This window comes from Dyella ginsengisoli LA-4 (assembly GCF_000334915.1).
GTDB lineage: Bacteria > Pseudomonadota > Gammaproteobacteria > Xanthomonadales > Rhodanobacteraceae > Dyella_A > Dyella_A ginsengisoli_A.
On record NZ_AMSF01000015.1, the window covers coordinates 1 to 324,128 of the forward strand.

The window sequence follows — 324,128 nt, forward strand, 5'->3', positions numbered from 1 at the left end:
TGGCGGGACTGGTCGGCGGCGCGATCGCCGGCGACATGGCCACCCGCCGCAGCCGCAGCCTGAGCAGCGCAGAGAAGACCTACCTGCGCGAGATCTTCCGCGACTCGGTCAACTACGACGCCGTCACCATCACCCGCGGCAGCGCCCTGTCCACCGGCGCCGCGCGCACTGTCGGCAACACCATCAACCTGCAGGACGAGCACTTCGTCGGCAACACCATGAACCTGTCGGATGCCGGGCAACTGGTCCTTGCCCACGAGATGGGACACGTGTGGCAGTACCAGAACGGTGGACTGGCCTACATCCCGTCAAGCCTTATTCCGCAACTGGCCGCCACGCTCTCCGGCGGCGACCGCAACGCCGCCTACGACTGGCGCAGCGCCGTGCGCAACCACATCGAATGGGCCGACTGGAACGCCGAGCAGCAGGCCGAGTGCATCTCCGACTACAACGAGGCGCTGCGCCGGGTGAACGCCGATGCCTACGGCGACTCACCCGAAGGCGGACAACGCCGCCTGCGCGATATCCAGACGATCGTGCTGGCCGAGCCGTTCATCGAGTTGGTGCGCGCACGCGTCGGTGCACCGGGCTCGTCGCGCCGTCATCGCGCACCGCCAGCGACGGGCCCGGCTACGGGAGGCGCGCCGTGAACCGCATGTTCTCTGCGGCCGTCGAACCGCGGTCCCCGGCGAACGGAAACCGGGTCGTGCAGAGGCGCTGCGCATCGTGCGGGAGCACGCATGCACAGCGCACGTGCCCGGATTGCGCGAAGAAGAAAAGGCCGGTGCAGCCGCGCCTGCAGGTCAGCGTTCCGGGCGACGCCGGCGAGCGCGAGGCCGAACATGCCGCCGACGCGGTGATGGCCGGTCGCACTCCGCGGGTCACGGTTCGATCACCGGCGTCGTTGCTGCAGCGCCAGGATCATGGCTCCGGATCGCCAACGCATCCGGGGGCGCCCGATCCGTCGCGGCTCGAAGCACCGCATGCCGACGGCGATGCCGGTACGGCGACCACGGGTTCCGCCACGGCACCCACCGCGCCCCCCCCGCCAACCTGCGCTCCGACGGCCTTCAGCCGCGCCAACTACCTGACCCAGCCGGGTACCTCGACCGATGATTTCGGGTTGACCCGACTGGACATCAACGCCGTCGTCCGGCCGTCGGTCACCACGACCCGCGTCCGCGGCGGACGGGTACGCATCGATCCGACCACGGCGAGCTTGCCGACGATCCCCTCCGTGTATACGGACGCCGGCGTGTTCGACGAGGGCCAGGCGCACTTCATCGATCAGGATGGCACCACGGGATGCCCCTCGGGCCGTATCCCACTGCGCTGGATCATCACCCGGTCCGGTGCCGACAAGATCCGAGATGGCGAGCGCGAGCACTGTGCGGACTTCCAGCTGGCGTTCGATCTCTCGTTGCGTCGCTTCGCCGACGCCGTGAATGCGATCGCCTCCGCCCACACCACCTTCGCCAGCCAGGCGAGTGCCGAACGCGCCGTCGCGCGGCACGCGGGCGTGGCTCCGGCCAACTGGTCGACGGTGTTCAACTGCCTGGCGCGCAAGACGCTGACCCGGGACAGGAACAACGACCACCTGCCGCGCCCCAGCCAGCTGCCGCCGCGTCTCGCCGACAATTGCGCTTTCGCGCGCATGATCATCAGCGATCGCAGCCTGCCGCGCATTGGACAGACACCGTCGTCGGGCCTGGTGCAGGGCTGTGGAGAGCACGGGTCCACTGCCGGCGGCGGCAGTGGAAGCCATGCGACCGGCCCGGTACCCAAACCGGCATGGACCAACGGCGAGTCGGACAACGCGTTCCGCAACCTCGACGACGAGCAACTCCTGCAGCGCAGCGCAGACGGCAGCCATGGCGCCAGCGATGAAGCGTCGTCCGCTCACGACGCATCGGTCGACCGGGCGCTGACCACCGGCGGACAAGCGCTGGATGCCGAGACCCGTGGCTTCATGGAGGCGCGCTTCTCGCATGACTTTTCGCGGATACGCATTCACGCCGACAGCGCTGCGGCGGCATCCGCGGCGGCGCTGCATGCGCATGCCTACACCACCGGCCACGACATCGTCTTCAACCACGGCATGTATGCGCCGACGACCAGCCGTGGTCGCCACCTGCTGGCGCACGAACTGGCGCACACGATTCAGCAGGATAGCGCCGCCCGGCGGGAGGTCCAGCGCGACGCGTATGCCGGTAGCCACGAGCCGATGCCCTGCGGCAGCGGCGACAACGAACAGAAGGCGGCGCAAGCCGACGCATCGCATCCGTCCACCTTGACGGTTTCCGATGGCGGCCAACCCCTCTCCGGCATCGACTTCGCGCCCCTGATCGCGGGGAAGAAGTCCCGTGTCCGGATGCACGAGCCGCCAGAGGAGAAGCCATGAGCCTGTCGTCTTCCCCGAAGCTGATCAAGGGTGGCCTGGTCGTGCTGCCACCGGGCGGCAACGGCGCCCCACTGCGCACGATCGCCCTGCAGTACAACCCGGACACCCTCTCGCGCAGCTACCAGGTGCAGGGTACCGGTGGCGACGGCGGCGGTGAGCGTGCACAGCCGTTCCGGCTGAAGGGGCCGGCGATCGAGACGCTGCGGGTCGAGGCCGAGATCGACGCCACCGACCAGTTGGAATTCCCCGACCGCAACGGCGTCGCGGTACGCAACGGCATTGCCCCGCAGATCGCGGTGCTGGAGTCGCTGGTCAATCCCAGCGTAGCCGAGCTGATGGCGCTGGATGCGCTCGCGTCCAGCGGCACACTGGAGATCATCCCGCCAGAAGCGCCACTGGTGCTGTTCATCTGGAGCCGCAATCGGATCGCCCCGGTTCGCGTCACCGAGCTGTCGGTGACCGAGGACGCCTTCGACCCCGCGCTCAACCCGATCCGCGCCAAGGTCAGCCTCGGCCTGCGCGTGCTGTCGACCGACGACCTGGGCTTCCGCCACCACGGCGGTTCGCTGTTCATCAACCACCTGCGTACGCGCGAGGCGCTGGCCGGCATGGCCACCGGCGCCACGCTGCAGTCGCTGGGCCTGGATGCACTGCCGTGAGGACGCCATGACCGACCCCATCCAGATGCTGATCGATGCCGGCGCGATCCCGCAGCAGCCGTTCGATCCGATGAGCCGTTACCGTGACGTGCCGCTGGCGCTGTATGCGCGCGGCGCGGAGGACCCGCCGATCGCCTACGTGCGACGGCGCTTCATCCCGCAGGCGCTGGCCGCCGCGGTCGGCGCGGTGGTCGCGCCGTACGACCGCCCCGACCTGCTGGCCGCACGCGTGCTCGGCGACCCGCTGCTGTACTGGCGCATCGCCGACGCCAACGCGGTGACCGACCCGACCGAACTCACCGACCAGCCCGGTCGCCGTGTGGCGGTTCCCACCGGAGGTGCGGCGTGAGCCTGGATGCACGCGGCCTGCGGCTGTCCCTGCTGATCGGCCCGGTGCCGGTGCCGGCACCGCGCGAGGTGATCGAGGCCCTGGTCTCGGCGCAGGTCGACAGCGGCTCGGGCGATACCCAGAGCGGGTTCGAACTGACTTTCGAGCTGCCGGTGCGCTCGCCGCTGCGCACAATGTTCCTGATTACCGGCGGTGGCGGCGGCGTGCCGCTGATGCGGGTGATCCTGGTGGCGACCTTGAGCGGATCGGACGAGGTCATCGTCGACGGCCTGGCCACCAACGTCGACACCGTGCCCGGCGAGGGCGGGGTCAGCCGGCTGGTCGTCAAGGGCAAGGATCTCTCCGCGCTGATGGACGTGGTGGAGATTCCCGGCCTGCCGTTTCCGGCGATGCCGCCGTCGGTCCGCGTGCTGCTGATCCTGGCCAAGTACGCGGCACTGGGGGTGATTCCCAAGGTGATCCCCAGCATCGTCGACGAGCCGCCGCTGCCGACCGATCGCATCCCGACCCAGCAGGGTTCGGACTACGCCTACGTCAAGCGCCTGGCCAGCGAGGCCGGCTACGCCTTCTACCTGGAGCCGGGCCCGACCGCCGGCACCAGCTTCGCCTACTGGGGGCCGGAAATCCGCGTCGGCGAAGCGCAGCCGGCACTGACCACCGGCATGGACGCGCGCAACACCGTCGAGCAGATCAGCTTCAACTTCGATCGCGAGCGGAAAAAGATGCCGATCGTCTATTTCCAGGAAGCGAACAGCAAGACCGGCATCCCGATCCCGATCCCCGACATCACCCCGCTGAACCCGCCACTGGGGCTGGTGCCGCCGCTGCCTCCGAAGATCGAGAAGCTCACCGACACCGCCCACCTCGGTGTCGCCGGCGCGCTTGCACGCGGACTGGCCTTCGCCGGGCAGAACAGCGACTCGGTGTTCGGCACCGGGCAGCTCGACGTCACCCGCTACGGTCGCCTGCTGAAGTCGCGGCGGCTGGTCGGCGTGCGTGGCGCCGGCGAACCGTTCGACGGCCTGTACTACGTCAGCAGCGTCAGCCACCGGATCGAGCGCGGCTCGTACAAGCAGAGTTTTTCGCTGGCGCGCAACGGCCTGATCTCCACCCTGCCGACGGTGCCGGTATGAGCGCAGCTCCCGTCTACGGCAAGTACCGCGGCCTGGTCATCAACAACGTTGACCCGTTGATGAAGGGGCGTTTGATGGTGCAGGTGCCCGACGTCGGCGGCGACCTGCCGATCGGCTGGGCCATGCCCTGCCTGCCGGTGGCCGGTACCAACATGGGCATGTTCACCGTGCCGCCGGTCGGTGCCGGCGTCTGGGTCGAGTTCGAGCGCGGCGACCCCGATCACCCGATCTGGGTCGGCGGCTTCTACGCGGAAGCCGACGTGCCGGTGATGGCGCGGGTGGTGCCGCCCGGGGTGAGCGGCATCACCCTCCAGACGCTGGCAGCAAACGGCCTGACCATCAGCGACCTGCCCGGCCCCACCGGCGGCATCCTGATCCGCACCGCCGGCGGCGCGATGATCTCGGTGAGCGACACCGGGATCATCATCAGCAACGGCCAGGGCGCCACGATCAACATGACCGGCCCGACCGTCGACATCAACCTCGGCGCGCTGACGGTGGTGTGAGATGCCGATGCCCATCGTCCATCTCGGTGCCACCGTCCTGTGCATGCACGCGGGCAGCGCGCTGCCGGCCGCGCCGTTCCCGCGGGTCACCGTCTCCGGCCAGCCGGTGGTGCAGGTCACCACGCCCTACGCGATCGCCGGCTGCGCCCTGACTGGCACCTCCGCCCCGCCCTGCACCACCGGCCAGTGGCTCGCCGGCGCCACCCGCGTCACGGCCGGCGGACTGCCGCTGGCCGTAGTCGGCGGATCGGCGGTGTGCGTGGCGCCCGGCACCGGGATGCTGGCGGTGGCGACGCAGACCCGGGCACTGGCCACCTAGGAGGATCGACGATGCCGAACGTGGACTACCCCTACGCCTTCGACCATCGCGGCCGCACCGCGCAGCCGGACGACGCCGACCACGTCCGCGACCTCATCGAGCAGGTCCTGCTGACGGCTCCCGGCGAGCGCGTGATGCGTCCGGAGTTCGGCAGCGGACTGCTGCAGCGCCTGTTCGAGCCGAACAGCGACGCGGTGGCCGCGGCCACCCGGATGTTGGTGCAGGGCGCTCTGCAGCAGCACCTGTCGCACCTGATCGCGGTGCAACGCGTGGACGTGGAAAGCGACGAGGGTGCGCTGCGCGTCTACGTCGACTACCGGCTGGCCGGGGAGGAAGCCGGCCGGCGTGCCATGGTCGCGGTGCCGGGAGCCCGGACATGAGATTCCACTGCTGCGAGCCGCGTCGACTGGAAGTGCTGCGCCGCTTCGGAAGCGACAACGCGATCGACTTCGTCGAGGTGCTCGACCGCGCCGCACCACCGGGCATACCGCGCCAGCGCACGCTGTTCGTGCGACTGCTGCGCGACGGCTTCACGCTGACCCCGGACAACATCCGCATCGACGGCGGCGAGCGCATCCGCAACGTCGGCGTGGTGTGGTGCGCGCCGGCCGACGCGCTGCCGCCCCAGGCCGAGGCGGGCCTGGTCGACAGCGTCGACGACCCTGCCCGCACCCTGGTGATCCGTACCGACGGCAGCGGCGACTATTCGATGTACACGCTGGCGCTGGTCGCCAACTCGGGCAGCGACGTCGCGCCGGCCGGCTTCGACCCGCAGCTGTCGCGCATCGCCTTCTCGTTCAAGGTCGAGTGCCTGTCCGACTTCGATTGCGCGGCGGCGCAGCCCTGCCCGCCCGATGCTGTGGCCACGCCGGTCATCGACTATCTGGCCAAGGACTATCCGGGCTTCCGGCGACTGATGCTGGACCGCCTCGGCCTGCTCGCGCCCGGCTGGAGCGAGCGCTCCGCGGCGGACGTCGGCATGACTCTGGTCGAGCTGCTGGCGTATGCCGCCGACCAGCTTTCCTACCGGCAGGATGCCGTGGCCAACGAGGCCTACCTGGCGACCGCGCGGCAGCGCGCATCGATCCGCCGCCATGCCCGCCTGGTCGACTACCGCCTGCACGACGGCTGCAATGCCCGCACCTGGGTGCAGGTGCGGCTGGCCGACGGCGCGGGCGCCGTGGTGCTGGCCAAAGGTACACCCCTGCTGAGCCGGGTCGACCGCGCCGCGACGGTGATCGAACACGGCACACGCGCCGAGCGCGATGCACTGGACACCGACCCGGTGGTGTTCGAGACCGCGCACAGGATCATCCTGCACGACGCCTGCAACACGATGGCCTTCCATACCTGGGGCGACCTCGGCTGCTGCCTGCCGCGCGGAGCGACGGAGGCGGTACTGGTCGGGCATCCGCCACTGGCGGTGGGCGATGTCCTGGTGTTCCAGGAAGTGCTCGGACCGGAGACGTTCGACCCGGCCGATGCCGACCGCACGCATCGCTGGGCGGTGCGGCTGACCCGGGTGGAGGCGACCGAAGATCCCTCCGGCCGCCTGTTCGAGGACCCGCCGGTGGACGCGGCCCTGGCGATCACCCGGATCGGCTGGGACCGTGCCGATGCGTTGCCCTTCCCGCTGTGCCTGGGCGTGGCGGAGCGACCGGGCGCGGCGATCAGCGTGGCGCTGGGCAACATCGTGCTGGCCGACCATGGCCGTACGCTCCCCGCCGAAGACCTGCCGGCAGTGTCCGACCGGATGCGCCGCTACGCCCCCGGCGCGCGCGACGCGGGCCGGTGCGGCACGCCGCCGGCGGTATCGGTGCTGGTGCGCTACCGGCCGCTGCTGGGCCAGCGCCCGCTCACCCAGGGCTTCGATCTGGACCTGCTGTTGTCCGCCGCGCCCGATGCCACCGATACCGCGTTCTGGCCGGCCAGCCAGCTGCTGCCGCTGGACCCGCGGCACGCCTTGCCGCGGATCGTCCTGGGAAGCGGCAGCGGCGCCACCGCACGCAGCTGGACGCCGCAGTTCGACCTGCTGGCCAGCGACGCCGCCGCCCCGCACTTCGTGGTCGAGACCGACCATGACGGGAGCGCCCATCTGCGCTTCGGCGACGACCGCCACGGCGAACGCCCCAATCCGGGCACCGTCTTCACCGCCCGCTACCGCATCGGCAACGGCAGCAGCGGCAACCTGGGCGCCGAGTCGCTGGCGCATCTGGTCTTCGATCCCGGCCTGTACGACAACCCGCTCGATCTGCCCGACCCGTCGCTGATCGCCGGCATCGCCCAGCCCATGCCGGCCGCCGGCGGCGTCGAGCCGGAAGACGTCGAAGCGGCCCGCCGCGACGCTCCGCAGGCGTTCCGCACCCAGGAGCGTGCCGTCACCGAGGCCGACTACGCCGCAGCTGCCGAACGCAGTGTCGAAGTGGACCGGGCTGCCGGCACGTTCCGCTGGACCGGCAGCTGGTACACGGTCTTCGTCAGTGCGGACCGGCCCGGTGGCGCGGCCGTCGACGCACCGTTCGCTGCGCGCCTGCGGCGCCACCTGGAACGCTTCCGCATGGCCGGCTACGACCTGGAGGTGAACGCGCCTCGCCCGGTGCCGCTGGATATCGCCCTGCACCTCTGCGTCAAGCCCGGCTATTTCCGCAGCGACGTGCTCGGCGCCGTGGCGAAGGCGCTGGATGCGCGCACGCACAGCGACGGCAGCCTCGGGCTGTTCCATCCGGACCGCTACAGCTTCGGCGACCCGGTCTACCTCAGCGCGGTGGTCGCTGCGGCGCAGGCGGTCGAAGGGGTCGCCTCGGTACGGGTCGACCGCTTCCAGCGCCTGGTCGGCGACAACGACACCACCCTCGCCGAGGGCGTGATCCGCACCGGCCGGCTGGAGATCCCGCAGTTGGCCAACAACCCGAACTTCCGTGAACGCGGCCGGCTCACGCTGTCGGCAGGAGGCGGCCAATGAACCCGCTGGTGCCCGACCCCAAGGCCGGGAGCGTCATCCCGCCGCCCGGCAGCGAAGCCTGCGGCTGCTGCGAGGGCATCGAGACCTCCACGCCCGAGATCCATGCCAACCGCAGCGGGCTGTCGGCCATCGACTACCGCATTGGCGGCTACGCGCAGTTCCGCGAGAGCCTGCTGGCGGGCCTGTCCGACTCCGCCTTCCAGCCGCTGCAGCGGCTGCGCACGCGTGACCCCGACGACTTCACCATCGCCCTGATCGACGCCTTCGCCTGCAGCGCCGACGTGCTGACCTTCTACCAAGAGCGCGTCGCCAACGAGTCGTGGCTGCGCACCGCCACCGAGCGCGTCTCGCTGCAGGAGATGGCGCGACTGATCGGCTACCGCCTGCGGCCCGGCGTGGCCGCCGAAACCTGGCTCGCCTTCGCCGTGGAGCAACCGCGACAGCCGCCGCCGGGGGCACCACCGGAGCCAGGCGCCTTCGTCACCGGCATCCCCGAGCAGGTCACGCTGGATGTGGGCCTGAAAGTCCAGAGCGTGCCGGGCCCGGGCGAGAAACCGCAAACCTTCGAGACGGTCGAGCCGGTCGATGCGCGCCCCGAATGGAACCTGATGCGCCCGTGGCTCACGCAGGCCAACCTGCCGGCATGGGGCGACCAGACCACCTGGCTGCAGGGCGTCGCCACCGGACTCAAGCCTGGCGACGCGCTGCTGATCGTCGGCAGCGAGTTCGATGGCAACCACAGCTCCAACCGCTGGGATTTCCGCATCCTCAGCGCGGTAAGCCCCGACCCGCAGCGCGACCGTACCCGGGTCGAATGGCGCCGGGGCCTGGGCTCATACGGTCCGTACATGGATCCGGCCAGCACCGGCGTGCGCGTCTTCGCGCTGCGCCGGCGTGCCTCGGTGTTCGGCCATAACGCACCGATGTGGCGAACGCTCCCGGCCGATACTTTCCGCAGCGGCTATCTCGACAGCGCCACCGATCCCGGCAACTGGCCGTCGTTCCAGCTGTCGCCCGCCGGACCGACCACCGACGGCGGCTACGTCGACCTCGATGCCGCCTATCCCGCCGTGGCGCCGGGCAGCTATGCCGTGCTGGCGCGCGGCGGCTACGACTACGCCGCCGAACCGGCGCCCGCCGGCACCTATGTCGAGCTGTATGCGGTCGCTGCCGCCAGCGACATCTCGCGCGAGGAGTTCGCGCTGGCCGGCACCGCAACCCGGCTGCGGCTGCAGGGCGACAACTACGACCTGTTCCGCTACCAGGTGCGCGAGACCCGCGTGTTCGTGCAGTCCGAGGAGCTGCAGCTGGCCCCGCGCCCGGTCACCACGGCGGTGACCGACGATGCGGTCCCGATCGCGCTGCCTCCGGACGGACTGCTGCCGGGGCGGCGAGTGATCGTCCAGGGAACGCGGACCGACGGCATCGCCCTGACCCATCCCGCCGTACTGACCGCGGTACACGCCGACGGCGCCTTTGCCCGGCTGACCATCGACCCACCACTGCCGGCCGCCCTGCTGCGCGACTCGGTGACGGTGGCCGGCAATGTCGCGCTGGCCCGGCATGGCGAGACCGTCAGCCAGATCCTCGGCTCCGGCGACGCCAGCCGCGCGTTCCAGCGTTTCGAGCTGAAGCAGACGCCGCTGACCTGGCGCGCGGCGGCCGGCGAAACCGGCGCGGCCAGCGAGCTGACCCTGCGCGTCGCCGGCATCGAGTGGAAGGAGCGGCCGACGCTCTATGGTGCCGCCGACGGCGAACGCGTGTTCACCCTGCAGACCGACGAAACCGGACGCGACTGGGTCCGCTTCGGCGATGGCGTGCGTGGCGCGCGGTTGCCCAGCGGGGTCAACAACGTCCGCGCGGTCTACCGCAAGGGTATCGGCCAGGCGGGCAACGTGCGCGCCGACAGCCTGACCCAGCTGATGACCCGCCCGCTCGGCCTGAAGACCGTGGCCAACCCGCTCGCCGCCGCAGGCGGCACCGATCCGGACAGCGCCGACCAGGCGCGGGCCGCCATGCCGCTGACCACGCGGACGCTCGGGCGGGTGGTGTCGCTGCTGGACTACGAGGATTTCGCCCGTGCCTTCAGCGGTATCGCCAAGGCCCAGGCGGCGGTGTTGCGACTCGGCCGGGAGTCGGTCGTCGGTATCACCGTCGCCGGCCAGGATGGCGACGCCGTGCCGGCTCCCAGCACGGTATGGAGCCATCTGCGCGACGCGCTGCGCGATGGTGGCGACCCGCACGTCGCGCTGCGCCTGATGGGTTACCAGGCCAGCACCTTCCGCCTCGGCCTGCGCGTGAAGTGCGCCGACGACCGCGACCCGAAACAGGTGCTGCCCGCGGTGGAGGCGGCGCTGCGCGATGCCTTCGGATTCGCGCGCCGTGCGCTGGGCCAGGCCGTGCAGCAGTCCGAAGTGATCGCGATCGCGCAGGGCGTGCCCGGGGTGGTCGGCATCGAGCTGGACCGGCTCTACGGCGGCACCGCGCCGTATGCGCAGACGCTGCCCTCGCGGCAGGTCCGCCTGCTCGCCTCGCGCATGCGCGTCAGCGCCGGCGCGGCGCAGCCGGCCGAGCTGCTGACCCTGGATTCCGCGCCGCTGGACCGGCTGGAGGTGTTGCCATGAGCCTGGATGCCGAACGCCTCTATGCGCTGCTGCCGTCGATCCAGCGCATCCGCGATGCCGAACAGGGCGAACCGTTGCGTGCGCTGCTGGCGCTGTTCGCGCGCGAACTCGAAGCGCTCGAGGAAGACATCGCGCAGTTGTACGACGACCAGTTCATCGAGACCTGCGAGGAATGGGTCGCGCCGTACATCGGCGACCTGATCGGCTACCGCGTGCTGCACGACACCGGAGGCACCGCGCTCTCCCCGCGCGCCGAGGTCGCCAACACGATCGCCTACCGCCGGCGCAAGGGCACCGCGCTGATGCTGGAGCAGCTGGCCCGCGACCTCACCGACTGGCCCGCCCACGTCGCCGAGTTCTTCCAGCAGCTGGCCACCACCCAGTACATGAAGCACCTGCGGCCGCAGGCGCCGGCGACCGCCGACCTGCGCTCGCAGCCGGCGATGCGTGCGCTCGACGGTGCCTTCAACACCGTCGCCCATACCGCCGGGATGCGCCGCCCGCAGGCACACGGGCGCTTCGGCGGCGGCCGCTACGGCATTCCCAACATCGGCATCTTCCTGTGGCGGCTGCTGCCGATGCGCCTGTCCGGCATCCCGCTGGTGCCGGACCCCGCCGACGCCAGCGGCCGGCGCTTCCGCTTCAATCCGCTCGGCGCGGACCTGGCGCTGTTCCGACGCCCGCGGGTCGAGGCATCGATCGATACCCTGAGCGAGCCGGCGAACGCCCCTGCTCCGCTGGGCGTGCGGGCAATGGCCGCCGCGCAGCGCGCCGCACTCGCCGCTGGCGCTACCGAGGCCGACCGGCTCGCCAGCGACTACGGTGCCGACCGCAGCGTCGTCCTGCTGCGCCCGGCGACCGCTCCCGGCACCTGGGAGCCGGTACCGGCCGACGCCATCGTCATCGCCGACCTGCGCGACGTGTCCGGCGGCAACTGGAATCACCAGGACGGTATCGCTACCGGACACATCGGTCTCGATCCCGAGCGCGGCCGGGTACTGCTCGGTGCCGGCGTCGCCCTGCCTCTGCGCGCCACCTTCCACTACGGCTTCGCCCGCAACATCGGCGGCGGCGAGTACGAACGCACGCCGGATGGCGAAGCGCTGGCCACGCAACGCCAGGCCAGTGAGTCCGAGCCGCTGCAGCCGCACCTGGACGCCATCGCCGCGGGCGGTCGGCTGCGCGTGCTGGACAGCCTCACCTACGCCGGCACGCCGTCGTTCCACGTGGACGCTCCGGCCGATGCCACGTCTCCCGGTCGCCAGGTGGTGGTCGCCGCCGACAACGGCGCCCGACCACTGCTCGCCGCCACCGGCGACATGACGCTGGATATCGGCGCGCGCGGACAGCTGGTCCTCGACGGGCTGGTGATCAGCGGCGGGGGGCTGTCGCTACCGGCCAGCGCCGATGACGAGACCCGCGAGCTGGTGCTGCGGCATTGCTCCCTGGTACCGGGCCTGACATTGAACCCGGACGCCAGCGCGCAGTCGCCGGGTACGCCGAGCCTGGTGATCGAGCATCCGTTCGCCCGGGTGCGACTGGAGCACTGCATCGTCGGAGCGGTGCGCGCCGTGGCCGGTGCCCAGGTCGAGTTCGACGACTGCATCGTCGATGCCGGTGCGCCGACGGCGGTGGCCTATGCCGGCACGGCCGCCGACGCCCCGGGCGCCGCGGTCACGCTGCGCACCTGTACGGTGGTCGGCAAGCTTTACGCGCAACGCATCGACCTGGCCACGGACAGCCTGTTCGTCGCGGCGCTGGCGAGCGGCGACGGCTGGATCGCCCCAGTGCGCGCCGAGCGCACCCAGCAGGGCTGCGTGCGCTTCTGCTGGCTGCCACCGGGCAGCATCGCGCCGCGCCGCTACCACTGCCTGCCGGACACTGCACACCCGCGCGTGCATCCCTGGTTCAACGCGATGCACTACGGCCAGCCGGCCTACCTGCAGCTTCGCGACAGCACGCCGGACGCCCTTGCCAAGGGCGCCAGCGACGAGGGCGAGATCGGCGTCATGCACGACCTCGCCCAGCCCCAGCGCGAGGGCAATCTGCGCATCCGCCTCGATGAATACCTGCGTTACGGACTCGACGCAGGCCTTTTCCATGTCACCTGATGGAGCCTGCCCATGGCCACCGACTTCTCACGTGTTCGACATGATCCGCTGCTCGATTGGGCCGGGGTCCAGCTCAAGCAGGGCGGCGTCCTGCTCGATGCCGATGCCAACGAACTGGTGGCGGTGCTCGACCGGCGCCTGCGCGCGCTGGCCGGGGACGTGCTGGGCCGTGCGACGGTCTCGCAGACCACGCCGGACGCCTTCAAGATCACCGCCGCCGGCAGCGACCTGGCCATCGCCCGAGGTCGCCTGTACGTCGACGGCCTGCTGGCCGAGAACCACGGCGGCGGCAGCGCCGAATTCGATCCGCTGATGGCGGAGCCACGCCTCGCCGATCCGCTCACCTACACCACCCAGCCGCACCTGCCCGATCCACCGGCCCTGCCCGCCAGCGGGCGGCACCTGGTGTACCTGGACGTGTGGCAGCGCGAGGTCACCGCGCTGGAGATGCCGGCGGTGGTCGAGCCGGCGGTTGGCGTGGACGCCAGCTCGCGCCTGCAGACCGTGTGGCAGGTCCGCGTGCTTGCCGACGAGGCCGGCGACGGCGCGAGCTGCGCCACGCCGGACGACGAGCTGCCGGGCTGGAGCGAGGTGATCGCCCCCAGCGAGGGGCGACTGACCACTGGCACCTACGACGTGCCGCCGGTGGACGATCCCTGCGAACTGCCGCCTACCGGCGGCTACCGCGGGCTGGAGAACCAGCTGTACCGGGTCGAAATCCACGACCCCGGCATGCCCGGAGCCGGCGCCACATTCAAGTGGTCGCGGGAAAACGCCAGCGTCGGCTCGCGCGTGGCGAGCTACGTCTCCGCCACCGAACTGGAGCTGGACACCCTCGGCCGCGACGACGTGCTCGGCCTGGCCGACGGCGACTGGGTGGAGATCGTCGACGACGTTCGCGAGTTCGCCCAGCAGCCGGGCGAGATGCGGCAGATCCAGATCCCCGACCCCGGCAATCGCCGCATCGTCTTCGCTCCAGCGCTGCCGGCATCGATGCTGCCCGCAGCCTTTCCCGACGATACGCTACCCGCCACGCGCAACCTGCGCGTGCGGCGCTGGGACCAGGGCGGACCGGTCTTCCGCACGACCGGCAGCGGCTCCACCACCCAGGTGCAGGACCTGGACGCACCCGGCTCGAGCGGCGTGATCGACGTGCCTGCTGCGGGCACCGAGTTGCTGCTGGAGAACGGCGTCATCGTCTCGTTTGCAAGCATCGGCAGCCACGGCTTCCGCAGCGGCGACTGGTGGGTGTTCGCCGCGCGCACTGCCGATGCCACGGTCGAGCAGCTCGACGCCGCACCGCCGCGCGGCATCCATCACCACTACGCGCGACTCGGCTTCTGGGACGTCGCCGCAAGCGCGGTGACCGACTGCCGTCACGGCTGGCCACCGCAGGGTGGTGACGACTGCGGCTGCACGCGCTGCGTCACGCCGGAGTCGCACAACAGCGGCCAGCTCACCATCCAGGTGGCGGTCGACCAGCTGCGCGAGAGCGGCGGCACGATCTGCCTGCAGACCGGCACCTACGCGCTGCGCGAACCGGTGCGCATCGCCGGTGCCCGCTCGCTGTCGATCCGCGGCCAGGGTCCTGCCACGGTGCTGACCGCCGAGGGTACGGCCTTCGACATCGAGTCCAGCACGGCGATCTGCGTAGAGAAGCTCGCCGTGCTGGCGCTGGGCAAGGATGCCGCCGTCGCCGTGCGCGGTGTGCTCGGCCTGTCGCTGCGCGAGCTGCTGGTCTACGTCTTTGGCGGCAACGACAGCAACGCCGCCGCCATCGCCCTGTCGGGCCTGTGCATCGGTGCGCGGATCGAGGACAACGCATTGCTGGCGCCCGACGGGATCCGCACCGAAACCGGCGACCTCAAGAACCGGGCCGGCTACGCCTTGCTGGGTGGCTCGTTCATCGAGCACAACCTGCTCTATTGCCGCGATCGCGGCATCGCACTGGATGGCATCGTGGCGCACCTGTGGGAAACCCGCGTCGCGGCAAACCAGCTGCTCGGTTGCGACACCGCCGGCATCGTCACCCCCGGGCTGGCGCTGCCCGGAAGTTCGCTGCACCTGGAAGCCAACAACCTCGAGGTGAGCGGTCACGGCATCGCCAATGGCATGGGCAGCTGCTGGATCGACCGCAACCGCCTCGCGGGTCTCGCCCAGGCGGGGCGACAGATTCCCAGCGACGGCATCGCGCTGGTTGCCGGACTCGGCCAGGCCGGCGGCGCGCAGGCCCACGTGCTGGCCAACCAGGTCGGCAACTTCAGCGGGACCGGCATCGCCATCCGCAGCCCGGTCAGCGAACTGTTGGTGAAGCTGAATACGGTCAGCGGCTGCGGCGCCGGCATCGTCATGAGCGAGGAAGCAGAGTCCGATGCGACAAGCATAGAAAACAATCATTTGAGAAACATATCTGGAGCAAATTCGAACCAAAGTGACGGCATCGCCGCGGCCATTGCGGTCACCCGGACGGCGGCCGCAACCGTGGCTGGCAACCAGATCCATGAAATCGCCCGTGGGCCGACCGACCGGCTGCTGGTCGCCGGCATCCTGATCTCCGGGGTCACCCGCTCGCGTATTCACGGCAACGAGGTCGACCGGGTCGGACCGGCCGCCGACTTCACCGGCACCGTGGCCGGCGTCCTGGTGCGCGCGCCTATGCAGCAGACCGAAATCGCCAACAACCGGATTCGTCGGGACGACGAGTCCCAGCCCGGGAAATCACCCTGGTACGCGCTGCTCGTCCGCGAGACCCTGTTCCTGCCCGAGCAGCTCGGCAACCGCCTGATGATGGTCAACCACGAAGCAGGCCAGTCCACCGTTCGCCTTGACGCCCGCAACGTGCTGGTCCTGGACGAAATGGCGACCTGGATCTCCGAAGCCATGCTGGACTTCACCCACGCCACCGCCGCCGTGGCGCGCGGCGCCGTGGCCAGCGTGCTCGGCAATGCGCTTGCCGCACGTGGCGTGGCGCCCGTCGCCCTGGTGCAGGTCGGCGGCGAGTTGATGTTCGGTGACAACCAGTGCGAACTGTTCGGCCAGAACGCCGTCGGGTCGGTGCAGCTGCGCGCGCCGCTGGCCGTGCTCAACGCCAACCGCGTCCGCAACCTGGGCAAGCCCAGCATCGACCTGCAGGCTGGCAAGGCCACCGTACTCGGCAACATCACCAGCGCCGATATCCGCCTGCAGGGGCAGGCACTGCCGGCCCCGTGGAATGCCCTCAACCTGATCGGCTAGGAGAACCCCATGCGCCTTCTCATCATCCAGAAGCACACCAGCCTGGCCGCCGTGGGCAAGGACCTGCTGAAAAGCCGCACCCGCAGCACGGCACTGCCGCTGGAGCGCCTGCAGGCAGCGAATCCCCACCTCGACCCGAAGAACATCCGCGCCGGCAGCGTGCTGCTCATCCCCGACGCACCGGAGTTCAAGACCAGCGCCAGCGATCCGGCCGGAGGCGATTCGCTCGCAGAGCTCGCCCAGCATCTCGGCACCGCCGTCGGCGCCGGCGGCCAGACCGTGCTGGATGCACTGGCCAACCGCGGCGAGCAGGCCAAGGCTGTCACCAAGGCGCTGGGCAGCGCCACGGTGAAGAAGCTTGCGGCGGACGACAGCGTCCTGCGTGGGCGCGTCGATGCCGCCAGCGCCCGGATCGCCGCCAATGCGAAGGCTGCAGCGCAGATCCGGACGCAGGTGGAAACCCTGCAGGCCGGTGTAGCGGCGGACCTGAAGACATTGCAGGCGCTGCTGCGCTGAATGAAGCACCCCACGCTCATGCCCGCCGGCCAAATGCCACCCTCGTCCCGCCCCGCAGGCCACCGCATGCGGGGACTGTGGCGCGGCAGCCGCATCCCGATGCGGTGGGTGTCGCCGGGTCGGCTAGGCCGACGTGTCGCAGCGGAAGCGCTCGGTGAAAATGCCGTGCTTCTGCAGCAGCTTGCCCAGTTGCCGGCGTTCGGTGCCGGACAGGCGGGCGGCGGCGGTCACGTTGCCGTGGGTGCGCTCCATCAGCCGCACCAGATAGCCCAGCTCGAACGCCCGGATCGCGTGACGCTTGGCCTCGGCGAAGCTCTCGTCCTTGTGCGGCATGCGCGCCGCTTCACTCGCCCCCGCCGGCTCGGCGATGAGACGGTCCAGTGCCTCGTGCGCGATCACCTCGCTCTTGGCGCGCAGGAAGGCACGCAGCACCACGTGCTCGAGCTCGCGCACGTTGCCGGGCCAGTGGTAGCGCTCCAGCGCATCCAGCGCGTCGACCGACCAGCGCTTCGGCGGCCGGTTCATGCGGTTGGCGGTGGCTTGCAGGAAATGGTTGGCCAGCAGCGGCACGTCGCCCCGACGTTCGCGCAGCGGCGGCAGCTGCACGTGGAGGACGTTGAGGCGGTAATGCAGGTCGCGGCGGAACTGCCCGGTGGCGACTTTCTCCTCCAGTCGCGCGTTGGTGGCGGAGATCACCCGGGTGTTGATCACGCGCGACTTGTTGTCGCCGACGCGCCGGCACTCATGCGTCTCCAGGAACCGCAGCAACACCGCCTGCGCCTTGCTGGAGAGCGTGTCGATCTCGTCCAGGAACAAGGTGCCGTGCTCGGCGCGCTCGACCAGCCCGGTCTGTGCGCAGCGCGCGTCGGTATAGGCTCCGCGCTGGTGGCCGAACAACTCGTTCTCCACCAGCGTGTCCGGCAGTGCACCACAGTTGACCGCCACGAACGGGCAGTCGGCACCCGCGCCGGCCTGGTGGATCTCCCGGGCCGCAAGCTCCTTTCCGGTGCCTGTCTCGCCCTCGATGAGCACGTGCATGTCGCACGCCGCGTATTGCCGAAGCAGTTCGCAAGCCTGTGCAAAGGCTGGCGAATGACCGAGCATCATGGCCTTACCCCTCCTTGGTGCATACCAAAAACAGGCAGGTAACAAATGTGCCGAGACACAAGCTGACGCGTCAGACATCGAACCCGATAGCCCGATGAGTATGCACTGCCACTCATGGACCTTGCCACGGGCACGACGCCCCGCGTGTCCGGCGCCACGGTTCGTTGGCCTCAGCGGGAGCGGCCGCGATCGACGATCGGCAGCCACCTCCCCTGGACGCCGCCGCACTCTACACCCGCCGCCGCACGCGGAGTTGACGGCTGCGTTGCAACCGCCGGGTGGACCTCCCGCGGCCACCGTTCCGGCTTGAGCCGCGGAACCGATCCGGCCGGTCCTGTTTCCGCGCGATGCGACCGGTTCGTGCCGGCGATCCACAGCCTCCCCAGCCCCCGAACGCGACGAGTGTGTCGATGCCCTCACAGGTTGTCTGTAGGCGCGCGCCGACTGTCGGGAAGGAAAGATCCCCCAAGACCGGTCACCACCGAACGCTCATCGGCTGGCGCTACCCTTGGCCCCTGTTCCTGCTGGAGTCCCGCCCGATGCCCGCGCCCGCCGGCTCCGTCCACCGATGAATTCGCCGCACGAACTGGCCCTGCTGATCGACGCCCTGCACGCGCTGCACGGCGAGGCCCATCCGCGCGCCGCGCTGGCCACGCTGACCCGCACACGCGGCTCCACTTTCCGCCGGCCCGGTACGCACATGCTGGTGTTCGAGGACGGCCGGCTGGTGTGCGAACTGTCCGGCGGCTGCCCGCAGCGCGACATCGAGCTGCGCGCCCGCGAGGCCATCGCCAGCGGCCAGCCGCGCCTGCTCCACTACAACGCCGACTCCGGGCTGGACGTGCTGATGGAGATGGGCTGCGGCGGCGAGCTGGAGATCCTGATCGAGCCGCTGCTGTCTCCCGGCGCCACCGACTTTGCCGCACCGCTGGCGCGCTGCATGGGGTCGCGCGCCTCCGCGCGGCTGGCCACGCTGTTCGCCGTGGACGGCCAGGCGCTGGAACCGCGCCGCCTGCTCTGCTGCGACGGCGAGGTGTGCTTCGACGGCACCGGCGACGAGGCGTTGCGAGCGGCACTGGCCGCCGCCTGTACGGACTGGCCCGGACGCGGCGCCGGCACGCGCCGGCTGGCCACGCCGCGCGGCGAGCTGGACGTGCTGGTCGAGGCGATCGATCCGCCGCATGCGCTATTGGTGGTCGGTTCCAGCGCCGCGGCCCGGGCGCTGCTCCCGGTCTCCGCCGCGCTGGGCTGGCAGACCACACTGGTGGACAGCGACGCGGAACGGCTGCGTCGCCACGCCCCGCCACCCGGCCTGCGCCACCTGTGCACCACGCCGGAACGGCTCGGCGAAGCGCTGCCGCTGGACCGGCACACCTCGGTGGTGGTGATGACGCACAACCTCGAGCAGGACATCGCCTGGCTGGCGGCGCTGCGCGACGCGCCGGTCGCCTATGCCGGTGCGCTGGGCTCGCGCGAGCGGGTCGCCCGCATGCGCGATGCGAAAGCGCTGGCCGGACTGCGCCTGCACGCCCCGGCCGGGCTGGACATCGGCTCGGAGACGCCGGAGGAGATCGCGCTCGCCGTCGCCGCCGAGATCATGGCCGTGCTCAACGGACGCGGCGGCGGTCCGCTGCGCGACAACGACGGCGCCATCCACGGATGAATACCGCCGACGGCACGCCGATGATCCTGCTGCTGGCCGCCGGCGAAGGCGCCCGCTTCGGCGGCATCAAGCAACTGGCTCCGCTGGACGGCGAACCGATGGTCCGCCGCAGCGCCCGTCAGGCGCTGGCCTGCGGCGTGCCGGTGCGGGTGCTGCTCGGCGCCCATGCCGACGCGGTGGCGCCGGTGCTCGCCGACCTGCCGCTCGAGGTGCAGGTCCATCCGGACTGGTCGCGCGGCATGGGCGATTCGCTGGCCGCCGGCGTGCGCGCGGTGCAGGCGCGGCATCCGCACACCGGCGGCGTGCTGGTGACGCTGGCCGACCAACCCCGGATCGGCCCGCGGCTGCTGCCTGCGCTGCTGCAGGCCCACGCGCGGACGCCCGACCGGATCATCGCCACCGCCCTCGACGGCCGCGCCGGACCGCCCGCCCTGTTCCCCCGCGACGACTTCGCCGCGCTCGCCGCGCTCACCGGGGCGCACGGTGCCCGCGCGCTGCTGCAGCGCGAGGCCGCACGCGTGACCCTGCTCGATCCGCGCGACCACGACGCCGACCTGCTCGATATCGATACCCCGGCCGACCTGGCCCGAGCCACCTGCCCTCCCGCCGGCACGACGGACCGCCCGTGAACGCCGAACCGACGCCGCTGGCTGCCCGCCAATGGTTGAACCGCACCGTCGCCGGCGCCGGCCTCACCAGTGCGCTGGGCGACTTCTGCTACGAGACGACCACGGTGATCCTGCCCGGCTTTCTCGCCGTGCTCGGCGTCCCGGCCGCCGCGCTCGGGCTGATCGAGGGCGCGGCCGATGCGCTGGCCAGCTTCACCAAGATGGTGGCGGGCCACCTCGCCGACCGGCTCGGCCACCGCAAGGCGCTGGTGGTCGCCGGCTACGCGCTGACGCCGGTCGGCCAGGCGCTGATCGCACTGGCGGCCGGCTGGCCGCTGCTGCTCGCCGGCCGGCTGGTGTCCTGGTTCGGCAAGGGACTGCGCGGGCCGCTGCGCGACGCCATCGTGGTTCAGGCCGTGAGTGAGACCACCCGCGGCCGCGCCTTCGGCTTCCATCGGGCTGCCGACACGCTGGGCGCAGTGGCCGGGCCGCTGCTCGGCGTGGCGCTGCTGGGCTGGGCCCGCGGACTGGAAGGGGCGGACGCGGCCTGGCCGTTCCGGCTGGTGCTGTGGCTGTCGCTGGTGCCGGGCGTGCTGGCGGTGCTGGCGTTCCTGCTGCTGGTACGCGATCCGGGCGAATCGCCCAATCCCGGGCTGCGCCTGATGCGCTCGCTGCGCGAGCTGCCGGCCCGCTTCAAGCGCTACCTCGCCGCGGTCGGCCTGTTCGGCGTCGGCGACTTCTCGCACAGCCTGCTGATCCTCGCTGCGACCACCCTGCTGGCGCCGTCGCTCGGCCTGGTGCAGGCCGCGCAGGTGGCCGGCCTGCTCTACGTGGGGCGCAACGTGGTGCAGGTGCTGGCCTCGTTCCCGATCGGCGCGCTCGCCGACCACATCGGCCACCGGCCGGTGCTGGTCGCCGGCTATGCGCTCGGGGCACTGACCGGCGGGCTGATGGCGCTGGCGATGCTCCGGCAGGTACACAGCGTGGCGCCGCTCGCCGGGGTGTTCGTGGTGGCCGGGCTCTACACCGCCGTGCAGGAGGCGCTGGAATCGACCGTCACCGCCGCGATGGTGCCGGCCGACCGGCTGTCGACCAGCTACGGCGCGCTGGGCACGGTGAACGGCGCGGCCAAGTTCGTCTCCAGCGCCGCCGTGGGGCTGGCCTGGAGCCTGCATTCGCCCGCCGCCGGTTTTGCGCTCGCCGCCGGCCTGATGCTGGCCGGCACGCTGGCGATGCTGCGCGCGCGCTGAGCCGGGACGGTTGTCCGGCGGACGGAATCATCGTTATATACCCAGGTTAATAACGAACCGGACCCATCCATGCCCGCCTCGTGGCCCCAGCGCCTCGGCGCCCTGCTCCTCGCGTTCGCCGCCTGCGGCACGGCCCGTGCGGACGATCTGGTGGTGTCGGCCGCCTCCAGCCTGACCAATGCCTTCCAGGCCGTCGCCAAGGGCTACGAGGCCGCACATCCGGGCACGCATGTGGTGCTGAATTTCGCCTCCTCCGACACCCTGCTGCGGCAGATCCTCAACGGTGCGCCGGCCGACGTGTACGCCTCGGCCGACCCGGTGGCGATGGACCGTGCGCAGTCGCAGGGCGCCATCGTGCCGGGCACCCGGGTCGACTTCGCCGGCAACCAGCTGGTGGTGATCGTTCCGGCCGGCACCCGCACCCACCTGGCCGTACTGGCCGATCTGGCCGGGCCGGAGTTCGGGCGCATCGCCTGGGGCAACCCGGCATCGGTGCCGGTGGGACGCTACACGCAGCGCGTCCTGCGCGATGCCGGGCTGGCCGGGCAATTGGCGCCGCGCGCCGTGCTGGCGCAGAACGTGCGGCAGTGCCTGGACTATGTCGTGCGCGACGAGGTCGATGCAGGCTTCGTCTACGCCACCGACGCCGCCATTGCCGGCAGCAAGGTGAAGGTGGCCCTGCGCCTGCCCACGCCGACGCCGATCACCTACCCCATTGCGGTGGTCGCGCATTCGCCCCATGCGGCCCAGGCGCAGTCCTTCATCGACTACGTGCGCTCGGCGGCCGGCCAGCAGGTGATGGCCCGCTTCGGCTTCCTGGCGCCCTGACGCCGTGCGTCCGGAGATCTGGCAGCCGCTGCTGCTGTCGCTGAAGGTCGCGCTGTGGGCGACCGGCATCAACCTCGTGCTCGGCGTGGCGGTGGCCTACGGCTTGTCGCGCTGGCGCTCGCGCCTCAACGCCACCGTCGACGCCCTGCTCACCCTGCCGCTGGTGCTGCCGCCGACGGTGCTGGGCTATTACCTGCTGGTGCTGCTGGGTCGGCGCGGCCTGATCGGCGGCTGGCTCGACGACCTGGGCCTCAACCCCGTGTTCACCTGGCAGGGCGCGGTGATCGCCGCCACGCTGGCCGCGTTCCCGCTGGTGCAGAAGGCCGCGCGGGCTGCATTCGAGGGCGTGGACGTGCAGCTGGAGGACGCGGCGAAAGTGCTGGGCCTGAAGCCGCTGGCGGTGTTCGTGCGGGTGTCGCTGCCGCTGGCCATGCGCGGCATCGTGGCCGGCGCGCTGCTCGCCTTCGCCCGGGCGCTGGGCGAGTTCGGCGCCACGCTGATGATCGCCGGCAACCTGCCCGGCCGCACCCAGACCCTGTCGGTGGCGATCTATTCGGCGATCGAGGCCGGCGACGACGCCGGCGCCAACCTGCTGGTGCTGGTCGCCTCGGCCACCTGCGTGGCGGCGCTGCTGCTCGCCAGCCGGCTGACCCGCGAGCGCACGCCGCGGAGGGCCGCCTGATGCGCCTGGACATCGCCATCCAGCGCCGGCTGGACGATCCGCAGCGCCCGTTCGCGCTGGACGTGGCGTTCCGTTCGGACGCCGGCCGGCTGGTGCTGTTCGGCCCGTCCGGCGCCGGCAAGAGCCTCACCCTGCGCGCCATCGCCGGCCTGCTGCGACCGGATCGCGGTCACGTCACCGTGGCCGGCCGCACCCTGTTCGACGATTTCCGCGGGGTCGATGTGCCGGCACGCGATCGCCAGGTCGGCTACGTGTTCCAGGACTACGCCCTGTTCCCCCACCTGACAGTGGCGCAGAACGTGGCGTTCGGGCTGCGCACAGGCCTGCGCAACCCGTCGCGGCGGCGCGTGCCCGAAGCCGCCCGGCAGTGGCTGGAAGCTTTCGAGATCCACGACCTGGCCAGCCGCTATCCCTCGCAGCTTTCCGGCGGCCAGCGCCAGCGTGTGGCGCTGGCGCGCGCCCTGGCGCCGGAGCCGCGGCTGCTGTTGCTCGACGAGCCATTTGCCGCACTGGACACCGCCCTGCGCGGCCGCCTGCGCGACAACCTCGTCGCGCTGCAGGAGCGGCTGGGGCTGCAGATGCTGATGATCACCCACGACCCGGCCGACGTCGAAGCGGTGGCGCAGCAGGTGCTGGAACTCCGCGACGGACGCATCCATCCCGACCCGCGATCGGTCTGAGCGGCTCAGCCGGTGGTGCCCAGCAGCACGCTGGATGCATCGATCACCGCGCACACCGGCCGTCCCTCGGCCAGCTGCAGCGCGTCGATCCGATCCCCCGGTATCACCGCAACCAGCACGCCGCCGCCGTCCAGCTCGATCCGCACCTCGGCATCCGCCGCATCGCGGTGGATCGCCGCCACGGTGCCGGCCAGCCGGTTGCCGTCCCTGCCGCCGTCGTCGGCCTGCGCCAGGGTCACCGCCGAGGCCTTGATCAGGGCGATCGCCTCGACGCCCACGGCCAGCGCCAGTTCTTCCGTGCTCGGGCGGGTGATGGTCACCCGCAGCGTCTGCCCGCCGGGCAGCCGCAGCCCGATCAGGTCATTGACGTCGCCGGGTTCGAGGGCGACGACGGTGCCGGCCAGCTGATTGCGTGCGCTGGTGCGCAGGGCGAAGCGGCGCATCAGCCGGAGATCCCGCGCCGAGGCATCGTCCAGGGCGCCGAGCCGGGCCACGTAGCGCGCGTGCTCGGCAGCCACGGCGCGGAACACCTCCACCAGTCGCCGGCCGCGCGGCGTGAGCGTGGTACCGCCGCCGCGCCGACCGCCGGCGGCGCGCACCACCAGCGGCTCGTCGGCAAGGTTGTTCATCGCGTCGATGGCATCCCACGCGCCCTTGTAGCTCATGCCCACCGCACGGGCGGCCGCACTGATGCTGCCGGTCTCGCCGATCGCCGCCAGCAGCTCGATGCGGTCCTGCCCGGCGACCTGTCGGTCGCCCGCATGCAACGACAGCATGCCCTTCAGTTCGAACATCGCCTGCCGATTCCCTGATTCCCGTCTGCGTCGCGGCCGAGTCTAGCCCCGCGGCGCATCCGTGCCACCACTGTCATACGCTGCATCGCAGGAGTCGTTCCATGAACAAGTCGGCGCTCGCCGTCGCCCTGGCCCTCGCCCTCGCCGCCCCGCTCTCCCGGGCCGCCGACCAGCCGAAGTACGACTTCCGCGACCACTTGCCCACGCATCTGGTGCTGGCCGACGGCACCGATCTCGGCGTCGCCTTCAAGTACCAGTACGACGTGGATCGCTTTTCCCGCGACAACGGTCGGCTGGCCGACGCGCAGACCAATCGCCGCAAGGAGCTCGGCGCCTACGTGCGCAGGAAGGGCGTGTACGACGCCATCGCGGTGTTCGACTTCCAGTCCAGGAACTGGCTCGACGTCTACGCGCGGGTGCAGAGCAAAGCCCTGTTCGGCCGCGATGTCGGCGCTCTGCGCGCCGGTTACAGCAAGACGCCGGTGGGCCTGGAAGGCAACACCGGCACCGGCGCCACCACCTTCCTGGAAACCGCGCTGCCGACCCAGGCGATCTATGCCGGGCGTCGCATCGGCCTGGACTGGGCGCTCGCCCGCAAGCACTGGCTGCTGAATGCCGGCTACTACTGGGCCGGCGACCTGCAGGGCGGCTCCGACGGCCGCATGACCGCGCTGCGCGCCGCCTGGACGCCGCGCAACGCGCCGGGCGACGTGCTGCACCTGGGCATATCCGCCTCGCGCGAAGATCCCCACGGCAGCACTGATGGCCGCGACATCTACACGCCGCCGGGCGCACGCCTGCGCGCGAAACCGGAAGCGGGCCTCACCACCGTGCGCCTGGTCGACTCCGGCACGCTGTCGCGGGTCGACCACATCGATCGCACCGGCCTGGAAGCGCTGTGGATCGGCGGGCCGTGGTCGCTGCAGGGCGAATACCTCGACGCCCGCGTGCGGCTCGACGACGGCCGGCCGACCTACCGTGGCCGCGGCTGGTACGCGTTCGGCAGCTGGGTGCTCACCGGCGAGTCGCGCAGCTACAAGGGCGGCACCGCCGGCGACGTGAAGCCCAAGGGCCCGTACGGCGCGGTGGAGCTGGCGCTGCGCTACAGCGAGCTGAACCTGGACGACGCGCCGGTGCTGGGCGGCGCGGAGCACAACTGGACGCTCGGCGCGAACTGGTACATCAACCGGTACCTGAAGCTGCAGGGCAACTATGTGCATGCGCACAGCGACCGCCGCGGACTGGTGGTGGATCCGGACATCGTCGAGGTGCGGGCGCAGATCGCCTTCTGAGCAAAGATGTCGCGCGTGGGCCTGAATACGCTGGATCCCGGCCTTCGCCGGGATGACGATGAGGGGTAGCGGGTTTGTGGTTCCCGAAGCGCCCTCCTCCTTCACTCCCGCGCCGCCGACTCTCGCGGCGCAAAGACGCACCGCATGGTGTTGCGGCATCGAGAAGCGCTCCCGCTCAGTCCGGCGCGCGGATCGCGTGCGAGAAATCCTCGCCCGGCCCCACCCGGCGCGCCTTGTCCGTGATGCGGGCCCGGGCGCGCTGCACCGCCTCCGGCTCGCGGGTATCGATGGCGTCGTGGTCGCGCAGGTAACCCTGCAGGTGGCCGGTGAGCAGCAGGCGGATGTCCATCGGCAGGCCGGGATTGATCTGCCGCGCCATGCGGTACACCAGCGTGGTGCAGTTGGAGGTCACGGTGTTGTAGAAGGCCGGCCGCCGGGCGAGCTGGTTGGCCGCCTCGACATAGGCGAGGAACAGCCGGCGCATGGTCGGACGCTCCAGCGTCATCGGATACAGGTAGTCGTCCTCGCCGCGCACGTTGGTGCGCACGCGCACGATGTCGTTCTCCTCGGCCGCCACCAGCACCGTCTCGAACTGCTTGAAGAACCCGCCGATGCTGGAGAATGCCTCGCCACGCTTCTTGCGGATCTCCACCGAGAACACCACGTGGCGGCCGTCGTCGAAGCCGAACGAGATCATCGCGTGGGCGATCGCCCGGCTGCTCCAGTACGACAGGATCGCATCGGCCGACACCAGATGGTCCAGGTCGTAGGTCTGCGTCTCCCAACGCACGTCGTAGTCGTCGTCGCGGCGCCAGGTGAAGTCGCGCACGTTGGTGAGGGTGACCCGGTTGCCGTGCACCTCGGCACGCAATAGCCGGGCGACATCGTCGGCCCAGACGCGGTCGTTGGAGGGACGGATCGTTCCCCACCACACCAGCAGCAGCGCGAAAGCAACCAGATAGGCCCCGATCGGCCAGCCACTGCGCCGGACCACCGCCAGCACCAGCAGGCCCAGCACCAGCATCGACCACAACACGCTGCCCAGCCCCCGGACGATCCCGCCACCCGGCAGGCGATACCACAGGGCCAGCGTGCCCCAGGCGCCACTGGCCACCAGCAGCAGCCCGCTAAGCAAGGTCATCGTGACGTGCATGGCACGACGCAGCCGGGACGAACCTGCGGATGGAACGGGCGGCGACGATTCGGTCATGCTCGCAGTCTAGTGCCTGGCCGCTCGTGCCCGCGCCGACCATCGTCCCTGCGCGAAGCCCGCCGGGCGGACGGCTCAGGCGTCCTGAAACGGCGTGTCCGTCGTGGCCGGAACCACGCACACCGGATGGGCGCGGTACCAGTCAAGAAACACGTCGGCGGGCATGGGATCGGCGTAAAGGTAACCCTGCACCACATCGCAACCCAGCTCGTCGAGGCATTCCGCCTGCTCGGCGCGCTCCACTGCCCCGGCGATCACGCGCATGTCCAGGCTGTGCGCCATGCCGATCACCGCGCCGACGATGGCGCGCGAGCCGCTGTCCTCGGGCAGGCCGGCCAGGAAGCTCGGGGCCAGCTTGATCGCCTCCACTGGCAGCCGGCGCAGGTAGGCCAGCGACGAATAACCCGTGCCGAAATCGTCGATGGACAGCGCCACGCCCAAGCGCCGCAACGAGTGCAGCAGCGACGTGGTGGCGGCGCCATGCTCCATCAGGCCGCTCTCGGCGATCTGCAGTTCGAGCAGCGCCGGCGCCAGGCCGGTGTCGGCCAGCACGCGCACCAGGAACAGCGGCAGTTGCGCATTGACCGCCTGGCGCGGCGACAGATTCACCGCCATGCGGAACGACGGCAGGCCGTCGGCCTTCCATTGGGCCAGTTGCCGCACCGCATGCTCCAGCACCCACTCGCCGATGGGCTCGATCAGTCCGGTTTCCTCCGCATAGGGGATGAAATGCTCGGGCATCGCATCCGGCTCGCCATCGGGCCAGCGCAACAGCGCTTCCACCGCCACCACGCGTCCGCTGCGCAGGTCGATCTGCGGCTGGTAGTGCAGCTCGAAGGCACCGTCCTGGATCGCGCGGCGCAGCTTCACGCCCAGCTGCAGCCAGGTGCTGGCCTGGTCGGTGAGCGAGCGGTTGTAGAAGCGGCAGTCGCCCGCCCCGGACTGCTTGGCCCGGTCCAGCGCCGCATCGGCATTCCTGAGCAGCGTGGCGCCGTCGCGCCCGTCCACCGGGAAAAGGCTCACGCCGATGCTGGCGCCGACCACCACCTCGCCACCCTCCAGCGGGTACGGCTCGGACAAGGCGCGCTGGATGCGTCCGGCGGTGGCCGACACGCTCATCGCGGTGACGTTGCTGGCCAGCAGCACCGCGAACTCGTCGCCGCCCAGATGGGCGATGAGGTCATGCTCGGGCACGGCGTCGCCGAGGCGCTTGGCGGCTCCCTGCAGCAAGAGGTCGCCGGCGGCGTGGCCCAGGCTTTCGTTGACGCGCTTGAAGTTGTCCAGGTCCACCGCCAGCAGCGCCAGCGGCGAGGCGTTCGCCTGGCCGGTGAGCTGGTCCAGCCGGAACTGCAGCATGCGGCGGTTCGGCAGGCCGGTCAGCGCGTCATGGTGGGCCAGGTGCTCGAGGTCGCGGGTGCGCCGCTCCACCGCCCGTCGCAGCGACAGGCCCCACAGCAGCAGCGCCACGCCAAGACCGATCGCCACCAGCAAGGCGTAGCCGACGATGCGCATGTACGGCGCAAAGTCCTGCCGCTGCCCCATCCACTTCCTGCGCAGCGCCTCGCGCTCGGCGGGCGTGATCATCGCCATGCCGCGTTCGACCAGCGCCAGTGTCTGCGTGTTGCCCTTGCGCACGCCGCGGCGGAACTCGTCGGTGTAGAAGTCGAACGCCTTCACGAAGCGCGTGTCGCCCTGCAGCCGGTACAGGTAGTACGCTGCGGGCAGCTCGTCCATGCAGAAGATGCGGATGTCCAGCCGCTGCGCCGCGCCGATGATGTCGGCGTAGCCCGGGTATTCGTGCAGCGAGTCCACGCCGGCGCGGTGCAGCCGGTCCACGCAGGCATCGCCGCGCTCCACCCCCACGTTGAAGCCGGACAGCGCGTCCGGGCCGTCGATGCCGGTGATGCCCGCATCCACGTAGACCCCCACGTGCACGGTGGCGAACGGCTCGGTGAAGTCGTACAGCGCCTCGCGCTCCGGCGTGCGGAAGATCATGTCGATCACATCGGCCTGGCCGGATTGCAGACGCTGCTGGGCATCGGCCCAGTCGGTGGCCACCAGCTCGACATGCACGCCGGTCTTCTTCTCCCACAGCTTCCACTCGTCCACGACGTAGCCGCGCGGCTGGCCGTCGGGGCCGAGGAACAGGTACGGCGGGTAGTTGTTGTCGCCCACCACGCGCAGCACCTTGCCTGCCGCCGTCAGGGGCAGCAGCAGAAGCAACACCACGATCAGGCAGTACCAGGCCGGCTTTGCAGTCACCACGATTCCTTCGTCGGAGATTGCTCCGGGCCCAACCCCCACGCCGGCCCGCCAGATGCCTGAGCATCCTCCAGTTGCCCGCGCGCAGGCAACTGGAACATCTGTCAGCCCGCCGGGCGCAGATGCCGGCTTCGCTCGCGAGCCTCGCGCAGCCGCCGGCCATGGGCCTGGAGCAGGTCGCCGCGGGTGAGGATGCCGACCATCCGCGTGGCGTCCCCGGCGCCCAGCACGAGCAGCCGGCCCACCCCGGCGGTCACCATGTGATCGGCCGCCTCGCGCAGGCTGTTGTCCTCGCGCACGGCCAGCGGCGGACGCGTAACCAGGCTGCCCACGCGGGCGGTGTCGGGCACCGTGGCATCGAACAGGTTGCGCCGGGTCAGCACGCCGATCGCGTGCCCCTGCGCGTCGACCACCGGAAAGCCCTGGTGGCGCGAGATGTCCTCGCCGCGGGCCAGCCAGGCGCGCAGATCGGCCATGGTCTGGTCGGCACGCAGGGTCACCACCTCGCGCGTGCACGCCTCGCCCACCGCGATGCGGTCCAGCGGATCGGCGCTGTAGTCCGAGGGCACCCGCACGCCGCGGCGCACGATCTTCTCGGTCATGATGGTGTTGCGCATCATCAGCCCGGACACCAGGTAGGCCGCGGCGCAGGCACCGAGCAGCGGCAGCAGGCCGTGCGGCTGCAGCGTGGTCTCGAAGGCGAACACCACCGAGGTGAGGAAGGCGCGCGAGGCGCCGGCAAAGATCGCCGCCATGCACACCAGTGCGGCCATGCGCGGATCCACATGCAGCCACGGCATCGCCTGCGCCACCCCCAGGCCGATCGCCCCGCCCAGCGTGCTGCCGATGGTGAACAGTGGCGCCAGCGTGCCGCCGGATGTGCCGCTGCCCAGCGCGATCGACCACGAGGCGAGCTTGGCCACGCACAGCACCAGCAGGGCCGACACGCCGAACGTGCCGCCGATCGCAGCGGTGATGTTGGCGTAGCCCACGCCCAGCGTCAGCGGCTGGAAATGGCCGATGACGCCCACCGCCAGCCCGCCCAGCGCCGGCCACCACATCCAGTGGATCGGCAGCTTCTCGAAGGCGTCCTCGATGCCGTAGCAGAGCCTGGTGATGCCGACGCCGACCACGCCGATCAGCGCACCCAGCAGCACGTAGACCGCCAGCGCCGCGGGTGCGGCCGCGGCCACGTCGGGCATCGGGAACATCGGCCCGCTGCCCTCCAGCACGTAACGCACGCCGGTGCCGACGAATGCCGCCAGCGCCACCGGGATCAGCGAACGCGCACGACGTTCGAACAGCAGCAGCTCGATCGACAGCAGCACCGCCGACACCGGCGCGGCGAACACTGCCGCCATGCCGGCGGCGGCGCCGGCGGCGAGCAGCGTCTTGCGTTCGTCGGCGGTGACGTGGGCGAGCTGGCCGAGCAGGGAGCCGAGCGCACCGCCGGTGGCGATGATCGGCCCCTCGGCGCCGAACGGCCCGCCGGTGCCGATGGCGACAGCCGAGGACACCGGCTTGAGCCAGGTCATGCGCGGCGGGATGCGGCTCTCGTTGAGCAGGATCTGCTCCATCGCCTCGGGGATACCGTGGCCGCGGATCGCCCGCGAGCCCCAGCGCGCCATCACGCCGACGACCAGCCCGCCGATCACCGGCACCGCGATCACCCACGCGCCGAGGCGATGCCCCGCCGGGCTGACCAGCGAGGTGCCCCATTGGCCATAGAACGCCAGGTGGGTGATCGCGCCGATCAGCGCAGTGAGCCCGCGTGCCACGCCGGCCACCACGGCACCGAGCGTCATCGCGGCCAGCGCGATGCCGACGATGCGCCGGTCGAGCGGCCGAAAGCGGCGCGGCAAGTGCGCCTCGGCCAGGGTCGGGTCCAGCGAAGGCGCAAGCGGAATCGCCGCACGCGAATGCGGTGCGGAAACGTGGTCGGTCATGGGAGTTCGCGAAGCAGCGAAGAGGCGGCGCAAGGCTACGCGGATCGAAGCGTCGTAGCTGGCTGGAAAATGAACGGGGTGGCGGCCGGCGCGACAGCACGCTATCAATAGCCGCTGCCCAGCCGCCGAGCCTCCATGTCCGCCGCTCCCACCGAACGTCCCATGCGCCTGATCCTGCTGAGCCGGCCGCGCTGGCTGCTGGCCTATTTCGCCGGCTGGACCTTCATCGGCGGGTGGCTGGGCACCAACGTGTGGATCAGCCAGCGCGACAACCCCGGCGCGGTCGCCTGGCACTACTACACGTGGGAACTGAGCAGCGCGCTGGTGATCGGCGCGCTGGCGCTGGCGGTGGGCTGGTTCGAATCGCGCTGCAGGATCACCGGCCCCGGCGCCTGGCGGCGCATGCTGGTGCACCTGCCGGCGGCGGTGGTGTTCTCGCTGGTGCACGTGGCCATCATCGTGGCGATCCGCAAGGCGGTGTACGCGGCGATGGGTTCGTCGTACGAGTTCGGCGAGGTGTGGATCGGGCTGGTCTACGAGTTCCAGAAAGACCTCATCACCTACCTCAGCCTGGTCGTCGCCTGCGCCCTGATCCGCACCATCCGCGAGCGCCGCCGGCAGCAGCTGGACGAGCTGGAGCTGCGCCGCGCGCTGAGCGAGGCGCGGCTGGCGCACCTGTCGGCGCAGATCGAGCCGCACTTCGTGTTCAACACGCTCAACGCCATCTCCAACCGCATCTACGAGGACGTGCCCGCCGCCGACCGGATGATCGTGGCGCTGTCCGACCTGCTGCGCGCGGCGATGACCGCCGACGGCTCGGAGTTCGTGCGCATCGCCGACGAGATGCACTGGCTGCGCGCCTACACCGCACTGATGGCCGAGCGGCAGCCCGGCCTGCTGCAAGTGGACATCACCGTGGACGAGGGGCTGGAAGCCATGCGCCTGCCGCGCCTGCTGCTGCAGCCGCTGGTGGAGAACGCCTTCCGCCACGGCCTGCGCAACGGCCGCGGCCGGCTCACCGTCAGCCTGCGTCGCGACGGCGAGCAACTGCATTGCCGCGTGGAAGACGACGGCGTCGGCTTCGCCGCCGATGCCCAACCTGGCGTGGGGCTGGCCAACGTGCGCGAACGCCTCGCCCTGCTCTACCCCGATCGCCACCACTGGCAGATCGGCTCCGGCGCGCAGGGCGGCACCGCGGTGGACATCACCCTGCCGCTGGAACCGTGGACGGCGGAGCCGGCCGCATGACCCTGCGCCTGGCCATCGTGGAAGACGAGGCGCCTGCCCGCGCGCGGCTGCGCCGCCTGCTGGGCGAGCACCAAGACGTCGAAGTGGTGCTGGAAGCCGACACCCTGCCCGCCGCCCTAGCCAGCCTGCCGGACGCCAACGCCGACGCGCTGTTCCTGGATATCGCACTGGGCGAGTCCACCGGCTTCGACCTGCTCGACCGGTTGCCGCCCCCATGGCCACTGCTGGTATTCGCCACCGCCTACCACGAGCACGCGCTGCGCGCGTTCGAGGTCGCCGCGGTCGACTACCTGCTCAAACCCTTCGACGCCTCGCGCCTCGCCGCCACGCTCGACCGCCTGCGCGCCCGCCTCGCCGACACCGATCCGCTGCCCGCCGAAGAAGACCTGCGCCGCCTGCACGCCGCCATGCCCACCCCCGCGTTCAACCCGGCACCGCTGGTGATCACCGAACGCGGCCAGCGCGTGGTGGTGCCGCTGGACGAAGTGACCCACCTGGTCGGCAGCGGCAACTACGTGGAACTGCACACCCCGCAACGCAGCTATCTGATGCGCGCCACCCTCACCCAACTGGCCAGCCAGCTGCACCCCGCGCAGTTCCTGCGCGTGCACCGCAGCTACCTGGTCCGCGCCGACCAGATCGCCGCGCTCACGCCGCGGGGGCATGGGGATGCGGAACTCACGTTGCGCGACGGGACCACGGTGATGGTGAGTCGGAGGTTTCGGGAGGCATTGCCGGAGGGGTTGCGGTAGGGGCGGCGCTCGTTCCGAGGCAATCGACCGACCGGATTTAATTAGCCACGTCCCCCTTAATTAGAGATGTGCGCTGCGTGTCGGTAAGCCTTGAGCAGAACCCTTGAGATTCTACGAAGGGATTCTGATACGACCTCTCAACAAACCTGGATTGAGACGACTTGCCGCCCTCCAATTGCTTTAGGTTGACGTAGCAACGATCTTCATCGGAGTTAAGTTCTACCAAATAATATTTTCCGACTTCTGGCTGAAAAGACATTGCAAGGATGCATGACTTTACCGTAAGTCCAGCAAACCCCTGACTCAAACTAAGCCGCTGAAACGCAAATGTCGCCGGGTGATCTGTGGTCACTCTTGTCGCCAGTGATCCCCCTGGATTCACGGACCCAACAGATTCTGGTTTAGTGCATTTTTCAACCCCATCGAAATAGACCGCACCAAGCTGTTCGCCAGTCTGGTTTTCTATCTTGATTTGCGCGCTGCCGTTCCCTGTTGGAGCAACATAAACTTTGCCGCAACCACCTATCACTGACATTGCCAAACACGCGCCAAACAGTACTAGAACTCTCATCCCCATCCTCTTTCCTTTGCGATGTCTTAAAGGCCGGCGTTTCGCAAACTTATGTCAATAAGCGAGAGAGCGCACCCCTCGTCCGTGACGATGATTATATAACCCATCTTGCCAAGACAAGGACAAGGTACAATCTATCAAGATCCCTCCTCGAAAAATCGACCCCCCTGTTTTTATCCAATTAAGTGAACCTGACCCCGTTTTGCTTTCGGACTGAACATATTCCGGGATGAAAGTGTGTTCCCACAGCGACTGCTTATTGAAAAGTCGACTCTGACCCCTGTTTTTGGCCCGTCCCTCGCCATCATTCCCGCGAAATCGGGAATCCCCCCTGCTCTTCGCTCATGATTGAGCTTAATTAGCCACGCCCCCTTTTCCCAATTCTTTTATCTCGCTGAACTTACTAAAGGATACGAGCCTGCTATTCGGGTCTAATGGCCTGTCTACCAGGAAGCTCTTGGTCAAATATTTGGACATAAGCTGCCCGACCACGCCAAAGTTCCAACCGGCGCCCTTCGTCATCATGTCGCAGGCCAGGTAAAGCGTTTCACCCGCCGTGAGGGAGATCTGACGCTTCTCGGAAAAATTCTTGTATGGCTGTTCCGGCTGGCAATAAGCCTCGTAGTTGCCTGGAGGCAGATCGACAACGAAATACTCGTCTTTTTGTGTCGAGCCGATGTCATATCCGTCTATGAACACAGGGCCCACTTGATGAACACTCCGCAACTTCACGCCTTTCATGACGCCAGCGCTTACATAAACCCGGCTCAAACCGCCATCAAGCGGAGGCAGTGTCGAAATCCTCGCGCGCACCGGCGGCTGCGATGCACATCCACTCATGGCCACAAGAGCGACAAACAACACTTGAAAACGCTTCATCACACCCCCCGATCATCTATGGTTGCTTAAAAAAGTGTATTGCCTGCAGAAAGACGACGTGACCAATTAATCCAAGCATACAACCGCCCACTAGACTTCGCCCGCATTTAATTAGCCACGCCCCCACTTTATCCCGTTCTTATCAGATCAAACGGGTGGCCATAGCCAAATATCGATACCCCGCTCCTTGAGCAGCGCCATGACACCAGGCAGCGTGTACTGCTGCCAGGGAATGGAGTCTTCAGGGTCTGACGGCCTTCGGTACTCACCGTTGTCGAAATGCAAGTACACCTGATAGGCAAAACCCGCGTAGTCGAAGCCGTGAGCGTCAAGGCTCACGAGATTGTTCATCGCGACATCGGCATCCGCATACGAAAGCTCACCGCGGACAAATTCCAGGGCGACGTACTTGGCGATGAGGTCGTCTGCCGCAGCCCGCGACAGCGATTCCTGCGCACGGTAGGCAGCGATGTTTTCGGCAAGGACATCGGGTGATGCCTCGACGGACATCAGCAGGCCGACGACGGAAGCGAGCTCCAAGGTCATGACTTACACGCTGTACCCGATCGAAAAATAAGAATGTCGGCGGGGTTCGACCCTCACCAGAGCAAGGTTTAGACGACCAAGACCCTGCTGCCATCGAGAGCGCCAACTCTGCCTCTTGTCCCGGGTGCTGCCTAGATCATCGGCAACGCCATCATCAAAAGACCGAACATGCCGACCAGCCAAACCAGGGATCGCAGCCAGGGGACACCGCTGACGTAGGCCAGCACGTAGACGACCCGGGCGACGAGAAAGACCAGCGCGCCCTGAGCCTCGGCCTCCTGGCTGGTTCCTCTCGTGAGGGCCAGCAGCGACAGGGAAATGAAGATCGGCAAGGCCTCCAGAAGATTGTTCTTCGCCCGATCCAACCTTGCCGCGATCACGGAGGGTTCGGGCTGAACGTCGCGGTTGCCAACGATGCCTTTGAGGTCAAACCTGAAGCGCGAGGTCTCCTGCAGGAAGATCTGCGCGACGTATAGAGCGAGCACGAGAAGAATGATGGTCGTCAGGTGCACTCGATAGCCTCCAGTAACTTCGCCCAACAGCAAAAGTGTCAGAGTGCGGCTTCACCACCATTGCTCATCGAAAAGCCGACTCTGACCCCTGCTTTTGTCCCCTGAGTTAAGCCGCGAAGCGGCGACGGCTTCGAAGGATTGCTAAGCCCCGCTGTCGATGATGACGAGCGTGCCATGGCTTCCTTCTGCCACGGCGTGCGGCACGCCGGCCGGCACGATGTATACCTCGCCGGGGCCTACGCGTGTTACCGCGTCACCAAACTGCAGATTCATCTGTCCGTCCAGAACCAGAAGCGCCTCATCGAACGGATGGGATTCGTTCGGATAGGCCTGGCCGTCCATTCGCACCACCTTGAAGTTGGCACCGGCAGGCCGGCCAACCACATGCGACCGCCAGGCTTCCGGGAGCGAGGATGCGAGGGCGACAAGATTTGTGTGTTCGGCCATGGGGAGACTCCTTGTAAGGCCTGACGCTGGAACTAAACGGCGGCAGAGCCGCCCGCCCTGAATGACTGGCAGGGGCGACTACCTGAGAAGACAGCGGCAGTTTCTGAGCTAAGAAGCACCCCTGCATTTAGGGCGATCTCCAAAGCAAACAGGAGCATTTCACCAGCTTCTCTCGTCGAAAAGTCGACTCTGACCCCTGTTTTAGATATGCCGAGAACGGCGTGCCAGTCAAGAACTCTGGCATAGCCATGAACGCTTGTTCGAATATCAATGAAATTCCCCTGCCTGGCCTAACGCTTGAACTGAGCGACGGCGGAGCCGTCCGACTCGAATGATTTGTTAGCTGCCCGCCGGGCCATCCAAGCTCATTCGTAGCCCCGGGTAGTATGTAGTTACAGGGTTATCAACGGAATCCGGATCGTCGAGGGCCCGGCGCACCTGACTTGCAATCTCCGAACGGTAGGTGTCTATCTTTGGAACAAGCGAATAAATGTCGCTTGTATCAATGCGGATGGTGCGAACTTGGTTTAGATCGAATGGAACCCGGTCAGCGCTGCGAATGAGCTGGACAACGGGCAGTCGCATGGCGTGCCTCAGCGCAAGCTCGTAGAACACGTTGGGGTTGTGGAAAGAGAGGTCAGCGATAACCAACCGAGACTTAAGTAAATACTCAATGATCTGTCGGGTGATGGTGCCCGGCTTATCGATAGCGTCGGCCCGGATCACTTTAAGGTGAAATTGCTCCAATGCTGGCTCTACTATAGAACCCAGAAACAAGTCGGAGTGACGCCGTTGCTCAGAATCATCTTCCCCGATGGGCGTAACGTAGAAGCATATTGATTCAAACTGAGCATGCTCTGCTGTTATGAGCGCGCCGCTAGGCCGATTGTGCTGCAACGACAAAGTACCTGCCGGTAGATTATTTGCTTGACGGGGAGATGAAGGAAGCGAATCCAGAAGATGTTCGACTGTGACAATTCGTTCCGCCCCCGAGAGCGTTTGAAGAAGACCAACGTAGCGAAGATTGACGATGAAGGTGTCTACTGCCTCCTCAGCGAGTTCAGCTGGAACGCCAAACTCCTTCGCCGCATCCGTCAAAGCGGCTCTTGCCGGGAGTTTATTGGTAACAAATCGTTCGTATAGCTTCGCAAATGGCTCGATGTCTTCAATCGCGAGCTTTACGCGCGCCCTAGTTTGTTCGCGCTTACTGACGTCGTCATCTGCTGCCTTTTGTCCATCTGGGGTCAGCTTAAGCTGCTCCGCTTGATAGCCACCTTCAATTAGGCCGTATTTGTTCGCGTTAATGATAAGTTGACGACTCGCACCACTTTCAGGTGACTTACCCAAATTATCGAACAAGCTTAGGCGACGAACTGGCTGGCCGCTTCCGAACTTGAGCACGGCTTGTGCGAAATCGATGGCCTCTTCAAAGGGCGAGGCTGGAAATGGGCGTTGTGCGCGTTTTTTCCGCTCCGTCACTGCCTTTTCAACCTTGAGATTCGCTTCGTCGATCGGCGTGCTCTTCGTTTTCCTTGGCATGGAATCACCTTTAAGTTGACGTGGCAGTTAACGCTGGAACTAAGCGACGGCGGAGCCGTCCACCTTAGACGAGCGAAAATAGGGGTCAGAGTGCACTTTAACGAATCTCGGCATCCTTTTTTTCGTCCTAGTGAAGCGCAGCCCGAAGACTGGCTGCCAGGTCGATGCGCTCCTCAGTGGTGTAGGGCACCTTCTTCCCCCCATGCAGCCCATCCTCCGAGTACCGCGGAAACACATGCAGATGAAAATGCCAAACATCCTGATCACCAGCCGGCCCGTTGTGCTGGCGAGTTGAGATCCCCTCGCACTGGAAGACATCCCGCATCGCCTGCGCCAGCCGACGCGTGGCACGAAAGAAGTCAGCGCCAAGGCTGTCCGGGATATCCAGCACGTTCTCGTAGTGCGCCCGCGGGATCAACAGGCAGTTGCCCTTGATCCCGCCGTAGTGGTGCGTCGGCACGAGGGCGTAGACGTTGTCATCCACCAGCACAACGGCTGATTCCGGCGCTGGCGACGGAAGCGATGCAGCGATGCCGCAGAACGGACACGCGTATCCGGCGGGAGCGTGCTTCATGAGGCTTGGCGCCGAGCGTCTTGGAAATGAAGTGTCATCCTGCCGCCTACTCCCTCAAGCTCCGCGCACTGTGCGCGGCACTTCCCTGATCAAATCGACGACGCGATCTGCTGATGTCGTCGGTTCGCATGGTCTTGCGCTTTCCCCATGCCGGGTGTCACCCGGCTCCCGGATCGTTCCACGCGTCTCCATGGGGCACAAGTGCGAGAGCTGTGTTCGCCAACCTGATGCGCGGACCCGCCCACACCATCCCCCATCCCACTCGCCCCAAACCGCTTGCCCCGCCCCACCCCGCCCGCGACCCTGCGCCCACTGTCACAGGGAGCGTCATCCATGCGTGGTTCCACCTTCATCCTCGCCGCCGCCGTCGCCGCCCTGCTCGGCGGCTGTTCCAGTCACGCCGCGGTGGACGTGCCACCGCTGGATGCCGCCGCGCATGCGTTCCAATGGTCCGCCTGGGGTGGCGATGCGGGCGGCAGCCGGTTTGCGCCGCTGAAGCAGATCACCCCGGCCAACGTGGCGGCGCTGAAGCCGGCGTGGACCTTCCACACCGGGGCACTGGCCAAGGGCTGGGAAACCGAGGGCAAGCTCACCTTCGAGGCGACGCCGCTGTTCGTGGACGGCACGCTGTACTTCAGCACCGCCACCGGTGAGGTGTTTGCGCTGGATGCGGCCACCGGCACGCAGCGCTGGAAGTACGACGCGCATGTCGACGGCAGCGAGGACCGTTCCGAACTGGCCTCGCGCGGCGTCACCTGGTGGCGCGACCCGACCGCGGCGGCCGGCAGCGCCTGCGCCACACGCATCTTCTTCGGCACCGTCGACGCGCGGCTGATCGCGCTGGATGCGGCCACCGGCCAGCCCTGCGAGGGCTTCGGCGAGCACGGCCAGCTGCAGCTCTCCGCGCACCTGCTGCGCGATTCCTCCAAGGGCGATTACGAGTTCACCTCGCCGCCGGCAGTGGATGGCGACACGTTGATTCTCGGGTCGTCGATCGGCGACAACTGGTCGGCCGCCAACGCGCTGGGCGTGGTGCGCGCGTTCGACGCCCGCACCGGCGCGCTGCGCTGGCACTGGGATCCGGTGGAGCGCACCGCCGAGGCCGGCGACCCGGAGGCCAAGCCCTACCCCACGTGGGATGGCGCGGCCAATGCCTGGGGCGTGTTCTCGGTGGACGCGGCGCGGCACCTGGTGTTCATCCCCACCGGCTCGGCCAGCCCGGACCCGTACGGCGGCGAGCGCCCCGGCGACAACCACTGGGCCAACTCCCTGGTGGCGCTGGATACGGCCACCGGCAAGCTCGTATGGGCGCGCCAGCTGATCCACCACGACGTGTGGGACTACGACCTGGCCGCGCAGCCGATGCTGGTGGACCTCAAGCGCGACGGGCAGAGCATCCCGGCGGTGATCCAGCTGACCAAGACCGGCCAGGTGTTCGTGTTCCGCCGCGACGACGGCACGCCACTGTTCGACATCACCGAGAAGCCGGTGCCGCAGGACGGCGTGCCGGGCGAGAAGCTGTCGCCGACCCAGCCGTTCTCGGCCCTGCCCTCGCTGGTGCGCAACGGGCCGGTGACGCCGGCCGACGCGCACGGTCTCACCTTCTGGGACCGCAACCGCTGCCGCGCGCTGATCGGTTCGCTGAAGAGCGAGGGCATCTTCACCCCGCCCAGCCTGCAGGGCACCATCGAGATGCCCAGCTACGCCGGCGGCGTGAACTGGGGCTCCGGCGCGTGGGACCCGGCCACGCAGACCCTGGTGACCAACGTCAACGACCTGCCGATGCAGGTGCAGCTGCTGCCGCGCGAGGAGTGGCTGCGGCAGATCAAGGCCGGCGGCGAAAAGGGCTGGGAGTACGCCCGCATGAAGCACACGCCGTACGGCATGCGCCGCCGCGTGCTGCAGTCGCCGCTGGGCGCGCCGTGCATCGCCCCGCCGTGGGGCCGGGTGGTGGCCCTCAACCTCGGCACCGGCAAGCTGGACTGGTCGATCCCGCTGGGCACCGGCAAGCACAAGGCGCCGTGGCCGATCTCGATCAAGGGCATGCCGGGCATGGGCGGGCCGCTGATGACGGCGAGCGGGCTGGTGTTCATCGCCGCGTCCACCGATGGCTACCTGCGCGCGCTGGACCGCACCACCGGCAAGGAGCTGTGGCGCGCCGAATTGCCCGCACCGGGCATGGCCACGCCGATGACCTACGCGGTGGGCCACCGGCAGTACGTGGTGATCGCGGCGGGTGGGCACGGCAAGCTGGATACCGGGCGCAGTGACGCGCTGGTGGCGTTCAAGTTGCCGGAGTGAGGGTTGGACGCGGGTACTTGAGAGAAAAGGCGCTGGATGACCGGCTGCGCCGTTGTGAAGCTCCTCCGGCCTTCGCCGGGATGACGACGTTGTGGGACGTGGCGGCGTGGGGGCGCGGCGGCCCGGCTCGGGTTCGCGGCACCGCCGAAACCACGTAGCATTCGCGGATGCCCTTCCGGGAGCCGTGCATGCCCTCCGATTTCGACTCGCCCTACCGCCACGGATTCGTCCGACTCGCCGCGGCCGTGCCGGCCGTGAGGCTGGCCGATCCGGCGGCGAATGCCGAGCGGACCATCGCGCAGCTGCGCGAGGCGGCGGACCAGGGCGCGGCGGTGGTGGTGTTCCCCGAGCTGGGCCTGTCCGGCTACAGCCTGGACGACCTGGCCCAACAGGACGCCCTGCTCGACGCCAGCCTGGCCGCGCTGGACGCGGTGCGCGAAGCCACCACCCGGCTGCTGCCGCTGGTCTTCGTGGGCCTGCCGCTGCGGCTGGAGGGCCAGCTGTTCAACGTGGCGGTGGCGCTGCAGGGCGGCGAGCTGCTGGGCGTGGTGCCCAAGCGCTACCTGCCCAACTACCGCGAGTTCTACGAAGCGCGCCAGTACACCGCCGGCAGCCACGCGATCGCCGATACCGCCGTGGTGCTGGGGCGCGAGGTGCCGTTCGGCAGCGACCTGATCTTTGCCGCCGCCTCCCACCCGCAGCTGCGCGTGCATGCGGAGATCTGCGAGGACATGTGGGTACCGGTGCCGCCGAGCACCTGGGCGGCGCTGGCCGGCGCCACCGTGCTGGTGAACCTGTCGGCCAGCAACGTGACCGTGGGCAAGGCCGACTATCGCCGCCTGCTGGCCGAGAGCCATTCGGCACGCTGCCTGGCCGCGCACGTCTACACCTCGGCCGGTGCGGGCGAATCGACCACGGATCTGGCCTGGGACGGCCAGGCGATCATCGCCGAGAACGGCACGGTGCTGGCCGAGTCCGCGCGCTTCCAGCCGGACGACCACCTGCTGCTGGCCGACGTGGACCTGGAGCGGCTGGTGCAGGAACGCTCGCGCATGACCAGCTACAACGACCAGGTGCGCGACCTGCAGCCGCAGCTGAAGGCGATGCGCCGGGTGGCGTTCGCGTTCCGCGCGCCGGTGCTGGCCGACACCCATCTGCGCCGCCCCGTGCCGCGCTATCCCTACGTGCCATCGAACCCGGCCACGCTGGACCAGCGCTGCTACGAAGCAATCAACATCCAGGCGCACGGCCTGATCCAGCGCATCCGCGCCACGGCGGCCGAGCGCGTGGTGATCGGCGTATCCGGCGGGCTGGATTCCACCCTCGCCCTGCTGGTGGCAGTGGAGGCTTTCGACCGGCTCGGCCTGCCGCGGGCGAACATCCTCGCGTACACCATGCCCGGCTTCGCCACCAGCTCGCAGACGCTGGAACAGGCGCACACGCTGATGCGCGCGCTGGGCGTGAGCGGCGAGGAGATCGACATCAAGCCCTCGTGCCGGCAGATGCTGGCCGACCTCGGCCATCCGTTCGCGAAGGGCGAGAAGGTCTACGACATCACCTTCGAGAACGTGCAGGCCGGCGAGCGCACCTCGCACCTGTTCCGCCTGGCCAACCGGCACCACGCCTTCGTGCTGGGCACCGGCGACCTCAGCGAGCTGGCGCTGGGCTGGTGCACCTACGGCGTGGGCGACCACATGTCGCATTACAACGTGAATGCCTCGGTGCCGAAGACGCTGATCCAGTACCTGATCCGCTGGTTCGCGCAGGGCGGCCGCCACGACGACGCCACCCGCGCGGTGCTGGAGGCGATCGCCGGCACCACCATCTCGCCCGAGCTGGTGCCCGCCGATGCCGACGGCGCGCTGCAGGACACCGAGGCCCACGTCGGCCCGTACCCGCTGCAGGACTTCACCCTGTACTACCTCACCCGCTTCGGCTTCCGCCCGAGCAAGATCGCCTACCTCGCCCACCAGGCCTGGGGCGATGCGACACGCGGCGAGTGGCCCGCGCTGGTGCCCGACGACCGCCGCCCGGCCTACACGCTGGGCGAAATCAAGCACTGGATGGCGCTGTTCCTGAGACGCTTCTTCGCCGCGCAGTTCAAGCGCAGCGCGGTGCCCAACGCACCCAAGGTCGGCGGCGGCGGCTCGCTGTCGCCGCGCGGCGACTGGCGCATGCCCAGCGACGCCGTGCCCGATGCCTGGCTGCGCGACCTGGACGAGAACGTGCCGGCATGAAGCTGCGTCCGCTGAGCGACGAGCAGCCGACGAAGATGCCCGGCAAGCGGCAGCTGGCCCAGGCGGCCAAGGCGCTGCGCGCCGGCAAACTGGTGGCGTTCCCCACCGAGACGGTCTACGGACTGGGCGCGAACGGGCTGGATCCGCAGGCGGTGGCGCGCATCTTCGAGGTGAAGCGGCGGCCGCGCACCAGCCCGCTGATCCTGCACGTGGACAGCATCGCCGCCGCGCGCGAGCTGGTCACCGGGTGGCCGGAAGCCGCGCAGCGGCTGGCCGAGGCGTTCTGGCCCGGTCCGCTGACGCTGGTGTTGCCGCGTCGCGACATGGTGCCGGACATCGTCACCGGCGGCGGTACCCACGTCGGCGTGCGCATGCCCAGCCATCCGGTCGCGCTGGCCCTGCTCGCCGCGGCCGGGGTGCCGGTGGCCGCGCCCAGCGCCAACCGTTTCACCCAGATCTCGCCGACCACCGCCCAGCATGTCCGCAGCGGACTCGGCGCCGACGTGGACGTGATCCTCGACGGGGGCGCCTGCACGGTCGGCATCGAGTCCAGCGTGCTGGCGCTATACGACGATGGGCCGGTGTTGCTTCGGCCCGGCGGCATCAGCCGCGAGGCGATCGAGGCGGTGATCGGCCAGCCGGTGGCATTGCCCGGCCAGGCGCCGGCGAAGGGCGCGGTGCACGCCGCGCCCGGGATGCACTTCCGCCACTACAGCCCCCGCACCATGACTCTCACCGCGCATCCGGCGATGTCGGTGCCCAGCGGCACCGGTGCCCTGCTCACCTATCGGCCCGGCCATTACGAACATCTGCCGGTGATGCATCTGCAGGTGATGCCCGACCAGCCGGTGGCCTACGCGCAGCGCCTGTACGCGGCGCTGCACGAACTGGACGCGCATGGCTACGACTGGATCGCGATCGATCTGCCGCCGGACACGCCGGACTGGGCCGCGGTGCGCGACCGCCTGAAGCGCGCCATCGCGCACTGACCCGAAGCGGCGCCTCAGCGCCGGTTGATCACCGCCAGCAGCTCGCCGACCGTGCAGTGGGATTCCACCGCATGGCGCAGCGGAGCGTCATGAATCACCGCGTAGCGATTGCGCCGGCCCTCGCGCTGGCGCTGCAGCACGCCGGCCTCTTCCAGCTCGGCCACGATGCGCAGCACCGCACGCTCGGTCACGCCGACGCGGGCCGCCACGTTTTTCAGCAGCATGGTCGGATCGGCCGACAGGCAGAACAGCACGTGCGCGTGGTTGCTGAAAAAGGTCCAGCCGGATACCGGCCTGGCGGACGCTTCGGCCGGAGCGGGATGATCCGGCGATCCCTCGCGACCAGGCGCTTGCGTGGTGGAAGAGGACGCGTTGCCTTTGTTGGCTGACATAGTTCGCTGGTTTCCATGCCCCGATTGGGGAGATCCGCAGGTCCGAACGACCGACCCGACGACTCGCCGCCGCCACTGTAGCCTGCCCGGTCTTTCGCGGTCGCGTATTGCCTGGCGTCAATCCCGGAGCAAACTGCCAGCAGAGACTCGGCTCGCGCTCCGCCGCCGCGCAGTGCGCCAGCGGTACACCGGATGGTGGGCCAGCGCGAGCAGCTCGCGATCTTCCGCGGTGTCGCCGTAGGCGTGCACCGAACCGTAATCGTCCAGGCGGAATCGCTCAAGCACCCGCGTCGCCTTCGCGGGGCCGGCGCAGTCGCCGCCACGGTACCTGCCGGTGAGCATCGAACCGTCGGTCTCCAGCTCGCTGCAGATCAGTTCCAACCCCTGCGTCCGGCACCACGGCACGAGATAAGCGTCGAGCGAGGCCGAGACCACCACGACCCGGTCGCCGCGCCCCTGGTGCCAGGCGATACGCGCCATCGCCTCGGGGCGCAGCACGTGCGGCAGCCGTTCGCGCGCGTACCGCGCGCCCAGGGCATGGATCCGGGATACCTTCCGGCCGGCAAGCACGTGGGCGGTGACCCGGCTGCGCACCGCCACCGCGGAGATCAGGCCGAGCTTGTAGCCCAGCCACGGCCACAGCAGTCGCCGCCAGGCACGACGCTTCACCGCGGCCGTGCTGGCGTACTGCAGGAACGGGGTGTAGGTGTCGCCGGTGGTGATCGTGCCGTCGAAATCGAACAGGGCGAGATCCATGCGCGTCCGGTCGTCCGTGGAAATGGCGTGCAGCTTACGCGATCGGTCGCGGCGGGTTCGCAGGCGGAAGCGGCTCGGCTATCATGCGCGAGTCATTGGGGAGTAGCCGCTCTTCGTCGCACGAAGAGGCCCGCGTCAACACACTTGGCCCACCGGCCATGGCGCAGGCAGCCCATCCGCCTGGCAAGACCTTTGACCACACGCCTCCGACTGCGGCCGGGGAGGCGTGTGGTCAATCGTCTTCGTCCGGCCCGGGAAATCATCCATGGAAGCTCTCCTCGTCTCCGCCGGCGTCGTCGCCCTCGCCGAAATCGGCGACAAGACCCAGCTGCTCGCCTTCATTCTCGCCGCCCGCTTCAAGAAGCCGCTGCCGATCATCGCCGGCATCCTCTGCGCCACTCTCGTCAATCATGGTCTGGCCGGCGCGCTGGGTGCGTGGATCACCTCGGTGCTGAGCCCGCAGGTGTTGCGCTGGGTGCTCGGCCTGTCGTTCGTCGGCATGGCGGTGTGGACGATGATCCCGGACAAGATCGAGGAAGAGGAAACCCGGGTCGCCAAACGCGTGGGCGTATTCACCGCCACCGTGGTCACCTTCTTCCTGGCCGAGATGGGCGACAAGACGCAGATCGCCACCGTGGCGATGGCCGCGCACTTCCAGCAGCCGCTGCTGGTGGTCGCTGGCACCACGATCGGCATGCTGATCGCCGACGTGCCGGCGGTGTTCATCGGCGACCGGCTGGCCGCGAAGATCCCGATGAAGCTGGTGCACTCGATCGCTGCGGCGATCTTCGCCGCGCTGGGCATCGCCACCCTGCTGGGCGCGGGCGCGAAGCTGGGGTTCTAGGGTTTGCCGTCCGTGCCTGCGTGAGCCGGCGAAACGGATCGCCCAGATCGATCAGGGGTGCCCGGGGACTGTAGCCCGGGCCTCATCGCGGGCCTCCGCAATCGGCGCCCTGCGGTCCGTCGACCGAGCCCGGCCGGCGCAGGCGGCACATGTCTGAATGGAGTGCCGGCCAGTCCTCTCTCTCCGCAAGGCCGTTTTTCACGAAGGAGACGATCGCTCTTCCTTCCCGTTCGGTCATCGCCTCGGCCGTCTCTCCGTTTCTCCCATGTCGCCATACTGTCCAGATGGCGCCAAGATCCCCGTCAATCCGGACGACCGCGGTATGGAATTGATCGTCGCGTCCGCCAAATACCATCGCGGCGCAGACCATCACCGCCTGCCCGTCTCTCTGGGGCAGAGGTTGGCGTGGCTTCCCATCGTCGCGGCAATTGGCGCCGCCAGGGAAGCTGGCAATCCGCAAGCGGCGCAGATCCAGCAGCCGAAAGCGATCACCGGGAAGTGCCTGCTGGATGGCTGACCATGGGTTGTCACACACCGCCCGTGCCCATTCGCGGGTCAGCAGTGGGCACACCTTTGGTTGCCCCGTGTGCGCGTCATTCCAACCGTAGGTCCGCACCACCACGGAGAGGCGGTCGATGGCCAATGGCGCTCCGGGATCCCTCGACTTGCGCAGAAATTGTTTCAACGCATTCGCAGCCGTTTCGCGGTCGCGTCGCCGGTCCAGCGAGAATGACTGACTTCGGTAGGCGTAATCCTCGAGGGCAACAAATGGGAGCGTCAATGTGTGCTGCGCGATCGATACGTGAACGTCGGTAGAGAGCAAACCGACATCGACACCGGTCGTTGAACGTTCGTCGCTCCCGCACGAAGAGAGGGCAATGCAAAGGCCAGGCAACAGCATGGCTCGGAGGACTACCCGGATCACGCCACGACCCTGACGCCGCCCGAATCTTGTCATCGTCATCGCCTTTTACTCGCACGCAGTCATCGGCTGCTCGATGGAGCCCATCATGGCAAGCGAGTTGGCGACGGGATGCGGCAATGATGGCGATCTGGCGCGGCATCCTGAATTTGCAGGGGTAGTTGCCCATTCCAGACATGGAGTGATCGTCCTGCCTGATCGCGCACGTTTCGCTTTTTTCAGCGGGCAGACCCTATCGGCAGCCCGGCGAAACCGGGCGATGGTTCGGAACGAATAAACTGGACTTTCCCCGCCCAAGGAGGACGCCCCCAGTGATCAGGCTCTACTACCACCCGTCTCCCAACCCGGCCAAGGTCGCGCTGTTCCTCGAGGAGACAGGCCTGCCCTACGAGCTGGTGCCGGTGGACACCCGCAGGGGCGACCAGCATGCCGACGGTTTCACGGCGCTCAACCCGAACGCCAAGGTGCCGGTGCTGGTCGATGGCGAGGCCACCGTGTTCGACTCCAACGCGATCCTGCTCTACCTGGCGGAGAAGACCGGCCGTTTCCTGCCACCGGACACCCCGGCCGATCGTGCCGCGATGCTGTCGTGGCTGATGTTCGTGGCCACCGGCATCGGCCCGTATTCCGGCCAGTGCGTGCATTTCCGCCACTACGCGCCGGAGCCGAAGGCCTATGCGCTGAACCGCTACGACTTCGAGGCGTGGCGGCACTGGAAGATCCTCGACGCGCACCTGGCCGACCGGGCGTGGATGCTCGGTGGGGAGTACACCCTCGTCGACATGGCGGTATGGGGCTGGGCCGGCCGCGTGCCCTACATCCTGGGCGACGGCGCGTGGGACGCCCTGCCCCACGTCAAGCGACTGTTCGACACCATCCAGGCGCGGCCGGCCGCGCAGCGCGCCGAGGCGCTGAAGGAGCGGCACGCGTTCAAGCCCGTGGTGGACGAGGACGCGCGCAGGGTGCTGTTTCCGCAGAATGCGCGACTGGCCGGCTGAGGCACGACCCGCTCAGCCGCCCTCGCGCGAGGCCTTGAGTCGACGGGCGCTGTCGCGCACGTCGACGTCGAAGCGCACCTGCAGCGCGTGTTCCGGCATGCCTGCCGCAAGCTCGAAATGCAGACCGTCGCGAGTGGGCAGGCGTCCCGCCAGCTCGCGTACCGGCGTGTCGGGCAGCGCCAGCGTCCAGCGCGAGGCCGCCCCCTCCAGCGTGGCCAGCTCGCCGCCGTGCAGGCGAACCGCGCCGTGCAGATGAAAGCGTCCCGCGGCATGACTCTCGAGCTCCACCTGCCCACCGGCGAGCAGGTGTCGCAGCTCGTCCTCGTCGATGCGCACGCGCCACTGCTGGCCTTCCCACTGCAGCTTCATGCCCTGCCTCCCGCGGGTTCCGGCCCGATGGCCAGCCCCGTCTCCGGATCGAGCGAGGCCACCTGCACCACGCGACCGGGCGCGCAGTCACCGGCGTCCTCGTCCAGCACCACCCAGCCGTCGGCGGCGGCAAAAGGGACAATGCGGAACGGCTGCTGCTGCGGCATGACCCGCGCATGCAGGCGACCGTCCGCGCCGAGGTGGAAATTCGCGCGCAGGAAATGCTGCAGCCCGGCCTTCGGCTGCTGCGGCGTGTCGAGCACGGCATGCAGGACCGTCTCGGGACCGAGCCCGAGCATGGCCCGCAGCACCGGCGTCACGAAAAAGCGCAGGCCGGCGGCTACCGCCATCGGCGTGCCAGGCAGCGCCATCACCAGCGGCCCGTCCGGCACGCTCGCTGCGAGCAGGGGCTTGCCCGGCCGCATCGCCACCTTGTGGAACAGCACCTCCGCACCGAGCCGGCGCAGCGCCTCGGGCACGAAGTCGTACCGCCCCATCGATACCGCCCCGGTGCTGACCACGAGGTCCACGCCGATCGACCGCGCCCGCTCGAGGGCATGGACGTAGGTGTCGGTGGTGTCGTCCACCACCTCGCAGGTGACCACCTCCGCGCCTGCCCGAACGAGCGTGGCGGCGAGGTACGGAGCGTTGGAGCTGTAGATCTGGCTGTCTCCCAGCACCCGCGCCGGATCGGTGACCAGTTCCTTGCCCGTGCCGATCACCGCGACGCGCGGACGACGCACCACGGCCAGTTCGCGCACGCCGGCAGCGGCGAGCAGCATCAGTTGCGCCGGACCGATGCGCACGCCGGCAGCCAGCGCCACGGCTCCGAGCGCCAGGTCGACGCCGGCATGGCGCACGTTCTGCCCTTCGCCGAGCGCATCGAGCAGGCGGATGCGCGTGGGACGTCCGTCGGGCGCGGCGGCCAGCAGCTCGGTGCGCTCCACCGCCACCACCGCATCGAGCCCGTCGGGCAGCCGCGCACCGGTCATGATTTCCCAGACGCCACCGGCCGCGTGGCGCACCGCGTCGCCGGCAGCCTGCGAGCCGTGCACGACATGCTCGCTGCCCGGCTCCAGCGGTTCCGGTGCGGCCAGCGCGTAGCCGTCCATCGCGGCGTGGTCGAACGAAGGCAGCGCGATCGGGCTGGTGACGTCGGCCGCCAGCACCCGGCCAAGCGCGGCGGGAGGAGTGCAGGACTCGGCCGGCCGCGGCGATACGCAGGCCAGCAGACGGGCGATGGCCTCGTCGTAGCGGATCATCGCGTCACGCTCCGGCCTGCGCTCACGCAGGCGCCAGCGCGGCGATGCCGCCGGCCAGCGACCAGGCGTCCACGCCCTGCTCGCGCAGCAGCCGGGCGGCATGCGCGCTGCGCCGGCCGCTGGCGCAGACCAGCAGCACCGGTCGCTCCAGGTGCACCAGCGCGTAGGCGGAGATCTCGCCCGAGGGCACGCGCAGCGAGGTGACGTGCAGCGGCGTGGCGTCGATCTCATCAGCCTCGCGCACATCGACGATGGCGTACCCCGCGTGCACGGCCTCTTCCAGTCGTTCGAAGTGCCGCTCCAGCTCGCCCTCGGCATGGGTGCGTTCCAGCGCCCTGCGCGCCACCGCGACGCAGCCGCCGTGCAGTGCGCAGCCGCGGCTGGCGTCGATCGGCAGTCGCTGGCTGGTACCGTCGAGCAGGTTGACCAGCTGCAGCGCATGGTCGGCCGGTTGCGGCAGGCCCAGCAGCAGCTTCAGCGCCTCCATCGCCTGCATCGTCCCGAGTACGCCCGGCACCGGACCGAGCACGCCGGATTCGACGCAGCTGCCGGCCAGCGCCGGCGCGGGCGGATCCGGCCACAGGCAGCGCAGGCAGGGTTCGCCGGGTTCGGCGGTCACCACCTGCAGCTGGCCCTCGTACTGGTACACGCTGGCCAGCACCAGCGGCGTCGAGGTGAGGACCGCCGCGTCGTTGGCGAGGTAGCGGCTGGCCAGGTCGTCGGTGCACTCGACCACCAGGTCGTAGCCGGCGAACACGTCGGTGATGTCGCCCGCGTGCAGCGGCTGTTCGTAGGTGACGACCTCGACCGACGGATTGAGCCGGGCCACGCGACGGGCGGCGAGATCGACCTTGCGCTGGCCGATGTCGCGGGCGTCGTACATCACCTGGCGATGCAGGTTGCTGGCGTCCAGCACGTCGCCGTCGACGATGCCCAGCGTGCCGACGCCGGCACCGGCCAGGTAGCTGATCACCGGTACGCCGAGTCCGCCGGCGCCGATCACCAGCACGCGGGCATTGGCCAGCTTGCGCTGGCCGTCCTCGCCGACCTCGCGCAGGCGGACCTGGCGCGAGTAGTCCGGCGCGAAGCCCTTTTGCTCGTCACCCCAGCGAACGCTGGGGTCCAGCGACTCCCGGGTAACGGCTTGCCGGCACTGGGTCCCAGCTTTCGCTGGGACGACGGCATGAGGGTGATGGTGGTGGCCGTGCGCGTGCGGCGGCTCCATCTCGTGTGCCCGCTCGGTGTGCGAGCAGGCGACCCAGGCGTGGTCGCCTTCGAGGTAGTGCTCCTTCTTCCAGATCGGCAGGCGGTGCTTGATCTCGTCAATGATGTAGCGGCAGGCGCGGAACGCCTCGTCGCGGTGCGGTGCGGACACACCGATCCACACGGCGAGGTCGCCGATGGCCAGGTTGCCGACGCGGTGTACGGCGCTGGCGGCCAGCACGCCGTAGCGCTCGGTCGCCTCGGCCAGGACCCGCTCGCCTTCGGCGATCGCCAGCTCCGTGTAGGCCTCGTATTCCAGCCCGCTGACTTCGCGGCCCTCGTTGTTGTTGCGCACCCAGCCCTCGAACGCGCAGAAGCCGCCGCTGCCCGGGTGCTTCAGCGCCTCCCGCTGGGCGGCCAGGTCGACCGGCGCGGCGGTGAGCTCGAAGCGGTTCATCCGCCGGCCACCGGCGGGATGAAGACCACGGTGTCGCCCTCGGAGAGCAGGCGGTTCCAGTCGGAGAACTGGGTGTTCACCGCCACCTTCAGCGCGTCGATCGGCAGCGAGAAACCGTGTCGCGCCTGCAGCTCGGCGTAGAGGTCGCGCAGGGTGGATGCGGCGGTGTTCACCTGCTCGCTGCTGGCGCCGGCCTGTTCGCGCAGCTGCGCGTAGTACTGCAGGGTCACGCGGGTCACGACTGCCGCTCCAGTTGATATTGCATCCGGACGAATTCCTCGGGGGTGTTGACGTTGTCCAGCGCCTCGCCGGGCGCCGGCAGCAGCAGGACGTCGCCCTGGATCAGCGCCTTGCGCGGGCAGTAGCTGCCGGCGTCGAAACGCTGCCTGAGGCGGGTGTGGCTGGACGGCTCCCAGATCGCGCACAGCGGCTCGGGCAGGTCGTCGAAGCGGCTGGTGAAGGCGGTAGCTTCCTTCGCGGGATCGCGCCGGGCCAGCAGCGTGCGCAGCGTGGCCTCGTCCAGCCGCGGCAGGTCGCAGGCGATCACCAGCCAGGCGGCATCCGGATGGGCGTCCTGGGCGGAAAGGATGCCGGCGACCGGACCGATCGCGTCGTAGCTGTCGACCAGCTGCGGCAGCTGCGCGCGCAGCGGATCGTCGCGCTGCGTCTCGCGCACCGAGACGAAGGCCTTCTCGGTCACCGCCGACAACGCGCGCCAGGCGCGCAGCAATTGTGGCTCGCCGGCGTAGTCGAGCTGCGCCTTGTCGCGCTGCATGCGCTGGCTGGCGCCGCCGGAGAGCAACAGACCGTAGACGGGGGCGCTCATGCCGGTTCCCCGCGATAGTCGAGGTCGCTCTTGCCGCCGGTCTTGCGCAGCAGGCGCACCTCGCGGATGACGATGTCGTGCGACATCGCCTTGCACATGTCGTAGAGAGTGAGCGCGGCGATGCTGGCGCCAGTGAGCGCCTCCATCTCCACGCCGGTGCGCCCTTCGCAGGACACGGTGCAGACGATGCGTGCCACTTCGCCGTCCATCGCAATGTCGATGTGGCACTTGTCCAGCGCCAGCGGATGGCACAGCGGAATGAGCTGCGAGGTGGCCTTGGCGCCCATCACGCCGGCGAGGTTGGCCACGGTGAGCACCGCGCCCTTGGGCGTGACGTAGCCGGCGCCGTGCAGCTGTGCGGCGACCTCGGCCGGAAACACCACCTCGGCCTGCGCCTGGGCGGTGCGCCGGGTCACCGCCTTGCCGCCCACGTCGACCATCTGCGGTCGCTGGGCATCGTCGAGGTGGGAGAGCTTGCTCGTGGTCATGGGATTCCGTCGGGCGGCTCAACCGCCGATGTAATGCATTTCGATCTTCGGACGCGAGCGCTGGCGGCGTTCCTCGCGCTCCTCGCTGTAGCGGTCGGCGCGGTGCAGCCAGACCTGGCGCAGCCGCTCGCGCAGCGCGTCGTCGCTGCTGCCGTCGCGCAGCGGCGCGCGCAGGTCGGTGCCCTGCACCGCGAACAGGCAGGTGTAGAGCGTGCCCTCGGACGACAGCCGCGCGCGCGAGCAGCCGCCGCAGAACGGCTGGCTGACCGAGGAGATGGTGCCGATCTCGCCCTGCCCGTCGCGGAAGCGGAAGCGCGTGGCCACCTCGCCCGGATACTTCGCCGGCAGCGCATCCAGCGGCCAGCGCGCATCGATCGCGGCGATCAGCTCGGCCGAGGGCACTACCGCCTCGCGGTTCCAGTCGTTGCGGTTGCCGACATCCATGTATTCGATCAGCCGCGGCACGATGCCGGTACCGCGGAAGCGTCCGACCAGGTCGAGCACGGTGTGTTCGTTGACGCCCCGCTGCACCACGGTGTTGAGCTTGACGCCCTGCGGAAAGCCGGCGGCCTGCGCCGCCTCGATGCCGGCCAGCACCTCGTCCAGCGCGCCGCGACCGCCGCTCATGCGGTGGAACAGCGCCGGATCGAGCGTGTCCAGGCTGACCGTCACCCGGTCCAGCCCGGCCTCGCGCAAGGCGTCCACATGACGCGCCAGCAGCACGCCGTTGGTGGTCATCGCCAGGTCGGCGATGCCCGGAATGCCGCGCAGCCGCGCGACCAGCTCGGCCAGCTTCGGGCGCAGCAGCGGCTCGCCGCCGGTCAGGCGCAGCTTGCTGACACCCAGCTCGGCCGCCAGTCGGGCGATGCGCTCGATCTCGTCGAAACTCAGCCGCTCGTCGTTGCCGAGGAAGCGGTAGTGCTCGCCGTAGGTCGACTCCGGCATGCAGTACGGGCAGCGGAAGTTGCAGCGGTCCATCACCGAGATGCGCAGGTCGTGCAGCGGCCGGCCACGGGTGTCGCGCGGCGGCGCCTCGGCAGCAATCTCGGTGTGGGTGTGCGGATCGGTCATGTCACCAGCGATACAGGGAAACCAGTGTGCCGGCCGCGGCCGGCGTGCCGGAGGGCGGCAACTCGACCACGCCGTCGGTATGCGGCAGCCCGGAGAAATCCCCCGACGTGGGCACCGGCACCGGCGTGGCGAGCACGCGACCGGAGTCGTCATGATGCACCCGCACCGGTATGAAACAGGTGAGCATGGGACTGCCGGCCGCCGGTGACGCCAGCACCGCTTTCCCGGCATCGCCCACGGGCAGCCCGATGGCCTGTTCCAGTGCCGGAAGCAGATAGCGCAAGGCGCACACCAGCGCCGACACCGGATTGCCGGGCAACGCGAAAACCATCTGCTGCTGCGGCCCGATACCGAACCACATCGGCTTGCCGGGCCGCTGGGCGATCCGGTGCAGCACCTGTTCCACGCCCAGGCTGCGCAGTGCTTCGGGCACGAAATCGCGCTGCCCGACCGACACGCCACCGGACAGCACCAGCACCTGGTGGGAGGCGAGCAGGCCCGAGAGCACCTGCGTGGTGGCAGCCAGATCGTCCGGTACGCGGGTCAGCAGGACATCGTCGAAGCCGCGACCGCGCAACGCCGCCGCCAGGGCCCGGTCGTTGGAGCGGCGGATCTGGCCTTCGGCCAGGGGCCGCTGGTCGACCTCGGCCAGTTCGTCGCCGGTGGCGACGATGGCCACGGCCGGTACGCGCGCCACCTCGACCCGGTCCATGCCGTTGGCCGCGAGTACCGCCAGTTCGGGTGCCCGCAGCCGCATGCCTGGAGCGAGCAGCTCGTCGCCCTCCCGGCAATCCGACCCCTGCGGATGGATGAACTGGCGTGGCTGAGGCTGCCACGCCGCAACCAGTTCGACCCGCTCGCCGTCGCGCCGGCACTGCTCGATCGGCACCACGCAATCGCAGCCGGCCGGCAGCACCGCGCCGGTGGTCACCTCGATGCATCCGGATGGATCGTCCAGCGATTGTCCGCGCATGCCGGCCAGCTGGCGCCCGCGCACGGTAAAGACCCGGCGCGAGCCGTCCCCCAGGGCGATGGCCACGCCATCCATCATCACGCGATCGAACGGGGGCTGGTCGCGCTCGGCGCACACGGCCTGCCGCAGCACACGGCCGGCCGCCTGGTCGATCGATACCTGCTCGGTGCCGAAGGGCGGGAGGCTCGCGCGGATGCGCTGCTCGGCTTCGTTGACGGGAATGAGCTCGCTCATGGAATGGAACAACCTTGGTCTTGCGCGACGGCGACGCCTGCCGCGTCAACCCGCACGATCATGGAACCGGGGGTGGGCTTTGACAACCGCGCCCAAGGTCGAAAATACGGACGCGCGGCGGTCATGGATGGGCGTTCGCCGACGAGGCGTGTGCGGTTACGTCGGCCGGCCCGATGACGGATGCGGCGCCGATGTCCGGACACCCCCGGGTCGCTATGATGCGCCGATGGCCTGCCCACCTCCGACCAGCCCGCCCACCCCGCCGCCCGGCTGCGCATCCCGCCGGATCGAGCGCTGGCGCCAGGGCACGGTTGAAACCGTCGACGACTGGGTCGCCGAGGAGCATCCGGTCGCGATGGCCTGCAACGGCGTCGCCTTCGCGGTGATGATGGCCACGCCGTGTGACCTGGAGGATTTCGCGCTGGGCTTTGCGCTCAGCGAAGGGCTCGTCGACGAGCCGGCGCAGTTGCTGGGGACCGAGATCCGCCCGCTTCTCGAAGGCACGCAACTGGCGATGACCCTGCGAGAGGATGCCCACGGCGCCCACCTCGATCCGGCGGACGACCGGCTGCTCCCGGGACGTAGCGGCTGCGGCATCTGCGGCACCCGCCAGCTCGAGAACGCCGTGCGCCAGCAGGCGCCGGTGCACAGCGATCTGCGGATCACCCACGCCGCACTCGAACGGGCGCTCGACACGCTGCGCCAACGCCAGCCGATCACGGCACTCACCGGTGCGGTGCATGCCGCCGGCTGGGCCAGCGCCGATGGCGAGCTGGTGCTGGTGCGGGAGGACGTGGGCCGGCACAACGCCCTGGACAAGCTGATCGGCGCCCTGCACCGCACCGGCCGGGACCCCGCCGCGGGCTTCGCCGTGGTCACCAGCCGCGCCAGCTACGAGATGGCGAGCAAGACCGCCAGTGCCGGCATCGGCCTGCTGGCCGCGATCTCCGCCCCCACGGCGCTGGCGATCGAATTGGCGCGCAGCGCGGGGCTCACCCTGGTCGGCTTCGCCCGTCCGGGCAGCCACAACATCTATACCCATCCGGAGCGCCTGCAGGCATGAATGCCGCGATCCAGCCTGACCTCGATACCCGGCTGCGCGACTTCGTCGAAGCGCACCCGCGGCTGTTCGTGCTGACCGGCGCGGGGATCAGCACCGATTCGGGCATCCCCGACTACCGCGACCGCGCCGGCCAGTGGAAACGCACGCCGCCGGTCACCTACCAGGCCTTCATGCACGAGACGGCGACGCGGCAGAGATACTGGGCACGCAGCCTGGTCGGCTGGCGTCGCTTCGGACGCGCCGAGCCGAATGCAGCCCACCGCGCGCTGGTCACGCTGGAGCGTCGCGGCCAGGTGCAACTGCTGGTGACGCAGAACGTGGACCGCCTGCACCAGCGCGCCGGCAACGAACGTGTGGTGGACCTGCATGGCCGACTGGACGAAGTCCGCTGCATGGCCTGCGACTGGCGCCAGCCGCGCGAGGTCTTCCAGCACGCGCTGGTGGAGCGGAATCCGGATTTCGCCGTGCTCGACGCCGCCGACGCACCCGACGGCGACGCGGACCTGGAAGGCCACGACTTCGGCCGCTTCGACGTACCTCCCTGCCCGGTGTGCAGCGGCATCGTGAAGCCGGACGTGGTGTTCTTCGGCGAAAACGTCCCGCGCGATCGCGTGGCCGCAGCCATCGATGCCTGCCAGGCGGCCGACGCCGTGCTGGTGGTCGGCTCCTCGCTGATGGTGTTTTCCGGTTACCGCTTCGTGGCGGCAGCAGCCAAGGCCGGCAAGCCGATCGCCACGGTGAACCTCGGCGTGACCCGCGCCGATCCGCTGGTCACGCTGAAGATCGATGCTCCGTGCGTCGAGGCGCTGTCGTTCCTGCGCTGAGTCCGGCCGGACTCAGAACACGTCGTTGACCAGCCGACCGACGCCTTCGATCTCGATGGCGATCTCGTCGCCGCGCTGCAGGAAGCGTGGCGGCCGGAAGCCGACACCCGCACCTTCCGGGGTACCGGTGGCGATGATGTCGCCGGGCTGCAGGGTGATGCCCGCGGAAATCGTCTCGATCAGGGTCGGGATGTCGAAGATCAGGTCGCGGGTATTGGCGTTCTGTCGCAGCTCGCCGTTGACCCAGCAGCGGATGTCCAGTGCCGAGGCATCCAGCTCGTCGGCGGTCACCAGTACCGGCCCCATCGGACAGAAGGTGTCGAAGGACTTGCCCAGAAACCACTGGCCGTGGCGTTGCTGCCAGTCGCGCGCCGTGATGTCGTTGACGATGGTATAGCCGAATACGTGGGACATCGCCTGCGCCCGCGTGATCCCCCGTCCGCCGCGCCCGATCACGACGGCGAGCTCGGCCTCGTAGTCGAGCGCATCACTGAGCCCTTCGGGATAGTGGATGCTGTCGCGATTGCCGATCACTGCGCTGGGCAACTTGGAAAACACCACCGGATGCGGCGGGATGGCCGTGCACGATGCCGTGTCGAAGCCGCTGTCTGCGAACTCCTGCGCATGCTTGCGGTAGTTCTTGCCCACGCAGAACAGGTTGCGCGGTGGCCGCTGGATCGGTGCCAGCAGATCGACCTCCGCCCGCGCGAGCATCGGCCGCATCACGCTGGGCGTGGCCGATTCCAGCCCATCGCGGATGAGCACGAGCATGTCGGCTATGGGCGTGCCATCGATCTGGTCGAGGGGACGGATCCGTGTCGCATCGGCGTCGGTGATGCCGACGCCGGTCATTCCATGATGGAGATAGGTAACGAGTCGCATGACACTCTCGGACGACGGGACGGCGCGCACTCATCGGTCGCCACGGCGGCAGGAAGTGAGCATTGCGTCACATTCTAGCCGGGATAGGCCGGTGATGGCCGGCGCACCTGCGGCACCGGGCATCGGCTCCGGTCAGCGCCTGGCCCGAAAGAAATTGCGCAGCAGCTCGGACGACAGCTCCGCCAGCAGCCCACCCTGCACGTCGATCCGGTGGTTGTGCCGCGGATCGATCAGGGTATCGAACACGCTGCCCGCCGCCCCGGTCTTCGGGTCGCTCGCGGCATAGACCACCCGGCCGATGCGGGCATGCACCAGCGCCATCGCGCACATCGAGCACGGCTCGAGCGTGACGTACAGCGTCGCGCCCGGCAGGCGGTAGTTCTGCTGCTTCTCGCCCGCGGCGCGCAACGCCATGATCTCCGCGTGCGCGGTGGGATCGTGCAGGGTGATGTTGCGGTTCCAGCCGAGGCCGAGGATCTGCCCGTCGTGCACCAGCACGGCCCCCACCGGCACCTCGTCTTCCGCATCACGGGCATGCTCGGCCAGCTGCAGGGCGCGGCGCATGAAGCGCTCGTCTTCGTCGGTGAACGCCGGCGTGGCGGGCGCGATGTCGTCGGTCATGCCTGGCGGGTCGGTGGTCGATGGGAGCGGCATTCTAGCGGGAGCGCTTCACGCCAACCGCGACGGGCGTCCCTGTACGACGCCGATCGCGCGCTGCCAATAAATAGAATGGATTCAATGGCTTGAAGCAACATCCTGAGAAGTGCCGGACACATGCCCGGCAAAAACCTCATTCCCACTCAATGGTTGCGGGCGGCTTGCCACTGATGTCATAGACAACACGAGAAACACCACGCAACTCATTGATAATCCTGTTTGAGCAGCGACCAAGAAAGTCGTACGGCAAGTGCGCCCAGTGCGCGGTCATGAAGTCGATGGTTTCCACCGCGCGCAGTGCGATCACCCACTCGTAAGCCCTGGCGTCGCCGACCACGCCGACCGACTTCACCGGCAGGAACACCGCGAACGCCTGGCTGACGCGGTCGTACAGGTCGGCCTTGCGCAGCTCCTCGATGAAGATCGCGTCGGCCCGGGCCAGCAGCTCGGCGTACTCGCGCTTCACCTCGCCGAGGATGCGCACGCCCAGGCCGGGGCCCGGGAACGGATGGCGGTAGACCATCTCGCGCGGCAGGCCGAGCTCGACGCCGATGCGGCGCACCTCGTCCTTGAACAGCTCTCGCAGCGGCTCGACCAGGCCGAGCTTCATGTCTTCCGGCAGGCCACCGACGTTGTGGTGGCTCTTGATCACGTGCGCCTTGCCGGTCTTGCTGCCGGCCGACTCGATCACGTCGGGGTAGATCGTGCCCTGCGCCAGCCACTTCACGTGGCCGTTGCCGGCCTGGGTGACCTTGGTCGATTCCTCGTCGAAGATCTCCACGAACAGGCGACCGATGATCTTGCGCTTGGCCTCGGGATCGGCCACGCCCTCCAGCGCCTGGAAGTAGCGGTCGGCCGCGTTCACCCGGATCACCTTCACGCCCATGTGCTCGGCCATGGTGGCCATCACCTGGTCGCCTTCCTGGAAGCGCAGCAGGCCGGTGTCGACGAACACGCAGGTGAGCTGGTCGCCGATCGCCCGGTGCAGCAGCGCAGCCACCACCGAGGAATCCACGCCGCCGGACAGGCCAAGCAGCACGTGGTCGTCGCCCACCTGCTCGCGCACGCGGGCGATCTGGTCCTCGATGATGTGGGCGGCGGTCCACAGCGTCTGGCAGCCGCAGATCTCGGTGACGAAGCGCTTCAGCAGCGCGGTGCCCTGCTTGGTGTGGGTCACTTCCGGGTGGAACTGCACGCCGTACCAGCGCTTGGCCTCGTTCTCCATCACGGCGACCGGGATGCGGTCGGTGGTACCGGTGACGACGAAGCCGGGCGGCGCCTGGGCGACGTGGTCGCCGTGGCTCATCCACACGTCCAGGCGATGGCTGCCGGCATGGTCGCTCAGGCCGTCGAACAGGCGGCTGGTGGGTGCGATGTCCACCTCGGCGTGGCCGAACTCGCGCGCATCGGCCGCCTCGGTGGCGCCGCCCAGCTGCGCGGCCAGCGTCTGCATGCCGTAGCAGATGCCGAGGATCGGCAGGTCGGCGTCGAACACTTCCTGCGGCGCCTTCGGCGCGCCTTCCAGCGTGGTCGACTCCGGACCGCCGGACAGGATGATGCCCCTGGCACCGAACTTAGCGATCTCCGCCGGGTCGTGGTCCCAGGCCCAGATCTCGCAGTAGACGCCGATCTCGCGCACGCGGCGGGCGATCAGCTGGGTGTACTGCGCACCGAAGTCGAGGATGAGGATCTTGTCGCTATGGATGTCGGTCATGGCTTGCTGCTCCCGATTCCCGACTCAGCCCTGCAGCTCCCTCTCCCCCGGCCACGCCGGGGGAGAGGGTTGGGGTGAGGGGGCGCGTTGGCTTTATGGATGGGCAAAGGCCAAGGCGAAAAACCTCCCCCTCACCCAGCCCTCTCCCCCGGTCTGCGCCCGGGGGAGAGGGCTAGAAGATCATCACGAATTCAGCCGGTAATTCGGCGCTTCCTTGGTGATCTGGATGTCATGCGGATGCGCCTCGGTGACGCCGGCGCCGGTCACCCGCACGAACTGCGCGTTGGCGCGCACGTCCTCGACCGTCGCGGCACCGAGATAACCCATCGAGGCGCGCAGGCCGCCGATCAGCTGGTGGATGATGTTGCGCAGCGGACCACGGTACGGCACGCGACCCTCGATGCCTTCCGGCACCAGCTTGTCGGCGTCCGCCTCGTCCTGGAAGTAGCGGTCCTTGGAACCCAGCGCCATGGCGCCGAGCGAACCCATGCCACGGTAGCTCTTGTAGGAACGGCCCTGGAACAGCTCGACCTCGCCCGGCGATTCCTCGGTGCCGGCGAACATCGAGCCGAGCATCACGCTGGACGCGCCGGCGGCCAGCGCCTTGGGGATGTCGCCGGAGTAGCGGATGCCGCCGTCGGCGATCAGCGGGATCTCGTCCTTCAGCGCGGTGGCGACCATGTCGATCGCGGTGATCTGCGGCACGCCGACACCGGCGACCACGCGGGTGGTGCAGATCGAGCCCGGGCCCACGCCGACCTTGACCGCGTCCACGCCGGCATCGAGCAGCGCACGCGCCGCTTCGCCGGTGACGATGTTGCCGGCGATCACCTGCACCTTCGGGTAGTGCTTCTTGACCCACGCCGCGCGCTCGATCACACCCTGCGAATGGCCATGGGCGGTATCGACCACCAGCACGTCCACGCCGGCGTCGACCAGCATCGCCACGCGTTGCTCGGTGTCGCCGCCGACGCCGACCGCGGCACCGACCAGCAGCGCCTCGTTGCGGTCCTTGGCGGCATTGGGGTTGTCGCGCGCCTTCTGGATGTCCTTCACGGTGATCAGGCCGCGCAGCTGGAAGTCGTCGTTGACCACCAGCACCTTCTCGATGCGGTGCCTGTGCAGCAGCTGCAGCACCTCGTCCTGGCTGGCGCCTTCCTTCACCGTGACCAGCTTGTCCTGGCGGGTCATGATGTTGCGCACCGGGTCGTCGTGCTTGCGCTCGAAGCGCATGTCGCGGCTGGTGACGATGCCGACCAGCTTCTCGCCCTCCACCACCGGCACGCCGGAGATGTTGTGGGCGCGGGTCAGGCGCTGCACCTCGCCGATGGAGGTATCCGGGCCGACGCTGAAGGGGTTGCGGATGACGCCGGCCTCGAACTTCTTCACCAGGCGCACTTCGGCGGCCTGCTGCTCGGCGGTCATGTTCTTGTGGATGATGCCGATGCCGCCGCACTGGGCCATGGTGATGGCGAGGCGGGCTTCGGTGACCGTGTCCATGGCAGCGGACACGATGGGGATGTTCAGGCGCAGGTCGCGGGTAAGCCGGGTGGACGTGTCCACATCGCGCGGCAGGACGGCCGAGTGGGCCGGAACGAGATAGACGTCGTCGTAGGTCAGGGCCTCGGCGAGGATGCGCATGGAAAGGGTTCCCGGCAAAGAGGGAATTATACGCACCCGCCCTGCCCCTTGCCAGATGTTGCAGTGCGGTCGGATGTCGCCCGCAAGGGAGTGTGTTCAGCCGGTGGCGCGGGCCGCGTCGCGCGCCTCGGCGGCCTCGAGGGTGTTCTCCATCAGCGTGGCGACGGTCATCGGCCCGACCCCGCCCGGCACCGGGGTGATCCAGCTCGCACGCTCGGCGGCCGGCGCGAACTCCACGTCGCCCACCAGCCGGCCGTCGTCCAGACGGTTGATGCCGACATCAACCACCACGGCGCCGGGTTTGATCCACTCGCCCTTGACCAGGCCGGGCTTGCCGACCGCGACGATGATGATGTCCGCCTGCCGCACGTGGCTTTCCAGGTCCTTGGTGAAGCGATGGCAGCAGGTGGTGGTGCAGCCGGCGATCAGCAGTTCGAGCGCCAGCGGCCGGCCGACGTGGTTGGAGACGCCGACCACCACCGCGTGCTGGCCGCGCACCGGCCGGTCGGTATGCCCGAGCAGGGTCATCACGCCCTTCGGCGTGCACGGACGCAGCCCGAAACGGCGCAGCGCGAGCCGGCCCACGTTGATCGCCTGGAAGCCGTCGACGTCCTTGGACGGATCGATGCGGTCGACCAGCGCGTCCTCGTCGATGTGGGAAGGCAGCGGGGACTGCACCAGGATGCCGTGCACCTCGGGGGCGGCGTTGAGCTTGTCGATGAGCGCGAACAGCTCGTCCTGGGTCACGCTGGACGGCAGGTCGAAGTCGAACGAGCGGAAGCCGACCTGGTGGCAGGCCTTGCGCTTGTTGCGCACGTAGACCGAGGAGGCCGCATCGTCGCCGACCAGCACGACGGCCAGGCCGGGCGCGCCCAGTCCCTTGCCCATGCGCTCCTCGACGCGGCGCCCGATGCGCTCGAGCAGTTCCTGGGCGATGCGTTTGCCGTCGAGAATGCGTGCGCTCATGCGGGGGTATGCCAGTCGGAAAAGACGCTTATTATCGGTTGCCGCCGCGGCTACGCACAAACGGAATTCGCCATGCCCGCCCCTTGCGACACGGAAATCGTCGATGGCCCCCTGCTGCTGCGCCCGTGGCAACCGGACGATGCTCGCGCGCTGGAGGCGGCGGTCGTCGAGTCGATCGACAGCCTCGGTCGCTGGCTGCCCTGGTGCCGTGCCGGCTACGACCTCGCCGCAGCACAGGACTGGGTCCGCCGCTGCGAGCAGGGCTGGGCGGAGGGGGAGCATTTCGCGTTCGGCATCTTCGACCGGACCCACCAGCGGCTGCTCGGCAGCGTTGGCCTGAACCAGCGCAACCTCCTGCACCGCAGTGCCAACCTGGGTTACTGGGTGCGCCAGTCGGAACAGCGGCATGGCGTGGCGGCGAAGGCCGTGCAGCTGGTCGCGCGATTCGGCTTCCGGCAGCTGGCGCTGCAGCGCATCGAGATCGTCGCGTTGCCCGACAACCAGGCCAGCCGGCGCACCGCCGAGCGCGCCGGTGCACGGTTCGAGGCGGTTGCCCGTCGTCGGATATGGGATGGCGAGCAGGCGAGGGACGGGGCGGTGTATGCGCTGGTCCCCGAGGATCTGGAGCAGGCGTGAGCCGCGCCGGCGTCACCGGGCCCGAGGATCCCGATCAACCCCCTGCCCCCTGCGACACCGCCCGACCATCGCCGACTCGTTACGGCACGTGGAAGGAAGCGGGCATAGGAGCATGCCGACCTGCCGCGCCACCACGACGCGCCACGACGGACGGCCTGTGGCGGACGCCTGGCCTACTTGCGCCGCTTCATCTCGCGGATCATGCGCTGGCGCTTGCGCAGCTGGCCCTCGGTGAGGACGTTCTTCTTGCCGGCATAGGGGTTCTCGCCATCGCGGAACTCGATGCGGATCGGCGTGCCCTCGATCTTGAAGCGCTTGCGGAAGAAGCCTTCGAGATAGCGACGATAGGCCGGTGCGATGTGCTTGGTGCGGCTGCCATGGATGACGATGGTCGGCGGGTTGCTGCCGCCCGGATGGGCAAAGCGCAGCTTTGGCGCGTGCCCGCGCACCAGCGGCGGCTGGTAGCTCTCGTAGGCCTTTTCCAGCGCGCGGGTGAGCTCGGACGAGCCGAGCTCGCGGGTGGCCCCGGCGTGCGCACGCACGATGGCGCGCATCAGCTCGCGCAGGCCCGAGCCGTGCAGCGCCGAGATGAACACGGTCTTGGCCCATTCCACGAATACCAGCCGGCGCTCCAGCGCCCGCTGACACTGCTCGCGCTGGTACGCGTCCATGCCGTCCCACTTGTTGACGGCAATGACCAGCGCGCGGCCCTCGTCGATGGCATGGCCGATCAGGGTCAGGTCCTGATCGGCGAGGTTTTCGCGCGCGTCGATCATCACCACCACCACCTGGGCGGCGGCCATCGACTGCAGCGTCTTGATCACGCTGAACTTCTCCACCGCCTCCTCGACGCGTGCCTTGCGGCGCACGCCGGCGGTGTCGATGAGGGTGTAGCGCCTGCCGTCGCGTTCCAGCGGGACGCGGATGGGATCGCGGGTGGTGCCGGCCACGTCGGAGACGATCAGGCGGTCTTCGCCGAGCAACCGGTTGATCAGGGTCGACTTGCCGGCGTTGGGCCGGCCGACGATCGCCACGCGGATGCTGCCGTCGTCGTCCGGCGCGACCGCCTCGTCCGCGTCCTCGGGCAGCAGCGGACGGATCGCATCGACCAGGTCCTCGGTGCCGCGGTTGTGCGCGGCCGAGGCCGGCAGCGTGGCGGCCAGCCCGAATACCGAGAACTCGGCCATCGCCGTGGCCAGATCCAGTCCGTCGGTCTTGTTGACCAGCACGATGATCGGCTTGCCGCTGCGGCGCAGCTCGCCAAGAATCACGTGGTCCTGCGCCAGCAGGCCGTCGCGCGCATCCACCACGAACACCAGCACCTGCGCTTCCTCGATCGCCAGACGCACCTGCCTGGCGGTGAGCACGTCCAGCGCTTCCTCGGTCCCCGACAGGCCGCCGGTATCGACCACGACGAACGGCCGGTCGCCCAGGCGGCAGACGCCGTAATGCCGGTCGCGGGTGACGCCGGGCATGTCCGCCACCAGCGCGTCGCGGCTGCGGGTGAGGACATTGAAGAGGGTCGACTTGCCGACGTTCGGACGGCCGACCAGTGCAACGACGGGAAGCATGATAGGAAACCAGGAGTTGGGTGACGGCGCTCGTGACCAGCCGCACCGGCAAGGGTGCGACGCGGGAGCGTCGGCAGTGTAAGGCAATAAGGTCGGCGACACCGGCCCTCATCGCAAAAACGGGCGCCGCACCAAGGCGACGCCCGTCAGGAAGTTGCCCCGGGCACCCGAAGTGCCCGGTTCGACTCAGTTGGCGGACAGACGATAGGCGCCGATGTGGCCCTTGATGTCTTCCACGTAGACCATGTCGCCCACGACTACCGGCTGGGCACGGATCGGCTTTTTCGAGAGACGCTCGCGGGCCGCCAGCGCGCCATCGCCGGTCTGCAGCCAATGCACGTAACCCTCGACGTCACCGACCACCACGTAGCTACCCTGCACCGCGGGGCTGCTCAGCCAGCGATACTTCAGCGCGTCATTCTTCCACTGGTCGGCGCCGCCACTGCGGTCGAAGGCCCACACCTGCGACTGGTCGTTCACCGCAAAGACCATGTTGCCGGCCACCGCGGGCGAGCCGTAGCTGGAGAACTGCCGACTCCACAGCGGGCGGCCGCTGGGGCCGTCGATGGCCACCAGGTTGCCGTGGTAGGCGGTACCAAACAGGGTGGTGCCGTCGAGCACGACTGCGCCGTCGGCATCATCCAGACGCTCGATATCGGTGCGGCCCTCGCCGCTGGCCAGCGACTGCTCCCAGAGCTTCTCGCCGTTGTCCATGCGCAGTGCGACCAGCTTGCCGTCGTCGCTGCCGAAGAACACCACGCCGTTGGCCGCCAGCAGCGGACCGTTACCGCGCACGCTGAGCAGCGGCACGTTGCCCTGGTCGTAGACCCAGCGACGGTCGCCGCTGGCGCGGTCCAGGGCATAGACCCGACCGTCCTGGGTGCGTACCAGCACGAGGTCGCCGACGATCACCGGCTGAGTAATCACTTCCGACTTGAGGTCGGCCTCCCAGCGCGGCGACCCGTCCTTGGAGCTCAGGCCGTAGACATGACCATCCAGCGTACCGACCGCCAGCAGGTCGCCATCCACGGCCGGGCCACCGGCGTACAGGGCATCCTTGCGGTGCTTGTCGCCCCAGCCGAACCAGCCGTGGGTGCTCGACTTCTTCGACCAGAGCTTCTTGCCGGTGGCGGCGTCGAAAGCGGCCAGCTCGCCATCGGTGCTGGCAGCGTAGAGCACGCCATCGACCACCAGCGGCCCCATCCTCACGCCGGTCACGCCGGCTCCGTCACCCACCCGCGCACTCCACACCTTGGCCACCTTGACGGTGGGGGTGAAGTCCTTCGCCAGCGGGGTCGGCGGCTCGATGTTGTCCTTCTTCTTGTTGTGGCAGCCGGCCAGGGCCACCAGGGAAGACATCGCGATCAGCCAAACAAACTTCTTGAAAACCGGTTTCATGCACCCTGCTTCCCGGCCGCAGCCAGATCGTCAATTTTCAGCTGCAGGGCATCACGCAACGGCGAGTCCCCGCTCATGGCCGACAAGGCAGTCTGGTAGGACTTGCGCGCATCGTCGACCCGACCAAGCTTGACCAGCACATCACCCCGTAGTTCCGAAGCCAGGCCGGCGTACTGCTTGTCGCCGAGCTGATCGAGCGTGGCCAGGGCGTCCTTGTCCTTGCCCTGGGCGAACTGGACCTGGGCCATGCGCAGGCGCATCAGGGACTTCAGGGCGGGCTGCTCGGCATGAGCGATCGCCCAGTCGAGCGAGGCGGCTGCCTTGTCGAACTGCTTCGACTCCGCCAGATGACGAGCACGCTCGCTGGTGGCGAACACCGCATAGCTCGACTTGTCGTAATCCTTCTGCAACTGCTCGGTGAGCTGGTCGGCGACCGCCTGGTTGCCCACGTTCTCGGCCGCCTGGACCTGCTGGTAGATCGCGGCCGCCGCTGCGCGATTGCTGGCCTGGTGGTTGCGCCACTGCTGCCACCCGAAGATGCCGACCAGACCGATCGCGATGCCTACCGCGATGGATACGCCGTTCTCGCGCAGCCATTTCTGTACACGTTCGCTCTGCTCGTAGTCGTCGTATGCGTCGAATGCCATGCAATCACCGTTGAAAACGCCAGCTGCCGCCTGGACCAGGTCGGCAGCAGCTCGTCAGTTGAGACACCGGCGCGCCTCGGCGCGCGCGGACAAAGGGCAAGAATAACCGAAACCGCAGCCGCCGCGCCCGGCATGGCAGGCGCGACCGGGTCGGCAGGTGGCGCCTCAGGCGCCGGCGGGAACGGCCTTGCCGTCCTGAATCTGGATGCGGAAGTGGGCGACGTTCGCCCGGCGATAGGGATCGAGAGACAGCGACTTGCCATCCACGCTCACGGAGGCTCCCCCCGCATTGCCCAGGCGTATCTCCAGGGGCGCCGCGCTGTGGTAGGTGCGGCGCGTGCCGGCAGGAAGCAGGCCATATTCCAGGCGGGTACCGTCCTCCGACGTGATCTCGACCCAGCTCGCGTCGGTCAGGGCAAGCGTCAGGACATGCCCTCCCTGCCCTGCATCGCCGGTTGCCGGGACCACCGGCGTCGCCGGCTTGACTGCGTCGGTGGTGATGTTGGGGACCATCGACGCAAGCAGAGGCTGCTCGTCCTCGCTCTTCACCGTCGCAACGGCCGCCGAGGCTGCGGTGGGCGTTTGTCCCGTCACCGAACTGCGTGACGCCTGAATCTCCTGCTGCGCCACGGGGGACGCATCGAGCGGGGCGAGATGGGCGATATCGCGACTGAGGGTGCCCCGGATGCCCAGCCATACGACCGGAACCACGATCACGGCAGTCAGCACCACATACGTTGCGGCCGTCGCGTAGCGCTCCAGCAGGTAGCGCGAGTGCGAGATGCCGCCGGTGGCCACCAGCTCGGGCTCGCTGCGGCGGCGGATACGCGACACCTCCGCCTGGATCAGCGTGTCCTCGATACCCAGATAACGGCCGTACTTGGTGATGTAACTGCCCAGATACACCCGGTAGTCGATGCCATCGTGACGGTCGTCCTCAAGCTGCCGCAACACGCGCGTCGGCAACTTCAGTTGCTGGCCGCAGGACTCGACGTCCAGTCCGCGCGACTGGCGGGCCGAGCGCAGGCGCTGGCCGAACGTGATCCCGGCGGCCTCCTCAGGCACGACATCCGGCTGGGCGCCGGCCTGGCTGGAGTACTCCGCTTCGGGTGAAGTCCGGTCTTGCATCGAGGGCGGGACAGAATTCATGGACGGGAGCTTTGATCGAGGCTGCGGGCCTGGTCCGAGTCCGGAAACTGGCTCACCAAGCGCTGGCGATACGACTGGGCAGCGTCCGTATTGCCCAAGCGGGATTCGATCTGTATGCCGAGCAGGTAGGCATCGGCCGTCGGATGACCCAGCGCATCGAAGCGCTGCAGGAAAGCCCTTGCGTGGAAGGCATCACCGGCCTTGTAGAGAGCGCTCGCCAGCTGGAACAGCGCCTCTGCATTGTTCGGGTTGCGCTGCAGCGCGTCGCGGAAGTCGTTCTCGGCGGCGGCCTCACGCCCCGCTTTGATCTGGCAGATGCCGGCGTTGGTCAGTGCAACGTCCGGTGTCTTGTAGAACGGGTCGGTAATTGCCTTGCGGAAATACGTTTCGGCCTCCACCGGCTTGCCGATGCGGCAAAGGAAGGCACCCAGATTGTTGTTCGGGCCGCCCCGGTCCGGCTGCAGTTCGACCGCCCGGCGATAGTGCTGCTCGGCGTGGACCATGTCGTTGATCTTTTCGTACACCACGGCGATCACGGTGTGCGCCGGCGCATAGTTCTCGTCGAACTGCAGCGCCAGGGTGAGCTTCTGCAATGCGGTCTGCAGATCGCCCGTCTCCAGGTAGTGCTGCCCCAGGTCGGTGTGGATGCGGGCGGCATCCTCGGCCTGGTCGGACTTGCTGGTCGTAGGAAGGTGATCCCCGGAACTGCCATCGCCAGAGCTGCCACCCACCGTGACACATCCGGACAGCAACGCACACAACAGCAACACGCTCCAACGATCAACCCGCATGGACAGCCCCCTGATCCAGACGTTTGAGAAATTCGGCCTGACGCCGCGTTCGATCCAGCACCTGCCCCTTCAGCTGCCCGCACGCGGCATCGATGTCATCGCCGCGGGTACGTCGCAGCATCGTGAGGATGCCAGCGTTGAGCAACTGCGTCTGGAAGGCACGGATCGTATCTGCGTCCGATCGTTCGAAACGCGTCCCGGGGAACGGATTGAACGGGATCAGATTGACCTTGCAGGTAGGCAGTTTGCGCATGAACCTGATCAGCTGGCGCGCGTGCTCCGGCTGGTCGTTCACCCCCTTCATGAGGGTGTATTCGAAGGTGATCGAGGTGCGCGGCTTGCGGGCGATCCAGCGCTGACAGGCCTCGGTGAGTTCGGCGATCGGATAGCGCTTGTTCAGCGGCACCAGCTCGGTGCGCAGCTCGTCGTTGGCCGCATGCAGCGACACCGCGAGCGATACGTCGATGGCCTCGGAGAGCTTGTCGATCATCGGCACGAGGCCAGCGGTCGACAGCGTGACGCGCTTGGACGCCAGGCCGAAGCCGAGGTCGTCGCGCATCAGGCTCATCGCCTTGACCACGTTGTCGAAGTTCAGCAGCGGCTCGCCCATGCCCATCATCACCACGTTGGTGATGCGCCGGTTCTGGTGGGTGATGTTGCCCAGGTACTTGGCCGCCACCCACATCTGGCCGATCACCTCGGCGGTGGACAGGTTGCGGTTGAAACCCTGCGTGGCGGTGGAGCAGAACTGGCAGTTCAGGCCGCAGCCGACCTGCGAGGACACGCACAGCGTGCCGCGGGTCGGCTCCGGGATGTACACCGCCTCGATGGCGTTGCCGCCATCCATGCCGAGCAACCACTTGTGGGTGCCGTCGGCAGCGCCCTTGTCGAACAGGGTCTTCGGCGGACCGACGTAGCACGTGGCCTCGAGCTTGGCGCGCAGCGCCTTGCCCACGTCGGTCATCTTGCCGAAGTCGCTCTCCAGGTGGTGGTAGATCCACTTCATCACCTGCTCGGCGCGATACGGTTTCTCGCCGATCTGCGTGAAGAAGTCACGCAGGCCCTGGCGATCGAAATCGAGCAGATTGACCTTTTCCCCGGCGTCGGCCGGGGCGGTCGGAATGGACACCACCTGGTTCACGGTCATGCCTCAGCGCGGAAAGACTTCCGTCTCGGCGAAGAAATAGGCGATCTCGTTGCGCGCGGTCTCGATCGCATCCGAGCCGTGCACGGCGTTGGCGTCGATCGACTCGGCGAAGTCGGCGCGGATCGTGCCCGGCTTGGCTTCCTTCGGGTTGGTCGCGCCCATCAGCTCGCGGTGCGCCAGCACGGCGTTCTCGCCCTGCAGCACGCTGATGACCACCGGACCGGAGATCATGAACTCGACCAGCGCATTGAAGAACGGACGCTCCTTGTGCACCGCATAGAAGCCCTCGGCCTCCTTGCGCGACAGGTGCTTCATCTTGGCGGCGACGATCTTCAAACCGGCCTTCTCGAAGCGGGCGTAGATCTCGCCGATGACGTTCTTGGCGACGGCGTCGGGCTTGATGATGGAAAGGGTGCGCTCGAGCGCCATACAGATGTGCTCCGGAAAACGGGGATAGGAAAGTTTCGTATATAGGCCGGAAAATCCGGCGCAAAGATGCCAAAACCGTCAAGGAATGAGGATTTAGCACAAGAAAGTTTGACAGATTCTAGCCTAATCGCAAGCCGGACCGCGCCGGCTGCAAACGTTCGTTTGACTGCCGGCGAGCCCCGCGCGTATGCTCAAACGATCGTTTGATTCTGCCGTGGGCGGTGGCTGTCTACCGTGAACAGTTCGACCTCGACCAAGGAACGCATCCTCACCGCCGCCGAGGCACTGTTCGCCCAGCGCGGATTCGACGGTGCCTCGTTGCGCCAGCTGACATCGGCAGCCGGGGTCAACCTGGCGGCAGTGAATTACCACTTCGGCTCGAAGGAAAAGCTGGTCGAGCAGGTGTTCAAGCGCCGCCTCGACGCGCTGAACCAGCACCGCCTCGCCGAGCTGGCGAAGGTCGCCGGCAAGCCCGCGACCCGGCTGGAAGACGTGCTGGCGGCCTACATACGGCCCGCACTGGAACTGTCCCACGAGGGCAACGGCTCGCTGTTCATGCGCGTGCTGGCGCGCGCCTTCGCCGAGCACGACGACACCTTGCGCCAGTTCCTGTCCGAGAACTACGGCCACGTGATGAAGCAGTTCACCGCCGAGTTCGCCCGCCTGCTGCCGCATCTGGACAGGGCCGAGCTCTACTGGCGCATCGACCTGGTGACCGGCGCCCTGACCCATGCGATGTCCGGCTTCGGCATGATCCAGCGCAAGGACGACGTCAGCGAGCAGCAGCACCGAGAGCAGACTGCCGCGCACCTGATCCGCTTCGCCGCCGCGGGCCTGAGCCACCCCTGACCCCTTTCACCGGATTGCCACGGCGGTCCGGTCCACTTGTCGTGTCCGAACCCCAATCGTTCGATCGTATGGAGAAGCCAATGACTGCTGCATCAACCTCCTCTGCCGCGCTTCGCATCCGCAAGGCCGCGGTGCTGGGCGCCGGTGTGATGGGCGCGCAGATCGCCGCCCACCTCACCAATGCCGGCGTCGAGACCGTGCTGTTCGACCTGCCCGCCAAGGAAGGTCCCAAGAGCGGCATCGCGATGAAGGCGATCGAGCACCTGAAGAAGCTCTCGCCTGCCCCGCTGGCCGACAAGAACCTGGCCGGCGCGATCATCCCGGCCAACTACGACGAGCACCTGGATCACCTGAAAGACGTCGACCTGGTGATCGAGGCGATCGCCGAGCGGATGGACTGGAAGCTGGACCTGTACCGCAAGATCGCGCCGCACGTCTCGGCCACCGCAGTGCTGGCGTCCAACACCTCCGGCCTGTCGATCAACGGCCTGGCCGAGGCGCTGCCGGAAGAGATGCGCCACCGCTTCACCGGCGTGCACTTCTTCAATCCGCCGCGCTACATGCACCTGGTGGAAGTGATCCCCACCCGCCTCACCGACCCGGCCGTGGTCGACGGCCTGGAAGCCTTCCTGACCACCACGGTCGGCAAGGGTGTGGTGATCGCCAAGGACACCCCGAACTTCATCGGCAACCGCATCGGCGTGTTCTCGATCCTCTCCACGATGTACCACACCGAGCAGTTCAAGCTCGGCTTCGATACGGTGGATGCGCTGACCGGCCCGGCGCTGGGCCGCCCGAAGAGCGCGACCTACCGCACCGCCGACGTGGTCGGCCTGGACACCATGGCTCATGTGATCAAGACCATGGCCGACACGCTGCCGGAAGATCCCTGGCACCAGTACTTCAAGGCGCCGGTGTGGCTGACCGCGCTGATCGAGAAGGGTGCGCTGGGCCAGAAGACCGGCGGCGGCTTCTACAAGAAGGCCGGCAAGGAGATCCAGGTGCTGGACCTGGCCAGCGAGGGTTTCCGCACCTCCGAGCAGAAGCCGTCCGACGAAGTCGCCGCCATCCTCGCGATCAAGGACCCGGCAGAGAAGTTCGGCAAGCTGCGCGCTTCGTCCGACCCGCAGGCACGGTTCCTGTGGGCGATCTTCCGCGACCTGTTCCACTACACCGCCTACCACCTGGCCGACATCGCCGACACCGCGCGTGACGTCGACTTCGCGATCCGCTGGGGCTACGGCTGGAAGCTCGGTCCGTTCGAGACCTGGCAGGCCGCCGGCTGGCAGCAGGTCGCCGGATGGATCGCCGAGGACATCGCCGCCGGCAAGACCATGAGCAGCGCCCCCCTGCCCGCCTGGGTCACCGACGGCCGCGCCGGCGTGCACGGCAAGGAAGGCTCATGGTCGGCCAGCGCCGGCCAGTACAAGCCGCGTTCGACCCACCCGGTCTATGCCCGCCAGCTGTTCCCCGATCCGATCCTGGGCGAGAAGTTCGACCAGGGCACCACGGTGTGGGAGAACGAGGGCGTGCGCCTGTGGACCCTGGGCGATGACGGTGTCGGCATCATCTCGTTCAAGACCAAGATGAACACGGTCAACGATTTCGTGCTCGACGGCGTGCAGCAGGCGATCAGGATCGCCGAAGAGAAGCTCAAGGCCGTGGTGATCTGGCAGACCGGCGAGCCGTTCTCCGCCGGCGCGGATCTCAAGGGTGCACTCGGCCTGCTGCAGGCCGGCAAGTTCGACGACTTCGAAAAGATGGTCGCCAACTTCCAGGCCACCAGCATGGCGATCAAGTACGCGCTGGTGCCGGTGGTATCCGCCGTGCGCGGCATGGCGTTCGGTGGCGGCTGCGAGTTCCAGATGCACTCGGCGCGCACGGTCGCGGCGCTGGAAAGCTACATCGGCCTGGTCGAGGCGGGCGTCGGCCTGCTGCCGGCCGGCGGTGGCCTGCACGAGCTGGCGGTGCGTGCGGCCAAGGCCAATCCGGCCGATCCGTTCGAGGAGCTGAAGAAGGTGTTCGAGACCATCGCCATGGCCAAGGTCTCCTCCAGCGCGCTGGAAGCGAAGGCGATGGGCCTGCTGCGCGACAGCGACGTGGTCGTGTTCAACCCCTACGAGCTGCTCTACGTGGCCAAGAAGGTCGCGCTCGGCATGGCCGAGGCCGGCTACCGCCCGTCGCTGCCGGCACGCGCCGTGCCGGTGGCCGGCGACGTCGGCACCGCCACCTTCAAGGCCTCGCTGGCCAACCTGCAGGAGGGCTACTTCGCCTCGCCGCACGACATCGAGATCGCCAGCCGCATCGCCGACTGCCTGTGCGGTGGCGCGATCGAGCGCGGCTCGGCCGTTGACGAAGCCTGGCTGCTCGCGCTGGAGCGCAAGCACTTCGTGGCCCTGGCCAAGATGGAGAAGACCCAGGCGCGCATCGCCCACACGATGAGCACCGGCAAGCCGTTGCGCAACTGACGACACCAACCATCGTCATCGACCAGTCGCCTACGGCAACCCAACCCCAACAGGCGTCGCAGCGATCCACGCGCGACGCCACGGAGCTAGCACCATGACCAAGCAAGTACAGGACGCCTACATCGTCGCCGCCACCCGCACCCCGGTCGGCAAGGCGCCGCGCGGCGTATTCCGCAACACCCGCCCGGACGACATGCTCGCCCACGTGATCCGCGCCGTGATGGCGCAGGCGCCCGGCGTCGATCCGCACCGCATCGAGGACGTCATCGTCGGCTGCGCCATGCCCGAGGCCGAGCAGGGCATGAACGTGGCGCGCATCGGCGCCCTGCTGGCCGGCCTGCCCTACACGGTGCCGGGCGTGACCATCAACCGCTTCTGCTCGTCCGGCGTGCAGGCCATCGCCATGGCGGCCGACCGCATCCAGCTCGGCGTAGCCGACCTGATGATCGCCGCCGGCACCGAGAGCATGAGCATGGTGCCGATGATGGGCCACAAGGTGGCGATGAACCCGGCCATCTTCGCCAACGACGAGGACCGTGCGATCGCCTACGGCATGGGCATCACCGCCGAGAAGGTGGCCGAGCAGTGGAAGGTCACCCGCGAGCAGCAGGACGCCTTCGCCGTGGAAAGCCATCGCCGTGCGCTGGCCGCGATCGCCGCGGGCGAGTTCAAGGACGAGATCACCCCGTTCCAGCTCGACGACCACTATCCGGACCTCGCCACCGGCGGCATCAAAACCGACAGCCGCCTGATCGACACCGACGAGGGCCCGCGCGCGGGCACCACGATGGAGGTGCTGGCCAAGCTGCGCACGGTGTTCCGCAATGACCGCTTCGGCGGCTCGGTGACCGCCGGCAACTCCTCGCAGATGTCCGACGGTGCCGGCGCGCTGCTGCTGGCCAGCGAGAAGGCGATCAAGGAGTTCAACCTGACCCCGATCGGCCGCTTCGTCGGCTACTCGGTGGCCGGCGTGAAACCGGAGATCATGGGCATCGGTCCGAAGGAAGCGATCCCCAAGGCGCTCAAGCAGACCGGCATCTCGCAGGACCAGCTGGACTGGATCGAGCTCAACGAGGCGTTCGCCGCGCAGGCGCTGGCGGTGATCGGCGACCTCGGCCTGGATCCGGCCAAGGTCAACCCGCTGGGCGGCGCCATCGCGCTGGGTCACCCGCTCGGCGCCACCGGCGCGGTGCGCGCCGCCACGCTGCTGCACGGCATGCGCCGCCGCAAGCAGAAGTACGGCATGGTGACCATGTGCATCGGCACCGGCATGGGTGCGGCGGGCGTGTTCGAATCGCTCTGATCGGCAACCCGGCTGGAACGAAAGAAAGCGCCGCAGCGATGCGGCGCTTTTCTTTTTCCAGTGACGGCCTCAGCCGGCCTCGCCCCGATCGAACTGCCACAGGCCGACGATGGCCATCAGCACACCTCCGACCAATCCCACCACGACCACCTGGACCAGATGGGTGGATTGGCGTGCGAGCACCTGCACCGGCATCGACCACGGGAACCAGGGGCCGAACCGTGCCGACTGCCCGATCAGGAATCCGGCTACCGTGCCGGCCACGCCAACGAACACCGACGTGGTGAAGCTCTGCCAGCGCATGGCCACCCAGGCCTGCAGCGCGATCATCAGGCCGGCTGCAGCCACGCATGCGCTTGCATGGACGGCCAGCCAGCGCCAAGGCGCCGGACCGGCGATGCCGAACGCCGGCTGCGTATGCATGATCACCCAGCCGGCCAGCGGCGTGGCCAGGGCGAGCAAGGCGGTAGCCGTCACCACCATCGCGGCCAGCACGAACAGCTTGGCCGCGTAGTGGCTCCAGCGCGGCAACGGCAGCGCCAGCAGATGCTTCCAGGTCTGCGGGCCATGCTCCATGTTCGCCAGCAAGGCCGCCTGCAGGGTCACGAACAGCGGCAGCATCAGGAACACCCACAGCACGAACAGCCCGTTGGCAAAGCGCATCCAGGCCTCCTGCCCGCTCAGCGACGAGGGGCCGTGCAGCCGGCTCAGGCTGATCTGCAGCACGCTCAGCAGCACCACCAGCATCGGCGCCAGCACCACCATCCAGGCCGCCAGGGTATGCCGCAGTTTCACCTGCTCGGCGGCCAGTGCCCGCCCCAGTGCGCTCATGCGGCGTCCCTCCCGGTCATCTCGAAGAACAGCGTCTCCAGCGACCGCGGGCTTCGTGCCAGCGCGTGAACCTCGTGCCCCTGGGTCACCAGCCATCGGTTGATCACGTGGTCCGGCCGCTGCGGCAGCGGCACCCGCACCGTGGTCGGGTCGACCCGCTGGGCAGCCTCGCCCAGTTCCGCAAGGGCGGCGCACACTGCCTCGCCATCGGTGCAACGGATCACCAGAGGATCCCCATAGCGCTTTCGCAACTCGGCCGGGGTGCCCTGGAAGCGCAGCCGCCCCTGGTGCAGCACCCCGACGTGCGAGGCCATCTGCTCCACTTCGGCGAGCAGGTGGCTGGACACGAACACCGTGATACCCAGTTCGCCGGCCATGCGCTGCAGCAGGGTGCGCAACTCGACGATGCCGGCCGGATCCAGGCCGTTGCTCGGCTCGTCCAGCACCAGCAGCCGGGGCTCGCCGAGCAGCGCCAGCGCAATGCCGAGGCGCTGGCGCATGCCCAGCGAATACACGCGCACGCGGCGATGCGCGTCGCGCTCGAGGCCGACGATGCGCAGTACGGCGTCGATGCGCTCCGGCGCAAGACCGAGCAGGCGCCGGGTGACCTCCAGGTTTTCGTAACCGGACAGGTGCGGATACAGCGAGGGCGACTCCACCATCGAGCCCACCTGCCGCAGCGGCGCGCGCGACTGCCGCGTCAGCGGCTGGCCGAACAGGCGGATCTCGCCGCCATCGGCGCGCAGCAGACCGAGCAGCAGGCGGATGGTGGTGGTCTTGCCGGCCCCGTTCGGACCGAGAAAGCCGTATACGCTACCGGCAGGTACCGCCAGGTCGAGCGCCTCCACGCCGTGCCCGGTGGCGAAGCGGCGCGTCAACGTCCGGGTTTCGATGGCCAGCATGGCGTGGATTCTCCTCGGATCATTCATGGCCCATCTGGCCAGAACCCGCGTCGCCGGACCATAGGCCTGAGCTCACAGTGACTTGTGACCGGTGACCCCGGCTCAGCCTTCACCGACCTCGAAGCGATACCCGGCGCCATACACCGAATGGATGAAGGCCTGCCCCGGTGCGATGTCCTCCAGCTTGCGGCGCAGGTTGCGCACGTGGCTGTCGACCACGCGATCGGTCACGTCGCGCAGGTCGTCGTGCATGAGGTCCAGCAGCTGGTCGCGCGAATAGATCCGACCGGGCTGCGACAGCATGGCCTGCAGCAGGCGGTACTCGGTGGTGGTCAGCGACAAGGGGCGGCCCTGGTAGCGGATGCGCTGCGCGGATTCGTCCAGGGTGAACGGGTTGGCCGGCGCGCCCGGCCGGCTGCGGCGGAGTACCGCCTGCACCCGGGCCACCACTTCGCGCGGGCTGAACGGCTTGCAGATGTAGTCGTCGGCGCCAAGCTCCAGCCCGAGCAGGCGATCGATCTCCTCGACACGTGCGGTGAGCATGATCACCGGCAACGCGCTGTCGCGGCGCAGTTCGCGCAGGATCGCCAGCCCGTCCTGGCCCGGCAGCATGATGTCCAGCAGCAGCAGCGCCGGCCGCTCGGCAGCCACCGCGGCAAGCACGCGGTTCCCCTCGCCCACCACCGATGCCTCGTGTCCGGACTGGGCGAGGTAGTCAGCCAGCAGCCGGGCGATCTTCGGCTCGTCCTCGGCGATCAGGATGCGGGCCATCTCAGGCGGCCTCCAGCGGCAGGCGCAGTTCCATCCGCAGGCCGCCGAGCGGCGAGGCCGCGGCTGTCAGCGTGCCTCCGTGTGCGATGGCGATCCGCTGCGCGATCGCCAGACCCAGTCCGCTGCCGCCGAGGGCGCGATTGCGCGAGCCGTCGACGCGGTACAGCGGCTGGAACAGGAACGGCAAGGCTTCTTCGGGCACGCCGGGCGGAGTGTCGTCGATGCGCAGGCAGGCCTGGTCGCCCTCGACGAACAACCCCACCTCGATCCTGCCCTCGCGCTCGCTGTAGCGCAGGCTGTTGCTGAGCAGATTGTCGATCAGCTGGCGCATGCGATCGGCATCGACATGGACCGGCGCCGGCTGATCGGCGTGAGCGATGATGATGACGATGCCGGCTCGCTGCGCGGCGGCCTCGAAACGTGCCACGCCCTCGATCAGCAGCTCGGCCAGGTCGTGTCGTGCCGGCCGGTAGCTCAGCGACCCGGCATCGGCCATCGACCACTGGTGCAGGTCATCCACCAACCGACCGAGCCGCATCACCTCCTCGTGCACCGAGGCCAGTGTCGCGGCATCCGTCGGCCGCACGCCGTCACGCATCGCTTCCAGTTCGCCGCGCACGATCGCCAGCGGCGTGCGCAGTTCGTGCGAGATGTCGGCCATCCAGCGCTGCCGCGCGGTGTCGTGCGCCGCCAGCGCCTTGCTCAGGCGATTGACGTGCCGTACCAGATCGCCCAGCTCGTCCTGTCGGTGCGTGGTCAGCTGCCCGCCGAACGCGCCGTCGGAGAGTTTGCGCGCCGCCTTTTCGACGTCACGCAGCGGCGCGAGCAGGTGACGGGCGAAGGCCCACGCCACGGCCATCGCCAGCAACAGCAGCAGCCCGGCCAGCCAGGCCATACCGCGCACCTGCGCAGCGAGGAACGCGGTATCGCGGGGATCGGCCGGGCGGCTCAGCGGGCGCAGCGCCAGCCAGCCCACCACGTTGCCGTCGACCCGGATCGGGCGCTCCAGGGCGCCCGGTGGCGGGATCTCCCCCGCGACCACGGCACGGTCGGCATCGAGCAGGCTGACCCTCGACGGCAGAGGCGCCGACGGGGTCTGCGCCACCGCCGGCGGAGGGGGCGGTGGCGGGGGCAGCGGCGGTGGGGGCGGAGGTGGAGGTGGCGGCGCCTCCAGCGGCGAAGGCTGCGGCCCCGTCCCCTCATCCACCGGGTGCTGATCCGGCACAAGCGAGCGTTGCAACACCGAATGCCAGACCTGCGGATCGCGCAGACCGTCAAACCCGCTCCCGGCATCGCCGCGCCGGGCCAGCGTGTGCGCCAGCGGGGCAAGACGGTCCAGGTCGGCATCGTTCACGTACGCGACGAAGCCGCTGCGCAGGTGGTGCACGGTCAGCAGACCCATCGCCAGCAGCGAGAACGCGATCGCCATCGCCAGCAACAGGAACAGCTTGTGCGCCACACGCAGGCGCCAGCCGGTGGGTCGGGAAGAAGCCGGTGTCATGGCGGCCGAGCATAGCGGCCGCCCCGTCCCACCGCCTCCACATTCCCTGCATATTGCCTGCGATCTTGCAGGTCATCGTGACGTCCGTCGGATCACCCGGCCACTCCAAGGAGTTCACCTGATGAAAACCCGCTTGATCGTCGTCCTCGCCAGTCTCGCCTGTGCCGGCGCCGCGTCGGCACAGGCCGGCAAACCGATGGGCCAGACGCCGCCGACCGCCCAGAACGCCCATCGAATCGAAGTCGATCGTACCCGGGTGACGGTCGATGGCGTTCCGTTGCCGCCGCTGCCGCCCGGCTGCCTCGACCGGCAGTGGAAGTCCACGTCGCACCCGATGTTTCCCGACTTCACCCGTGAAAGCCGCTGGCAGGCGGTGCTCGGAATCAGCACCGACCAGGCCCGGCAGGTGCAGCAGTTGTTCGAGCGGCGTCACCAGGACGACAAGGCCACCTGCGACAAGCTCCGCGGCATCGTCGGCGACAAGGCCATGGATCGCTGGAAGGCACTGAGCGACTTCCCGCCGCCGCCTCCGCCACCTCCGCCGCCGATGGCTCCACGCCCGCCGCAGCCGCCGCAACTCGACGCGCCACCGCCGCCTCCGGCGCCCCCGGTTCCACCCGACGACGCCGCCGACTGACCGTCACCGGCACATGGCCGGGCATCCCCGCGATGCCCGGCCGCCAGGTCTCGTTGTCGATAGCGGGCGGCCCTCTATAATCCGCGCCGCGCCGCTCCCCGGGCGCAAGCGCCGCCGCGGCCACCCCCACGACCGCTGCCGGCTTCCCACGCCCGCACCGAGTCCCTCCGTGAGCCAGTCGACCGCGGCCCCCCTTGCGTCCGATACCGGGACGCCGGCGTTTCCCGACTACCGCGTCATTTCGCTGATCATCGCCTGCGCGATCTTCATGGAGCAGCTGGACGCAACGGTGCTGGCCACCGCCCTGCCCACCATGGCGCGCGACTTCCACGTCGGCGCGCCCGCCATGAGCATCGCGATGACCAGCTACCTGCTGGCCCTGGCGATCCTGATTCCGGTGAGCGGCAAGGTCGCCGACCGCTTCGGCGCGACCCGCGTGTTCGCCGCGTCCATCGGGGTGTTCCTGCTCGGCTCGGTCGCCTGTTCGCTGGCGCCCAACCTGCCGGCGATGGTGGCCGCCCGGCTGCTGCAGGGGGCCGGCGGCGCGATGATGGCGCCGATCGGACGGCTGATCCTGCTGTCGGCCGTGCCGCGCAAGCACCTGGTGTCGGCCATGTCCTGGTCGCTGGTGCCGGCCTTCCTGGGGCCGCTCGCCGGCCCGCCGCTGGGCGGCCTGATCGTGACCTACCTGACCTGGCGCTGGATCTTCTACATCAACCTGCCGATCGGCCTGCTCGGGGTCTGGCTGGTGCGGCGCTTCATCCCGCCGATTGCGCCGCATGCCGAACACAGCCCGCTGGACCTCGGCGGCTTCGCGCTGTGCGGTGCGGGACTCGGCGGCCTGCTGTTCGGGCTGGAAATGGTCGGCCAGAGCGCGGACCTGGCGATGGCCGCGACGCTGCTGGCGGTCGGTATCGCCGGCTGTCTGGGCTATCTGTGGCACGCACGCCGGAGTGTGCATCCGCTGCTCGATCTGTCGCTGATGCGCATCGACTCGTTCCGGCTGTCGGTGATCGGCGGCTCGCTGATGCGCATCACCCAGGGCGCGCAGCCGTTCCTGCTGCCGCTGATGTTCCAGATCGGCTTCGGCTTCTCCGCCGTGCGCAGCGGCCAGTTGATCCTCGCCACCGCCCTGGGCGCCCTGCTCACCCGCTCGTTCACGCCGCGCCTGCTGCAGCTGGTCGGCTTCCGCAACGGCATGATCTACAACGGCGTGCTGAGCAGCCTGGCCTACGCCGTGTGCGCGCTGTTCCGGCCGGACTGGCCGTTCGCGGCGATGTTCGGACTGCTGATGGGCTGCGGCGCGGTGATGTCGTTCCAGTTCGCCGCCTACAACACCGTCGCCTACGAAGGCGTGCCGCGCGAACGACTGGGCGCGGCCAACGCGCTGTACACCACGCTGCAGCAACTGATGCTCTCGTTTGGCGTCTGTGCCGGCGCGCTGCTGCTGAAGCTGGTGATGGGCGTGCGTGGCCACGCGCATCCGCAGGCCGGCGACTTTTCCTTTGCCTTCGTCGCGGTGACCCTGGTCTCGCTCAGCTCGACGGTCTGGCACCTGCGCTTCGCGCCCGATGCAGGCCACGAACTGAGCGGGCACCGGCCTCGCTAGACCTCGCTCGCGGTGGGCTGGCAGGCTTCGCCGAACTCCTCCAGCGCACGCACCGCCTCGGCCGCGTACATCAGCGACGGGCCGCCGCCCATGTAGACCGCCACCGCCAGCGTCTCGATGAACTTCTCGCGCTCAACGCCCAGGCGCACCAGCGCCTTTACGTGGAAGCCGATGCAGCCGTCGCAGTGTCCGGCCACACCGATGGCCAGCGCGATCAGTTCCTTGTCGATGGCCGAGAGCGCTCCCGGCTCGAGCGCGGCCTTGGCCATGGCGGAAAACCCGCCCATCGTGCCCGGCGCAGCGGCGCGGATGGTGGCAATGGCGCGGTTGAGATCCTGGGTGATCTCGACGAAGGACTTGCTCGACATGGCGGTCTCCATGGCATCGGTCGGATGCCACCCATCCTGGGCCTCTCCGCCAGGACCGCCGATGACGCAGGTCAATCGGCGAACCACCCGACGGCTCTCGCCGGGCCGCTGCGGCACCCTGCCGCGCCCGTCAATCGTGCGACTGCACCACCACCCGCTCGATCCGCCGGTCGGGCACCAGCCAGAGCAGGGCCGCACCGGCGTAGAACGCCATGCCCAGGCCCGGCGCGCACACCGAGAAGACGATGCCGGCCACGTAGATCAGCGGCGACAGCTTGCCCTTCCAGTCGCGGCCGAGCGCACCTGCCAGCGCCGACTCCGGACCCTGCACATGGATGATCGTCCGCTGCAGGATCCAGTACGCCAGGGCCGCCATCAGCAACACCACGCCATACAGCGCCGAGGGCACGGCGGCGAGGTGGTTCTCGCCCATCCAGCCGGTGGCGAACGGCAGCAGCGACAGCCAGAACAGCAGGTGCAGGTTGGCCCAGAGAATGCCACCACTCACTCTGCGCACCAGGTGCAGCATGTGGTGATGGTTGTTCCAGTAGATGCCGACATACACGAAGCTCAGCACGTAGCTGAGGAACACCGGCAGCACCGGCCACAGTGCATCCAGCGACGCACCGTGCGGCACCTTCATCTCCAGCACCATGATGGTGATGATGATGGCGAGCACGCCATCGCTGAACGCTTCGAGCCGGGTCTTGCCCATGGGTGCCTGCATCGGTGGCGGATAGATGGCCAGAGTATCTCCGGACCGGCCGCCGGCCGCACCCACCTTGCCGCCTGCGCTATTCGTGGCGCAGCGCCTCGATCGGGTCCAGCCTCGCCGCCCGGCGTGCGGGGAAGTAGCCGAACACCACGCCGATCACCGCCGAGAAGGCGAACGCCAACAGGTTGATCGACAGCCCGAACACGTAGGGCACCTCCAGCACCCGCGCCAGCACGATCGAGCCGGCCGTCGCCAGCAGCACGCCCAGCAATCCGCCGATCGAGGACAGCACCACCGCCTCGATCAGGAACTGCAGCAGCACCTCGCGTTCCAGCGCGCCGACCGCCAGGCGGATGCCGATCTCGCGGGTGCGCTCGGTGACCGATACCAGCATGATGTTCATGATCCCCACGCCGCCCACCAGCAGGCTCACCGCCGCTACCGCGCCGAGCAGCAGGGTCAGCACGCGCGTGGTGCTGGAGAGCATGTCGGCGATCTCGCGCGTGTCGAGCACGTTGAAGTCGTCCTCCTGGCCGTCGGCGATGTGCCGGCGCTCGCGCAGCAGGGCCTCGATCCGCTGTTTGGCCTGCGCGGTCGGCACGCCGGGCTGCACCGATACCAGCACCATACCCACGTCCTGGTTGCCGGCCAGCCGCCGCTGCACCGTGCGCAGCGGCATCACCACCGTGTCGTCCTGGTCGCGTCCCATCGACGACTGGCCCTTCGCCGCGAGCAGGCCAACCACCTCGCAGGAAAACTGCTTGACGCGGATCGCGCCGCCGACCGGGTTCTCGCTGCCGAACAGCTTGCTGCGCGTGGTCTCTCCCAGCACGCACACCGCTTTGCCTGCCTGCAGCTCGGTGTCAAGGAAGGGTCGCCCCGCGGCGAACTTCCAGCTTCCCGCGGTGAAGTAGTCGTTGGTGGTGCCCACCACGCTGGTGGACCAGTTGCTGGCCAGGTGCACCACGGTCACCGTGCGCGACACCACCGGCGCCACGCCGGCCAGGCCGCTTACCTGGCTCTGGATTGCACCGGCATCGGCCAGGCGGAAGGCCGCTGCGCCCGCGGTGTCGCGGGTCGGTCCCAGCCGCTGGCCGGGACGCACCATCAGCAGGTTGCTGCCGAGGCTGGCGATCTGCGCGGATACCGACGCGGTGGCGCCGTTGCCGAGCGTGACCATGGTGATCACCGCGGCCACGCCGATCAGGATGCCGAGCACGGTGAGGAAGCTTCGCGTGAGATTGCGGCGGATTTCCTTCAGCGCCAGCAGCAGCGTGTTCCAGAACATCAGGCCACCCCCGCCTGTCGCGTGTCGCTCTCCACCTGGCCGTCGACGAAGCGCACCACGCGCCGGGCATAGGCGGCCATGTCCGGTTCGTGCGTCACCATCAACACGGTGATGCCACGGTCGCGATTGAGCGCCACGATCAGGTCCATGATCTCCTGGCTGCGCTGGGTGTCGAGATTGCCGGTGGGCTCGTCCGCGAGCAGCACCGCGGGATGGGTGACGATGGCGCGGGCGATCGCGGCCCGCTGCTGCTGGCCGCCGGAAAGCGCGGCCGGCACGTGGTGTTCCCAGCCGGCCAGCCCCACGGCCGCCAGTGCCTCGCGGGCCGCGGCATGGCGTGCGGCCGGCGGCTCGCCGCGATACAGCAGCGGCAGCTCCACGTTCTCCAGCGCCGTGGTGCGCCCGAGCAGGTTGTAGCCCTGGAACACGAAACCCAGGTAATGCCGACGCAGCAGCGCCCGCTGGTTGCGCGACAGCCGCTCCACCGCGGTGCCGCGGAAGCGGTAGCTGCCGGTGGTCGGCACGTCGAGGCAGCCGAGAATGTTCATCGCGGTGGACTTGCCCGAACCGCTCGGCCCCATGATCGCCACGAACTCGCCCTCCTCCACCACCAGGTCCACCCCGCGCAGCGCCTGGAACGCCACCGCGCCCTGGCCGTAGGTCTTGGTGACGCCGGCCAGTTCGATCAGCGGCGCCGCGGCGCCATCGCCCTGGCTCACGGGGCACCGCCCAGGCTTTCGGTGATCACCCGCATGCCGGGCTGCAGCCCGCCGCCGGTCACTTCCGTCAGTTGCCCATTGCTGGCCCCGACCGTGACCGGCACCGCCAGCGGCTCGCCGTCGCGCAGCAGCCATACCTGGCGTGACTTGCCGGTCCCAGACGCCACGCGACTCGGGCCGTGCGGCGGCCGCGGCATCAGCCGGCTGACCAGGCTGCCGGAGGTCTGGCCGGACGTCGTGGATGCCGGCGTGAAACGCAGCGCGGCACTCGGCACCAGCAGCACCTGATGGCGCTCGTTGACCACGATCGCGGCGGTGGCCGTCATGCCCGGGCGCAGGCTGAGGTCGTCGTTGTTCACGGTGAGCACGGTGAGGTAGGACACTACGCCATCCTTGGTCTGCGAGCCGAAGCCCACCCGGCGGACCTTCGCCGGGTATTCGCGACCGGGGTAGGCGTCCACCGTGAAGGTTGCCGGTTGACCTTCGTGCACCAGGCCCACGTCGGCCTCGTCCACGTCCACCTGCAGCTCCATCTTCGACAGATCCTCGGCCAGGGTGAACAGCACCGGCGCCTGCAGCGAGGCGGCCACCGTCTGCCCCGGCTCGATCGAACGACTGAGCACCACGCCATCGATCGGCGAACGGATCGACGCCTTGGCCAGGTTGGTTTCGCCGGTGCTGAGCGACGCCTGCGCCTGCACCACCGCCGCCTGCGCGCTCGCCTCGGCGCCTTGCGCACGCTGCAGGGCGGCGCGTGCGGTATCGATGTCCACCTGGGCCGGCACCGTGCCGCCACTGGTGGCGTGCATGCGCGTGAGGCGACTCAGCTGCAGGCGCGTCTCGGTCACGGTGGCCGCGGCCTGCCGGACCTGGGCGCGTGCTGCGGCCAGCGCCCCGCGGGCACTGGCGATCTGGTCCGTGAGCCGCGACACGTCAAGCTGGGCCAGTACCTGGCCGCGCCTGACCGTGTCGTTCACGTCGACCTTGACCGACTCCATAATGCCGGACAGCTCGCTGCCCACGTCCACCTGGTTGGTCGGCTGCAGGTTGCCGGTGGCCGCGACCGTCACCACCAGGTTGCCGCGGGAGACCTCGGCCGTCTGGTAGCGCGGCTGGGCCGCCTGGCGACCACGCAGGAACCAGCCGTAACCGGCCACCACCACGACCAGCAGCGCGAGGACGATCAGCATCCAGCGCAGGGCCCGGCGACCGCGCCTCCTGTCCGGACCGCCGCCCAGCACCGCGGCGACTGCCGCCGCATCGGACCGCCCGGCACCGCCGGCCCCGGAATCGTCGGGCGCCTTCATCGCGATCGCCCCACGCTCACGCGACCGCGCCTCACCGTCCAAACCTTCATCGCGATACCCGTGCGAACGTGGCCGATCACCACGCCCGACACCCTAGGCCCGCGCAAGCGCAAGCGTATTGACCCCCATCAATCGCGGCTGCGTACGTCGCTGCGAAGGCCGCTTTCTACCGAACGGAATAGAACTGGAGAACGTTCCAGCCGGGGTCGTGGAGATGGAACTCGCGGGTTCCCCAGGGCGTCTGCGACGGTCTCGCCCAGGGACCTTCCGGGCCGTGCTCCTCGCTGATGCTGCCGCTCGCGACGAACTCCTCGTAGAGCGCGTCCACATCGGCCCCCCGGAAGCGGCAGGCCGGACGATCGACGGGACAAGCCCACTGCCCCGCGTCCGCCCACTGCAGGTGGATCTCCACCCCGTCCCGCCCCATGGCTGCGTACGTCGGCGCGTCGGGTGTGTCCTGGAACAACAGCGCGAAACCGGGATCGCGGTAGAAGCGCACCGACTCACCCACCTCGCGGCAGGCGAGCACGGGATGCACGGCCTGAAGGTTCGCTTTGATGCGGTGCTCCACGGAATCGGGAAGCATCTGGCATTACCGGCCGGAAGACTCTTGAAGCCCCGATCCGCCGCGAGCCCCGCTGCCATCGAGACGCTCGCTCTTGCGGCCCGCAAAGGAATCGTAGATGCGCCGATGCGCCTGGTACGACCACTGATCCTCACGTTCGTAGTAGCCGGCCACCCAGGCCTGCAGAGGCTCGAGCATGGCGTCCTGCGCCTCTTTCGAGGCGTACTTGTGCGGCTCCCAGGGACGCCGGCGGTTGTGTTCCAGGCAGGTTTCCAGTCCGGGGTTGAGGAACACCAGTTCCGTGCAATGGGCGGACGCAGCCTGAACCAGCTCGCCGTAGCAACCCTCGATCACCCAGCGATCATGCCCGGCGAGAAACGCCGCAAGGGACTCGGCAATGGCTTCGGTCGATCGCTGCACGGCGATCTTCCCCGGCTCCCAGACGATGGAGTCCAGATCGAGATGCGCCAGTCCATGCTCCGCAGCCAGCCTCTTGGCCAACGTGCTTTTGCCGGACCCGGAATTGCCGAACAGGAGAATTTTCATGGCAGGACGGGACCTGTGCATGGCGCTTTCCGTCATGGCGCGCTGCTGCACAAACGGATCCGGTGCGGGCCTTGTCCAGGGCCGCAGCGGCTCGGTCGAAAAAAGGAATCGCCACCCTTATTCATCGTCCGCGAACCGCTCCTCGCGCCAGGGATCCCCGCGCATGTGATACCCGCGCAACTCCCAGAACCCCGCTTCGTCGCGCGCGGTGAACTGCAGGCCGGTAAGCCATTTGGCGGACTTCCAGAAATACAGGTGAGGCACCAGCAATCGGGCCGGACCGCCGTGATCCGGTGGCAGCGGCTGGCCATCGTAATGGGTGGCGATCATCGCGCGTCCGCCGAGCAGATCGTCGATCCGCAGGTTGGTGGAGTAGCCGTCGGCACTGTGCGCCAGCACGAAGCCGCTGGGTGGAGCGATGCCCGCGTCGGCGAGCAGGTCGTCCAGCGCCACGCCCTCCCACGCCGTATCGAGCCTGGACCAGCGGGTGACGCAATGGATGTCGCGCACGATGCGCTGCCGGGGTAGCGCGCAGAACCCTGCCCAGTCCCAGCGCTTGATCGGCCGCACGCCGTTCCGGAGGGCCAGGCTCCAGTCCGACGTGTCCAGCGACGGCGTAGGCGCCATGGACATCACCGGAAACTTGCGCGTGGACACCTGCCGCGGAGGCAGGCGCTCGGCGCTCATGTCGACGTCGTCGACGCGGCTGGAACTGGACATATTCGGTACATCCCGGACCCTGACCACACGCGACCTTAGCACCGCCCACCCCCGGTACGCCGCCTGAACCCACCACGCGCCCGCCACGCCGCCTTCACCGCTCGCTGATCCACGCCTGCCAAGACTCGTGGCTCCCTTTCCCCACAGGAGACGAGGCGATGAAGACGATCGTACTTTCCGCCGCCCTCGCGCTGGGCCTCGCCGGCGTGGCGATGGCGCAGTCGCCGGACCATGGCGTGATGACCAAGGCACAGATCCGGACGCAGCTGCATCAGCAGGGCTACAGCGACGTCGATGATCTGGAATTCAATCACGGCATGTGGCGCGCCAAGGCCGAGAGCGGCAATGGCCACCACGTGCAGCTGCGCATCGACGCCCGCACCGGCAAGGCCTATCCGGACGACCAGAAACTGGCCCGCCTGGGTGAAGACGACATCCGTGCCGCCCTCTCCAGCGCCGGCTACACCGACGTGCACGACGTGGATTTCGATGACGGGCTGTGGACCGCCAAGGCGGAGAACAGCGCCGGCAAGCACGTGAAGCTGGACGTCGATCCGGATACCGGCAAGGTGGTCGGTACCGACGACTGAGGTCCCACCGCGGCCGGTGCGTTCACGCTCCGGCCGCGCTCCGCGCCAGGATCAGGGCGTGGCCACTTTCTCCGATTCAACCACCATGTCGAGCACGTAGACCGGCCCTTCCGAGGTATCGAAGCGCTTCACCCGCAGGACGTTGCGCATGCCGGGTTCATGCGTGTAACCCTCGATGCCCGATGCCATGACATGCCACGGCCCGGGCTCGCCGCTCTTCAGGCCGTGGGCGTCGTAATGCCGGTCCCGCACGCTCAGGCATCGAGTGTCGCCGGATGCGCCGGTATCGCAGGGCACGTCCTGCGCTGCCACCTCCAGGAATTCGACCTGCCCTGGCCCACCGTAGCGCCTCTCGGCCGTCGGCTGCCCGGTGAACTGCAACATGTCGCCGTCGGCGGTGGCCAGTTGCAGTTGGGGCATGGCTCCCTCCCGGTCGATCGAGATCGATGGCCGGCTCTTCAACCTCTGCACCACGGCCTGATCGAGGCCGCCCAGGCCGGCCTGCAGGCAGGCCATCTGGGTGGAAAGCATCGGGCCCAGCACGAGTTGTCCCTGTTCGATGTGGTAATTCGCTCCCCTGGCGTTGCACAGCTGGCCGATCGTCAGGTGATTCTGCGAGAAATCCAGCTGCACCGGCCGGTCGGGGCGCACGAACAGGGCCGCGATGCGCTTGCCAGTCGCATCGGTCGCCGACTGCAGCTTCCAGTGGTAGCCCTGCAAGGAGGTCGGATCAACCGGAACGACGGAATCCGGGGACGCGCCGGGCACCGGCTTGGCGGAGCACGCCGTACACGCCGCCAACGTCAACAGCAGCGGCAGGACGAGGTTTCGGATCGACATATCGGTGCTTCCCAGGTGGGGTGGCCGGTGGAGCATATGCCGCCCGGACAAGCCTGGTGTTAGCGCGATGTGTCCGATGCACGCGGCACGATCGCGTCCCCGGCAGGCAGACTTGCGTGCTCGCGCAGGATGCGGCGGATCTCCAGGATCGCCTGCGGCGTCTCCTGCACGCTGTGGCCGGAGACGATCACCTTTTCGCTCGCAGCGCCCGCCAGGTGTGCACTGGCATAAGGCACGAAGCCGTCGCTGGAGGCCTCCAGCGGCCCTTCCGCGCTGCGCCGGGCAATGATCGAGTGGTAGCGCACGCCGGGCACGATCGGCAGCGCGGACGTGGCCCGGAGATATGGACCGGTGTCGCGCAGTACGTTGACGCCCGTTGGCGCGGCGCGGAACAGTGCCGCCTGCTCCGGCAGTTCCCCGGCCAGCGCATCGGCAATGCGGGTGGTGGCATCCAGCAAGGTCTTCGGCAGACGGATCAGCCTGGTGACCATGCGTGCCAGCCAGTGACCCGCTACCGGCGTGCCGGCATGCGGAGCGGCGAGGAAGATCGCCTCGTCCACGCCGGGCAGCGGCTTGATGGTGAGATAGGGCGCCAACGCGGCGAGTCGCTTGCGCCGTGGAGAATCCGGAGGGGCATGGAAGATGCGCTGCCAGAGCACGTCGCCGCTGTCGACCACCAGCAACCGCGCAATCACGCCCCCCATGCTGTGGCCGATCAGCGTGACATGGTGACTGGCCGGCGCGGTGCCGGCCGGATCGAGCGCGGCGAAGGTCTGCTCCAGCGCCGCCCGGATCTGCACCAGGTTCACCGGGATCGGCGCGTTGGTCGGGTAATAGACCTCCCAGATCTGGTAGCGCCTGCGCAGCGCCTCGTCGCCCATCACCTCGTTGGCGAGATTCACCCAGGCCTCGGGACTGGAGGCCAGGCCATGGATCATCACCACGGTGAGTCGGTGGGGATCGTACGGCTGCATCAGGATCACGCGCGGATGATCGAGCGCGTTGTCGCGCCCGAGCAGGTTGTCGATCGCCTTGCGGTTGAAGCCGGACTCGGCCAGCCACAGCGCATACGGTGCGCTGAAGTTGGCCGCCAGCGGCACGGTCTGGCCGTCCAGTTGCATCGTGTCCTGGCGATACGGATCGAGCGCATCGACCACGGCCTCGCGGGTGTCGAGCACCTGCGCCAGGGTGTCGCCGGGAAATTGCAGCAACACCGTTGCCGGCAGGTACCCGGTCTCGGCGAACGGTTGCGTCGGCGCCCGCCGGGCGGCCTGGGTCGGACGCGCCACCATCACCACCTCGGCACCGAGGCCGTCCCGGCGATAGACGCTCTCGAGCCCGTCGATGCGCAGGCGGGAGGCCGGCACCATGGCTTCGAGCTTCGGCGCGCCGCGCGGCAAGGTCAGCTGGATCTCGCCGTAGCGAAGGCGCCAGCCATCCACCGCTTCGACGCTGCCCGGCGACGGTGGATGAACATGCCCCGCCCGCTGCCCCCGCGCGAACAGCAGTGCCGCGACGCGCTCCGCGGCATAGTTGTAGCTGTCGCGCATCTGCGTCTGCCGATCCTCGAAAGCGCGTTCGCGCGGCGTGCGCTCGCCGAAGAACAGATATGCGTACGCATAACGTGCGGCATCGAGGTAGTCGGCGATCGGACCTGCGGTATCGCGGTCGGCGGAGCGGTCGGCCTTGAGCGCACCGTCCAGGGCCAGCTCGGCCAGCGCCGAGAGGCGCGCGTCATTGCCCAGGATGGTCGCCTCGCGCAACGCCGCCACGCAGGGCGACGGCTCGGCCACGCAGCGATCGGGGTCGAGCCCCAGCCGCGAGATCGCGTTGCGGCTGGCATAGCTGAGATGGCCGGTGCTGAGGACATCGCCGCGACGGCCTTCGTCGTAGTCCCGCGGGTCGCCCTGCTTCACATGGACCAGCGCGCAACCGGTCAACTGCACGAGCAACAGCACGCTGGCGATCCAGCGCGCCGACACGGGCCCACTACGCCCGCCGGATCGAATCGGTGCCGTCGTATTCCCTTCCCGCATGCACGCCTCCCCGCCTGGCGCCAAGGGTACATCGCACGCCCTGCACTGCCGTTGCGCGATCATTGACGATCTTTCTCGTTGATCAGGAGCCTGCGATGACCACCATGCACGCCATCGCCATCCGGGAACCGGGTGGTCCGGAAGTACTGACGCCGTGCGAACGGCCACGTCCGGTTCCGGGGCCTGGCGAAGTGTTGATCCGGGTCGCGGCTTCCGGGGTGAATCGGCCCGACGTGTTCCAGCGCCTCGGCCGCTACCCGCCACCGCCAGGCGCCTCCGACCTGCCCGGGCTCGAGGTGGCGGGCCAGTTGGTCGAGGGCGACCTCACTGGCGACAACCCGTTTGGCCTGAAAGCCGGAGACGCCGTTTGCGCCCTGCTTGCCGGCGGCGGGTACGCCGAATACGCGGTGGCGCCGCTGGGCCAGTGCCTGCCGGTGCCCAAAGGCCTGAGCCTGCTCGAAGCTGCGGCGCTGCCGGAAAACTTTTTCACGGTATGGAGCAACGTGTTCGACCGCGGCCAGCTCGGCCGGGGCGAAGGCGGTGCCGGGGAAACCCTGCTGGTACAGGGTGGCTCCAGCGGCATCGGCGTCACCGCGATCCAGCTGGCGCACGCGCTCGGCCACCGGGTGTTCGCCACCGCCGGCAACGAGGAGAAATGCCGCGCCTGCGCCGACCTGGGTGCCGAGGCCATCAACTACCGCGAGGAGGATTTCGTGGCACGGATCAAGGCGCTGACCGACGGGCGCGGCGTGGACGTGGTGCTGGACATGGTCGCCGGCGACTACGTGCCCCGCGAACTCGACGCCATGGCCGAAGGCGGCCGGCTGGTAATCATCGCCACGCTGGGCGGCAGCGCCGCCACGATCGACGCCGGTGCGCTGATGCGCCGGCGCCACACGATCACCGGCTCGACCCTGCGCAACCGGCCGGTGGCGTTCAAGGCGGCGATCGCCCAGGCGCTGCATGAGCACGTATGGCCCTTGCTGGCCGCGGGCACGGTGCGGCCGGTGGTGCACCAGGTGTTCCCGGCGGCCGAAGCTTCACGGGCGCATGCGCTGATGGAGAGCTCGCAGCACATCGGCAAGCTGGTGCTGGCGAGGGGCTCCTGATCGTTTCCCATATTGATCCAATACGGCAACAATCAGTTCCATTGGCGCCACTATGCGCACGAAGGCATTGCGCCTAATGTCCGCCCCAGGGCGCCAACCGGCGCCAGACACATGGGAGAACGTCATGATCGAACGCCGTCCTTTCAGCACCCTCGGCGGTGCGGACCACGGCTGGCTCAACGCCAAGCACCACTTTTCGTTCGCCGGTTACCACGACCCGCGCCGGATGGGCTGGGGCGCCCTGCGCGTGTGGAATGACGACACCATCGCCCCGGGTACCGGCTTCCCGCCGCATCCGCACGCGGACATGGAAATCATCACCTACGTGCGCGAGGGCGCCATCACCCACCGGGACAACCTCGGCAACGAAGGGCGCACCGAGGCAGGCGACGTGCAGGTGATGAGCGCAGGCAGCGGCATTACCCACAGCGAATACAACCTCGAGCCGGGCACCACGCGGATCTTCCAGATCTGGATCATCCCGGACGAACACGGCCGTCCGCCCTCCTGGGGTGCCAAGCCGTTCCCGCGTGGCGATCGTGCCGGGCGCTTCGTCACCCTCGCCAGCGGATTCCAGGAGGACACCGACGCCTTGCCCCTGCGGACCAACGCGCGCGTGCTGGGCGCCACGCTGAAGGCCGGCGAGAGCACCACCTACGCGCTGGCCGACGGCCGCCACGGCTATCTGGTTCCGGCCAGTGGCAAGGTGGAGGTCAATGGCGTGTCGCTGGACGCGCGCGACGGCGCGGCCATCCGCAACGAACCGGCCCTGCGTGTCACCGCACTGGAGGACGCCGAGCTGGTGCTGGTGGACGCCGCGGCATGAACCACCCCGGCCACCCGTCGAAAGGCGGGTGGCCGGGGTCAGCGACACAATCCATGCGTCATGGCCCTGTCGCAGGTGGCGCTGCATGGAGCCCCGGTCGCCGCCAGTCGGCCTGACCATGCCGCTCGAACAGTGGCATCGCGATATGGCACTCGTCGAGGAAGTCCCCGATCGACGCGGCGGCGCCCCCGGCAGCCGTCAGCGTGAACCAGTTCCTCCGGCGCATCTTCCATCGCTGCTCACGGATCGCGGCCCGGAGGATGCCCCGCGCTTGCCGGCCCAGCCGTCCCGCGACCAAGGTTCAACTGCCCGTCACGGGGTGGCTTGCTACCCTGACGGCTGTTCCTGGACGGAGGCAGTCATGAGCGTTCCCTACGGTATCCACACCATCGACACCGGCTTCGTGCGCCCGCAATTCGACGCCGCCTACCTCGTGGTGGAAGGCGATCGCGCGGCGTTCATCGACTGCGGCACCAACTACGCCGTGCCGCGCATGCTCGCCGCGCTGGACGCCGCCGAGCTGACACCCGCGCATGTGGACTGGCTGATTCTCACCCACGTGCACCTCGACCATGCCGGCGGCGCCGGCGAGCTGATGGCCGAGCTGCCGAACGCAAAACTGGTGGTGCATCCGCGCGGGGCGCGCCACATGATCGACCCCTCGAAACTCTGGGCCGGCGCCAGTGCGGTGTACGGCGAGGCAGTGATGGACGAAACCTACGGGCGGTTGCGCCCGGTGCCGGCCGAACGCGTGATCGAGGCGGCCGACGGACACATCGTGCACCTCCAGGATCGACAGTTGCTGTGCGTCCACACGCCCGGACACGCCAAGCACCACATGGCGATCTACGACCGCCAGTCGAACGCCTGCTTCACCGGCGACACCTTCGGCCTGTCCTACCGCGATCTGGATACCGACCAGGGTCCCTTCATCATTCCGACCACCTCGCCGGTGCAGTTCGATCCGGAGGCCCTGCACGACTCGATCGACCGTCTGCTCGCGCTGGACCCCGAGGCGATGTACCTGACCCACTACGGTCGCGTGGAAGCGGTGGAACGGCTGGCTGCCGACCTTCACGCACAGATCGATGCCATGGTGGAGCTGGCACTCGAAGCCGACACCCAGCCGGATCGGTACCATCGGCTTCGTGCCTCGCTGGCCGACCTGTACTTTTCCCGCGCCCAGGCCCACGGCTGGACCAAGGGCCGCGAGGCACTGGAGGCGCTGGCGCTGGACATGGACATCACCCTCAACACGCAAGGGCTGGAAGTCTGGCTCGATGGCCGCAAGGACTCGCGCGAATGACGCCGGACCGCGCGCATCAGGCCCCCGTTGCCCGGCGGGCGCGAACCGGTGTCTCCTCTGCGGCGTCCGCCTAGGACAGACGCGAGCCGTTCGGCACCGGACGTTCGACAGTGGTGACGACGACACCCTGATCCGTGTGGAACCCGGTCAGCAGGAACTGCGAGCGGAACGGCCCGATCTGCTTCTCGGGGAAGTTGATCACGCCGACGATCTGCCGACCGACGAGATCCTCGGGGCGGTACAGCGACACGATCTGCGCACTGGTCTTGCGCTCGCCGTAGGGACCGAAGTCCGCCCACACCTTCCATGCCGGACGACGGGCCTCGGGAAACGCTTCGATCCGGGTGACGGTGCCGGCGACGATGAGCACGCGCTCGAAGTCGGCCCAGCTGATCTGTGCGGGAATGTCGGCGTCGCTCATGGACTCATGCAGTGCGCTGCGGAAAAGCCGTAGGGTAGCGGCCATGCGCGGGGCCGGCATGCCCCGTTCGCCATGCTCAGCCTTCCAGGCGGGTCTTCAGCCAGTCGTTGAACTCGTGCCACCAGTAGGTGGCCTGGGCCCCCGCAAAGCCGAATGGCCGCCAGGTGCTGGGCAGGCCGTAATCGGCGAACTGCTTCCAGCCCTCGTCGCCCTGGGCGATCGCGGCGGCGACCAGTTCGCCCGCCGCACAGGTCGGCCCCACTCCATGACCGCCGAACGCCTGCGCCCACCACAGGCCGTTGCCGTCGCTGCCGATCTGCGGCATCTGATGGCGTGCATAGCTCATCAGGCCGGACCACGCATGGTCGATGCGCACACCCTTGAGCTGCGGGAAGACCCGCAGCAGGTCCCGCGTGAGCAGCCGCTGCACGGCCTGGGGCGAACGGTTGAGCACCGAGATCCGTCCGCCCCACAGCAGCCGGCGATCGGGCAGCGGACGGTAATAGTCGAAAGCAAAACGGCTGTCGTAGATCGCCGCTCGCGTACGCAGGCAGTCGTCCAGGCGGTCCCCGAGCGGCTCGGTCACCATCACGTAGGTCGCGATCGGCAGGATCGCGCGATCGATCGGTTTCTGCAGCCCCGCGAGGTATCCCCCGCAGGCGAGCACCACCTGGTCGGCGAAGATCTCGCCCTGCGCCGTGGCGATCCTCCAGCGCAGACCGACGCGCTCCATGCGCTTTGCCGCGGTTCCTTCATGGATCGACACACCCTGCCCCGCCGCCGCCGCGGCCAGGCCGATGGCGTAGTTCAGTGGATGCAGGTGCAGCGCGTCGCGTTCGTAAAGCCCGTCGAAATAGCGTTCGCTGCGCACGCGGTCGCGCAGCTCGGCCTGATCGAGCCATTCCCAGTGCACGCCGTAGCGTTCGGCCAGCAGGCTCTGACGGTCGCGCAATACGGCCGGGTCGCGAAACCAGTTGGCCCAGATCACGCCTTCATCCACGGCGTCGCAGGCGATGTCGTAGCGGGCGACACGGTCGCGGATGCGGTGTACGGCCGCCGTGGTCAGCCCGAACAGCGCGCGTGCGCGCTCGGCACCGAGCTGGTCGAGCAGCGACTGCTCGCCGAGCGAGTAGCCGGCAAAGACGAAACCACCGTTGCGCCCGGAAGCACCGAAGCCCACCTGCTCGCGCTCAAGCAGTACCACATCGGTGACACCACGCTCGGCCAGACCCAGCGCGGTATTGAGCCCGGCGTAACCGCCACCGATGATCGCCACGCGGGCCTCGCGCCGGCCTTGCAGCGGCGCGAAAGGCGTGTAGGCATTCGCGGTGGCGCGGTAGTAGGAGGCGGCCGGTGCAGATGGCATCACGGGAAGGGCGGACCGGCTATCGACGAAGTCCGGAGGATAACCGTATTACCGCCATCGGCGGGGTCCACGACGTCCGGCCCGGATCGAGCGCAGGACCGAACGCCGCAGATGGAAGACAACGCCGTCAGTGGGTGGCAACGAATTCGCGCACCACGGCAGCCAGCTTCGGATCCTGCATGGCCATATGCATGGTGGCGCGTACCAGGCCGGCCTTGTTGCCGCAGTCGAAACGGGTGCCCTGGAAACGGTAGGCCAGCACCTTGCCCTGCTCCTTGAGCAGCGCCTCGATGGCGTCGGTGAGCTGGATCTCGCCACCGGCTCCGGGCGTGGTGCGCTCGAGCAGCTCGAAGATGCGCCCGGGCAGCACGTAGCGACCGACCACGGCGAGATTGGAGGGCGCGTCCGCCGGCTTCGGCTTTTCCACCATGTGGCGGATCTCGGCGCTGCGCTCGTCCACCGGCGTGGCGGCCACGATGCCGTACTTGTCGGTTTCGTCGCGCGGCACTTCCTCCACGGCGATCACGCCCGCGCCGCCCTGCGCCTGGGAGAGCTCCGCCATCTGCCCCAGGGCACCGCGGCCGGTATTCCAGATCAGGTCGTCAGGCAGGATCACCCCAAACGGCTCGTCGCCGACCACCGGCTTGGCGCACAGCACCGCGTGGCCGAGGCCGAGCGCTTCGGGCTGGGTGACGAAGATCGCCCTCACGTGCCTGGGCAGCGTGCCCTGCACCATTGCCAGCAGGTCGGACTTGCCCTTCTCCTGCAGCTTGGCCTCCAGCTCGTAGGCCTTGTCGAAATAGTCGGCGATGGCGTGCTTGTAACGGTTGGTGACGAACACCAGGGTGTCGGCCCCCGCGTCGACCGCCTCGTCCACCGCGTACTGGATCAGCGGACGATCCAGCACCGGCAGCATCTCCTTGGCCACCACCTTGGTGGCCGGGAGAAACCGGGTGCCGAGTCCGGCGACGGGGAACACCACCTTGCGCAACGACTTGCTCACTTACCTTTCTCCAGTCTCTTGGCGACGGATGGATACGACGTTGGCCGGCTGCGCCGTCTCGCTCCAGCGGAACGAGGGCAACAGACTGGACACGCAACGCCGCAGTTCCTCTTCATCGAAGCGGTCGACCGCTTCCGCCGATTTGTTGATGGCCGCCACCAGCAACTCCCAGGCCACCTCGCGGTGCTGTGCCAGGAAGATCTTCGCGTGGGCGGTCTCGCTATAGTTTTCCTGCGCGTGGAACAACTCCTCGAACAACTTCTCGCCCGCTCGCAGCCCGGTATAGACAATGGGGATCTCGGTGCCTGGTTTCTTTCCAGCCAGCCGGATCATCTGCTCGGCCAGATCGCGGATCTTCACCGGCTCCCCCATGTCCAGCGCGAAGATCTCTCCGCCGCGGCCCAGGGTGGATGCCTGCAGGATCAACTGGCACGCCTCCGGAATCGTCATGAAGTAGCGCGACATCTCCGGGTGGGTGACGGTAACCGGCCCACCGTCACGGATCTGTTGACGGAACAGCGGCACCACCGAGCCGGCCGAGTCGAGTACGTTGCCGAAGCGCACGGTGATGAAGCGGGTCGACGAGCGGGCACTGAGGTTCTGGCACCAGATCTCCGCGATGCGCTTGCATGCCCCCATCACGCTGGTGGGATTCACGGCCTTGTCGGTGGAGATCAGCACGAAGCACCCGACGCCGTGCTCGTGGGCCAGTTCGGCGACCTGGCGCGTGGCGAGCACGTTGTTGCGGAAGGCCGTACGCAACTGGCTCTGCAACAGCGGCACGTGCTTGTAGGCGGCCGCATGGAAAACCACCTGCGGCTTGTGGTCGACGAACACCTGCGCCATCGCGACGCGGTCGCCGCAATCGGCCAGTACGCCATCCAGAATCAGCTCGGGGAAATCCGCAGCCAGTTCCTTGGCCACGCGATAGAGGTTGTACTCGCTGTTGTCGACCACGGTCAGCGCCGCCGCGCCGAGCCGCGCCACCTGGCGACACAGCTCCGAACCGATCGAGCCACCGCCACCGGTCACCATCACGCGCTGGCCGGTGAGATTCTCGCGGATCGCAGTCCAGTCGAGCTGGATGGCATCGCGCCCGAGCAGATCCTCGATCGCGACCTCCTTGATCTCGTTGAAATGGGCGCGCCCGGCAACGACGTCCTCGAGCCGCGGAACCGTGCGATAGGGCAGTCCGGTGGAGTCGCACAGCTCGACCACCCTGCGCATCTGCGCCGTGGACGCGCCGGGCAACGCGATCAGCAACATTTCCACGCCGGTCTCGCGCGCCACATCAGGCAGATCCTCGAACCGCCCCAGTACCGGACAGCCGCTGATCTTGGCGCCGCGCAGGCTGCCCAGATCGTCGACGAACCCCACCACATTGAAACGGCTGTCCCGACGCAGGTCGCGCAACAGCGCCTCCCCGGCCCGGTCCGCGCCGACAATGAGGACGCGCTTGGCCGGCCTGGACTCGAACAGGTCGACGCGACTGTCCTTCCAGAACCGATAAAGCAGTCGCGGCGCCCCGAGCAGGGTGGCGAGGATCACCGGGTAAAGCAGCAGCACCGAACGGGGAACCCCGGCGAGCCGGTCGTAGAGGAACAGCACCAGGCCGATCACCAGGCTGCCGGCCACGGCTGCGCGCAGGATGTTCCACAGGTCCGGCAGGCTGGCGAACCGCCACACACCCTTGTACAGACCGGTCCAGGCAAAAAGCAGGCCCTGCACGGCCAGGACCAGCGGAAATTCCAGGGCGAAGAAGCTGACCACTTCATCCGGCTTCATCGCATAGCGAAGCGCCTTGGCAAGCCACCAGGCGATAGCGGCCACGGCGAGGTCGTGCACCACCACAGCCGCGCGCGGGTGAATCGCTGCGATGAACTTACGAACCGACATCAGAATTTCCGCTCCCTAGCTCGCCGAAGGCAACGCCGCTTCAGCATCATCCAGACCACCAACGACACGCCGTAGACCACGGCAAAAACCATCCAGCCTTCCGCGCCCATGCGCCATGCGGCATACGCCGCCGGAGCGCACACCAGCAGGTTCCAGGCCGTGTACGACCCGGACACCGCTCCATGGGACCTCCCCCCGCGAACCATCCACTGGTAAAGATGTTCGCGATGCGCACTGTACCAGCGGCGACCTCGCCAGATCCTGACCAGCAGCGTCATGCCGGCGTCGGTGAAGAACGCCGAGCACAGGATGGCGGCTGGCCAGCACGTGGCGGGGGCGATCTGCCAGAGCATCGCTCCGATGGCGAAAACCAGAAACCCCAACGAGCCGCTTCCGACATCGCCCATGAAGATGCGGGCCGGTGACCGGTTGTATACCCAGAATCCCGCCGTCGCGAATCCCACCGCAAGCGCCGCGATGGCCAGCCCATAGGCCGGCTGAGCCAGGGCCAGCGCAAGGCAAGCCAGCCCCGCCATCACGAACATCGCCTGCTGTGCCAGCAGGCCATCAATGCCGTCCATGAAATTGTGCAGGTTGATGCTCCCCACGCCGACGAACAGCAGGAGCGGCAACCACCACGCCGGGACGCCGGCGGTCCACATGGCCAGCACCAGCAATCCGGCAGCTGCCGTCTGCGCCATCAGCCTGGGGATGATCGGAAGCGGGCGGTGATCGTCCCACCATCCGGTCAGCGCCACGCAGGCCAGACCCAGCCAGACGGCAGCAAGCGTCAGCCGGTGCTCGGCCGACACAACGTCCAGGGCAATGACCGGCAAGCCGATCAACACGGCGACGACGATGCCGATCCCGCCGCCGCGCGGAGTCGGGATGGTATGGGAGCGCCGCTGTCCAGGCTGGTCCAGCATGCCACGGCGGTGCGCATAGGCGATTGCCGCCCGCACCACCGCAAGGGCGACGAGGAAGCAAAACGGTGGAAGCAACAAGGCCGACCCTGGCAAGACCATTCCGCGCTACTCGTTGGCCACGCCATGGATGGGGCGGATCGTGCTCCAGCTCTTGCAGCTGGGGCACTGCCAATGGTGTGCCTTGGCACCGAAGCCGCAACGGCTGCAGCGGTACATCGCCTGACCTTCGAGCAATTTCCGGGTGAGATCGCGAAGAATCAGGAAATTGTCCCGCGCCTCGCCCTGGATCTTGTCCATCGTGGCATCGATCAGGGCCATCAGGCCGCGCACCGAGGGGCGCTGGCGCAGTTGTCCGGTGAGAAAGTCGACCGCCACCCGCTCGCCGTCGCGCTGTTGATACAGCCGGGTCAGTGCCAGCACCGGCGAGATGCCGTGATAGCGGGTCAGGATGTCCTGCAGGAACGTTTCGGCACGCGCCATCTGCTGCGTACAGGCATAGCTGTGCAGCAGCGGAGGCAGGATTTCGGGCACAAACGCCACGTCCGCCGCCACGGCCGCCTCGTAGGCGGTGATGGCATCGTCATGCTCGCCCTGTTCGGCGTGCAACCGCCCGGTGAGCATGAAGGCACGGACACAGTCCGGCTGGCATTCGAAAGCCTGCTTGAGGTAACCCGCCGCCTCGGCGCGGGCACCCGCCTGGCGCGAACGTTCGGCCAGCTCGCAGTAGAACTGCGCCACCATGGCCGACTCGTCTTCGCCGGTCATCGCCTCCAGCCGGCGGGCGTGTTCGATCGCCTTGTGCCAGTCGCGCTCGTGCTGGTAGATCGCAATCAGGTGACGCAGGGCCGATGGAGCATGCGCATCCATCGCCACCAGGTCGCAGAACAGGGTCTCGGCGCGATCCAGCAGACCCGCCCGCATGTAGTCCTCGCCCAGTTCGAGCAGGGCGACGGTTTTCATCGCATCGGACAGCCCCTGGCGCGAGACCAGATGCTGGTGCAACCGGATGGCGCGATCCACCTCGCCACGCCGACGAAACAGGTTGCCCAGCGCGAGGTGGGTCTCCACGGTATCGCGGTTGTACTCGGCCAGCTTGAGGAACACCTCGATGGCCTTGTCCTGTTCTTCGTTGAGCAGGTAGTTCAGACCGCGGAAGTAGTCCGAGGAAAGTTCGCTCACCCGGGCGCCGGAACGACGCACACCGGCGCGCCGCGAAGTCCACCATCCGCTCAGGAAAGCTACTGGCAGAAGCAACAACGCATACAGGGGATTCATGGAGCGCGGGACGCCTCGCCTGGTACCCGCGACGAGCGCTTCCCACGGGACGGCCGACGGAACCGGCCCAGCCATGCCGTCAACCCGCCAAGCAGCCAGCCGACCAGCAACGCCGCCAGCAGGGCCGCCCCTTTGGGCAGCGACAGGCTCGCAAAACCGAAGTCGTAGACGACCAGGTCGGCATTGAGCGCCCCGAGCATGACGCCAAGGGCAACGAAAGCGATCACGACGAGCAGGATGAGCAAGCGCATCCGATGACTTTACCCGATCGCCCCAAGCCGGCACAGATCAAGGGGCCCGAAAAACAAAAGGCAGGATCGACCTCGCGGTCGCCTGCCTTCATCTCTGGCCCGGATGGGCCAGCCCAACGGGTATCAGCCTTCGGCCGACTCGGCCGCCTGGTTCACCCGCTCGCGGAGCTCCTTGCCTGGCTTGAAGTGCGGCACGTGCTTGCCCGGAAGCGCCACCGCCTCGCCGGTCTTGGGGTTGCGCCCCATGCGCGGCGGACGATAGTGCAAGGCAAAACTGCCGAACCCCCGGACCTCGATGCGTTCGCCGTTGGCCAGTGCATGGCTCATCTGCTCGATGACGCTCTTCACGGCCAGCTCGACATCACCGAACGCAAGATGCTGCTGGCGCTTTGCCAGCGCCTCGATCAACTCGGATTTGGTCATGGGTCCCCAATGTCCGTGACGTGGTACTGCGGGGCGGCCAGAGGGCCGCCCCGCATCCTGCTAAGGCTCGTACAGGAGTTACTCGGCCTTGTTGAGCTGCTCCTGGAGCAGCGCGCCGAGCTTGGTGGTACCGCTGCTGGCCGAACCGTAGTCAGCCATCAGATCCTGCACATCGTCCTCGTCCTTGGCGCGGATCGACAGCGACAGCTGGCGACCCTTGCGGTCCATGCCGGTGAACTTGGCCTCGACCTTGTCGCCCACCTTCAGATGCTGGGTGGCGTCGTCGATGCGCTCCTTGGCGATGTCGTTGGCGCGGATGTAGCCCTCCACGCCATCGCCCAGATCGACCACCGCACCCTTGGCGTCGACTTCCTTCACCGTACCGGTGACGACCGTGCCGCGCGAGTGGTTGGCCATGAACTGACCGAACGGATCCTGCTCCATCTGCTTGATGCCGAGGGAGATGCGCTCGCGCTCCGGATCCACGGCCAGCACCACGGCCTCGATCTCGTCGCCCTTCTTGAAGTTGCGCACCAGATCCTCGCCCGACGCCTGCCAGGAGATGTCCGACAGGTGGACCAGGCCGTCGATGCCGCCGTCCAGGCCGATGAAGACGCCGAAATCGGTGATCGACTTGATCTGACCGGAGACCTTGTCGCCCTTCTTGTGCATGGCGGCGAAGGCTTCCCACGGGTTCGAGCGGGTCTGCTTGATGCCCAGCGAGATGCGGCGACGCTCTTCATCCACGTCCAGCACCATGACCTCGGTCTCGTCACCGACCTGCACCACCTTGGCCGGGTTGACGTTCTTGTTGGTCCAGTCCATCTCGGACACGTGCACCAGACCCTCGACGCCCGGCTCGATCTCGACGAAGCAGCCGTAATCGGTGACGTTGGAGACCTTGCCGAACAGGCGGCTGCCGACCGGGTAGCGGCGCGAGATGGCCACCCACGGATCGTCGCCCAGCTGCTTCAGGCCCAGCGAGACGCGGTTGCGCTCGCGGTCGTACTTCAGCACGCGCACTTCCAGCTCGTCGCCGACGTTGACGACTTCGGACGGGTGACGCACGCGCTTCCACGCCATGTCGGTGATGTGCAGCAGGCCATCGATGCCGCCCAGGTCCACGAACGCGCCGTAGTCGGTGAGGTTCTTGACCGTACCCTTCACCACCGCGCCTTCGGTCAGGCGCTCCAGCAGCTTCTCGCGCTCCTCGGAGAACTCGGTCTCGACGACGGCGCGGCGGCTGACGACCACGTTGTTGCGCTTGCGGTCCAGCTTGATGATCTTGAACTCGAGTTCCTTGCCCTCGAGGTACACCGGGTCGCGGACCGGGCGCACGTCGACCAGGGAGCCCGGCAGGAACGCGCGGACATCCTTGATGTCGACGGTGAAGCCGCCCTTGACCTTGCCGGAGATCATGCCGGTGATGGTCTCTTCCTTGTCGAAGGCCGTCTCGAGGTCGTCCCACACCATCGAGCGCTTGGCCTTCTCGCGGGAGAGCTTGGTCTCGCCGAAGCCGTCTTCCAGGGCGTCCAGGGCAACCTTTACCTCGTCGCCCACCTGCACTTCCAACTCGCCCTTCTCGTCCTTGAACTGCTCGATCGGGACGATGCCTTCGCTCTTCAGGCCCGCGTTGATCACGACGACGTCGTTGCGGATCTCCACCACGATGCCCGTGACGATGGCGCCCGGCTTGAGCTTGGCGATGGCCTGCTGGCTCTGTTCAAACAGCTCGGCAAAACTTTCAGTCATGTTGATTCCAGAAATGAGAAAAGGCCGTAGTTCCTGCGCGCCGTCGGATGTAAAGCGCAGAAACGGATCGGCCCACCGGTTGTGGGTGATCGGGGTCGCCCCTCTTCACCGTTGACCAAAACCCCATGCCGCGGCAGGGGCGCTTGTTGCCGGCCTGCGGCCCTCAGGACCGCACGACGGCGAATACTTTCGCGACGACCTCGTCGATGGGCATGCCGGTGGTGTCCACCAGAACCGCATCGTCGGCAGGCTTGAGCGGAGCGACGGCCCGGGAAGCGTCGCGGGCGTCACGCGCCTCAATCTCGCGCTGAAGGCCGCTGAGTGTAACGCTCAGACCCTTTTCCTTCAACTGCTTATAGCGTCTTTTCGCCCGTTCGGCCGCACTGGCGGTGAGGAATACCTTGTGGGCGGCATCCGGGAAGATCACCGTCCCCATGTCGCGCCCATCGGCAACCAGCCCCGGGGCCTTGCGAAACCCCAGCTGGAGATCCACAAGTGCCTGACGCACCGAGGGAATCGAGGCGATGGCCGAGGCCGCGGCACCCGCCGTTTCCGTGCGCAGTTCGTCCGTGGCATCGTGCCCGTTCACCAGCACACGCGTATCCCCGCCGTCCGCCGACGGGAGGAAGCGGATTTTCGTGGATTGCGCGCAACGGGTGACCGCATCGACATCGGACAGGTCCAGTCCGGCCGCCCCGGCGGCATAGCCCACCGCCCGGTACAACGCTCCGGAATCGAGCAGGCGCCAGCCGAGGCGCTCGGCGACCAACCGGCTGACGGTACCCTTGCCCGATCCCGATGGCCCGTCGATGGCAAGCACAGGCACGACAACGGCACGGGACATGGGCGGTTTCCTCAGGCAAAGGCCGTCATCTTACCGCGTTGACCCCTCCCCGGGTGCGTGCTATCAAGCCGGCCACTGCCCGCTCCGGGCAAGGGGGCAAGCATCTCATGAGCGATCTCCGTCACGCCTTCGAGCGTGCGGCCGAGGACGTCAAACGGCTGGGCACGCGGCCGGACAACGACACCCTGCTGAAGCTCTACGCCCTGTTCAAGCAGGGCTCCGAAGGCGACGTCCACGGTGAGCCTCCCGGCTTTTTCGATTTCGTCGGCACCGCGAAGTACGAGGCCTGGGCCAAGCTGCGCGGCACCCCGAGCGACGAGGCCATGCAGCATTACATCGCCCTGGTCGAACGACTGCTGCCGTGAGCGCCACCGCGGCAAGCTTGCTTTTCCCACCGCGTTGCGGGCAGATTCATACGATCGTTTGATCGGAACCCCGCCATGTCCTACCCGCACCTGCTGGCCCCGCTCGACCTGGGTCACGTGACCCTGCCCAACCGGGTGCTGATGGGCTCGATGCACACGGGCCTGGAGGATCGTGCTGCCGACTTCGACAAGTTGGCCGCCTATTTCGCCGAACGCGCCAGGGGCGGCGTCGGCCTGATCGTGACCGGCGGCATCGCGCCGAGCATCGAGGGCTGGCTGAAGCCGTTCGGCGGGCGACTGTCGATGCCCTGGCATGTCGCGCGGCACCGCAAGGTGACCCGTGCCGTGCATGCCGAGGGCGGCCGCATCTGCATGCAGATCCTCCACGCCGGGCGGTACGGCTATCACCCACTCTCCGTCGCGCCGTCGAAGATCCGGTCGCCGATCACGCCATTCACGCCCCGCGCACTCTCGGCCCGCGGCGTCGAGCGCACCATCGGCGACTTCGTGCGCAGCGCGAAACTGGCCCGCGAGGCCGGCTACGACGGCGTGGAGGTGATGGGCTCGGAGGGCTATCTGATCAACCAGTTCCTGGTCGAGCGCACCAACCGCCGCCAGGACGCGTGGGGCGGCGACGCCCGGCGCCGGATGCGCTTCCCGGTCGAGATCGTCAGGCGCACCCGCGAGGCGGTCGGCAAGGATTTCATCATCATCTACCGCCTGTCGATGCTCGATCTGGTCGAGCAGGGCCAGAGCCGGGAGGAGATCGTTGCACTGGGCCAGGCGATCGAGGCCGCCGGCGCCAGCATCATCAATACCGGCATTGGCTGGCACGAGGCCCGCATCCCCACCATCGTCACTTCGGTGCCGCGTGGCGCCTTCACCTGGGTGACCCGACGGATGAAGCAGGAAGTGGGCATCCCGCTGGTCACCACCAACCGCATCAACATGCCCGAGGTCGCGGAGCGGATCCTCGCCGACGGCGACGCCGACATGGTCTCGATGGCGCGACCGTTGCTGGCCGACCCGGACTGGGTGCGCAAGGCGATGGACGACCGTGCCTCGCGCATCAACACCTGTATCGCCTGCAACCAGGCCTGCCTGGACCACGTGTTCCAGAACCGCCGCGCCAGCTGCCTGGTGAACCCGCGCGCCTGTCACGAGACCGAGCTCACCATCACACCGGCGGCGAAGCGCAAGCGCATCGCCGTCGTCGGCGCGGGACCGGCGGGCATGGCTTGCGCGAGCGTGGCCGCCGAACGCGGCCACGCCGTCACCCTGTTCGACCAGGCCGACCGCATCGGCGGCCAGTTCAATTACGCCAAGCGCATCCCGGGCAAGGAGGAGTTTCACGAGACCCTGCGCTATTTCAGCCACCGCCTTGCCGACGCGGGAGTGACGCTGCGGCTGGACACGCGCGCCGACGCCGCCATGCTGTCCGCCGGATCCTTCGACGAAGTGGTGCTGGCGACCGGCATCACGCCGCGCCGGATTGCCTTCCCGGGCAGCGAGGACCCGCGCGTGCTGAGCTATCTCGACGTACTCGCGCACGATCGCCCGGTGGGTCACAAGGTCGCGATCATCGGCGCCGGCGGCATCGGGTTCGACGTCGCGGAATTCCTCGTCGAGAACCCGCCCGCGCCGAGCACGGACATCCGGCGCTGGAGCCACGAATGGGGCGTCGACATGGCGCTGGCCGCCCGCGGCGGCCTGGATGCACCGGCGCCCGAGCCGCCCGCACGCCAGGTCTGGCTGTTGCAGCGTAGCGAAGGCCGTCCCGGCGCGCGGCTGAACAAGACCACCGGCTGGGTTCATCGCGCCACGCTCAAGTCCAAGCAGGTGCAGATGCTCGGCGGCGTCACCTACGAGCGCCTCGACGATCAGGGTCTGCACATCAGCGTGGCAGGCCAGCCGACCGTGCTCCCGGTCGACCATGTGGTGGTCTGTGCCGGCCAGGAGCCCTTCCGGCCGCTGGTCGATTCGCTTGCAGCCTCAGGAGTGACCACCCATGTCATCGGCGGTGCCGACGTGGCGGCGGAGCTCGACGCCAAGCGCGCCATCGATCAGGGCACGCGCCTGGCTGCATCGCTCTGAAGAAGGGTGCCGGAGGACGTTGTTTCCCGCGGAGAAAGCTCCGCGGGAAACAGAAAAAGAAACGCCCCGCGAAACGACGCATCGACGGGCGGCTCAGGGGGGATGCCGGCGGTCGAGGGGGAGAGCGTCGCTGCGGGGCGGGGCCGCGCCACCCGGGGGAGGGGAAAGGTGGCGGACAAGTGGAATTCTAGGCTCGCCCTAAAAACAGCGCCAATATATATTTCCCGCCAGACTAATCTGATTTCCCTATATGTTTGATTTCCGTCAGCTGCGTTACTTCGTGGCCGTCAGCGAGGAGCTGAGCTTCACTCGCGCGGCTCGACGACTGCACCTGTCGCAACCGCCGCTCTCCCAGCAGATACAGGCGCTGGAGCAGGATCTCGGCGTACGCCTGCTCGAACGCACGAAACGGTCGGTCTCGCTGACCGGCCCGGGGCGCATCTTCCTCGATCATGCCCGGCAGATCCTGGCCAAGGCGGACGATGCGCGCGCCCAGGTGGTGGCCGCCGCGGCCGGCCACAGTGGCCAGCTGCGGCTGGCCTATACGGTATCGGTATCATTCCATCCCGCCCTGCCCCGGATCCTGCTGCGCTATGGACAACTGGCGCCGAACGTGCGGGTGGAGCTCAGTGAGCTCTACACCGAACCGCAGTTCGAAGCGCTGATGGACGGCCGGATCGACGTCGGCTTCGTCCGCGACGAGCCCCGGCGGGCGATCGACGCCCGGTCGCTGCGCATGACCGTGCTGGACCGCGAACCGCTGCTGCTGGCCCTGCCGTCCGGCCACCCGTTGTCCGGCCGCAGCAGCCTGCGGCTGGACGAGGTGGCGCAGGAACCCTTCGTCGCGCAGCCGCGCGAGGTGGCCGTGACACTGTACGACCGCCTGCACCAGCTCGCGCAGAAGGCCGGATTCCAGCCCCGGATCCAGCGCCACGTGCAGCAGGTGAACGGCATGCTGGCAATGGTTGCCGCCGGCCTCGGCCTGGCGCTGGTACCTGCGACGATGCGCACGGTCCGGCTGGCCGGGCTGGCGTACGTCCCGGTCGAGGATCCCGACGCCTACATGCTCCTGGCCGTCGCCAGCCGGGCCAACGACACCTCGCCTGCCCTGGCCCAGTTCCTGGCCGTGGTCGCTGAAACGGCGACCGTCCGCAGCTTGTGATGACCTTGAAAGCACGCTACAATCGCGGACTTGAATTTTTCTTTGGTTCCAGGAGCTGGCCGTGAAGGTGCTTTCCTCTTTGAAGTCCGCCAAGCAGCGGCACCGTGACTGCAAGGTTGTGCGCCGTCGCGGCAAGGTGTTCGTGATCTGCAAGAGCAACCCGCGTTTCAAGGCCCGTCAGCGCTGATCCCCGCGCGACGAGCTACAAAAAAGGCCGCGAAAGCGGCCTTTTTTGTGCCCGGCTCCGGAACCGGACCGCTTGTCGAACCGCCGGTGCCCCGCCCGCAGGCGAGGCACCGGCGATCCTGGATCACTCGTAGCGCACGTCCACGATCTCGTAGTGCTTGACGCCGTTCGGCGCGGTGAACTCGAAGCTGTCCCCCGCACTCTTGCCGATCAGGGCGCGCGCAATCGGGGACGACACCGCGATCAGCCGCTTCTTGATGTCGGCCTCCAGGTCGCCCACGATCTGGTACGTCACCGCCTCGCCGCTGTCCTCGTCCTCCAGGTCGACGGTGGCGCCGAACACGACCCGGTTGCCAGCCCCGAGCCGGGTGATGTCGATCACCTCGGCCGTGGACAGCGCCGCTTCCAGCTCGGCGATGCGGCCCTCGATGAAGCTCTGCTGCTCGCGGGCGGCGTGGTACTCGGCGTTTTCCTTGAGGTCGCCGTGGGCGCGGGCTTCCGCGATCGCAGCGATCACCTTGGGACGGTCCACGGATTTCAGGCGATCCAGTTCGCCACGCAGGCGCTCGGCGCCCGCCCTGGTCATCGGTGCGCGACTCATGCGCTCAACTCCCTGTGCAGTTCCTGCAGGCTGTGCACCTCGCCCGCGCCGTGGAAATCCAGCGAGTGGATCAAGGCCCGGGCACCGGCGACGGTGGTGGAATAGGTGACGCGGTGCTGCAGCGCCTCGCGCCGGATCGAGAACGAGTCGGCGATCGCCTGCTTGCCCTCGGTGGTGTTGACGATATAGACGATCTCGCCGTTCTTGATCAGGTCGACAATATGCGGCCGGCCCTCGAGCACCTTGTTGACGCGCTCGCAGATCACGCCGTGCTCGGTCAGGAACGCCGCCGTGCCGGCCGTCGCAACGAGGCTGAAGCCGCGCTGGATCGCATCGCGGGCCACCGGCAGCAGGCGCTCCTTGTCGGCATCGCGCACCGACACGAACACCTTGCCCTTGGGCGGCGTCTTGATGCCGGCCGCATCGTGGCCGCGTGCGAAGGCGGCGCCGAAGCTGCGGCCCACGCCCATCACCTCGCCGGTGGAACGCATCTCCGGGCCGAGGATCGGATCGACGTTCTGGAACTTCAGGAACGGGAAGATCGCTTCCTTGACCGAGTAGTACGACGGGATCACCTCGCGGGTCGCGCCCTGCTCGGCCAGCGAACGGCCCGCCATGCAACGCGCGGCGATCTTGGCCAGCGGTACGCCGGTGGCCTTGGAGACGAACGGCACCGTGCGCGAGGCGCGGGGGTTCACTTCAAGCACGTAGACCGTGTCGCCCTGGATCGCGAACTGGGTATTCATCAGGCCGATGACCTTCAGTTCCCTGGCCATCTCCGCAACCTGGCGGCGCAGCTCGTTCTGCACCTCGCCCGACAGGGAGTACGGCGGCAGCGAGCAGGACGAGTCGCCCGAATGCACGCCGGCCTCCTCGATGTGCTCCATGATGCCGCCGATCAGCACCTCGCCGGTGGCGTCGGCGATGATGTCCACGTCCACCTCGACGGCATGGTCGAGGAAGCGGTCCAGCAGCACCGGCGAGTCGTTCGACACCTGCACCGCATCGCGGATGTAACGGGCGAGGTCGGCGTCGTCGTACACCACCTCCATCGCGCGGCCGCCGAGCACGTAGCTGGGACGCACCACCAACGGATAGCCGATCTCGCGCGCCAGCGCCAGCGCCTCGTCGGCGTTGCGCGCAGTGCGGTTCGGCGGCTGGCGCAGGCCCAGCTTGTGGATCATCTGCTGGAAGCGCTCGCGGTCCTCGGCCAGGTCGATCGAGTCCGGCGTGGTGCCGATCACCGGCACGCCGGCGGCCTCCAGCGCCCGGGCCAGCTTCAGCGGGGTCTGGCCGCCGTACTGCACGATCACGCCCTTCGGCTGCTCCAGGTCGACGATCTCCAGCACGTCCTCGAGCGTGAGCGGCTCGAAGTACAGGCGGTCGGAAGTGTCGTAGTCGGTGGAGACGGTTTCCGGGTTGCAGTTGACCATGATGGTCTCGAACCCGTCCTCGCGCAGCGCCAGCGCGGCGTGCACGCAGCAGTAGTCGAACTCGATGCCCTGGCCGATGCGGTTCGGGCCGCCACCGAGCACGATCACCTTCTGGCGGTCGCTCGGGTTGGCTTCGCACTCCTCCTCATAGGTGGAGTACATGTAGGCGGTGGTGGTGGCGAATTCGGCGGCGCAAGAATCCACCCGCTTGTACACCGGGCGGATGCCCAGCGTGCGGCGCAGGTGGCGCAGCGCCGCCTCGTCGGTACCGACCAGCTCGGCCAGCCGCGCATCGGAAAAGCCCAGCCGCTTGAGCTGGCGCAGGCGCGCCGCGTCCAGCGCGGTGACGCCCTGCTCGCGCACGGCGTTCTCGGCCAGCACGATGTCCTCGAACGCGGCGAGGAACCACGGATCGACGCGGCTGAGGCTGTGCACCTCTTCCAGCGACAGGCCGGCGCGGAACGCATCGGCCAGGTGGAACACGCGGTCGGGACGCGGCTCGCGCAGTTCGCGCTTGAGCTTGGCCAGGCCCTCGTCGCTGGACAGGTCCAGCCCGGTCGGGTTGAGGCCGGTCTTGCCGATCTCCAGACCGCGCAGCGCCTTCTGCAGCGATTCGTGGAAGCTGCGACCGATCGCCATCACCTCGCCCACCGACTTCATCTGGGTGGTCAGGCGGGCGTCGGCCTGCGGGAATTTCTCGAACGCGAAGCGCGGGATCTTGGTGACCACGTAGTCGATGGTCGGCTCGAACGAGGCCGGGGTCAGGCCGCCGGTGATGTCGTTCTTCAGTTCGTCCAGCGTGTAGCCGACCGCCAGCTTGGCGGCGATCTTGGCGATCGGGAAACCGGTGGCCTTGGACGCCAGCGCGGAGGAGCGCGACACGCGCGGATTCATCTCGATGACCACCACGCGGCCGGTCTCGGCATTGATGCCGAACTGCACGTTGGAGCCGCCGGTGTCCACGCCGATCTTGCGCAGCACCGCGAGCGAGGCGTCGCGCAGGCGCTGGTATTCCTTGTCGGTGAGGGTCTGCGCCGGCGCCACGGTGATCGAGTCGCCGGTGTGCACGCCCATCGGATCGAGGTTCTCGATCGAGCAGACGATGATGCAGTTGTCCGCCTTGTCGCGGACCACCTCCATCTCGAACTCCTTCCAGCCGAGCACGGACTCCTCGACCAGCACCTCGTGCACCGGCGAGAGGTCGAGGCCGCGCTTGACGATCTCCTCGAACTCCTCGACGTTGTAGGCCACGCCGCCGCCGGAACCGCCCAGCGTGAAGCTGGGGCGGATGATGGTCGGGAAGCCGACGCGGGTCTGGATGTCCACCGCCTGCTCGTAGCTGCGCGCGACCTCGGCCTTCGGGCAGTCCAGGCCGATCTCGGCCATCGCCTGCTTGAACAGCTCGCGGTCCTCGGCCATGCGGATGGCCTCGCGCGAGGCGCCGATCAGCTCGACGCCGTATTTCTCCAGCACGCCGTTGTCTGCCAGGTCGAGCGCGCAGTTCAGCGCGGTCTGGCCGCCCATCGTGGGCAGCACCGCGTCCGGACGCTCCTTGGCGATGATGTGCTCGACCGTCTGCCAGTTGATCGGCTCGATGTAGACCGCATCGGCCGTGTCCGGGTCGGTCATGATGGTGGCCGGATTGGAGTTCACCAGGATGACCCGGTAGCCCTCCTCCTTCAGCGCCTTGCAGGCCTGCGCGCCGGAGTAGTCGAACTCGCAGGCCTGGCCGATGACGATCGGGCCGGCGCCGATGATGAGGATGGACTGGATGTCGGTGCGCTTGGGCATGTCAGCGGGCCTCCTGCATCAGGGCGGCAAAGCGGTCGAAGAGGTAGCCGATGTCGTGCGGGCCGGGGCTGGCTTCCGGATGGCCCTGGAAGCAGAACGCCGGGCGATCGGTAAGCGCGAAACCCTGCAGCGAACCGTCGAACAGCGAGGTGTGGGTGACACGGGCGTTGGCCGGCAGCGTGTCCGGATCCACCGCGAAGCCGTGGTTCTGGCTGGTGATCAGCACGCGGCCGTCGTCGTGGTCCTTCACCGGGTGGTTCGCGCCGTGGTGGCCGAACTTCATCTTCAGCGTCTTCGCGCCGAGCGCCAGGCCCATGATCTGGTGGCCCAGGCAGATGCCGAACAGCGGCACCTTCGCGTCGAGCAGCTCGCGCGCCGCGGCGATGGCGTAATCGCAGGCCGCCGGGTCGCCGGGACCGTTGGAGAGGAACACGCCGTCCGGCTGCATCGCCAGCACTTCGGCGGCCGGCGTCTGCGCCGGCACCACGGTGATGTCGCAGCCCTGCTCGGCCAGCAGGCGCAGGATGTTGCGCTTCACGCCGAAGTCGTAGGCCACCACCTTGAAGCGCTTCTCGGGGTGGTTGAACGCGGTGCGGTCCAGATCGTAGGTGCCCTCGTTCCACTCGTAGTGGGCGGTGGTGCTCACCACCTTGGCCAGGTCCATGCCGTTCAGGCCGGGGAAGCCCTTGGCCGCAGCGATGGCCGCGTCGGCGTCGATCGACTCGCCGGCCACGATGCAGCCGCCCAGCGCGCCCTTGTCGCGCAGGATGCGCGTGAGGCGGCGGGTGTCGATGCCCGCGATCGCCACGATGCCGTGGCGCCGGAGGTAATCGGGCAGGCTCTCCTGGTTGCGCCAGTTACTGGGACGGCGCGGCACGTCGCGGACGATCAGCCCCGCGGCGTGCACGGCGGCGGACTCCTCGTCCTCGACGTTGCAGCCGGTGTTGCCGATATGGGGGTAGGTCAGGGTGACGAGCTGCCGGGCGTAGGAAGGATCGGTGAGGATCTCCTGGTAACCGGTCATGGCGGTGTTGAACACCACCTCGCCGACGGTCTGGCCGGTGGCGCCCACGGCGTGGCCGTGGAACACGCTGCCGTCTTCGAGGGCAAGCAGAGCAGGAATAAGCATGGGGAGGCCGCCTTTAGGTGCAGCAAAGCCCGCAAGCCGCGATGAAGCTGGCTTGTGGACCTTAGGTCGTGGATGGACTGGGCGGAACGAAATGATAGGCCGCGACAGCTTTCCTGTCCACGACTTCAGGTGAACGGAAGGCCAAACCGGGCCGGTACCGACGCCTCGCGGAGCGCTACACTTGCGCGTCCGCCCGTGGAAGCCGCTATTCGATGAATGCCGTCGTACTGCTCGATCCCGCCCGCCTCGACCGTCCTGATACGGAGGTGAAGCTCGAGCCGTTCCCGTTCATGATCGCCCACGGCCAACTTCCCGACGAAGCCCGGAGCGACCTCGACCGCGACTTCCCGAAGTACGCCAGCGCGGGATTCTTCCCGTACGACCCGGCCGACTGCGGGCCGACGATCAACACCCTGGTCGAACACCTGACCACGCCCTCGTTCGCCAGCGCGGTGGGTCGGCGGCTGGGTATCGAGAACCTGGGCGACTATCCGACGCTGGTCACGATCTGCCGCTCGCTCAACAAGCGCCACGGCACCATCCACACCGACAGCCGCTCCAAGATCGCCACCGCCCTGCTCTACCTCAACCCGAAGTGGCCGGACACCAGCGACGGCTGCCTGCGCTTCCTGCATCACATCGACAACATCGACGACGTGATCGTGCCGGAACTGAAGCCGCTGTATGGAGAATTCGCCGTGTTCAAGCGCTGCGACAACTCCTTCCATGGGCATCTGCCCTTCGAGGGGGAGCGCCGCGTCATCCAGATCGCGTGGCTTACCAGCGAAGAGGAAAAGCTGCGCAAGACCAAGCGCGGCAAGTTCTCACGGTCGTTCAAGAAGATTTTCGGCCGGCTGGACACGCGCTTTGGCGCGGGGCGCGCCCGCGACGCCGCGCACCGCGACTGAACCCGGTCGGAGCGGCGCGCGCACCCGGTGCGTGAACGCCCGGTGTCAGCCGCCGCTTCGCTCGGCGAGCATCGCATCCAGGTCGTAGCTGCCCGGCGGCTTCCCGGCCAGCCAATGCGCAGCCTCGATTGCGCCTCGCGCGAAGATGCCACGGTCGGTGGCACGGTGCGCGAGCTCCAACCGCTCGCCGTGCCCGATGAGCATGGCGGCATGCTCGCCAACGATGTCGCCGCCGCGAATCACGGCAAAACCGATCTCACCTGGCTTGCGTGGCCCCTTTCGGCCTTCCCGGGCAAACACTGCCTGTTCGCCGAGCGTCACCCCCCGCCCGGCAGCGGCGGCCTCGCCCAACAGCAGAGCGGTACCTGAGGGGGCGTCCTCCTTGCGGTTGTGGTGGGCTTCGAGGATCTCCAGATCCCACTCTGCCAGTGCGGCAGCGGCCTGCCGCAACAAGCGCGAGAGCACCGCCACCCCGAGACTGAAATTCGCCGAGCGCAGGAGCGCTATGCGCCCGGCCGCGTGCGCCAGTCGTTGCTCGACCGCGTCGCCCACGCCGGTCGTGCCGACCACCAAGGCCGCGCCGCTGTCCAGGCAATGCTGGAGGGCCGCCTGCAGACCCTCGGGGCCGCTGAAATCGATCACCACGTCGAGAGCGGGCACGCTGGCCCAATCGTGGGTGAAACGGAGCTGGCTGCCGTGCGCAACCGGCGCGCCCATTTCCTGGGCGTCAGCGGCCGTGATTGCCGCAACGAGGTCGAACCGGCGATCCCGTCGCAGCAGGTCGACGAGCACGCGCCCCATGCGTCCGGTGGCCCCATTGACCGCGACGCGAACAACCTCACCCATGATCCGCTCCATCAGACGAAACCCTCAGGATATCCATCATGCCCGACCGGGCACGACCGGCACCTCAGGAGGTAACCCGCGACCAGAACTGCTTGACCCCGTCGACCCAGGTCTTGGCACGCGGCATGTGCTTTCCGGCATCGCCCGCGGCGAAGCTGGCCTCCAATTGCTCCAGCAGCTCGCGCTGCTCCTTGGTCAACCGCACTGGGGTCTCGACCACCACCCGGCAGATCAGATCGCCATGCCGGCCGCTGCGTACCGACTTCACGCCGCGGCCGCGCAGGCGGAACTGCTGGCCGGTCTGCGTCTCCGGCGGGATGGTGACCGGCACCTCGCCCTCCAGCGTGGGTACGGCCAGTTCCGCACCGAGCGCGGCCTGGGAGAAGCGGATCGGCACCTCGCAGTGGAGGTCGTTGCCGTCGCGCTGGAAGATCGCGTGCTCGCGTACGCGCACTTCCACATAGAGGTCGCCGGATTCGGCGCCGGCCGGTCCCGCCTCGCCCTGCCCGGCCAGGCGGATACGGTCGCCGGTATCCACGCCGGCAGGAATGCGCACGGACAGCTTGCGGGTCTCCTCCAGCCGCCCCTCGCCATGGCAGTGTCGGCAGGGCTTTTCGATCGCCTGGCCGCTGCCGCCGCAGTGCGGGCATGCCTGCTGGATCGAGAAGATGCCGTTCTGCATGCGCACGCGACCATGGCCGTGACAGGTCTTGCAGGTGACGGTCTTGCCGTCGGCCGAGCCCGAACCGTTGCAGTGGTGGCAGTTCACCTGGGTGGGAATCTCGATGGTGCGCTCGATGCCGAACACCGCCTCCTCGAGATCCAGCTCCATGATGTAGCGCAGGTCGGCGCCGCGGCGGGCACGCCCACGGCCACCGCCGAAGATGTCGCCAAAGATGTCGCCGAAGATATCGCCCATGTCGCCGAAACCGGCGCCACCGCGGCCACCCATGCCGCCTTCGAAGGCCGCGTGACCGTGCTGGTCATACATTGCGCGCTTCTGCGCGTCGGCCAGTACCTCGTAGGCCTCCTTGGCCTCCTTGAACTTCTCCTGTGCCCCGGGATCGTCGGGATTTCGGTCCGGGTGGTACTTCATGGCCAGGCGGCGGAAGGATTTCTTCAGCTCCACCTCGGTGACGCTGCGCTCGACGCCCAGCACTTCGTAGTAGTCACGCTTGCTCATTCATCACACCCGAAACTCGATCACTTCCCCAACGCCGGACAGGCTGCCGGCGCCCTTCCAAGCAAACAGCCCGCGCCGGCTTGCGGCGCGGCGCGGGCTGATTTTCCGTCGATGTCGTCGACGGACGTGGCTTACTTGTTGTCGCCGTCCTTGACCTCGGTGAACTCGGCGTCGACCACGTCGTCCGGCTGCGCCGAGCCACCGCCCGGAGCCGACTGGGCACCGGCATCGCCGCCGGACTGGGCCGCGGCATACAGCGCCTGGGCGACCTGCTCAAGCTTCTCGACCTTCGCCTCGATCGCGGCCTTGTCGTCGCCATCCTTGACCTTTTCCAGGTCGGACAGCGCACCCTCGATGGTCGACAGCTGGTCGGCCGGCACCTTGCCGCCGTGCTCCTTCAGCGCGCTGCGGGTGGCATGCACCAGCTGGTCGGCCTTGTTGCGGGCACCGACGAGCTCGTGGAACTTCTTGTCTTCTTCCTTGTTCGCCTCGGCGTCGGCGACCATCCGCGCGATCTCTTCCTCGGACAGGCCCGAACCGGCCTTGATCTCGATGCGCTGCTCCTTGCCGGTCTTCTTGTCCTTCGCCGACACATGCAGGATGCCGTTGGCGTCGATGTCGAAGGTCACCTCGATCTGCGGCATGCCGCGCGGCGCCGGGTCGATGCCCTGCAGGTCGAACTTGCCCAGCGACTTGTTGGCACTGGCGCGCTCGCGCTCGCCCTGCAGCACGTGCACGGTGACCGCGGTCTGGTTGTCGTCGGCGGTGGAGAACACCTGCGAGGCCTTGGTCGGCACCGTGGTGTTCTTCTCGATCAGCTTGGTCATCACGCCGCCCATCGTCTCGATGCCCAGCGACAGCGGGGTGACGTCCAGCAGCAGCACGTCCTTGACCGAACCACCCAGCACGCCACCCTGGATCGCCGCGCCCACGGCGACGGCCTCGTCCGGGTTGACGTCCTTGCGCGGCTCCTTGCCGAAGAAGTCCTTCACCGACTCCTGCACCTTGGGCATGCGGGTCTGGCCACCGACGAGGATCACCTCGTTGATGTCGGACACGCGCAGGCCGGCGTCGTTGAGTGCGGTGCGGCACGGTTCGATGGTGCGCTTGACCAGATCCTCGACCAGCGCCTCGAGCTTGGCGCGGGTCAGCTTGATGTTCAGGTGCTTCGGACCGGAGGCATCGGCCGTCACGTACGGCAGGTTGACCTCGGTCTGGTGGCTGGAGGACAGCTCGATCTTGGCGCGCTCGGCCGCGTCCTTCAGGCGCTGCAGCGCCAGCGGATCCTTGCGCAGGTCGATGCCCTGGTCCTTCTGGAACTCCTCGACCAGGTAGTCGATGACGCGCATGTCGAAGTCTTCGCCACCCAGGAAGGTGTCGCCGTTGGTGGCCAGCACCTCGAACTGCTTCTCGCCGTCGACCTCGGCAATCTCGATGATCGACACGTCGAAGGTGCCGCCGCCCAGGTCGTACACCGCGATCTTGCGGTCGCCGCCCTTCTTGTCCAGGCCGTAGGCCAGCGCGGCCGCGGTCGGCTCGTTGATGATGCGCTTGACGTCGAGGCCGGCGATCTTGCCGGCGTCCTTGGTCGCCTGGCGCTGGCTGTCGTTGAAGTACGCCGGAACCGTGATCACCGCCTCGGTGATGGTCTCGCCGAGATAGTCCTCGGCGGTCTTCTTCATCTTCATCAGCACCTTGGCCGAGATCTCCTGCGGCGCCATCTTCTTGCCGTCGGAGGTCTGCACCCACGCGTCGCCGTTGTCGTGCGCCACGATGCCGTAGGGAACGATGTCCAGATCCTTCTGCACCTCGGCATCGGTGAACTTGCGGCCGATCAGGCGCTTCACCGCGTAGAAGGTGTTCTTCGGATTGGTCACGCTCTGGCGCTTGGCCGAGGCACCGACCAGCACCTCGCCGTCCTTGTTGAAGGCGACGATGGACGGCGTGGTGCGATCGCCTTCCGAGTTCTCGATGACCTTGACCGAGGTGCCGTCCATGACGGCCACGCACGAGTTGGTCGTGCCCAGGTCGATGCCGATGATCTTGCCCATGTGTGTGCTCCGAAATTTTCTAGCGGCCCCCGCGGCCGCGGACTGGTTTCCAGAATGGGGCCCGGGCCTGGCGATTCAATGCCGATCGGGCCTCCTGATTGGTGTCTGGCTTGACGTCGGTCAATCGACCGGCGCCCGGCGACGCCTCACTCCTGCGCCACGGCGACCAGCGCCGGTCGCAGCAGACGGTCGTTCAACACGTAACCCTTCTGCAGCACGCTCACCACCGTGCCCGGCGCCTTGCCCGGCGCGGCGACCATGCTGACCGCATGGTGGCGTTCCGGATCCAGCGGCTGTCCGACCGGATCGACCTGCGCCATGCCGTTGGCCTCGGCCACCTTGAGCAGCGCCTTCAGCGTGAGGCTGATGCCCTCGCGGATCGCCGCCACGTCACCGCCTTCCACCGCCAGGCCGCGCTCCAGGCTGTCGTAGACCGGCAGCAGGTCGTTGAGCAGCTTTTCGTTGGCGAAGCGACGCGCCTGCTCCAGGTCACGCTGCAGGCGACGGCGCTGGTTTTCCAGGTCCGCCCGCTCGCGCAGCACGCTCTCGCGAAGCTCGGCGTTGCTGGCCTCCAGCTCGACGATGCGTGACTGCAGCGCCGCCAGATCTTCGGCCTGGCCGGCCGTTTCCCGGCCCTGCTCCGGCGCCTGCGGATCGTTGTTTTGCATAATCCCACTCCAGCAGAAAACCCGGGCCGGCAAGGCTTGCCGACCCTCGAAACATGCGGGGAACCCCGCCTCCCGGGGCGTTTATGAGGTCGGCGCGGCCCGATTCAAGGCGTCGCTGAGCAGCCCGGCGGTCGCCTGCACCACCGGAATCACCCGCTCGTAGGCCATGCGCGTCGGTCCGATCACCCCCACCGCCCCCATCACCCGACCGTGGGCACCGTAAGTAGCGGTGACGACGCTGCATCCATCCAGTGCGGTGAAGCCCGATTCCTCGCCGATGAACAGTCGCACGCCCGGCGCCCGGGCGCACATCTCCATCAGCTGCAGCAGCTCGTTCTTCTTCTGGAACGCCTCGAACAGCTCGCGCAGGCGGTCCAGGTCGGCGAGCTCGGCGTAGTTCATCAGGTTGGTCTGGCCACTGACCAGCACATCCTCGCCCTCGCCCACCGGGGCGAACGAGGCGGCGGCCAGCTCGACCGAACTGGCCAGCAGCCGGTTGAGCTCGCTGCCGGCCTCGCGGATCTCGCGCAGCAGGTGCGCGCGGATATCGTCCAGCCGCAGCCCGGCGAAATGGGCGTTGAGGTAGTTGGCCGCCTGTTCCAGCTCGCGATTGTCCAGTGGCTTGGCCAGGCGGACGATGCGGTTCTGCACCTGGTTGTCGGCGAACACCAGTACGACCAGCACCTGGGCATCCGGCAGGGCCACGAAATCAATGTGACGAAGCGGAAAATCGCCCTGTTTGGGTACGGTGACGACACCGGCGAAATGGGTCATTGCCGAGAGCAGCGAGGACACGTTGCCCAGCAGGTCCCGCGTGGTCGCCGGCTGCGGTGGCAGCTCGCGCTTGAGCCGCGCCATGTCATCCCGATGCAGCGGCTGCAGTTCGATCAGGCTGTCCACGAACAGGCGCAGCCCGCGTGGCGTGGGAATGCGCCCGGCCGAAGTGTGCGGCGAGGCGACCAGGCCGGCCTCCTCCAGGTCCGCCATGATGTTGCGGATGGTCGCCGGACTGACGTCCAGGCCGGATGAGCGCGACAGCGTGCGCGAGCCGACCGGCTCGCCGTCGGACAGATACTGCGCGATCAACGACCGCAGCAGGCTGCGGGCGCGGGCGTCGAGTTCGTGGCCATGATGCTGTCGCATGCGCTGTGGCAATCCTTGAGACGGGGAACAAATAAGGTGTGGCGAGCGGCTTTGCAAGCCGGACCGCATCCGGCGGCCGGGGGCCTCGCCCCTACCGCCCGCCATCCCTACAATTCAGCCTCTTCCATCGAACCGGTTTCCATGCTCACTTCGCTCTACGTCCGACACTTCGCCGTCGTTGAAGAAGCCGAAATCGTCTTCGGCCAGGGACTTACCGTGGTCAGCGGCGAGACCGGCGCCGGCAAATCACTGATGGTCGATGCCCTGATGCTGCTGGCCGGCGCCCGCGCCGACAGCGGCATGGTGCGTGCCGGCGCGGACCGCGCGGAACTGGCCGCGGAGTTCGACCTGTCCGGACTTCCGGAGGCCCGGGCCTGGCTGGAACGCGAGGAACTGGACGACGACGGCCACTGCCAGCTGCGCCGGGTGATCCGCGCCGAAGGCAGCTCGCGCGCGTGGATCAACGGCCGCCCTGCCAACGCCAGCCAGCTCGGCGAGCTGGCCGCGTTGCTGGTGGAGATCCACGGCCAGCACGAACACCAGGCGCTGCTTTCGCGGGGGCACCAACTGGCCCTTTTGGACGCTTACGCCGGGAACGAGGCCGCTCTCGGCGAGGTCCGCTCGCTGGCCGCCGAGTGGCGCGAAGTCGGTGCCCGCATCCGCAAGCTCAGCGGCGGCGAGGACCGCGACCGCCAGCTCGAGCTGCTTCGCCACGAGGTCGCCGAACTGGAGCAGTGGGCGCTGCCGCCAGAGGAACTGGCCGAGCTGGAGGCCTCGCACAAGCGCCTGTCCAACGCCGGCCGGCTGGCCGAAGGTGCAGCCGGGGTGGTCGACATGATCGACGGCGACAGCGAATTCGCGCTGCGCCGCGTGCTGGGCCGCACCCAGGCCGAACTGGCCCGGCTGGCGGCGATCGACGACCGGCTGCAGCCACTGCTGGAACTGGTCGACAACGCCACGATCCAGCTCGGCGAGGCCGCCGACGACCTCGGGCGGTACGCCCAGGACGTCGACCTTGACCCCGAGCGCTTCACCCAAGCCGACACCCACCTGGCCCGGCTGCACGAACTGGGCCGCCGGCACCGCCTGCCCACCGCCGATCTCCACGACAAGCTCGTCGCCCTGCGCGGCGAACTGGCCGAGCTGGAGGGCGCAGGCGAAGCGCTGGACGCGCTCGAAGCCCGCCGCGACAAGCTGCAGCAACAGTATGCGAAAGCCGCCGACGTCCTCGGTGCCTCCCGCCGCGACGCGGCCACTCGCCTGGCGGCGGAAGTCGGCGCCCTGATGGGCGAGCTCGGCATGGCCGGCGGCACGCTGGCGATCGAACTGGAGCCGGCCGGCGGCGGGGATCCCGACCCGCAGGGCCGCGAACGCTGCGAGCTGCTGGTCAGCGCCAACCCCGGACAGCCGCCCCGGCCGCTGCGCAAGGTGGCCTCCGGCGGCGAGCTCGCGCGCATCAGCCTAGCGATCGAGGTGGCCACGCTGGGCAAGGACACGGTCGGCACCATGGTGTTCGACGAGGTGGACACGGGCATCGGCGGAGCCGTGGCCGAAGTGGTCGGGCAGAAGCTGCGCTCGCTCGGCACCCGGCGCCAGGTACTGTGCGTGACCCATCTGCCGCAGGTGGCAGCGCAGGGCCACGCCCACCTGCAGGTGAGCAAGCGCAGCGACGGCGAGACCACCGCGACCCTGATCAAGGCGCTGGACGGGGCCGGTCGCCAGGCCGAGCTCGCGCGAATGCTGGGCGGCCTGGAGATCACCGCCGCGACGCGGGCCCACGCCAAGCAGATGCTGGAGCGGGCGCAGGCCGGCTGAGGCTCAGGTCGCCGGCCCGTCCAGCAGGCCGCGCTCGCTGGCCATCCGGTAGAGGTCCAGCTCCGAGCCGGCGCCGAGCTTGCCCATCAGGCTTGCGCGATGGATGTAGACCGTCTTCTGGCCGATACCCAGTTCGGCCGCCACCTGCTTGGGCGCGCGACCGGCTGCCAGCAGCAGAAAGACTTCCCGCTCGCGGGCGGTCAGACGCTGGATCGGGTCGAGTGCCTCGCTCGGCCGCTCGGCCCGTCGCTGGCGCAGGTCCGAGCTCAGGTAGCACTCCCCATCCATGACCGCCCGGAGTCCGGCAACGAGCTCTTCCGGAGCAACCCCCTTGGTCACGAAACCGCTGGCACCACGACGCAGAGCTTCCGAAACGTAAGGCTCGCCGTCGTGCATGCTGAGCACCACGATCCGGCTGCCGGGAGACACGCTGAGCAGGTGTTCGATCAGCGGCAGCCCGCTGCCGTCGGGCAACGACAGGTCGAGCGCCACGAGGTCGGGCGAAGTCCGGTTGATGGCATCCACCGCGTCATCGGCGCAGCGGCACTCGGCCACGACCTCCAGGTCGGGCTCCATCTCGATCAGTCGCTTGAACCCCTCACGCACGATGGCGTGGTCGTCCACCAGAACAATGCTGTACATGCCCCTCTCCACCCAGCCGCACCCTCTCGACCGCGCCAAGCATCGCACATGTAACATGCCCCGATGCGGACCCTAACGACCCGGCTCCTGGCCTCCGGCCCGTTCCTCGGCGTGTGCTATCTGGCGGCCTGGCTGCTGTTGTGGCCGACCGAACAGCCCTACTGGATGCTCCCCTTCGGCCTGCGCTTCGGCGCCCTGCTGCTGACGCCGATGCGCCAGTGGCCGTGGTTGCTTGGCATGGAACTGGGGGCGAGCGTCTTCCTGGAGGTTCATCGCGACGAGGTGATGGGCTTGCTGGGCTTCCTGGTCGGAGACGTGCCGGATCCGCTGATCGTGGCCACCGGCCTGTGGCTGCTGCGCAAGGCCAACCTCCATCCGAGTCTGCGGGTACCGGAAGATGTGACCCGCCTGCTGCTGTCTGCGGTGCTCGTGGTCACAGCGACCACCGCGGTGGATGCCGCGCTGCTCGCCCTGATGCACCAGACCGCCCCGTCCAGCCCGATGATCGAGGCCCTGGGTCTGGATCTGCTGAGCAACTACCTGGGCGTTCTGCTGGTAGTGCCGCTGATGATCATGCTGGTCCGCGCCCGACCCAGCCGGCGCATGCTCGCCAACCTGATCATGGACGGTCTGCTGGTCATGCTGCCTTCGATGGCCATCCTGCTGATGCTTTCCGAGCATGCGGCGCCGCAGCCGCAGTTCGCCCGTGTGCTGTCGCTTGCCCCGGTGATGTTCTTCGCCTTTCGCCACGGCTGGCGCGGCGCCAGCCTGGCCATGATCACCACCAGCATGGGCATGAGCCTGGTGGACTTCGTGGTCGGACAACCGGTCCCCAGTGCCTCCGGCTATCTGTTCCTGGCCGTGGCGGGAACCGGTGCACTGATGCTCGGCTCCGCCACCGATGCCCTGCGCCGCAGCAGCGAGCGGGTCGCCGAACAGAATGTCTATCTCGCCGCCGTGAACCGCCGGCTCGATCAGCTTGCCCGCCAGCTGCGCGACGCCGCTCGCGGCAACCTGCAGGCCGAGGAAAGCCAGCGACGCTACATGGCCGCCGAACTCCATGACGAGCTTGGCCAGAACATCACTGCCATCCAGACGCACATGAAGCTGGCCCAGAGCCGGCTGCAGGCGACGGGAATGGAGGATGTGGTCCACTCGGTCAATGCCATCCTCGGACACATGCGCCGTGCGCTGCACCGGCTGCTGGACGATCTTCGCCCGGCCGTGCTGGACGAGTTCGGCTTGCTCCGGGCACTCGAAGAGGGTCCGATCAGGGATCTGCTGGACGCTGCCGGCGTGGAGTACGTCACCGATCTTTACGGCGACCCGAGATTGCTCGACGACGATACCCGCACTGCGATCTACCGTCTGGTACAGGAAAGCGCCACCAATACGGTCAAGCACGTCCAGGCCAGCCAGTTCCGGCTGCGGCTGCGCATTGGCGAGCGCCATGGCGCCCCGCTCGCCCTGCTGGACATCCGCGACAATGGCATCGGCCTTCCGGGGACGCTCCCGCGAGGGGGGCGTGGCTTGCAGGGCATGCGTGATCGCGTGACCTCGCTTGGCGGGCTGTTCCGCCTGCGACCGGGTGCACCGGGCGTCCATCTACGCATTTTGTTGCGTGGCAACATTTCGTCCGGCAAGGCCGACCCGCCGGTACGTCACGTCTAGGAATTTTTCTGATACCCGGTTCGTGAAGGCTTCGTTAGGATCCTTCCATCGATGTGGGGGAGCCGCCATTGCAAGATGGCGAGCCGAAGTCACCGTGGGGACGGTGGCTTCGAAGGGCGGCAAGGATTGCTGCTCGGCCGATACCTTCGGCGACAGGATTTTCGCGAGCAACTCGCCCGGATCCTTCGCCTTCAGGTAGCGGATAAGCCGCGGATGGACAGGAGTCCATCCGCGGCTTTTTTTCGCCCTTCTTTTGGCCAGCCCCTCGCCTGAGCGCGACCCCGGACGGTCACTCCCTGCCCGGGCGCGTCACCGGGACCGGCTGTCCTTGGAACGGACATAAAGCACCAGGCTGTGGTCGGCCAGCTCGTAGCCATGCTTGGCGGCGATCTCCCGCTGCAGGCGTTCGATCTCCTCGCTGACGAACTCGATGACCTTGCCGCTGTCTACGTCGATCATGTGGTCGTGGTGCTTGCCACGGTCGAGCTCATAAACCGCCTGCCCGCCCTCGAAATTGTGCTTCATCAGGATGCCGGCCGCCTCGAACTGGGTCAGCACCCGGTAAACGGTGGCCAGTCCGATGTCCTCCTGCGAAGCCAGCAGGCGGCGGTAGATGTCCTCGGCAGAGAGGTGGTGGACACCCTCTTCCTCGAAGATCTGGAGAATGCGCATACGCGGGTGGGTGACCTTCAACCCTGCCTTGCGCAGCTCTCTGGTTTCCTGATCCATTGCCGGCTCCGCGGGCGGTATCGCAAGGCCGTTAGTGTATCATCCGTGACCTTTACGTTCGGGACGCAACACGCATGCAAAAGCTGATTCGCACGCTGGGTTTCGCCACTCTGGCGCTTTCCTTGGCCAGTTGCCGACTCGTGTATACCCCCGACGTGCAGCAGGGCAACATCCTTACCAAGGACGCTGTCGAACAACTCAAGCCCGGCATGACCAAGCGGCAGGTGCTGGTCCTGCTGGGATCGCCCTCGGTGAGCGACCCGTTCGACCATGATCGCTGGGATTACGTCTCGACCCAGCAGCACCGCGGTGGTCCGATCAAGATCCGCACCTTCACCCTGACCTTCAACAACGACACATTGGTGCGCACCGAAGGCGACTTCTTCGCCGAAGACGCCGAGAAGCTGCTGAAGGAGACGCAGAAGTTCAAGGTGAGCTATCCGGTCGACGATGCCAAGGGCGACAAGAGCGAAGGCACGACTGACGCAGGCGGCGACCAGCACTGAGGCCGCATATAGCCTGTCCCCTCACCCGGGACGGGCCGCCCTCCGTCGGCGCGCTTCCTTCGGATCGGCGGTGAGCGGGCGATAGAGTTCCAGCCGGTCACCGTCGCCCAGGACGAATTTCTCGTCAACGCGGCGCCCGAATACGCCCAACCGCTTCGCACGGATGGCCTCGGCGGCGGTTTGGGGACATCCCGTGCGCTCGATAGCCGCGGCGGCATCGGCGACAGTCGCTCCCAGCGGAAGCTCGACAGATGTGCTCCATGCGGCGCCAGGCATGGCGACCACGACATCCACCTGGATCAGACCCGCTCGGTCAGCCATAAGCACGCCGGGCCTCGCGCGTGAAGTCTTCGACCATCCGGCCCGCAAGCCCCTGGAAACCGAGCTTGATGGCGCCGGCTCCGATCACGCCGCCGTAGTCGATGTCGAGCGAAAACGCGATCTTGCATCCGCTTTCCCCCAGAGCCTGGAACGTCCACAGGCCCTCCAGGCTGCGGAAGGGCCCGTCGACCAGACTCATCTGAAGGCGCTCGGGACGTTCGGCGGTGTTGCGGGTGGTGAAGCTCTGGTTGAAGCCGGCCATCTTGAGGTCGAGCCGCGCCACCATCATGTTCTCTCCGCGCTCCAGCACGCGGGAACCGGCACACCAGGCGAAGCGCTTTGGGTATGCTTCCACGTCGTTCACCAGATCGAACATCTGCGCGGGGGTATAGGTCACCAGCGCGCTGCGGCGGATTTCGATCACGCAAAGCCTCTCGACAAATCACGATTCAAAGGTTGGCCTGCCGGATATGAGGCCGACCCAGCACAGGGCAACCGCCCGGAAGTCTAGCGGACATGAGCAAGAGCAAGGACAAGGACACCAAGGGCGGCGGCACGATCGCGCTGAACCGGCGTGCCCGCCACGAGTACCACATCGATCAGCGCTACGAAGCGGGCATCGCCCTGCAGGGCTGGGAGCTGAAGGCATTGCGTGCTGGCCGGATCAACTTCGGCGAGAGCTACGCGATCGTGCGCGACGGCGAGCTGTTCCTTTACGGAGCCTCGATTCCGCCGCTGATCAGCGCCTCCACGCACGTCATCGCCGAGGATCGCCGCATCCGCAAGCTGCTGCTGCACCGTCACGAGATCGACCACCTGATCGGTGCCACCGAGCGCAAGGGCTACACCCTGGTACCTACCGCGATGTACTGGAAGGGCAACAAGGTGAAGGTCGAGATCGGCGTGGCACGCGGCAAACAGGAGCACGACAAGCGCGACACGGCCAAGGAGCGCGACTGGCAGCGGGAAAAGCAGCGCACGATGCGTTCGCACAACAAGGCCGCGTGATCGCATCCGTTCATTGAATGACGGCGTGCCGGCCACATATACTCTTCGAGCTGTTTCGCGTTTCCCCGGGGGTGTTCTGGCTTCGACGGGGGTAGTGAGATGGCCTGGTGCATGCCGAGGGGGCAGCTTTCCTCGTAAATCCAGCCGCAAACTTATAGTTGCCAACGACGACAACTACGCTCTGGCCGCTTAAGGCCTAGCCCCGAACCCACTTGTGCTCGTGCTCGTGGATGTAGGGTCATCATCACGGGATCGCCCGAAGCCGCCGCCTGTCGGCCAGGGTCAAATCAAGCAGGCTGGTCCTTCGATGCGCTTCGCACATCGTGCTGTCGCGGGATGAGATCCAACGGTGAGCTAAGCATGTAGTACTGGGCGTTGAGCGCCTTCGGACGCGGGTTCGACTCCCGCCACCTCCACCATCACCGACCCGCCCGGCATCGCCTGGCGGGTTTTTTCTTGCTACGCCTCCCTCGGGCTGGACGGCATGGGACAATGCGCCTCCTTCCTGCCCGCCCTCCCCTTCATGCGCCAAGGTGTCATCCTCGGCTTCGCCTGCTACGCGGCCTATGCGATCAGCGATGCCTGCGTGAAATCCCTTCGCGGAGCGATCCCGGCCTACGAGGTCGTGTTCGTCGGCGCCCTGCTCTGCCTCGGCGCTGTACCTTTCATCCGCGCCCCCGGCGACCGGTTGCGCGACCTGGTGATCGCACGGCGTCCGGGGGTCTGGTGGATTCGCGCCATCACCGGTGCGGTCTGCAACATCAGCGCGGTGATCGCCTTCACCTTGCTGCCGATGGCCGAGACATTCGCGCTGATCTTCCTGATGCCGATCTTCGTGACGCTGCTGTCGGTGCTTTTCCTGCGGGAGCACGTCGGCTGGCGCCGCTGGATGGCGGTCGTGGTCGGATTCATCGGAGTTCTCGTGGTGCTTCGCCCGGGATTCCGGCAACTGGGCATCGGTCACTTCGCGGCAATCACCTGCGGGCTGTCCGGGGCCGTCTCGATGGTCGCCATGCGCCTGGCCGGTCAACACGAAAAGCGCATAAGCCTCTACGGCGCAGGCGTCATCGGCCCATTGCTGGTGGGCGGACTGCTGATGCTGCCGCACATGACCTGGCCCGACCCCTCCGCCTCGATCAGGCTGCTCGGCTACGGCCTGATGCAGGGGATCGCCGGCGTGCTGCTGATGCTGGCTACCCTGCTTGCGCCGGCCAACCGGATCGCGCCGACCCAGTACAGCCAGATGCTGTGGGCGATCGGCTTCGGCTACTGGCTGTTCGGCGATCGGCTCGACTGGCCCATGCTGGTGGGCATCGCGCTGATCCTCGGTGCCGGCCTGTTCACCCTCGTCCGCGAGGAGCAGGTCACCCGCTGGTGGCGCCGCCAGCCGCTGCCCTGATGCAGCATCCCTTACCGCCCACTCATCCGGCCACGGAATCTCTCGATGACATCGAACCCGCTTCGACTTTCTCCGATCGTCGCCGGCCTGTGGCGCATTGCGGACTGGAAACTGGATGTCTCCCAGCGCGTGCACTGGATCGAGCGGGTGCTCGACCTGGGAGTCACTTCGTTCGATCTGGCGGACATCTATGGCGACTACCGCGCGGAAGGATTGTTCGGTGAGGCGCTCGAGGCGGCCCCCGCGCTTCGACATCGGATGCAGCTCATCACCAAGTGCGGCATCCGGCTGCGCTCCGCCGACCGTCCCTACCGGATCAATCACTACGACACATCGGCCGCCTATGTCCGCAGCCAGGTCGAGCGCTCGCTGGTCCAGCTGCGGACCGAGCGACTGGATCTGGTGCTGATCCACCGCCCGGACTACCTGATGGATGCCGCCGTGCTGGCCGAGACGTTCCGCTCACTCAGTGCGGAGGGCAAAGTGGCGCACTGGGGCGTGTCCAACCACAGCGCCCGGCAGTTCGACCTGCTCAATCGCCATCATCCGCTCGTCACCAACCAACTGGAGCTCTCGCCGCTGGCGCTGCATGCGCTCGATGACGGCACCCTCGACCAGGCGCAGGCATTGGACCGCCGGCCGATGATCTGGTCCCCCCTCGCCGGCGGCAGGCTCTTTTCCGGACAGGACGAACGTGCCGTCCGGCTCAGAGGCGAGATGGGTGCCATCGCCAGGCGCATGGGCACCAGTGTCGCCACCCTGGCCTATGCGTGGATCCTACGTCATCCCTCTCGGCCTCATCCGATCACCGGCAGCGGGCGCATCGAGGGCATCCGGGAGGCGCTAGATGCGCTCGAGCTGCGCCTGGACAACGAGGACTGGTATGCGATCTGGACAGCCAGCCAGGGGCACCCGGTCCCCTGAGATCGAAAGAATGCGGGGCGCCATGCGCCCCGCGAAGCCAGCGCACGACGCGCTGGCCGCCATTTTCAGGCCTTACCGGACTTGTTCGCCCGATCGGCGACCGGCTGTACACCCGCCTGCGTAGAGGACATGGGTGGACAGCAGGCGTAGGTGCGCGTCTGGCAGTAGCTGGGCGACTGGCCACTGTCCAGGCAGTCCTGGTAGGTCAGGATGCAGGGGTGGCAAACGACGATCACGGTCTGGGCTGCCGCACTGCCTATACCGGCGACGGTCAGCAGCAGGAGTACGGAAACGAGCAAGCGATGAATCGGCTTCATGGTGATTCCTCCTTGAGCCGCCACCCTGGCGGCAGCCCACCATAGAACAAACGCGCCGCGCCATCACCGCACGCTGGAGGTCCAGCCGGTCCGCTCAGCGATTGCTCACGCCATGCGGCACGTGCCCGGTGGCTACGTGACGACGAGCGGATTCCACATTGGCCGGCGAATCATCGAAGAAGATGTCCGCACCGAACGCGTCGAGGAACGGCCCCTTGTCGCGGCCACCGAGGAACAATGCCTCGTCGATGCGCACGCCCCATTTGCGCAGGGTCAGGATCACCCGCTTGTGTGCCGGCGCCGAACGCGCGGTGACCAGCGCGGTACGGATCGGCGAATTCTCGGCGGGGAACGCCGCCTGCAGCCGATGTACCGCCGTCAGGAACCCACGGAATGGACCGACCGAAAGCGGCTCGGCCGCATTCTCGTGCTCGCTGCGATGGAAGGCGGCCAAGCCCTCCTCCCGCGAGACCCGCTCACCCTCGTCACCGAAGATCACCGCATCACCGTCGAAGGCGATCCGCAGTTGCTCGCTGGCACGGGGCGGCGCGGTGCTGGGAAGGATCGTCGCCGCGGCCACGCCGGCCGCCAGCGCACGCCCGACGTCCTCGGCATTGGCGGACAGGAACAGGTCGGCCTTGAACGGCGCCACGTAGTCGGACGTCGGTGCGCCACTGGTGAAGGCCGCGCGGCTGATCTCCAGCCCGTAGTGCTGGATCGCGTTGAAGATGCGCAGCCCGGTATCGCCGGAGTTGCGCGACAGCAGAATCACCTCGACCGGCGGCACGTCCCCGGCAAGCCGGTTCAGCCCCAGCAGTTTCTGCACCAGCGGGAACGCCACCCCCGGCTTGAGGATATCTTCCTCGTGCTCGATCTGGAACTGGCGATAGGCATCCAGCCCGTCGCGCTCGAACAGCGTATGGCTGTCCCCGAGGTCGAACAGGGCTCGCGAGGAAATCGCCACGACCAGCCGGTTGTCCCGGCTGGCTTCCGGGTCGTGGGCATCGGGAAAGTACACGGTCATGGCACCCAATCTAGCGCATCCTGCCCAGGCACGGATCGGTCAGTCGAGCGCGAACTGCTCGTCGAGGATGCGCTGCTCGAGGTTGTGCTCGGGATCGAACAGCAAGCGCACGCCGCGGTCTCGTGCCTGGCGGATCAGCACCTCGCGCACGTGCCTTACCTCGTGGAAATCCGCGGTGGCACTGACCGGCCGCTTGCCCGGATCAAGCACACGCAGGCCGACTTCGGTGAGATGCGGCAGGATCGCGCCTCGCCAGCGCCGAGGCCGGAACGGGCTGATCGGCGTCAGCGCCAGCACGTTCGCATCCAGCGGCAGGATCGGGCCATGCGCCGACAGGTTGTAGGCGGTGGAGCCGGCGGGCGTGGAAACCAGGATTCCGTCGCAGATGAGGTTGGACAGCTTCACCGTGCCGTTGAGCTTGACCTCGAGATGGGCGGCCTGGTTGCTCTGGCGCAGCAGCGATACCTCGTTGAACGCGATCGCCGTGGACTGCACGCCGTCGCCGTCGGTGGTGTGCATCTCGAGCGGATACAGCGTCGCTGCGTGCGCCCGCGCGATGCGCCCGGGCAGGTCGTCCAACCGGTGCTTGTTCATCAGGAAGCCGACCCGCCCCAGCTTCATGCCGTAGACCGGAGACTCGCCGTCCCGGTGGGCATGAAGCGTGCGCAACATGAAGCCATCGCCCCCCAGCGCCACGATCACCTCGGCCCCTGCCGGTGGCACGTCACCGTACTGGGCGACCAGTTTGCGGCGTGCCTGCTGGGCGACCGGTGTATCGCTGGCGACGAAGGCAAAGCGCATGACGTATCCGCGGGCGATGGCAACCCTTCGAGCTTACAGGAGCGCCGCGCCGTCGGGCGACGGCGCGGCGCTCATCCACGTGCGGTCGATCCGCTCCCCTGAGCAGGGAGCGGCCGCACTCAGGCGACGGGAACCTGCGCCAGCTGCGCCAGGCGACGGACCGCCACCGAGGCGATCGGATAGTCCGCGTTCTGCGCGAGGATTTCCGCCAGCATGGCCCGGGTGTACTTGAGCGTCGCATCGTCACGCTCGAGCCAGGCCTGCACGGGCGTGCGGTCGGTCCGGTCGCCGCAGAGGGTGAGCACCTGCAGCGCCAGTGCCCGGTGCTGGTGATTGAGCTCGTCCAGCAGCGAACCGCGGGCCTGTGCGTGCCAGGCGCCCTCCACCGGCAGCGCTTCGATCTGGTCGCGCAGCCATTCCAGGTCGAGCGCCTCGCCCAGTTCGTAGAACACGGTAGCCACGCGGGCGATCGGCGCGCCGCTCTGCTGGGCCACCTCGACCATGTCCAGCGCGGCGCGCAGCTCGGAGAGCCTGGCCAGACGCACGGCGAGATCACCCGGCAGGCCAAGCCCTTCCCACTTCTCCTGGCTGGACTCGAAATCGCCGCGGCCGGTATCGGTCAACGCCGCCGGAAGCGCCAATCGCAACTCGCTGACATGGGCCTGGTAGCGCTCGACGTTGGCGGCGATATCCAGCGTGCCACCGGGACGGTTGAGCAGCCAGCGCGTCATGTGCCGCAGCAGGTTCCAGATCTGCAGGATCGCGTCGATCTGGGTGTTCTCGGCCACCTTGCTGTCCAGCGCCTCGATCTCCGCCCACAGCTCGCGTGCATCCAGGATTTCGCGGGCGGCGGTGTAGGCCTTGGCGATCGCCGCCGGCCCCTGCCCGGTGTCTTCCTGCATGCGCATCATGAAGGTGGCGCCCATGCGGTTGATCGTCGAATTGGTCACCGCGGTGGCGATGATCTCCCGCTTCAGGCGATGCCGTTGCATGTGCTCGGCGTACTTGCCGTGCAGCGGCTCGGGGAAGTAGCGGACCAGCTCCTTGGAGAGGTACGGGTCCTCCGGCACGTCGGATTCGAGCAGCTGCTGGTACAGCTTGATCTTGTCGTAGGACAGCAGCACCGACAGTTCCGGCCGGGTCAACCCCTGACCGCGGGTCTTGCGCTCGGTCAGCTCGGCGTCGCTGGGCAGGTTCTCCACCTGGCGGTCAAGCAGGCCCTCGCCTTCCAGCGTGCGGATGAAGTGCGCCATCGAGCCGATGCGCTTGATCGACTGGTGCTCCATCACCGTGATCGCCTGGTTCTGGCGGTAGTTGTCCCACAGCACCAGCCGGCCGACCTCGTCGGTCATCACGCGCAGCTGTTCGTTGCGCGCCTCGTCGGTGAGCTCCCCGCGCTGCATGGCGTCGCCAAGCAGGATCTTGATGTTCACCTCGTGGTCGGAGGTGTCCACGCCAGCCGAGTTGTCGATGAAGTCGGTATTGAGCAGCACGCCATGGTGTGCCGCCTCGATGCGACCCTTCTGGGTCATGCCCAGGTTGCCGCCCTCGCCCACCACCTTGCAGCGCAGCTCCGCGCCGTTCACCCGCAACGCGTTGTTGGCGCGGTCACCGACCTCGGCGTGCGTCTCGCTGGCCGCCTTGACGTAGGTGCCGATGCCACCGTTCCACAACAGGTCCACCGGCGCCTTGAGGATCGCGCTGAGCAGTTCGGTCGGCGAGAGGTGCGCGACGTCGCCCTTGATACCGAGTACCGCCCGCACCTCGGGCGAGATCGGGATCGACTTGGCGCTGCGCGGGTACACGCCACCGCCGGCGGAGATCAGCGACTTGTCGTAGTCCTCCCAGCTCGAGCGAGGCAGCTTGAACATGCGCTCGCGCTCGATGAACGAACGCTCCACGTCCGGATTCGGGTCGAGGAACACATGGCGATGGTCGAACGCCGCCACCAGCCGGATGTGGCGCGACAGCAGCATGCCGTTGCCGAACACGTCGCCGGACATGTCGCCGATGCCCACGCAGGTGAAGTCCTGCGTCTGCGAATCGCGGCCCAGCGCCCGGAAGTGCCGCTTGACCGACTCCCACGCACCCTTGGCGGTGATGCCCATCGCCTTGTGGTCGTAGCCGTTGGAACCGCCCGAGGCGAACGCGTCGCCCAGCCAGAAACCGTGCGCCACCGAGATCGCGTTGGCAATGTCGGAGAACGTGGCCGTGCCCTTGTCGGCCGCGACCACCAGGTACGGATCGTCCTGGTCGTGACGGACCACGTCGTGCGGCGGCACCACCTTGCCCTCGACCAGGTTGTCGGTGATGTCCAGCAGGCCGGCGATGAACAGGCGGTAGCAGGCGATGCCCTCGGCGATCTGCGCGTCGCGGTCGCCACCCTCCGGCGGATTCTTCACGTAGAACCCGCCCTTGGAGCCGACCGGCACGATCACCGTGTTCTTCACCATCTGCGCCTTCACCAGGCCCAGCACCTCGGTGCGGAAGTCCTCGCGACGGTCCGACCAGCGCAGGCCGCCGCGCGCCACCGGGCCGAAGCGCAGGTGCACGCCTTCCACCCGCGGCGAGTAGACGAAGATCTCGCGGTACGGCACGGGCTTGGGTGCATCCGGCACGCGGTGCGAGTCGAACTTGAAGCTGATGTAGGGACGGAACTGGCCGTCCCACTGCTGGAAGAAGCTGGTGCGCAGCGTCGCGCCGATGACGTCGAGGTAGCTCTTGACGATACGCTCGTCGTCCAGGCTGGCCACGTCGTCGAGCAGTGTCCGCAGCGCTTCGACCAGTGCGCGTTCCTGCTCCGCCCTCGGCTTGGCCAGGCACGCCACCATGCCATCGACCAGGTCGGGGCGCGCGTTGCGCGTCGACTCCGGAATGAGCGCCAGCATCTCGCGGCGAAGGTCCTCGCCTGCACGGACCAGTTCGTCGGCCGAGAGCGATTCGCGGCGCGGATCGAACTTGGCATGGAACAGCTCGATCAGCACGCCGGCGATCGCCGGGTAGCGGTTGAGCGTCGCTTCCATGTAGGTCTGCGAAAACGCGATGCCGACCTGCTGCAGGTACTTGCAGTAGCCGCGCAGCACCGCGATCTGGCGCCAGTCGGCCTGGGCGAACAGCACCAGGTTGTTGAAGCCGTCGCTCTCGGCGTGGCCACGCCACAGCGCCTCGAACGCCCGCTCGAAGCGATCGCGCACATGCTCCAGTTCGAAGCTCAGCGGCTGCTTGGGCTTGACCTCGAAGTCGTGGATGGTGAGCGGGCGTTCCTGGCCCTCGAGGCTGTAGACATGCTCGGCCAGCATGCGCACGCCCATGTTCTCCAGCATCGGCAGCGCCTCGGAGAGCGGGATCGGCTCGCCGGCATGGATCACCTTGAAGCGCAGCGAACCGTCCGCGTGGCGATACAGCGACATGCGAATGGCATCGTCGCCCTCGAGGCTGGCCAGCGCCTCGATGTCGGCCGCAGCCACGGCCGGAGCGACCTCGTCGATGTAACCGGGCGGCATGGCGCGGGCATAGCGATTGGCCAGCACCACGCCCCGCTGCGGACCGAGCCGGCCGACCAGCGAGTCGCGCACCTCGTCCTGCCAGTTGCGCACGATGCCGGCCACACCCTCCTCCAGCGCGTGCAGGTCGTAGGACACCTGCTCGCCCACGCGGGGACGTACCACCACGTGCAGGCGCGCCAGCGCGGAGTCGCCCAGCAGCACGGTCGAATCCAGCTCCTGGCCGTGCAGCGCCTCGCGCAGCAGCGCCTCGATACGTTCGCGCACCGTGGTGTTGAAGCGCTCGCGCGGCACGAACACCATGCAGGTGAAGAAGCGACCGTAACGGTCGCGGCGCACGAAGAGCTGGGTTCGCGCGCGCTGGCGCAGCTCCAGGATGCCGGAAACCGCCTGGTACAGCTCGTCCTCGTTGGACTGGAACAGCTCGTCGCGCGGCAGCGTCTCCAGGATGTGGCGCAGCGACTTGCCGGAATGCGAATCGCGCTTCAACCCGGAGCGGGTCAGCACGGCCTCCACCTTGTTGCGCACCACCGGCACGTCCTGCGGGCGGGCCATGTAGGCATTGGACGAGAACATGCCGAGGAAGCGCTGCTCGGCGATCGGCTTGCCGTTGGCATCGAAGCGCAGTACGCCCACGTAGTCCATATGACCCGGGCGATGCACCTGCGAACGGGCGTTGGTCTTGGTCAGGATCACCGGCTCGATCGAGCCGGCGGTGGCGCCATGGGCGCCGAGCGAGGCCACCGAACGCGGCGCCAGCGAGCGCTCCGTGCCGGACAGGATGCCCAGCCCCGAGCCTTCGACCGACTGCAGCACTTCGCCGCCCTCGCCCTGGCGAACTTCGTATTCGCGGTAGCCGAGGAAAGTGAAGTTGTCGTCGGCCAGCCAGCGCAGGAACTCGGCCGACTCGGTCGTCGCGGCGACGTCGTGCGTGTTCGGCCGGACCGGCAGCTCGGCGGCGATGGCGCGGGCCTTGTCCCGCATCGCCTCCCAGTCACGGACAGCCAGCCGGACGTCATCCAGCGCGGACTCGATCCGGGCCTTCAGCTCGGCCTGCGGCTCGCCGTCGGCGAGCCGATCGATCTCGAAATGCATGACCGATTCGGGCTGGCCCTGATCGCCCCCGATGGACTGCAGGGAACCGGCCGCATCACGCACGACCCTCACCACCGGGTGGATCACCGTATGGATGGGACCATCCGCCGACAGGATCATGCTGACGGTGTCGACCAGGAACGGCATGTCGTCGGTCACCACCTCCACGACGCTGCGGCCGTCATGGCCGAGCGTGGGGTTGATCACCCGCACCGATGCCCGGCCCGGCTCGCGCCGTGCGATGAATCCGAGCAGATCGAGCACCAGTTCGGCCCACTGCGCCGGGGTATGCAGCGACTCGTCGCCAGCGGCCAGTCGCGCGAAGAAGGTGCGGATAAAAAATTGCGCCTCCTGGAGGCGCTGGGCGGGCAAATCCTTTTTGCTTGTTTCGTCGATGACAGCTGCTGCGAGGGACTCATTCACGGCCGCGCGAATCGCATTCATGGCTTCTACTGTTCAGTGGATGCAGAGGGGGAACAAAAAGCCCGCGAAGGATACGCTTCGCGTTTCGTCGAATCCACCGCGCGAAGCCGCTTCCTGCCATGCCCAGGCGCATGGAAAGTCGCCGCCGGCCCGCGCTGCACCGCAATAGAAAACGTCTTCACCACGACACGCTGGAGACGCTGCTCCAACCCCGCCAACACTCCCTGGTTGGTGTCCGGAATGGTTCGACGCGACACGGTGTCAGAACACGGCTTGCGCACCGGGAATCGCATCCACAAAACCGGCCCGGCCACAAGTGCGTAAAGGGCCCAGCCAAGCCAGGCCAACGAGCGAGACAAATTTTGTACTGCTGGGTATATTGGTGTTTTGATGTTCGCGCCATGCACCGCAGCGCCGCTCGCGGACGAGCGGCAAGGCGCCGGCGCACCCCCGCCGAATCCCGTTGGCACCTGCGACCCCTCCCCGCCAAAGGTTCGCAGCCTGGCCATGTTGCGGCACCGAATAAACCTGACCACGCGATCATGGAGTTTTCATGAACCCCTCTTCACTGCGCGCACCCCTGTTGTGCCTTGGCCTGCTGGCATTGGCTGCATGCGGAGGCAAGGACAGGAATGCCCAGCCGGCACCGCCGCCGCCCCAGGTTGGCGTCGTCACCGTCGCACCGACGAACCAGCCCCTGAGCAAGGACCTGGTCGGCCGCCTGTCGCCCTATCGCAGCGCCGATGTGCGCGCGCGCGTCGCGGGCGTTCTGGTCAAGCGCGTCTACGCGGAAGGTTCCGACGTGAAGAAGGGCCAACTGCTGTTCCAGATCGATCCTGCGCCGCTCAAGGCCGCGCTCGATGCCAGCCTGGCTAACCTTGCCCAGGCACGCGCCTCCTACACCAACGCCAAGGTGGCCGCCGATCGCGTGCGCGAGCTGGCGCCCAAGGGTTACGTCTCCAGGTCCGACCTGGACAATGCTCTGGCGGCCGAGCGCACCGCTGCAGCCAGCGTGCAGCAGGCCCAGGCGAACGTGCAGACCGCCCGCATCAACCTGGGCTACGCCAGTGTCCGGTCGCCGATCGACGGCCGTGCCGGCAAGCAGCAGGTGACCGAGGGGGCCCTGGTCGGCCAGGGCGACGCGACCCTGCTGACCACGGTGGACCAGATCGACCCGCTGTACGTGAACTTCAGCCTCAGCACCGCGGAGCTTGACCAGATGCGCCGCTCCCAGGCCGATGGCAGCGTCACCCTCGCCGCCACCGACAAGGCCACCGTCGAGGTCGCGCTGCCCGACGGCAGCCGCTACGACCATCCCGGCACCGTGGACTTTTCCGACACCACGGTGAACCCGGCCACCGGCTCGGTCGACCTGCGTGCAACGGTGCCCAACCCCGACCATGTGCTGCTTCCGGGGATGTACGTGACCCTGAAGGCTCGCCTGGGCGAGCAGCACAAGGTGTTCCTCGTGCCGCAGCCCGCCCTGCAGCGCGACACCGTCGGCGCCTACGTGATGGTGGTCGGCAAGGACGGCAAGGTGGCGCGCAAGGACGTCACCGCCGACCAGGCCATCGGCAGCAACTGGTTGGTGACCGACGGGCTGGCAGCGAATGACAAGGTCATCGTTTCCGGCCTGCAGAAGGTCAAGGACGGGGCGCCTGCGACGGCCGAGCCCTGGACGCCCGGACCGTCCGGCTCCGCCTCGGCTTCAAGCCAGTCGGCGGCCCGCGGCAAGTAACGGAGCGCATCCATGCCCAGCTTTTTCATCGATCGCCCGATCTTCGCCTGGGTGGTAGCCATCCTGATCACCCTGGGTGGCACGCTGGCGGTGCTCAACATGGGCATCGAGTCCTACCCGAACATTGCCCCGCCGCAGGTGACGGTGAACGCGTCCTACCCGGGAGCCAGCGCCGACACCACGGAAAAAACGGTGACCCAGGTCATCGAACAGCAGCTGACCGGCATCGACCACCTGCTCTATTTCAGCTCGTCGTCCAGCGCCAACGGTTCGTCGTCGGTCACCCTGACCTTCGAAACCGGCACCGATCCCGACATCGCTCAGGTGCAGGTGCAGAACAAGGTCTCGCTGGCCACGCCGCGGCTGCCTTCGGAAGTCACCCAGCAGGGCGTGGTGGTGGCCAAGGCCAACCCGGACTTCCTGATGTTCGTGGCGCTGACCTCGAGCAACCCGACCATCGACGGCGCCAAGCTCAACGACATCGTCGCCTCGCAGGTGCTTGACCAGATCTCGCGCATCTCCGGTGTCGGCAACATCCGCCAGATCGGTTCCGAATACGCGATGCGGATCTGGCTCAATCCCGACAAGCTCCACGGGTATGGCCTGTCGGCCTCCCAGGTGCTGGCGGCGATCCGCGCGCAGAACGTGCAATTCGCGGCCGGCTCGCTGGGCGCGGACCCGGCCCCGTCGGGACAGGGCTTCAGCGCCACCGTGTCAGCCGAAGGCCGCTTCTCGACGCCCAAGCAGTTCGGCGACATCATCCTGCGCGCCAACAGCGACGGCACCGCAGTGCGCCTGCGTGACGTGGCGCGCATCGCCTTCGGCCCCCAGAACTACGGCTTCCATGCCCAGTACAACGGCCAGGAGGCCGGCGCCTTCGGCGTGCAGCTGCTGCCCGGTGCCAACGCGCTGGACGTCGCCACCGCGGTGCGCGCGAAGATGACCGAGCTGGCCAAGAGCTTCCCGCCCGGCGTGACCTGGTCGGTGCCCTACGACAGCACCCCATTCGTGCGCATCTCCATCAAGGAGGTGATGCATACGCTGGTCGAGGCGATGGTGCTGGTGTTCCTGGTGATGCTGGTGTTCCTGCAGAACATCCGCGCCACGATCATCCCTACCCTGGTGATCCCGGTGGCGCTGCTGGGCACCTTCATCGGCCTGCTGCCGCTGGGCTTCACGGTCAACCAGCTCACCCTGTTCGGCATGGTGCTGGCGATCGGCATCGTGGTGGACGACGCGATCGTGGTGATCGAGAACGTCGAACGCATCATGACCGAGGAAGGCCTGTCGCCGAAGGACGCCACGCGCAAGGCGATGGGTCAGATCACCGGCGCCATCGTGGCGATCACGGTGGTGCTGGCAGCGGTGTTCGTGCCCTCGGCGCTGCAGCCGGGCGCCTCGGGCGTGATCTACAAGCAGTTCGCGCTGACGATCGCCGTGTCGATGGGCTTCTCGGCTTTCCTGGCGCTGTCGTTCACGCCGGCGTTGTGCGCGAGCATCCTCAGGCCGGAGCACGAGCACAAGAAGAACATCGTCTACCGCACCTTCAACCGCATCTTCGACCGCGTCACCCGCACCTACAGCGGGCACATCCATGGCGCGGTCAACCACGCTCCGCGATGGATGGCGGTGTTCGCGGTGATCGTGGTGCTGTGCGGCGTGCTCTTCAACCGCATGCCCACCAGCTTCGTGCCCAGCGAGGACCAGGGCGTGGCGCTGGCCATCGTTTCGCTGCCGCCTGGAGCGACGGTCTCGCGCACCGAGCACGTGATGAAGGAGATCCGCGCCGTCCTGCTGAAGAATCCGGCAGTGGAGGGGATGTTCCAGGTGTCCGGCTTCAGCTTCGTCGGCGCCGGCGAGAACACCGGCATGACCTTCGTGCACTTGAAGGACTGGTCCGAACGCAAGGAAACCGCCGACCAGTTCATCGCCGAATCCAACCGTGCGCTGAGCAGCATCCGCGATGCGCAGATCTTCATGGTGAACCTGCCGACCATCCGCGGTCTCAGCCAGTTCGGCGGCATCGATATGTGGCTGCAGGCCCGCGCAGGACAGACCCGTACGGAGCTCACCCAGGCGCGCAATACGCTGCTTGCCAAGGCCGCGCAGGACGAGAAGCTCACCGGTATCCGCCCGCAGGCACTGGAGGACGCCCCAGCCTTGCAGCTGCACGTGGACCGCACCCAGGCGCAGTCACTGGGGCTGTCGGTGAGCGACATCTATACCGCGATCCAGCTGACCCTGGCTCCGGTCTACGTCAACGACTTCGCCTATGGCGGACGCGTCAAGCGCGTGCTGATGCAGGCCGACCAGCCCTATCGCATGGGGCCGGATGCGCTGCAGCACATCTATACGCCGAGCACGCAGACCAACGCCGACGGCACGCCGCAGATGATCCCGATCTCCAACGTGGTCGATGCCCAGTGGCACATGGCCTCGCCCGCGCTGGCCCGCTACAACGGGTACTCGGCGGTGGAGATCGTGGGCAACCCGGCGCAGGGCTATTCCACCGGCCAGGCCATGGCCGAGATGGAGAAGATCGTCAACGACGACCTGCCCAAGGGCTTCGGCTACGACTGGACCGGGCAGTCCTACCAGGAGATTCTCTCCGGCAACGCCGCCACGTTGCTGATGGTGCTGTCGGTGGTGATCGTGTTCCTGTGCCTGGCCGCGCTCTACGAGAGCTGGTCGATCCCGGTATCCGTGCTGCTGGTGGTGCCGCTGGGCCTGCTCGGCGCCGTGGTGTTCTCGATGCTGCGGGGCCTGCCGAACGACATCTACTTCAAGATCGGCATGATCACGGTGATCGGCCTGGCGGCGAAGAACGCGATCCTGATCGTGGAGTTCGCCGTCGAGCAGCAAGCCGCCGGCAAGCCCCTCCGCCAGGCGGTGATCGAGGCCGCCCGGCTGCGCCTGCGTCCGATCCTGATGACCTCGCTGGCGTTCATCCTCGGCGTATTGCCACTGGCCGTGTCCACCGGTGCGGGCGCCAATTCGCGTCATGCGATCGGTACCGGGGTGATCGGTGGCATGACCTTCGCCACCTTCCTCGGCCTGCTGCTGATCCCGGTGTTCTACGTCACGGTGCGGCGTCTGCTGGGTGATCGGCTGGACCACCACCACGACGACGGCACACCGTCGACCGGGCATGGCGGGATGCAGCCGTTCGACTCGGATCCGCGACGCGGGGCGTAGAGCGAGGAGTGAGTGAAGAGGAGTGAGAAGTGAGAGGTGACGCCCCGCGCGCCTCAGCTCATTGCCTTGCTCCATCAAATGCGTCGATAAAAAAGCCCCGGCATTTGCCGGGGCTTTTTTTGTGAAGGTCAGCGAAGCGGCCTTTACTCACTTCTCACTCCTCTTCACTCACTCCTCGCTTCTCAGCGCAGTCCCGTCTCGTTGCGGGCGATCACGATGCGCTGGATCTCGCTGGTGCCCTCGTAGATCTCGGTGATCTTGGCGTCGCGGAAATAGCGCTCCAGCGGCAGTTCCTTGGAATAGCCCATGCCGCCATGGATCTGCACCGCCTGGTGGGTGATCCACATCGCCGCCTCGGAGGCCACCAGCTTGGCCACCGAAGCCTCGGTGCCGAAGCGGCCGCCGTTCTTCTCGGCCTCGCCCTTCGCCCAGGCGGCGCGCAGGGTGAGCAGGGTTGCCGCATCGAGCTTGCACTTCATGTCGGCGATCTTGGCCTGGGTCATCTGGAAGGTGCCGATCGGGTGACCGAACGCCTTGCGGTCGCGCGACCACTGCAAGGTGGCCTCGTAGGCCGCGCGGGCGATGCCGACCGCCTGCGAGGCGATGCCGATGCGGCCGGCGTCGAGCACGCCCATCGCGATGGAGAAGCCCTTGCCGACCTCGCCCAGCACGTCGTCCTTGGAGCAGACGTACTCGTTGAGCTCGATCTCGCAGGTGGCCGAGGCGCGGATGCCGAGCTTCGGCTCGGTCTTGCCGGCGTGGAAGCCCGGCTTCTGCGTATCGATGATGAAGGCCGACACGCCCTTGGCGCCGATCCCCGGCGTGGTGATCGCGAACAGCACGATGTAGCGGCACACCGGGCCGGAGGTGATCCAGCTCTTCTTGCCGTTGATCACCCAGTCGCCGTTTTCGTTCTTCGTCGCGCGGGTATGCATGGCCGACGCATCGGAGCCGGACTGCGGCTCGGTCAGCGCATAGGCGCCGATCGCCTCGCCCTGGGCGATCGCCCGAACGTACTTCTGCTTCTGCTCCTCGGTGCCGTGCTTGAGGATGCCGTTGCAGAACAGCGAGTTGTTCACCGACATCACGGTGGAGGTGGCCGCGTCGGCCGCGGCGATCTCGATCATCGCCAGCACGTAGGCCACCGGATCCATGCCCGCGCCGCCGTATTCCTCCGGCACTTCGATGCCCATCAGGCCGAGCTGGCCCATCTCGCGAATGTTTTCCAGCGGGAACTCGCCCCTGGCATCGAGCTCGGCCGCCACGGGGGCAATGCGCTTTTGCGCGAAATCGCGGGCGATCGCCTGGATCGACAGCTGATCTTCGGTAAAACGGAAATCCATGAACTACTCCAGGTCGTGACTTAGCCGCCCATTCTAACTTGGCCCCAGATAACGCCCTGTGCGGATGCAGCACAGCGGCGCGGCGTTCTGGTCGGGCGCAGCTGTTCCTACGGGCCTTGACGCACCCCGGATGCCGTCCTAGCCTTATAAATCTTTTTATCGCGATAAAAGGATGACAATGGATCTGGCGACCGCCTCCAGCGTGCTGCGTCTGCTCGCAGATCCCACCCGGGTGCGCCTGCTCGCTCTGCTGGAAAGCGAGGAGTTGACCGTGGCCGAGCTGGCCGCGGTGCTGCACCTGGCGCAGCCGCGGGTCTCCACCCATCTGGCCAAGCTGAAAGAGGCCAACCTGGTGCGCGACCGCCGCGCCGGCGTATCGGCCTACTACCGGGCCAATACCGAAGGCGACGAGCACCAGCACCAACTGGTGAAGTCGCTGCGCGACAGCATCGACGACGCACTGCTCCGCGAGGATGCCGCCCGGGTCCCCGGCGTACTGGCCCAGCGCGCCCGCGAGGCCGGCTGGGCCGATACGGTCGCCGGCGACATGGAGCGCCATTACTCGCCCGGCCGCACCTGGGAAACCCTGGCCCGCTCGCTGCTGCAACTGCTGGAAACCGGCGACGTGCTGGACATCGCTTCCGGCGACGGCATCACTGCCGAACTGCTGGCGCCGCATGCGCGCTCCATCGTCTGCGTCGACTCCAGCGAACGAGTGGTCGAGGCCGCTGCCCGCCGCTTGCAGCCCTTTGCCAATGTGGAGGTGCGCCAGGGCGACATGCAGGCACTGGACCTGGGCGAGCGCCGCTTCGACCTGGTGCTGATGCTGCATGCCCTCACCTATGCCGAGAACCCTGCTCGCGCCGTATCCGAGGCCGCGGCGGTACTGCGTCCCGGCGGGCGCCTGCTGGCGGTGACGCTGGGCGAGCACGATCACCGGACCGCGGTCGAGCCGTTCGACCACACCAACCTTGGCTTCTCGCTGAAGCAGTTGGGAGGCTTCGCCGCCAGCGCCGGACTGGAAGTGGTCAGTGCCAACCACCTGAGCCGCGAGCGCAAGGCGCCGCATTTCGAAGTCATCAGCCTGCTGGCGCGCAAGCCCTGAGGCCGTTTCCCGGAGTCCCCACGATGACCACCCTGCCCTGGCTGCATCCCGATCGCGTCGCCCTGCTCGAGGCGGCCCTGCGCGAGCGCATCCTGATCCTCGACGGCGGCATGGGCACCATGCTGCAGGGCCACCAGCTCGACGAATCGGCCTTCCGCGGCGAACGCTTCGCCGACGGGCACGATGGCGCGCACGCGCACGATCACCCCGGCGCCTGCGACCTGAAGGGCAACAACGACCTGCTCACCCTGACCCAGCCGGACATCATCCGTGGCGTGCACACCGCCTACCTGGAGGCCGGTGCGGACCTGGTCGAGACCAACACCTTCAATTCCACCCGGATCAGCCAGGCCGACTACCACCTCGAACACCTCGCCTACGAGCTCAACCGCGCCGGTGCCGCCCTGGCCCGCGAGGCCTGCGATGCCATGACGGCGAAAACGCCGGACAAGCCGCGCTTCGTGATCGGCGTGCTCGGCCCCACCAGCCGCACCGCCTCGCTGTCGCCGGACGTCAACGACCCGGGCTTCCGCAACGTGACGTTCGAGGAACTGGCGTCCAACTACACCGAGTCGGCGCGCGGCCTGATCGACGGCGGTGCCGATGTGATCATGGTCGAGACCATCTTCGACACGCTCAACGCCAAGGCGGCGCTGTACGCGCTGTCCGAGCTGTTCCGGGAAATCGGCGCACGGCTGCCGGTGATGATCTCCGGCACCATCACCGACCGCTCCGGCCGCACCCTCTCCGGGCAGACCGCCGAGGCGTTCTACTACTCGGTGCAGCACGCGCGGCCGCTGTCGGTGGGCCTGAACTGCGCGCTCGGCGCCGCCGACCTGCGCCCGCACATCCAGACCCTCGCCCGGGTGGCCGACGGCTACGTCAGCACCCATCCGAACGCCGGCCTGCCCAACGCCTTCGGCGAATACGATGAGACGCCCGAGCAGATGGCCACGGTGATCGGCGGCTTCGCCCGCGACGGCCTCCTGAACTTCGTCGGCGGCTGCTGCGGCACCACGCCGGCGCACATCCGCGCGATTGCCGAGGCGGTGAAGGACTGCGCGCCGCGCGCGCTGCCGTCGCTGGACGAGGCAGCGGCGTGAGCTGCCGGTTGCCGCGGCACTGGAACCCTCCCCTGCACAGGAGAGAGGCAGCGACGGCCCGGGACGCCACACGCTTTGGCCCTCTCCCCCGAGCCCCGCTCGGGGGAGAGGGTTGGGTGAGGGGCAGGCTTTTGGCTTTTCCCCTCTCCCGGGTAACGGAGCGCCCCCTCACCCCAGCCCTCTCCCCCGGCTACGCCGGCGGAGAGGGAGCACTTACTGCCGGCTTTCCTATTCCATGAACACTCCCCGCTACACCCGCCTGTCCGGCCTCGAACCGCTGGTGCTGACCCCGGACCTGCTGTTCGTCAACGTCGGCGAGCGCACCAACGTCACCGGCTCGGCGCAGTTCCGCAAGCTGGTCAAGGAGGAGCGCTACCACGACGCGGTGGAAGTCGCGCGCCAGCAGGTCGCCAACGGCGCGCAGATCATCGACGTCAACATGGACGAGGGCCTGATCGACTCCGAGGCGGCGATGACCCGCTTCCTCAACCTGATCGCCGCCGAGCCGGACATCGCCCGTGTGCCGGTGATGGTCGACTCGTCCAAGTGGAGCGTGATCGAGGCCGGCCTGCGCTGCCTGCAGGGCAAGGGCATCGTCAACTCGATCTCGCTGAAGGAAGGCGAAGAGACCTTCCTGGAACACGCGCGCAAGGTGCAGCAGTACGGCGCCGCCGTGGTGGTGATGGCGTTCGACGAGCAGGGCCAGGCCGACACCCGCGACCGCAAGGTCGAGATCTCCTCGCGCGCCTACGCGCTGCTGACGGAGAAGCTCGACTTTCCGCCGGAAGACATCATCTTCGACCCCAACATCTTCGCCATCGCCACCGGCATCGAGGAGCACGACAACTACGCGGTCGACTTCATCGAGGCGACCCGCGAGCTGAAGAAGCGCTTCCCGCTGAGCCACGTCTCCGGTGGTGTCTCCAACGTGTCGTTCTCGTTCCGCGGCAACAACACCGTGCGCGAGGCGATCCACTCGGTGTTCCTGTACCACGCCATCCAGGCGGGCATGGACATGGGCATCGTCAACGCCGGCGCGCTGATGATCTACGACGACATCCCGCCCGAGCTGCGCGAGCGCGTCGAGGACGTGGTGCTGAACCGCCGCGCCGACGCCACCGAGCGGCTGCTGGAGATCGCCGAGCGCTTCAAGGCAAAGAAGGGCGAGGCGGTGGTCGAGACCCTGGCCTGGCGCGAGAAGCCGGTGCACGAGCGGCTGGGTCACGCGCTGGTGCACGGCATCGACCAGTTCGTGGTCGAGGACACCGAGGAAGCGCGCCAGCTGTCGAGTCGTCCGCTGGACGTGATCGAAGGTCCGCTGATGGCCGGCATGAACGTGGTCGGCGACCTGTTCGGCGCCGGCAAGATGTTCCTGCCGCAGGTGGTCAAGTCCGCCCGCGTGATGAAGAAGGCGGTCGCCCACCTCATCCCCTACATCGAGGAAGAGAAGCGGCGCACCGGCGACGCCGGCAAGAACAACGGCACCATCGTGATGGCGACGGTGAAGGGCGACGTGCACGACATCGGCAAGAACATCGTCGGCGTGGTGCTCCGCTGCAACAACTTCGAGGTGATCGACCTCGGCGTGATGGTGCCGACGCAGGCCATCCTGGACGCCGCACGCGAGCACAAGGCCGACATCATCGGCCTGTCCGGCCTGATCACGCCGTCGCTGGAGGAAATGTCCCAGGTGGCGCGCGAGATGCAGCGGCAGGATTTCCGCATCCCGTTGCTGATCGGCGGCGCCACCACCTCGCGCGCCCACACCGCACTGAAGATCGATCCGCACTACGCGGCACCCACCGTGTGGGTGAAGGATGCCTCGCGCGCCGTCGGCGTGGCGCAGTCGCTGCTCAGCAGGGAACTGGTGGACGCGTTCATGGCCAAGGTCCGTGCCGACTACGACGAGGTCCGCGAGCGCCATCGCAACCGCGGCACCGGCAAGCCGCTGGTGCCGCTGGATACCGCTCGCGGCCAGCGCTTCCGTGGCGACTGGACGAACTACGATCCGCCGGCGCCGGCGCAACCCGGCCTGCACGTATTCGACGACTACGACCTGGCCGAGCTGCGCCGGTACATCGACTGGTCGCCATTCTTCAACGCCTGGGAACTGGCCGGCCATTACCCGGCCATCCTCACCGACGAGGTCGTCGGCCCCCAGGCCAGCGAGCTGTTCGCCGACGCGCAGTCCATGCTGGACCAGGTGATCGCGGAGAAGTGGCTGACCGCCCGCGGCGTGATCGGCTTCTGGCCCGCGGCCAGCATCGGCGACGACATCGAAGTGACCACGCCGGAAGGCAAGGTCCGCCTGCATCACCTGCGCCAGCAGGTGGACAAGCCGGTCGAGCGGCCCGACTTCTGCCTCAGCGATTTCGTCGCCCCGAAGGACAGCGGCAAGGCCGACTGGATCGGCGGCTTCGCGGTCACCGCCGGCATCGGCATCGAGGAACACGTCGCCCGCTTCGAGGCGGCGCACGACGACTACTCGGCGATCCTGCTCAAGGCGCTGGCCGACCGCCTCGCCGAAGCCTTCGCCGAGCGCATGCACGAGCGCGTGCGCCGCGAGTTCTGGGGCTACGCACCGGACGAATCGCTGGACAACGACGCGCTGGTCGCCGAGTGCTACCGCGGCATCCGCCCGGCCCCGGGCTACCCCGCCTGCCCCGACCACACCGAGAAGGCCACGCTGTTCGCCCTGCTCGATGCCCCGGCGAACGCTGGCATGCGCCTGACCGAAGGCTTTGCGATGACCCCGGCTGCCGCCGTGTCCGGCTGGTACTTCGCGCACCCGGACAGCCAGTATTTCGTGGTCGGCCGCATCAATCGCGGGCAGGTCGAGGACTATGCCCACCGCAAGGGCTGGACGCGCGAGGAAGCCGAGCGCTGGCTCGCGCCGAACCTGGACTACGACCCGGACTGACGCCCCGATGCGGGGTGTCAGCTGGTCGCGTCGCCGGTGATGCTGTTCTTCTGATGACGCAGGTGGACCACCAGGTTGTAGACCGAGACGAACACAGGGAAGAAGTTGGAAAGGATGCCCACCGAGTCGTTCTTGCCGAGGATGAAGTAGGCCAGCAGCAGCGTGCTGCCCATCACCGACAGCCACCAGAACGCCAGCGGCATCACCACGCGCTTGTGCTTGCGGGTGTAGTAGAGCTGCACGAACCAGCGGCTGGTGAACATCAGCGTGCCGGCGTAACCGACCATCTTCCAGGGCGTCAGTTCGAAGCGATGCAGGGCATCCAGGATGTGCTGGAAGTGGTGCGCGAAGGTGTCCATGAGGGTGCCGCCAGGGAGACAAGCCGGCGATTGTAGCAACCGGCCGGCACCTTCCCCGCCGGACCCCGACGGGGCGATTAAGGAAGTATTGACCGAAGCGGGGACACCCCGTATATTTGCGCGCTCCCGGCGGGCGGTTAGCTCAGCGGTAGAGCACTGCCTTCACACGGCAGGTGTCACAAGTTCGATCCTTGTACCGCCCACCAACGAATCGACGAAAGCGGGTCCGGCATGCCGGACCCGTTTTCGTATGGTCGCCCTCCCGATGCCGGCCAGGTGATCGCCGGCACAGCCACGTCAGCCGTCCCGACGCCAGGCTTTGACTGAAGACGGAACTTCTCCCGCCCCCCGCACCGTGTGCGGACCCGAAGAGATGTCCGATGCTTCCGCCCAGCCAGTCCCACGACGAACCGGAATGCCTCGCCCTGCTCCGCCGGCTCGGGCTGCACGGGCACATCGATGACCCCGTGCTCGACAGGATCACGCGTACGGCCGCGCGATTGTTTGCCGTTCCCATGGCCATGGTGCGGCTGATCCATGGCGACCGTCAGTGCCCGCTCTCCAGGTACGGTGCCGACTGGCAGGATGCATCGAACTGGCTGCCGTTCTGCCCCCACACCATCGGGCAGGACGAAGCCATGGTCGTTGGCGACGCGACCGACGACATCCGTTTCCACGACCATGCGCTGGTGACCGGCCCACCGCACATCCGCTTCTATGCGGGCCGCTCGCTGCGTTCGCGCCAGGGCATCGTATGGGGCACGCTCTGCGTGATCGACCAGGCACCGCGCGATCCCGGCAATGTCGACCGTGCCGCGCTCGGCGACCTGGCGGACATGGTGCAGGACCACCTGTGGAGCCTGGAGGACGCCGGGAGGACCCGCGCAATGCAAGTTTCGCTGGAACGCAGCGAAACCCTGCTGGCGCGGACCGCCGCACACGCCGCGGTGGGCATCGCGGTGGCGTCCACGGATGGCCACTGGCTGGAGATGAACCAGCGCTTCTGCGACATCCTCGGCCATTCGCGCGAAGAACTGCTGGGCTCACACGTGGCCGACTTCGCCCACCCTGACGACCGCGAGCCCGGGCTGGCGATGGCCCGCCGGGTGCTGCAGGGCGATACCGAGGCGCTGGACATGGAACTGCGCTTCCTGCGCGCCGATGGCAGTTGCTCCTGGACCCAGGTCGGCGCATCGGTGCTGCGCGACCGCGAAGGACGCCCCGAGAACCTCATCGTGGTCCTCACCGACATCCATGTGCGCAAGACCGTCGAGCACGATCTGGCGACCCTGCAGCACGCCCTCGAGCAACGTGTCGCCGAGCGCACGGCGGAACTGCAACTCACGGTGGCCCGCCTGCAGGGCGAGATCGCCGCGCGCGCGTCCACCCAGCAGGCGCTGATCGAGGAAAAGGAGCGCTTCGAGACCACCCTCCAGCTCGCCTCCGATGCGTTCGTGGAGGTCGATGCGGACGATCGCATCGTGTCGTGGAACCGCTCGGCGGAGCTGATCTTCGGCTGGTCGCGCGACGAGGCGATCGGGCGCTCGCTGGCCGACACCATCGTCCCCGCGTCGATGAGGGAGCGCCACCTGAAGGCATTCGAAAGCTTCATGGCCGGCCTGCCCGACACGGGCCACCTGGTCGGCCGACACCTGGAATTGAGCGGCGTGCGGCGCGATGGCGAGGAGTTCCCGCTGGAACTCACGCTGGGAGCAACCCGGATCGGCGGCCGCATGGTAGCCAACGCCTTTCTGCAGGACATCAGCCGTCGCAAGGCGGATGAACTGGCGTTGCGCAGCACCGCAGAGCGGCTGCGTACCATCACCGACAACGCACCGGCGATGATCGCCTACATCGACCGGGATCTGCGCTATCGCTTCCACAACCGCGCCTACACCGACTGGTTCGACATCGCGCCGGACGGCTTGCTGGGCATCCGGGTGCCCGAGTTCTGGGGCGAGGCAACCTGTGCGCAGCTGCAGCCGGTGATCGAACGCGTGCTGGCTGGCCATCGCGCCACGGCCGAGTATTCGCTGCCCGGACGGACGGGCCCGATGTGGTTCTACGCCACGCTGGTGCCGCACGTGGTGGAGGATGGGACCGTCGCGGGCTTCTACCTGCTCGCCCAGGACGTCACCGAGCGCAAGCGCCTGTACGAACGCATCGAGCACGAAGCTTCGCACGACGCACTCACCGGCCTGCCCAACCGCCGCGCATTGATGCAGCGGCTGCAGGAGGCGATGACGCACGCCCGCCGGCATGCCCGGGCCGTGGCCGTGCTGTTCATGGACCTGGACAATTTCAAGCCGATGAACGACACCCTGGGGCATGAGTTCGGCGATGCCGTGCTGCGCCATTTCGCCGAAACCATCCGTGCCTCGGTGCGTGACCCGGACTTCGTGGCCCGGCTCGCCGGCGACGAGTTCGTGGTGGTGATCGAGGATCTCGCGCCGGTCCGCGATTACGCCGGACGACTCGGTCGGGCGCTGCTGGAGCGGCTGGCCACGGAGCGGGAGATCCAGGGAGTCGCCGTGCGGTTGGCTGCCAGTATCGGCGTGGCGGTGCACGACGGCGAGGACGAGGAGACACCGCAGGAGCTCCTGCGCCGTGCCGACGCGGCGATGTACCGGGCGAAGGCTGCCGGGAGGCAGCGACTGGCCTTCTGATCCGGTCGGCTCACGCCGTCGCGCGGGAGCGCTCCTCGAACTGCACCTGTTCGATCAGCAGCTGGATGAAGCGGTTCCTCTGCCGGCGGTATTGCGCATCGTGGGGACCGGCCACGGCGGCGGCATGCATCGCGACGTGCGCCGTACTCGCCTCACGCAGGTTCGCGTTCACCGCGAGTGCGGCATCCAGGTAGCTTCCGGTCGCACATGTGCGCTCGGCGTGGTGCCGCCAGAACTCCGGCCCGGCCGGCAGCGCCAGCAATTGCTCCTCCCACTGCAATGCGCTGGCGAGGGCTCCCAGCGCCGTGACCGGACGGGCGGCGTTCCACTTCCAGCGGAAGCCGTCCAGCCAGCGCGGGAGATCCCCCGGCGGCATCGGCCGCGCCAGGGCGTAGCCCTGCCCCATGTCCGCGCCCAGCCACAGCGCGGCCTCGATCAGACCCGGCGTCTCCAGACCCTCGACCACCACATCGAGCCCCAGGTCGTGCCCGAGCCGGACCAGCTGGCGAATGAAGCGCAGCGTGCGCAGCGGATCGTCGGCCACCTGCATCACGATGGCCTGGTCGATCTTCACCCGGTCGAATGGCCAGTGCCGCAGGCGGATGAGCGAGCTGTAGCCTGCGCCGAGATCGTCCTCGACCAGCCGCACACCCAGTGCCTTGAGCGCCTGCATGCCGGCCATCCCGGAAGCCGCGCTGTGGTCGGTGCCCATCGGCGATTCGAGGATCTCCAGCAGCAGCGACTCGACCGGGCAGCGTCCCTCGGAAATGCTCGCCGCTGCGGCCTCGGCGTAGCGCGGATCCTCCAGCGCTGCAGCCGGCGTGTTCACCGACACGTCCACCACATGGCCCATCCGGAAGAGCATCTCCCGCTGCTGCGTCGCCTGCGAAAGCACCTGCCGGAACAGCACCACCAGGTCGTCGTCCCCCAGTGCCGGAAGGAAACGCGCGGGCGACAGCAGTCCTCCGTCCGGGTCCTGCAGACGCGCCAGCGCCTCCAGTTCCGACACCCGGCCATCGGCCAGCCGCACCACCGGCTGGTAGTAGGTCTGCAAGGCATCGGTGGCGATCAACGCCCGCCAGCGTTCGCGCACGAAGAAGGGCAGCAGCTCCGTTCCCGGCCGCGGCGGCACCAGACGGGCCAGGGCGAGATCGAGCAGATTCTTGAGCTGGTCGACGAACGCCTGCTGGTCCTCGCTCTGGAAGCCGCCCGAATACGCGCTGTAGATCGTGAGCACCGCCGATGGCGTCGGCGGCATCGGGCAAAGGGGAATCGCTACGCTCGACACGATCCCGATCGGCAGCGCCACGTCGCGCCAGCTGACCATCGCCGGATCGGTCCCGTAGTGCAGGCAGCGCTGCACCTGTCCGGTGCGCCATGCGCGCCCGCTGGGCCCGCCGCCCTGCTGGCTGTCGGCATTGACCCTGATCGGCGCGGCGCCCCCCCGCGCCAGCGCCCGAAGGTATTCGGCAAACGCTTCGCCGCCGACGGCTTCATAGGTGAGCTGACCACTGTCGTCGGGCCGACCGACCGCGCAGGAACAGATTTCGCTGTGCCCGGCAAGCGCGTCCACCACGCCCTGGATCAGCTCGAGATAGCCTTCCGCCGACCAGGCCAGTGCGTTGAGGCGCGCCAGCAACGCCACACGCTCACGCTGCACGTCGCGGATGCTCTCCAGTTGCCACTGGCGCTCGAGCCCGAGCCGCTGCAGCACGATGCCCAGCGGGCGCCGATCGCTGACCGACAGGCTGCCGAAACGCTGCGCGATGAGGTCCCGCAGGCGTTCCACGCCCTCCAGCAACCAGACCTCCTCCAGGCCGGCCGAAGCATGAAAGCGCCCGGCACGCGCCGCCTGCAGACGATGCGACTCGATATCCAGGCCCGGCGTCACCAGCAGATGGATGTGCTGGGCGAAGCGTGCTGCCAGCATGGCGCGGTCGACCTCGGGCAATACCGCGAACAGCCGGGCGATGCCTTCGTGCGAACGCAGCTCGCCGATAAAGGCATCGACGAGCTCGGGAACCAGCGGCTCGGCAAGCGCGGCCCACGGCCTCAGCAGGACCTCGGCGTGCTGCCCGTAGGGTGCCTGGTTGCGGCCGTCGAACTCGGGGACGGGCTGTCCGGCCGTGGCGAGCGGGGTCGACCACCAGCGCTCGCGTTGCCGCTTGCGCGCCTTCACCTGGTACATCGCCTGGTCGGCACGGCGCAGCAGCTGCTGGCCGCCGCCGGTCGCGTGGTCCGGGAACAGCGCGATGCCCAGACTGGCGGTCAGCTCGAACACTTCGCCGTCGACCCGCATGGGCTCGCGCAGGGCGATCCACAGGCGATCGAGCAGGGGCTCGATCTCCACGTCGCGATGCAGCCCCTCGCAGACGATCACGAACTCGTCGCCGCCCAGGCGGGCGATGTAGTCGTCCGGCCGCAATGCCGCGCGCAGCCGACGCGCGACCTCGACCAGCAGGAGATCGCCGGTGGCATGCCCGTAGCGATCGTTGATCGGCTTCAGGTCATCCAGATCGAGCATGCCCACGGCAACCAGTCGCTCGTTGCGCTCGGCGCGCTCGAGAGCGCACTCCATGTGCATGTCCAGCGCACGCCGGTTCGGCAATCCGGTCAGCGCATCGTGCAGGGCGAGGTAGGTCTGCCGCTGCTGCTCTTCGAGCTGGGCCCGGCGACGTTCGTGCTGGTGCAGAGCGATTCCGGCCACCTCGGCCAGTTCGTCCAGTACGTGGCACATCTCGTCGTCGAACGCGTCTTCCTCCCGGGTGATCAGGGCGAACACCCCGATCGGCTTCGCCGAGCGCCCGGGCGCGTGGTCCGGCGCAAGAACCGGCCAGCATCCGGAGGCCCCCATGCCCGCCAGCGGCCCGTGCCGCCAGATCGGCGACATGTCGCTGCGCTCGCCGGGACGGATCCGGATCTGCGGACGCATTTCGCGCAAGGCGATCAGGGGCAGCGGCACCCGCTCACCCTCGGCCGGCAGCCGGGGAAAAAGTCGCCCGAGCTCCTCGGCGATCGGACCGGCGAGCGCAACGCGACGAAGCGACGCGCCATCATTCTCGACCATCAGTACATCCACGGCGGCGGCGCCGGCGACTTCGACCAGCGACTGGGCCAGCGTGCGATACACCGCGGCCGGGTCCGGCTGCTCGAGCAGCGCCCGCTGGATCGCACGCTGTGCCTCGCGGTAACGGCTGATGCGCTGATCCCGCTCGATCATGGCCTGGTGGTCCCAGAACCGAACCAGCTCGACCACCAGCTGCTCCAGCCACGCCCCCAGTTCATCCAGCGCCTCGTCCGCGGCATCGACCGTGCAGGCCGCCAGCACCAATCGGCTGCCATCCTGCGCACGGGTTGCCGCCAGGCAACACGCGAACCCGTCGTTCCACGCGCCGGTCTGCCCCGGGGCAGACGCCTCGGGGCTCCGCCGCGAGACGTACCCAGCCTGCAGATCGAGCACCTGGCCCACCGGGTCCTCCGGCCCGACGCGAGGCGGATCGTCTCCCGAAAGCAGGCGGCCAGCCCGGTCGGTCGCCGACCCGGCCGCGGCGAGCACAGTGATTCCGTCGCCACCGGGCGCATGTCGACCGACCCAGACCAGCGGCAGCTCCATCGTTGCCGCGAAAATCGCCACGGCCTCGGCCATGGCGAGTCGGCGGTCGTAGCCGTGGTTCGTGTGCAGGCGAACCAGGGTTTCGGCAAGGCTCCGGTAGAAGCGTGAGCGCAGCCGGGCTCCGGCCAGGGCATGATCCGGCGCCTCCCGCTTCAAGCCGTCGCGCTCTGCTCCCCGATCGCCCTGTTCCATCCGAAATCGTCCCGACTCGCCCATCGCACGCACTGCCGCGCCCCGGTGAACCGGTGGAGCGAAGTGCCCCCGGGGCGCTCCGGACCCGTATGCTTCCTTATCGTCGTCCCCTTGCGGAGCTTGAATCGCCACCGCCCGCGTCCGGCATCATAACCCCGTGCGCGAAGGCCTGCGCCACGTGCCAGACTGCGGGTCACACGACCTGCAACCACCCCCGACGGGTTTCATGGTGCCTTCCGATAGCGACAGTGACTGGCGGTTCCCCGCGCTGCTGCTGGGGCTGTTCCTCATCGCAACCAGCCTGCTCGGTATCGCGCCACGTTATCGGCAGGACTGGCTGCTGGAGAACGCGGTCGTGCTGGTGGCGCTGCCCCTGCTCACCTACGGCTGGCACCGCCTCCGTTTTTCCCGTGGGGCATGCATGGCGCTGTTCGCATTCCTGCTGCTGCACGAAGTGGGGGCGCACTACACCTACTCCGAGGTGCCGTACGACGCATGGTTCCAGCGCCTCACCGGCCACTCGCTCGACCGCCTGCTCGGATTCCCGCGCAACGAATACGACCGCCTGGTGCACTTCCTCTACGGACTGCTGGTGACGCCGATGGCGGTGGAGCTGCTCGATCGCCGCGCGCCGCCGCGGGGCATCTGGCGATGGATCCTGCCGGTGACCTTCGTGATGTCGCACTCGGTGGTGTACGAGCTGGTGGAATGGCTCGCGGCGGTTCAATTCGGCAACGGGCTGGGCACCGCCTATCTCGGTACCCAGGGAGATCCGTGGGACGCGCAGAAGGACATGGCGCTGGCTGCACTCGGCAGCGTGCTGGCCATGGTGGCAAAGGCGATTGGCGACGCGCTTCGACGGGAACGCGATTGCCGCCGCCAGGCAAGCGGCCCATGATGAAGTGACGATCCCGCCTCCCTTTTTCCGCATGTCCTCCCCACGCCGCACCCGCCTGCCGATCGCACTGCTGCTCGCCCTGCTGCTGTGGCCGGCGGCGTCGTTGCGGGCTGCCACGCGCTATTTCTGGCATCCGGAAATTGCACCTGCCGGCCCGGTGGTGGTGATCGTCAGCCTCGACGAGCAGTCGATCTACGTGTATCGCAATGGCGTGGCGATCGGCGCGGGCCCGATCAGCTCCGGCAAACCGGGGTACGAGACGCCCCCTGGCGTCTACAGCATCCTGCAGAAGGAGCGCGAGCATCGCTCCAACCTCTACGACGACGCGCCGATGCCATACATGCAGCGGCTGACCTGGGACGGCGTCGCGCTGCACGGCGGCGTGCTGCCCGGGCATCCGGCCTCCCACGGCTGCGTGCGATTGCCGCCGGCCTTCGCCGAGAAGCTGTTTGCCGTGACCCAGCGTGGCGGCATCGTCGTCGTATCCGACAGCAAGGTATCGCCGGCGCCGATCGTGCACCCCGCCGCGGTGGCACCGATCGACCTGACCGGCGCACCGATGGCCGTGCCCGACGGGGGGGACGATACGCTCACCCTGGCGCCGGGAGGCGCGTTGGGCGTGGTGGTCAGCACGTACGACCAGCGGGTCTATGTGCTGCGCAATGGCGTGCTGATGGGACAGGCGCCGCTGGCGATGGCCCCTGGCGAGATCCCAGCGGGCACGCTGCTGTACGTGATGACCGGTCGGGCGGAAGCCGGCGGGGACAACCGCCCGACGCTGCCCCGCTGGTCGGCCTATCGCATCCTGGGCGAAGGCCCTGTGCCGGATCCCGCAACGATGGCCGCGCAGATTCATGTGCCGGGCGGGTTCGGGCAGCGGCTGCGCGACGCCATGGTGCCGGGGACGACGGTGCTGGTCACCGACCTGCCCGGTCTGGGTGGCGACGAGAAAGCCCCCTACGCCAAGCTGCTCGAATCGACCTCTCCCGAGCCGACGACCGCGAAACCCGTCACGCCGCGCGAAAGTCGCTGAGTTCGTTCATTTTTTCCTGACAATTCGTTCAGCTTCCGCACCGGAAACTGGCCGCCATCCGTTCTTGTGGTTGCCCCCATGCCGTACTTCGCCCCTCGCACCCTGGTGCGTCGCGTGCTTCCCGTTGTTGCCCTGCTGCTCGGCCTTGCGCCCGCATCCCATGCGACGGCGCCCGGCGACCTTGCAAGCGCGCTGGTCCGGGCTGCACCGGCGGCCGATCCACGCGTGATCACGCTGGCGACCCGCGCCCTGCAGTGCGTGCAGAAGGCCATGCCCGCACGCACGCTGAGCGTGATCGACTACTCGCGCCCCTCCACCCAGCCGCGGCTGTGGGTGTTCGACCTGGCCCACCGCACCCTGCTGTTCAAGGAGCTCGTGGCGCACGGCCGCAACAGCGGAGACAACCTGGCCTCGCATTTCTCCAATGCGCCGGGCAGCCTGATGTCCAGCCTCGGCACCTTCGTCACGGACGGCACCTACGTGGGCCACAACGGCTATTCGCTGCGTCTGAAGGGGCTGGACGAGGGTTTCAACGACAACGCCGAAAGCCGCGCCATCGTGATCCACGGGGCCAGCTACGTCAGCCCCCTGTTCGCCTCCTCCGAGGGGCGCCTGGGGCGCAGCTGGGGCTGCCCGGCAGTGCGTCGGGGCGTGGCCAAGCGCCTGATCGACACGATCAAGGATCGTTCGGTGGTCTTCGCCTATTACCCCGACCCCAGGTGGCTGAAGCAGTCCTCCACGCTGGGCGATTGCGGCACCGAGGTGACCGCCGGCCTCGAGCGCGCAACGGTGCCGCGCCGGACGCTGCTCAGCCCCTGAGCCCCGGCGTCAGTGCGCCATCAACAGCGGCAGATGGGTGTGATCGAGTACGTGGCGGGTCGCGCCGCCGAGGGCCAGCTCGCTCAGGCGTGACCGCCCCCAGGCGCCCATCACCAGCAGGTCCGCCCCGATCTCCCGGGCCGTTTCGAGCAGAGCCTTGCCGACGTTGGCACCCTTGTCGAAGCGCTGCCATTCGACCGCCACACCCTGCCGTTCCAGCCAGGCCCGCAGTGGCAGCGCCGGCGGAGACAGACCGGGCAGACCGGTGCGCTCGCCGTCGAGCACGAGTACCTTGCCCGCCCGCTTGAGCAACGGCAACGCCGCCTTGACCGCACCGGCCGCCTCGCCGGACCCGTTCCAGGCCACCAGGATGCGATCCGGCGCGCCGGTACCGCGCCAGGTCTCCGGCACCAGCAGCATCGGTGAGGCATCGTCGAACAGGGTACGGGTGATGTTGTCGAAGCCGATCGGCGCATCCGGGTTGCGCACCGGCAACTCGGTGACGATGAACTGGGCCAGCCGTGAACGCTTGGCCAGGATCGGCACATAGGCGCCACGGATCACCTCCCACGCCCCTTTCACCTCATGCCGCGCGCACAGTGCGCCCCACTGCGTGGCGAAAGCCTGCGCCGAGCGCTCCTCGGTATCGAGCAGCGCCAGCGCCTCGGGCATGGCCATCACCGGCGGATACACCGCCACCACGTGGATGCCGGTGGCGAAGGCGTCCAGTTGACGGGCTGCGGCCAGGCCGACCACGCAGGCCGGCGTGCCGTCCTCGAGACGGTCGAGGTTGATGATCAGGTCGAGCATGACGGGGGCTCCGGATGGCGTGGCCGACATGCTGCATCAACCGTCCGCGTCCGCCGTTGATCAGGGTCAACCGGCCGGTCGGCCACGACGACCCATCTCCCCGGCCACCGAACGGGGGCGCCATTGACGCCCATCAAGATCGGCCTTGCCGACCTGGCGCACCCTGTATCCGTCCACTGCGTCCGGAGCACGCCATGTTCAAGCACATCCTGGTTCCTACCGACGGATCGGAGCTCTCCATCCGTGCGGCCACCACGGCCATCGACCTCGCCCGCACCTGCGGGGCACGCATCCTCGCCCTGCACGTGGTGCCGCCCTTCCACACGATCTCCTACATGGCCGAGATGCTTGCGGCCACCGAGCTGGCTTACACGCAGGAGTCGATCGCACGCGCCGAACGCTTTCTTGCCGAGGTGCGCGATCGTGCCGCCAAGGCCGGCGTGCCCTGCGACAGCCGCTACCTGCTCGACGAACAACCGCACAAGGTGATCGCGCGGGTCGCCGGCGAGAACCACTGCGACCTGATCGTGATGGGCTCGCACGGCTGGCGCGGCCTGAACCGCCTGCTGCTGGGCAGCGAGACGCAGAAGGTGCTGCTGACCGCCGAACCGCCCGTGCTGGTCTGCCATTGATGCCACCGCGATGAGGGCGGAAGGCAGTCCGTCCACGGCCCCCGACGGCGACGGCAGCCACGCCGGCCTCGACCCGGCGGAGGCGGCACGACGACTGCGGTGCGACGGCCCGAACGCCCTGCCCGGCGGCGAACACCGGCCGCTGTGGCGCACGCTGGCCGGCGTGCTGGCCGAGCCGATGCTGCTGATGCTGCTGGCCGCCGGCGGCATCTACCTGGCCCTCGGCGACCGCGCCGAGGCCGCCTTCCTGATGGGCTCGGTGCTGGTGGTGATCGGCATCACGCTGGCCCAGGAGCACCGCACCCAGCGGGCCCTCGAAGCGCTGCGCGATCTGTCCGCGCCGCGCGCACTGGTCCTGCGCGGCGGGCAGCGGGTCCGCATCGCCGCGATCGAGGTGGTGGCGGGCGACCTGCTGGTGCTGCACGAGGGCGACCGCATCGCTGCCGATGCCACGCTGCTGGAAGGCCAGCTCGACGTCGACGAGTCGCTGCTGACGGGCGAGGCCGTTCCGGTGAACAAGCTGGTCGGCGCCGCCCCCTCCCCGCTATTCGCCAGCACCGTGGTGACCCGCGGTCGCGGCCTCGCCCGCGTCACCGCCACCGGTGCACGCACCCGGGTCGGCGGCATCGGCCTGGCGCTGGCGAGTGCGGTGGAACCGCCATCGCGCCTGCAGCGGTCCTCGCGTCGGCTGATCCGCACGATGACCGTCGCCGGCCTGCTGGTGGCCGCCGCCTATGCCCTGCTGCTGTGGTCGTGGGATGGCCAGGGCGCGCTGCCCAGCGTGCTGGCCGGTGTCGCGCTGAGCATGGCGCTGCTGCCGGAGGAGATCCCGGTGGTGCTCACCGTGTTCCTCGCGCTCGGCGCCTGGCGCATCGCCCGCCAGCAGGTGCTGACGCGGCGCATGCCGGCGGTGGAGACGCTGGGTGCGATCACCGTGCTGGCGGCCGACAAGACCGGCACGCTGACCCGCAACCGCATGGAGGTAGCCGAGCTGGCCATCGACGATGGCCATTACGACGCGGCGACGGGAGGCCCGCTGGACGAGCCGTTCCACGCGCTGGTCGAGTTCGCCATGCTGGCCACGCCGGCGCAGCCGTTCGACCCGATGGAGCAGGCGATCCAGTCGTTCGGCCGGAGCCTGCTCGCCGGCACCGAACACGTGCATGCCGACTGGCTGCCGATCGCCGAGTACGGCCTCAGTCCGGAGATCCTGGCGATGACCCGGGTGTACCCGGAGCGCGCACCCGACCGCCACCTGCTGGCCACCAAGGGCGCGCCGGAGGCGGTCGCCGACCTCTGCCACCTGGCCGAGCCCGAACTCGCCGAGCTGCGAGCGACCGTGGCGGCGATGGCCGGACGCGGCCTGCGCGTGCTCGGCGTGGCCCGCGGCCACTGGCGCGGCGACGCCCGCCCGGCCAGCCAGCACGACTTCGACTTCGAGTTCCTCGGCCTCGTCGGCCTGCTGGATCCGCCGCGCAGCGAGGTGCCGGCAGCGCTGGCCGAATGCCGTGCGGCGGGCGTCCGCGTGATCATGCTCACCGGCGACCATCCGCTCACCGCGCAGGCGATCGGCCATCGCGTCGGCCTCGCCGACACGCCGGTGGTGCTGACCGGCGGCGACATCGACGCGATGGACGACGCCACGTTGACCGCGCGCCTGCGCGACACCGACATCTGCGCCCGGGTCATGCCCGAGCAGAAACTGCGGCTGGTGCGCTGCCTGCAGGCCGGCGGCGAGGTGGTGGGCATGACCGGCGACGGCGTCAACGACGCGCCCGCACTGCGGGCCGCCGACGTCGGCATCGCGATGGGCGAGCGCGGCACCGACGTGGCGCGCGAGGCGGCGGCGCTGGTGCTGCTGGACGACAGCTTCGCCAGCATCGTGGCGGCGATCCGGCAGGGGCGGCGCATCGACGACAACGTGCGCCGCGCCACCCGCTTCATCTTCGCCGTGCACGTGCCGGTGGTGGCGCTGGCGCTGGTACCGGCGCTGGCGCAGTGGCCGGTGCTGCTGATGCCGGTGAACATCGTGCTGCTCGAACTGCTGATCGATCCGGCGTGCTCGGTGGTGTTCGAGGCCGACCCGGCCGCCGACAACGTGATGCGCCGACCGCCGCGCCGGGCCGCCGACTCGCCGTTCGCCCCCCGCCAATTGCTGCGCGGGCTGCTGCAGGGCGCCGGCCTCGCGGCGATCCTGCTCACGGGTTTCGGCCTGCTGCAGGACGCCGTGGGAGCGGTGCAGGCGCGCACCGGCACGTTCCTCGCCCTGCTGCTGTCGGTATTCCTGCTGACCCTTGCCAATCGCGCGCACCACCGCGCGGGCACCGGCAATCCGTGGCTGTTGCCGATGTTCGCCGCCCTGCTGGCGATGATCGCGCTCGCGCTCGGCGTGCCGTGGCTGCGCCACGTGATGGCGATGGCCTGGCCCGCACCGGCCACGTGGCTCGGCGTGGCGGCGATGCTCGCCGCATCCGCCGCCTGGCTGGCGCTGCTGCGGCGTCGCGCCTCGCCGCGGAGCGGCTGAAACAGCCGGCCGGCCCGTCGCGCACTGCTATCCTGCGCGGGCCCGGATGGCCGTCCGGCGCATCCGTCCCCTGTCCACCGAGCGTGCCCGCCGCGTGTCCGCCGCCTCCGACCTGCCGCGCCCCGAAGTCTGGCTGAAGAGCTTCCGTTCCCGGGTCCGTGCACCGCTGCGCCAGGCGACCGCACTCGGTCTGGTCAACGGCCTGCTGCTGGTCGCCCAGGCCTGGCTGGCGGCATGGGCGATCAATGCCGGCGTGATGCACCACGCGCCAATGGCCCGGCTGTGGCCGGCGCTGGCCGCCCTGCCGGTGGTGTTCGTACTGCGTTTCGCACTGGCACGCGCGGCCGAGCGCGTCGCCTTCCGCGCCGGCGCCATCGTGCGCCGCACGCTGCGCGCCGACCTGCTGGCCCACCTGCAGCGACTGGGACCGGCGTGGCTGCAACGGCAGGCGCGCGGCGACCTGGTCACCAGTGTCGTGGGCGGCGTGGAGGCGATGGAGGGCTACTACGCGCGCTACCTGCCGACCATGGGCATGACCGCGCTGCTGCCGCTGGCGATCCTGGTCGCGGTGTTTCCCGCCGACTGGGTCTCGGCGCTGGTGATGCTGGTCAGCGCGCCGCTGATCCCGTTCTTCATGTGGATGATCGGCAAGGGCACCGAGGAGCTGAACCAGAAGCAGTGGCGCGTGCTGGCGTTCCTCGGTGCGCGCTTCCTGGACACCCTGCAGGGCCTGACCACGCTCAAGCTGTTCGGTGCCAGCCGGCGCGAGGCGGCCGTGGTGGCGCAGGTGTCGGACGACTACCGGCGCAGCACCATGCAGGTGCTGCGCGTGGCGTTCCTGTCGTCGGTGGTGCTGGAGTTCCTCGCCACGGTGAGCATCGCCGTGGTCGCCGTGCTGGTGGGCTTTCGCCTGATGTGGGGCGAGCTGGCCTTCCTGCCCGGTCTGTTCGCCCTGCTGCTGGCACCGGAATTCTTCGGCCCGTTGCGCAACATGGGCACCGTCTACCACCTGCGCATGGAAGCGATCGGCGCGGCGGAGCGGATGGTGCAGATCTTTGCCGAACCGGCCGACGGGCGACCGCGGGGAACGGCGCCGGCGCCCTCGGCAGCACCATCGCTGTCGTTCGAAGCCACCGGCTTCGCCTACCCGGACGGCACCGTCGCACTGGACGCCTGCCGCTTCACCGCCCCGGCCGGCCAGGTCACGGCGATCGTCGGTGCCAGCGGTGCCGGCAAGAGCACCGTGCTGCACCTGTTGCTCGGGTTCATCGGACGCACCCGCGGTCGCATCACGGTCGGTGATGTCGACCTGGCGGACATCGCCGAAACCGACTGGCTGGCGCGCGTCGCCTGGGTGCCGCAGCGCGCGCACCTGTTCGAGGGCAGCGTGGCCGACAACCTGCGACTGGCGCGCCCCGATGCCGATGATGCGCAGCTGCGCGAGGCCGCCCGCGCCGCCGGCGCCGAGGCCTTCATCGACGCGCTGCCGCAGGGCTTCGACACGCCGCTCGGCGAGCGCGGCGCCAACCTGTCCGGTGGACAGGTGCAACGGCTCGCGCTGGCCCGCGCGTTCCTGAAGGACGCGCCGGTGCTGCTGCTGGACGAGCCGACCGCCCACCTGGACACGCACAGCCAGCGGGCGGTACTCGAGGCGATCGAGCGGCTGGCCCGCGGCCGCACCGTGCTGCTGGTGACCCATCGCCTGCACGCGCTGGCGCTGGCCGACCACGTGGTGGTTCTCGACGACGGACGGGTGGTCGAACAAGGCCCGCCGGATGCGCTGCGCGCGGCCGATGGTCCGTTCGCACGCCTGCTGGCCGCTGCCGCGGTGTCCGCATGACGCGCCGCGCCGACCGCGCCCAGGGGCGTGCCGACCTGCGCCGGCTGTGGGTGCTATTCCGCCCCTACCGCGCGTGGATGGCCGGCGGCGCCCTGCTGGCGCTGGCCGCCCTGCTCGCCAACGTCGGCCTGCTGGCGGTGTCCGGCCACTTCATCGCGGCAATGGCGCTGGCCGGCGCGGCCAGCGTCACGCTGAACTACTTCACCCCGGCCGCGCTGATCCGCGCCTTCGCGCTGACCCGCACCGGCGGCCGCTACCTGGAACGGCTGGTCACCCACGAGGCCACCTTCCGCCTGCTGGCGCAGCTGCGGGTGTGGTTCTACGAACGCCTCGAGCCACTGGCCCCGGCACGCCTGCAGTCGCTGCGCGCCGCCGACCTGCTGTCGCGCATCCAGGCCGACATCGACACGCTCAACCAGGTCTATCTGCGCCTGTTCGTGCCAGTGGTGGTGGCCGCGCTCGGCAGCCTGGCGATCGTCGCGGTGATGGCCATCTTCAGCGTGCCGGTCGCGCTGGGGACGGCGCTGGGGCTTGCGCTCGCCGGGTTGGCCTTGCCGGCCTGGCTGCGGCATCGCGGCGAAGCGGCCGGCGCCCGCGCCGTGCAGACCCGCGCCGCCCTGCGCAACGCGGTGGCCGATGCCCTCGCCGGAGCCGCCGAACTGCGCGTGTACGGCGCGGAGCACGCCTGGCATGAACGCGTGCAGCGGCTCTCCGACGACCTGCTCGCCGACCAGCGCCGGTTGAGCGAACTGGCCGGCTTCTCCGCCGGCGCCGTCGGCCTGTGCGCCAATCTCGCGCTGTGGTGGGCGGTGATCGCTGCGGCGCCCGCGGTGGCCGCCGGCGCGATCGCGCCGGCGCAACTGGCGATGCTGGCACTGTTCGCCATGGCCGCGTTCGAGGCGGTGACGCCGCTGCCGCTGGCGTTCCAGATGCTGGGCGAGCAGCTCGCCGCGGCACGACGCATTTTTTCCGTGGTGGATGCCGAGCCGGCCGTTGCCACGCCGGGCCGTCCCTCGCCCGCGCCGCGCGATGCCAGCGTGCGCTTCGAACGCGTGCGCTTCCGCTACGACGTGGACCGCCCCTGGGTGCTGGACGGTTTCGACCTGGCGCTCGCGCCCGGCTCGCGCACCGCACTGGTCGGCGCCAGCGGTGCCGGCAAGAGCAGCGTGCTGCAGCTGCTGGCCCGTTTCCGCGACTTCCAGGACGGCCAGGTACTGCTCGGCGGCGAGCCGCTGCGGGACTTCGCCCCGGACGACGCACGCGCCTGCTTCGCGGTGGTCTCGCAGGACGCCTACCTGTTCAACGGCACGGTGCTGGACAACCTGCTGCTGGCGCGGCCGGAAGCCGACGAAGCGGCCATCGTGGCGGCCTGCCGCGCGGCGCAGGTGCACGAGGTGATCGAGGCCCTGCCCGAGGGCTACCACACCACGCTCGGCGAAGCCGGCATGCGCCTGTCCGGTGGCCAGGCGCGCCGGTTGGCGATCGCCCGCGCGCTGCTCAAGGATGCCCCGATCTTGCTGCTGGACGAACCCACCGAGGGCCTCGATGCCGCCACCGCCCGCGCGCTCCACGACTCGCTGGCCGTCGCCATGGCCGGCCGCACCGTGCTGCTGATCACTCACCAGCTCGGCACGCTGGCCGGCCTGGTCGACGAGGTAGCGGTGCTGGACGGCGGGCGCGTCGTCCAGCGCGGCCGGCCCGGCGATCTGGCGCGACAACCCGGCCCCTTCCTCGACCTGCAGGACCTGCTGGGCTGAAAAAAACGAGGGGACCGTTGCCGGTCCCCTCGCCCCCTTCCCCGCAAGCGTCCGGCTCAGTGGCCGGCCGGCTCCGACTCGTCGACGGTGCCGTCGTGCGCGTCCATCCAGGCGCCGCCCGCCGCGGCGACCAGCACGATCATCGCGGTGCCGACGAACCAGGCGAAATACCAGGAGCCGTAATCGCCCAGGATCACGCCCATCACGATTGCCACCACGGCGAGCAGCATGTAGATCAGGAATTGCAGCAAGGTCTTCATGGCTCGCTCCTTCAGTACGCGTGTTCGTCGTGCTGGATGGCCGCGGCATCGACCTCGCCGCGCATCACCCAGAACGCCCAGCTGGTGTACCAGATCACCAGCGGCACGAACACCGCGGCAAACCCGGTCGCCCACAGCAGCGTGGTCTGGCTCGACACCGAGTTCCACAGCGTCAGGCTCTGCGACGGCTCGCTGCTGGACGGCATCAGGAACGGGAACAGTGCCGCGCCCACCGTGCCGATCACGCCGATCCAGGCGCCCGCACCCAGCCACCAGGCCAGCGTGGACCGCCTGCCGCGCACGGCCAGCAGGCCCAGCAACATGCCGGCATAGCCGAGCGCCGGCACCGCCCACAGCAGCGGCTGGCTGCGGTAGTTGGCCAGCAGCCCGCCGGCCACCACGCTCGCCTGCTGCTGCAGCGGGTTCTGCGGCAGACCGGGCGCCGGCGCGTGCTCGAGCACGAAGCCCGGCAGGAACGACACCCAGATGCCACCGAGCGTGAACAGCACGATCGCCGCGATCGCCGCGCCCATCGCCGCCTTGCGTGCACGGGGTGCGACAGCACCGCCGGCGCGCCCCATCAGCATCACGCCACCCATGTAGATCGACAGCGAGAGCGACAGCAGGCCGCAGAGCACGGCGAACGGATTGAGCAGGGACACGAAGCTGCCGGTGTAGTACGAGCGCATGTCCCAGTCGAAGTGGAACGGCACGCCCTGCAGCATGTTCCCCATGGCGGCGCCGTAGATGATCATCGGCACCGCGCCGCTGACCAGCAGCGCCCAGTCCCAGGCGTTGCGCCAGGTGGCCGAAGGCAGCTTGCTGCGGTATTCGAAGCCGAGCGGGCGCACGATCATCGTCCACAGCAACAGCAGCATCACCACGTACAGGCCGGAGAACGCCGTGGCGTAGATCAGCGGGAACGCCGCGAAGATCGCGCCGCCGCCGAGGATGAACCACACCTGGTTGCCGTCCCAGTGCGGCCCGATCGCGTTGAGGCAGACCCGACGCTCGTTGTCGTCACGACCGACGAAGCGCAGCAGCGTGCCCACGCCCATGTCCATGCCGACCATGATCGCCAGGCCCATCAGCAGCACGCCGAGCACCAGCCACCACAGCACCTTGAGTCCGAAATAGAGTTCCATCGATCAGTCCTCCTTGCGCATCATGGCCACGGCCGCTGCGCGACCACCCAATGCGGGACGCGGTGGCGCGTGATCGCCGTGCCCATGGCTGCTCGGCCCCTTGCGGATGAACTTCACCATCAGGGTCATCTCGATCACGATGAACACCGTGTAGAGCGTGACGAAGCCGATCAGCGAGAACACCATGTAACCCACGCTGTGGCTGGAGGCGGACATCCAGGTGGGCAGCAGGCCATAGACGGTCCACGGCTGCCGGCCGATCTCGGCGGTGAGCCAGCCGAACTCGTTGGCGATGAACGGTATCGGGATCATCCAGGGCGCCAGCCGCAGGAACCACTTGCGGTTCTCCACGTCGTTGCGCACCGAGAAGATCACCGCCAGCACGAAGTAGGCCAGCATCGCCAGGCCCAGCCCGACCATCACGCGGAAACTCCAGAACATCGCGAAGACGTTCGGCACCGCGTCATTGGCGGCTTTCTGGATGTCCGCCGGCGTGGCCTTCTCCACGTCCTGGTCCGGCGCGTAGCGCTTGACCAGGAAGCCGTAGCCGAGATCCTTCTGGTGACTGTTGAACTGCGCCAGGGCATCGACGTTGGTCGGATCCTTGCTGAGCACCTTCAGTGCCGCGACGGCCGGGATGCCGTTGGCGATGCGCTTGGCCGCATCGGCCTCGATCCAGTCCACGCCCGGGATTTCCTGGGTCATGGTGTGGGTCAGCAGGGGCGTCAGCACGTAGGGCACCTGCACTTCGAACAGGTTGCGCTTCTGGTCCTGCGAAGGCCAGGCGATCACGTTGAACGCCGCCGGCGCCGGCTCGGTCTGCCACATCGCTTCCATCGCCGCCAGCTTGGACGGCTGCGCCTGGCCACCGACGAAGCCGAGCGCGTCGCCCAGGGTGATCACGCCCGCCGTGGCCAGCACGCCGAACAGCGCGGCCATGCGGAACGAACGGCGCGCCATCGCCATGTGCCGGTTGCGGTACATGTAGTAGGCGCTGATGCCGGTGACGAAGATCGCCGCGGTGACGTAGCCGGCGATGCTGGTGTGCACGAACTTGGCCTGGGCGTCGTGACTGAAGATCAGGCTGGAAAAGCTGTCCAGCTCCATGCGCATCGTGACCGGGTTGAACTTCGCGCCCACCGGGTCCTGCATGAAGCTGTTGGCGATCAGGATCCACAGCGCCGACAGGTTGGTGCCGAAGGCCACCAGGTAGGTGACCAGCAGGTGCTGCACCTTGGACAGCCGCTTCCAGCCGAAGATCATCAGTCCGACGAAGGTCGACTCCATGAAGAAGGCCATCAGCCCCTCGATCGCCAGCGGCGCACCGAAGATGTCGCCGACGAAGCCGGAATAGAACGACCAGTTGGTGCCGAACTCGAACTCCATGGTCAGGCCGGTGGCGATGCCGAGGGCCATGTTCACCACGAAGAGCTTGGCCCAGAACTCGGCCATCTCGCGGTAGATGGCCTTGCCGGTGGTGACGTAGACCGTCTCCACCGCCGCTATGAAGAAACTGAGTCCGAGCGTGAGCGGTACGAACAGATAGTGGTAAAGCGCGGTGACAGCGAACTGCCACCGCGAGAGTTCAACAACGGTACTGTCGATCATGTCCTTGTTCCCAGTTGGACGAAGGTGATCGCATCTCCGGTATCAGAAGCGGTAACCGATGCTCAGGCCGTAGGCCAGCGGATCGATCTTGGCCTTGCCGACCTTGGTGCCGTTTACCTTCACGTCACCGGCGATGCTCATCCAGCGTACATCCGCAGTGGCCAGCCAACGATCGTTGATGCGGAAATCGAGGCCGGCGTGCGCGGCTGCGCCGAAACTGTTTGCGATGCTTACATGCGTGCCCTGCAGCGGACCGACGCCGCGGGTCTGGAAGAAATTGGTGTAGTTCAGGCCCACGCCCACGAACGGCGAGACGGTGGCGTCGGGCATGAAGTGGTAGTTCACCCCTACCGTCGGCGGCAGGTGCTTGGTGGTCGCGGCGGACACGCCGTTGAGGCGGACGGTGTGCTTGAACGGCAGCGCCGCCAGCACGTCGACACCCCAGTTGCGGTCGAACATGTATTCGATGCTGAAGGTCGGCTTGGTGTCGCTGTTGATGGTGGCCTTCATGCCGGCCAGCGTGCCGTTGTTGGACTTCGGATTGACGGTGTGGACGCCGACCCGGAACACCCACGGCGAGGTATCGGCGGCGTGGGCGGCGGATGCGGCACCAAAGGCGAGGGCCAGGGCGGTCAGGGCAAGAGCGGATGCTTTCATGGGGCGTTCCTTTGTTGTTGTGTCGAAAGACGGATGCATTGTCATCAGCCCTTCGTTTCGCCTTTTGACCGCCGTCAGTTCCTTCGATGTGATTTGGCCAGCTGCGACGCCCTGCCGCAGCCATCGGCCTGCCGCCCTACTCCGCCTCGCTGTGATGGACCAGCTGGCCGTCGCGGTCGCGCACGCTCACTTCCACCGGCACGCCATCGCGCACGCTACCGGTCACCACGCAGAAGTGCTCGAACTGCGCCAGCAGGCGCTCGGCCTGCTGGTAGTCGGCCACCGCCTCGGGCAACTCCAGCGTGACGGCGATATGTTGCACCCGCAGTCGCCCCTCATCATTGCGGCCCAGCGTCGCACGTGCCCGCGTCACCAGCGTGCCCGGGCTGTTCTTGAACTTGCGCAGCGCGAACAGCAGGCTCGCACTGAGGCAGTTGGCCACGGCCGCCACCAGCAGGCGCGAAGGATTGGGGCCGTGATCGGTGCCCAGCGGCGAGGTCTCGTCGGTGACCAGCTCGGGGATCGGCGTGTCGTCGAAGGCGATACGGAAGACGTAATCGCTCTCCTGGGTCAGGGTCAGGGTGAACTCCTGGGTCTCGCTCATGCGTGCGCTCCTTCATCGGTGATCGCCGCGGTCTTCCGGCGGCGCCGATCAAGCATGGCGTAATACAGCAGCGGGATCACCAGCAACGTGAGCACCGTGGACACCAGCACGCCGAACACAAGCGATACCGCCAGGCCCTGGAAGATCGGGTCGGTGAGGATGAAGAATGCGCCGAGCATCGCCGCGATGGCGGTCAGGATGATCGGCTTGGCGCGCACCGCGCCGGCCTCGATCACCGCTTCCTCCAACGGCAGGCCGCTGGCGATCGCGTGGTTGATGAAGTCCACCAGCAGGATCGAGTTGCGCACGATGATGCCGGCCAGCGCGATCATGCCGATCATCGAGGTGGCGGTGAACTGCGCGCCGAGCAGCCAGTGGCCCGGCATCACGCCGATCACCGTCAGCGGGATCGGCGCCATGATCACCAGCGGCACCAGGTAGCTGCGGAACTGGCCGACCACCAGCAGGTAGATCAGCACCAGGCCCACCGAATAGGCGATGCCCATGTCGCGGAAGGTCTCGTAGGTGATCTCCCACTCGCCGCTCCAGCTGATCGAGTAGTGGTCGTCACCGATCGGCGCCCCGGTGAAGTGCTGGGTGAGCGTGTGGCCGTCCACCTTGCCCGCGCCGAGCTTGCCGACCAGCCGGAACATGCCGTAGATCGGGCTGTCCTCGCTGCCGGCATCGTCCGCGGTGACGAAGGCATAGGGGCGCAGATCCTTGTGGTACACCGCGCCGGCCCACGGCTCGTCGCTCACCTTCACCACCTCCGACAGCGGGATCAGCGCACCGCTGCGCGAGCGTACCCGCAGCGAGAGGATGGTCTGAGTCGACGCCAGCGCCGCCGGCGACAGCCGCAACAGCGCGGGCACCGCGTACTTGATACCCGGCTCGCCGAGATACGTGGCGCGGTCGCCGCCCATGGCCGCCTGCAGCACCGAGACGATCTCGGCCTGGCTCACACCCAGCGTGGCGGCATGCTCGCGGTCGATCTCGAACACCTTGCGGCGCGCCGCCGGACTCTCGACGCTGGAATTGATGTCGGCGATGCCGTCGGTCTGGCCGAACATCTGCTGCATCGTCCGCGCCAGCTGACGCTGGCCGCCGTAGGACGGCCCGTAGATCTCCGCCACGATCGGCGCCATCACCGGCGGACCCGGCGGCACCTCGGCCAGCACCATGTGGGCGTGGTACTTGTGCGCCACCGCGGCCAGCGCCGGTCGCACCGAACTGGCGATCTCGTGGCTCTGTCGCGAACGCTCGTCCTTGTCGACCAGGTTGACCTGGATATCGCCCTGGTACGGCTGGTTGCGCAGGTAGTACTGGCGCACCAGGCCGTTGAAGTTCATCGGTGCGGAGGTGCCGGCATAGATCTGGAAGTCCTTCACCTCCGGCACCTTGTCGATCACCTGGCTCATCTCTACCAGCACGCGCTGGGTCTGCTCGAGGGTGGAGCCCTCGGGCATGTTGAGCACCACCTGGAATTCGCTCTTGTTGTCGAACGGCAGCATCTTCAGGATCACCGCCTTCACGCCGACCAGGCCCACCGCCAGCAGCACCAGCAGGCCCATGCCGGCGAACAGCATGCGGCGCTTGCGCGACGCGCTGCGTCCGGCGAGGAACGGCGTCATCAGTCGCTTGAAGAAGCGCTGCAGGAACGCGTCGATGCGCGATGGCTTGGCCGCATCACCGACCGGGTGCGCTTGGTGCTCGTGATGGCCAAGCAGCCGGAAGGCCAGCCACGGCGTGACCACGAAGGCCACCGCCAGCGAGATCATCATGCCGGCCGAGGCGTTGATGGGAATCGGGCGCATGTACGGGCCCATCAGGCCGCCGACGAAGGCCATCGGCAGCAGCGCCGCGATCACCGTAAAGGTGGCCAGGATGGTCGGGCCGCCGACCTCGTCCACCGCCTGCGGGATCGCTTCCAGCAGGCGCTTGCCGCCCAGTGCCATGTGCCGGTGGATGTTCTCCACCACCACGATGGCGTCGTCGACCAGGATGCCGATGGAGAAGATCAGCGCGAACAGCGAGACGCGGTTGATGGTGAAGCCGATCGCCCACGAGGCGAACAGGGTGATCGCCAGGGTCACCACCACCGCCACGCCGACCACCACCGCCTCGCGCCAGCCCAGCGCGAACAGCACCAGCGCCACCACCGCCAGGGCGGCCAGCGCCAGGTGCAGCATCAGCTCGTCGGCCTTCTGGTTGGCGGTGTAGCCGTAGTCGCGGGTGACCGTGACGTGCACGCTGTCCGGAATCGAGACGTTGCGCAGCGCGGCGATGCGCGCCTGCACCTCGCTGGCGATGGTGTGCGCGTTGGTACCGGCCTTCTTGCCGATCGCGATGGTCACCGCCGGCACAAGCCCGGTCAGCGGGCCGGCCTTGCCGGGCGGCGCACCGAACGAGGCGAACTGGCTGGGCTGGTCGGCACCGGCCGTCACCTTGGCCACGTCGGACAGGTACACCGGCTTGCCGCCGGACAGTCCAATCACCAGGTGGGCGACCTCGTCGGCATTCATCAGCAGGCGACCGGCCTTCACCGGCACGTTGCGGTTGTCGCCGATCTCGCTGCCGACGTCGGCCGCCATGTTGGCCGCCTTCAGCGCCTGGTCGAGATCGCCGACGGTGAGCTGGTAGTTGGCCAGCTTCGACGGATCGATCTGCACCGTCACCGCGCGGTCGGGCGCACCGAGCGTGTAGACGTCACGCGTACCGGGGATGCGCTTGACCTCGGTCTCCAGCGTGTGCGCGACCCGCGCGAGCTGCTCGGCATCCACCTCGGGCCGGTCCGACCACAGCGTGAGCGCCATCATCGGCACGTCGTCGATGCCGTACGGCTTGACCAGTGGCTGGCCGACGCCCAGACCGGGCGGCGCCCAGTCGGCGTTCGAATAGATCTTGTTGTACAGGCGGACCAGCGCCTCCTGGCGCGGCACGCCGACCTGGAACTCGACCGTCACCACCGACATGCCCGGACGGCTCATCGAGTAGACATGCTTGATTCCGCGGATCTCCGAGAGCTTCTGCTCCAGCGGAAACGACACCAGGTGCTCGACGTTGTCCACGCTGGCGCCGGGAAACGGCACCATGACGTTGGCCATGGTGGCCTCGATCTGCGGGTCCTCCTCCTTGGGCGTGATGATCGCCGCGGCGATGCCCAGCAGCAGGCCCGCCAGGGCCAGCAGCGGGGTGATCTGCGAAGCCTGGAAAGCCCGTGCAATGCGCCCGGAAATGCCCATCTTCCCTGCTTCACTCATGGCCGGACGCATCCTTGGCGCGATGCTGCGCGAGGAAGTTCAGCGCCGCCACCGGATCGGTCGCGATGGTCTCGCCGTCATCCAGGCCGGCCAGCACCTGCACCCGGTCGCCTACCGGATCGCCCACGCGCAGCTGGCGCAGCGACACCCCGTGATCGCCGATCACGTAGACGCCGATCAGCTCGCCACGCCGTACCAGCGCGGAGGCCGGCACCAGCAGCTGCTTCGTGTCACCGACGGGAAAGGCCACTTTCACCGATGTGCCCGGACGCAGGCCACTGTCCTGCCCCGGCACCTCGACGCGCACGGTGAAGGTATGCGTGGCCGGATCGGCAGACGGGAACACGGTGATGTCCTTCGCCGGCACGCGGCGCCCGTCGGCGATGATGGTGGCGTGCTTCGCGGCGCGGATCGCGTCGACCGAACTCTGCGGCACCTGCACGCTGACGCGCAGGGCATCGAGGGACTCCATCGCGATCAACGGCTGCGGCGACGGCGGCCCGGACTGCACCGCCTCGCCCACGTGCACGAAGCGGCGCGTGATCACGCCCGCGTAGGGCGCACGGACTTCGGTGTAGTCCACGCTCTGCTTCGCCTGGGCAAGCTGGGCCTGCGCGGCGTCCAGCGCGGCCTTGGCGGCATCGCGCCGGGCACGCACGCTGTCCATGTCCGATTTGGACACGTAGCCCTTGGGCAGCAGCGCGGAGAAGCGTTCGAACGACGCCTGCGCATCGCCGTAGCTGGCCCGCGCCGAGGCGAGCTGCGCCAGCGCCGCATCGCGCGAGGATTTCTGTTCCACGTCGGTGAAACGCACCAGCACGGCGCCCGCCGGCACCACGTCGTTGACGTCGTGGGGCAAGGCCAGCACGCGGGCGTTGGTCTGCGCGGTCAGGGTGACCTGGTTGACCGCCTCGACGACGCCGTCCCAGGTCTGCTCGCGGGACGCATCCCCGGAGTGGATCACCTGCGAGGCAAGCGACGGCCGGGGCGCCTGGCCTGCCGAAGGCGCGGACTTGTCGCCGCAGCCGGCGAGCAGGGCCAGCGCGAAGAAGGGAACCAGGTGGCGCACACGCACGATCATGTCGGTCTCTCTCGGGGAAGGTGGATCAGCGTTCGCCGAACGCACAGCCCGGCTTGAGGCCGACCTTGCGCAGGATCATCGCCAGCGGGCAGAAGCCGGTGAACGCCGACTGCAGCAGGTTGGCGCCGACGAACAGGGTGAGCAGCAGCCACCACGGCGAGACGAAATGGGCCAGCGCCACGCTCAGCAGCACCACGCTGCCGGCAAACGCGAGGACGAAACGATCGATGTTCATGACGGTTCTCTGGTGGAAAAGGGATCAGGATCAGTGCTTGCCGGTACCCGGTTTGATGCGCTCGATACCGAGCGCCTTCATCACGTAACGCTCGTACAGCGGCTCGCTGGTGCCGGCGCGCATCTTGCGCAGGAAGTACTTCTCGTAGGCCACCTTGGCCACATGCACCCACTTGCCCTCGCGGGCCCAGGTGACGTTGCGCGGCGGGATCTGCGGCAGCGCTACGAAAGCGGCGCCGCTGTCGCCCATGTCGGCCAGGCACACCGCGTTCCAGGTGGCTTCGGCGGTGCCCTCGCGCCCTTCCAGGTCGGCCTTGAGGTTGGCCACCAGCGTGCTGACCATCGACTCGATCATGAAACCGGTCTTCGGCGCGCCGGTCGGCACCGGCGTGACTTCCACCGGCGGGATCGCCACGCACACGCCGGCGGAAAAGACGTTCCGGTAGGTCGGATTGCGCTGGTGCTTGTCGATCAGCACGAAGCCGCGCGGGTTCACCAGTCCCTCGACGCCGCGCACGGCGTCGACGCCGGTGAAGGCCGGGATGATCATCGAGTAGGCGAACGGCAGCGTCTGCTCACCCGCCGGCTTGCCCGCACTGTCGAGGGTGGACACGTGGAACTGGCCGTCTTCGATCTTCTCGATCTTCGAACTGGTGATCCAGCGGATGTGGCGCTGGCGGAACTGGCGCTCGAGCAGGCCCCGCGAGTCGCCCACGCCGCCCAGGCCCATGTGGCCGATGTACGGCTCGCTGGTGATGAAGGTCATGGGCACCCGGTCGCGGATCTTGCGCCGGCGCAGGTCGGTGTCCAGCATCAGCGCGAATTCGTATGCGGGACCGAAGCAGCTGGCGCCCTGGGCCGCGCCGATCACGACGGGCCCGGGGTTCTTCACGAACGCTTCGTAATTTGCCCAGGCGTCCTGGGCATGCGGCGTGGTGCACACCGACTGGGTGTGCCCGCCATGCGGCCCCAGCCCCGGCACCTCGTCGAATGCAAGGCGCGGCCCGGTCGTGATCACCAGGTAGTCGTACGCCAGGCTACGCCCATCCTTGAGCTCGACGCGGTTCTCCTGCGGAAGGACCTTGGCGACGCCGCAGTCGATGTAGCCGATGTCGCGGCGACCCAGCGCCGGAGCCACCTCGACCTGGATGTCCGAAGGCTTGCGCCAGCCGATCGCGACCCACGGGTTGGATGGCGTGAAGGAGAAGCTCGGCGCCTCCCCCACGACGGTGATCGCGTGACTGCCGCCGATTGCGGCACGCAGTTCGTAGGCTGCGCACATGCCGCCGATACCGGCGCCAATGACGATGACGTGTGCCATGAGTGGACTCCTTCTGGTGGTGCGCCGGAGAGGTCGCGACGGGCCCGACGATGCTCCCAAGGGGGAGCCTTCGACTTGCCGCTGATCAAATGTGCACTAAATTAGTAATTTCTAATGTAGTGTCATCTTAATTAGCTTCAAGCTAAAATGTCAACGTCGTCCGCGGGACAAGCCCGCCCCCGGATCCATCGCGAGATCGACTCCATGAAAAGCTCCCATCCGCCACCGCCGGTCGAACTGGACATCGATGCCATGCGCGAGAACGCCGACCAGGCGGCCTCGTTGCTGAAGGTGCTGGCCAACGGGCAGCGGCTGCGCATCCTCTGCCTGCTGCTGGGCGGGGAGCGCTCGGTCAGCGACCTGCATGCGTCGATGACGTTGAGTCAGTCGGCGCTGTCCCAGCATCTCGCCCGGCTCCGGCAGGACGGCCTGGTCACGACCCGACGCGAGGCGCAGACCATCTACTACGCCCTGAGCCCTGGTCCGGCGCTGCAGGTGATCGAAGCGCTGCACGGCATCTACTGCGCACCGGCCGCGAGAGACGATTGCGCGGCAATCGGTTAACCTGCCATGACACCGCAAGCACCTGTTGCACCTTCTGCCTTGGACAGGGAAAGAGCATCCGCATGGATACCAGCAGCGTTCTCGACCTGAACCAGCTCCGCCGCAGTTGCGCCTCGTGTGCGTTGCACGAGCTCTGCCTTCCGGCCGGCATCGACGGCGAGGACCTCAAGCGGCTCGACGCCACCATCCGCGACAAACGCACCCTGGATCGCGGCGAAGCACTGTTCCGACAGGGCGGCCAGTTCCATGCGCTGTACGTGGTCCGCTCCGGCTCGCTGCGCACCTTCGTCGAGGATGCATCCGGCAACTCCCAGGTGCTGGGCTTCCATCTGCCCGGAGAACTGGTCGGCGTGGACGCCCTGGCCAACGACCACCACGCCAGCCAGGCCGAGGCGCTGGAACGCTCGAGCATCTGCGAACTGCCCTACGAGCACCTCAACCATCTGCTGGCCCAGATGCCCTCGCTGCAGCGGCAGCTGATGCGCGTGGTCAGTCGCGAGGTTGCCGCCGAGCACCAGCACATGGTGGTGATGGGTCGCCAGCCGGCGCAGGAGCGCATGGCGATCTTCCTGCGCAGCCTGTCCGACCGCTTTGCCCGCCTGCACCGCGACGGCAGCACCCTGAACCTGTCGATGTCGCGCTATGACATCGCCAGCTATCTCGGGCTGGCGGTGGAAACGGTCAGCCGGCTGTTCACGCGGATGGAGGAAGCCGGCATCCTCGAGGTAAGCCGCAAGGCGGTCACCATCCTGCGCCCGGACCTGCTCGAAGCCATGTGCAGCAGCCCGCGCACCGGCAGCAAGAAAGGCGGCGCTCTCTGAGGCGTCGCCCGTGGCCTTGACCGACGTCAATCCGGTTGCGCGCGCGGCCGCCTAGGATGCATGGGCACCCTTGCCGGAAGCCCGCCATGAACGCCCAGCCCCCTGCTCCGCTCGACCCGCAACTGCCGCCCGAAGCGCTCGAAGGCACGCACTGGATCGACACCCTGCGCGATGGCACCCGCGTGCTGATCCGCCCCCTCCGCGCGGAAGACCGCGAGCGCGAGGAAGCCTTCATCGAACGCCTGTCCGGAGAATCCCGGCGCTACCGGTTCCTCTGCGATTTCAAGGAAGTCAGTCCGGCGCTGCTGCAGCAACTGATGGACGTGCATTATCCCGAGCAGATGGCCTTTGTCGCGCTGGCCCACGACAACGGCGAGCTGCGCGAGGTCGGGGTCAGCCGCTACAGCGCCACCGGCGACGGCAGCCGCTGCGAATGCGCGGTGACAGTCGCCGACGACTGGCGGCATCGCGGTCTCGGCGTGGTGCTGATGCAGCACCTGATCCACGTGGCACGCCGCAACGGCTTCAAGCAGATGTTCTCGATCGACTCGGCCGAGAACGAGGCCATGCGCGAGCTGGCTCACCACCTGGGTTTCCAGCGCCACCTCGATCCGGACGACGCGGCCCAGGTGATCCATACCCTGGCATTGTGATCACCCCGTGCCGGCGGCCCGCATCGTCGCGCCCTCGCGCTGCCCGCCCCCGGGCAAAGCGCGCGATGCGGGTCTGCCGTGCATCGCGCTTCCGCTCGCCCGTCGGGTTCAGACCTCGTTTGACGCGGCGGCAACGGTCGGCTGACGTTGCAACCACTCCCCCGCTGCATCGGCGTGCATCGGGCGGCTGATCAGGTAGCCCTGCAGAGCGTCGCAGCCCAGGATCTTCAACAACCGCGCCTGCTCGGCCGTCTCCACGCCCTCGGCGACCACCCCCATCTGCAGCTGATGCCCCACCGCGATCACCGTGCGGGTGATCGCGACGCTGTCGTCGTCGTCGGGGAGATCGCGGATGAAGGACTTGTCGATCTTCAGCCGATCGACCTTGAACTGCCGCAGGTAGGAAAGGCTCGAGTAGCCGGTGCCGAAATCGTCGAACGCCAGCCGAACCCCCAAGGCCTCGAGCTTCCGGATGGCCTGCAGCGCACGGTCGATGTTTTCCATCAGCGAGGACTCGGTCACCTCCAGCTCGAGCTGCTGGGGCTGGAGCCCGTGGCGCTGCAGGGTCTCGGCCACCAGCTCGGCAAAATTGGGGCGCTGCACCTGCTGCGCTGCCACGTTGACCGCCAGCACCAGCCCTCCGCCGATGCCCTGATCGATCCAATGGCGCAGTTGCATGCAGGCGCGGTCGAGCACCCACTGTCCCAGCTCCGGCATCAACCCCATGCCCTCGGCCACGGGAATGAAGCGGTCGGGCATGACCAGACCGAGTTCCGGGCTGTTCCAGCGCAGCAATGCCTCGAAACCGAGCAGCCGACCGTCCTGCGCGCAGACCTGCGGCTGGTAGTCCAGGTAGAGCTCGTCGGCCTGCATCGCCGAGCGCAGCCGCGCGCCGAGCATGCGGCGATCTTCCACCCGCAGCATGTCCTCCTGCGCGTAGGCGCAGACCATGTCGCGCCCCAGATGCTTGGCACGGGTCATCGACGCCTCGGCCCGCAGCAGCAGCTCGGAGAGATCCTCGACCCGCTCCGGATAGCTGGCCACGCCGATGCTCATCGTGACCAGCACCTCGCCGGTGGCGATGGCGATCGGCTGCGCGGCTTCCTGGCTCAGTGCCGCGGCCAGTTCCATCGAGTCGCCCAGCGCCATGCCGGGCAGCGCGATCACGAACTCGTCGCCGGTGAACCGGGCCACCCGGCCCCGTTCGCCGACCAGCGCACGCAGACGCCCGGCGATTTCCGCCACGATGCGGTCGCCGACCTCGTGCCCCATCGCCTCGTTGATGGCGTGGAAATGGTCGACGTCGGCATAGACGAGCGTCATCGGGCGCTGCGCATGCAGGCGCCCGTGCGCCTCCAGCATCGCCTCGATCACCGGGTAACGCGCCAGCCCGGTCGCGGCGTCGTGGGTGGCGGCATAAGCCAGTCGGGCTTCGGTATCGCGCTGCTCGGTGACGTCGCTCTGGATCCCGATGTAGTGCGTGACCTCGCCCCGGGCATCCCGCACTGGCGCGATATAGAGCTGGTTCCAGAACAGCGTGCCGTCCTTGCGGACGTTGCGCAGCAGCGTGCTGAATTCCTGGTGGTTGGCCAACGCGTGGCGGATGCCTGCACGCTCGGCTTCGTTGTCCTCGTTGCCGTGGAGAAAGCGGCAATTGCGCCCCAGCACTTCCTGTCCGGAGTAGCCGGTGATCCTCTCGAACGCCCGGTTGATGAAGATCACCGGCATGTCGGGCTGACGGGCGTCGGCGATCACGACACCGTTGCCGGTGGACTGGATGGCGCGCTCCAGCAGATGGCGACGCGCGTCGGCATGAACCCGGGCACTGATGTCCTGCAGGTGTGCAAGTACGGCGCGCCGTCCGCGGTAGTCCATCTCGCGGTAGATGCCCTCGACCGGCAGGGAGGAGCCGTCGCCACGACGGTGCTCCCACATCGTCGGCTGCCCATCGAGCAGTTCGCCCGCGGACAGCATGCCGGCGAAACGCTCGCGCTCTCCTGGCGCGAGCAGCGTCTCGAAGGCACGACCTTCGAGCGAGCCTTGCGCACCACCGTACTGCTTCTGGGCCGCGGCGTTGGCGGCCAGGATGCGTCCCCGGCCCGGATCGAACAACACCAGCGGCACCGGCCCCTCGTCGAACAGCAGCCGGTGACTGGCCTCGCTCTCGCGCAGGACCTCGACGAACCGGGTGTGATCGACCGCGTAACGGATGCTGCGCGCCAGCCGCTCGGCGTCGATCAACCCCTTCACCAGGTAATCGCTGGCGCCGGCCTCCATCGCAGCCATGTCGACCGCCGGGTTGCCGCGCCCGGTGAGCACGATGAAGGCCCGCGTCAGCCCCTCGCGGTTGACCGTCTCGATCAGGTCCAGCCCGCTGGTCGGGCCGAGCAGGTAATCGACCAGATAGACGTCGTGCTCGCCCTCCCTCAGCGCGCTCAGCCCCTCTTCCGGTGTCGCGCACCAGTCGAACTGGTAGCCGCCCGCACTGGCGTCGCGGAGCATGTCGCGGATGAGGATGAAATCATCCTCGTCGTCATCCACCACCAGCACGCGCAGCGGCGTATGGCTCATGCACCCTCCCTCAACCCACTGGACGGCAACTGGACGACGTCCATCCAGTACCGCTCCAGCGAACGCAGCACCATGATCAGCTCGTCGAAGCGCCGCGGCTTGGTGACGTAGGAATTTGCGCCCAGCTGGTAGCTGAGGCGGATGTCCAGCTCTGCCTTCGAGGTGGTCAGGATGATCACCGGCAGATGGCGCAGCCGGTCGCTTTCGCGAATCGCCCGCAGCGCTTCACGCCCGTCCATCCGGGGCATGTTGAGATCCAGCAGTACCAGATCCGGCAATACCTCGTTTGCCGCGACGTCACGCTCGGCCAGACGGGCCAGCAGTTCCACGCCGTCGGCAACGAAGTCGATCGCCACCTCTACCCCGCTCTCGGCGAAAGCGTCGGACAGCAGCACGCGGTCGTCCGCATCGTCTTCCGCCACCAGTATCGACAACGTCCCCTGCAACTGCGTCATGAACTCGCTCCTGGCAGATCCCTGTTCGACAGCGGCGCATCCGGCAACTCCCGCGCCGGTCCCGCCGCGCGGGCCGGCATCACGACGACGAAACGCGCCCCCTGACCACTCGCCCCCTCCGCCCACACCGTCCCGCCATGGCGCTCCACGATACGCCGGACGATGGCCAGCCCGATACCGGTACCAGGGTAGACATTGCGCGGGTGCAGTCGCTGGAACGGGGCAAAGATGCGCTCAGCGTAGGACGGATCGAACCCGATTCCGTTGTCCTGCACCGAGATCTCCCAGCGTTCGGTGGTGATTCCCGCCTCCCCCAGCGGCTGGGCCGATATCGTGACCAGGCACGGGCGGTCCGGTGCGCGGAACTTCAGAGCGTTCGCCAGCAGATTCTGCAGCAACTGGCGCATCTGCGTGGGATCGGCTTCCAGCTTCGGCAACGGCCCGGTGTCGATCCGCGCTCCGACCTCCTGCACGCGTGCATCGAGGTCGTCCAGCACCGTGGCCAGTTCGGCGGAGAGGTCCACCGGCACCAGCGCTGCCGGACGCGTCCCCACGCGCGAATAGGCGAGCAGATCGTCGATCAGCGTCTGCATGCGCGACGCCGCGTCCCCCATACGCTGCAGGTAGTCGCTGGATGAGTCGTCCAGTTGCCCGGCGAGACGGGACTGCAGGCGATCGGAGAACGCCTGGATCTTGCGCAGCGGCTCCTGCAGGTCATGCGAGGCCACATAGGCGAAATCCTGCAGCTCGCGGTTGCGGATGCGCAGGTCGTCCATCGCCTTTTCCAGCGCCTGGTCGGCCTGGCGCTTGGCGGTGACGTCGCGAGCGACGGCAAAGATCTGCCCCTCGGGAGACCGACGCGAAGTCCACTCCAGCCATACGTCGCTGCCGTCGGAGCGACGCAGGCGGTTGACGAAATGCGACAGCGGCTCGCCACTCTCGTACTGCCAGGTGACCGCGTCTTCGGTGGCCATGCGGTCCTGGGGATGGACCAGCTCGACCAGCGGCATGGCCAGCAAGGTGGCCTCGTCGTAGCCGAGCAGCCGGCAAAAGGCAGGATTGACCTGCACGAAGTACCCGCTGCCGCCGTCGAAAATGCAGAACACCTCCAGCGAAAGTTCGAAGAAGCGCTGGCGGTCGAGCAGCGAGCGGCGCGCTTCCTTGATGTCGCCGATGTCGCGGAATGCCAGCACCGCACCCGCCAGCCGGCCGCCGATGCGCAGGGGGGTGGCGACGTAGGCCACGTCCAGCCTGTGCCCGTCCCCCAGCGAGAACGACGCGTCGTCGTCGCCGGCCAGGTCACGACCGTCCAGGATCCCTCCTACCGCACTCCGGACCTCCGGCGGCAAGGCCTCCGGATACGGCAATCCGTAGGAAGGCAGATCCAGCAGGCGGGCGGCCGTGCGATTGAGGAAGGTCGGGACGCCGCTGGCGTCGACCGCCAGCAAGCCCTCGCCGACGCTTTCGGCCACCGCCGAGAGCAGGGCCAGCTGGTTCATCGTGGTCTGCTGCGCACTGCGCAGTTCGCGATGATCCTGGAGCACGGCAAACAGGCCATGGGCCCGCTGCTCGACCATGATCGGCAGGGTCACGAGATAGCCGGGAAAGCGGTCCTGGGCTCCCTGCACCTCCACCTGCAGGCGGCCCGCCTCGCCGCTCGCGGCGCTGGCGAGCGCCGCCTCGATGCGGGGATGCTCGTCCTCGATGAAGAAGCGCGCGAACAGGCGCTGCCGGAGTTCGGCGGGCATCGCCCCCAGCAAGGTCGATGCGGCGGCATTCGCCTGGGTGATGCGCCCTTCCGCATCGAGCGCGAACACCGCGTCCGGGTGGTGATCGAACAGGGAGCGGAAGCGCTGCTCGCTCTCGCTGAGCTGCCGGAAGGCCAGCTCGTGCTCGATCGCGATCGAGGCGAGCGCTGCCAGACCGTCGATAGCGGCCAGTTCCTCCGTACCGGGTTCACGGATCTCGCCGTAGTACACCGCGAAGGTACCCAGCACGCTGCCGTTGCGGGCCAGGATCGGAGTCGACCAGCAGGCCTGCAGGCCGTGCGGCAGTGCAAGCGCCGCGTAGTTCGCCCATAGCGGGTCGGTGGCGATGTCACTGACCACGACCCGTTCCCGCCGCCACGCGGCGGTGCCGCAGGATCCCGCCTCCGGCCCGATCGCCGCACCGTCGATGGCCTTCATGTATTGCCGCGGGAGGTGCGGAGCCGCGCCATGACGCAGCCGTCCGTCCTCGAGCAGCAAGACGGAGCATAGCGACTCCGGCTGTTGCGCCTCGCAGGAGCGAACGATGGCCTCCAGCACATCGGGGAGCGAGCGGCCGCTTGCGATCGCCGTCAGCACCTGCCGCTGCGCCGCCTCCAGTTCCTCGATCCGATGCAACCCGGTGTGGTCGCGCCCGATCGCGTAGATGCACTGCGCACGCTCCGACCAGATGCCCGACCACTGCATGTGCAGCAAACGCCCATCGCGCGTGAGGTTGCGGTTGCGGAAGTTCGGGTTCGGATGCCCCGCGGCGATATCCGCAGCTGCCTCGAACGTGGCCGCGACATCATCGGGATGGACCAGCCGGGTGATCGATTCGCCGACCAGGCTCTCCACCGGATAGCCCCACAGCCGCTCGGCCGCCGCGCTGACCCGCAACAAGCGCCCTTCGCGATCGAGGACGATGATGACGTCGGGGGCACTGTCCATCACCAGCTGGGTCGCTTCCATCGCCTGCAGCAGCGCCTCGTGTACGCGCTCCTGCTCGGTGATGTCCTGCACCGCACCGGCGACGATCGGATCGCCTTCCTTGACCACCAGTTCGGCCAGCGCCCGGATCACCCGCACCTCCCCGTCCGGGCGGATCATCCGGTAGCGCCGGTCGATGCGGTCGTCCCCGCGCTCGAGGCGCTGCTGGTCGTCCGCGAGCGCCGCCCAGTCCTCCGGATGCACCCGTCGCCGCAATGCCTCGATGCCCTTCTCACCCGGGCTTTCCTCGACGCCGAAGATGGCGCAGGTCTCCGGCGACCAGTGCAGGTAGCCGCTGCGCAGATACAGCTCCCAACTGCCCATGCGCCCCAGTTGCAGCGCGTGGCGCGAGTCGGCATCGCGCTTCAGCAGCTCACGCTCACGACGCTTGCGCTCGGAGATATCGTGCAGGTAGACGGTCAGGCCGCGCGCATGGGGATAGACACGCATTTCGTACCAGCAGCCCTCGGCCTCGCTCGTTGCCTCCAGCGTGACCGGCCGCCCGTCCCGCATGGCGTCCTGCCACCGGCGGTGCATGGCTCCGCCCGCGCCTGCATCGTCGAGCAGGCCACCCAGCACCGACCAGCACGACACGTCCTGCAGCGCATCGGCATTCGCCTGGAACATGCGCGCCGCCTGCGGATTGACGTAGGTGAAACGCCACGTCGGGTCGACCATGAAGACGCCGTCGCTGATGCTCTCGAGCACGGCGATCATGTCTTTTTCGGCATCCGCGAGCGCGGCCTGCATCGCTTCGCGCGCGTGCACCTGATCGCGCAACTTGCCGCTCATCAGCATCGCCTGACGCTCGCGGGCCCTGGCCAGGCCGGACAGGCTCAATGCCCAGGTCAACAGCACGGCCAGCGCAATGCCCAGCAGCAGCACCATCCACGTCGGTCGCTGGTCGGCGATCCGCCCCGGGGCGCCGGACGTCACGCTCCACCGCTGGCCGTAGAGCGACATCGTGGCCGGAGGGGGGCTGCCGGCCGCGTGGACGACGCCGCGGGCAAAAATGGTCTGCCGGCCCTGCTTGATCAGCAGCGAATCCGTACCTTCCTGCGATGCCAGCAGACTGGAGAAGAACCGGTCAAACGCGACTATGGCCACTACATAGCCCACCCGCCCGCCTGAGGTCACCACCGGAGCGACCAGCAGCTCGCCCGGCTGGCCGGACAACAGTTGAACGGGTGCGCTGAGGCGCACCACGCCGTCGGCATCCACCGCATCGAAGACCGCGCGACGATCGGGCGCTTCGTCGAGTTTCGCGCCCAAGCGGACGCCGGGCGCGGAGCGCACCAGATTGAGGCGCAGCACCCGGTCTGTGTCGGCGAATGCGAGCGCGCGCAGGCCGGGCATGTCGGCGAGAAACGCCGCCGCGTCGAGTTTGAACAACTCGCTCCTCAGCGGCTCGTCGACCATGCCAAGACGCTTCGCCAGACGCTGCACGGCCGTCGCCTGGACGTCCATGCCGGCCCGCAACGCCGTCGTCAGTCCCTGCTGACGGCTGTGGGCGAGCGCCGCCTCAAGGGATGCCTGCCTGCGGTCGAGCACGCTCCAGAGGATGGTGGTGAGCAACACCACGAGCATCCCCGTCGCCACCGGCACGAACCAGTTGCGACGGACTTTGTCAGCCAACGGTGAGGACTCGTCTATCAAGTCTGCCGGCCATGTGGCTGGACTCCGGCGGAGCCTGCGCCGCTCGTTCGCGGGGCGGCGCACGCCATGAATCGCAGCGGGAGCACTCGTCGCGACCTGGCGCAGGATCGCCGGAAAACAGAGACAGGAATCTCGCCGCGACCGTGCAGCGGCGCACTCGTCGGCCCCGACGCTCGCGCGTCAGCCGATCGACAGCGTCCTGATTGCCGCACCGACGAGGCGATGCGAGCGCCCGTCCGACTGCGCGCCATGTCCCCTCCCCACGGCCCGACACCTGCCCCAGATCACCCCTGGGTCAAACAAATACCATGGCATGGTTGCGGCTCGCCAGTCTGGGGCGCGCCCCGAACGCCCCGTCCCGCGCTTTCTGGCTGGCTAGCCGTGGAGCTGCGCTACCAGCAGGAATCCAGCGCGGGGCCGCGCGTGCCGGTCTGGTCCAGCGTCAACGTGCCACAGGCAGTGTCCCGGGTTTTCTGCGCATCTTTTGGCTTTGCCTGCACGGTGTAGGCCGTCGCCGATACCGCGGGCAGGCTGTAGTCGTAGTTGTTCCCCGTCTGCGCCGCGGTGGAGCAATCGAGCGCTGGGAGCGCGTTCGCCTTGCCGGAGGACGGATCCTTGTCATAGCGGAGATAGGTCGTGTAGTAGCGCTCCATGTAATTGGAGTACTGCGACAGACACGCCTCGGCCGCGACCCGGTTGGTCTTGGTCACATGCTTGATGTAGGACGGAATCGCGATGGCGGCAAGGATCGCGATGATGACGATGACACTCATCAGCTCGATCAGCGAGAAGCCGGTGTCACCCCGCCTACCCGCCCTGCGCCGGGGACGCGCGCTTCCATCGCCCTGTGCCACCGGCTCGCCGACAAGGGGCTCCATCCGATCCGTACGCATCATCTGGATCTCCTTATTCATTGATCAGCTCTCGCCAGGACACGCGCTGCACGTTGCTGCCCGCGCCGGAGGTGTAGATGCTTCCGACGTCACCGTTGTCGTAGCTGTTGAGCATGTTGTTGCCCACGAAGATCGGGTTGTTGGGGATCGAGACAAAGCCCACGCCCGCGGCGTTCGCAGTGGTGCCATCGGGCAGCTTGACCTTGTCGCTGCCATTGATCGCGCCATCGCCATTGAGATCGAAGAAGGCAGGATCCGGGTTGGTGCCGGTGAAAGGCTCGATCGCCATGATCCAACCGCTACCCGACGGGTTGCACGGGTCCGTGGCCGTGGGAATCCGCGTGGTTCCCACCAGCAGGCTGCCCTGGAACTGGTTCGGCGTGACCATCCGCTCACCCTGTGCGTTGTAGCCCGCAATCACCCCGTTGCTGTCGGTATAGGGCTGCTCCAGGTTGAGGTACCAGCCGGACTGCGCCGGGTCCGCGGAGGTTGCATCGGTGGCGCCGATGTTCGCCTCGTTGGTGGTGGCCTGGGTCACCACGCGGGCAGCCAGGGTGGGAGGTACCGGCGGCGTGGCCGTCGCATCGCCCGGGGAAGCGGACGTTTCAAGAATGATGCTCCGCTGCTTGAGCGACGACAGGCCCTTCGACAGGTTTGTCACCAGATCGGGGTACTTCGGCGAATCCACGATCAGCGCGTACCAGGTCTGCACCTGCTTGTCGGCAAGATCCGACGAGGCCAGATAACGGCCCGTACCGAAGAACAGCCAACGGTTCCCGGTAAGCGGATCGCGGCCAACGAGCATGCCCGCGGTGATCGGCTGGGCTTTGCTGCCATCGCTGGTGGTGAACAGCTTGGTACCGGTGGAATCCGGGGTCGCGGCAATGCTGGTGGTTCCGCTGACGGGATCGGTCACGGTCTTGCTGATCTGGAACGACCACACCCGGCCCTGCAGGTCGCCGGCATAGGCGACCGAGCTCACCGCATTGGTCGCGTCGTTGATCCAGACCGCGGGTGCGGCCAGGCCATTCTGGCCGGTCGCGTCGGTAGCATGGACGCTTAGCGCGCCGGTGCCGAGATCGAACTGCAGCAGCGCCGCGGTACCGCTTGCGCTGTTCATGCCGTTGCCCATCAGGACCGCCCACTTGCCATCGGCTACCTGGGCCACCACCGGCTTGCCGATCATCTGACCGATGTACTTGCTGTTGCCATCGGCATTGCCATCGTTTGCCGAGCGCTCCCACAGGAACTTGACGTCCGTGGGACTGGTGACGTCCAGCGCATAGATCGTCCGGGCAAGACCGCGCCCGGTGGTACCGACCAGCACGGTATGCCAGGCCGAGTCGGTCTTGAAGTAGGCATCCGCGACGGTCAGCTCGCCATCGTTGAAATACTGGTGCGGGGCGCTGTCGGTCCCGTAGTCCGGGTTCGCCAGATCACTGATGCCGTAGAACTTGCCCGAGGACGTGCTCGTGGTTCCGGTTGTACCGGTGCTGTCGGTGATCACGCCGGCAGGCAGGTAGGCATAGTCCTCGGCGCCCGTGGTTGCGTCGAAGCCGTGCAGCATGCCGTCGTTGGAAGCCACGTAGATCACGGCGGTCCGGCTGGCCTTATCCGAGGCGAATTTGGCGTAGGTGCTCGAACCGGTGAAGTTCGTGTTCTGGAACTGATTGGGGTTGGAGGCTCCCACGTACACCGGCTGCGAATCCACGATGTCACCGAGCACGAAGTGCTTGGCATCGGCGATACGGCTGCGGTACTTCCCTCCGGTGGTCGTCTTCTCCAGGGACGCGTCGCCGCGCAGGTAGTTGATGATGTTCTGCTGCTCGGTCGCCGAGCTGCCCAGAGCGTTCTGCTCGTTGGTGGACAGCACGCTGGGGTCGCTGAACTTCACGTAGGTCGCGGCATCGGGGTTGTAGGTGTAGATCGTCCGGTCCGCTGCGGCCGGCATCATCGTCGCCGCGTTCCATTTCGCGTTCGAGGAAATCTGGCCCTTCACCTGGCCCAGGCTCGGGTTGTCCGCGGTGAAGATCTCCAAGGCCTTCAGGTCACCCTTCCACGTCGCGGTGTAGTAGTTGGCCTGGTACGCGAACGTGCCGGTGTTCAACTCCGTGGAGTTGGCCGCCAGGCTGGCGCCGGTACCCACGCGCTGCGAGGCGCGGTTGAGGGCGCTGCGCAGGCCTTCGGCAAAGGCCTCCGGCGAGGTCGCCGAGTAGAAGCCACCGTGCCCGTTGATGGCCGCATGCGCCAGGTCGGCGATGTTGTTCAGGTCGTTCGACTTGGGTTTCGGCCAGGCGAAGTTGCTGATCGCCTGGGTGGAGTCTCCATTCGCCCAGGCCGTGATCTTGTCGATGTCCAGTGCGACGTCGTCGCTGGTGCTGGTCGTGCCCTTGTCGTCCACGGGCGTGAAGCCAAGGCCGATGGTGAAGGACACCATGTGCTGCCAGAACGCCTTGTCTTCGTCGTTGGTGGGAACCTCGTTGCTGATGTCCGTGCGCAGGTCGGTTTTCCAGTACTTCATCGCCACGTCGGACAGCGTGTCCGAGTACGAGTCGCTGAAAGGTGCGGCCGCCTTGTACCCGTACTTGGTTCCATGGGGATCGGTGTAGACGGTGCCGTCGGTGTTGTCGACATTGCCGTTGCCGGGCGACGAGCCATTCCAGAAACCGTCGGTGGTCAGGATGGTGTAGGACTGACGGCAGGCGAGCATGGTGTCGGTGTTGTCGCCATAGTCCGGGTCGGTCGCCATGGTCTTCCACGGCGTGTCGGTCTTGTAGTACTTGCCCACGTTCTCCAGCGCGGCACGCAGCGGCGTGCTTCCGGTGGGGTTGGTGGAGGCGATCCAGGTCCAGAAGTCTTCCTTGGCCGTGCAGTCGGTACCGACGCAGAACGGCTTCACCTGGGCGATGCCGGTGTCGTAGCTGCTGTAGCCGGCCTGTGTGGTGAACGTGTAGGCATCGCTGCCCAGCAGGCTTTTCGCGCTGCCGTCGATGTCGCCGTAGCCCACCCGGAAATCGGTATTCAGGCCGGAGAACGCGGTCATCAGGCCACTCTTGGCCATCAGCATGCGGGTGCGGTAATACGAGAACCAGTTGGCGACGTTCTGCTGCGTTGCCGCGCTGTAGTCGCAATCGGAGCCCGAGGGAGCCACCGAACAGTCGTCCTGCGACTTGCCCACGTAGTGCTGGACGTAACCGCTGCCGTCATTGGTGGTGTAGGCGAACAGATAGGCGGTTTTCGTGCCCGTGGTCGCGCACTGCTTCTTGTCGCTGTCGTAGGTGCCGCCCTGCGGGCACGTGGGCGTGTCCGGGGTGTAGTACGTGTAAGAAGTCTCGGCGTGCTGGCACTGCCCCCGGCCGGTGTTGTAGCTGTCGCCGCGGTTGCAGATGGGGTAATAGCTGCCGTGATATTTCTTCCACGTGGCGTCGTAATACGTGTACGTCGTGGCGCCAGCCGTCGCGCACTTTCCGGAATTCGTGCCGCTGGTCACCAGGGTATCGCCGGAGTGACACCCCAGGGTCGCGTCGTAGTAGCTCGGCACGGTGACGGTGAACTGCTCGTAGTAGTCGTAGCTTCCGGAGTACTCGGTGACGTCCACCTCGTGCTTGGTGGACTGGTCCTGGAAGCCGTCGGCGAACGCATTGCCGATGCCCGGGGAGTTGGGGTAGGTACCGCCATCGGCCGTCGGCGGCGGTGAATAGATCACGCCGGGGTTGTAGTAGGTGCCGTTATTCCCGGGGTAGCGCAACACCTCGTTGCTGGAATGGTCGATATAGCTCCAGTCCGGCATGTAGTCCGAATCCATCGATCCGGAGTCGTCCAGCATCAGTACGATGTTCGGTGGCAGGGCGGCCTGGACGATCAGGGGTGCCTGATCGACCGGCACCGTGGCGGCAGCGGCGTCCGGAGAGTGCACCGCGCCGACGAGCCATACGAGCGCGCTGGTGACCATCACCCGGCTGAAGAAGCTGTGCAGCCTGCTCTTTGGGCGGAAAATATTCATGGCAATTCACTCTATCGGCGCCGCACCGCTGACCGGGCGGACATTCGGTGGAAGGATCAATCCTGCTTGACGATCGCCTGCAGCGTCACGACAGCGCGGGATCCCGTCTGGCTGGGGTCGCCGCTGCGCGCGGTAATGCGGTAGTACTCGGCCGTGCTGGACAGGCCCTGGACGCCGAACTGGGCCGCGTTGGCGGTCTGGTTGAAACCGGTATCGGAACTCGGGTCGTACCAGCTGCCCATGTCCTCGATGATGTACTGCGGCTGTGCCAGGGACTGTCCGCTGATCGTGAACTGGCCGGAGCCGGTGCCCGATTCGACGGTGACGATCTTCACCCCGCTGTCGTCGAACGGATTCGCCGTGCACGCGACGCCACCGGCACGGCAGTCACGCGCCACGTCACCAGGATTGGTCGTTATCCGCTGCTGGGCGGCACGAAGCGCGGCTTCGGCGCTCTGGAAAGCCACCTGGCGGTCGTACTGATTGGCTGCCATCTTCTGCTGCATGATGGTTCCACGCATCGCGGCCAGACCCACCAGCGCGATCACCACGAGCAGCAGCAGGGCCACCACCAGCGCCACGCCGCGTTCATGGCGGCGCGCTGGCCGCTGCCGGCGCAGAACGGCCTTGGGACTGGGCATCAGTCGAGCATGCATCATGTCAGTGCACCCGGTTGCGCAGATTGGTGGTGGACGTGAGCGTCCGCTGCAGAGGCTTGGTGTCGGTGCCCGCGCGCTGGTCGGAGCTCTGCAGCGTCAGGGTGACGCGCACCGCATCGACACCAGGCCAGTTGGTTACGCCACTTGCGTCGACGAAGGTCGAGCCGCCCTGGTGGTACTGGATCTGCAGGTTGCTGACGTTGCGGACCATTTCGTAGGCCGTCGGCGTCGGAGACGCTGCCTTGTTTTCCAGGGAAACGCGATAGAGCGAACTGACGCCGTCGGCTCCGGTACCCACGAACCAGTCCGCAGGGCTGATCCGGGCGATCAGCGCGTTGCGCTTGAAGGTGTACGCATTACCGGAGGACGAGCACACGGTCGGGAAGCCGAGTCCCTGCGAGCAGTTCCCTGGGCTGCCTGCCAGGCCATGGGTCAGCGTGGTACCGGACACGCCTGCGAGCTGCACGACGGTGGAGTGGTCCGGGTCGCAGACAACGACCACGTCGCCTTTGGCCAGATTGGTGCTGGTTTCGTTGATGGTGAAGCTACCGGCGGTCTCGGTGTCCACGTTCATGGTCACCCCGGAGTGTTCGACACCGATCAGCTGGATCGAATCGGTGTTGGCTACATAAGTCGGCCCCGATGAGAGACCGGTCAGGGCCGGATCCGTAGTCGTCGCGGCACCTTCATAGCCATGCACCGAGTTGTTCCAGTCGGCCCACCACACGGCCGTGCCACCACCACCCGGCGCACTCGTGAGCACGTTTGCGATACGGGCGGAGTCCGGGGTGCTGTTGCAGCCGGTGAGCCCTGCGTCGCGGATATCCCTTGCCATCAGCTCGAACGCGACGCGGGCACTGTCCTGCACGTCGCCCAGTGCCGCGTTGGTCCGGTAGGTCTGCTGGTTGGCCAGAAACACGCTGACCACACCACCGATGACGATCAGGCCAAGCAGCATGGCGATCATCAGCTCCACCAGCGTGAAACCGTGCTGCAGGCACCGCTGCCGGCGCATCGTTGAAAACCTGTTCATAACAGCGCCTTGGTGGACACGGTCTGCGCCTTGTCGCCGCCTTTGCCGGAGCGACTGTCATCGAACGTGATAGCTACCGTACAGTCGCCCGCCGTGGTGCACGTGATCGTGCCGCTGGTCGACCCGGAGGCGCCCAGGTCCTGCCCCAGCTGCTTGCACCACAGGCCGATCTGGGTCTGGGCCAACGTACCGGTGGTCGTCGGGCAGTTGTCGGCTTTGACAGTGCCGTTGTACGGCAGTGTGGGAGACGTGGCATTGACGCGATCCGCGCGCATCGCATCGAGGATCGAATAACTCGAAATGGTCGCCATGCTGCGGGCCAGGGCGCTGTTGTTGGTCGACAACGACATCGCCTGCAGTGCTGCGACACCGAGAAACCCGATCGACAGGATAAGCACCGCGATCAGCACCTCGATCAGGCCGACGCCGGCCTGGCCGTGCCGACCGGCGCGCACAGGGTGATGGCAGCCTGTGGCGGCGGCCAGCTGGGGGCTTTCGTGGCGGCTCACGGACAGTCTCCCGTTTGCTTCTGGGTCTGGATGGAATACCCGGCGGTGATGGTCACCACGCGATGGTTGTCGCTGCTCAGGTCGCTGGTGCAGATGTCCGCGATCGTGACCTGCGCCGGCGCGGTGGAGCCCGCTACGGTCGCAAGCCCCTCCCCGTTGAATTGCAGTGCGGCCATGCCTCCGTTGAGCTTCAGCGGCGCAGTCACGTTGAGCGATGCCGCACGAACCAGCACTGCACTGCTGCCGTTCAGCGCATAGACGGCACCCGCCTGTGTGCCGCACGCCGACCCGAGGGTGCTGGACGTGTTGGACGAGGCGGAGTCGCTGCACAACTGGGTACGCGCATTCAGCTTGATCGCCTCCAGGCGCGCGGTGTTGAACGCCGCGATCACATCGTTGGAGGCTGTGCTGAGACGGGACGAGAGTGTGATGGTGCGGAAGCTGGGCACGGCGATCGCGAGAAGAATCGCCGCCACGGCCACGGTGATCATGAGCTCGACCAACGTGAAGCCACGCATCCTGCACGACGAACCCCGCCGCCCAATCCCGCCACGGGAATCGGAGCCGGCAGGCCGCCAGACTGAACCAGAAGAAAAACGCATATGTCCCCCACCCTGATGCGTGGGGCGAAGATATCGTGCAGAGGGTGGCTCCTGCCGCCTACGGCCCGACAAACGGCGGCAAATTACCGACGAGCGGGCTGCATCCTGGCCGAAATGTGAACTGCATCGCTCCCGACGACGGTCATCGAGACCTCCCCGGTCCCTGCAACCTCGACCCGGTCCCGGCCGGATGCCTTTGCCCGGTAGAGGGCCTCGTCCGCTCGCAGGATCAGTTCCGCAAGCTCCCGATCGCCCTCCCGGCGGGTGGTCACCCCCAGGCTGATCGATGTGCCCGAAGCTGTCGGCACGACGTCGCCGAGATCGAGCATGCGGACGCGTTCGCGCAGGCGCTCGGCCACCTCCCTGGCCGCAAGGGCGTCGGTGTTCGGCAGCAAAACGACGAACTCTTCCCCGCCCACGCGACCGATCTGGTCACCATGGCGCAGCATGCCCCTGCAGGTATCGACGATGCGCTGGAGCACGACATCCCCCGCCTGATGGCCGCAGGCATCGTTGATCTGCTTGAAGTGGTCCACGTCCAGCACCACCACGGCCATCGGCTCGTCGCGCTTGATCGCCTCGTCGAGCATCGGCTGACCCAGGGCCTCGATGCGGCGGCGATTGGCGATGCCGGTCAGCGGGTCGGTCATCGCCATCCGGTGCAGGCTGCGCGCGGCGCGTACCTGTCGCCGCGCCTGCCAGAGCAGCAGCGCGATCAGCAGACCGCCCATCACGAGAGCCGCCCACTGCCAGCGCCGGACCTTCTCCAGCGAAACCAGTTGCGCTTCCTTGAGCTGGCGGTCGGCCGCCAGTCTCCGGTTTTCCTGCTCGCGGCGCGCGGTATCGAACTGGTAGCTCATCAGGGTCGTCGTATACGACCTCGCCTTGCGATCGAGCGCCTGGTGGACCTTGATCATTTCCTTGAGGTCGGCCAGCGCCTGGGTGGTTTTCCCCAGGGCCTCGTAGCTGCGCGAGCGCTGCTGCAAAAGGTCGGCGTAGTAACGGAGGTTCCCGCTTTTGCGCAGGAACGCCTCCGACCGGTCGAAATCGGCGATGGCCTGCTCGTGCTCGCCAAGGCCGGCGTGCGCCTCGCCCTCCTGCAGCGCGATCATGTCGCCGTTGGAACGGTCGCCGATGGCCTTCAGGCCGGCTTCCGCCTTGCCCAGCTCCGCCAGCGCCCCGGTGTAGTCCCCGCCAAGGTTGTCGACCTGGGCCAGCCCCAGATGCGCCGATGCCTGCGTCGCGGTGTTGCCGACCATTTCCCCGATCCGCAAGGCTGCCTCGAAATGGCTGCTCGCGGCGGGCAGTGCCGTCGAACCCGACTCCACGCCAAGGAAGCCAAGCTCCATGTGGGCAGCCATCTGCTGGGGAAGATCCTTGCGCTGGATGCCGAATTTCATCAGCCGCTCGAGGTAGTCCTTCGCCTCCTGCCGCTCGCCCAGTCGCCGGTAGGCGACCGCGATATTGAACAGGTTCTGCTCGCTTTCCAGCGGCTCGCCGGCACTGTCATAGAACTTCTGCGCGTCCAGGAAATCCACCAGCGCCAGCGCGTGCTCACCGAGCAGGGACTGCACCGAGCCGCGCCAGGTCAGCCCATCGGCGACCAGGCGGTTGTTTTCCTCGGCCCGGGCGATTTCGATACCCGCGTTGTAGTCCGCCAGCGCATCCCGGGGCGTGGTGAGAGCCTCCTGGTTGGCCCCGCGGCAAAAATGGAAATTGACCTCGGCATCGGCATATCCGATGCGCCGGGCGTCCTCCAGGCCCTGCTCGGCGTAGGCTTTCCCGGCAGACGGGTCATCGGAGATACCCAGGATGCAGTACATGTAGCGATAGCGCAGCTCACGCCGTGCATCGCCGGCCGGAACTTCTGCCTTGAGCTTCTCCAGATCACGCAGGGCCTCGGCGTGGGTAGTGATCACCACCTCGCCGCGCTCGAGCTGATCGGCGTAGAGATCGAAGGCACTGCCGTTCCCGCCCTGGCTGGGCTCCTGCGCCATCGCGGCGGCGCAGAAGAGCAGCGACATCACGAGGATGTCCCTGGACCGTCGCCGGATGGAAAGGGCTGATAGCAAGACTGATGCTCGGCTGTGGCCACTCCGTTGGCGCTGGAAAGCGAAATTCGTGTGCACCATAACGGCCCCGGTCCGGACAACTTGAACACGTTTGCCCCTGGCGGCGGGCCGCTTGCGCGCCCCTCGCCCTCCCCGTAAACTTTGCGGCTCCCCGCCGGAATAGCTCAGTTGGTAGAGCGGCGCATTCGTAATGCGTAGGTCGTAGGTTCGATTCCTATTTCCGGCACCATATACAGCGAAAAGGCCCGCAGCAATGCGGGCCTTTTCGTTTTCCGGATGGGCAGCGGCGGGTCAGGCCGCGGCCGACCCGTCGGCCAGCCGCAGTTCCTTGGGCAGGGCGAAGGTGATGTTTTCCGGCTCGCCATCCAGCTCGCGCACGCTGCCGGCACCCCATGACTGCAGCCGGGCGATGACCTCCTTCACCAGCTTGTCCGGCGCCGAGGCGCCGGCGGTCACGCCGATGCTGGTCACGCCGTCGAGCCACTCGCGGGCAATGTGCTCGGCACCGTCGATCAGATGGGCCGGCACGCCCTGCTTCTCGGCCAGTTCGCGCAGGCGGTTCGAGTTGGAGCTGTTTACCGAGCCGACCACCAGCACCAGGTCGACCGACTCGGCCAGCCTGCGCACGGCGTCCTGGCGATTCTGGGTGGCGTAGCAGATGTCGTCCTTGCGCGGCCCCTCGATGTCCGGGAAGGCGGCGCGCAGGGCCTCGATGATCGCCTTGGTGTCGTCCACCGACAGCGTGGTCTGGGTGACGTACGAGAGCTGATGCGGAAACCTGGGCGCCAGTCCGGCCACCTGCTCCACCGATTCGACCAGCAGGATCTCGCCGGAATTGGCCGGATTCCACTGTCCCATCGTGCCCTCGACCTCCGGGTGCCCGGCGTGACCGATCAGGACCACGCTGCGACCGATGCGGCCGAGCCTGGCCACCTCCATGTGCACCTTGGTCACCAGCGGACAGGTGGCGTCGAACACCTTCAACCCTCGCTGCTCGGCCTCGACGCGCACCGCCTGCGACACGCCGTGTGCACTGAAGATCACCGTGGCGCCATCGGGTACCTCGGCCAGCTCCTCGACGAACACCGCACCGTCGGCGCGCAGCTTGTCCACCACGTAGCGGTTGTGCACCACCTCGTGCCGCACGTAGATCGGCGCGCCGTAGGATTCCAGCGCACGCTCGACGATGGCGATGGCGCGGTCGACGCCGGCGCAGAAGCCGCGGGGATTGGCGAGAAGGATGTCCACGAGAGATCCGGTCGATCGGGTGAGGCTGCGATTATCGCACGCTCTCCCGCTCCCCGCCCCGGATCAGCCGGTCTTGCGCTTGTCGGCGAACAGGCCGAATGCGACCAGCAGCACGGCGCCCACGGTGATGCCGCAATCGGCCACGTTGAACACCGGGTAGCTCCATTCGTGCCAGTAGACCTGGATGAAGTCGGTTACCACCGCGGCGTGCAGGCGGTCGATCAGGTTGCCGATCGCGCCGCCGATCACCAGCGCCAGCGGCAGCGCGGTGCGCCAGTCCCGGCGAGGGGTGCGAGCGAGCCAGACCGTCAGCATTGCACTGATCACCACCGCCAGAGCGACGAAGAACCAGCGCTGCCAGCCTGCACTCCCGGCCAGGAAGCTGAATGCCGCGCCGGGATTGAACGCCAGCGTCCAGTTGAGCAGGCCCGGAATTACCGGATGCGGCGTGCCGGCAGGCGCCAGCGCGTGCAGCGCCCACACCTTGGTCAGCTGATCGACTGCGACGAGACCGACGGATAGCAGCAGCCAGGGAAGCGCGCGGGGGTTCGAAGACATGAAGGACTCTTTGGTGGAGCCGGCCCTGCCGGCATCGCTTGGCGGCATCCCCGCGCCCTACCAAGGGTGCGGGGATGGAAGTCAGAAGCTGCGGCGCATCTCGCCGGCACCGGCCACGTTCTCCACGCAGCGACCGCACAGCTCGGGATGGTCGGCATGGCTGCCGACGTCGTCGCGACGGTGCCAGCAGCGGATGCACTTGGTGGCCGCGCTGACCTCGGCGGAGACCCAGGCCTCGGCCCCGTCGAGTTCGACCGGCACCGCCGCCTCCGGACGCGGTGCCAACGGCGCCAGCGTGAGCTCGGAGGTGATGAAGAAGAACCGCAGCTCGTCCGCCGCCGTGGCGTAGCGGGCACGCAGGGCATCGTCGGCGTGCACGGTGAGCTTCGCTTCCAGCGCCGCGCCGATCTGCTCGGCCTTGCGCATGCCCTCGAGCACGCGCGAAGCGGTCTCGCGGATCGCCAGCAGGTCGGCCCACCAGCGCCGCTGCTCCGGCGAGCCCTGGGTGGCGGCCAGGCCGTCGTACCAGGTCTCGAACAGCACGCTCTCGCCGCGCTCGCCCGGCAGCGACTGCCAGATTTCCTCGGCGGTGAAGCTCAGCACCGGCGCCAGCCAGCGCACCATCGCCTCGGCGATGCGGTACATCGCGCTCTGCGCGCTGCGCCGGCCCAGGCTGCCGGTGGGCATGGTGTAGAGGCGGTCCTTGGTGATATCCAGGTACAGCGCGCCCAGCTCGTTGGTGCAGAAGTTCTGCACGCGGGCGATCACCTCGGGGAAGTCGTAGCGCTCGTAGGCGGCCAGCACCGCCTGCTGCACGTCGTACGCCTGCTGCACCGCCCACTGGTCCAGCAGCAGGCTGTCCTCCACCGCGACCAGGTGCGCCGCCGGATCGAAGCCGTCGAGGTTGCCAAGCAGGAAGCGCGCGGTATTGCGGATGCGGCGATAGCTGTCCGAGACGCGCTTCAAGATCTCGTCGGAAACGGTCATCTCGTTGCGGTAGTCGGCCGAGGCCACCCACAGGCGCAGCACATCGGCGCCCAGCGTGTCCATCACCTTCTGCGGCGCCACCACGTTGCCCAGCGACTTGGACATCTTGCGGCCGGACGCATCCACCGTGAAGCCGTGGGTGAGCACGTGGTGGTACGGCGCGCGGCCATGGATCGCCGCCGAGGTCAGCAGCGAGGACTGGAACCAGCCGCGGTGCTGGTCCGAGCCTTCCAGGTACATCACGGTGTAGTCGCTGGCTCCACCGACCTGCAGCTCGGGGCGCTGGCCGATCACGCCGAAATGGGTCACGCCGGAGTCGAACCACACGTCCAGCACGTCGGTGACCTTCTCGTAATCCTTGGCCTGGTCGCCCAGCAGCTCGGCCGGATCCAGCGCGTACCAGGCGTCGATACCGCCCTCTTCCATCCGTTTGGCCACCTGCTCCATCAATGCGACCGAGTCCGGATGCGGCTCCTGCGTGGACTTGTGCACGAACAGCGCGATCGGCACGCCCCAGGTGCGCTGGCGGCTGATGCACCAGTCCGGACGCCCGGCGACCATGCCGGCGATGCGCTCTTCGCCCCACGAGGGCACCCAGCGCACCTGCTTGATCGAGGCCAGCGCCGTTTCGCGCAGGCCGGCCTGTTCCATGCCGATGAACCACTGCGGCGTGGCGCGGTAGATCACCGGCGTCTTGTGCCGCCAGCAGTGCGGGTAGGCATGCTCGATGGTCGCGTGGGCCAGCAGCACGCCGCGGGCGCGCAGGCCCTCGACGATCATCGGGTTGGCTTTCCACAGGTGCACCCCGGCCAGCGCGGTGCCATCCAGCGCCGGCGTGTCCTCGCGATACACGCCGCGGCCGTCGACCAGGTTGATCGTGCCGATGCCGTACTGGCGCGACACGGTGAAGTCCTCCACGCCGTGGTCCGGCGCGGTGTGCACGGCACCGGTACCGTCCTCGGCCGACACGTGGTCGCCGAGGATCACCGGCACCTGCCGGGCGTAGAACGGATGCTGGAGCTGCATGTTTTCCAGCGCCCGGCCCGGCGCGTGGCCGAGCACCACCGGCTGCTCCACGCCGTAGCGCGGCAGCGCGCGTTCCACCAGCGCGCTGGCGATCACCAGCAGCACGCGACGACCGCTGCGCGCCGGCCCCTCGACCAGGGCGTACTCCAGCTCCGCGCCCAGCGACACGGCCAGGCTGGACGGCAGCGTCCACGGGGTGGTGGTCCAGATCGGCACGGCGACGATGGCGTCGCCCGCATCCACGCCGAACGCCTTGGCCAGCGACTGCGGATCGACTGCGTCGTAGGCCACATCCACCGCCGGCGACTGCTTGTCGGCGTACTCGATCTCCGCCTCGGCCAGCGCCGAACCGCAATCGAAGCACCAGTACACCGGCTTGGCGCCGCGCACCACGTGGCCATTGGCGACGATGCGCGACAGCGCGCGCACCATGTCCGCCTCGTACTTGAAGTCCATCGTGCGGTACGGCCGCTGCCAGTCGCCGAGCACGCCCAGCCGCTTGAAGTCGCTGCGCTGGGTATCGACCTGGCTGGCGGCATATTCGCGGCACTTCTGGCGGAACGCGGCGGCGTCGAGCTTGTCGCCCGGCTTGCCGTACTGCTTTTCCACCGCGATCTCGATCGGCAGGCCGTGGCAGTCCCAGCCCGGCACGTAGGGTGCGCGATAGCCGGCCAGCAGCTTGGACTTGACCGTCATGTCCTTGAGGATCTTGTTCACCGCGTGGCCGATGTGGATCGCGCCGTTGGCGTACGGCGGGCCGTCATGCAGCACGAACACCTTGTCGCGGCCGGCCGCCCTGGCCTGGATCTGCGCGTAGCGATCCACCTGTTCCCACTCGGCCAGCCAGCCCGGCTCGCGCTTGGGCAGGTCGCCGCGCATCGGGAAATCCGTCTGCGGCAGGTTGATGGTGCTCTTGTAGTCGGTGCTCATCGCTTCGAATGCCTTCTTAGCTGTCTCGTCCCGGGGCCGGAGGGTCACGGGCGCTGTTTTACCGCCCGTCGCGCGCGGCGACAGGCGCTCGCGCTGCGGGCGGGACCTTCAAATAATAATGATCGCCACGACGCCGCTGGCGCGGTCGCGGGTGGGGTACGGCGAATTGATCGTTTCGCTGAGCATCATGCGCGAGCCAGTACCGGGTTCATGCCCAGGACGCTCCGGGCCGAGCGCGCATCATGATCCATCTGCGCCTTCAGTGCATCCAGTCCGTCGAATTTCTGCTCGTCTCGCAGCTTGGCGACGAACTCCACCGCCATGCGCCGGCCGTAGAGATCGCCCTCGAAATCGAACAGGTGCACTTCCAGCAGCGGCTGGGTCACCTGGTTCACGGTCGGCCGTACGCCCAGGCTGGCCACGCCGGGCCAGGCGCACTCGCTATCGCCCAGGCCGACACGGACCGCGAAGATGCCCTGCACCGGGCTGACCCGGCTGTGCAGGTGGATATTGGCGGTGGGATAGCCCAGGGTCCGGCCCAGCTGGTTGCCGTATTCGACCTTGCCCTCGATGACGAACGGCCGCCCAAGCAACGGTGCGGCGGCGGCAAAATCGCCCGCGGCCAGCAGCTCGCGTACCCGGGTCGCCGAGACGCGCTCGTCGTGCAGCAACACCGGCGGCATGGTGCGGGCGACAAAACCCAGCTCCCGCCCCATCCGCTCCAGCAGCGCCACGTCGCCTGCCCGCTTGTGTCCGAAACGGAAATCGCCACCCACCCACACTTCCCGGGCAGCGAGGCGATCGACCAGCACCTGCTGCACGAATGCCTGCGGTGCCATGGCCGCCAGCGCCGCGTTGAAGCGCAGCAGCAGCGCCTGCGAGATGCCGGCCGCGTCGAAGCCGATCAACTTCTCGCGAACGCTGGAAAGCCGGGGAACCGGCTGCGGCGAGAAATACGCGCGCGGCAATGGCTCGAAGCTGACGACCGCCGGCTCGCAGTCGAGCGCGGCGGCGCGTTCCCGCACTTCGGCGAGCAAGGCCTGGTGGCCGCGGTGCAGGCCATCGAACGCACCGATCGCCACGACGCTTCCGCGTGGCGCCAAGCAGGGTCCCGCGACGTCCCGTGAAAGCTTGATCATCGGGCCATTATACCGGCCCGCCACGCGGCCCGGGCCTCAGTGGGCACGCAGGTCACGCAGCCGGAAGCCCAGCGCGAACAGCGCGGCGACGTAGGTGCTGCCGCCGGCGATCACCAGCACCATCAGGTGCCACACGCGATCGGACACCCTCGCGTCGCTCCAGTCCGGCCACAGCCAGCGCCCGGCCAGCAGCACCGCCACCATGGCCGTGCAAGCCACCCCCAGCCGGAGCCAGTGGCGTGACCAGCCCGGTGCGCGACGGTACACGCCGTCACGCTTCAGCCAGCGCCACAACAGCAGGAAGTTCACGTAGCTGGACAGCGAACTGGCGATAGCCAGTCCGACGTGCAGGCCGCGAACCTGGGCGATGCCGGCGATCCAGCTCCCCGCCAGCTGGGCCGGGGTCGCCCACAGCTGGTACAGCAGCGCGATGAACAGGCCGTTGAACACCATGTTGGCGACCAGCGCCACCACGCCGGCACGGACCGGGGTCCGCGTGTCCTGACGCGAGTAGAACGCCGGCAACAGCACCTTGACCAGCGCATAGGCCGGCAGGCCGGCGCTCAGAGCCAGCACCGACATCGCCGCCATCCGCGCATCGGTCGCGGTGAAGCGGCCGTTCTGGAAGAAGGTCGCCACCAGCGGCTCGGCCAGCAGCAGCAGCGCCAGCATGGCCGGCAGCGCGATCAGCAGGGTGACCCTCAGCCCCCAGTCCAGCGCCCGCGAGAAACCCTCGCGGTCGGTACCGACGTGATGGCGCGACAGCGAGGGCAGGATCACCGTCCCCAGCGCCACGCCGAACACCCCCAGCGGAAGCTCGAGGAAGCGCGTGGCCTGCCACAGCCAGGTCTGCGAGCCGGTCACCAGGAAGGAGATGACCACCGTATCGAGCAGCAGGTTGAGCTGGGCCACCGATGATCCGAACAGGGTCGGCACCATCAGCCGCATGATCCGGCGCACCACCGGATGGTTCCAGCCCCAGCGCGGTCGCTGCAGCAGGCCCAGCCGCGCCACCGCCGGCAGCAGGAAGAGCCACTGCAGCACGCCGGCGACCAGCACCGCCCAGCCCATCGCCATGATCGGCACCTGCAGCCGCGGCGCCAGCCACAGCGCGCCGGCGATCATGCACAGGTTGAGAATCACCGGAGCCAGCGCCGGCAGCGCGAAACGGTGGAAGCTGTTCAGCACCCCGGCCGCCAACGCGTTGAGCGACACGAAGAAGATGAAGGGAAACGTCAGCCTCACCAGGTCGGTGGTCAGGTCGAACTTGTGCGGATTGTCCAGCGCACCCGGAGCGAACATCGAGGCGACCTGTGGCGCAAACACCAGGCCCAGTCCGGTCACCAGCAGCAACACGCCCCCCAGCGTGCCCGAGACCCGGGCCAGCAGTTCCTTGAGCTGCTCGCGGGTCCCGGTTTCCTTCACCTCGGTGAATACCGGCACGAAAGCGGTGGAGAACGAGCCCTCCGCAAACAGGCGCCGCATGAAGTTGGGAATGCGGAAGGCGATCACGAAGGCATCCGTCGCCGCGCTGGCGCCGAACACATGGCTCATGGAGATATCGCGGACCAGTCCGAGGACGCGCGAGACCATGGTCATGCTGCTGAACGACAGCAGCCCGCGCAGCATGCTGGGAGACTTCATGCGGGTGACGCCACCTCTGTGGATGGATACGGTGCGAGCCGCGGCACGGCGCGCAAAGGGCGTAGTGTGACAGCGGCGGGGGGCGCGGTGACAGGCTCAGGTGTGGCACAATCCGGGCACGCAGCGACCGTCATCGACGGCCTGTCACACCGGGCGCCGCAAGCGCCCATCGGTCGCGCCAAGTGCTTGACGCCATAGCGCAATGCACGCATAATTGCGCGTCTTTTTCCAACCCCAAGCGATTTCGGAGTTTTACCTTGGCCAACATCAAGTCCGCGAAGAAGCGTGCGCGCCAGTCCGAGCAGCGCCGCCTGCGCAACGTCAGCGCCCGTTCCATGGTGCGCACCGCCCTCAAGAAGGTCGTCAAGGCCATCGAGGCCAAGGACAAGGCTGCCGCGGTCGAGGCCTTTGCCGCCGCCCAGCCGGTCATGGATCGCTACGCCGCACGCGGCCTGATCCACAAGAACAAGGCTGCTCGCCACAAGAGCCGCCTCAACGCGAAGATCCGCGAGCTGGCCTGAAGCCAGAACGCTCCTTCGGGTTGGTGAACAAGCCGGCGCAAGCCGGCTTTTTCTTTGTCCGGCTGCCTGCCGTGCCCGACCCGCCATCAAGCGGGCATCAACGCGGCGACCAGCGCGGCGACGATGGCAGGGGCGGTCTCGTCACGGTCCACCGCCAGATCCTGCAGTCGCTCATTGCGCCAGCGCACCACCGAACGCCGCAGCGTACGCGCCGAGGCATGGACTTCGTCGACGCCGCTGCGTGCCAGCACCTCGCGGACGTTGCCCGGCCGGATGCCGGACCCGGCCATCACCCGGATGCGGCCGGCCGACTGCCGGACCCGCGCAGCGATGGCTTCGGCCCCTTCCAGCGCGCTCGGGCAACCGCCAGAGGTAAGCACGCGATTGCAGCCCAGCCCGACGACATCCTCCAGCGCCTCCACCGGATTGCAGACCGCATCGAATGCGCGATGGAAAGTCACGCCCAGCGGTCCGGCGGCTTCCACCAGGGCGCGGCAGAGCGGCCGATCGACACGCCCATCGGCATCCAGCGCACCGATCACCACGCCATCGCAGCCGAGCCGGACGCAGGCTTCCACGTCGCGCAGCATGATTTCCAGTTCGGCTTCGCCGTAGAGGAAATCCCCGGTCCGCGGCCGGATCAGCACATGCAGCGGGATCGACAGCCGGTCGCGTGCGATCGCTACCAGCCCATACGAGGGCGTGACCCCGCCGTCGGCGAGGTTGCCGCACAGCTCCACGCGCCCCGCCCCGCCAGCCTGGGCGACCAGCGCCGACTCGAGCGAGCCGGCGGCGATCTCGAGCAGCGGCATCAGTTGAAGCTCGTGCGGTAAACGCTGGGGGAGCCGAACACCCGATCCTGCGAGTCGGCATCGCACACCGCGTAGGTGAAACCGTGCTGGATCGCGAAGGCACCCACCGCGCCGTCACGGCGCAGCGCGAGGAAGCCGACCTGCAGCTCCTTCGCGCCGTCGGGTCGCTTCTTGACGATGCGGCGCACCGCCTCCTCGCAGGCTTCCCGTGGACTGCGGCCCTGACGCATGAGCTCGACCACGAGGAAGCTGCCGGCGTTGCGGATCACCTCCTCGCCCACACCGGTGGAGGTGGCCCCGCCGACGTCCCCATCGACATACAGGCCGGCACCGATGATCGGGCTGTCGCCGACCCGGCCATGAATCTTCCAGGCCATGCCACTGGTGGTGCAGGCGCCGGCCAGGCGCCCATGTCGATCCACTGCAAGCATGCCGATCGTGTCGTGGTTGTGCTTGCCGCCGGGAAGCCCGAGGCTCTGGTGATAGTCGCGGTTCTCGCTGTTCGGCACCGGGCGGTACTTCGCTTCCTTCATCCACGCGTGCCAGGCCTTCTCGGCTTCGGGAGTGAGCAGGTCCTGCTCGTGGAAACCCTGTTCACGGGCGAACTGGAGCGCCCCCTCTCCCACCAGCAGAACATGCGGCGTCACCTCCATCACCCGGCGCGCCACCCGGATCGGATGCACGATGCGCTCGATACAAGCCACTGCGCCGCAGCGGCCATCGCCGTCCATGATGCTGGCGTCCAGCGTGACGTGGCCATCCCGATCGGGATAGCCGCCCAGGCCCACGCTGTGATTGGCGCGATCGGCTTCCGGAACCTGTACGCCAGCCTCGACCGCATCCAGCGCCTTGCCGCCGGATCCGAGCAAGGCCCAGGCCGCGCGGTTGGCAGGGACGCCAAAGTCCCAGGTCGATACTACGCGGGCACCGCTTCGTGCCGGCACCGCCGCGCGCTGCTCGGGCTCGGTCGTGACAGCCGCACCGATCGACGGTACCGCCAGCGCGCCAGCGGTCATCAGCGTGCTTTTGAGGAAATCGCGACGGGTAGGCATCGGAGAAGCGCTCCTTTCGACGGCCCGGCGGCCGGAAGCGCCCATGATGCCCTGACTCGGACCGCTCGCGAGAGTGCGACGGTCCGGGCGCAGCCTTACTCCTCCGGCTGCGGGGCCTCGCCCCGGCTGCGCACGTCATCGGGCGCGAAGTCGGCCTGCACCTCCTCCTCGGCCTCGCGTCGCTGCGACTCGAAGAAGCGCTGCACCTGCTGGCAGACCGCCATGGTGTTGTCGCGGGCGATCGCCGAGACGAGGAACCACGGCTGGGTCCAGCCCAGTCGCTGGACGATGTCTTCCGCCACCGCCTGGCGCTCGTCTTCCGGCAGCACGTCGGCCTTGTTGAGGACCAGCCAGCGGGGGCGATCCAGCAGGTCCGGGTCGAACTTCGTCAACTCCTGCTCGATGGCGCGCACCTGTTCGACCGGATCGGTGCCGTCGATCGGCGCGATGTCCACCAGATGCAGCAGCAGGCGGGTGCGCGAGACATGGCGCAGGAACTGGATGCCCAGCCCCGCGCCGTCCGCTGCGCCCTCGATCAGGCCCGGGATGTCGGCGATCACGAAGCTCTGGTCGGTGCCGAGGCTGACAACCCCCAGGTTCGGGTGCAGCGTGGTGAACGGGTAATCCGCTACCCGCGGAGTCGCCGCCGATACCGCGCGGATGAAGGTCGACTTGCCGGCGTTCGGGAAGCCCAGCAGGCCCACGTCGGCGAGCAGCTTCAGCTCGAGCTTCAGCTCTCGCACTTCGCCCGGCGTGCCCGAAGTGGCCTTGCGCGGCGCGCGGTTTACCGAACTCTTGAAGTGGATGTTGCCCAGGCCACCCTTGCCGCCCTGGGCCACCAGCAGGCGCTGCCCGTGCTGGGTCAGGTCGCCGATGACCTCATCGGTATCCACGTTCGTGACCACGGTGCCGACCGGCACGCGGACGATGGTGTCCTCGCCCCCCTTGCCGTACATGTCCGAACCCATGCCGTTCTCGCCGCGCTGGGCCTTGAACGCACGCTGGTGGCGGAAATCGACCAGCGTGTTGAGGCCCTCGTCGGCCACCAGCCATACCGAGCCGCCGCTGCCGCCGTCGCCGCCGTTGGGGCCGCCGAAGGGAATGAACTTCTCGCGGCGGAAACTGACGCAGCCATTGCCGCCATTGCCGGCCTGGACCTTGATGACTGCTTCATCGACGAATTTCATGGGATCTGCCCGGAACGCGTAGCGTGAATCGGAAGGGTAACCGGGAATCCGGTGGGCGCGTCGCCCGCCCGGTTCGTGGCCCCGGAAAAACAAAGGCCCCGCCGGAGCGGGGCCTTCGCGCATCGCGACGCGAGCGGCTTAGGCCGGGATCACGTCGACGAAGCGGCGGTTCTTGGCGCCGCGGACCTTGAACTGCACGGTGCCATCGACCAGCGCGTACAGGGTGTGGTCGCGACCGAGACCCACGCCGGTGCCAGCATGGAACTGGGTGCCGCGCTGACGCACGATGATGTTGCCGGCCTCGATGGCCTGGCCGCCGTAGATCTTCACGCCGAGGTACTTCGGGTTCGAATCGCGACCGTTGCGGCTGGAACCTACGCCTTTTTTATGTGCCATGACTCAATGCTCCAGTTGCTCAGGCGTTGATGCCCGTGATTTCCACTTCGGTGAAGTGCTGACGATGACCCTGCTGCTTCTTGTGGTGCTTGCGGCGGCGGAACTTGATGATCCGCACCTTGTCCGCGCGACCATGCTTGCGCACGGTGGCCGAGACGGTGGCGCCGGACACGGTCGGCGCACCGACGGTGATCGACTCGCCCGCACCGACCAGCAGGACCTGGTCGAAGTTCACGGTGGCGCCTTCTTCGGCGTTCAGCAGTTCGACGCGCAGGACGTCGCCCTGCTGCACCCGGTACTGCTTGCCACCAGTCTTGATGACTGCATAACTCATGGGAATGTCCCTTCTGTCGTTATTCTCTTGGGTTCCGACACGCCCAGTCCGGGCGCATTGGACTGCCGAGTATAACGAGGGCTCGGACCACTGGTCAATCCTTGACCACCCGAGACCGGCCCGCCCGGTCAGGGGCTGCTGGCAGCCGCTGCCGGCGCCGCCAGCGCGGGCCGGGGCGTGGCTGACGGCGCGCAGCGCCCTTCCGCGGTCACGGTGCCGTTCTTGTGCAACTCGGTCATCATCGCCTGCGTCCGTCGCTCACCCCATTGCCGCCCCATCTGCATGACCTCGGCCATGATCGAGGGCTGTTCCAGCAGCAGCTTCTTTCCAAGCGGCGAGCGGTAGAACTTCAGCAACCCCCGGACATCCTGCTCGGTGAAGTGCCGCTGGTAGATGGGTACCAGCTTCCCGCTGAGTTCCCGGATGGCCTGGTCATCGAGAAAGCCGCTCCAGTAGCTGGCCGGCACACAGGGAAGCTGCTTGCCCATCATCGCCGCCATCTGGGCATTCATCTGCTGAAACATGCGGTCGGTACCGAACAGGCCCATCAATTCCCGGACCTGCTTGGCACTGGCCTGGCCGGCCATGACAGGCGGCGCTCCCATCACCAGCAGCAAGCCGGCAAGTGCGCCCGAGAAGCGCCGACCAGGGCGTTGGTACGTCATGCACAGGACTCCGGATTCATCGACAAGAGCGCATTTAGCCACAGCAGCGCACCTTCCATGACGACACCGGTGATTCCCCGGGTCAGGCAGCGCCCAGCAGACCACCGGGCATTGCTATATTGGTCGTTTCCCCCCATCTGACCACGCGATGGACACCATTCGCATTCGCGGCGCACGCACGCACAATCTCAAGAACATCGACCTGGACCTGCCGCGCGATCAGCTGATCGTGATCACCGGCCTGTCCGGCTCGGGCAAATCCTCGCTGGCCTTCGACACCATCTACGCCGAAGGCCAGCGGCGCTACGTCGAGTCGCTCTCGGCCTACGCGCGGCAGTTCCTGTCGATGATGGAAAAGCCCGACGTCGACCACATCGAGGGTCTGTCGCCGGCGATCTCGATCGAGCAGAAATCCACCTCGCACAACCCGCGATCCACTGTGGGCACGATCACCGAGGTCTACGACTACCTGCGCCTGCTGTACGCCCGCGTCGGCACGCCGCGCTGCCCGGACCACGGCATTCCGCTGGAGGCGCAGACGGTCAGCCAGATGGTCGACGCCACGCTGGCGATGGACGCCGAGAAGCGGCTGATGCTGCTGGCCCCGGTGATCCGCGACCGCAAGGGCGAGCACGTGCAGGTGTTCGAGCAGCTGCGCGCGCAGGGCTTCGTGCGTGCGCGCGTCGATGGCGCGGTCTACGACCTCGATGCCGTGCCGCCGCTGACCCTGCGCCAGAAGCACACCATCGAGGTGGTGGTCGATCGCTTTCGTCCGCGCGAGGACATCAAACAGCGCCTGGCCGAATCGTTCGAGACGGCGCTGCGGCTGGGCGACGGCCTGGTGCTGCTGGCCGACATGGACCACACCGACCAGCCCGACCAGATGCTCTCCTCGCGCTACTCCTGCCCGGTCTGCGACTACTCGCTGCCGGAGCTGGAGCCGCGGCTGTTCTCGTTCAACTCGCCGATCGGCGCCTGCCCCGAGTGCGACGGTCTGGGCGTGACCCAGGTATTCGATCCGGCGCGGGTGGTCGGCCATCCGGAGCTGTCGCTGGCCGGCGGCGCGATCCGCGGCTGGGATCGGCGCAACCCGCACTACTTCCAGATGCTTCAGTCGTTGGCCTCGCACTACGGTTTCGACGCCGACACGCCATGGCAGAAGCTGCCTGCGGCCACGCAGAAGGCGGTACTGCACGGCAGCGGCCGTGAGCCGATCGCCTTCCGCTACATCACCGAGCGCGGTGGCCGGGTGACCCGCGAGCATCCGTTCGAGGGCATCCTGCCGAACCTTGAACGCCGCTACAAAGAAACCGAGTCGATGGCGGTCCGCGAGGAGCTGTCCAAGTACATCAGCGACCAGCCCTGCCCGGCCTGCGAAGGCCAGCGGCTGAACCGCTCGGCGCGCAACGTGTTCGTCGCCGACCACGCCCTGCCGGCGCTGACCCACCGCTCGATCGACGATTCGCTGGCGTTTTTCGAGACGCTCACGCTGACCGGCTGGCGCGGCGAGATCGCGGTGAAGATCGTCAAGGAGATCCGCGAGCGGCTGACCTTCCTCAGCGACGTCGGCCTCAATTACCTGACCCTGGACCGCACCGCCGACACGCTGTCCGGCGGCGAGGCCCAGCGCATCCGGCTGGCCAGCCAGATCGGCGCCGGCCTGGTCGGCGTGATGTACGTGCTGGACGAACCGTCGATCGGCCTGCACCAGCGCGACAACGAACGCCTGCTCGGCACGCTGACCCGCCTGCGCGACCTCGGCAACACGGTGATCGTGGTCGAGCACGACGAGGACGCCATCCGCATGGCCGACCACGTGCTCGATATCGGCCCCGGCGCCGGCGTGCACGGCGGCGAGATCGTCGCCCAGGGTTCGGTGGACGACGTACTGGCCTCGCCGCGCTCGGTGACCGGCCAGTTTCTCTCCGGCAAGCGCGCGATCGAGGTGCCGGAGAAGCGTCGCCAGCCGGCCGACAAGGCGTCCTGGCTACACCTGAAAGGCGCCAGCGGCAACAACCTGAAGAACGTGGACCTGGCGGTCCCGGCCGGGCTGTTCACCTGCATCACCGGCGTGTCCGGTTCGGGCAAGTCGACGCTGGTCAACGACACCCTGTTCCGGCTCGCCGCGATGGAGCTCAACGGCGCCTCGACGCAGCCGGCGCCGCACCAGTCAGTCACTGGCATGGACCTGTTCGACAAGGTGGTCGACATCGACCAGTCGCCGATCGGTCGCACGCCGCGCTCCAACCCGGCCACCTACACCGGCCTGTTCACGCCATTGCGCGAGATGTTCGCGCAGGTGCCGGAGGCGCGCTCGCGCGGCTACACGCCGGGACGCTTCAGCTTCAACGTGCGCGGCGGCCGCTGCGAGGCCTGCGAAGGCGACGGCATGATCAAGGTGGAAATGCACTTCCTGCCTGACGTCTACGTGCCGTGCGACGTCTGCCACGGCAAGCGCTACAACCGCGAGACGCTGGACATCCTCTACAAGGGCCACACCATCGCCGACGTGCTCGACATGACGGTGGAGGATGCGCTGAAGCTGTTCGAGAACGTGCCGACGATCGCGCGCAAGCTCGACACCCTGCGCGCGGTGGGCCTGGACTACATCAAGCTCGGCCAGAGCGCGACCACCCTGTCCGGCGGCGAAGCGCAGCGCGTGAAGCTGTCCAAGGAGCTGTCCAAGCGCGACACCGGCCGCACCCTGTACATCCTCGACGAGCCCACCACCGGCCTGCACTTCCACGACATCGAACAGCTGCTCGACGTGCTGCATCAGCTGGTCGACCAGGGCAACACGGTGGTGGTGATCGAGCACAACCTCGACGTCATCAAGACCGCCGACTGGATCGTCGACCTCGGCCCCGAGGGAGGCTCGGGCGGCGGACGCATCCTGGTTTCCGGCACGCCGGAAACGGTGGCCGCCACACCTGGCTCGCACACCGGTCACTTCCTCGCGCCGCACCTGCGTTCGACCAAGGCCACCAAGGCCAAGCGCGCCGATGCCCCCAAGCGCACCAAGGCCGCCACCAAGCACATCGCCTCGGCCGACAAGCACCGGCCCATGCCCAGGAAGAAACGTTCGTGACCGAAGAAGAAGGCGCGCCCAAGCGCACCCGCAAGGCCCGCAACGCAAATGCGCAGACCATCCCGCCGCCGATCGCCTCGACGGAGCGGGAGCGCCCTGCCGAGACGCTTTTCGTGGCCGAGCTGGAGGCCCGCTGGCGCGACCTGGATGCGTTCAACCACGTCAACAACGCCACCTACCTGACCTACCTCGAAGAGGCGAGGTTGCAGTGGCTGCGCGAGGTGCCCGGCCCTTGGTTCGATGAACACTCGATGCCGGTACTGGCGGCGAGCCACCTCAACTACCGGTTGCCGATCGCCTGGCCGGCACGCCTTTCGGTGATGCTGTCCTGCGAACGGCTCGGCAACAGCTCGATCACCCTCGCCCATCGCATCGCCGATGCTGACGTGCCGGAGCGGCTCTACTGCGACGGCCACGTGGTGCTGGTCTGGATGGACCCGCACAGCGGCAAGCCGGTGCCGCTGCCGCAGGCGATCCGGGATTCGGCACAGCCGGCCGCGCCTGCCGCCTGAACGCGGCAGGCACGAAAAAGGGGTTGCCCGCCACGACACCCGGCTTGCCTGCGCTTCACGTGCGATGGCTAAGATGACCGGCGTTTTCACGAAAGGAGTTCGAACGGTGCGCCCATTCCGCCTCTCCCTCATCACCCTCGGCATCCTTGCCTGCGCCGGCGCGCAGGCCGCCACGACGGATGCCACCTCGATCACCGTCTACCGCAGCGACGACGCCTCGCTGTTCAACAACGATGGCGCACCGATGAATAGCGGCTACGCCATGGTGCGCGAACCGCGACGGCTCGACCTGACATCCGGCACGCAGGACGTCAGCCTCGGCGGCCTGCCCCAGTTCCTCGATCCGGAAGCGCTCTCGCTCCACTTCAGGGATGCCGCAGCCACCGTGGTATCGCAGCGGCTGCGTCTGGTGCAGGGCGAGTCGGCCGGTCTGTCGGACCTGGTCGGTCGCGATATCGACGTGCTCGGCGCCGGCGGCAACGTGCTGGCCAGCGGCAAGCTGCTCTCCGCCCGTGGCGGCCTCGAGCTGCGCCAGGGTGGTGCCACGGTGCTGGTGCACGACTACGCTGCCGTTCGCGCCACCGGACCGATCCAGCGCGGTGCCCGACTGGATCTGCGCGTCGACGCCCGCCACGGTGGCCCGACGCAGGCGCAGCTCGGTTTCGTCACCGCCGGCCTGGGCTGGCGTGCTTCCTACATCGGCACGCTGGCGCCGGGAGGTGCTTGCCGCATGACGCTGGAGTCGCGCGCCAGCGTCGCCAACCGCAGCGGCAGCGACTGGCACGACGCCGACCTCACCCTCATCGCGGGCGAGCCGAACCTGGCCAAACCGAACGCCCCGGGGCCGCGGGTGATGGCATTCAGCGCCAAGGCAGCACGCGACATGCCCGAGCAGTCCACCCTCGCCGACTATCGCAGCTTCCACCTGCCGGCTCCGGTCGACTTGCCTGATGGCAGCGTGAGCCTGCTGCCGCTGTATGCCACGCGCACGGTGTCGTGCGAACGGACGGCGCTGTACGAGAGCGGCAACGCCTACCAGCCGCCGGTGCCGATGGTCCAGTCGGGCTTCAACCCGGGTGGCCAAGAACAGGTCACCAGCACCCTGGCCTTCGATGCCTTCGACAGCCTGCCCGCCGGTTACCTGCGAGTGCTCGCCGACGACGCCAACGGCGCGGCGCAGGTGATCGGCGAGGGCCGGGTGGAAGACACCCCCAGGGGCGGCAAGGTCACGCTCACCCTGGGCAATGCATTCGACCTGCGGGTGAAGCGCGAGCGCACCGCTTTCCACGTGGATCGCCACGGCCGCACCATGGACGAGGCGTTCCGGCTCACCCTCACCAACGCCGGCGGTGAAGCCCGCATCGTCACCGTGCGCGAGCATCCTTCGCGGTGGCGCACCTGGACCCTGGCCTCATCCAGCCAGAAACCCGAGGACATCTCACCGGACACGCTGAGCTTCGCCGTCAGGGTTCCGGCCAACGGCAAGGCGACGCTGGACTATGCCGTGCGCTACACGTGGACCTCCGACGTCCAGCCGCAATAACCGAAGAACCGGAGCCGTCATGCTCAACCGCATTTCCCACGACCACCTCGTCGAGATCCAGCTGGCGCGACCGCCGGTCAACGCGCTGAACCGCGATTTGCTGGTCGCACTTCAGCAGGCCATCACCGAAGCGACCGGGAGTGGTGCCCGCGGCATCGTGCTGTCCGGAAGCCCGGGCATGTTCTCCGCCGGCGTCGACGTGCCGGCCCTGCTGGGGCGCGAGCGCGCCGAGGTGCGCGCATTCTGGCGCGAATTCTTCGCTACCTGCGGCGTGCTCGCACGCTCGCCGATTCCGGTCGTCGCTGCGATCACCGGCCACAGCCCGGCCGGAGGCGCGGTGCTCTCGCTGTTCTGCGACTACCGGGTGATGGCGGAGGGCCCGTTCAAGATCGGCCTCAACGAGGTGCAGGTCGGCCTGGTGGTGCCGGACTGCATCCAGTTTGCCCTGCGCCGGGTCGTCGGCGCCTACCGCGCCGAGCGGTTGCTGGTGGCCGGAGCGATGATCGAATCGAAAGATGCTCTGGCCTGCGGCTTCGTCGACGAAACCACTGCCGTCGACCAGGTCGTGACACGGGCGCTGTTCTGGCTGCGCGAGCTTACCGCCCTGCCGGCCCACGCGATGCTGGCCACCCGCGCACTGGCGCGGGCCGACCTGGCCGAAGCCTATGCCGACATCGATGCGCTGCCACTGGACGCATTCGTCGACGGCTTCTTCCGGCCGGAGACCCAGGCGGTGCTGCAGGCGCTGGTCGCGCGCCTGGGCAAAAAGTGACCGGCTACCCGACCGCGACCGGCCGCGAAGGATCGCTGATCCAGCCGCTCCACGAAGGCGGATAGAGCCGCGAGCCACCGAGCCCTGCCCGCTCCATCGCGAGCATGTTGTGGATCGCGGTGACGCCGGAGCCGCACATGTGGACGACCGTGGCGGGATCGCGCCCCCCGAGCAGTGCCAGCCATTCCTCGCGCAGCGCCGCGACCGGCTTGAACCGGCCGTCCGGCTGGAGGTTGCAGGCAAACGGACGGTTCAGGGCGCCCGGCACATGGCCGGCCACGCGGTCGAGTGGCTCCACCTCGCCGCGATAGCGCGGCTCGGCCCGGGCGTCGACCAGGTTCCCCACCGATGCGGCGTCAGCCGCACCAGCGTGGTCGACGACCATCGACGGTTCGAAGGTGATATCTACGTGGGTCGGCGCACGCGCTGCCGGCTCGCCGGCCTCCAGTGGCTGTCCCGCGGCCAGCCAGGCGGCCAATCCACCATCGAGCACCGCCACGGCCCGCGCACCGACCGCGCGCAGCATCCACCAGAGGCGCACCGCAGCCAGTGCGCCGTTGCCTGCGTCGTAACAGACCACCGGAAGATCCGGTCGCCAGCCCCAGCGGCCCAGCGTGGCGGAAAACGCCGCCACACTGGGCAGCGGGTGCCGGCCGAGCCCCTCGGACTGGCGCGAGAGGTCCGACAGGTCATGGTCGAGATCGGCATAGACCGCCCCGGGAATGTGGCCGGCCAGGAAGTCGCGCCGCCCCTTGGTCGGATCGGCCAGGTCGACGCGACAGTCGAAGATCATGACCTCGCCGGCCGGGATGCCGGCCAACCCGGCGACGTCGATCAGCGGTGCGGAAAAACTCATGCCCGGCCCATCCTCTGCAGGAGATTCAGAAGCATCGCCGCGGTGGCACCCCAGATACGGTGGCCACCGTGGACAAACTCCACCATCGGCCGGCGATGACCGCGGTATTCCATCGTGTAGCGGCGCAGGTTGGCCGGCTCCAGGAAAAATGACAGTGGCACCTCGAACACTTCGGCGACCTCGTCCGGTGCCGGTGCCAGTACCGCCTGCTCGGCGATCCGTGCCACCACCGGGGTCACGCAGTAGCCACTGATCGTCTCGAACATGTCGAGAAAACCGAGTGGCGAGACATGGCCGGGATCCAGTCCGATCTCCTCCCGGCTCTCGCGCAGCGCGGTGGCGATCACGTCGCGATCTTCGGGATCGCTGCCGCCGCCTGGAAACGCCACCTGTCCGGCGTGCGAGGCGAGGTGCGCGGTACGCACGGTCAGCACCACCCGGGGATCCACGCCTTCGCGCACGCCGACCAGCACGGCGGCCGGCCGACGTTCGACCGAGCCGAGCAGCTCGCTCATCTGCACATGGTTCCATCCCGGCGGCTGCGGCGGTTCGGCCAGCGGCACGAGTGCCGGGGCCAGCTCGCGCCAGATACCGTCCATCACGACACCTTGCGCGTGGGCAGCACCACGTTCATGAGGTACAGCCGCTCGGTGTCGTGCATGGTTCCCCAGCGGGCGATCTCGCCCATGGAACGCTGACATCCCATGCAGTAACCACGTCCGTCCAGCCGGCACACGCCTGTGCAGGGGGTCGGCGGAGCGTTGGAAAAGGAAGCGCGGGGATCGTTCGGCATGGCCGACGATGATAGCGCCTGAGGCGCCTTTCAGATCAGGGGGAATCGACGCTCAACAACTGGATGTCGAACACCAGCGCCTCGTTCGGGCCGATCCTGGGCAATGCCCCACGTTCGCCGTAGGCCAGGCGTGGCGGAATAACCACCTTCCAGCGATCGCCGACGTGCATGCGCGGTATCACGTCGCGCCAACCGGGGATCACGCTCTTCACCGTGAAGGACGCCGGCTGGCCATGGGCCCAGGTGCTGTCGAACTCGGTGCCGTCGATCAGCATGCCGCGGTAGTTGACCGTGACCTTGCTGTCCACCGTGGGGCTGGCGCCGCCATCGCCCTTGGAGATCACCGCGTACTGCACGCCCGAGGGTAACTGGACCACGCCCGGCTGGGCCCGGTTGTGCGCCATGAACTGCTCGCTCTTGCGCTCGTTCGCGTCGGCGATGCGTTTGAACTCGGCCACGGCGTTGGCGTGCATCTGCTGGTCGAGCGCCCGCAGCTGGGAACGCATCTCCGCCGTCGGGACGGATGGCTGGCGCTTGGCGTAGGCATCGGCAATAGCGCGCTGCAATGTCGGCAGGTCGACCGCCGGCTGGCCATCGGCGAACTGGCTGCCGATCTGGTAGCCGATCGCGTAGGACAGCTTGGACTTGTCGATAGCGGGCACGGGCGCGGGGGACTTGGGAGCCTGCTGCGCATGCACCGCACCAATCAGCCCGAATCCTGCCAACAGTCCTGCCCACTTGCCCATGCCATCCTCCGGATCGTGACGCCAATCCCGCATGCTACTGCCCGACGTCGGCCCCGTGCAGGGCCTCGGCGGTTGACTGGCCCCGCATGAGATTCCGGGGGGAGTCAAAGGTTCCCGCTGCTACCATCGGCGCCTTTCCTTCAAGCAGGTTCCAGCCATGGCCTACCGCAACATCGAAGTCGCCGATCGCGGCGCCGTCCGCACCATCACCGTCGCCCGCCCGGACAAGCTCAACGCGTTGAATCGCGACACCCTGAACGAGCTGACCCTGGCCTTCGCCCAGGCCGCGCAGGAAGATGCGGTGCGCGTGGTGGTGCTCGCCGGCAGCGGCGAGAAGGCCTTCGTGGCGGGCGCCGACATCGCCGAGATGAATGACTACACGCCGGTGCAGGCCCAGGGCTTCTCGCGCACCGGCCAGCGACTGATGAGCCTGATCGAACGCCTCGGCAAGCCGGTGATCGCGCGCATCCAGGGTTTCGCACTCGGCGGCGGGATGGAGCTGGCGATGGCCTGCCACCTGCGCATCGCCAGCGAAAAGGCGAGGTTCGGCCAGCCCGAAATCAACCTCGGCCTGATCCCCGGCTTCGGTGGTACCCAGCGGCTGCTGCGTCTGGCCGGCCGCAGCGCGGCGCTGGAGCTGTGCCTGACCGGTACGCCGGTCGCCGCCCAGCGGGCCTATGAATTGGGTCTGGTGAACCGCGTGGTTCCGCCCGACGCGCTGGACGAGACCGTCGCCGCAATGGCCGACCAGTTGGCGGCCGCCGCACCGCTGGCGGCGGCAGGCATTCTCGACGCCGTGCTGCAGGGTGGCGAGACCAGCCTGGACCAGGGGCTGGAATTCGAAACCCAGGGATTTGCCCTGATGTTCTCCACCGAGGACATGCGCGAGGGCACCCGCGCGTTCCTCGACAAGCGCAGGCCTGAGTTCAAGGGCCGCTGAGTCCCCCTTGCGGCAATCCGTGTAGGAGCCCGCTAGCGGGCTCCTACACGAGGACGCAGGCCTCAGTGGTGACCGCCGGCGTATTTCTTCTCGCCGGCGGTCACCGCGAGATCCAGCCGGTTCTCCGGCGGCGCCAGCGGGCACGTGGCGAAAGGAGTAAACGCGCACGGCGGGTTGTAGGCGCGATTGAAGTCCAGCACCACCGAACCCGGGCGCGCCAATCCGCCCGCAGGCAGCGCGGCATACAGGAAGCGCGCCGCACCATAGGTCTCCTTGCCCGAGGTGCGATCGGCCATCACGAAAAACAGCTCGCCGCCCGGCTCTTCCTGGTAGGGAAGCAGTTCGAAGGTCTTGCCCTCACGATGAAACACCACCTTGCCTGGCACCTCGACCTTGTCGATGGTGCCGATCGCAGTACCGATCTCCAGCGTGTGCACGGGCTGGAACGGCACCCAGTCCGCCACGATCCGCCACGACGGATTGATCGGAAAATAATCGATACCGAGGAAATGCCGACGCGTCTCGGCCTCCGGATCCTTCACGCGCAGGCCTTTGCGCCCCTCGCGGTCGATCACGTAGAAGCTGGCGCTGCCGAAGTGCACCGTGGTGGGGCCGGCTTCGCCCGCATGCAGGTCGTCGACCAGTGCGGCATCTGACACTGGCTTGCCGTCGATGGCGGCACCGCTGCCGGATGCCGCAGTGAAGCGCAGCGTGCCATCCGCCGTCAGCGTCACCACACCCAGATGAGCCGGCCCCGCCTTCAGCACGATGTCGTTGTCGGCAGCCGCACCTAGCCGATTGGCGCCCTCGTGAAGCCACTCCAGCCCGATCAGGCTGAGCCAGCCGTCCGGTGCGGTGAGCCGCTTGATGCGGTCGGCGCGCCACTGCTCGACCTGCCTCACCACTTCCATGGCGGAGGGTTGGACGGAGGCAGCAGGTTCGGTGGCGTGCACGGCGGAAACTCCGAGGACAAGGGCGAGGGCAAGCGGGAGACGTCGCATCATCGGGCGGTCTGCCTGATCGTGGGAACCCCGAGTATGGCGATCCCGCACCGCGAGGAGCAATCCGGCATCAGCGTCCCCGCAGGAACAGCTTGTCCAGCTCACCGAGTCCAAGCTGGGTCCAGGTGGGACGACCGTGATTGCACTGGCCAGAGCGCTCGGTCGCTTCCATCTCTCGCAGCAGGGCGTTCATCTCGGGAATCGTCAGCCGGCGACCTGCGCGAACCGAGCCGTGACAGGCCATGGTGGAGAGCAGTTCGTTTTCCAGTTCCTGCAGGCGTCGCGAACTGCCGTGCAGGGCGAGTTCGGCCAGCACATCGCGGGTGAGCTGTTCCACGTCGGCGCCCTCGAGCAGCGCCGGAATCCGGCGAACCACGACAGCCGACGGGCCACTGCGGGACAGTTCCAGCCCCCAGGCAGCCAGCGCTTCGCCATGCTCCTCGGCGGCGGCCGCCTCTTTCGCGCTCACCGACAGGTTGAGCGGCACCAGCATGACCTGCGAACGCAGGTGATTGCCCTCCCGGGCCACCTTGAGCTTCTCGTAGGTGATGCGCTCGTGCGCGGCGTGCATGTCCACCAGGACGAGTCCATGCTCGTTCTCGGCCAGCACGTAGATCCCCTTCAGCTGCGCCAGGGCGTAGCCCAGTGGCGGCGCGCGCTCGGGATCTGATTCGGCCATTGCCGGCAGCGGCGTGGCTGCCGAGCGATCCAGCGGCATCGGGCGCCCCTCGCCGAGCAGGGCGGCATAACCCGCCAAGGGCTCGTCGCGCACGCCGAGGCTCAACCGGCTCTGGCTGGCCGAACCAGGCCAGCCGCCCGAACCGGACGAAGCCGGCGCGCGGAACGGCATCGCCGCAGCCACCGGTTCGTCGACAGCCTCGATCGCCTGCCCCGCCCGCGTCTGCGCCAGCGCTTCGTGCAGGCTCCGGAACAGAAAGTCGTGGACCAGCCGCTGCTCGCGAAAGCGCACTTCGTGCTTGGCCGGATGCACGTTCACGTCGACACCGGCCGGATCCAGTTCCAGATAAAGCACGAACGCCGGATGGCGACCGTGGAACAGCACGTCCGCATAGGCCTGGCGCACCGCATGTGCCACCACGCGGTCGCGCACCAGCCGGCCGTTGACGTAGAAGAACTGCGAGTCGGCCTGTCCACGCGAAGCCGTGGGAAGACCGACCCAGCCCGACAGCCGCATGCCGGCGGCGGCGTGATCCAGATGCAGGCTCTGCGCGGGAAAGTTCTCGCCCAGCACGTCGGCAACCCGCACCAGCATCGCCTGATCGTCACTTGCAGCCTTCCATACGCGCACCGGCTTGCCATTGTGGCTGAGCCGGAATTCCACGCGGCTGCGCGCCAGCGCCAGCGACTTCAGCAGGTCGTCGATGTGCGCGAACTCGGTACGTTCGGCACGCATGAATTTCCGGCGCGCCGGCACGTTGTAGAACAGATCGCGCACCTCGACGCTGGTGCCGCGCGGGTGCTGCGCCGGACGCGCCGCCTGCAGCTTGCCGCCGTCCACCTCGATACGGAACGCGGCCTCGGCCTCGCGCTGGCGCGAGGTAAGCGCAAAGCGCGCCACCGAAGACACCGACGCCAGCGCCTCGCCGCGGAATCCCATGCTGGCGACATGCTCGAGATCGTCGAAGCTGCCGATCTTGCTGGTGGCGTGCGAGGCCACGGCGAGCGGCAACTCGTCCGGTGCGATGCCCACGCCATCGTCGCGCACGCGGATCAGCCGCGCCCCACCCTGCTCGATGTCCACCTCGACGCGCGTGGCGCCCGCATCGAGACTGTTTTCCACCAGTTCCTTGACCACCGAGGAGGGGCGCTCGATCACCTCGCCGGCGGCGATCTGGTTGATGAGTTCAGGGGGAAGTACGCGGATGACTGGCATCCGCGTAGCTTACGCGAGGGGTCGGACAGCGAGAAGGCGCAGCGGGCTCAGCCAGCCGGGATCGTCAGCACCGAGCCGGCGCGCAGCGTGTCACCGCTGCCGCTGATGCGGTTGGCGTTCTTCAACGCGCCGACGCTGACACCGTACTGCCTGGCAATACTGCCCAGGCTCTCGCCGCGGGCGACCTTGTGCATGTCCTGCACCGACTCGTCCGCACGCTTGCCCGACGTCGCTCCGGTCGACCCGATCGACGCCAGCACGGCGCCATTGCGGCGAGCCGCCTGCGCAGCGAACCAGGTACCCGGCGGCGGCGTGGTCTCGAAGTAGTTGCGCACGCCGCCCATCACGGCTTCGGCCAGCTCGGTCTGGTGCTCCGGATCGCGCAGCTTGCGCTCCTCGGACGGATTGCTGATGAACGCGGTCTCGACCAGGATCGAGGGTACGTCCGGCGAGCGCAGCACCACGAAATTGGCGCGCTCCACGTAGCCTCGGTGGGTCGGCCCGAGCTTGCCCAGCGCCTTGAGTACATTGCCGGCGATCGACTCGCTGGCCTGCACCGCCCAACCCTGCTGCATGTCCAGCAATACCGAGGCGAGACTGTCGTCCTCGGAGGCCAGAGACACACCGCCGATCAGGTCGGAGCTGTTCTCGCGATCGGCCAGCCAGCGTGCCGCCACGGTGCTCTTGCCGCGGGAGGACAACACCCAGACCGAAGAGCCTTTGGCGTCACCGTTCCTGAAGGCGTCGGCATGGATCGAGACGAACAGGTCGGCGTTCTTTTCTCGCGCGATCTCGTAACGGCGCTTGAGCGGGATGAAGTAGTCGCCATCCCGCGTCAGCACCGCCTGCATACCGGGCTGCTTGTCGATCAGTGCCGCCAGCTTGCGCGCTACCGCGAGCGTCACGTTCTTTTCCAACGTGCCATGCGGGCCGTGCGCGCCGGGATCGACACCGCCATGGCCGGCATCCACTGCCACGACCACCTTGCGCTCGCCGCCCATCTGCTCGGCCACCTGGCGCAGCGTCAATACCTCGTGCTTGTCCGCTTTGCTGACCGTGACCTTCGCCATCCGTGTCGCGGGTACGGAAGCCTTTGCATCGGCGCCCTTGGCTCCGTTCTGCGGATAGAGGTCCAGGACCAGACGGTAGCCGTAGCCGCCGCCCGGCTTGAGCATGAAGCTCTTGGGTTTCGTGCCGGCCGAGACATCCGCCAGAAGCTCCAGCCTGCCGCCGCGACGATGTGCGGTGATCCCTTTGAACAACCCCTGGGCCGAGGGCGCCGCGAAGGCCGACGCGAGGCGGTCATTGCCGAGATCGACACGGACCTGATCCCCGCGGGGCGTGATGTCGTAGCGGACCGGGCCGCTGAGATCGAACACCACCCGGGTGTACTCAGGCCCGGCCCAGACCCGGGCCCCGCGGATCTCGGCCGCGCGGACGGGCGATGACAAGCCGGCAGCCGCAGCCACCAGCGCGCACAAGCCGAACCTGAACAAGGATGCCCTCATGGGCTTGAATTCAATCGCAGCCAACCTGTGATTGCAAGCATTTTTCCTTTGGATATCCGCAACCTGCACTGCATTCGTCAGGATGTGTCCAGAAGACGGCGGCAACCCACGCTTTTTCTGGCGGATATCCAAAACCAGAGAGGCCAACGAATCCCTTGGAAAAACACAAGCTTAGCGTCAGCCTCGCGCCTGCACTGGCGTCTCCGGGCCCGCACCCAGGCGTTCAAGCAGCTGCTCGCCACGGACGGTGCGCGCGCTCAACCGGGCATGGCGTCCGGTTTCGGCATAGGCCAGCGCAAGCTCGACGTCGGGAGATGGAATGGCGCCCCGCCCGTGCTGCGGCCACTCGATCAGCACCACCGCATCCGGCTCGCCCAGCGCGTCCACCCCGAGCCACTGCAGTTCGTCAGGATCGGCGATGCGATAGAGATCCAGATGCCAGGCCTGGCCGCGTTCGAGCGGATAGTTTTCGACCAGGCTGTAGGTCGGGCTCTTGATCCGCCCCTTGACCCCCAGCGCCTGCAGCAGCGCACGCGCGAAGCTGCTCTTGCCCGCACCCAGCTCACCGCTCAGATGAAACACCGCCCCACGCTCCATCGCCGCACCCACGCACGAAGCCAGCCGTTGCGTAGCCCCCTCGTCGGGCAGCACGAAGGTGCGCTCAAGCATGGGCCGCCAGTCCGTTGGAGAGCCGCCGCAGTGGCGCCATCAGGTCACCTGCGACCATCCCGCGCTCGCCCTCCAGCGCGGCCGCGTCGCCTGCACGCGCATGCAGGCCGACCCCCAGGCACGTGGCCTCCCACGCCGTCGCGCCCTGTGCGAGCAGCGCGCCGATCACCCCGGTCAGCACGTCGCCCATCCCTCCCGCGCCCATCCCCGGGTTCCCCCAGGGACAGACCGCCAACCGCCCATCCGGATGCGCAACGAGGCTGCCGGCCCCCTTCAGGACCACCACCGCACCGAAACGGCCGGCCAACTCGCGTACCGCGGCGAAACGATCCGACTGGACGGTGGCAACGTCCGTTCCCAACAGACGCGCGGCCTCGCCGGGATGCGGCGTCAGCACGGCTGCGCGGTCGAAGCGTCGTGGCTCGCGGGCGAGCAGGTTGAGACCATCGGCATCGAGCACCAGCGGCCGGCCGGAGTCGAGCGCGGTAAGCCACAACGCGTGCCCCCAGGCAGCCTGACCAAGCCCCGGACCGACTGCCAGTACGTCGGCGCGACCGAGTAGCGGCTCCAGCGCCTGTGGCCCGTTCACTCCGTGCGCCATCAGCTCCGGACGCCCGGCGTTGAGCGCGGGCACGTGCCCGATGTGCGTGGCCACGCTGACCAACCCTGCCCCGGCGCGCAGCGCGGCCTCACCGCATAGCCGGATGGCTCCAGCCGTGCCCTGCTCGCCACCGACGACCAGCAGGTGGCCACTGTCACCCTTGTGCGCACTGCGTCGACGTGCCGGCAGGGCATCGGGGCGCAACAACATCGCCGCAGGCGGCTGGCTTTCCCACAGCGCATCCGGCAGTTGCAGCGTGTCGAGCTCCAGCTTGCCGACCACGTCCGGACCGACACCGGTGTAAAGGCCGCGCTTGGCGGCGATGAAGCAGACCGTTGTCGTCGCCCGCACCGCCGCACCGGGACAGATGCCGAGATCGGCATCGAGGCCCGAGGGGACATCCAGCGCCAGCACCGGCCGGCCGCTGCCGTTGATACGCTCGATGAGCGCCGCCACCGGTGCCCCGGGTGCGCGGTTCAGCCCGCTGCCGTAGAGCGCGTCCACATGGACGTCGGCCTCGGGCCATGCGGCCATGTCCTCGAGCAGGTGTACGCGTCCGCCGGCGAATTCGAAGGCGGTGCGCGCCTTCAGCGCATCGCCGGCGGCCTTGCCGGACACGGCGACCAGCTCGACCAGCATGCCGGCCTCGCGCGCCAGTGCGCCGAGCAGGTAGCCGTCGCCGCCGTTGTTGCCCGGCCCGCACCAGACGGCGATGCGTCGCGCCTGCGGCCAGCGGCGGCGCAGGCATGCCAGCGCCGCCGCTGCCGCCCGGCGCATCAGTTCGAAGCCGGGGATGTCGAGCACCTCGATGGCATGGCGATCGAGTGCACGCACCTGGCCGACGGTGTAGAGCGCGTAGCGAGGGTCCGTGGCATCCATCGGCGGATTATAGGCAGGCGGCAGCGCCGCGGCGATTTAGACTAGCCGCATGCGAAGCCCTGCCCCCGCCATCGACTATGCCCTGCTGGCCCGCTCCATCAAGCAATGGGCACGCGACCTCGGCTTTGCCGAAGCCGGCATCAGCGGAGTGGACCTGGCCGAGGACGAGGTCCATCTGCAACGCTGGCTGGCCGAAGGCCACCACGGCGAAATGGACTACATGGCGCGTCACGGTGCCAAGCGCAGTCGCCCCGGCGAGCTGGAACCTGGCACCCGGCGGGTGATCTCGGTGCGTATGGACTACGCGCCGCCGGATATCGACCGTGCATGGTCGGTGATCGAAGACGGCGAACTTGGCTACATCTCGCGCTACACGCTGGGACGCGATTACCACAAGCTGCTGCGCCAGCGCCTGCAGAAACTGGCCGACCGCATCCGCGCGGAAATCGGCGATTTCGGCTACCGCGCCTACGTCGATTCCGCTCCGGTCCTGGAAAAGGCACTGGCGCGCAATGCCGGCCTGGGCTGGATCGGCAAGCACACCGTGCTGATCCATCGCCGGGCCGGCTCGTATTTCTTTCTCGGCGAGCTCTACACCGATCTTCCACTACCGGTCGACACACCGGCCAGCGAGCACTGCGGCAGCTGCCGGCGCTGCCTGGATGTCTGCCCGACCCAGGCAATCGTCGCACCCTACCGGCTCGACGCACGGCGCTGCATTTCGTACCTGACCATCGAGCTGAAAGGCAGCATCCCCGAAGAACTCCGTGCGCCGATGGGCAATCGCATTTTCGGCTGCGACGACTGCCAACTGGTCTGCCCCTGGAACAAATTCGCACAGACGACGGCCGAACCCGATTTCGCACCACGGCATCGGCTCGACGGAAGCAAGCTGGTCGAACTGTTCGCCTGGAGCGAGGCCGAATTCCTGCAACGAACCGAGGGTATGGCGATCCGCCGCACCGGCTACGAGGGCTGGCTGCGCAACATCGCGGTAGCCTTGGGCAATGCACCGCGGTCCGACGCGGTGCGCACCGCGCTGCTGGCACGCGCGGACCATCCGTCGGACCTGGTGCGCGAGCACGTAGCCTGGGCGCTGGCCCGGCAGGACGAGACGAGGTAGCCGATGAGCGACACGATGAAGACCATGCCGCGACTGGAAGACGTGCTGGCTGAACTGCGCGAGCGCGAGCCGATCTTCCATCGCCCCGAGTCCGACGCCGGACCGGCCGACGGCGAGCGCATCACCGAGGAGACGTTCTGGGAAATCGGCGCCTCCGGCCAGCGTTACAGCCGCGCCGAGGTGCTCGACGTGCTGAGCCAGCGGGTCCGTCACCCGGTGAAGGAGCAATGGCGCGCCGAAGGCTTCGAGTGCCACCCGCTCTCGCCCAGCCTCTACCTGCTGACCTACGTGCTGTGGCAGGAGGAGCGCGGCAGCCGCCGCACGACGCTGTGGCGCCGCACGGTCGACGGCTGGAAGGCGGTGTTCCACCAGGGCACGCTGCTGACGCAGCGCGCGTGACCCGCGGGCCGTCGCCTCAGGCGGCGGCCATCTGGGTGGGAATCGAGCGGTTGGTGTGCGAGATGCCGTTCTTCGCGTCCACGTAGACCAGCATCGGCTGGTGCGCTTCGGCCTCGGCCTCGGACATCTGGCTGAACGCGGCAATGATGATCAGGTCGCCCGGCTGCGCGCGGTGGGCTGCGCTGCCGTTCACCGAAATGATGCCCGAGCCGGCCTCGGCTTTCAGGGCATAGGTGACGAAGCGCTTGCCGTTGTTGATGTTCCAGGCGTGGATCTGCTCGTACTCGCGGATGCCCGACGCTTCGAGCAACAGGCTGTCGATCGCGATCGAACCTTCGTAATGGAGCTCGGCGTGGGTCACCGTCGCGCGGTGGATCTTGGCCTTGAGCATGTTCAGGTGCATGGCATCACTTCCAGCAGGTACGGCCTGCGTAGCCCTCAATTATCGAGTCGCCGGCCGTGCACTGCAACACCGCCGGAGGGAACCGCTTACGTGGGGACGGCTCCGTCGAACAGCAAGTTGTCGATCAGTCGGGTGCTGCCCAGGCGCGCCGCGACCAGGCCAACCAGGCCGGTGCGCTCGCCTGCCGCCGGCTCGGCGAGATCGTCCGCGCGGCGGATCGCCACGTAATCGGGGACGAAACCGGCACGCTCGAGCTGCCCGGCCGCCGCCTGCTCCAGCACCCTGGGTACATGCCCCTTGCCGAGCATGTCGCGCATCTGCACCAGCACCTGGTGAATACGCGGCGCCAGCGCGCGCTCGGCGTCGCTCAGATACTGGTTGCGCGAACTCAGTGCCAGCCCGTCCGCGGCACGCTGGGTGGGTGCGGCGATCACCTTCACCGGTAACGCCAGGTCGCGCACCATGCGCTCGATCACCTTCAGCTGCTGGAAGTCCTTCTGGCCGAACACGGCCAGATCCGGCTGCACCAGGTTGAAGAGCTTGCACACCACCGTCGCCACGCCATCGAAATGGCCGGGGCGATGCGCGCCCTCCAGCGTCTCGGTGATCTGCGGCACGCTCAACCGCACCGTGTGCTCCGCACCGTATGGATACATGGTCGCCACGTCGGGCGCGAACAGCAGGTCGCAATCGTGCTCGGCCAGACCGGCCTGGTCCTGTACCAGCGTGCGCGGATAGCGGGAGAAATCCTCGTTCGGGCCGAACTGGGTGGGATTCACGAACACGCTGGCAACGACCCGGTCGGCGCGCGCCCGCGCCAGCCGCACCAGCGCAAAGTGCCCGGCGTGGAGATTGCCCATGGTGGGCACGAAGCCCACGGTCTGACCGGCGGCACGCCAGCCGCGAACGACAGCGCGAAGCGCCCCGGCATCATGCACGGTCTGCATCGAGGATGGCCTTCAGTTGAAGCAGTGCTCGGGAGCGGGGAAGGCGCCGCTGCGCACCTCGTCGACAAATGCCGAGATGGCTGCAGACACCGAATCGCGTCCCTGCAGGTAGTCCTTGCTGAATTTCGGTCGCTTGCCGGGCGTCACGCCCAGCAGATCGTGCAGCACCAGCACCTGTCCGTCGCAATGTGGACCGGCCCCGATGCCGATGGTCGGAATCGACACCGCCGCGGTGATCCGCTCGGCAAGCGCCACCGGCATGCCCTCGAGCACCAGCAGGTCGGCGCCGGCAGCCTCGACAGCCCGGGATTCATCCAGCACGCGACTGGCAGCCTCTTCCTCGCGCCCCTGAATGCGGAAGCCGCCGAATTTGTGGACCGACTGCGGCGTCAGGCCCAGATGGGCACAGACTGGTATGGCCCGAACGGCCAGCGCGTTGATTGCGTCCAACACATGCGCCGCACCACCCTCGATCTTGACCATCGAGGCATTGCCTTCACCCACCAGCCGGGCACCGGCCTCCAGCGCATGCGCCGTATCGCGATCACTCATGAACGGCAGATCCGCCACCAGCAGCGTAGCGTGCAACCCACGGGACACCGCGGCGGTGTGGTAGACCATCTGGTCCAGGGTGACCGGCAGGGTGCTGGGGTGGCCCTGAACCACCATGCCGAGGGAGTCTCCGACCAGCGCGACGTCGACGCCGGCGACCTCGAGTTGATGGGCGAAGCTCGCGTCGTAGGCGGTGAGCATGACGATGCGGCGACCTTCGGTCTTCATGGCACGCAGGGACGGGACGGTCACCGGCTTGCGGTCGGAGGCACTGGCGTTTTGCGCGTACACGTAGTGTTTCCTGTTGGAACGGCCGCCCGGATCGACACCGGAATCTGCCGCGGGCCGACCATCATAAACCCTCGACGCCGCAGTGCAGCACGCGGTTCAATCGACCGGTTCGCATCCAACGGTATCCGCCCGCTGCAACAGCTCGGTCACCCGCCCCTGTCCCGGCAACTCCAGTTCGGGTGCCAGGTCGGCCAGGGGCAGCAATACGAAGGCGCGTTCGCCTATCCGCGGATGCGGAAGGGTCAACCGCGGCTGGTCCAGCACCACGCCGTCCACATGCAGCAGATCGAGATCGAGCGTGCGCGGCCCCCAGCGCTCACCATCGCGCGTGCGGCCGAACCGGCGCTCGATCGCCATCAATGCATCGAGCAGGTCATGCGGTGAAAGCGAGGTGCGCAGACACACCACCGCGTTGAGGAAATCCGGCTGATCGCGCCGGCCCCATGGCGGCGTCCGGTAGATGCGGGAGGCACCGACCAGCCGGCTACCCGGCAAGTCAGCCAATGCCTCGGTCGCGCCGGCAAGCGTGGCGCGCGAATCCCCGAGGTTGCTGCCCAATGCCACATAGGCATCCGTGGCGGCGGGCTCGCTCATGCGGAGCCGGAGTGTCCGCCCGGCTTTCGCCTGCGGCGACGCTTGCGCGGAGGACGCGCGCTGGTCGCTGCGACCAGGTCTGTCCCCTGCGCCGCGCTGCCGGCGGGCAGTGCGGCCGCGAGCACGTCGACCGGAAGCTGCTGCGCGTGGTCCCACCACAGGCCGAGCTCCCGGATTGCCGGCGACTCCTCGGCCCGCAGCAGCAGGAAATCGAACGCCGCGCGGAACCGCGGTTGCGCAAGCAGCCTCAGCACCCGCTTGCGCTGCACCTGCTCGAAGCGCGGCTGCAAGGCCCAGATCTCTTCCATCGTCAGCGTGAAACGTCGCGGGATCGCCACCCGCTGGCACTGCTCGCCAACCACGTGGGCCGCTGCCCGCGCCCACGCCTCGGACATGTCCAGGCCGCCCGCGACCAGATCCAGCGCGCGATCGCGCACTTCGCCCCACAGCAGCACGGCAAACAGGAAGGCTGGCGTCACCGACTTGCCCTCGGCCACGCGCGCATCGGTGTTCGCCAAGCCGCGCTCGACCAGGGCGCGCAGCGCCCGGTCGCCGCCTTTCAACGCCCGCGCCGTCGACGGGAACAGGAACCGTAGCAGTCCGCACTGCTCGAGCATGCGGAAACTCTTCAGCCCGTGCCCGGCCAGGAACAATTTGAGCGACTCGTCGAACAGGCGGGCCGGTGCCGCCTCGGTCAGCAGCGGCCCCAGACTTTCGAATGGCGCCGCGGCGGCCTCGTCGATGCGGAAATCCAGCTTGGCCGCCAGGCGGGCGGCGCGCAGCATGCGCACGGGGTCCTCGCGGTAGCGCGTGACCGGATCGCCGATCAGCCGAAGCACCTTGTCCTGCACGTCCTGCATGCCGCCGACGTAGTCGCGCACCGAGAAATCGCTGATGTCGTAGTACATCGCGTTGACACGGAAGTCGCGGCGCACCGCGTCCTCCTCGATCGTTCCCCAGACGTTGTCGCGCACGATGCGGCCGTCGACGATGTGGCGATCGCCTTCACCGTCTTCCTCGCCGGTGCCGCGGAACGTGGCGACCTCGATGATCTCCGGGCCGAACACGACGTGCGCCAGGCGAAAGCGTCGACCGATCAGCCGGCAGTTGCGGAAAAGCTTCTTGACCTCGTCGGGCGTGGCACTGGTCGCCACGTCGAAGTCCTTGGGATGGCCGCCGAGCAGAAGATCGCGGACGGCGCCGCCAACGAGATATGCGTCATAGCCGGCTTCGTTGAGGCGATAAAGCACCCGCAGCGCGGCCTTGCTGATGTTCTTGCGGGAAATCACATGCTGGTCGCGCGGAATGATCCGCAGCGCAGGCATGCCGTCGGTCCCTGTTTCGTGGTTCAAGCGGTCACAGTCCCTGCCGATCGTGAAGCCCGGAAGCCTAACCCACGCCGCAAGCGAGGCATACCGCGCGCGGCGGCGCACGGCACCCGAACCGCCCCGGGCTGAGGCGCGGGAGATAAAGCCGGCGAATGCCGCAAAAAGGCATTGCCGGCCGAAACAATTTCGCTATACTAGCGCGCTCTGAGTCAGAACGCTCCCTTCGTCTAGTGGCCTAGGACACCGCCCTCTCAAGGCGGGAACACGAGTTCGAACCTCGTAGGGAGCGCCACTTCAGCCAGGCCGTCTTGCCTGTCACCTCGACGGAATCCTTCCCCGCATGACCTTTGTCGTCACCGACAACTGCATCAAGTGCAAGTACACCGATTGCGTTGAGGTCTGCCCCGTCGACGCCTTCCACGAAGGCCCGAACTTCCTGGTGATCGACCCGGACGAGTGCATCGACTGCACCCTCTGCGAGCCGGAGTGCCCGATCAACGCCATCTATCCGGAAGACGACGTTCCAGCCGGGCAGGAGGGCTTCGTGCAGCTCAATGCCGACCTGGCCAAGAGCTGGCCGGTCATCACCGAGCGCAAGGACGCCCTGGCCGACGCCAAGGCCTGGGAAGGCAAACCGAACAAGATCGACCTGCTCGAGCGCTGACCACTCCTGCGACGAAAACCGGTCATTCGCCCATGAAAAAAGCCGCCCATCAGGGCGGCTTTTTTGTTTACGGCTCCTCGGCGAATCAACCGCCGAGCTTGGCCCTCAGGCCATCGACCGCCTTCGCCACGGCCGGAGCCGAACCCTGCGCGCGCACCTCGCTGCCTTTCTGGCCGCTTGCACTCACCGTCACCAGCACCTGCTGCGGCATCGCGCGCGAGCTACCGCCCTCGTCGTTGCCGTGGAACATGCGCCCGAAGAAGCCGCGCTTTTTCGCCACCTTGGCGCCGGCCATCACCGTCACGGTGAAGCTGTGGGCCGAGGGGTCACGCGCGGTCACCTGGCCAATGTCCCCCGCATCGAGCACCTGACCAACACGCTGGTAGGCGGTCTCGACGTCGCCACTCACCACGAAGCCATCCGTGATGGTCGCAGCGCCGCTCTGGGTAGCCGCGGTAGCACCATTGGCAGTCGGCTGGTTGGCACCCGGAGGCGGGATCACCAACGCCTCGCTGGCCGAGGGCGTATCCATACCCGGCGGGATCTCCAGCGGAGACTCCTGCTTGGCGGTATCCCAGGCCTTGTGCGAGCGGAACATGCCGCAGCCCGAGAGCATGAGCCCGGAAAGAAGCAAGGCCGGCAAGGCCACAGCAAGCGAGGTTTTCTTCATGTAATGGTTTTCCGTGGAAGGTTCGTGTCGCCTGGGTCAGGCGGCGACGGCCAAGGGAGCCAGGCGGATCAACGCCTGGCGAATCTGATCGCGTACCGCGCCCTCGGCCAGTTCGACCAGGGGAAGCCGGGGCATCGCGCTGCCGAGGCCGAGCCAGGGTAGCGCCGACTTCACCGCGATCGGGTTGGGCGCGCCGTTCAGCGCGTCCACCAGCGGAGCCAGCCTGGCATCGACGGCACTCGCCGCGTCCGCCTTGCCGGCCGTCGCCGCGTCGCACAACTCGCGGAACACCGCCGGCACCAGGTTGGCCACCACCGAGATGGTTCCCGCCGCACCGCCGAGCATGGCCTGGGCCGCCGTACCGTCGTCGCCGGACAGATAGACGAAATCCGAACGCGCAAGTTCCGCTGTCGCCGCAATGCGCTGTGCGTCGGCACGCGCTTCCTTGATGCCGATGATGCCCGGATGATCGCGCAGCAGCGCGGTAGTCTCCGGCAGCAGGTCGCAGCCGGTGCGGCCGGGCACATTGTAGAGAATCACCGGAAGCCCGCCATGGTCGGCCACGTCGGCGAAGTGGCGGTGCAGGCCTCCCTGCGTGGGACGCACGTAGTAAGGCGTCACCACCAGTGCGGCATCCGCGCCGAGCGATGCGGCCCGCCGGGTCAGCGCGACGGTCTTGGCCGTGCCGGCCTCGCCGGTGCCGGCGATGACCGGTACGCGGCCGCCGACGTGGCGCACCGCGAACGACAACAGGGTGTCGAACTCGTCATGCTCGAGCATGTGTGCCTCGCCGGTGGACCCGGCCACGACCACCGCCTGCGTCCCGCCGTCGATCTGGTAATCCAGCAGGCGGCCGAAGGCGTCGAGATCGAGCGCCCCGTCCGGGGTGAACGGCGTCGCCAAAGCGCAGATGCTGCCGCGGATGTCCAAGGCAAGGTTTCCGGCAAAAATCGAGTCCAGCATGTTACTTGCGGGCTCGCGCGACGGGCAAGTAAGCTCGAGGGCCGTTGCGCGGGATTCCCCGTTCCGTGGACGATCCCCGCCAGGCAGGCAAGCCTTTGAACCGTACTCCCCCCCGTGCCGGCAGCGACCACCACCAGCTGCTGATCCAGACCCTCTCCTCCACCGGCAAGAGCCCCCTGCTGACGCTGGCGAGGCGCATCGCCGACGCTGGCTGCAACCTGTCCGACGCGAGGGTGTCCACCATCGGCGGCGACAGTGCCCTGGTGCTGGTGGCCAGCGGTGCCTGGGATGCGCTGGCCAAGCTGGAGAATGCACTGGCCAAGCTGGCCCGCGACGAAGAGCTGCATCTGGTTCACTACCGCACGCAGCCGCGCGAGCCGGACTCCCGACTGCTGCCCTATCTGGTCGAAGTCGTCAGCGCCGATCGTCCCGGCATCCTGGTTCGGATCGTGGAGTTCTTCCATCGCAACCGGATCAGCGTCGAGCAGCTCAGCTCGATGCGCTACCAGGCGATGCAGACGGGCGCGGAAATGTTCCAGGCGCAGATCACCATCGGCATCCCGTCGGACCTGCACATCGCCACCTTGCGCGACGATTTCCTGGAACTGTGCGACAGCCTGAACCTGGATGCCATCATGGATCCGGTGAAGTTCTGAGGATCGCTCCGCCGCGCGTGTCTGACAAGGGCTTTCATTCCCCGCCAGACGCGCTAGTCTCTGGCCCGGGACGTTTGCGAGGCCAGCCATGCAGTCAGGGTATCCTTCGAGGAACCAGCGCCGCACGAGCGGCGACGCCCTGACCGCCGCGTGTTTTCGCCGCCCCTCTTTTCCGCCGCGTTCCGCGGCCATCCCCTATCCCAACACATGCGCGACAGCCCTGCGCTGCCGCCGGAGACCCCATGCCTGAAGTCGGCAAGAAAATCCCCGCCCTGAAAGGACACACGGGCGATGACACCGAGCTCAAGCTGTCGAGCCTGAAGGGCCAGTGGCTGGTGATCTACTTCTACCCCAAGGACAGCACGCCCGGCTGCACCACTGAAGCGCAGCAGTTCCGCGACCTGTATCCGCAATTCCGCGGGCGCAACGCACAGGTGATCGGCGTCTCGCGCGATTCGGTCCGGTCCCACGCCAACTTCGCCGCCAAGCAGGAATTGCCTTTCCCGCTGGTGGCCGACACCGACGAATCCTGGTGCCAGGCCTTCGACGTGATCCACGAGAAGACGCTGTACGGCAAGAAGCACCTGGGCGTCGTGCGCAGCACCTTCCTGGTCGATCCCGACGGCCGACTCGCCGCCGAGTGGCGCGGCGTGAAGGTCGCGGGCCACGCGCAGGCGGTGCTCGACGCGATCCCGGCCACCTAGGCCCGACCGCCCCGTCGATTCCATGACCCTCCCCTCCAAGACGCCCAGCGAGGTTTCTTCCGCATGACCGGAAGCAAGCGCATCTATGTGCTCGACACCAACGTGCTGCTGCACGACCCGACGTCGCTGTTCCGCTTCGAAGAACACGACATCTTCATCCCGATGACGGTGCTGGAGGAACTGGACGAAAAGAAGAAGGGCGCGTCGGAAGTCTCCCGCAACGGCCGCCAGGTCAGCCGCTTCCTGAACGAGCTGATCGAACGCGGCAACGGCCACGGCATCAAGGACGGCCTGCCGCTGGACAATCCCTCCGGCGTGAATCTGAAGCGCGGCACGGAGACCGGCCGGCTGTACTTCCAGCAGCGCGCCACCAGCAACCACGGCAAGGCCGACAACCTGATCCTCGCCGCGGTGCTGGAACTGCTCGACCAGCAGCCCGGACGCCCGGTGGTGCTGGTCAGCAAGGACATCAACCTGCGGATCAAGGCCAGCATCTTCGGCATCGACGCGGAGGACTACGAGAACGACAAGGCGCTGGACGACTTCGCCCTGCTCTACACCGGCGCCGGCGAGCTGCCGGAGGATTTCTGGGATCGCCACCCCGAGGTCGAATCCTGGAGTGAACGGGGCCGCACCTTCTATCGGCTGGACCGCGCCGAGGGCGAGGACTGGTACGTCAACCAGTGCCTGTTCCTGCCCGGCGACGAGAGCGTCGAACTGCGCGTCATGGCCGTGGACGAGGAGCAGGCCACGCTGGTGCTGCTGGACGATCACAGCCACCCGAACCACAGCGTCTGGGGCATCGCGGCGCGCAACCGCGAGCAGAACTTCGCGCTCAACGTGCTGATGGACCCGGACGTCGATTTCGTCACCCTGCTGGGTACCGCCGGCACCGGCAAGACCCTGCTGGCGCTGGCCGCCGGGCTGGCCCAGGTGATGGACCAGCAGCGCTACCGCGAGATCATCATGACCCGCGCCACCGTCTCGGTGGGCGAGGACATCGGCTTCCTGCCGGGCACGGAGGAGGAAAAGATGACCCCCTGGATGGGCGCGCTGACCGACAACCTCGAGGTGCTGGCACACCCGGAGGAAGGCGGCAGCTGGGGCCGCCAGGCCACCAACGACCTGCTCGCCTCGCGCATCAAGATCCGCTCGCTCAACTTCATGCGCGGACGCACCTTCCTGTCCCGCTACCTGATCATCGACGAGGCGCAGAACCTCACGCCCAAGCAGATGAAGACCCTGATCACCCGCGCCGGCCCCGGCACCAAGATCGTCTGCCTGGGCAACGTGGAGCAGATCGACACGCCCTACCTGACCGAGACCACTTCGGGCCTCACCTATGCGGTCGACCGGTTCAAGGACTGGGCGCATTCGGCGCACATCACCCTGCGCCGCGGCGAGCGTTCGCGACTGGCCGACTTCGCCTCCGAGGCGCTCTGACCCCGGCCACGCCCGGGCGCCGTTCCGGCGTCCGGGCGTGGCGACACGCGCCGGAACCGGGCCGCGGCGCTATCCTTGTCGCCTGCCGTCCGGACCTCCGCTTCCATGCACCTGTTCACTCCCCGCCTGATCGTTCTCTACCTGCTGCTCGCCTTCGTCCTGTGCGTGCTGCTGGTGCACCTGCGCGGGCGCGTGAAATTGCGCTTCGACCGCCAGCTGGTGGATCACTCGGCGGTGTTCGCCCCGTACAACCTGCTGATGTACGCCTTCTCGGCCGTGCCGGCGAGGCCGATCCTCGACCGGCGCGGCTTTCCCCAGCTGGACCTGCTGCAGGCCAACTGGGAGGCGATCCGGGCCGAGGCGCTGTCGCTGTTCGACGAGGGCCACATCCGCGCAGCGGAAAAACACAACGACGCCAGCTTCAACAGCTTCTTCAAGCAGGGCTGGAAGCGCTTCTACCTCAAGTGGTACGGCGAACCGCTGGCCTCGGCCGAGGCGCTGTGCCCGCAGACGGTGCGTCTGCTCAACAGCATTCCCAGCGTCAAGGCGGCGATGTTCGCCCTGCTGCCACCGGGCTCCAAGCTCAACCCGCACCGCGATCCCTTCGCCGGCTCGCTGCGCTACCACCTGGGGCTGATCACGCCGAATTCGGACGACTGCCGCATCTTCGTCGACGGCCAGATGCACGCCTGGGGCGACGGCAAGGACGTGGTGTTCGACGAAACCTACGTGCACTGGGCGGAGAACAGGACCGGCCAGACCCGGGTGATCCTGTTCGCCGATGTCGAGCGGCCGCTGCGCACGAGCCTCATGAACGCGATCAACCGGCGGGTTGGCGCCTTCATGGGCAAGATCACTGCCTCGCCGAACACCGAGTCGCCGGAAGAGAAGACCGGCTTCGTCAATCGCGTGTTCGCGCTCAACCAGCGCAACCGGGACCGTAGCCGTGCCTTCAAGAGGAAGCACCCGAAGCTGTTCCGGACCGTGAAGTACATCGGCATGCTGGTGCTGATCTGGCTGATCTTCCTGGCCCCGTGGCCACTGGTTCGCTGAGCGCAGTGTCTCCGGCACCATGCGCGTGAGTCCCCGGACAGTCACGTTTTAGCGGCACCGCACGTCCTTGTGGCGTCCCACCGGAGCCCATGTCATGGATTCGCGTACCGCCCTGTTCCAGCAACACCGTCCGCGCCTGTTCGGCCTGGCTTACCGCATGCTCGGCAGTCCCGCCGATGCCGAGGATGTGCTGCACGACGCCTGGCTGCGCTGGCATGCCCATGAGGCCGGGCAGTTGGACGACCCGGAAGCCTGGCTGGTCACGGTCACCACCCGACTGGCGCTGGACCGGCTGCGACGCGCCAGGACCGAGCGCGAACACTACGCGGGGCCGTGGCTGCCCGAACCGGTACTGGCGGGCGACGACCAGCCCGAAACCGAGGCGGAACGGCACGAGACCCTGAGCCTGTCTTTCCTGCTGCTGCTCGAACGACTGAGTCCGGAAGAGCGGGCCGCCTTCCTGCTTACCGAGGTGTTCGACTACCGCCACGCCGAGGCCGCGTCGATCCTGGGCATCGCCGAAGAGGCCTGCCGCCAGCGCGTGCATCGCGCCCGCACCCGTTTACGAGAGGGCCGCCCGCGCTTCCACGTCGATGCACAGACCCAGCGGCGCCTGCTGCAGCGCTTCGTCGCAGCCATGCAGCGGCCCGAACTGGCGACCCTGCGCGCGCTGTTCGCAGAGGACGCCATCCACGTCAGTGACGGCGGCGGACTGGTGCGCGCGGCACTGCGTCCGCTGCATGGCGCCGAGCGGCTGGCACGGCTTTACCTGCAGATCGGCAGCCAGATGGCGGAACACCGCATCGACTTCGAAATCTGCACGCTCAACGGTGCACCGGCACTGCTCATCCATGACGGCCAGACGTTGGGCACGGCGATGTGGATCAAAGCCGACGAGAGCGGAGAGCACATCGCCGCCGTGCACGCACTGCGCCATCCGGGCAAGCTGGCACGCCTGCAGGCGGTCACGAAATCGAAGGCTCCGGCGTCCTTGTCCTGAACGGCCCAGTCCGGCCGCAACCCAAGGAGCTTTCGCCATGACCCGTTTTGCCATCCAGCGTCATTACGCCTCCATGCAGCCGCTGATCACCCTGGGCCAGAACATCCGCGATGCCGGCCGGCTGGAGCCGGCCCTGATCGAGCTGGTGCAGATGCGCGTGTCGCAGATCAACGGCTGCGCGTTCTGCCTGGACATGCATAGCAAGGACGCCCGCGCCGCCGGCGAAAGCGAGCAGCGCCTCCACCTGCTGCCGGCCTGGCGCGAGACCCGGCTGTACAGCGAACGCGAACGCCTCGCGCTGGCCTGGGCCGAGGAGCTGACCGAGCTGGCCTCGCCCGAGGCGGTATCCGACGCGCTCCACGAGCAGGCCCGCCAGCACTTCGACGAGGAGGCACTGGTCGACCTGACGCTGCTGGTGGTCGCCATCAACAGCTGGAATCGGATCAACGTCGCCGCGCGCACGATCGGCGGCAGCTACCGGGCCGGCACGCACGGCTGAGCGCCCCGGCCGCACGTCCCCACCAGGCTGGCCGGGAACGTGCGAGGTTCCGGTACGAGCGTCCGGGATCGGCGCCTGGCCGTACGAATCGGCCGGATCGGACGATCCCGCGCACGCATCGAAGCATCCTGCGCCCCTCGTTCACACCTTAAGGAGGGGCTCATGTTTCGTCTTTCGTCCATCGGCTGGCGCCGGCCGGTCGCCGCTCTGTTCATCTCGCTGCTTGCCGCGGCAGCGGCCTTCATCGCGCTGAACCGAGAGGCCTTGCATGTGGCCACCGCGTCGGTCAGCGATTCGCTGTGCGCGGCGGCCTTCGTCTCGAGGGTCGATCCCGATCAGGTCTTCGCTCAGGAGCAACGACCGTTGCTGGGCGGCATCGACTGGGCGGTGCGCTACACCGTCGACCGCCCTCGCGGCGAGGTGCGCAGCAGTGTGCTCGGACTGTTCCCGGCGCGCGCGGTCTACCGGCCAGGTCTGGGCTGCGTGGTCATGCATGGCAACGGCCCGGTACCCGAGGCCGGCGGGATCAAACGCCCCGCGATCGCCGATGCCTTTGGACCGCGCGTCGTCGCACCGGCCGATCCGGCCTTGCGTCACGCGCTCGACATCGCCTTCGCCGAACCGGACCCGGCGCATCCGCGCCTGACCAAGGCCGTGGTGGTGTTGCACGACGGCCAGCTGATCGCCGAGCGTTACGCGCCGGGCTACGGGCCGGAAACGCCGATCTGGGGACATTCGGTCACCAAGTCGGTCATCCAGGCGCTGATCGGTATCCTGGTGCGCCAAGGTCGGTTGCGGCTGGATGGGCCCGCGCCGCTCGCCGCATGGGCAGTCTCCCGTGATCCGCATCGCGCGATCACCGTGGACCAGCTGCTGCGGATGGACAGCGGCCTGCCCTTCGACGAGACCGCAGGCCCGGTGAACCCGGCCACCCACATGTGGTTCCGCGAGAGCGATTCGGCCGCCTACGCCGCGCGCATGCCGCTGGCGCATCCCCCCGGCACCGCCTGGGGCTACAGCAATCTCAGCTTCGCACTGCTGTCGAAGCTGGTCGGCGATGCGAGCGGCGATGGCGCCATCGGCGCCGAAACCTTCGCCCGGCGCGAGCTGTTCGAGCCGCTGGGCATGCATCACTCAGTGATCGAGACCGACGCCGCCGGCACCCTGCTCGGTTCGGGCTTCATGTACGCCTCCGCCCGCGACTTCGCGCGCTTCGGGCAGCTCTATCTGGACGATGGCGTGGTCGCTGGCCGGCGCATCCTGCCTACCGGGTGGGCCGCCTACAGTGCGTCGCAGACCCTGGATACCGGCTACGGCGCCGGCTTCTGGACCAACCTTCGCAACGAAGGCAGCGTGCCGGTCTGGGATGCGCCTTGGGGCATGCCGCAGTTGCCGAAGGACATGTTCTACGCGCGCGGCGCCTTCGGCCAATACATCGTCATCGTGCCGTCCGAGCGCTTGGTGGTGGTCCGGCTGGGGTTGTCCGTGCAGGGTGGCAGCACCGGCATCGGCGACGCCACCGCTGCGATCATCGCCGCCTTGCACCGACAACCGGCCGCGGGCGCCTAGGCCGTCGAACCGGCGGCGGCAGCGAGACGCCGGCGATAACCGCTCGGCGTCTCGCCCACCTGCCGCTTGAAGGCGGCATTGAAGGTGGACTTGGAGGTAAACCCGCAGGCATAGGCCAGATCGAGGATGGTGCGCGTCTCGGCCGGATCGCCCAACCGCTCCCGCACTGCCTCCACCCGCAAGCGGTTGACGTAGTCCCAGAAGCTGCCGCCGAGGCGGCGATTGATCACGGCAGAGACCAGATACTCGGGGTAGCCGCTGCGCCGCGCGACCTGGCCAATGGTCAACGCCGGCTCCAGATACAGCGGCGTATCGCTCGCCATCAACTGCGCCAGCCGCGCCTCCACCTCCGCGTAGCGCGAGGAATCGATGGGCGCGGAGTCCTCATCGCTCGTGTCCACGGCCACGGTTTGCGCGGATGCCGGCTCGTCCTGCACCGGTGGCTGGCCGAGGCTGAACCAGCCCACCACGCATACCCAGGTCGCGATCAGGCCGAACAACAGGCCGTAGTTGAGAACCGGCAGGTAGAACAGCGCCTGCACGATAGCCAGGCACCAGATGGCGATCTGGAACCCGGCCATTGCGTTGATCCAGCGCAGTGACAGGCGGTCGGCATCGGAGCGGCGCTGGCGCAGCCGCTGCCGGTACGCGCGAACCAGCACCAGCGCGGCGACCACATAGGACAGGCTGTAGAGGAACAGTGGCAGGTCGAACCACGCGCCGATCGTGCGTTCGCCGGCCAGCCAGCGTGCAGCCATCGCCCGCAGTCCCGCCTCGTCCATGGTCAGCACATAACTGTTGAGCGCCAGCATCACGACAAAGCCGGCCAGATGCACGGCGTCACGCGGGCGGAAGGCGCGCCCCTGCGTCAGCGCACGCACGTACAGATAGAACAGGCTGCCGTAGAGGAACGGAAACAGCGCCACGAAACGATAGGCGCGGAACCACTCCGGCGTGAGCAGATGCCAGAACATCGCCTTCACCGCCAGGTCGATCGCGGTCAGCCCCACCCACACGGCAAGCAGGCGATTGGCCTCCCGGTTGGCGGCGCGTCGCCACAACGCCAGGCCCAGCAACCCGGCCTGCACGGCAGCGGCGATGTAAACGAAGGTCCAGAGAGAGAAAAGCATCGGGGGCCGGTGGCGCGGTCGAGACGATGATCCTAGCCGCTGGCCAGTGCGCGCCCAAACAAAAGGCCGCGGCGATGCCGCGGCCCTCGATGTCACCGGCGGTGACGGCCGCCGGTCAGGCCGCAACGCGCTTGGCGATCGCCTCGCCGAAGCTCTCGGTCGAACCCTTGCCGCCGAGATCCGGCGTCACGCTGTCGCGGTCGTTCGTCATGGTGTCGCGGATCGCCTGGCGCAGGCGGGTACCCTTCTCCACCATGCCCAGGTGGTCGAGCATGTCGGCCGCGGCCAGCAGCAGCGCGCAGGGGTTGGCGATGCCCTTGCCGGCGATGTCCGGCGCCGAGCCGTGCACCGCCTCGAAGATCGCCGCGTGCTCGCCGATGTTGTCGCCCGGGGCCAGGCCCAGGCCACCGACCAGTCCGGCGCAGAGGTCGGACAGGATGTCACCGAACAGATTGGTGGTGACGATCACGTCGAACTGCTCGGGGCGCATCACCAGCTGCATGCAGGTGTTGTCCACGATCATCTCGTTGAACTCGATCTGCGGATATTCCTTGGCGATCTCGCGGGCCACGTTGAGGAACAGCCCGGAGCTGGTCTTCATGATGTTGGCCTTGTGCACGGCGGTGACCTTCTTGCGGCCCTTCTTCACCGCCATCTCGAAGGCGTAGCGCACGATGCGCGTGCTGCCCTTGCGGGTGTTGCGGATGATCGACTGGGCGACCTCGCCATCCTCCGACACCGTCTGGCCCTCGGCCAGGTAGGCGCCTTCGGTGTTCTCACGCACGGTGATGATGTCGATGTTGTCGTAGCGCGACTTGGTGCCCGGGAAACTGATCGCCGGACGCACGTTGGCGTACAGGTCGAAGTGGCGGCGCAGGGTCACGTTGATCGAGGTGAAGCCACCGCCGATCGGAGTGGTCAGCGGCCCCTTGAGCGCGACCTTGTGCTGGGCGATCTTGTCCAGCGTGTCCTTCGGCAGCAGGTCGCCATGCTTGTCCAGCGCGATCATGCCGGCCTCGGCGAAGTCGTACTCAAGACCGCAATCGAGCGCGTCCAGCACGCGCAGGGTAGCGGTCATGATTTCCGGGCCGATGCCGTCGCCGGGAATCACGGCAATGGTCTTGCTCATGGGGATGCTCCTTGGGATGCGTTTCCGGGGGAAGGCGCCCGAGCGGGGATCGGGGCCTTATAACCGCCGAATTATCGCTTATGCCCGCTGCCGCGGCCACCGCATCGGGGGCCGCGGGCGATGCAAATGCTTGTACGCAGCATCCCAAAAAGCTGCACGCGCTCAGGCGTGGTCGGCACACTCCGACGCCCCGCCGGCGCCGCCCTCGAGCTGGTCGAGGAAATCCACCGCGCGGCGCAGGTGCGGAATCACGATGGATCCGCCCACGATCAGCCCCACGCTGAAGGTTTCGAAGAACTCCTCCCGGGTCACACCCGCCTCCCTGCACTGGGCCACGTGGTAACTGATGCAGTCGTCGCAGCGCAGCACCATCGAGGCGACCAGGCCGAGCAGTTCCTTGGTCTTCACGTCGAGCGCGCCGCCCTTGTAGGTCTGCGTGTCCAGCGCGAAGAAGCGCCGCACCACCTGGTTGTCTTCGGCCAGGATCCGCTCGTTCATGCGCTGGCGAAAGGCGGTGAATTCGGCCAGGCGATCCTTCTCGGTGCTCATGCGCCGGCTCCCAGCAGCTCGGCCAGCTTGCCGCTGCGGTCGGCGGCCACCAGGTCGTCGAACCCGCCCACGTGCTGGTCGTTGATGAAGATCTGCGGCACGGTGCGCCGGCCGCCGCTGCGCGAGAGCATGGTGTCGCGCTGGGACATGTCCATGTCGATGCGCACCTCGGTCCACTCCAGGCCCTTGGACTTCAACAGGTTTTTCGCCGCCACGCAGTAAGGGCAGACGGCGGTGGAATAGACCTCGATCTTGGGCATTGCCGGACTCCAGGGAAAACTTCCAGTGGGCTCACGTGGGGCCGCTGGTGCCGCCGCACAAGGCGGCTGGTGGGTGAACGGGGGCGCGCCGGCCGGCCGGAACCGAGGCGCGGCCGTCGCGGTCGCAGTGCTATTGTCGCCGACCTATGACCATGGCACCACGACGTCCCCTTTCCCGCCTGCTCGTCGCACTGGTCAGCGCCGGCCTGAGCCTCGCCGCCGGCGCGCAGGACAACGTGCGCCTGCCGGATCTCGGCAGCTCGGCGAACGCGCTGATTTCCGACCAGGAGGCGAACGATTACGGTGCCGCGATGCTGCGCCAGATGCGCGCACTGGACATGGTGGTCGACGACCCCCTGCTGGACGACTACATCAACCACCTTGGCTACCGGCTGGTCGCGGCCAGCGACAAGCCGAAGGACCATTTCCGCTTCCTGATCGTCAAGGATCCGGAGATCAATGCCTTTGCCGCCCCGGGTGGGTATATCGCGGTCAACTCCGGCCTGATCCAGATCACCCGCAGCGAGAGCGAGCTGGCCGGCGTGATCGCCCATGAGATCGGCCACATCACGCAGAACCACCTGCAGCGGGCCTTCGAAGCCTCCAAGAAGGACGCACCGCTGATGGCACTGGTTCTGCTCGGCGCGATCGCCGCCGGCTCAAGCGCCCATTCCGGTGACGCCGCCGGCGCGATCCTGATGGGTGGTCAGGGCGCGCTGATGCAGAAACAGATCAACTTCACCCGCAAGGACGAGATCGAGGCGGATCGGGTGGGCATCCAGACCCTGGCCCGCGCCGGCTTCGATCCCAACGCCATGGCGGCATTCTTCGAGCGGATGGAGGACACGTTGCGTACCGGTTCCGGAGGCGACGGCGTGCCCGCGCTGCTGCAGGACCATCCGGTCACCACCGAACGCATCAGCGACGCGAAAGAGCGCGCCGGCGCACTGATCGCGATGCAGAAGGAACGCCCCAGCGGAAACACCATCGATCCGAAGCAGTGGGCACAGAGCACCGCACCGATCGCCTACGTGCGCAACCCGACCGACCTGCTGCCTGCCACGTCCGCAGCGGACGATGCCGACACCTACGCATTGATGCGCGAGCGGGTCCGCGTGCTGGCCGGCGACCCCTTGCGGTTGACCACCTATTACTCGGCCAACCTGCCGCACCACGGCTTCGACACGCTGGCCAACCGCTACGGCTATGCGCTCGCGCTGACCCGCAGCGGCAGCGGAGCGAAGGCGATCAGTGTCCTCCAGCCACTGTTGGCATCGCACCCCGACAACCAGGTGCTGCGACTGGCCCTGGCCGACGCCGAACTGCAGGACGGCCAGCGCACCCGAGCCCTGAGCGCCTACGCTGCCCTCAACGACGAGTCGCCCCGCAATGCGGCGATCACCCTGGCCTACGCCAAGGCACTGATCATCGACAAGCCCAGCAAGGCCCAGGCCGCGCAAGCCGCAGCCCTGCTGCGTCCGGCCACGGCGACCAGCGAGGATCCGGACATCTTCCGCACCTATGCACGGGCCAACGAAATGGCCGGATACGACGCCCGTGCCGGCGAAGCCTATGCCGATGCCAGCTACCTCTCCGGCCGCCCCTTCGACGCGCTCGAACAACTCAAGCGGCTGCTCAAGCGGGACGACCTGGACTACTACGCGCGCGCCCGGATCCAGGCACGGATCGCCGAGCTGACCCCGTTGGTGCTCGAGCTACGCAAGCGCAAGGTGCAGACCGAAGACAACCCGGACCGCGGCCAGCAGTAACCAGGGTGACATCCAGTCGCGGCGCAACTGTCATCGCGACGTAACATAATGACGCTGCAATCCCACCGTCACAGACATGGGCGTAAGCAAGCGTGCACAAGCGCATTCTGATCGTTGAAGACGAAGCCTCTATCCGCGACATGGTCGCCTTTGCCCTGCGCAAGGCCGGCATGGAGGCAACCCAGGCGGCCGACGCCCGTGCCGCGCAACTGGCCATCGCCGAGCAGGTGCCCGACCTGATCCTGCTGGACTGGATGCTGCCGGGCACCAGCGGCCTGGAGCTGGCGCGGCGCCTGCGCAAGGAGGAGCTGAGCCGGGAGATCCCGATCATCATGCTCACCGCACGCGGCGAGGAAATGGACCGCGTGAACGGCCTGGAGGCCGGCGTCGACGACTACGTCATCAAACCGTTCTCCACCCGCGAACTGATCGCCCGCATCAAGGCGGTGCTGCGGCGAAGCCACGGCGACGACGGCTCCGGCATCGTGGAGCTGGGTGCCCTGCGCATCGACGGCCCCGCGCACCGCGTGTTTGCCGGCGACGAGCCCGTCTCGATCGGACCGACCGAATATCGCCTGCTGTACTTCTTCATGACCCACCCGGAACGCGTGTACTCCCGCGCCCAGCTGCTTGACCACGTCTGGGGCGGCAGCGTCTACGTGGAAGAGCGCACCGTGGACGTGCACATCCGCCGCCTGCGCAAGACGCTCGAGCCGTTCAAGCTGGACGACATGGTGCAGACCGTGCGCGGCTCGGGCTATCGCTTCTCCGCCAGCGTGTGACCGCCGCGGGCGCGGCTTGCGCAGCAACGAGGTTTTTCCGATCCTGCCGACTGCCCTCTCCCGCGGGATTCCATCGTCTTGAGCAACGTTCGTCTCCCCGGAATGCCGGCCCTGGTTCTCTGGCTGGTCCTTGGCCTGCTTGGCGGCGGACTGGCCGGTCACTTCGCCGGGGGCCACGCGCCCGTGGGCGTGACTGTCGCGGCGCTGGCGGAAATCGTATTGCTGCTGTCTTCGATCCGTCATCTGCGCCGCGCGATGATCGCATCGTCCCCTTCCTCCCCGCCCACGCATGACCGTTTCATGACCCGTACCCGCCGTATCGCCTCCAGCCTGCGCGACCTGCGCAGCGCCGCCGGCAACCTTCCCGATGCCGTGGTGTTGCTGGACAACGAGCAGCACGTGCGCTGGTTCAACCATGCAGCGGAAGATCTGCTGGGGCTGCGTCGACCGCAGGATCGCGGCTCCGACCTGCACGAGCGGCTGCGCCACTCCGACCTCGCCGGCTGGCTCGAGGACGGCGCGCGTGAGCCGCTCAACGACATCCCGGCACCGGGGCGGCCGGATCGTCACCTCAACGTCACCCTGCTGCCGTTCGGTCGCCGCCAGCGTCTGTTGCTGGCCCGCGACATCAGCGACCTCACCCGGCTGGAGCAGATACGCCGCGACTTTGTCGCGAACGTCTCGCACGAGCTGCGCACGCCGTTGACGGTGATCCACGGCTATCTCGAACTGCTCGATCCGGAGGATGTGCCCGAGCTGGCCCCGGTGCTGGGCGAGATGCGCGCCCAGTCCAAGCGGATGGGCCAGATCGTCGAGGACCTGCTGACCCTGTCCCGGCTGGAAACGCAGGAACACGTTTCCGACGAACGCGTCGCCATGGCTCCGCTGCTTGCCACCCTGCGCAAGGAAGCAGAGGCACTGAGCCAGGGTCGTCATCGCGTGGTGCTCGAGTCCACCGCCGAGACCGATCTGCTGGGCTCGCCCAAGGACCTGCACAGCGCCTTTTCCAACCTGGTCAGCAATGCGGTGCGATATACCCCGGCCGGCGGCACCATCACCATCCGCTGGCAGCGGCAGGGCGACGGTGCAGTGTACTCGGTGAGCGATACCGGCTTCGGCATTCCGGCCAACCACCTGTCACGCCTGACCGAACGCTTCTACCGGGTCTCGTCGAGCCGCTCGCGCGACACCGGCGGTACCGGCCTGGGCCTGTCCATCGTCAAGCACGTACTGAACCTGCACCAGGCCCGCCTGCAGATCGAAAGCACGCCCGGCCAGGGCTCGACCTTCTCCTGCCACTTCGGCCGCGAGCGCCTGCTCGGCCCGTCATCCGGCGACGAGGGCTGAACTGGCGCCGGTCCGGCCAACCGCCATGCCGGCGCATGGGATGTGCGCCGACGACAGTTGCGACAGAATGGCGCCATGCGTCGTGCACCCTCGTCCCCGTCTACCGAATCGGCAGAGCTCCGCGCCCCCGAGCTGTTCCTCAGCCGTGAACTGGCCGCGCTGGAGTTCAACTTCCGCGTGCTGGCGATGGCGCGTGACCCGAGCGTGCCGTTGCTCGAGCGCCTGCGTTACCTGAGCATCGTGGCCAACAACCTCGACGAGTTCTTCGAGGTGCGCGTGGCGATGCTCAAGCACCACCACCACTTCGGTTCGGCCTCGCCCGGCCCGGACGGCATCGCGTCCGGCGAGCTGCTGGCCCGCATCCGCGCCCGTGCGCTGGACCTCGTCGCCGAGCAATACGCCACCTGGCAGGAGGATCTCAGCCCCCGGCTGGAGGCCGAAGGCATCTGCATCCTGCCGCGCCAGCGCTGGAGCAAGCGCCAGCACCAGTGGCTGCGCGGCTACTTCGAGAAGGAGGTGCTGCCGGTGCTGTCGCCGCTGGGGCTGGACCCGGCGCATCCGTTCCCGCGCATCCTCAACAAGACGCTCAACCTCGCGGTGGTGCTGAAGGGACGCGACGCGTTCGGCCACGAGGGACACATGGCGCTGGTGCGCGCTCCCCGCTCGCTGCCGCGGATCATCCGCGTCCCCGCCGAGGTCAGCGGCCCGGGCGAGCACTTCGTGTTCCTGGCCGAGCTGCTGCACGCCTTCGTCGATCTGGCATTTCCCGGATTCAAGGTGCTCGGCTCGCACCAGTTCCGGGTTACCCGCAACAGCGAGCTGATGGTGGAAGAAGCCGAGGTCGACAACCTGGCCCGCGCGCTGTCCGAGGAACTGGTCGGTCGCGGCTATGCCCGGCCCGTGCGCCTGCAGATCGGCACCGACTGCCCCAAGGCGATCACCCGGATGCTGGTGGAGAACTTCGACCTGGAAGAGGCCGACGTCTACCGCTGCGACGGACCGGTCAACATCATCCGCGCGGGGCTGATCTACGACTGGGTCGACCGGCCCGACCTGAAATTCCCGCGCTTCACTCCGCGCGTGCCGGCCACCATGGAGGCCAGCCGCAACAAGTTCGACGTGATCGCCCAGCGTGACGTGCTGCTGCACCACCCCTACGAGAGCTTCGCGGCCGTGGTCGACCTGCTGCGCCAGGCTGCGCAGGATGCACAGGTGCTGGCGATCAAGCAGACGCTGTACCGCGCCGGCGAGGACACCCCGCTGGTCGACCTGCTGATCGAGGCGGCGCGCAACGGCAAGGATGTCACCGTGGTGATCGAGCTGCGCGCGCGATTCGACGAGGAGGCCAACATCCGCCTCGCCACGCGCCTGCAGGAGGCCGGCGTGCAGGTGGTCTACGGCGTGGTCGGGTTCAAGACCCACGCCAAGATGATGCTGATCGTGCGCCGCGAAGGCGACCGGCTGCGCCGCTACGCGCACCTGTCCACCGGCAACTACCACCAGGCCAACAGCCGCCTGTACACCGACATCGGCCTGATGACGGCGAACGAGGAGATCGGCGAGGACCTGCACAAGATCTTCCAGCAGCTCTCCGGGCTGGGACCGACCATCAGCCTCAAGCGCCTGCTGCACTCGCCGTTCACCCTCTACAAGAGCGTGGTGGCGAAGATCGAGCGCGAGACCGAAAACGCGCGCTCCGGAAAGCCCGCGCGGATCGTCGCCAAGCTCAACGCACTGAACGAGTCGCACGTGATCGAGGCGCTCTACCAGGCCTCGCAGGCCGGCGTCGACATCGATCTGGTGGTACGCGGCGCGTGCACGCTGCGGCCGGGCCTGCCCGGGGTCTCCGAGCGGATCCGCGTGCGTTCCATCGTCGGCCGGTTCCTCGAGCACAGCCGGGTGTACTGGTTCGCCAACGACGGCGAGCCGGAGCTGTACTGCGCCAGCGCCGACTGGATGGAACGCAACCTGATGCGCCGCATCGAGGTGGCCTTCCCGATCCTCGATCCCGTGCTCGCCCAGCGCGTGTTCGACGAGACGCTGGCCAATACGCTCGCCGACAACACGCAGGCGTGGCTGTTGGGCAGCAACGGACGCTACACGCGCGCGACGCCCGGCGACCGGCCGCCCTACAACGCCCAGCAGGCGCTGCTCGACAAGCTCTGCGGGCCGACCAAACCGTAAGGGATCCAAGCATGCCCCACACCACCTCCGCACCGCGCCCGCCAAGCCGCCGGGAGTGCCTCGCATGACGCTGGGCGACAACGTGCCGATCCGCGACGGCGAACTGGTCGCCGCGGTGGACATGGGATCGAACAGTTTCCACATGGTGGTGGCCCGGGTCGAACACGGCGAACCCCGCGTGATCGATCGCCTGCGCGACACCGTGCGCATGGCCGCCGGGCTGCGCAGCGACGGCACCCTCGATGCCGAGCACCGTTCCCGCGCCCTGAACTGCCTGGCCCGCTTCGGCCAGCGCCTGGCCGGCTTGCCCTCGCTGCACGTACGCGCCGTCGCCACCAACACGGTGCGCCGGCTGGCTTCGCCGCAGGCGTTCCTCACCGCCGCGGAAGCCGCGCTCGGCCACCCGGTGGAAGTGGTCTCCGGCCGCGAGGAAGGTCGCCTGATCTTCCTCGGCGTGGCCCACGACCTGCCCGCTTCGCGCGAGCCCCGGCTGGTGATCGACGTCGGCGGCGGCAGCACCGAGTTCATCATCGGACGCGGCGTGGCGCCGCTGCACACCGAGAGCGTGCAGGTCGGCTGCATCGCTTCCACGCTGCGCTTCTTCCCTGGCGGCAAGCTCAACCGCAAGCGCTGGCAGAAGGCGCGCGGGGAGATCGGCCTGCTGCTGCAGCAGTTCGATGAGGATTACCGCGAGGCGGGCTGGCAGGAGGCCTTCGGTTCTTCCGGAACGGCCAAAGCGATCGGTTCCGTGGTCCAGGCGATGAAGCTCTCGGATGACGGCATCACCCCGTCGTCACTGGCCTCGCTGCGCGACGCCCTGCTCGACCAGGGGCAGATCGGCTCGCTCAAGCTCCCGGGACTGGCCGACGACCGCGCGCCGGTGATCGCCGGCGGCGTGGTGATTTTCGAGGCGGCCTTCCAGGCGCTGGGCATCGAGCGCATGCGGGTGTGCGAGAGCTCGATGCGTGAAGGCCTGCTTTGGGACCTTCTCGGCCGCGCCGGCGGCAGTGACCCGCGCACCGCCAGCATCGACGCGCTGGCCACCCGCTACGGCGTGGACCGCGCGCAGGCGCGCCGCGTGGAGTCGACCGCACTGGTGCTGTTCGACCAGATCGCGTCGCAGTGGAAGCTCGATGCCGAAGCGCGCGAATGGCTGTCCTGGTCGGCGCGCGTGCACGAGATCGGCCTGGCGATCGCCCACAGCCAGCACCATCGCCACGGCGCCTACATCCTGCGCAATGCCGACCTCGCCGGATTCTCCCGGCAGGAGCAACAACTGCTCGCGGCCATCGTCGAACTGCACCGGCGCAAGCCGGACAAGGCGCTGATCTCGGCCCTGCCCCAGCGCTATCGGCTGATCGCCCGGCAGATCACCGCCCTGCTGCGGCTGGCGGTGCTGTTCCGCCGGGCGCGCCGTGCCGAATCGCTGCCGGCCCTGCGGCTTGCCGCCACCCGGCAACGCCTGCGCCTGGCCCTGCCGGCCGCATGGCTGGAGCAGCATCCGCTCACTGAAGCCGACCTGGAGCAGGAGCGCTCCCCGATGTCCGACCTCGGTTTCACCCTGGCCCTCAGCGCGAGCTGACAGTGGCAGCACACTGCGATTCAGCCACGGCCAGCCCCAGCCTGGCGCGGCCGCGTATCATTGGGCGCTTCCAGGCACGCGCGAGATCCACGTTGAAAGCTTTCCTGCTCTCCCTGCTGCTCATTGCTCCGTCCACCCTGCTGGCGCAGAAAGCACCCAAGGACGCCAGCACCGCGCCTCCGCAGGCCCCCGCGCAGGAGGCGCCGCGGCCGGAAGTGGTGATGCATACCTCGCTCGGCGACATCACGCTGGAGCTGTACCCGGACAAGTCGCCCAAGAGCGTGGCGAACTTCCTTCAGTATGTCCGCGACGGTTTCTATGCGGGCACCGTCTTTCATCGCGTGATCCCGGGCTATCTGGTGCAGGGCGGCCTGTACACCCGCGACCTGCAACCGCGCCGTACCCGGCCGGCGATCGCCAGCGAGGCGGACAACGGCCTGTCCAACGTGCGCGGCACCATCGCCGTGGCCCGCGGCGCCGATCCGAACTCCGGCACCTCGCAGTTCTTCTTCAACCTGGTCGACAACCGCCGCCTCGACTTCGTCGGCAGCCAGAGCGGGCTGACCTGGGGCTACGCAGTGTTCGGCAAGGTCATCAAGGGCATGGATGTGGTCGACAGGATCGCCTCGCTGCCCACCCGCGCGCAGGGGCCGTTCGCGGGCGACGTGCCCAATCCGCTGGTGGTGATCACCGGCGCGGATATCGTCGGCGAGGCCGCCAAGAGCGACGACACCCAGCCAGCGACCGCCGGCAGCGCAGCGCCCGCGGCCAAGGCCGCCACGAGCAAGCCGAAGAAAGGCGTCGCACCGACCCGCCGGCACGGTTGATCGACGTGCATACGCTGCTCATTTCGGACCTGCACCTGGACGCCGCGCGTCCCGGTATCACCAACCTGTTCGAACGCTGGATGGCCAGCGACGAGGTGCGCTCGGCCGACGCCCTGTACATCCTCGGCGATCTGGTGGAAGCCTGGATCGGGGATGACGACGACGCGGAGCTTCCCGCCCGAATCGCCGCGGCCACGCGCGCGGTTGCGGACGCCGGCGTACCGGTGCACTTCATGGCCGGCAACCGCGATTTCCTGCTCGGTGAGTCCTTCGCCCGGCGCGCCGGCCTGATCCTGCTCGAAGACGGCGCCGTCCACACCATCCAGGGCCGGCCCACTCTGCTGATGCACGGCGACGTGCTCTGCACCGACGACGTCGCCTACCAGACGGTCCGCCGGCAGGTACGCCAGCCGGCGTGGGCCGCACAGGTACTGGCCATGCCGCTGGATGCCCGACGCGCATTCGCCGCGAAAGCACGCGAGGACAGCCGTGCCCATACCGGCTCGACCATGGAAACCATCATGGACGTGAATACCGGAGCGGTCGCACAGGCCATGCGCAGTGCCGGCGTCACCCGACTCATCCACGGGCACACCCATCGCCCGGCGGTGCATCGTTTCGAGCTGGACGGGCAGTCGGCCGAACGCATCGTGCTGGGCGACTGGTATGAGCACGGCTCGGTACTCCGGGTCACTCCCGGCGACGTCGAACTGCGCGGCCTGCCCACGGACTGATTCCCCACTGCGACGGCTGTCGCCAGGCACCCATCGCGCGGAACGGAAAGGCCGTACAACAGCGCTCCATCTCTACTTGATCGACCCCCACGCAGCGCCCCGAGCGGGCCGGCCCGCCGCGATGCCGCGGAGGGAGATCCCATCCATGGCATCCATCCGCCCACCTTGCGCCAAGGCGCCAGCTTCCGGCTGATTTTGCTGCAGGCAAGAATGGTGGGCGTCGCCAAGGTGGCCCCTGAGCCCACACCGTTGCAGCCGATGACACGCGAAGCGAAGCGCGGGCGCCCCATCACGAGAAGGTCCGTCGATCCACGATCGTCGTGCCAGATACGCAAAACGCCCCACGAGGGGGCGCTTTGCGTATCTGGCGGAGAGAGAGGGATTCGAACCCTCGATAAGGCTTTTGACCCTATACTCCCTTAGCAGGGGAGCCCCTTCGGCCTCTCGGGCATCTCTCCGTGTTTTGCCGCATTGCTGCGGAGCCGGCAAGGATACTGACCGACGCGCTCGAGGTAAAGCCTTCGCGGTTATTCCGCGGCGTCTTCGTGATGCGCGGCACCACCGGACTCGTTCTCGCCCTTGATACGCTGGTAGATCTCTTCGCGGTGGACCGCGACGTTCTTCGGGGCATTGATGCCGATGCGCACCTGATTGCCCTTGACGCCGAGAACGGTGACGGTCACCTCGTCACCGATCATCAGGGTTTCACCGACCCGGCGGGTCAGAATCAACATGGCTTGCTACTCCATCATTTGGTGTGGTTACAGGCCTTCTGTCGGTGAGACCTCACCCCTGAGTCCACCAGCAGTTCGACGACAGTTTCCGTCGAAGGCCTTTCCGCCTTCCCCGGCATCCGCCAAGGCGAATTAACTGTCTTGGCAGGCGATATCACCGCAATTCGTGATACCGACAATCTATTGATACTAGCCGAGCCCAGACAGGGCGCGCAATCAGCGTCTAGTGGAACCGCCCCACCTTTCCCATGCCTTCCATCAGGCTCCGAGGCGTGTCGCGATCCAGGCCGGCAGATCGGCGAGCAGCATCGGCAACTGCGGAGCGTCATCACCGCCGCCCTGCGCCATGTCCGGTCGCCCACCGCCCTTGCCACCGATCTGGCCAGCGATGTGGGCTACTACCTCGCCCGCCTTGATCCGCCCCAGCGCCGCGCCATGCACACCGGCGACCAGCGAAGCGCGGCCATCGGCCGCACCGGCCAGCAGCACCACGCAATCGCCCAGCTGCTGCTTGAGCTGGTCGACGCTGTCGCGCAACGCCTTGGCGTCCAGCCCTTCCAGACGCGCCGCGACGACCTTGATCCCGCCCACGTCGGTCGCCGAGGCCGCGAGGTCCGCGGTCGCCGAGCCGGCCGCCTTGGCGCGCAGCGATTCCAGCTCGCGCTCGAGCTTCTTCTGTTTCTCGAAGAGCTGGCGCAGCTTCTCCACCACCTCGTCGCCGTTGCCGGACAGCAGGTGTGCCAGCTCGCCGAGACGCCGCTCCTCGTCGGCCACGTAGGCCAACGCGCCCGCACCGGTCACCGCCTCGATACGACGTACGCCGGAGGCCACGCCGGCTTCGCTGACGACCTTGAACAGGCCGATGTCGCCGGTGCGGCCGACGTGCGTGCCGCCGCACAGTTCGGTCGAGAAGCCGCCCATCTTCAGCACGCGGACTTCGTCGCCGTACTTCTCCCCGAACAGCGCCATCGCGCCGAACGCGATGGCGTCGTCGTAGGCCATGTGGCGCACTTCCGCCTCGGCATTGCGACGGACCTCGGCATTGACCATCGCCTCGATCTCGGCCAGCTCCGCCCGGCTGACCGGTTTGTGGTGGGCGAAGTCGAAGCGCAGGCGATCCGGGGCCACCAGCGAGCCCTTCTGGGTCACGTGGTCGCCGAGCACCTTGCGCAGCGCCGCGTGCAGCAGGTGGGTGGCCGAGTGGTTGAGCACGATCGCCTGGCGACGCTCGCCGTCGACGGCCGCCCGGACCACGTCGCCCTGGCGCAGCGGCTGGGCGCCCTGCCAGCGGCCGGCGTGGCCGAAGAACACGCCACCCATCTTCAGCGTGTCGGCCACGGCGAAGGTGCCGCCGGCCCCGGACAGCGTGCCGGTGTCGCCGACCTGGCCGCCGGACTCGGCGTAGAACGGCGTGCGGTCGAGGATGACGAAACCCTCCTCGCCCTCGGCCAGCTGGTCGACCTGGCGGCCGGCGCGGACGATCCCGACGACCTTGGCGGCATCGGCCGCCAACGCCTCGTAGCCGAGGAATTCGGTGGGCTTGAGCTGGCTGGCCAGCTCGGCGGGCATCACGCCCTTGGCCTCGAACTTGCCCGCCGCACGGGCGCGCTCGCGCTGCTCGTTCATGGCCTGCTCGAAGCCGGCCATGTCCACGTCCATGCCGCGTTCACGGGCGATGTCGGCGGTCAGGTCGACCGGAAAGCCGTAGGTGTCGTACAGGCGGAACGCGTCGACGCCGGGGATGGTCTTGCCGGCCTTGCCGGCAACTTCGTCGAACACGCGCATGCCGTGCTCGAGCGTCTCGCCGAAGCGCTGCTCCTCGGTGCGCAGCGCGTCCTCGATGAACGCCTGCTTCGCCGCCAGCTCGGGATACGGCTCACCCATCTCGGCGACCAGCGGCGCGACCATCTTCCAGAAGAAGTCGCCGCGCACGCCCAGCATCCAGCCATGTCGCAGCGCCCGGCGGATGATCCGGCGCAGCACGTAGCCGCGGCCCTCGTTGGACGGCAGCACGCCGTCGACGATCAGGAAAGAGCAGGCGCGGATGTGATCGGCGATCACGCGCAGCGACTTGTTGGCCAGGTCCGCCGTGCCGGTGAACTCGCCCGCCTTGGCGATCAGGCGCTGGAACAGGTCGATCTCGTAGTTCGAATGCACGTGCTGCAGCACCGCGGCCAGGCGCTCCAGGCCCATGCCGGTATCCACGCACGGCGCGGGCAGCGGGCTCAGCGTGCCGTCCGGCGCACGGTCGAACTGCATGAACACCAGGTTCCATATCTCGATGTAGCGGTCACCGTCCTCGTCCGGCGAGCCGGGCGGGCCACCGGCCACGTCCGGGCCGTGGTCGTAGAAGATCTCGGTGCAGGGGCCGCAGGGGCCGGTGTCGGCCATCTGCCAGAAATTGTCGGAGGCAAAGGGCGCGCCCTTGTTGTCGCCGATGCGCACGATGCGCTCGGCCGGCACGCCGATGACCTTGTTCCAGAGCTCGAAGGCCTCGTCGTCGGTGTGGTACACGGTGACCCACAGCTTCTCTGCCGGCAGCTTGAACACGCCGGTCAGCAGCTCCCATGCCCAGGCGATCGCCTCGCGCTTGAAGTAGTCGCCGAACGACCAGTTGCCCAGCATCTCGAAAAAGGTGTGGTGGCGCGCGGTGTAGCCGACTGAATCGAGATCGTTGTGCTTGCCGCCGGCGCGCAGGCAGCGCTGCACGTCGGCCGCGCGCACGTACGGGAGCTTTTCGCTGCCGAGGAACACGTTCTTGAACGGCACCATGCCCGAATTGGTGAACAGCAGGGTCGGGTCGCTGGACGGCACCAGCGAGGCCGAGGGCACGATGGTGTGACCCTTGGCGCGGAAGAATTCGAGGAAGGCAGAACGGATTTCGGCGGTCTTCATGCAGGCATCTGGCGTCGGGGCCGCCGGCGAGGGGCGGCAGAAACGAATCCACGCCGGGGCGACGCCACGCGACCCTGAAGCTCAGTCGTCGTCGGCGTCATCCACGTCGGCGTGGGTAACACGACGTACTGTGGCGGCGGAAAAGCCGCGACGCAAGAGGAACTGCGCCCGTTTGGCCCGCTCGGCGTGGTCCACCGGGGCCTTGCCGCCGTAGCGTCTGCGCAGTTGCGACGCGGCACTGGCATCCCAGTCGACGTCGAGTTCGTCCAGGCAGGCGCGGATAGCGGCATCGTCCAGCCCGTGGGTCTTCAGCTCCATCCGGATCCGCACCGGTCCATAGCCCTGTCCGGCCCGGTTGCGCGTCAGCATGCCGGCGAAGCGTTCGTCGTCCTGGTAGCGCTGATCGCCCAGGCGATCCAGCGCCTGCTCGGCCTCATCCCCCTCGAAGCCCTTGCGGTCGAGCTTGCGCCGGAGCTCGCGGCGCGACTGCTCCCGCCGCGCCAGCATGCCCAGCGCGGCCGCATAGGCCGATGGCTTGTCCGGTGGCGGCTTGCGGCCGAACGCCATCGCCACGCCGTCAGCGCGTGGAGACGGGTCGCGCCGCGACCCGCGAGCGCAGCGCGCCGTCGATGTCGTCCACCGACTGGCCGGCCGAACGGACAGCGGCCTCGATCGCCGCCACCTCCAGGCCGCCGGGGCGGGAGGCTTCGGCCAGAGCCCAGATGTGCGCCGCCCGATGACCGCTGCGGCAATAGACCAGCACCGGCCGGGCCGGCGCCGCGAGCGCCCGGCCGACCGTTGCGACCGAGTCGGCCGGCATCGTGCCGGGCGCGACGGGGGCATAGTCGAACGCCATGCCCAGCGCATGGGCCGCGCGGGCCATCTCGGCGGCGGTCGGCTGGCCCGGGGCCTCGCCGTCGGGCCTCACGACCACCACGGCGGCCAGACCACGAGCCTGCAGTCCCTGAAGCTGCGCCGGAGTGACCTGGCCGGCCAGCCAGACACCACCGGGCAGCTCGTGGACCACCGGTGCCGGCACTGGCGCCGCGGTGGCGCCCCCTTCGGCGGGTGCGCGAGCCGCGCTCGGGCCGGCCACCCCGAGCGCGAGCACGAGGCCGGCCACCAGCGGAACTGAACGGCGCGACTTCACCGGATCAGGCCTCCGACTCGACCTCTTCCTCGGTCGCCGCAGCAGCCTTGCCGCTGGCCGAGACCAGCAGGCGGGCGCGCAGCTGCTGGTCGATGTCGTTGGCGATGGCCGGGTTGTCGCGCAGGAACTGGCGCACGTTCTCCTTGCCCTGGCCGATGCGGTCGCCGTTGTAGCTGTACCAGGCGCCGGACTTGTCGATCAGGTTCTCGCGCACGCCCAGCTCGATGATCTCGCCCTCGCGCGAGGTGCCCTCGCCGTAGAGGATCTCGAACTCGGCCTGGCGGAACGGCGGCGCCACCTTGTTCTTGACCACTTTCACACGTGTCTCCGAGCCGATCACCTCGTCGCCCTTCTTCACTGCACCGGTGCGGCGGATGTCCAGGCGCACCGAGGCGTAGAACTTCAGCGCGTTGCCGCCGGTGGTGGTCTCGGGACTGCCGAACATCACGCCGATCTTCATGCGGATCTGGTTGATGAAGATCACCAGGGTGCCGGACTTCTTGATGTTGGCGGTGAGCTTGCGCAGCGCCTGGCTCATCAGGCGGGCGTGCAGGCCGACGTGGGAGTCGCCCATCTCGCCCTCGATTTCCGCCTTCGGGGTGAGCGCGGCGACCGAGTCGACCACCACCACGTCCACGGCGTTGGAGCGCACCAGCATGTCGGCGATCTCCAGCGCCTGCTCGCCGGTGTCCGGCTGGGAGATCAGCAGGTCGTCGAGGTTCACGCCCAGCTTCTCGGCGTAGGACGGATCGAGCGCGTGCTCGGCGTCGACGAAGGCCGCGGTGCCGCCGTTCTTCTGGCAGTTGGCGATCACCTGCAGGGTCAGCGTGGTCTTGCCGGAGGACTCCGGACCGTAGATCTCGATGATGCGGCCGCGCGGCAGGCCGCCGATGCCCAGGGCGATGTCCAGGCCGAGCGAGCCGGTGGAAACGGTCTCGATGGCCTCGTTCACGCGGTCGCCGAGACGCATCACCGCGCCCTTGCCGAACTGCTTTTCGATCTGGCCGAGGGCCGAGGCGAGCGCCTTGCGCTTGTTGTCATCCATCGTGGGGATCCTGCGTCAACGGTGAAAAGGAGGGTGGTGAATCGTCTACGGCGCTGAGCATGCGCCGGAGCCATCTCACGGGCTGCGATTCCGGGACACGGAGTATCCCACACCGGTCAAGCCCGACCCGGTCGTCGACCCGCCCTGCCCACGGCGGGCAGGCGCCGGCTCAGCCGGTCAGCTCACGCCCCAGCCCGCTGAGCGCCGCCGCCACGGTCTGCCGCCGGATCGCGTCGCGATCGCCGCCGAAATGGAACACCCTGGCGTGGGCATAGCCGCCGCGGCGCTTCCAGCCGATCCAGACCGTGCCGACCGGCTTGTCCTCGGTACCGCCGGAGGGGCCGGCGATGCCGGTGACCGCGACCGCCGCCCCGGCGCCGAAGCGCGCCAGCGCGCCGGAGACCATCTCCAGCACGGTCTCCTCGCTCACCGCGCCAGTCCGCTCCAGCGTCCGCGGGTTGACGCCGAGCAGCGCCTCCTTGGCCTCGTAGCTGTAGGTCACCACGCCGGCATCGAACCAGGCCGAGCTGCCCGGCAGGTCGGTGAGCACCTTGGCGATGAAGCCGCCGGTGCACGATTCGGCGGTCACCAGCATCAGTTTGCGCTCGCGCATCAGGCCGGCGACCTCCTCGGCGAGCCGACGCAGCGCCTCGTCGGTAGGAACGGATGCGGACTCCATGCGAGACTCCTCGGCTTCGGAACGGGCGCCATGCACGGCGCGAAGCGTCCCGTTCTACCCGTTCCGCCCGATCGAGCCAAGACCCGCCCGAAGCATGAGCCAAGACGATCTCTCCCAGCACACCCCGCTGATGCGGCAATACCTCTCGGCCAAGGCCGCGCATCCGGACGTGCTGCTGTTCTTCCGCATGGGCGATTTCTACGAGTTGTTCTACGAGGACGCGCGCAAGGCGGCGCGACTGCTGGACATCACGCTGACCCAGCGCGGGCAGTCGGCCGGCCAGCCGATCCCGATGGCCGGCGTGCCCTACCACGCGGTGGAGAACTATCTGGCGCGGCTGGTGCGGCTGGGCGAATCGGTGGCGATCTGCGAGCAGATCGGCGACCCGGCGCTAGCGAAGGGCATCGTCGAGCGCAAGGTGGTACGCATCGTCACCCCCGGCACGGTGACCGACGCCGCGCTGCTGGAGGAACGCCGCGACAACCTGCTGCTGGCGATCGCCGCCGGCCCGGGCGGCAGCTACGGCCTGGCCTGGGTGGACCTGTCCAGCGGGCGGTTCCTGCTCAGCGAAGTGCCGACCGCCGAAACCCTCGCCGCCGAACTGGCACGGCTGCAGCCGGCCGAGACGCTGGTGGACGAGTCGGTCGCCTGGCCGAAACTGGTCAGCACCCTGCCCGGCCTGCGCAAGCGGCCGCCGTGGCATTTCGATGCCGACGCCGCACGGCGCGAACTCAACCGCTTCTTCGGCACCCGCGACCTGGGCGGCTTCGGCGTGGACAAGCTGCCGCTGGCGATCGCCGCCGCCGGCTGCCTGCTCGGCTATGTCGAGGAAACCCAGAAGAGCGCGCTGCCGCACCTGTCCGGCATGGCGGTGGAAAGCGCCAGCGAGACCATCGCGCTGGACGCTGCGACGCGCCGCAACCTGGAGCTGGACACGCATCCCACCGGCCGCACCGAGCACACCCTGCTCGGCGTGCTGGACGAGACGGTGACGCCGATGGGCGCCCGCCTCCTGCGCCGCTGGCTGAACCGTCCGCTGCGTTCGCGCGAGCTGCTGCGCGGCCGCCACGGCGCGATCGCCGCGCTGATCGACAACCGGCGCTACCACGGCCTGCGCGACACCTTGCGCGGCATCGGCGACCTCGAACGCATCCTCGCCCGCGTCGCGCTGCGTTCGGCGCGCCCGCGCGACCTGTCCACCCTGCGCGACGGCCTCGCCGCCGCACCGGAGCTGGGCGGCCAGATCGTGGCGCTGGAAAGCCCGCTGCTGCACGCGCTGGTCGATCGCATCGGCGACCATGCCGATCTCGCCGACTGGCTGGCGAAGGCCATCGTGGCCCAGCCGCCGGTGCTGCAGCGCGACGGCGGGGTGATCGCCGACGGCTACGACGCCGAGCTGGACGAGCTGCGCCGCCTGTCGACCCACGCCGACCAGTACCTGGTCGAGTTGGAGGAGCGCGAGAAGGCCGCCAGCGGCATCGCCACGCTGAAGGTCGGCTACAACCGCGTGCACGGCTATTACATCGAGATCAGCAAGGCGCAGTCGGACAAGGCGCCGACGCACTACACGCGCCGCCAGACCACCAAGAACGCCGAGCGCTACATCACCGAGGAACTCAAGCAGTTCGAAGACAAGGTGCTATCGGCGAAGGAACGCTCGCTGATGCGCGAACGTGCCCTGTACGAAGCGGTGCTCGACCAGCTGATCGAGCACCTCGAACCGCTGAAGGCCGCCGCCTCGGCCATCGCCGAGCTGGACGTGCTGGCCACCCTGGCCGAACGCGCCGAAACGCTGGACTGGAGCGCCCCCACCCTCACCGACGAGGCGGGCGTCGCGATCGAGCGCGGCCGTCACCCGGTGGTGGAGAAGGTGCGCGACGAGCCGTTCGAACCGAACGACCTGATGCTCGACGACGCCCGCCGCATGCTGGTGATCACCGGCCCCAACATGGGCGGCAAGTCCACCTACATGCGGCAGAACGCGCTGATCGTGCTGCTGGCCCACATCGGCAGCTACGTGCCGGCGAGCGCGGCCACGATCGGCCCGATCGACCGCATCTTCACCCGCATCGGAGCCGGCGACGACCTCTCGCGCGGCCAGTCCACCTTCATGGTGGAGATGAGCGAAACGGCCAACATCCTGCACAACGCCACCGAGCACAGCCTCGTGCTGATGGACGAGGTCGGCCGCGGCACCAGCACCTACGACGGCCTCGCGCTGGCCCGCGCCTGCGCGGTGCACCTGGCGGCAGCCAGCCGCGCCTACACCTTGTTTGCCACCCACTACTTCGAGCTGACCGAACTGGCCGGCGAATACCCCGGCATCGCCAACGTGCATCTGGACGCGGTGGAGTACGGCGACCAGCTGGTCTTCATGCACGCGGTCAAGGAAGGCCCGGCCAACCGCAGCTTCGGCCTGCAGGTGGCGGCGCTGGCCGGCCTGCCCAAGGCGGTGATCGCCGACGCGCGGCGCACCCTGGCCGCGCTGGAAAAGGGTGCGCATCCGGGCGGAGCCGCCACGCGCCGGGAAGAGGCCTCGCCGCAGCTCGGCCTGTTCGCGCCGCCCGAGCCCTCGGCGGTGGAGAAACGGCTGGCCGAGGTCGATCCAGACGCGCTCTCGCCGCGCGATGCACTGGCCGAGCTTTACCGGCTCAAGGCGCTGTCCTGATCCGCGAGGCCGGCGCAGGCTTTGCGCCGGCCGCCCTCCCCCGGAACCGCGCACCATCGTGCTAGTCCATGGTGCGCATGCAGCATAGCCTCAGACTATCGATCGCATCGGAACAAACGAATTCACGCATGGCAGGCGGAGGACTACCTTGGCTGGGTCGCGATCGCGGACCAGCCGCCGCCAGCCCCGTCGCGCATCGTTCCCCCAGCAGCGGAGGCGTGCATGGTCCCGAGTCCGAATCGTGTGAGGCATGACCTCCGATTGTCGGCGCGGTTGTCACCGGCGTCCGCACTGCACACCGGCGACATCTCCTGCACGCACCACCGCGCATGCTTGCGCGGCTGAGCGGCGCACGGCGAACGCGTCGAGGGAATTCCCATCCACGTCAGGCATCCCGGCGCAGGAACCGACCGGAAAGCCGCATCACCAGGCCAGAGGGAGAAACATCATGTCCAGCGAAGCGAAATGCCCGTTCCATCCTGCTGCCACCGGCACCACCAACCGGGACTGGTGGCCCAACCAGCTCCGGCTCGAACTGCTCAGCCAGCACTCGGAAAAGTCCGACCCGCTGGGTCGCTCGTTCGACTATCGCAAGGAATTCGCCAAGCTCGACTATGCGGCCCTCAAGAAGGACCTGCTGGCAATGATGACCGACTCCAAGGACTGGTGGCCGGCCGACTTCGGCAGCTACGCGGGCCTGATGATCCGCATGGCCTGGCATGCCGCCGGCACCTACCGCATCGGTGATGGGCGCGGGGGCGCCGGACGCGGCCAGCAACGCTTCGCTCCGCTGAACTCCTGGCCGGACAATGTGAGTCTGGACAAGGCACGCCGCCTGCTGTGGCCGATCAAGCAGAAGTACGGCCAGAAGATCTCCTGGGGTGACCTGATGATCCTGGCCGGCAATGTTGCGCTGGAATCGACCGGTTTCCGCACCTTCGGCTTCGCCGGCGGACGCGAGGACGTATGGGAACCCGACCAGGACGTGTCCTGGGGCAGCGAAACCGAGTGGCTGGCGCTGAGCAACACGCCGGACAGCCGCTACTCCCACGGCAAGCCCGGCGAGCGCAACCTGGACAACCCGCTGGCTGCCGTGCAGATGGGCCTGATCTACGTGAATCCGGAGGGTCCGGACGGCAACGCCGACCCGCTCGCCGCTGCGCACGACATCCGCGAGACCTTCGCCCGCATGGCGATGAACGACGAGGAGACCGTCGCGCTGATCGCCGGCGGCCACACCCTCGGCAAGACCCACGGCGCGGCCCCGGCCAGCAACGTCGGCGCCGATCCGGAAGCCGCCCCGCTCGAAGCCCAGGGCTTCGGCTGGGCCAACAAGTTTGCCAGCGGCGTGGGCAAGGACGCGATCACCTCCGGCCTGGAGGTCACCTGGACCCGCACCCCGGTGCAGTGGAGCAACGACTTCTTCAAGTTCCTGTTCGACTTCGAATGGGAGCTGGAGAAGAGCCCGGCCGGCGCGCAGCAGTGGGTAGCCAAGGATTCCGAAGCGATCATCCCCGGCCCCTCGGCGGATTCGCCCAAGCGCCGTCCGACCATGCTCACCACTGACCTCTCGCTGCGCTTCGACCCGGCCTACGAAAAGATCTCGCGCAAGTTCCGCGACGATCCCCAGGCCTTCGCCGAAGCCTATGCGCGCGCCTGGTTCAAGCTGACCCATCGCGACCTCGGTCCGAAGTCCCGTTACCTGGGGCCGGAGATCCCGAAGGAAGATCTGCTGTGGCAGGACCCGCTACCCAAGGCCACCCATCATCCGACTGCCGCCGACATCGCCGACCTCAAGGCGAAGATCGCCGCCTCGGGATTGAGCGTGTCGCAGCTGGTGTCGATCGCCTGGGCCTCGGCGTCGACCTTCCGCGGCGGCGACAAGCGTGGCGGTGCCAACGGTGCGCGCATTCGCCTCGCCCCGCAGAAGGACTGGGCGGTCAACGCCGCGGCAGTGAAGGCGCTGCCGAAGCTGGAAGAGATCCAGAAGGCATCCGGCAAGGCTTCGCTGGCTGACGTGATCGTGCTGGCCGGTGGCGTGGGCATCGAGATGGCGGCGAAAGCCGCGGGCCTCAGCGTCGAGGTGCCGTTCTCGCCGGGTCGCGTCGACGCCGATGCCGAGCTGACCGATGTCGAATCCTTCAGCTATCTCGAGCCGTTTGCCGATGGCTTCCGCAATTACCTCAAAGGCAAATCGCCGCTGCCTGCCGAACACCTGCTGGTCGACAAGGCGCAGCTGCTCACCCTCACCGCGCCGGAGATGACCGCGCTGGTCGGCGGCCTGCGTGTGCTCGGCGCCAACTTCGACGGCAGCAAGGACGGCGTGCTTACCGACAAGCCTGGCGTGCTCGGCAACGACTTCTTTGTCAATCTGCTGGACATGGCCACCGAGTGGAAACCGGCCGGCGAGCGCTTCGAGGGGCGCGACCGCACGACCGGTGCGGTGAAGTACACCGGCACGCGCGTCGACCTGGTGTTCGGCTCGAACTCGGTGCTGCGCTCGCTGGCCGAGGTCTACGCCCAGGCCGATGGCAGGGACAAGTTCGTCGCCGACTTCGTCGCCGCCTGGGTCAAGGTGATGAACCTGGACCGCTTCGATCTGCAGGGCTGACCACGCAGCGCGACTCGGGGCGCGGAGCGCAGGCTCCGCGCCCCGCTTTCAGTGACGGACTTCAGTCGCGCTTGGTCGTGCTTTCGGCGGCAACGGGAGCCACCGGCTCGTCGGCATGCGGATCCATCGGGCCGGTGAACGCGGGCGTGACCATGTGCGGGTCGTCTGCGTCGGGCAGGCCTACGTCCGGAATGCTGCCGTCGGTGACCGACTCCACCGGCAGATCCTGCGGCGGATCGAGCACCGGGTCGCGCGCGGGCAACCGGCCCGCCTCGACCAGATGCTGGATGCGTCCGAATACCTCGGCCCGGCCGAACGGCTTCTTCATGAAGTCGTCCGCCCCGAAGCGCTGCACGTAGAACTGCTCGGTGGCCTGAAGGTTGCCGCTGATCATCACGATCGGAATGCCGTGGGTATCCGGCTCGCGGCGCAGAGCGCGCAGCACGGCGAAACCGTTCATGCCCGGCATCACGATGTCGAGGAAGATCAGCTCGGGCTTTTCCTCGCGCGCCAGGCGCAGGGCCGTCTCGCCGTCACCGGCCTTGGACACCACGTAGCCGTCCTGGGTGAGCATCTTGCCCAGCACCGCACGGATGGTCGGCGAATCGTCCACCACCAGCATGCGCGTGCCCCGCACGGCCTGCGTGCGGGGCATGTGCTGGCGGCGCTCGGTGCCCAGCAGGCGCTTGAACAGATCGAAGCCGGACATGGCGGCGCTCCCCTCTTTACTCGCGCCTAGTCTCGGCGCCTGCCGCCCGGGAAGCAATCGCTGCGTGAACGCAGCCGTGCCGCAATACGTTTCAACCGGGCCCGGAGCCGCCCTCTTTCAGGCGCCGCAACTCGGCGCGATCGTGCTTGTCGGGTCGGCCGGACGGACGTGGCGCAAGCGTCAAACGGCGAGTGGCGCGCGCGGCTTCGCGAGCCTTCCGGCTGGCGTCGCTTTCGCGATAAAGCGCCTGCGCGACCGGTGCCGGCCCGCGTTGCGCGGACAGGCAAAGCACCTCGACCTCCATCGTTTCCTCACCGCGACGGATCACCAGTCGGTCGCCCGCGCGCACCGCACGCGCCGCCTTGCAGGGACCGCCGTTGAGCTCGACCTTGCCGCCGCCGACCGCCTGCTTGGCCAGGCTTCGGGTTTTGAAGAACCGGGCCGCCCACAGCCACACATCGATACGCAGGTCGTCAGCCGGAGTGCATTTCGCTTCGCTCATGACGGCATTATGGTCGACCGGACCGCACCGAGGAAAAGCCCACATGGACCCGACCCTGCAACCCTGGATCATGGCCGGCATCGCCTTCGTCTCCGGTTTCATGCTGGCACGGTCGATCTATCGGCAAGCGAAGCCGACCAGCCGGCCCGCACCGCCGCGCATCGACGACGAGGCTGTCGACGCCGCGATCCGCGCGAACAAGATCATCGAGGCGATCAAGCAGTACCGGGACCGCACCGGCTGCGGCCTGAAGCAGGCAAAGGAAGCGGTCGAGCAACGGGCTCGCGAGCTGGGCATGCGCCGTTGAACCGCTAGCCCCCCATCAGCAGGTTCGCCAGCGGCACCGTCGCCAGCGACAGCACGATGCCGGCGCCCAGCACGGTGTTGGCCAGGCGCGGTTCCAGTTCGTACTGGTCGGCCAGGATCGCCGCGGAGATCATCGGCGCCATCGCCGCCTGCAGCACGCCGACCACCAGGGTCAGGCCGGTGACGCCGGCGAGCATGCCCAGTCCCCATCCGGCCAGCGGTGCGAGCGCCAGCTTCCAGGCCAGCCCGCTGGACAGCGCGCCGAGCTGGTCGCGGTGCAGGTGCAGCTTGAACTGCAGTCCCACCGAGAACAGCGCCAGCGGCGTCAGCGTCTGGCCCAGCTGCAGGAGCAGGTGATCTAGCGCCTCCGGCCAGCCGCCGGCAAGACCGGCGACGACACCCACCAGCAGCGCGATGAACGCCGGAAAGGTGGCGATCCGGCGCACCACCAGCGCCACGCTGGGCTGGCGTCCGGAGTACAGCGAAGCCACCACGATGCCGCCGGCGGCCAGCAACGGAAAGCAGCCGAGCTGGTCGGACACCACCGCCAGCGCCAGCCCCGGCTGCCCGTGCATCGCCTGCACCATCGGGTAGCCCATGAACGAGGTATTGCCCAGGCCGCACACCAGGGTCAGCGCGCCGATGCGCGAGCGCGACCAGCCGAACAGGCGCCCCAGCACCGCGAACAGCAGCCAGGCGCCGAAGAAGGTCACCCACATCGTCGCCACCGGAAACCACAGGTGCCGGTCGAAGTGCACGCGCGGGATCATCGCCAGCACCAGTGCCGGCAGCGCGATGTTCAGCACCCACCAGTTCAGTCCGGCCACGATCCCGGACGGGGGACGGGCGAAGCGCGCCACCAGGGCGCCCAGCACCAGACACACGAACAGCAACAGCAACGCACTCATCGACGGCGACGGCCCGCACAACACAAAGCGTCATTAGACGCGATGCAACATGAGTCAGGGAAGCCGGACCAAGGTCGCGCCGGCGCATCGGCGATAATCGGCGCCCCGCCGCCCCGGATCCGTGCCTCGAGATGACCGACTCCACCCACCGCGTGCACGGCCTGGCCGGCGACGAGATCGCTCCGGACTGGCCCGCCCTCACCGAGGCGGAGCTGTCCAGCGTGCTGGCCACGATGCCCGCGGCCGGCGGCTTGCGGCGCGTGCTCTGGCGCAGTCCGCGCCCGCTGTCCGCGGCCGGCCTGGTCGAGACCGCGCGCGGCAGCACTGTCTTCGTCAAGCGACACCACGTGAGCGTGCGCGCGGCCGCCACGCTGGCCGAGGAGCACGCCCTGCTCGAGCACCTGCATCGCCACGGACTGCCGGTAGTCGAGGTGCTCGCCGACTGCGACGGCCAGACCGCCCTCGCGCACGGCGACTGGACCTACGAGGTCCACACCGTTGCCCGCGGCGAGGACCTCTATCGCGACACGATCTCGTGGCAACCGCCCGACCGACTCGCCCATGCGCGCACCGCCGGCCGCATGCTGGCCCGGCTGCACGCGGCCTCCGCCAGCTATTCCGCCGCCCAGCGCGGGACGCACATCCTGGTCGCACGCAGCGAACTGGCGACGGCCGCCGATCCGGTAGCCACGCTGCGCTCGCAGCTCCCGCAGCGCCCCGCCCTCGCCGCCTACCTCGCGCGCCGCGACTGGCCACGCGACCTCGAGCGGCTGTTCGCGCCCTGGCGGGCAGCGCAGCCGGCGCTGGTGCGGCAGCCGCGGCTGTGGACGCACGGCGACTGGCACGTCTCCAACCTGTGCTGGAGCGGCGGCGGCGACACGGCCGAGGTGACCTGCGTGCTCGACTTCGGACTGGCCGCCTGCAACTTCGCCCTGTTCGACCTGGCCACCGCGATCGAGCGCAACGCGATCGCCTGGCTGGCGCTCGACGCGGGTGACGCCGCCGCCCGCCCCGACATCGCGCGGGCGCTCATCGCCGGCTACCGCGAGGAGCGGCCACTCGGCACCGACGAGCTACACCTGCTCGCCGACCTGCTGCCGGTGGTGCACGTGGATTTCGCGCTGTCGGAAGTGGAGTACTTCCACGGCATCACCCGCTCGGCGCACGCGGCCGACGTGGCCTACGACACCTTCCTAATCGGCCATGCCGCGTGGTTCGAGGACGCTCCCGGACAGCGTCTGCTGGCAGCGATCCGCGACGCGGGCTGAGCGGGTCCGGAACCGGCGCGGCTCCCATCGCGCGGGCTTTCATGTTTCAATAGCGGTCTTGAAGCGGGGGTGCCCGGTCGAACGGCCGGGCTGAGAGAGTCCCTTGGAACCTGATCCGGTTCGCACCGGCGTAGGGAGCTTGCAGCAACCATGGCGCACGTCCGTGCGTCGTGCGCGCGCCGTCGCTTCGTCCTGCCCATTCGAGACGACGACGACCATGACCCTGCACCGCACGCCCCTCGCCACTGCCCTGCTCGCTGCCCTGGCGATCGCGCCGCTGTGCGCCCGCGCCGCCGACGACGCCGGCCACGACCCGGCCCAGGCGAAGAAACTCGGGACGGTGCAGGTCACCGCCGACGCCGACAAGGGCTACCACGCCGACAGCGCGCAGGTGGATACGTTCGGCAGCTTCGGCAACGCACCGCTGCACGACACGCCGGCCTCGGTCACCGTGATCACCCGCGACCTGATCGACGACCGCCAGCCGCGCACGCTCAGCGAACTGGTGCGCACCGATGCGTCGGTCGGCGACAACTACGCGCCCGTGGGCTACTACCAGGACCTGGCGATCCGCGGCTTCGTGCTCGACCTGGCCACGGCCTACCGCATGAACGACATGACCATCAACGGCGAGCAGCTGACGCCGCTGGAGGACAAGCAGCGGGTGGAGATCCTCAAGGGCCTGGGTGGGCTGGAGGCCGGCATCATCGCCCCAGGTGGCATCGTCAACTACGTGACCAAGGGTCCGGCCGACGTGCGCACTGCCACGCTGGGCACCGACTCGCACGGCTCGCGCTACGCCGCGGTGGACATGGGCGGCTGGCTGACCCCCACCTTCGGCCTGCGTGTGAATGCTGCGCACGAGGCCATGCACTCCTACGTCGAGCACACACCGGGCCGGCGCAGCTTCCTCTCGCTCGCCGCCGACTGGAAGATCAGCGACCGCGCCACGCTGCAACTGGACACCGACTACCAGACCAGCGGCCAGCGCTCGGTGTCCGGCTACCAGCTGCTCGGCGGCACGACGATCCCGGCGCATCCGAGCAACACCCGCCTGCTCGGCTACGAGCCGTGGCAGCAGCCCGTCGGCATCCACTCCAGCAACACCACCGCGCGCTTCGACTACCGCTTCAGCGACCGCTGGAGCGCCCGGCTCTCGGCCGGTCACAGCCACACCGTGATCAACGACAACGTCGCGTTCGCCTACGGCTGCTTCTACGCGCCGCAGTGCGCCACCGGCGAGTACCCGGGCAATTTCTTCGCGCCCAACGGCGACTACGACATCTACGATTTCCGCAGCCCGGGCGACACCCGCCAGAACGACGAGGTGCGCGTCGTGCTCAAGGGCGGCTTCGACACAGGCGGCATCGGTCACGAAATCAGCGTCGGCGCCAGCGCCTTCCGCCGCACGCTGGACCAGCGGCCCTACGTCTACGACTACGTCGGCACCGGCAACATCGACCAGGTGATCCCGCCGTATTTCGCGCCATCGCCGAACCAGCCCGGTCCGTCCGCGCGCACGTTCAGCAGCTGGCAGCGCGCGCTGTTCGGCATGGACCGCATCCACCTCGGCGAGCAGTGGCAGCTGCTGGCCGGCGCCCGCTTCGTGCGCCTGCACGAGCGTGCGTGGGACGACAGCGGCCGGGTGCTCCAGCGCGACACCCGCCTGAGCAAGACCCTGCCGCAGGCGGCGGTGATGTGGCAGCCGGCCGAGCCGCTGACCGTCTATGCCAGCTACAGCGAGAACCTCGCCCTGGGCGCCGAGGCGCCGTACTGGACCAGCAACGGCGGCCAGATGCTGGCCCCGGTGCACTCGCGGCAGATCGAGACCGGCGTGAAATACGACTGGAGCGACGCGCTGAGCCTGCAGGCGGCGCTGTACCGCATCCGCCAGCCCTACCAGTTCGCGCAGCCGGACCACTCGGCGGCCGGCTTCACCTTCGTGCAGCGCGGCCAGGAAGCGCACACCGGCCTGGAGCTGGGCGCCGACGGCCGGATCAGCGACGACCTGCGCCTCACCGCCAGCGCGAACCTTATCCAGGCCCGCGCCAGCCACAGCGGCACGCCGGCCTATGAAGGCCACCAGATCATCAACGTGCCGCGCCTGCGCACCTCGGTGTACCTGGACTACCGGCTGCCGTTCGCGCACGCGGTCGGCCTGCTGGCCGGCTGGCGCTACGCGAGCGCCAATCCGGCCACGCCGGACGGCCGTGTCCGCGTGCCGGCATACAACGTGTTCGACGCCGGCCTGCGCTACACCACGACCTGGAGCGATCACCCGATGACCTGGCACCTGAGCGTGGACAATCTGTTCAACCGCTTCTACTGGCGAGACACCGGCAACACCGGCGGCGACAGCTACCTGTTCCCGGGCGCGCCGCGGTTGGCGCGGCTGTCGGTCACGGTCGGGTTCTGACCGTGTCCTGGATCGAACTGACCGGAGCGGTGATCAGCGCCTGGGCGGTGTGGCTGACCGCGCGCCGGCGGCAGCTGTGCTGGCCGGTCGGGCTGGCCTCGGTGCTGGTCTACGGCGGCATCTTCGTCGACGCCAGGCTCTACTCCGATGCCCTGCTGCAGCTGGCGTTCGCCGGCCTGATCGTCTACGGCTGGCAGCGCTGGCGGCGCAACCTCGACGATGACGGCCGGGTACAGGTGGCTCCCCTGCGGTTTACCGAGGCGGCCGGCAACGTCGCGCTCGGCGTGATCGGCGCGCTGGCACTGGGTTTCGCCATGCACCGCTGGACCGACGCCGCCCTGCCCTGGCTGGACGCGGCGCTGACCAGCTTCAGCCTGGTCGCACAGTGGTGGCAGGGGCGGCGCCACCTGGCCGCCTGGTGGCTGTGGATTCTGGTCGACGTGATCTACGTGGGCGAGTACGTCTACAAGGACCTGCTGATCACCTCGGTGCTGTACGCCGGCTTCGTGGTGCTCGCCATCCTGGGGCTGCGCGAGTGGCGGCAGGCGCGTGGCGAGGCACCGGTCGTCGCAGCCTGAACCGGCGCCCGCGCCCCGGGCGTGCGAAGATGGTGCCTCCCGCCGCTACTCCTTTTCCGTTGGACATGGCTTCAAGCAACTACGACTTCCGACAGTTCCAGGCCGAACTGGCCGCACTGGACCAGGCCAGGGAAAAGGCGACACCCGAACCGGCACCGGCCGCGCCAGCGGCCCCGACACCGTCACCCGCCCCGGCCAAGCGCGGTCGCGGCCGCCCCAGCACCAAGGCCGCCGAGGCCGAGCGGATGGCCCGGGCCCGCGAGGAATTCCTCGCCCTGCGCGCGAAATACAATCTGGGTGTCGGCGACGTGGTGGCGTTCTTCCCGGAAGAGGAAGGCATCGCCTACCTGCAGGCCCTGCTGGCCCAACCGCAGCCGCGCCGCCGCCGCAAACGGATGGACGATACCGGAGACTAGGCCTCGTCCCCGGCCAGGAAGCGGTAACCCACTCCAGGCTCGGTCTTGAGCCAGCGCGGCTCGGCAGGATCGTCGCCGAGCTTCTGGCGCAGACGCCCGATCACGATGCGCAGGTAGTGGGTGTCCTGCACATGGGTGGCGCCCCAGACCTCGCGCAGCAGCTGTTGCTGGCTGACCACCCGGCCGGCATGGCGCAGCAGCATCGCCAGCACGGCGTATTCCTTGCGGGTCAGAGCCACCGGCTCGCCATCCAATGCCACCTCGCGCCTCAGCTGATCGACCACCAGAAGGCCATCGTCGTAGCGTGGTGCGGCGTCCGGCGCAGCCGTCACGGCCACCCGGCTGCGCAACAGCACGCGCAGCCGCGCCATCAGTTCCTGGATCCCGAAGGGCTTGGTGACGTAATCGTTGGCGCCGTTGTCCAGCGCACGCACCTTCTGCGCCTCGCTGTCGCGCACCGACAGCATCAGCACCGGCACCTGGCTCCATTGGCGCAGCTCGGCAAGCACCTCGTGCCCCTCGCGGTCCGGCAGGCCGATGTCCAGGATCACCAGGTCCGGTGACTGCGTGGCCGCCAGCGCAAGCCCCTCCTCGGCAGTGGCCGCCTGCAGCACCTGGTAGCCCTCGGCGCGCAGGCCGATGTCGAGGAAACGGCGGATCTGCGCCTCGTCGTCGATCACGAGCACGCGTGGTGCGGTCGAAGTCATGGGCCGGGCTCCGGGGCAGGCGGCAGCGGCAGAACGATGCGGATCACGGTGCCGCCACCTTCGGCGGGCAGTGCCTCTACCGAGCCGCCGTGCGCACCGACCATGCCACGGCAGATCGACAACCCGAGGCCGGTGCCCTTGTGGCCCCGGTCGCCACGCGAGACGGAATAGAACATGTCGAAGATGCGCGCGCGCTCGGCTTCGGGAATGCCGGGCCCCCGATCGGCCACGCGGATCGCCAGCCGATCGCCATCCACGGCCAGGTCCACTGTCACCGGTGCACCGGGCGGCGAGAAATGCGCGGCGTTTTCCAGCACGTTGAACAACGCCTGCTCGATCAGTGCCGGGTGCACGTAGAGCAACACAGTCGCTTCGGGAAGATGCGTCTCGACCGCCTGCTCCGGGTAATAGCGACGCAGCCGGCCGATCGCCGCCAGCACGATCTCGGCGGCATCGACCCAGTCGCGCTGCAACTTCAGCGTGCCGTGGCCGAGCCGGGTCATGTCGAGCAGGTTCTGGATGTAGCGGTCCAGCCGCTGGCCCTCGCCGAGGATCGACTGCAGCAACTCGCCACGCTCTTGCGGCGCCAACTGGGCGTCGTAGCTGGCCAGGGTTCCGGCCGCGCCGATCATCGCCGCCAGCGGCGAACGCAGGTCGTGCGAGACGGAGGACAGCAGCGCGTTGCGCAGACGCTCGGTCTCGCCCTGCACGCGCGCCTGCTCCAGCGCCTCGGCCAGCCTGGCGCGCTCGAGCACGCGCGCGATGTCGGCAAGCATCGCCAGGGCCAGCTCGCGGCGCGGCAGGTCCGGCCCCTCGTCCTCGTCTATCAGCGACAGCGCCACCAGTCCCGCGGCCGGCGCCAGCGGATCGACCGGCAGCAGCCAGCAGCCGATCCCGGCGAAGTTCGCCTCGTGGCGACCGGCGGGACGCGCGTGGGCAGCGACCCAGCTGGCGGCGGCCAGTTCGTCCGGCCCGAGCTCCGGCGTGTCCGACGAGGCAGCGACCACCGCCAGCGCCCCGCGCGGATCCGGCGCGAACAGCATGACGCCGCCGGAGAGCGTGCGCGCCAGCGCCACCACCGCGGTGTCGCGCACCGCCTGCAGCCCGCCGCAACCGGCCAGCCGCTTGCCCAGGTCGAGCAGGGCGCGGGCGCGCCACTGCGCCTCGCGCAGCCCCTCCACCTGGGTCGACAACCGCGTCGCCAGCCGGCTGCAGACCAGCGCGACCGCCAGGAACAGCCCCACCGCCAGCACGTCGTCCGGCCGCTCGATCGCCAGCGTGTAGCGCGGCTCGGTGAAGAAGAAGTTGTAGCCGACGAAGCACAGCAGCGCGGTGTAGACCGCCACGGTCATGCGTGTGCGCACCGCCACCACCAGCACCGCGGTGAGGAACACCAGCGCCAGGTTCGCCACCGACAGATAGCGCTGCGCCACGAAGGCCAGCGCGAAACCCAGCACCGCGACCGCGGTAGCGAACAGGTAGTCGCCGAGCCGGCGTGAGGCCGGCGACGGCTGCGGGCGGGAAACGTCGATCATGCGGTCCGATCCGAGGCTGCCGGCCCACGTTAGTGCATCGCCCAGCCCGGCGGCGAGGGGATGCGCCCAGCCTCCCGCCACCCCGCGGCCGCCGGCGGTATCCGCGGCCAAGCGATTAGATCTCCACCTGCGCCCCGAGCTCGATCAGCCGGTTGCCGGGGATGCGGAAGAACGCCGTGGCCGGCATCGCGTTGCGTGCGAGCAGCACGAACAGCTTTTCCCGCCAAAGCGCCATGCCAGGTCGCCGACTGCCGGCCACGATGCTCTCGCGCGAGACGAAGAACGTGGTGTCCATCATGTCGAAGTGGATGCCACTGCGGGCGCATTCGGCCAGCCGCACCGGCACGTCCGGGTCCTCGGCGAAACCGAAGCGCAGGCGCAGCCGGGCGAAGCCGCCTTCCAGCGGCGTCCACTCGATGCGCTGATCCTCGTCGGCCACCGGCTCATCCAGCGTCTCCACCGTCAGCATCACGTTGCGCTCGTGCAGCACCTTGTTGTGCTTGAGGTTGTGCAGCAGCGCGTGCGGCACGGCATTGCCGTTGCCGGTGAGGAACACCGCCGTACCGGCAACGCGCACCGGCGGATGCTCGCTCATGTTCACGATGAACGGCGCCAGCGCCAGGCCACCCTGCTGGATCTCGCGCACCACCAGCTCGCGGCCGCGGCGCCAGGTGGTCATCAGCAGGAACACCACCAGCCCCAGCGCCAGCGGGAACCAGCCGCCGGACTCGATCTTGATGATGTTGGCACTGAAGAAGCCCAGGTCCACCACCAGCAGACCGGCGCCGGTGGCGATCACCGCCGCCCAGCTCCAGCGCCACTGGATGCGCGCCACGGTGAGCGCCAGCAGCGTGGTGATCACCATCGTGCCGGTCACCGCGATGCCATAGGCCGAGCCCAGGTTGTCCGAGGAGCGGAAGCCGACGACCGCCAGCACGATCAGCACCAGCAGCGCGCGGTTGATCCACGGCACGTAGACCTGGCCGGACATCTCCTGCGAGGTGTGCACCACCTGCATGCGCGGCACGTAACCGAGCTGCATCGCCTCGCGGGTCATCGAGAACGCGCCGGAAATCACCGCCTGCGAGGCGATCACCGTGGCCGCCGTGGCCAGTCCGATCATCGGGTACAGCAGTGCCCGCGGCACCAGGTGATAGAACGGGTTGGCCACCGTGGCCGGGTCCATCAGCACCAGCGCGCCCTGGCCGAAATAGTTCAGCAGCAGCGCCGGCAGCACGAAGCTGAACCAGGCCAGCCGGATCGGCCCCCTGCCGAAATGCCCCATGTCCGCATACAGCGCCTCGGTACCGGTGACCGCCAGCACCACCGCGCCCAGGGCGAAGAACGCCTCGGCATGGTTGTGGGTGAAGAACTCGATGGCGTAGGTCGGCAACAGGGCGTACAGCACCGCCGGGTGCCGCGCGATGCCGAGCACCCCCAGCGCGGCGATGCAAACGAACCACACCGCGCAGACCGGCCCGAACACCGCGCCGATGCGCGCCGTGCCGTGCTTCTGCAGCCACGCCAGCTCGACGATCACGCCTACCGTCACCGGCACCACGTAGCGCTCCAGCGCCGGTGTGGCGACCTTCAGGCCCTCCACCGCCGACAGCACCGAGATCGCCGGGGTGATCACGCCGTCGCCGTAGAACAGTGCGGCGCCGAACAGGCCCAGCAGCACTACGCCCCAGCGCAGCTGCGGACGGTCCCGCGTGCAGCGCTGGGCCAGCGCCATCAGCGCCATGATGCCGCCCTCGCCCTTGTTGTCGGCGCGCATGATGAACAGCAGGTACTTCACCGACACCACGATGATCAACGCCCAGAACACCAGGCTCAGGGCGCCGAGCACGTTGTCGTGCGAGGCCGGCACGCCATGCGGGCCGAACACCTCCTTGAGCGTGTACAGCGGGCTGGTGCCGATGTCACCGTAAACCACACCCACGGCGCCCAGGGCCAGCGCGGCCATGCGCCGAGACGAAACAGCTTGCATTGCGAAAACTCCCGGAGGCAGCCGGACCGGCACCCCAAAGCCACGACGACGCCACCCGGCATCGCCTTGCGTGGCGCACCGCGTATTGTCGTCAGGCAGGCATAACGGGGGGATAGCGGATTCGGCCGTCGGCATAAAATCCGCGTAAAAATTGCCGCATTGCGGCATCCTGACGTGTCATGCCAGACCCTTTTGCCGGAGGCGACCCCATGCAGCTGAAAACCGTGAGCGTTGCCCTTCCCCGCGACGTACCCCACGGTGACCGCACGGTTTCCACAGGCATCTTCAAGACGGCGGTAAACGGCCCGGTACGTGTGCTGACCGAACAACTGGAAGGCGATGGCCAGGCCGACCGGGTGCACCATGGCGGCCCCGACAAAGCCGTGTACGCGTATTCGCTCGACCACTACGCGTGGTGGCGGCAACAGCTGGGGCGCGACGACCTCGTGCCGGGACATTTCGGCGAGAACCTCACCATCGCCGGGCTCGACGAAAACGAGCTTTGCCTCGGCGACCAGCTCGCCATCGGCTCGGCCCGGTTCGTGGTGACCCAGCCGCGCGTCCCCTGCTTCAAGCTCGGCCTGCGATTCGGGGACGCGGACATGCCGAAGCGCTTCGCCGACTCGCTGCGTTGCGGGGCGTACCTGCGCGTGCTGGAGCCAGGCAGCATCGAGGCCGGCGACCGGGTACAGCGGGTGGCCCGCGGTCACGACCGGATTGCCATCGGCCCGGTGTTCCACGCCTACCTCCATCCGAACGAACCAGCCGCGCAGGCGCTGCTGGCCCGCGCGCTGACCGTGCCGGAGCTGTCCGCCGAGTGGCATAGCTCGATTGAACGGCGGCTGGCGCGTCGCCATGCCGACGGCCTGTCCCCCGGCAACGGAGAAGCACCGTGAGCATCCATGTGATCGCGCGCCTGACCGCCCGCCCCGAACACCGCGACGATGTCGCCCGCGCCCTCGGCCCGCTGGTCGCCGGCAGCCGCGCCGAGCCGGGCAACCGGCGGTACGACCTGTTCGCCGCCGCCGACGGCTCGCCGGTGTTCCACATCGTGGAGGCCTACGACGACGAAGCCGCCCTGCAGGCGCACCGCGACAGCGCGCACTACCGCAGCTACCGCGCGACCGTGGTGGACTGGCTGGCGGCGCCGCCCGAGGTCCACGTGCTCGAGCCGCTCGACGTGGCCGGCGCATGAGCGATAGCACCTCCGCGCGGCCGGCCCTGCGCGGCACCCACCATGTCGCGCTGATCGGCTCGGACTACGCACGCTCGAAGCGCTTCTACACCGACCTGCTCGGCTGCACCGTGCTGGACGAGCACTACCGCGACGCACGCGACAGCTGGAAGCTGGACCTGGCCCTGCCCGACGGCACCCGGCTGGAGCTGTTTTCCTTCCCCGACCCGCCGTCGCGGCCGAGCCGGCCCGAGGCCTGCGGCCTGCGCCACCTGGCCTTCGCGGTGGACGACGTGGCGGCCTGGCAGGCGTACCTCGCGGCGGCCGGGGTCGCCACCGAGGCGATCCGCGTGGACGAGTACACCGGTCGTCGCTTCCTGTTCTTCGCCGACCCGGACGGCCTGCCGCTGGAGCTGTACGAGACCGGCGGCGCCTGAGGAACCGGCCAAAAGAAAGCCCGCCATCCGGCGGGCTTCCCGTTTCGGCGCGAAGCGCCCGATCAGCCGAGCAGCACGCGGTTCATGCGCTGCACGAAGGCGGCCGGATCCGGCAACTGGGCACCGGCGGCGATCTCGGCCTGCTCCAGCAGCAGCAGGGCCAGGTCCTTCGCCCTGCCCTCGTCACCCTCGGCCTCGACGCGCTGCACCAGCGCGTGCGCCGGGTTCACCTCCAGCGTCGGCTTGGCATCCGGCAGCTCGTGGCCGGCCTCGCGCAGCAGGCGCGCCAGGTGCGGCGCCATCTCGTAGTCGGACAGCGCCAGGCAGGACGGGCTGTCGGTGAGGCGCGCGGAGACCTTCACCTCGCCCACGCGGTCGCCGAGCAGATCCTTCAGCTTCTTCAGCAGCGGCTCGGCCGCCCTGGTGGCTTCTTCCTGCTTCTGCTTGTCCGCCTCATCCAGCGGCAGCTCGCCCTTGGCCACGTTCTTGAGCTTCTTGCCGGCGTACTCGGGGAGGCTGCCGACCATCCACTCGTCGATGCGGTCGGACATCAGCAGCACCTCGATGTCCTTGGCCCGGAACGCCTCCAGCTGCGGGCTGCCCGCGGCGGCGGCGTAGCCGTCGGCGGTGATGTACCAGATGGTGTCCTGGCCCACCGCCATGCGGCCGACGTATTCGTCCAGCGACACCGTCTGCGCGCTGCCCTCGCCCTTGGTGCTGGCGAAGCGCAGCAGCTTGGCGATGCGCTCGCGGTTGGCGCCATCCTCGGCGATGCCTTCCTTCAGCGTGTTGCCGAAGGCCTTGTAGAAGGTGGCGAACTTTTCCGGCTCGTCCCGGGCCAGCTTCTCGATCAGGTCGAGCACACGCTTCACGCAGGCCGACTTGATCCGCTCCAGGTTGCGGTTCTGCTGCAGGATCTCGCGGCTGACGTTCAGTGGCAGGTCGTCGGCATCCACCACTCCCCGCACGAAACGCAGGTAGTTCGGCAGCAGCTCCTCGGCGGCGTCCATGATGAAGACGCGCTTGATGTAGAGCTTCAGACCCTTGCGCTCGTCGCGCCCGCCCATCATCAGGTCGAACGGCGGCTGCGACGGCAGGTACAGCAGGGTGGTGAAGCTCTGGCTGCCCTCGACGCGGTTGTGCGACCAGGCGAGCGGATCGTTGAAGTCGTGGCCCAGCGACTTGTAGAAGCCGATGTAGTCCTCGTCGGAAATCTCGCTCTTGGGCTTGGTCCACAGCGCGGAGGCCGCGTTGGTGCTCTCGAACTCGTCGGTGGGCTTGCCGTCCTTCTCCACCGGCATGCGGATCGGGAAGGCGACGTGGTCGGAGTACTTGCGGATCAGCGACTTCAGCTGCCAGCCCTTGAGGAACTCGTCCTCGTCGGCCTTCAGGTGCAGCGTCACCGCGGTACCGCGCTCCGCAAGCTCGACCGGCTCGAGCGAATACTCGCCCTTGCCGTCGCTTTCCCACTTCACGCCCTCGCCCGCAGGCGCGTCGGCGCGGCGGGTCACCACGGTGACCTTGTCGGCCACCACGAAGGCGGAATAGAAGCCCACGCCGAACTGGCCGATCAGGCGCGCGTCGGCCTTCTGCTCGCCGCTCATCGCCTCGAGGAAGCGCCTGGTGCCGGAGCTGGCGATGGTGCCGATGTTGGCGACCACCTCGTCGCGGGTCATACCGATGCCGTTGTCGCGCACGGTGACGGTGCGCGCCGCCTCGTCCCAGCTCACGTCGATGTGCAGTTCGCCGTCGCCGGCCAGCAGCTCAGGCTTGGCGATCGACTCGAAGCGCAGCTTGTCGCAGGCATCGGAGGCGTTGGAGATCAGCTCGCGCAGGAAGATCTCCTTGTGCGAGTAGAGCGAGTGGGTCACCAGGTGCAGGACCTGGGCGACTTCGGCTTCGAACTTGCGGGTTTCGGCAGGTGCGTTCATGCGTGGAATTTCCGTGTGTTGCGGTTGCTGGAAGAAAAAAGCCCGGGGCCGGTTCGCCAGCGAGGGCGGATCGCCGGACCGGCTCCGGCCACTCAGCGGGCGGTTGCGTTCTGCAGCGCGGCGATACGCTCGTTCAGCGGCGGGTGGCTCATGAACAGGCGCTGCAGACCGGCCGCCAGCGGGCCGGAGATGCCGAAGGCGGCAATGGTCTTCGGCAAAGTGTTCTCGCCGTGATTGACTTGCAGCCGCTGCAGCGCGGAGATCATCGCACCGCGGCCGGCCAGGTTGGCCCCCGCGGCGTCGGCGCGGTATTCGCGCCAGCGCGAGAACGCCGCCACGATCATCGAGGCGAACAGGCCGAACACCACCTGCAGCACCATCACCGAGACGAAATAGCCGATCCCGCCACCGCTGTCGCGGCTGTCGCGCCCGCCCGACAGCCAGCTGTCGACCACCCGGCCGACGATGCGCGAGGCGACGATCACCAGCGTATTGAGCACGCCCTGGATCAGGGTCAGGGTGACCATGTCGCCGTTGGCGACGTGGCCGATCTCGTGGCCGAGCACGGCGCGGACCTGGTCGCGGTCCATCTGCTGCAGCAGACCGCTGCTCACCGCCACCAGTGCGTGGTTGCGGCTGGCGCCGGTGGCGAAGGCGTTCATCTCCGGGGCGTCGTAGATCGCCACCTCGGGCATGCCGATACCGGCCCGCTGGGCATGCTGGCGGACGGTGTCGACCAGCCAGCGCTCGGTATCGTTGGCCGGCTGCTCGATCACCCGGGCGCCGGTGGACATCTTCGCCATCCACTTGGACATCAGCAGCGAGATGAAGGCGCCACCCATGCCGAACACGGCGGCGAAAACCAGCAGCCCGGTCATTCCGCCGTAGCCGCGGGCGGCCGCCCACTGGTCGACCCCCAGCAGATGGCAGACGATGCTGAGCAGGAACAGGACGGCGATGTTGGTGGCGAGGAAAAGGGCGATGCGACGCATGGCTGTCTCTCTGGCAGTCATGAAAAGGTTGGGCACGCGACCGGAGCCGCCTTCCGCTATTCGGGGCGAAACCGGCTGGTTTCAAGGCGAGCGACCCCGCTTAGAATGCCTCGATGACCTACCGCGGACGCTTCGCCCCCTCGCCCACCGGACCACTGCATTTCGGGTCGCTGGTGGCCGCGGTCGGCAGTTGGCTGTGCGCCCGCCAGGCCGGCGGCCAGTGGCTGGTGCGGATGGAGGACATCGACCCCCCGCGCGAGGTTCCCGGTGCGGCCCGCGACATCCTGGCCACCCTGCCCGCCTTCGGCCTGGTGGCTGACGGCCCGGTGCTGTACCAGTCGGCTCGCCGGGCCGCCTATGACGCGGCCTTCGAGAAGCTGCGCGCGGAGGGGCACGTGTTCCCCTGCTGGTGCAGCCGGACGGACCTCGCCGCCCGGGGCGGGCTCCATCGGGACGGCCTCTGCGTGGCTCCGCCCTCCGACGACCGGCCGCCGGCCTGGCGCCTGCGCGCCCCGGACGAGGACATCGCATTCACTGACGGCCTGCAGGGGACGCAGCGGCAGAACTTGCGCGAGACCGCCGGCGATTTCGTGATCCGGCGCGTGGAGGGCTATTACGCCTACCAGTTGGCTTGCGTGGTGGACGACGCTTTCCAGGGCATCACCGAGGTCGTGCGCGGCACCGACCTGCTCGACTCCACGCCGCGGCAGATCTACCTGCAACGCCTGCTCGGCCTGCCCACGCCGGCCTACCTTCACCTGCCGCTGGCCCGCGATGCGCAGGGCCGCAAGCTTTCCAAGTCCGCCGGTGCCGGCGCACTCGACCCGGCCGAGCCGATGCCCGCGTTGCGCCGTGCCCTGGCCTTCCTCGGATTGCCGCACGACCAACCGGCCGCCACCCCGGCCGAACTGCTCGCTGCAACATCAGGATGTTTCAATCGAAACGACTTGGCGCGTCGCAGCAGCCATCCGGACGGCTGAACCGTTATAAAGAACAGATGCCCGCATCGCGGTCCCGGCCCCCAGCCACCCTCGCAAGGAGATCCAAGCACATGACCCAACGCACTGCGCTCGTCACCGGCGGCACCGGCGGCATCGGCACCGCCATCATCCGTTACCTCGCTGGACAGGGGCATCGGGTGGCCTCGAACTTCCGGGATGCGGAAAAAGGCGAGCGCTGGCGAAAGGCCATGGCCGACGAGGGCATCGACGTGCTGATGGTGCCTGGTGACGTGTCCGAGCCCGGCTCGTGTGTGGACATGATCAAGACCATCGAGGACAAGCTCGGCCCGGTCGACATCCTCGTCAACAACGCCGGCATCACCCGCGACTCCACCTTCCACAAGATGAGTTACCAGCAGTGGATCGACGTGGTGAACACCAACCTCAACGCGTGCTTCAACGTCACCCGACCGGTGATCGAGGGCATGCGCGCGCGCAAGTGGGGCCGCATCGTGCAGATCAGCTCGATCAACGGCCAGAAGGGCCAGTACGGCCAGGCCAACTACGCCGCCGCCAAGGCCGGCATGCACGGCTTCACCATTTCGCTGGCGCAGGAAAACGCCAAGTTCGGGATTACCGTCAATACCGTCTCGCCCGGCTACGTGGGCACCGACATGGTCATGGCCGTGCCTGAGGAAGTACGCGAGAAGATCGTGGCGCAGATCCCGGTCGGACGCCTCGGCAAGCCCGAGGAGATCGCCCACGCGGTAGCCTTCTTCACCACCGACCAGGCCAGCTGGATCACCGGCGCCAACCTGGCGATCAACGGCGGCCACTACATGGGCTGGTGATCGGGAGTGAGGAGTGAGTGGGGAGGAGTGAGAGGTGAGAGAAGAGCAAAAGCACAAACGTGCGCTGCGCCAGCCTCGCCTGTGATTGCCAACCATCCGCCGGGTGAGGAACGGTCCAGAAGTCAGGACGCACCGCACCCTGCCTTCTCTCACCTCTCACTCCTCTTCACTCACTCCTGTTCTTTCACTCCTCGCCCTTCAGCAGTTTCTCCATCACCTTACCCACCGCCGCAAAGGCGAACGCCCCCGTCACGTGGGTCGCCGCGCCCAGGCCGCCACCGCAGGCCAGGTTCAAGGTGTCGCCGCCCGGCGGCCGGGTTCCGCAGACCGTGCCGTCCGGCTGCGGGTACTGCACGTTCTGCAGCGAATAGACCGCCGAGATGCCGAAGTAGCGATCGGGGTTGCGCGGAAAGCCGAAATCCTGGCGGAGCTTCTTCCGGATCAGGCTGAACATCGCGTCGTGCTCCGTGCGCGACAGGTCGCGCACGCGGATCTGGGTGGGGTCGGTGCGACCGCCGGCCGAGCCGACGGTGACCATCGGCAGCTTGCGCCGACGGCACCAGGCAATCGCTTCCAGCTTCACCCGGAACGCATCGCAGGCATCGAGTACCACGTCGTAGCCGCGATCGAGCAGGTCATCCAGGGTTGACGGCGTGAGGAAGCGCTCGATCGCCTCCAGCCGCAGCGCCGGATTGATCGCATGGAGCCGACTGGCCATCACGCCGACCTTGGGACGACCGTACTCCCCGTCCAGCGCGTGCAACTGGCGATTGGTATTGGAGACGCAGACCTCGTCGGCATCGATCAGGGTCAACCGCCCCACCGCGCTGCGGGCCAGCGCCTCGGCCGCCCAGGAGCCGACGCCGCCGATGCCGACCACGGCTACATGCTTGCCGGCCAGCCGCGACAGGCTGCCCACCCCGTACAGGCGTTCGACACCTGCGAACCGCTCGCGCAACGCCGTTTCGGCCGCGCTGCTCATTGCGCGACACCTGCCCGGACCGGGCCGTGGAAAGACCGCATGCAAGACAACTCCGACAGGACAACCGGTGCATTGTAGCGGCGACAGGCCGCAACGCTGATGGCAGGCGCGTCCGCCTCGGCTATGCTCCCCGCACCCCAAACCGACAGGAATCCGGACACATGCGGTCTGCCCTACTCATCGCGCTCGGCCTGGCCATCGGTATCCTCGGTACCGCTTTCGCGATCAGCGCACTGCACCAGCGCACCCCGCTGCCCAAGGCCGTCATGACGGTGATGGCTTATCACATGAGCCAGCTCGAACACTCGGTCAAGGCTCAGCAATGCGATGCGACCGCGGTCCACTCGAACCTGGAACGGCTGCAGTCCGCGGCGCTGGACATCCCGGGCGCGTTCAAGGGCGCCGAGGATCCCTTCATGAAATCGTCCGACAAACTGCAGGGTGCGCTGCGCGACGCGGTCGCGGCGGCGCCGGGTACCTGCGCGGCGCTGGCCACCGCGCTGCAGCCGGTCGACAACGCCTGCGACGACTGCCACAAGCGGTTCCGCTGACGACTCCGGAACCTGCGCCATGTCGAACCCGCCCCGCCTGTGGATCCGCCTGCGCGATGGGCTGACGCGGCTCGACGACACGCTGTTCGAACACACCCGGCCCAGCCAGCCCAGCCTGGCGGCGATGGGCCTGATCGGCGCGCTGTGCATGCTGGCGTACTACCCGGTCTGGAAGTACGCGCTGCCGCAGCCCTACGAGAACCTGCCGCTGCGCGTCGCAGGCTGCATCGTGCTGCTGCCGCTGGCGATGCAGCGCTGGTGGCCGCGCCGCCTGCGCGCCCTGCTGCCGGCGTACTGGCATCTGGCCGTCACCTTCGTGCTGCCGTTCTTCGCCGGCTACATGCTCCTGCGCAACGGCGGCAGCACGCCGTGGCTGCTGATCCACCTGGCGTCGATGTACCTGACCATGATGATGTTCGACGTGGTCGCCTTCGGCGCGATCTTCGTCGCCGGCAGCCTGCTGGCGTGGCTGACCTGGGTGCTCGGCCCGCACGACCCGATGCCGCTGCTGCGGCTGCAGCTCTACCTGCCGCTGCTGGCGATGGCGCTGGCACTCGGCCCGCTCGCCAGCCTGTCGCAGAAGCATGCCGACAAGACCCGCATCCAGGCCCTGACCCGGGCCTCCAACAACATCGCCCACGAGCTGCGTACGCCGCTCGGAGCGCTGCACATCGCCGGGCAGGCGTTCCGGCGCTACCTGCCCGACCTGCTGGTGAGCCACCGGTTGGCCAGGGAAGCCGGCCTGCCGGTGGCGGAGCTGCGCGAGGCGCACCTGGAGGCGCTGGAACGCGGCATGGACACGATCGAGCACGAGGTGGCGCATGCCCACACCGTGATCGACATGCTGCTGATGGCCGCGCGCCCGCTCGACCAGCAGCAGCTGACCCCGCTGCAGATCCGCCGGCTGCTGGAGGAGGCGATCGCCCGCTACCCCTATGCCGCGCGGGTGGAGCAGGAGCGGGTGCACCTGCTCGAAGGCGACGACTTCGTGCTGACGGGCAGCGAGCCGCTGCTCACCCACGTGATCTTCAACCTGCTGCGCAACGGCCTGTACCACACCGGGCGTGCCGGCAAAGGGGAAATCTCGATCGGGGTGGAGCACGAGGGCCGCTGGGGACGCATCCGCGTCCGGGACACCGGGCCGGGCATCCCACCGGACGTGCTGCCACGTATCTTCAATCGCTTCTACTCCTACAGCGAGGACCGCGGCGGCGTCGCCGGGCTGGGCATCGGCCTGGCATTCTGCCGCGAGGCGGTCGAGCGGATGGGCGGTACCATCACCTGCCGCTCCCGCTGGGGCGAATACACCGAATTCCTGATTTCCCTACCGGCCCGCGATCCCAACGTCCGCGCATGACCCTGACTTTCGACCACGGCCTGACGCCGTTCCGGTTTCCCACCACGACGTTGATGGTGGACGACCACGAAACCTATCTCGGCGTGGTGCCGCTGATGCTCGATCCGATGCAGCGGATCCGCAGCTACAGCTCGCCGCGGCAGGCATTGGCGGACCTGCACCAGGCCGACACCCGCGCCGTGCCGGGCGGCGGCTGGCTGTACCGCTGGCACGAGCATCCGTCACCCAGCCGCGAGCTGATGGCGCTGGACATGGATGCGATCGTGCGCACGATGTTCGACCCGATGCGCTTCGCCGAAGTCTCGGTGGTGGTGGTGGACCAGGCAATGCCGGAAATGGACGGGCTGGAGTTCTGCAGCCGCATCGACAATCCGTACATCGGCAAGGTGCTGCTGACCGGCCGGGCCGACGACGCCACGGCGATCGAAGCCTTCAACTCCGGGCTGATCGACCGCTTCATCCGCAAGAACGATCCGCGTGCGATGGAAAAGCTGCAGCAGGCGATCGCCGCCCTGCAGGAGCGCTACTTCGAGCGTGCCAGCCGCTTCGTCTCCGAGGCGATGGCGCTCGGCGACGTGCACTTTCTGCGCGACCCGGTGTTCCTCCCGGTGCTGCGGGACGTACTGGCCGGGTTCCCCGCAGTGGAATGCTATCTGCACGTGAACCCCACCGGGCTGCTGCTGATCGACGCCGACGGCGAGGGACGCTTCCTGCTGGTGCAGACCGACGACGACCTGCGCACCCACTACGAGATCGCCAGCGACCTCGGCGCGCCAATCGAAGTGCTGTCGGCCCTGCGCGACGCCACTGCCCTGCCCTGGTTCGCCAGTCGCGACGGCTACTACAGCGACGATCCCGCGGTCGCCCCGGTGCAGATGATCCCGGCCACCACGATCCGCGGCGAGCACTGGTACCACTACGCGCTGGTCGAGGACGTGGCGCAACGCTTCGAGCTGGACCGCATCGTCAGCTACCGGCGCTGGCTGCGCGACCAGGACGACGCACTGCGCGGCTGAGACTTTCGGCGCAGTGTCTGGCGGCGGGCTTGCCGCTAGGATGTGGAGGCTTTCCACACCCCAGGGGCTCCCGATAGTGAAACGACTGCTTGCCTGCTCCATCGCCGCCGCGTTCGCCTGTGCCGCGTCGGCCGCCAACGCGCCGAAGACCCCCACCTTCGATCCGCACTTCCTGTCCGCACAGGTCAAGATGCTGGCCTCGGACGCCTTCGAGGGCCGCGGTCCGGCGACCGAGGGCGAGAAGCGCACCGTCGCCTACGTGATCAGCCAGATGAAGGCCGCCGGCCTGCAGCCGGCCGGCGTGATGAAGGACGGCAAGCGCAGCTGGACCCAGCCGGTGCCGCTGGGCCGCTTCGAGATCACCGGCACGCCGGCGTTCAACCTGATGCTCGACGGCAAGGAGCTGCCGCTGGCGCAGGGCGACCAGATCGCCGTGCGCGCCGCGCAGGACGGTTCCACCCACGTGGACATCCGCAACGCGCCACTGGTGTTCGTCGGCTACGGCGTGAAGGCGCCGGAGCGGAACTGGGACGACTTCAAGGGTGTGGACCTGCACGGCAAGATCGCCGTGGCGCTGGTCAACGACCCCGATTTCGAAACCGGCCACGGCGACTTCGGCGGCAAGGCGATGACCTACTACGGTCGCTGGACCTACAAGTACGAGGAAATCGCCCGCCAGGGCGCGCTGGGCCTGCTGATCATCCACGAGACGGTGCCGGCCTCCTACGGCTGGGCCACGGTGAAGAACTCCAACACCAACGCGCAGTTCGACATCGTGCGCGAGCATCCGTCCGAAGCGCACTCGAAGGTCGAGGGCTGGATCCAGCGCGACCTCGCGGTGACGATGTTCAAGGACGCCGGGCTCGACTTCGATGCGATGAAGAAGCTGGCGCAGACCCGCGACTTCAAGCCGGTGACGCTCAAGGGGGAATCCTTCTCGGCGAAGTTCGACGTCGACGCCAAGGTGATCACGTCGCAGAACATCCTGGGCATGGTCAAGGGCAGCAAGTATCCCGACGAGACGGTGATCTACAGCGCCCACTGGGACCACCTCGGCGTCGGCGCGCCCGATGCGAAGGGCGACCGCATCTACAACGGCGCGGTGGACAACGCCACCGGCACCGCCGCCCTGCTCGCCCTCGGCCGTGCGTTCGCGCACGCGCCGAAGCCGGAGCGCTCGGTGGTGTTCCTCAACGTCACCGCGGAGGAAAAGGGCCTGCTCGGCTCCGAGTACTACGCCAGCCACCCGGTGTTCCCGCTGGCCAAGACCGTGGGCGTGATCAACATGGACGCGCTCGACCCGCACGGGTTGACCCGCAACTTCACCATCTCCGGCACCGCCAGGCTCGGCCTGCTCGACGACCTGGTCAAGGTGGCCAGGCAGTTCGGCGAAACCTACTCGCCGGATCCGCACCCGGAGGCCGGCTACTTCTTCCGCTCCGATCACTTCTCGTTCGCCAAGCGCGGCGTGCCGGCGATCTCGTTCGGCTCCGGCGACGACTGGGCGGACGGCGGCATCGCTGCCGGCGAGGCGGCGGACAAGGCCTACACCCGCGACCACTACCACCAGCCCTCGGACGAGTGGCAGGCCGACTGGTCGTTCAAGGGCATGGCGCACGACATGGGCATGCTCTACACGCTGGGCCGTGACCTGGCGGACTCCCGCCAGTGGCCGGACTGGAGCAAGGACTCCGAGTTCCGCGCCGCGCGCGACGCGACGGACAACCAGCGCAAGTAGGCGCTGGGCGATACCGCAAACGTAGAGGGCGGCCACTTGGCCGCCCTCTCGGTTTTCAGGGGAGGGGCGTTCCCTACAGACGGACCTTGCCGCGCAACACGTCGAAGAACATCACCCAGTCGCCAGCCAGGCTGTAGAAGGGATGCTTGAACGTGGCCGGACGATTCTTCTCGAACACGAAGTGACCGATCCAGGCGAAGCCGTAGCCGGCCACCGGCGCCAGCCACAGCCAGACGAGCCGACCGCTGGCGATGGTCATCGCGATGATCGCCAGCACGCAGAGGCTGCCCGCGAAATGCAGGCGCCGGCACACCGGGTGGCGGTGCTCGCCCAGATAGAACGGATAGAACTCGCGGAAACTGGAGAAACCGGCCATGTGCCCTCCGAGGTGACCGACGCAGCCTACGCGCGCGCCGCGGCGAATGCACGACGCAGCCGCGATCGGCGAGTCAGCGTTCCGGCAACGGGATGCGCTCGAGCTCGTCGCCGGGCACGGTGTCGAAACGACCGTCGCGCCAGTCCGCCTTGGCCTGTTCGATCCGCTCGCGGCGGGTGGAGACGAAGTTCCACCACAGGTGGCGTTCGCCATCCAGCGGCGCGCCACCGAACAGCATCACGCGGCTGGGCGACAACGCCCGCAAGGGCGGCGCCGATTCCCCCGCCTGTACCGCCATCTGTCCGGGTGGCACGGTCACATCCCCCCAGCGCACGCCGCCCTCGATGAGGTGCACGCCCCGCTCGGCATGCTCGGGTGGCCAGTCCAGCGATGCGCCCGCCTCGAGCCGGGCCTCGATGAAGAACATCGGCGCGTACACCTTGACCGGCGACCGCTCGCCCCAGGCGGTACCGGCAATCAGGGTCAGCGAGGCGCCGTCGCGCTCGATCCGCGGCAGTTCGGTCGCTTCGTGATGGTGGAACTCCGGCGCAACCTCCTCGTCGCCGGCCGGCAACGCCACCCACACCTGCACGCCGTGCAGGGCATGGCCGGCCTCGCGCTCGGCCGGCGGCGTGCGCTCGGAATGCACGATGCCGCGACCGGCAGTCATCCAGTTCACCGCGCCGGGGCGAATGTCGGCGAGACTGCCGAGACTGTCGCGATGACGGATCGCGCCCTCGAACAGCCAGGTCACCGTGGCCAGGCCGATGTGCGGATGCGGGCGCACGTCCATGCCGCGCCCCGCGGGCAGGCTGACCGGCCCCATGTGGTCGAAGAAAACGAACGGACCGACATGGCGCGCCTGCAGCACCGGCAGCAGACGCCGGACGCGGAATCCGTCGCCCAGGTCGTGCACGCGGCCATCGATCAGCAGGGGATTGGTGTCCATGACATGCGCTCCTCGGGTCGGGTCGTCGACTACATCACCAGGCACGCTGATACTGCAACGGTGTGTGGATCGATGCACCGAGCGCCTTGGCCGCGCGACGAGGAAAGTAGGGATCGCGCAGGCTCTCGCGCGCCTGCAGCACCACGTCCGCGTCGCCGTCGGCGACGATCGCCGCGACCTGCGCAGGTTCGGTCAGCAGGCCGACGGCGCCGGTGGCGACACCGGCCTCTGCGCGGATGCGGCGGGCGAACGGCACCTGGTAACCCGGCTCGACCGGGATCCGCACGCCGGACACCAGGCCGCCGCTGGACACATCGACCAGATCCACCCCCAGCTCGCGAACCTGCCGCGAGAGCGCCACGCTCTGCTCGATGTCCCAGCCGCCCTCGGCCCAGTCGGTGGCCGAAATACGCAGCCACACCGGCAGTGCTTCGGGCCACACTTCACGGATGGCAGCGACCACCTCGCGCACCAGCCGCGTGCGGTTCTCGAAACTGCCACCGTAGCCATCGCTGCGACGGTTGCTGAGCGGCGACAGGAACTGATGCAGCAGGTAACCATGGGCCGCGTGCACCTCGACCAGCTGGAAGCCCGCATCCAGCGCGCGGCGCGCGGCGGTCCGGAAATCCCCGATCACTTTGGCGATGCCCGCCTCATCCAGCGCTACCGGAACATGCCAGCCGGCATCGAACGGAAGGGCCGAGGGTGCAACGGTCGGCCAGGCCCCCTCGTCGACACCGAGCGGGCCGCCGCCCTCCCAGGGACGCTGCGCGCTGGCCTTGCGTCCGGCGTGCGCCAGTTGCACGCCGGCGATGACGCCCTGGGCGCGGATGAACGCGGTGATCGGTGCCCAGGCCTGCTGTTGCGCCTCGTTCCACAGGCCGACGTCTCCGGGAGAAATCCGCCCCTCGGCGGAAACCGCCGTGGCCTCGCTGATGACCAGCGACGCACCACCGACCGCGCGGCTGCCCAGATGCACCAGATGCCAGGTATCGGGCAGGCCATCGGTGGCACTGTACTGGCACATCGGCGCGACCACGAGGCGGTTACGCAGGGTGAGCGAACGCTGCTGCAGCGGTTCGAACAGGGACATCGACGAGCCTCCGGACCTGGGCAAACCGCTGAGCTGCTGGCGCGTGGGACAGGATTCAAGGCTCCGGAAGGAACGATCCGGCGAACGCCACGTTTCCTCAGCGCAACCAGCCGGCGATCCGCCCGGCCACCGCGGCCGGAGCCTTCATCCACGCGAAGTGGTCCGGCGGCCGGCCCTCCAGTGCCTCTGCGCCGAGCACGAGCCTGGTTGGCGTTGCACGCGGCAACTTGGCAAGCAACCACTCCAGCGAGCCAGGCGGCACCAGCCAGTCGTCTTCGAAACGGATGCCCAGCACGGGCAGATCCAGTTGTGCCACCCCCTGCTCAAGGTCGATGTCGAGCCCGCGCGCGGCATAGCGGCCAGTACGCCCGCTGCGTGCCCAGTCGACCGTCACGCCCCGCGCCTCGTTGCCGGCGAAGCCGAGCCGCCGCCCAGGCAGATAGCCGCGCAGCGCAGCCAGCAGCGGTGCTGCACTGTAGGCGATGCGGATCAGCGGGCCGCGCGGAAACATCCGCCAGAACGGAGAACCACTGGCGACCAGCACCAGCCCGGCAAACGACGAAGGGCGCATCGCCGCGAACAGTGTCGCCAGTTGTCCGCCCAGACTGTGACCACCGGCGACCAGGGGCACTTCCGGCCATTGCCGGCGTGCAGCGTCCAGGCTGGCCGCCAGGTCCTGCGACAGCAGTTCGCGATAGCCCCAATCGCTGTGTCGACCGGCCCGCTGATCGCTCGATCCGATACCGCGCCACTCGTGGATCGCCGTGGCCACGCCCTGGCTCGCCAGGTCATCGGCCAGAGCCAGGTAGTGGCGGGCCGGCACACCCATCGCAGGCAGCCACAACACCGCCGCCCGCACTACGCGCTCGTCGGCAGGCGACACCAGCATCAGTTCGGCACGAGCCCCGTCGCCGGATTCGACAGACGACACGCGCAAGGTTGCCGAAGCGGAGAGCGCGTCGCTCATTTCTGCCCTTCCGAGCGCACCAGTCTGACGCCGCCGATGGCCCGGCGGCGGGACGGTCGCGATATGAAGACACGCGCAGGAGGCCGGCACATGCCGACCTCCTGGGCGATACGGAAAACCACCCGGCGGATCAGGCCGGAGATACTTCCTCGGCCTGCAGGCCCTTCTGCCCCTGCACCACCTTGAAGGTCACCTTCTGGCCTTCCTTCAGGCTCTTGAAGCCGGAGCCGGTGATCGCACGGAAATGCACGAACACGTCCGGGCCGCTTTCGCGGCTGATGAAGCCGAAACCCTTGGCGTCGTTAAACCACTTGACGGTGCCACTCTCTCGATCCGACATGACTCACTCCGATTACGCCCCTCGTGACCGGCTGCCCGCCCGCCCGGGCGGCAGTCGACTGGGTCATGCGCAACGCGGGTGACTCGCGCGGGTCTCACGCCGGCGCGGGCCCACCCCGGGCCTGAGCTGACACAGTGAAAAAAGCATAACGGATTTTCGCGTCGTGCAAGCCCCCTCGCCGGCGGCGGTGGCCCGAAACGAGAAAAGCCGGGCATTGCTGCCCGGCTTCTCGGTACGACAGGAGGCTTCCCTGGCGGTCAGGCCGGGGTCACTTCCTCGGCCTGCAGACCCTTCTGGCCCTGCACCACCTTGAAGGTGACCTGCTGGCCTTCCTGCAGGCTCTTGAAGCCGTTGCCGGTGATCGCGCGGAAATGCACGAACACGTCCGGGCCATTGTCACGGCTGATGAAGCCGAAGCCCTTGGCATCGTTGAACCACTTGACGGTACCGGTCTGACGATCGGACATGGATTTTCACTCCGTAGGTTTCTGGAATCGGAACCCGGCCGGCAAAAGCCGGCGGGAACACTGGATTGCGCGGAAATCCTCGGGGGTGAAGCGATGAAGCGGATAGGAATCAGCGGCATCGGGTCACGAGACTCTGGTGACCCCGGCAAACACAGCAACGCGATTATAACCACAGCCGGAAAAACTCCGCGATGCCGTTTTTCCCATGCCTGGCAACCCTTCCGGCATCGCGGGAGCCTGGCGTTCAGGTTCTCCCGACGAGGCGCGTAATCTGGCACCGGCCAGCGTTTCCCCAAGGAGCCCACCATGATATCCCGACGCCTCGCCGTGCACACCCTGCTGCTGCCATGGTTGCTCGCCGCGTGTGCCGGCCAGCCCCACCGCGGCCCGTCGACACGAACCGGGCCGACCGGGGACATCGGGCGCGCCGGGGGAACGGAACCGACCCCGGGCATCGGTATCGAGGCCTGCGACCGTTACCTGGCCAGCTACCGGACCTGCCACCGGGCAGCGGGGATCTTCCCCCCCGGTCAGATCGAGCCCCATTACCGCGAAATGCGCAGCAGCCTGCTGCGCGACTCACTCGATCCGCACATCCGTCCCCAGCTGGCCACCCGCTGCGAAGTGCTGACACGAAGCCTGCGCGAAGCGCTCGACGGCAAGTCCTGTGCAACAGACTCAAGCCAGGTGACCGCACCACGGCGCAACGGCGAGGACGACCGGTCCTGATCAGTGGTTGGCCAACGCGGCCCTGAGCAGCCGCGCGAAGCCGGCCGGTCGCGTCCGGGTCAGCCTCACCGTGGACGTTCCGTGCCAATCGGCCAATCGCTGCAGCGCATCGGCCAACGCATCGGCCAGCTGCGTGTCGCCGTCGACGCCGGGCTCCAGGTACAACGCCTTGATCTCGAACTCTCCTTTCGAACGATGTGCCTTGGCGTCCAGCCGACCGACCAGCGCGCCGCGGTGGAGGACCGGCAACACGAAATAGCCGTACTGCCGCTTCGGCGCCGGTACGTAACACTCCAATGCATAGTCGAAGCCAAACATGCCCTGCAGTCGCTGCCGGTCCCACACCAGCGGGTCGAAGGGCGACAGCACTGCCGTATGCGTGGCGCGCAGCCGACCACCCAGTGCCTTGGCCAGCGCCCCGGCGTGATCGGCGTGGACATAACCCGGCGCATCCCAGCCGGCCACATCCACCTGCAGGACTTCGCCGTCGACCAGCAGAGGCCGCATTTCCCGGTCGGTCACCTGTGGCCGCAAACGGTAGTAGTCGGCGATCCAGCGCGCAGGCACGACACCGAGGGCACGCACGGTGTCGGCGATGAAGTGCCGACGCAGCCCCGCTTCGTCCAGGCCGGTGACCACGCCCGGATCCGGGGGATCCAGTCGCTCGCGCACGCGCGCGGCCAGGTCGTAGACCCGCTGGAATCTATCCCGGCGCAACACCATCAGCTCGCCCAGTGCGAACCAGGCTTCCAGCCAGCGCTTTTCCGGCTTCCACGACCACCAGCCGCCGGCACCACGATCCTCCCGGGCGAAATCGGCCGAACGTACCGGCCCGGTCTGGCCGATACGATCCAGCAGTGCGCGCATCTCCGCGGGATATTCGCGCTGCATGCGTTCGGCATGACGATACGACCAGTGATGTCCACGCCGATGCCGCCAGGCGTCGTGCAACGGGAAATCGGCGGCAGGGACAAAACACGCCTCATGCGCCCAGCATTCCGCCAGGCAGCCGTCGGCCAGCGCCTGCTCCAGCCACTCCGGCGGATACTCGCCGAGTCGGGAAAACAGCACCAGGTAAGGGCTGCGCGCGACGACGTGGATCGTGTCGATCTGCAGCAGCCGCATGCGCAGCACCGCATCCACAAGATCCTGCGGCCGGGCGCGGCGACGCGGCCGGGAAAGAAGCCCCATGGCATGCAACTGAAGCCGCCGGGCCTGGTCCAAGCGGAGCGCTGGCGTGACGGTCTGCGGCCATCCGGCTACAGCAGGTTGAGGTGGCATTGACACGTCCATTGCTAGCGTGACCGGGCGCTCCCCCAGCGACCGAACCTTCGTGGTCCCGCCGCACGATGCGCCCTCCTCATCGATTCTGGCATGGAGTAACGAACATGACATTCCGCAGATACCGGATTCCATTCGTCGCAGCCGCCGCGCTGTTCGCCGCCGGCCAGGCCGTGGCAGCGCAGACCGGCAGCATGTCGTCCCCGCCGCCCGGAAACACCACCGCCACGCCCGACAGCGCGGTGTTCCAGACACCGCAGGGACAGGTCACCATCCGCAGCACCCTGCCTCCGCCCCCCTCGGACAACCCGCCGCCGCCATTCACCCAGCTGGCGGGCAAGAGCAGGTTCATCACGCCCGAGCAGGCGGCGGCCTATCCACCGCTGGCGAACGACTTCGACTACGCCGACAGCAACCGGAACGGCAGGATCAGCGAGGCCGAGTACGCGCGCTGGACCAAGGGCAAGTAGACCGCTGTCGCCCGGACCGGCCGGCCGCAGTAACCTGCGGCCGGCCTTTTCGTGCCCGCGCCCACCAACGACAACGAGATTCCCCGTCATGACGACACCCCTGCCCCGGAAGCTTTCCGCTCCATTCGCCGGCATGCTCGCGCTGGCCGCCGCCGCGGCCCATGCGCAGAATCCGGACCCGATGGACATCCGCGCCTGCACCGCGATCGAAAGCGACTCCCAGCGGCTGGCGTGCTACGACCGCGCCACCGGCCGCGACAACCTGCCGATCGCGCAGAAGCACGGGAACCCTGACGACGTCACGCTGTTCGCCCGGGACACCGGCAGAAAGTCCGATGATGGCAACACCGTGGGCGCCCCCCTGTCGCTGCTGGACTCGCGCTGGGAGCTGGCACCGGAGGCCAAGCTCGGCACCTTCAACATCCGGGGCTACAAGCCGGTGTACGTCATGCCGGTCTTCGTCACCAGCAACCAGAACGACCGGCCGACCAGCCCGAACCCGGTGAACACGGTGTCTGCGCCGATCGCCCTGCAGAACGCCGAAATGAAATTCCAGCTCAGCCTGAAGACCAAGGTCGCGCAGGACGTCTTTGGCGATGCGGGCGGCGATGTCTGGGTCGGCTACACCCAGTCCTCGCACTGGCAGGTTTTCAACAGCCGGCTCTCCCGCCCGTTCCGCGAGACCAACTACGAACCGGAAGCGATGTTGGTGTTCGACACGCACTACGACGTGCTCGGCTGGCAGGGCCGGCTGCTGGGCATCGGGTTCGACCATCAGTCCAACGGCCGCTCCAACCCGCTGTCGCGCAGCTGGAACCGGGTGATCGCCGATGTCGGCTTCGAGCGCCCCGGCTGGACCGTGATGATCCGCCCGTGGTGGCGGATCCCGGAGAGCGCGGCGGACGACAACAATCCCGATATCAGCGACTACATGGGACGCGCCGAGGCGCAGATCGTGCACGAGTGGCACGGGCAGGAATTCGGGCTGCTGCTGCGACACTCGCTGCGCGGTGGCAGCCGCAGCCACGGCGCGGGCAAGTTCACCTGGAGCTTTCCGGTCGCCGGCAACCTGCGCGGCTACATGGAACTGTTCAAGGGATACGGCGAGAGCATGATCGACTACAACCACAACGCCACCTATCTCGGCCTCGGGGTGTCGCTGCTCGACTGGTATTGAGCATTGCGTCGAGCGCAAAGGAAAACGCCGCCCGATGGGCGGCGTTTTTACTTCACCAGGACCGCAACGGCTCAGTGGTGATGGCCGCCCGGACCATGCACGTGACCGTGCTGCTGTTCCTCGGCGGTCGCCTCGCGCACCTCGGTCACCTGCACGTCGAAATGCAGGGTCTGGCCGGCCAGCGGATGGTTGCCGTCGATATGCACCACGCCGTCCTCGATTTTGGTCACGGTGACGTTGATCACGCCCTGCGGGCCGCGCCCCTGGAACTGCATGCCGGGCTGGATGTCCTCCACGCCCTGGAAAGCCTCGCGCGGCACCTGCTGCTCGAGCTCGGCGTGACGCACGCCGTAGCCCTCTTCCGGCGCCACGTCGACCTTGAACTGGTCGCCGACGGTACGGCCAGCCATCTCCTTCTCCAGGCCGGGGACGATCTGGCCGACGCCATGCAGATAGGTGAGCGGCTCGCGACCCGCCGAGCTGTCGATCACGGTGCCCTGGTCATCGGTCAGCGTGTAGTGGAAGGAGACGACGGTCTGGTCGGCAATCTGCATGAGGCTCTCGCATTGAAGTGAAAAAGTGGCGCCGGAACGATGGCGCGAGGCGCAAAGCCTAACAGATCGGCCCGGTCCACCCTGTACAGCGCCGGCCGGATGCCCATACTGGCGGGCATGCATCGATACCCTTGGCCGATCACCGCCCTGCTCTTCCTCGCCCTCTGCCCAGCCCTCGCGCTTGCCGCCGCTCCGTCTGCGCCGTCTCCGGCGACGCCCGCCGCGACGCCCACGGAGCTTGCCAGTCGCATCGACGCGCTGATCGACGCGCCTCGCTTCGGCGGCGCGGACTGGGGTATCGAAATCGTCTCGCTGGACAGCGGCCACACGCTGTACGCGCACCAGCCCGACCGGCTGCTGGAGCCGGCATCCACCGCCAAGCTGTTCACTGCCGCGCTGGTGCTGGAGAAGCTCGGGGCAGACGGACACACGAGCACCCGCCTGCTCGCCCGCGGCCCGGTCGTCCGCGGCCGCCTGCACGGTCCGCTGGTGCTCTACGGCATGGGCGATCCGACGCTGGGCACGGGAGACAGCACCGACTGGGCCGATCGCCTGGCGACCACGCTTGTCGAGCGGGGGATCCGCAGGATCGATGGCGACCTGATCGCCGACGACACCTATTTCCAGGGGCCGCCGATCGGCGCCGGCTGGGAGGTGGGCGACCTGCTCGGCGCCTTTGCCGTGCCTGCCGCCGCACTCAGCGTGCAGGAGAACGCCGCCTGGCTGACCATCACGCCCGGAACCGCCGCGGGCGATGCGGCCGAAGTGGTGCTGGACCCGCCCTTCGCGATTCCAGACATGAGCAGCCGCGTGCTCACCACCGCCGCCGGCAGCCCGCCCGACATCAACCTCTACCGTGCGCCGGGCAGCGACACGCTCTACGCCTTCGGCTCCGTACCGACGGGCGCCGCGACGATGCGCTACCACCTGGCGATGACCGATCCGGCGCGCGTTGCCGGCGAGCTGCTGCGCAATGCCCTGGCCCGTCACGGCATCACCCTGCACGGCCGCGTGCAGGTGCTGCACTGGCCCGAAGAGGACGGCGCCTACCTTGCCGGCGCCGTCGAGCTCGGCCGCGTGGAATCGCCGACGTACGGCGCGATCCTCGAGCGCGGGCTCAAGCGCTCGCAGAACCTTTACCTGCAGAACCTGCTGCAGCTGGCCGGCGTGCAGGCCCGGGCCCAGGCCATCGCCGACGGGACCTCGCCCGACGGTTTCCTTGGCTCCAGCGCCTGGGGGCTGCGTGCGCTCGACGCCCTGCTCAAGGACATCGGCATCGCTCCCACGCAGGCGCGGCTTACCGAAGGCAGCGGGCTGTCGCGACAGAACCTGGTCACCGCGTCGTCGCTGGTTCGCCTGCTGCAGTACATGGCGACCCGGCCGTATGCAGCGACGCTGCGCAACGACCTGCCAGTGGCGGGCGTCGACGGCTCGCTGATTGCGCGCATGCGCGGTACGCCGGCCGAAGGCGAAGTGCACGCCAAGACCGGCTCCATGACCGGGGTGAGCGCGCTGGCAGGCTATGTGACCAGCGCGGGCGGCGAGCGCCTGGCGTTCGCGGTAATCATCAACCACGACGTGCCACCAGACGGCGCGACGTCACCCAGCCGCACGCTGGACGCCATCGCCGAACTGCTGGCGACCTACCGCGGCCGCCCCTGAGCCGTCAGCCCAGGCGCGGCTCGATCTCCCTGGCGATCTTCTCCGGCGTGTCGGTCGGCGCATAGCGACGCACCACCTGGCCCTCGGCATCGACCAGGAACTTGGTGAAGTTCCACTTGATCGCCTCGCTGCCGAGGATGCCCTTGCCTTCCTGCTTCAGCCACTTGTAGAGCGGATGGGCACCGTCGCCATTCACCTCGATCTTGGCGAACATCGGGAAGCTCACCTCGTACCGGGTGCTGCAGAACTGGCGGATTTCCGCCTCGTTGCCCGGTTCCTGGTGACCGAACTGGTCGCAGGGAAATCCCAGCACAACCAGCCCGCGCTCGCGCAGACGTCGCCAGATCGCCTCCAGCCCCTGGTATTGCGGCGTGAATCCGCAACGCGAGGCAACGTTGACCACCAGCAGCGTCTTGCCGCGGAACTCGCCGAGCGAGCGCTCGTTGCCCTCAATGTCGCGGGCGCTGAAATCGTAGATCGTGGTCATGGCCGGTCCGCAGTCGGAAAAGGCGTCAAGCGTGCGCCGAGGGCCCGTTCGTGCGCAAGCAGCGACATATGCATATGAGAAATCGCCAGATCACCCGCTCCTGCGCGCGGGCTATCGTGCCCGCACTTTCGTCCGAGGCGATCCACGATGTCCCTGCTGCTCTCCAGCCTGATGGCGCTGGGCACGCTACTGCTGCTCGCCTGGCCCGGCCTGAAACGGTCTGCGGGCGACGCAGGCTGCGCGCGCAGGCACGACTCAGCCCGCTGATTCGGCGGGAATCTCGAACACCTGCCGCAGGTAGGTGACGTAGGCCGGGTCGTCGCACATGTTCTTGCCGGGGCTGTCGCTGAGCTTGGCGACCGGCTGGCCGTTGCAGCGGACCATCTTGATCACGATCTGCAGCGGCGTCGGGCCGACGTCGTTGGTCAGGTTGGTGCCCACGCCGAACGCGAGCTGGCAGCGCCCCTGGAAGTGCGCGTAGAGCTTCATCACCTGCGGGATGTCCAGGCCGTCGCTGAACACCAGGACCTTGCCGCGCGGGTCGACACGGTTGGCGCGGTAGTGCGCCAGCACCCGCTCGCCCCAGGCGAACGGATCGCCGGAATCGTGGCGGGTGCCGTCGAACAGCTTGCAGAAATACATGTCGAAGTCGCGCAGGAAGGCGTTGAGCCCGTACACATCGGACAGCGCGATGCCGAGGTCGCCGCGGTACTCCCGCGCCCACGCTTCCAACGCCGCCACCTGCGAATCGCGCAGGCGCGGCCCCAGCGCCTGGTGTGCCTGCAGATACTCATGCGCCAGGGTGCCAAGCGGGATCAGCCCGAGCTCGCGCGCCAGCGCGACATTGCTGGTGCCGGCCAGTTGCGCCCCCAGCCGATCGCGCAGCGCGGTCACCACCTCCCGATGCCACTCCCGCGAGAAGCGTCGACGCGTGCCGTAGTCGGCGATGCGGCAATCGGCGTAGCCCGGCGTACCGTGCAACAGCGCGATCTTGGCCGCCAGCCGCTCGCGCCCCGTCGACAGATCGATGCCCGGTTGCGTGTTGCGGAAATACACCTCGTTGACGATCGCCAGCAGTGGCACTTCGAACAGGATGGTGTGCAGCCAGGGGCCGCGGATGTGGATCTCGATCTCCCCCGGCGCATCTGGCGAAGGCTTGAGCTCGACGTACTTGGTGTTGAGCCGGAACAGCTCGAGAAAGTCGACGAAATCGCTCTTGATGTAGCGCAGGCCGCGCAGGTACCGGAGTTCGTCCTCGTCGAAGCGCAGTTGGCACAGCGCCTCCAGTTCGCTGCGGATCTCGTCCAGGTACGGCACCAGGTCTACACCCGGCGTGCGGCACTTGAAGCGGTACTCCACGTGCGCGCCCGGGTACTGGTGCAGCACCACCTGCATCATCGAGAACTTGTACAGGTCGGTGTCGAGCAGCGAGCGGATGATCATCGCCAGATCCGTGGATGGGGAGCGGACATTATCGGTGCGAACGAAGGTGCACCGCGAACCCGGCCCTGAAGACGGGCATAAAAAAACCCCGGAGCGCCAGGGGAGGGGCGGGCCGGGGTTTGTCAGGTCGGCGATCCGGGGGAGGAAGGGGCCGACCCCTCAGCGGTCCGATGCACTGGCCCGCCTCTTGTCGCCGTCTCGGCGATACGACCCTTTAGTGCGGATCGCCCCACCGAAGTTCAAGGCAGCCGGGGAGCGGAAAAAGCATTCATTCAGCTTTGCCGGGTCACTGGCGGAAAAGCCTTTTACATCAGATCCTTCGGCCAGGGCCATGGCCGGGCAATCATGTTTTTCCGGCGCCCGGGACGCTTCCCTGCCGGGCGAGCGCCTGAAGCCTGGCCAGGCGCTGCGCCGATGCCAGGCGTCCGATGGCGGCAACCGCCCGGTAGAACGCCGGCCACTGGTGGTCCACCCGGGCAAACAGCACCGCGAAGGCGCCGGTCCACTGGTCATAGAGTCCGAACGGCAGCAGCCGGGCGTTGTTGATCGGCGCGGCCACCCAGGCGTCGTAGCGCCGGTCGCCCGGGAAGTCGCGGTCGCGCCACGCCGCGTAGTCGCGCCGGAACGCCGCGATGTCGGCCTGCTTGCGCCGCTCCATCGCCGCGGCATCGCCCGGCCGCGCATAGTCCTGGCGCAGTCGCTCGCGCAGGGACAGCACCAGCACGGTGAAACCGTGCTCCATCGCCTGCCCGCGACCATCCGGCGGCGGCAGGCCCCGGGACGCTCGCCACTGGCGCAGTCCCTCGTGCTCGACGAAGGTGGCGAACGACTCGTTGAATGCCGTATCACCCTTGACGTAGACCTGCTGGTGCGCCAACTCGTGGAACAGCGTGCCGGCCAGTTCGTCGTCGTCCCAGCGCATCATCGAGCTGAGGATCGGATCGGCGAACCAGCCCAGGGTCGAATAGGCCGGCACCGGCGACAGCCACACGTCCAACCCCTGCACTCTCAGCATCGCCGCGCGCTGTTGCGCCAGCGCCTCGCGGAAGTAGCCGCGGTAGGCCACGCATCCGGCAACGGGGAAACACTGCGGCACAGCCTCCACCGAGAAGCGTGGTGCGGCAAAGACGTTCCAGGCCACATAGGGCCGGTCCAGCGCTACATAGCTGGTATAGCTGCGGTTGTCCGGCAGATCGAGATGGTCCGAGGCGAAGCGGCGCGCCTGCTCCGCCAGCTCCAGACGCCGCGCCAACGCAGGCGGGGTACGCGGATCCTCCAGCACCTTCGGAATCGATCGGCGTGCGAGCAACAGCGCCGCCTCGCCGTGCGCCACGTGACCGTAGTAGCGGACGGTAGCGCAGCCACCCAGAAGCACCGCCAGCCCCATGCCGGCCAGGCAGCGGCAGACCGACGTCCACCGGCGCCTCATCAGGGCGCCGGCACCGGAAGCGCCGATGGTGCCTCAGCGTCGCCGCTCATCCCGGCTCCGCCGCTGTTCATGCTGCGCGCCCGAATCGTGGCTTCGCTGCGGTGGCCGATAGGCGTGACCGCCGCCCGGACGTGGCCCGCCGTGACGACGGTCGCCATCGTGGTCCCAGTGCCCCCGATGGTCCTCACCGCGCCAGTGGTGGTCGTCACCGCGCCAGCGGTGGCCATCGTGGTCGTAACGCCGGTACCGAGAGCCGCCGTACCACGTGGTGCCGATACCCACGGTCACGCCGCCGGGGTAGTAACCATAGGGGTAATCGTAATAACCGTACCCGTAGGGCGCGTAATAGCCGTTGTCGTACACCGTGGTTGCGCGGCCGTAGTAGGCGCCGCCTCCGTCCGGACCCCGGACATAGCTGTAGCCCGGCGCCACGTAGCAACCAGCCAGCAGCGAGGTCGCCCCGACCAGCACGATTCCCAGCAGCATCTTCCTCATGACATGCCTCCGCGGACACGCCGCGCCGACTGCGCGGTAACACCACGCTAGTCCGTGGCGATGAATGCCTCCTGATCCTGCCTGGCTGGCGCCGGGCGGGGGACTCACAGGCCGCCGGGACGGAGCAGCGCCCCGATGAAATGCGAGAGCACGCGCGGCTCGATGATCAGGGTGAAAGCCACACCGTACGCTGCGCCCCACAGATGCGCGCTGTGGTTGATGTTGTCCTGCCCGCGCCGGTCCATGTAGATCGAATAGGCCGTGTAGAGCACTCCGTAAATGATCGCCGGCATCGGGATCACGAACACGTAGATGCGTGCCCACGGCGCCAGCAGGATGAAGGCGAACAGCACGGCAGACACCGCTCCCGACGCGCCCAGACTGCGGTAGCGCGCGTTGCTCCGGTTCTTCAGGTAGGTCGGCAGGATCGAGACCACCAGACCACCCATGTAGAACAGCAGGAATCCCAGCGAGCCGAGCCGGGCCGCAAAAAACTGCTCCATCAGCCGCCCGAAGAAAAACAGCGTCAGCATGTTGAACAGCAGATGGCCGAAGTCGGCATGCACCAGCCCATAGGTGACCAGCCGGTAGTACTCGCGGCTGCGCTGGATCGCCGGCGGCCACAGCAGCAGGTCGTCCATCAGCTTGCCGTTGTTGAGCGCCATGAAGGAGACCACGCAGGTCACGGCGAGGATGATGAGGGTGATCGTCATGGGTTCCGTCTGTGGATGAAGCGGCTCGCCATCTTGGCCGGAGCCGCGGCAGCTGTCGACCGCCCGCTATCATGGAGGGCTATCGCCCATTCTTGCGCTGCCGACGATGACCACATTCCGCTACCTGCACCTGGACGTGTTCGCCGCCCGCCGCGGCGGCGGCAATCACCTCGGCGTGGTGATCGATGCGGGTGGCTGGACCGACGCCGCCATGCAGGCCTTCGCCCGCTGGACCAACCTGGTCGAGACCACCTTCCTGCTGCCGCCGACCGACCCACAGGCCAGCTACCGCGTCCGCATGTTCACCCCCTACAGGGAAATCGACTTCGCCGGCCATCCGAGCGTAGGTAGCGCGCATGCGGCGCTGACCTGCGGACTGATCGAACCGCACGACGGCCTGCTTTGGCAGGAGTGCCGCGCAGGCCTACTGCCGATCCGGGTGGAAGACCACGACGGGCACCGTCAGTTGCTGCTTCGTTCGCCGGCAGCCGCGGTGCGCGAGTCCGGCGCCGATGCCCACCCACTGCTGCGCCCTGCCCTGGCCGGCGTGGCCAGCGGCCGGCTCGCGCCCGCACTGGTCGAGGGTGGACGCCGATGGTGGGTGGTCGAATGCGCGGACGAGGCTGCGTTGCGCCGATGGCAGCCGGATCACGCAGCGATCGGTGCGCTGGGCAAGGCCACCGACAGCATGGGCATCTGCGCCTTCGCACGCAGCGAAGCGGCCGGACACCAGCTCGTGGTGCGCGCGTTCGCCTCCGGCGCCGGCATCACCGAAGATCCCGCCTCCGGCGCCGCCAACGGCCTGCTTGCCGCCTGGCTGGTACAGGCCGAACCGCACGGCCCGCTGGCGCGCGGTTATGCAGTCAGCCAGGGGCGCGAAATCGGCTACGACGCGCGACTGCTCGTGCGCATCGACGACGATGGCGCGGTGTGGGTCGGTGGTCGCACGAACACGGTCGTCGACGGCCACCTGGCGTGGGATGCGAACACATGAGCGCCCCACAGATCTGGGTCGATGCCGACGCCTGCCCGGTGCCCGTGAAGGAGATCCTGTTCCGCGCCGCCGAGCGTACGCAGGTGCAGGTCACCCTGGTCGCCAACCAGGCGCTGCGCACGCCGCCCTCGCGTTTCGTGCGCAGCCTGCAGGTGGCAGGCGGCTTCGACGTGGCGGACAACGAGATCGTCGCGCGGGTCGCCGCGGGCGACCTGGTGGTGACGCAGGACATCCCGCTTGCTGCGCGGGTACTCGAAAAGGGGGCGCAGGCGGTGAATCCGCGCGGGGTACCCTTCACCCCCGACAGCATCGCCCAGCAGCTGTCGATGCGTAACTTCATGGAGGAGTTGCGCGGCGCCGGGGTGGATACCGGCGGACCGTCCGCCTTCCATCCGCGCGACCGCCAGGCGTTCGCCAACCAGCTCGACATCTGGCTCAACCGTCGCCCCTCGCGCTGAACGCCCGCCCGGTACCGGTAGGAGCCCGCTCGCGGGCGATGCTGTTGCTCCTGATCTAGACCTAAAGCAAAAGCATCGCCCGCGAGCGGGCTCCTACGCGTCGGCGTCGCTCAGACATCCTCGCCTCCGTCGAGGCCTGCCCGGCGCGCGGCGACCAGCGCCAGCGCGGACCAGTCCAGATCCTCGCCCCCGTGGGCCAGCGCGTCGAGGAGGCCGTCGCGCAGCACGCCGGCAAACGGCAGCGGCACCCGCCTGCCCTCGCCTGCGCTCAACGCCAGACCGACATCCTTGAGACCCAGCGGCATGGCGAAGCCGGCCGGGCTGAAACGCTGTTCGGCAATCAGCTTGCCGTAGCCCTGGTAGGCCGGCGCGGCGAACAGCGTGGAGGTCATCACTTCGAGAAAGTCGGCCGCGCCCACGCCATAGGCGCGGGTAAGCGTGGCGGCCTCGGCCATGCTTTCGATCGCCGAGGCGAGCATGAAGTTGCCAGCGATCTTCACCACGTTGGCGCGCACCGGATCCTCGCCCAGCGGCCAGGTCCTTGCCCCCATCGCATCAAGCAATGGCTGAACCTTCCCGATCGCGGCAGGCTTGCCCGCGGCCACGATATTGAGCTTCGCGGCAGCCGCCATGTCCGGACGCCCGAACACGGGAGCGGCCACGTAGTCGATGCCACGTGCCGCGTGCGCGGCGGCCAGTTCCTGCGCCAGCGCCACCGAGATGGTGGCGTGGTTGACGTGCACCGTGCCCGGATCCATCGCATCGAGCAGGCCGCTGCCCAGGAACACCGCGCGCACTGCCTGGTCGTTCGCCAGCATCGAGCACACGGCGTCACCCAGCACTGCGCGATCGGGCGTCCTGGCCAGCTTCGCACCCAGCGCCAGCAGCGGCTCGGCCGAGGCTTCCGAACGGTTCCAGACCGTGACGGCGTGACCGGCTGCGACCAGGTTGCTGGCCATGGCGCTGCCCATGGATCCCAGTCCGATGAATCCGACTTTCATGCAATGTGCTCCGCGGCGAATGCTCAAAAGGTGGATGAGACCACCACCGGCGTTCAGTGGACGCGAAGCCGGTAAGCGAAGGAAGCGCCAACCGGGGAAACGCAGCGTTTCTCAGCCGGCCACTTCGCCGGCCGCATGACCGGAGGCCCAGGCCCACTGGAAGTTGTAGCCACCGAGCCAGCCGGTGACGTCGACCACCTCGCCGATGAAATACAGGCCGGACACCCGTTTCGATTCCATCGTCGACGACGAGAGCTCGTTCGTGTCGACACCACCCAGGGTGACCTCGGCGGTGCGGTAGCCCTCGGTGCCACTGGCCACCATGGGCCAGTCGTGCAGCTGGCGACCGATGTCGACCAGTTCCGTCTCGCGGAACTGTCGCATCGGTTTGCTGGAAAACCACACCTCGCACAGCCGCTGCGCCAAGCGCTTGGGCAGCAGGTCACCCAACACATTCTTCAGTTCGGCCGCCGGACGCTCGCCACGCTGCGCCACCAGCCAGTCACCGATGTCGATCTCGGGCGAGAGGTCCAGGCGCAGGTCGTCGCCGGGTTGCCAGTAGCTGGAAATCTGCAGGATTGCCGGTCCGCTCACACCGCGATGGGTGAACAGCAGGCCGGCACGGAAGCTGCGCTTGCCCACGCGCGCCTCGCTCACCGGCAGCGCGACGCCGGCCAGGTCCTGATAGCGCTCCTGATGCTTGCCGCTGAGGGTCAGCGGTACCAACCCGGCCCGCACCGGCAACACCGTGTGACCGAACTGGCGCGCCAGCTCGTAGCCGAAGCCGGTGGCGCCCAGGCTGGGAATCGACAGGCCACCGGTGGCAACCACCAGCGAGGTCGCCTGCACCGGCCCCTCGGCTGTCTGGACGAGAAAACCCTCTTGTGACTTCGCCACCTGGGTCACCGCGCAATTGATGCGCACCTCCACGCCGGCCGCCGCGCACTCGTCCAACAGCATGCGCACGATCAGCTTGGACGACTCGTCGCAGAACAGCTGGCCGAGCTCTTTCTCGTGGTAGCGGATGCCGTGCTTCTCCACCAGCGCGATGAAGTCCCACGGCGTGTAACGCGCCAGCGCGGACTTGGCGAAGTGCGGGTTGGCGGAGAGGAAGTTGGCCGGCGTGGTGCCCAGGTTGGTGAAGTTGCAGCGCCCACCGCCCGACATCAGGATCTTCTTGCCCGCCCGGTTGGCGTGATCGACCACCCGCACGCGCTTGCCGCGCTGGCCGGCAGTGATGGCGCACATCAGCCCGGCCGCGCCCGCGCCGATCACCAGCACGTCGACCTTCATGGGCGAAGTCCCGGGAGCATGGACGGCAGAGTGAACGACGGAATCGGGTTATTGGACATGCATGCACTGGATTCCGGCTTGCGCCGGAATGACGGCAGAGGGAGGCGGCCGCGGATTATCCCACGCGCGACTGGCTTACACTCGCTCCTTTCCCGCAGCCCGAGATGTTGCCATGCCCTCATTCGACGTGGTCTCCGAAGTCGACAAGCACGAACTCACCAACGCCGTGGACCAGGCCAACCGCGAACTCACCACGCGCTTCGACTTCAAGGGCACGAACGCCAAGTTCGAGCTGGACGATTTCGTCATCACCGCCACCGGCGCCAGCGAGTTCCAGCTCAAGCAGATGCGCGACATCCTCACCACCCGCCTGGCCACCCGCAAGATCGACCTGCGTGCCCTGGAGACGGCCGATCCGGAAACCAACCTCGCCGGCTCGCGGCAGAAGATCACCGTCAAGCAGGGCATCGAGCAGGCTGCGGCAAAGAAACTGATCGCCGCGATCAAGGCCGCCAAGATCAAGGTCGAGGCACAGATCAACGGCGAGAAGCTGCGCGTCACCGGCAAGAAACGCGACGACCTGCAGGCCACCATGGCCCTGCTTCGGCAGACCGACGTCGGCGTGCCGTTGCAGTTCGACAATTTCCGCGACTGAGTCGGCCCTCAGGCCGCGCCGCGACGCCGCAACAACCGGCGCCCGATCCAGGGCGCCAGCGCCACCGCCACGCAGGCCATCGACACTGCCCACGACAGGATCTCCCACGGCAGCAGCGGGTGGGGATGGTCGCTCGCGATGCAGGCCACCAGTGCCCCGGTCAGCGCCGAGAAGAACTGCACCAGCTCCACCCAGTACAGCACCGGCACCGGCTGCAGCCGCAAGGGCAGCTGGACCTGGATCTGACGCCGGGCAAACCAGCCAGGTACGCGCAGCACCAGCTGCACCAGGAGAAGGGCGACGGCCACCTGGTAGAGCGTCGCGTGCCAAGGGACATGGATGCCATGGCGTTCGTCATGGCGGCAGGCGAATACCGCGAGCGTCACCAGCGCGTTGAACAGGACGAGACGTGCGACCCCGCGGCGCGATGCATACGGGATCACCCGCAGGCGGCCGTCACGCACCTCCGATGCCCTGGGCGGTAACCAGCGATAGCCCTCGCCGTCTTCGCCGACAATGCCGATCATGCGGCCGCCTCAGACCTGGCCAGCCACGATGTTCACCGTGACCGCGATGATGAACACGTTGAAGAAGAACGCGATCACGCTGTGCAGAAGCACGATGCGGCGGATTTCCCGACTGCTGATCTGCACGTCCGACACCTGGAACGTCATCCCGATCACGATCGAGAAATAGGCGAAATCCCAGTAGTCGGGCTGCCCCTTGCCGGGAAACTCCAGGCCCTGATGCTGGCTGCCGTAGTCACCGTAGAACCCGTGCGCGTAGTGCAGCGCAAACATCACGTTGATGAACAGCCAGGACAACACGATGCTCGCGCCCGCCACCACCAGCGACAGCACACCACCGCTCTTGGCCACGTGCAGTTCGGTGGCCAGTGCCACCATCACCACGGCGGTGATGCCGATGGAGCTCCACAGGATGCCCCAGCGTCCGGCATCCTGCAGTCGCGCCTGCTGGCGCATGCCGGCCGTGCTCGACCGGTTGAACATCAGCAGCATGCCGAGCAGGAATGTCACCGCGCCAAGGTCGAATCCCCCCAGCAGCGCGGGAGCCGGCGCCATGCCGCCGGCGTACAGGCACGCGGAGGCCAGCAGGAACACCCCTGTCGACAGGCTCAGCCGTGGACGCACGCGAAGCGAGCGCAGCGGACGCCAGCGCTTCGCCGGTGATTTCACGGGGTCATCGTTCATGGCATGCCCACACGACCAGGCTCATGCCAACAACCCGGCGACAGCGGCATGGCGATGCGCCCATGCCGCCGCGTAAGAGCAGGCCGGGCGGACCCGCCATCCCCGCCGCCCCGCCACCTCGAACGCAGCCGCAACCAGCGCGGCAGCCATGCCGAGCCCGCGCACGGCCGGAGGTACGCCTGTGTGGTCGATGGTCATCAACGGAGGCGACGCCTCTGTGTCCAGCAGATAGGTCAGGATGCCGCGATGACCGTCATGCACGGTCTCGAACAGGCAGGCATCCTCATCGTGCTTGACCGCAAATCCCTCTGACATGGCCTCTCCCGGCAGTCGGTGCACCAAGCATACGACCGGCGCGGTCGGCCGGCCGCACGTCGCGAGGGAACGGCAGGCGCAACATGTTGCCCGGTCAGCCGGCAGTTAGCGACTGCTCGCCCGGGGACCCGCCGGACGGGTCGATGATCCCCGGGTCCCTGGGCATCCCATCAGGGCGCCTCGATACGCGCAAGCCGCATTGCTCAAGCCACCTGGCGCGCAGCCTGCCGGCGTGCGCGCACCGCATCGGCCAGCCGGGCCAGCACCTCGACCGAGCGATCCCAGTCGATGCAGCCGTCGGTAATGCTCTGGCCATAGGTCAGCGACTCGCCCGGCACCAGATCCTGGCGACCGGCCACCAGATGGCTCTCCACCATAACCCCGATGATGCGCGACTCGCCTGCGGCGATCTGGCCAGCGATGTCGGCGACCACGGACGGCTGGTTCTCCGGCTTCTTGCTGCTGTTGGCGTGGCTGGCGTCGATCATCAGCCGCGGCACCAGTCCGTTCTTGCCGATCGCCGCGCACGCCGCCCCGACACTGGCCGCATCGTAGTTCGGTGCGCTGCCGCCACGCAGGATCACGTGACAGTCGCCGTTGCCGGCCGTGGTGGCGATGGCGGTGCGACCGTCCTTGGTCACGGCCAGGAAATGATGCGGCTGCGAGGCGGCCACCACGGCGTCCACCGCGATCTTCACGTTGCCGTCGGTGCCGTTCTTGAAGCCCACCGGACACGACAGACCCGAGGCCAGCTCGCGGTGCACCTGGCTTTCGGTGGTGCGCGCGCCGATCGCCCCCCAGCTCACCAGGTCGGCGATGTACTGCGGCGTGATCATGTCGAGGAACTCGCAGCCGGCCGGCACGCCCAGCTCGTTGATGCCGATCAGCAGGCCGCGCGCCAGCCGCAGGCCGCGATCGATGCGGAAGCTGCCGTCCAGGTCCGGATCGTTGATCAGCCCCTTCCAGCCCACCGTGGTGCGCGGCTTCTCGAAATACACGCGCATCACGATCTCCAGCGCGTCGGCGTGCTTTTCGCGCTCGACGGCCAGGCGCTGGGCGTATTCGATGGCGGCCCGGGTGTCGTGGATGGAGCACGGGCCAATCACCACGGCGAGGCGATCGTCACGTCCCTGCAGGATGGCGTGCAGCCGCTCCCGGCTGCGGGCGACGGTGCGGTGTGCGGCTTCCGGATCGGCGCAGTCGCCGATCACTTCGGCGGGTGTGGACAGGCGCTTCAGCTCGCGGATGCGCAGGTCGTCGGTAACGGTGCTCATGGTGCGGGTCCTCGTGTCGGAGTTCCGGGCGACCATGAAAAAAGCCGCCAGGGTTGGGCTGGCGGCTTTCAGGATTCGGTGGGATCGGTGTTCTGCTTACGATCGCGCCCCTGGCTCCGCCTGTGGCCTCGGATAGCCATAAAACCAAGCAAACCAGCGGGCGGTGCGAATCGTCATGTGGCTAGGGATACCACAACCGACGGCCGATGCAAACGTCGGAAATGGCATAAGCGCGGCCCCGCCACTGGCCGGGAGGCGGACACGCATTGCCGCAAGCGCCCGCCGGCACTCGACGGCGCCGCTAAGATGCATGCCATGCCTACCGCCCTGCACCTCGTCACGCGACCGGCCCAGGCGGCGATCCGCCGCTGGGTGGCGGGCGCGTTCCCGCGCAACGGTGGCGGTACGGTCGACTACGACGCGCCGGTGGGCGATCCCGGCCTGTTCGATCCGGACGGCGCCACCTGGCGCATCCATGCCGACTTCCCCGGCATGCTCGCCGGCGGCCTGGCCGCGCTGATGCTGCAGACGCTGCATCCGCTGGCGCTGGCGGGGGTGTGGGATCACTCCAACTTCCGCGAGGATCTGCTCGGCCGGCTGCGCCGGACGACCACCTTCGTCGGCGGCACCACCTACGCGCCCCGCGCGTCGGCGCAGGCATTGATCGAACGCGTGCGGCATATCCACGATCGCGTCCGCGGCACCACCGAGGATGGCCGCCCCTACGATGCCAACGACCCGGCCCTGCTCACCTGGGTCCACGTGACCGAGGCCTACAGCTTCCTGCAGGGCTACCGCAGATACAGTCACATCGACCTGCCGGGCGGAGCGGCCGACCGCTACTTCGACGAGTGCCGCCGGGTGGCCGAAGCGCTGGGGGCGCGGGATGTGCCGCGCAGCGAGGCCGAGGTCGACGCCTACTTCCGCGCCGTGCGCCCCACGCTGGCCTACACCGAACGCACCCGCACCGTGCTGGACATCCTGGCCCAGGTACGGTTGCCGGTGCCGGTCGCCTCGCTGTCGCGCGACGTGTTCCTGCACGCAGGGGCCGCGCTGTTGCCCGAATGGGCGGTCCGGATGCTGCGGAGGACCCCGGCCCAGCGGGCCAGGGCACGGATGGCCGCGCATGCGCTGTGGTCGATGGCGCCGGTATTCCGGCTGGCCCTGACCGAGGGCATCGCCGCGCATGCGTGCCGCCGGGTCGGGCGCGACCCACGCGAACTGCATCGCTGGTGACCGGTGCTCCCGCCCGGACTCAGGCGGCGGTCTCCCCCGACATCACGCGATTGCGCCCGGCCCGCTTGGCCGCATAGAGCGCGGCATCGGCACGACGGCGCAGCACGGTCATGTCCCATCCGCCCGGCCCGGCCACGGCAGTACCGATCGACACCGTGAGACGGACCGGTTCGCCGTTGATCACCAGCGGGGAGTTCTCGACCGTGGCGCGGATGCGCTCGGCCAGCGCCAGCAGACCGGCCTCGTCGACGCCCGGCGACAGCACCAGAAACTCCTCGCCACCGACCCGGCCGACGATGTCGCCGCTGCGAAGCATGCTCTGGATGTGGCCGACCAGGGCCTGCAGGACCTTGTCGCCGCCATCGTGGCCGAAGCGATCGTTGATGTACTTGAAGTGGTCCGCGTCGAGCAGCAGCACGCCGACCGAGCCTCGCCACCCCCTGGCTTCGGCCAGCATCCGGTCGGAGGCCTCGCCCATCGCCCGCCGGTTGGCCACGCCGGTCAGTGGATCGATCCGCGCCAGGTCGTGCAGCTCGCGACGCAGGATCTCGTTGTAGAGCAGCAGGAAGCCGATGCTGGCGAACAGCGGCTGCATGCCCGACAGCAGCACGTAGAACACGTTCACCGGCGTCGGCGTGGCCACCTGGTCGGGCGGGTGGGAGCCCAACCACAGCGAACCGTTGCGCCACAGCAGCAGGGCCAGCTCCAGCAGGTAGACCCACAACAGCACGCATCGGGCACGCGTGTCGCGATCCCGGCAACCGCCGCGCAAGGCCTCGACGTTGAGCAGCACGTTGCCCAGGATCGCGCACGATCCCCACAGCACGCGCAGCCGGTAGTCGGGGTAGACCGCACCCAGCCAGGAAACGCCGGCCCAGCCGAGGAAACCGATCGTCGCCGCCGTCTTCAGCCGCAGCGGCTCGCCGAGCAGCTGGCGGATGGCCACCACCACCATGCCCTGGGCGAGCAGGTTGAGGGCGTTGCCTCCGACCACCAGCGCGGAGGGGGAGATGAACGCCTGCAAGGCCAGCAGGCCGTAGCCGGAGGCCTCCACCGCCAGCGCGAGCGCGCGCAGCCGTATCGCCGCCAGCGCCCGGTCGTTGCCGCTGTGGGTTCCCACCCAGAGCATGAGACCCAGCGCCAGGGCCTGCACCGCATTGAGCAGAGACAGTGTTTCGACTTGAACCGGCATCCCCTCTCCCCGCCCGACTGGCCTCATATGCCGCCGCATCGCACGGCGCGATAGTACCTGCCGGGCCTGCCTCCGTGCACGGCGTCGCCCCCCCGGAACGCATCCAGGGCTTTGACAGTCCGCGGGGATTGGCTACTTTCGCCGCGGAGACACTCACCGGACCCCGGATGGCCACGCTCATTCCTTCCCGCAACAGCTGCCTGCCGCGCATGACCGGCGGCGAGAAACGCGTCTCCGAGCGCCTGGAGCAGAAGCTCGAGGACGACTACCTGATCTGGTACGACGTCCCGGTCGGCCCCAAGCAGCGCCATCCCGACTTCGTCATCGTGCATCCGCGCCGCGGCCTGCTGGTGCTGGAGGTGAAGGACTGGAAGGCCGAGACCCTGCAGCAGGTCGACAGCACCCAGGTCACCCTGCTCACCGACCGCGGCACGGTGAAGGAAAACAACCCGCTGCTGCAGGCACGCGCCTATGCGCTGGAGATCGGCGTGGCGCTGCAGAAGGATCCGGCGCTGCACTTCCCGCCGGGCCATCGCCACGCCGGCAAGCTGGTGATGCCGTGGGGCTGGGGCGTGGTGCTGGCCAACATCAGTCGCAAGCAGTTCGACGAAGGCGGACTGGACGCGGTGCTGCCATCACACCTGGTGATCTGCCGCGACGAGATCTACGAGTCGGTGGAAGCCGAGGCGTTCCAGGAGCGGCTGTGGGCGATGTTCCCGCAGGTGTTCCCGGTGGCGCTCACCCTGCCCCAGCTCGACCGCGTGCGCTGGCACCTGTTCCCGGAGCTGCGCGTCGATCCGGGCTCGGGCCAGTTCGGCCTGTTCCCGGCCCAGGCGGATGAGCCGGGCAAGGCGATCGAGATCCCCGAACTGGTCAAGGTGATGGACGCGCAGCAGGAGCAGCTGGCGCGTTCGCTGGGCGATGGCCATCGCCTGATCCATGGCGTGGCCGGCTCGGGCAAGACGATGATCCTCGGCTTCCGCGCGCTGCAGCTGGCTCGGACCATGGCCAAGCCGATCCTGGTGCTCTGCTACAACAAGACCCTGGCCGGACGGCTGGACCAGCTGGTCGGCGAGCGCGGCCTGTCGGACAAGGTGCAGGTCTACAACTTCCACCGCTGGTGCCGGCAGATGCTCACCGCCTACCACGTCGACCTGCCGACGAAGGAAGGCAAGAGCACCGACGACTTTTTCGCCGAGATGGTCGAACGGGTGATCGCCGGGGTCGACCGCGGACAGATCCCGCGCTTCCAGTACGGCGCCGTGCTGGTGGACGAAGGCCACGACTTCGAGCCGGACTGGTACAAGCTGATCGTGCAGATGGTCGACCCCAGCACCAACTCGCTGCTGGTGCTGTACGACGACGCGCAGAACATCTACGGCCGCGACGACCGCCGCAAGTTCACCTGGAAGGAACTGGGCGTGCAGGCGCAGGGCCGCACCACCATCCTCAAGCTCAACTACCGCAACACGCTGGAGATCCTCTCGGTCGCCCGTGGCTTTGCCAGCGACCTGCTGATCGAGCGGATCGGCGAGGACGACGGCGTGCCGCTGATCGCGCCGCAAAGCGCCGGCCGCCGCGGCCCGGTGCCCGAGCTGATCCGCACCGACACTGCCGGCGACCAGCTCACCGTGCTGATCCAGTGCCTGCGCGACGAGGCGGCCCATGGCCGGCCGCTGTCGGACATGGCGGTGATCTTCCGCAACCAGTGGGAGGGCGAGAAGCTGCACGAGGCGCTCAAGCGCGAGGGTATCGCCAGCCGGCTGGCCGAAGGCGATGGCAAGCGCGCACTGTTCCTGGTCGAGGATGCCGTGCGGCTGGTCACCATGCACTCGAGCAAGGGCCTGGAGTTCCCGGTGGTGTTCATCCCCGGCCTCGGATCGCTGCCCAAGCCCGGCAAGGACGAGGCCGAGGAGGCCCGCCTGCTCTACGTGGCGATGACCCGTGCGACCGAACGACTGGTGCTGATCCACCACGAGGACTCGATATTCAGCCAGCGCATCCGCAACGCGATCAACGAGGTGCAGGGACAGCTGCAGGCGCTGGAGTGAACCGGCGCAACGCCCCGCGGCCCGGGGATTCCCCCGACCTGTGTGCACCGGACACCGCTTGGACTGCCCCGCTGCACACCCCACTTCGGCGGTATCGCCAAACGCAGGAGCCGTGATGACCCGCTTTGACCTCACCCCGCCCACCGACGCCCAGCGCGAGGCGATCACCGCCGGACTGACACCGGACGAGTGCCGCGTGCTGCTGCAACACGGCACCGAGGCGGCGTTCTGCGGCGTGTTCCTGGACAACAAGAAGGACGGCGTCTACACCTGCCGCTTCTGCGGGCTGCCGCTGTTCCGCTCCAACGCCAAGTTCGATTCCGGCACCGGCTGGCCGAGCTTTTTCGCCCCCTACGACGACGCCCACCTGCGCTACATCCGCGACACCAGCTACGGCATGGTGCGTACCGAGGAAGTCTGCGCCCGCTGCGGCAGCCACCTCGGCCACGTGTTCCCGGACGGTCCGCCGCCCACCGGCCTGCGTCACTGCCTGAATTCGGTGGCGCTGGATTTCACCGAACAGGACGACGCCCTGCCAGACCTGCTGCAACGGGGCGCACCGGAAGGCCTGCCTGACGCAGGCTGAGCCGGTGCGGACCGCACGGCCGGCTACACTCCCAAATCGCTCTCACCTACAGGATCAACCATGCGCCGACTGCTCTGCCTGCTTCCGCTCCTGCTCACCGCCTGCTCGTCGCAGCACGCCGCACCCGCCGCCGACATCCCCGCGATGCAGAGCATCGACACCGTGGTCGGCACCGGCCCGGTGGCCAAGGCCGGTGACACGGTGGAGGTGAACTACACCGGCTGGCTGTACGACCCGAAGGCACCGGACCATCACGGCAAGAAGTTCGACGCCTCGCAGGACCACGGTGGCACCCTCACCTTCCCGCTCGGCGCCGGGCAGGTGATCAAGGGCTGGGACGAGGGCGTGGCCGGCATGCACGTGGGCGGCAAGCGCACGCTGCTGATCCCCTCGTCGATGGGCTACGGCAGTCGCGGCGCGGCTGGCGCGATCCCACCGAACGCCGCGCTGGTGTTCGACGTGGAGCTGGTCAGCATCAAGTGATCGCGATGGCCCCGGCCGGATCGGCCGGGGCCATGACTTCCTGCACGGTTGCCGCCGGGAGCGTCCCGCTACGGTCGTGGGCTTTCCCCGCAAGGACCCCACCGTGCGCCACGTACTTTCCTGCGCCCTGCTCGCCGCGCTCGCTGCCGGCACTCCCGCCCTCGCCTTCTGCGCCGACCAGCCGGCCAAGGCCGATACCACCGCTCCTGCCGACAAGGCCTTCCACCTTCCTCCGCTGCCAGCCGACGCGCACGTCACGCAGACCGCGCAGGTCGACGGTCGCACGCTGAAGTACACCGTCACGGTGGGCTCGCTGCCGGTGCGCAACGGGAAGGGCGAGGTGACCGGCGAGGTCGTCTACACCGCCTACACCATGCCCGGCAAGGATCGCCCGGTGACCTTCGCGGTCAACGGCGGCCCGGGCGCCTCCTCGGTCTACCTCAATTTCGGCGCGATCGGCCCGAAGCGGGTGAACTTCGGCGTGGCCGGTGCCAACCCGTCCGACCCGGCCACCCTGCACGACAACCCCGGCACCTGGCTGGGCTTCACCGACCTGGTCTTCATCGATCCGATCGGCACCGGCTTCAGCCGCGCGCTGGTGGACGACAAGGAAGCCACCAAGCTTTTCTACAGCACCGACAACGACATCAAGTACCTCTCGCGCATCGTCTACGACTGGCTGGTGAAGAACGGCCGCATGGACTCGCGCAAGTACCTGGTCGGCGAGAGCTACGGCGGCTTCCGCGGCCCGCGCATGACCGACTATCTGCAGACCCAGCTCGGCGTGGCGATGAACGGCCTGGTGCTGGTGTCGCCTTACCTCGACCCGGCCGCCTCGGACGACGAGAACGTCTCGCCGCTGCCGTGGATGCTCACCCTGCCCTCGATCGCCGCGGCGAACCTGGAGCGCGAGCACAAGCTCACCGCCGAGGCGATGGCGCCGATCGTCGACTACACCCGCACCACCTACGCCACCACGCTGATGCAGGGCCGCAGCAATCCGGCCGCCACCGCAGCGATGATCAACAAGGTCACCGAGCTGACCGGGCTGGACCCGCTGTTCGTCAAGCGCTCCGGCGGGCGCATCGAGACCCAGGCGTACCTGCGCGAGATCTACCGCGCCGAGGGCAAGCTGGGCAGCCGCTACGACTCCAACGTCACCGCCTGGGATCCGTTCCCGACCGCGCCGCAGCAGGAAACCGGCGACCCGATCCTCAACGGCATCATCGCCCCGACCACCACCGCGATGGTCAACTTCGTCACCAAGACCGTGGGCTGGAAGATCGACGCGCGCTACAACGCGCTCAGCTACCAGGTGAACCGCCTGTGGCACCAGGACAAGGACGCCAACCGCGGCTCGGTCAACGAGCTGCGCGAGTCGGTGGCCAACGATCCGGGGCTGCGCGTGCTGATCGCGCACGGCTGGGACGACCTGTCGTGCCCGTTCATGGCCTCGGTGCTGATCGTCGACCAGATGCCTGCGATGGGCGACCCGACCCGCGTGCAGGTGAAAGAGTACCCCGGCGGCCACATGTTCTACGCCCGCCCGGACAGCCAGCGCGCACTGCGCAACGACGTCGAGAAACTCTACGGCGTGAAGTGATCCGCCGCGCCGCGCCGGTCCGCCGGCGCGGCGCTTCATGTCGCATCGACGCCACCCGGGGCACGCTGATGGGCAGACGCGGCGCTTGCCGCCTCGCCCGCTCCGTCCCGGCGCTCCGCTTCCGCGGACCGCGATGCCGGACGGCCATCCATGCGGCGTGTCGACCTCTCCGCGCGACGTGCCGCCCGCCGGAGCCCGTCGCATGTGGCGCCAACTCTTCTACGCGCTGTCCGTCCTGGCGATCCTTGCCGTCGCCGCCCTCGTTCCGTTCCATCCCGAGGCCGCCTGGGCCTTCGCGGTGATCCTGCCGCTGGTCGCGCTGGGGCTGTACGACATCGCCTCGCCGCGCAACGTGCTGGGCAACTACCCGATCATCGGGCACCTGCGCTACATCATGGAGTTCATCAGTCCGGAGATCCGCCAGTACTTCCTGGAGGACGACAAGAGCGGGCGCCCGTTCAACCGCCAGCAGCGCGACCTGGTCAAGTCGCGCGGTGCCGGCAGCAGCGGTACGCATCCGTTCGGCACCGAGTACGACGTGTTCGCCTCCGGCTTCGACTTCGCCGTGCACTCGATCTCCGTCAAGCAGGTGCCGAAGACCGCCGAGCGCATCACCGTGGGCGGGCCGCAGTGCCGCCAGCCCTATGACAGCTCGCGCCTGAACATCTCGGCGATGAGCTTCGGCGCACTGTCCAGCCACGCGGTGCTGGCGATGAACAAGGGCGCAGCCATGGGCGGCTTCGCGCAGGACACCGGCGAGGGCGGCCTCACGCCCTACCACCTGGAACACGGCGCCGACGTGATCTGGGAGATCGGCTCGGGCTACTTCGGCTGCCGCACCAGGGACGGCCGCTTCGACGACGAGGACTTCCGCCGCAAGGCCGCCGATCCGCACGTGAAGATGATCGAGATCAAGCTGTCCCAGGGCGCCAAGCCCAGCCACGGCGGCATGCTGCCAGGGGCCAAGGTGAACGCCGAGATCGCGCGCATCCGCGAAGTGCCGGAGGGCGAGGACTGCCTGTCCCCGGCCGCGCATCCGGAGTTCGACACGCCACGCGGCCTGCTCGCCTTCGTCGCCCGCCTGCGCGCGCTGTGTGGCGGCAAGCCGGTGGGCTTCAAGCTGTGCATCGGCCGGCGCAGCGAGTTCCTCGGCATCTGCAAGGCGATGCTGGACACCGGCACGCTGCCGGACTTCATCACCGTGGACGGCGCCGAGGGCGGCACCGGCGCGGCGCCGGTGGAGCTCTCCGACCGGCTCGGCCTGACCATCAACGAGGCGCTGCCGTTCGTGCACGGCGCGCTGGTCGGCTGCGGCCTGCGCGACCGGATCCGCCTCATCGCCAGCGGCAAGGTGGTCACCGGCTTCGACATGGTGCACAAGATCGCCATCGGCGCGGACATCTGCAACGTGGCGCGGCCGATGATGTTCGCCGTCGGCTGCATCCAGGCGCTGCGCTGTCACACCAATACCTGCCCCACCGGCGTGGCCACGCAGGACCAGCGCCGCGCCCGCGCGCTGAAGATCGACGAACGCGCCGAACACGTGCGCAGCTACCACCGCGCCACCGTCGACAGTTTCATCGAGATCACCGGTGCGATGGGCGTGGCCCACCCCGACCAGCTCACCCCGCAGCACATCCTGCACCGCATGCCCGACCAGCAGGCGCGCGACTACGGCCAGCTGCACTGCTACCCCGCGCCGGGGGCGCTGCTGTCCGGGACCGTGCCGGAGCCGTTCGCGCAGCACTGGGCGGAGGCGTCGGCCGATCGTTTCTGAGCCAGCGCAGGTAACCTGACGGACCGTTGCAGCGATTGGGGAAGGACCGCGGCCCATGCCGCCCAGCCCCGGAACGCCCATGCGACGCATCCTGCTTGCCCTGCTGCTCCTCGCCACCTCCGCCACGACGCTGGCAGACACGCCGGCTCGCGCGCCGGCGTTTACCGGCGTGACCCGCTGGATCAACTCGCCCCCGCTGACCATCGCGGGCCTGCGCGGCAAGGTGGTGCTGGTCGACTTCTGGACCTTCGAGTGCATCAACTGCCTGCATGCGCTGCCGCAGGTGAAGGCACTCGATGCGAAATACCGCGACCAGGGACTGGTCGTCGTCGGGGTCCACACGCCGGAACTGGATGCCGAGCGCGACACCGGCAACCTGCTCGCCGCCGTGAAGCGGCTGGGCATTACCTATCCGGTCGCGCAGGACAACGACTACGCCACCTGGAACGCCTGGCACAACCAGTACTGGCCAGCGCAGTACGTGATCGACCGCGCCGGCCGCGTGGTCTACACCCACATCGGCGAGGGCGGCTACGAGGCGATCGAGAACGCGGTACGCACCCAACTCGCCCTCGGCGCCCGGTAAACGCCCGCGGCGGCGGCCCGCGGTGCTTCAGCCGCGCGGTTCCGGCGATGCACCGGGGCTGTCGACAGCACGACTTCCCCCGGCCTGCCAGCGCAGCCATGCCCACACCGCGCGCACCGACGAACGCGCCGGCCCCTCGGGCCGCACCAGCCAGTAGGAAGGGCCCAACGGCACCGCCAGATCGCCAAACGGGCGGATCAGCAGGCCCGCCGCCAGGTCGTCCGCCGCCAGGCGATCGCGAGCCAGCGCCACGCCCTGTCCCTGCATCGCGGCGCGCAGCACCAGATCGGACGAGGTGTAGCGCGCGCCCCGCTGCAGCGACAGCGCCCTGGGCCCATGAACCTGGCGCCAGCGATCCCAGCCCGCCTGGGGATCGCGATCGTGCAGCAGGCGCAGGTCGGCCAGCTGCGCCGGCCGGCTCGGCGAGCCGGCCGCCCGCCAGGCAGCCGGACTCATCACCGGATAGAGCGCGTCGTCCATCAACGGCTCGGCGTACACGCCCGGCCATGGCCCCGGCCCCATCCGGATCGCCAGATCGACGCGACCGTCGTCCAGCGCATCGAGCCGCTGATCCACCTGCACCGACAACTCGATCTTCGGATGCGCCCGCTCCAGCAGGGGCAGGCGCGGCAGCAGCCAGCGCACGGCGAACGACGGCGAGGTCGAGACGGTCACCGCATGCGCCGGACGGACCTCACGCACGGCATTCGCCGCCTGGGCAATGGCCTGCAAGCCGACCAGCGTCGCCCGACCCAGACTTTCGCCCTGGGGCGTGAAGCGCAAGGCGCCCCTGCCGGCAGATGCATGCAGCAGCGGCACCCCGACCCACCGGCTGAGCTCGGCCAGATGCCGACTCACCGAGGAGTGGGCGATGCCGAGCTCCCGCGCCGCCTGCCGCACGCCGCCGTGCGCATACACCGCCGCAAACGCGCGAAGGGCATTGAGAGGCAAGTCTTCCATGGTCGAAATTCTAGACCATTGAACCCCACCCATGGACCGGCACGGGCCCGCACCATGAGGCCATGCAACCGGATGCGACCGGCACTGCGCCCGCCACATATCGCCCCATGGTGACCCCGTGAACGAACTTGCCCCGATCGCGCTGGTGCTGCTGACCGGCGCCATGACGCCCGGCCCGAACAACCTGCTGGTCTGGCGCGAGGCCAGCCGCGGCGGCCTGCGTGCCGCCCTGCCGGCCATCGCAGGAATCGTGGCCGGCAGCATCCTGCTGTTGCTGCTGGCGATGGCGGGGGTGGCGGGACTGCTGGCCGGCCATCCCGCCTGGCGTCGGGCATTGACCATCGCCGGCTCGCTCTACCTGGCGTGGCTGGGCATGTCGCTGCTCGGCCGCGCCCTCGTCCCCGCCCGGCCGGCGGCCCCGACGGCGACACCGGAGCGGGGCGCACCGACCGGCGTCCTGGGCCTGGCGGCCTTCCAGTTCCTCAACCCCAAGAGCTGGGTGCTGGTCATTGCCGCCGCCGGTTCGATCCCGGCCGGCGAGCTTGCGACGCGACTGCCGTGGCTGCTGCTGCTCTTCGGCCTGATCCCCCTGGCCTGCCTGCTGCTGTGGGCCGCATGCGGCGCGGCGCTGGCCGGCGTCCTGGCCCGCCCCCTGCCGCGTCGATGCACCGATGGCGTCATGGCCGTGCTGATCCTGCTCTGCGCCGGCTGGCTTTTCCGGCACTGACCCTCCGTATCCATTCGAGAAGGAACACTTCGATGACTGCCTCCCATCCCCCCTTCCGCGTGCTGTGCCTGCCCGGCAGCCTGCGCCGCGACTCATGGAACCGCCGCCTGCTGTGGGCCGCGGCCGCGCACGCGCCTGCCACGCTCTCGCTCGAGCTGTACGAGGGACTGGGCGAAGTCCCGCTGTTCGACGAGGACAGCGCGCGGACCCGCCCCGAGGACCTGGCCGGCGTCGATGCGCTGAGGAGCGCCGTGGCCGCGGCCGACGGGCTGCTGATCGCCACGCCGGAATACAACCAATCGCTGCCCGGCGTGCTGAAGAACGCGCTCGACTGGCTGTCCCTGGACAGTCCGCAAGGCGAGGTACTGGAGCAGAAGCCCGTCGCCATCACCGGAGCCAGCACCGGCCCCTGGGGAACCCGCCTCGCCCAGACCGCACTGCGCCAGGTGCTGCACGCCTGCGGCGCGCTGGTGATGCCGACTCCGACCTTGTTCGTGGCCTCCGCCGCGTCCCGTTTCGATGCCGACGGCAGGCATGCCGACGAAGCACTGGCCGTGTCGCTGCATCGCATGACGACCGCCCTGGACCGCTGGATCGCGCAGCTGCGTCCCGAGACCCGGGACGCCCGTCCGGTCTGCGGCTGACTGTCGCTCGCGCTTGCATGGACGCGGCCAGCCACCATGTCACGGGCATCTCCCCCGGGACCCGATCCATGAACCAGCCTCTCGCCATCCCCTGCCCGCACTGCAGCGCCCTCAACCGCGTGCCGGCCGAGCGCCTCGGCCAGCATCCGAACTGCGGCCGCTGCCACCAGCCCCTGTTCGGCGGCCACCCGCTGGAGCTGACCACGGCCAACTTCGACGCCGTCGCCGGGCGCGGCGACCTGCCGGTACTGGTGGATTTCTGGGCCACCTGGTGCGGCCCGTGCCTGGGTTTCGCCCCGGTGTTCACGGCGGCGGCGCGGGAGTTCGAACCACGCCTGCGGCTGGGCAAGGTGGATACCGATGCGCAGCAGCCGCTGGCCCAGCGCTTCGGCATCCGCAGCATCCCGACACTGGTGCTGCTGCGCGAAGGCCGGGAGATCGCCCGCCAGGCCGGCGCGCTCAACGCCGGCCAGCTGCGCCAGTTTGTCGCGCAGTCGCTGCGCTGAAAACGGCCCGGCGCACTTGCACGCCGGCGCAGCCGGGCACAACCTGAGAACCGGCGGGCGGCCGGCCCGCCGGCAACGACCGGAGAGCCTCACCATGAAGCGCGTGACCTGGTTGTCCTCACTGCTCCTGCTTGCGCTCGCCCCCGTCGCGGCCACTGCCGCGGACGCCTACGTCACCGCCAGCGTCAACCTGCGTGCCGGACCGGATATCGGTTATCCGCGCGTCGACATCATCCCCGTCGGCTACACCATCCAGATCTACGGCTGCACCAACGGCTGGGTGTGGTGCGACGTGGGCTACCGCGGCTATCGCGGCTGGGTGGCCGGCAGCTACATCGAGTTCTACGACAACGGGTACTACCAGCCGCTGCCGCAGTACGGCGCACGGGTGGGCATTCCGATCGTCACGTTCGCGATCTCCGTGTACTGGTCCAATTACTACAGCCACCGACCGTTCTACCGCGAGCGCAACTACTGGTACGCAAGGCCGATCCCGCATCGTCCGCCGCCGCCCCCGCCGCATCGCCCCTGGCATCGTCCGCCGCCGCGCCCCGGGGTCCGCCCGCCGGCCGGTGGTGGCCAGCGGCCGATGCCGCAACCCCGGCCACAGCCGACCACGCGACCGGCACCGCACCCGCAACCCGTGGCGAGGCCACAACCCCGGCCGATGCCTGCGACCCGCACCGCACCGTCGCAAGACAAGGGGCACGGCAACGCTAACGACAACGGCCGCGGCAAACCGAACGATCGCAAGCGCGACGATCGCGGCGGGCACTGAGCCCCTGCCAGTCGCGCAGCAGACGTGCCGGGACGCCGGCCCCCGGCTTTCGCCGTGGTGAGGGCAAGACACCCGTGATGCCCGACACGCTCGCCCCCGTCACGCCGCCGAAAGCCGGCATCGAGCGGCTTACGGGCCGCCTCAGTCGTCGCCGGACCGCCTCACGAGCTGCATGACAGCATCGAGCAGCCCGCCTTCTCCTTCGCCCAGTCCGGACGCTTGCCCGCGTAGGATTCGCGGCCCGGCTGGTCGTCGCAGGGATGGCGCATCACCTCCAGCAGGGTGTGCACGCCGGAGAGGTCGCCCTGCGTCGCCTGATCGATCGCCTGCTGTGCCAGGTAGTTGCGCAGCACGTAGCGCGGGTTGGCCCGGCGCATGCGCTCGCGCCGCCCGTGGGGCGACTGCGGATCCTCGCCAAGCCGCTTCGCATAGCGCGCCAGCCAGTCGCGCAACTCGCCGTCGAAGCGCTCGCGCAGGGCCGCGTCATAGAACGCTTCCTCCATCGCCGCCGTCGGGTGCGGCTGCGTCGGGTCGACATCCAGCAGCGCGCGGTAGAACAGCGTCATGTCGATCTGCGCCTGTGCCATCAGCGTGTGCAGCGAAGCGTGCAGCGCGTCGTCCTCCGTGCGCGGCTCGGCCAGGCCCAGCTTGTCCGCCTGCAGGCGGCGCTCGACCGTGGCATAGCTGCTGGCGTACCAGTCCAGCCCGGCCTGCAGCGGTTCGGTGCTCGCGAACAGCGGCGACAGCGCCGAGGCCAGCCGCGACAGGTTCCACCACGCCACCTGCATCTGCTGGCCGAAGCGGTAGCGACGGCGACCGGCGTCGGTGGTGTTCGGCGTCCAGTCCGGATCGTAGTTGTCGATCCAGCCGTAAGGGCCGTAGTCGATGGTCAGGCCGAGGATGGACAGGTTGTCGGTGTTCATCACACCGTGCACGAAGCCCACCCGCATCCAATGCGCGACGGTCTGCGCGGTGCGTTCGCACACCTCGCCGAACCACGCCGCGTACAACGCCTCGCCCGATCCCTCCAGGTGCGGGAAATCGCGACGGATGGTGAAGTCCACCAGCTGCCGCAGCAGCGTGTGGTCACCCCGCGCATACGGCAGCTCGAAGTGGCCGAACCGGACGAACGACGGCGCCACCCGGCACACCACCGCACCCGGCTCGAACTCGGGATGCCCGTCGTAGAACATGTCGCGCAGCACCGCCTCGCCGGTGCCGACCAGGCTTAGCGCGCGCGTGCTCGGCACACCGAGATGGTGCATCGCCTCGCTGCACAGGAACTCGCGGATCGACGAGCGCAGCACCGCCCGGCCGTCCGCCGTGCGCGAGTACGGCGTGGGCCCGGCGCCCTTGAGCTGCAGCTCCCAGCGCTCGCCGCCGGCCGTCACCACCTCGCCCAGCGAGATCGCCCGGCCATCGCCCAGCTGTCCCGCCCAGTGGCCGAACTGGTGTCCGCCGTAGTTGCTGGCCCAGGGCTGCATGCCCTCCAGCAACCGGTTGCCGCCGAACACCTCGGCGAACCAGGGCGCAGCCACGTCTGCCTCGCCGAAACCCAGCGCCTGCGCCATCTCCGGCGAGTGCGCCAGCAGCCGCGGAGCAGCTACAGGTGTGGGATCGACGCGCGAATACAGCGCGCCCTCCACCTGCCGCAGCCGCGGTCCGGTCTCGGGGTCGCCGGGCAGTTCGCGGACGAAGGCGTTGTCGAAACGAAGTGGGGTCATGCAGGCATGGTTGAGGTGAAGCGGGCCAGACGCAAGCCGTGTCCGCCACCCCATCGACCGCGATCGGTGTACTTTCTCTCCGCCCCGTCACGCCGCCGAGGAACCCGCCATGAAACGTCTGTGGACCATCATCGGGGTCGACGATGTTGCCCGCAGCTTCCGCTGGTACCAGACCCTGCTCGGCCTTCCCGCGTCGGCCCCGGCGCACGACTACTTCGGCCAGATCCTCGACGACGACGGCACCGTCCTGCTCTGCCTGCACGCCTGGGGTGCGCATGAGCATCCCTCGCTGCACAGCCCGGCCGAAGCCCGTCCGGGCAACGGCCTGCTGCTGTTCTTCCGGGTCGACGATTTCGACGACGCGCTGGGACGCGCCCGCACCCTGGTAACGGCGCTGGACGAAGAACCAGCCATCAATCCGAACACCGGCACCCCCGAATTCGCACTGAGCGATCCGGATGGATATCGCGTCATGGTCAGTGCGCAATGAGCCACGCGCCACGAACATTTCGGACCAGGTTCCACGCCTCGGCAAGCCGCTGACCGCAGCTCGAGCCAAAGGGCGTTCCAGACTGACCAAACCCGGGAGAAGTCATGCAGATTTCGGCATTCGTCAAAAGCGGCGGCGGCACGCACGAAGCGCGCGTCGCGACCAGTGGATCCATGCGCGAGCTGACCGTTCCCGCCAAGCCGGACGGCCACGGCTCGGCGGTCAACGGCGGCGAATTCCTGATGCTGGCGCTGGCCACCTGCTACTGCAACGACCTGTATCGCGAGGCCGGGCGCATGGGCCTCGCGCTGACCCGGGTGACGGTGGAGGCCCATGCCGAGTTCGCCGGCGTCGGGCTCGCCGCCCGCGACATCCGCTATCGCGCCGAGGTGGAGTCCCCGGCGTCGCCGGAGCAGATCGGCGAGCTGATCCGGCAGACCGACGCGGTGGCGGAAGTCCACAACACGGTGCGCGCCGGCGTACCGGTTACGCTGGAGAAATCCTAGCTGCGCCACGGGCGCGACGCGCGCCGTACCGGCATATCCGCCGGAACCCGGCGGCATCACCCCGCTATAGTCGCGGCCTCGCCAATGGAATCCCCGCCATGTCCGATGCCTCTCCGTTCATCACCGCCGGCCTGACCCCGGAAGATGCGCCCTACATCGAAGCGACCCGACGCTGGGTGGAACGGGCCGTGGTGGGCCTGAACCTGTGTCCGTTCGCGCGGGCGCCGTTCGTCCAGGGCCGCATCCGCTACGCGGTAAGCCATGCGCGCGACACCGACGCCCTGCTCGACGACCTCTGCGGCGAACTGCAGAGCCTGGCCGCGGCCGACGCCGCCGAATGCGAAACCACCTTGCTGATCCACCCGCACGTGCTGGGCGACTTCCTCGACTACAACGACTTCCTCGATGTGGCCGACGCTGCGGTCGAGACGCTCAAGCTCGACGGCGTGCTGCAGGTCGCCAGCTTCCACCCGCACTACCAGTTCGCCGACACCGCCTCCGACGACGTCGAGAACGCCAGCAACCGCTCGCCCTTCCCCACCCTGCACCTGCTGCGCGAAGCCAGCGTGGAACGCGCCTCCGAGGCCATGAGCGCCCCCGACGAAATCTACCGTCGCAACATCGACACCCTGCGCAAGCTGGGGCGCGAGGGGTGGGAGAAGCTGGGGGTTGGCAACAGCGACTGAGCGAACCCGAGCCCACCGCATCGGTAGGTCACGCGCCAGTGCGACGCAGCAGCCCGAAATACTCGCCACTGGATAGAGGAAGGCGCACTTTTCCCCTCTTTTCGCTCCAACAGACGCGGCGCCTCGGCCCCCGACACCATACGGTTTATTTCCCCACTCTCGCGCTGATAAGACATAGCGCCTCGCTTCGCCAGATATGCACCGGGCATCCTGACCGCGCCAAGGCGCCCAGGATAGTCGGCAAGCGGCTGATTGAAGGTAGGAATTCTTCGCTTGACGAACTGCCCAAGCAACGCTGACCATCGATGCATATGCCCCGATATGGGGTCTACTAAGCGTTCAGCAGCGCCGCCATCGAACTACGGTTTCAAGGGAGGGAATCCGGCATGACGAAGCGAAGCAAGCCGATTGACACGCGCTGGCCAGCACGGATCATCCATACGAAGCGCAGCGCGCTGGATAACGGAGTTAATCCGGCGCGCTGCGCTTCGTATGGGTTATTGAGGCTGCGCACCTGTCGCTGCGGATCGCATCGGTGAAGCGCGCGCGCTGCCCAAGCACCGCGATGTTCGAAGTCGCCGCTCCCGAACTAATCGTTCAACCGGACCTCGTTCGGAATGATCATAGCGACAACCGTCTATCCCGGCTCACTTCGGCCGGTTAACTTTTGCGTTAGCCACAGAGAAGATCACATGACACCCGAGGAGTTGCTGGGCAAGGTTCACGATCGGCCGTCCTTTGTCTCCTTTGTTCATGCTCTGGCTGAGGAGCGAGAACTAGCAATGGCCGAGGAGCAAGCCGATCCGGCTCGTTATTGTTTGGATGGAGCGCGTGACTGGAAGAACGCGGACATAGCGAGTTTTCTATACGCTGCGCTTACTCTGTTTGAGGATCACCATCCCAACGAGGCCCCTTCATGGTCAAGGTTCGCCGAGTTTTTATATTCGGGGAAAGTTATAGAGTGACTGCGGCGGCTAACAACTCGTTCAAGGCGGACGCGCAAAAAGCGCGCGCCGCTTAACTCCAGCGTTAGGCGCACAGGCGAGGTCATGAGCGGTCTGAACATTTCCTGTGGTGACTTCCTTGCGGACGACAAGTCTGGCTCCGCGTTTGAGCGTGTGCTCATAGACCTCCCTCGCATTGATGGCGCTATCAAACACCAGATACTGTCAAGCTTCGACAGCGCCGAGTACACGGTCATTGAAGCAACTCTCGCGAAAGATCTGGTTTCGTCCATACGGGCGTACCGAGATCAACTCGTGCTTGAGATTGGCCACGATGACTACCTAAAGGAGATGGAGCGGGAGGAACAGACGGGGGCAGATCCGATCAAGCTCAAGTGGGGCGAGGGTCGCGGTTGGCGCCTGTACTGCTCCAATAACCTTCTGGCGGCATGCGAGCAGTCCGCGGCTACTCAAGAACCAGTAGTGGTGTGTCTTGGCTAGCACGCCTAACAATTCCGTAAGAGACTTCCGATCAACCCCGGGTGCATGACGCCTTTGCCCCAGGCTTTCGGGCCACTGCCAATCTTCATGT

The 324,128-nt window shown here is 68.2% G+C and carries 292 protein-coding genes, 4 tRNA genes, 1 other RNA gene, 1 pseudogene and 2 riboswitches; of the genes and pseudogenes, 132 read left to right on the plus strand and 166 right to left on the minus strand.

Translation table 11 applies throughout. The features are described from left to right. The 13 genes from C693_RS22485 to C693_RS0102760 form a co-directional block, all read left to right on the plus strand. On the plus strand, nucleotides 1-650 hold a 650-nt coding region (locus tag C693_RS22485; protein ID WP_198506822.1), incomplete at its 5' end, for a hypothetical protein. Nucleotides 651-784: 134 nt separating this feature from the next. Further along, entirely contained in the window at nucleotides 785-2,401 is a 1,617-nt protein-coding gene (locus C693_RS23965) for a DUF4157 domain-containing protein (protein WP_052329342.1), read from the plus strand. Continuing rightward, on the plus strand, nucleotides 2,398-3,060 hold the full coding sequence (locus tag C693_RS0102710; protein ID WP_017460713.1) for a hypothetical protein: 663 nt from the start codon (nucleotides 2,398-2,400) through the stop codon (nucleotides 3,058-3,060). The genes C693_RS23965 and C693_RS0102710 overlap by 4 nt, the downstream gene beginning before the upstream one ends. A 7-nt stretch (nucleotides 3,061-3,067) precedes the next feature. Continuing rightward, nucleotides 3,068-3,409 (plus strand): hypothetical protein, encoded by a 342-nt coding sequence (locus tag C693_RS0102715; RefSeq protein WP_017460714.1) that lies wholly within the window; start codon nucleotides 3,068-3,070, stop codon nucleotides 3,407-3,409. After that, nucleotides 3,406-4,542 carry a hypothetical protein gene (locus C693_RS0102720; protein WP_017460715.1) on the plus strand — a complete coding sequence of 379 codons (1,137 nt, stop codon included), beginning with the start codon at nucleotides 3,406-3,408 and terminating at the stop codon, nucleotides 4,540-4,542. Before C693_RS0102715 ends, C693_RS0102720 begins: the two co-directional genes overlap by 4 nt. Next, nucleotides 4,539-5,048 (plus strand): phage baseplate assembly protein V, encoded by a 510-nt coding sequence (locus C693_RS0102725; protein WP_017460716.1) that lies wholly within the window; start codon nucleotides 4,539-4,541, stop codon nucleotides 5,046-5,048. Before C693_RS0102720 ends, C693_RS0102725 begins: the two co-directional genes overlap by 4 nt. 1 nt (nucleotide 5,049) lies before the next feature. Further along, nucleotides 5,050-5,367 (plus strand): hypothetical protein, encoded by a 318-nt coding sequence (locus C693_RS0102730; protein WP_017460717.1) that lies wholly within the window; start codon nucleotides 5,050-5,052, stop codon nucleotides 5,365-5,367. 11 nt (nucleotides 5,368-5,378) lie between these two features. After that, entirely contained in the window at nucleotides 5,379-5,747 is a 369-nt protein-coding gene (locus tag C693_RS0102735; protein WP_017460718.1) for a GPW/gp25 family protein, read from the plus strand. After that, nucleotides 5,744-8,329, plus strand: a complete 2,586-nt coding sequence (locus C693_RS0102740) for a putative baseplate assembly protein (RefSeq protein ID WP_017460719.1) — start codon at nucleotides 5,744-5,746, stop codon at nucleotides 8,327-8,329. The genes C693_RS0102735 and C693_RS0102740 overlap by 4 nt, the downstream gene beginning before the upstream one ends. Further along, entirely contained in the window at nucleotides 8,326-10,953 is a 2,628-nt protein-coding gene (locus C693_RS0102745) for a putative baseplate assembly protein (protein WP_017460720.1), read from the plus strand. The genes C693_RS0102740 and C693_RS0102745 overlap by 4 nt, the downstream gene beginning before the upstream one ends. Beyond that, nucleotides 10,950-13,064 carry a hypothetical protein gene (locus tag C693_RS0102750; RefSeq protein WP_017460721.1) on the plus strand — a complete coding sequence of 705 codons (2,115 nt, stop codon included), beginning with the start codon at nucleotides 10,950-10,952 and terminating at the stop codon, nucleotides 13,062-13,064. The genes C693_RS0102745 and C693_RS0102750 overlap by 4 nt, the downstream gene beginning before the upstream one ends. A gap of 12 nt (nucleotides 13,065-13,076) precedes the next feature. After that, nucleotides 13,077-16,298, plus strand: a complete 3,222-nt coding sequence (locus tag C693_RS0102755) for a DUF6519 domain-containing protein (RefSeq protein ID WP_017460722.1) — start codon at nucleotides 13,077-13,079, stop codon at nucleotides 16,296-16,298. A 9-nt stretch (nucleotides 16,299-16,307) separates the two neighbouring features. Further along, the gene (locus tag C693_RS0102760; protein WP_017460723.1) at nucleotides 16,308-16,814 is read left to right on the plus strand and encodes a LysM peptidoglycan-binding domain-containing protein; all 507 of its coding nucleotides are present in this window, start codon (nucleotides 16,308-16,310) and stop codon (nucleotides 16,812-16,814) included. 123 nt (nucleotides 16,815-16,937) lie between these two features. Here the strand turns inward: C693_RS0102760 and C693_RS0102765 are convergent, their stop codons facing one another. Then, nucleotides 16,938-17,921, minus strand: coding sequence for a sigma-54-dependent transcriptional regulator (locus C693_RS0102765; RefSeq protein WP_017460724.1), 984 nt, complete (start codon nucleotides 17,919-17,921; stop codon nucleotides 16,938-16,940). Between the two features lie 568 nt (nucleotides 17,922-18,489). Between C693_RS0102765 and C693_RS0102770 the strand changes: the two genes are divergently transcribed. The 6 genes from C693_RS0102770 (at nucleotide 18,490) to C693_RS0102795 (ending at nucleotide 23,632) form a co-directional block, all read left to right on the plus strand. Continuing rightward, complete coding sequence (locus tag C693_RS0102770; RefSeq protein ID WP_017460725.1) at nucleotides 18,490-19,584, plus strand: XdhC family protein; 1,095 nt, start codon at nucleotides 18,490-18,492, stop codon at nucleotides 19,582-19,584. Further along, a complete protein-coding gene (locus tag C693_RS0102775) occupies nucleotides 19,581-20,213 on the plus strand; it encodes a nucleotidyltransferase family protein (protein ID WP_017460726.1) in 633 nt (210 codons plus the stop codon). Before C693_RS0102770 ends, C693_RS0102775 begins: the two co-directional genes overlap by 4 nt. Next, a complete protein-coding gene (locus C693_RS0102780; protein WP_017460727.1) occupies nucleotides 20,210-21,442 on the plus strand; it encodes an MFS transporter in 1,233 nt (410 codons plus the stop codon). The genes C693_RS0102775 and C693_RS0102780 overlap by 4 nt, the downstream gene beginning before the upstream one ends. A 69-nt stretch (nucleotides 21,443-21,511) precedes the next feature. Further along, nucleotides 21,512-22,270, plus strand: coding sequence for a molybdate ABC transporter substrate-binding protein (gene modA / locus C693_RS0102785; RefSeq protein WP_017460728.1), 759 nt, complete (start codon nucleotides 21,512-21,514; stop codon nucleotides 22,268-22,270). Nucleotides 22,271-22,274: 4 nt separating this feature from the next. Further along, nucleotides 22,275-22,952 carry a molybdate ABC transporter permease subunit gene (gene modB, locus C693_RS0102790; protein ID WP_017460729.1) on the plus strand — a complete coding sequence of 226 codons (678 nt, stop codon included), beginning with the start codon at nucleotides 22,275-22,277 and terminating at the stop codon, nucleotides 22,950-22,952. After that, the gene (locus C693_RS0102795) at nucleotides 22,952-23,632 is read left to right on the plus strand and encodes a sulfate/molybdate ABC transporter ATP-binding protein (RefSeq protein ID WP_017460730.1); all 681 of its coding nucleotides are present in this window, start codon (nucleotides 22,952-22,954) and stop codon (nucleotides 23,630-23,632) included. The genes modB and C693_RS0102795 overlap by 1 nt, the downstream gene beginning before the upstream one ends. Before the next feature lie 5 nt (nucleotides 23,633-23,637). Here C693_RS0102795 and C693_RS0102800 read toward each other — a convergent pair whose 3' ends face one another. Beyond that, a complete protein-coding gene (locus C693_RS0102800; RefSeq protein WP_017460731.1) occupies nucleotides 23,638-24,426 on the minus strand; it encodes a TOBE domain-containing protein in 789 nt (262 codons plus the stop codon). A gap of 101 nt (nucleotides 24,427-24,527) precedes the next feature. Here C693_RS0102800 and C693_RS0102805 point away from each other — a divergent pair, with 101 nt between their 5' ends. Beyond that, on the plus strand, nucleotides 24,528-25,718 hold the full coding sequence (locus C693_RS0102805) for an OprO/OprP family phosphate-selective porin (RefSeq protein ID WP_017460732.1): 1,191 nt from the start codon (nucleotides 24,528-24,530) through the stop codon (nucleotides 25,716-25,718). Between the two features lie 175 nt (nucleotides 25,719-25,893). On the opposite strand, the gene C693_RS0102810 is transcribed toward C693_RS0102805, so the two are convergent. From C693_RS0102810 to C693_RS0102820, 3 genes are all read right to left on the minus strand, one after another. Then, on the minus strand, nucleotides 25,894-26,859 hold the full coding sequence (locus tag C693_RS0102810) for a DUF4105 domain-containing protein (RefSeq protein ID WP_198506823.1): 966 nt from the start codon (nucleotides 26,857-26,859) through the stop codon (nucleotides 25,894-25,896). Between the two features lie 144 nt (nucleotides 26,860-27,003). Further along, a complete protein-coding gene (locus C693_RS0102815; protein WP_017460734.1) occupies nucleotides 27,004-29,190 on the minus strand; it encodes a putative bifunctional diguanylate cyclase/phosphodiesterase in 2,187 nt (728 codons plus the stop codon). A 104-nt stretch (nucleotides 29,191-29,294) separates the two neighbouring features. After that, nucleotides 29,295-31,136, minus strand: coding sequence for a chloride channel protein (locus C693_RS0102820; protein ID WP_017460735.1), 1,842 nt, complete (start codon nucleotides 31,134-31,136; stop codon nucleotides 29,295-29,297). 135 nt (nucleotides 31,137-31,271) lie between these two features. Between C693_RS0102820 and C693_RS0102825 the strand changes: the two genes are divergently transcribed. Continuing rightward, the gene (locus C693_RS0102825) at nucleotides 31,272-32,384 is read left to right on the plus strand and encodes a sensor histidine kinase (RefSeq protein WP_083868215.1); all 1,113 of its coding nucleotides are present in this window, start codon (nucleotides 31,272-31,274) and stop codon (nucleotides 32,382-32,384) included. Beyond that, nucleotides 32,381-33,136, plus strand: coding sequence for a LytR/AlgR family response regulator transcription factor (locus C693_RS0102830; RefSeq protein WP_026107131.1), 756 nt, complete (start codon nucleotides 32,381-32,383; stop codon nucleotides 33,134-33,136). The genes C693_RS0102825 and C693_RS0102830 overlap by 4 nt, the downstream gene beginning before the upstream one ends. A gap of 925 nt (nucleotides 33,137-34,061) precedes the next feature. Here the strand turns inward: C693_RS0102830 and C693_RS0102835 are convergent. From C693_RS0102835 to C693_RS0102860, 6 genes are all read right to left on the minus strand, one after another. Next, entirely contained in the window at nucleotides 34,062-34,586 is a 525-nt protein-coding gene (locus tag C693_RS0102835; protein WP_083868216.1) for a DUF2846 domain-containing protein, read from the minus strand. Nucleotides 34,587-34,733: 147 nt separating this feature from the next. After that, nucleotides 34,734-35,132: a hypothetical protein gene (locus C693_RS0102840; RefSeq protein WP_017460739.1), complete on the minus strand. Its 399-nt coding sequence runs from the start codon at nucleotides 35,130-35,132 to the stop codon at nucleotides 34,734-34,736. A 131-nt stretch (nucleotides 35,133-35,263) separates the two neighbouring features. Beyond that, nucleotides 35,264-35,644, minus strand: coding sequence for an MAPEG family protein (locus C693_RS0102845; RefSeq protein WP_017460740.1), 381 nt, complete (start codon nucleotides 35,642-35,644; stop codon nucleotides 35,264-35,266). Nucleotides 35,645-35,785: 141 nt separating this feature from the next. Further along, entirely contained in the window at nucleotides 35,786-36,091 is a 306-nt protein-coding gene (locus C693_RS0102850) for a cupin domain-containing protein (RefSeq protein WP_017460741.1), read from the minus strand. 339 nt (nucleotides 36,092-36,430) lie between these two features. Further along, nucleotides 36,431-37,630, minus strand: coding sequence for a hypothetical protein (locus tag C693_RS20970; RefSeq protein WP_043598395.1), 1,200 nt, complete (start codon nucleotides 37,628-37,630; stop codon nucleotides 36,431-36,433). Nucleotides 37,631-37,757: 127 nt separating this feature from the next. After that, nucleotides 37,758-38,204: an HIT family protein gene (locus C693_RS0102860; RefSeq protein ID WP_241762619.1), complete on the minus strand. Its 447-nt coding sequence runs from the start codon at nucleotides 38,202-38,204 to the stop codon at nucleotides 37,758-37,760. Between the two features lie 333 nt (nucleotides 38,205-38,537). On the opposite strand from C693_RS0102860, the gene C693_RS0102865 reads away from it, so the two are divergent. The 3 genes from C693_RS0102865 to C693_RS0102875 all read left to right on the plus strand — a co-directional run bounded on the left by C693_RS0102865 (nucleotide 38,538) and on the right by C693_RS0102875 (nucleotide 43,731). Next, nucleotides 38,538-40,505 (plus strand): pyrroloquinoline quinone-dependent dehydrogenase, encoded by a 1,968-nt coding sequence (locus tag C693_RS0102865; protein WP_017460744.1) that lies wholly within the window; start codon nucleotides 38,538-38,540, stop codon nucleotides 40,503-40,505. Between the two features lie 188 nt (nucleotides 40,506-40,693). Then, on the plus strand, nucleotides 40,694-42,742 hold the full coding sequence (locus C693_RS0102870; protein WP_017460745.1) for an NAD(+) synthase: 2,049 nt from the start codon (nucleotides 40,694-40,696) through the stop codon (nucleotides 42,740-42,742). Continuing rightward, a complete protein-coding gene (locus C693_RS0102875) occupies nucleotides 42,739-43,731 on the plus strand; it encodes an L-threonylcarbamoyladenylate synthase (protein ID WP_017460746.1) in 993 nt (330 codons plus the stop codon). Before C693_RS0102870 ends, C693_RS0102875 begins: the two co-directional genes overlap by 4 nt. 14 nt (nucleotides 43,732-43,745) lie before the next feature. Here the strand turns inward: C693_RS0102875 and C693_RS20975 are convergent, their stop codons facing one another. Together C693_RS20975 and C693_RS0102885 are read right to left on the minus strand one after the other, a co-directional pair. Continuing rightward, nucleotides 43,746-44,123, minus strand: a complete 378-nt coding sequence (locus C693_RS20975; protein WP_017460747.1) for a helix-turn-helix transcriptional regulator — start codon at nucleotides 44,121-44,123, stop codon at nucleotides 43,746-43,748. A 117-nt stretch (nucleotides 44,124-44,240) separates the two neighbouring features. Then, complete coding sequence (locus C693_RS0102885; RefSeq protein WP_017460748.1) at nucleotides 44,241-44,879, minus strand: HAD family hydrolase; 639 nt, start codon at nucleotides 44,877-44,879, stop codon at nucleotides 44,241-44,243. Between the two features lie 78 nt (nucleotides 44,880-44,957). Next, nucleotides 44,958-45,134: riboswitch (yybP-ykoY riboswitch) on the plus strand. Between the two features lie 10 nt (nucleotides 45,135-45,144). Here C693_RS0102885 and C693_RS0102890 point away from each other — a divergent pair. Further along, the gene (locus tag C693_RS0102890) at nucleotides 45,145-45,723 is read left to right on the plus strand and encodes a TMEM165/GDT1 family protein (RefSeq protein ID WP_017460749.1); all 579 of its coding nucleotides are present in this window, start codon (nucleotides 45,145-45,147) and stop codon (nucleotides 45,721-45,723) included. An 82-nt stretch (nucleotides 45,724-45,805) separates the two neighbouring features. Here the strand turns inward: C693_RS0102890 and C693_RS23545 are convergent, their stop codons facing one another. Continuing rightward, nucleotides 45,806-46,546, minus strand: a complete 741-nt coding sequence (locus tag C693_RS23545) for a hypothetical protein (protein WP_157798544.1) — start codon at nucleotides 46,544-46,546, stop codon at nucleotides 45,806-45,808. A gap of 410 nt (nucleotides 46,547-46,956) precedes the next feature. Between C693_RS23545 and C693_RS0102900 the strand changes: the two genes are divergently transcribed. Next, nucleotides 46,957-47,643 carry a glutathione S-transferase family protein gene (locus C693_RS0102900; RefSeq protein ID WP_017460751.1) on the plus strand — a complete coding sequence of 229 codons (687 nt, stop codon included), beginning with the start codon at nucleotides 46,957-46,959 and terminating at the stop codon, nucleotides 47,641-47,643. Between the two features lie 12 nt (nucleotides 47,644-47,655). On the opposite strand, the gene C693_RS0102905 is transcribed toward C693_RS0102900, so the two are convergent. The 8 genes from C693_RS0102905 to C693_RS0102940 are packed head-to-tail and all read right to left on the minus strand — an operon-like array spanning nucleotide 47,656 to nucleotide 54,526. Continuing rightward, nucleotides 47,656-48,012, minus strand: a complete 357-nt coding sequence (locus C693_RS0102905) for a hypothetical protein (RefSeq protein ID WP_017460752.1) — start codon at nucleotides 48,010-48,012, stop codon at nucleotides 47,656-47,658. Then, nucleotides 48,009-49,274 carry a molybdopterin molybdotransferase MoeA gene (locus tag C693_RS0102910; protein ID WP_017460753.1) on the minus strand — a complete coding sequence of 422 codons (1,266 nt, stop codon included), beginning with the start codon at nucleotides 49,272-49,274 and terminating at the stop codon, nucleotides 48,009-48,011. The genes C693_RS0102905 and C693_RS0102910 overlap by 4 nt, the downstream gene beginning before the upstream one ends. Nucleotides 49,275-49,296: 22 nt before the next feature. Further along, a complete protein-coding gene (locus C693_RS0102915; RefSeq protein ID WP_017460754.1) occupies nucleotides 49,297-50,934 on the minus strand; it encodes a ThiF family adenylyltransferase in 1,638 nt (545 codons plus the stop codon). Further along, nucleotides 50,931-51,173 carry a MoaD/ThiS family protein gene (locus C693_RS0102920; protein ID WP_017460755.1) on the minus strand — a complete coding sequence of 81 codons (243 nt, stop codon included), beginning with the start codon at nucleotides 51,171-51,173 and terminating at the stop codon, nucleotides 50,931-50,933. Before C693_RS0102920 ends, C693_RS0102915 begins: the two co-directional genes overlap by 4 nt. Then, nucleotides 51,170-51,760, minus strand: a complete 591-nt coding sequence (locus C693_RS0102925) for an NTP transferase domain-containing protein (RefSeq protein WP_017460756.1) — start codon at nucleotides 51,758-51,760, stop codon at nucleotides 51,170-51,172. The genes C693_RS0102920 and C693_RS0102925 overlap by 4 nt, the downstream gene beginning before the upstream one ends. Beyond that, the gene (gene moaC, locus C693_RS0102930) at nucleotides 51,757-52,248 is read right to left on the minus strand and encodes a cyclic pyranopterin monophosphate synthase MoaC (protein WP_017460757.1); all 492 of its coding nucleotides are present in this window, start codon (nucleotides 52,246-52,248) and stop codon (nucleotides 51,757-51,759) included. Before moaC ends, C693_RS0102925 begins: the two co-directional genes overlap by 4 nt. An 18-nt stretch (nucleotides 52,249-52,266) precedes the next feature. Next, nucleotides 52,267-53,319: a GTP 3',8-cyclase MoaA gene (gene moaA / locus C693_RS0102935; RefSeq protein ID WP_017460758.1), complete on the minus strand. Its 1,053-nt coding sequence runs from the start codon at nucleotides 53,317-53,319 to the stop codon at nucleotides 52,267-52,269. A gap of 1 nt (nucleotide 53,320) precedes the next feature. Further along, nucleotides 53,321-54,526, minus strand: coding sequence for a molybdopterin molybdotransferase MoeA (locus C693_RS0102940; protein ID WP_017460759.1), 1,206 nt, complete (start codon nucleotides 54,524-54,526; stop codon nucleotides 53,321-53,323). 226 nt (nucleotides 54,527-54,752) lie between these two features. Here C693_RS0102940 and fdhD point away from each other — a divergent pair, with 226 nt between their 5' ends. Both fdhD and C693_RS0102950 read left to right on the plus strand, forming a co-directional pair. Continuing rightward, a complete protein-coding gene (gene fdhD, locus C693_RS0102945) occupies nucleotides 54,753-55,589 on the plus strand; it encodes a formate dehydrogenase accessory sulfurtransferase FdhD (protein ID WP_017460760.1) in 837 nt (278 codons plus the stop codon). Further along, the gene (locus C693_RS0102950) at nucleotides 55,586-56,413 is read left to right on the plus strand and encodes an NAD-dependent protein deacetylase (protein ID WP_017460761.1); all 828 of its coding nucleotides are present in this window, start codon (nucleotides 55,586-55,588) and stop codon (nucleotides 56,411-56,413) included. The genes fdhD and C693_RS0102950 overlap by 4 nt, the downstream gene beginning before the upstream one ends. Before the next feature lie 12 nt (nucleotides 56,414-56,425). On the opposite strand, the gene C693_RS0102955 is transcribed toward C693_RS0102950, so the two are convergent. From C693_RS0102955 to folD, 5 genes are all read right to left on the minus strand, one after another. Continuing rightward, on the minus strand, nucleotides 56,426-57,295 hold the full coding sequence (locus tag C693_RS0102955) for a fumarylacetoacetate hydrolase family protein (RefSeq protein WP_043598398.1): 870 nt from the start codon (nucleotides 57,293-57,295) through the stop codon (nucleotides 56,426-56,428). Nucleotides 57,296-57,427: 132 nt separating this feature from the next. Further along, on the minus strand, nucleotides 57,428-57,916 hold the full coding sequence (gene tadA, locus C693_RS0102960) for a tRNA adenosine(34) deaminase TadA (protein WP_017460763.1): 489 nt from the start codon (nucleotides 57,914-57,916) through the stop codon (nucleotides 57,428-57,430). 169 nt (nucleotides 57,917-58,085) lie between these two features. After that, nucleotides 58,086-59,666, minus strand: coding sequence for a glutamine-hydrolyzing GMP synthase (gene guaA, locus C693_RS0102965; RefSeq protein WP_017460764.1), 1,581 nt, complete (start codon nucleotides 59,664-59,666; stop codon nucleotides 58,086-58,088). 183 nt (nucleotides 59,667-59,849) lie between these two features. Next, nucleotides 59,850-61,307 (minus strand): IMP dehydrogenase, encoded by a 1,458-nt coding sequence (gene guaB / locus C693_RS0102970; RefSeq protein WP_017460765.1) that lies wholly within the window; start codon nucleotides 61,305-61,307, stop codon nucleotides 59,850-59,852. Between the two features lie 96 nt (nucleotides 61,308-61,403). After that, the gene (folD, locus tag C693_RS0102975) at nucleotides 61,404-62,273 is read right to left on the minus strand and encodes a bifunctional methylenetetrahydrofolate dehydrogenase/methenyltetrahydrofolate cyclohydrolase FolD (RefSeq protein WP_017460766.1); all 870 of its coding nucleotides are present in this window, start codon (nucleotides 62,271-62,273) and stop codon (nucleotides 61,404-61,406) included. Nucleotides 62,274-62,345: 72 nt separating this feature from the next. Here folD and C693_RS0102980 point away from each other — a divergent pair, with 72 nt between their 5' ends. Further along, entirely contained in the window at nucleotides 62,346-62,909 is a 564-nt protein-coding gene (locus C693_RS0102980) for a GNAT family N-acetyltransferase (RefSeq protein ID WP_017460767.1), read from the plus strand. Nucleotides 62,910-63,082: 173 nt separating this feature from the next. Here the strand turns inward: C693_RS0102980 and der are convergent, their stop codons facing one another. From der to ndk, 7 genes are all read right to left on the minus strand, one after another. Then, nucleotides 63,083-64,480, minus strand: coding sequence for a ribosome biogenesis GTPase Der (der, locus tag C693_RS0102985; RefSeq protein ID WP_017460768.1), 1,398 nt, complete (start codon nucleotides 64,478-64,480; stop codon nucleotides 63,083-63,085). 186 nt (nucleotides 64,481-64,666) lie between these two features. Continuing rightward, nucleotides 64,667-65,878: an outer membrane protein assembly factor BamB gene (gene bamB / locus C693_RS0102990; RefSeq protein ID WP_017460769.1), complete on the minus strand. Its 1,212-nt coding sequence runs from the start codon at nucleotides 65,876-65,878 to the stop codon at nucleotides 64,667-64,669. After that, nucleotides 65,875-66,525, minus strand: coding sequence for a YfgM family protein (locus C693_RS0102995; RefSeq protein ID WP_017460770.1), 651 nt, complete (start codon nucleotides 66,523-66,525; stop codon nucleotides 65,875-65,877). Before C693_RS0102995 ends, bamB begins: the two co-directional genes overlap by 4 nt. A gap of 165 nt (nucleotides 66,526-66,690) precedes the next feature. Beyond that, a complete protein-coding gene (locus C693_RS0103000; RefSeq protein ID WP_241762620.1) occupies nucleotides 66,691-67,674 on the minus strand; it encodes a helix-turn-helix domain-containing protein in 984 nt (327 codons plus the stop codon). Continuing rightward, on the minus strand, nucleotides 67,671-68,465 hold the full coding sequence (gene pilW / locus C693_RS0103005; RefSeq protein WP_026107136.1) for a type IV pilus biogenesis/stability protein PilW: 795 nt from the start codon (nucleotides 68,463-68,465) through the stop codon (nucleotides 67,671-67,673). Before pilW ends, C693_RS0103000 begins: the two co-directional genes overlap by 4 nt. Next, entirely contained in the window at nucleotides 68,455-69,612 is a 1,158-nt protein-coding gene (gene rlmN / locus C693_RS0103010) for a 23S rRNA (adenine(2503)-C(2))-methyltransferase RlmN (protein WP_017460773.1), read from the minus strand. The genes pilW and rlmN overlap by 11 nt, the downstream gene beginning before the upstream one ends. 3 nt (nucleotides 69,613-69,615) lie before the next feature. Beyond that, nucleotides 69,616-70,041 carry a nucleoside-diphosphate kinase gene (ndk, locus tag C693_RS0103015; RefSeq protein ID WP_017460774.1) on the minus strand — a complete coding sequence of 142 codons (426 nt, stop codon included), beginning with the start codon at nucleotides 70,039-70,041 and terminating at the stop codon, nucleotides 69,616-69,618. 234 nt (nucleotides 70,042-70,275) lie between these two features. On the opposite strand from ndk, the gene C693_RS0103020 reads away from it, so the two are divergent. From C693_RS0103020 to C693_RS0103030, 3 genes are all read left to right on the plus strand, one after another. Next, a complete protein-coding gene (locus C693_RS0103020) occupies nucleotides 70,276-70,890 on the plus strand; it encodes a TetR/AcrR family transcriptional regulator (RefSeq protein ID WP_017460775.1) in 615 nt (204 codons plus the stop codon). Nucleotides 70,891-70,970: 80 nt separating this feature from the next. Further along, nucleotides 70,971-73,358, plus strand: coding sequence for a 3-hydroxyacyl-CoA dehydrogenase/enoyl-CoA hydratase family protein (locus C693_RS0103025; RefSeq protein ID WP_017460776.1), 2,388 nt, complete (start codon nucleotides 70,971-70,973; stop codon nucleotides 73,356-73,358). 94 nt (nucleotides 73,359-73,452) lie between these two features. Then, nucleotides 73,453-74,661 carry an acetyl-CoA C-acyltransferase gene (locus tag C693_RS0103030; protein WP_017460777.1) on the plus strand — a complete coding sequence of 403 codons (1,209 nt, stop codon included), beginning with the start codon at nucleotides 73,453-73,455 and terminating at the stop codon, nucleotides 74,659-74,661. 69 nt (nucleotides 74,662-74,730) lie between these two features. Here the strand turns inward: C693_RS0103030 and C693_RS20980 are convergent, their stop codons facing one another. The 4 genes from C693_RS20980 to C693_RS20985 form a co-directional block, all read right to left on the minus strand. Then, entirely contained in the window at nucleotides 74,731-75,492 is a 762-nt protein-coding gene (locus C693_RS20980; protein WP_017460778.1) for an ABC transporter permease, read from the minus strand. Continuing rightward, nucleotides 75,489-76,394 carry an ABC transporter ATP-binding protein gene (locus C693_RS0103040; protein ID WP_017460779.1) on the minus strand — a complete coding sequence of 302 codons (906 nt, stop codon included), beginning with the start codon at nucleotides 76,392-76,394 and terminating at the stop codon, nucleotides 75,489-75,491. Before C693_RS0103040 ends, C693_RS20980 begins: the two co-directional genes overlap by 4 nt. Nucleotides 76,395-76,496: 102 nt before the next feature. Further along, nucleotides 76,497-77,165, minus strand: coding sequence for a response regulator (locus tag C693_RS0103045; protein WP_017460780.1), 669 nt, complete (start codon nucleotides 77,163-77,165; stop codon nucleotides 76,497-76,499). 1 nt (nucleotide 77,166) lies between these two features. Beyond that, complete coding sequence (locus C693_RS20985; protein ID WP_157798545.1) at nucleotides 77,167-78,666, minus strand: ATP-binding protein; 1,500 nt, start codon at nucleotides 78,664-78,666, stop codon at nucleotides 77,167-77,169. A gap of 121 nt (nucleotides 78,667-78,787) precedes the next feature. Here C693_RS20985 and C693_RS23550 point away from each other — a divergent pair, with 121 nt between their 5' ends. Together C693_RS23550 and C693_RS0103060 are read left to right on the plus strand one after the other, a co-directional pair. Further along, the gene (locus tag C693_RS23550; RefSeq protein ID WP_017460782.1) at nucleotides 78,788-79,303 is read left to right on the plus strand and encodes a hypothetical protein; all 516 of its coding nucleotides are present in this window, start codon (nucleotides 78,788-78,790) and stop codon (nucleotides 79,301-79,303) included. A gap of 169 nt (nucleotides 79,304-79,472) precedes the next feature. Further along, nucleotides 79,473-80,912 (plus strand): MFS transporter, encoded by a 1,440-nt coding sequence (locus tag C693_RS0103060; protein WP_017460783.1) that lies wholly within the window; start codon nucleotides 79,473-79,475, stop codon nucleotides 80,910-80,912. Here the strand turns inward: C693_RS0103060 and C693_RS0103065 are convergent. The 8 genes from C693_RS0103065 to C693_RS0103100 all read right to left on the minus strand — a co-directional run bounded on the left by C693_RS0103065 (nucleotide 80,909) and on the right by C693_RS0103100 (nucleotide 87,140). After that, nucleotides 80,909-81,280: a carboxymuconolactone decarboxylase family protein gene (locus C693_RS0103065; protein ID WP_043598434.1), complete on the minus strand. Its 372-nt coding sequence runs from the start codon at nucleotides 81,278-81,280 to the stop codon at nucleotides 80,909-80,911. The two genes, C693_RS0103060 and C693_RS0103065, sit on opposite strands and share 4 nt — an antisense overlap. 130 nt (nucleotides 81,281-81,410) lie before the next feature. Continuing rightward, nucleotides 81,411-81,995 (minus strand): TMEM175 family protein, encoded by a 585-nt coding sequence (locus C693_RS0103070; protein ID WP_017460785.1) that lies wholly within the window; start codon nucleotides 81,993-81,995, stop codon nucleotides 81,411-81,413. Between the two features lie 79 nt (nucleotides 81,996-82,074). Next, complete coding sequence (locus tag C693_RS0103075; RefSeq protein ID WP_017460786.1) at nucleotides 82,075-83,283, minus strand: ABC transporter permease; 1,209 nt, start codon at nucleotides 83,281-83,283, stop codon at nucleotides 82,075-82,077. After that, complete coding sequence (locus C693_RS0103080; protein WP_017460787.1) at nucleotides 83,283-84,002, minus strand: ABC transporter ATP-binding protein; 720 nt, start codon at nucleotides 84,000-84,002, stop codon at nucleotides 83,283-83,285. The genes C693_RS0103075 and C693_RS0103080 overlap by 1 nt, the downstream gene beginning before the upstream one ends. Continuing rightward, entirely contained in the window at nucleotides 83,999-85,309 is a 1,311-nt protein-coding gene (locus C693_RS24150; protein ID WP_017460788.1) for an efflux RND transporter periplasmic adaptor subunit, read from the minus strand. Before C693_RS24150 ends, C693_RS0103080 begins: the two co-directional genes overlap by 4 nt. Nucleotides 85,310-85,475: 166 nt before the next feature. After that, a complete protein-coding gene (locus tag C693_RS0103090; RefSeq protein WP_017460789.1) occupies nucleotides 85,476-85,895 on the minus strand; it encodes a bleomycin resistance family protein in 420 nt (139 codons plus the stop codon). A gap of 6 nt (nucleotides 85,896-85,901) precedes the next feature. Next, complete coding sequence (locus tag C693_RS0103095) at nucleotides 85,902-86,471, minus strand: AAA family ATPase (RefSeq protein WP_241762621.1); 570 nt, start codon at nucleotides 86,469-86,471, stop codon at nucleotides 85,902-85,904. Nucleotides 86,472-86,537: 66 nt separating this feature from the next. Further along, nucleotides 86,538-87,140: a sulfite oxidase-like oxidoreductase gene (locus C693_RS0103100; protein WP_017460791.1), complete on the minus strand. Its 603-nt coding sequence runs from the start codon at nucleotides 87,138-87,140 to the stop codon at nucleotides 86,538-86,540. Between the two features lie 158 nt (nucleotides 87,141-87,298). Between C693_RS0103100 and C693_RS0103105 the strand changes: the two genes are divergently transcribed. Further along, the gene (locus C693_RS0103105) at nucleotides 87,299-87,730 is read left to right on the plus strand and encodes a PepSY domain-containing protein (protein ID WP_017460792.1); all 432 of its coding nucleotides are present in this window, start codon (nucleotides 87,299-87,301) and stop codon (nucleotides 87,728-87,730) included. Between the two features lie 51 nt (nucleotides 87,731-87,781). On the opposite strand, the gene C693_RS0103110 is transcribed toward C693_RS0103105, so the two are convergent. Both C693_RS0103110 and C693_RS20990 read right to left on the minus strand, forming a co-directional pair. Continuing rightward, nucleotides 87,782-88,606, minus strand: coding sequence for an META domain-containing protein (locus tag C693_RS0103110; RefSeq protein WP_241762622.1), 825 nt, complete (start codon nucleotides 88,604-88,606; stop codon nucleotides 87,782-87,784). A 23-nt stretch (nucleotides 88,607-88,629) separates the two neighbouring features. Beyond that, a complete protein-coding gene (locus tag C693_RS20990; protein WP_017460794.1) occupies nucleotides 88,630-90,552 on the minus strand; it encodes an esterase/lipase family protein in 1,923 nt (640 codons plus the stop codon). A gap of 149 nt (nucleotides 90,553-90,701) precedes the next feature. On the opposite strand from C693_RS20990, the gene C693_RS0103120 reads away from it, so the two are divergent. The 3 genes from C693_RS0103120 (at nucleotide 90,702) to C693_RS0103130 (ending at nucleotide 93,847) form a co-directional block, all read left to right on the plus strand. Further along, nucleotides 90,702-91,715 carry a zinc-binding dehydrogenase gene (locus C693_RS0103120; RefSeq protein ID WP_017460795.1) on the plus strand — a complete coding sequence of 338 codons (1,014 nt, stop codon included), beginning with the start codon at nucleotides 90,702-90,704 and terminating at the stop codon, nucleotides 91,713-91,715. A 124-nt stretch (nucleotides 91,716-91,839) separates the two neighbouring features. After that, the gene (locus tag C693_RS0103125; RefSeq protein WP_017460796.1) at nucleotides 91,840-92,541 is read left to right on the plus strand and encodes a pirin family protein; all 702 of its coding nucleotides are present in this window, start codon (nucleotides 91,840-91,842) and stop codon (nucleotides 92,539-92,541) included. A gap of 361 nt (nucleotides 92,542-92,902) precedes the next feature. Next, nucleotides 92,903-93,847 (plus strand): MBL fold metallo-hydrolase, encoded by a 945-nt coding sequence (locus tag C693_RS0103130; protein WP_017460797.1) that lies wholly within the window; start codon nucleotides 92,903-92,905, stop codon nucleotides 93,845-93,847. A gap of 70 nt (nucleotides 93,848-93,917) precedes the next feature. On the opposite strand, the gene C693_RS0103135 is transcribed toward C693_RS0103130, so the two are convergent. From C693_RS0103135 to cmk, 10 genes and pseudogenes are all read right to left on the minus strand, one after another. Next, on the minus strand, nucleotides 93,918-94,268 hold the full coding sequence (locus C693_RS0103135; protein ID WP_026107141.1) for a tRNA-binding protein: 351 nt from the start codon (nucleotides 94,266-94,268) through the stop codon (nucleotides 93,918-93,920). A 76-nt stretch (nucleotides 94,269-94,344) separates the two neighbouring features. Continuing rightward, the gene (locus C693_RS0103140; RefSeq protein WP_017460799.1) at nucleotides 94,345-95,634 is read right to left on the minus strand and encodes an NAD(P)/FAD-dependent oxidoreductase; all 1,290 of its coding nucleotides are present in this window, start codon (nucleotides 95,632-95,634) and stop codon (nucleotides 94,345-94,347) included. Between the two features lie 127 nt (nucleotides 95,635-95,761). Then, complete coding sequence (gene galU, locus C693_RS0103145; RefSeq protein WP_017460800.1) at nucleotides 95,762-96,637, minus strand: UTP--glucose-1-phosphate uridylyltransferase GalU; 876 nt, start codon at nucleotides 96,635-96,637, stop codon at nucleotides 95,762-95,764. Then, a complete protein-coding gene (locus C693_RS0103150) occupies nucleotides 96,638-98,533 on the minus strand; it encodes a polysaccharide biosynthesis protein (protein ID WP_017460801.1) in 1,896 nt (631 codons plus the stop codon). Further along, nucleotides 98,533-99,537: an MraY family glycosyltransferase gene (locus C693_RS0103155; protein WP_026107142.1), complete on the minus strand. Its 1,005-nt coding sequence runs from the start codon at nucleotides 99,535-99,537 to the stop codon at nucleotides 98,533-98,535. The genes C693_RS0103150 and C693_RS0103155 overlap by 1 nt, the downstream gene beginning before the upstream one ends. Before the next feature lie 27 nt (nucleotides 99,538-99,564). Beyond that, entirely contained in the window at nucleotides 99,565-100,734 is a 1,170-nt protein-coding gene (lapB, locus tag C693_RS0103160) for a lipopolysaccharide assembly protein LapB (RefSeq protein WP_026107143.1), read from the minus strand. Then, complete coding sequence (locus tag C693_RS0103165; protein WP_017460804.1) at nucleotides 100,731-100,985, minus strand: hypothetical protein; 255 nt, start codon at nucleotides 100,983-100,985, stop codon at nucleotides 100,731-100,733. Before C693_RS0103165 ends, lapB begins: the two co-directional genes overlap by 4 nt. Before the next feature lie 123 nt (nucleotides 100,986-101,108). Further along, nucleotides 101,109-101,423 (minus strand): annotated as a pseudogene (locus C693_RS0103170) (integration host factor subunit beta); the annotation flags it as partial. 63 nt (nucleotides 101,424-101,486) lie between these two features. Next, complete coding sequence (rpsA, locus tag C693_RS0103175; RefSeq protein ID WP_017460806.1) at nucleotides 101,487-103,160, minus strand: 30S ribosomal protein S1; 1,674 nt, start codon at nucleotides 103,158-103,160, stop codon at nucleotides 101,487-101,489. Between the two features lie 163 nt (nucleotides 103,161-103,323). Beyond that, the gene (gene cmk / locus C693_RS0103180; protein WP_017460807.1) at nucleotides 103,324-104,004 is read right to left on the minus strand and encodes a (d)CMP kinase; all 681 of its coding nucleotides are present in this window, start codon (nucleotides 104,002-104,004) and stop codon (nucleotides 103,324-103,326) included. Nucleotides 104,005-104,111: 107 nt separating this feature from the next. Here cmk and C693_RS0103185 point away from each other — a divergent pair, with 107 nt between their 5' ends. The 4 genes from C693_RS0103185 to ykgO all read left to right on the plus strand — a co-directional run bounded on the left by C693_RS0103185 (nucleotide 104,112) and on the right by ykgO (nucleotide 107,812). Beyond that, on the plus strand, nucleotides 104,112-104,369 hold the full coding sequence (locus tag C693_RS0103185) for an acyl-CoA-binding protein (RefSeq protein ID WP_017460808.1): 258 nt from the start codon (nucleotides 104,112-104,114) through the stop codon (nucleotides 104,367-104,369). A 75-nt stretch (nucleotides 104,370-104,444) separates the two neighbouring features. After that, nucleotides 104,445-106,463: an NADPH-dependent 2,4-dienoyl-CoA reductase gene (locus C693_RS0103190; protein ID WP_017460809.1), complete on the plus strand. Its 2,019-nt coding sequence runs from the start codon at nucleotides 104,445-104,447 to the stop codon at nucleotides 106,461-106,463. Nucleotides 106,464-106,713: 250 nt separating this feature from the next. Beyond that, the gene (locus C693_RS0103195; RefSeq protein ID WP_017460810.1) at nucleotides 106,714-107,625 is read left to right on the plus strand and encodes a LysR family transcriptional regulator; all 912 of its coding nucleotides are present in this window, start codon (nucleotides 106,714-106,716) and stop codon (nucleotides 107,623-107,625) included. Nucleotides 107,626-107,686: 61 nt separating this feature from the next. Then, nucleotides 107,687-107,812, plus strand: coding sequence for a type B 50S ribosomal protein L36 (ykgO, locus tag C693_RS0103200; protein WP_008215056.1), 126 nt, complete (start codon nucleotides 107,687-107,689; stop codon nucleotides 107,810-107,812). A 123-nt stretch (nucleotides 107,813-107,935) separates the two neighbouring features. Here ykgO and greA read toward each other — a convergent pair whose 3' ends face one another. From greA to carA, 3 genes are read right to left on the minus strand one after another with little or no spacing between them, the layout of a single operon-like run. Next, nucleotides 107,936-108,412 (minus strand): transcription elongation factor GreA, encoded by a 477-nt coding sequence (gene greA / locus C693_RS0103205; RefSeq protein WP_017460811.1) that lies wholly within the window; start codon nucleotides 108,410-108,412, stop codon nucleotides 107,936-107,938. Next, on the minus strand, nucleotides 108,409-111,636 hold the full coding sequence (carB, locus tag C693_RS0103210) for a carbamoyl-phosphate synthase large subunit (protein WP_017460812.1): 3,228 nt from the start codon (nucleotides 111,634-111,636) through the stop codon (nucleotides 108,409-108,411). The genes greA and carB overlap by 4 nt, the downstream gene beginning before the upstream one ends. A gap of 1 nt (nucleotide 111,637) precedes the next feature. Beyond that, on the minus strand, nucleotides 111,638-112,765 hold the full coding sequence (gene carA, locus C693_RS0103215; protein ID WP_017460813.1) for a glutamine-hydrolyzing carbamoyl-phosphate synthase small subunit: 1,128 nt from the start codon (nucleotides 112,763-112,765) through the stop codon (nucleotides 111,638-111,640). Nucleotides 112,766-112,977: 212 nt separating this feature from the next. On the opposite strand from carA, the gene C693_RS0103220 reads away from it, so the two are divergent. Further along, complete coding sequence (locus C693_RS0103220; protein ID WP_017460814.1) at nucleotides 112,978-113,673, plus strand: 2OG-Fe(II) oxygenase; 696 nt, start codon at nucleotides 112,978-112,980, stop codon at nucleotides 113,671-113,673. Between the two features lie 45 nt (nucleotides 113,674-113,718). On the opposite strand, the gene dapB is transcribed toward C693_RS0103220, so the two are convergent. From dapB to hrcA, 5 genes are all read right to left on the minus strand, one after another. Continuing rightward, complete coding sequence (gene dapB / locus C693_RS0103225) at nucleotides 113,719-114,531, minus strand: 4-hydroxy-tetrahydrodipicolinate reductase (protein WP_017460815.1); 813 nt, start codon at nucleotides 114,529-114,531, stop codon at nucleotides 113,719-113,721. Nucleotides 114,532-114,583: 52 nt separating this feature from the next. Further along, a complete protein-coding gene (gene dnaJ / locus C693_RS0103230; RefSeq protein WP_017460816.1) occupies nucleotides 114,584-115,702 on the minus strand; it encodes a molecular chaperone DnaJ in 1,119 nt (372 codons plus the stop codon). Between the two features lie 131 nt (nucleotides 115,703-115,833). Continuing rightward, a complete protein-coding gene (gene dnaK, locus C693_RS0103235; protein WP_017460817.1) occupies nucleotides 115,834-117,753 on the minus strand; it encodes a molecular chaperone DnaK in 1,920 nt (639 codons plus the stop codon). 146 nt (nucleotides 117,754-117,899) lie between these two features. Then, a complete protein-coding gene (gene grpE, locus C693_RS0103240) occupies nucleotides 117,900-118,421 on the minus strand; it encodes a nucleotide exchange factor GrpE (RefSeq protein ID WP_017460818.1) in 522 nt (173 codons plus the stop codon). An 81-nt stretch (nucleotides 118,422-118,502) separates the two neighbouring features. Continuing rightward, nucleotides 118,503-119,564, minus strand: coding sequence for a heat-inducible transcriptional repressor HrcA (hrcA, locus tag C693_RS0103245; protein WP_017460819.1), 1,062 nt, complete (start codon nucleotides 119,562-119,564; stop codon nucleotides 118,503-118,505). Between the two features lie 141 nt (nucleotides 119,565-119,705). On the opposite strand from hrcA, the gene recN reads away from it, so the two are divergent. After that, the gene (recN, locus tag C693_RS0103250) at nucleotides 119,706-121,379 is read left to right on the plus strand and encodes a DNA repair protein RecN (RefSeq protein WP_017460820.1); all 1,674 of its coding nucleotides are present in this window, start codon (nucleotides 119,706-119,708) and stop codon (nucleotides 121,377-121,379) included. A gap of 3 nt (nucleotides 121,380-121,382) precedes the next feature. Here recN and C693_RS0103255 read toward each other — a convergent pair whose 3' ends face one another. Next, entirely contained in the window at nucleotides 121,383-122,021 is a 639-nt protein-coding gene (locus tag C693_RS0103255) for a response regulator transcription factor (RefSeq protein WP_017460821.1), read from the minus strand. Nucleotides 122,022-122,084: 63 nt separating this feature from the next. On the opposite strand from C693_RS0103255, the gene C693_RS20995 reads away from it, so the two are divergent. Next, nucleotides 122,085-123,692: an MASE1 domain-containing sensor histidine kinase gene (locus C693_RS20995; protein WP_043598403.1), complete on the plus strand. Its 1,608-nt coding sequence runs from the start codon at nucleotides 122,085-122,087 to the stop codon at nucleotides 123,690-123,692. A gap of 309 nt (nucleotides 123,693-124,001) precedes the next feature. On the opposite strand, the gene fur is transcribed toward C693_RS20995, so the two are convergent. Continuing rightward, the gene (gene fur / locus C693_RS0103265) at nucleotides 124,002-124,421 is read right to left on the minus strand and encodes a ferric iron uptake transcriptional regulator (RefSeq protein WP_017460823.1); all 420 of its coding nucleotides are present in this window, start codon (nucleotides 124,419-124,421) and stop codon (nucleotides 124,002-124,004) included. Nucleotides 124,422-124,495: 74 nt separating this feature from the next. Between fur and C693_RS0103270 the strand changes: the two genes are divergently transcribed. After that, complete coding sequence (locus C693_RS0103270) at nucleotides 124,496-124,927, plus strand: outer membrane protein assembly factor BamE (RefSeq protein WP_017460824.1); 432 nt, start codon at nucleotides 124,496-124,498, stop codon at nucleotides 124,925-124,927. A 21-nt stretch (nucleotides 124,928-124,948) separates the two neighbouring features. On the opposite strand, the gene C693_RS0103275 is transcribed toward C693_RS0103270, so the two are convergent. Both C693_RS0103275 and C693_RS0103280 read right to left on the minus strand, forming a co-directional pair. Next, nucleotides 124,949-125,248, minus strand: coding sequence for an RnfH family protein (locus C693_RS0103275; protein WP_017460825.1), 300 nt, complete (start codon nucleotides 125,246-125,248; stop codon nucleotides 124,949-124,951). Continuing rightward, a complete protein-coding gene (locus C693_RS0103280; RefSeq protein WP_017460826.1) occupies nucleotides 125,241-125,672 on the minus strand; it encodes a type II toxin-antitoxin system RatA family toxin in 432 nt (143 codons plus the stop codon). Before C693_RS0103280 ends, C693_RS0103275 begins: the two co-directional genes overlap by 8 nt. Nucleotides 125,673-125,764: 92 nt before the next feature. Between C693_RS0103280 and smpB the strand changes: the two genes are divergently transcribed. From smpB to C693_RS0103295, 4 genes are all read left to right on the plus strand, one after another. Then, on the plus strand, nucleotides 125,765-126,256 hold the full coding sequence (smpB, locus tag C693_RS0103285) for an SsrA-binding protein SmpB (protein WP_017460827.1): 492 nt from the start codon (nucleotides 125,765-125,767) through the stop codon (nucleotides 126,254-126,256). Between the two features lie 67 nt (nucleotides 126,257-126,323). After that, nucleotides 126,324-126,675, plus strand: a transfer-messenger RNA (tmRNA) gene (gene ssrA, locus C693_RS22905). A 104-nt stretch (nucleotides 126,676-126,779) separates the two neighbouring features. Further along, nucleotides 126,780-127,655: a DMT family transporter gene (locus C693_RS0103290; RefSeq protein WP_026107144.1), complete on the plus strand. Its 876-nt coding sequence runs from the start codon at nucleotides 126,780-126,782 to the stop codon at nucleotides 127,653-127,655. 45 nt (nucleotides 127,656-127,700) lie between these two features. After that, a complete protein-coding gene (locus C693_RS0103295) occupies nucleotides 127,701-128,579 on the plus strand; it encodes an aldo/keto reductase (RefSeq protein ID WP_017460829.1) in 879 nt (292 codons plus the stop codon). A 65-nt stretch (nucleotides 128,580-128,644) separates the two neighbouring features. On the opposite strand, the gene C693_RS0103300 is transcribed toward C693_RS0103295, so the two are convergent. The 4 genes from C693_RS0103300 to C693_RS0103315 all read right to left on the minus strand — a co-directional run bounded on the left by C693_RS0103300 (nucleotide 128,645) and on the right by C693_RS0103315 (nucleotide 135,763). Continuing rightward, nucleotides 128,645-128,896 carry a hypothetical protein gene (locus C693_RS0103300; protein WP_017460830.1) on the minus strand — a complete coding sequence of 84 codons (252 nt, stop codon included), beginning with the start codon at nucleotides 128,894-128,896 and terminating at the stop codon, nucleotides 128,645-128,647. Nucleotides 128,897-128,990: 94 nt separating this feature from the next. Further along, a complete protein-coding gene (locus tag C693_RS0103305) occupies nucleotides 128,991-129,920 on the minus strand; it encodes a 5'-nucleotidase (protein WP_017460831.1) in 930 nt (309 codons plus the stop codon). 39 nt (nucleotides 129,921-129,959) lie between these two features. After that, entirely contained in the window at nucleotides 129,960-130,721 is a 762-nt protein-coding gene (locus tag C693_RS0103310) for an NAD kinase (RefSeq protein WP_017460832.1), read from the minus strand. Nucleotides 130,722-130,840: 119 nt separating this feature from the next. Continuing rightward, nucleotides 130,841-135,763, minus strand: coding sequence for an NAD-glutamate dehydrogenase (locus tag C693_RS0103315; RefSeq protein ID WP_026107145.1), 4,923 nt, complete (start codon nucleotides 135,761-135,763; stop codon nucleotides 130,841-130,843). A gap of 532 nt (nucleotides 135,764-136,295) precedes the next feature. On the opposite strand from C693_RS0103315, the gene C693_RS0103320 reads away from it, so the two are divergent. Further along, nucleotides 136,296-137,480, plus strand: a complete 1,185-nt coding sequence (locus tag C693_RS0103320; protein WP_017460834.1) for an efflux RND transporter periplasmic adaptor subunit — start codon at nucleotides 136,296-136,298, stop codon at nucleotides 137,478-137,480. Between the two features lie 12 nt (nucleotides 137,481-137,492). Further along, a complete protein-coding gene (locus C693_RS0103325; RefSeq protein WP_017460835.1) occupies nucleotides 137,493-140,675 on the plus strand; it encodes a multidrug efflux RND transporter permease subunit in 3,183 nt (1,060 codons plus the stop codon). Between the two features lie 182 nt (nucleotides 140,676-140,857). On the opposite strand, the gene C693_RS0103330 is transcribed toward C693_RS0103325, so the two are convergent. Further along, on the minus strand, nucleotides 140,858-142,018 hold the full coding sequence (locus C693_RS0103330; protein WP_017460836.1) for an acyl-CoA dehydrogenase family protein: 1,161 nt from the start codon (nucleotides 142,016-142,018) through the stop codon (nucleotides 140,858-140,860). A gap of 178 nt (nucleotides 142,019-142,196) precedes the next feature. On the opposite strand from C693_RS0103330, the gene C693_RS0103335 reads away from it, so the two are divergent. The 3 genes from C693_RS0103335 to metH all read left to right on the plus strand — a co-directional run bounded on the left by C693_RS0103335 (nucleotide 142,197) and on the right by metH (nucleotide 147,146). Then, nucleotides 142,197-143,123, plus strand: a complete 927-nt coding sequence (locus C693_RS0103335) for an ArsR/SmtB family transcription factor (protein WP_017460837.1) — start codon at nucleotides 142,197-142,199, stop codon at nucleotides 143,121-143,123. Between the two features lie 23 nt (nucleotides 143,124-143,146). Continuing rightward, nucleotides 143,147-144,226, plus strand: a complete 1,080-nt coding sequence (locus tag C693_RS0103340; protein WP_017460838.1) for a homocysteine S-methyltransferase family protein — start codon at nucleotides 143,147-143,149, stop codon at nucleotides 144,224-144,226. Nucleotides 144,227-144,461: 235 nt separating this feature from the next. After that, nucleotides 144,462-147,146: a methionine synthase gene (gene metH, locus C693_RS0103345; protein ID WP_017460839.1), complete on the plus strand. Its 2,685-nt coding sequence runs from the start codon at nucleotides 144,462-144,464 to the stop codon at nucleotides 147,144-147,146. Between the two features lie 17 nt (nucleotides 147,147-147,163). Here metH and C693_RS0103350 read toward each other — a convergent pair whose 3' ends face one another. Further along, entirely contained in the window at nucleotides 147,164-147,505 is a 342-nt protein-coding gene (locus tag C693_RS0103350; protein ID WP_017460840.1) for a lipid-A-disaccharide synthase N-terminal domain-containing protein, read from the minus strand. 131 nt (nucleotides 147,506-147,636) lie between these two features. Between C693_RS0103350 and C693_RS0103355 the strand changes: the two genes are divergently transcribed. Together C693_RS0103355 and C693_RS22495 are read left to right on the plus strand one after the other, a co-directional pair. Then, nucleotides 147,637-147,711, plus strand: a tRNA-Val gene (locus C693_RS0103355). A 174-nt stretch (nucleotides 147,712-147,885) separates the two neighbouring features. Further along, entirely contained in the window at nucleotides 147,886-150,171 is a 2,286-nt protein-coding gene (locus C693_RS22495; protein WP_017460841.1) for a sensor domain-containing diguanylate cyclase, read from the plus strand. 10 nt (nucleotides 150,172-150,181) lie between these two features. Here C693_RS22495 and C693_RS0103365 read toward each other — a convergent pair whose 3' ends face one another. Then, the gene (locus C693_RS0103365; protein WP_017460842.1) at nucleotides 150,182-153,976 is read right to left on the minus strand and encodes an EAL domain-containing protein; all 3,795 of its coding nucleotides are present in this window, start codon (nucleotides 153,974-153,976) and stop codon (nucleotides 150,182-150,184) included. A 226-nt stretch (nucleotides 153,977-154,202) separates the two neighbouring features. Here C693_RS0103365 and C693_RS0103370 point away from each other — a divergent pair, with 226 nt between their 5' ends. The 3 genes from C693_RS0103370 (at nucleotide 154,203) to C693_RS0103380 (ending at nucleotide 156,726) form a co-directional block, all read left to right on the plus strand. Then, a complete protein-coding gene (locus C693_RS0103370) occupies nucleotides 154,203-154,874 on the plus strand; it encodes a DUF2238 domain-containing protein (protein WP_017460843.1) in 672 nt (223 codons plus the stop codon). Between the two features lie 31 nt (nucleotides 154,875-154,905). Next, nucleotides 154,906-155,907 carry a L,D-transpeptidase family protein gene (locus tag C693_RS0103375; RefSeq protein ID WP_017460844.1) on the plus strand — a complete coding sequence of 334 codons (1,002 nt, stop codon included), beginning with the start codon at nucleotides 154,906-154,908 and terminating at the stop codon, nucleotides 155,905-155,907. Between the two features lie 102 nt (nucleotides 155,908-156,009). Beyond that, on the plus strand, nucleotides 156,010-156,726 hold the full coding sequence (locus C693_RS0103380) for a murein L,D-transpeptidase catalytic domain family protein (protein WP_198506830.1): 717 nt from the start codon (nucleotides 156,010-156,012) through the stop codon (nucleotides 156,724-156,726). Between the two features lie 9 nt (nucleotides 156,727-156,735). Here C693_RS0103380 and C693_RS22500 read toward each other — a convergent pair whose 3' ends face one another. Next, nucleotides 156,736-157,536: a universal stress protein gene (locus C693_RS22500; protein ID WP_017460846.1), complete on the minus strand. Its 801-nt coding sequence runs from the start codon at nucleotides 157,534-157,536 to the stop codon at nucleotides 156,736-156,738. A 194-nt stretch (nucleotides 157,537-157,730) separates the two neighbouring features. Here C693_RS22500 and C693_RS0103390 point away from each other — a divergent pair, with 194 nt between their 5' ends. From C693_RS0103390 to cydC, 4 genes are all read left to right on the plus strand, one after another. After that, complete coding sequence (locus C693_RS0103390; RefSeq protein ID WP_017460847.1) at nucleotides 157,731-158,168, plus strand: universal stress protein; 438 nt, start codon at nucleotides 157,731-157,733, stop codon at nucleotides 158,166-158,168. Nucleotides 158,169-158,178: 10 nt separating this feature from the next. Beyond that, nucleotides 158,179-160,692: a cation-translocating P-type ATPase gene (locus tag C693_RS0103395; protein ID WP_017460848.1), complete on the plus strand. Its 2,514-nt coding sequence runs from the start codon at nucleotides 158,179-158,181 to the stop codon at nucleotides 160,690-160,692. A gap of 94 nt (nucleotides 160,693-160,786) precedes the next feature. Beyond that, a complete protein-coding gene (cydD, locus tag C693_RS0103400) occupies nucleotides 160,787-162,532 on the plus strand; it encodes a thiol reductant ABC exporter subunit CydD (RefSeq protein ID WP_198506825.1) in 1,746 nt (581 codons plus the stop codon). Further along, the gene (gene cydC, locus C693_RS0103405; RefSeq protein ID WP_017460850.1) at nucleotides 162,529-164,289 is read left to right on the plus strand and encodes a thiol reductant ABC exporter subunit CydC; all 1,761 of its coding nucleotides are present in this window, start codon (nucleotides 162,529-162,531) and stop codon (nucleotides 164,287-164,289) included. Before cydD ends, cydC begins: the two co-directional genes overlap by 4 nt. Nucleotides 164,290-164,345: 56 nt before the next feature. On the opposite strand, the gene C693_RS0103410 is transcribed toward cydC, so the two are convergent. The 9 genes from C693_RS0103410 to C693_RS0103450 form a co-directional block, all read right to left on the minus strand. Beyond that, a complete protein-coding gene (locus tag C693_RS0103410; RefSeq protein ID WP_017460851.1) occupies nucleotides 164,346-164,549 on the minus strand; it encodes a hypothetical protein in 204 nt (67 codons plus the stop codon). Between the two features lie 11 nt (nucleotides 164,550-164,560). After that, nucleotides 164,561-165,694: a cytochrome d ubiquinol oxidase subunit II gene (cydB, locus tag C693_RS0103415; RefSeq protein ID WP_017460852.1), complete on the minus strand. Its 1,134-nt coding sequence runs from the start codon at nucleotides 165,692-165,694 to the stop codon at nucleotides 164,561-164,563. 3 nt (nucleotides 165,695-165,697) lie between these two features. Then, nucleotides 165,698-167,302, minus strand: a complete 1,605-nt coding sequence (locus tag C693_RS0103420) for a cytochrome ubiquinol oxidase subunit I (RefSeq protein WP_017460853.1) — start codon at nucleotides 167,300-167,302, stop codon at nucleotides 165,698-165,700. Nucleotides 167,303-167,344: 42 nt separating this feature from the next. Beyond that, nucleotides 167,345-167,959: an OmpW/AlkL family protein gene (locus C693_RS0103425; RefSeq protein WP_017460854.1), complete on the minus strand. Its 615-nt coding sequence runs from the start codon at nucleotides 167,957-167,959 to the stop codon at nucleotides 167,345-167,347. A 136-nt stretch (nucleotides 167,960-168,095) separates the two neighbouring features. Continuing rightward, nucleotides 168,096-168,563, minus strand: coding sequence for an OsmC family protein (locus tag C693_RS0103430; protein WP_017460855.1), 468 nt, complete (start codon nucleotides 168,561-168,563; stop codon nucleotides 168,096-168,098). Further along, nucleotides 168,560-171,823 carry an efflux RND transporter permease subunit gene (locus C693_RS0103435; protein WP_043598406.1) on the minus strand — a complete coding sequence of 1,088 codons (3,264 nt, stop codon included), beginning with the start codon at nucleotides 171,821-171,823 and terminating at the stop codon, nucleotides 168,560-168,562. The genes C693_RS0103430 and C693_RS0103435 overlap by 4 nt, the downstream gene beginning before the upstream one ends. Then, the gene (locus C693_RS0103440; RefSeq protein ID WP_017460857.1) at nucleotides 171,816-172,904 is read right to left on the minus strand and encodes an efflux RND transporter periplasmic adaptor subunit; all 1,089 of its coding nucleotides are present in this window, start codon (nucleotides 172,902-172,904) and stop codon (nucleotides 171,816-171,818) included. Before C693_RS0103440 ends, C693_RS0103435 begins: the two co-directional genes overlap by 8 nt. Nucleotides 172,905-172,929: 25 nt before the next feature. Continuing rightward, nucleotides 172,930-173,139, minus strand: coding sequence for a YgaP family membrane protein (locus C693_RS0103445; protein WP_017460858.1), 210 nt, complete (start codon nucleotides 173,137-173,139; stop codon nucleotides 172,930-172,932). 30 nt (nucleotides 173,140-173,169) lie between these two features. Continuing rightward, complete coding sequence (locus tag C693_RS0103450; RefSeq protein ID WP_017460859.1) at nucleotides 173,170-174,459, minus strand: NAD(P)/FAD-dependent oxidoreductase; 1,290 nt, start codon at nucleotides 174,457-174,459, stop codon at nucleotides 173,170-173,172. A gap of 204 nt (nucleotides 174,460-174,663) precedes the next feature. Between C693_RS0103450 and C693_RS0103455 the strand changes: the two genes are divergently transcribed. The 3 genes from C693_RS0103455 (at nucleotide 174,664) to C693_RS0103465 (ending at nucleotide 176,497) form a co-directional block, all read left to right on the plus strand. After that, complete coding sequence (locus C693_RS0103455; RefSeq protein WP_017460860.1) at nucleotides 174,664-175,023, plus strand: ArsR/SmtB family transcription factor; 360 nt, start codon at nucleotides 174,664-174,666, stop codon at nucleotides 175,021-175,023. Nucleotides 175,024-175,085: 62 nt separating this feature from the next. Next, nucleotides 175,086-175,844, plus strand: a complete 759-nt coding sequence (locus tag C693_RS0103460) for a cyclic nucleotide-binding domain-containing protein (protein ID WP_017460861.1) — start codon at nucleotides 175,086-175,088, stop codon at nucleotides 175,842-175,844. Between the two features lie 86 nt (nucleotides 175,845-175,930). Then, nucleotides 175,931-176,497: a GNAT family N-acetyltransferase gene (locus C693_RS0103465; RefSeq protein ID WP_017460862.1), complete on the plus strand. Its 567-nt coding sequence runs from the start codon at nucleotides 175,931-175,933 to the stop codon at nucleotides 176,495-176,497. Nucleotides 176,498-176,605: 108 nt separating this feature from the next. Here the strand turns inward: C693_RS0103465 and C693_RS0103470 are convergent, their stop codons facing one another. The 10 genes from C693_RS0103470 to C693_RS21015 all read right to left on the minus strand — a co-directional run bounded on the left by C693_RS0103470 (nucleotide 176,606) and on the right by C693_RS21015 (nucleotide 193,637). Next, complete coding sequence (locus C693_RS0103470; RefSeq protein ID WP_017460863.1) at nucleotides 176,606-179,068, minus strand: EAL domain-containing protein; 2,463 nt, start codon at nucleotides 179,066-179,068, stop codon at nucleotides 176,606-176,608. Next, nucleotides 179,065-179,523 carry a response regulator gene (locus C693_RS0103475; RefSeq protein WP_017460864.1) on the minus strand — a complete coding sequence of 153 codons (459 nt, stop codon included), beginning with the start codon at nucleotides 179,521-179,523 and terminating at the stop codon, nucleotides 179,065-179,067. The genes C693_RS0103470 and C693_RS0103475 overlap by 4 nt, the downstream gene beginning before the upstream one ends. Beyond that, nucleotides 179,520-183,893 (minus strand): PAS domain S-box protein, encoded by a 4,374-nt coding sequence (locus C693_RS22505; RefSeq protein WP_017460865.1) that lies wholly within the window; start codon nucleotides 183,891-183,893, stop codon nucleotides 179,520-179,522. The genes C693_RS0103475 and C693_RS22505 overlap by 4 nt, the downstream gene beginning before the upstream one ends. 413 nt (nucleotides 183,894-184,306) lie before the next feature. After that, a complete protein-coding gene (locus tag C693_RS24345) occupies nucleotides 184,307-184,828 on the minus strand; it encodes a type IV pilin protein (protein WP_277813078.1) in 522 nt (173 codons plus the stop codon). Next, a complete protein-coding gene (locus C693_RS0103490; protein WP_017460867.1) occupies nucleotides 184,821-188,810 on the minus strand; it encodes a pilus assembly protein in 3,990 nt (1,329 codons plus the stop codon). The genes C693_RS24345 and C693_RS0103490 overlap by 8 nt, the downstream gene beginning before the upstream one ends. A gap of 56 nt (nucleotides 188,811-188,866) precedes the next feature. Further along, nucleotides 188,867-189,451 carry a pilus assembly PilX family protein gene (locus C693_RS0103495; RefSeq protein WP_241762623.1) on the minus strand — a complete coding sequence of 195 codons (585 nt, stop codon included), beginning with the start codon at nucleotides 189,449-189,451 and terminating at the stop codon, nucleotides 188,867-188,869. A gap of 19 nt (nucleotides 189,452-189,470) precedes the next feature. Beyond that, on the minus strand, nucleotides 189,471-190,502 hold the full coding sequence (locus C693_RS0103500; protein ID WP_026107152.1) for a PilW family protein: 1,032 nt from the start codon (nucleotides 190,500-190,502) through the stop codon (nucleotides 189,471-189,473). Beyond that, complete coding sequence (gene pilV / locus C693_RS0103505) at nucleotides 190,499-191,011, minus strand: type IV pilus modification protein PilV (protein WP_017460870.1); 513 nt, start codon at nucleotides 191,009-191,011, stop codon at nucleotides 190,499-190,501. Before pilV ends, C693_RS0103500 begins: the two co-directional genes overlap by 4 nt. Beyond that, nucleotides 191,008-191,529 (minus strand): GspH/FimT family pseudopilin, encoded by a 522-nt coding sequence (locus C693_RS0103510; protein WP_017460871.1) that lies wholly within the window; start codon nucleotides 191,527-191,529, stop codon nucleotides 191,008-191,010. The genes pilV and C693_RS0103510 overlap by 4 nt, the downstream gene beginning before the upstream one ends. Nucleotides 191,530-191,696: 167 nt before the next feature. Then, complete coding sequence (locus C693_RS21015; RefSeq protein WP_017460872.1) at nucleotides 191,697-193,637, minus strand: GGDEF domain-containing protein; 1,941 nt, start codon at nucleotides 193,635-193,637, stop codon at nucleotides 191,697-191,699. 201 nt (nucleotides 193,638-193,838) lie between these two features. On the opposite strand from C693_RS21015, the gene C693_RS0103520 reads away from it, so the two are divergent. Next, nucleotides 193,839-193,914: transfer RNA gene (locus C693_RS0103520), tRNA-Thr, on the plus strand. Nucleotides 193,915-193,976: 62 nt separating this feature from the next. Here the strand turns inward: C693_RS0103520 and ispH are convergent. The 5 genes from ispH to murJ all read right to left on the minus strand — a co-directional run bounded on the left by ispH (nucleotide 193,977) and on the right by murJ (nucleotide 201,217). Continuing rightward, entirely contained in the window at nucleotides 193,977-194,933 is a 957-nt protein-coding gene (gene ispH, locus C693_RS0103525; protein WP_017460873.1) for a 4-hydroxy-3-methylbut-2-enyl diphosphate reductase, read from the minus strand. Nucleotides 194,934-194,996: 63 nt separating this feature from the next. Continuing rightward, nucleotides 194,997-195,491, minus strand: coding sequence for a signal peptidase II (gene lspA, locus C693_RS0103530; RefSeq protein WP_017460874.1), 495 nt, complete (start codon nucleotides 195,489-195,491; stop codon nucleotides 194,997-194,999). An 81-nt stretch (nucleotides 195,492-195,572) separates the two neighbouring features. Beyond that, a complete protein-coding gene (ileS, locus tag C693_RS0103535) occupies nucleotides 195,573-198,434 on the minus strand; it encodes an isoleucine--tRNA ligase (protein WP_017460875.1) in 2,862 nt (953 codons plus the stop codon). A gap of 185 nt (nucleotides 198,435-198,619) precedes the next feature. After that, a complete protein-coding gene (locus C693_RS0103545) occupies nucleotides 198,620-199,573 on the minus strand; it encodes a bifunctional riboflavin kinase/FAD synthetase (protein WP_026107154.1) in 954 nt (317 codons plus the stop codon). 36 nt (nucleotides 199,574-199,609) lie between these two features. Beyond that, nucleotides 199,610-201,217 (minus strand): murein biosynthesis integral membrane protein MurJ, encoded by a 1,608-nt coding sequence (gene murJ / locus C693_RS0103550; RefSeq protein ID WP_026107155.1) that lies wholly within the window; start codon nucleotides 201,215-201,217, stop codon nucleotides 199,610-199,612. A gap of 257 nt (nucleotides 201,218-201,474) precedes the next feature. Between murJ and rpsT the strand changes: the two genes are divergently transcribed. Then, entirely contained in the window at nucleotides 201,475-201,738 is a 264-nt protein-coding gene (gene rpsT / locus C693_RS0103555) for a 30S ribosomal protein S20 (protein WP_017460878.1), read from the plus strand. Nucleotides 201,739-201,824: 86 nt separating this feature from the next. Here rpsT and C693_RS0103560 read toward each other — a convergent pair whose 3' ends face one another. The 6 genes from C693_RS0103560 to C693_RS0103585 form a co-directional block, all read right to left on the minus strand. Further along, a complete protein-coding gene (locus tag C693_RS0103560; protein WP_017460879.1) occupies nucleotides 201,825-202,550 on the minus strand; it encodes a copper homeostasis protein CutC in 726 nt (241 codons plus the stop codon). Beyond that, on the minus strand, nucleotides 202,550-203,602 hold the full coding sequence (locus C693_RS0103565) for a N(4)-(beta-N-acetylglucosaminyl)-L-asparaginase (RefSeq protein WP_017460880.1): 1,053 nt from the start codon (nucleotides 203,600-203,602) through the stop codon (nucleotides 202,550-202,552). The genes C693_RS0103560 and C693_RS0103565 overlap by 1 nt, the downstream gene beginning before the upstream one ends. A gap of 95 nt (nucleotides 203,603-203,697) precedes the next feature. Next, entirely contained in the window at nucleotides 203,698-204,789 is a 1,092-nt protein-coding gene (gene cgtA, locus C693_RS0103570; protein WP_017460881.1) for an Obg family GTPase CgtA, read from the minus strand. 138 nt (nucleotides 204,790-204,927) lie between these two features. Continuing rightward, a complete protein-coding gene (gene rpmA, locus C693_RS0103575; protein WP_017460882.1) occupies nucleotides 204,928-205,185 on the minus strand; it encodes a 50S ribosomal protein L27 in 258 nt (85 codons plus the stop codon). 19 nt (nucleotides 205,186-205,204) lie between these two features. Then, nucleotides 205,205-205,519 carry a 50S ribosomal protein L21 gene (gene rplU, locus C693_RS0103580; RefSeq protein ID WP_017460883.1) on the minus strand — a complete coding sequence of 105 codons (315 nt, stop codon included), beginning with the start codon at nucleotides 205,517-205,519 and terminating at the stop codon, nucleotides 205,205-205,207. 128 nt (nucleotides 205,520-205,647) lie between these two features. Next, on the minus strand, nucleotides 205,648-206,184 hold the full coding sequence (locus tag C693_RS0103585) for a DUF2059 domain-containing protein (RefSeq protein ID WP_017460884.1): 537 nt from the start codon (nucleotides 206,182-206,184) through the stop codon (nucleotides 205,648-205,650). Nucleotides 206,185-206,332: 148 nt separating this feature from the next. Here C693_RS0103585 and uvrA point away from each other — a divergent pair, with 148 nt between their 5' ends. The 4 genes from uvrA to C693_RS0103605 all read left to right on the plus strand — a co-directional run bounded on the left by uvrA (nucleotide 206,333) and on the right by C693_RS0103605 (nucleotide 212,099). Then, nucleotides 206,333-209,272 (plus strand): excinuclease ABC subunit UvrA, encoded by a 2,940-nt coding sequence (uvrA, locus tag C693_RS0103590; RefSeq protein ID WP_017460885.1) that lies wholly within the window; start codon nucleotides 206,333-206,335, stop codon nucleotides 209,270-209,272. Further along, entirely contained in the window at nucleotides 209,269-209,784 is a 516-nt protein-coding gene (locus C693_RS0103595) for an acyl-CoA thioesterase (protein ID WP_017460886.1), read from the plus strand. Before uvrA ends, C693_RS0103595 begins: the two co-directional genes overlap by 4 nt. Before the next feature lie 106 nt (nucleotides 209,785-209,890). Next, complete coding sequence (locus C693_RS0103600; RefSeq protein WP_017460887.1) at nucleotides 209,891-211,327, plus strand: DUF4139 domain-containing protein; 1,437 nt, start codon at nucleotides 209,891-209,893, stop codon at nucleotides 211,325-211,327. A 19-nt stretch (nucleotides 211,328-211,346) separates the two neighbouring features. Next, nucleotides 211,347-212,099 (plus strand): enoyl-CoA hydratase/isomerase family protein, encoded by a 753-nt coding sequence (locus C693_RS0103605; protein WP_017460888.1) that lies wholly within the window; start codon nucleotides 211,347-211,349, stop codon nucleotides 212,097-212,099. A gap of 4 nt (nucleotides 212,100-212,103) precedes the next feature. Here the strand turns inward: C693_RS0103605 and C693_RS0103610 are convergent, their stop codons facing one another. From C693_RS0103610 to C693_RS0103625, 4 genes are all read right to left on the minus strand, one after another. Beyond that, complete coding sequence (locus tag C693_RS0103610; protein ID WP_017460889.1) at nucleotides 212,104-212,955, minus strand: sulfurtransferase; 852 nt, start codon at nucleotides 212,953-212,955, stop codon at nucleotides 212,104-212,106. Continuing rightward, a complete protein-coding gene (locus tag C693_RS21020) occupies nucleotides 212,952-213,554 on the minus strand; it encodes a CoA pyrophosphatase (RefSeq protein WP_017460890.1) in 603 nt (200 codons plus the stop codon). The genes C693_RS0103610 and C693_RS21020 overlap by 4 nt, the downstream gene beginning before the upstream one ends. Then, a complete protein-coding gene (locus C693_RS24160) occupies nucleotides 213,554-213,661 on the minus strand; it encodes a DUF1289 domain-containing protein (protein WP_241762624.1) in 108 nt (35 codons plus the stop codon). Before C693_RS24160 ends, C693_RS21020 begins: the two co-directional genes overlap by 1 nt. A 122-nt stretch (nucleotides 213,662-213,783) precedes the next feature. Continuing rightward, complete coding sequence (locus C693_RS0103625; RefSeq protein ID WP_017460892.1) at nucleotides 213,784-214,494, minus strand: FKBP-type peptidyl-prolyl cis-trans isomerase; 711 nt, start codon at nucleotides 214,492-214,494, stop codon at nucleotides 213,784-213,786. 157 nt (nucleotides 214,495-214,651) lie between these two features. Here C693_RS0103625 and C693_RS0103635 point away from each other — a divergent pair, with 157 nt between their 5' ends. Then, nucleotides 214,652-215,434 carry an enoyl-CoA hydratase/isomerase family protein gene (locus C693_RS0103635; protein ID WP_017460894.1) on the plus strand — a complete coding sequence of 261 codons (783 nt, stop codon included), beginning with the start codon at nucleotides 214,652-214,654 and terminating at the stop codon, nucleotides 215,432-215,434. Nucleotides 215,435-215,496: 62 nt separating this feature from the next. Here the strand turns inward: C693_RS0103635 and C693_RS0103640 are convergent, their stop codons facing one another. From C693_RS0103640 to C693_RS0103660, 5 genes are all read right to left on the minus strand, one after another. Continuing rightward, complete coding sequence (locus C693_RS0103640) at nucleotides 215,497-216,438, minus strand: DUF1684 domain-containing protein (protein ID WP_026107157.1); 942 nt, start codon at nucleotides 216,436-216,438, stop codon at nucleotides 215,497-215,499. 67 nt (nucleotides 216,439-216,505) lie between these two features. Beyond that, nucleotides 216,506-218,329, minus strand: a complete 1,824-nt coding sequence (gene mutL / locus C693_RS0103645) for a DNA mismatch repair endonuclease MutL (RefSeq protein ID WP_017460896.1) — start codon at nucleotides 218,327-218,329, stop codon at nucleotides 216,506-216,508. A gap of 47 nt (nucleotides 218,330-218,376) precedes the next feature. Next, nucleotides 218,377-219,837, minus strand: a complete 1,461-nt coding sequence (locus C693_RS0103650; RefSeq protein WP_026107158.1) for an N-acetylmuramoyl-L-alanine amidase — start codon at nucleotides 219,835-219,837, stop codon at nucleotides 218,377-218,379. Between the two features lie 177 nt (nucleotides 219,838-220,014). Beyond that, nucleotides 220,015-220,506: a tRNA (adenosine(37)-N6)-threonylcarbamoyltransferase complex ATPase subunit type 1 TsaE gene (gene tsaE, locus C693_RS0103655; RefSeq protein ID WP_017460898.1), complete on the minus strand. Its 492-nt coding sequence runs from the start codon at nucleotides 220,504-220,506 to the stop codon at nucleotides 220,015-220,017. Further along, nucleotides 220,499-221,986, minus strand: coding sequence for a bifunctional ADP-dependent NAD(P)H-hydrate dehydratase/NAD(P)H-hydrate epimerase (locus C693_RS0103660; RefSeq protein WP_017460899.1), 1,488 nt, complete (start codon nucleotides 221,984-221,986; stop codon nucleotides 220,499-220,501). The genes tsaE and C693_RS0103660 overlap by 8 nt, the downstream gene beginning before the upstream one ends. Before the next feature lie 49 nt (nucleotides 221,987-222,035). Between C693_RS0103660 and queG the strand changes: the two genes are divergently transcribed. Both queG and C693_RS0103670 read left to right on the plus strand, forming a co-directional pair. After that, entirely contained in the window at nucleotides 222,036-223,109 is a 1,074-nt protein-coding gene (gene queG / locus C693_RS0103665) for a tRNA epoxyqueuosine(34) reductase QueG (protein ID WP_017460900.1), read from the plus strand. A 3-nt stretch (nucleotides 223,110-223,112) separates the two neighbouring features. Continuing rightward, on the plus strand, nucleotides 223,113-223,508 hold the full coding sequence (locus C693_RS0103670; RefSeq protein WP_017460901.1) for a DUF4440 domain-containing protein: 396 nt from the start codon (nucleotides 223,113-223,115) through the stop codon (nucleotides 223,506-223,508). 16 nt (nucleotides 223,509-223,524) lie between these two features. Here C693_RS0103670 and panD read toward each other — a convergent pair whose 3' ends face one another. The 5 genes from panD to pcnB form a co-directional block, all read right to left on the minus strand. Continuing rightward, nucleotides 223,525-223,911 (minus strand): aspartate 1-decarboxylase, encoded by a 387-nt coding sequence (gene panD / locus C693_RS0103675; RefSeq protein WP_017460902.1) that lies wholly within the window; start codon nucleotides 223,909-223,911, stop codon nucleotides 223,525-223,527. Nucleotides 223,912-223,997: 86 nt separating this feature from the next. Next, nucleotides 223,998-224,858: a pantoate--beta-alanine ligase gene (panC, locus tag C693_RS0103680; protein ID WP_017460903.1), complete on the minus strand. Its 861-nt coding sequence runs from the start codon at nucleotides 224,856-224,858 to the stop codon at nucleotides 223,998-224,000. 12 nt (nucleotides 224,859-224,870) lie between these two features. Then, complete coding sequence (gene panB / locus C693_RS0103685) at nucleotides 224,871-225,701, minus strand: 3-methyl-2-oxobutanoate hydroxymethyltransferase (RefSeq protein ID WP_017460904.1); 831 nt, start codon at nucleotides 225,699-225,701, stop codon at nucleotides 224,871-224,873. A gap of 96 nt (nucleotides 225,702-225,797) precedes the next feature. Then, nucleotides 225,798-226,295 (minus strand): 2-amino-4-hydroxy-6-hydroxymethyldihydropteridine diphosphokinase, encoded by a 498-nt coding sequence (gene folK, locus C693_RS0103690; protein WP_017460905.1) that lies wholly within the window; start codon nucleotides 226,293-226,295, stop codon nucleotides 225,798-225,800. Further along, on the minus strand, nucleotides 226,292-227,620 hold the full coding sequence (gene pcnB / locus C693_RS0103695) for a polynucleotide adenylyltransferase PcnB (RefSeq protein ID WP_017460906.1): 1,329 nt from the start codon (nucleotides 227,618-227,620) through the stop codon (nucleotides 226,292-226,294). The genes folK and pcnB overlap by 4 nt, the downstream gene beginning before the upstream one ends. Before the next feature lie 219 nt (nucleotides 227,621-227,839). Between pcnB and C693_RS0103700 the strand changes: the two genes are divergently transcribed. Continuing rightward, nucleotides 227,840-227,915 (plus strand) — tRNA-Glu (locus tag C693_RS0103700). Nucleotides 227,916-227,963: 48 nt separating this feature from the next. Next, nucleotides 227,964-228,287 (plus strand): ferredoxin FdxA, encoded by a 324-nt coding sequence (gene fdxA / locus C693_RS0103705; protein WP_017460907.1) that lies wholly within the window; start codon nucleotides 227,964-227,966, stop codon nucleotides 228,285-228,287. A gap of 85 nt (nucleotides 228,288-228,372) precedes the next feature. On the opposite strand, the gene C693_RS0103710 is transcribed toward fdxA, so the two are convergent. Then, a complete protein-coding gene (locus tag C693_RS0103710; RefSeq protein WP_017460908.1) occupies nucleotides 228,373-228,957 on the minus strand; it encodes a hypothetical protein in 585 nt (194 codons plus the stop codon). A 36-nt stretch (nucleotides 228,958-228,993) separates the two neighbouring features. Then, complete coding sequence (gene dapA, locus C693_RS0103715) at nucleotides 228,994-229,920, minus strand: 4-hydroxy-tetrahydrodipicolinate synthase (RefSeq protein WP_017460909.1); 927 nt, start codon at nucleotides 229,918-229,920, stop codon at nucleotides 228,994-228,996. A 65-nt stretch (nucleotides 229,921-229,985) separates the two neighbouring features. Here dapA and C693_RS0103720 point away from each other — a divergent pair, with 65 nt between their 5' ends. From C693_RS0103720 to C693_RS0103750, 7 genes are all read left to right on the plus strand, one after another. Continuing rightward, entirely contained in the window at nucleotides 229,986-230,576 is a 591-nt protein-coding gene (locus C693_RS0103720) for an ACT domain-containing protein (protein ID WP_017460910.1), read from the plus strand. Nucleotides 230,577-230,818: 242 nt separating this feature from the next. Beyond that, entirely contained in the window at nucleotides 230,819-231,280 is a 462-nt protein-coding gene (locus tag C693_RS0103725) for a peroxiredoxin (protein ID WP_017460911.1), read from the plus strand. 63 nt (nucleotides 231,281-231,343) lie between these two features. Next, on the plus strand, nucleotides 231,344-232,723 hold the full coding sequence (locus tag C693_RS0103730; RefSeq protein WP_017460912.1) for a PhoH family protein: 1,380 nt from the start codon (nucleotides 231,344-231,346) through the stop codon (nucleotides 232,721-232,723). Nucleotides 232,724-232,852: 129 nt separating this feature from the next. Continuing rightward, nucleotides 232,853-233,776: an aspartyl/asparaginyl beta-hydroxylase domain-containing protein gene (locus C693_RS0103735; protein ID WP_277813079.1), complete on the plus strand. Its 924-nt coding sequence runs from the start codon at nucleotides 232,853-232,855 to the stop codon at nucleotides 233,774-233,776. A 94-nt stretch (nucleotides 233,777-233,870) separates the two neighbouring features. Further along, nucleotides 233,871-234,776 carry an RNA polymerase sigma factor SigJ gene (sigJ, locus tag C693_RS0103740; protein WP_017460914.1) on the plus strand — a complete coding sequence of 302 codons (906 nt, stop codon included), beginning with the start codon at nucleotides 233,871-233,873 and terminating at the stop codon, nucleotides 234,774-234,776. 37 nt (nucleotides 234,777-234,813) lie between these two features. Continuing rightward, on the plus strand, nucleotides 234,814-235,275 hold the full coding sequence (locus tag C693_RS0103745) for a carboxymuconolactone decarboxylase family protein (RefSeq protein WP_017460915.1): 462 nt from the start codon (nucleotides 234,814-234,816) through the stop codon (nucleotides 235,273-235,275). Between the two features lie 162 nt (nucleotides 235,276-235,437). Then, nucleotides 235,438-236,844, plus strand: coding sequence for a serine hydrolase domain-containing protein (locus C693_RS0103750; protein ID WP_017460916.1), 1,407 nt, complete (start codon nucleotides 235,438-235,440; stop codon nucleotides 236,842-236,844). On the opposite strand, the gene C693_RS0103755 is transcribed toward C693_RS0103750, so the two are convergent. The 4 genes from C693_RS0103755 to grxC all read right to left on the minus strand — a co-directional run bounded on the left by C693_RS0103755 (nucleotide 236,841) and on the right by grxC (nucleotide 239,912). After that, complete coding sequence (locus tag C693_RS0103755) at nucleotides 236,841-237,974, minus strand: helix-turn-helix domain-containing protein (RefSeq protein WP_017460917.1); 1,134 nt, start codon at nucleotides 237,972-237,974, stop codon at nucleotides 236,841-236,843. The genes C693_RS0103750 and C693_RS0103755 overlap by 4 nt on opposite strands. A 115-nt stretch (nucleotides 237,975-238,089) precedes the next feature. Further along, nucleotides 238,090-239,103, minus strand: a complete 1,014-nt coding sequence (locus tag C693_RS0103760; RefSeq protein WP_017460918.1) for an isocitrate dehydrogenase — start codon at nucleotides 239,101-239,103, stop codon at nucleotides 238,090-238,092. Nucleotides 239,104-239,265: 162 nt separating this feature from the next. Then, complete coding sequence (locus tag C693_RS0103765; RefSeq protein WP_017460919.1) at nucleotides 239,266-239,652, minus strand: carboxymuconolactone decarboxylase family protein; 387 nt, start codon at nucleotides 239,650-239,652, stop codon at nucleotides 239,266-239,268. Beyond that, on the minus strand, nucleotides 239,649-239,912 hold the full coding sequence (gene grxC, locus C693_RS0103770) for a glutaredoxin 3 (RefSeq protein ID WP_017460920.1): 264 nt from the start codon (nucleotides 239,910-239,912) through the stop codon (nucleotides 239,649-239,651). The genes C693_RS0103765 and grxC overlap by 4 nt, the downstream gene beginning before the upstream one ends. Before the next feature lie 146 nt (nucleotides 239,913-240,058). Here grxC and C693_RS0103775 point away from each other — a divergent pair, with 146 nt between their 5' ends. The 7 genes from C693_RS0103775 (at nucleotide 240,059) to C693_RS0103805 (ending at nucleotide 249,137) form a co-directional block, all read left to right on the plus strand. Continuing rightward, nucleotides 240,059-241,681 (plus strand): M48 family metalloprotease, encoded by a 1,623-nt coding sequence (locus C693_RS0103775; protein WP_017460921.1) that lies wholly within the window; start codon nucleotides 240,059-240,061, stop codon nucleotides 241,679-241,681. Between the two features lie 92 nt (nucleotides 241,682-241,773). After that, on the plus strand, nucleotides 241,774-242,463 hold the full coding sequence (gene phoB, locus C693_RS0103780; RefSeq protein ID WP_026107161.1) for a phosphate regulon transcriptional regulator PhoB: 690 nt from the start codon (nucleotides 241,774-241,776) through the stop codon (nucleotides 242,461-242,463). A gap of 102 nt (nucleotides 242,464-242,565) precedes the next feature. Beyond that, a complete protein-coding gene (gene phoR / locus C693_RS0103785; RefSeq protein WP_017460923.1) occupies nucleotides 242,566-243,810 on the plus strand; it encodes a phosphate regulon sensor histidine kinase PhoR in 1,245 nt (414 codons plus the stop codon). 75 nt (nucleotides 243,811-243,885) lie between these two features. Then, the gene (gene ppk1 / locus C693_RS0103790) at nucleotides 243,886-245,994 is read left to right on the plus strand and encodes a polyphosphate kinase 1 (protein WP_017460924.1); all 2,109 of its coding nucleotides are present in this window, start codon (nucleotides 243,886-243,888) and stop codon (nucleotides 245,992-245,994) included. Nucleotides 245,995-246,058: 64 nt separating this feature from the next. Then, entirely contained in the window at nucleotides 246,059-247,576 is a 1,518-nt protein-coding gene (locus C693_RS0103795) for a Ppx/GppA phosphatase family protein (protein WP_017460925.1), read from the plus strand. Between the two features lie 92 nt (nucleotides 247,577-247,668). Next, nucleotides 247,669-248,403: a peptidylprolyl isomerase gene (locus tag C693_RS0103800; protein ID WP_017460926.1), complete on the plus strand. Its 735-nt coding sequence runs from the start codon at nucleotides 247,669-247,671 to the stop codon at nucleotides 248,401-248,403. Between the two features lie 5 nt (nucleotides 248,404-248,408). After that, on the plus strand, nucleotides 248,409-249,137 hold the full coding sequence (locus C693_RS0103805) for a UDP-2,3-diacylglucosamine diphosphatase (RefSeq protein ID WP_026107163.1): 729 nt from the start codon (nucleotides 248,409-248,411) through the stop codon (nucleotides 249,135-249,137). 365 nt (nucleotides 249,138-249,502) lie between these two features. On the opposite strand, the gene C693_RS0103810 is transcribed toward C693_RS0103805, so the two are convergent. From C693_RS0103810 to C693_RS0103840, 7 genes are all read right to left on the minus strand, one after another. Then, nucleotides 249,503-249,595: transfer RNA gene (locus C693_RS0103810), tRNA-Ser, on the minus strand. 69 nt (nucleotides 249,596-249,664) lie between these two features. Beyond that, entirely contained in the window at nucleotides 249,665-249,871 is a 207-nt protein-coding gene (csrA, locus tag C693_RS0103815; RefSeq protein WP_017460928.1) for a carbon storage regulator CsrA, read from the minus strand. 258 nt (nucleotides 249,872-250,129) lie between these two features. After that, on the minus strand, nucleotides 250,130-252,766 hold the full coding sequence (alaS, locus tag C693_RS0103820) for an alanine--tRNA ligase (RefSeq protein ID WP_017460929.1): 2,637 nt from the start codon (nucleotides 252,764-252,766) through the stop codon (nucleotides 250,130-250,132). An 81-nt stretch (nucleotides 252,767-252,847) separates the two neighbouring features. Next, nucleotides 252,848-253,333 (minus strand): regulatory protein RecX, encoded by a 486-nt coding sequence (locus tag C693_RS0103825; RefSeq protein ID WP_017460930.1) that lies wholly within the window; start codon nucleotides 253,331-253,333, stop codon nucleotides 252,848-252,850. A 10-nt stretch (nucleotides 253,334-253,343) separates the two neighbouring features. Next, nucleotides 253,344-253,916, minus strand: a complete 573-nt coding sequence (locus C693_RS22510; RefSeq protein WP_017460931.1) for a beta-lactamase hydrolase domain-containing protein — start codon at nucleotides 253,914-253,916, stop codon at nucleotides 253,344-253,346. A 4-nt stretch (nucleotides 253,917-253,920) separates the two neighbouring features. Further along, entirely contained in the window at nucleotides 253,921-254,961 is a 1,041-nt protein-coding gene (gene recA / locus C693_RS0103835) for a recombinase RecA (protein WP_017460932.1), read from the minus strand. Between the two features lie 169 nt (nucleotides 254,962-255,130). Continuing rightward, complete coding sequence (locus C693_RS0103840; protein WP_017460933.1) at nucleotides 255,131-255,640, minus strand: CinA family protein; 510 nt, start codon at nucleotides 255,638-255,640, stop codon at nucleotides 255,131-255,133. Between the two features lie 94 nt (nucleotides 255,641-255,734). Between C693_RS0103840 and mutS the strand changes: the two genes are divergently transcribed. Then, on the plus strand, nucleotides 255,735-258,308 hold the full coding sequence (gene mutS, locus C693_RS0103845; protein WP_017460934.1) for a DNA mismatch repair protein MutS: 2,574 nt from the start codon (nucleotides 255,735-255,737) through the stop codon (nucleotides 258,306-258,308). A gap of 448 nt (nucleotides 258,309-258,756) precedes the next feature. Beyond that, nucleotides 258,757-260,919 carry a catalase/peroxidase HPI gene (gene katG, locus C693_RS0103850; RefSeq protein ID WP_017460935.1) on the plus strand — a complete coding sequence of 721 codons (2,163 nt, stop codon included), beginning with the start codon at nucleotides 258,757-258,759 and terminating at the stop codon, nucleotides 260,917-260,919. 61 nt (nucleotides 260,920-260,980) lie between these two features. On the opposite strand, the gene C693_RS0103855 is transcribed toward katG, so the two are convergent. Beyond that, nucleotides 260,981-261,628, minus strand: coding sequence for a response regulator (locus tag C693_RS0103855; protein WP_017460936.1), 648 nt, complete (start codon nucleotides 261,626-261,628; stop codon nucleotides 260,981-260,983). A 91-nt stretch (nucleotides 261,629-261,719) separates the two neighbouring features. Further along, nucleotides 261,720-262,130, minus strand: a complete 411-nt coding sequence (locus tag C693_RS0103860; protein ID WP_017460937.1) for an RNA-binding S4 domain-containing protein — start codon at nucleotides 262,128-262,130, stop codon at nucleotides 261,720-261,722. A gap of 43 nt (nucleotides 262,131-262,173) precedes the next feature. Here C693_RS0103860 and C693_RS21030 point away from each other — a divergent pair, with 43 nt between their 5' ends. Next, nucleotides 262,174-262,437, plus strand: coding sequence for a hypothetical protein (locus C693_RS21030; RefSeq protein ID WP_017460938.1), 264 nt, complete (start codon nucleotides 262,174-262,176; stop codon nucleotides 262,435-262,437). A 4-nt stretch (nucleotides 262,438-262,441) separates the two neighbouring features. Here the strand turns inward: C693_RS21030 and C693_RS0103870 are convergent, their stop codons facing one another. Next, nucleotides 262,442-263,344: an AEC family transporter gene (locus tag C693_RS0103870; RefSeq protein WP_026107164.1), complete on the minus strand. Its 903-nt coding sequence runs from the start codon at nucleotides 263,342-263,344 to the stop codon at nucleotides 262,442-262,444. A 131-nt stretch (nucleotides 263,345-263,475) separates the two neighbouring features. Here C693_RS0103870 and C693_RS0103875 point away from each other — a divergent pair, with 131 nt between their 5' ends. From C693_RS0103875 to C693_RS0103890, 4 genes are all read left to right on the plus strand, one after another. Beyond that, nucleotides 263,476-264,612, plus strand: a complete 1,137-nt coding sequence (locus C693_RS0103875; RefSeq protein ID WP_017460940.1) for a phosphotransferase enzyme family protein — start codon at nucleotides 263,476-263,478, stop codon at nucleotides 264,610-264,612. Between the two features lie 55 nt (nucleotides 264,613-264,667). Beyond that, nucleotides 264,668-264,766, plus strand: a riboswitch (TPP riboswitch). A 63-nt stretch (nucleotides 264,767-264,829) separates the two neighbouring features. Beyond that, nucleotides 264,830-267,028, plus strand: a complete 2,199-nt coding sequence (locus C693_RS0103880) for a TonB-dependent siderophore receptor (RefSeq protein WP_017460941.1) — start codon at nucleotides 264,830-264,832, stop codon at nucleotides 267,026-267,028. A gap of 2 nt (nucleotides 267,029-267,030) precedes the next feature. Beyond that, on the plus strand, nucleotides 267,031-267,606 hold the full coding sequence (gene pnuC / locus C693_RS0103885; RefSeq protein WP_017460942.1) for a nicotinamide riboside transporter PnuC: 576 nt from the start codon (nucleotides 267,031-267,033) through the stop codon (nucleotides 267,604-267,606). A gap of 65 nt (nucleotides 267,607-267,671) precedes the next feature. Next, on the plus strand, nucleotides 267,672-268,022 hold the full coding sequence (locus tag C693_RS0103890) for a hypothetical protein (RefSeq protein ID WP_017460943.1): 351 nt from the start codon (nucleotides 267,672-267,674) through the stop codon (nucleotides 268,020-268,022). Here the strand turns inward: C693_RS0103890 and C693_RS0103895 are convergent. The 3 genes from C693_RS0103895 to C693_RS0103905 all read right to left on the minus strand — a co-directional run bounded on the left by C693_RS0103895 (nucleotide 268,019) and on the right by C693_RS0103905 (nucleotide 272,254). Then, nucleotides 268,019-268,729, minus strand: coding sequence for a response regulator (locus tag C693_RS0103895; protein ID WP_017460944.1), 711 nt, complete (start codon nucleotides 268,727-268,729; stop codon nucleotides 268,019-268,021). The two genes, C693_RS0103890 and C693_RS0103895, sit on opposite strands and share 4 nt — an antisense overlap. Then, entirely contained in the window at nucleotides 268,726-270,264 is a 1,539-nt protein-coding gene (locus tag C693_RS0103900; protein ID WP_100243640.1) for an ATP-binding protein, read from the minus strand. The genes C693_RS0103895 and C693_RS0103900 overlap by 4 nt, the downstream gene beginning before the upstream one ends. Before the next feature lie 115 nt (nucleotides 270,265-270,379). Then, the gene (locus tag C693_RS0103905; RefSeq protein WP_026107165.1) at nucleotides 270,380-272,254 is read right to left on the minus strand and encodes a potassium transporter Kup; all 1,875 of its coding nucleotides are present in this window, start codon (nucleotides 272,252-272,254) and stop codon (nucleotides 270,380-270,382) included. Nucleotides 272,255-272,463: 209 nt separating this feature from the next. On the opposite strand from C693_RS0103905, the gene C693_RS21035 reads away from it, so the two are divergent. The 3 genes from C693_RS21035 to gloA2 are packed head-to-tail and all read left to right on the plus strand — an operon-like array spanning nucleotide 272,464 to nucleotide 273,865. Beyond that, a complete protein-coding gene (locus C693_RS21035; protein ID WP_017460947.1) occupies nucleotides 272,464-273,150 on the plus strand; it encodes an MOSC domain-containing protein in 687 nt (228 codons plus the stop codon). Further along, the gene (locus C693_RS0103915) at nucleotides 273,147-273,449 is read left to right on the plus strand and encodes a putative quinol monooxygenase (RefSeq protein ID WP_017460948.1); all 303 of its coding nucleotides are present in this window, start codon (nucleotides 273,147-273,149) and stop codon (nucleotides 273,447-273,449) included. The genes C693_RS21035 and C693_RS0103915 overlap by 4 nt, the downstream gene beginning before the upstream one ends. Beyond that, nucleotides 273,446-273,865 (plus strand): SMU1112c/YaeR family gloxylase I-like metalloprotein, encoded by a 420-nt coding sequence (gene gloA2 / locus C693_RS0103920; protein ID WP_017460949.1) that lies wholly within the window; start codon nucleotides 273,446-273,448, stop codon nucleotides 273,863-273,865. Before C693_RS0103915 ends, gloA2 begins: the two co-directional genes overlap by 4 nt. A 62-nt stretch (nucleotides 273,866-273,927) precedes the next feature. Here gloA2 and htpG read toward each other — a convergent pair whose 3' ends face one another. Together htpG and htpX are read right to left on the minus strand one after the other, a co-directional pair. Continuing rightward, nucleotides 273,928-275,796, minus strand: a complete 1,869-nt coding sequence (gene htpG / locus C693_RS0103925) for a molecular chaperone HtpG (protein ID WP_017460950.1) — start codon at nucleotides 275,794-275,796, stop codon at nucleotides 273,928-273,930. A gap of 92 nt (nucleotides 275,797-275,888) precedes the next feature. Then, nucleotides 275,889-276,788, minus strand: coding sequence for a protease HtpX (htpX, locus tag C693_RS0103930; protein ID WP_017460951.1), 900 nt, complete (start codon nucleotides 276,786-276,788; stop codon nucleotides 275,889-275,891). Nucleotides 276,789-276,901: 113 nt separating this feature from the next. Between htpX and gluQRS the strand changes: the two genes are divergently transcribed. Together gluQRS and phbB are read left to right on the plus strand one after the other, a co-directional pair. Beyond that, nucleotides 276,902-277,768, plus strand: coding sequence for a tRNA glutamyl-Q(34) synthetase GluQRS (gene gluQRS, locus C693_RS21040; RefSeq protein ID WP_017460952.1), 867 nt, complete (start codon nucleotides 276,902-276,904; stop codon nucleotides 277,766-277,768). A gap of 71 nt (nucleotides 277,769-277,839) precedes the next feature. Further along, entirely contained in the window at nucleotides 277,840-278,580 is a 741-nt protein-coding gene (phbB, locus tag C693_RS0103940; protein ID WP_017460953.1) for an acetoacetyl-CoA reductase, read from the plus strand. Nucleotides 278,581-278,764: 184 nt separating this feature from the next. Here the strand turns inward: phbB and C693_RS0103945 are convergent, their stop codons facing one another. Then, nucleotides 278,765-279,562 carry a tRNA threonylcarbamoyladenosine dehydratase gene (locus tag C693_RS0103945; protein WP_017460954.1) on the minus strand — a complete coding sequence of 266 codons (798 nt, stop codon included), beginning with the start codon at nucleotides 279,560-279,562 and terminating at the stop codon, nucleotides 278,765-278,767. Nucleotides 279,563-279,723: 161 nt separating this feature from the next. Here C693_RS0103945 and C693_RS0103950 point away from each other — a divergent pair, with 161 nt between their 5' ends. The 4 genes from C693_RS0103950 (at nucleotide 279,724) to C693_RS0103970 (ending at nucleotide 284,224) form a co-directional block, all read left to right on the plus strand. Then, nucleotides 279,724-280,113: a cytochrome c gene (locus C693_RS0103950; protein WP_017460955.1), complete on the plus strand. Its 390-nt coding sequence runs from the start codon at nucleotides 279,724-279,726 to the stop codon at nucleotides 280,111-280,113. Nucleotides 280,114-280,132: 19 nt separating this feature from the next. Beyond that, nucleotides 280,133-281,470: a sensor histidine kinase gene (locus C693_RS0103955; protein WP_017460956.1), complete on the plus strand. Its 1,338-nt coding sequence runs from the start codon at nucleotides 280,133-280,135 to the stop codon at nucleotides 281,468-281,470. Then, nucleotides 281,467-282,486, plus strand: coding sequence for a response regulator (locus C693_RS22515; protein WP_017460957.1), 1,020 nt, complete (start codon nucleotides 281,467-281,469; stop codon nucleotides 282,484-282,486). The genes C693_RS0103955 and C693_RS22515 overlap by 4 nt, the downstream gene beginning before the upstream one ends. Before the next feature lie 76 nt (nucleotides 282,487-282,562). Then, complete coding sequence (locus C693_RS0103970; protein ID WP_017460958.1) at nucleotides 282,563-284,224, plus strand: M28 family metallopeptidase; 1,662 nt, start codon at nucleotides 282,563-282,565, stop codon at nucleotides 284,222-284,224. 73 nt (nucleotides 284,225-284,297) lie between these two features. Here the strand turns inward: C693_RS0103970 and C693_RS0103975 are convergent, their stop codons facing one another. The 6 genes from C693_RS0103975 to C693_RS0104000 form a co-directional block, all read right to left on the minus strand. Further along, complete coding sequence (locus C693_RS0103975) at nucleotides 284,298-284,600, minus strand: DUF962 domain-containing protein (RefSeq protein ID WP_017460959.1); 303 nt, start codon at nucleotides 284,598-284,600, stop codon at nucleotides 284,298-284,300. Nucleotides 284,601-284,673: 73 nt separating this feature from the next. Further along, on the minus strand, nucleotides 284,674-285,549 hold the full coding sequence (locus C693_RS0103980; protein ID WP_017460960.1) for a pirin family protein: 876 nt from the start codon (nucleotides 285,547-285,549) through the stop codon (nucleotides 284,674-284,676). A gap of 34 nt (nucleotides 285,550-285,583) precedes the next feature. After that, nucleotides 285,584-286,642 (minus strand): NADH:flavin oxidoreductase/NADH oxidase, encoded by a 1,059-nt coding sequence (locus C693_RS0103985; protein ID WP_017460961.1) that lies wholly within the window; start codon nucleotides 286,640-286,642, stop codon nucleotides 285,584-285,586. 97 nt (nucleotides 286,643-286,739) lie between these two features. Then, nucleotides 286,740-287,609, minus strand: coding sequence for an alpha/beta hydrolase family protein (locus tag C693_RS0103990; protein ID WP_017460962.1), 870 nt, complete (start codon nucleotides 287,607-287,609; stop codon nucleotides 286,740-286,742). 130 nt (nucleotides 287,610-287,739) lie between these two features. After that, the gene (locus C693_RS0103995) at nucleotides 287,740-287,949 is read right to left on the minus strand and encodes a cold-shock protein (RefSeq protein ID WP_017460963.1); all 210 of its coding nucleotides are present in this window, start codon (nucleotides 287,947-287,949) and stop codon (nucleotides 287,740-287,742) included. A gap of 257 nt (nucleotides 287,950-288,206) precedes the next feature. After that, nucleotides 288,207-288,416, minus strand: a complete 210-nt coding sequence (locus C693_RS0104000; RefSeq protein WP_017460964.1) for a cold-shock protein — start codon at nucleotides 288,414-288,416, stop codon at nucleotides 288,207-288,209. A 306-nt stretch (nucleotides 288,417-288,722) separates the two neighbouring features. On the opposite strand from C693_RS0104000, the gene C693_RS22520 reads away from it, so the two are divergent. Further along, on the plus strand, nucleotides 288,723-289,145 hold the full coding sequence (locus C693_RS22520; RefSeq protein WP_017460965.1) for a hypothetical protein: 423 nt from the start codon (nucleotides 288,723-288,725) through the stop codon (nucleotides 289,143-289,145). On the opposite strand, the gene C693_RS0104010 is transcribed toward C693_RS22520, so the two are convergent. Continuing rightward, complete coding sequence (locus C693_RS0104010; RefSeq protein ID WP_052329349.1) at nucleotides 289,146-290,336, minus strand: winged helix-turn-helix domain-containing protein; 1,191 nt, start codon at nucleotides 290,334-290,336, stop codon at nucleotides 289,146-289,148. 197 nt (nucleotides 290,337-290,533) lie between these two features. Between C693_RS0104010 and C693_RS0104015 the strand changes: the two genes are divergently transcribed. Beyond that, nucleotides 290,534-290,896 (plus strand): hypothetical protein, encoded by a 363-nt coding sequence (locus C693_RS0104015; protein ID WP_017460967.1) that lies wholly within the window; start codon nucleotides 290,534-290,536, stop codon nucleotides 290,894-290,896. Between the two features lie 133 nt (nucleotides 290,897-291,029). Further along, entirely contained in the window at nucleotides 291,030-292,073 is a 1,044-nt protein-coding gene (locus C693_RS0104020) for a phospholipase A (RefSeq protein ID WP_017460968.1), read from the plus strand. Nucleotides 292,074-292,144: 71 nt separating this feature from the next. On the opposite strand, the gene C693_RS0104025 is transcribed toward C693_RS0104020, so the two are convergent. Beyond that, nucleotides 292,145-292,627 carry an FKBP-type peptidyl-prolyl cis-trans isomerase gene (locus C693_RS0104025; RefSeq protein ID WP_017460969.1) on the minus strand — a complete coding sequence of 161 codons (483 nt, stop codon included), beginning with the start codon at nucleotides 292,625-292,627 and terminating at the stop codon, nucleotides 292,145-292,147. Between the two features lie 117 nt (nucleotides 292,628-292,744). On the opposite strand from C693_RS0104025, the gene dacB reads away from it, so the two are divergent. Further along, entirely contained in the window at nucleotides 292,745-294,289 is a 1,545-nt protein-coding gene (gene dacB, locus C693_RS0104030; RefSeq protein ID WP_017460970.1) for a D-alanyl-D-alanine carboxypeptidase/D-alanyl-D-alanine endopeptidase, read from the plus strand. A 4-nt stretch (nucleotides 294,290-294,293) separates the two neighbouring features. Here the strand turns inward: dacB and C693_RS0104035 are convergent, their stop codons facing one another. From C693_RS0104035 to C693_RS0104060, 5 genes are all read right to left on the minus strand, one after another. Then, nucleotides 294,294-294,776 carry a glutathione peroxidase gene (locus C693_RS0104035; protein ID WP_017460971.1) on the minus strand — a complete coding sequence of 161 codons (483 nt, stop codon included), beginning with the start codon at nucleotides 294,774-294,776 and terminating at the stop codon, nucleotides 294,294-294,296. A 255-nt stretch (nucleotides 294,777-295,031) separates the two neighbouring features. Then, a complete protein-coding gene (gene pncB, locus C693_RS0104045; RefSeq protein ID WP_017460972.1) occupies nucleotides 295,032-296,219 on the minus strand; it encodes a nicotinate phosphoribosyltransferase in 1,188 nt (395 codons plus the stop codon). A 343-nt stretch (nucleotides 296,220-296,562) separates the two neighbouring features. Further along, on the minus strand, nucleotides 296,563-297,648 hold the full coding sequence (locus C693_RS0104050) for an aminopeptidase (protein WP_241762626.1): 1,086 nt from the start codon (nucleotides 297,646-297,648) through the stop codon (nucleotides 296,563-296,565). A gap of 33 nt (nucleotides 297,649-297,681) precedes the next feature. After that, nucleotides 297,682-298,143, minus strand: a complete 462-nt coding sequence (locus C693_RS0104055; protein WP_017460974.1) for a hypothetical protein — start codon at nucleotides 298,141-298,143, stop codon at nucleotides 297,682-297,684. A 104-nt stretch (nucleotides 298,144-298,247) separates the two neighbouring features. After that, nucleotides 298,248-298,856 (minus strand): rhomboid family intramembrane serine protease, encoded by a 609-nt coding sequence (locus C693_RS0104060; protein ID WP_017460975.1) that lies wholly within the window; start codon nucleotides 298,854-298,856, stop codon nucleotides 298,248-298,250. 106 nt (nucleotides 298,857-298,962) lie between these two features. Between C693_RS0104060 and C693_RS0104065 the strand changes: the two genes are divergently transcribed. Continuing rightward, nucleotides 298,963-299,850: a PhzF family phenazine biosynthesis protein gene (locus tag C693_RS0104065; RefSeq protein ID WP_017460976.1), complete on the plus strand. Its 888-nt coding sequence runs from the start codon at nucleotides 298,963-298,965 to the stop codon at nucleotides 299,848-299,850. Further along, complete coding sequence (locus C693_RS0104070; RefSeq protein WP_017460977.1) at nucleotides 299,847-300,308, plus strand: YaiI/YqxD family protein; 462 nt, start codon at nucleotides 299,847-299,849, stop codon at nucleotides 300,306-300,308. Before C693_RS0104065 ends, C693_RS0104070 begins: the two co-directional genes overlap by 4 nt. A gap of 110 nt (nucleotides 300,309-300,418) precedes the next feature. Here the strand turns inward: C693_RS0104070 and C693_RS0104075 are convergent, their stop codons facing one another. Both C693_RS0104075 and C693_RS0104080 read right to left on the minus strand, forming a co-directional pair. Beyond that, a complete protein-coding gene (locus C693_RS0104075; RefSeq protein WP_017460978.1) occupies nucleotides 300,419-301,309 on the minus strand; it encodes an NAD(P)-dependent oxidoreductase in 891 nt (296 codons plus the stop codon). 111 nt (nucleotides 301,310-301,420) lie between these two features. Further along, on the minus strand, nucleotides 301,421-302,602 hold the full coding sequence (locus C693_RS0104080) for an NAD(P)/FAD-dependent oxidoreductase (protein ID WP_017460979.1): 1,182 nt from the start codon (nucleotides 302,600-302,602) through the stop codon (nucleotides 301,421-301,423). A gap of 172 nt (nucleotides 302,603-302,774) precedes the next feature. Between C693_RS0104080 and C693_RS0104085 the strand changes: the two genes are divergently transcribed. Next, complete coding sequence (locus C693_RS0104085; protein WP_017460980.1) at nucleotides 302,775-303,257, plus strand: YajQ family cyclic di-GMP-binding protein; 483 nt, start codon at nucleotides 302,775-302,777, stop codon at nucleotides 303,255-303,257. Nucleotides 303,258-303,265: 8 nt separating this feature from the next. On the opposite strand, the gene C693_RS0104090 is transcribed toward C693_RS0104085, so the two are convergent. The 4 genes from C693_RS0104090 to C693_RS0104105 form a co-directional block, all read right to left on the minus strand. After that, complete coding sequence (locus C693_RS0104090) at nucleotides 303,266-303,784, minus strand: hypothetical protein (RefSeq protein ID WP_017460981.1); 519 nt, start codon at nucleotides 303,782-303,784, stop codon at nucleotides 303,266-303,268. 9 nt (nucleotides 303,785-303,793) lie between these two features. Continuing rightward, nucleotides 303,794-304,453, minus strand: a complete 660-nt coding sequence (locus C693_RS0104095; protein ID WP_017460982.1) for a DUF1345 domain-containing protein — start codon at nucleotides 304,451-304,453, stop codon at nucleotides 303,794-303,796. A gap of 36 nt (nucleotides 304,454-304,489) precedes the next feature. Continuing rightward, complete coding sequence (locus C693_RS0104100) at nucleotides 304,490-304,783, minus strand: GNAT family N-acetyltransferase (protein ID WP_017460983.1); 294 nt, start codon at nucleotides 304,781-304,783, stop codon at nucleotides 304,490-304,492. A 203-nt stretch (nucleotides 304,784-304,986) separates the two neighbouring features. Further along, nucleotides 304,987-306,057 (minus strand): 3-deoxy-7-phosphoheptulonate synthase, encoded by a 1,071-nt coding sequence (locus C693_RS0104105; protein ID WP_017460984.1) that lies wholly within the window; start codon nucleotides 306,055-306,057, stop codon nucleotides 304,987-304,989. A 315-nt stretch (nucleotides 306,058-306,372) separates the two neighbouring features. On the opposite strand from C693_RS0104105, the gene C693_RS0104110 reads away from it, so the two are divergent. Next, nucleotides 306,373-307,293, plus strand: a complete 921-nt coding sequence (locus C693_RS0104110) for an oxygenase MpaB family protein (RefSeq protein WP_026107170.1) — start codon at nucleotides 306,373-306,375, stop codon at nucleotides 307,291-307,293. A 19-nt stretch (nucleotides 307,294-307,312) separates the two neighbouring features. Here the strand turns inward: C693_RS0104110 and C693_RS22525 are convergent, their stop codons facing one another. Then, complete coding sequence (locus C693_RS22525; protein ID WP_017460986.1) at nucleotides 307,313-308,485, minus strand: GGDEF domain-containing protein; 1,173 nt, start codon at nucleotides 308,483-308,485, stop codon at nucleotides 307,313-307,315. 167 nt (nucleotides 308,486-308,652) lie between these two features. Between C693_RS22525 and C693_RS0104120 the strand changes: the two genes are divergently transcribed. The 6 genes from C693_RS0104120 (at nucleotide 308,653) to C693_RS0104145 (ending at nucleotide 315,571) form a co-directional block, all read left to right on the plus strand. Next, nucleotides 308,653-310,536, plus strand: coding sequence for a 3'-5' exonuclease (locus tag C693_RS0104120; protein ID WP_017460987.1), 1,884 nt, complete (start codon nucleotides 308,653-308,655; stop codon nucleotides 310,534-310,536). A 115-nt stretch (nucleotides 310,537-310,651) separates the two neighbouring features. After that, complete coding sequence (gene msrB, locus C693_RS0104125) at nucleotides 310,652-311,122, plus strand: peptide-methionine (R)-S-oxide reductase MsrB (protein WP_017460988.1); 471 nt, start codon at nucleotides 310,652-310,654, stop codon at nucleotides 311,120-311,122. A gap of 60 nt (nucleotides 311,123-311,182) precedes the next feature. Then, on the plus strand, nucleotides 311,183-311,605 hold the full coding sequence (locus C693_RS0104130; protein WP_017460989.1) for an FKBP-type peptidyl-prolyl cis-trans isomerase: 423 nt from the start codon (nucleotides 311,183-311,185) through the stop codon (nucleotides 311,603-311,605). Between the two features lie 103 nt (nucleotides 311,606-311,708). Then, on the plus strand, nucleotides 311,709-313,208 hold the full coding sequence (locus C693_RS0104135) for a S10 family peptidase (RefSeq protein ID WP_026107171.1): 1,500 nt from the start codon (nucleotides 311,709-311,711) through the stop codon (nucleotides 313,206-313,208). Nucleotides 313,209-313,410: 202 nt separating this feature from the next. Beyond that, nucleotides 313,411-314,985, plus strand: coding sequence for an FMN-binding glutamate synthase family protein (locus C693_RS0104140; protein ID WP_017460991.1), 1,575 nt, complete (start codon nucleotides 313,411-313,413; stop codon nucleotides 314,983-314,985). A gap of 79 nt (nucleotides 314,986-315,064) precedes the next feature. Continuing rightward, complete coding sequence (locus C693_RS0104145; protein WP_017460992.1) at nucleotides 315,065-315,571, plus strand: thioredoxin family protein; 507 nt, start codon at nucleotides 315,065-315,067, stop codon at nucleotides 315,569-315,571. A 27-nt stretch (nucleotides 315,572-315,598) separates the two neighbouring features. Here the strand turns inward: C693_RS0104145 and C693_RS0104150 are convergent, their stop codons facing one another. Further along, on the minus strand, nucleotides 315,599-316,531 hold the full coding sequence (locus C693_RS0104150; RefSeq protein ID WP_017460993.1) for a LysR substrate-binding domain-containing protein: 933 nt from the start codon (nucleotides 316,529-316,531) through the stop codon (nucleotides 315,599-315,601). 118 nt (nucleotides 316,532-316,649) lie between these two features. On the opposite strand from C693_RS0104150, the gene C693_RS0104155 reads away from it, so the two are divergent. From C693_RS0104155 to C693_RS24350, 4 genes are all read left to right on the plus strand, one after another. Next, a complete protein-coding gene (locus C693_RS0104155) occupies nucleotides 316,650-317,258 on the plus strand; it encodes a LysE family translocator (protein ID WP_017460994.1) in 609 nt (202 codons plus the stop codon). Between the two features lie 32 nt (nucleotides 317,259-317,290). Continuing rightward, complete coding sequence (locus tag C693_RS0104160) at nucleotides 317,291-317,902, plus strand: NADPH-dependent FMN reductase (protein ID WP_017460995.1); 612 nt, start codon at nucleotides 317,291-317,293, stop codon at nucleotides 317,900-317,902. Between the two features lie 68 nt (nucleotides 317,903-317,970). After that, a complete protein-coding gene (gene trxC / locus C693_RS0104165) occupies nucleotides 317,971-318,408 on the plus strand; it encodes a thioredoxin TrxC (protein WP_017460996.1) in 438 nt (145 codons plus the stop codon). A gap of 94 nt (nucleotides 318,409-318,502) precedes the next feature. Further along, entirely contained in the window at nucleotides 318,503-319,186 is a 684-nt protein-coding gene (locus C693_RS24350; protein ID WP_017460997.1) for an SH3 domain-containing protein, read from the plus strand. A 161-nt stretch (nucleotides 319,187-319,347) separates the two neighbouring features. Here the strand turns inward: C693_RS24350 and C693_RS0104175 are convergent, their stop codons facing one another. Further along, on the minus strand, nucleotides 319,348-320,910 hold the full coding sequence (locus tag C693_RS0104175; protein WP_017460998.1) for a protein adenylyltransferase SelO: 1,563 nt from the start codon (nucleotides 320,908-320,910) through the stop codon (nucleotides 319,348-319,350). Between the two features lie 109 nt (nucleotides 320,911-321,019). Between C693_RS0104175 and C693_RS0104180 the strand changes: the two genes are divergently transcribed. The 5 genes from C693_RS0104180 to C693_RS0104195 all read left to right on the plus strand — a co-directional run bounded on the left by C693_RS0104180 (nucleotide 321,020) and on the right by C693_RS0104195 (nucleotide 324,037). After that, nucleotides 321,020-321,400 carry a VOC family protein gene (locus C693_RS0104180; RefSeq protein ID WP_017460999.1) on the plus strand — a complete coding sequence of 127 codons (381 nt, stop codon included), beginning with the start codon at nucleotides 321,020-321,022 and terminating at the stop codon, nucleotides 321,398-321,400. Nucleotides 321,401-321,504: 104 nt separating this feature from the next. Then, nucleotides 321,505-321,906: an OsmC family protein gene (locus C693_RS0104185; RefSeq protein WP_017461000.1), complete on the plus strand. Its 402-nt coding sequence runs from the start codon at nucleotides 321,505-321,507 to the stop codon at nucleotides 321,904-321,906. A gap of 98 nt (nucleotides 321,907-322,004) precedes the next feature. Further along, a complete protein-coding gene (locus C693_RS0104190) occupies nucleotides 322,005-322,592 on the plus strand; it encodes a DUF1415 domain-containing protein (protein ID WP_017461001.1) in 588 nt (195 codons plus the stop codon). Between the two features lie 692 nt (nucleotides 322,593-323,284). Then, nucleotides 323,285-323,557 carry a hypothetical protein gene (locus tag C693_RS22910; protein WP_083868226.1) on the plus strand — a complete coding sequence of 91 codons (273 nt, stop codon included), beginning with the start codon at nucleotides 323,285-323,287 and terminating at the stop codon, nucleotides 323,555-323,557. An 84-nt stretch (nucleotides 323,558-323,641) separates the two neighbouring features. Then, complete coding sequence (locus tag C693_RS0104195; protein ID WP_017461002.1) at nucleotides 323,642-324,037, plus strand: hypothetical protein; 396 nt, start codon at nucleotides 323,642-323,644, stop codon at nucleotides 324,035-324,037. Nucleotides 324,038-324,128: the final 91 nt, after the last annotated feature.

What these genes read in the sequence shown, in the direction of transcription:
- C693_RS0102710 (WP_017460713.1), top strand. Translation starts at nt 2,398, where the DNA reads ATGAGCCTGTCGTCTTCCCCGAAGCTGATCAAGGGTGGCCTGGTCGTG.
- C693_RS0102715 (WP_017460714.1), top strand. Translation starts at nt 3,068, where the DNA reads ATGACCGACCCCATCCAGATGCTGATCGATGCCGGCGCGATCCCGCAG.
- C693_RS0102725 (WP_017460716.1), top strand. Translation starts at nt 4,539, where the DNA reads ATGAGCGCAGCTCCCGTCTACGGCAAGTACCGCGGCCTGGTCATCAAC.
- C693_RS0102730 (WP_017460717.1), top strand. Translation starts at nt 5,050, where the DNA reads ATGCCGATGCCCATCGTCCATCTCGGTGCCACCGTCCTGTGCATGCAC.
- C693_RS0102735 (WP_017460718.1), top strand. Translation starts at nt 5,379, where the DNA reads ATGCCGAACGTGGACTACCCCTACGCCTTCGACCATCGCGGCCGCACC.
- C693_RS0102740 (WP_017460719.1), top strand. Translation starts at nt 5,744, where the DNA reads ATGAGATTCCACTGCTGCGAGCCGCGTCGACTGGAAGTGCTGCGCCGC.
- C693_RS0102745 (WP_017460720.1), top strand. Translation starts at nt 8,326, where the DNA reads ATGAACCCGCTGGTGCCCGACCCCAAGGCCGGGAGCGTCATCCCGCCG.
- C693_RS0102750 (WP_017460721.1), top strand. Translation starts at nt 10,950, where the DNA reads ATGAGCCTGGATGCCGAACGCCTCTATGCGCTGCTGCCGTCGATCCAG.
- C693_RS0102755 (WP_017460722.1), top strand. Translation starts at nt 13,077, where the DNA reads ATGGCCACCGACTTCTCACGTGTTCGACATGATCCGCTGCTCGATTGG.
- C693_RS0102760 (WP_017460723.1), top strand. Translation starts at nt 16,308, where the DNA reads ATGCGCCTTCTCATCATCCAGAAGCACACCAGCCTGGCCGCCGTGGGC.
- C693_RS0102765 (WP_017460724.1), bottom strand. Translation starts at nt 17,921, where the DNA reads ATGATGCTCGGTCATTCGCCAGCCTTTGCACAGGCTTGCGAACTGCTT.
- C693_RS0102770 (WP_017460725.1), top strand. Translation starts at nt 18,490, where the DNA reads ATGAATTCGCCGCACGAACTGGCCCTGCTGATCGACGCCCTGCACGCG.
- C693_RS0102775 (WP_017460726.1), top strand. Translation starts at nt 19,581, where the DNA reads ATGAATACCGCCGACGGCACGCCGATGATCCTGCTGCTGGCCGCCGGC.
- modA (WP_017460728.1), top strand. Translation starts at nt 21,512, where the DNA reads ATGCCCGCCTCGTGGCCCCAGCGCCTCGGCGCCCTGCTCCTCGCGTTC.
- C693_RS0102795 (WP_017460730.1), top strand. Translation starts at nt 22,952, where the DNA reads ATGCGCCTGGACATCGCCATCCAGCGCCGGCTGGACGATCCGCAGCGC.
- C693_RS0102800 (WP_017460731.1), bottom strand. Translation starts at nt 24,426, where the DNA reads ATGTTCGAACTGAAGGGCATGCTGTCGTTGCATGCGGGCGACCGACAG.
- C693_RS0102805 (WP_017460732.1), top strand. Translation starts at nt 24,528, where the DNA reads ATGAACAAGTCGGCGCTCGCCGTCGCCCTGGCCCTCGCCCTCGCCGCC.
- C693_RS0102810 (WP_198506823.1), bottom strand. Translation starts at nt 26,859, where the DNA reads ATGACCTTGCTTAGCGGGCTGCTGCTGGTGGCCAGTGGCGCCTGGGGC.
- C693_RS0102820 (WP_017460735.1), bottom strand. Translation starts at nt 31,136, where the DNA reads ATGACCGACCACGTTTCCGCACCGCATTCGCGTGCGGCGATTCCGCTT.
- C693_RS0102825 (WP_083868215.1), top strand. Translation starts at nt 31,272, where the DNA reads ATGTCCGCCGCTCCCACCGAACGTCCCATGCGCCTGATCCTGCTGAGC.
- C693_RS0102830 (WP_026107131.1), top strand. Translation starts at nt 32,381, where the DNA reads ATGACCCTGCGCCTGGCCATCGTGGAAGACGAGGCGCCTGCCCGCGCG.
- C693_RS0102835 (WP_083868216.1), bottom strand. Translation starts at nt 34,586, where the DNA reads ATGAAGCGTTTTCAAGTGTTGTTTGTCGCTCTTGTGGCCATGAGTGGA.
- C693_RS0102840 (WP_017460739.1), bottom strand. Translation starts at nt 35,132, where the DNA reads ATGACCTTGGAGCTCGCTTCCGTCGTCGGCCTGCTGATGTCCGTCGAG.
- C693_RS0102850 (WP_017460741.1), bottom strand. Translation starts at nt 36,091, where the DNA reads ATGGCCGAACACACAAATCTTGTCGCCCTCGCATCCTCGCTCCCGGAA.
- C693_RS20970 (WP_043598395.1), bottom strand. Translation starts at nt 37,630, where the DNA reads ATGCCAAGGAAAACGAAGAGCACGCCGATCGACGAAGCGAATCTCAAG.
- C693_RS0102860 (WP_241762619.1), bottom strand. Translation starts at nt 38,204, where the DNA reads ATGAAGCACGCTCCCGCCGGATACGCGTGTCCGTTCTGCGGCATCGCT.
- C693_RS0102865 (WP_017460744.1), top strand. Translation starts at nt 38,538, where the DNA reads ATGCGTGGTTCCACCTTCATCCTCGCCGCCGCCGTCGCCGCCCTGCTC.
- C693_RS0102870 (WP_017460745.1), top strand. Translation starts at nt 40,694, where the DNA reads ATGCCCTCCGATTTCGACTCGCCCTACCGCCACGGATTCGTCCGACTC.
- C693_RS0102875 (WP_017460746.1), top strand. Translation starts at nt 42,739, where the DNA reads ATGAAGCTGCGTCCGCTGAGCGACGAGCAGCCGACGAAGATGCCCGGC.
- C693_RS20975 (WP_017460747.1), bottom strand. Translation starts at nt 44,123, where the DNA reads ATGTCAGCCAACAAAGGCAACGCGTCCTCTTCCACCACGCAAGCGCCT.
- C693_RS0102885 (WP_017460748.1), bottom strand. Translation starts at nt 44,879, where the DNA reads ATGGATCTCGCCCTGTTCGATTTCGACGGCACGATCACCACCGGCGAC.
- C693_RS0102890 (WP_017460749.1), top strand. Translation starts at nt 45,145, where the DNA reads ATGGAAGCTCTCCTCGTCTCCGCCGGCGTCGTCGCCCTCGCCGAAATC.
- C693_RS0102905 (WP_017460752.1), bottom strand. Translation starts at nt 48,012, where the DNA reads ATGAAGCTGCAGTGGGAAGGCCAGCAGTGGCGCGTGCGCATCGACGAG.
- C693_RS0102910 (WP_017460753.1), bottom strand. Translation starts at nt 49,274, where the DNA reads ATGATCCGCTACGACGAGGCCATCGCCCGTCTGCTGGCCTGCGTATCG.
- C693_RS0102915 (WP_017460754.1), bottom strand. Translation starts at nt 50,934, where the DNA reads ATGAACCGCTTCGAGCTCACCGCCGCGCCGGTCGACCTGGCCGCCCAG.
- C693_RS0102925 (WP_017460756.1), bottom strand. Translation starts at nt 51,760, where the DNA reads ATGAGCGCCCCCGTCTACGGTCTGTTGCTCTCCGGCGGCGCCAGCCAG.
- moaC (WP_017460757.1), bottom strand. Translation starts at nt 52,248, where the DNA reads ATGACCACGAGCAAGCTCTCCCACCTCGACGATGCCCAGCGACCGCAG.
- moaA (WP_017460758.1), bottom strand. Translation starts at nt 53,319, where the DNA reads ATGACCGATCCGCACACCCACACCGAGATTGCTGCCGAGGCGCCGCCG.
- C693_RS0102940 (WP_017460759.1), bottom strand. Translation starts at nt 54,526, where the DNA reads ATGAGCGAGCTCATTCCCGTCAACGAAGCCGAGCAGCGCATCCGCGCG.
- fdhD (WP_017460760.1), top strand. Translation starts at nt 54,753, where the DNA reads ATGGCCTGCCCACCTCCGACCAGCCCGCCCACCCCGCCGCCCGGCTGC.
- C693_RS0102950 (WP_017460761.1), top strand. Translation starts at nt 55,586, where the DNA reads ATGAATGCCGCGATCCAGCCTGACCTCGATACCCGGCTGCGCGACTTC.
- C693_RS0102955 (WP_043598398.1), bottom strand. Translation starts at nt 57,295, where the DNA reads ATGCGACTCGTTACCTATCTCCATCATGGAATGACCGGCGTCGGCATC.
- tadA (WP_017460763.1), bottom strand. Translation starts at nt 57,916, where the DNA reads ATGACCGACGACATCGCGCCCGCCACGCCGGCGTTCACCGACGAAGAC.
- guaA (WP_017460764.1), bottom strand. Translation starts at nt 59,666, where the DNA reads ATGACCGACATCCATAGCGACAAGATCCTCATCCTCGACTTCGGTGCG.
- guaB (WP_017460765.1), bottom strand. Translation starts at nt 61,307, where the DNA reads ATGCGCATCCTCGCCGAGGCCCTGACCTACGACGACGTCTATCTCGTT.
- folD (WP_017460766.1), bottom strand. Translation starts at nt 62,273, where the DNA reads ATGAGCGCACGCATTCTCGACGGCAAACGCATCGCCCAGGAACTGCTC.
- C693_RS0102980 (WP_017460767.1), top strand. Translation starts at nt 62,346, where the DNA reads ATGCCCGCCCCTTGCGACACGGAAATCGTCGATGGCCCCCTGCTGCTG.
- der (WP_017460768.1), bottom strand. Translation starts at nt 64,480, where the DNA reads ATGCTTCCCGTCGTTGCACTGGTCGGCCGTCCGAACGTCGGCAAGTCG.
- bamB (WP_017460769.1), bottom strand. Translation starts at nt 65,878, where the DNA reads ATGAAACCGGTTTTCAAGAAGTTTGTTTGGCTGATCGCGATGTCTTCC.
- C693_RS0102995 (WP_017460770.1), bottom strand. Translation starts at nt 66,525, where the DNA reads ATGGCATTCGACGCATACGACGACTACGAGCAGAGCGAACGTGTACAG.
- C693_RS0103000 (WP_241762620.1), bottom strand. Translation starts at nt 67,674, where the DNA reads ATGAATTCTGTCCCGCCCTCGATGCAAGACCGGACTTCACCCGAAGCG.
- pilW (WP_026107136.1), bottom strand. Translation starts at nt 68,465, where the DNA reads ATGCGGGTTGATCGTTGGAGCGTGTTGCTGTTGTGTGCGTTGCTGTCC.
- rlmN (WP_017460773.1), bottom strand. Translation starts at nt 69,612, where the DNA reads ATGACCGTGAACCAGGTGGTGTCCATTCCGACCGCCCCGGCCGACGCC.
- ndk (WP_017460774.1), bottom strand. Translation starts at nt 70,041, where the DNA reads ATGGCGCTCGAGCGCACCCTTTCCATCATCAAGCCCGACGCCGTCGCC.
- C693_RS0103025 (WP_017460776.1), top strand. Translation starts at nt 70,971, where the DNA reads ATGACTGCTGCATCAACCTCCTCTGCCGCGCTTCGCATCCGCAAGGCC.
- C693_RS0103030 (WP_017460777.1), top strand. Translation starts at nt 73,453, where the DNA reads ATGACCAAGCAAGTACAGGACGCCTACATCGTCGCCGCCACCCGCACC.
- C693_RS20980 (WP_017460778.1), bottom strand. Translation starts at nt 75,492, where the DNA reads ATGAGCGCACTGGGGCGGGCACTGGCCGCCGAGCAGGTGAAACTGCGG.
- C693_RS0103040 (WP_017460779.1), bottom strand. Translation starts at nt 76,394, where the DNA reads ATGCTGGCCATCGAAACCCGGACGTTGACGCGCCGCTTCGCCACCGGG.
- C693_RS0103045 (WP_017460780.1), bottom strand. Translation starts at nt 77,165, where the DNA reads ATGGCCCGCATCCTGATCGCCGAGGACGAGCCGAAGATCGCCCGGCTG.
- C693_RS20985 (WP_157798545.1), bottom strand. Translation starts at nt 78,666, where the DNA reads ATGACACCGGCTTCTTCCCGACCCACCGGCTGGCGCCTGCGTGTGGCG.
- C693_RS23550 (WP_017460782.1), top strand. Translation starts at nt 78,788, where the DNA reads ATGAAAACCCGCTTGATCGTCGTCCTCGCCAGTCTCGCCTGTGCCGGC.
- C693_RS0103065 (WP_043598434.1), bottom strand. Translation starts at nt 81,280, where the DNA reads ATGTCGAGCAAGTCCTTCGTCGAGATCACCCAGGATCTCAACCGCGCC.
- C693_RS0103070 (WP_017460785.1), bottom strand. Translation starts at nt 81,995, where the DNA reads ATGGGCAAGACCCGGCTCGAAGCGTTCAGCGATGGCGTGCTCGCCATC.
- C693_RS0103075 (WP_017460786.1), bottom strand. Translation starts at nt 83,283, where the DNA reads ATGTTCTGGAACACGCTGCTGCTGGCGCTGAAGGAAATCCGCCGCAAT.
- C693_RS24150 (WP_017460788.1), bottom strand. Translation starts at nt 85,309, where the DNA reads ATGAAGGCGCCCGACGATTCCGGGGCCGGCGGTGCCGGGCGGTCCGAT.
- C693_RS0103090 (WP_017460789.1), bottom strand. Translation starts at nt 85,895, where the DNA reads ATGCTTCCCGATTCCGTGGAGCACCGCATCAAAGCGAACCTTCAGGCC.
- C693_RS0103100 (WP_017460791.1), bottom strand. Translation starts at nt 87,140, where the DNA reads ATGTCCAGTTCCAGCCGCGTCGACGACGTCGACATGAGCGCCGAGCGC.
- C693_RS0103105 (WP_017460792.1), top strand. Translation starts at nt 87,299, where the DNA reads ATGAAGACGATCGTACTTTCCGCCGCCCTCGCGCTGGGCCTCGCCGGC.
- C693_RS0103110 (WP_241762622.1), bottom strand. Translation starts at nt 88,606, where the DNA reads ATGCTCCACCGGCCACCCCACCTGGGAAGCACCGATATGTCGATCCGA.
- C693_RS0103120 (WP_017460795.1), top strand. Translation starts at nt 90,702, where the DNA reads ATGACCACCATGCACGCCATCGCCATCCGGGAACCGGGTGGTCCGGAA.
- C693_RS0103125 (WP_017460796.1), top strand. Translation starts at nt 91,840, where the DNA reads ATGATCGAACGCCGTCCTTTCAGCACCCTCGGCGGTGCGGACCACGGC.
- C693_RS0103130 (WP_017460797.1), top strand. Translation starts at nt 92,903, where the DNA reads ATGAGCGTTCCCTACGGTATCCACACCATCGACACCGGCTTCGTGCGC.
- C693_RS0103135 (WP_026107141.1), bottom strand. Translation starts at nt 94,268, where the DNA reads ATGAGCGACGCCGACATTCCCGCACAGATCAGCTGGGCCGACTTCGAG.
- C693_RS0103140 (WP_017460799.1), bottom strand. Translation starts at nt 95,634, where the DNA reads ATGCCATCTGCACCGGCCGCCTCCTACTACCGCGCCACCGCGAATGCC.
- C693_RS0103150 (WP_017460801.1), bottom strand. Translation starts at nt 98,533, where the DNA reads ATGTCGGTTCGTAAGTTCATCGCAGCGATTCACCCGCGCGCGGCTGTG.
- lapB (WP_026107143.1), bottom strand. Translation starts at nt 100,734, where the DNA reads ATGAATCCCCTGTATGCGTTGTTGCTTCTGCCAGTAGCTTTCCTGAGC.
- C693_RS0103165 (WP_017460804.1), bottom strand. Translation starts at nt 100,985, where the DNA reads ATGCGCTTGCTCATCCTGCTCGTCGTGATCGCTTTCGTTGCCCTTGGC.
- rpsA (WP_017460806.1), bottom strand. Translation starts at nt 103,160, where the DNA reads ATGACTGAAAGTTTTGCCGAGCTGTTTGAACAGAGCCAGCAGGCCATC.
- cmk (WP_017460807.1), bottom strand. Translation starts at nt 104,004, where the DNA reads ATGTCCCGTGCCGTTGTCGTGCCTGTGCTTGCCATCGACGGGCCATCG.
- C693_RS0103185 (WP_017460808.1), top strand. Translation starts at nt 104,112, where the DNA reads ATGAGCGATCTCCGTCACGCCTTCGAGCGTGCGGCCGAGGACGTCAAA.
- C693_RS0103190 (WP_017460809.1), top strand. Translation starts at nt 104,445, where the DNA reads ATGTCCTACCCGCACCTGCTGGCCCCGCTCGACCTGGGTCACGTGACC.
- C693_RS0103195 (WP_017460810.1), top strand. Translation starts at nt 106,714, where the DNA reads ATGTTTGATTTCCGTCAGCTGCGTTACTTCGTGGCCGTCAGCGAGGAG.
- greA (WP_017460811.1), bottom strand. Translation starts at nt 108,412, where the DNA reads ATGAGTCGCGCACCGATGACCAGGGCGGGCGCCGAGCGCCTGCGTGGC.
- carB (WP_017460812.1), bottom strand. Translation starts at nt 111,636, where the DNA reads ATGCCCAAGCGCACCGACATCCAGTCCATCCTCATCATCGGCGCCGGC.
- carA (WP_017460813.1), bottom strand. Translation starts at nt 112,765, where the DNA reads ATGCTTATTCCTGCTCTGCTTGCCCTCGAAGACGGCAGCGTGTTCCAC.
- C693_RS0103220 (WP_017460814.1), top strand. Translation starts at nt 112,978, where the DNA reads ATGAATGCCGTCGTACTGCTCGATCCCGCCCGCCTCGACCGTCCTGAT.
- dapB (WP_017460815.1), bottom strand. Translation starts at nt 114,531, where the DNA reads ATGGAGCGGATCATGGGTGAGGTTGTTCGCGTCGCGGTCAATGGGGCC.
- dnaJ (WP_017460816.1), bottom strand. Translation starts at nt 115,702, where the DNA reads ATGAGCAAGCGTGACTACTACGAAGTGCTGGGCGTCGAGCGCAGCGTC.
- dnaK (WP_017460817.1), bottom strand. Translation starts at nt 117,753, where the DNA reads ATGGGCAAGATCATCGGCATCGACCTGGGCACGACCAACTCGTGCGTG.
- grpE (WP_017460818.1), bottom strand. Translation starts at nt 118,421, where the DNA reads ATGCAAAACAACGATCCGCAGGCGCCGGAGCAGGGCCGGGAAACGGCC.
- hrcA (WP_017460819.1), bottom strand. Translation starts at nt 119,564, where the DNA reads ATGCGACAGCATCATGGCCACGAACTCGACGCCCGCGCCCGCAGCCTG.
- recN (WP_017460820.1), top strand. Translation starts at nt 119,706, where the DNA reads ATGCTCACTTCGCTCTACGTCCGACACTTCGCCGTCGTTGAAGAAGCC.
- C693_RS0103255 (WP_017460821.1), bottom strand. Translation starts at nt 122,021, where the DNA reads ATGTACAGCATTGTTCTGGTGGACGACCACGCCATCGTGCGTGAGGGG.
- C693_RS20995 (WP_043598403.1), top strand. Translation starts at nt 122,085, where the DNA reads ATGCGGACCCTAACGACCCGGCTCCTGGCCTCCGGCCCGTTCCTCGGC.
- fur (WP_017460823.1), bottom strand. Translation starts at nt 124,421, where the DNA reads ATGGATCAGGAAACCAGAGAGCTGCGCAAGGCAGGGTTGAAGGTCACC.
- C693_RS0103270 (WP_017460824.1), top strand. Translation starts at nt 124,496, where the DNA reads ATGCAAAAGCTGATTCGCACGCTGGGTTTCGCCACTCTGGCGCTTTCC.
- C693_RS0103275 (WP_017460825.1), bottom strand. Translation starts at nt 125,248, where the DNA reads ATGGCTGACCGAGCGGGTCTGATCCAGGTGGATGTCGTGGTCGCCATG.
- smpB (WP_017460827.1), top strand. Translation starts at nt 125,765, where the DNA reads ATGAGCAAGAGCAAGGACAAGGACACCAAGGGCGGCGGCACGATCGCG.
- C693_RS0103290 (WP_026107144.1), top strand. Translation starts at nt 126,780, where the DNA reads ATGCGCCAAGGTGTCATCCTCGGCTTCGCCTGCTACGCGGCCTATGCG.
- C693_RS0103295 (WP_017460829.1), top strand. Translation starts at nt 127,701, where the DNA reads ATGACATCGAACCCGCTTCGACTTTCTCCGATCGTCGCCGGCCTGTGG.
- C693_RS0103300 (WP_017460830.1), bottom strand. Translation starts at nt 128,896, where the DNA reads ATGAAGCCGATTCATCGCTTGCTCGTTTCCGTACTCCTGCTGCTGACC.
- C693_RS0103305 (WP_017460831.1), bottom strand. Translation starts at nt 129,920, where the DNA reads ATGACCGTGTACTTTCCCGATGCCCACGACCCGGAAGCCAGCCGGGAC.
- C693_RS0103310 (WP_017460832.1), bottom strand. Translation starts at nt 130,721, where the DNA reads ATGCGCTTTGCCTTCGTCGCCAGCGATACACCGGTCGCCCAGCAGGCA.
- C693_RS0103315 (WP_026107145.1), bottom strand. Translation starts at nt 135,763, where the DNA reads ATGAATGCGATTCGCGCGGCCGTGAATGAGTCCCTCGCAGCAGCTGTC.
- C693_RS0103320 (WP_017460834.1), top strand. Translation starts at nt 136,296, where the DNA reads ATGAACCCCTCTTCACTGCGCGCACCCCTGTTGTGCCTTGGCCTGCTG.
- C693_RS0103325 (WP_017460835.1), top strand. Translation starts at nt 137,493, where the DNA reads ATGCCCAGCTTTTTCATCGATCGCCCGATCTTCGCCTGGGTGGTAGCC.
- C693_RS0103330 (WP_017460836.1), bottom strand. Translation starts at nt 142,018, where the DNA reads ATGGATTTCCGTTTTACCGAAGATCAGCTGTCGATCCAGGCGATCGCC.
- C693_RS0103335 (WP_017460837.1), top strand. Translation starts at nt 142,197, where the DNA reads ATGGATCTGGCGACCGCCTCCAGCGTGCTGCGTCTGCTCGCAGATCCC.
- C693_RS0103340 (WP_017460838.1), top strand. Translation starts at nt 143,147, where the DNA reads ATGACCACCCTGCCCTGGCTGCATCCCGATCGCGTCGCCCTGCTCGAG.
- metH (WP_017460839.1), top strand. Translation starts at nt 144,462, where the DNA reads ATGAACACTCCCCGCTACACCCGCCTGTCCGGCCTCGAACCGCTGGTG.
- C693_RS0103350 (WP_017460840.1), bottom strand. Translation starts at nt 147,505, where the DNA reads ATGGACACCTTCGCGCACCACTTCCAGCACATCCTGGATGCCCTGCAT.
- C693_RS22495 (WP_017460841.1), top strand. Translation starts at nt 147,886, where the DNA reads ATGCTTCCGCCCAGCCAGTCCCACGACGAACCGGAATGCCTCGCCCTG.
- C693_RS0103365 (WP_017460842.1), bottom strand. Translation starts at nt 153,976, where the DNA reads ATGGAACAGGGCGATCGGGGAGCAGAGCGCGACGGCTTGAAGCGGGAG.
- C693_RS0103370 (WP_017460843.1), top strand. Translation starts at nt 154,203, where the DNA reads ATGGTGCCTTCCGATAGCGACAGTGACTGGCGGTTCCCCGCGCTGCTG.
- C693_RS0103375 (WP_017460844.1), top strand. Translation starts at nt 154,906, where the DNA reads ATGTCCTCCCCACGCCGCACCCGCCTGCCGATCGCACTGCTGCTCGCC.
- C693_RS22500 (WP_017460846.1), bottom strand. Translation starts at nt 157,536, where the DNA reads ATGCTCGACCTGATCATCAACCTCGACCGTCTCGAGGACGGCACGCCG.
- C693_RS0103390 (WP_017460847.1), top strand. Translation starts at nt 157,731, where the DNA reads ATGTTCAAGCACATCCTGGTTCCTACCGACGGATCGGAGCTCTCCATC.
- C693_RS0103395 (WP_017460848.1), top strand. Translation starts at nt 158,179, where the DNA reads ATGAGGGCGGAAGGCAGTCCGTCCACGGCCCCCGACGGCGACGGCAGC.
- cydC (WP_017460850.1), top strand. Translation starts at nt 162,529, where the DNA reads ATGACGCGCCGCGCCGACCGCGCCCAGGGGCGTGCCGACCTGCGCCGG.
- C693_RS0103410 (WP_017460851.1), bottom strand. Translation starts at nt 164,549, where the DNA reads ATGAAGACCTTGCTGCAATTCCTGATCTACATGCTGCTCGCCGTGGTG.
- cydB (WP_017460852.1), bottom strand. Translation starts at nt 165,694, where the DNA reads ATGGAACTCTATTTCGGACTCAAGGTGCTGTGGTGGCTGGTGCTCGGC.
- C693_RS0103420 (WP_017460853.1), bottom strand. Translation starts at nt 167,302, where the DNA reads ATGATCGACAGTACCGTTGTTGAACTCTCGCGGTGGCAGTTCGCTGTC.
- C693_RS0103425 (WP_017460854.1), bottom strand. Translation starts at nt 167,959, where the DNA reads ATGAAAGCATCCGCTCTTGCCCTGACCGCCCTGGCCCTCGCCTTTGGT.
- C693_RS0103430 (WP_017460855.1), bottom strand. Translation starts at nt 168,563, where the DNA reads ATGAGCGAGACCCAGGAGTTCACCCTGACCCTGACCCAGGAGAGCGAT.
- C693_RS0103435 (WP_043598406.1), bottom strand. Translation starts at nt 171,823, where the DNA reads ATGAGTGAAGCAGGGAAGATGGGCATTTCCGGGCGCATTGCACGGGCT.
- C693_RS0103440 (WP_017460857.1), bottom strand. Translation starts at nt 172,904, where the DNA reads ATGATCGTGCGTGTGCGCCACCTGGTTCCCTTCTTCGCGCTGGCCCTG.
- C693_RS0103445 (WP_017460858.1), bottom strand. Translation starts at nt 173,139, where the DNA reads ATGAACATCGATCGTTTCGTCCTCGCGTTTGCCGGCAGCGTGGTGCTG.
- C693_RS0103450 (WP_017460859.1), bottom strand. Translation starts at nt 174,459, where the DNA reads ATGGCACACGTCATCGTCATTGGCGCCGGTATCGGCGGCATGTGCGCA.
- C693_RS0103455 (WP_017460860.1), top strand. Translation starts at nt 174,664, where the DNA reads ATGAAAAGCTCCCATCCGCCACCGCCGGTCGAACTGGACATCGATGCC.
- C693_RS0103460 (WP_017460861.1), top strand. Translation starts at nt 175,086, where the DNA reads ATGGATACCAGCAGCGTTCTCGACCTGAACCAGCTCCGCCGCAGTTGC.
- C693_RS0103465 (WP_017460862.1), top strand. Translation starts at nt 175,931, where the DNA reads ATGAACGCCCAGCCCCCTGCTCCGCTCGACCCGCAACTGCCGCCCGAA.
- C693_RS0103470 (WP_017460863.1), bottom strand. Translation starts at nt 179,068, where the DNA reads ATGAGCCATACGCCGCTGCGCGTGCTGGTGGTGGATGACGACGAGGAT.
- C693_RS0103475 (WP_017460864.1), bottom strand. Translation starts at nt 179,523, where the DNA reads ATGACGCAGTTGCAGGGGACGTTGTCGATACTGGTGGCGGAAGACGAT.
- C693_RS24345 (WP_277813078.1), bottom strand. Translation starts at nt 184,828, where the DNA reads ATGAATAAGGAGATCCAGATGATGCGTACGGATCGGATGGAGCCCCTT.
- C693_RS0103490 (WP_017460867.1), bottom strand. Translation starts at nt 188,810, where the DNA reads ATGAATATTTTCCGCCCAAAGAGCAGGCTGCACAGCTTCTTCAGCCGG.
- C693_RS0103495 (WP_241762623.1), bottom strand. Translation starts at nt 189,451, where the DNA reads ATGCCCAGTCCCAAGGCCGTTCTGCGCCGGCAGCGGCCAGCGCGCCGC.
- C693_RS0103500 (WP_026107152.1), bottom strand. Translation starts at nt 190,502, where the DNA reads ATGAACAGGTTTTCAACGATGCGCCGGCAGCGGTGCCTGCAGCACGGT.
- C693_RS0103510 (WP_017460871.1), bottom strand. Translation starts at nt 191,529, where the DNA reads ATGCGTGGCTTCACGTTGGTCGAGCTCATGATCACCGTGGCCGTGGCG.
- C693_RS21015 (WP_017460872.1), bottom strand. Translation starts at nt 193,637, where the DNA reads ATGTCGCTGCTCTTCTGCGCCGCCGCGATGGCGCAGGAGCCCAGCCAG.
- lspA (WP_017460874.1), bottom strand. Translation starts at nt 195,491, where the DNA reads ATGTCTTCGAACCCCCGCGCGCTTCCCTGGCTGCTGCTATCCGTCGGT.
- ileS (WP_017460875.1), bottom strand. Translation starts at nt 198,434, where the DNA reads ATGAGCACCGACTACAAGAGCACCATCAACCTGCCGCAGACGGATTTC.
- C693_RS0103545 (WP_026107154.1), bottom strand. Translation starts at nt 199,573, where the DNA reads ATGATCAAGCTTTCACGGGACGTCGCGGGACCCTGCTTGGCGCCACGC.
- murJ (WP_026107155.1), bottom strand. Translation starts at nt 201,217, where the DNA reads ATGAAGTCTCCCAGCATGCTGCGCGGGCTGCTGTCGTTCAGCAGCATG.
- C693_RS0103560 (WP_017460879.1), bottom strand. Translation starts at nt 202,550, where the DNA reads ATGCCGCTGCTCGAGATCGCCGCCGGCTCGCTCGAGTCGGCGCTGGTC.
- C693_RS0103565 (WP_017460880.1), bottom strand. Translation starts at nt 203,602, where the DNA reads ATGCCTACCCGTCGCGATTTCCTCAAAAGCACGCTGATGACCGCTGGC.
- cgtA (WP_017460881.1), bottom strand. Translation starts at nt 204,789, where the DNA reads ATGAAATTCGTCGATGAAGCAGTCATCAAGGTCCAGGCCGGCAATGGC.
- rpmA (WP_017460882.1), bottom strand. Translation starts at nt 205,185, where the DNA reads ATGGCACATAAAAAAGGCGTAGGTTCCAGCCGCAACGGTCGCGATTCG.
- rplU (WP_017460883.1), bottom strand. Translation starts at nt 205,519, where the DNA reads ATGAGTTATGCAGTCATCAAGACTGGTGGCAAGCAGTACCGGGTGCAG.
- C693_RS0103585 (WP_017460884.1), bottom strand. Translation starts at nt 206,184, where the DNA reads ATGACGTACCAACGCCCTGGTCGGCGCTTCTCGGGCGCACTTGCCGGC.
- uvrA (WP_017460885.1), top strand. Translation starts at nt 206,333, where the DNA reads ATGGACACCATTCGCATTCGCGGCGCACGCACGCACAATCTCAAGAAC.
- C693_RS0103605 (WP_017460888.1), top strand. Translation starts at nt 211,347, where the DNA reads ATGCTCAACCGCATTTCCCACGACCACCTCGTCGAGATCCAGCTGGCG.
- C693_RS0103610 (WP_017460889.1), bottom strand. Translation starts at nt 212,955, where the DNA reads ATGAGTTTTTCCGCACCGCTGATCGACGTCGCCGGGTTGGCCGGCATC.
- C693_RS21020 (WP_017460890.1), bottom strand. Translation starts at nt 213,554, where the DNA reads ATGGACGGTATCTGGCGCGAGCTGGCCCCGGCACTCGTGCCGCTGGCC.
- C693_RS24160 (WP_241762624.1), bottom strand. Translation starts at nt 213,661, where the DNA reads ATGGGATGTCAGCGTTCCATGGGCGAGATCGCCCGCTGGGGAACCATG.
- C693_RS0103625 (WP_017460892.1), bottom strand. Translation starts at nt 214,494, where the DNA reads ATGGGCAAGTGGGCAGGACTGTTGGCAGGATTCGGGCTGATTGGTGCG.
- C693_RS0103635 (WP_017460894.1), top strand. Translation starts at nt 214,652, where the DNA reads ATGGCCTACCGCAACATCGAAGTCGCCGATCGCGGCGCCGTCCGCACC.
- C693_RS0103640 (WP_026107157.1), bottom strand. Translation starts at nt 216,438, where the DNA reads ATGATGCGACGTCTCCCGCTTGCCCTCGCCCTTGTCCTCGGAGTTTCC.
- mutL (WP_017460896.1), bottom strand. Translation starts at nt 218,329, where the DNA reads ATGCCAGTCATCCGCGTACTTCCCCCTGAACTCATCAACCAGATCGCC.
- C693_RS0103650 (WP_026107158.1), bottom strand. Translation starts at nt 219,837, where the DNA reads ATGAGGGCATCCTTGTTCAGGTTCGGCTTGTGCGCGCTGGTGGCTGCG.
- tsaE (WP_017460898.1), bottom strand. Translation starts at nt 220,506, where the DNA reads ATGCTTGAGCGCACCTTCGTGCTGCCCGACGAGGGGGCTACGCAACGG.
- C693_RS0103660 (WP_017460899.1), bottom strand. Translation starts at nt 221,986, where the DNA reads ATGGATGCCACGGACCCTCGCTACGCGCTCTACACCGTCGGCCAGGTG.
- queG (WP_017460900.1), top strand. Translation starts at nt 222,036, where the DNA reads ATGCGAAGCCCTGCCCCCGCCATCGACTATGCCCTGCTGGCCCGCTCC.
- C693_RS0103670 (WP_017460901.1), top strand. Translation starts at nt 223,113, where the DNA reads ATGAGCGACACGATGAAGACCATGCCGCGACTGGAAGACGTGCTGGCT.
- panD (WP_017460902.1), bottom strand. Translation starts at nt 223,911, where the DNA reads ATGCACCTGAACATGCTCAAGGCCAAGATCCACCGCGCGACGGTGACC.
- panC (WP_017460903.1), bottom strand. Translation starts at nt 224,858, where the DNA reads ATGCAGACCGTGCATGATGCCGGGGCGCTTCGCGCTGTCGTTCGCGGC.
- folK (WP_017460905.1), bottom strand. Translation starts at nt 226,295, where the DNA reads ATGAGCGAGCCCGCCGCCACGGATGCCTATGTGGCATTGGGCAGCAAC.
- pcnB (WP_017460906.1), bottom strand. Translation starts at nt 227,620, where the DNA reads ATGCCTGCGCTGCGGATCATTCCGCGCGACCAGCATGTGATTTCCCGC.
- fdxA (WP_017460907.1), top strand. Translation starts at nt 227,964, where the DNA reads ATGACCTTTGTCGTCACCGACAACTGCATCAAGTGCAAGTACACCGAT.
- C693_RS0103710 (WP_017460908.1), bottom strand. Translation starts at nt 228,957, where the DNA reads ATGAAGAAAACCTCGCTTGCTGTGGCCTTGCCGGCCTTGCTTCTTTCC.
- dapA (WP_017460909.1), bottom strand. Translation starts at nt 229,920, where the DNA reads ATGCTGGACTCGATTTTTGCCGGAAACCTTGCCTTGGACATCCGCGGC.
- C693_RS0103725 (WP_017460911.1), top strand. Translation starts at nt 230,819, where the DNA reads ATGCCTGAAGTCGGCAAGAAAATCCCCGCCCTGAAAGGACACACGGGC.
- C693_RS0103730 (WP_017460912.1), top strand. Translation starts at nt 231,344, where the DNA reads ATGACCGGAAGCAAGCGCATCTATGTGCTCGACACCAACGTGCTGCTG.
- sigJ (WP_017460914.1), top strand. Translation starts at nt 233,871, where the DNA reads ATGGATTCGCGTACCGCCCTGTTCCAGCAACACCGTCCGCGCCTGTTC.
- C693_RS0103745 (WP_017460915.1), top strand. Translation starts at nt 234,814, where the DNA reads ATGACCCGTTTTGCCATCCAGCGTCATTACGCCTCCATGCAGCCGCTG.
- C693_RS0103750 (WP_017460916.1), top strand. Translation starts at nt 235,438, where the DNA reads ATGTTTCGTCTTTCGTCCATCGGCTGGCGCCGGCCGGTCGCCGCTCTG.
- C693_RS0103755 (WP_017460917.1), bottom strand. Translation starts at nt 237,974, where the DNA reads ATGCTTTTCTCTCTCTGGACCTTCGTTTACATCGCCGCTGCCGTGCAG.
- C693_RS0103760 (WP_017460918.1), bottom strand. Translation starts at nt 239,103, where the DNA reads ATGAGCAAGACCATTGCCGTGATTCCCGGCGACGGCATCGGCCCGGAA.
- C693_RS0103765 (WP_017460919.1), bottom strand. Translation starts at nt 239,652, where the DNA reads ATGAGCACCGAGAAGGATCGCCTGGCCGAATTCACCGCCTTTCGCCAG.
- grxC (WP_017460920.1), bottom strand. Translation starts at nt 239,912, where the DNA reads ATGCCCAAGATCGAGGTCTATTCCACCGCCGTCTGCCCTTACTGCGTG.
- C693_RS0103775 (WP_017460921.1), top strand. Translation starts at nt 240,059, where the DNA reads ATGACCATGGCACCACGACGTCCCCTTTCCCGCCTGCTCGTCGCACTG.
- phoR (WP_017460923.1), top strand. Translation starts at nt 242,566, where the DNA reads ATGCCGGCCCTGGTTCTCTGGCTGGTCCTTGGCCTGCTTGGCGGCGGA.
- ppk1 (WP_017460924.1), top strand. Translation starts at nt 243,886, where the DNA reads ATGCGTCGTGCACCCTCGTCCCCGTCTACCGAATCGGCAGAGCTCCGC.
- C693_RS0103795 (WP_017460925.1), top strand. Translation starts at nt 246,059, where the DNA reads ATGACGCTGGGCGACAACGTGCCGATCCGCGACGGCGAACTGGTCGCC.
- csrA (WP_017460928.1), bottom strand. Translation starts at nt 249,871, where the DNA reads ATGTTGATTCTGACCCGCCGGGTCGGTGAAACCCTGATGATCGGTGAC.
- alaS (WP_017460929.1), bottom strand. Translation starts at nt 252,766, where the DNA reads ATGAAGACCGCCGAAATCCGTTCTGCCTTCCTCGAATTCTTCCGCGCC.
- C693_RS0103825 (WP_017460930.1), bottom strand. Translation starts at nt 253,333, where the DNA reads ATGGCGTTCGGCCGCAAGCCGCCACCGGACAAGCCATCGGCCTATGCG.
- recA (WP_017460932.1), bottom strand. Translation starts at nt 254,961, where the DNA reads ATGGATGACAACAAGCGCAAGGCGCTCGCCTCGGCCCTCGGCCAGATC.
- C693_RS0103840 (WP_017460933.1), bottom strand. Translation starts at nt 255,640, where the DNA reads ATGGAGTCCGCATCCGTTCCTACCGACGAGGCGCTGCGTCGGCTCGCC.
- mutS (WP_017460934.1), top strand. Translation starts at nt 255,735, where the DNA reads ATGAGCCAAGACGATCTCTCCCAGCACACCCCGCTGATGCGGCAATAC.
- katG (WP_017460935.1), top strand. Translation starts at nt 258,757, where the DNA reads ATGTCCAGCGAAGCGAAATGCCCGTTCCATCCTGCTGCCACCGGCACC.
- C693_RS0103855 (WP_017460936.1), bottom strand. Translation starts at nt 261,628, where the DNA reads ATGTCCGGCTTCGATCTGTTCAAGCGCCTGCTGGGCACCGAGCGCCGC.
- C693_RS0103860 (WP_017460937.1), bottom strand. Translation starts at nt 262,130, where the DNA reads ATGAGCGAAGCGAAATGCACTCCGGCTGACGACCTGCGTATCGATGTG.
- C693_RS21030 (WP_017460938.1), top strand. Translation starts at nt 262,174, where the DNA reads ATGGACCCGACCCTGCAACCCTGGATCATGGCCGGCATCGCCTTCGTC.
- C693_RS0103870 (WP_026107164.1), bottom strand. Translation starts at nt 263,344, where the DNA reads ATGAGTGCGTTGCTGTTGCTGTTCGTGTGTCTGGTGCTGGGCGCCCTG.
- C693_RS0103875 (WP_017460940.1), top strand. Translation starts at nt 263,476, where the DNA reads ATGACCGACTCCACCCACCGCGTGCACGGCCTGGCCGGCGACGAGATC.
- C693_RS0103880 (WP_017460941.1), top strand. Translation starts at nt 264,830, where the DNA reads ATGACCCTGCACCGCACGCCCCTCGCCACTGCCCTGCTCGCTGCCCTG.
- C693_RS0103890 (WP_017460943.1), top strand. Translation starts at nt 267,672, where the DNA reads ATGGCTTCAAGCAACTACGACTTCCGACAGTTCCAGGCCGAACTGGCC.
- C693_RS0103895 (WP_017460944.1), bottom strand. Translation starts at nt 268,729, where the DNA reads ATGACTTCGACCGCACCACGCGTGCTCGTGATCGACGACGAGGCGCAG.
- C693_RS0103900 (WP_100243640.1), bottom strand. Translation starts at nt 270,264, where the DNA reads ATGATCGACGTTTCCCGCCCGCAGCCGTCGCCGGCCTCACGCCGGCTC.
- C693_RS0103905 (WP_026107165.1), bottom strand. Translation starts at nt 272,254, where the DNA reads ATGCAAGCTGTTTCGTCTCGGCGCATGGCCGCGCTGGCCCTGGGCGCC.
- C693_RS21035 (WP_017460947.1), top strand. Translation starts at nt 272,464, where the DNA reads ATGCAGCTGAAAACCGTGAGCGTTGCCCTTCCCCGCGACGTACCCCAC.
- gloA2 (WP_017460949.1), top strand. Translation starts at nt 273,446, where the DNA reads ATGAGCGATAGCACCTCCGCGCGGCCGGCCCTGCGCGGCACCCACCAT.
- htpG (WP_017460950.1), bottom strand. Translation starts at nt 275,796, where the DNA reads ATGAACGCACCTGCCGAAACCCGCAAGTTCGAAGCCGAAGTCGCCCAG.
- htpX (WP_017460951.1), bottom strand. Translation starts at nt 276,788, where the DNA reads ATGCGTCGCATCGCCCTTTTCCTCGCCACCAACATCGCCGTCCTGTTC.
- gluQRS (WP_017460952.1), top strand. Translation starts at nt 276,902, where the DNA reads ATGACCTACCGCGGACGCTTCGCCCCCTCGCCCACCGGACCACTGCAT.
- phbB (WP_017460953.1), top strand. Translation starts at nt 277,840, where the DNA reads ATGACCCAACGCACTGCGCTCGTCACCGGCGGCACCGGCGGCATCGGC.
- C693_RS0103945 (WP_017460954.1), bottom strand. Translation starts at nt 279,562, where the DNA reads ATGAGCAGCGCGGCCGAAACGGCGTTGCGCGAGCGGTTCGCAGGTGTC.
- C693_RS0103950 (WP_017460955.1), top strand. Translation starts at nt 279,724, where the DNA reads ATGCGGTCTGCCCTACTCATCGCGCTCGGCCTGGCCATCGGTATCCTC.
- C693_RS0103955 (WP_017460956.1), top strand. Translation starts at nt 280,133, where the DNA reads ATGTCGAACCCGCCCCGCCTGTGGATCCGCCTGCGCGATGGGCTGACG.
- C693_RS22515 (WP_017460957.1), top strand. Translation starts at nt 281,467, where the DNA reads ATGACCCTGACTTTCGACCACGGCCTGACGCCGTTCCGGTTTCCCACC.
- C693_RS0103975 (WP_017460959.1), bottom strand. Translation starts at nt 284,600, where the DNA reads ATGGCCGGTTTCTCCAGTTTCCGCGAGTTCTATCCGTTCTATCTGGGC.
- C693_RS0103980 (WP_017460960.1), bottom strand. Translation starts at nt 285,549, where the DNA reads ATGGACACCAATCCCCTGCTGATCGATGGCCGCGTGCACGACCTGGGC.
- C693_RS0103985 (WP_017460961.1), bottom strand. Translation starts at nt 286,642, where the DNA reads ATGTCCCTGTTCGAACCGCTGCAGCAGCGTTCGCTCACCCTGCGTAAC.
- C693_RS0103990 (WP_017460962.1), bottom strand. Translation starts at nt 287,609, where the DNA reads ATGAGCGACGCGCTCTCCGCTTCGGCAACCTTGCGCGTGTCGTCTGTC.
- C693_RS0103995 (WP_017460963.1), bottom strand. Translation starts at nt 287,949, where the DNA reads ATGTCGGATCGAGAGAGTGGCACCGTCAAGTGGTTTAACGACGCCAAG.
- C693_RS0104000 (WP_017460964.1), bottom strand. Translation starts at nt 288,416, where the DNA reads ATGTCCGATCGTCAGACCGGTACCGTCAAGTGGTTCAACGATGCCAAG.
- C693_RS22520 (WP_017460965.1), top strand. Translation starts at nt 288,723, where the DNA reads ATGATATCCCGACGCCTCGCCGTGCACACCCTGCTGCTGCCATGGTTG.
- C693_RS0104010 (WP_052329349.1), bottom strand. Translation starts at nt 290,336, where the DNA reads ATGGGGCTTCTTTCCCGGCCGCGTCGCCGCGCCCGGCCGCAGGATCTT.
- C693_RS0104015 (WP_017460967.1), top strand. Translation starts at nt 290,534, where the DNA reads ATGACATTCCGCAGATACCGGATTCCATTCGTCGCAGCCGCCGCGCTG.
- C693_RS0104020 (WP_017460968.1), top strand. Translation starts at nt 291,030, where the DNA reads ATGCTCGCGCTGGCCGCCGCCGCGGCCCATGCGCAGAATCCGGACCCG.
- C693_RS0104025 (WP_017460969.1), bottom strand. Translation starts at nt 292,627, where the DNA reads ATGCAGATTGCCGACCAGACCGTCGTCTCCTTCCACTACACGCTGACC.
- dacB (WP_017460970.1), top strand. Translation starts at nt 292,745, where the DNA reads ATGCATCGATACCCTTGGCCGATCACCGCCCTGCTCTTCCTCGCCCTC.
- C693_RS0104035 (WP_017460971.1), bottom strand. Translation starts at nt 294,776, where the DNA reads ATGACCACGATCTACGATTTCAGCGCCCGCGACATTGAGGGCAACGAG.
- pncB (WP_017460972.1), bottom strand. Translation starts at nt 296,219, where the DNA reads ATGATCATCCGCTCGCTGCTCGACACCGACCTGTACAAGTTCTCGATG.
- C693_RS0104050 (WP_241762626.1), bottom strand. Translation starts at nt 297,648, where the DNA reads ATGAGGCGCCGGTGGACGTCGGTCTGCCGCTGCCTGGCCGGCATGGGG.
- C693_RS0104055 (WP_017460974.1), bottom strand. Translation starts at nt 298,143, where the DNA reads ATGAGGAAGATGCTGCTGGGAATCGTGCTGGTCGGGGCGACCTCGCTG.
- C693_RS0104060 (WP_017460975.1), bottom strand. Translation starts at nt 298,856, where the DNA reads ATGACGATCACCCTCATCATCCTCGCCGTGACCTGCGTGGTCTCCTTC.
- C693_RS0104065 (WP_017460976.1), top strand. Translation starts at nt 298,963, where the DNA reads ATGACCACATTCCGCTACCTGCACCTGGACGTGTTCGCCGCCCGCCGC.
- C693_RS0104070 (WP_017460977.1), top strand. Translation starts at nt 299,847, where the DNA reads ATGAGCGCCCCACAGATCTGGGTCGATGCCGACGCCTGCCCGGTGCCC.
- C693_RS0104075 (WP_017460978.1), bottom strand. Translation starts at nt 301,309, where the DNA reads ATGAAAGTCGGATTCATCGGACTGGGATCCATGGGCAGCGCCATGGCC.
- C693_RS0104080 (WP_017460979.1), bottom strand. Translation starts at nt 302,602, where the DNA reads ATGAAGGTCGACGTGCTGGTGATCGGCGCGGGCGCGGCCGGGCTGATG.
- C693_RS0104085 (WP_017460980.1), top strand. Translation starts at nt 302,775, where the DNA reads ATGCCCTCATTCGACGTGGTCTCCGAAGTCGACAAGCACGAACTCACC.
- C693_RS0104090 (WP_017460981.1), bottom strand. Translation starts at nt 303,784, where the DNA reads ATGATCGGCATTGTCGGCGAAGACGGCGAGGGCTATCGCTGGTTACCG.
- C693_RS0104100 (WP_017460983.1), bottom strand. Translation starts at nt 304,783, where the DNA reads ATGTCAGAGGGATTTGCGGTCAAGCACGATGAGGATGCCTGCCTGTTC.
- C693_RS0104105 (WP_017460984.1), bottom strand. Translation starts at nt 306,057, where the DNA reads ATGAGCACCGTTACCGACGACCTGCGCATCCGCGAGCTGAAGCGCCTG.
- C693_RS0104110 (WP_026107170.1), top strand. Translation starts at nt 306,373, where the DNA reads ATGCCTACCGCCCTGCACCTCGTCACGCGACCGGCCCAGGCGGCGATC.
- C693_RS22525 (WP_017460986.1), bottom strand. Translation starts at nt 308,485, where the DNA reads ATGCCGGTTCAAGTCGAAACACTGTCTCTGCTCAATGCGGTGCAGGCC.
- C693_RS0104120 (WP_017460987.1), top strand. Translation starts at nt 308,653, where the DNA reads ATGGCCACGCTCATTCCTTCCCGCAACAGCTGCCTGCCGCGCATGACC.
- msrB (WP_017460988.1), top strand. Translation starts at nt 310,652, where the DNA reads ATGACCCGCTTTGACCTCACCCCGCCCACCGACGCCCAGCGCGAGGCG.
- C693_RS0104130 (WP_017460989.1), top strand. Translation starts at nt 311,183, where the DNA reads ATGCGCCGACTGCTCTGCCTGCTTCCGCTCCTGCTCACCGCCTGCTCG.
- C693_RS0104140 (WP_017460991.1), top strand. Translation starts at nt 313,411, where the DNA reads ATGTGGCGCCAACTCTTCTACGCGCTGTCCGTCCTGGCGATCCTTGCC.
- C693_RS0104145 (WP_017460992.1), top strand. Translation starts at nt 315,065, where the DNA reads ATGCGACGCATCCTGCTTGCCCTGCTGCTCCTCGCCACCTCCGCCACG.
- C693_RS0104150 (WP_017460993.1), bottom strand. Translation starts at nt 316,531, where the DNA reads ATGGAAGACTTGCCTCTCAATGCCCTTCGCGCGTTTGCGGCGGTGTAT.
- C693_RS0104160 (WP_017460995.1), top strand. Translation starts at nt 317,291, where the DNA reads ATGACTGCCTCCCATCCCCCCTTCCGCGTGCTGTGCCTGCCCGGCAGC.
- trxC (WP_017460996.1), top strand. Translation starts at nt 317,971, where the DNA reads ATGAACCAGCCTCTCGCCATCCCCTGCCCGCACTGCAGCGCCCTCAAC.
- C693_RS24350 (WP_017460997.1), top strand. Translation starts at nt 318,503, where the DNA reads ATGAAGCGCGTGACCTGGTTGTCCTCACTGCTCCTGCTTGCGCTCGCC.
- C693_RS0104175 (WP_017460998.1), bottom strand. Translation starts at nt 320,910, where the DNA reads ATGACCCCACTTCGTTTCGACAACGCCTTCGTCCGCGAACTGCCCGGC.
- C693_RS0104180 (WP_017460999.1), top strand. Translation starts at nt 321,020, where the DNA reads ATGAAACGTCTGTGGACCATCATCGGGGTCGACGATGTTGCCCGCAGC.
- C693_RS0104185 (WP_017461000.1), top strand. Translation starts at nt 321,505, where the DNA reads ATGCAGATTTCGGCATTCGTCAAAAGCGGCGGCGGCACGCACGAAGCG.
- C693_RS0104190 (WP_017461001.1), top strand. Translation starts at nt 322,005, where the DNA reads ATGTCCGATGCCTCTCCGTTCATCACCGCCGGCCTGACCCCGGAAGAT.
- C693_RS22910 (WP_083868226.1), top strand. Translation starts at nt 323,285, where the DNA reads ATGACACCCGAGGAGTTGCTGGGCAAGGTTCACGATCGGCCGTCCTTT.
- C693_RS0104195 (WP_017461002.1), top strand. Translation starts at nt 323,642, where the DNA reads ATGAGCGGTCTGAACATTTCCTGTGGTGACTTCCTTGCGGACGACAAG.